A 461,373-nucleotide genomic window follows, 5' to 3' on the forward strand; every position below is an offset into this window, starting at 1 on the left:
CGCTTCGTTTTCCCCCCCCCCCCCCCCTTGGCTACTTGGAAGGACTTCACACGCGACACACTGCGTGCGTGTCATATGTGAGAGCTGGGGGAGTCTCTACATTATATATAGCTCCTGCGAGACGGGAGATTTGGAGGGTAGTTAATTTTCATTACCTTTGCCCGAAAGAAACTCAAGAAGAGAAGTATTAGATGAAGCGTACCACGTACATGATGTCCATGATGATGATGCAGATGATGTCTGCGTCGGGCTCGTCACATCTGTACTTCGCATAGTCGAATCTCCAAGATATCACGTAAGCCCGCTGCAGTCCATGATTGCAGCGGGCTGTGCTTTTATAGCACCTCCCCATTTACTCCCCATTACTATTCACCCCACAAACAACGACGAAGACAATGAGCAAGAACGTATCTACCCTGGCCCTCCACCACGCTTTCGATCCCACTGCAAACTGCGGCTCCACTGCAGTGCCCCTTTATCAGGCGAATGCCTTCGCTTTTGATAGTACTGACCACGCTGCTGGGGTCTTTGACCTGCAGATCCCTGCCTACCTCTATACCCGCCTCAATAACCCCACGACCGACGTCCTTGAGCAGCGCCTGGCAGCCCTTGAAGGTGGTGTCGGTGCCATAGCTACGGCAAGCGGCATGGGTGCTATCGCTACGACGATCTTCACCCTGCTGCGTGCTGGTGACCATATTGTAGCCTCCTCCAGCGTCTACGGCGGTACGTACAATCTCTTGAGCGTCACACTGCCCCGCCTCGGTATCACGACGACCTTCGTCGATGCCCAGGATCCCAAGAACTTCGAGGCAGCTATCCAGCCCAATACCAAGCTCGTCTATACCGAGACGCTGGGCAACCCCAAGCTCGACTTCGTCGATATCGCCGCTGTAGCTGATATTGCCCATGCTCACGGCCTCCCCCTCGCCGTAGATAATACGCTGACACCTGTGCTCTGCCGCCCCATCGATCATGGTGCTGATATCGTGATCTACTCGCTGACGAAGTACTTCTGCGGTAATGGTACGGCTATGGGTGGTGCAGTGATCGACTCGGGTAAGTTCGACTGGACGAATGGTAACTTCCCTGACTTCACCGAGCCCAGCCCAGGCTATCACGGCCTGCGCTACAGCGAGACGTTTGGCCCTGCTGCCTTCATCGTCCGTGCTCGTGTCGAAGGGCTGCGTGACCTCGGTAGCTGCCTGAGTCCCTCGAATAGCTTCATCTTCATCCAGGGTCTTGAGACGCTCTCGCTTCGCATCCAGCACGCTTCGCAGTCGGCACTTGAGATCGCTCGTTGGCTCCAGAGCCAGCCTGAGGTCGCTTGGGTGAGCTACCCTGGTCTGGAGTCAGATCAGCATCATAAGATCTGCGACCGCTACCTCAAGGGAGGCTTCGGCTGTATCATCACCTTCGGTCTGAAGGACGGCTACGAGGCTGCTAAGAGCTTCGTCGATAACACGGAGATCTTCCGCATCGTGGCCAACCTCGGCGACACGAAGTCCCTCATCATTCACCCCAGCAGCACGACGCACCGTCAGCTCTCCGAGGAGCAGCAGCGCTCGGCAGGTGTCACCCCCGACCTGGTGCGCCTCTCCATCGGCCTCGAAGGTATCGAAGACCTCAAGGCAGACCTGGCTCAAGCACTGAAGAAGGCGACGAAGTAAGATGCTGCACGAAGTCTCTATCCCCGACTTTCGCTCCGAGCGAGGTGAGTCTTATCCCGAGGTCATACTGAGCTATGAGGTGGCTGGTCCACCTCTTGGCTCGGCGCCTCTGGTAGTCGTGTGCCACGCCTTGACGGGTAACTCTACCGTCACAGGCGAGCAAGGCTGGTGGAATAAGCTCATCAGCGAGGAGGGGGCTATCTCTCCGACGCACTACACGATCCTCTCCTTCAATATCCCAGGCAATGCCTATGATGGGCGCGAAGCCGAAGATCCCGAGGCCTTTGAGCTGCGTGATGTCGCTCGTCTCTTCCTCCTCGGTCTGGAGGCGCTGGGCGTGAAGGAGGTCTATGCTGTCATCGGAGCTTCGATGGGCGGAGCGCTTACGTGGCAGATAGCTTATCTCAACCCAACGCTGGCGAAGCATATCTTTCCCATCGCTTGCGACTATCGTGCTTCGGACTGGCTGCTCACGCAGACGCTTATCCAGAAGCAGATCCTTGCGCACTCCTCGCACCCGCTGGAGGATGCACGCATCCATGCGATGTCGTGCTACCGCACGCCTCAGTCGCTCAATGTGCGCTTCGCTGGTCAGCGTGATAGTCGGGGTACAGGCTCAGGGCAGTACGACGTCGAGAGCTGGCTTCTCTACCATGGCGATGCCTTGGCACGCCGCTTCAAGCTCTCGGCCTACCATGTGATGACGCACCTGACCTCGACTATCGGGGTCTGTGAGGAGGTAGAGGCTCTTGCACGTATCCGTTCGGCTATCCATATAGTCTCCATCAATAGCGACCTCCTCTTCACCCATGACCGTGCTGAAGCGACCTATGAGGCGCTGCGTGCGCTGGGTATGGACGTGAGCCTTGCTGTCATCCACTCGATCCATGGGCATGATGCCTTCCTCATGGAGTACGAGCAGCTCAATCATATCATCAGACCTTACTTTCCTACTCACGTATGAAGATCTTGAAGTTCGGGGGGAAGTCCCTGGATAATGGTAGCGGCATCTTGACGGTGCTGGATATCATCATCGATAACTATCGCGCTGGCGAAGCTCCCGTCGTCGTGGTCTCAGCGCGCGGTAAGAGCACTGATGCCCTGCTCGCTCTCGCGGAGCAGGCTTGCGCTGGTGAGCCCTACGAAGCAGCCCTCCAAGCCTTCTGGGAACATCAGTGTCAGGATACTACGCTTCGCTTCGAGGCGGAGCGTGTGCAGCTGGAGCGCCTCCTCTCGGGGATCTCGCTCTTGGGCGAATGCTCCCCTCGTACTGCAGACGAACTCGTGAGCTATGGCGAAGTCCTCTCGTCGCAGTATGTCGCACAGGCGCTCAAGGACCGTGGCTACGAAGCCGTGGCGATTGACTCGGGTGACTTCCTCGTGACGGATGCCCACTACGGCTCGGCTTCGGTCTTTACCGAGGCTTCGCGAGAGCGCTGTCGTACGCTCTTTGCTGGGCTTCCCCCAGGAGTGATACCTATCGTCACGGGCTTCATCGCTCGTGATGAGGCTGGGCGTCGCACGACGCTTGGGCGCAATGGGAGCAACTACAGCGCAGCGCTCTTGGCGAACTTCCTCGAGGCTTCGCTGATGGAGAACTACACGCATGTCGATGGCATCTATACGGCCAACCCCAGTGTCGTAGCCGAGGCACGCAAGATCGACGAGCTCTCCTATGCTGATGCTGCGGAGCTATCGCAGTTCGGCGCAGAGATCCTCCATATCAAGACGATTGAGCCGCTACAGGAGCGGGGTATCCCACTGCGCGTGCTCAATACCTTCAGCTATGGTGAGGAGTCGAATGGGACACTCGTCACGGCTCATCCACGGGACAAGGTCGTGCGTGCGCTGGCTTCGCTCTCGGGTAAGGCGCTCATCCACTTCGAGGGGCGCAATATGCTTGGGCGCTCGGGGATCGATGCGCGTATCTTCCGCTCGTTTGAGGCAGCAGAGGTGAGTGTCAGCCTCATCGCTCAGGGCTCTACGGAGCGTGGTACGGCGATTGTCGTCGACGAGGAGGAGGCCGATCGCGCAGTGGAAGCCCTCGTGCAGGAGTTTCACCACGATCTCGAGACTGGTCATGTGACGAAGATCTATGCGGAGAAGGGGCTAGCAGTGGTCGCTATCATCGGGCTGAACTTATTGGAGTTCGACCGCCCCTATCGTGCCCTCGTGCGCAACCGCATCCTGCCTATCCTCCTCAGCAACTCGGTACCGGAGAATACCCTCTGCCTCCTGGTACGTGATGATGAAGAGCGTGAGAAGGCGCTGAAGGTCATCCACGGCGAGCTCTTTGAGCGCCCCAAGCGCATCCATCTGGCGGTCATTGGTCACGGCACGGTCGGTGGTGCTTTCATCGGGCAGATCATCCAGCAGCGTGAGCTCCTCATCGCGCAGAAGAATATAGACCTACGCATCTTCGCGATCGCTGACTCACGCCATCTTCTGCTTAGTTCTTCGGGTGCGGGGGCCGATTGGACGACCGAGCTGGAGCGTGCTCCCTTCTCGGGTGACCTTCCCGAAGCGATCATCAGCTACGGACAGCGTCAGGCACTGGAGAATATGATCCTCGTGGACAATACCTCGTCCCCTGTCATCGCTTCGCACTACGCTCGCTATGCAGCTGAGGGCTTCGATATCGTCTCCTCGAACAAGAAGGCGAACATCGCACCCTATGCCGACTACAGCTACCTGCGGGATACGCTCCAGCGTCATCGCCGTAGCTACCGCTATGAGACGAATGTCGGTGCGGGCCTCCCACTGATCGACAACCTCAAGCTCCTGCACCTCTCGGGCGAACGGATTACACGTATTCACGGGCTCTTCTCGGGAAGTCTCAGCTATATCTTCAACCGCCTCACCGAGGAGCCCGAGCGTTCGCTCCGCTCCATCGTCGAGGAGTCGGCACGCCTTGGTCTCACCGAGCCTGACCCGCGCGAAGACCTCAGCGGAGAGGACGTAGCGCGCAAGGTGCTCATCCTCGTGCGTGAGCTGGATGTACCTGCCGAACTCTCGGATGTCCGCTGGGAGAATCCCGTACCCGAGGCCTTGCGCTCGCTGAGTCTGGAGGACTTCTGGGCGCGCTTTGGTGAGCTGGAGGCTTCCATCGAAGCGCTACGTGCTACGGCTAAGCCCGATGAAGTACTCCGCTATGTCGGGGATATCGTCTGGGATGATGTGCGTCAGGAGGCGACGCTCTCGGCGGGACTCCGTCTCGTCTCCCGCACGTCGCCACTGGGTCGTGTGAGTGGTGCGGATAGCTGCTTCGAGATCTACACGGAGAGCTATGGTAGCCAGCCCATCGTCATCCAAGGGGCGGGTGCCGGTGCTGCCGTCACGGCACGTGGTGTCTTCGGCGATGTCCTGCGCTTGGCTGAGGGCTACGAGAGCTAAGAGCTCCACATTCGCCCGCTCTTGATAGAGGGCGGTGCAGTACCTTACTATTTCTTGAGGGTGCGAACCAATATAGGTTCGCACCCTCTTCCTATATGAGTACGTGGGTAGAGCTATATAGGATGGCGAAGAATGCTATATAGCTTTGTGAAGTGACCTCTATTAGGTTGTTGCTCTGCGTAGGGATAAAAGTTGTGGACGAGTGGCAGATAAGTTTGGGCTACGTACGTGGCCCTAATATCTACGTACGTGGATATTTGGACTGACGTACCTGGTCTTTAAGACTACGTACATAGACAGAGGAAAACCACTACGGGAAGGCGCTTTTCCCTTCAAGAGAAGGACACTTTTCCTCTGCTGGGGTGAATGCCGTATCTTTGTGAACCCTAATTCATTATTTGGCAGAAGACGATGAGCGAACAGGAAGCCTACCTCGAGCAATATACAAGTGAACTTCAGCCCCTCTTACTGCAGCTTGCACAGCAGGAGGGGTTTCTTCGTGGTCCCCTCTTAGAGACGGCAGACCTCGACGAGCTGTGGCCCGCGCTGGCACAGCCCTATATGGCCAGTGCCGTGCCCGACTTCGAGCAGTACCCGCTGGTGTCGCTCGGCTGGATGACCTTCGTCGGTATGGCGATGGCCGTGCTGTGGGATGAAGACTGGCAGCGCTATCAGCCGCTGGGCAGTGCGCTCTATACGCAGCTTCGTGATGCACGTGGCTGGGATGAGCTGGACGAATATGTGCTCGAAGATGTCCTCGGGATGCTCCGTGGCTCGGAGGAAGCCAAGCGCTATACCGACTTGGTACGTCGCTTGGCAGAGCTGGCGCTTACGCAGCTTCGTCATGAGAATGCCGAGCCATCGAGCCCCATAGCATTCCAGCTCTATGCACGTACGCTCTTCGGTCTCTATCGCATCGGAGTAGCGCTGGGCTTGGCACGCTTGGGCTACAAGCTGACTCAGGCTAACTAAGCTGGGTGGGGGAGTGTGCTCCCCGAAAGTCAAAGTCACGATATAAATACAGAGCATATGAATACATTCGATCGAATAAGAGTTTATTTCAATCTACGTCCTGACCTTGAAGAGGAGCAGGCGATCATCGAGGAGGTGACCCGTGGGGTGTCCTACCGTGGAGCTAATCTCTGGATCCTCATCGCAGCGGTCTTCATCGCGTCACTCGGGCTCAATGTCAATTCGACTGCTGTCATCATCGGTGCGATGCTCATCTCCCCGCTTATGGGACCTATCATCGGGATGGGGCTCGCTGTGGGGACGAATGACCTGGACCTCCTGAAGCGCGCGCTGAAGAACTTCAGTATCGCTATGCTTATCAGCGTACTCACCGCTACGATTTACTTCTTCATCAGTCCGCTGGAGGAGGCGCAGTCGGAGCTGCTGGCACGTACTACGCCGACAATCTATGACGTACTCATCGCCTTCTTCGGTGGTGCCGCTGGTATCATTGCCCTCTCGACTCGTGGTCGTGGAGGGAATGTGATCCCTGGGGTCGCCATCGCTACGGCACTCATGCCTCCGCTCTGTACGGCGGGCTATGGTCTGGCGACGGGGCAGCTGAACTTCTTCTTCGGGGCCTTCTACCTCTTCTTCATCAATACGGTCTTCATCAGCTTGGCGACAGCTCTCGGGGTGCGTATGATGCGCTTCCACTATCATGAGTTCCTCTCGCCTGAGCGAGCTAAGCACGCCCGAAATATCCTGATGCTTATCGTCATCGCGACGACGATCCCTGCGGTCATGATGACGATCAATATCATCCGTACGAGCATCTTCGAGAATGGACTTCGTCGCTTCATCTCCTCAGAGCTGGAACAGCCCGGGACACAGATCCTCTCCTCGGGGACAGATGCAGCGGCGAAGGAGCTACGTGTCATAGCCGTAGGGCGTGCGATCACGGAGGAGAAGCAGAGGTCAGCATCGGAGAATATGGAGCACTATGGCCTCGGTGGCTATCAGCTCTCAGTGATTCAGGGGGGAGCTTCGGATAGCTTGCTGGCGCTCAGTAGTCAGCTGGCGCAGCGCGCCTACAGTCAGGAGAGCGAGCATCAGAAGCTCCTCGAGCTCTCGGCTGATAATGCAGCGCTTACCCAGCAGCTCAATGCCTATACCCGATGTGAGGAGGTGGCCGAAGCCATCCGCCCCGAGCTGGCGGTACTCTTCCCTGCTGTACGCTCGCTGAGCTTGGCGCGTACCGTCGAGGTGCAGCGTGACACGACGGCTACCCGTCGCTTCGTCACGGCGGTCTTTGCTGTAGACGACTCGAAGAGCTGGACTTCGGCCGATGCCACTCGCTTCCAGGAGTGGCTCAAGACGCGCCTCTCGGGAGATAGTATTGTCCTGCTTCCTCGCACGCAGGCTGCTACTACGGCAGCTCGCCGATAAGGCTATCCCTTACCCGCCTCTTTGCGTAGAAGAGGAAGACAGTCCTCCCAAGCGGCGCATACCGCCTGGGAGGACTGCTGTATATGGGTGAGCTATTCGCTCGTTGGGCGGTCTTTTGTACCTTTGCCCTACCATCTAACATTATTCATCCAAACTACTATAGTAGCTATGAAATTACAAACTCTACGTGCTTGGGGCCGTCGGGCGCTGGTCGCTCTCCTCTTAGGCTCCGCTACTCCTCTTGTCGCACAGCAGTATTTCCCCAACGGAGATCCCTCTACACCCGACGAACACGGTGCGCGCTGGGTCTTCGGTGGGCTCGTCTCCTTCTGGCAAGACAATAAGGCCAAGACTACGACATTCGACTTCTCCCCTGAGGTCGCGTACCTCTTCAATGAGAATTGGGGACTCGGTGTCGTCGGGACCTATCAGTATCAGAAGGGGAATGGTGAAAGCGAGAGCCTCTGGGCACTACGCCCCTTCGCTCGCTACTACTATATGCGCCGCGAGCCTTTCAACCTCTATCTTGATGGTGGCTTCGGCTTCTCTACCTCTGGCGGTGTGAAGGGCTGGGAAGTGGGTCTGCGCCCTGGAGCGTGTGTCGACCTGACCAAGGGCCTGTGCCTGTGCCTGCGTCTTGGCTTCATCGGCTATCGTGATAAGTTCGGTGCTGGCGAAGAAGCTGGCCTCTCTACCTCGGGCTTCGGCTTGCGCTTCGCTCCCGAGGAGCTGCAGATCGGTCTCGAGCTGGAGCTGTAATTATACTCCTCCCTCATCGAGTACAGCGCGCCCCAGTGCTGATAGGTAAGTCCTGTCACACTGGGGCGCGCTGTATCTATACACGGGGGTAGAAGGGACAGATGAAGAGAGTATGCCAGCCTCTCTGTAGTATAAATGACACGATGTGTTTAGGTGAGTGTGACAATTTGGCGTACTCTCGTGGCGTATGCTTTTTGGCATAGCCTTTGACATAAGTAGGGCGTGAGTGTGAGTTGTTAGACTCCTCATAGGTGTCGCCCCTTGACCAAGTGCCTCCCTCGGTGAGGCAGTCGGCAGGCGGGCACCCTACGACGGAGGACGCAGCTGAAGCTCGGAAAGTAGAACAATAACAGAAACAAGATAAAAGACAAAAGAATATTATGGGAAAGATTATTGGAATTGACCTCGGGACTACAAACTCTTGTGTCTCCGTACTCGAAGGGAACGAACCTATCGTCATCGCTAACAGCGAAGGTAAGCGCACGACTCCCTCTGTCGTCGCCTTCATCGATGGTGGCGAACGTAAGGTAGGTGACCCCGCAAAGCGTCAGGCTATCACGAACCCCACGAAGACGATCTACTCGATCAAGCGCTTCATGGGTGAGACCTTCGAACAAGTGAAGGACGAAATCGCCCGCGTACCATATAAGGTCGTGCGTGGTGATAACGACACGCCTCGTGTCGACATCGACGGCCGTCTCTACACGCCTCAGGAAATCTCTGCTATCATCCTGCAGAAGATGAAGAAGACGGCTGAGGACTACCTCGGTGCAGAGGTCACGGATGCAGTCATCACCGTACCTGCTTACTTCAACGACGCTCAGCGTCAGGCTACGAAGGAAGCTGGTGAGATCGCTGGTCTGAACGTCCGTCGTATCGTCAACGAACCTACGGCAGCTTCGCTCGCCTATGGTCTTGACAAGAGCGACCGCGATATGAAGATCGCTGTCTTCGACCTCGGTGGTGGTACGTTCGATATCTCGATCCTCGAGCTCGGTGATGGTGTCTTCGAAGTACGCTCTACCAATGGTGATACGCACCTCGGTGGTGATGACTTTGACCACGTGATCATCGACTGGCTCGCCGAAGAGTTCAAGGCTGATGAAGGTGTAGACCTCCGTCAGGATCCTATGGCTATGCAGCGTCTGAAGGAAGCTGCTGAGAAGGCTAAGATCGAGCTCTCCAGCACGACCTCTACGGAGATCAACCTCCCCTACATCATGCCCGTGGGTGGTGTGCCCAAGCACCTGGTACGTACGCTGACTCGTGCAAAGTTCGAGCAGCTGGCTGACCGCCTCATCCAGGCTTGTGTCGCTCCTTGCGAAACGGCTCTGCGTGACGCTGGCCTCTCTAAGAGCGATATCGACGAAGTGATCCTCGTAGGTGGCTCTACGCGTATCCCTGCTATCCAGGAGATCGTAGAGAAGATCTTCGGTAAGGCTCCTTCTAAGGGTGTTAACCCTGACGAAGTCGTCGCTGTCGGTGCCGCTATCCAGGGCGGTGTCCTGACGGGTGAGATCAAGGATGTCCTTCTTCTCGACGTCACGCCTCTCTCTCTCGGTATCGAGACGATGGGTGGTGTCATGACGCGCCTCATCGATGCCAATACGACGATCCCCACGAAGAAGAGCGAGATCTTCACGACGGCTGTCGACAACCAGCCCGAGGTAGAGATCCACGTCCTGCAGGGTGAGCGCTCACTGGCTAAGGACAACAAGAGCATCGGTAAGTTCAAGCTCGAGGTAGCTCCTGCTCCTCGTCAGACGCCTCAGATCGAAGTGACCTTCGATATCGACGCTAACGGTATCCTCAACGTCACGGCTCTCGATAAGGCTACGGGCAAGCAGCAGAAGATCCGTATCGAAGCTTCCAGCGGTCTCTCTGACGCTGAGATCCAGCGTATGAAGGACGAAGCCGCTGCTAACGCTGAAGCTGACAAGAAGGAGACCGAGCGTATCACGAAGCTGAACCAGGCTGACAGCCTCATCTTCCAGACGGAAAAGCAGCTGAAGGAATTCGGTGATAAGCTCTCCGCTGACAAGAAGGCTGCTGTCGAAGCTGCCCTTGCTAAGCTCAAGGAAGCTCACTCAGCTCAGAATATCGAAGGTATCGACGCTGCTTCAGCTGAAGTACAGGCTGCCTTCCAGGCTGCAAGCGAAGAGATGTACAGCCACGCTAACGCTGCTGGTGCTGCTGATCCTGCCGCTGGTGCACAGCCCGGTGCTGGTGCCTCCTCGCAGTCTGCTGGTGACAATATCACCGACGCTGACTTCGAAGAAGTGAAGTAAGACACGCTTACTCCCGTCGCTGACGGGTGAAACGGATAAAGGCGAAGACGCCACTGTCCTCCCCCTTGTGGGATGGGCAGTGGCGTCTTCTTTTTGCCGGCCTCTCGAAGAGGGGCTGTGCGAACCTATATTGCTCACTGCTCCGACCAGTATTGGTCGCTGCTCCGACCTATATAGGTTGACTCACCGACCAATATAGGTTCATACCGCCTACCTATACAGCTTTGCTCATGCTCCTCGATGGGGCTCAGACCTTCGCAGGTAGAGTTGCTTTCGCTTTGGGGTAAAGTGGGAGGGGAGAGTACTGTGTATGTCTGCAGGTTACGATTTGGCTTTTAAGGCAATACTATTTACCTTTGCGACAAGTACAACGCGGACAATATAGGAATTCTTATATGTGTAAATATGTAAACGGGGGGGGGGGTAAATTGTAACCTAACCCTCTTTGTTGAGATAAAGGCTCGCCTTCATAGTGCTACTCAGTGGCACTATGGAGGTGAGCCTTTCTGCGTTTTACCCAATCGATAATCTTTATTACTAACCCAGATAAAACAGATTTGTATGGCTATCCAAAGAACCCAAAGCGGAAAGGTAGACAAGCGTACCAAGGAGTACAAGGAGATGTGTGCCAACCTGGCAAAGGCACGTAAGGCTGCGGCAAAGAAGTCCGCACCTAAGGCAACCAAGAAGTCTACTGGCAAGGTAAAGCGCACGGCTGACGGTACCGTTGACCTCCGCACCAAGGAAGGTAAGGAGATCGCAGCACGCATGGAAAAGGCACGTAAGGCTAAGCGTGGGGGGCTTATGAAGCGCATCTTGCGTCTTTTCTAAACAACAGATCACAGACCTAACAAAGAACGACAATGAAGACAGATATCAAGGTAACAGCTCGCCTCATGGCCTCTATCCTCGTGGCTGGTGGCGAATACGGTGAACAGGAGCAGGCGATCGTACTCGAAGTAGCAGAAGCCCTTCAATACAATGAAGACGACTTCTTCTCTGCAGTAGAAGCCGCTCTCGATGAAGTCGAAGAGCTCGATGAAGATAAGCTCAACACGACCATCAAGGAACAAGCAGCTCTCGTCGCTGACGAAGAAATTGGGCTGGTATTCGAGTCTGCGCTTGAGCTTTCGCTCGCTGACCGTGTCCTGACCATCTCCGAAGCAGAGATGCTCCACGCAATCGCAGAAGCTCTCGGCATCTCAGCTCCAATGGCTACTCTCCTCATCGCAGATATGCTCAAGGAAGAGGACGACATCGAAATCGACCTCGGAGAATAACCTCCCATATATCCTCACAGACAGATATCAGACATGGCACAAACAGACAAGGTACGCGTCTACGGGAAGGCGCAGAATCGCACGGCACTGGGCATCATACATGCCTGGGCACTCGCCTACCCAAATGGAACGCTCGAAGACTTACGTGCAGCCTTCCCCAATAGTCTCAATCCAGATAAGGGAACTAAAGAGAACTTCATCCTCTCACACGAGAAGGGAACAGAAGCAAACTGGGATGGCTACTTCAAGGAACCCGAGGAGATTGTCCTCTTGCAGGATGGCTCACAGGTCTCTGTAGTGAAGATGTGGACGAAGCCCAGCTTCGAGCGTATCGTAGCTAAGGCTAAGGAATACGGCATCGTAGTCGCAGAGTTCACAGAAGCAGAGAAGGGCTTCGGCAAGAAGGGGGGCTTTCGCTTGGAATACCTCAACGGTTGGACTCCCCCTGTCGCAAAGAAGAAATGCACGTGTTGCTGGATATGGCTGCTCCTAGCCCTGATAGCCATCGCAGCTGCGGTATACTTCTTCTGCTTCTATGGGAAGTAAACCACTCAGATAACACTCACCTAATAACACATAGATAATCATGACGATTAAGATCGATGGACGCCTCCTCGTGTCCACCCTTGCAGCTCGCTTCAAGGAAGAATTTGGCGGTACGCTCCGCATTTACAATGGTCGCACTCGCTGCGATGGATCTGAAAAGGTCAGCTCACTGGTCTCTGCCGTAGGTGAATATACCTGCCGTGGGAGTAAGACGGTCGGTGGATTCGAGAAGGATCTAAAGACCCAGTTCGGACTCAGTGTACAGGTCGCTTCAGCTGATGACTTCGTCCTCGCACTCGATGAGATGACGCTGGCTAAGCTCCCCGAGATCCCTAAGAAGGCAAGCAAGGCAGACATGGCTGCCCTGAAGAGCAAATACGCTAAGTAAAAACAACGCTTTATGAACTCTCCAGATTATCGACTGGATAATCTGGAGAGTTCATAAGGAAAATAGACCGCATCCCCTACGTAACAATAGCTTTAAGCTGGGATTATATGATCAAACTACGATATGTCTTCGGTGGTCTGCTCTGTATAGGGCTTTTGTGGAAGGGCATAGAAGGGTGTTCGGGCTTCTCATCCAGTAGTAGTGTACGTAAGGCACTTAAAGCTGGAGAACTAAGCGAAGCTGTAGAGAAATGCAACGCCTCGACCTCACACGAGGTCTCCTCTGACCTCTTGGATGCACTACTCAAGGTAGGTCAGGTAGACAAAGCGAAAATGCTGCTACAACGCCTCTTCCCCGAGGACGATCACTTTTGGGGCTTCCGTGATAACTATGCGCGTGCCTCATATACCAAGCTCTATAAAGCGCTCATCGCAGCTGGTCGCTATGACGATGCATGGGAATGCCATGAGCTGGATACCAACGACCCTAATGATGCGATGAATGCCAAGCACTACTACACGTTTATGGTGGATGTCGTGACGGCACTCGAGCTACAGGGCAAAGATGAAGAGGCTCAAGAGTTCATCCGCACCCATATCATTTGGTTCTCCAAGAACGTCGACACGATGCCTGCAGACTCAGAGTATCGGCAGGAATATAGCACTGAGCTTGTGCAAGAAAAGCTCCAAGATATAATCAACCATCTAAGCAACTAAGCTTATTCATTGTATGAAGATCCCAGGACTTTCCTTCTCTCTCAAGAGAGCTGTTGGCATCACTTCCGCCAAGCAAAAGATCGCCCGAGCTACGGGTATTCCGACGACCAAGCAGGGACTCGAACGCAAAATCGGTGGGGCGATACTGAATGCCGTCATAGGGCGCAAGCGCAAAAAGTAATGAAGTATGGCTACAGGCCTGCTCTTGGAGCACTATTCTTCTTAGCCCTGGTGGCATGCAAGGGGACGGGTTCTGTGACCACGGAGCGTGATCGCCTCCTCTATGAGGCCGTCGAAGACCAGATCAACGCTTGGGAAGAAAGCACCTCCGAGCAACCAACACAAGCGGCATTGAGCGAACTCCGACAGATTACCTTGGAGTACGACAGCACGAATATCGCTGAAGCAGATCGCCCTAAATTCAAGGCCTTAGAAGAGCGTCTCCAGGGCTTGAAAGCTCGCTATCTCGATGGGGCAGCTCCTGAGGTTCACTCGGGAGGTGCTACCTCTATTGCCTCCGTGAGAGAGCTCCTTCTGACCCAACCGACACGCTACCCTGTCTACCTCTATGCAGGGGATACACTGAGCTTGAAGGCTCAGAGTGAGGAGGTGGTGCAGCTGTCACTGATCAATTATGACAAGCGTCAGACGATGCATCATTGGTCGGGTCGTACGGTAGAGCAAAGCATCATCATCCCACACAAAGCCATCTATCTCGTCGAAGTATCACCGACAGCATCGAGGCAATATACGGGGCTTCAGCTGAGCTATCGCTCGATGCAGCATAGCCATCCTCGTGTAAAGCAGGCGAAGAAAGTAGGTAAGAAAGGGGACTTCCTCGCCAGTAGCGAGGAGTCTCTCAAGACCAAATCAGTATTCGAAGAGCCTCGTAAGATCACTCTGCGTGGGCAACTCAAGGCTGCTTTCTCTGGGCATTATCGCTCCATCATCACGGTAGCCGTTCCCCCCAAGACTCAGGCTCTACTTTACAGCTTGCGTATCTCTTCTAATGAGCGTACTGAGAGCTCGGATGGCACATTCCCCGAACGCCTACAGACTTCCTACAGCAAGCACAAAGTCTTTGGACTCACTCTCTACGAGCGTGAGGGCGGACGTGGACGCAATAGCCTGGTGAACTTAATCCTCGGGGATACACGCCCACCACGAGAAGAAAATGCGTACTGCAACTTCTATGTATTCAAGAGCCGTAGCGATGCCAAGCGTTGGCAGGATGGCACTGCAGGAGGAGCTAACTTCAGCTATGATGTGGACCAATCTCAGCAGGGCACACAGTCGTGCAATGGTCGTCTGATACCTGCCAAGGGACAGAGCAACGTCTATTTAGGATTTGAGAACGAACGCTTCCGCTACGACACGTATATCTGGCTGGAGGTAGTCAGCCTATCCGAAACGACTTCCTACACAACCCCTACTTATAGTATCAATAAACGCTAACAAACAATTCTAATTCAAACGAAACAGCAGTATGAGCAAAGACTACTACCGCAAGCAAATCATCGATCTCCGCGCACGTGTCGCACAGGAGAAAGAGGCTAAGAAACGAGATAACGAGTACTATGCTCGTATGATAAAAAGTGCGAGCTCGCCTTCAAGCAAGGCAACCTATCGCAAGAATAAGATCGATAAGGCAGCCTATCACGACAGGCAGATCGAAAGCCTGAAGAGGAGCATTCTCAGTGCGCAAGCTGCGATGAAGCGCAGTTAGTAAACAGCATCAATCACCAGAAAATAGGACTAAAATGAACCGACTAACTTGATGGCTTAGCCTCGCTGTGTGCCTACTCTTTATCACCAATCAATCAGTCTCGGCACGTACCTTCCGTGATGTCTTCCTCGTAGACGTCAGTGCCTCCATGTCTGGACAAGGTGATAAAAGCAGTGCAAGCGTCTTCGAGCACATGCGCACCGAGCTACGTGATGCCTTCGATACGGCCAAGGATGCACAAGTTGATCTCCTGACCTTCGGAACGAATGTGTTCACGACAAATCGTTTCGAGCTACCCAAGGAACTCCCCTCAATGGATGAGTTTCTCCAAGGCCTTACTCCTCGTACTGGGCGCACGGATATCTATGCCGCATGGGCTGCTGGGGCACCTCTACTTCAGGACAGCACAAGCCGTCTCTTCCTCATTTCAGATGGGTAGCACAACAGCAAGGTTAATTCACTTGATAAACTCGAAGAGCAGATCACAGCCTGGAAGTCAACTCATCCTCACGGAGAAGCCTACCTGGTCTTACTTGATCCCAGCTATGATGGGGAGCGCATTGTCTCGCTCTTCGATGAAGCAGATGGGATGCACATCATTCGCACGCTCAAGGGGATCTATGACGAACCCGAAGTCGCACCAGCACCAGCACCACAGCCTGCACCTACGCCTGCTCCTGAAGTCCAGGAGCGTCCCGAGTGGGTTATTTGGCTTGCCACTTCGCTATTCATAGTAGGGTTAATCTCTCTTCTCCTCTTCTACCTCTGCATTCGTCGCAAAGTAGGGTTAGTCTCTCTCCTCCTCTTCCTCTACAATCGTCGCAAGGAAGCATAACGAAGTAAATCCATGCTGAAAGGGGTGACAGAGCTTACTCTGCCACCCCTTCAATATGCCAACACAATAGATCTATATATGAAGTCCATCAAGGAAATCTAGGACATACTTCTACTGCTGGATGCTGACTACCAGCGCTCGCTCCAGCCCGTGCCCTCAGATGCAGCAGAAGGCTCAGGCTATTGGGAGCAAATCGATATCATCCGTCCACTCTTCAGCGATGCGCAGCCTTTTACTCAAGGATCGATCCTCCTTCGTCTAACCATTTTGGACTCGCTCTATTCGACGAATGGACGCTATGCGCAGTTTGATCTCGAAACAATAGCTCGGGAATTTTACGCCTTCACCTCTGACCGCAAGCTGGCAGATTACTTCCATGGCATAGTAAGCGGCAGCACGAACCCCAAAACGTTCTTCACGAAGAAATACGGACTCAACAAGAACCTTACCGAAGGACCATCCTTTATGTCGTTGGTCTCATATTGGTTACTGCTCCGACCAGTATTGGTCACTGCTCCGACCAGTATTGGTCACTGCTGCGACCTATATAGGTCAGCGCGACGATCTATATAGGTTGACTCACCGACCAATATAGGTTCATACCGCCTACCTATACAGCTTTGCTCATGCTCCTCGATGGGGCTGTTTTTCGCTGAGGGGCGATGAGTAGGTGCATGAGGCTCGGATCCCTTGTGGCGATGCGGGTCATTTGCTCAAAAAGTAGTATCTTAGAGCCTTGGTAGTAGGTGCCTTTTGGCCCGTTACTATCAAGGCTAAACTTACTTTTCAAAATAAGAATGCTGGATCGAGAAGACAGAATTATAGACATCAACATCGAGGATGAGATGAAGACTGCCTACATAGACTACTCTATGTCGGTCATCGTCTCACGTGCTCTACCCGATGTGCGTGATGGCTTCAAGCCCGTCCACCGTCGCGTACTCTATGCGATGAATGAGGATGGGAATACCTATGATAAGCCCACCCGTAAGTGCGCCAGCGCTGTCGGGCAGGTTATGAAGTACTACCACCCACACGGGGACTCCTCTATCTATGGGACGCTTGTACGTCTTGCCCAGCCTTGGAACCTCCGCTATCCTCTCGTCCAGGGGCAGGGGAACTTCGGGTCGATCGACGGGGACTCTCCCGCTGCGATGCGTTACACCGAGTCTCGCCTGAACCGTCTGGCCAGCGAGATGATCCGAGATATTGATAAGGATACGGTAGACTTCCAGAATAACTTCGACGACTCTACTGTCGAGCCCACCGTCCTCCCCGCTCGCTTCCCTAACCTTCTGGTCAATGGGTCAGCTGGTATCGCCGTCGGGATGGCTACGAATATGGCACCGCACAACCTCTCCGAGTCCATCGATGCCTGCGTGGCATACATCGACCACAAGGGGGATATCGATGCCGCTGGGCTGATCAACTATATCAAGGCTCCTGACTTCCCCACAGGCGGGATCATCTACGGCTATGCCGGGGTGCGTGAAGCCTTCGAGACCGGTCGTGGCCGTGTCGTCATCCGCAGCCGCTGCGAGATCGAGGAGCACAATAACCACGAGCGTATCATCGTCACCGAGATCCCCTATCAGGTCAATAAGAGCGAGCTGGTCAAGGCGATCGCAGACCTGATCAACGACAAGAAGATCGACGGGATCTCTGGTATCGCTGACGAATCGAACCGTAAGGGTATCCGTATCGTCATCGACATCAAGCGTGATGCGAACTCAGGCGTAGTGCTGAACAAGCTCTACAAGATGAGTGCACTGCAGAGCTCCTTCAGCATCAATAATATTGCGCTCGTGAAGGGCCGCCCTCAGCTGCTGAACCTTCGTGACCTCATCGAGCTCTTCATCGAGCACCGTCACGATGTCGTCTACCGCCGTACGCAGTTTGAGCTACGCAAGGCTGAGGAGCGTGTCCACATCCTCGAGGGCTTGATCATCGCAGTCGACAATATCGACGAGGTCATCCGCATCATCCGTGCGGCCAGCGAGCCTCAGGAAGCTATCGAGAAGCTTATGGAGCGCTTCTCCCTCTCGCTCATCCAGGCGCGTGCCATCGTGGATATGCGTCTGCGTGCCCTCACCGGTCTGGAGCGTGAGAAGCTGAAGGAAGAGTACGCTGCTCTGATGCAGGAGATCGAGCGCTTGAAGGCTCTCCTCGCTGACAAGGAACTGCGTGCACAGCTCATCCGCGAAGAGCTCCTTGAGATCAAGGAGAAGTATGGTGACGAGCGCCGCAGCGAGATCATCTACACGGCTGAGGAATTCAATCCCGAAGACTTCTACGCTGATGACGATATGGTCATCACGATCTCCCACCACGGTTATATCAAGCGCACTCCGCTCTCCGAATTCCGCTCACAGGCTCGTGGCGGTGTCGGTGCTAAGGGTAGTGATACACGCGACGAAGACTTCATCGAGTACATCTACTCGGCTTCGATGCACGAGACGATGCTGCTCTTCACCCAGATGGGCCGCTGCTATTGGCTCAAGGTCTACGAGATCCCCGAGGGCGCTAAGAACGCTAAGGGCCGTGCCCTGCAGAACCTCCTCAACATCGAGGCAGGCGACCGCGTCAATGCCTTCATCCGCGTGAAGAACCTGACGCGTGATGCTGAGTTCGTGAACTCGCATTACCTCATCTTCTGCACCAAGCGCGGTACGATCAAGAAGACCCTCCTCGAGGCCTACTCTCGTCCTCGTGCCAACGGGGTCATCGCCATCAACCTCGTCGACGATGACCAGCTGGTCGGTGTCGGCCTGACCGATGGTAATAGCGAAGTCCTCATCGCGAACCGCAACGGTCGCGCTGTCCGCTTCAACGAATCTACCGTCCGTGCTATGGGTCGAAATGCCACGGGTGTACGCGGTATGACGCTCGATGCTGACGGCCGTGATGAGGTCATCGGTATGATCACCGTACCTCAGGATACCGAGGAGACCATCCTCGTGATAAGCGAAAAGGGCTATGGTAAGCGTTCTCTTGTAGAGGACTACCGTATCACGAATCGTGGCACGAAGGGTGTCAAGACCCTCAACATCACCGATAAGACGGGTGAGCTCGTAGCTATCCGTCCCGTCACCGATGAGCACGACCTGATGATCATCAATAAGAGTGGTATCACGATCCGTGTCCACGCTCGTGATATCTCCGTCCAGGGTCGTGCTACGCAGGGCGTGCGCATCATCGATCTGAAGAAGCGTGGCGATGAGATCGCTTCCGTCTGCCAGGTCCTCACCGAGGAAGACTCCGACGAGGAGGCTTTTGATGCAGAGTCTCTCCCCGAAAACGAATCCGCAACTCCAATCAGAGAAGAAGAGGGCACCAAGAGCGAGCTCCCACAAGAGCTCATCGACAGAGCCCTCGCCGAAGACAATCAATAACAAGACACACTAACACCTAAATGAAGATGAAGAAATTAGTTTGTGCCATCGCCGTAGGTCTCCTGACCTCCGCTGGAGCTTTCGCTCAGGTTGCTAATGTCAAGTCTGCTGAGAAGATCGCTTCTTCAGACAAGCCAGACCTCGCCGAAGCTCGCCGCCTCATCACCGAAGCTCTCGCTAACGATGAGACCAAGAATGACCCTTATACGTGGTATGTAGCTGGTCTGATCGAAAACAAGGCTTACACCGAAGGCTTCAAGCAGGCTGCTATCGACCAGAACGCTGACCGTACGGCTATGTACACGGCGCTCACCGCCTCTGTGCCTTCTTGGCTCAAGGTCTATGAGCTCGAAAGCCAGCCCAACGATAAGGGTAAGGTCAACCTCAAGTACACGAAGAAGCTCCAGGAAGTCCTGCACAACGACTACCTCCAGCTCTTCAACGGGGGCGCTTGGTTCCTCCAGAGCAACAAGTACGCTGAGGGCGTCGACGCTCTCGAGAAGTTCCTCGACGTGAAGAAGGCTCCTCTCTTCGCTGAAGACAAGGATGTCGCTGCTATCGACTCCAACGCGATGAACGCAGCTTACTATGCTATCGGTGCTGCCAGCTCGCTGAAGGACTATGACCGCGTCATCTCCCTCTACAACCGCTTCGGTTCCTTCGCTCTCAACCCCAAGGATATCCATCAGTGGGTCATCTCTGCTTACTTCGCTAAGCAGGACACTGCAGGTGCTATCCCTGTCCTCATCGAAGCTGTCAAGGCTTCTCCCGAAGAGCCTTACTTCCTCGTGAACCTCGTCACCGCCTACCAGAAGGCCGGTAAGGCCGCTGAGGCTAACAAGGTCCTCGACGATCGTATCGCTGCTAATCCTAACGATGCTACGGCTCTCCTCGTCAAGGGTTCGCTCGCAGAAGAGAAGGATCTCAAGGAAGCTCTCCAGTGGTACTACAAGGCTGCTAAGGCTGATGCCAACAACGCTAATGCTGTAGTCTACCTCGGTGCTGGCCTCTACACGGCTGCTGCTAAGATCTACGAGAACACGAATGTCACGGCTGCTATGGCCAAGACGGCTGATGACCTCCTCCGTGCTGCAGTACCTGCTCTCGAGATCGCTTACAAGACGCGCCCTGACAACATCAAGGCTATGCTCAGCAGCATCTACTATCAGCTCAAGATGAATGACAAGCACGATGCTATCGAAGCTGGAACGCTCAACGTAGATGGTGCTACGCTGCCTGATCTCACGGAGCTCCTCCAGGGTCTTGACCTCACCGTCAATAAGACTGCTCCCGTAGTCGAAGAGCCTGCTGCACAGCCTGCTCAGAAGACCACGACGAAGAAGGCTCCTGCTAAGCGTCGCAAGTAATCCTCCGCGGATTCCTTAGAATATAAAAGTTAGCCCCCACATCCTCCGGTAGGATGTGGGGGCTAACTTTTTGTGCTTACAGGCTCTGCGTCGTAGAGCCTCTCTCGGAGATACCTTGGTGACCCTTAGCCTTTCTGCCTTGAGCGCGAGATGGCGACCAGCCATACCCCGCTGAAGATGAGTGCTACGGCAAGAGCGTGCGTGAGCGTGAAGACTGCTAGCCCAAGCGTGACGCTTACTACGACGGCTACCAGCGGCTGCATATAATTGTACATACTCACGACGGTCGGGCGGAGTGTGCGCTGCCCATTGATCATCAGTAGGTAGCTGACGAAGGTACCGAAGAAGACTACGTAGCCGACCTCCAGGAGGGTGCGCATCGAGAGGGCTGCGACATCTGTCTTCAGGGCTTCGCTCGCCGTGAAGGGGAGTAGAAGGAGGGTAGCCCAGAGGAACATCCACTTATTCACCGTGAAGACGGAGTACTTCTTCGCGAGCTTCCCGAAGATCGTGAGGTAGAGGGCGTAGGACACCTGCCCAGCGACGCAGAGTAGGTCACCGCGTATATCACCCAGCTGGAGCGAGGAGCCCGAGGCTTGCATACTGGTCCAGATGAGTAGGAGCGCACCACAGCAGCCGAGAGCTACACCCAGTGCCTTCTTGCGGGTGATGGGTTCCTTGAGGATCAGTGCCGAGAGGATGAGGGCAAAGATCGGCATCGTCGTAGTCACGATACCAGCATTCACAGGGCTGGTGAGGCTGAGTCCGATGGTGAAGCAGCACTGATTGCACACAAGCCCGAAGACAGCAGCGCCGACGAAGAGGAGCTTATCCCGCTTCGCTACGCGCTCCCGTGGGGCGAAGAGTGAGGCGATCCAGAAGAGGATAGCTCCGCCTAATACTCGGCAGGAGACGAGGGTGATACCGCTGATACCATGTAGGAGAGCATCCTTCCCGAGTGGAGCCATAAGCCCCCAGCACACGGCAGCTCCGAGGAGGCTGAGGTGGGCTGCCAGAGGATGCTGTTTCGTTGTATTCATTAATAGATGACCGTGAGGTCCTAAAGGTACCAGATGATGAGCATGATAAGGAGGAGGCGCAAGAGAAGGGATAGACCGAGGGCCAGCCACTCTGTGCGCTGGGTGATCTGTACGGCACGCTGCAGATCTTCGTCACTTAGCTCGCGCCCGACCTCACCGATATAGGGCTTGTCGATGACTTCGCCGAAGTAGTCGTGAGGCCCACCGAAGCGGCAACCGAGGACGAGTGCCAGTGCTGCCTCGGGGTAACCTGAGTTGGGGCTGAGATGGCGCTTGCCGTGCTGGAAGGTCTTGCGAAGGAGGTCCAGCCGCCCTGCTGCGATGAGCATCAGCACAGCTGTGACACGCGAGGGAATGAGATTGACCAGATCATCGAGCTTGGCGGAGAAGAAGCCATAGGCACGATAGCGCTCATTGAGGTAGCCGACCATCGAGTCCTGCGTATTGATCATCTTATAGGTGAGTATGCCAGGTGTGCCAAAGAAGCTCCAGGAGAGCATGGGGCCTACGACACCATCGCTGAGGTTCTCGGCGAGTGTCTCCAGCGCTGCTGTACGGATCTCTTGCGCAGATAGCGCGCCTGTATCTCTCCCGACGATGCGCCCGACCTGCTTACGCCCAGCTTCCAGCGAGATGGAGAGTGCGGAGAAGACTCCCTTCACCTCCGTGACCAGAGTCTTACCCGAGAGCATATAGAAGATGCAGATCGTAGAGGGTAGCGCAATGCTTAGGAGGAGGAAGTGCCCGAAGTAGAGGTCTCCCAGATAGTAGTTGATCGCAGCACCAAGCAGGAGGAAGGCAAAGGTGAGGAGCGGGAGGAAGAAGGTAAAGCAGACTAAACTCCCGTTGTAGAGGAAGCCTTTGAGTCGGCGTGACGTCCCGTTATTCAGATGCTTTTCTCCGAAGCCAATGAGCCGGCCAAAGAACACGATGGGGTGGCCAAGGCGCATCGGATCTCCCAGTGCCCGATCCAGTAGGAAGCCGAGGAGAAGGGGAAGCGTGAAGATGAGGATGGGGTAGACCATAAAGATCGATTACAGATGCGATAGGAGACTCTCGAGGTAGGCACGCAAGACGAGTGGGTGGCAGTGTGCTTCGTCGTGCGCTGCATAGACGAGAGTGATACGCTCCTCATCCTTGTGACGAGCGAGGAATTCTGCGGGCGCAGTTGAGCCCTCCAGCTCGGTACGATAGTCACGGGCGAACTCCTCCCAGCGGGCTGGATCGTGACCAAACCACTGGCGAAGCTCCGTCGAGGGTGCTAAGTCCTTTGTCCATTCGTCTATCTGGGCTCGCTCTTTACTGAGGCCACGAGGCCAGAGGCGATCAACGAGTACGCGGTAGCCGTCGGTGGCTTCGGCTGGCTCATAGGCCCGCTTGAGTAGTAGTTCCATGGGGATGTCTCTTTATCTTTTATCTAAGAAGTCGTGAGGATAGGTGTAGCGGATATTGCCGTCGTCATCGATGAGAAGCAGAGAAAGCTCGCTCTTGGGGACGAGCTTCGCAGCTGCTTCGTAGCAGGCATCGAGGACGCGGAGCATGAAGCGCTCGAGGTCGTCAGGGGAGAGTCCCGTCCACAGCTCACGAGCCAGCGTCAGACCGTCGATGAGGGTATGAGCGGCTTCGCTACAGCCAGAGTCCGTGGCCATCTGGTGCATGAAGTCCTTGTTCATGACGACCTTACGGCTATGCGTATCGAGGTTGCCCTCGGCGAGCTTGACTGCCTTACCGAGCATGATCCCCATGTAGATCTTGGGGATGGAGAGGAGGGCGAGCTTCTCGAGGGTCTCCCCGATGAAGTTGCCGTACTGCACGAAGGACTGGAAGGGTAGCTCGGGGAAGGCACTCTTGAGGTACTTCTCACTCTTGGCTCCCGAGTTGATGACGATGGTATCTGCTCCGAGCGCTACGGCGACATCGGCTTGGCGAACGATGGAGGCCACGAAGGCTTCTGACGAGAAGGGCTTGACGACGCCCGAGGTGCCGACGACGGAGATCCCGTCTATGATACCGAGACGGGGGTTGAAGGTCTTCGAGGCAAGCTCTCTCCCAGCAGGGATGCTGACGGTGATATCGACGCCTCCAGTAGGGTAGTGACGGCGGACGATCGTCTCCATCATCGCACGTGGTGTCTTATTGATCGCAGGGCCTCCGATCTCCAGTCCCAGCCCAGGGAGCGTGACGACCCCGACGCCTTCACCCTGGAGGAAGCGGATGCCCTCATGCTCCGTGGTGAGGACGACCTCGGAGCAGATCTCGGTGAGGTGCGTGACATCGGGGTCATCGCCCGAGTACTTGCGTGCCATGGCCTTGTAGCCCAGCTCGGTCTTCTCTACGCGCTCTACGGGGAGCTTCACCTCTTCACCCGAGGGAAGGAGGATAGCAGCCTCTGTCAGCACCTCGCCCTCGTGGAGGAGGGCATGCAGGGCGGCGGCTGTCGCTGCAGTCGCGGTGCTTCCTGTGGTGAAGCCCGTCTTCAGCGGGAAGAAGTCAGGGCAAAGGCGCTCGACAGCCTTACGCAGGCCTACGGGACCGTAGACGTACTCGTAGTGCTCGGGGAGTGCAGGACGGGTGATCATGTAGACGGGCACACCAGCGGCGAGGGCTGGAGCGATCTTCTCCTCGAAGAAGCCACTCTCGCCACTCTCCTTCGTGATCACAGCGTCGGGCTGTATTTCGTCGAAGAGCGCCTGATCTTCGCCCTCATGGAAGTAGCGTATATGGCTGAAGGGGAATCCTGCTGCCTCAGCCTTCTCTCTGGAGTCATCTCGATCGAGGATACGGAAGAAGCTCTCATGCTTCTCCCAGAAGGGCTTGAGTGGGGCGATGGTATTCACGCCCGTCAGAGCAAGAAGCCTGCGACAGGGCTGTGCCTCGAGCTTCTTGATCATCTCCTCATAGCTCTCGCATTCGATGACCTTCCCCGTGCGCTCGCTGTACTTGCGCTCGTAGCGGAGGACGGGGATGCCGAGCTCGGCTGTCACCTCTCCGATGGTCTTGTGGAGGACGGCGGCGAAGGGATGGGCGGCGTCGACGACGAGGCGGATATCCTTCTCGCGGATGAAGTCACGCATGACCTCGTGTGTCATGGCGCCCGAGACACGCTCGCCGTGGACGAGGTCTACCTCTTGGAAGGCACCCTTGGTGGAGTAATAGTATTCTTTGCCGGACTCGTCGAGGACGGAGCTGACGATGCGGCCCTCGGTCGTACCTCCGAAGATTAGGATCATAAGTTAGGCTTGGAGTAGTGGTTAGCTTAGGCGACTGCAAAGCTCGGTATAGAGCTCTTCGATGGAGCGGCCTAAGAGGGGATGAATAAACTCTGGAGCGATCTCACAAAGGGGCTCCAGCACGAATAGTCGCTCTGTGAGGAGCGGGTGGGGGAGGGTCAAGCGCTCACTCTCGAGGATGAGATCGTCATAGAAGAGTAGATCGATATCTATGGGGCGATCGTGGTAGTGCCCTGACACGCTCTTGCGCTGACGACCGAGCTGCCGCTCAATCTCTTGGGTGCGGTCGAGTACCTCCAGTGGGGAGAGCGACGTGGTGAGTACGAGCGCGGTATTGAGGAAGGGGTGGAGACTCTCGAAGCCCCACGGCTCCGTCTCGATGAATGTAGCGATGCCACCGACCGGCCCGATGAGGTGGTCGATGGCATCTATGGCTTGATGTAGGAGTGCTTCACGATCACCCTCGTTGCTACCGAGAGAGAGGTACAGCTGAGGCATGAGGCGCTTCCGTCAGATTAGTCGATGATGAGCATAGCGTCACCGTAAGCACCGAAGCGGTACTTCTCCTTGATAGCGATGGAGTAGGCGCGCATGGTCTCTTCGTAGCCCCCGAAGGCTGCGGTCATCATCAGCAGAATGGACTTCGACATGTGGAAGTTCGTCACCAGAGCATTGGGGACGTTGAAGTCGTAGGGGGGGAAGATGAACTTGCTCGTCCAGCCGTCGAAGGCCTTGAGGTGGCGCTGCGTGCCCGATGCCGTCTCCATAGCGCGGAGTACGGAGGTGCCGACGGCGCAGATGTTTTGCCCTGCGGCGCTGGCAGCGTTGACGATGGTGCAGGCTTCTTCTGGGATGATCATCTGCTCGCTCTCCATCTTGTACTTGGTGAGGTCCTCGACGTCGATCTCGCGGTAGTTCCCCAGCCCGTTGTGTACGGTGATGAAGGCCTTACGGATATCCTTGATCTCCATACGCAGGAGGAGCTCACGGCTGAAGTGGAAGCTGGCAGCAGGCCCTACGACAGCGCCTTCGTTCTTCGCGAAGAGTGACTGATAGCGCTGGGCATCTTCACTGTTGGGGCTGCGGTTCATGTACTTGGGCAGTGGCGTCTCACCCATGGCGTGCAGGAGCTCACGGAACTCCTCTTGTGAGCCGTCGAAGAGGAAGCGTAGCGTACGACCACGTGAGGTGGTGTTGTCGATGACTTCGGCTACGAGCTCATCGTTCTTCCCAAAGTAGAGCTTATTGCCGATACGGATCTTACGAGCGGGGTCGACGACGACATCCCAGAGCTTGAAGGCGGGGTTGAGTTCGCGCAGGAGGAAGACCTCGATCTGGGCGCCAGTCTTCTCCTTGTTGCCATACATACGGGCGGGGAAGACCTTCGTATCGTTGAAGACGAAGACGTCATCCTTGCTGAAGTAGTCCAGGATGTCCTTGAAGTGGCGGTGCTCGATCTCACCCGTGGAGCGGTGCAGTACCATCAGGCGTGACTCGTCGCGGAAGGTGGCGGGCTTCTTAGCGATGAGCGTTTCGGGGATCTCGATCTCGAAGTGACTTAGCTTAGTATCCTTCATTGTCTATCTCGTAGGGGCTATGGGTTGGAGGGTTCTGTTTCTTCTGTGGGGAGGGCGACGTACTCACGGAGGAAGGCTTGGATATCCTCGACGCGGTAGCAGTCCTCGATGCGATAGTCTCCGACACGGGTGCGACGGAGGTCGGTGAGGTGGCCACCCGAGCCGAGGGCCGTGCCGATGTCGCGAGCCAGTGCGCGGATGTAGGTGCCCTTGCTGCAGACCACACGGATCTGAATCTGGGGGAGGGCATAGTCGAGCAGCTCGATCTCGTCGATGACGAGGGTCTTAGCCTTGAGCTCGAAGTCCCGTCCCTTGCGGGCTAAGTCGTAGGCACGGCGGCCATCGACCTTGACAGCTGAGAAGGCGGGAGGCACCTGCTCGATGGTGCCGATGAAGCCCTTGAGGACCTCTTCGACGGCCTCGCGAGTGATATGCTCTGTGGGGAAGAAGGCATCAGGCTCCGTCTCCATGTCGAAGGTCGGAGTCGTCTGCCCGAGGCGGATCTCTGCGATATACTCCTTGCGCCCAGCCTGCAGCTCGTCGATACGCTTGGTATGCTTGCCGGTGCAGAGGATCATCACGCCAGTGGCGAGCGGGTCGAGTGTACCAGCGTGCCCTACCTTGAGCTTCTTGATGCCGAGGTAGCGGCAGGCTTCGCAGCGAAACTTATTGACCAGGCTGAAGGAGCTCCATGTCAGAGGCTTGTCGAGGGCAATCGTTGCCCCCGCGATGAGGTCCAGCTTCTCCATCTATTATCCGAGGGAGATGTTGGCCCCGAGGAGCAGTGCGATAGCTATACCGACCGATAGGATGATGCGGTAGTAGCCAAAGGCGCGGAAGCCGTACTTCGTGACGAAGCTGATGAAGAACTTGATCGCCAGCAGTGCCACAAGGAAGGCTACGACATTCCCGATGAGGAGCGTCTGCCAGTTCTCTTCGAAGACACCCATGCCCAGCTCCTTATACAGCTTGTAGCCCTTGAGTAGGGTGGCGCCGAACATCGTGGGGACAGCGAGGAAGAAGGAAAACTCAGCTGCCTGACGACGCGTCAAGCCCTGCTGCATCCCTCCGAAGATCGTAGCCATCGAGCGTGAGACACCAGGTACCATCGCCAGGCACTGGAAGAGCCCGATGATGAAGGCATTCTGTGCCGTCACCTTGCGCTCGGTCTTGCCCGTGAAGATGCGGTCAAAGTAGATCATCAAGATCCCCCCGAGGAAGAGCATCGTGAGCACGATCCAGGTATTGCCGAGGAGGTCATCGATGGTGTCGTTGAAGAGGGCACCGAGGATGGCAGCTGGGATACAGCCGATGATCATCAGACCATAGAGACGCCAGCCACCGAGGCTCGTCGTAGGGTCGGGCTTCAGCCCAAAGATGGGGAAGGGAAGGAAGCGACGGAAGTAGTAGACGACGACCGAGAGGATCGCGCCAAACTGGATCATCACCGTGAAGGCCTTCAGATAAGCCGTACTCTCCATACCGAGGATACCCTCGGTGAGGATCATGTGCCCTGTGGAGGAGACGGGGAGGAACTCCGTGAGCCCCTCGACGAGGGCCAGGATGATGCTTTGTAAGATGGTCATTAGGCTTCCTCCTCCTCTTTCTTCTCTATGGGGCGAGTGGCGGGCTTCACCAGGATGGCGTAGACCATGAGGCAGAAGCCGATGAGGCAGACGATGGGTGCCACGACGATGCGGCGGCTACTGAAGATCTCGGGGCTGAAGGCCGTAGGGTCTTCGCTCTGCCCGCCGGACATCAGGATGAAGCCTACGAGGATGAAGAGCGCAGAGAGCGCCATCAGGAGATAATTCTTCTTGCTGTACAGCATGCTTTATACTATATCGTATAGGGATGATAGGAATCGGGGAGGCTTAGATCAAGTGGATCTTACCCTCTTCCATGTGGATGTAGCGGCGGGTCGCACGCCACGAGGAGACGAAGCTGACGCATACCCCGACTAAGGGGATAGCGATGATGAGCCCGAGTAGGGGCGTGCGGGGGCAGAGGCTGAGGATGCGGTAGCCGAAGGCCTGCTCAGCACCATAGAGGAGTCCGCCAAGGAGGGCGAGTGCCAGCAGCGCACCGATGAAGCCCTCGAGGACAGCACGACGGATGAAGGGACGACCGATGAAGCCCGCCGTAGCACCGATGAGCGAGAGCGTGCGGATACGCATGCGCTGCGAGTAGATGACCAGGCCTGTGGCGGTCGTGATCTGCAGGAAACTCACCAGCAGGTTGATGCCGAGGAAGACCCAGAGGACGAAGCGGATGGTCTGGAGGTTGCTTGACGCGGAGGCCCACTGGCTCTGCTGCTCCTCAAGACCTTCGGCATTCTTTAGCACGGGGTTAGTGGCGATGATCTTCTTGAGGCTATCGGGCTCGGTGTACTCGCTCTTGAGGTAGACCTTAGCCATGGGTTGTAGGGGATTGTAGCCGAGGATCTTCGTGGGGTCTTCGCCGAGGACATCCGTGAGGCTCTTAGCTGCGCTGTCGGCAGTGATGAGCTCGACGGAGCGGACGTAGGGTAGGGCACGAAGCTCGCTGAGCGTCGCCTCAGTGTTGGCTCCTGGCTCATCGGATAGCTCTACGGAGAAGGATATACGTTCGCGTACCTCCTTGCTTAGTCCCTGCTCCAGGACATAGACGAGGCCGAGAGCCCCGAGCATAAAGAGGGTAAAGGTGATGCTTAGGAAGCTGAGGAGCCGTGCGTAGCGCAGGGTCGAGGACTGTTTAGCTTTGGGCGCGCCCATATAATATTATAGGTATGTATTCTCTATCGATGAGCTGTCGGGCGCGCCCTTTACGTATGGGCACACCACGGACAATTTGCATGCAAAGATAGATATTCTCAGCATAAGGCTTCGCCTTGCGGAGGGAAAGCTGTATCCGAGGCGAGATAAACTTGCCTTCTCCCAGAGTAAAAGCCATGAAGCCGTAGTGGAAATCCTTGATCTACGTGCATAGTCCATAGATCTACGTACGTAGTCTATAGGATCTACGTGCAGAGATTTAAGATCCACGTACGTAGATAGATGATACGCTGTACTCCTCTGAGGAAATAGATCGTGAGGTGCGTGAGAATAGCCCTGCCCCTTTAAACTTCCATATACACTCCCTCCCTCCCCACTGCCTCTCTCATGCACATACACACACTCTCTATATATATGCGCCTTGCTCTCCCCTTATTGGGCTGCATGCGGATCCGCAATGAGTGGCGGTGATATCTACTGACCCTATTTCTTGCAAACTCACTCCTCTTGAATGCGCTCGGAGGAAGTGTCCCTCTGTAAGTTTATTTGAAGTGCGATAGTGATGAGAAAAGCAACGAAGAGCCCTGATGGCTATTGTGTTTCCGGAGGTTAGGGTGTGCATAATTGTTAGGGCGCAGTTCCCATTGTAAAAAAAAAGTACTACCTTTGCGGCCTGATATGGGTCGTGCGCTTCTATAGGGGTATCTTCCTTTGGATGAGTTTGATTCGTGTCGAGAAGTAAAGGTGGTGTGCTCTTTTGTGGCTCATTTGTACGATGCCTAGTGCCCCTTTGCTCGTTTTTATTCGTATAGATTAATAACTGGTTTTTTTAAATTCGATGAAGAAAACTTACGAGCCTCCTATTATGGAGGTCTGGATGATTGATCTGCAGAGGTCTGCTGATCTCTTGGTTTCCCTTTCACTCCAGGGGAATGTCTCAGACTTTGAGCCTGGTGATGATGATGACCTAATTGTAGATGATTGGGGTGCATAGCTTAATGAGGAAATTTATGAAGAAACTAAATCTTTGGATTAGCGCAGTCTTTGTGCTATTGACCAGTGTGGCTTGTAGTCACGAATCGGATCTGGGCCAGATCCGACAGGACGAATCTCAAAAGAGTGGAATCAATTTTGAGCTTTCGGGCGTATTAGAGCCAAAGTTTGGCGCTGACTTTAGCGATACGGAGACGTTTAAAGCTCTTGATGTCTATCAAAAGGGAACAGATCATGATGCTCCTCTCTCTTTTTCTATTGACATCGAGAAGTATAAAGATGTGAAGATGCATCTCTTCCTTCGTAAAGTCGGAGGACAAGCGATCACAACAGTGTTTGCCCCCGTTAAGCTTGCAAAGAGCTCTGACGGAGGATATACGATGACGATCCAGGTAAAGAATTTGACTGCTCAAGGAAGTGAAAGTTTCGCTACCGGAGAGTGGTATGTAGCTGGTTTTTGGGGCGGTGGATCCCAAGAAGAGCAGGCTACAGTAGAGAAAGATCGCCTCGCCCATAAGGTGGCGGTTGTGGCACCGATTAGCCCGAATAATATTGGGGATGCCGTCTCTATGGACATTCCTCTTGGGTTCTCTTGGACGCGACTTACTCAAGTCACTGAGAATGGTGCGCTTCGCCTCGAGAACCGTAATCTTAAGATACGTCCAATGGGGGTATTGCTGTCTGTCATCTTGGAAAATCGAACAAAATATACTGCTGACATAGTGGCTCTAGACAAGGAGATGACTGGTGTGTCTTCAGGTGGTCGCTTTGATTTCACGGGAGTGACGGATAACGATCTCCGACAAGGAGAGTTCCCCGCTTTTCGTCCTGCTGTTACGGATAATACGAATAATGAATCCGTAAAGGTTTTACCTGAGAAGCTTCAGATCCCTTCTGGAGCAAAAACCGATAAGCCTCTATACTTGTGGCTGATGCCTACGGCTTCTTCCCAAAGCCAGTCGCAGGGTCCTATGGATGTGACGTTCACTTTTATAAGTTCGGAGCGTACTACCACGGACAGTGATTTGGACCCCAGGGATCAGTTTAGTCAGAATGGTGTTGGACGCTTCAATGACCGCTATGTTATAGATCTATCGTTTAAGAAGAGACCTGAAAATTCTGTCTACTTTATCAAGAAGCTTAAGGTGCAATCATCGTTGATGATTACAGAGTATTTCATCAATCGATATGATGTTAAATCGCCGACTGGTGTGCAGCACTACCTTCGTCATCCTCTATTCTTCGGATTTGTGGAGTTGTACAACCCCAATCTGGATCCGGTCTCATTGGAGAACTATGCACTGGCTCGTATATCTAATCTACGTCGTTATTTCTCGGACGGTAGATTGGGTAAAAACTACTCCTTCATGCATCCGTTTGGTCGTGAAAGATATAATACATGGGAATCAGGCGGTTTCCATGGGGATCCTAAGGGTAGGGCTGACAGAAATGCAGACAATCTAACGTGGTCTAATAGAGCTTTGCTTATTTCCCTCCAGCTGCAGGATGGACAGATTAGTAGCTTCCAGCCTAATAGCTTAGGTTTCAAAAGTAGCTTGGAGAATAATGGGAATGGTATAGTAAAGGAGCTTTATCCTGATCCCACTAATGATAGTCGAACCGAACGAGTGCGCTTCCTTAAGGGAGGGCTTACATCTGGGAAGGCAATGCTTTCTGGGGGTAAGACGATGCTGTTGCTCGGGAATGCTTTCCTTGAATCAGGTGATCCATCGGATATACCATCCTATTGGTATCAAGATCGCTGGGGGAATAGGGGTTATTATACTCCCGAGTATAAACTTGCGACGGCTGACTGGAATAGAATCAAGAATTCCGATGAATGTGAGATAATCGTCGCTTTGGATAACTACACGGATAAGAATGAGTATACTCATAGTAAGGGTGCCGGAGTGATGAACCTGAACTATAGCGATGCTCTCTTCCTCGTGCAGAAGCATTCAAAAGATGGCAGTCGTAGAAGGATTGTGGATGCAACAAGCTCCAATCCGTTTGCTCGAGTTAATAACTGGACTGATTTTGTGCGTTATGTAACTTTGACTACGGATGATCCCAATAACTCAGGTGCTCCACACTTCAGAGTGCGCACTGTAGCTCAGCATATGCCTGAATTCTTAAACTTTTCTTACCAACAGTGGTATGCAGAGAAGTTTACAGGTGCAATCCCAAGTAAAGCTTCTCCTGGGCACCGAAGTGCTAAGGACTTCTAAGGGTTCTCTCTGATATTTGTTATCTCTATCTCTGGTATAGAGCTTAGCTTTATCAGTAAGGAATATAAGGGAGGCGACTTACTCTTAAGTGGGTAAGTCGCCTCCCTATTTATTAATTAGCCATCGGGGCTGTCCCCATCTGAGCTCACTCGCCCATGCCTATGTTGGGATTAAGTAGTCTTGCGATCTCTGTATTGTCTTTTCTTGAGGATGCTGCCATATTCACAACGATTATCGTGTAGAGCATCTCAAGCTAATTCGTAATCTTGCCCTCTGAATTTTCGGCTCGAGTGGAGATACTCTTTTGGGGTAAAGAATGTTGCTACATGGATGTCAATAATTCGATATACTGTAGGGAGTTGCGAGCATTTTTATTAGAAAGTTCAGGGGCTTCGGTGAGCGAAAACAATGATATTCACTATCTTTACACCTTACAGATATTATATACATAGCATAAGTATTGACAACGATGAATAAGACCTCCCTCCCTTCCCCCTGCTACATCCTCGAGGAAGACCTGCTTCGGCGGAACCTTACCCTCATCCGTGACGTAGCTCAGCGAGCGGGTGTGGAGATCATCTTGGCTTTCAAGGCCTATGCGCTCTGGAAGACCTTCCCGATTATCCGCGAGTACGTCCCTCATAGCACGGCAAGCTCTATCTACGAAGCACAGCTGGCCTACGAGGAGATGGGCGCTAAGGCACATACCTTTAGCCCAGCCTACACTCGTGAGGAATTCCCCACCATCCTTCGCTACAGCTCGCACGTGACCTTCAATTCGCTGAGTCAGATCGAGCAGATGCGCCCTCTGATGCCGACCGATGGGAGTGTGTCCTTCGGGCTGCGTGTCAACCCCGAGTACTCGGCGGTGGAGACCGACCTGTATAACCCCTGTGCCCCAGGCTCCCGCTTCGGTGTGCCTGCTGCGGAGCTGACGGAGCTCCCCGAGGGGATCGAGGGCTTCCACTTCCACTCGCTCTGTGAGGGGACTTCGGAGGATCTGGAGAAGACGCTACAGATCATCGAGAAGAATTTCGGGCACTTCCTCCCTCGCCTCAAGTGGCTCAATATGGGTGGTGGCCATCTGATGACCCGTCGTGACTACGATGTCGAGCATCTGGTCAGCGTACTGCGCGCCTTCGGTGAGCGCCACCCCCACCTGCACCTCATCCTCGAGCCAGGTAGTGCCTTTGGCTGGCAGACGGGTTACCTCACCTCCTCGGTGGTGGATGTCGTGGAGCACCATGGGATCCGCACGGCGATCGTCGATGTGTCCTTCACCTGTCATATGCCTGACTGCCTCGAGATGCCCTACAAGCCCGCTATCCGTGGCGCTCGCACGATGGACGAATATCGCCCCGAGGCGCACAGCTACCGTATCGGCGGGAATAGCTGCCTGAGTGGTGACTTCATCGGCTACTGGGAGTTCGACAAGCCCCTCGAGGTCGGTGATGAAGTGATCTTTGAGGATATGCTTCACTACACGACGGTGAAGACGACGATGTTCAACGGTATCTCCCATCCCAGCATCGCCCTGCGTCGCTGTGACGGCACGATCGAGATGCTGCGTGAGTACACGTATCAAGACTATAAGAGCCGCATGGACTAAGTCCGTATGCGGTACTAAGAAACTACATAGAGAATCATGGGACTATTCGGACTCTTCTCTAAGAAGAAAAAAGAGACGCTTGACGAAGGGCTCTCTAAGACTAAGGAGAATGTCTTCTCCAAGCTCGCACGTGCTGTCGCCGGGCGTAGCACCGTCGATGACTCCGTGCTCGATGAGCTGGAGGATGTCCTCGTGACCAGCGACGTCGGCGTAGAGACGACCCTGAAGATCATCCGCCGTATCGAGGAGCGTGTAGCACGTGACAAGTATGTCTCCACCTCGGAGCTTACGGGTATCCTGCGTAGCGAGATCGCTTCGCTCCTCACGGAGAACGGCTCTACTGACGGCGAGAGCTTCGCCCTGCCCGCAGGTAAGAAGCCCTATGTCATCATGGTCGTCGGGGTCAATGGCGTGGGGAAGACCACGACCATCGGTAAGCTCGCCTATCAGTTCAAGCAACAGGGCTACTCGGTGATGCTCGGCGCAGGGGATACCTTCCGTGCTGCCGCTATCGAGCAGCTCGATATCTGGGCTAAGCGCGTCGATGTACCCATCATTCGTCAGCACATGTCGGCTGATCCCGCTTCGGTCGCCTTCGATACGCTGAGTGCCGCAGTGAAGGCCGGTACAGATGTCGTGATCATCGACACCGCAGGCCGTCTGCACAACAAGGTCGGGCTGATGAACGAGCTGACGAAGATCCGTCGCGTGATGCAGAAGGTCGTACCTGATGCTCCTGATGAAGTACTCCTCGTACTCGACGGCTCGACGGGGCAGAACGCCTTCGAGCAGGCCAAGCAGTTCACCGCTGCTACCGAGGTCAATGCGCTGGCGATCACCAAGCTCGATGGCACGGCCAAGGGCGGTGTGGTCATCGGTATCTCTGACCAGTTTAAGATCCCCGTAAAATATATCGGGCTGGGGGAAGGTATAGAAGACCTCCAGCTCTTCAGAAAGAAAGAATTTGTTGACTCCCTATTCGGAGAATGAGAAAGAACCAAGTAGATGTAATTACCCTGGGGTGCTCCAAGAATCTTGTCGACTCTGAGCAGCTCATCCGCCAGTTCCTGGCAAACGGCTATGTCGTGCACCACAACTCCGGTGCCGTCAATGGCGAGATCGTCGTACTCAACACCTGTGGCTTCATCGGTGATGCGCAGGAGGAGTCTATCAATATGATCTTGAAGATGGTCGAGGCCAAGAAGACGGGCCGTATCGGGCAGGTCTATGTCATGGGCTGTCTGACGGAGCGCTTCATGGATGAGCTCAAGGCTGAGATCCCCGAGGTGGACGGCTACTATGGGAAGTTCAACTGGAAGAACCTCCTGACGGACTTAGGTAAGGCTTACCACAATGATCCGCTCGGGGGCAACCGTAGTATCACGACGCCCGCGCACTACGCTTATATGAAGATCTCCGAGGGGTGCAATCGTAGCTGCTCGTACTGCGCTATCCCCATCATCACGGGCAAGCATAAGTCTCGTCCGATGGAGGACCTCGTCACAGAGGCTCAGTCGCTCGTGGCTTCGGGTGTCAAGGAGATCCAGCTCATCGCTCAGGACCTGACCTTCTACGGGCTCGATATCTATAAGAAGAATAGCCTTGCCGAGCTCCTACAGCGTCTCTCCGACGTCGAGGGACTGGAGTGGCTTCGCCTGCACTATGCCTATCCCGCGGACTTCCCCCGTGAGATCCTCTCTGTGATGCGTGAGCGCGAGAATATCTGCAACTACCTCGATATCGCCCTCCAGCATATCAGCGACCCGATGCTCCGTGCTATGCGTCGCCGTGTGACGAAGGCCGAGACCTATGACCTCCTGCGCTATATGCGTGAGGAAGTGCCAGGGATCCACCTGCGTACGACCCTTATGACGGGCCATCCAGGGGAGACAGAGCAGGACTTCGAGGAGCTCCTGCAGTTCGTCCGTGATATCCGCTTCGATCGTATGGGTGCCTTCGTCTACTCGCATGAGATGGGGACCTATGCCCACGAGACCTACGCTGATGATATCCCTCTTGAGGTGAAGCAGGAGCGTATGGACCGCCTGATGTTGACTCAGGAAGAGATCGCAGCAGAGCTGAATGTGGCGAAGATCGGCCGCACCTTCAAGACGCTTATCGACCGCAATGAAGAGGAATACTTCGTCGGTCGTACCGAATATGATTCACCCGAGGTAGATCAAGAGGTCCTGATCTCGAAGCAGGATGCTCCCAACCTTCAGGTGGGAAACTTCTACCCTGTGGAGATCACCTCGGCAGATACCTTTGACCTATACGGCCAGCTGGCCCAGTAAGAGATGCTACAGGAGGAACTTTGGTACGTACGCCTCGCGGAGCTCTCCGCTGTGCAGCTGGAGACTTCGCAGCAGCTCTGGCGCGCCCTCTGCCAGCAGGTAGAGCAGCGCCTCTTGTCGGGGCTGTCGCTGACCTTCCCCGAGATCGGGGAGTGGAAGCTCGAGGAGCATAGAGAGTATGTCGCCCGTACAGCTGACGGTAAGCAGTGGCTCATCCCGCCACGCTTGACGCTTGGGCTACGTCCAGTAGAAGATCGTGGCGTGACCAGCCTCTCTATCGATCTCCTACGTGATGCGCTCTCAGAGGCTACCCACGTCTCGGGCGAACAGGTCGCTACGTGGCTCCGTGCTATCCCCACGCTCTGGCGAGCGCTCTATGATGAGGGCATTCAGATCGTCTGGGCAGGCCTTGGGAGCTTTACGCCGATCACTTCGGAGTCGGGCGAGCGGAGAGGCTATCGCTTCCTCCCATCTGAGGCGCTCTGTGCGGCGCTGAATAAGCCCTTCAGTATGTTTGCACCCGTAGAGGTCGCCCCGTCTTCTTCGAGCCCTGATCTGGAGCTTCGTGAGATCGACCAGCTGGATCAGCTGACGAAGGTCAAGCCTATCGAGGTGCTCTTTGCCTCTCGTGAGCCTATTCAGGAGGAGGTAGCTACACCTCCCGTAGTCGAGGAGGTGGTAGAGCCTGTGGTGACAGAAGAGCCGCAGCAGCCCGAGTCACCAGCAGCTGTCGAGGAAGAAATCCTCCCAGCTCCCGCAGATGAAGTTCCTATCGTAGCGCCTCAGCCCGCTCCTTCTATCGCAGTGACGGCGCCCGTAGAGGAAGATCCCTTCATTGACCAAGAGGCCCATCCCCGCATGCTGGTATGGATATTCGTAGCGCTGGGTATAGCGATGGCTTTCTGTCTCTTCATCTATCTCCTCTCTATACAGCCCGAGCTGGAGATGAAGGATAAGGCTTCCGCTGCGGTGGAGGCTGTACAGCCCAGTCCTACTCCAGCCGTGCCCGCTGTACCTGCACAGACCCTTGACGAGACTGACACTCTACAGACGACTTCTATCGCGACTCAAGAGGGGGCTACCTCATCCGTAGCACCTTCTGAAGCTGTTGTTTCTACCGCCTCGTCACAGGCTGAGACCATCGAGCGTGTGCGCCTCCGTCCAGGGGATCGCCTCTCCCGCTTGGCACTGAAAAAGTATGGGAATAAGGCCTTCTGGGTCTACATCTACGAGGAGAATAGAGCCCAGCTCAAGGACCCCGATAATATCCCTGTAGGAGCGGTCATAACGCTGCCCGCAGCCTCTAAGTATCAGATAAATGCAGGAGATACGAATTCAATCAACCGGGCGTTGGTACTACAGCGCTCTTTACATCGGTAGATGAGGCGTATCGCATAGCATATTTTAGATAGACAGATAAACGTAATAGAACCATATGGAATCCGTAGACATCCGCGCACTCACCGCCGAGATTGAGCGCCGTAGCCACCTTATTGAATCCCTGCGTACAGGTATGCATCAGGCGATCGTGGGGCAGAGCCACCTGATCGACTCGCTGCTCATCGGCCTCCTCTCTGGGGGGCATATCCTCCTCGAAGGGCTCCCAGGGCTGGCCAAGACCTTGGCGATCAAGACGCTCTCGCAGCTTATCAGCGCTGACTACAAGCGTATCCAGTTCACTCCAGACCTCCTGCCTGCTGACGTCGTGGGTACCCTGATGTACAGCCAGAAGCAAGAGGACTTCTCCGTGAAGAAGGGACCTATCTTCTCTAACTTCATCCTCGCGGACGAAATCAACCGTGCCCCAGCTAAGGTGCAGAGCGCCCTGCTTGAGGCCATGCAGGAGCATCAGGTGACCATCGGTGATGAGACCTTCAAGCTCCCCAATCCCTTCCTCGTTATGGCGACGCAGAACCCCATCGAGCAGGAAGGTACTTACCCCCTCCCCGAAGCTCAGGTAGACCGCTTTATGCTCAAGGTCCTGATCTCTTACCCTAAGAAGGAGGAAGAGGCTCAGATCATCCGCCAGCAGATTCGCCCCGAGAGTCAGCAGATCCGCCCCGTCGTCAGTATCGCCGACATCCTGGAGCTGCGTCGTCTGGCAGCTGAGGTCTACATCGATGAGAAGATCGAGCGCTACATCGTGGATATCGTCTTCGCTACGCGTCAGCCCGCTGACTATGGACTGGAGAACTTCAAGTCGTTCATCTCCTTCGGTGCTTCACCCCGTGCTTCGATCAATCTGGCATTGGCTGCCCGCTCCTATGCCCTCATGAAGGGGCGTGGCTATGTCATCCCCGAGGATGTCCGTGCCGTGTGCTATGATGTGCTGCGCCACCGTATCGGACTCTCCTATGAGGCCGAAGCCCAGGATCTCACCTCTGATGAGCTCATCAAGGAGATCCTGAATCGTGTCGAGGTACCTTAGTCGGCAGTGAGCGGGGCTTCCCTTCTTTGAGGAAGCTCCATAGCCGATGTGCTCCTATACCATAAATATGGTGGTGTAGGGGAGTGACGAACTTAGCACGATAAGTAGCATGATGAAATCCAAACTTCAGCCCTCCGACCTCCTACGCAAGGTACGCCGCATCGAGATTAAGGCCCGTGGCCTCTCGGAGCAGGTCTTTGCGGGGCAGTACCAGTCCGCCTTCCGTGGACGAGGTATGGCCTTTAGCGAGGTCCGTGGCTATCAGATAGGCGATGACGTGCGTGACCTGGACTGGAATGTCACGGCACGCTATGCTCACCCCTTCGTCAAGGTCTTTGAGGAGGAGCGTGAGCTGACCGTGATGCTCCTGGTCGATATGACGGGGAGTACAGACTTTGGTACCCGCGTCGAGACCAAGCGCGAGCTCAATGCCGAGATCGCAGCGACCCTGGCCTTCTCCGCGATACAGAATAACGACAAGGTCGGTGCGATCTTCTTCACCGACCAAGTCGAGCTCTTCATCCCTGCGAGAAGTGGGCGCAAGCATATCCTCTATCTGATACGTGAGCTCTTGAGCTTCGAGCCGCAGCGCCGTGCTACGGACCTCAATGTGCCTCTGAAGTATCTCAATCAGCTTATCAAGCGCCGCTGTACGGCCTTCCTCATCTCCGACTTCTATCACTGGGGCGAGGACTATCGTCAGACGCTCTCCCTCACAGCTCGCCGCCACGACCTCGTGGCTATCCGTACCTATGACGAAGGGGCTCTGGAGCTTCCACGTATGGGACTCCTCCGCCTCTACGATGCGGAGACGGGGCAGGAGCGCTGGGTCGATACCTCTTCGCGTCGAGTGGCTCGTATCTATGCCGAGCGTGTGCGTGAGCAGGAAGAGACCTTCCGCAACCATTGCCTTCGCTCGGGGGTCGACCATATCGAGGTCGCTACCGACGGAGACTATGTGCCTGAGCTGATCAAACTATTTGGACGTAGATCCTAACCCAACCATGCAGAGACTACGGTATCTATATATCCTCGTACTGGCTCTCTTCGGGCTCGGTGGTCAGGCAGCGGCACAGCGTGTGTCGATCCAGACCCACCTTGACCGCTCCGAGATCCGTATCGGGGAGCGTGCGGCCATCGAGATGACCATCCGCACGGATAACCTCGCTGCCACACGCTTCCACCTCGTCGAGGACTCGACGGGGACGGAGCGCTTCCGCATCCTGGAGTTCGGCGCACTCGATACGATCAATGTCGGTGGGACGATCCAGGAGATCAAGGCGCGAATGATCATCACTTCCTTTGACTCGACGCTCATCACGATTCCCCCGATCGTGGTTGAGACGCCATCGGGGAGTGCTGTCTCCAAGCCCCTTGCCCTCAACGTTATCTCACCCGAGGTTGACCTCGAGCATCCCGATCGCTTCAAGCCGATCCAAGATCCGTGGGACGAACCCTACACGCTGTGGGATATCCTTGTGATCATCTGGACGAGCTGGATTACCTACGTAGCGATCTTCATCGCTCTCGTCCTCCTCTTCATCTACGAGTATAAGCGTAGAGCGGAGTATATGAAGGAGCCCGAGCCTGTCTACCAACCTCCGACGACCGCCTTCGAGATCTTCCTGCGCCGAGTGGGGGGCCTCAAGGGACTGCGCCTCGAGGATCAGCAAGACTTCAAGAACTACTACTCCGAGCTTACGGGGGCACTGCGCTCTTATCTCGGAGATGTCCTACACTTCGATGCACTGGAGAAGACATCCAGCGAGTTGCTTGACGAGCTGCAGGGCTATCCCTTGAGTAGCGACTACCGTCGCACGATCGAGGGCCTCTTCAGAGAGGCGGACTTTGTGAAGTTCGCTAAGAGCCTCCCGCTTCGTAGTGAGGCTGAGCAGGTGACTCGCTCTATCCAGGAGCAGACAAAGGCCTTCCACTTAGCATGTCTTGAAGAGCAGGCTAAGCAAGAAGCCGAGAGAAAGGAGGTGGCCGAATGACTTTCCTTCATCCTCAGCTGCTGTGGCTCTTACTTCTGCTCCCAGCACTCCTCATCATCTATATCGTATGGCGTCGGCGTCAGCAGGCCTCGCTCCGTGTGCCTTCGCTTCTCTTCATTAGCGGTGTACGTGGCGGCCTTCGTGTCTACCTGCGTCACGTGCTCTTTGCCCTGCGTCTCCTTGCCTTGGGCTTGATCATCGTAGCCTTGGCTCGCCCCCAGAGCTCCTCATCGTGGAGCGAGGATCGTGTCGAGGGGATCGATATCATGCTCACCATGGACATCTCGACGAGTATGCTGGCGATGGACTTCCAGCCCAACCGCGTCGAGGCTGCCAAGGAGGTGGCTATGCGCTTCATCGCCAATCGCCCGAATGATAATATCGGCCTCGTCGTCTTCGCTGGTGAGAGCTTCACGGCTTGTCCGCTGACGCAAGACCACGCGACCCTTATCAATCGTCTTCGGGAGATGACGACGGGTATCATCGCTGACCAGACGGCTATCGGCTCGGGGCTTGCCACGGCTATCAGCCGCCTCAAGGACAGCAAGACCAAGAGTAAGGTCATCATCCTGCTGACGGATGGTGCCAACAATACGGGGAATATCTCTCCGAAGATGGCTGCTGATCTGGCGAAGACCTTCGGCATATCGATCTATACGATCGGCGTAGGCTCGGGAGCTGGTGAGGCACCCTATCCCATACAGACCCCGCTCGGTACAGTCGTGCGCAATATGCCTGTCGACCTTGATGAGCCCACGATGCAGCAGATCGCTGATGTCTCTGGCGGAGCTTACTTCCGTGCCACGGACAATGAGTCGCTCGCTGCGATCTACAAGAAGATCGACCAGCTGGAGAAGACTAAGCTCTCGACGCGGAACTATCATACGACCTACGAGGAGTTCTTCATCTTCGTCCTTGCCGCAGCCTTCCTCCTCCTCTTGGAGTACCTCCTGCGCTCGACGATCCTACGCACCAATCCGTAAGACGATGGATATCCATTTCCATTCACCCGAATACCTCTACCTGCTCTTTGCGCTCCTGCCGCTCTTGGCTCTCTCGCTCTTCGCCTATTGGCGACGTCGTCAGATGCTCAAGCGCTTTGCCGACAAGGAGCTGGGGCAAGCCCTTGCACCTCTGGCTTCGGGGAAGAAGTACGTATTACGTGACCTCTTGCTCCTCATAGCGGGGGCACTCATGATCATCGTCTTGGCTCGCCCACAGCTGGCAGGTAGTAGCGACCAAGGGACGGATGATAAGGGTATCGAAGCAATGATCTGCCTCGATATCTCGAACTCTATGCTTTGTCAGGACGTCGCTCCCAGCCGACTGGACTTTGCTAAGCGCTCGATCTCCCGCCTCTTGGAGAATATGCGCTCGGACCGCGTGGGGCTGATCGTCTTTGCGGGAAGCGCCTTTGTGCAGCTCCCGATCACTACGGACATCGCTACAGCTCAGGACTTCCTCTCCGATATTTCGCCCGATATGCTCTCGGACCAAGGGACGGCTATTGGTCAAGCTATCATGCTTGCTCGTCAGTCCTTCTCCGACCGCAAGGATCTGGGGAAAGCGATCATCGTCCTGACGGATGGTGAGGACTTCGAGGACAATGCTACCGAGGCTGCGAAAGATGCTGCGAAGGCTGGTATCCATATCAATGTCGTAGGTATTGGTACCGACAAGGGCGGCCCTATCCCTACATCGGAGGGTAACCTCACCGATGACTCGGGGAATATGGTCGTCACCCGCTTCAATCCCGAGATGTGTCAGCAGATCGCTGATGCTGGTGCGGGTATCTTCGTCTCCTCGACCTCACAGTCTACCGTCGTCAAGGAGGTAGAGAAGCAGCTGGAGGAGCTCCCTCGCGCTTCGATCACCTCACGATCGGGTAATGGTGCCGCAGAGGCCTTCGAGCCTTGGCTCTGGGCAGCGCTGGTGCTGCTCGTCGTCGAGTTCTTCATCATGGGACGCAAGAATAAGTTCCTCATCCGTCATAATATCTTCGGTCATGAGAAGTAAGATTGCCATCCTCTATCTTGTTCTCCTTGTGCTGGGCGGCTCTTCGCTCTATGCTCAGGGGCTCAAGTCCTATATACGCCGCGCCAATAAGCTCTATCAAGCCAAGGACTATGCGGGAGCTACACAGGAGTACCGTCGTGCCTTGCTCCGTGACAGTCTCTCAGGTAAGGCGAACTTCGGTATATCAGCAGCTGCCTACGGGCAGGGACGCTATGACGAAGCTAAGGACTATCTGGAGCGTGCTGCTCAAGATCCTCGGCTCACGCCACGGCAGCAGGCTGGTGTCCTGCATAACCTCGGTAATGTGGCGATGCAGAAGAAGGACTATCAGAGTGCCGTCCAGTCCTATGAGGAAGCCCTGATCCGCAATCCCGAGGACGACAATACGCGCTACAACCTTGCCCTGGCGCAGAAGCTCCTGCAGCAGCAGAACAAGAATAATAAGTCGCAGAGCCAGCAGGGCCAAGATCAGAATAAGGATAAGGACAAGGATAAGCAGAAGCAAGATCCCAAGCAGGACCAGCAGAAGGATCAGAATAAGCCTGACCAGAAGCCCCAGCAGGGGAAGGATAAGCAGGGCCAGCCCAATGAGCAGCGCTCCGGTGAGCTCTCGAAGGAGCAGGCTGAGCAGATCCTCCGCTCCTTCCGCACCGATGATGATAAGACGCGTCGTCGTGTAGAGCAGGAGCAGCGTCAGCAGCAGAATAGTAGTAATAAGAATAAGAAGAGATGGTAATCTCGATGAAGTCAGTAGCCTTCGTAGGGCGCAGTCTTGCCCTATTCCTCTGCCTCCTCCTCTTGCCGCTTGGTCTTAGGGCTCAGGTGGTACGTGTCGAGGTGCCGCAGACTGTAGTCCAAGGAGCATCGTTCCAGCTCAGCTATACTTACTCAGGTAGTGAGGACTTCGAGCGTGTCACGGAGCCTAAGGTCGCAGGCCTGCAGGTCCTCTATGGCCCCGCTCGCCAGCAGATGAGTAGCTTCCAGAGTGTCAATGGACGCAATAGCTCGACCTCCTCGGTGAGCCTCACCTATACCCTCATGGCAGAGCGTCCGGGGAGCATCACGATCCCAGCGGCTACGGCTACCATCGGAGGTAAGCGTGTCAATGTCCATGGTGCTACGGTGCGCGTCCTCCCTCCCGATAAGAATGCTCCAGCAGGTCGCTCTCAGTCTGGTGGGGCTACTACTACGGGTAGCTACTTCTTCCGTGCTCTCCCTGGGGCTACCGTTGTCTATGAGAAGCAGGCCTTCCCCATACGCTACAAGCTCTATGCGACGACGGAGTTTGATATCAACTCCTTCGAAGCTCCCCAATATGATGGCTTCCTCTCCGAGAAGCAAGCCGATGATGGTCGTCGTCAGCTCCAGCTCGAGACCTACCAGGGGCGCAACTACCGCACGGTAGATATCCTTAGTGAGGTGCTCTTCCCTCAGCGAAGTGGTACGCTCACGATCCCCTCATCTAAGATCGGCATCCGTGTCCCTGTGCCTCAGGCCAGTGACGATCCCTTCTTTGGCTCGGCGGTACTCGCTGACCGCACGGTGGAGTCAGCTCCAGTGACCATCCAAGTACGCCCCCTCCCCACGGAGGGGCAGCCCAAGGACTTCTCTGGTGCTGTCGGCTCCTTCCGCATGCGTGCCGAGCTCCTCACGAAGACCCCCAAGACGAATGAGTCAGTGACGATTCGCCTGACACTCGAGGGTACGGGCAACCTCAAGCAGGTCATCAGCCCTGCGATAGCCTTCCCTCAAGACTTCGAGGTCTATGATCCGAAGGAGACGTATGAGGAGAAGGTCTCCGCTACCGAGGTCTATGGTAAGAAGATCATCGAATACTTCGCCATCCCTCGTCGTACCGGCTCGGTGACGATCCCTGCACTGACCTTCTCATACTTCGACCCGAAGCTGGGGCGCTATGAGACGCTCCGCTCCCAGACCTTCTCGCTGAATGTAGCTCAAGGCCCAGAGACAGCGTCGGATGATCGCGGTAGCCTACGCCAGCAGGAGCAGCTCCTGCGTCAGCTCCATAACACCGAAGGGGTCTCCGCTCCTAAGGGTCTTCGCTGGGCGACGAGCTGGAGCTATCTTCTGCTCTTCCCCCTCATCGCGCTCCTCGGCCTCATCGCCTATCTCGTCATCGCTCGCCAGCGTGGTCTGCGTGCTGACAGCTTGGGCTACAAGGCCTCGCGTGCCAGCTCGGTGGCTACTAAGCGCCTGCGCACGGCTCATAAGCTCCTCAAGGCGGGTAAGCGTGATGCCTTCTACGAAGAGGCGCTACGTGCACTCTGGGGCTATCTCGGAGATAAGCTCCGTCTGCCTGTCTCGGAGCTGAGTCGTAGCTCGGTCTCTGAGATCCTGCGCACTCGAGGGCTGGATGAGGAGACGATCACGCGCCTCACACAGGTCATCGATGAAGTTGAGTTCGCCCGCTATGCTCCCGCTAAGGAGGGGGATATGCAGGCGCTGTATGATACAGCTGCTGAGGTCATCGGCGCTATCGATAGTCACAAGCTTTAGCCCCCTTACTATGCGTACGATATTTCTTTCCCTACTTTGCTTGATCTCGACGCTCCACCTCGGGGCTACCGAGAAGGCGGAGATCTCTGTCGATAGTCTCTTCGCAGCGGGGCGCTACCGTGAGGCAGCTGCCGCTCTCGAGGCGGAGATCAAGACCTCTGGCGAAAGCTCCACACGCTATGCCAACCTCGGTAACTGTTACTATCTGCTGGGTGACCTCGGGCATGCGGTGCTGAGCTATGAGCGTGCTACGCTCTTGGACCCTCGTGACAAGGCGATTGCCGAGGCGCGTGCTGTCCTCATCAAGAAGACCATAGATAAGCTCCCCGATGCGGAGAGCTGGTTCACACTTACGGGGGCTAAGGTCGCCTATGCGCTGCCACTCACCGCACTCCTCCCGCTTGCCCTTGTGCTCTTTGCCCTGGCTATCGGCTCTTGCGTAGCCTTTGCTCTGGGGCGCACACGCCGTGGTAAGCGTATCGCCTTCTATACGGCGCTGGGGAGCTTCGTCCTGACGGCCTTTGTCGGGGCGCTGATCCTGCACTGGGTGTATGCCGAGCGCTCGGCTCGAGAGAAGGCTGTCATTACGCAGCCCGAGGTGAATGTTTATTCCTCTCCCAGTGGGAAGGGGACGGTCAAGACCCAGCTGCATGAGGGTACGCGCCTTCGTCTGGTCGGTAAGTCCGTAGGCGAATATCAGCAGTTCTCCCTGGGCGATGGTACAGAGGGCTGGATCGCCTCGAGTGCTATTGAGCCTATTGTAGCTCCCAAGTAAATACTCCTATGACGCCTCCCTTCCTGCCGGGCGAGGTCGCCCTACTGCGTGCTATCAATGGAGCGCATTCGCCCTTCTGGGATGCAGCGATGTTCCTCATCTCCAATGTAGGTGCTTGGACTTTTCCTGCGATAGCCCTCCTGATCTTCCTCTTCTATCGCCGTCCGAAGAGCGAGGCTATCCTCCTTCTGCTGATGGTGGGGCTGTGTGTGGCGCTGGGAGATGTCCTAAGCTCGACGCTGGCGAAGCCCTTCTTTGAGCGTCTACGTCCCACGCATACGCCTTGGCTGCAGGAGAGCCTGCACTATGTCTATGGCTACCACGGGAAGCTCTATGGCTTCTTCTCTGGGCACTCGGCGAACTATACCGCAGTGGCTACCTTCCTCTGCTTGACCTTCAGAGACCGACGCTTCACGGCGGTGCTCTCGCTCTTAGTTGCCTGGGTCGTCTACAGCCGTATGTATATCGGAGCGCACTTCTTCTCTGACTGCCTTGTGGGTATCCTTGTAGGCCTTGCCGTGGGCTATGGTGTCTACCGTCTGTACCTCTACATCCGAGGGCGAGTCCTCGCCACGGGCTATCGTGCCCCGCAGGAGATCTATCACGAGGGGATGCTTGCGCTGGTCTGTGCGCTCTGGGTCTCTATCCCCGTCACGCTGATGATGGCGGTACAGTTCACACGTATCCTACGTATGGTCGGGGCTTTGTAGCTCACGCCTCCCTATACCTTATATATAGCAGCGCCCCATGATGCAGATGGCATCATGGGGCGCTGCTGTATATGCTCGGGGGGGAGCTTATAGCTTACGGATGAGGCTTAGCCCGTCACGTAGGGGGAGGATGAGGTTCTCAACCCGGGGGTCGCGCTGCACGTGATCGTTGAAGGCGAGGATCGTCTGCGTCTGCTGGTCGGTAGGAGTCGGCTCCTCGATGACCTTACCGTCCCAGAGGGTATTATCTGCTAAGATGAGGGCGCCCGAGGGGAGGTGGGGGAGGATGAGCTCATAGTAATCGATGTACTCGCGCTTATTGGCGTCGATATACACGAGGTCGAAGCTGTGCTTCTCTAAGAGCTCGGGGAGGATCGTGAGCGCATCTCCGAGGTAGAGGTGCACGCGGTGGGCGTAGGGCGTGCCGTCGAGGAACTCGTGGATGAAGTCCTCCATCTCATCATCTGACTCGATGGTATGGACCTCACCGCCTTCTCCGAGGGCTTCGGCCAAGCAGTGCGCAGCATAGCCTGTGAAGGTGCCAAGCTCAAGGACTTTTTGGGCTCCCGAGATACGGCAGAGCATTTGAAGGAGGTTGCCCTGCAGGTGTCCAGAGAGCATACGAGCACGCAGGAGGCGCACATGAGCCTCTCTCCAGAGTCGCTGGCGGTAGGGACTCTCCGGGGTCGTATGACTTAGGATGTACTCCTCGAGTCGCTCGCTGTCGATGCTCATTCGCTGACGGCTGTTTCTGGCTCAGGCATCCCGAGGATCTCGCGGATACGGCTGGCGACTTGCTCCATCTGCCACATAGGCGTGGAGGTCGCCCCACAGATACCGATGCTCTGTGGTAGGGGCTGGAGCATCTCGGGCTGGATCTCATCGGGAGAGGAGACGAAGATACTTCGCTCGTTGCCCTTCTGGCAGTAGCTGAAGAGCACCTTGCCGTTGGAGCTCTTGCCCCCTGCGACGAAGAACGTCAGCTCATGCTGGGAGGAGAACTCCTGGATGTGGGGCATACGGTTGGATACCTGACGGCAGATCGAGTCCTGGAAGTCGAAGCGAGCATCGCCTATCATACGGCTACGGAGCGTGTCGATGAGCTCGTGGAAGCCCGTCAGTGACTGGGTCGTCTGCGAGAAGAGTGCGATGGGGCGGGTGAAGTCAATCTGCTCGATATCCTCGGGGCTCTGCACGATGATGGCCTTCCCATCGGTCTGGCCGACGAGACCATTGACCTCGGCATGACCCTTCTTCCCATAGATCACGATCTGACCACCCACGGGATCCAGCTCAGCGAACTTGCGACGGACCTTCTTCTGCAGGGCGAGCACGACGGGGCAAGTAGCATCGACGAGCTCGATGTTGCGCTCGCGAGCGAGCTGATAGATGGCGGGTGCTTCTCCGTGGGCACGGAAGAGCACGCGCTTTCCCTCGAGCTTCTTGAAGGCCTCGTAGTCGATCGTCTGCATACCCTTGGCCTGCAGGCGGTCTACCTCCTGGTTGTTGTGTACGATGTCGCCGAGGCAGTAGAGCTCTTTGTCATCCTTCTTCAGCTCTTCTTCGGCGTGCTTGACAGCATTGATGACGCCGAAGCAGAAGCCCGACTGTTGGTCTATTTCGATCTTGGGATACATGCGTGGGGATAAGGAGTGGGGGAGAGGAAGGCTGGACTACGCCTTGGCGAGAGCTTCCTCGAAGTAGGAGCGCAGGAGGGCATCCTGCTCGTCGTGGGTCAGGTGGGAGTTGTCGAGGACGCGGGCATCCTCAGCTTGGCGCAGGGGAGCTACCTCACGGTGCGTGTCTATGTAGTCACGCTGACGAAGATTCTCCAGCACCTCCTCAAGGGTAATCTTGCTGTCGCCCTTGCCGCGAAGCTCGGCAAGGCGGCGCTCTGCGCGGATGACAGGGTCAGCCGTGACGAAGACCTTGAGCTCTGCCTGGGGGAAGACAGCGGTGCCGATGTCTCGGCCGTCCATAACGATACCGCCCTCAGCGCCGAAGGCCTGCTGCTGGGCCGTGAGGAACTCACGTACGAAGCCCAGTGCGGCGATGGGGCTGACGAAGGAGGCGACCTCCATCGTGCGGATCTCCTTCTCGACGTTCTCGCCGTTGAGGTAGAGCTCGGGTATGGCACCTTCGTGGCTCTGACGGAAGCTCAGGGATACCTCGTTCAGGGCTTCGCGAAGCTCTGCCTCCTGGATCACTCCCTCGCGGATGAAGCCACGTCTGAGGGCGAAGAGGGTGACGCCTCGGTACATCGCGCCTGTGTCGACGTAGATATAGTCGATTGCACGCGCCAGTGTACGTGCCATAGAGCTCTTGCCACATGAGCTGTAGCCGTCAATGGCCACGATGATCTTCTTTGTCATGGGTGTTGTCTTACCGTTCGTTTATCGTTTGTGGGGTATACACCCCCTTATCCCAACACGGGGTAGGGGATGAAGGTTTTTGTCTGCTATAGGGAATAGCTTGGGGAAAGTCCTTCCGGCGGCCGCACCGCTATATATAATATGGTATAGGGTGCGCAGCCTATCTGCCTCACCATGGAGGCGGTCGCAAAGATATGGAATTGCCTGCACTTATGGTATATCCGCACAAGCTTTGTCGATATATAAGTGGCTGATGTTCAGTATGGAATTGCGATTGAACTTCCTCTTTTGAGAGCTTATGGAAGGGTGATGGCTTCGTAAGCGGGGGCGTGAAGCTGTTGGGGGTAAGTCTCGGTTCAATAGTCGTTCGCACTCAGTCCTATAGTGGTTCGATATACGAACGAATAGTGGTTTGCATACGAAACGAATAGTGGTTTGACCCCCATACCAATAGTTATCCGCATGCAGACCAGTAGTCGTTTGCAAATCGACTTCTTCAGCTTCATCCACGAACTACTATCATGATGGAGCCGAATCGCCCAAGGGCAGAGCGAGCGGTGAATACGCCCTATAATATCAGCTTTGCCGAGGAGGCAAAACGAACCAGTACTGGTCGGCGAGGTGATCAGTACTGGTCACGAATCGTTACTCGTACTGGTCACACATCGAAGCAGTACTGGTCGGCGCAGTGACCAGTACTGGTCGATTTTTTGCCTTCGTAAAGCCTTGATTATGACACACTCTAGAGAGGTGCTAAGTACCCCTATCCCTCCGCCCTCCTTCCTCTACCCAAAAGCCTTACTTACAAGCAAAAAGAGAGAATGCTTATACTTGGAAAATTCTATAATAGGAATGAATAAGTATTTTTTATAAGTTTGAATCGAAATACATCGTCCGAATACCACGATGCACCTCGAGCGAGAGGTTCATCACTCGCTCCCGCCATGAAGACGCTTTCGGGAGCGAACACCGTGCCACCGCAGCCGAGTGGCATGTAGACATACCACTAGTCAAATTCACAAATCCCAAGTGTATGAAACAAACATTCATCCTTAGGTCTCTCTGGGTCGGTTGGCTACTGATCCTGGCGATCTACCTGGCCCCACAGCTTATGGCACAGGGGCTGACCATCCGCGGCACCGTAGTGGATACCAAAGATGAGCCCATCGTTGGAGCCTCTGTTGTCGTGAAGAAGAATCCCAAGCAAGGGGCTATGACGGACGCCAAGGGCGCCTTCACCCTATCGGGAGTACAGCGTGATGCCATCCTCCGTGTGAGCTATCTGGGCTACGAAGCTCGTGAGGTAGCCGTAGCAGGGCAGACGCAGATCAAGATCACGCTCAAGGAAGAAGCCCAGCAGCTCAGTGACGTCGTCGTCGTGGGCTATGGCACGCAGAAGAAAGTTAACCTATCTGGTTCCGTGACTGCTCTTGACCTAAAGCAGGTACAAGCTCGCCCCATTCAGAACCTCAGTAATGGTCTGCAAGGTCTCGTCCCAGGTCTGACAGTCACCGCTACCAACGGTGCTCCAGGTCTCGACGGCGGTAAGCTCCGCATCCGTGGTACGGGTACCCTGAACAACGCAAATCCCTACATCCTCATCGACGGTCTCGAGTCTGGGACGCTCAATATGCTTGACCCAAGCGATATCGAGAGCATCTCAGTCCTGAAGGACGCTGCCTCCGCAGCTATCTACGGCTCGAAGGCTGCTAACGGGGTCATCCTCATCACCACCAAGCGCGGTAAGTCTGGTAAGGCTCGCGTCAGCTACTCGGGTAGCGTGGGTATGCAGAGCGCTACGCGCCTGATGGACCGTATGGGCTCCTTCGAGTACGCTACCCTCTACAACAAGGCGATGGTAGCTGCTGGTAAGGTAGCTCGCTTCTCTGACGAGGACCTCAAGAAGTTCCAGGACGGCAGTGACCCCGAGGGGCACCCCGATACCCACTGGTATGATCTGGCCTTCCGTACGGCTCTTATGCAGCACCACAATGTGAGTGTCAATGGTGGCTCGGAGCAGGTCCGCTATATGGCTTCGCTGGGTTACCTCGGACAGTCCGGTATTCTCCCCAACGCTAAGCGTAATCAGTTCAATGCTCGTACGAATCTTGACCTCACCCTCAGCCGCCTCATCTCGGCTCGACTCGGTCTCTCCTACATCAAGAATAAGTACGCAGATCCTAATAACTCCTACGTCTCTGGTGGCTCTGACCAGATCATCCGCCAGCTGAATATCGTCGCACCTTGGATCCTCGGCCGTAGTAAGGACGGTAAGAGCTGGGGTACGACGGGTGACGGTAACCCTCTGGCTTGGCTTGACTCAGGTCAGACCATCGACCGCGACAACCACAACATCTCCGCTACTGGGGGTATCGACTTCCATCTCTTCGATGGCTTTACCCTCACGGCTAACGTAGCTTATGTAGCCAGTCTGCAGCACTACAAGGCCTTCGTCCCCTTCATCAAGTACAACGACCACAAGGTGAGTGCGCCCAACAATCTGGACGAACGCTACTACCTCTGGACGCGTGCAAACTTTGATGCACTGGCTAACTACAGCAAGAGCCTTGGCAAGAACAACTTCAAGGCCCTCCTCGGGTGGCACGCTGAAGACTTCTTCACGCAGTACATGCAGGGCAAGCGTAAGGACTATCCCTCGAACGACCTCACCGACCTAAGTGCAGGCTCCTCCTCTACGCAGGAGAACAATGGTACGACGGCTCAGCTGCGTATGCTCTCTTGGTTCGGTCGTCTGAACTATGACTTCGACGGCAAGTACCTCCTCGAAGCGAACTTCCGTGCTGACGCCTCTTCGCGCTTCGCTCAGGGCTATCGCTGGGGTTACTTCCCCTCCTTCTCTGGTGCATGGCGCCTCTCGAAGGAAGAGTTCATGAAGCCTCTCTATCCTGTACTGAGCGACCTGAAGGTCCGTGCTTCGTGGGGTCTCCTCGGTAATCAGGAAGCTCTCAATGACTACTATCCTGCACTCAATACCTACAATATCGGCGCGACCTATCCCTTCGGTGGAGCGCTTACCTCTGGCTATGCACAGACCGACCTCAAGCTGAACAATATCAGCTGGGAGAAGAGCCGCAACGTCGGTGTAGGTCTGGACTTCGGCTTCTTCGCTGGACAGCTGACTGGGTCAGTAGACTTCTACGCTCGTAAGACGACCGATATCCTGATGAAGGTTGACGTCCCCTCTGAGTTCCCTCTCAAGCCCTACCACGCTAATGTAGGTGCGATGGAGAATAAGGGTGTCGAAATCGCACTGAACTACAAGACGAACTTCGGTGACTGGACGCTCGGCGTAGGCGGTAACTTCACCTACAACAAGAATAAGATCCTCAACCTCGGTGCTAACGAGTACATGGACAATGGTGCTATCCGTAATGCCGTCGGTCACTCCTACGACACCTATTACATCTACAAGGCTGATGGGCTCTTCCAGTCCAAGGAAGAAGCAGATGCCTTCGTAGCTAAGTATGGCACGCCCTTCGGCTCTCGCCCTCAGGCTGGTGATATCCGCTATGTGGACGTCAATGGTGACGGCAAGATCAATGGTAAGGACCGTATCTTCTCTAATCCTGTAGATCCCGCCTATACGTTCGCTATGAACTTCAACCTGGGCTGGCGTGCCTTCGACCTCTCTGCTATGTTCAGCGGTGTCGCAGCTGCCTCTCGCCTCTACAGCTCTGAGGTCTTCGGTGCCTTCGGTGGGGATACGGGTCACCCCTCTACTGAGTGGCGTGATGCCTGGAGCGCAGACAAGCCCTCGGGCAAGATGCCTCGCATCTACCTCGCTGGTCAGGCTAACCACAACGAAGCAAGCTCGACCTTCTGGCTGCAGGACACGCATTACGTGCGTCTGAAGAACCTCCAGCTGGGTTATACCCTGCCTAAGAGCCTTCTGAAGAACCTCGGTGTCTCTTCCCTGCGTGTCTACTACTCTGGTGAGAACCTCTTCACGCTGGACAACATGCGCGGTAACATCGACCCTGAGGCTACGAGCCAGCGTCTCTCCTCTTACCCCCTGCTGCGTACGCACTCTTTCGGGCTGAACGTATCCTTCTAATGTGACTACGATAATGAACAACCTATATAAGTACCTGCTGGCTGGCCTCCTGACGGCTGGTAGTGTCTCCTGCTCGGGCTTCCTCGATACAGCCCCCCGCAATCAGCTCTCTCAGAAGACCGCTTGGAAGACTCCCGAAGACGCTGAGAAGTTCCTCGTCGGCTGCTATGATGGCTGGGAGAGTGGTGGTACGATCCTCTACATGGACTGCCTCTCGGACTTTGGCTTTAGCTTCCACGCTCACGAAGGCTTCCGCTCTATCGGCAACGGGACGATGAGCCCCACCAGCCCAGGTGCCTCCTTCTATGGCTATGGTACTATCGGCCGCTGTAACCTCCTTCTCAAGCAGATCGAAGAGATCCCCAACATGCCTGAGGCGCAGAAGAAGCGCATCATCGCTGAGGCTAAGGTGATCCGTGCCTATCAGTACTTCACGATGAACTTCCTCTATGGTGGCGTGCCCATCATCGAGCTCCCTCAGAATGCTGACGAAGCTCGTCTGCCTCGTAAGACTGAGGCTGAGGTACGTGCCTACATCGCTAAGGATCTGGATGAAGCGATCCCCGACCTCGAGGCTAATGTCACGCGTGGTCGCTTAGGTAAGGGTGCTGCTCTGGCTATCCGTATGCGCGAAGCGCTCTACTATGGTGACTGGGAGGTCGCTAAGGCGAAGGCTAAGGAGATCATCGATCTCAATGTCTACAGCCTCGAGCCCAGCTACCAGAAGCTCTTCACCATCGCTGGTCAAGGCTCTGCTGAGATCATCGCAGCTGTACAGTACCTCGAGACGGTAAAGCCTCACTATACCTCTATCGGCTCGATGCTCAATAACTCCGTCGGGGGCTGGTCTTCGATGGTGCCAACGGCTAACCTCATCAATCTCTATGAGATGAAGACAGGGCTGACGACGGATGAGTCGGGCTCAGGCTACGATGCCACCCATCCCTTCAAGGATCGTGACCCTCGTATGGCTATGACCGTCTGCTACCCCGGTGCTAACTACATCACGCCCGAGGGGAAGACCGCGATCTACAATACCCTCGACCAGACGCTGCCCGGTGGGAAGAAGAACGAGGACTACCCCGAGAGCGCGAACAACAGCTCTAAGACGGGGCTCACGTGGAACAAGTACACCGCTCCTGCTAATCAGTATGCCGACGTGTGGTCTACGAATGCCAGCCCTATCGTCTTCCGCTATGCTGAGGTCCTCCTCTCGTACGCTGAAGCTGAGAACGAACTGAATGGTCCTTCGGCTGATGTGTACGCTAAGATCAACCTCGTGCGCCAGCGTGTAGGTATGCCTGCTGTCGACCAGACGAAGTACGGTACGAAGGATAAGCTCCGTGAGCTGATCCGTCGCGAGCGCTCCGTAGAGTTCGCTGGCGAAGGTCTCCGTCGTGCTGACATCCTTCGCTGGAAGGGTGCGGACGGCAAGATGATCGCTGAGACGGTACTCAATGGTCCGCTGCAGCGTATGGTCGGTACTGTCGATATGACGGGTACGAATCCTGAGACGCGTGCTACGATCAATCCTTCTGCTCCTGCTGAAGCTAAGCTCGTAGAGAACCGCATCTTCAAGCCTCACTTCCGCTACCTCCCCATACCTCAGTGGGTCATCGACCGTAACCCCAACTTCGGTAAGAATAATCCCGACTACTAAGCGCACAGATTAGCTCTATACAGGATAAGCCCCCCAGCTCTCAGTGAGCTGGGGGGCTTGTCTTTATCTGTGTGTGATGACGGCTCTGTAGGGGAGGGGTGGTGCGAACCTATATTGGTCGGCGGGCTGACCTATATAGGTTGCTTTCTCGACCAATATAAGTCACGTCTGCGACCAATATAGGTCAGCCCGCCGACCAATATAGATCTGTATCATATAGGATCCATCTGCACTCAAGCTGTGGTATAGAGCTTCGTCTGTATAGGCGTAGACCCAGGGCTCTACCGCTATTAATCACTACATTTGTACGACACAAACCTCACTTATAGATATACAGTGCCTTATGAATGTACTTAAGACGCTTTCTCTCGTAGCGCTGGCAGGCCTCTCAGGGCTTGGCTATGCTGCTGCACAAGAGCCCCAGCGAGTCATCGCCCATCCTGGAGTCAATAACGCTCGCCCTGCCGATGCGCGTAGCCTCAAGTGGAAGGTCGCCGTCGGGCGCTTCTCCAACGAGACGCAGTACGGCAAGGGTATCTTCTACGAGCGCGATAATGACCCCATGGCGAAGCAGGCCCTCGATATCCTTATGACGAAGCTCAATGCTTCGGGGAAGTTCATCCTCCTCGAGCGTAGCGACTCGGAGAAGCTGGAGGCAGAGCTCAAGGCTGGGCAGGGTCAGCGTATCGGTGCTGACTACCTTATCCTCGGCTCGATCACCGAGTTCGGCCGCAAGACGACTGGCAGGGATGGCCTCTTCACTTCGGAGAAGAGTCAGACGGTAGAGGCGGGTGTGAGCATTCGTATCGTCGACGTCGCGACGGGGCAAGTCATCTATTCGGAGGAAGGTAAGGGGCAGGCTCAGACGACGAGTAAGAGTACTCTGGGTCTTGGCGGTAAGGCTGGCTATGACGCCACCCTCAGCGATAAGGCCATCTCGGGGGCTATCGATCAGCTCGTCGAGAATATCATCAATAAGTGCACCGACAAGCCTTGGCGCACCTACCTCATCAATGCTGATGCCGATGGCATCATCATCGCAGGCGGGGCCGCTCAAGGCATTCGTCCTGGAGATACCTTCACGCTCTATAAGCGCGGCAAGCAAGTGAAGAACCCTCAGACGGGTGTCTCCTTCTATCTGGCGGGTAAGCCCGTAGCACAGCTGCGCGTAGAGTCCGTAGACGGCGATACGCCCGATACGCAGTACGCTATCGTCAGCGTCGTCTCGGGGAGCTTTGATAAGGGCGCCTTAGACAACTATTATGTACAGCAGTAAGACCGCAGCGATCATGAAGAAGCAACCATTCTACAAGCAGTGGGCCGTCGGTCTACTCTCCCTCCTTGCCCTCCTCTTCGCTGGGACAGCCTGCGGGACGACCTCGTCGATCTCGGGCGGGCTGAATGATGAGTCTTATATCGTCGTATCCTCCTCGGGTGCCTACGTCGGGAAGAAGGTTTTTGTCTTAGTCGACGACGTCTCCGCTGTGGGGATCGTGGCCGTTCGCCCCGACGCTGTCACGCGCCACGCAAAGCGTATCACCATCACCCCAGGGCGCCATACGGTCATCGTCCGAGATGCCGAGGGGCGTACGCTCTTCTCCAAGGAGATCTTCATCTCCAGCCGAGCCGCGAAGACCATCACCCTGCAGTAATCGTAGATCCTCTTTTGCAACAGATGAAGTTCTCTTATACCGCCGCCACACTCCTACTTTTTGCGGGACTCCTCTCGAGCTGTGGCTCCTCACCAGCATTATATTCGTGGGGCGACTATGAGCAGACGGCCTATGCCGTCGCACAGAATCCCACCCCCGAGCGTCTTAGGGCTCTCGGCATGGTCTACGAGAAGCTCATCACTCAGCCCGAAGGCCTGCGCAAGATGCCTCCTCCAGGGCTCTGCGCGGAGTACGGCTACCTCTTAGCTAAGCAAGGCGATACCGAGCGAGGCGTGAAGCTCCTCGAGAAGGAAGCTGAGCTGTACCCCGAGAGTGCCGTCTTCGTCCGTCGTCTCATCAAGCAGCTGAAGAAATGAAGATCCGACTACACCGAGCCTTCATGGCCGTAGGGGCATTCGCCTCGCTGGTACTCCTCTCCTCTTGTGGACTGCTGAGCGAGCAGACGCAGCGTCGTGAGGACGCCTATGCTACGCTCTACAGGGAGAATCCCCGCTCCATCGTCATCATGCCCACGATCAATGAGACCAATCAGGTCGAGCTGAAGGATAACTTCTACGCCACGCTGCTCAAGCCGCTGGCTGAGCGTGGCTACTACGTCTTCTCACCCTTCCTCGCGAAGGAGCTGATGGAGCAGGAGAGTGCCGCCAATGCCGAGGACTTCATCCAGGGGAATGTAGCCCCCTTCTACCGCGTCTTCGGCGCAGACGCCGTCCTCTTTACCATCATCCATCGCTGGGAGAAGGTCGCCCTGCGCTCGAAGATCGAGATCGATGTCGAGTACCTCCTGCGCTCTACGAAGACTGGGGAGACGCTCTTTACCCGCCGCTTTGAGGGCGCCGTGGATCTGAGTCAAGACAAAGGAGGGCGTGGCATCCTGAGTACCTTTGTTGATATCCTCGTGGGGGCGATCTCTACCTCGATGACGGACAAGGTCGTGGCTGCTCGTCTGGCTAACCGCGATGCGCTGGAGAGCCTCCCTGCGGGTGCTTACCATCCCCGCTATCTCCAGGATAAGCGCGACCAAGTTGGTCCCACGCACGTCACGGGGCGTAACCTCAAGTAGCGTGTACCATGGGCTCCACGGTACACCTCTTAGTCATCGACAACCGCGACTCCTTCGTCTATAATGTCGTGGAGCTCCTGCGCTCACTCCCCGAGCTCACCTTCGAGGTTATCCCCGAGGGTGAGCTCGAGCTCTCTTCGCTTCCCGAGCACGATGGGCTCATTCTCTCCCCTGGGCCAGGCGTGCCGAGTGAGTTCCCCCGTATGCAGGCCCTCATCCGTGCCGAAGCGGGAGTAAAGCCGATCTTGGGTATCTGCCTCGGGCATCAGGCTCTCGCCGAGCACTACGGCGCCACGCTGGTGCAGCTCCCTGCGCCTCGCCACGGGCATGCCTCCGCACTTGAGGTCATAGATCCTACGGATAGCCTCGTCGGTGCTATCCCTACGGGAAGTCTCGTCGGGCGCTACCACAGCTGGGCGGTCGACGAAGCGAGCCTCCCGACCTGCCTTGTCCCGACGGCTTATTGCGCCGATGCGGGTGAAGGCCGTGTGCTGATGGCGATGCGCCACCGCACGGAGCCCGTGTGGTCGGTGCAGTTCCATCCCGAGAGCATGATCAGCGAGCACGGACGTGCCTACCTCTTGGCCTTCGCCACAGCCGTCCGTGCTTGGCGCCGATAGCCCTTCCCATCCATCTACATCCCTTAGCCTATGTACTTCAGAGATATTGTCGGTCACGATAGCCTCAAGGCGCAGCTTCTCACGACGGCTCGTCAGGGGCTCGTCCCTCATGCCCAGCTCTTCACGGGGCGCGATGGCGAGGGCGCTCTGGGCTTGGCTTACGCCTATGCCCGCTACCTCAACTGCACCGACCGCGGGGAATGGGACTCCTGCGGGCATTGCCCCTCCTGCCGTCGCTATGACGAAGTGGGGGATCCTGACCTCTCCTTCCTCTATCCCATCGTCAACGCTTCGGGGAAGAACCTCTGCGAAGACTATATTGAGGACTGGCGCCGCTTCATACAGCAGGGCCCTTATACCTATTATGATGAATGGCTGGGACTCCTCGGAGGCGATGGGAAGAAGGCCTCGATCTTCGCCCGCGAAGGCGAGCCCCTGCAGCGCATGATGGGCTATCAGACCTCGGGGCGTGGCTACCGCATCCTCATCATCTGGCTGCCCGAGCGCATGCAGGAGGCCTTGGGCAACAAGCTCCTCAAGCTCGTCGAAGAGCCACCCGAGCGCACCATCATCCTCATGGTCACGATGGACGAGCCGTCCGTCCTTCAGACGCTGCGCAGTCGTATGCAGACCCTTCGCCTTCGCCCCCTTACTGAGCCTGAGATCGAGACAGCACTACGGGCGACCCCGACGGACTATGCCGAGGCGGATGCCCTCTACGCGGCCCACCTCTCGGAGGGTAACTATCGCAAGGCGCTCGATCTCTACGAAGGGCGTGCCGCTGAGCTGGGCGAGGAATACGCCCTTCTGCAGCGCATCCTCCGCGCGACGGTCAATGCGCAACCCCGCGAGATGAAGCTCCTCGCCGAAGACCTCGCGGCACTGTCAAAGGAAGAGCAAGCGAGCCTCTTGGAGTATCTGGCGCGCATGTTCAGAGAGTTCTACCTCTACAATCTCTCCCTCCCCGACATCAATTACCTCACGAGTCGGGAGGAAGGCATCGCCCGCTACCTGCGCTCCTGCATCACGGGGCGCAACGTCCGCCAGGTCGAGGCCGAGATCGACGAAGCCGCCCGCCACTTAGCGCAGAATGTGCAGGCGAAGATGGTCTTCTTTGACCTCATTCTGCGCCTCACTTCGACCCTCGCTCCGAGCTACAAGCAGGCGGGGGTACGCTGACCCCTGGTGCTCCCAGCGGAGTATATGGCTCATATGCCGTATCTTTGCACTTCACTTACACCCACATCTCCCATTAGATATAGCGACACTGCGCTCGTGAGAGACATCGTGGGGTGACAACAAGAAGACAACGATGCTGAAATTCGATATCCATAAGACTTGTACTAAGACTGCCGCGCGCGCTGGGCGTATAGAGACCGACCACGGGGAGATCCTTACTCCGATCTTCATGCCCGTCGGGACGGTCGGCTCGGTGAAGGCTGTCCACATGCCCGAGTTGAGCGACGACATCCACGCACAGATCATCCTCGGCAATACGTACCACCTCTACCTGCGCCCAGGGCTCGATACCCTGTACAAGGCAGGCGGGCTGCATAAGTTCAATAGCTGGTCGGGCTCGATCCTCACCGACAGCGGGGGCTATCAGGTCTTCAGCTTGGCGCATCGCCGTAAGATCACGGAGGAAGGGGTGACCTTCCGCTCGCACATCGACGGATCGAAGCACCTCTTCACCCCCGAGCGTGTGATGGATATCGAGCGTATCATCGGTGCGGACATCATCATGGCTTTCGATGAATGTTGCCCTGGTGATGCGGACTTCCACTATGCGAAGAAGTCGCTGGCACTCACCGAAGACTGGCTACGTCGCTGTGTGAAGCGCGTCAATGAGACTGATCCACACTACGGCTATCATCAGAGCCTCTTCCCTATCGTGCAGGGCTGTGTCTATCCCGAGCTGCGTACGCGTGCTGCTGAATTCGTGGCTTCGCTCGGTGCTGAAGGGAATGCCATCGGTGGCCTTGCCGTCGGTGAGCCCACGGAGAAGATGTACGAGATGGTCGAGCTGACTAATAGCATCCTCCCCAAGGACAAGCCCCGCTACCTGATGGGTGTCGGTACGCCGATCAACCTGCTGGAGAACATTGCTCGCGGTGTCGATATGTTTGACTGCATCATGCCTACCCGCAACGGGCGCAACGGCCAGCTTTTCACGAGCTACGGCACGATCAATATCCGCAACGCGAAGTGGGCGCAGGAGTTCAGCCCCATTGATCCCGAGGGTACGTCCTTCGTCGACAAGCAGTACAGCCTGGCCTACCTGCACCACCTCATCCGCGCTGACGAGATCCTTGGGCTGCAGATCGCTTCGATACACAACCTCGCCTTCTACCTGCGTTTGGTACGTGAGGCCCGTGAGCATATCCTCGCAGGAGACTTCTCCGAGTGGAAGGATAAGATGGTGCGTCAGCTCAACAACCGCCTCTAAGTTCCCACCCGAGTACGTCATGAGTACCACTCCCCACGAAGCTGAAGAGCTCCAGCAGGAGCCGATCACCGATCAGGTAGATCAGACCGAAGCGCCCGAGCGTAGGACGCCTCCGCCCGTGATGAAGAAGCCGTACCGCCCTTGGCTGGGGCGGGTGGACTGGTACATCATACGTACCTTCATCTCCACGTTCCTCTTCTCCATCGGCTTGATCCTCGCGGTCGCAGTGGTCTTTGACGTCAACGATAAGATCACGGACTTCCTCAAGCCAGAGGTACCACTCTCGGGGATCCTCTTCCGCTACTACCTCAACTTCATCCCCTACTACGCGAACCTCTTCAGTCCGCTCTTCGTCTTCATCTCGGTGATCTTCTTCACCTCGAAGCTGGCAGCGAACTCCGAGATCATCGCGATGCTTGCCAGTGGGATGAGCTTCCGCCGTCTGCTCCGCCCGTATATGGTCTCTGCGACGCTCATCGCGCTCTCGACCTACGTGCTCAACGGCTTCATCATCCCTTCGGGCAACCGTGTACGTATTGACTTCGAGCAGACCTACCTCAAGTCGCGCCGCGAGGTCTACACGAACAATATTCAGATCGCCATTGCGAAGGATACCTACCTCTATATCCGCGACTACGAGAGCCTTTCGAAGCGTGCCACGTCGCTCGCCGTGGATCAGTTCAAGGGGCCGAATCTCATCTCCCGCCTGACGGCTGACGAAGCGTACTATGATACGCTCGACCACTGGAAGCTAACGGACTTCCACATCCGCCGCTTCAAGGGCCTTGAGGCTACCGACACGATTGGCTATGGCTTGGATACGAATCTACGTATCAGCCCCGCTGACTTCCTCGTCAATGAGAAGGACGCTGTGAAGATGCGCAACGACCAGCTCTCACGCTACATCGACCGTCAGAAGGAGCGTGGCGCAAGCAACACCCGTCTCTTCCAGACGGAGCTGCACAATCGATATGCCGCGATCTTCTCCGCCTTTATCCTCACCTTCATCGGTGCGGTGCTCTCGGCGAAGAAGATGAAGAACGGTCTGGGGATCAACCTCGTCATTGGCTTCGCACTCTGTCTGGCATACATCCTCGCCACCTCGCTCACTTCGCAGATCGCGAACGTCGGGCTGATGGCACCCTGGATAGCGGCGTGGATACCGAACGTGGCCTTCATCATCGCAGCCCTCTTGCTGTGGCGTAAGGCCCCCCAATAACTACGACTCATCATATGAAAGAAAAGATACAGCGCGCCGTCTCGATACAGAATCGCCGCGCACGCTTCGACTACGAGCTCCTCGATACCTATACTGCTGGGATGGTGCTCGTAGGCACGGAGATCAAGTCCCTTCGCCTGGGGAAGGCGAGCTTGGTCGATGCCTTCTGCTACTTCCACAACGGGGAGCTGTGGCTCAAGGGCGCCAACATCAGCGAGTACTTCTACGGCTCGTACAACAATCACGCGGCACGCCGTGACCGCAAGCTCCTCCTCAATCGCAAGGAGCTTCGCAAGCTCGAGGCTTATGTACAAAGCCCTGGTGTGACGATTGTCCCCGTGAAGATCTTCATCAATGACCGTGGGCTGGCGAAGGTCGTCATCGCCCCCGCTCGAGGGAAGAAGGTCTACGACAAGCGCGCCACGATGCGTGAGCGTGATGATCGCCGTGAGATGGACCGCGCTATGAAGCGCTAAGAATTGCCCTGATCTATGCAGAAGATATATGACTTCATCGCCCAGCGCCCCTCGGGTGAACTGGTGCGTCTCTCACAGTTCGCAGGCAAGGTCCTCTTGATCGTCAATACGGCGAGCAAGTGTGGCTTCACTCCTCAGTTCGCAGGTCTCGAAGAGCTCTATCAGCGCTATCGTGATCGTGGGCTGGTGATCCTCGGATTCCCCTGCGGTCAGTTCCTCGGTCAAGAGCTTAGCACGGGCGAAGATGCAGCTTCCTTCTGCTCGCTCAACTATGGGGTCTCCTTCCCGATGATGAAGAAGGTACGCGTCAATGGCCGCTACGAAGACCCTATCTTTACCTACCTCAAGCGCGCTGCACGCGGTACACTCACCTCGTGCATTAAGTGGAACTTCACCAAGTTCCTCATCTCACGCGACGGTAGTCGGGTCCTGCGCTTCTCTCCGATGACTAAGCCAGAGAAGCTCGCTCCGCTCATTGAGCAGCTTCTGGCAGAGCAGCCCATAGACCTCGAGGACTAAGCCTCACCTATCCTATAAGGCAGCCGCCCCCGCCACCCGTGCAATGCTTGCACTTCGGGTGGCGGGGGCGGCTGTTTTGTCTTGTGGCATAAGGCGCTTCTCTTGATGTGTGTGCGAAAAGGATCTGAGATGGGTGGAAGGAGGTATATAGCTTCGTGAGCTTTCTTCCTTAGGTACGTGCAGTATTATACGCTTGAAGATGGATATTTATACGATTAAATCAGAGGATTTATACGTATAAATCGGGCGAATAATACGTATTAATTGGTAGGTTTATACGTATTAATTTTCTCTCTCACTCGTATAAATCGTGGATATCATACGTATTATCTCTCATAATACTCCTTGGGAGATGCGGGCATCCAGCTGTAGAGCAAACGCAAAGGGCGAATGAAAGGATGAGTAAGTCCTTTCATTCGCCCTTCGTAATCCTACACGCAGTTTGCAAGGGAAATACTCTATGAGGCTTCAGATATGGAAAGAAGGCTGGAGAAGAATTACAAGAGCAATAGAATAAGATAAAGGCAATAAGCGCATATTGCTGATTGGATAACGACACTTGAGCAGAGATATATCTGTTTCAAGTGCCGTTCGTTTATTGCTAAGTTATTGTGCTTGGTCATTTTTTTGATTCTGCGGCAAACTGTCCTCCTTTATATTCTTCTTTAAACTCTGTAACTGTCTGTCCCGTTTGTTTTTTGAAGAAACGCATTAGATGTCCTGGCTCCGAGAAATTGAATTCGTATGCCAATTCACTGGTGGTTTTGTTAGTGAAGAGTATTTCATTCTTGATTTCTGCAAGCAGACGTTGTTTCAGCAGATGTGCGGACGTTTGTCCATATTGAGCCTGTACAGAGGCATTCAATGTGATGCGGCTGATGTTCAGCATGGCTGCATAGTCGGCCACTCGCTGGTATTGGCGAATATGTTTTTCTAAGAGTTGTTTGAACTCAAAGGCATGGTGGTTCTTGGGGGTATCAAAAGGCAGATGGTACTGAGTGGAATACCTACGATTAAGAGTCATGAGCAGATAATGAAGTAAGGATACGATGATGTGATAGCTGTCGGCAAGAGGATGGCTGAGTTCTTCTTTTATCCGTACAAGCAAACGCTCGTATTCTTGTTGTTCCATAGCAGTAGCCGACAGATGGGGTGGGAAATCTGTTTGGTAGCAATAAAGCAAACGATAAGTAAAGAAAGGATCGGCAAGATAGGTTGAAAGAAAATCATCACGGAAAACAAGGAAACGATAATCCATTTGGCTTTCATCAATATGCCACTCCTGATGGATGTGCGGCGAAAGTATCAGCACCGTATTGTCCTTCAACGCGATATGTTGAAAGCCATAACGCACCCATCCGGATGCTTTCCTGAAGAAAAACAACTCGAAGAAGTTGGTCTTGAAAGACGGATACTCCATCAATACGCCCCGCAAACGCTCGTGTGTATCGGTATTGATGTTGAAGTCTACACCACATTCTGTTTTGCTGAAAGGGACTTGAGTAAGTTCTTGGGGATGAATCTCTGATTTCATGTGACAAATGTGCTAATAAATGTTGGTTTATCAAAATGGTAGAACATATATTGTTAATGGTAGAATGTGCCTTTGTTCTGTGCGCTACCTTTGCACTCGTAATCAAAGCAAATAGCATTATGAGAGAAATTCAAATCACAGAAAAGGGAGAGAACTTCACCACGGTGAACGTAGGTAAGTTGAATGAAATTAAGGAATATGAGTTGGCTATGGGCAATTTCTCTATTCCGGGAAAGATGTTTGCCGGACATGCACTACGAGCAACAGGTGCAGAATTGTCTTTCCAAAGTCTTGCGGCAGGTCAAGATTATGGCACACGTCATGCCCATAAAACCCACGAAGAGCTTTATTTCATTCTTAAAGGTGAAGGCGTTTTCGATGTAGACGGCAAGCGATTTCCCGTTTCAGAGGGAAGCATCGTGAGAATCGCCCCCAATGGCAAACGTGCATTCAAGAACACAGGTAGCAGCGAAATGCTCGTGCTTTGTGTACAATATAAGGCAAATTCGTTCTCAGATGATGATGAGCCACTGAGGGATGGTATTATGCTGGAAGCCAATGTTAAACTTTAGTTGTAATAAGCAATGAATATCCAACAAGTAAGAAACGCAACGATAATCGTTGAGTATGGGGGAAAGAAAATTCTGATTGACCCCATGTTGGGAAAGAAAGGCTGCATGCCTCCTTTCCCCTTTAGTAGAAATCAACACCTGCGCAACCCACTTCATGAACTACCTTTTCCCGTAGAAGAGGTGTTAAAAGGTGTAGATGCGGTGTTGCTTACCCATCTACACGATGACCATATTGATGAGGCGGCCTATGAAGCGATACCTAAAGATATGCGACTTTTGGTGCAGGACGAAAACGATCGGCAGGTGGTGATGTCGCATGGATTTAATCATGTGGAAGTTGTCGGCGACAATACAAGGATTGGGGAAGTGAGCATACAAAAGGCCGAAAGCCAGCATGGTAATTTCATCATGAAGTATCCTGCCGGACATACGGCGGGTTATGTATTCACTCATCCACAAGAAAAGACGCTCTATCACGCCGGAGATACCATCTGGTATGCTGGTGTGAAGCGCAATTTGAAGCGTTTTCGCCCCGAGGTTATCACCCTTAATGCGGGTGGCAATGGTTTTCGCTTGGGAGGACGCGTCATTATGAACGATGAAGATGTGGTAAAAGTTGCTGCAGCTGCACCTGACGCAAAGCTGTTTGTGACGCATCTTGAAGGCGTGAACCATAATAGTGTGACGCGTGAAATGGTGAGAAAGCGTGCGGAAGTGGCAGGAATTTTAGACCGCGTCTTTATTCCTGAAGACGGTGAAACGGTAGAAGATTTATAAAGAATAAAGAAGAAAATATGGCAGAAACTCTCATTGATACGAAAGAGGTGCATGGCATCATGACCAAGTCCAACCTCCCTGTTGGTGGCTATTCGGTGAATCCATACGTGGGTTGCACCCATGCTTGCAAGTATTGTTACGCCTCATTCATGAAGCGCTTCACAGGACATAAAGAAGAATGGGGTACTTTCTTAGACGTGAAGCATTGGCCTGCAATCAAGAATCCGAAGAAATATGCCGGACAACGCGTGGTTATTGGATCAGTGACCGATGGATACAATCCCGAAGAAGCAACGTTCCGCAGGACACGTAAACTGCTTGAAGAGCTCAAAGACAGCGATGCAGAAATACTCATTTGTACAAAGAGCGACCTCGTGTTGCGCGACCTTGACTTGCTCCAGCAAATGAAGAATGTCACCGTATCGTGGTCAGTCAACACGCTTGATGAGACATTTCGTGCCGACATGGACAAGGCCGTGAGCATAGAGCGGCGCATCGTAGCCATGCGAAAGGTCTACGAGGCGGGTATCCGAACCATTTGTTTTGTGTCACCCATCTTCCCCGGTATCACTGATTTCAAGGCTATTTTTCATGAAGTGAAAGACATTTGCGACCTCTTTTGGCTTGAGAACCTCAATCTACGGGGTAGTTTTAAGGCCAGCATTATGGGGTATATCAAATCACACTATCCCCATTTGTTCCCACTTTATGAACAAATCTATTTGCATAAAGACCGAACATACTGGAAGCAATTGGAGCAAGAGGCCGCGAAAATGGCGCAGGAGGCTCAATGTAAGTATGTGGATAATGAATTGCCTTACGAGCGAAGTCCCAAAGGACATCCCTCGATAGTGAATTATCTTTATCACGAAGAAATCAGAGGGTCAGGAAATACGGGTATAAGGAATGTTATATAATAAAATAGGTACGTATCTCTACTGTTGACAGACTACTTGGAGAATAACTACTTATAGGGCTTTCGGTATACTAGAAGGCCTCAAGAACATAGTTGTGCGTAGTTAGACGGTAGTAATAACCATTCCTACTTTCTGACTACAATACCATCCCTTTTCTCTCTCTCTCGTATAAGTCGTGGGTATCATACGTATGATCTCTCATAATACTCCTTGGGAGATGCGGGCATCAAGCTGTGGAGCAAACGCAAAGGGCGAATGAAAGGATGAGTAAGTCCTTTCATTCGCCCTTCGTAATGCCTGCGAGGCAAGTGGCTACTTAGAGGAAGAGGTCGGCGATGATGCCGTCGGAGACGAAGATACCTTCGGGAGTGAGGCGAAGGGTATCATCGCTCTGGGTGAGTTGACCTCGGTGAAGGTGTTCGCTTGCGGCTTGTATGAGTTCCCGCTTGGCACGCTCACCGAAGCGTGCCGCATAGTCTCCGAGCGGGATGCCCCACTGCGTGCGAAGGCGGGTGAGGATGTACTCGTGCTGGAGCTCTTCGTCGCTGAGGTGCTCGGTCTCGTAGTCGCGCCTTCCCTCGAGGAGTGCACGGGTGTAGTGTGTGAGTGAGGCGATGTTGTGCGAGCGGGTACGTACCCCGTCGAAGCTATGCGCCGACGGGCCCAAGCCCAGATAGGGGACGCCCTGCCAATAGCCTGTGTTGTGCCGTGCGTAGCGGTCGGGGAGGGCGAAGTTCGATATCTCGTAGTGCTCGTAGCCCGCCGCCTTGAGTTCGGAGATGAGCATCTCGAAGAAGCGCAGGCTGGCTTCTTCCGACACGGGCTGTACCTTGCCTCGCTCGACAAGGCGTGTGAGCGCGGTGCCTTCCTCATAGATGAGGTGGTAGGCGGAGAGGTGGGGGACGCCGAGCGAGAGGAAGGTGCGGATGTTCGTGAACCATCGCTCCTCGGTCTGACCAGGCAGGCCATAGATGAGGTCCAGGCTGAGATTGTCGATGCCATGATGGCGTAGAGCTTCGACAGCGGCGAAGACTTGCTCAGCACTATGACGGCGGTTGAGGAACGTCAGGTCGTCGGCGTGGAAGCTCTGCACGCCCATGCTGACACGGTTGATAGGGAGCGAGTCGAGAGCCTGGGCATACTCCTTCGTGACGTCATCGGGGTTGCATTCGATGGTTACCTCACCCGTGCCCGTCAGCGGGTAGAGCTCGGTGATGGTGTCGAAGATGCGAGTCAGCTCCTCAGGAGTGAGGAGCGAAGGAGTGCCGCCACCGAAGTAGATATGGTCTATCAATGCGCCATCAGGGAGCTCCACACGGCGAAGGTAAAGCTCCCTGATGAGGGCATCGAGGAAGTCTCGTCGGAGACGGCTCCCCGTCTGGGTGTAGAAGTCGCAGTACGAGCAGCGACTTGCACAGAAGGGGATATGGAGGTAGAGGTTCATGCTACTTCCCACCAGCCAGAGCCTTGAGGTCGGGAAGGCTGATAGTGAGCGCAGACGTGCAGGGGGTCGCTACGCCGAAGGTATTTACCGCTTCGACGCCGAACTCAATGGAGCTACTGCCGTTGAAGTCCGATGCTACGAGCTTGCACTGTGGGGAGGTGAGGCGAGGAGCGAGGAGCGTCGCATGCTTTGCTCCGCTCTCATCGGTCGTGATGACCCAGAGGCGCCACGTCAGCGGAAGGTGCTTCGATGCCTCGGGCTGCTGCCACGAGAGGATGACTTCGCCACGCCCTGCAGGCTTGAGAGCCAGCTCGGTAGGCGCTGCTGCTTGGAATGCCTTCCCACGAGCGAAGGCAAGGGGGAGAGCTGTCGGACGGAAGGCTTCGGCAATGATGCGGCGCGTCGCTGGGAAGCGGGCTCCCGTATGCGCTTCGCGGAAGAAGCATACGCCAGAGAGACCGACTTCGCGCTCCTCTTCGATTTGCTCCTCGATGACCGTCTCAGGCCAGCCCGTCTCCTCCACGCGGTAGGGTGCGAGCCCTGCCACGACGGGGATATAGCGTGCGACCTGCTCCTTCCATTCGCGCAGGAAGGGGCTGTAGAGATCATCGCGGTAGTACATCATCGGGACGATGAAGTCAACGAGCCCCTCACGACCCCACGTCTCGGGATCTTGAAGCACGGACTCGTAGGCCGTCCAGCCATGCGAGCGACCGAGGTCTGCGATCTTACGTAGCTTGCCCAGTGGCGCTACACTCACCAGTGCATGCGAGCCGATACTCTGGAGCGAGTCACGTACCTCGCGGAGCTGCTGGGTGAGGTTGTTGCGTCGCCAAGCTGACTTGCTTTCGTACTCCGAGCCATAGCGCATATAGGTGCCACCATCTGCGAACTGCTCTGCTCCCTCGGGGTAGCGGAAGTAGTCGAAGTGCACGCCATCGACGGGATAGCGTCGCACGAGGTCAGCCGTCAGATGCGCGATGTACGAGCGTACCTCGGGACGTCCTGGATCGAGGTGATAGGAGCCCTTGTGAGGGATCGCCCAGCCTGGGTGATCCGTGAGGATGGGGTGAGGAGCTCGCTTGGAGGACGAGAGCGGATAGGTGACGAGCCAAGCATGGAGGCTCAGACCACGTGCGTGGCAAGCCTCGATAGCAAAGCGCACGGGATCGTAGTCTCCGAAGAAGCCTTCGCCAGCGAAGCGCGTGGAGAGGGGCTCGTAGTCGGAGGGGTAGATGACCGTACCGCTGTGGCGGAGCTGGAGGAAGACCGTGTTGTAGCCATCGGCTTGCAGGCGGTCGAGGATACGCAGGAGCGACTCCTTCTGGCGGCGCACACCGTCGGGCGTATCCGCCTTATCACGGGGCCAGTCGAGGCCGTAGACGGTAGTGAGCCATACGGCGCGCATCTCCTCACGGATGGAGTCGCCTGTGGGGCGAGTCCAGTGCGTAGGAGCTTCTTCTACGGGAGCTGGCGTGGGAACGGGTATCTGCTCTACGGGCTGCTCTACCACCTTGGGCTTACGCGTACCGCAACCTGCAAGGCTAAGGGCAAGCACAGCACCGCTGAGGAGTAGGAGTTTCTTTGCTGAGGTCATCCTTTAGTGGTAAGCGATATTGTCGATCAGGCGCACCTCTCCGCAGTAGACGGTGATGCAGCCATGAGGGGCAGGGCTATCGCTCCAGGATGCGATGGGCTGTAGGCTGTCGGTATCGACGATCTCGAAGTACTCGACACGTAGGGTAGGGACGGCATTGATCTCGCGGATCACACGCTCGATGAGCTCGGCAGGCGTCAGCTCGTGTGCCCAGCTACGGCTCTCAGAGAGGATGCGGTAGATAGCGGGAGCGGCTGCGCGGCCCTCGGGTGTGAGGCGCACATTGCGGCTACTGAGTGCCAGACCATCGGCTTCGCGTACGATGGGGCAAGCGATGATCTCTACGGGGCTACCGATGAGATGGACCATAGCGCGGATGACGGAGATCTGCTGGAAGTCCTTCTCCCCGAAGTAAGCACAGTCGGGGCGGACGATGTCGAAGAGGCGGGAGACGACCTGCATGACACCATTGAAGTGTCCCGGACGGAAGCGGCCTTCCATGACTTCGGCTACGGCGCCGACGTCAAAGGTGCGCTTATCCTCCTCGGGATAGATGGTGCTGACCTCAGGAGCGAAGAGTGCGCTGGTGCCGACCGAGGCGAGGAGCTCGCTGTCGGCTTCGAGCGTGCGGGGGTAGGTCTCGAGGTCTCGAGGATCGTTGAACTGTGTGGGATTCACGAAGACGCTGACGATGCAGCGGTCGCATTCGCTGAGAGCTCGCTTGACGAGGCTCAGGTGTCCAGCGTGAAGTGCCCCCATGGTGGGGACGAAGGCGATGCGATGCCCTTGTGCACGCTCCGCCGCTACGAAGGCCTGGAGGTCTTCGATGCTCTTATATAAGTTCATTGCTATGAGTAGTAAGGTCTCGGTTTACTTCTTGCCGATGTTGCCCTGTGCAGCGAGGTATTCGGCGATCTGTACGGCATTCAGAGCTGCTCCCTTCTTGATCTGGTCACCGACGCACCAGAAGGTGAGGCCATTGGGCGTCGCCAGGTCCTTACGCAGACGACCTACATAGACGGGGTCCTTCTCCGCGATGAAGAGCGGCATGGGATATACCTGATCCGAAGGGTCGTCCTGCAGGACTACACCAGGAGCCTTGCGGAAGGCTTCACGGACATCGTCCAGCGAGAGAGGCTTCTCCGTCTCTACCCAAATCGCCTCGGAGTGGGCGCGAGTCACGGGGACACGGACGCAGGTAGCGCTGACCTGCACATCGCTGTGCATGATCTTGCGCGTCTCGTGGTACATCTTCAGTTCCTCCTTCGTGTAGTCATCGTCGCCGAAGACATCGATCTGAGGGATGAGGTTGTAGGCGAGCTGGTAGGCGAACTTCTTCACCTCGGGCTCTTCGCCTCGTGCGATGGCCTTGATCTGGTCATCCAGCTCGGCCATACCACGGGCCCCAGCTCCGCTGGCCGCCTGATAGGTGGCTACGTGGACACGGCGGATGTGGCTGAGACGCTCGATGGCGTTCAGGGCGACGACCATCTGGATGGTCGTGCAGTTGGGATTGGCGATGATACCACGGGGACGCACGAGGGCATCGGCAGCATTGACCTCAGGTACGACGAGAGGGACATCCTCCTGCATACGGAAGGCGCTGGAGTTGTCGATCATCACGGCGCCGTGCTTGGTGATCGTCTCTGCGTACTCGAGGGATACACTCCCACCAGCCGAGACGAAGGCCACGTCAATATCCTTGAAGTCATCGCCGTGCTGAAGCAGGCGTATCGTATATTCCTTCCCACGGAAGGTGATCTTCTTCCCCGCGCTACGCTCGGAGGCGAACAGTTCTAATCGGTCAATTTTGAGGGAGCGCTCGCTGAGGACACGGAGGAATTCCTGTCCGACGGCTCCACTGACACCGACTATAGCTACATTCATTGGCTGAAGTTCGGTTTGTCTCTTAGTAAATACAATGGCCAGCAGCTATCCTGAGCGCTCTGCTCGGGTAGCTCCTGTCCGCTTATCGCTTGCAAAGATACGAAGAAGCAACCGACCCTAAGGCCCCGCACCGAAGGTGACACCGACGACTCTCGCAAGTAGTGCCCCCATAGAAGAGAAATTTGGTAGGAATTAAAGGCTATCAAGGTATCCACCTGAGGAGGTGCTGTGAACCTATATAGGATGGCGAAGAAAGCTATATAGCTTTGAGAAGTGACCTCTATTAGTTTGTCGCTCCGCGTAGGAATAAAAGTTGTGGACGAGTGGCAGATAAGTTTGGACTACGTACGTGGCTCTAATATCTACGTACGTGGATATTTGGATTTACGTACCTGGTCTTTAAGACTACGTGCATAGACAGAGGAAAACCACTACGTGAAGGTGCTTTTTCCTTCACGAGAATGACACTTTTCCCTCCGCCGGATAAGAGGAATACTCGCAATAAGGCGAAGGGCTTGTGTATCACTTCGGAGAGCTATATCGGGGAGCTGGGCGCGCGATGCCTTAGCACTTTAAATAGAGGATAGGACTCTGCCGCAACAGTCTCCTATATAGGTCGGACGAGCAACCAATATAGGTCAGCTCGGTGACCAATATAGGATGCTTCACCTGCCTCATGGAGATTTCTTCCAAAGGGGATGGAGGAGGGTAGCTCTCTTAGCTTAGAGAAGTGTGGGGAAGAGGTATTTGGCGGAGGTATAGAGCTGCTTGCGAAGGGTGGATTCGTCCAGAACAAGAGCTTTGGATGCCGCCTGATAGACGGCTTGAATAGATAGCTCAGGGGCATCGTCTGTCTCTAAGAAGGCTTGCCCAGCTGCATGAGCTTCTCGCAGACTATCGGGGCGGAAGTGCTCGCCGAAGCTAAGGTAGAGCCCAGCGTGTAGGAGCTGACGTGCTTGGTCAAGTCTGCCACGGAAGCCATGGATGATCCAGGGTTGCTTGGGCTGGAGCTCACGGTGAAGGCGAAGAAGTTCGTCTTGAGCGCGTACCAAGTGAAGGATGAGGGGAAGCTCCAGCTCTTCGCTAAGGAGAATCTGTGCGCGAAGGATCGGGAGCTGCTCGGCGAGAGTGGTGTGTTTCGTGGCTTTGTCTAAGCCCGCCTCACCTAAGGCAATGACGCGGGGAAGCTGTAGGGCTTTGCGAAGTAAGGGGAGGGATTCCTCTCGGAGCTCCTCCGCTCGCCAAGGGTGGAGACCTACGCTGTAGTAGAGGGAGTCGTGGGAGGGGAGCGTGTCCACCTCAGAGAGGTAGCAGCTCAGTAGCTCTACGGTGTCGGGCGTGGAGCGTACGTGGTGGGTGTGCAGGTCGATATAGGGGGCGAGCTGCTCGGTCATGGTGGAGATAGATGTCGCTAAGGTACGGGGTCGTAGCCACTACCACCCCAGGGGTGACAGCGCAGGATACGACGCACAGCGAGGTAGAGCCCCTTGAATGGCCCGTGCTTACGAAGTGCCTCGATGGCATAGGTTGAGCAAGAGGGTGTGAAGCGACACGAGGGGGGCGTCAGTGGCGAGATCGCTCCCTTGTAGAAGTAGATGGGGAGAAGAAGGAGCTTCGTCAGGAGGGCTTTGACGAAGTCGAGTACACGCTTCATGCTTCTTCGTTAGTTGGCTCTTCTGCCTTGGGCGTCAGCTCCTCACAGATACGGGAGAGCGCCTTGTCCATACCGCGATTGACGTCGGCCTGTGTGGGGAGCTCCTTCGCTACGGAGAGGAGACCGAGGTGGATGTGCAGGCCCTGCGTCTTGGCCAGATCAAGGAGGCGGTGCTTACGTAGGCGGTAGCTCTCGCGGATGAGGCGCTTGACGCGGTTGCGCTTATTGGCTCGACGGAAGTACTTCTTCGCCGCTACGGCGAGGATGGCACAGCTGGGCTCTTCGTCTTCCCCGATAGGAGTCGCATTCACTACGACCCGAAGTGGGTAGGCGATGAAGGCATGACCCGAAGCAAAAAGGGCGTCTACATCTCGCTTGAGATGCAGACGCTCTTCTTTGCTAAGCGTATAGCGTAGGGGAGTGGTGGTGAGATCTTCCACGATCAGCGAATGCTTCGCTCTCTGGGGAGCGACCTACTTGTTCTTCTCCTTGAGGTACTGCTCGAGAGCCATCGCCATCGAGGGAGCACCATCGGTAGGAGCGGAGAGATCTAGGCGCAGACCAGCCTGCTCAATAGCCTGGCACGTGGCAGGACCAAAGCCCCCGATGAGGACCTTGCCCTGCTTATAGTCGCTGTGGTTGGCAAGCAGTGATGCCACACCTGCGGGGCTGAAGAAGATGATCATATCATACTTCTCCTTCTTCTCAGCTGCGGTGAACTTCTTGCTGACAGTACGGTACATGATCGCCTTAGTGAACTGAAGCTTCTTGGACGTCAAGAGGTCGATGAGATCGTTCTTGTGATCCTCAGCCATGGGGAGGAAGTAGAGCTCCTTGCTGTGCTTCTGCATGATCGCTACCAGCTCCGCCTGTCCTCCTGCTTCGGGATAGAAGACCTTGCGCTTGCGGTAGACGATGAACTTCTGGAGATAGTTGGCTACCTGCTCGTTGATGCAGAAGTACTTCATATCCTCGGGGATGGTGACACGGAGCTCTTCGCTGAGCTGGAAGAAGTGCTCCATAGCCTTTCGCGAGGTGAAGACTATCGCCGTATGATCAAGGATGTTCACCTTCTGATTGCGGAACTCGCGTGGAGTCACCGACTCGACTTCGATGAATGCACGGAACGTAGCTTCGGCTCCGTAGCGCGCAGCGATATCATAGTAAGGGGACTTCCCCGACTCGGGTCGAGGCTGAGAGATTAGGATCGTCTTAATACTCATTGAAACGTAGTGGGAAGGAGGAGATCACCCCTCGAAAAGGAGATGCTCAGCCCTATAACGTAAAGGAAGGGAGCAATTTCGTGGGCGCAAAGGTACAAAAAAAGGAAGAGGGAGCCTGTGGAACCCTGTGTCAGACGGCGTATGACTTGTACTATACCGAGGAACTGAACCAGGAGTAAGACCCCTGCCGCAATGGCCCAAAGAGTGATCGTGGAGAGGGGAGCAAAGGTCAAGAGGGAGACCAGTGCCATCAGTAGAGCTCGCAGCCAATCTTGGAAGAAATAGTCTTGTGCCAAGAGGCCTCCAGAGAGATTGTCAAGCAGGATATAGCGCCAGAGCTTGAAGGAGAGCGAGCGGATATAGAGGAAGAGGTACATCCCCACAAAGAGCGCTGCCAGCGTGGTGAGGAGACCTATATAGTCCCCCTGCAGGATCAGCCCTTCGCGGCTCAGAAGCCTCAGGACCGTCAGCCCCGTCGAGAGGCTGCCTAAGACATAGACGAGGAAGCGGAAGAGTCCGTAGGAGACGAAGCGCGAGATATATACTGCCCCCGAGTCGGGGTTGGCTTGCCGACCTGCCTCCAGCGCCACACCGATGAGGCCTGGGGTGTAGACCCAGACAAGAAGGGTGAGTAGCCAGATGACAAGCTCGGTGATATAGCTGACGTTCGCCAGGGGCTCGAGGCGCACAAAGTCCATGCCTATCGTAGGGGGTAGCCGTAGCCTACCCATCGCTCCCACACGCTACCGAAGGAGCATGTGGAGACGATGGGGTGAGCTATCGGTATCTAATTTATAGTAGGAGTGTTGCCTTAGAAGAGCTTCTCGGGATAGGCGCCCGTAGAGGCCAGAGCTGCGAGCTTGGCGACGACATCGGGGCGGTCTTCGGCGTAGGTGACACCGAACCAAGAGTCAGGCGTGTCAAGGACTTCTACCGTAGAGGTGCCTTCTGCGACGAGGTGATTGACTACGAGGGGGATGTAGTACTCAAACTTAGGATTAGCCTTCTGCTCATTGAGGAAGTGGCAGAAGAGCTTCTCTGAGTGCTGGAAGTAGTCAGGCGTGAAACCCCACATGTTCATCGATACAGGAGTATTCTCTTCGAGGAGCTGCTCCTGACCGTTCTCGTCCGTGAAGGCGATCTTACCATCAGGGCGACGAGCGATAGAGGTGCGCTCGACGACACCCGTGAGGAAGCCCTTGTCATCTACTTCGCAGACACCGCGTGCTACTGTACCGCTTTCGCTGAGCGTATTGCCTACGCGGTAGCCGACCATGCAGTACTTGTCGTGGCTGTCGGAGAAGCTACGAAGCTTGTCAGCCAGAGCTGCGAAGCCGTGGCGGCCATAGAAGTCGTCAGCATTGATCACGGCGAAGGGCTCGTTGATCACCTCTGCTGCCATCATGACGGCGTGGTTCGTACCCCAAGGCTTCTCGCGGCCCTCGGGTACAGTGAAGCCTTCGGGGAGCTTGTCCAGATCCTGGAAGACGACCTCAACAGGGATCTTGTGCTCGTACTTCGAGATGATCTTCTCACGGAACTCCTGCTCGAAGGTGCGGCGGATGACGAAGACGACCTTGCCGAAGCCAGCGCGGATGGCATCGAAGATCGAGTAGTCCATGATGGTCTCCCCTGAGGGACCGACTCCGTCGAGCTGCTTGAGGCCACCGTAGCGGCTACCCATACCTGCAGCGAGGACGACTAATGTTGGCTGTTTCATTGCTTGATTGTTATGAAGCTATTGCTTGTTGTATTGTATCTCTTGTTAGCGTCTGCCACGGCGGCTCTTCTTCGAGCTGTGGCTCTTGTTGCTATGTCCCCTCGAGCTCTTGGAGGCCCTTGCCGTGGATGAAGCCTTGGAGACCTTGGTGATGTGGAGCGTCTGCCCAGGGCGGAGCTTATCGGAAGTAATGTTATTGCTCTTCTTGAGCTCCTCTACACTGATGCCATTCTTCTGGGCGATGGAGTAGAGCGTCTCACCTGTGGTGACGACGTGAGCTGTGGTCGTCGTCTGCTGCTTGGCTTCTGCCTTCTGACCCCGGGTGCGGCGGGTGGGCTGCTCTTCTTCGGTGACAGATCCTTCCTCTTCGCTGGAGGATTGGCTTCTCGTCGCAGAGCGAGTCGATGCCGTGTTGTTGGGCCCTTCGAGGTTCACACGCAGCTCGGGCGAATTCACTTCGCTCCCTGCGCTGTCGAGCTTGAGGATGGCGGAGAGGGGGAGACGTACGGGATAGGGTGTATCGTTTCCTGGAATGATCCCGCGACGGAACTGTGGGTTGAACGTCGAGATCAGGTCCGTCGATACCCCCGTGATTTCGGAGATGCGATCGAAGGTAACGCGATGATTCGCCGTGTAATAGTCCGTAGCCAGTGGGCGACCCAGCTGACGAGGGTAGATGCCGTACTCGCGGTGGTAGTGCATCGCGAAGTAAGCCCCGATGAAGAGGGGTATATAGCGGCGCGTCTCGTTCGGCAGGTAGCGGTAGATGTCCCAGAAGTTGGGGCGATCAGTGTTCACACGACGAAGGGCACGGTTCACATTGCCAGGGCCACAGTTGTATGCAGCGAGGACGAGCCACCAGTCACCGTAGATGCGGTAGAGATCCTTGAGGAAGCGGCAGGCTGCCTCGGTGCTCTTGACGGGGTCCATACGCTCGTCGACGAGGCTATTGACCGTGAGTCCGTAGATCTTACCCGTCGGGAGCATGAGCTGCCAGAGGCCAGCGGCACCAGCAGGAGAGATGGCCTTAGGATTGAGTGCCGACTCGACGATGACGAGGTAGCGGAGCTCCATAGGGAGGCCATTCTTATCGAGAGCCATCTCGATCTCGGGGAAGTAGAGATCTCCGAGGGAGAGCATGGAGCTCAGGAGGCCACGGCGCTTGAAGAGATACAGCTCGATCGCCTCACGTACGAGGGGGTTGTAGCTGAATCGCATCGCCGAGGGCATCTTGTTGAGCATGCGTACATAGACGCTGTCTGGTGTGTAGGGGACGGACACGGAGCCGTAGCGGGAGCCTGTGCTCTTACCTGTAGCATTGCCATAGCCGGTGTACCACTGCTCCAGCATCTTCTCCACGTCCTTATCAAGCGAGGTGGGGAGGGTGATGGGATCAAGAAGGGCAGAGGCCAGGGTGAAGGGCGAAGCGATGCGATCAGCGCGTCGCGTGCTATCCACCTGAGCGGAGAGGCTGGATGCCGAGAGGAAGAGGAGGAAGGCTGCCGAGAGGAGCTTGATGTGAAGCTTCATCGGGGAGGGATTTAGAAGGTGAGGCTACAGTTCACTCCCATCTGATAGGAGGGAAGACCGAGCTTAGGGAATCCCACTTCGGGGACGACCCGTAGAGAGAGGTCGGGGCTTATGTCGAAGGTATAGAGTTCGGCATCGACATAGGCATCGAGGATGGAGAGGCCGTAGACGAGAACCGTAGCGACGATGCTGAGATCTCGATAGCGGCGGTAGAAGTCATTGCCTCGCTTGAGCGTGGAGCGCAGTGAGGACTGGTACTGCTGGTAGTCGGAGGCCTGCGCACCAGTAGGGGCGAAGACAAGCCAAGAGGTGTTGTGCTCGGGATCGGGCCCCGAGAGGTCACGATAGGCTGCGTGGTACTCCTGATACTGGCGGTTATTCCACGTGATGGAGTAGTAGCAGGCCATAAAGGCACCCCACACGATGGGGAGCTTCCAATACTTGCGGTTATAGATCTGCCCGCCACCTGGGAGGAAGGCCCAGAGGATAGCTTTGGTGGAGTTGGGCTGCCAAAGCGCCTGCTGCTGGATCTTCAGAGCTTGCTTCTCAAAGCTGGGAAGCGGCTCCTGCGTGCTGGGGGCGACGCTGTCGCTCGCAGAGAGGAGCGAAGGCATATCATGGGTCGTCGGCACGGGGGACTCCTGGCTCCAGGCCGTGGCATGGGGCAGGATCAGTAGGGAGAAGAGGGCGGTCAGGAGTCGGATGCGCATAGGGCGATGAGGCTTGCTGTAGAGCTACTGCTGGATACGCTCGAGGAGCTGCATGATGCGCTCGAGGTCTTCGTCACCAGAGAAAGGGATCGTGAGCTTACCCTTACCCGAAGCGGAGCAGCGGAGGGTAACCTTTGACGAGAAGACTTGAGCCAAGTGGCGCTCAAGGAGCTTGAAGTCCTTGCGCTCAGCCTTCGCAGGCTGCTGTGACTGTGGTGTGGGGGGGGGCGTAGCATCAGGCTCCTCGGCGATAGCGCGGGCAAGCTCCTCTACAGCACGGACGCTGAGGTGCTCGGTGATGATGAGGTTGTAGAGCTCGATCTGACGCTCGGTATCCTCTACCTGCAGGAGGGCTCGGGCATGTCCCATATCGATGAGGCGCTGCGTCAACCCAAGCTGGATCTCAGCGGGGAGCTGGAGCAGGCGGATGTAGTTGCTGATGGTGACACGCTTCTTCCCGACGCGCTCAGCGAGCTTTGCCTGAGTCAGACTGTGCTGCTCGATGAGCTGCTGGTAGGCCAAGGCTATTTCGATAGCGTTGAGGTCTTCGCGCTGGATGTTCTCGATGAGAGCAAGCTCCAGCAGTTCGCCTTCCTGTGTCGAGCGGATGTATGCGGGGAGCGTCTTCAGCCCAGCCAGCTGAGCAGCGCGCCAGCGACGCTCACCCGAGATGATCTGGTAAGAGCCAGAGGGGAGGGCTTGTACGGTGATAGGCTGTACAAGACCGAGAGCACGCAGAGAGGCTGCGAGCTCCTCGAGGCCTTCTTGCTCGAAGTGCTTACGGGGCTGATCGGGGTTGGGAGCGATCTTCTCCAGCGGAAGCTCTTGGATAGAAACGGTGCCTTGGAGGGCTGCTGATGCAGTCTCTCCTCCGAGGAGGTTCCCCAGGCCACGGCCCAGGACATTCTTATTCTTTGCTGCGGACATCTACTTATTCTTGTTGATCAGCTCGGCTGCCAGCTGTAGGTGGTTGATGGCTCCACGGCTATCGGCATCGTAGAGTAGGGCGGGGAGGCCGTGGCTCGGAGCTTCGCCGAGCTTTACGTTGCGCTGGATGACGGTCTCGAAGACGAGACCCTTGAAGTGGGACTTGACCTCCTCATAGATCTGGTTGTTTAGGCGTGTACGGCTGTCGTACATCGTCATGAGGAAGCCCTCGATATCGAGCTGTGCATTGAGGCGCTGGCGTACAATACGGATGGTGTTGAGGAGCTTAGAGATCCCTTCGAGTGCGAAGTACTCGCACTGCACGGGGATGAGCACGGAGTCTGCTGCTACGAGAGCATTGACAGTGATCAAGCCGAGCGAGGGCGAGCAGTCGATGAGGATATAGTCGTATCGGTCGAGGATGGGTGCGAGGACAGAGCGGAGGATATACTCACGCTCCGAGCGCTCCAGTAGCTCGAGATCTGCCCCCGCCAGATCAATGTGTGAAGGCAAGAGGTCAAGGCCGTCGACGACCGTCTTCGTGATGGCCTCCGTAGCAGGCAGGCCGGAGCAGAGGCATTCGTAGATCGTCTTGCCTATCTGAGAGGCATCGATGCCGATCCCCGAAGTGGCGTTGGCCTGCGGGTCCGTGTCGACCAGGAGTACGCGCTTCTCAAGGGAGGCTAAGGAAGCTGCCAGATTGATAGCGGTCGTGGTCTTACCCACTCCGCCCTTCTGATTGGCTAATGCGATGACTTTGCCCATGTGCTCTATATCTCTATATATAACGTATGCTGTCGGTGTCATCGGCCTCTCAAGATCCTTTACTTGGGATGAGGGCAGACTTACCTAATTAGCCCACAAAATTACTACTTCTCACCGATATGTTTCCCTTGCCATGGCTGAACGGTGGGGCTCTCAGGTTAAATTTTAGAGTACACTCTTGAGGCTGAGGAAGTCGCCCTCTCACACCAAACCATCATCTTACCTCCCTTTGAAAGCTCTCAGAAGGGAGAGCGTAAAAAGAGCAAGCTAAGTACTAGCCTTGCCGCCTTCGTGATGGGGATGGTGAATCTATATTGAGAGCATCGCACGTCCAGCTCCCCGACATGCGTCTCCGAAGTGATACACAAGCCCTTCGCTTTGCCGCGAGTATTCCTCTTATCCTGCAGAGGGAAAAGTGTCCTTCTCGTGAAGAAAAAAGCACCTTCCCGTAGTGGAATTCTTCTATCTATGTACGTAGTCTTAAAGACTAGGCACGTAAATCCAAATATCCACGTACGTAGATATTAGAGCCACGTACGTAGCCCAAACTTATCTTCCACTCGTCCACAACTTTTATCCCTACGCGGAGCAACAATCTAATAGAGGTCACTTCTCAAAGCTATATAGCTTCGCACCGAAAGCTATATAGGAATCAGTCCAAAGCTATATAGCTTTCTTCGCCATCCCATATAGCTCCACCCAGCGGCCAATATAGGTTGCTACTACCCCCTCTTGTAAATGAGTATCAGCACTGGGGTACATTGTCCCAGTCTGGACTAGTTACGGCCCCTTTAAAGGCCTACGATTCGGAAGAGTAGAGAGCGCTCTAGGCGAGTGCCGTCGGGACGGGTCAATTTGATGTGTAGGAGTAGAGGCCCTTCGGCGGAGACTCCGATGATTCGAAGGGCTTCAGCGGGCATCGTGCGGAGGCTTTGGATCCAAGAGTCACGTGCGAGAGAGGTACCTCGTGCGAGAAGCTCACCCGTCAGTCGATAAAGAGTAAAGTGACATTCCCCATCGGGAGAGCTATCCAGTAGAGTAAAGAGCTCTTCGTCTGATAGACGCTTTCGCGAAGTGTCATCTTGGTTGCCGCCGCCCTCCTCTGGGGAAGAATTCTTTTGCCCTGGAGTCGCAAAGCCAGCCGAACGGGCTGCGGCATGCCAGTTGCCTGCCTCTTCTATGGCTTGAAAGTCCTTTCGCTCCAGGGCAATGCCCGCCTTGCTTTTCAACCCCTTGGGGAGGAGGCTACTGTCGTAGTGAAGAAGATCGACTACCAGTCCGTCATCACCGAGGAGAAGGCCTATGAGTCCGCTCTGATTGAGTAGGCGAGGAAGGCTGGCCTTCACGAAGGTCTCCCGAGGAGCATCGGGGTAAGCAGCTGCTAAGGCATCGGGATCTTTCGTCACGACGATGTAGCTACCTGCGGGGATAGTGCGTGGCGGGAGGGGTGTGATCTTGTAAGATGACCCGTCACGCCCTGCCGCCAGTGCATAGTCTCCGAGCTCACAAGGGGAGTCGCTGGCATTGTATAGCTCGATGTATTCGGGACAGCCTGCCTTGGGGTGTGGCATGACTTCGGAGAGAAGTAGACGGGGAGTAGGTGTGGGTGTTGGGACAGGCTCTGGTCGAGGTGGAGTGCCTTCGCCTCCTATGGGATCAGTCTCGCTCGCAGGGTAGATGCGGAGCTGTCGGAAGTGCCAACCCGTATGGTGCGTGCTGGTGAAGGTACAGCTGATACCGAAGGTGTTCTTCTCAGGGAGGGTGGGGCGGAAGTCTTCCTCCTCGCCGATGAGCTCCCATTCTTGTTCGCTGCCCGCTTCTCGTAGGTAGAGTTGCCAGCCAGCTTCGGCACTGTAGCGGACATCATAGTCCCAGCTACCCGAGGTGTTCAGCAGGATAGGACTGCTGATAAGTGGGCGCCCAAGAGGGCTGAGTATGAATTCTGTGGGATGGCTATCGCTTCGTCCAACCCTCACCCGCCTTAGATTGATACACTGCTGACCTCCTTGTCCGAAGTCTAATGCCACATATTCGTAGCTCTTTTCCGCCAATGGCTTGATAGCACAGAGGAGGATCGTTGCATGGTTGTAGGCTGTGGGGATGAGGTCGGTCTTCACCTGTCCGCGCCAGATGGGTTGCTTGGGTAGCAGGATGTCCGTAGCGAGTGTGGCACTACCTCGTGGAGGCTCCTTGGGTACGGAAAGATGCAGGGCTCCCCCTGTGATATGGTAGAGCTCTCGGTCATAGCGCCAGTGCTTCTCCGTGGGCGTGCCCTCGGTGGAGAAGTCCGCTTGCCATACTTGGGCAGAGGCGCAGATAGGGAGGAAGGTGAGGAGAAGGAGGTAGAGAAAAGGGTAACGGTAGCTATACATCGGCAGCTGTGTTTGCTTCGAGCAAGCTGGGCGACGGTGGTCAATCGTCGTCAGGGCGATCATCACGGGGCGTACGTGCTGCCCGTGGATGTGCCGCATAGAGCTTCTTCAGTTGCTCGAAGGAGGTATGTGTGTATCGTACGGTGGTGGAGACGGAGCTGTGACCCATGAGCTCGCGTAGGAGCATGAGGTCTGCTCCAGAGTTAAGCATGTCGGTAGCGAAGGTGTGGCGCAGGACGTGCGCACCTCGGCGGGAGAGATTGGGGACGGTAGCGAGTGCCGTATGTGCCACCTGATAGACGGCACGGGGAGCCATCGGCGTGCCCTTGCTGCCGACAAAGAAGGACTCCGTCGTGCCGAAGATAGAGGTGCGCAGGTGACGCCATGCTTCGATCTCTTCGGCAAGACCTTTGCCGAAGGGGACGATACGCTCTTTGCGCCCCTTACCTAAGACCTTGAGCTGACGCTCGGTGGTGTCGACAGCTTGGTCACGTAGACCAGCGATCTCTGAGCGACGTAGGCCACACTCATAGAGCATGGTGAGGATGAGGTGGTCGCGTACAGCTCGCCAGTCCGTCGGGTCGACCTCCTCCGAGAGCATCTGCTCCATATCTTCGGTAGGTACATAGACGGGGAGCGGGCGTGCAGCCTTCGGGGGGCGGAGGGCTTGGATGGGATTGCGCTTGATCTGCCCCGTCTTCAGTAGGTGGCGGTAGAAGCTCCTGATCGAGGTGAGGCATCGCCCCACCGTCGAGGCCTTCAGCCCCTCGTCGAGCTTGACCGATAGCCAGCCACGCACCAAGTCGAGGTCGCCCTCGGAGGGCACGAACGGCTCACCTAGACGCTCTTCAGCATAGGCCGTGAAGTTCCTGAGGTCGGACTGGTAGGTCTCGATGGTCAGGGGCGAGGCGGCAGCTTCGTGGCTGAGGTAGTCAAGGAAGGCGCGGATCGAATCGGTGGCAGGCGGCATCGTCGTGGGGACTAAGGTGCTAAGCGCTCAAGGCTCCATGTACCGTCCTCTTGTAGCTCGTAGAGGAAGCGGTCATGCAGACGACTATCACGTCCTTGCCATAGCTCGATACGCGAGGGTGTCACGGCGAAGCCTCCCCAGTTCTCGGGGCGGGGTACTTCGCGCCCGACAAAGCGGAGACTCTCCGCAGCGAAGCGCATCATGATGTACTCGCGTGAGGGGATGGGCTGGCTCTGTGGGGAGATGCGTGATCCGACACGGCTCTTGTAGGGGCGCATAGCAAAGTAGGCATCACTCTCAGCAGCTGGTAGACGCTCTATAGTCCCCTCGATGTGGATCTGTCGCTCGAACTCATGCCAGAGGAAGGTCAGAGCGACGTGGGGATTGGCTGCTATCTGCTTGCCCTTGCGGCTGTCGTAGTTGGAGTAGAAGACGAAGCGCCCCTCGAGGACCTCCTTCAGCAGTACGGTGCGCATGCTGGGACGTCCTTCAGGAGTCGCTGTCCCTACGATGACGGCAGTGGGTTCGTTGACCTTAGCCTCTATAGCTTGGTCGATCCATGTGCTGACGATCTCAAGGGGATCGGCTGGGAGGTCCTTGCGGCTGAGGCTGAGCGAGGTGTACTCGCGGCGGATATTCTCTAAGTGTAGGTCCTTAGACATAATTGTGATGAATGACTGGGGGCTTTAGGCTTTGTCCTTAGCTCCCTTGAGCTGACGGATCTCAGCTTCGAGGGCGGCGATACGCTCGTCCTGTGCGTGGATCGTCTGCTGGTAGGAGTTCAGCTCTTCGGTCTCGATACTGCTCGGTGCCTGCTCCTCGACGCGGAGAAGGAGGTCACTGAGTACGTTCATATAGTTGTTGAACGCATCGTAAGGCGAGTTATAAGGGCTGAAGGGATGGCCTCCCCAGTTGATGGTATTCATATAGTAGAAGTGGTCAGCGCTCTGCAGATAGAGCCAGTCCTGTAGGAGACTACGATCCTCAAGGGCGTGCACACGCTCGCCCCATTGACGGAGCTTCTCGAGGGCACCGTGCTGGAGGATGTTGCCATTCCACTCGTTGGTACTCTTCTCTTCTCCTGCCCAGCTGATAGGCGAAGCTACGGTAAGCGGTGCGATGGCTTTATGCTCGTCAAGTAGCTCTGATGGGGTGGCGAAGCCCACACCATAGTCGGGAGCTAAGAGAGGCAGCGCCTTGAAGAACTCAAAGATCCCCGACTCACGGCGGTGCATCGCTCCGAGTACCTCATAGTTCATGTAGAGGAGCGTGAAGTCTTCTCCTTCGGGAAGCCACTTGACTCGTCCGAGGAGCTTGTCGGCGGTGACGGGATACTCGGGAGAGCCGTAGTTGGTGAAGTGGTTCGTCACCAGCTCCGAAAGAGGAGCATTGCGTAGCAGGAGCTTGGTGCTAGGCTCTGCAGCTGCATCGTAGAGGTAATTCGGGCTCTTCCAGCCGAGGATGTGCTTAGCGCCCTCGGTGATAATCCCTTCGTAGCCCATTGCTGCCACCTCGCTGGCGATCTCATCGGAGTAGATGAGCTCTGAATTGCAGAAGACGCGAGAGCGCTCGATACCGAAGAGTTCGCGTAGCTTCGTCTGCTGCATGCGTACCTGATTTCTGAACTCTACGGGATCATAGAGCGAGGCGACGGAGTGCGCATAGGTCTCAGCGACGAACTCCACGCGTCCCGTGGCGGCGAGCTCCTTGAAGCTATCGATCAGTGCCGGCTTGTAGTACTCCATCTGCTCAAGAGCCAGACCCGAGATCGAGAAGCTTACACGGAAGTCGGGGTAGGCCTTCAGTAGCTCGAGGAGCATGTGGTTAGCAGGGATGTAGCACGAGTCAGCTATGCGCTCGAAGACCTCTTCGTTGAGGTAGTCATCGGTATAGTAGTGGGAGTTGCCGATGTCGAAGAAGCGATAGCGACGCAGCCTATAGGGCTGATGTATCTGGAAGCAGAGGCATATCTTTTTCATAACGGATAGCGGGTATGTCGGTGTAGTGATTAGCGGACGTAGCGATCATAGATGGCGCGGACCTTACGTCCAGCTGCCTCCCAAGTAATGCTGTTGACTTCCCGAAGCCCCTCTTCCTTGAGGAAGCGGTGCATCTCGGGATAGGTGATAAGTGCGTAGATGGCATCGGCCATAGCGTCGATATCCCAGTAGTCGACCTTGACGGCGTAGTTGAGGATCTCGGCGCACCCCGACTGGTAGGAGATGATCGAGGGGACTCCACACTGCATCGCCTCCAAGGGCGATATGCCGAAGGGCTCTGAGACGGAGGGCATGACGTAGACGTCGCTAGCCTTGAAGACCTCATAGACCTGCTGGCCCTTCATAAAGCCCGTGAAGTGGAAGCGATCGGAGATGTTGCGCTCTGCGGCGAGGCGGATCATCGCATCCATCATGTCGCCGCTACCGGCCATGATGAAGCGGACGTCTTGCGTGCGCTCCAGGACCTTCGCTGCGGCTTCGACGAAGTACTCACAGCCCTTCTGCATCGTGATACGCCCGAGGAAGGTGACGACCTTGTCGCGGACACCACGGCGGTCGGGGAGTGCGAGGATCGAGGGGGCCAGTGGCGTGACCGCATTGTGCACGGTCGTGACCTTGGCTGGATCCTGATGATACTTCTCAATGACGGTACGGCGGGTGAGATCGCTGACGGTGATGATGTGGTCAGCGTGGTTCATCCCGTCCATCTCGATACCGAATACCGTGGGGTTCACATTGCCACGACTGCGGTCGAAGTCCGTGGCGTGGACGTGTACGATGAGGGGCTTACCGGTGATTTGCTTGGCATGGATCCCCGCTGGATAAGTCAGCCAGTCGTGTGAGTGGATGATATCGAAGGGCTCACTGCGGGCGATGACACCTGCTACGATGGAGTAGTTGTTGATCTCCTCGAGGAGGTTGTCTTGGTACTTCCCCGAGAACTCAAAGCAGCCCAAGTCATTCGTCGGTAGGTAGGAGAAGTCCGCATAGATATGATCCCGTAGGCGGTAGTAGAGCTCGGGATCCATCTTCCCCTCGAGGCGATCACGGACGTAGTCATAGGTGACGTCTCGGTAGACGACGGGGGTGTCTCCCGCACCGATGATCCTGAGGAAGCTCTTGTCCTCATCGCCGTAGGGGCGGGGGATGACGAAGGTCGTCTCCATATCGCCCTGGGCTGCCATACCCTGGGTCAAGCCATAGCTGGCTGTACCGAGACCACCGAGGATGTGTGGTGGGAACTCCCACCCGAACATGAGCGCTTTCATTCGTATCTAATTATGGGGAGGATCTGTGTGTCGTACTTACTCTTAGCCTCTTCGAGTAGGGCAAGTGAGCGAAGTAGTTCTCCGACGCTCATCGCAAAGGAGATGGCCCCACGGCCCTTGAAGGGTGGGTTGCCGTCGAAGAGTTCGCTCACGGTGCCTACGCCGTGCTGCTGGAGCTCTTCCTCCATGCCGATGAGCGTGTTCTCAATGAAGGAGATAGCACTGCGCCCATAGAGCTTGATGCAGGCCTCGAAGTAGGGACCGAGGAGCCAAGGCCATACGGAGCCGTTGTAGTAGGACTGCTCACGCTGCCACTGCGTGCCGTGGCACTGAGGCTGGTAGCCGTCGCTCTTTGGGCTCAGGGAGCGGAGTCCCTTCGGCGTGCGTAGCTCACGAGTGATGATCTCGAGGACGGAGCGACGGGTGGCCTTAGGTAGAGGCGAGTAGGGGAGTGAGGTGGCGAAGACCATGTTCGGACGCACGCTCCAGTCACGCCATGAGGAGTGGGGGTGTACGTAGTCGAAGAGGTAGCCGTGCTGATTGATGAAGGTGTCGCAGAAGCTCTGCTGTACACGCCCCAGCAGCTCCTCGAGCTCAGGTGTCCATTTCTGGGGAAGGGCTTCGCGGCAGAAGCACAGGGCATTATACCACAGGGCATTGACCTCGACGAGATAGCCCTCACGGCGGACGACCGCCTGACCATTGACCTTCGCATCCATCCATGAGAGGGGACGCCCGTCTCCCGTCATCACGCACAGCCCGTTATCATCGATGCGGAGGTTGGGGTGTACGTTGCGTAGATAATAGTGTATCAGCTCATCGAGGAAGTCACCATAGCGGCTGACCATGTCGGGGAGGCTGGACCAGCGGGCATACTCTTGTAGCGTCCAGATGGCCCAGAGACCGATGTCTCCCTCGTTGATGTTGCGTATCTCCTTGGAGATGCCCTCCTGTCGCATGAAAGCTCGCATATCTGGGAGCACTGTGTCCATGATACGGTAGAAGCGCTCAGGAGCATCGGCATAGATGGTACACCCAGGGAGGGCGATGAAGAGGTCGCGAGCGCGCACACCGAACCAAGGGTAGCCTGCCAGCAGGTAGCCATGTGTAGCGTCGGGGCGGTAGTAGAATTGTAGAGCGGCATTCAGCAGACAGCTACGGAAGTCATCGCGGGGGGTGCGGATATTCCGCTCCTCAGCGAAGAGCTGAGCCAAGGTATCTGGATCAGCTTCCTCGACGCCAGCTGAGAAGTAGATCGACTCGCCGACCTCGATGTCTACCTCGAAGTAGCCGGGGACGTAGAGGTCCTCAGTGTATTCGTAGCCACGCTCGCGCTCCTTGATATATTCGATACGCTCATTCCAGTGTGGGTCAGAGACGAAGTTATGAGCCTTCGATAGCTGGAGGTAGAGCGTAGGATAGCCTGGATAGAGGCAGAAGGTGACCCCCGACTTAGCCTGACCATAGTCTCCGTGGTATTGATCATTGCGATGCGTGAGCATCTTTACGTCACGGAAGGCGAGGAAGGGAGAGAGTCTTAAGGTCGTGCGGCTGTGGGCCTCAAGGAGCGTGTAGCGTTGCAGCATCCTATTGGTGTAATGGCAGAAGAGGAACTCCTTCTGCAGTACCACGCCTCCGACACGATAGGTCGTCGAGGAGGCGATGTCGACATTGTACTCTCGGATGTACTTGTGCCCCTTGGGGCTGAAGATGTCCCCTTCGTACTCATGGATACCGACGTTGAACGGCACGCCATGCTGCACGATCGTCAGATCAAGGCTGGAGAGCAGTACGTGGTTGTTCTCACTGAGTTCGGGGACGGGGATGACGAGGACGCCGTGGTACTTGCGTGTGTTACAGCCTACGATGCTGGAGCAGCAATAGGCGCCCTTGCGGTTGGTACGTATGTACTCCCGCTGGGTGGACTCATCGAGGTTGGCCATGAGTCGGCGGTCGAACTTGAGGTAACTCATGCTAAGTGTCGCTTCATTGTGGTCAGGCTCCGCACGATCATTGGACTCATAGAGGAAGCCCCTTCTTGCGAAGTCGTGTATAATTCTCCTGCTAAGTTACGAATTAGTGCCTGCTTTGCCAAGCCCCCGATCACCTATATATAGGGCATACTTGCAGTTCGTCCGGAGGATGCTCAGATACAGGGTGTAAGCCCACTCTAATAAGGGGGTAGATGAACTAGTACTGGTCACCGCGCGAACCAGTACTGGTCACTATAATCAACCACTACTGGTTCGCGATGCGACCAGTACTGGTCAGATCGGTGACCAGTACTGCTTCGTTTTTCCTCCTTCTGTGTAGTGCTCTATGTTCCGTTGTTACAGGGACTTTTGTGGGCCTGTTGAAAGGGGCTCTAAGAGCAGGAAAAGCATCTCCTTATCCGAGGAGCGAAGGACGAGATATCTGAGCTAATATCCACTGCTTAGAGGTGGGGATGTGAGACGCGTCTTAGATGCGAATCGAACAAGTCTGCGCTTTTGTGTATTTTAGCACTATATTATTGTGTCGTATTGCGACCCTCTGCCAACAGATAATGACCGAGCTTAAGCCCACTTTTATGGAGCGCTTGCAGCGCTTCCTTACCACGATAGCGACATGTAATAAGCGCTACCCAGCCCTCCGATATATCCTGGCTGGGGTGGCTGTCTTCATCTTCACCTTCCTCTTAGGGAACAATAGTCTATTCCACTATGTGAAGAATCAGCGCCGCAAAGCGTTTATCCAAGAGGAGTACAATCGCTATCTCCCGCAGTATGAGGCAGACAGTGCTCGTCTCAGCGATATCCGTGACAACCGTGAGCATATCGAGCGTATCGCCCGTGAGCAGTACTACATGCATCTGCCCGGTGAAGAGGTCTTCGTCCTCGCTCCTGACACGGCTACTGCAGCTCAGCACTAAGTACTAAGGCTCTATGCAAGTAAAGTATAAGTACCTCTATATCGTCAGTGTCCTGCTCATCATCTCGGGCGCTGCGCTGGCTCTCACGGAGCATCGCCTCTTCGATGTCCTCTATGGTCTTGGGGCTGTAGGGTATGGTCTGTACTACGTGTTAGCTCCCGAGCGGGATGCTTCGCGCCTCTTGAGACGTGTAGCTCGTATGGGAGTCTTCTCTGGACTGCTCTTCCTGCTCTCGGCAGTAGCGCGCTTCGGAGTCTTTGACTCCTTCGGCCGGGGTGCTTGGCTTGTATTCCTGGCCTTGGGCTTGGTCTATATGATCTATGGCAACGTCCTGCTCTATATGGACGAAAAGAAAAAGAACTAAAAACATGACCCCTATATCCACCCCTAAGCAGCCCGTCCGTACGGAGCGCATCGCGGTGCCAGGTGGGCGAAAGCCCCTGCTGCGCCTTCATGTCGATGCTGGCCATCCGACGACGCTCTTAGCGTTCCTCATTGAGGCTCTTCCCGATAAGAGCCGCACGACGGTCAAGCAACTCCTGCATGACCGCTTCATCGCCATCGGTACAGAGCCGACGACGCAGTTTGATGCGCCTCTCCAGCCTGGCGATACCGTCAATATCCATCCTGCTCCTCTACCGAAGACGCTTACGCATAAGCAGATCGAGATCCTCTACCAAGATGAGTACCTGCTGGTCATTCACAAGGAGGCTGGTCTGCCTACGGTAGCAAGTGGTGAGGAGAAGGATAAGACGGCTCTGCGCCTGCTGTCGGAGCACCTCAAGAGCTTCAATCCGCTAGCGAAGGTCTACCACATCAATCGACTAGATAAGGATTGTGCGGGCTTTGTCGTTTTCGCTAAGAGTGCTGACCTCCAGCGTGAGCTCAGTGACCACTGGCAGAACTACGTCCGTCAGCAGCTCTTCGTTACAGTCCTTGAGGGGGCACCTCGGGAGTCTGAGGGTATCCTGATGCCTCCCGCCCCCGAAGAGAAGAAGGGTAAAGGCAAGGATTCGGGTGCGAAGAAGTCACGTGCGACCCGCTCCACTCCTCGCTCGGAGGAGGATCAGGCTGCAGGCCGTGCTGAGTGGCATGTCATCAGCGAAGGCAATGGCCGCACGCTGCTCTCAATATCCCTGCTCGCAGGGCGCAACAACCGTCTGCGCCGTCAGCTCTCAGCCCTGCGCCTCCCTATCGTCGGGGACTGGCGTAATGGTTCGCCCGAGAAGGACCTCGGTCGAGTGGCACTTGAGGGGACGCGTCTGAGCTTCGTTCACCCCGTGACGAAGAAGCTCCTTGACTTCCGTCAGCCCATCCCTCCACTCTTCCGCAAGCTTCTCAAGAGCACGGCACCTCGCCCTCGCGCAGCGAAGAGTCCCGCAGCAAGGTCAAAGAAGAACTAACCGTTAATCACATAAAATCAATCTTCACAATGAACCAACAGACACGGAGCTTTGCTCCCCTGCGCCCCTCCCTCTCGGCGGTGCGTCGCTTCGTCTTGGGCCTATCTATCCTCCTTCTGGGGATGGGGCTCAACGCTCAGGTCATTCGCGATGCTGTCACTTGGTCGCGCTCAGTAGAGGATAAGTCTCCTACGGAGAAGGTCCTCGTCTTCACAGCTACGGTCAAGGATCCTTGGCATCTCTACGGCACGGAGCTCCCTAAGGGTGGCCCGACGCCTACGCACCTTCTCGTCGATAAGATCGAGGGGGCTGAACTCGTCGGTGGCCTGACCTCCACGCAGAAGCCCATAGAGAAGTATGACCCCAACTTCGAGATGACCCTGCGCTTCTTCAGCGGTAAGGTCACCTTCCGTCAGAAGATCCGTATCACAGACCCCAAGAAGTTTGCTTTCGTCGGGGCTATCCGATATATGGCCTGCAACGATGAGCAGTGCCTCCCTCCCGCTAACTGGGAGTTCACTGTCCAGCCTAAGGAGCTGGGCAAGCTCGGTGACGCCGCAGCAGCGAAGCTCACCGAAGAAACACCTGCCACCACCGAAGCCACCGCTACCAGCCTGGGGGAGCCCTCAGCCGATAGCGTAGCCTCGGTAGATACGCTATCGGTAGCCCCTCAGGACACTGCCGCTCTTGCTTCCTCCGACCTATGGGCCCCCGTCATCCCTGAGCTGAAGGCTTATGGTGACAAGGCTCTGAATCAGGCCGAAGGCTCACTGTGGATGCTCCTCGTCGGGGGCTTCCTCGGTGGTCTCGTGGCGCTGGTCACTCCCTGCGTATGGCCTATGATCCCCATGACGGTGAGCTTCTTCCTCAAGAGAAGCTCTGACCGTAAGAAGGGGATCCGTGACGCTCTGCTCTATGGTATCGGGATCATCGTGATCTACGTGTCACTGGGGCTCATCGTCTCGGCGGTCTTCGGCTCGGATGCCCTGAATAATCTGGCTACGAACGCTATCTTCAACGTCGCCTTCTTCATCCTCCTCGTCATCTTTGCGATCTCGTTCTTCGGGGCGTTTGAGCTCGTCTTGCCCGCCTCTTGGACAGCGAAGATGGACGCTAAGGCAGACTCGGCTTCGGGCTTCATCAGCATCTTCTTCATGGCCTTTACGCTCGCGCTGGTTTCCTTCTCGTGCACCGGGCCTATCATCGGTACGCTCCTCGTACAGGCTGCTACCTCTTCCTCGGGGATGCTCGCTCCTGCTGTCGGGATGCTCGGCTTTGCACTTGCGTTGGCCCTGCCCTTCACGCTCTTCGCTATCTTCCCCAACCTCCTGCAGTCGATGCCTAAGAGTGGTGGGTGGATGAACTCCGTGAAGGTCGTCCTCGCATTCATCGAGCTGGCTCTGGCGCTGAAGTTCCTCTCCATCGCTGACCTGGCTTACGGCTGGCGCATCCTCGACCGTGAGGTCTTCCTCTCGCTCTGGATCGTGATCGCTATCCTCCTCGGGCTGTATCTCCTCGGGAAGATTCGCTTCCCTCACGATGCACCACAGGAGAAGACGCCTATCCCTGCACTCTTCCTCGCGATCATCTCTTTCTCCTTCGCCGTCTATATGATACCTGGGCTCGTCGGTGCACCTCTGCGTGCTATCAGTGCCTTCGCACCACCCCTCCGCACGCAGGATCTGAACCTATATAATGGTGAGGTCCATGCGAAGTTCGATGACTACGATGCGGGGATGGCTTATGCCCGTCAGGTAGGGAAGCCTGTGATGATCGACTTCTCTGGCTACGGCTGCGTGAACTGCCGTAAGATGGAGGCGTCGGTATGGATTGACCCCAACGTCAAGCACATGCTCGAGGAAGACTACGTCCTCATCACGCTTATGGTCGATGAGAAGGCACCGCTCAAGGAGCCTATCGAGATCATGGAGAATGGGGAGAAGGTCAAGCTCCGCACCGTCGGTGATAAGTGGAGCTACTTCCAGCGTATGAAGTTCGGTGCCAACGCACAGCCCTTCTACGTCCTGCTGGATCATCAGGGCAAGCCCCTGGCTCCTTCGTACGCCTTTAACGAAGACGTCTCTGCGTACCTGAACTTCCTCAAGTCGGGTCTCAGCGAGTTCGACAAGCGTAAGTAACCTTTCCCTCTCACCTCAAACGAATATGCTACATAGTAGAGAAGAGAAGCTGGCGGCTATGAGTCGTCTCCTCGATGTCATGGAGCGTCTACGTAAGGACTGCCCTTGGGATCGTGAGCAGACGACCGAGAGCCTCCGTACCAATACCCTCGAAGAGGTCTATGAGCTCTCCGATGCGATCCTCTCGGGGCGCCCTGAGGAGGTCAAGAAAGAGCTGGGCGATGTGCTCCTGCACATTGTCTTCTATAGCACCATCGGCGAGGAGCAGGGTACCTTTGACCTCTGCGATGTGGCCAATGCCCTTTGCGATAAGCTCATCTACCGCCACCCGCATGTCTACGGCGAGGCGGTAGCGGCTTCTGCTGGGGCTGTCGTGGAGCGCTGGGAGGAACTGAAGCAGCAAGAGAAGGGCGGGAATAAGACCGTCCTCTCGGGTGTCCCTGCCTCCCTGCCCACCCTCATCAAGGCCTACCGTATACAAGACAAGGCACGTGGTGTGGGCTTCGACTGGGAGCAGCCCGAGGATGTCTGGACGAAGGTCGACGAGGAGCTTCGTGAGCTTCGCGAGGCGATCACCTCTGGCTCTGCGGAAGACTCCGAAGCAGAGCTGGGTGACTTCCTCTTCAGCGTCATCAACGTCGCTCGCAAGTACGGCATCAATCCTGATAATGCGCTCGAGCGAACGAATGCCAAGTTCATCCGCCGCTTCGGTTATGTCGAGGCGAAGGCGAAGGAGGCTGGCCGCTCCCTGCGAGATATGACCCTCGCTGAGATGGATGCCCTCTGGGACGAGGCCAAGCGCCTGGAGTCTCAGCCTTAGTTTGCAGCTTACTCCGCTTCTCTTGCCTCTCCGGCAATACATGATTAGGCCTATCTGCCCTCAGCCGCCTCTCCGAAGAGCGAGTAGGGTAGGTGGGCCTAATCCCTTATAGATACGTCCACTACATGACACAGACCCATACCCCCATTCGTCTTCTTATCACGCACCGTGAGGCTGATGAAGCCGTCCTTGTCTTGGCGCGAGGCCTTGCCCAGCTCCCCGACTTCGAGGTCTACCTCACTCGCGAGGGCATCTCTTCGCCCACCGAGGAGGAGGGTGTGACGCTCTTGCCCTGCCCACCGATCACGGGGAAGGTCAATCTCTCGGTCATCCGTCTACTCAGACACTACACGAAGCAGTACCACTTCGCTCTGACCTATTCGCCAGGAAGCTCAGGGCTCTCGAATGCACTGATGGCGACGCTGGGCCTCGGCACGAAGAACGTTGCCTACCGAGGTACGGGTGCTCGTGTTCGTCGCACCGATCCGACCTATTATCTCGGTATCCTCAATCCCCGAGTGCGGCACGTGGTCTGCGAGACGGAGCACGTCGAGGGTTACCTGCGAGGCTTCTTTCCCGAGGATATGCTCACCGTCGCCACGAAGCTCTTCTCCCTTCCTTGGGCGGATAAGGCTCTCGCCGCTCCCATCGCTGTCGAGGCCCTCCGCGACAAGGAGCTTCGCCTATCTATGGTCGCCAACAACAAGGGGCGCCCCTTCAAGGGACTGCGCACCCTCCTCGAGGCGATGGTAGAGCTGAATGATCATCGCGTTGGGCTCGTCCTCGTCGGGAATTATGACGACGAAGATCGTGCGTGGATCGAGTCGACACCTGTGGGAGCTGACGTGGCCTTCGTCGGGGAAACGCCCGAGGCAATGTCTTACATGGCGAGGACGGATGTGTATGTCTTGCCAAGCTGGCGTGACGCTTCGCCCCGTGTGGTGCGCGAAGCTATGTCGCTCTCGCTCCCGACTATCGTGAGCGATATCCCTGGGAGCCGTGATCTCATTCTCCCTGGGCAAACGGGTCTCTTAGCTCCTGCGCAAGATGCAAAGGCGCTCTCCGAAGCTATCCGTTGGATGCTCACGCATCCCGAGGAGCGGCGAGCTATGGGGCGACAGGGTCGTGAGCGTATCGCTCGTGACTTTAGCCCTGCCGCTTATACGGGGCTTTTCGCTCGTCTTTTTCGCTCGCTCTCCTCGTCATAGACTCTCCGTCCGCATGGCGTCAAATTTTCGTGCGCATGGAAATTTATTTCTGTGCGCACAAAAAGATATTTCCGTGCGCACGAAAATTTCCCGCCTTCCGCATAGCGCTCTGACGCCCTGCCCTGAGGATATAATTTTCCTCGCCTCACAGCCGAATTTTCGTGCTGAGGGGCGAGGATTTTTGTGGGCAAGAAAATCAGTCTTGGAGGGCTTCGGGGGGGAGGCGGAGAGCTTCCTCGAGTGGAAGGAGTGCGTTGATGAGGAGGATGGACTTCGCCTTGGAGCGGAGCGTGCTGAGGGTAAGGTCGTCGGCTTCGGCGATAAGCCCTGCACGCAGCAGGCCTTCGCGCTGAGTGCCCTTGAGGAGCGGATGGGCGGGGGTGAGGTAGCCTGCTTCGGTCTCGATGAGGATGTTGGTGAAGCTGGTATCGGTGATGGTGCCGTCGGGGCGCACGAATAGCGGCTCTTCGTCGTCGGCAAGCTCGGCCTTCATCTGCTCGAAGAAACTTCGGTCAGCGTACTTATAGCTGTAGTCGAAGCCATCGGGAAGGGGGAGGGGGCGTAGCGCGCGTATCGTCCGCTTGCAGTAGGGGACGAGGCGGATGGCAGAGAGCCCTGCGAGGCTGTACTCGAGCGTGAGGCGGTAGGTCGTGGCGGGGAGGATTTGTTGCTCCGTGAGGTAAGCCTCGACTTCCTGCCAAGGGGAGGTGCTAAGGAGACTTTGTAGGAAGGTACTGCTGGTCTCTGCCCCTTGTCCTCGAAGGGTGCGAAGCATGCGTTCCCGATGGAGCTCACCAGCGATGAGCTCTCCACCACGGAGCATAAAGGTCTCGATGAAGCTCAGTGAGGCGGTGCCCGCTACTGGGGAATGTAGATCTTCTGCAGGCATTCGCGGTATTCGTCCTCTGCGACGCTATTGATAGTGATGCCACCGCCCGAGCGATAGAAGTGCGCTCCCGAAGCATCCTCCTCGACGAAGCGGATGAGGACGGCGGAGTCCAGGCTTGAGCCATCGAAGTAACCGCAGATGCCTGTGTAGAAGCCGCGAGGATGGCCTTCTGCCTCTTGGATGAGCGCGACAGTTCGCTCTTTTGGCGCCCCGCTGATGGAGCCAGCAGGGAGGAGCTGGAGGATGAGGTCGCCTAATCGGAGCCCTTTGCTGCGGTCGACGCTTCCGACGACTTCGGAGCTCATCTGCAGCAGTGGTCCCGAGGAGGTGTGGAGCTCGGTGAGGTACTTGAAGCGGCGGACGTGCACGCCCTCGGCTATGCGGCTCAGGTCGTTGCGCATCAGGTCGACGATCGTATGGTGCTCGCAGCCTTCTTTGTAGTCCGCTCGGAGCTTCTCGGCTGCATTGGGGATGCGGACATCGATGGTGCCCTTCATCGGGTGCGTGGCGAGTTCGTCCCCTTGGAGCTTCACGAAGCATTCGGGCGAGAAGGATACGAAGCGCCCAGGGAGGAGGACGCGATAGGTCGCCTCGGAGGAGAGGTAGATATCCGCTAAGCTCGCCTCGGTCTCGATGGGCGTGCGAATCGTGAGATTCGTGAGGAAGCTATCTCCCCGCATCAGCCCTCGGTGGATGATGTCGAAGCGCTCAGCATAGCGCTCGGGGGCTTCGGGCGAAGGGGTGAGCGTGAGCTTACCCTTCGTGCCGATGGGGTCGGGTGTCTTCGCTGTGGGGAAATCAAAGAAAAGTGAGCCGTCGTGCTGCTGCAGTGGCTCGAGGACGAAGACGCTCTCCTGCAGCTCGAAGTCTAAGATAAAGAAGAAGGGCTGCCCTCTGTGCGATGCTTCGTTAATCGCCTTGAGGGTAGCCCATACTTGCTCACTGGGTTGGAAGGGAGTGTGCATTACGTGGGGAGGGAAGGGCGCTACTTCTTGCGAACTTCTGTCGGAGCGAGCGTGACGAGCCCTGCCTTATAGAGTGAGCCAAGGACCATCTTGAAGGTCTTCTTGCTCATCCCCGTGAGGCGCATGACGTCCTCTGCAGGGCTCTTATCGCCGATGGGTAGACGTCCGTGGTGCTTCTTGAGGATCGTGAGCAGGCGTGCCTGCTCGCCGTCGACCTTCTGATAGCCCACGGGGACGAAGGAGAGGTCAACCTTATTATCCTCTTCGCGGAGGCGGATGACGTATGCTTCGATGCGCTCACCGCGCTGAAGCATACGTGGTGCCGTGTCGCTGTAGAGCAGTCCCCAGTGCTTGTCCTCGATGACGCAGCGGTAGCCGAGCTCGTGCTGCTCGGTGACGATACAGCTGACCTTCGCCCCTGGAGCGTAGTCGGCTGGCATTGTGTCGAGGTGCTTGGAGAGGCGTGCTGAGCCGACGATCTTTCCGCTTAGGGCATCGATGTAGAGGTAGACGATATAGCTATATCCCTCCTGCATCTTCGTTGACTGCTCGCGGAAGGGGACGAAGAGGTCCTTATGGATGCCCCACTCGAGGAAGGCTCCCGCATCGGTCACGGAGGAGCAGCGGAGATAACCCACTTCCCCGACCTGAGCTAAGGGCGTGAGGGTCGTCGCGATGAGACGCCCTTCGTTGTCGTGATAGACGAAGACGGAGACTATGTCGCCCTCCTTAGCTCCCTCGGGAAGGTAGCGTAGGGGAAGGAGGATGTCTTGGATGCCCCCGTCGAGGTAGGCGCCTATCGATACGAGGCGTAGGATGGGGAGTGACTGGATGCGACCGAGCTGATAGGTTGAGAGTGGTGCGGGCTGCATAGGGCGTTATTGGGTGATGAAGACCGTTTCGTCGCGGAGGACGGGGGCGAGGTTGAGCGTGTAGGTCTCGCCGTGACGTTCGATCTCGAAGATGAGCTCGGTCTGCTCGGTCTCATTGATGTAGGGGCGGAAGAAGAATAGGTAGCTGAAGACGCTGGCGTACTTATCCTTCTCCAGTGCCTTGCGGATGCTCCCATAGTCACTGCTCTTCCATGGAGCTTGCTCGGGGCGCACAGCCTCAGCCGAACGGTAACGGTAGGTCTCGTCAAGGAAGTTGCGGTAGCGTGACGAGAGTTCTCTGACAGTCGTGGGGCTGAGAGGCTTGCCGTTGATGCGAAGTACCTTATCACCGACACGTAGACCTGCAGTGAAGGCAGGCGACCCTTCCTCTACATCGACGATGCGGCTGAGGTCACGGCTGTCATAGAGGATACCCGTATAGAGGTAGCGGTTCGTCTCCTCAGTATAGTTTGCCTGAGATGCTGCGAGGTAGGGGAAGCTTTGGAGCATTACAGGGATGGCCTGACGAGCATAGAGGTGTGCTTCCTTCGTGCCCTTAGGTAGGCTGCTTGTGCCGCTCCAGAGCGTCTGATTGGGCTTGCTGGGTGAAGTGACCTGTAGGGTGAGGCGTGCTCCTCCCCCAGCTTCACTACGCGAGCACTCAAGGAGGAGATCGGGGCTGTTGGCTTGCTGCGTCAGTCCGCGTGCCTCTAAGAGCCCCGCGACCTGTCCGTAGACGATATCATAGAGGTCGCGATGCTCTCCTTCAGAAGGAGCGAAGGCAAAGGTCTTGGCCTGTGACCAATCGAAGGGCGCACCGGCCTCAAAGGAGAATGAGAGGGTGCGCTGTTGCTTCGCTTGGTCCATGGGGCTGTATCCGCTAAAGGCTGTAGCCAGCTCACGCTCGGTGAGGGCATAGGGCGCCTTGCAGCTGGGACGAAGGATGCGAGCCGTAGTGCCAGAGCCAATGTGCACGATCGTCAGGAGATGCTCGCCTACTGGGCTTGCAAGGAGCTCGCTGATCTGCTGCTTCGTGAGGCCTGTGGTGGGTACCCCGTCGATTTGGGTAATGAGGTCTCCAGGGAAGAAGCCTCCGACGGCTGCGGGGCCAAAGGGCTGGACTGCTGTAAGCACGGGGATACTCTTGCTGTTAGTCCCCTCTCCGAGCACCTTGTAGTGCAGGCCGATACGACATACATTCTCGCTGGACTGTGCCAGTAGAGGAGATGATGAGAGCGAAGGAAGCAGAAGTAGGGTGAGTGCTGTCCCCAGCGAACGAAGGCAGTGGTAGGGCTTACGCATCATGAAAGCGGTCTATATGTGGCGGGATTATCGTTAGGGATGAGCTTCGAGGAGCTGTAGAGTGAGGTGCAGGGCCTCTTGGATCGCTTGGGAGATGTTCTCCTCACGGCTCCCCGATAGGTGTAGGGTGGTCGAATTGACGACGGGTCCTCTTGGCCCTTCGAAGACGACAGCGATACAGATCGTACCTACGGGATGCGCAGCATCACCACCCGTAGGGCCCGCGACCCCCGTCGTGGCGATAGCTACCTCGGCTTGGAGTTGCTCCATAGCTCCAAGAGCCATAGCGCAGGCGACCTCTTCACTGACGACGTGGTAGGTCTCGATGAGCTCGGGTGGCACGCCGAGGAGGGAGGTCTTGAGGTCGGACTGATAGGCGATGATACCCCCTTGGAGGTAAGCCGATGCCCCAGAGTGACTACCTAAGGCAGAGGCAACGCCTCCGAGGGTGCAGCTCTCAGCCGTGGCGATATGGAGCCCTCGCTGTAGGAGGAGCTCAGTGAGTGAAGTGAGATGAGTCTGATCCATAGATGTTGTCTCGGGCTACATGGTGACGCGGGCGAAGGGTACGGCGTCGAGCTCGGTACGCTTGCCGTCGATGAAGCTGAAGTAGCCGTTCATCGCGACCATCGCAGCATTGTCGGTGGTGTAGGCGAACTTTGGGATGAAGACCTTCCAGCCATAGCGACGAGCGTGATCGTGGAAGGCATCACGCAGCCCCGTATTGGCCGACACGCCACCAGCTACAGCGACCTGGCGGATGCCTAAGTCCTTGGCTGCTTGGCGGAGCTTCTTCATCAGGATGTCGATGACGGTAGCTTGGAGGGAAGCACAGAGGTCGGCCTTACGCTCCTCGATGAAGTTAGGGTTCTTCTCCAGCTCATCACGGAGAGTGTAGAGGAAGGAGGTTTTGAGCCCGCTGAAGCTATAGTCGTAGCCTGGGACGTTGGGCTTGCTGAAGGCAAAGGCCTTCGGATTACCCTCATTGGCAAGGCGGTTGACGACAGGGCCACCAGGGTAACCCAGCCCCATGACTTTCGCACACTTGTCGAAGGCTTCGCCCGCTGCATCGTCGATGGTCTGCCCGATGATCTCCATATCGGAGGCCGAGCGCACGAGGATGATCTGCGAGTTGCCCCCTGAGACGAGGAGGCAGAGGAAGGGGAACTCAGGGCTCTGATGCTCCTCGCCTTCCTCCTCGATGAAGTGGGCCAGCACGTGCGCATGGAGGTGATTGACCTCTACCATAGGGATACCGAGCGAGAGGGAGAGCCCCTTGGCAAAGTTCGTCCCGACAAGTAGAGAGCCTAAGAGCCCGGGGCCTCGTGTGAAGGCGATGGCGTCGAGGTCTTGCGCGGTGATGCCAGCGCGGCGGATGGCTTCGCTGACGACGGGGACGATGTTCTGCTCGTGGGCACGTGAGGCCAGCTCAGGCACGACACCGCCGTATGCGGTGTGGACGGCTTGTGAGGCGATGACATTACTCAGGAGCTTGTGCCCTACGAGGACGGCTGCCGAGGTGTCGTCGCACGAACTCTCGATCCCTAATATGATGGGTTCATGATCCATGATGATCTATCGGATGGTCTGTCTATTTATACCTTATTAATGCGGCACAAAAGTACGAAAACTATAGTCCCAGTCGGTAGAGCTTCGCTGAGTGGAGCTGGGTAGCACCGCCCTCGCTATAGAGGCGAAGGGTCGAGTAGGGCTTGCGGGGGAAGATGAGGTTCGTCATCGCGATGCGTCCGCCCTGGACAAAGAGCTCGGCCATACTGCGGTCTACGAAGAGGCGGAGCTTATAGGTCTTCCCTGTGCAAAGACTGAGGGGAGCCCATGTGGCGATAGCGAAGTCATTCTGATAGTTCACCCCATCGCGGTCACGCCAGTCGTTGCTCTCGCGATCGTGAGGTGTCGCTTTCGTGCCGAAGTCTATGAGTCCGCTCTTGGTGCGGTCCATAGTGATACGCTCCTTCTCTAAGTCCAGGTAGATGGGGAGCTCATCGCCAAGCTCATTACTGAGGACGAGGCCTACACGAGTCGTCTTCGCTGCTGGGGTCAGCTCCAGCTCGAGCTCAAAGCTATCCTCAAGTCCCTTGAGTGCATCAGAGAGGCGTACCTCTTCACCGATGCTCTGGGGAAGGCTGAGACTGACCTGCTCCTTGCGTAAGGCTTCGACCTCCTTTGAGGGGCGAGCTCCGACATAGCTCGTGCCGTCCTTGGTGAAGAGGAAAAGGTCTCGAGGTAGGCCGTTCATGCCTCGTGTCTGCTTGAAGGGGGTGACGTTGGCGTACTGCCAGTTGCTCACCCAGGGGATGCCGATGGTGCGGGCGCCTGTGTTGTGGAAGGTAACCAGCGCATAGTGGTCCTTCCCGAAGTCCAGCCAGTGGGCGATCTCGGGCGCCGTCTCGGGGACGAACTCCTTGCCATCGAAGGTGCCGACGAAGTACTCGGTAGCACTGCCACCGAAGGCACAGCCCGGATTGATGTTGACGATCATCACCCACTTCTCCTTACCCGTCGTCTCATCGGTGAGCTGGAAGAAGTCGGGGCACTCAAACTGGTTGGGGCGTGCTCCGTAGCCTTCGCCGAAGGCACTCACGTAGTCCCACTTCTTCAGATCCTGAGAGCGGTAGAAGCGCATCTCCTTGTCAGCTGAGACGATCATGTACCAGCTCTTCTCGGGAGTGTACCAGAAGACCTTGGGGTCACGGAAGTCCGAGACGCCATCGAAGGGCGTGAGAATGGGGTTGCCAGCGTACTTCGTGAAGGTCTTCCCATTGTCGAGGCTGTAGGCCAAGCACTGGGCTTGCCACTGCTTCCCCGCATGCGTATTGTGAGCCGTGTAGTAGGCGAGGATGGCATCCTTGCCGAAGCCCGCTGTCCCTTGCTTGTCGAGGATGGCGTTCCCCGAGAAGATGTGCCCGAGGGTGTCGCGTGCTAAGGCGAGATCGTGGTGCTCCCAGTGAATGAGGTCGCGTGAGGAGCTGTGCCCCCAGTACATATTGCCCCACTTCAAGCCATAGGGATTGTACTGATAGTAGAGATGGTAGACGCCGTCCTTGTAGATCATGCCGTTGGGGTCGTTCATCCAGCCATAGGTAGGGCTGTGATGATAGGCAGGGCGATAATAGTCCTTGGCGGAGGTGTCGAAGGTATCGGCGAGCTGAATCTTCTCATAGCTAATCGCCGTCCTATCAAGACCGATGATCTCTACCGTCGCAGGACTCTTGCCTTCGGGCAAGGCGAGGGGGACGTAGTAGTCGATGCTATCGACGGCCAGACGGATGTCGAGCCACGTATCCTCGGGGCGGTCGCCTACGAGGCGTACCTGCACCTCGGGCTGACTCTCTTCGATGGGGAGAAGGAGGTAGCGCTGTGGGCTATTGATCTCAATGCGGGTCAGCGTGTCGTTGGGGTGGAGTATCTCCATAGTGGGTGAGTTGGATTTCTTTGAGCAGCTGATGCTGAGGGCAAGCAGCCGCGAGTAGAGCGGTAAGCTTACGTTATATAATAATGTATAGAGGCAAGGGTGGGGAGACTACGCGACGCGATTGAGGTCAGTACGTCCAGCGAGGAAGCGCACGACATTCTCCAGCATCTCCGCATTCATATCTCGTCGGGCGTCAGCCGTTTGGGTCCCTGTGTGTGGGGTCATACACACGTTGTCGAGGGTGCAGAGCGTGGGGTGGGGGTTGTCCTGGTTCTCGAAGACGTCCAGCCCTGCCGCTGCGATGTAGCCCGTCTGAAGTGCCTTCACGAGGGCCTCTTCGTCGACGACGGCACCACGGGCGGTATTGATGAAGATAGCGGTAGGCTTCATCAGTGCCAGCTCCCGCTCTCCGATGAAGTGGTGCGTCTCAGCGCTGTAGGGCGTGTGAATCGAGACGAAGTCGGAGTTGAAGAGTAGCTCATCCAGCGGGGCATAGGTGATCCCTTGGCGAGCCTCCTCGTCTGCACTCAGTGGGGTGCGCTTGTAGTAGAGGATCTTCATACCGAAGGCGCGAGCGCGCTCAGCGACGGCTGAAGCGATACGTCCGTAGCCGATGAGCCCCAGCGTCTTACCTGCAAGGTGCACGCCGAGGTAACCCATGCGGCCGATGGTCGGGCGCTTGCCAGGTGTCTGACGGATGAGGCGGTCGAGTTCGCTGACACGGCGGGCACAATCGAGCATGAGTGCCAGAGTAAGCTCCGTCGTCGGGATGATCACCGCCTGAGGCGTGTTGGTCACGACGATGCCGTGGGCGCGAGCATAGTTGATATCGATGTTGTTGAAGCCGACACCGAAGTTGGCTATCAGGCGGAGCTTCGACCCATGTTGTAGGAGCTCGGCACGTGCTGGGTAGTCGAAGGAGGTGCAGAGGACGTCAGCCTCGGGGAGGAGCTGGCATAGCTCTTCGTGGGTGAAGTCCCGTCCACGTGGGGGGCGGATGACTTCGTGCTCAGCACCGATCTTCTCGAAGCCTTCGTCGACCGTGTCGAAGGCCACCAATATCTTAGCCATAATCTTAGTGCGATGTAGGGAGGTGAATACTTCCACTAAGGTACGGAATAAGCAGGATATAAGAGCCTTTTGCGCAAGGGGTGCTTTATCGTGCGTATTCCTCTTATCCAGCGGAGGGAAAAGTGTCCTTCTCGTGAAGAATAAAGCGCCTTCACGTAGTGGTTTTCCTGCATCTACGCACGTAGTCTTAAAGACCAGACACGTAAATCCAAATATCCACGTACGTAGATATTAGATCCACGTACGTAGTCCAAACTTATCTGCCACTCGTTCATAACTTTTATCCCTACACGGAGCAACAACCTAATAGAGGTCGGCGTGATGACCTATACAGGTTCACCCAGAGACCAATATAGGTTGCTGTCACCTTCCCATAGAGTAGTCAACTCGGATGCTGGTGAGGTGTGACGCCTGCGCTTATATAGAGGAGCTTGTGGGGGCCGCCTCTTGGTCCTCCTCCTTTGCTTGCGAGAGTGTTGGCTCTTAGAGGAAGAGGTGGTGCGCCTAACTGACAGTATATCAGCTGTGATGTGCTGATCTGGGAGACTTGCTATCTCTTCTTTAGCAGAAGAATTGGCCGTGTGGAAGGGTAAGGATGGGGGGTGATGCAGCCCTCTTTCGCTCCCTTCCCCGTACGATACTACGGCGGGGAAACGTAACGCGAAGGTGCTAAGTGGCGGATATTACGGAAAAATCGGCTATTTTTGTGGGCATATTGTGCCCTATAACAAAGGAAATAAGATACAATCAATTAAGTAATACAACACGATGCAAAACAAAGGATTTGTGACTTTCGTCACAGTGAGCTTGGCTTTGATCTGTGCGTTTTACCTGTCCTTCTCCCTCATTACTAACCACTACGATGGTAAGGCGGAGAAGATGGGCGAAGTCGCAGGGAAGGCTTATCTCGACTCCATGGCTAACGAGAAGGTGTTCCTCGGATACACCCTCAAGGAAGCTCGCAAGCAACAGATCGGCCTGGGGCTCGACCTCAAGGGCGGGATGAACGTTATCCTCAAGCTTAATGCTGGTGACCTCGTCAAGAGCCTCGCAGGCAACACCGATGACCCCAATTTCCAGAAGGCCATCCAGGCTGCTTCGAAGAGCACTTCACAGGGCAACTACATCGATCAGTTCGTAGCCGAGTACAAGAAGCTCTCCCCAGGGGTAAACCTTGCGGTCGTCTTCGGCTCGGGAGACCTGCGTGACCAGATCAACCCCTCTACCACGGAGGATAAGGTCATCGAGCTCCTGAAGGAGAAGTACAACAGCGCTGTCGAAGCCTCATTCAATGTCCTGAGTACGCGTATCGACCGCTTCGGTGTCGTCGCTCCTAACCTCCAGCGTCTCGAAGGTCAGGGTCGTATCCTCGTCGAGCTCCCTGGTGTCAAGGACCCCGAGCGTGTGCGCGAACTTTTGCAGCGTAGTGCTAACCTCCAGTTCTGGCGCACCTATACCTTTGATGAAGTAGCTAACGATCTGGCTGGCCTCAGCGATCGTCTGCTCGCTCTCGGTGCTCCAGCTGCTCGCCCCATCCCCGTAGCTGCTGACTCGGTAGCCGCTAATGACAGCACGGCTCACGACAGCGCTGCTCTCGTAGCTCCTGCTCCTGCAGCAGCTCCTTCGCAGCTCGCTTCTATTGATACCCTCTCTAAGTACCTCCAGCTCGGAGGTCGAGGCGGTGCTACCGTCGGTCTCGCTCAGGACCGCGATCGCAACAAGATCGACTCGCTCCTGGCGCTGGCTACTGAATATCACCTCTTGCCTGAGGACCTCACCCTGCTCTGGGGTGCTAAGCCCATCCAGGATCCCAAGACGCGTAAGCTCACCAATATCTATGAGCTGTACGCTATCCGCACGAACCGCTCGATGAAGCCCGACCTCTCGGGTGACGTCGTCACTTCGGCTAAGGCGGACGTCGACCACAACCGCCTCGGTAGCGCTGAGCCTCAGGTCTCTATGGCTATGAATCAGGAAGGTGCTCAGATCTGGGCTCGCCTGACGAAGGAAAGCATCGGCCGCTCTATCGCTATCGTCCTCGACGGTGTCGTCTACTCTGCGCCTAACGTCAACAACGAGATCACCGGCGGTAACTCCTCGATCACGGGGAACTTCACCATCGAAGAAGCCAATGACCTGGCGAACGTACTGAACTCTGGTAAGATGGAGACGAGCGTCGTCATCGAGCAGGAGAACGTCGTTGGTCCTACCCTCGGTAAGGCTTCTATCCAGGCTGGTATCATCTCCTTCGCTATCGCACTCGTCCTCCTGATGGTCTACATGTGCCTGGCTTACGGCTTCATCCCTGGTATGATCGCCAACCTCGCACTCATCGTCAACAGCTTCTTCACGCTCGGTATCCTGGCTTCGTTCAATGCCGTTCTCACCCTCTCGGGTATCGCCGGTCTTGTCCTCACGCTCGGTATGGCGGTCGACGCGAACGTGCTTATCAATGAGCGTATCAAGGAAGAGCTGCGCAACGGCAAGGGCATGACCCGCGCTATCGCCGACGGTTATGGCAATGCCTTCAGCGCTATCTTCGACTCGAACCTCACGACGATCATCACCGGTGTCGTCCTCTTCTACTTCGGTGCAGGGCCTATCCGTGGCTTCGCTACGACCCTGATCATCGGTCTTATCTCCTCCTTCATCACGGCGGTCTTCCTCACCCGTATGGTCTTCGAAGCTCTGGACAAGCGCCACAAGCTCGACAACGTGACCTACACGACGGCGATGACGAAGAACCTCCTCGTGAACCCCACGTACAACTTCCTCGGGGCTCGCATGAAGGGTTACCTCCTGCCCATCGTCCTCATCATCGCTGGTCTTGTCGGCTTCTTCACGGTCGGTCTGAACAACGGTATCGAGTTCTCGGGTGGTCGTAACTACATCATCAAGTTCGACCAGAAGGTCGACAACCAGCAGGTCCGCGAGAAGCTCGCTCCTCAGCTCGACCAGAAGCTCGTCCTCACCGCTATCGGTACCGAGGGTGACCAGATCCGCGTGTCTACGAACTACCTCATCGAAGACTCCGGCGAGGCTGTCGAAGATCAGATCAAGGATAAGCTCTATCAGGGTCTGAATAGCTTCTACAAGACGACGCCCTCAAAGGCTGACTTCGATAGCTACATCGTCAGCTCGCAGAAGGTAAGCGCCAGCATGTCTAACGACATCAAGACGCAGGCCCTCATCGCTGTCGGCCTCTCGCTCCTCTTCATGGCGATCTATATCCTCATCCGCTTCCGCAATGTCGCCTTCTCTATCGGTGCCTTTGCTTCGGTCACGGTGACGACGCTGATGATCATCGCCATCTACGTCCTTCTCTGGAAGGTCATGCCCTTCACTATGGAGGTCGACCAGAACTTCATTGCGGCGCTTCTCGCTATCATCGGTTACGCTATCAATGACGTCGTGATCGTCTTCGACCGTATCCGCGAAGAAGTGGGTAACCATCCTCAGGCTGACCGCTTCCAGGTCATCAACGGCGCTCTGAACTCTACGCTCTCCCGTACGCTGAATACGTCCTTCACGACGCTGCTCGTGATGCTGATCGTCTTCGCCTTCGGCGGTGCTACGATGCGTAGCTTCACCTTCGCCATCCTCCTGGGTGTCATCTTCGGTACGTACTGTACGCTCTTCGTCGCTACGCCTATCGCTTACGAAATCGCTAAGCGTCGTAGCCTCAAGGCAGCTGCCAAGTAATCGCCACTCCCATTCATAGGCAAGGGCCTCGGCTGGTATCCAGTCGGGGCCCTTCTTTTCTCCGAAGGCGAAGCATCCTACCTTGACAGGGCGAAGCATTTTCCTGCGGAGGAAAACGAACTTTCGTATGGAGGAAAAATATCTTCCCTGCGGAGGGAAATTTATCGCTGTGCGCACGGCGGTAAATTTCTATGCGCACAGAAATAAATTTTCGTGCGCACAAAAAAATATTTTCATGCGCACGAAAATCTGACTACCTTCACATGGCGTTATAATGCTTTGTATAACAGTTGATTAATCTCTTGCGCTGGACGTCCCATTTTGAGGGCGAAAAGTAGGCTACTTTGGGGCGCACAAAAGCCCCTTTTTACCATCGTATGGATCACGCTAAGACCGCCCTCATCACGGGGGCTTCCAGTGGGCTCGGCGAAGCTTATGCCCGCCTGCATGCTTCCTTGGGGGGCAACCTTATCCTTGTCGCTCGTCGTGAGGAGCGCCTGCTCGCTCTCAAGGCGGAGCTGGAGCAAGCCCATCACGTCACCGTCCACGTCCTCGTGAAGGACCTTGCTGAGCCCGACGCGCCCGCCTCGCTCTTCACCAAAGTGGAGCGCCTTGGCCTCCCGGTCGACTACCTTATCAATAATGCGGGGCTGGGCGGACAAGGGAGCCTTGCCGAGCGCTCCCTCGAGGACGACGCTAACCTCCTGGCTGTAGACATCGCTGCGCTGACGGCTCTGACGAAGCTCTTCCTGCCGCGCTTCATCGCGCGAGGAAGTGGGCGCATCCTCAATGTCTCTTCGATTGCCTCGCTCATCCCTGGGCCATGGCAAGCCACTTACTTCGCAGCGAAGGCCTACGTCACTTCGCTGACCTTGGCCCTTAGTGAAGAGCTGCGGGGAACGGGCGTCACGGCGACGGTCGTCCTGCCTGGCGGGATGCGCACGGGCTTCGAAACCGCCGCGAAGCTCGAAGGTACGGGCCTTGCAGCCCAGCTTACCCAAAGCCCCGACGATGTGGCACGCCGCAGCTACGATGCGATGCTCCGAGGCCGAAGGAAGCTCATCGCAGGCATGCCACTTCTGCAGCGCCTCCTGCTCCGTCTGGTGCCCTTTGCTCCGACAGCCTTTGTCCTCCGTGTCGTCGCCCGCCTCCACAAGCGCTGAAGCGCCTATAACCGACATAACGCACCTCGCCCCGCTACCAAGCCGTCAGGCTTCCGTAGCGGGGCGAGGTGCGTTGATGCGGTTGGGGCGAGGGCTAAGCTCTCAGAAGGAGCATGGCGCCGATGAGGAGGGCGAGGAAGAAGACGTTGCGTGCCGTAGCACCGAGCGTCTTGTTGAGCTCGCTACCTTCGGACTCCTGCAGCTGGCGGTGTGTCATCGAGAAGATGACGACGTAGGGTAGCATAAGGAGCATCCCCCAGAAGCTATAGATAGGATAAAGGAAGCCCATCGAGAGTAGTCCGCAGGTGAGGTAGAAGCGTGGAGCGAAGTCACGGCCCATCCGCACGATGAGCGTGCGCTTGCCAGCCTTGCGGTCTTCGTCGACGTCGCGGTAGTTATTCACGATGAGGATATTCACGCTTGCCAGACCGATCGCCGTAGCTAAGTGCCACAGCACGGGATCAGCGATCGTCCCGCGTAGGATGAAGAAGCTCGTCACCACAGGCACCCAGCCGAAGAAGATCAGCACCGCCAAATCTCCCAGCCCGTGATAGGAGAGCGGATAAGGCCCGCCCGAGTAGGCGAAGATACCCAGCCCGACAGCCAGTCCCACGAGCAGCAACCACCACGAGGTGAGCGCCACGATCGTGATACCACTGGCGAGGAAAACAAATAGGCTGATGTATAGCGCACGGCGCACCTCGCCTTCGGTGAGGAGTCCCTTGGAGAGCGGACGGAGTGGCCCCGTGCGCACCTCGGTGTCGGCACCCTTCTTGAAGTCAATGAGGTCGTTGGCAATGTTACTCCCGATCTGCGCGCTGATGGCGACGACAAGAAGCAGGGCCGTGCGTAGCGGATCGATAGGCCCGATGAAGGCCGCGTAGAAGATCGCCACGAGGACGGCGCTAAGCCCCGAGAGCAGGGTACGTGGGCGAGTGAGCCCCAGCCAGAGCTGTGTGCGGGTAGGCTGCGAGGAGGCCATGCTACTTATCTGCTCCCTTCTTGGTGTCCTTAGAGCCGAAGAGGTGGTCGCTCAGGGCGAGGAGCGTGCGGCGCTTGTCCGCAGCCTCGACGAGTACGGTGAGGTTGTAGTCGCTACCGCCGTAGGAGATCATGCGCACGGGGATCTCGCTGAGAGCATTCAGGATCTGCGCCTCAAAGCCCACGTTGTCCCACTCCATATCGCCGACGACACAGACGATGGTCATATCGTGCTCGACGTCGATGCTACCCAAGCCTTGGAGGCTGTGGCGTAGGTCGTCGGGGAGCGTGCTGCGCTCGATGGTGAGGGAGATAGAGACTTCGGTCGAAGCGATCATATCGATGGGGATGCAGTGGTGCTCAAAGAGCGCGAAGACCTTCCCCATGAAGCTCCAGTGGGAGAGCTGATGATTGCTACGGATGCGGATCATCGTGATGTTGTCCTTCGCTGCCACCGCCTTGATCATATCCTTGTCGGTATCGAGGGAGATGAGCGTACCTGGGGCATCGGGCGCCATCGTATTGAGCAGACGTACAGGGATATGGCGGCGCTTGGCGGGCTGGATGCAGGTGGGGTGAAGGATCTTCGCTCCGAAATATGCCAGCTCAGAGGCTTCCTCGAAGTGGAGGCGACGTACGGGAGCCGTAGCATCGACGATACGGGGGTCGTTGTTGTGCATGCCATCGATGTCCGTCCAGATCTGGATCTCGTCGACCTCGAGGGCGGCACCGATGAGCGTGGCGGTATAGTCGCTACCTCCGCGCTGCAGGTTGTCGATATCGCCGAAGGCATTGCGGCAGATGTAGCCCTCCGTGATGAAGAGCTGTGTGCCCTCGGGTGCTCGCTTGATGAGCTCCGAGAGATGGGCTTGGATATAGTCTTCGTCGGGCTCAGCCTGCTTATTGGTACGCATGTACTCCAGTGCAGGGAGGCCGGCCGCACGCACGCCACGATCCTCGAGGTGACGTAGCATCATCGCCGTGCTGAGGAGCTCCCCACGTGCCAGGATCTTCTTCTCGTCAAAGAGCGTGAAGGTATCCGAGTAGCAGAGCTGCTCGAGGAAGAAGAACGTCTCATTGACCAAGGTCCAGGCACGGTCGTAGCTGTGCTTGTCGGGGAAGAGCAGCTGCGTCTCTTGCTCATACTTGTGCTTGAGCTTCGTGAGGATGGTGAGGGCCTCGTGGCGGTGATGTGCCATGAGCTGATGCCCGATCTCTACGAGGGCGTTTGTCGTACCGGCCATAGCCGAGAGGACAACAATCTTAGGCTCATCGGTAGCTGTGATGAGGTCAGCTACGTGGGCTATGCGCTGGGCAGAGGCAACGGAGGTGCCTCCGAACTTCATTACTTTCAACGGCTTCGTGTCTTAGGGGGTACGTGTCGAGGGAATGGGGCTGTACGCTCGCTCGGGGCTTAGAGCGTATCGAGGGCGATACAGCGAGCGGGATAGTACTCGAGGACCTGACGGTTGTGCGTAGCCATGATGACGGCTGTACCACGCTCCTTGGTGAGGCGGTGCAGGAGCTCGGCGATAGCCAGACCATTCTCTGCATCGAGGTTCCCCGTAGGTTCGTCAGCGAGGATGAGCTCGGGACGACCGATGAGGGCGCGGGCGATGGCGACACGTTGCTGCTCGCCGCCTGATAGTTCGTGGGGGTACTTATAGCTCTTCGTCTCGAGCCCGACATCCTGGAGTGCCTCGTTGATGAGGCTCTCGCGTTCGCTGCTTCGGCTGACACCGAAGGCGCGCAGTACGATATCGAGGTTGTCATGCACGGTCTGGTCGGGCAGGAGCTGGAAGTTCTGGAAGACGATGCCAAGGCGGCGACGTAGCTTCGGTAGCTCCTTGCTCTTGATGCGAGAGAGGTCGAAGCCCATGACGTTCGCCTTCCCCTTCGAGAGGGGGACTTCGGCGGAGATAGTCTTCAGTAGCGTGCTCTTCCCAGCACCTACAGGGCCAGTGAGGTAGACGAATTCGCCTGCAGCAACCTGCAGATCAAGATGCTCGAAGAGGATATGTTCGTGGCGGGCAATCTGGACGCCTTGGAAGTCCAGCAGCCATTTCTTTTCAGCCATAGGTCTTATCTGTATAACTATTTACCTACAAAGATACGCAAACGTGCCCATGCTGGGGCTATGGAGAGCGGGAGGGATACTTCTCTTCTCAGTCTGGTCTTCCTCTTGAGACGTATAGCTTCATCTATATCTACGTACGTGAATCTAAAATCTAGGTACGTAGTCACTACGATTTACGTACATGGACTTTAAGACTACGTGCATAGATAGCGGTATGGCACTATGGCTTAGCATCTTTATTTCAGTGGGTAGGTAAATCTCTATCGTGAGGATAATGTCTTTTTTTTGAGAGTGGTGGTGCTCTATCTAATAGATGGAGAAAGGGGAGAGGGAGGAAGTCGGTGTGACTTCTTGCATATATAAAAGCTTTGTGCTACCTTTGCAGTGCTTTTACAAGAGGCGGCGAGATAGCTCAGCTGGTTAGAGCGTCGGATTCATAATCCGAAGGTCGGGGGTTCAAGTCCCCCTCTCGCTACGAAACACGGACGATATACCTATGAGGTGTGTCGTCTTTTTCTTTTATGCAGAGCTGAAAGGATACGGGAGCGCCCCAGCGATATCGCTGGGGCGCTCCCGTGTTTTGTGTCAAGGTATCCGAAGGCGTTTCGGCTTAGTCGCGGCTGGCTTCGAGGGTGAAGGCAGCGGACTGCACCTCGCCAGGGAAGGGCGGATTGCACTTGCTGAGGGTGAGTGCGAGGCGCTGCATGCGGGGAAAGGTGACGAAGAGGCGCTCACTGATACGGCCGACGACATGCTCCAAAAGACGTGAAGGGATAGCCATCTCGGCCTTGATGACCTCGTAGACGTCGGCATAGCTGATGGTCTCCTCCAGCTCGTCACTGCGGACACTCCCAGCTACGTCAGCCCAAAAAGTGAGCTCGACGACGAACTGATTGCCGACACGCTGCTCCTGCGGGAAGACGCCGTGGTAGGCGTAGAAGCGCATTTCATGCAGGGTGATCTTCATTGCTTCGATCTTCATTGGCTTATCGTGGGGTAAGGGATGTTAGTAATGTCCGTGGGAGCTGGGCTCCACATGAATAGCGATATGGGTCGTCGTCCCATAGCGAGCACGTAGCTCGCGCTCGATGATGAGGGTGATGTCGTGCCCCTCAGCTACGCTCATGCGCCCATCGACGAGGAGGTCGATCTCGATAGCGTAGCTCCCGCCGATACTTCGGGTGCGCATACGATGGATGCCCTCGACACGGTGCGTCGAGAGGACGATCTCCATGATTTCCCCCTCGACCTCGGGGCTAAGGCACTCCTCGGTCAGCTCATTGAAAGCGGGGCGAAGGACGCTCCAGCCCATGTGGATGATGAAGATACTCACGACGCCTGCTGCCAGTGGCTCGAGGAAGAGCCAGCGCTCATCGAGGAAGATAGCTCCAGCGATACCGATGAGTACGGCGATGAGTGCCAGCGTATCACTGCGGTGGTCGAGGGCCTTGGCCTTGAGTGCCGAGCTTTTGAGTAGCCCTGCCCACTGGTAGGTATAGCGGTAGAGGAAGAGCTTGATGAGAAGGGAGACGAAGGCGACGATGAGCGTCATACGGCTGGGACGGGGCAGCTGGAGTGTACCCATCCAAAGGCCAATGATCGAGATGATGCTATTGTAGAGGAGGAGTACGCCGACGCTGATCATGACGACCGCCATGACGACCGAGGCGAGCGTCTCGAACTTCCCATGCCCGTAGTGATGATCCTTATCCTGAGGCTTGCCCGAGATACGGATGAAGATGAGGGCAATGATGTCGGTGAGGAAGTCGGAGATCGAGTTGATCGCCTCTGCTATCATCGCGCTACTATGCCCTACAATCCCGACGAAGAGCTTCAGTAGCACGAGGAGGGCGTTGGAAGCACTGCCGAGGAGCGTCACGCGCAGGATCTTCTTCGTGCGCTCGGGGTAGGTGCTCTTATTAGGCGCCATGCTGCTTGCTGATGAGACGGGCTAAGGCCTCGCCCTGCTTGATGCGGTCGGGGATGCCGATGCCGTCACGGATCGCCCCAGCTAAGTGAAGGCCTGGATAGCGCTCTTCAAGCTGAGCGATCCGCTCGAAGCGTGCTCCCGAGGAGGCTTCGTATTGGGGGATAGCCAAGCGGTGGCGGAAGATATGCAGTAGGTCGGGCTCTCCTGTAATCCCGAGTAGACGCTGCAGGCGCTCACGGACGAGGGCCTCAATGGCTTCGTCCGAGTAATCGATGACCTCTGGGGCTCGCATCCCTCCGAGGAAGATAGAGAGGAGTGTACCGTCCTTAGGTGCGCGCTCTTCAAAGCATGCCGACGGATGAAGGATACCTAAGAGTTCGCCATCTTCGTGCGAGGGGACCAGACCACCGAAGGCATGAAAGTGGGGGAGCTTCGTCGCACGCATGCCCCAAGCCACTTGCACGATAGGCGCATAGCGAAGGGCTGTGATCGGAGCGAGGTCTTCTGTGGAGAGGAAGGGGAGTAGGCTGGGGAGGGCGGGTGCAGGTGCTGTCGTGATGACGTGGTGGGCTCGGAGCGTGCGTGTAGTGCCATCCGCCGTGAACTGCACTTCGTAGAGCCCCTCTGCGGTGCGTGTGATACGACAGCCTTCGGCAGCGTAGGAGAAGTGCTCGCTCCCGATATGATTTGCAAGTGCGTGTGTGAGCTGGGATAGCCCGCCCGAGGTGGAGAAGATTTGCTTCGTCACACTCTGGGCCTCCGCATCCTTCGGCGCTCGTGCCTTGGCGATAGCCCCACGGATGAAGCTCCCATGTTGCTCCTCGAGGGCGTAGAGCTTGGGTAGGGCGTAGCGCGTCACGAGACGGTGTGGGTCGCCTGCGTAGATGCCCCCGATGAAGGGATCAACTGCATAGTCGAGGAAGCTCTTCCCCAGTCGGCGCACGACCAGCTCTGCGATCGACTCGTTCTCCTTCTGACCACGGGCACGGAAGGGCTCGAGGAGGATGCCCAGCTTATCACGCATCGAGAAGAGGGGCGTCTTCAGCCCAGAGAGCGGTGAGGAGGGTAGGGGGAGGAAGGTCTGTCCTTCGCCTGTATGCTTCCCCATGCTCTTGAGGATGAGGCGGCGATTGGCCTCAGGTGAAGCGGTGCACATGAGATCTGGGAAGGCTGCGAAGAGGCGAGGGACGGCAGCATGACTGATGATGCCTGTCGTAGGTCCCGACTCATAGATGAAGCCCCCTTCGCTGTGGCTCTCGATGACGCCCCCGGGTCGCTCACGCTGTTCGACGAGGTGTAAGCTGAGTCCAGCCTCCTTCAGATGGAAGGCTGCGGTGAGGCCCGTCAGGCCAGCACCAATGATGACTACGTCGAGCGGAGTATCGGGGAGGTTATTCGTCATGTGGCTTGATCCTACTTCACTTGTGCGAAGCATCGGCAAAGATAACGAACATGCTCAAGATAGGGCCGAAGGGTACATGGTGGGAGCTCGTTTCTCTGGTAGCCTATTGTCCCATTATCGCTCTGTCGTCAGGTAGCTATGGAGGATATGGGCCCAAAGGCAAGCCCCTCGCCCATAGCAGATGCTACGAGCGAGGGGCTGATGCTTAGTGGATTCGTCCGAAGGACGGAGGAGGGTTACTTTGCCTCGAGCTTAGGCTGGATGAAGAACTTCTCGATGCCGATGAACGTACCTTGGGTGATCTGGCGTGAGCTTGAGCGGACGAAGCCATAGGAAGCCCAGTACTGCTCCGAGGAGATCTTGCTCTTCTCCTTGAAGATGAGCTTGCCGTCATGGTTGACGGAGATCAAGACGGGTTCACGTGTCCCGATGATGTAGGTCTTGTGCTCAGCAGTGAAGTCATCGGCAGCGAGGACGCTCATGATGTAGATGTTCTTGCCGCTGGCTGGGTCTGTCGCCGTCTTCACCACCTTCCCGTTGAGGAGCTCCAGGCCTTGACCAGGCGTGAATGCAGCCTCCCATGTGTAGGTGCCATCGATGATGAACTGCGCCTGCGTGTCGCTGACCTTCTTGATCTCCACGTCGGAGCTCAGGGGTACCATCGTCCCCGTAGCAGCATCCAGCGTCATAGACTTCTGAGTGTATTGCCCTACGATGTCGGCGAGATCAACCTGCGTGACCTGAAGTGAGTCAACGAGACCAACCCCCTTGGCGATGATCCAGCCCGTGCGGGGACGGCCCGTGGTGTTCTCTGCGACGATGACGCGAAGCTGCTGGTCTTTGGGCTCCAGCTGGATCCAGTCGGCTGAGGTAGTGTAGGTGACGGTGATATTTGAGGGTGCCTTGATCGTCTTGTCGATGGCAGCATCTCCCCCGATCATCGCTTGCTCCTTCGGTAGACCGAAGATGATGCCGGCCTGCATGATGTTGATCGCGATGGAGTCACCCTTGCTGTCCTTGAGGACCAGCGAGGCGTTGCGTGACTGGGGATTAATATTGTCGGTCGAGGTAAGACGGATCGTCGCACCTTCCTGAGCTACCTGAAGCCAAGAGGCGGAGCTGTAGGCCTTCGCAGGGGCTTTATCTAGACGTACGGTCGCCGTAGAGGACTCTACGGGGAGGTAGGTCTTAGCCTCCAGGACGGAGAAGTCCACCTGGCTCAGTCGAGGTACATCCTGCTGCTTCTTGCATGAGCTACCAAGGCTCAGCAGTCCGAGAGCAGCGAGGAGGATTAAGCTTATTCTCTTCATGAGTATTGTAATCATCTGAATTGAGAGAGGTACATACAAGGCTGGCACTAAGGCAGCTTCTTGATGTACTGGATATTCTCGATAGCGATTGGCATGACGAGGTTGCCCTTACTATCGACGAGTGGAGTATTGAGGTCTTCACCGTAGGCGATACCATAGAAGGAGTCGACCTTACCATCGGCGAGCTCGGTACCCTTAGCGACGGCTTGCTGGAGATCTTCATCCCAAGTGAAGGTGATGCTATGGAGCTCAGCGGCGAGGAGCTTGCGCCCATCAGCCAGTGATGCAGGTACGAGGATGATACCACCAGCATATCTATTTGTCGGGTCGTGCAGAGCCTGTCCCTGGAAGCTGATCGTACCCGTGGTAGCATCGTAGGGAAGCACCATCTTGTAGCTGACTCCGTAGAAGGTGAGGACAGCCGAGAGGGTATTGGCTCGCTCACCAGCTGAGAGGGTGAGGGTCGTAGGCTTACGCCAGCCACGGACGGGGTTGTGTCGGAGTGTCCACGTGCCGTACCAGAAGTCGATAGGCTTATAGCTCTTGGGGAGGAAGAGCTTAGCGACGAGGTCACCCGAGGTAAACTGCTGGGCTTCGCCATCCCAAGTGAAGGTGCGGTAGCTCTTGCCTTCGACCACAATGGGGCTCTGTAGCGTGATACCCGTAGCGGTGAAGTTGAATGGCGTGTCGAAGCTACGCTCACCGATCTTGACTGAGAGGCGACGGGCGTCTCCGCGGATCTCGCCCTGAGCCAGCTCCTTGCTTCCGAGAGAGAAGTCGAAGGTGCTTGCTGTCATCCCTTCGCGGACATTGAGGATACCGAGGATCTGCTCCTCGATACTACTGTCGTCGGGGATGCGGACGAGGCGCATCTCATTGCCCCACTTCTTTCCGAGGAGGCGTACTGTATCAGCGGTGGCTGATAGGATAGCGAACTCATAGTCCCCCTGGATCCCCTCGGGATAACCGAGTGATGCGGAGGCCAGTGAGTGAATCACCTCATTGTAGGTGGGGAAGGTCAGCACGGGGCCTTGGTCGCGGACGATCGAGTACTCGCTGGTAGCCAGTAGCTCGGGATCTACGTTGTCACCAGCCATCGTCACGTGACCGTTCTCGAACTTCATCAGGAGCGTGAAGCCAGGACCCGAGTAGTCTCGGCCAGCATAGTACTCCATACGCCAGCCCTTGGGCGCAGCTTCGAGGAGGGCTTTCTCCTCAGCGATGAGGGCGTCGATGCGAGCTGCCGCAGGCTTGTCGAAGATCTCCTTATTGTCCTTGAGGCAAGAGGGGAGCATGAAGCTCAGTAGCCCCAGGAGGATATATATATAGGTAGGACGCATGATTAGTAGAGCTTAGTTAGGTCTAATGTAGCGATCTGGCCACCACGGCGCAGGACGACGTCACGCAGGTCATCGAGGTCAAGCTTCCACGAGTCACGGGTATAGTCCTTGACGCGCTGGAGCTTGCGCTGGATGAGTGCGGCACCAGCAGAGCCTGCATTGTTGAGGATCTGCTGCCACTGCTGGGGCGTGTAGGTGACGTAGTAGGAGAGCATCTCAGCGAAGTCCTCCGCATCATTCTGCATCGCGTAGGGCGATACGAAGCCAGCACGATTGGCTGCACGCTCGGACTGGTTGAACCAGTCACCACTGACGTAGCCCGACTTCGTGATGAGAGCAAAGTCCGTGCTGTAAGGCTTCTTCTGATTGAGGATATGGGTAAATTCGTGATGCATCGTGTGGAAGTAGTAGGTCGTCATCGTCTCGTAGTCGGCCAGAGCTTGGTCGGTGAGCGAATTGACCTTCCCTAAGATGACCTTGTAGCCACCGTCGGCACTACCGACGACCTCGGTGCGCTGACGCGTGTAGCCAGGCGTACCGATAGCTACGAGGATACGTGGGGCGTTGAGCTTCATGAACTCAGGCCCGAGGACCTCGGCATAGGCATCGAACCAGAGGTACTTCGTGATGATCGCGAGCTTGGCTGTCTTAGCCGAGTCGGCGGGGATGAAGTGATAGCTGAGGTCCGTCTCGGAGTCCTCGAGCTTGTACTTGAAGCGGATATTGTATGGACTGCGGTAGTTCACGTCCAGCCACTGCTCGAAGTCATTGAGCTTCTCCGAGGTTGTGGGGAAGATCGTGGGATCCTTCGGCTGGTCATCGGAGCAGGAGATGATGCCTACGGTGAGGAGTAGCCCGATGAGTCCTTGATATATGTAGTTCATAGGTCCTTCGTCGCTATGTTAATGTTGGGAAGCTCGGGGATTAGCTTCGAGCTGTGCAGAGATGACGTCCTGAGGAAGCTGGACGGCCAGACGTGGGTCGCGTGCCTCCATCTTGTCGGTCACAGCCTCGACGGCATTGCTGACGTTCACACGACGGCGGTAGATCGTGATGCCGTAGCGCTTGACGTCCTGCATGCGGAGACCTTCGTGGATGGTGATGAGGCGGCGGAGCTGGAGGATAGCCTGCAGGAGAGGCTCCTGAGTCTCTGTCTCGAGGGCGGGTGTCGTGTGAAGCTCCTTCTTAGGAGTAGGCTTCTCAGGCGTATAGTACTTGATGCCTTGGTAGAAGTCCTTGATCTGCTGAAGGGTCAGCTGTACACTGCGCTTCGTGAAGGCGCTGAGCTCGATGTTGAGGTCAGCGAGAGCCTCGTCATAGCGCTGCAGAAGGGCCTTCGCCTCGGCACGCACCATGAGCGTCTCATCAGTGGTGAAGGTAGCGTAGGTCGAGTAGGGGATACCGATACCTGCTACACGGTCGATGTACTTCGGCGTGTAGGGGAGCTTGTGGAGGGCGTACTTAGATACCCCGTTGTTGTTCACCACGACGTAGTTCATCACGTCGCCACTGGCACCCCATGGACCATCGGCCTGGAGGGTCTCGGTAGTGGAGATGAGTGCACCATGGGCGTACTTACTACCACGCAGGATGGGGATGCTGACGCCACCCCATTCGGTAGCTACCGTCTGCAGGAGGATATTCGCCTTGACAGAAGACTGGATATAGGCGTTAGGCTGTACATTGCCTGAGAGCCCCTGCTTACTCCACGAAGCCCAGTCACGTAGGTCGGTACGTGGGTTCGAGCCTAGAGCGGCATCAGCGTGCTCAATAGCCTTGGCATACTGATGGGCATAGAGGTAGAAGCGTGCAGCAAAGGCATGAGCAGCCTGTGCAGTGAAGTGGTACTTCGGCTTACCGTAGTTTGCTGAATTGATATCCTGCAGGCCCTCGGTGAGGTCTTGCTCGATGTGCTTGTAGAGCGCCTCGAGCGTGCCTCGATGATGGAGGGTACGCCCAGGATGCTCCTCAGGCTCGGTAGGATAAGGCAGGCCATAGTCGGAGGCTGCCGTCTCAGGAGCATAGGCTTGGCAGAAGACATTCGCCAGCTGGAACATCGAGTAGGCGCGGCATAGCTTGGCTTCGGCGACCTGACTGGCGTAGGCATCCTTATTGCTTACGCCAGCGACGTGCTTGAGCACCTCATTGCAGACGGTGATCGCGGTATAGTGTGCGTCCCAGAGCTGCTGAGGGGTCTCCTGCTCGCGGATCTCGGAGATATCGCTCCAGCGATAGGCCTGCTCCTGGAAGGGGCTGATAGCGCTCCACGAGGTGTAGTCGTGCTCGTCGCTATTGTCGGAGTACATCTCCAGCAGGTAGGCTGCATGGGCATCGGGATAAGCCGATACGAGGAACTTCGCCGCATCCTCAGGGGTGTGTAGCTCCATACGGTTGTCGGGGTACTTGTCGAGGTACTTACCGCAGCTCGAGAAAAGCAGTGCCAGCGAGAGGACTGAGGTGATGATATGTTTCTTCTTCATTGGTGTCGATGCGTTAGAGTCCAAGCTTCAGGGTGAGAGTGAACTGTCGGGGCGTAGGCGAAGCTACCCCACCGATGTTGAAGAACTCTGGGTCTTGGCCATTGAGCTTCTTGTCTGCATATAGGAGGAAGAGGTTCGTAGCCTGTACCTTGACCGAAGCGCTACGCAGAGGCGTACGCTTGATCAGACTTGTGGGCAGGTCATAGGCGAGGGAGATCTCCTTGAGGCGGATGAAGTCGCCCTTAGCGATACGCGCCGTAGAGTAGTTGTAGCCATTGTAGGCGTAGCGCAGATTGTTGTTGGTCGCGTACTGACGACGGCTCAGGATGGTGGGGATGTCCGTACGAGCTTCCTCGCCAGCAGCCTGCCAGCGGTTGATGAAGGCATGCGTCATCGAGGCCATATCCCCGTAGTAAGCCTTGAACTTCGGATCAAGTCGGACGACATTGCCGAAGGCATAGGTGAGGAATACGTTGAGGTGGAGGCCCTTGTAGGAGAGTGTATTGCCGAGTGAACCCGTGTGGGTGGGGTCGGTAGGGCCTTCGTACTTGAGGTACTCGGTGTGGTTACGCTCCTGGAAGTTGATGTTGTCGGTCGTCACCTCACCCTTCTCGTTGATGAGCTGGGGGAGACCTTGGTTATTGAGGCCGACGAAGGGGATAGAGAAGAGTGCACGTGCAGGGTAGCCCTTCTTAGCGAAGCCGTTCCCGCTGACGAGATCGATCATACGCCCCTGGTTGTAGAGCTTGGTGATCTCCGAGTGCGTGTAGGAGTAGATGAAACTCGTCGTCCAGTTGAAGTCCTTCGTCTTGATGTTCTGCGAGGTGATGCTGAGCTCAAGACCACTGGACATCATCTCTGCGACGTTGGCAGGACGGATGATCGTACCACCGATACCCTGCGTGATCATAGGCCCCATTTCATCGAAGTTACGACGGGTGTAGGCATCGAAGGAGAGGCTGAGGCGATCATCGAAGAGGCCTGCGTCGAAGCCGGCGTTGAGCTCGTTCTTCTTTTCGTAGGTCAGGTCAGCATTGCCCAGCTGCTCGATACCGATCCCAGGCTCCTGGTCTTCGGCGAAGAGGCGGAAGGGGATGTACGACTTGAGGATGGTCGTCGAGCTACTATAGGAGGGGTCAGGAGGTGTCCCCGTGAGGCTATAGGAGAGACGGAGCGTGAGGTGACTCAGAGGCTTGAGCTTCTGGAAGAAGTCTTCCTCGTGCATATTCCATGCGCCAGAGACGTTCCACGTAGACATCCAGCGAGCATTGCTGCTACGCCCGAGCTGGTTCGAGCCTTCGTAGCGGTACGTACCGTTGACGACATAGCGGCCCTTATAGGAGTAGGTTGCATTGCTGTAGAAGGCTACCGTACGATAGTTCGTGTTGTTGAGGTTGTAGTAGCTATTGCCGTCCTCTACCTGCTTCTTGAAGTACTGGTAGGGGTAGAAGGGCGTCTCGCCAGCGGCGTACTGAAGCCCCCAGCCCGTGAAGGCGGTGCGGTTGCGCTGGATATTGGTCGTCTCAAGACCACCGAAGAGATTGAGCGTGTGGACTCCGAAGGTACGGTTATAGTTTGCCGTAGCGCGGAAGTCGTAGTTGCTCATGCGGTTCTCACCCTTGTGCATGAAGCCGCCATTAGGCAGGACGGTGCTGGGGAGATCGTAGGGATGATCAGGGTCACGGTAGAGGTACTTGTTGGACTCTCTGATGACGCTGTTTGGCATGGCGCGGTAGGCCAGTGCTTGGTTCGAGTTGTCACGCACATTGTGCTGCTGTGAGGCAGCCGTATGCTTGAAGGCCCCGAGGAGGGTTAGCTCCAGACCTCGGATAGGCTTGAAGCGCAGCTCAGCTTGGAACTTTGCATCCAGTACATCCAGGTCGATGTAGTTATTCTCCAGCTCGTTGAAGATATTGAACGGAGCGTAGTTCGCCGTATAGTACTCTCGTGGGTCGAGGACACGCGAGGTATTCGTAGCGTAGGAATAGGGGTTGATATCGAAGTCGCGCTTGACCTCACCGCCTACGACGTCTACGTCCTGACCGAGCGTACCAGGCGCACGCTGGTTACGATAGGAAGCACCCCCGATGACATTCAGCGAGAGGCTCTTCAGGAGGTGATGCGTGACGTTGAGGTTAGCGGTATATCGCTTGACCTGACTCTGCTTGTACCACCCTGGATCGATGAGGGCGGAGGCAGAGGCGTAGTAGTTCGACTTGCTCGTACCACCGCTCATACTCACTGAGTGGGTCTGCATGATGGAGGGAGAGAAGAGCTCCTTGAACCAGTTTGTATTGCGTCGCTCAGCCTGCTGGAGGTAAGCGTTCTCTGCCTTCGTCGTATTGTCGAGCAGGAAGGTGCGGGTCTTGGGATTGTACGTGTTGATCAGCTCGTACATCTTACCATAGATCCCGTAGTCACTGCCGTTGAGGACCTCGGCGAAGTTCAGCTATCCCTTATCGCGTAGCTCGCGGTAGATACTCATCTGCTGCTGCGAGTTGAGGATGTCGAAGTCGCGGTAGGATGGGATGAGGCGGCTGGTGAACTCACCCGTGTAGTTGAAGTTCGCCTGACCTTGCTTCCCCTTCTTCGTCGTCACGACGATGACGCCCGCCATAGCGCGTGCACCATAGATAGAGGTAGCCGAGCCGTCCTTCAGTACCTGGAAGCTCTCGATGTCGTCGGCATTGAGGCCAGCGATAGCAGAGCTGATTAGTGTCTCAGGGTTCCCCGAAGCGAGGTCGTCAGCACCTACATTAGATACATCTTCCATGATGACACCGTCGACGACCCAGAGGGGCTTGGAGCTCCCGTAGATAGAGGTCGCCCCACGCACGCGGATCTTAGGAGCTGTCCCGAAGGTTCCTGAGACATTCTGTACCGAGACCCCTGCGGCGCGGCCTTCAAGGGCGCGGGCTGCATCGGGTACCCCGTCCAGCTTGGCTTTGTCGCCGCCGAGCTTAGCGGAGGCCCCCGTGAAGAGGCGCTTGTCTACCTTGGTGAGCCCCGTGACGACGACCTTGTCCAGCGTCTTCTCTGAGGGCTCGAGTGTGATCTTCATCTTGTCCTTGATAGGCACCTCTTGGGTGAGGTAACCAATGTAGGAGATGCGCAGGGTCTTAGAGCCTGCGGGTACCGTGATCTTGAAGCTGCCATCCAGCCCCACGGTTGTCCCCACCTTGCTATGTTCCTTGACGATGATCGAGGCTCCGATGGCGGCCTCGTTGTCGGGGGCGGTGACGACGGTGCCCGTCACCACCTGCTGCGCGAGCGCAGGCAGGAACCCCAGGAGCAGGGTGAGGAGGAGTAATGTACTTTTCCTCATTCGTTCAATTAATTGTATAGGTGTTTGAATAATTTATGCTTGTCTGTATCCCATGGTAAAAAGAGACGAGCGACCACCTCACTGCCTACGGCTGGGGGGATCGCTCATTGCTTGCTGTCCCCGAGGTGGGGAACAGTGACGCTATATTATATAATGTAGAGCCATAACAAAGGGAGCTATCGTCCGCAACCAAAGGCGGGGAGATAGCTATCGCATTCGCTTGTCAAAGCTGGGTGTGTGTAGGTGTTGCTTCAGATACCTCATGAGTGCGCTTTCGTGTCACAAGGATATAATATTGATCTAGTATCAGTGGCAAAGCTACGTATTTATTGGATACAAAGTAGTGTGTGCCGAAAATTTAAGTAGCGTATTCTCGTCCAAGCTCTCTATGGTTCTCATAAATGACAGCCCTTATAGAAGGGAAGCTCCAAGCTATTCATAGTGGGGGTAAAATGAACCAGTACTGGTCGCTGAGTTGACCAGTACTGCTTGGTGGTGTGTACCAGTACTGGTCCGAAGTCCGACCAGTACTGCTTGATTTAGTGACCAGTACTGGTTCAAATTCTTGGGTATTATTGAAGCCCGCTATCTACTTGCATAGACGCATGTAGATAGCGGGCTAAGTCGCTCTGTCCCTTTGTGGTGCTTGCTGCCTTTCAGACCGATAGGTGGCTTAGCGGCGGATGAGCTGGAAGGAGAGCTGAAGGCTATCTACGAGGAGGAGGCCTTCGGTGAGTGGAGAGGGAAGGCCCAGCAGGAGCTTGATAGCTTCGGCGGCGGCGATAGAGCCGATGACGGCGGGAGTGGTCGCCATCACGGGGAAGGGGGCTTGCGTGGGGCTTGGGGCGTCTCCCTTATCTCCCTCGGGGAAGAGGTCTCGGTAGCGTGAGGGTGAGTCGGGGAGGAAGAGTGCAAGCTGTCCGCACCACCCCTCGAGCGAGGCATAGAGCCACGGGATATGGTGCTCTGAGGCGTAGCGATCGAGGAGAAGACGTGTCGCTTCGTTGTCGGTAGCGTCGATGAGAAGGTCGACCTCCCCGATGAGGCGGGTGGCATTTGCCTCGGTGAGGCGCTCACTGTAGGCCGTGATGTCGCAGTGGGGATTGGCTGCGCGGAGTCGCTCGGCAGCGCACTGCGCCTTGCTCCTACCTACCTCGTGCGTGGTGTAGAGCGTCTGACGGGGGAGGTTACTCACTGAGATACTATCGTCATCGCATAGTGTGAGGTGTCCGACCCCCGCCCCCACGAGGAGGGGCAGGAGGGCTGATCCCAGCCCTCCTGCTCCGATGATGGCTACCCGCTTCCCAGCCAGGAGCATCTGCCCCTCTTCCCCGACTTCGGGGAGGCTCATCTGTCGGGTGTAGCGGGTCTTGAGGTCGTCTATCTCAGTCATGTGCATTGCTTGGGGTCGTGCTTTTAAGGGGCTGGGAGGTCAGAGCCAACTATCCCAGTCCTTCCATACCGGCTCATAGCCTGCGCTACGTAGGTGGGCGGCGAACTCCGTGGGAGTACGGCTGTCGTTGATGACGAACTGCTCCAGATCTTCGCTGCTCTCGGCATAGCCTCCGGGCTCGGTGTGACTTCCTGCACTCATACTCGTGATACCCAGGGGGAGAACGTGGTCACGGAAAGAGGCTGACTCACGCGTCGATAGAGAGATCTCCACGTGCGGATCAAGTAGACGGAAGGCCAAGATGAGCTGCGTGATGCCGAGATCGTCAATGGGCGAGGAGGGCTCGTAAGCTCCCACTGCGGGGCGAAGACGAGGTAGGGAGATGGAGTAGCGGGTCTGGCGGTAGCGCTGACGAAGGTAGCAGAGATGCAGGGCGGTGAAGGTGCTATCGGTGCGCCAGTCCTCGAGCCCTAAGAGGGCACCGAGCCCAATCTTCTCGATACCTGCTTGGGCGATGCGGTCGGGGGTCTCGAGTCGGTAGCGGTAGTCGGCCTTCTTCCCTCGGGGGTGGTAGCTGGGGTAGTGTGCTTCGTGGTAGGTCTCCTGATAGACGCAGACATAGTCTACCCCCGCCTCGTGGAGGGCGGTATATTGCTCGGTCGTGAGGGGCTGGACCTCGAGGCTGAGCTGGGCGAAGTGTGGGCGGATATGCTCGACGACCTGCAGGTAGTACTTCCATGAGCTGGCACGAAGATCTTCGCCACTGACGAGCAGGAGGTGGCGGAAGCCCAAGGCCTTGATGGCCTCTACCTCACGGTCGATCTCGGAGAGCGTCAGCTGGCGACGTCGGATCTTGTTCTCTACGCTGAATCCGCAGTAGACGCAGCTATTGGAGCATACATTAGATAGGTAGAGCGGTATATAGAGCTGGATCGTATGGCCGAAGCGCTCTACGGTAAGACGGTGCGCCTCGCGTGCCATCTCCTCGAGGTAGGGAACGGCAGCAGGTGAGACGAGTGCCATAAAGTCCGCTATCGTGCGGTGCGGTGTAGTGAGGGCGCGCTGGACGTCCGCTGCCGTCTTGCTATAAATCTCCCTCTGGAGGGTGTCGAAGTCATAGGCCCGTAGCACATCATAGGCCGTCGTGTCGGTGGTCATGGCTCGGGAGTGAAGAGGAAGGCGGTGAGAGGTGAGGAGGCTACCGCTTCGTGACTCTGTGGGGCGAGCTTAGCTTCGTAGGCCATGCGACCTGCTTCGACCCCGAGACGGAAGGCGCGCGCCATAGCTACGGGATCTTGTGCTGTGGCGATAGCTGTATTGACGAGTACGGCATCAGCACCCATCTCCATACATTCGGCGGCGTGGCTCGGGCTACCTATGCCCGCATCGATGACGACGGGGATGGTGCTCTCAGCGATGATGATACGTAGGAGGGCACGGGTATCCAGCCCGCGATTCGTGCCGATAGGTGCTGCCAGGGGCATGACCGTGGCGCAGCCTACCTCCTCGAGACGCTTGCAGAGTACGGGGTCTGCCTGCACATAGGGTAGGACGATGAAGCCTCGCTTCACCAGCTCCTCGGCGGCATGTAGCGTCTCAATGGGGTCGGGCATCAGGTAGCGCGGGTCGGGGTGCACCTCGAGCTTGAGCCAGTTCGTCTCGAGGGCTTCGCGTCCCAGCTCTGCGGCGAGGATGGCTTCTTCGGCGGTCTTCGCCCCGCTGGTATTGGGGAGGAGCTGGATGTGAGGGCTGTCGAGGGGAGCTACGAGGTCATCGCTGTCGGCATGCTGGAGCTCGACACGCTTGAGAGCGAGGGTGACGAGTTCGGTTCCCGAGGCTTCGACAGCACGAGCCATGAGGGCGGGGGAGGCGAACTTCCCCGTACCGAGGAAGAGTCGCGAATGGAAGGTCTTGTCTGCTATGGTAAGCATAGTGGTCAGGTGTATTAAGGTCGGTCGTCCGCAGCGAGGCGGGCGGCATGGATGAGGCTGCTGCTCATGGCGACGCCGTAGAGCCCGAGGGCGTAGAGGTCGGGGATATCCTCGGGGGACACGCTGCCGATGGCATAAGCAGGGAGGGGGAAGGCGTGGAGCTGGAGAGCACGATAGCCCTCAAACCCCAAGATGGGGGCGAGCTTCTTCTTTGTCGAGGTGAAGCGGAAGGGGCCGATGCCCACGTAGTCGATGGGGAGCGTGCGTGCCGTGGCGAGGTCTTCGGCACTGTTGCACGTCAGACCAATGAGAGCATAGTCGCCTAAGAGACGTCGGGCCTCCGTCGGGGACATATCCCTTTGTCCGAGATGCACGCCATCGGCACCCGTGAGGAGCGCGATATCTACTCGGTCATTGATGAGTAGGGGGACGCCGTAGGCATGACAGAGCGCTAAGGCTTCGCGTGCGGTATCGAGGAAGGTCTCCCACGTGGCGTCCTTCATGCGTAGCTCCACGATATCCGCTAAGCCCTGACGAAGGACGAGGTCGGTCTGCTCGAGGATCTCCGCTGTGGTGGTAGCGTGCGTGACGAACATCCGTCGGCCGAGTGGCAGTCGTCTTACGGGAGCTCCCTGCCCTCGCCCAAGGCGGTAGTGCATCGTCGCACGCTGGGCTGCGTGGAGTGCCTCTTGGTAGTCTTCGCCCCGAGCTAAGGCAGCGCACAGCGTCGTAGCATAGAGACATCCCGTGCCATGGCGGTCTTCTCCGAGGCGTGGTGCGGTGCTCTCGATGAGCCGACCATCAGGAAGGTAGGCCCTGTCGGTGACATCCTCCTCCGTGCAAAAAGCAGACTTCGCGATGACAGCGGTGGCGGTGTGCTTTGCCCGTTCGCCTGGTGTGATCTCCCCGAAGAGCTGGCGAGACTCGTAGCGATTGGGGAGGATGACGTCTACCAGCTCTGCCACCTCAAGGAGGCTTTCACGCCTGGCATCGGGGAGGAGGTCTGCGCCCGAGCTGGTGCGTAGTATCGGATCCCAGACGATGCGACAAGCTGGGAAGAGCACACGGATCTCACGGATGAGGAGGCGTAGCTGGTGGAGCGAAGCGATGAGCCCGATCTTAGCTACCTGCGGGGGCGACTGCCTACGAAGAGCACGTACTGCCTCGATGAGGTCTGTGTCAGCGACTGCTGTGAGGCGGGTGAAGGTCACGGCATCCTGGCAGGTGAGTGCCGTCACGATACTATAGGCGCGTACTCCTAAGCGTGCGGCATGCTGCATATCCGCTGTGAGCCCTGCCTCTGCCGTCGGGTCGATGCCCCCGCAGAGGAGGAGTGTCGGGGTGCATAACTTCTGCACCCGCTCGGTGAGCTTATGGAGCTGCTGACTTGCGAAGTACCCTAAGAGCGCGACACCAGCGAAGCCCTCTTTGATAAAGCCTTGGGCATTCGCCTCTCCGACACCGCCCAGAGCAATGAGAGAGAAGGGGAAGCGTGCCGTGACGGCTCGCCTCAGCTCGGGTGTCCATGGGCTATCATTCCCATAGTCAGGCTTACTGATGCTCGCTGCGACGGGGCTCACATAGGCGTAGTCAGGACGGAAGGGTAGGCGCTCCAGTTCCTCTACACTGTGGCAACTGACACCGACGATCTGCTCGGGGCGAAGGGCCTCCGTCGGGCGCTCACGGAGTGCACTCCAGTCGGCTACGGAGAGGTGCACACCGCCGAGCCCCCAGTGTCTCACCAGCTCGATGTGGTGTGAGAGGACGCAGCGACTGCGTAGCTCACGAGGGATGGAGCGGATGAGTGCCTCAAGCTCCTCTACCATGGCGTCGGGCTTGCGTATATGTACGCGCCCGACGCCGAGACGGAGGAGGTGAGCGATGCGCAGGGCTTCGCCTGTATCACCGAGCGAGGGCGGTGTGATGGCGATGATCTGCTGGGGTAGCATAAGGGCTATCTATGGTGACTACATGGGGCTTCGGTGCTGAGTGCAAGCCCTTCGGAGGGGACAGCAGAGCGTGACTGCAACACTTGACGGAAGGAGCGGTTCGCACGCATCGAGCAGAAGTGCTCGCCACACATCGAGCAGAAGTGCTTCTCCTTGTGCTCCTCATCGGGGAGCGTCTCGTCGTGGAACTCCTGAGCACGCTCGGGGTCGAGTGCCAGATGGAACTGGTCTCTCCAGCGGAATTCAAATCGCGCCTTACTCATCGCATAGTCACGAAGATAAGCCGTCGGGTGTCCCTTCGCCAGGTCTGCGGCATGGGCTGCGAGCTTATAGGTCACGACTCCCTCACGGACGTCATTGCGCTCGGGGAGGCCGAGGTGCTCCTTCTGCGTGACGTAGCAGAGCATGGCAGTGCCTTGATGCCCGATGATCGAAGCACCGATAGCCCCCGTGATGTGGTCGTAGCCAGCACCGATGTCGGAGACCAGCGGGCCGAGGGTGTAGAAGGGGGCTTCGTCGCAGTCGAGGAGTTCGCGCGTCATGTTCTCTGGGATGAGGTGCATAGGGATGTGCCCAGGGCCCTCGATCATCACCTGCACATGGTAGCGAGCAGCGATACGGTTGAGTTCGCCGAGAGTCTTCAGCTCTGCCATCTGTGCTGCATCGTTGGCGTCATGGATACAGCCTGGACGCAGGCCATCGCCGAGGGATAGAGAGACATCGTAGCGGGCAGCTATCTCACAGATCTCCTCGAAGTGGGTGTAGAGGAAGCTCTCCTCGTCGTGCTCGGTGCACCAGCCCGCCATGATCGCTCCACCGCGGCTGACGATACCCGTAAGGCGCTTGAGGGTCAGCGGGATGTGCTCCTTGCGTAGCCCTGCATGGATGGTGAAGTAGTCGACACCCTGCTCCGCCTGCTCGATGAGGGTATCGCGATAGATCTCCCAGCTGAGGTCGTAGGCCTTGCCGTGGACCTTCTCCAGCGCTTGGTAGAGGGGGACGGTACCGATGGGCACGGGGCTATTGCGGATGATCCACTCGCGCGTCTCGTGGATGTGACGCCCAGTAGAGAGATCCATCACGGTGTCAGCACCCCAGCGGGTAGCCCAAACGGCCTTCTCTACCTCCTCGGCGATGCTGCTGGTGACGGCAGAGTTGCCGATGTTGGCATTGACCTTACAGAGGAAGTTGCGCCCGATGATCATGGGCTCGAGTTCGGGGTGGTTGATGTTGGCTGGGATGATGGCACGCCCTCGGGCGATCTCTTCACGGACAAATTCTGGGGTCACGTATGGGGGGATCTCTGCGCCCAGAGGGTCGCCTGCCATAGCGTGACGCTCCTTGGCCTGGTCGATGAGCTGGTTCTCACGTATCGCCACGTACTCCATCTCCTCGGTGATGATACCTTGGCTGGCATAGTAGCGCTGGGTGACGCACTGCTCCTTCGCTACTCGTGGGTGGAGGGAGATATGACGGTAGCGCAGGCCATCGAGGGCGCGCTGCTGGAGGCGTGAGCGGGTGTATTCACTGCCGAGCTCTTCGCTACGGGTCGTATCATCTCGGCGGTCGATCCACGGCTCGCGCAGGCGTGGTAGGCCCGCCTCGAGGTCTACCCGATAGGTGCTATCGGTGTACGGGCCACCTGTGTCATAGACGACGACAGGGGCATTGGGGGTACGGCTCCCATCCTCATGGTAGGTGTCGGAGAGGGCGATGTGGCGCATGCCGACACGTAGCTCGGGGAAGAGCTGGCCTGGTACATAGATCTTCTCCGAGCCGATGAGTGGGCCGTGAGTAAGGACATCTTTGATCTTCATAATAGTAGGGGAATGTGTGTGTCGTGGGAAGGGTAGGGCTTAGCCTCCGAAGGTCGGTCGGATGAGGAGGAGGGTGTCGCCCTCCTCGAGCTGGTAGGTGGCTAAGGCTGTGCGGGGTACCAAGCGCTCATTGACGGCGATAGCCGAGCGAGGTGGTAGGTCGATCGCTGCGAAGGCAAGGGCTTCGGGGATCGTGCATACATGGGGGAGCGTGGTGGGGGCTCCGTTGATCAGGATCTTCATCGTAAGTAACTCTATCGTCATAGTGTGATGAGGAAGTGCGAAGTGACGACACACCTCCAGCGAGCCTACTACCACAAGGGGGCAGACACTCTCTGGGGAACTATGACGAGCCGATGGGCTCAATCACAGCGCGAGTAACGGAAGATCTTAGAGGATGAGCGGCGGGATATCGCCTCCACTCTCTGCCTACGCCAGCATTATCTGGATCAGGTCTTCGGGTATAATCTCAGCACAGCGTGGACTCGTGTCCTACGCCAGCACCCCTTTGAGTTGCTCTACGGACAAAGGTAGGCCTTTTCTTGATACCGCCAAGAGCGAGCTTTGACAAGCCCTTTAATAGTGGGCTTTTCTCCGATATCATAGAGGGGGTGGTGTCGACCAATATTGGTTGCTGGGTGAACCTATATTGCTCCGCGCACGAACCAATATGGGATTGCTTATAAACCAATATGAGATTGTTGAGAAGTTATTCTGCTAAGGCATCGCACGCCCAGCTCCCCGATATGCCCCTCTGAAGAAATACGCACGCCCTTCGCCTTATCGCGAGTATTCCTCTTATTCAGCGGAGGGAAAAGTGCTATTCTCGTGAAGAAAAAAACGCCTTCCCGTAGTGGTTTTTCCGTATCTATGCACGTAGTCTTAAAGACCAGGCACGTAAATCCAAATATCCACGTACGTAGATATTAAAGCCACGTACGTAGCCCAAACTTATCTGCCACTCGTCCACAACTTTTATCCCTACGCGGAGCAACGACCTAATACAGGATTGCTCACAACCCAATAGTGCTTGCTACGCCTCCTGCACCCAGCTACACGTTCCCCTTCGTATAAAAGACAACACCCGCCGACCGCAGGAGCAGTCGACGGGTGTCGGTAGAGAATGGAGCTAAAGGCTTGCTTTAGAGCCCGGGCCAGTAGCTAAGCGTAGCAGGCGTAGCGGGAGATTCCGCTTCGAACTGCTGCTCGATGTCATCGGGGAAGTTGTGGAAGAGATCCATCCCCAGCTTGGTCTCCAGCTCGTCAATAGAGAGGGCGACGCTACGAATGGCGGTCTTCGCTGCATAGAAGCGGTGCTCGACCAAGAAGCCGATGCCGTGGTAGGTAGAGCCCTTCTTCATGACGAGAGCCATCCAATAGTACTTAGGTACGACGATGACGCCACGGACCTTCTTGCTCTCGACCTGGTCATCACGGATCGTCCCGCCCTTGGCGACGTAGAGGACGTCACGGAGCTGGGAGTTACGACCCCATGCCTGGACCTTCTGCTCGAGCTCCATCCAGAATTTCTGGTTGAGGTCACCGAGCTGAGGACTCATATTCGTGTAGTAGAAGGTCTGTCTATTGGCCTCTGCGCTGAAGAGGCGGTCAGAGGAAGCTACCATGTGACCACGGTCGTACCCACTCCCTCGGAAGAGGTTCTCCGTAGAGAATTGCTTGGGGACATAGGGATCCCATTGCCAGGCATCGCTACGCTTGACCGCTTGAGCTGAGTTCGTGTTGTCGAAGGTGAAGCAGACGAAGCGTGGGTGACGCTTGTCGGTGTCGTACTCGAGGGAGTAGTTCACGATACCACCAGCGCGGTGCGTGACGAAGTAGTTCTGACTACCACCATGGAGTGCGGGTACCTCGAGCATCGTCGCATCACCGAGGATATACTCACCCGTAGGGGAGGGGATGGGGGATGGCGTAGGGGTGACCTCACCCATACCCTGCTGGCTGATGACGAGGGTATCACGTAGGCCTGCCGAGGTCGCGATGATCTGCGCTGAGCGAGAGGCGCCGAAGTTCTGGCTTACTGAGACGGAGACCGAGGTGCTGGATGTCTCATTCCCCTTGCTTCGCTCAAGCTCGATCCATGAGGCTGCGTCCTCGGGTGTGACGGTAAGCGTCCAGTCGGAGGCCGCACGGAGCTTGATGTAGAAGTTCGAGCCTTCCTTGGGTACGCTCTTGATCTTGTCGGTCGAAGAGCCTGAGAGGGAGAGCTGGAGGCGGTCGGAGGTGCGAACGGGGTGGTCACCACGCTCGGTGGTACAGCTGGAGAAAGCCATCCCCATGAGGCCGAGCCCCATGAGGATGGTCTTTATCCGAAGAGATTTAATCGTCTTCTGCATAGAGAGGCAGGACTATCGCTTACCGAGGTAAGACTTGATGGTAGCTTCCTGATTCTCCTTCGTGATGGCAATGCGCTCCCACTGGTCAGCGGAGAAGGTCGCAGAAGGAGCCTTGACAGGGGCGATACGGTGGAGGACGATGTCGGCGCCAGCGAACCTCTTGTCGCTGTCGATCCAAGCCGTCTCCATACCATTACCGATCTGGTCGATGGTCGCCGTGCCCTTCAGAAGAGCGATGGGGTCATTACCGTTGAAGCTGAAGTTAGCTACCGTGCCTTCGGTATAGACTTTCGCCTGCTCGTGGCGCAGGACGAGAGAAGCACCAGCCGCGAGCTTACCCGTGAGAGCGATGCGGCTCTCAGCATGCTCTCCAGTTGCAGGCTTATTCTTAGTCCCGAAGTTCTTCACGAGGAGCGTGTAAGCACTGAGGTCAATCTCCTGATCCGTGGGGTTGGAGATCTGGATGTACTTCTCGTAGTCGAAGCCTTCGATGTAGGCGGAGATGATCAGATCGCCAGAGGTAGCAGGAGGATTAGGAGTGGGAGTAGGCGTAGGCGTGGGATCGGGTGATGGTGTAGGAGTAGGAGTCGTGCCCTCCGTGCAGCGCTCAGCCGTCAGACCAGCGAGGTCATCAGCCGTACGAGGCCAGAGGTTGTAGTGCTTGGTGCTCTGACCAGAGGTCTTGTTCGTCGTCACCGAGCGCTGGATGATACCGACGATGCGGCCGTTCTTATCGGATGCGGTCGTCGTCTTGAAGGTCGAGTAGTAGGAGATAGCTACCGAGAGGTCGGATACACCAGCCGTAACCTGCGTGACGCAGTCGGTGATGGCATTGAAGTAGCTCCCTGCAGACGTCTTACCCTGAGCAGGCTTGTTGGGGTTGAGTTCCTTGCCAGGAGTCTTGAACTGAGCGCCATCAACAGCCACGAGGATGTTGTCGTACTTGCCTGCGTAGATATCAGCGAAGGTGACTGCCTTAGGTGTGATCGTCGCTACTTCGCCCGTGGGGGTAACCATAGAGGCAGCATCATTCAGACCCGTATAGTCGATCTGCAGTGAGCCATCCTGGTAGCGACCGACCTTCGTGCCCTTGGTCTTGATGGTGAAGACGGCACCGGGACGCCAGTCCTTAGAGGCGTTGGCATTCAGACGAAGCGTGATACCGACTTCGCCAGCCTGCACGACGATGTTCTTGAGGCTGGTCATATTGTTCGCCGTGATGTCGGAGAGGAGGACGGCCTTGAAGGTTGTCTCTTCGTCTACCGTGACGCTCTGACCCTTGTCGTACTTCTCGATGAAGGCGGCGAGTGCTGCGCCGTCTACCGTCGTGGGGTTCGAGGGCAGGTTAGGAGTAGGCTGATCCTTACCTGGGGTGATGACTGCAGAGCCGTCGCCAGCCTGCGTGATGGTATAGTAGAGGGTCTCGTTGCCAGCCTTGAAGGCGAATTGGCCTCGGCGGGTGGCACCTGAGGCGTTCTTGAGGACCTTGATCGTGACGTCACGTTCGCCAGCGTCCCCTGACTCGGGGCTGATGCTTAGCCAGTCGAGGGCGGTGGTAGCCGTCCAAGAGCGGTTGGTACGGATGTGTAGCGTGGCCGTGCTCTCGTCCTTGCCGATGAGGGTATTGCCGTTGCTGTCCTTCGTCAGCTGGGTGACCGAGATCGATGGGCGCTCGTAGGCGTCATCGTTGTCCTTACACGAGGCGAGGGACAGGGTAGCACAGGAGGCTAAGAGGAGCGTCCAGCGCGTGATCTTACTTGTTGTCATCAGTCAATCGTATTTGTTGAGATGGTGAGTGCTGTAGGGGAGTGATTAGAAGCGTGCGCCCGTGAGCTGGACATCTTGCTCGCGCAGGATGAGGAGCTGAGGTGTGTCACGGAAGTAGGTGAGGATAGCCGTGATCGTACCCGAGCCCGAGGGGACGGTGCGACCCGCGAACTTCGCATAGCTGCTCGTGCGGACGATGAGCTGTGCGCCAGAGCGGTCTACGAGCGTGCGGTTCACATTGCGGTTCTTGTCCTTGCCCTGTGGATCAGCATAGGTCTGACCCAGCTCAGAGGCGAGGAACTGTATATCCTTGAGGCTGACGAGCGTACCAGCGTACTTCTTATTCAGCGTCGCGATGGTGAGCTCGTGGGGCTTGATATCGGTGTGACCTTCCTTGAGGAGGACGCGGTGCACGAGGAGCTCTGGGTAGAAGGCTGTCTCATACTTCTCGTCCTTGGAGGTATATCCGATATTGATCTGTCCAGCGTAGTCACCGAGCTGCAGGCCCTGGCAGAGAAGTCGTACTCGCGTACCCTGGGGGTAGACAGAGCTGAGGTTGCCGAGGGCGAACTTAAGCTCCATACCGCCCGTCTCATCCTCGATGTAGCAGGACTTGTAGAGATTCCCTTCGCTGTCGTCCGAGGCGATGACCGCAGAGATGACGATGGGCTTGTCGATGAGCGTACCACCACGCTTGTAGAGTGCCTTGAGCTGGCTGATGGTGTGCGTGGGCAGAGGGAGCTCGTCCGTACTCTTCTGGTCGGTACGGGGAGGATCGACTTCGTTGTACTTCGTGCAGCTCGTAGCCCCTATCCCGATGAGCATCGAGAGGGTGAGTGCATATATAGCATGACGATTCATAGGATCTATGCGTGTAGGGGGGTTAGAACTGGAGGGTGGTATTGAAGAAGAACGTCGTCCCGTAGACATAGGAGAGCTTCGTATCGAAGGGGCGATAGAGCTGCTGCGTCCCGTCGGTAGCACGGATTGTGCGGATACGGAGCTGTTCGTAGCCTCCATTGGGCAGGCTGCGGTTGTTCAGCACGTTGCTTACCGAGAGGTTGAAGCGCAGGTACGTGCCGTAGGTGATGCGCCAGGAGTAGCTCGCGAAGAGGTCTACTGTGAAGCCATCACGCAGCTGCTCGGGGAGGATATAGTTGTAGTCAAGCGAGGTGCGCCCGCGGTCGGTGCGGATGACAGGCGACATCGAGACGAAGTTGCGCCCGAAGTAGTTCGCGTTGATCCCGAAGTTCGCGTACCAAGGAGAGTAGTACGTCAGCCCGAGGGTAGCAGCCGTCTGAGGCGTACCGCTCACGTTCAGCCCCTTCCAGTAGATGCGGTCGCGGTCGACGATCTCGTTGGAGTTGTCGATGCTCTGGATGTAGCTGGGGTTGTTGGCATACTGATACTGGCCGAGGGCAAGCGCTGCGTTGGCCGTCAGCGTGGGGCTGATCTTCACTTCGAAGCCAGCTTCAGCCCCGAGGTGGCGGGTAGCGATGCCGGTGATGATGTAGTTCGAGAACGAAGCTCGGCTATCATCGTAGAAGCTCATCGAGCGCGTGTGGTCTGCGATGTGCGTGTAGAAGGCCGTCACACGTCCGCGCAGCCAGGGAAGGCGTACGAGGTAGGAGGCTTCTGCCGAGAAGATCTTCTCGCTCTTGGGATCCTCGATGTAGCTATCGCGTGTACGAGGCGAGATGAAGAGATTCTGGAAGGTGGGTGCCTGCTCGAGGTATGCTACGTTCGTCTGCAGGTAGTGGTGCCCGTTGAGCTCGTAGGTAGCCCCAGCCTTTACCCCGAGGTCGTTGAACTTCACGCGGTCCGATAGCCCATAGGAGTTGTCGGGGAAGAGCCCGCGCTTCTGATGCCCTTCGCGCTGCATACCCGTGTGGGTATAGGAGATACCCGTATAGGCATCGAGGCGCGTGAGGTGGTAGGTCGCATTGGCCCACATCTGATAGCGGTAGCTCTGTGCGGTGTAGTCGTAGCTGAAGCGGTCGCCCTTTTGGACGATGCGGTCGGGGTGCAGGAGGTCTACCTGACTCTTCGTCGCGTCGCCACCGAAGTCACGCTCAGCGAACTTATCGATGTCATAGACGAAGTCCGCACCGAGGAGGTCACCTACCTCGGCATAGTTCGCCGTGCGGTTGTGGCGGAAGTTCGCCCCACCCGTGATCTCAAGCCAGCTCTTGGGAAGCCAGTTGGCAGAGGTCGCCCAAGCGAATTCACGCTGGTCAGTGTGGCGGTCTTCGATCATATAGAGTGCCTTACGCCCCGTAGCGAGGGTACGGCCAGAGGCATCCTTCACCGTAGTGAGGTTCCCGCGGTTCACCTCATAGAGGCGGTCCCAATTGATATAGCGGACGTTGGGATCAGACTTCCACAGCTCCTCATAGATCGCTGCCGCATCGCCATCCTGACTATTGGGGTCAGCCATGCGCGTGAAGTAGGAGGGGAGGTAGCGGTAGTAGTCCGCACGTGGGTCGGGAGCGTTGTACCAGTTCAGCGATGAATAGGCATTCTTCCCGAAGCGGTAGCTGAAGGTGGTATTGATGTTGAGCGTCTTCTCCAGATTGCTGAAGTAGTGCGAGAGCTGGACGATAGGCTCGTGGTTGCGGCGCTCACGAGCATTGCGCCACTTGCCACCCTGACGCCCGATGTTGGGGTTGTAGAAGTTCGAGCCGACGAGATCATATACCTCCTGTGTGGTAGCGCTGGCTACACCACGGCGCGTAGGGGCACCGAGGGCGATGAGGCTAAGGCTATTCATCTCGTCGAGCTTCTTCTCTACGCCGAGGAAGTAGCTCCAGGCATCGTAGTACTGCCCACGGACGTAGGAGTACTGCCCATTGCCGATACGGCGGGCGACGCTGGCTGCGAAGCTCCAGCCATCCTTGCGCTCTCCCGAGGCATAGGTATAGGCGAAGCGGTTGCTATAGGTGAGGTTGCTATTCGAGTAGGTGAGGCGATGCTGCGCGCCAAACATCGAGGGGCGTGTCGTCACGTTGTTAGTCACGCCGACGGCACCAAAGCCCGAGACGATGGGCTCGAAGGACTGCGAGGTCTCCTGCTGGCGGGTGACGTCGTTGAGACCGCCCCAGAGCGACCATGCCGAGTAGCCACTGTTGAGGTCGTTCATCCCGATGCCGTTGAGCATCTGCTCATTGTACTGGGAGTCGTAGCCACGGTTACGGAAGCGAGCCGTGCTGAAGACGTAGCCCGAAGCGCTGAGGAAGGGGTCGCGTGAGGAGGTGAGTAGGGTGACGCGGTCTTGCATGCCGGCGGCTTCGTTGCCATCCTCTTCGCTGACGATGAGGTCATCGTAGCGACCATTCCCGCCTTCGCGGAGTGCGACGAGCTTGAGTTGCTTGAGGCCCGAAGCTTCGTTCTCCTGCTTGACCAGCTCGATCTGCTTGGTTTCGTAGCCTTCAGCGGAGAAGGTCAGTGTATATCGTCCCTTGGGGAGGAGCGCCAGGACACTTCGGGCGTCTTGCCCGAGGAGCATCTTCTTCGCCACGGGGCCGTAGATGCTGACGTGGACCTTAGCGACGGGCTTGCCACTTTGGCTGTCGATGACCAGAGGTTCACCCGTAGTCTGTCCGAGGCCTACACTTGCGAATGTCAAGGTGCAGGCGAGTACGGTGATAAGTTTATTCATGCGGTCGCATTATATCGATGACGCTTGCATGCACTCCGCGGATCGTGCAGACCTCCCGCTCCGTCGTCGGAGCTCCTGTCATTATGAGGTGTAAGCCGTTTATCCGTGCTGGAGCTTCCTCCCTATCTTCGAAGCCGAGATACGAAGTAGCGCGCAAGATTTGTTACATTTGCACGACTAAATTACATAATCTATCTCGGATAGCCTCTTAAACGACAAGCTTATGCTAAGGAAAATCTCCGCTCTCACCCTCGTCCTTCTCCTCGCTCTTTGCTCCCTCCAAGCCCAGAAGCAGGTGCGCCTCACGGTAGCCTTCTACAATCTGGAGAACCTCTTCGACACCATCGACGGGGAGAACAACGATGCCGACTTCCTGCCCGATGGGAAGAACCAGTGGACGCCCGACAAGTACAAGCAGAAGCTTCACAACATGGCCTACGCTATCAGCCAGATCGGCTCGAAGCGAGGACCTGATATCCTCGGGGTCTGTGAGATCGAGAATAGAGGCGTGCTCGAAGACCTCCTGAAGGAACCCGAGCTGGCGAACTCTGGCTACGAGATCGTGCACTTTGACTCTCCCGACAAGCGCGGTATCGACTGCGCGCTCTTCTATCGCCCCAGCTACTATCAGTTCACCGCTGCGCACCCACACCCCGTCATCCTCAAAGGGGAGGAGCATATCAAGACGCGTGACGTCCTCGAGGTCAATGGCCTCTTGCTCGGCGAACCCGTATCGTTCCTCGTGGCTCACTGGCCTTCGCGCGTCGGTGGCGAGCAGGTCTCGCTCAAGCGTCGTCTGTACGCTGCCGAAGTCATGCGCTCGGTCACGGACTCCCTCCTCGCGGCAGACCCTAATAATAAGGTTATCCTTATGGGGGACTTCAACGATGACCCCACCTCTCCCAGCGTCGTCAACGGCCTGCGCTCGAAGACTTCGGCAGAAGGTCTGGCGCCTACCGACCTCTTCAACCCCATGGCTGCCCTTTACTCTTCGGGCCGTGGCACGCTCGCTTATCGTGACGTGTGGAACCTCTTTGACAACTTCGTCGTCACGCCCAACCTCATCGGCGGGCCCGCTGATCGCCTGCACCTCCAGCAGGACAAGGCTACGGGGAACTACGGCTATATCTTCAATGCTGACTTCCTCACGCAGAAGACGGGGCACTTCAAGGGCTATCCCTTCCGCACCTTCTCCTCGGGTCGCTTCCAGGGTGGCTATAGTGACCACTATCCCGTCTACCTCTATCTGACGAAGACCATCGCCGAATAGCTCCGCGGCTAGCCCTACAAGCTTAAGCGAAAAGAAGTCCCGCGCCCACCTCAGCATACAGAGGTGGGCGCGGGACTTTTATACCGTCTGGGGGCTGTTTTGGGGTGCTGTGGGAAGTGCTTATCTATGAAGGGAATATAAGGGGGGGGCGCGGGATGGAAAATGGACCAGTACTGCTCACCGACGCGACCAGTACTGGTTGCCCTATGTGACCAGTACTACTTCGAAGTCGGACCAGTACTGGTCGCGTCGGTGAGCAGTACTGGTTCGTTTTTAGCGGACGGCGACGGCGGCGACGAAGACGTGGACTTCGCTGACGCCACACTGCTCCAAGAGATCGGTGAGGGCAAGGAGCGTGGAGCCCGTCGTCACCAGGTCATCGACGAGGAGGATGCGCTTGCCCCGTAGTCCCTGAAGGCGCTCCGTCTTGTCGGTGAGATAGAAGGCCGCTTGAGCATTCTCACGGCGCGCGTCACGGTTCAGCGCCGTCTGTGAGTGACTGCCCCGATGGCGTAGGAGGTAACCTTCTGAGCAGGGGACGGCGTAGTGCCGTGCGAGGGCTTCGCCGAGGAGGGCGGCCTGATTATAGCCACGGGCTTCGAGGCGCGTGCCTTCGATCGGGACGGGGAGGATGAGGTCAATGTCGCCAGGCTGCGGTACAAGTTGCCCTTCGGTGAGGGCGGTGCGTACGACAAAGTCCGCGACCTCACCATAGCCTCGGTACTTGAGGGCGATGATGAGGTCGTAGGTAGGATTGGTGTGCTGGTAGATGAAGGGGGAGGAGAGGCTTCGGATCAGGGGTGAGCCAAGAAGGCGCTCCTCGGCATGCACGAAGGCGGGGGCATGGCGGGGGAGCTTCGTGGCGCACTCCATGCAGACGCAGTGCTCGCGCTCGGCGAGCCGCACCCGACAGATGGCACAGGTGCGGGGGAAGATGAGGTCGGTAAGGAAAGCGCCGATCCGCTTAGTCTTCGCCCAGATCATCGGGGAGGTCGGACAGGAGTTCGCTGATCGCTTCGCGAACATCCTCATAGGGATAGCCTCGATAGAGGGCGAAGCGAGTGAGACGGTCATAGATCTTGCGAGGCTCAAGCCCAGCGGGGAGGGTGCGGTACTTGCGCTCGAGGAGGGCGGTGAGTTGGTCTTCACCCTGCATCTCTTCCTCCTCGAGCTCCTCGATAGCGGCGTCGATGAGGCGTGAGGGGATGCGATGACGACGGAGCTCAGCCTGCAGGCGAAGCGGCCCCCAGCCGTTGAAGCGGTACTTATCTCGCACGAAGGCTCGGGCAAAGCGCTCCTCGTTCAGGTAGCCCTCTTGCTCCAAGCGCTCGATGAGTTTGTCACACACCTCGTCGGAGAGATCCCAGCCCCGACACTTCTTACGTACCTCTTGGGCAGAATGCTCAGCGTAGGCGCAGTAGGAGGCGAGCCGTGCGAAGGCTTCTTCGGGAGTAAGCTCCTTTTTCTTCTTCTGGATCATTCGGCGGGGCAATAGGTGAGGTGAAGGAAGCGAACCTTCCCACTCAAGTCGTGGATGAGCTCGGTCTTGGCGTGTCGCCTCCCGATACGCTCGAGCATCGCTTCCTCTGTCGCCGTAGCATAGAGCGGATTCAGCTCGACCCACAGATTCCCTCCCGAGCGGAGATAGCCTTGAGCTACCAGCTCTGCCAAGGCGATATAGTAGGCGATGGGGGAGGCTTCAGGAGCGAAGAGGGCTAAGTGCGGCTCGTGGAGTAGGACTTGAGGCGTCATCTCTTCGGCCTCCTCGGGGTGGATGTAGGGCGGATTACTTACGATGAGATCCAGCGGAGGTGTCGGGGGAGTATGTTCCTCAAGGAGCGCAAAGAGGTCGTGCTTCCACAGATAGACTTCGCGACCCGTGGCTTTGCGCAGAGCTTCGAAGTTGGCTTCGGCAATAGGTGCGGCCTCGCTGGATACTTCGAGCGCTACGCTTTGGCTCACCTCGGGAAGGGCGGCCGTGAGGGCATAGGCGATACAGCCGCTCCCCGTACCGACGTCGAGCAAGCGCTGCGAAGATCGGCTCTCAGGGTGCTGTAAGATCAGCTCGATCAGCTCCTCCGTCTCGGGGCGTGGGATGAGTACCCCAGGGGCGACCGTGAGGCGATGCCCCGCGAAGTAAGCATAGCCTAGTACATATTGCAGGGGAGTACCAGCGGAGAGGTCGTGCAGCATGCGCTCCAGACGGGCGCACTCTGCGGGTGATAAAAGCGTATCTTTGCTCAAGAGCAGTAGCTGCGTGCGGGTACAGCTTCGTACCTCCTCGAGGAGTTGGCGTGCTATCTCCCGCGCTTCCGAGGACTCGTAGAGTGCTGTGAGACACTCCAAAGCCTCCTGCTCGAATGATCGTATCGTATCCATATAAGCAAATATAACGAATACAGATGACAGATGATGAGCGCTATATGCGCCGTGCACTTGATCTGGCGGCCCTCGGTACGGGCTATACTTCTCCCAATCCCGTCGTCGGTGCCGTCGTCGTGCACTCAGGCCGTATCATCGGTGAGGGCTATCACCACCGCAGTGGGCAGCCCCATGCCGAGGTGATGGCTATCCGCTCGGTGAAGGAGCGCAACCTGCTCCCTGAGTCAACGATCTACGTGACGCTGGAGCCCTGCTCGCACTACGGGAAGACTCCTCCCTGTGCCGATCTCATACTCCAAGAGCACATCCCGCGTGTCGTCGTCGCCATCCCTGACCCCTTCCCCCGTGTGGCGGGTAGCGGACTGGAGCGCCTTCGTCAGGCGGGGGTAGAGGTCACTGTAGGAGTCCTCGCTGACGAAGCCCTTCGCCTCAATGCCCCCTTCATCACCGCGCATACCCAGCACCGCCCGCTGGTGACGCTGAAGTGGGCGCAGAGCCTCGATGGTTTCATCGATCGCTCACGGAAGAATAATACAGAGGCTCCCGTCCTCTTCAGTGCGCCCCTGCGTCAGCGGGAGATCCATCGCGAGCGTATGCACCACGATGCTATACTCGTCGGCTACCGCACGGCTCTACTTGATGACCCACAGCTGACGAATCGCCTCTGGTATGGCTCGTCGCCCATCCGTGTGGTCTTAGACCCGCAGCTGGCTTTGCCTCCGACGCTTCGCCTCTTTACGGATGGCCTTGCCCCAACGTGGGTGATTTATCTCGAGGGGGCGGGTGTGCCTCAGCCTCGCGAAGGTGTGCGCTATCTGCCTCTTAGCGGAGAGCGTATCGAGCCACAGCAGCTCCTCCAGCGCCTATATGAAGAGGGCATTCTCTCGCTTCTCATCGAGGGGGGAGCCGCTACGCTGTCATCTTTCCTTAGCTTAGGGCTCTATGATCGCCTCTTAGTGGAGGTCGCCTCGAAGACCTTAGGTGAAGGAGTCCCAGCGCCTGCTATCCCGACCACCCTTTAGTCGCTTGCTCTTATAAAGGCCGTCCCCCAAGCAACCGGAGTTGCTTGGGGGACGGCTTCTTTTAGATCGAGTAGCTACCCGAGCAGCGGACTAATAGTTGTGTCCGTCTGGGTCGAGCATCTCCTTGCGCGTGATCTTATGCAGGTCGAGCGCACGCCAAGCGTAGACGATGTACGCTAAGACGAAGGGAATGATTAGCGATACGAAACTCATCGCCTTCAGAGTGAAGGGGCTCGAGGAGCTATTGCGGATATTCAGCGAGTGGTTGATCAGCTCGGGCATATCTGCGCTGTAGGCAGGGTAGTAGGAGGTATTGTTCCACCCAGCGATGAGGAAGAGGGCGAGTGCCGTGAGGACGACACCGATACCTTCGAACCAGATCCCCTTGCGGAAGCCTTCCTTGAGGAGCGTCAGCAGGATACCTGCCAGCACGAGCACCACCCCGATGAAGAAGATCGCAAAGACTGCAGGCATCTCGATGAGGTTCTTCCAGTACTTGTAGTCCACGAGATAGGTGACCTCGGGGTTAGCAGGATCGTAAGCGAAGCCCTGCTTCGTGAGAAGGAAGAAGAGGTAGGCAAGGAAGAGGATGAGGAAGATAGCGGCGTTCCAAGCGAGTGCACCACGTGAGCGCTTGTAGATCGTCTCATCATCGATGTTGTTGATGAAGAAGAGGAGCGCCGTGGTACGTGCGAGGAAGAAGACGGCAAGGCCGAAGACGACATTCCAGATGTTGAGTACTGCTTCGAGGCCGTGGAGCTGGATACCCTTGTAGGGGAGCCACTCGGAGATGACCTGGCTGGCACCAGAGAGGTCAGCGATAGCCTCGCGGTTCACCATGAAGGTTGAGCCCGTGAAGAAGGTCGATACAGCGGCACCGAGGAGGATCGGAGCGAGGAGGCCATTGATGAAGAGGAACGTCTGGTAGGTGCGGCTACCGAGCACATTACCATTCTTATTCTGATACTCGTAGGAGACTGCCTGGATGATGAAGCAGAAGAGGATGAGCATCCACACCCAGTAGGCACCGCCGAAGCTGGTCGAGTAGAAGAGGGGGAAGGAGGCGAAGAAGCCACCGCCGAAGACGACCAGCGTAGTGAAGGTGAATTCCCACTTACGGCCGATAGAGTTCACGAGGAGCTTGCGGTCGAGCTGCTCCTTGCCAATGCTGAAGAAGAGCGATTGACCACCCTGCACGAAGAGCAGGAAGACGAGGAGAGCACCGAGGACGGAGACTAAGAGCCACCAGTATTCTTGGAAGAATGCGTAGTCCATAATAAATCGTTTGCTTAGCTTGATTAGATGACTTCGTGGGGCTTAGTGCTGATCAGGGCCCTGCTTGATAGCCTTGCGCATAATGTTGATCTCAGCCACGAGCATGATCGTGAAGAGCAGGAAGAAGAGTGCGAAGGTGATCATCACCGACGAAGCTTCGATCTTCGAGATAGCTGCATGGACGGGCAGAAGGTTCTGGATAGTCCAGGGCTGACGACCCACTTCGGCCACTACCCAGCCTGCTTCACTTGCTACCCATGCCAGAGGAGTGAGGATGATGCTTGCCAAGAGGAGCCAGCGAGTAGAGGCGAGCTTCTCATTACGCTTGTAGGCATACCACGTCAGGATGAGGAAGAGTAGGAGGAAGGCACCACCGAGCCCGACCATAACACGGAAGGAGTAGTAGGTCAGCGGGATGTTGGGGACCGTCTCATACTTGCTGGTGAAGTAGCCATAGCCATAGTAGGGGAAGTTCTCCATCAGTACAGTGCGGTGCTGCTCAGCGGAGATGCTATCCCCAGCCTTGCGAGCGGCACGGAAGGCATTGAGAGCATCGATAGCGATACGACCACGACGCATCTTCTCCTCTGTAGAGATAGCGATCTTACCATCGGGCTGACGGTAGCCACCTTCGAGGATGTTGATCACACCAGGTACGTAGTGCGTACCCGTACCTGCGACCATGTAAGAGAGGAGGCGGGGGGCTTCGATGTTGAAGAGGTGTGAGGGCTTGCCGTCGTCGGGAAGCTGCTTGTCGGGGTTGAGTAGGCCGATGACGCCGAGGCCGATACCCTTGCCATCCTCTGTGCAGCCTTCGCCGGTGCACTTACCCGTGTCGTAGATAGCTTCCATGGCAGCGAGCTTCATAGGCTGGTTGGTAGCGACGTCGACAGCCGAGCTGTGACCCGTCATAGCCGTCAGCATAGCAGCGACGAAGCCGAAGGGAGCGATGATCTTGAGGTTGCGACGAGCGAACTCTACGTTGCGCTTGCGCAGGAGATAGAGTGCACAGATGCCGAGTGCGAAGAACGTACCGAGCGTCCAAGACGAGGTGACCGTGTGGAGGAACTTGATGATAGCCGTGGGTGAGAGTGCTACAGCCCAGAAGTCGCTCATCTCATTGCGCATCGTCTCGGGGTTGAAGACCATACCCTGAGGATTCTGCATCCAAGCGTTAGCGACGAGGATCCATACTGCAGAGATCGTAGCTCCGATGATGGTGAGCCAGCTGGAGGCTAAGTGGAAGCCCTTGCTGACCTTCCCCCAACCGAAGAACATCACGGCGATGAACGTCGACTCCATGAAGAAGGCGAGGATCCCTTCGATAGCGAGGGGGGCACCGAAGATGTCACCGACGAACCAGCTGTAGTTCGACCAGTTGGTCCCGAACTGGAACTCGAGGATGATCCCCGTAGCTACGCCGATAGCGAAGTTAATCCCGAAGAGCTTCTGCCAGAACTTCGTGGACTTCTTCCAGAATTCATCACCGCTGCGATAGTACTTCGTCTCAGCCAGTGACATGATGACCCCCAGGCCGAGGGTCAGCGGGACGAAGAGCCAGTGATACATGGCCGTCAGGGCAAACTGTGCCCGCGACCATGAGACTAAAGATTCTAGATCCATTGTAAATAGTTATTAGAGTTTGATATGTTTATCTCGCGTGAAGAGAAGGAGCGTCATCGGGCGACGGTATCGCCTGGCGCACGACGATTGAGGAGCTCGTCACCGACGAACTCAGATCGCTCGATATGCTGCTCCTGAGCCTGCTGTTTGACGTGATTAGGGAAGAAGAAGGCGCGCAGGATAGCAAACATGATGAAGAGCTTCAGCGCAATGATGAGCCAAAGCTTCTTGCTTGTCGGGGTCAATCCTCGGAAGCCATCGCGATAGAGGCGGAAGGCTCGCACGAAGAAATTGGGTTTTGGAGACTCAGTCGGCATAGGGTCGATGAGAGGGTGAGAATGATAATTTCGTCGGATGAATCCAGTTCAAGCAAAGATAGAGCAAACGAGTGAGTAGACTACTACCCGAGAGGCCCGATGACCCTGATAATGAGCCCTTAGTTTGATAGTCTATGTCTATGTGTGTATTTATAGAATTGATATGTCGGGGTGCTGGAGCAGTAAAAACTCCCCGCTAATCCAACTTATTAATAAGGATAGAACTCTTGGATTAATAGGGGTAAGTATGCTAGATCCTTTAGAACTGTATCCCTTTAAGCTGTTTGCTCTTCGGACTTTCCTTGAGGCTCTAAAAGAGTCGGTCAGCAACAAGCGAAAATAGAGTACCCCGCCACATTTTCTCACTCACAGCTGAGTGTGGAAATGTGGCGGGGTACTATTTCCTAGAATCCCTTTTTAGATATCGTATAGCCTTGCTATTACTCCCTCTTCTCCTGCGATTGGACCGTAGAACGAAACTCTCATAGGATAGAAATGATTATGGGCGGTTAGGCTACAACTCTTCGCTCGCAATTTTTGCACTTTTAGATAGCAGAGTCTTGTCTCCATAGGATAGGGTCGAGTATTGGAAGTCCTTTTTATAGTCCTCTGCGAATGTATAGGTATGCAGTAAAAAGGTTCTTGGATCCTGAACGGCTCCCCCTTCCTCTTTGTAGGTAGTGGTATCTTCCCAGTTTTTATACTTGAGTGATAGATTCCTATTGATCCTATCTGCATCGTCTTTAGAGAGGAAGATAATATTGATTAATGCGAGTTTCTTGTCGATAAATATAAAGAGGATTCTAGGTCTTGCGCTGGCGAAGGTTACGCCTCCCGTCACGAGTAATCCTGCTGCCCTTGGGGTAGTTGGATTTGTTGGTTCGAATTCAGCTCCCAGCTCTTGCAGCCTGATTGTTACAGAGTCAAGGGTAGACGTTCCCAGCGTGCAGCCTAGAATTGTCCGTGTTATAGTCGTTTCTTTTTGAGCGAATGCACTCTGTGTACCCGAGATGAGCAAGATTATTGCTCCGATAATGCTGTAGATATACCGCATACAGTAAGATGTTGGAGGTTATTAATAATAGTATTGTTTGCAGGATAGGGTAAGCTACTTCAATATCGAAGTATCCCTAGGGTTAGAAGAAACCCTCACACAAATATAGGAATAAACGAGCTAGCATAGAATCTCCGTGAGGTAGATCTATGTTATCGTTTATGGCGCATATTCAGAGTCGGGTAGCTTGGTGCTTATTGGATGTGTGCGTTGGTGGAACTTGGTTTTCTCGGAAGTTCCGTGTGATCTGAGATTTTCCGTCCGCTATATCGTCCGCTACAAGAATAGCCCCTATGCAAATCATTGATTTACGCAGGGGCTTTCTGTAAGTGGCTGTACCCAGAGTGGGACTCGAACCCACACAACCTATTGGTCAAGGGATTTTAAGTCCCTCGTGTCTACCATTCCACCATCTGGGCGACCATGTAACGCACACCATAGGCGTACGCATTCGGCTGCAAAAGTAACGTAAAATCGGTAGATAAGCAATTGCAGAGCGCATAGCGAGTAGCCTCCGTCGTGAAGCGGATGCTAAGATGAGGGTGCGGAAGGGATGAGGAGTCGGGACTCCATGGTATTCGGATAGGACTACGGGTAGTGATACCTCGCATAGACCTTTAAGTAGTATGCATGACTGCTCTTGCTCTCAGCTCTTTCGGTAGAGTAGACGTACAGGGCAAGCAAGATATTGGGGCCGGCGACGGTCAAAGCTGATGTCACATCTCTCCGAGGGGAGTTGTGACGAGCCTTAGACCGAGCCGTGCACCTAACATGGTCGGCGTATGGATCGAGGTGGTGCAGCCAGCGAGGTATCCCTGGCTGGCCCTATGGGGGGCAGGGGCGGTTTTGGATAGGTTGGAGGAACATGAAGAAAGACCCCTGCGAGTACCAGACCCATAGAGATCCCAGACAGAGTAGAGCCTTGTCCTACTTGTCACAAGCGGGCTTGTGTACGACCTGATAGGGGCACACAGCTGCAGGATGTTCAAAAGATTATCGGGGGATATTCTGATGAGGTGACCTTCTCTCCGGCTTCGTCCTTGCGGGCGAAGTGATACGCACGACACATTTCAATATCTGGAAGCCACTGCGCGTCTCGGAGAGCGGGGCAGAAAGACTTCCTTCACTACCAGCGCTGACGGGCGGTCCGTCGGGTGGGGTAGGTGAAGGTGCACACATCGGAGAGAGCTACCATCAGGAGGAGCGTCTCATAGCAATGTCTTCCCAATCTTATTCCCGAGATTGACACATTGGATCTCATGAGCAGGTCTCCTGGCTTATCACCCTAACTTCTCATTCCTACGATCCTTCCCAAGTAGCTTCGTACTCAGTGGCGAAGGTCTGCCAAGATGCTCGGTGAAGAGCTCGTTGGTCCTTCCGTCGTAGGAGGAGCCTATCCATCATCCCCGTGGGGAGCTGCAGATAGGGAGTGACTTACAGTAGCGGGTACTGCGCCGGATTCACACCGGCTTCCCTTACTACCCTAGGTCCAGACTGGTGCGCTTCACCAGCATAATGCCCTCGGGTATACTCGTAAGACATGGCAAAGTTAAGACAAATATTTAAATAACCTAAGGGCTTCAAGGGGGAGAGCTTGCGTGGTGAGCTCGGGCGCTTCTTTATGGATGAAGATATGCCTTTGTAGGGGACTTTGAGTGAGATGATTACGAGGATGGAAAATGAACCAGTACTGGTCGCTGTGTTGACCAGTACTGCTCACGTGATGGATCAGTACTGGTCAGTATGTGCTACCAGTACTGGTTGCCTTCGTGACCAGTACTGCTTCACTTAGCCATGCTGCTAAGCCTATACCTATTTATATATAGAGGACGTCCGTCACCCTCCCGCTGTAGTGAGCGTGGAGGGTGACGGACGTCGTGGAAAATGCGCCTTGGGTAGCGCTATGGCAGGATCGGGCAGACGGAGTCAACGATACCGTCGGCGAGCCCCTTCGTGGGGACGATGATCTCCGTCGCTTCGGTAATCGAGGCGACTAAGAGGAAGATGTCTGCCGCAGGGACGATGACCTCAGCACGGTCAGGCTTGAGACGGAAGAGCTGCATACGCTGCTCGGGGGTGTACTGCCGGAGCTCGTCGGCGACACGCTGGAGGCTCTCGACAGGGAGGCTGTTTACGTTGGCGCGCTCCGAAGGGGCGCCGAGGCGAAGGAGCTTATTGATATTTCCCCCTGTACCGACAAGGCGTAGGGTGCCATAGGTAGAGCGCAGGGTGCGCACGTAGTCACCGAAGGAGTTGCGCTCTTCGTCACGCACCTTGCCGCTGAGCTGGCGGATCGTACCGATATCAAAGGAGCGAGACTCGATGAGCTCTGCACCACGTACGAGGTTGAGCTCCGTACTCCCCCCACCGACGTCGACGTAGAGGAAGGTATCCTCGGTCTGGCTGGCCAGCGAACGGATGAGGTCGGAAGAGATGAGGCGAGCTTCTTCTCTACCATCGATGATCTCGATACGGATGTCGGTCTTCTCGTAGATCTTCTCCACGAGCTCGGCGCCATTCTCGGCATCACGCATAGCAGAGGTGGCGCAGGCACGGAAGGCAGAGACTTCGTAGATCTCCATCAGCTCGCGGTAGGCCTTCATGAGGCTGACGAGCTGCTTGCCCTTCTTCTTCGATATGCGCCCATCGACGAAGGCATCTTCACCGAGGCGTAGGGGGACGCGTACCAGCTGGACCTTGGAGAGTGGCTCGGCACTCCCAGGCTCATTGAGGCACTTGATGAGTAGGCGGACGGCATTGGAGCCAATGTCGATACCGGCGTAGTGAGACTTACCCATTATTCTCTTTGTTCTTCTTTGCTTCGTAGTACTTGTATAGTGCTTGCTGGGAGTTGAAGGGGGCTTCATCGGGACCCAAGTCATCGCGACGTGGGCGCACGGCTTCCCCTTGGACGTAGTAGCCCTGCTCGGTATCTCTCAGTCCTGCTGAGATGATGAAGTCCAGCTCACGCTGTATGGCAGGGTCGTAGACGGGAGTCATGACTTCGATGCGGCGGTCGAGGTTGCGCGTCATCCAGTCGGTCGAGCCGATATAGTACTTCGGCTCTCCACCTCCACCGAAGACGTAGATGCGGGAGTGCTCGAGGTAGCGTGAGATGATCGCATTGATGAAGAGCCCTTCGCTATAGCCTGGTACACCAGGTAGGAGGGAGCAGTTGCCTCTCAGGCAGAGCTCGACACGCACGCCAGCCGTCACGGCTTCGTAGAGCTTGGCGACCATCTTCTCATCGACGATATGATTGAGCTTGAGGCGTATGTAGGCCTCCTGTCCAGCTCGAGCCAAGCGGATCTCCTTATTAATAAGGTTGTAGAGTGGCTGGCGCATATCGTTGGGGGCGACCAGCAGGTGATGGAAGTGCGGGGCGATGAACGGGCGCTCGATGAAGTCGAAGACCTGCATCACGTCGTGCACGATGCCCTTGTGTGCGGTCATCAGCATGAGGTCGGTATAGAGTCGAGCGGTACCCTCGTGGAGGTTACCCGAGCCGATGCAGGCGATGCCCCCATGCTTGGTGCGGATGTAGACGAGCTTCGAGTGGACCTTCAGCTTCTCATGACCGAGGACAACGTTGATGCCGAAGTCTTGCATCTTCTTCCCCCAGTTGATATTCGACTGCTCGTCGAAGCGTGCTAAGAGCTCGACGACGGCGGTGACGCGCTTGCCGTTCTGCGCTGCTGTGGTCAGCGCCTTGACGACCTTGGAGTTCTGCGCCACGCGATAGAGGGAGATACGTATCTCGGTGACCTCTTCGCTGATCGCAGCTTCTTGCAGAAGGCGGAGGAAGTGATCGAAGCTGTAATAGGGGAAGTGCAGGCAGCGGTCTTGGTGCATGATCTGGTGGATCATGCTCTGCGTGTAGTGGAACTCATTCATCTGCAGTGGGGGCTGCTTGGGGAAGCGAAGTCCCTTGCGTCCGCAGTCTGGGAGGTCCATCAAGTCACGCATATTGTGGTAGCGTCCCCCGCCGATACGTGTGTCGCGGAAGTTGAGCTCCGCCATAGCGCTGAGCTTACGCAGGATCTCGGGTGAGAGGGCTTGGTCGTAGACGACGCGCACGGTCTCCCCACGCTTACGGCGCTTTACACCACGGGAGACCTTCTCGATGACACTTGAGCGGAGGTCTTGCTCGATCTCAAACTCAGCGTCCTTGGTGAACTTGAATGTATAGGCCTCGTACTGCACGTACTCCCGCCCGATGAAGATGTAGGGGAGGCAGTAGCGGATGACGTCGTCAAGGAACATCAGGTAGCTCTCACCCCCCTCGTCACGCAGACGGAAGAAGCGTCCAAGTTCACGCACGGGTACCTCTAGTAGCGCTACCTCGTGCCCCGTCTCAGGCTCCTCTTGATCGTGCCATAGGACGACTGCCAGATAGAGCGACTCCTTGAGGTGCTGCTCGGGGTTGAAGGTAGGGCTATTGATGAAGATCGGGTTGGTGAAGCCATTGATCTTGTCCATAAAGAAGGACAAGACTTCCTCCTCTTGGTTGCTGGTGAGCTCGTGCTCATTGATGATATGGATGTGAGCATCCTTGAGCTCTCGTACCAGCTGAGCGAAGGTCTCGTCGAAGAGCTGGGAGTATTCTCTATTGAGTCGGAGGATGGTGCGGAGGGTCTCCTTTGCTTTCTTGCGCTCGGTCGTGGGGAGCTCTTCCGCAGAGTCGATGAGGCGACGCAGTGAGGCGACGCGCACACGGAAGAATTCATCCAGGTTGTTGGAGTAGATACCGAGGTAGTTGAAGCGCTCCAGGAGGGGGAGATCGGGGCGCATGGCCTCTAAGAGGATGCGCTTATTGAAGTACATCCAGCTTGTGTCACGCTCGATATAGGGCATAGGCCCGCGGTGCTGACGTTGCTGCATAGAGTCTGTTAAGGGGGAGGATATATGGGCTAAAGGGCGCTTCCGTCGAAGCCGAAGGGCAGTAGGTAGCGGCAGTCCTCGAGGAGAATAGTCTTCTCCTCACCCATCAGAAGTATGGGGAAGGGGTGGAAGCGTGTGGCGGTCTCCATAATCACCTGACGGCAGCTGCCGCAGGGCGAGATGAAGGGCACACGGCCAGCGCTGTTGATAGCGACGATAGCGAGGCGCTCGACAGCGACGTCGGGCCACTGGGCACTAGCCCAGAAGAGTGCTGTACGCTCGGCACAAGTCCCCGAGGGGTAGGCGGCATTCTCTTGGTTGGAGCCCGTGACGATCTCGCCATTAGCGAGTAGGACGGCAGCGCCGACGTGGAAGCGGCTATAGGGGGCGTAGGCTTTCTGAGCGACTTCGAGTGCACGCTCCTCCAGCTGACGATCTTGTTCGGACAGCTCGGAGCGGTCGAGCGTCTTATAGGGAATAGTAAATGTTTGCTCCATATGCGTATGCTATACGAATGTGATGAGGGTGGGGAGACTCCCCAGCACCTCTATAGCGAATGTACGAAAAAGTGAGGAATGCTTGCAGTAGAGGTTGCAGGTGGAGTCCTTCAGATAAAGCCCTTACTTGTGGAAATCTTGGGGCGTAGCCGTAAGCGCCTTGCGGATCTTGGCGGTGAACTCGTGGTTCTTCCAGCCCCAGCGTGGGGCTAAGAGCAGGGCGGGTGGGGACTGCGAGACGAAGCGCTCCAGCACGATGTCGCGGCGGAGGCGGTGCACGAAGTCCACGATGAGGTCAATATACTCCTCCTCGGTGAAGAGGTGGAAGTCCGATGGATCACGCTGATACTCGCCTGCCATGATCGTCCCACGGATGATCTGTAGCTGGTGGATCTTGAGCGTAGTGATGGGGAGCTGCGAGAGGCGGTCGGCATGCTGGAGCATCTCTTCGCGACTCTCACCTGGGAGACCGAGGATGAGATGAGCCCCGACGAGGATGCCTGCAGCGTGGGTGCGCTCGATGGTCTCGACGCTGGTCTGATAGCTGTGCCCCCGCTGGATCCGCTCAAGGCTGCGGTCGCACGTGCTCTCTACGCCATACTCCACGAGGAGGAAGGTGCGCTTGGAGAGCTGCTCGAGGTAGTCGAGTAAGGGCTGGGGCATGCAGTCGGGGCGCGTGCCGATGATAAGCCCGACGACGTCTTCATGACGGAGTGCCTCTTCGTACTTTGCGATGCAGTCCTCCACCTCCCCGTAAGTATTGGTGTAGGACTGGAAGTAAGCGAGGTACTTCATCTCGGGGTACTTCCTGCGGAAGAAGGCGATGCCCTCGTTGATCTGCTCGGTGATGCTCTTAAGCTTCGTCGCGTAGTTTGGGCTGAAGCTCTTGTTGTTGCAGTAGGTACAGCCTCCCTTGCCCATAGATCCATCGCGGGTAGGGCAGGAGAAGCCCGCCGTGAGCGTGATCTTCTGCACCTTCTGCCCAGGGAAATGGCGCTGGAGGAAGGTGGCGAAGTCTACATAGGGGAGGGCGGAGCTTACAGATGGCGTCATATGGTCGGAGTCTTGGCGCGCCCTATCGGCGAATGGATCCAGTCGGCATGCTCGAAGTGCTCTGCACGTTGAGTGCGGATATACTCCTCTACCGAGGCATTGAATTCAAGCGGGAAGAGCCCAGTATGCTCCTCGCGGAGGGCAGCAAGGATATCCTCCTGCAGGTCGGTGATGGTATAGCCATCGGGAAGTGCTGGACGGAGGTTCGTGACCTGTGAGCGCACTGAGGCGACACGTGAGCGTGCCTCTACCTCGGGAGAGACTGTCAGGATGCGCTCCAGCTCCTCGAGGTTGGCATCGAAGAGCAGGCAGATGTGGTAGAGCATACGTGAGCGGTTCACCGCCTCGGCTGCTCCACCGACCTTATAGCCATCGAGACGGAGGTCGCCACGGGGCGAGCGCTCCACGACGACACCACGCCCAGCGAGTGCTCGCTGTATGGGAGTAGGGAAGGCCTTTAGGTCGAAGCCTTGGCCCGAGTGGTCGTTCTTTATCGCTGTGAAGTTGAGATTCCCGAGGTCATGGTAGACCGTGCCTCCGCCCGATGTGCGGCGCAGGAGGGCGATGTCATGCTCCTCGAGGTAGTCGAGATCGAGCTCCGCCTCAGCCCACTGATAGCGCCCCATGAATACGGAGGGGCGATTTACCCACAGCATGTAGATGGTGTCCAGCGGACGGAGCTGGCGGTAGAGATAGTCCTCGAGAGCGATGTTGTAGTACGGGTCGGTCGAGGGACTGATATAGTAGTACGCGTTGGAGGTGGCAGGAGTCGTCATCGTCATCATAGCCGAAGGCTATCCCTCCAGCGGCATCCGAGCCGTCGGAGGGATAGCCTTCTCTTATTATAATAGGTATAAGGGGCGCTGGACTAAGCGTCGATGCGAGCGTAGGTCGCATTCGCCTCAATGAACTCGCGGCGGGGAGCTACGTCATCACCCATGAGCATAGAGAAGATCGCATCAGCCTCAGCGGCATTCTCGATGGTGATCTTGCGCAGGGTGCGGTTCTCGGGATTCATCGTCGTTTCCCAGAGCTGCTCTTCATTCATCTCACCGAGACCCTTGTAGCGCTGTACGCGTACGCGGTTCTCGTCGCCACCACCGACACGGTCGATGAAGGCCTGACGCTGCTGCTCGGTCCAGCAGTACTCACGCTCCTTGCCTCGGGTACAGAGGTAGAGAGGAGGTGTGGCGATGTACACGTAGCCGTTCTCGATGAGCGAGCGCATGTTGCGGAAGAAGAAGGTCAGGATGAGCGTGGCGATATGGCTACCGTCCACGTCAGCATCGGTCATAATGATGACCTTGTGATAGCGGAGCTTCGAGAGGTTCAGCGCCATACTGTCTTCTTCGGTGCCGATGGTCACGCCGAGAGCGGTGTAGATGTTACGGATCTCTTCGCTCTCGAGGACCTTGTGCTGCATCGCCTTCTCTACGTTGAGGATCTTACCACGCAGTGGGAGGATCGCCTGGAACTCACGGTCACGACCCTGCTTAGCCGTACCACCTGCAGAGTCACCCTCGACGAGGAAGAGCTCGGAGAGGATGGGATCCTTAGAGGAGCAGTCGGCGAGCTTACCAGGCAGGCCACCTCCCGAGAGGGGGGACTTGCGCTGTACCATCTCGCGCGCCTTGCGTGCAGCTTGGCGAGCCGTAGCAGCGAGGATGACTTTGTCTACGATGATCTTCGCTTCCTTGGGGTGCTCTTCGAGGTAGATCTCGAGGGCTTCGCTGACGGCGACGTCTACGGCGCCCATGACCTCGTTGTTCCCGAGCTTGGTCTTCGTCTGCCCTTCGAACTGGGGTTCTGCGACCTTGATGCTCACGACGGCCGTGAGACCTTCGCGGAAGTCATCCCCCGTGATCTCTACCTTGACCTTGTCGAGGAGTTTCGAGTCAGTAGCATATTTCTTCAGCGTACGCGTCAGACCACGACGGAAGCCCGCCAGGTGCGTACCCCCTTCGATGGTGTTGATGTTGTTGACGTAGCTGTACACATTCTCGTTGTAGGAGGTGTTGTAGGTCATCGCGACCTCGACAGGGATACCCTGCTTCTCGGTGATGATGTGGATGACATCCTCGATGAGGTGCTCCTTGGAGCGGTCGATGTACTTGACAAACTCCTCAAGCCCCTTCTCTGAGTAGTAGGTCTCGGTGAGGGCTACACCCGCTTCGTCACGCTGACGCTCATCGGTCAGCGTGAGGGTGATACCTGCGTTGAGGAAGGCGAGCTCGCGCAGACGCGTAGCCAGGATCTTGAACTGGTACTCCGTGCTGGTGAAGATCGTGTCGTCGGGCTTGAAGAGTACCGTCGTACCCGTCTTGTCTGTCGTGCCGATAGTCTGCAGCTCGGTGGTGGGTATACCACGGCTGAACTCCTGCGTGTAGATCTTGCCGTCGCGGTAGACGGTAGCCTTAAGGAGGGTAGAGAGGGCATTGACACAAGAGACACCGACCCCGTGCAGACCGCCCGAGACTTTGTAGGAGCCCTTGTCGAACTTACCCCCTGCGTGCAGGACCGTCAGTACGACCTCCAGAGCACTCTTGCCTTCCTTCTCGTGGATGTCTACGGGGATACCTCGACCGTTGTCCTGGACTTCGATGGAGTTGTCCTCGCGGATGGTGACCTTGATCTCATTGCAGTAGCCTGCCAAGGCCTCGTCGATTGAGTTGTCTACGACTTCATACACCAAGTGGTGAAGACCCTTCTCACCGATGTCACCGATGTACATCGCAGGGCGCTTACGTACGGCCTCCAGCCCTTCTAAGACTTGAATGCTACTGGCCGAGTATTCCTTCTCGTTGGTATGGTCTTGATCGAACAGCTCTTCGCTCATTGCTTATCTGTGTGATTAGTCCCCGCGGTGAGCGCATAGCGTCACGGTAGGGTATTACATTATTATATATAGGACAAAGATACGAAAAAATGCGCTCCCTTGGGTGTTATTTCGCCAGTGCTTCAGGTGGGCTATTCGGGTGTCTTAATAGCTTCTGTATTGGGATGAGGTGATTTTATCTGGGGAGCAAACTTCGTCTTCCTTCAAGAAAAGTGGCCCGACAGTAGTGCTAAACCCACGAAGCAGTAATGCAATTCTTCTATCCACGTGCAAAGTCCTAAAATCTACGTGCATAGACGATAAGATTTTCGTGCCTGGATCTAAAATCTACGCACGTGGATTTAAGAATAGAGATACTGCTTGGGTAGAATATCTCCTTGGTTTTGAAGTAATACTACCTGTGGTTTGTCGCTTTTTGTGTGCTACTTCTACTCCCTACTCGGTAGTCTTTGGTGTTGCCATTTTGAGGGCAGACGAGGTGATTCTCTCGGAGTGGTCATCGCACTCTGGGTAGATATGCACCAAAGCTGTATATTTGTCCATAGCATTCCAGCCGCGGTGGAGGACTCCACCTCTGCCGTCGGATATCTCCCCTTGGAACTACAATCTAATGAACAAGATCTACGCCGTGAGTAGCCTCGCAGCTGCTCTAACCCTCGCCTTGCCCAGCCCAGTGACTGGTCAGCGACTCCTCCCCGGCTATCGCTATGATCACTCGACCGCCCCGACGGGCAAGGAGTGGCAAAGCCCAGCCGACTATGCTCTTGGCAAGGAGCAACCCCACGCTTACTTCTTCTCTTTCGCCCCGAAGGACCGTGCTGAGCGCGTACTCCCTGAGTACAGCTCCCTCTATCAGAGCCTTGATGGGACGTGGCGCTTCCACTGGGTACGTACGCCAGAAGAGCGTCCTGTGGACTTCTATCGTACCGACTACGATGCCTCCTCTTGGGATGAGGTCACCGTACCGATGAACTGGAATGTCTACGGCCTCCAGCGCGACGGGAAGCAGAAGTATGGTACGCCTATCTACGTCAATCAGCCCGTCATCTTCTACCACAAGGTGCGCCCTGATGACTGGCGCGAGGGGGTCATGCGTACCCCCCCCAAGGAATGGACGACCTATCGTGACCGCAATGAGGTCGGCTCCTATCGCCGCACCTTCAAGCTCCCCATCGAGTGGAGCGACAAGGCGGTCTTCCTCAACTTCGATGGGGTCGATTCGTTCTTCTACCTCTGGATCAACGGACGCTATGTAGGCTTCTCTAAGAACTCCCGCAATCTCGCCTCCTTCGATATCTCACCTTACCTCCGCCCCAAGGGAGAGGAGAATGTAATCGCTGTAGAGGTCTACCGCAATAGTGATGGCTCATTCCTCGAAGCACAGGATATGTTCCGCCTCCCAGGGATCTTCCGCTCGGTCTACCTCACCGCTAAGCCGAAGGTGCATCTGCGTGACCTGCAGGTCATCCCCGATGTGACCTCTGACCTGAAGGAGGGTAGTCTGCGCATTACCTCTGAGCTGAGAAGTCAAGGAACGAAGGCGGTACGTCCTGATCTGCGCCTCAGCTACAAGCTCTATGCACTACCTCTCTACTCTGATGAGGTGAGCGGTGCTCCCGTGGCTACCGCCGAAGGTCGTAGCACCTCGACGGGCACGGCAGAGACGACGCTTACGCTCCAGAGCCCTGCGCTCTGGTCTGCGGAAGCTCCCCACCGCTATGTCTTGGTCGCCGAGCTCTATGACAAGGCTGGTAAGACGCTGCTGGATCGTGCGTCCATCTATACGGGCTTCCGTAAGGTCGAGATCCGCGAGACACCGGCAGACCAAGATGAGTTCGGGCACGCTGGTCGCTATTTCTACGTCAACCATAAGCCTGTGAAGTTCAAGGGGACGAACCGCCACGAGACGGATCCCTCCCGTGGGCATGCTATCACGCATGAGCAGATGGAGCGTGAGGTCTTCCTGATGAAGCGTGCGAACATCAACCACGTGCGCAACTCCCACTATCCACCTGCTCCCTACTGGTACTACCTGTGCGATAAGTATGGTATCTACCTCGAGGACGAGGCGAATATTGAGTCACATCAGTACTACTACGGCAAGGCTTCGCTCTCGCACGTGCCTGAGTTCGAGGCACAGCACGTCTCTCGTATGCTCGAGATGGTGCATGCCAACATTAACCACCCCAGCATCGTCATCTGGTCGCTGGGTAATGAGGCTGGCCCTGGTGTGAACTTCGTCAAGAGCTACGAGGCTACGAAGCGTGTCGATACCTCACGCCCCGTGCAGTATGAGCGCAATAACGACATCGTCGATATGGGCTCCAATCAGTATCCTTCTATCGCTTGGGTCGAGGGGGCTGCTACGGGTAAGTATAAGATCAAGTACCCCTTCCATATCTCCGAATACGCTCACTCCATGGGGAATGCCTGTGGTGGTCTGGCGGACTACTGGAAGGCTATCGAGAGCTCGAACTACATCTGCGGTGGTGCTATCTGGGACTGGGTAGACCAGGCGCTGTACAACTACACGCCCGAGGGGCTTCGCTATCTGGCCTATGGGGGTAACTTCGGCGACTTCCCCAATGATGGTATGTTCGTTATGAACGGTATTATGTTCGCCGACCTCCAGCCTAAGCCTCAGTACTATGAGGTGAAGAAGGTCTATCAGCAGATCGGTATCGAAGCTGAGGATCTGATGGCAGGACGTGTGCGCATCTTCAATAAGCACTACTTCGTCTCCCTCGCAGACTTCGATCTCCGCTGGAGTCTTTATCGTGATGGGGTAGAGGAGCGCTCGGGCGTCCTTGATCTCCCCGCTATCGCTCCTCGTACGGCTGAGACCGTCACGCTGCCACTCTCTACTTCAGACCTCCAGCCTAATAGTGAGTACTTCGTCAAGGTCGAGTGCCGTCTGCGCACCGACAAGCCATGGGCTAAGGCGGGCTATGTAGCCGCTGATGAGCAGCTCGCCCTGCAGTCGCTCCGTGAGCGAGATGCCCTGCAAGGGGGCAAGGGCCTCCGTGCCAAGAGCCTGACGAATGAGGTCTATGAGGTCGCTGGTAGTAACTTCTCCGTGCAGTACGACCTCCGCGAAGGGACGATCCACCAGCTCGTCTATGCTGGTGATACGGTCATCTACCCAGGCAATGGGCCTCGTATTACGGCCTTCCGTGCTCCCGCTGACAACGATATCTGGGTGCGCTCGGCTTGGACGACCAATGGTCTGCACAACCTCAAGCACCGTGTCCTCAAGCAGCAGGTCACTAAGCTCCCCGACGGCTCGGTAGAGCTCTTCTTCACCGTACGCTCTCAGGCTCCCTATGGCGCTACGCTCACGATGCACAAGGCTTCGGGTAAGTATGAGCTCACGGAGGATAAGGCACATCCCTTCGGTGAGAATGACTTCGCTATCATATCGCAGGCTATCTGGCGAGTGTATCCCGACGGAAGCATCCAGCTTCGCTCGAACCTGACGACGAATAAGCCCGCGCTGCCTCTCGGTCGTCTGGGCTATGAGTTCGTCCTCCCCCGTGCTTACGACAACTATACCTACTACGGTCGCGGCCCCATCAATAACTATGGTGACCGCAAGGCCAGCCAGTATATCGAGCAGCATAAGAGCAAGGTAGCCGAGCAGTTCGTCTCCTTCCCCAAGCCTCAGACGATGGCTAACCGCGAGGATGTGCGCTGGGTAAGCCTGACGAATGCCTCTGGACGTGGTATGCTCTTCCTCACGGATAGCGTGATGACGAGCTCTGCTCTGCCTTACTCTGCGATGCAGCTGATGATGGCTCCCCATCCCCACGAACTCCCTGCTGCTGGTGACACCCATCTGGTACTCTCCCGTAGCACGACGGGGCTTGGTGGTGCCAGCTGTGGTCAGGGTGGCCCGCTGGTATCCGCTCAGAGCCTCGGCACTCCACAGCTCTTCAGCCTGATGATCCGTCCGCTCCGTGCTGGTGACTCAGCCGTCAAGCAGGCTAAGGCTAAGATCGATGGCCCCGTAGTTCCCTCGATCACGCGAGATCCTCACGGGGACCTCGTCATCACGGGTGCTCCCGGGGAAGCCCTCTGGTACACCGTCGGTCGTGGTCGTCCTCAGCGCTATACCGAGCCTATCGACTTCTCACAGGGTGGAGAGGTCTCTGCATGGGCAGAAGGTCAGCGCCGCCTCATCTCGACCATGTCCTTCGGTCGTATGAAGTACGCTGCCTGCCGCATCGTCTTCTGCAGCAGTGAGGAGTATGGCTATGAGGCACAGGATCTCCTTGATGAGAGCCCCGACACGATGTGGCACACCGTATGGACGCTCACCGTGCCTAAGCACCCCCACTGGATTGACTTCGATCTGTACAAGGTGAAGACGATCACTGGTCTCACTTATCTGCCTCGTCAGGACGAGAGCACCACGGGCGATGTCAAGGACTATGCCCTCTCGGTGAGTGATGACGGGAAGCAGTGGACCGAGGTCCTGCGTGGTACCTTCGGCAGTGATAAGAAGCTCAAGGAAGCGCTTCTCAAGAAGCCCGTTCGCGCTCGCTATCTGCGCTTTACGGCGCTCTCAGCTCACGACGGACAGGACTACGCTTCTGGCTCAGAGATCCATATCCTGGCTGAGTAATAGCCCATCTCTTTAGAGGGCGGTAGGGAACTGCCGCTCCAGATGCGACGGCTTTCGAGGGAGTCACTCCCCTCGAAAGCCGTCCTGCATAAGGCTCCTCGCAAGGGCTAACCGTTTGAATGTCCCCGCTTTTTTATTAGTTTTGCTCTGAATTGTAAGTTCACTCATTCATATACAGACATTACATGTATCGATTAGAGCGCTGGATCGCATTGCTCGGACTCTTACTCTTCGCTGTACCCGAACTCGGGGCACAGACGAAGGTGCGTCGATATGACGCTACCAAGGAGACGGACTATGGGGTCATCTACCGCCTGCCCCGCACCGAGATCGAAGCGGTGGTGACGGTACGTGAGCGTACCTATACACCTGGACCTCTGTCGGCCTATGCTGATAGGTACCTCAATAAGAAAGCATCAGATAAGCCCCGCCATACCTTTGAGCTGGTCTCGGCTCGCCTCTATACCGTAGGGCGTCCCGACTCGACCCAGCAGTATCTGGTCTCCTTTGACCGCAAGACGCTGGCTCCCTTCGTCAAGCTCACGGATGCGGGTGTCCTCTTCTCCATCAATGGCGGAGGTGAGCTTCCTGCCAGCCTGAGTGAAGAGCGTCACTCTCGTGTCGTCTCTGAGAAGCAGATCGATACAGCTCAGCCCGCCCTCTCTCGTGAGTATTCGCAGGCTGGCTCCAAGGCTAAGCAAGCCGAGATCGCATCGAGCTATCTCTACGACCTACGCGAGAATCTGATGAACATCGTCACGGGCTCCGTAGACAATATGCCTAAGGATGGCGAGTCTATGCGTCTGGCTCTCGAGCAGCTGCGCCGTGAGGAGCAGCGCACGCAGCGTCTCTTCCTCGGGGATACGACCGAGCGTGTCAGTGAGTACATCCTTCGCTACACCCCCACGGGACATGAGGAGGGTGAGCTGACTTTGGCTCGTTTCTCCCCAGTGGCAGGGATGACGGAGGCGGATGATCTGAGTGGTGCACCGCTGCGCCTCGTGATCTCCGTGCAGGAGCAAGCTCCAGAACTCAACGAAAAGGACCAGCGCAAGAAGGATAAGATGCTCGAACATAGCATCGTCTATGTGCAGCCAGGTCAAGCTCGCATCACGCTCCTCTATGAGGGACGTAAGCTTGCCGATGAGCAGGTCAGCCTCGCTCAGCTCGGTACCCTTCAAGCTTTAGCTCCTAAGATGCTCCAGCTGACCCCCAATGCAGCCACGGCTATCTACTTCGATACACGCACGGGAGCTATCCTTGATGTGCGTCAGGAGTAGCGGAGCTCTGCTGTACAAACCTCCAATCAAGACGGAAAATCGCAACTAACAATACTCATCCTAACACCCCAAACTTATGTTCAAAAATCATCCTAAGGGATTGATCGCAGCCTCTCTCGCAAACATGGGAGAGCGCTTCGGCTTCTACATCATGATGGCGATCCTGACGCTCTTCATCTCAGCCAAGTTCGGTCTGAGTGAGCAGACGACAGGGTACGTTTACTCGGCCTTCTATGCCTCGATTTACCTGCTGGCTCTCGTCGGTGGCGTCATCGCTGACCGCTCGAAGAAGTACAAGGCTACGATCGTCGCTGGTCTGGTCATCATGGCTCTCGGCTACGTGCTGATCGCTATCCCCACGCCTACGCCAGTACCTAACCTTGCCCTCTACCTCACGCTGACTTGCGTCGGTCTGGGTGTCATCGCTTTCGGTAATGGCCTCTTCAAGGGGAACCTGCAGGTGCTCATCGGTCAGATGTACGATGATCCCCGCTATCAGAGCGCTCGTGATGCTGGCTTCCAGATCTTCTACATGTTCATCAACATCGGGGGGATCTTCGCACCCTTTATGGCTGTAGGTATCCGTAACTGGTGGCTGGGTCACAATGGCTTCGACTATAGCGCTGAGCTTCCTGCTCTCTGTCATCAGTACCTGCGTGAAGGTGCTAACATGCCAGCACAGGCTATGGAGAACCTTCAGAGCCTTGCCTCCAAGGTATCGCTGGGTAATGAAGTCACCGACCTTCAGGCCTTCGTCGGTCAGTACCTTGATGTCTTCAACCGTGGCTTCCACTACGCCTTCATCGCAGCAGTTGTGATGATCTGCGTATCAATGGTGATCTTCCTCATTAACCAGAAGAAGTTCCCCGATCCAAGCAAGAAGGAAGTTGCAAGTAAGGATGGTGCTCCCTCACAGAACGAAGTACAGATGAGTGCCGCTGAAATCAAGCAGCGTATCTACGCACTCTTCGCAGTATTCGGTGTCGTCATCTTCTTCTGGATGTCCTTCCACCAGAATGGGTACTCGCTCACGTACTTCGCTCGTGACTACGTCGACCTGAGTGTCATCAAGATCGACCTCGGCTTCACTGTGATTAAGGGTGCTGAGATCTTCCAGTCGGTGAATCCGCTGATCGTCGTCTGCCTCACGCCTCTCGTGATGTATGTCTTCGGCCGTCTGCGCAATCAGGGTAAGGAACCCTCTGCTCCCCGCAAGATCGCTATCGGGATGGGTATCGCTGCTCTGGCTTATGTCTTCCTGATGGTTTGCTCACTCGGTCTGCCCGATCAGAGCACGCTCGGTGGCATGACGGAGGCTGCAAAGCACGAAATGCTCCTCACGCCTTGGGTTATGGTCGGGATGTACTTCATCCTCACGCTTGCTGAGCTCTTCATCTCGCCCCTCGGTCTCTCCTTCGTATCGAAGGTAGCTCCTCCCCACCTCCAGGGTGTTATGCAGGGGGCTTGGCTCGCAGCTACGGCTCTCGGGAACTCGCTCCTCTTCATCGGTGGTATCCTCTATACGAGCGTGCCTCTCTGGGCTTGCTGGCTGGTCTTCGTAGGTGCTTGCGCTGCCTCGATGATCACGATGCTTGCTATGGTCAAGTGGCTCGAGCGCGTAGCTAAGTAATTCACACAAGACGCTGACCCACTCCGATGTACTCCGCACAACCCCACTCGCTGAGCGCAGCTCGTCTCTACTTCCGTCGCTGGACACGTAGTAGCGCAGCTGTCTTCCACAGCCTCGGGCATTGTGTCACCATCGGGCATCTCTCGTCAAGCGTCCTGGAGCGTCTCTCAGCAAAGACGACGACGCTCGCTACCACACCTGCCGTATGTGGTACGCTTGCTCCCACCGAAGGGAGCCGTGAGGAGGCCGAAGTCCTCGAGGAAGCTATGCTCTCAGAGCTGCTCCTCGCACTCACGCCTACTCCTAAGCCCACCGCATCGGCACATCCTGCAGACTACCTCAGTGTAGCTCTCTGCAGCTGACACAACGCTGTCTCGCTACTACCCACTCCACGATAGGAGGCGGGTGTGTAGCGAGACAGCGCTTTTTATATATCGATAAGATCACACGAAAAGACTACTATGATACAAGACATCAAAGCACGTATCCTCGCTGGCGGTGAGATCACCGAAGAGGAAGCACTTGCTTTGCTTACCACTCCTCACAAGGAGGAGCTATACCAAGCAGCACACGAGATCACCGAGCACTTCATGGGGAAGGCATTCGATACCTGCTCCATCATCAACGCTAAGAGTGGGAACTGCCCCGAGGACTGTAAGTGGTGTGCACAGAGCGCTCACTATTCGACCTCCGCAGAGCGCTACTCTGTCGTCAGCCCCAGTGCTTGTGTGGCGCAGGCCAGCTACAACCGCAAGCAGGGCATCGGGCGCTTCTCGCTCGTGGCGAGTGGGCGTCGCCAGACCGATCGCGAGATCGATATGATGAGTATCAGCTACCGTGCCATCAAGCGGGCACATCCTGAGCTCAAGTGCTGTGCCTCGCTGGGGCTACTCACCGAGCCACAGCTGAAGAAGCTCTTTGATAGCGGCGTGACGACCTACCATTGCAATGTGGAGACTTCTCCCAGCTACTTCCGTGAGCTGTGTACGACACACACGCAGGAGGACAAAGAAGCGACTCTCGAGGCCGCTCGCCGTGTGGGTATGCGCATCTGCTGTGGCGGTATCATCGGCATGGGCGAGACGCTGGAGCAGCGTGTCGAGCTTGCCTTCTACGTTAAGCGCCTGAAGAGCTACAGTATACCGATCAATATCCTCCAGCCGATCACGGGTACCCCGCTGGGCAACTCTACTCCGCTCACTGAGGATGAGGTCCTCTCGGCTATCGCAGTCTTCCGTATGGTCAATCCTCGGGCATTCCTTCGCTTCTCTGGTGGACGCGCACAGCTCTCCCCCGAGACGCAATACAAGGCTATCTACGTCGGTATCAATGCCGCTATCACGGGTGATCTGCTCACGACCATTGGCCGTCAAGCTGAGGACGATATGAAGATGATCAAGGCTTGCGGTAAGGTCAATACGCCCGAGGACTGGGAAGTGCACTACAACTATTAGTCGCTACTATCATATATCATTATGGTACAGGGTGTACTGATTACCTTCGTCCTCTATCTCTTCTTCCTCTTCCTGATCACCTTCTGGACGCGTAGGCGAGGCACGAATGCGGACTTCTTCCTTGCAGGGCGTGCTACCCCTTGGTGGATCGTATCGATCGGGATGCTCGGCGACTCGATCTCGGGTGTGACCTTCGTTTCGGTGCCAGGGATGGTGCAGCAGATGGATATGAGCTATATGCAGCTGGTCTTGGGCTTCTTCTTTGGCTACATCGTCATCGCCTATGTCCTCCTGCCACTCTACTATCGTCTGCAGCTTGTCTCGATCTATACCTATCTGGAGCAGCGCTTCGGGCGGCATAGCTATCGCACGGGTGCACTCTTCTTCATCATCTCGAAGCTCTTCGGGGCAGCAGCGAAGCTCTTCCTCATCACGCTTATCCTGCAGCAGCTCGTCTTTGCTCCGATAGGGGTGCCGTATGTCGTCACGGTCCTCGGGGTCGTCGGTGTCATCTGGCTCTACACGCAGCGCGGTGGCATGGGTACGATCATCTGGACGGATGTCTTGCAGACGGTTTGCCTTGTGCTCACGCTGGGGCTCATCGTCTATGTCGTCTCGGGGCAACTGGGGCTTAACCTCTCGGGTATCGTGCGCTTGGTCAGGGAAGATCCTCACAGCCGAGTCTTCTTCTTTGACGACTGGACGAGCCCGCTGTACTTCTGGAAGCAGTTCGTCAGCGGTATCTTCATCGTCATCGTGATGACGGGCTTGGATCAGAATATGATGCAGAAGAACCTGACGTGCCGTACACTCCGTGAGGCCCGTACGAATATGCTTACCTACGGCTTCGGCTTCCTCCCGCTGAACTATCTCTTCCTCGTCTTGGGGATTCTCCTACTGCACTTCGGCGCAGCGTATGGCTTGACCCTACCTGAGCGAGGAGATGATATCCTGCCCTTCCTCGCTGCAGGGCACTTAGGTCCGTGGGTCCTGATCTTCTTCACGCTGGGTATTACTGCTGCTTCATTCTCCAATGCTGACTCGGCTCTGACCAGTCTCACGACTTCGGTCTGTACCGATCTCCTCGGTATGAAGCTCGAGGATGATGCGGTAGGGGAGCGCCGTCGCTGGTGGATTCATTTAGCGATGTGCGTGGCCTTCGCCCTCATGGTACTCCTCATCAGTCAGATCCAGCAGAGCTCCCTGCTGAAGACGATCTTCACAGCAGTCTCCTATACCTACGGGCCGCTCTTAGGACTCTTCGCTTTCGGGCTCTTCACACGCTGGGCGGTACGTGATCGCTTCACGCCCTACCTCTGTATCCTCTCTCCCTTTGTGAGCTACGGCGTCGCAGTGGCAGCGGAGAGCCTATGGGGCTATAAGGTCGGCTACGAGATTCTCCTATTCAATGGCTTATTTACCTTCCTCGGCTTGTGTCTCCTTCGTGATGGCAAGCGAGGTGAGGTCCACGTCTAATCAATCTTTTATCTACAGATGAAGCAAACAAACATGCAGACCTCTGTCGCGCTACGCTTCCGGCGCATGACGCGCAAGAGCTACGGTGCCTTCAATACGATGCACCGTATCATCAACATCGGTACGCTTACCAGCCTGGCGCTGGCTTGCGCCTACACCTCCACCGTCAGTGCGCAGAATATAGCTGCGTCTGAGCCTGAGTATAACCTCGGTGAGCCCGACAAGGAGCTTACGGGGGTCACGGTCACAGCCTCTAAGACAGCTACCCCGCTGAATGAAGCTACGCGACTCGTCACCGTCATCTCGGCACGTGAGATCGCCCAGACCCCTGCGCGAAGTATCCAAGAGCTGCTGAACTATGTAGCGGGTATCGACGTCGCACAGCGCGGTGCCCAAGGGGTACAGGCCGATGTCTCCATTCGTGGCGGCTCACACGAGCAGATCGTCATCCTCCTCAATGGGGTCAATGTCAGCAGCAGTAAGACGGGGCACCTAAGCTTCGATTTCCCTATCAACCTCTCGGATATTGAGCGTATCGAGGTGCTTCGTGGGCCCTCGGCACTTATCTATGGTACGGGTGCTTTCTCGGGGGCTATCAACATCATCACCAAGCACAGCGCAGAGACCTCCCTCTATGCCAAGGCTACTGCGGGTATGCACCGCCTCGTGGGTGCAGAGCTCCGTGGAGCGATGACGTGGGGCAAGACGGAGAATAGCCTCTCGCTGAGCCGCCGCTCCAGTGCTGGCTATCGCACGAATACCGACTATGAGATCTATAATGCCCTCTGGCAAACACGCCTAAATCTCCCAGCGGAGAACAAGATGGATCTCCAGCTCGGCTACAATGAGAAAAAGTTCGGTGCCAACTCCTTCTATTCGGCTAAGTATCCCAATCAGTACGAGCATACCCAGCGTATGATCGCCTCGCTGCGTGGTGACCTAGGTGGTGAGCGCCTGCGTCTTCTCCCCACTATCTATTGGGATCGTGAGTACGACTGCTTCGAGCTGGTGCGTGGGACGACCTTCGGGCAGAACCACCATATCGTGAATAACTATGGTGCTGGGCTCATCGCCAACTACAGCTCCCTCCTCGGGACGACGACACTCGGTGGTGAGCTTCGCTATGAGGAGGTCATCGGGAATAAGCTCGGTACGCCACGCGCTAAGCCCGAGAGCTACTACACGAAGTTCGGTAGTCGAACGAATGTCAGCCTCAGTCTGGAGCATACAGTCAAGCTGGATAAGTGGCTGATCTCCGCTGGGACGCTTATGAGCCATAATACACTCCTCTCAGGGAAGTACACCTTCCTCCCTTCGGTGAGTGTGAATTATCATCCCCTTGATCGCTGGAGCTTCGTCGCTACTTGGAGTCGCTCGATGCGTCTGCCTACCTTGAACGACCTCTGGTATACCGACCCTGTCCACAAGCATGGAGACAATCTCCAGCCTGAGTATGCCCACTCCTTTGAGGCTATTGCGAAGTACCAGACCTCGCACGTAGAGGCGCACCTCTCTTACTTCTTGATGAAGGGGAGCAACCTCATTGACTGGGTGAAGTTCGACCCCACGGAGACGGCCTTCACCTCGCACAATATCGCTGAGCTTACTAACCAAGGTCTCGAAGCTGGGCTGGCTCTTCGCCTTGGCGAGTATCTGCCCTTCCTTGGTGATGCGGGACGTCTCAGCCTTGACTACCTCTATATGACGCAGCAGCATCGTGCTCCTGGTGTCGCGATGTCTAAGTATGCGCTGAACTATCTCCGCCACAAGTTCACGGCACAGCTCGCACACAACGTCGGCTCTCGAATAGAAGCCCTCTGGGCGCTGCGCTATCAGGATCGTGTCAATCAAGCCAGTCCCTTTGCGACGCTTGACCTCAAGCTCGACTATCGTCTGACGAATCACCTCCGTGCTGGCCTCGAGCTGAATAATATCACCGACACGCAGTACGCTGATATCGCTGGCGTACCGCAGCCTGGCTTCTGGCTCTCGGGGAGTATCAGCTACAGTCTATAGGTACGCTCCCCCCTTTCTACGTTGATACGTCAAGCCCCCACCGAAGTGCATAAGATGCCTGAGGTCGGGGGGCTTGCTGTATATGCCTGTTTCATAAGTGAATAGTGTGGAGGACGTATGTAGTTATAGGATGGGGTGCTATGAACCTATATAGATCGCTGACGCGACCTATATAGGTCCGAGTGACGACCAATATAGGTCGAGTCCGTGACCTATATAGCTCTCCCCGCTGACCTATATGAGACTGTTGCCGAGAGTCCTGCCCTCTATTTATTTTATTCTGCTAAGGCATCGCACACCCAGCTCCCCGATATACCTCTCCGAAGTGATACACAAGCCCCTCGCCTTATCGCGAGTATTCCTCTTATTCAGCGGAGGGAAAAGCATTGTTTTCGTGAAGAAAAAAGCGCCTTCACGTAGTGGTTTTCCTCTGTCTATGCACGTAGTCCTAAAGACTAGGCACGCAAATCCAAATATCCACGTACGTAGATATTAGAGCCACGTACGTAGTCCAAACTTATCTGCCACTCGTCCACAACTTTTATCCCTACGCGGAGCAACAACCTCATATAGGTCACTTCACAAAGCTATATAGGGATCAGTCCAAAGCAATATAGCTTCCTTCGCCATCCTATATAGGTTCATAGCATCCACCTCAATGGAATGCTCTTGCTCGGATAGTAGGAGAGGGGTCTATTCTTTACGCTTTGACTGGGGAGCTGTGTCGCACGCTCGTGTGGTGCTGATCACTCCTCGTGGAGGTGCGTACAGGGAAGATAGCAAGGTGGCTGTGTGAGTCTACGGGCAGGAGCTGTTATCTTTTTGTATCTTTGCTCTATGTGCGCACGTCTGAAACTGCCTCGATTGATCTGGGGTGCGTGTGGCACGAACCAAAGAGAATAGACTGACATATATAATACGGTATAAGGACTGATGGGAAAGAATAACCTGATCTTCGGGATCCACCCACTTATCGAAGCCCTGGAGGCAGGTCGTGAGATTGATAAGATCTTACTCAAGCGCGGACTGCGTAGCAGCGAAGTGAGCCATATCATGGATGTGGCCAAGGTGCGTACGATCCCTGTGCAGATCGTCCCCGAGGAGCGCTTGACACGTCTGACGCGCAAGCAGCACCAGGGGGTCATCGCCTTCATCAGCGAGATCGAGTACACGCAGCTGGATCAGCTCATCCCGATGCTCTACGAAGAAGGACGCTCTCCCTTCGTTGTCCTCTTGGATGGGCTTACCGATGTGCGTAACTTCGGTGCTATCGCCCGTACGGCAGAGTGCGCTGGTGTGGATGCGATCATCATCCCCGAGCGAGGGAGCGTGTCGGTGACTGCCGATGCCGTCAAGACCTCCGCTGGGGCGCTCCACCGTATCCCCGTCTGCCGAGTCAGCTCGATACAGGCTGCTGTCACCCTCCTGCAGGAGAACGGTATTCAGATCGTCGCTGCCTCAGAGAAGGCCGCAGATATCTATACCGAGAGTGAGCTGTCGCTTCCCCTCGGTCTGGTCCTTGGGGCTGAAGATCACGGGGTGTCACAGGATGTCCTGCGCCGTGCGGATAAGATCGTCCGTATCCCCCAGGTCGGTGCTATCGGTTCGCTCAATGTCTCGGTCGCTGGCGGTATCCTCATCTATGAGGTCGTGCGTCAGGCTGGCCTCGGTGCTGAGTGATAGCCCTTTCATAATAGCTACTCTACACTATGCTCACTAAGATCTACGCTGACTCCCCCGACTATCGCTTGCTCACTGAGCTGGTCGATGAGCTTCGTCGTGGTGCGGTCTTCATCTATCCCACGGCTTCGGGCTACGCCTACTGCTGTGACGCGCTACATCAGCGTGCCATCGAGGAGATCTGTCGCCTAAAGAAGATCGACCCGAAGAAGAAGGCGCTCTCTATCGCCTGTGCTTCGCTGAGCCAGGTGTCAGAGTATTGTAAGATGAATGACCGCGCCTTTAAGTTCATCAAGGATCACGAGGTTAACTATACCTTCATCCTCCCAGCATCGGGTGCCCTGCCACGTATCTTCAAGCAGCGTCGTGAGGTGGGTGTCCGCCTTGCCCAGCATCCTATCGGCCGTCTTCTGGCCGAGCATTTAGGCAATCCACTGATCACCTCTTCGCTCCCCATAGAGGATGAGGACGAGCCCGAGTATTGCACCAATCCCGAGCTCATCGACGAGCGCTATGGGAATGCCGTCTACACCATCCTCGATGCTGGCGATATCCCGCTGGCTCCCTCGACGATCGTCGACTGCACAGAGGAGCCCTTCGAGGTGCTCCGCTATGGCCATGGGCGCCTGGCCGATGAGGAGCCCTTACTCAAGAAAGATTAGACTACAGCATATCACTTATGTCGAAAGAATCTGAGCTTATAGCTTACTATACTGACGAAGACGTCGAGGAGCCTCGCCTCCGAGAGCGTGTCCTTCGCAACTGGATCCGTGAGGTCGCTGCTGGCTATGACCGTCGTGTCGGCGAGCTCTGCTACCAGTTCTGTGGTGATGAGCGCATCCTGCAGACCAATCAAGACTTCCTCGATCATGACTACTATACCGATATCATCACCTTCGACGAGAGTGAGGGGGATGTGATCTCGGGGGACATGCTCATCAGCCTTGATACGGTGCGTAGCAATGCCGAGCTCCTTGGCAATGAGTATGCCGAAGAGCTGCACCGTGTGATCATCCATGGGGTCCTCCATCTCTGCGGGCTCAAGGATAAGAGCCCCGAGGACGAGGAGCGCATGCGTGAGGCAGAGGATAAGGCCTTGATCCGACTGCATGAGTTGGTCGGTGAAGGGACGCCACTCTTTGACTAAAGTGATGGCTTCATCGTGCCTCGGCGCGGTGATAGGAAGCCGCTCCTCTTACCGTAGTTGCGGTATATTCCAGATAAAAGCCGTTTCTTTGTGGTATCATTGACTATCTGACCACTAAGTGAATTTAATCATCGATCAGGGAAACTCGGTCTGCAAAGTGGCCGTGGCGGATGGAGGTGAGCTCATCGCCCACTACTCCTTCCCTCAAGTTTCCCTACGAGAAGCTGGGGTCATCTTATCCGATCACCCAGCCCTGCAGGCGGCGATCTATAGCTCTGTCGCAGCTGTCGACAAGATGCTACTCAGCCTGCTCGCTGAGCGTATCCCCACCGTGCTGCAGGTCGACGAGCATATCGCCGTACCTGTAAGCGTGGCTTACGACCGCAAGCGCCTCGGTAGCGACCGTATCGCAGCTGTCGTCGGGGCACATGCTCTGGCACCCGAGGGTGTCAGCCTCTTGGTCATAGACCTGGGGACGGCGATCACCTATGAGCAGATCACCCCTAAGGGGGAATATACCGGGGGGAATATCTCCCCAGGGCTCTATACCCGACTCAAGGCGCTGAATCACTTCACCTCGCGCCTACCGTTGATCCACGAGATCACGCCTCCCGTACGAGACTTCGGGCAGACAACCTCCGAAGCCATCACCGCGGGCGTGCTCCGTGGGCTCATCTATGAGATCAAGGGATATATAGATGAAGCTAAGGCGTCAGACCCTAATGTCAAGGTCTACGTCACAGGGGGTGATGCTCCTCTCATCGAGCAGTACCTCCCCGAAGGGGTATGCGTGGAGCCCGACCTCGTCCTCTATGGACTGAATAAGATACTGGAGTACAACAGATGATAAAGCAGAAGAAGATCCTCAGCTACCTCCTCTCCGCAGGACTACTTACAGCTGGGACAGCAGGCGCCCTTAGCGCCCAGAGCAACTCAGACCGCTCGCCCTATAGTCGCTTCGGCTATGGGACACTCGGTATGCGCCAGACGGCTACGACGCGAGCTCTCGGGGGTATCGGTGCGGGTCTGCGTGACGGTCTCGTCGTCAACCCCGCTAACCCTGCCTCCTATACCGCTGTCGACTCCATGACCTTCATCATGGATCTGGCCGTGTCGCTGCGTGGATCTCACCTCGCTGAAGGCGGGAATCGTGATAGCCGTGTCTTGGGTAACCTTGATTACGCTACGATCCTCTTCCCCGTGAGCCGTCATATCGCGGTCAGTGCAGGGATCACTCCCTTCTCGACCGTGGGCTATCGCTTCGGTAGCCTCGAGAAGCTCCAGGGAGATAGCCAGAATAACTATCAACGTACCTATCTGGGACAGGGTGGCTTTAGTGACCTTTACCTCGGTGTAGCAGGGCGTATCGGAGGCTTCTCCCTTGGGGTGAATGGCTCCTATGTCTTCGGCTATACGACGCAGGAGCGTCAGGTATATATCGGGTCAGATGGTGCATCTAACCCCTTCTACCGCACGCAGCTCCAGCTCAAGGGCTTCAAGGCTGATATCGGTGCGCAGTACCAGCTGGATCTGGATCAGAAGAAGGGACGTAGCCTCGTCGTGGGTGCTACGTTCGCCCCTGAGATCAAGCTCCGCTCGACGCTCATCGATCAGCACTTCCTCAGTGCCGAGAATTCCAGCCAGCTTGTGCCCGAGTCCTCAGATACGATCACCTCACGTAGCCTCCACCATGTGCCTATGAGCTACTCGGTCGGTGCTACCTATCGCCATAGCGAGAGCCTCCTCGTCGGAGTGGGCTTCACCTATATGCAGTGGGCTAAGGCTACGGGCCTTGCTCAGGATGGTGCTGCACCTCGCAATCACTATCGTGTAGGCCTTGGTGCCGAGTGGATCCCCGATCCTCGTGGTCGTGGACTCTTCTCTCGCTCCCGCTATCGCTTTGGTCTGAGTGGGGCTAACTCCTATATGCTCGTCCCAACCTCCACGGGTGAGCAGAAGGGCTACAATGAACTCTCCGCATCGGTCGGTATCGGTATGCCGCTCATCGACCGTCGTTCGCTCGTCAATATTACCGTAGACTATAAGTACCTCACTCCTCAGGCCACCGGTATGGTGCGTGAGCACTCACTTGGCCTCACTGTGGGGATTCTCTTCAATGAGAACTGGTTCCGCAAGGCACGTATCAACTAAGTTATATAGCCTTGCCATGGACTATCCGCCGCTCTATATGGTGGAGGTCTACGGCCGACTATGCGCTAATCATTTACACACTAAAGACAAGAGACAATGAAACTGAACAGAATGATCCTGGTAGCAGCTCTCGGACTTCTCTCGACGGCTGCTTATGCCCAGACGGGTAGAGCTACAGGTACTCCTTTTGGCTCAGGTGAAGACAGCATCCGCTGCCGCCAAAGTATCAGCCTGCTGACCAGCTTTGGTAAGACGGCGAACTATGCCGACGCCTATGAGCATTGGCAGAAGGCGTACGACAACTGCCCCGCAGCATCTAAGAATATATACATCATCGGTGCTAAGATCCTTCACTGGAAGCTTGGTCAGGCCAAGACTGCCGACGAGAAGAAGAAGATCCTCAATCAGCTGATGAAGCTCTATGACGATCGCATCACTTACTTCGGTGACGATGCTAAGGTCGGTACGCCTCAGATCCTGGCTGATAAGATCGAGGACTACAAGACGATCGCAGGTGCTGATGCTGACTTCACGCAGGTCTATGAGTGGGCTAAGCCTGCCGTAGAGCGCTACAAGGCTGAGTCTCCTATCCAGCTGCTCTATTACTATACCTTCGGTTCACGTCTCATCGCTTCTAAGGATGAGTCGAAGATCGACCAGTACATCAACGAGTATACGCAGGCTGCTGAGTACGCAGATGCTATCCTCGCTGCTGCTGAGACGGACGAAGCTAAGAAGGTCATCGAGACGTACAAGAATCAGATGGACACGGAGTTCGCTCAGAGCGGTCTGGCCAGCTGTGACAAGCTCGAGAAGACCTATACGGTAGAGAAGATCGATCAGCATAAGACGGATAAGGCCTTCCTGCAGAATGTCCTCGCGCTCTTCCAGCGTGCAGGCTGCGATGGCAATGCTTCTGTACGTGCCGGTCGCTACCTCTTCGATATCGAGCCTTCGGTCACGGCAGCTATGGGTATCGCTGGTGAAGCTATCCGCGATAAGCGCTACGCTGAGGCTACGGAGTTCCTCAACAAGGCTATTGACCTGGCTAAGAACTCTTCTGACCGCCTCAAGTGCTACGAAGCACTCTTCCAGATCGCTCAGGTACAGCGCAACAGCAGTGCAGCTATCTCTTACGGGAACAAGATCCTCGCTGAGAATCCGCGCAATGGTCGCGTACTGCTCTACCTCGCTGAGCTCTCCGCTGGTAATGCTTCTCGCTACTATCCCGATGACAAGATCAAGCAGCGCTGCTACTACTATCTCGTCATCAATAAGCTCCGCCATGCTGCCAGCGTAGATCCCTCGGTCTCTGCTCAGGCTAACCGCGCTATCGCCAACTACTCTCGCTACCTCCCCTCTGCACAGGAGATCTTTATGCACCCCGATATCAAGAAGGGGTCTACGGTTAGCTTCGGTGGCGAAAGTGTCGTCATCCCCTAATCTACATAGCTCGCTCTATGTCTGATCTCCCTTCGCACTTAGGTGCAAGAGAGAGGGAAGAAGCCCTCCGCCGTCTGGATACTCCATCCAGACAGCGGGGGACTTCTCGTTCGTATCCCTTCGCCATGCTCTTTGTCTTCTGCACGCTCTTCCTTTCGCTGGGGGCATGCAGCAAGAAGAAGGTCGAGGTGAAGAATCTGGCGGTCAATCCCGACTCGCTCTATACAGCTCGTATGGTAGCGCTCAATACGCTCATCTCGGACTCTGGACTCATCCGCTATCGTATGACCGCTCCCGAGCTTCTGATCTATGAACGTAATGACCGCAATGAGTGGGTCTTCCCACGTGGTCTTGTCCTACGACCCTATGACCTCAAGAGCGGTAGTCAGGTCTTCATCAAGGCAGACTCCGCTATCCGCCGACCGCTCAAGGAAGAGTGGGAGCTCATCGGTCACGTCCTTGTCCAGGGCCCTGATGGGCAGCGTCTCAAGACGAAGCGTCTCTTCTGGCTTCGTGCAGAGAAGCGTCTCTATTCGGATGATACGACTTACTTCCTCACCCAAGGCAAGGAGCTTCGTGGCTCCCACTTCAATGCCAAGGACGATCTCAGCTGGTATGAGATCTACGACAACAAGGGCGCCTTTGACTACGACGAGAATAAGGCGACCTCACCTACTGCACCTGCAGCCCCACGGGCCGATACGCTGAAGCAAGCTCCCCGTCTCTAAGCTCTTCGGCGCAGTGTGCTCTCACCATCGATGATGATTTACCTCTATATATTCCTCAGCCTAATTGCTTCGGCCTTCTTCTCGGGTATGGAGATCGCCTTCCTCTCTTCGGATAAGCTCCGTCTCGAGCTTGACCGAAGCCGTGGTGGTGTGTCGGCTCGGATCTTAGGCGTCTTCTACTCGCGTCCTGACCACTTCATCACGACGATGCTCCTGGGGAACAATGTTGCCCTCGTCATCTATGGTCTCTTGACTGCTGTACTGATGGAGCCTTGGCTCAAGAGTCTCTTGGGCGAGAATGACGTGCTGATTCTCTTGGCGCAGTCGGTCATCAGTACGCTACTGATCCTTTTCGTCGGGGAATTCCTCCCGAAGGTTACCTTCCGTGCTAACCCCAACCGCACGATGCGCTTCTTCGCTGGGATCCTCTTCCTCGTCTATGTCCTGCTCTATCCCTTTGCTTGGATCATCGGGCTCATCACGCGTGCGATCCTCTTCCTCGCTGGGCAGCGTACCTCAAGTGTGGCTATTCGCCCGCAGCTCTCTTCACTGGACCTCGAGTACTACCTTACCCATAGCTCGGACGATGGTCAGGCCTCGGGCATCGAGACGGAGGTAAAGATCATACAGAATGCGATCTCCTTCTCGGGGCTTCAGGTGCGTGATTGCCTCCTGCCTCGTAATGAGATCGTCGGGGCAAGCATTGACTCGACGCGTGCACATCTTGAGGAGCTCTTCATCCGCACGGGCCTCTCAAAGCTCATCGTCTATAAGGAGAATATCGACGAAGTCGTCGGCTACATCCATTCGAGCGAAATGTTTCGAGGTGACGACTGGCAGAAGCGTATCGTCTCAGCCCTCTTCGTCCCTGAGAGCATGCAAGCCAGCACGCTGATGCGCCTCTTGATGCAGAAAAAGAAGAGTATCGCAGTCGTCATCGATGAGCTTGGCGGTACGGCAGGTATGGTGACGCTTGAGGATATCGTCGAGGAGCTCTTCGGTGATATCGAGGATGAGCATGACCGCCAGAAGCGTGTCGCTAAGCGCCTTGATGACCGTACCTTCGTCTTCAGCGGGCGTATGGAGATCGATGATATCAACGAGAAGTTTGGTCTGACACTCCCCGAGGATGAGGACTTCATGACTATCGCTGGCTACATCTTGTACCACCATCCCAGCATCCCTTCGCAGGGGCAGATCCTTGAGATCGGAGACCTGCGCTTTGAGATTCTTCGCTCGACATCGACGAAGATCGTCTTGGTCAAGATGACCCTCCCCGAGGCATAGTGCCTCCCTTCCTTCGCAAGGGTAAGCCATCACCCTACCGCTCACATGATCCTGTGGCGGTAGGGTGATGGCTTTTATTATTGACTGCTTGAGGGGGCGATCAATGCATTCTTATTGAGGTCGTATTGTATGGGGTGGTGGAAGCTATATAGCTCTTCGTGTATTCCTACATAGCTTTGCGAGCGTTCCTATATAGGATTGAGACGATTCCTACATAGCTTTGCGAGCGTTCCTATATAGGATTGAGACGATTCCTATATAGCTTTGCGAGTGTTTCTATATAGGATTGAGTTGATTCCTATATAGCTTTGCGCGCGTTTCTATATAGGATTGAGTTGATTCCTATATAGCTTCGTGATCATTCCTATATAGGTCTACTTACATTCTTATATAGGTCTGCGGACGCTCCTATAAGCGAGTGCGCATTCTTATATGAGTCATCGTGCGGATCCGTATCAATAAAGCGGCTGTCTATCGGTTGACTTTGTCTGATCCTCGGAGCTCTATGCCCTCAGTCTGTAGCGAGGAATAGGGCCTTTCTGCAGAAGGGGTATGCCTCCTTCTCAGCTGGGCTGGGACTATCTTAGCCTGCAACTTGCCCAATATTATGCAGTCTGAGAAGTTGTGGTATTGATGGAAATCACTATCTTTGCCAAGTAATCGATTTATTTATAATCAAACTACAGTCAAAAAATGATGGACCTTTTTAAGAAGCTTCAGGGGCTTTTCGGGGGAGATAACTCTGCCGAAGCTATCGAGAAGCAGATGCAGAAGATGCAGGAGCAGATGCAAGCTGCTTTCGGTGGTGAAGAGACCAAGCGCGGCTGGCAGCCCGATGAAGGCGTCTACTATGCCAAGGGTGAGTACGACAATGCCGTCGAGTACAACAACGAGCTCATTTGCCTTTCCAACTATGGTCTCGACCAGATGGCGAAGATGAATGATGCGATGGATGCCAAGGATTACAACCGCGCTGAGTGGGTTCGCCTGGAGTGGATCGAAGATCTCAAGGGCTTGAGAGAGCAGGCTGCTGCGCTCGGTGCCTATGATGGTGATGACCGTATGCTCAAGGCGCTCTATAAAGTCTTCGATGGCTGGGAAGCTCTGATGAAGGATGGCTACAAGACCCTCATCAAGATGCGTCTTGATGGTCTCCGTGGTACGCCTGAAGAACAGGCACAGCTCAAGAAGAATAATACCATCTTGGTGCGTCTCATCGACAACCTCAATGATGCGAGCGAGGAGTTCCTCGATGCTCACGGTGTCGGTGACTACGACTATGATGACGATGACGACGAGGATTAATCGTCGCTGAGCCACACGCTCACTTCCCCACTTTACGATATAAGAGCAGCCTACTGCATCCCCTCACTGAGGGCTGTGCAGTAGGCTGCTCTTCTTGTATCAAGGATAGATGGCTACCCCTTCACTTGTAGAATCTTGGGCGCTGGCTCATGGAGGTAGCAGAGATAGCCCGAGACTTTGGCGTAGCCCATCTGGCGAAGAAGCTCCATATACTCACGGACCTGGCGGTGGTGAGCCTTACGCTCCTCACCTGACTTGTAGTCTACGACCTCAATATGGCTGTCGGGGTAGAAGATCACACGGTCGGGACGGCGGCTGGTCTCCAGCTCTCCACCGATGATCGCGCGCTCGTTGAAGATCTTCCCTGTGCCATCGAACCATCGGGCTGCTTCGGGGTGCTCTACGACAGCACGGAGCTGGGTGGAGAGTTCCTCTGCATGCTCTGCCTTGATGTATCCATGATGTACGGCCTCGCTGATGGCAGGTGCTACATCGCTTGCGGTCTCGATCTCGGAGAGAATGAGGTGCAGAGTACGCCCATAGGCACGCTGGCTATCCTCAGAGAAGTACTCGAGTCCCTCGCGAAGGATGGCTAAGCGCTTGTCAATAGGGTAGGAGCTTAGTGCACCTACATGCAGTGCCGTAGCGCTATCCTCTTCGGAGGTGGAGTGCTTCTTCTTTGGTGCAGAAGTACTGTCACCTATGGGATCCTCCTTCGTCGTCTGATGAGCGGGGAGGATCTCATGGAGAGCCTTGTCTTCTTCTACGGAGGCCAGGAAGAGGTCTTCTATCTTGGAGATCTTCTCCTCAGATGCTTCTTTCTTCTTTGACTTCTTCTTCCCAGACTCCTCTTCCTGTCCCTTCTGGGCTTCCTCTCGGATCCAGATATGCAGCTCCTGCTTGGGGCGCGTGGTGGCGACATAGAGGAGGTTGAGCGAGTCCATCATATTCTTAAGCTTCTCCTCAAAGTAGGGCTCTGCGAAGTAGCTCATCTGTAGGGTAGTGGTGTACTTCAGAGGGACGCTCGTCACGTTCGTTGCGGTAAGCTCTTCGGTCTCGCTGATATGGGGGGGGATGGGGCACCATAGGATATTCTCCTTATTGGCGCTCAAAGCTTCATCCAGCTGCCAGCTGATGTCGGGGAGTAGGACGACGGGGAAGCCGAGCCCCTTGGACTTATGGATGGTCATCAGGGTGATAGCATCCTCGGCTGAGTTGTTGACGATGCTCTGCAGATGGCCTTTGTCTTGCCAGTACTGGAGGAAGGTCGAGATATCTGCAGCCTCCTCTTGCTCCCAGCTATAGAGCATGTCGAGGAGCTTGACGAGGTAGGCGCCTTCGCTCTCGGGGAAGAGCTTGCCATAGCGTGAGTTGATGATCTCGACGACTTCGTAGAGCCCTTGACGTCCGAAGTCACGCAGCTCTTGTAGCTCTGCGTCAGATAGGTCTTCTTCCGCTTGCCCCGAGAGGGCAAGGACTTGGTGATAGGCTTCTTGGAGGACTGCTAAGCGTAGCGGGATACTGGTATCCGCCAGATAGCTGAGGGCTGCGATGATGAAGCGTACGGAGTATGCGCGATCGACGTGTAGAGCTTCCTCTGAGAGGAAGGGTAGGGAGTAGCCCTCCAGCACTTCCTCGGGAGCGTTGAGGAGTGTCTCCGCCACACTGGCTGCATGCGCCTTCGTGCGAACGAGGATAGCGATGTCAGAGCAGCGATAGCCTCGCTTGAGTAGATCGACGAGGACAAGCGGGAGTTGATCTAAGGCACCGCTGGGTACTTCCTCTTCGGTGTCTGAAGTCTCTTCGCTGTCCTCTCCCTCTGTGGTGCTATCATCCTTCTTTTTGGGGGGAGCATAGCGATGGAGTACGACTTGCCCGAGACCTCGCTGTTGCTTTGGCTTAGGAGTATTCTGCACCACGTCTTCATAGGCCTTGAGGAGGATGTTGAGCTCTGCATCCAGTCGGCTCTTGACTTCCTCTTGCCCTTCGGGGAAGCCGTAGCCCCTGACCTCGCTCCAGAGTGAATCGAAGACACTGCGGATGAGTGAGCAGAGCTGTGGATAGAGGGCGTTGTTGAAGTCTACGATCTCGGGGACACTACGCCAGTTGTCCTCAAGGTTTTTGCGCTCAGCAGAAGATGTAAAGTCCTTGGTGAGCTGCGTGGTCAGTAGGGTGCTGTCGGAGTTGCGGAAGCGGTAGATACTCTGCTTGGCATCACCGACGATGAGGCAGTCCTGGCCTTGGCTCTGGGCATTATCAAGAAGAGGCTTGAAGTTCTCATACTGCATACGACTCGTGTCCTGGAACTCGTCGATCATGTGATGCTCGATGCGCGCCCCGATCTTCTCGTAGAGGAAGGGCGCATCATTATTGTCCTTCAGTAGCGCTTGGATGAGCGAAGGTGCATCAGAGATGAGCATAAGTTTGCCCTCTCGCTTGAGCTCTTGTAGGGCATTGTCGATGTCGATCAGTATGCCATAGAGCCCCGCATATCGATTGATCTGCTGGGCCGTGACGTAGATGGGGAGCTGCTGGAAGTTGTAGTCGCTGAAGGCTTTGAGGGCATCATAGATACTGCTGAGATGGGGCTCGATCTGCTCACGGATAGAGTGTTTGCCTTTACTTCCTACTAGCTTAGCCAGCCTCGTTTCTGTGTCTGTAGCAGCAAGGAACCCTTGTAGGTAGGAGCGCTCTGCAAGAGGTACTCCGTCTATGGTAAAAGCTCCTTGCACTCTTTGACAGGCATAAGTCGCTCCAAAGACTCCAGACCTCTTGTTGCTTAAATCTTCTATTGCTACCCCAGACCGCGCCAGTGTATTGAGTGCTCTTTCAGCAAGGGCGCTGAGCGCTTCCCTCTTATCCTTGATGATCTTACGAGCTGCTTCACGTAGCTTCTTGACCTGCGCTTGGGAGGGGAATTCCTTGCCCGCACGTAGCTGCTTGACTGCTTCGTTCTCGAGCTGCTTGGCGAACTTGCTGAGCTGGTCTTCGATATTGTAGCCCTTGCCATCTTCGATCGCCTCGGTGGTTAGCTCACTAAGCCAAGCCTCAATCTCCTTGTCGCTCTTCTCTTGATCCTGCTTGGCTAAGACTTCGAGGACGGCCTGATGAAGGAGTTGGTCCGAGTCAAGCTGCACGCGGAGGGCCCCAGCATGGCCCAGCTCATAGGCGAAGGAGCGGACGACCTCTTGGAAGAATGAGTCGATGGTACGCACACGGAAGCTCGTGTACTCCAGCAGCAGGGCATGCAGCGTCGCATTGGCTCGCTCCTGTAGTTTCGCCTCCGAGATGCCCAGCTCCCTGCATAGATCATCTGTGAATAGGGACTCCTCTGGGGTGCGTGCGAGGGTAGAGAGCTCAGCGACGATACGCCCCTTCATCTCAGCGGTGGCCTTCTTAGTGAAGGTCACCGCTTGGATAGTCGTGAAGTATCTGGGGTCGCCATTGCTGAGCATCAGACGCAGGAACTCGCGTGTGAGAGCGTGCGTCTTCCCCGATCCCGCCGAGGCGGTATATATCTTGAGGGACATGAGCTTGGGGGGCGAAGCGTTAGTATTCGTCTGGGGTACTAGTCGTGTCGAGCTTCTCGTCGTCTCGCCCACGATTGTGGTAGTGACGGCGGAGAGGATTGCGCGTAGCCTCGTCGTAGCTGCGACGGTGGCGGTAGATGTCCAGTGCGCTGTAGATAGCCTCTCGCATCGAGGTGGGGTCAGCGATACCCTTACCAGCGATGTCGTAGCCTGTACCATGGTCGGGGGAGGTGCGTACGAAGCCGAGTCCCAGCGTGACGTTTACCCCTTCGTTCATATACAGCGCTTTGAAGGGAGCTAAGCCCTGATCGTGATACATAGCGAGGATGCCGTCGAAGGAATCTACACGACCGCTGCCCCAGAAGCCGTCTCCAGGGAATGGGCCAAAGGTGATGATACCCGAGGTGAAAGCCTCCTCGATAGCGGGACGGATAATCGTATCCTCCTCGTTCCCCATAAGCCCCTTATCTCCTGCGTGGGGGTTAAGGCCAAGTACGGCGAGGCGTGGCTTCGTGATGCCGAAGTCTCGCTGTAGGCCAGCCTCGAGGAGGCGGAGCTTGCGGAGGATCAGTTCGCTTGAGAGCCGTGGGGCAATAGCACTCACAGGGATGTGTGTTGTGGCTAAGGCCACACGGCAGTCGCCCGAGGCGAGCACCATCAGTGATTCGCCAGGTGTGCGTGCAGCGATTGCCTCGAGGTAATCTGTGTGCCCATTGAAGGGGAAGAGGCCGCGTGGCATCACGGCCTTATTGATGGGGGCTGTGACGAGGACGTCGCAGAGTCCCATGCGGATATCTGCCGTGGCACGCTCAAGGGCTTCAAAGGCAGCGCGCCCAGCCGCGTCGGTGGGCTGACCGATCTCTACCTGCTCACGTCCCGTGGTACAGTCGAGGATATTCAGCACGCCGTCCTTGGCTTCGCTTGCCTGACGGATGACCTGCCAAGAGACATGCTCGAGGCCGAGGTGCGCCTTCCAGAAGTTTGCTACGTGCGAAGAGCCGTAGAGAATAGGGGTGAAGAGCTCAAGGATGCGCTCATCCTCAAAGATCTTTAGTACGACTTCATAGCTGATGCCATTGATATCGCCGTGGGTGATAGCTACCCGTATCTTGCGTGTACTCATTGTCAGACTATGGATTAGAAGCCCTTGGTGTAGCGAGCCTTGAGGATGATCCCTGGGTCAAAGGCCTTGACAGCGCTGGGGCGGAAGGAGTAGAGCGAAGACTCCATCATGCGGATGAGGTGGAGCTTGTCCTCGTTGGGGCGGTAGACGAAGCCCTCGAAGACGTAGACCTTGCCTGCAGCCTTGTCGACGACAGCATGGCTGACGAAGGGGCCACCCATCATCGCACCGCCTTCCATCTTCCACAGACCACGGAGTTCAGCACGCGCTGTCTCCTCTTCGGGGAGCTGTACACGGCGGTAGAGGAGACCATAGTTCTGCTCGGTGCAGGGGTAGGAGCCTTCGAATTCCCCCGAGATATTGGCCTTGAGTACGGAGTCTCGCTTGGCAACCAGAGCATCGAGGCTGATATCCTTGGGGCTGTGATAGGGGTAGGTGTAGACGAGGATGTCGTGGCGAGAGCGCATAGAGGAGTTGGACATCCAGAGGAAGTCCTTGCCGACACGCTTATTGCGAATATCCTCAGGGACATTGACGCGATGAGCGAAGAGGCTATCAACAAGCTCGGTAGCCTTCTGGCTGTAGGTCTTAGCGATAACCTCGCCGTAGAGGAAGAGTTCGTGGCGAATGAAGAGATTCATCAGCCCTTCACCCTGAGTCTTGAGGTAGTTCTGTACCGAGTCAGCGCTGGGGGAGGTCATACGTGCTACGATCTGCCCCTTGGCCCAGTCGTCATAGCTGTACTTCAGCGAGACCTTTGAGTAGCGCTGAGGGTCGATGTCGAGGAGGAAGACATTGCGTACGAGCTTCAGCGAGCCTTCGAAGGATGGGGTAGGGACGCGCGAGATGCGTAGAGAGGGCTCGCTCTGAGGGAGGGCAGGGGCATCTTCCTCGAGTAAGTCATAGAGCTGCATCGCCATAGGGGACTCGAAGTAGTCCTTCTCCATGACGAGCATGAGTTCGCCTGGCTTCCCGATAGCGCTCTGCTGGAGTACAGAGGAGTTCTTGGAGGAAGATTTGCAGGAGCCGAAGGCTAATATGCTTGCGATGAGGGCGGGTAGGGCGAAGCCCATCCGGTAGTTGATCTTCATAAGGCGTATGTTGCTTTGTCTATCGTGCTTATTTACAGTAAGGCAAAGATAACCAAAGTGGCACAGACTACCGCAGGGAGTAGCTCTATGCTATGGGGATCCTTTCCATCTAGTAAATGGGGCGGCTATGCATCGATTTTTATGATTGCGAAGGAATTGTCCTATGTGTAAGTATATCCGTGTCTTATGCGAGGTGAAGAAGTGGGCCTCCATAGCTGGGTAAATGAACCTATATAGGTCAGCCCGCCGACCAATATGGGTACGGGGTAGGGCTATATAGGGATGGTGAAGAAAGCTATATAGCTTTGGACTGATCCCTATATAACTTTGTGAAGTGACCTCTATTAGGTCGTTGCTCAGCGCAGGGATAAAAGTTGCGGACGAGTGGCAGAAATGTTTGGACTACGTACGTGGCTCTAATATCTACGTATGTGGATATTAGGATTTACGTACCTGGTCTTTAAGACTACGTGCATAGATGCGGGAAAACCACTACGGAAAGGCGCTTTTTTCTTCACGAGAAGGGCACTTTTCCCTCCGCTGGATAAGAAGAATACTCGCGATAAGGCGAAGGGCTTGTGTATCTCTTTGGAGAGGGTATATCGGGGAGCTGGGCATCGATGCCTTAGCACTCTAAATAGAAAGTAGGGCTCTAATGCAACAGCCTCCAATATAGGTTGCGAAGGGGGACAGTATAGCGGTGGTATGCAATCCCCATTGCAACGAAGTGATTCTCGATGAGGGTGCTTCCCCTCGCGCGCGTACATTCTCTCTCTATCTATGCTCTATCTATGTGTGGAGCTGGAGAGCAAAGAGCTCTCGTGGGGTAGGGCTTCTACACTACCTATAAATAGCGTACCTTTGCGGGACAAATAAAGTATCATATAATAGTAAGCAACAACGACACAATGACCTCTAAAGAGATTCGCGAGTCATATAAGTCTTTCTTCCAAAGTAAGGGCCACACGATCGTGCCATCAGCTCCGATGGTAGTCAAGGGCGACCCTACCCTGATGTTCACGAACGCAGGGATGAACCAGTTCAAGGATATCATCCTCGGTAATGCCGAGATCAAGCATAGCCGCGTGGCGGACTCACAGAAGTGCCTTCGCGTAAGCGGTAAGCACAACGACCTCGAGGAGGTGGGCCATGATACGTACCACCACACGATGTTTGAGATGCTTGGGAACTGGTCCTTCGGGGATTACTTCAAGCACGAAGCTATTGACTGGGCTTGGGAATACTTGACGGAGGTACTTCACCTCTCCCCCGAGCGTCTCTATGTGACGGTCTTCGAAGGGGCTCCTGCCGAAGGCCTTGAGCGTGATGACGAGGCTGCTGCTATCTGGGCCAAGCACCTGCCAGCCGAGCGCATCATCAATGGGAATAAGCACGACAACTTCTGGGAGATGGGTGATCAAGGTCCTTGCGGCCCTTGCTCCGAGATCCATATCGACATCCGCTCTGATGAAGAGCGTAAGGCTGTCGATGGCCTCACGCTGGTCAACCAGAGTCACCCTCAGGTCATCGAGATCTGGAACCTCGTCTTTATGCAGTACAACCGTAAGGCCGATGGCTCTCTCGAGCCACTGCCTAAGCGCGTCATCGATACGGGGATGGGCTTCGAGCGTCTCTGTATGGCTATGCAGGGGAAGACGTCGAACTATGATACCGATATCTTCACCCCGATGATCCAGGCTATCGCCACGCTCACGGGGATCGAATATGGGGCTGACCAGAAGTCGGATGTCGCTATGCGCGTCATCGCCGACCACATCCGTACGATTGCCTTCGCTATCACCGACGGTCAGCTCCCCTCCAACGCTAAGGCGGGCTATGTCATCCGCCGTATCCTACGCCGTGCTGTCCGCTACGGCTACACCTTCCTCGGCCGTCGTGAGGCCTTTATGTACAGCCTCCTGCCCGTACTCATCGAGACGATGGGCGATGCTTACCCCGAGCTCATCGCTGGTCGCGAGCTCATCGCTAAGGTGATGCGTGAGGAGGAAGAGAGCTTCCTGCGCACACTGGAGACGGGTATCCGTCTCTTGGATAAGCAGATCGAGGAAGCAAAGAAGGTCGGTAAGACCGTCCTTGATGGGCATGATGCCTTCGTCCTCTATGATACCTACGGCTTCCCCCTTGACTTGACCGCACTGATCCTCACTGAGCAGGGGCTGAGCGTCGATGAAGCCGGCTTTGACAAGGCTATGCAGGAGCAGAAGGAGCGTGCACGTAATGCCGCTGCTATCGATGCTGGTGACTGGCAGGTCGTCAATGATGGCTCTGCTGTACGCTTCGTCGGCTATGATACCCTCGAGTGTACCACGGAGATCCTCCGCTATCGTGAGGTGAAGCAGAAGAATGCTACCTTCTATCAGGTCGTCCTCTCTGAGACTCCCTTCTATGCTGAGATGGGTGGTCAGGTAGGTGATAAGGGCTTCCTCATCGCTGCCGATGGCACGAAGTACGAAGTCTTTGATACCAAGCGTGAGAATAACCTCGCTATCCACCTGATGAAGAAGCTCCCCGCTACGCTAGAGGGTGACTTCCGTGCCGTGGTTGACGAAGAGCGTCGTCATCGTATCGAGGCTAACCACTCTGCTACGCACCTCCTGCATGAGGCTCTGCGTGAAGTCCTCGGCTCGCACGTCGAGCAGAAGGGGTCATTCGTCTCTGATGAAGTCCTGCGCTTCGACTTCGCTCACTTTGCGAAGGTAGAGCCTGAGCAGCTCCGTGCTGTCGAGCGTATCGTCGCAGCACGTATCCGTGCCTGCATCCCTCTGCAGGAATACCGCGAAGTGCCCATTGACGAAGCTCGCGAGATGGGGGCTATGGCTCTCTTCGGTGAGAAGTATGGGGATCACGTCCGCGTCATCCGCTTTGGCTCATCGACCGAATTCTGTGGGGGTACGCACGTTGCCTCTACGGGTGTGATCGGTACGCTACGCATCACGAGTGAGTCCTCCGTAGCTGCAGGTGTACGCCGTATCGAGGCTGTCACGGGTGCAGCCGCTGAGAACTACCTCTATGAGCAGGCTGATATGATCGATGCTATCCGCCAGCTCTTCAATAATAGCCCCCAGCTGAAGACGGCTATCCGTAAGACCCTTGAGGAGAATGCCGAGCTCGGCAAGCAGGTAGGGGAGTACATCCGTGAGCAGATCGCTGAGAAGAAGCGTCAGCTGCTGGAGAAGCGTGTCGAGGTCGGTGGTGTCCGCCTCTTCCTCATCGAGAAGGAGGTCCCCGCTGAGATCGTGAAGGATATCGCCTTCCAGATCGCAGGTGAGCTGCACGAGCCCTTCGTCTTCATCGCTGCTTGCGTAGAGCCCAGCTCTTCTAAGCCCAGCCTGACGCTGATGATCAGCAAGGATCTGGTAGAGTCAAGAGGCTGGAACGCTTCACAGCTCCTCCGTGCTGCTGCCAAGCATATCCAGGGCGGTGGTGGCGGTCAGCCTCACTTCGCTACGGCAGGTGGTAAGAACGTCGATGGACTCAACGCTGCTGTCGAAGAGCTCCTCTCCACTATGGAGCTGAAGGCATAAGCCTACCCCTGTACGGATGATCATCGGTACACAGATACTCGATCGCAAGCTCCCCTCAGTCGCTGAGGGGCTGGCTTGCGATCGACTCTTTTTGGTCCTGGAGGAGCGTGTCGCAGAGCTCCATCCTGACCTTCTTCCTCAGCTGCAGTCCGCACTTCCCGAGGCTATATGTCGTACGCTGCGAGGTGGCGAGGAGTGCAAGACGACGGAGTCGCTGGGGCTCCTATGGACTTGGCTCAGTGAAGAGGGGGCTACTCGTCGTAGTGCCCTCGTCCTCATCGGTGGGGGAGCCCTGCTTGACTTAGGAGGCTTAGCCGCCTCGACCTATATGCGTGGCATAGCGACGGTCTATGTGCCAACGACACTGCTGGCGATGGTCGATGCCTCAGTAGGGGGAAAGACTGCGATTGACTTCCTCGGGGTAAAGAACCTTATTGGCTCCTTCCACCCGGCCCATGAGGTCATCGTCGATATTGACTTCCTGCGCACCCTCCCCTTGGAGGAACTCCTCTCAGGCTATGGTGAGGTCGTCAAGCATGCCACCCTTATGGGCGGAGAGGCCTGGCGAGAGGTCTGCCATATTGGCGACCCGGTTGGCCTCATGGATGACGAATGGCAGGCCCTCATTGAGAAGAGTATTGCCTACAAGACTTCCGTTGTGGAGGCTGATCCTACGGAGCGTGGGCTTCGTCGTATCCTAAATATCGGGCATACGGTAGGGCATGCACTGGAGGCCTACTCGCATCAGAATGAATTTCGCCGCACGCTCCCACATGGTGAGGCCGTCGTCTTTGGACTACTCATCGAGAGCTATATCACGATGTGCCAGCGTGGGACGAGCAAGGAGTACATCCGACAGCTGATGACCTTGGCCCGTGAGCTCTACTCGCCCTTCTTCTATACCTGCAAGGATTACCCCGAACTGCTGCGCCTTATGCGGCATGATAAGAAGAACTCTGCAGGGACCATCACGCTCATGGGCGTCATCGAGCCTGGAAATATCGAGGCGGTAGAGGTTGCGGATGAGGGAGTTATTAAGGAAGGGCTTGATTTTCTTCGCGAGACATTTGGTAGTTAGCCACCTTCTCCTTATCTTTGCAGCGCAAAAGGGACAAAGCCCACGTGGTAAGTCTCCAAGAGCATTCGGGATGTAGCTCAGCCCGGTTAGAGTACTCGTCTGGGGGGCGAGTGGTCGCTGGTTCGAATCCAGTCATCCCGACTGAATGTAATGCGAGTAGAAGTGAATCCACTTCTACTCGCATTGCTTTTATAGTCCCCTATACTAAGGTATAGCTATGGTGCTTCGCTCTGGGTGGAGGATCATGCGATGGAGCCTTACTGCTCTCTATCTATTACCTGCGCTATAAATCCCCCGTAATCTTTTGTATTTTTGTAGAGAGAACAAGCACTTATCACTCGGTGTGCAGGCCTTTGGCTGGCTACCGATCAAGGAAAAAGAATATATGTATCGCACTACTACCTGTGGCGCCCTGCGCCTCAGTAATGTCGGGGAGCAGGTGACGCTCGCTGGCTGGGTCCAGAAGGCACGCCGTATGGGCGGGATGACCTTCATCGACCTTCGTGACCGCTATGGTATCACTCAGCTCGTCTTCAATGAGGCTCACGTAGGCGAGGCTCTCGTCTCTGAGGCTGAGAAGCTCGGTCGTGAGTACGTCATCCAGATCACGGGTGAGGTCACTGAGCGTGAGAATAAGAATCCTAAGCTCCCTACGGGGGATATCGAGATCTCGGTCAAGACGCTGCGCGTACTCAATCCCGCAGAGGTGCCTCCCTTCACTATCGAAGACGATACCGATGGTGGGGACGACCTGCGTATGAAGTACCGCTACCTCGACCTGCGTCGTAGCTGCGTACGCTCCAATCTTGAGCTGCGTCACCGCTTTGCTCTCGCCGTGCGCCGCTATCTTGATGGTCAGGGCTTCCTCGAAGTAGAGACGCCTGTCCTCATTAAGTCTACGCCAGAGGGTGCCCGCGACTTCGTCGTGCCCTCTCGTATGAACCCTAACCAGTTCTACGCACTGCCCCAGTCTCCTCAGACCTTCAAGCAGCTGCTGATGGTTAGTGGCTTTGACCGCTATTTCCAGCTCGTCAAGTGCTTCCGTGACGAGGATCTTCGTGCGGACCGCCAGCCTGAGTTCACTCAGATCGACTGTGAGATGAGCTTCGTTGAGCAGGAAGATGTGCTGACGATCTTCGAGGGTATGACCCGCTATCTCTTCAAGGAGCTGCTCGATCTCGATATCCAGACGCCCTTCCCTCGTATGAGCTGGCACGATGCGATGAAGCGCTATGGCTCTGATAAGCCGGATACACGTTTCGGTATGGAGTTCGTCGAGCTCAAGGATGTGCTCTCGGGTCATGGCTTCTCCGTCTTCGATGATGCCGCTTATATCGGAGGTATCTGCGCTGAGGGTGCTGCTGGCTATACGCGTAAGCAGCTTGATGCTCTGACAGACTTCGTCAAGCGTCCGCAGATCGGTGCTAAGGGTATGGTCTATGCTCGTGTCGAAGCTGATGGCACGGTCAAGAGTAGTGTCGACAAGTTCTACAGTCAGGAGACGCTGCAGGAGCTGGCACGTGCGATGCAGGCCAAGCCTGGTGATCTGATCCTCATCCTCTCGGGTGATGATGCGATGAAGGTGCGTAAGCAGCTCTGCGAGCTTCGCCTTGAAGTGGGCAATCAGCTTGGCCTCCGCGATAAGACAAAGTTCTCCTGCCTCTGGGTGGTTGACTTCCCCCTCTTCGAGTGGGATGAAGAGACTCAGCGCTTCTACGCTATGCACCACCCCTTCACATCACCCAAGCCTGAGGATATCCCTATGCTCGAGACGGATCCTGGGGCAGTGCGTGCCAATGCCTACGACATGGTCATCAATGGTGTAGAAGTCGGTGGCGGCTCGATCCGTATCCACGACAGCAAGCTGCAGGCACGTATGTTCGACCTCTTAGGCTTCACTCCCGAGAAGGCACAGGAGCAGTTCGGCTTCCTTATGAATGCCTTCAAGTATGGTGCACCTCCCCATGGTGGTCTGGCCTATGGCTTGGATCGCTTTGTCTCCCTCTTCGCAGGGCTGGATAGCATCCGTGACTGCATCGCCTTCCCCAAGAATAATGCTGGGCGTGATGTGATGATCGATGCACCTTCGCTGATCGATCAAGAGCAGCTTGATGAGCTTTATCTCAGCCTTGTAACCCCGACGAAGTAGCCTAATCCCTTAGACTTATGGTATATCGCCTATTAATGCTCTCCGATGAGAATGACTTCTTCAAGAGAGAGCTTCAGATCGACTCCGAAGCCACCTTCCTTGAGTTGAACGACTTTATCCTTGACTCGCTGGGCTATGCTCGCGACGAGCTGACGACCTTCCACATCTGTGATGAGGAGTGGCAGAAGGAGCTTGAGATCACGATGATGGATATGGGAGCTTCTTCGGATGAGGATAGTTACCTGATGGCCGACACGCGTCTGGAAGATCTGCTGGATCATAAGGGACAGCACCTCTTCTTTGTCTTCGATATGCTGAGCGAGCGTGGCTTCTTTATCGAGCTGGCAGAGCTAATCCCAGGCAAGAGTCTTGATAAGCCTGTCGTCACAAAGGCTGAGGGTAAGGCTCCTAAGCAGCTGGAGAGCATTGAGGTAGCAGCTTCCCGTCTGGCAACGCCCGCTACGGGTGAGCCATGGGATGACGAACTCTTCTCCGACGAATCCGTCGATGAAGGGGATATCGACCTTGAAGGCTTCGACATCGCCGATGCAGAGAGCCTCTACTAAGCAGGAGGATCTCCCTACACTTATCGTGCTTGTTGGCCCCACAGGGGTAGGCAAGACGGCGCTTAGTATTCGCCTCGCGCGATACTTCAGTTGCAGCATCCTCTCGGCAGACTCTCGGCAGATCTTCCGTGAGATCCCTATAGGCACAGCAGCCCCCTCCGATGAGGAGCGGGCTGCTGTGCCTCATTATTTTGTCGGGACAAGGTCGGTCACAGAGCCATATAGTGCCGCTACCTTCGAGAGTGAAGTCCTGGAGCTCTTGCCCCAAGTCTTTGCTGAAAGTTCTTCTTCCTCCGCACTTCTCTCCGGAGGCTCTATGATGTATGTCGATGCTATCACGAAGGGAATTGATAGTATGCCAGATGTGCCAGAGGAAGTCCGTTCAGCTGTCTGGGAACGCTATGCCGCGGAAGGGCTTGACGGAATCCTTGCGGAGCTGCATCTCTTGGATCCAGTCTATTACAAGGCGGTTGATCCGAAGAACTATAAGCGTGTGCTCCATGGCTATGAGGTGTGTCTTGCTACAGGGCGCCCCTTCTCCTCTTTCCATACGGGGCAGCAGAAAGCTCGTCCCTTCCGTATTGTCAAGGTTGGGCTTACTCGAGATCGCGAGGAGCTCTATGAGCGAATTGATAAGCGCGTCGAGCTGATGATTGAGGCGGGTATGGTGGAGGAGGCCCAGCGAGTCTATCCGCTTCGTAGCCTTAATGCGCTCAACACCGTGGGCTACAAGGAGCTCTTCTCCTACTTTGATGGCGAGATTGACTTTGTCGAGGCGGTACGACTTATTCAGCGAAACAGCCGGCACTACGCTCGCAAGCAGCTCTCTTGGTGGCGACGTGATCCCGAGATACGGTGGTTTCATCCCGATGCCTGGGAGGAGATAATTGCTTACATCCAGCAATAGGGACTTTGTTCCGATATAAGTATGGGGTGCGTACCAATAGTGGTACGCACCCCATACTTATATTGCTTTAGTGGTGAAGCTATAGTGGTGAAGACCCCATACCAATAGGAGGCTGTTGCCGCGAGTCCTGTCCTCTACTTATTGTGCTAAGACATCGCACGCCCAGCTCCCCGATATACCTCTCCGAAGTGATACGCAAGCCCTTCGTCTTATCGCGAATATTCCTCTTATCCAGCGGAGGAAAAAGTACCATTCTCGTGAAGAAAAAAGCGCCTTCCTGTAGTGGTTTTCCTCTGTCTATGCACGTAGTCTTAAAGACCAGGTACGTAAATCCAAATATCCACGTACGTAGATATTAGAGCTACGTACGTAGTCCAAACTTATCTGCCGCTCGTCCACAACTTTTATCCCTACGTGGAGCAACAACCCCAATATAGGTCAGCGGGGCGACCAGTATTGGTCGACGCGCGAACCACTATAGGTTCATAGTAGTGACCAATAGTGGTTGACTCACGAACCACTATTGGTTATCCCCCGTACCACTATTGGTTTGCACTACAAGCAAGTAGTGGTATGTATTCGTTCCTTCCACGAGTATAGAAAGTAAGCCCCTGATACATGGCTATTTACATGCATCAGGGGCTCTTTCTTTGCACCTTTCTTGTATGTATGTATGTATGTATGTATGCATGTATTTTACTAAGTTTGTGGTAGACAACTGAATCTGAAGACATCGAGTCTACACCACAAACGTCTTACCATAACTCACGATACCCTTATGAAGAAGCAAGCCCTTCATAGTCTATGTCGCCTGTCTCTGTATGAGCACTCTCGCCTCATACGGAGCTCAGCAGGCGCTCTGCCTTGCCCCGCAAACAGCCCCCAACACAACAGATTGTCTGCAAAAGAAAATTGAACACCATGAAGACTCTAACTAAATGCTTCCTACTCCTCGTAGTACTCCTCTGTAGTGAGCAAATTCTCTTAGCCCAAACTATCAAAGGCACCGTAGTAGATGCTGAAGGGAAACCTATTGAGTTAGCCCACGTTATTGCTCGTAAGCGTGCGGACAGTACCTTCGTAGCTGGCTGTCTGACAGATGCCCAGGGGCGATTTGCTTTTGATGCGCTGTCTGCGACTGAGCATATACTCACCGCCAAGTGTATTGGCTACAAGGCTCGCACAATAGCAGCTCAGTCGGTCTGTAATATCATACTGGAGGGTGACGCCACCGAACTGTCAGAGGTCGTCGTGCTTAGCTCCTATGTCAAGCGTTCTCCCTCGGGGGATCTCACTGTGCGCATCCAAGGTAATCCCATTGCTAAAGGGAAGAGCCTCATAGAGACCCTACGCTATATACAGGGAGTAGAGGTGCTGAGCGGAAACATCTTGGTCAATGGTAAAGACCATACCATCATCTATCTTGGAGATCGCAAGATTACGGCCGAGCAATTACGCTCCATCCCTACCAGTATGGTGAAGCATATCGAGGTGATACCCAATGCTGGAGCTTCTTTTGGGCAAGAAGCCCAGGGAGGTATCGTGCGTGTAACTCTTCGACAGAAGGAGGGACTTATTGGGGCAATTGGCTTGACTGCACAAGCAGATGGAGAGGGTTTTGTAGATGCCATCCTCACTCCTACGCTACAATATCAGTTTGGTAAGCTATCTGTATATAACAACCTTAAACTGGGGTTGGGGAATTATCGCACAAGGTACAAGCGTCAAGATAACTACGGCTCGCATCATGTAGATCGAAAGTTTCATTCGGATAAGGAGTCCTTGGCTCTTCACGAGAATTTGGGGCTACAGTATCAGCTTACTCCGACGCAATCCCTGCAAGTTTATGGAGGGCTATATCTGATTAAGGACCACATCAATCAAACGAACCACAACGGGCAGATGCTCAGTCTGAGACAAAAGACCCAAAGCTCTTTTGTCGAAGGCAATGCGGGCTTGCTCTATCGAGCTAATCTGAATGTCGGGAAAAACTCTTCCTTCTCTACCAAGGTCGAGTATCTCAGTCAGAGCAATAGCGATCATATAGACTATGAGCTCAATACTCATACAGAGAATGAACTGAGGCAGAGGCTGTCCTACCTCTATGTGGAGCCTCGTTTAGAACTGAAGTCGAGTAAGGGAAGTAGTGTAAACTTGGGGATTCGCTTTAGCCGTCTGAGGGATAGAAACGAAATGTCGGGTATCGCCAGCACAATACTCACTCAAGTAAAGCAACAAGACTTCCAGATCTCTGGAGGGGACTTTGCCCCATGGATAGAGTACAGCCGCTTGATCGGTCAGCGAGCATTCGTTCAGGTAGGGCTAACCTATCAGCTAACTGATATGAAGTATAGCGATTATCTCAATCGGATTGCGTCTATCAATAACCGTTATTCGGGTCTGTATCCCAATGTCCAGTTGCAATACATGCTTAACCCGAAGAAGCAGTCTGGCATATCTATAGCTTATCGCCGAGACTATTCGCTGCCTAATTATGGCTACTATAGCCCTGTGGCTGTCTATCAAAACGAGAAGCTGTATAGCATAGGTAACCAAAATCTAAAGGAAGAAACCTTTCATTCTGTAGAGGCGAATTACTACATCAATCCCAATTGGATCCTGACTTATAGGCTAAAAAGCGGTGCGAACATCATACATCTGCTTGCTCATCGAGATCCCATGCAGCCAGATGTGGTGTACACGAGACCCGAGAATAGTGGCACGAGTCTACAGCACTATGCTTCTCTCTCCTATACAGCCAGTGTGTCGGACTTTTGGCAGACTAATAATAGGGTCTTTGTGAGACACAACACAGAGAAGAGCCCTGGTAAGACTATCTCCAGTGCTTGGTTGGGCTGGAGTGCCACCCAGCAGTTTAGATTGAGTAAGACAATGGGACTAACGCTATCGGCTACTGGACAGACAGCAGAGAAGCATCTAAGCCATGAAGTAGGGCTACGCTATGATATAGATGCAGGTGTCTATATGAGCTTGCTGAATGATCAGCTACAGATCAATCTTGGGGTGCTCAACCTCATTCATAACAGAGCGGTTATGCGTGTCAAAACAGATTTTGCAGAGCTCGAGCGTACGGATTTGTCTCCTCGTAGACGCCTCAAATTAAGCGTGACATGGCACTTCTCCAGCGGAGATAAGATCAAGCGCAGTAGCTCGCGTACAGTCAATTCGCCCACCAGAGAGACCCCGACACTGTAAGGCTTGATACTATCCCTCCCCTCGCAAGTATAGTCAGCAAGCCCCCTGATGCATGCAAATAGCCGTGCATCAGGGGTCTCTTTCTTTGCGCCTTTCTTGTATGTATGTATTTCACTAAGTTTGTGGTAGACATCGAGTCTACACCACAAGCGTCTTACCATAACTCACGACACCATTATGAAGAAGAGAAGCCTTCATAGTCTATTCGCCTGTCTCTGTGTGAGCGCCCTCGCCTCATGCGGTAGCCAGCGGGCGCTCTGCTTTGCCCCACAAACCACCCTCGACACAAGCACCAACACGATCAAGGTCGCTGATCAGCCCGTCTTCAAGGTATCTACCTCGGTGCTGAACCTCAAGGAGGAGCAACTTGCGCTGAACAAGGAAGCGCTACCGAAGGAGCGGGCAGCGTATATCGCCTCCATTCTCAAGGAATGCCATTCAGATCAGGATACCATCATCGCTGCTTCGCCGAGCTTCACCCTCGTAAAGAGCACGGGCACTCATAGTAAGCGTTATGTCGGCTATATGTATAGCTATCAGCTCGACTTCGAGTCAGGGCGCTGGGTCCGCATAGGTCTTGATGCCGCAACGGAGAGTGCACCGACGATGGATGGAGTGTGTGGATTTCTACGGAGGGTCTATGTGATCAAGCGGAGGAATCGCGTGATCGTCAAGGATTCTTTCGGAGATATCGCCATTGTCTATGTCCTACAGGGGCGGGATAGCAAAACTCCTTTCAGCCACACCTCTGCTTGGCGACCCGCCGACATCTCCGCTATGATTTCGACAGCGTACTATATCCAGAGGGAGTTCGATCCCAAGAGCCATGCCGTAGCGACTGGGAGATACGTGAAGTAAATCCGCTAAGCCATGAAGAAGCTATTCACCATCGTCCTCTGCTGCCTCTGCGCTCAGATCACGCTACTCTCGCAGATCATATACTCGGGGCGGGCCATCTCGTCCGAAGACAAGACGCCGATTCCCCTGGCCAACATCGTCCTCTTAGCGCAAGACTCCTCCTTCATCGCTGGTGGGGTCACCGACGAGCTCGGGCGCTATTCGATCACGACGGAGCAAGGGAAAGTCCCGCAGTGGATACGAGCGACCTGCATCGGCTATGAGGATCTACTGCGACCTATCAGCCGCTACCCTCGGGAAGGTGCGGAGCTCATCTTAGAGGTACAGACCAATCAGCTGCAGGATGTGACGGTTCGGGCGAAGCGCAAAGCCTTCAAGCTGAAGGATGGTGCATTCGTTGCCAATGTCTCGGCGGTGCCTTCACTCAGGAATAGCGGTTCGATAGATAACCTCCTGAACCGTATACCCTTCGTGCAGGGATCGGACGGATCCTATTCGGTGCTCGGCACGGGTGGTGAGGCTACCCTCTACCTGGATGGTCAGCGGGTGCAGGACGCAAGTATCCTGAAGCACCTACGCTCCCAAGATATCGCGAGTGTCGAAGTCATCAATACCCCTGGAGCCCAGTATAAGGCATCTACGAAGTCGGTGATCAAGATCCACACGATCAAGAAGCAGAATATGACCAGCCTCTCTGCTTCGCAATACGCCCTCCTGCAGCATCGCCTCAGCACCTATACCGGAGTCAACGTCGCTCACTCTAGCGCTCGGACTTATTGGACCCTCAATGCGGGCTACAGCCACACGGCTATAGCCAGCGGGAATACAGACTACTACGCCCTACGTAATGCAGGGGGGAGCCTGTCGGAGACCTCCAGCACCTTGGATATGACCAACCGAAGTGACTTCTTCATGGGTGGCTTAAGTCTGAATATATCCCCAGCTAAGGAGACGAACATCGGCTTTGTCTCCAACCTCAAGGTGAGTGCTGTGAAGTTCGATGTCGCTTCTGAGGGGCTGATCCACAAGGAGAGCGGGATCGTACGCCTGAATACTCCCTATACCTCCCAAATAGATTCACGTCCCTACAAATCCACTTCTAGCCTCTATTACAATGGGAAGATAGGGACGACGAGTGTGAATGTCACCGATGAGATCCTTCTGGGGAGTGCGACGAAGTCCTCCGTATACGACGAGGTAGGTACTTCGGCCTCTGTGAAGACTCTAGGGACGCAGCGCTATGCGATGAATTCGCTGATGCTGTCCTTCCAGACACCCATCAAGGGAGTGAAGCTAGGCTACGGCGCCGAGGTGACGATGAGCTTCAATAGGAATGAGCTCCAGAAGACGGAGCAGGGTATAGCGACGGATGTCTCCGGCTCTACGGTCAAGAATGGGCAGACACTCCTCTCCTCCTTCTTCGACGTAAGAGCCCAGTGGCTCGGCCTCGCATGGTATGCTGGTCTGCGCTACGAATACGAATCCTCTTCGTATACTCAAGGGGGCGTGCTTATGGCTCGTCAGAAGCCTTCTCCACACTTCCTGAGCCCCAGTATCTCTCTGTCTTATTCAGGGGAAGACCTTAGAGCGACCCTTTCTTATCGTAAGAGCCTCAACCGACCAGCGTACTCGTCCTTGAATAACTTTACTCTCATCGAGAACCAGTACGTCTACCAGCAGGGCAACCCCTTCCTACTCAATGAGACCAATGATGCCCTACAGCTCCTCGGCACGTACAAGACGCTCTCCTTCAGCGCCAGCTATAACTACATTCGGAATACGGCGACCACAGCGCTAGCCCGCCACGAGACTAAGGACGACGTGGTGCTCAAGCGTGTGATCAGTATCCCCAGCTATTCGACGCTCTCGCTGGGGCTGGAGTGGAGTGATTCATTCGGTCCGTACTCTCCATCAATAGAGGTGGGATTCCAAAAGCAGCTCCTCAAGTACAGTGGCTTGACCTTCGATCGCCCGATGCTGGAGCTCTCGACAAGCCATTATGTAGAGCTGGGGAAGGGCTGGAGTGTGAACGCTGACGCCAGCTACTCAAGTAGAAGGCATCACCTCTTCAATGAGTACTCTGCTCAGTGGAGCTACAGCCTGATGCTATCCAAGGAGGTCGGGAACTTCACCTTTGACCTCAGCCTGCAGAACCTCTTCCTTGACAACAAGCATTACAAGACACGCAGGATGGCCGGCATCTTTGCGCAGGAGATCGAAGCGCAGGACTTCTCGGGCGTCGGCTTGAATGTCTCCTACCGCATCCATTCCCTCAAGGCAGCCTACCGCAACAAGAAGGCCAGCAGCGAAGGGCAGCGCTTTTAGCCCACCTCCCATCCACACCCCGACGAAGCCCTTACCCTCCTCCTATGACGAAGGGTAGGGGATTACCCTCATTCCCTTAGGTATAGAAAAAGGGTGCAAATCGCTTGCGATTTGCACCCTTTCTTTTTCAGCGGGGAGAGGCTCTTTCTCTTGAACTATCATAGACGCTTGTTTGATGTCAAAGTGCTTTTTATCAGTATGTATATGAGGATGTCGTGCAAATCTACCTCTCATTGCTCGTACCTTCTTGCCTTGAAAATCGGAGTCTTTAGGCTGAGAAGTTCAAGGGAGGAAAGTGCAAGCTGTGAAGAGATGGCCTTGCGCAATGGGCTCAATAGTGTTTCATACCACGACCCTATATTGGAGCCTGCAGATATGCTCCGAAGGATAGCTATATAATTCGTATCTTTGCCACTACTTGTAGCCATTGTATAGATATGGAAGGTCTACAAGTAAATGTTCACTGTACAACAATGATGAGAATCAGCCATTCCGTTATATATCGACTGAGCTTGGCTCTTGCTGTGGCTCTCCTCTTCGGGGGGCTTGAGGCTTTTGCCCAGGTGCTACGCAAGCCAACCTTCATGGATTATATCCGCACTTACGAAGCCGAGGCCAGACGTCAGATGAGTCGTCATGCGATCCCTGCCAGTATCACCTTGGCCCAAGGGCTTATAGAAACGGGTGCAGGGACGAGCACCTTGGCCCGAGATCACAATAACCACTTCGGTATCAAGTGTCACTCGACCTGGTCAGGTAAGCGTACCTACCACCGAGATGACAACCCCAATGACTGCTTCCGTAGCTACCCTTCGGCGAAGGAGAGCTTTGATGACCACTCCCAGTTCCTCAAGGCGCGTCGCTATCAGCGCCTCTTCGCTCTTCGCTACGATGACTATCGCGGTTGGGCTAAGGGCTTGCAGCTCTGTGGGTATGCTACGAATAAGGGCTATGCAAATATGCTGATCAAGGTCATCGAAGACTATGAGCTTTATGCCTTTGACCGAGGCGAGTATCCTACGTGGTACTCAGGTCGTCCTGCGCCTGCTCGTCGTCCTGCAGAGGCACAGCGCAGCTACGACAGACCTATGCGCCCCTCCTATATCAGCTATGGCCTCCTCTATGTGCTCGCTGACCAGAACGATACCTATGAGCGTATCGCAGCAGACATGGGGATCTCCGCAAAGAAGCTGGCTAAGTACAATGATACTCCTGAGGACTATCCTCTCAATGAGGGAGACGTCGTCTACCTTGAGCCAAAGAACAAGGAGGCTTCTGCTCGCTACACTACCTATACCGTCCGCGTAGGGGACTCGATGCATGACATCTCCCAGCGCTATGGTATCCGGCTTGATCGACTCTACAAACTCAATAATAAGGATGCTGACTACGCCCCCGAGGAAGGGGATGTGCTCCGCCTCCGCTAACCTTCACTCGGCACCAGATCCGACAAACTTATGAACGAGCGCTATATGCAGCGCGGCGTCTCAGCCTCTAAGGAGGATGTGCATGCTGCCATCCGCAACGTAGACAAGGGCCTTTATCCTAAGGCTTTCTGTAAGATCATCCCCGATATCCTCGGGGGAGATGAAGCCTATTGTAACATCATGCATGCAGATGGTGCGGGCACGAAGTCTTCGCTGGCCTACATCTATTGGCGTGAGACGGGTGACCTCTCTGTCTGGAAGGGTATAGCACAGGATGCGCTGATCATGAATATCGACGACCTGCTGTGTGTGGGGGCTGTCGATGGCATCCTCGTCTCCTCGACGATTGGGCGCAACAAGCATCTCATCCCTGGTGAGGTCATCGCTGCGATCATCAATGGTACAGAGGAGCTCCTTGCTGAGCTTCGTGCTCAAGGTATTGGTGTCTATGCCACGGGTGGTGAGACGGCTGACGTCGGTGACCTCGTACGTACGATCATCGTAGATAGTACGGTCACCTGCCGTATGAAGCGCAGTGATGTCATCGACAATGCTCGTATTCAGGCTGGTGATGTCATCGTCGGGCTGGCTTCCTTCGGGCAGTCCTCGTATGAGACCTCCTACAATGGCGGGATGGGGAGCAATGGGCTGACTTCTGCTCGTCATGATGTGCTGGAGCACTCACTCTCAAAGCGCTACCCTGAGAGCTACGACGCTGCTACGCCCGATGAGTTGGTCTACAGTGGCTCGAAGGCTCTTACCGAAGCTATCGCTGGTACGCCACTGGATGCGGGGCGCCTGATCCTCTCTCCTACGCGTACCTATGCTCCGATCATCAAGGCGATCCTTGATGAGCTTCGTCCTGAGATCCATGGTATGGTACACTGCTCCGGTGGTGCTCAAACTAAGGTGCTACACTTCGTCGAAGGCAAGCACGTGATCAAGGATAATATGTTCGCTATTCCACCACTCTTCGAGTTGATCCAGAAGGAGAGCGGTACACCTTGGGCCGAGATGTACAAGGTATTTAACATGGGCCATCGTATGGAGCTCTACGTCTCCGCCGAACATGCTGCCCGTATCATCGAGATCTCCGAGAGCTTCGGGGTACCAGCCCAGATCATCGGGCGTGTCGAAGCTGCAGAGAAGAATCACCTCACTATCCACTCCCCATTCGGAGTGCTTAACTACGAATAATAGCTACTCAATAGACCTAAATGGCAACGGAAAACGACCTGCTCAGCCGGATCGAAGGCTTGGAAATACGCTTCCAAGAGATCACTTCGCTTATCACCGCACCAGATATCATCGCCGATCAGAAGCGCTTCATGAAGCTCAGCAAGGAGTATCGTGACCTGGAGCGCATCCTTGATAAGGGTAAGGAATATCGTAACCTCCTCGGGAATATCCAGGAGGGGCGCGATACACTGGAGGCTGAGAGCGATCCAGAGCTCCGTGTGATGGCGCGTGAGATGATGCAGGAGGCTGAGCAGCGTATCCCTTCGCTCGAAGAGGAGATCAAGCTTCTCTTGATCCCCGCTGACCCCGAGGATGCGAAGAACGTCGTCATGGAGATCCGCGGAGGTACGGGCGGTGACGAAGCGGCTCTCTTCGCAGGTGACCTCTATAAGATGTATGTACGCTACTGCGAAGGTCGTGGCTGGACTACTGAGGTTACGAGTATGAGCGAGGGTACTGCTGGGGGCTACAAGGAAATCATCTTCACGGTCACGGGAGATGGCGTCTATGGGATCCTCAAGTATGAGAGCGGTGTGCACCGTGTGCAACGTGTCCCAGAGACTGAGACTCAGGGACGTGTGCATACCTCCGCTGCTTCGGTAGCTGTGCTCCCAGAAGCTGAAGAGGTAGACGTCGTCCTTAATCCTGCCGATATCGAGATGCAGACTGCTCGCTCAGGTGGTGCTGGTGGGCAGAACGTCAATAAGGTCGAGACGAAGGTCCAGCTGACCCACAAGCCTACGGGTATCGTCGTCGTCTGTCAGCAGGCGCGTACGCAGCTGGCAAACCGAGAGCTGGCTATGCAGATGCTCCGTACGAAGCTCTATGATATCGAGCTTACCAAGCATAATGAAGAGATCGCAGCACGTCGTAAGACGATGGTCTCTACGGGGGACCGCTCAGCCAAGATCCGTACCTATAACTATCCTCAGGGGCGTGTGACCGATCACCGCATCAACCTCACCCTCTACAATCTCTCCGCCATCATGTCGGGTGAGATCCAACCTATCATTGACGAACTTATCATCGCCGAGAATATCGAGCGAATGAAGGAAGCCGCCCTCTAACACATCATCATAAGTACAGGTTAGAAGGGGGCTACCTCCTTATTTCTAACTCCATAGCATACCGAGATTATGACAAGAGACGAACTATTTGAGAACATCAAGAGGAAGAAGTCCTTCCTCTGTGTCGGGCTGGATACGGATGTCCGTAAGATCCCTCAGTTCCTCCTCGACGAGGATGATCCCATCTTCGCCTTCAATAAGCGGATCATCGATGCTACTGCACACCTGTGCGTAGCCTACAAGCCCAACCTCGCTTTCTATGAAAGTATGGGCTCCTTCGGCTTGCAAGCCTTTGAGAAGACCGTGGCCTATATCCAGTCAGAGTATCCCGATCAGTTCATCATCGCTGATGCTAAGCGTGGTGATATCGGTAATACGAGCGATATGTATGCCCGCAGCTTCTTTGAGCACCTCAAGGTCGATGCGCTTACCGTAGCTCCTTATATGGGAAGTGATAGCGTCTTGCCCTTCCTCAAGTATGCTGGGCGCTGGGTGATCCTTCTTGCTCTTACCTCCAATGCTGGAGCTTCAGACTTCCAGATGCTCCCCATCAATGGCGGTGACGAAGCCCTTTTTGAGCGCGTCCTACGTACCAGTACCGAGTGGGGCAATAGCGATCAGCTGATGTATGTCGTCGGTGCTACCAAGGCTGATATGCTGGAGCGTGTACGTGCTATCGTCCCTGATGCCTTCCTCCTGGTCCCTGGCGTTGGCTCGCAGAACGGGAGTCTCGAGGATGTAGCTCGCTTTGGCCTGAATAGCCAATGTGGTCTCCTTGTGAATGCCTCACGTAGCATCATCTATGCTGACAATACGGAGGCCTTCGCCAATGCCGCAGCAGCCGAAGCCGAGGCTCTACGTCGCCAGATGGCTGAGATCCTTATTAAGAACAAGCTTATCGAGGCCTAAGCCCAGTCCGAGACAGACCGTATATGCAGTTTAGTGCCTCACAGATAGCCCCCCTCATCTCAGGCGTCATCGAAGGTGATGCCTCCGTCCTCGTTTCGAACTTCGGGAAGATCGAGTCGGCTCAGCCGGGTGATCTTGCCTTCTTGGCTAACCCTAAGTACGAATCCTTTGCTTACACGACGAAGGCCTCGATTTTGCTGGTGGCAAACACCTTTGCTCCCAAGCAGCCTGTTGCCTCGACACTCATCCGAGTAGAGGATCCCTATGCTGCCTTAGCTCAGCTGATGCAGCTGGTCGAGCAGCAGAGTGCTCCTCGTCTTCAAGGGATTTCGCCCAAGGCTCATATCGCTGATGATGTAGAGCTGGGTGAAGATGTCTATGTAGCTCCCTTTGCTGTCATTGAGCCCGGAGCTAAGATTGGTCGGGGCTGTCAGGTCCACTCCTTCGCCTATATTGGTCGTGGTGTCACGCTTGGTGAGGGGACGGTGATCTATCCTCAGGTTACCCTCTATCACGGAGTACAGGTAGGTGCGCGCTGTATCATCCATGCAGGTGCTGTACTTGGATCAGATGGCTTTGGTTTTGCTCCCGAATCTGATGGCTATCATAAGATACCGCAGCTGGGTAGCGTCTTAGTAGAGGATGATGTCGAGATCGGTGCCAATACGTGTATCGACCGAGCTGTCATGGATAATACGGTCATCAGTCGTGGGGTCAAGCTGGATAATCTCATTCAGATAGCTCACAACTGTGAGGTCGGTGAGCATACTGTGATGGCTTCGCAGGTTGGCTTGGCTGGCTCCTCGGCAGTGGGAAAGTGGTGTCGCTTTGGCGGACAGGTCGGTATCGGTGGACACCTTACTATCGGTGATCGCGTAGAGATGGCGGGGCAGACAGGTGTACTTGGCAATGTAGCTTCGGGTACGGCTCTCATGGGCTCTCCCGGAATGCCACTTCGCGAGGCGATGCGTAGCTTCGTCATCCAACCTAAGCTTCCCGATATGTACCGCCGCCTACAGGCACTTGAGAAAGAACTTGCAGAACTCAAACAACAACTATAAGAGCACGAGTATTATGACTAAGCAAAAGACATTAAAAGCTCCCTTCTCTCTCTCTGGGAAGGGCTTACATACAGGCCTTGATATTCAGATCACTTTCCTCCCTGCTCCTGCTGGGACGGGGCGTGTCATCCGTCGTGTTGACCTCGAAGGCACTCCTGAAATCCCTGCACTCTCTGAGTTCGTCAAGGGTACTGAGCGCGGTACTGTCTTGGTCAAGGGCGATGCCTCAGTAAGTACGGTAGAGCATGCAATGGCTGCTCTCTACGCTAAGGGGGTAGATAACTGCTACATCGAAGTCAATGCGCCTGAGTTCCCTATCCTTGATGGGAGTGCTCGTCTCTATGTCGAGGGTATTGATGCTGCTGGTCTTGAAGAGCAGGATCTCCCAGTAGAGCACTACATCGTCAAGCGTCGTCAGGAGGTCGTATCGGCTGATGGTCGCTCACGTATTGTCCTGCTTCCCGATAGCAAGTTCGGTGTCGACGTACATATCTCCTTTGACTCGCCTGTGCTGAGCAATCAGTTTGCTTCACTTGAAGACCTCGCTGACTTCGACAAGGAGATCGCTTCTTGCCGTACGTTCGTATTCGTCCGTGAAGTAGAGATGCTTCTCGCAAATAATCTGATCAAGGGTGGTGACCTGGACAATGCGCTTGTCATCTATGACGAGCCTATGGCTCAGGAGAACCTCGATAAGATCTGTGACCTTATGAAGGTCACACGTCGTACGGATCTCTCCCTTGGGTATATCAATAATGCTCCTATCATCTTCCCCAATGAGCCTGCGCGTCACAAGCTCCTCGATGTGCTTGGAGACCTCGCACTCATCGGTCGTCCTATCCGTGGTCGTATCTTGGCTTACTGCCCAGGGCATAAGATCAATAATGAGATGGGAGCTAAGATCCGTAAGGATATTAAGCTCAACGAAGCTCAGGCTCCTCTCTACGATCCCAATGCGACACCTATTCTCGATGTCAACCGTATTCGTGAACTCCTCCCACACCGCTATCCCTTCCTGATGGTCGATAAGATCATCGAGATCGGTACGGACTATATCGTCGGTATCAAGAGTGTTTCGGGCAACGAACCCTTCTTCCAAGGCCACTTCCCCACGGAGCCTGTGATGCCAGGTGTTCTCCAGGTGGAGGCGATGGCACAGGTCGGTGGTCTCTTGGTACTTAATACAATCGAAGACCCTGAGAAGTACTCGACTTACTTTATGAAGATTGACAACGTGAAGTTCCGTCAGAAGGTCGTCCCTGGTGATACCCTTGTCTTCAAGCTCCGTCTGCTCGGTGAGATCCGTCGTGGTGTAGCCAACATGCGTGGTCTTGCTTTCGTCGGCGAGAAGCTCGTCTGTGAGGCTGAGTTCATGGCGCAGGTCGCAAAGAATAAGTAAATACATCCACAAGAGCCTGCCACTCCTTACCTCTAAATGAGAGGATCGGGTGTGTGCGGCTCTTGTCTATATGCATATATGTCTATGTCACATCCTAATATAAGCCCACTGGCAAGCGTCCATCCTGAAGCTAAGCTGGGTGAAGGTGTTATCATCCATCCCTTCGCCGTCATCGAAGAGAATACCGAGATCGGGGAGGGTTGTATCATCGAGAGTCATGCCGTCATCAAGAGCGGAGCTCGTCTCGGTAAGCATTGCCATATCCATTCGGGTGCAGTCATCGCTGGCATCCCTCAGGACCTCAAGTTCGTCGGTGAAGACAGTGTCGCTATCATCGGTGATCACACGATGGTGCGCGAGTGCGTGACGGTCAATCGTGGTACAGCTTCTCGCGGTAAGACGGTCGTCGGGAGCTACTGTCTCCTGATGGCTTACTCACATGTCGCTCACGACTGTGTCCTTGGTGACCATGTCATCCTCGGTAATGCTACCCAGCTGGCTGGTGAAGTAGAGGTCGATGACTATGCTATCCTCAGCGGTGGCTCACTCGTCCATCAGTTCGTGCGTATCTCTAAGCACGTCATGATCCAGGGGGGATCTCGCGTGAACAAGGATATCCCTCCCTACACACTCATCGGTCGTGACCCCATCGTCTACTGCGGTATCAATATCGTTGGGCTGCGTCGCCGTGGCTTTACCAATGAGCAGATCTTCCGCATCAACGATATCTACCGTACGCTCTACCAGCGTGGGCTCAACAATAGTGAGGCTTTCCGTGTCATCGAGGAAGAGATCCCCGAGAGCTACGAGCGTAGTCTTATCCTCGACTTTGTCCGTACCTCAGAGCGTGGTATCGTTCGCGGGACGATGGACTAACTGCAGTCATCGAGTCAATAGGATATACTTATAAGCTTTCTCTACTCTCATGCAGAAGATTTATTCGGGCAAGCAGCTGGACATCCTCTATGCTCAGGCTGCTCAGTTGGATAAGCTAAGTGCGCAGGATCATATCGAGCGTGCTGCTGTAGCTTTTGAGCGAGAGCTCCTACGCCACTATTCTCTCGGTGGTCGCTCGATTTATGTCTTTGCTGGTGCAGGTCGCTGTGGCGCCTATGCCTTGAGTATTGCCCAGACACTTTCACGTAGAGGGCATACGGTCTTTGCCTACCTCTTCTATCGTGGAGGCAAGCTTTCTCCTGATTGTGAAGCTATTCGTGAGCATCTGACACAGGATGCTTTCCGCCTAGAGGAGGTATTTACGGACTTTGCTCCTCCGCGTATCTCCAGTGGTGACCTGATTATCGATGGGCTCTTCGGAGTTGACCTGCAGACCCCTCTTTCGGATGGCTACGTGGCGCTGGTTGACTTCCTCAACGCAGCCCCCGCTCCTATTGTGAGTATTGAGATCCCTTCGGGACTCTTCGCTGAGGATAATTCGGGGAATACGCTTGAGCACGTCATCCGAGCAGAGCGGACAATCTCCTTTGACAGCCCGAAGCTGGCATTCTTCTTTAGAGAGAATGATCCCTATGTTGGAGCTTGGTCTTGCCTGTCGTTGGGAATTAGTCCACAGGCTCAGCAGGATATTGACACGGCATACTATCACGTGCAGGACGCTGCCCTCTCCTTGGCTCTTCAGAAGCGTCCTCGATTCAGTATTGAGCAGCCACGTGAGAAAGTCTTACTCTTGGCACGCATGCCGGGGTATATTGGTAAGACTCTGCTGTCTGCGCGAGCTGTTTATCGTGCGGGCTGTAGTGAGGTCCATGCCTTAGTCCCAGGAGAGGAGGCACTCCCTCTATCTCTTGCCTTACCCGAACTCACGGTCTACACGCCATCCAACGTGCAGAATCTGCTCTCCGGAATAAATGCTTATCGGACGGTCGTCGTTGGGGAAGGCTTTGGCTTAGATTCAGCGGCTTTCCATTTATTGGAAGCATTGATCTCTCCCTCGCATTCGCGTCCTTTCCTCTTTGAAGGTGATGGGATCACGCTGCTCTCAAGTGATCTTAAACTACTGAAGAAGCTCCCTAAGAATAGTATCTTGATCGCCTCGCATCAAGAGCTGGATCGTATGCTTGGTCACTTCCGCTCCGATCGTGAGCGTCTGGAGCGTGCCCTCGAGCTGGCTCGCGACTGCGATATTTATATCATACTGCGCGGTACTTACTCTGCTCTATGTACTCCTACTGGCGCCGCTTTCTTCGATACAACAGGAAATACCGGTCTCCAAACTCAAGGTGCTTCCAACGTCCTTGTGGGTGTGGTCGCAGGGCTTCTGGGTCAAGGCTACCAATCGATCACAGCTGCAGTCTTGGGCCTTCACTTGGTCGGGCTATCGGCAGAGCTTTATGCGGGGCGCTATTCGGAGCGTAGTCTCACGGCGACGAGCTTGATTGACCTCTTAGGAGAGGCTTATCATCAGCTCGAGGCTAAGTAAGCTTTCTCTTCCGAGCCATCGGACTTCGGATCGTAACATAAGAAAGGGCGTGATGCAGGTAGCATCACGCCCTTCTCTATTTACGGGTGAATGGTCAGCCTTTAGTCAAGGGGATGAACCATATCTTCGGGACGAACCCACTTGTCGAAGTCTTCTTCGCTGACATAGCCGAGGCGAAGGGCTTCTTCCTTGAGGGTAGTACCGTTGCGGTGTGCAGCGTTTGCGATCTCAGCAGCCTTGTAGTAGCCGATGTGGGTATTCAGAGCCGTGACGAGCATCAGGGAGTTATTGAGAAGCTCCTTGATACGTGGGTGGTTGGGCTCGATACCAGATACGCAGTGGATATCGAAGGATACTGCGGCATCACCGAGGAGCTGTGCGCTCTGCAGGAAGTTAGCTGCCATGACAGGCTTGAAGACATTCAGCTCGAAGTGGCCCTGCATACCGCCGACAGCGATAGCAGCATCGTTCCCGATGACCTGAGCGCAGACCATCGTCATCGCTTCGCACTGGGTAGGATTGACCTTACCTGGCATGATAGAAGACCCGGGTTCGTTGGCGGGGATGATGATTTCGCCGATACCGCTACGAGGACCTGAAGCGAGAAGACGAATGTCATTGGCGATCTTATTGAGCGAAACGGCGATCTGCTTGAGTGCGCCGTGAGCTTCTACGATAGCATCGTGAGAGGCGAGAGCTTCAAACTTGTTCTGAGCCGTGACGAAGGGCAGGCCAGTGAACTCTGCGATGTGGCGAGCTACTACGACATCATAGCCCTTAGGCGTATTCAGACCCGTACCGACGGCAGTACCACCGAGAGCGAGTTCGGAAAGATGAGGAAGGGTATTCTCCAGAGCGCGGATGCCGAAAGCCAGCTGTGCAGCGTAGCCACTGAACTCCTGTCCGAGGGTCAGAGGCGTTGCGTCCATGAGGTGCGTACGGCCGATCTTCACGACGTCTGCCATTTCCTTGGCCTTCTTGTCGAGGGCTTTCTGGAGCTGGCGAAGGCCTGGGAGGGTCACTTCTACTACCTTCTTGTAGCAAGCGATATGCATGCCGGTGGGGAAGGTGTCGTTGGATGACTGAGACTTATTGACGTCATCGTTGGGGAGGAGCGTCTTTTCGCCTTCGCCGATCTTCTTACCAGCGAGCTGGTGTGCGCGATTAGCGATGACTTCGTTGACGTTCATGTTGCTCTGCGTACCTGAGCCCGTCTGCCAAATCACGAGAGGGAACTGGTCGTCGAGCTTGCCTGCGAGGATCTCATCACAGACAGCTGCGATGAGGTCACGCTTCTCTACGGGCAGCACGCCAAGCTCATGGTTGGCGAAAGCGGCACCCTTCTTGAGGTAAGCGAAGCCACGGATGATGTCAAGTGGCATAGATGCGGGTTGACCGATCTTGAAGTTGTTGCGAGAGCGTTCGGTCTGCGCTCCCCAGAGCTTGTCTGCAGGCACCTGGACTTCACCCAGGGTGTCTTTTTCGATTCTGTAGTCCATACTATGATTGTATCACTAATGATGCGGGGGTGTCTACAGCGCGGCTATAGACTAAGACAAAAATACAAATAGATTTCTGTATTTCCTGCCCGAGAGCCGAATTTGATGGCGCCCGCGAAGGCTCCTTTTCGGGCGGGAAGGAATAAGGCTTTGCGTCGGGAGTGAAATGCCTTTCAGAGGGACGTCATTGGCGCTCGCAGGGCGGGTCATATAACCCTCCGTAGAAAGTAATATAACTTCTGACCAAAAGTAATATAACATTCGACTGAAAGTAATATAACATTTGACCGAAAGTGATATAACATTCGGCAGGAAGTAGAGATACTTCTTCCGAGAAGTTAAGGTACTTCCTTTTAGAAGTAGAGGTATTTCTTCTGAAAAGTAGAGGTATTTTCATTGAAAAGTAGAGGTATTTTCTGGAGCATCTCAAGAAGCCCTTTGTCAAAGGCTCTTTGCGGCCCGTCCGAATGAGCTTGATTTGCCCCGACAAAATAAAGGTAGCCCCCCAACTCCAAGCGGTGAGTTGGGGGGCTACTTGCGCTGAGTCCCGTCGGGTACTGCAGCGTCTATTTGCTCTTGAAGGTCTTACTTGTGAAGCCTTCAGCAGGGAATACGCCGTCTAAGACTAAGTATGTCCCGAACTTGAATCGGAAGTTATACTCGCCACGCTTGGAGAATGACCAGGTGAACTTAGTAGTATCGATGCCGTCCCCCGTGATCCAGTCATTTGATGAAGTGAGTTCCGTCCCATATCTCAGGACAAAGAGGTAGCCTGTAGAGGAAGGATCGAACTGAGCTGCCTTGAGAGCCTGCGCCACGTCAGCGTAGGAGAAGTCCTTATTGGCATCAAGCACGACGTCGAATGGAGCTTGCCCCTCGAAGATCGCAGGCTTCAGGCTGACCTTACTCTGCTTGATCGATCGGTCATAGTCTTCAGCGTCCTTCTTGCGTGGCCCCAGAATGGCGTAGGTCCAGATGCAGGCCGCGGGCGTCAGGCTATTATAGCTCAGGTCAAGTGTCTCCAGTGCGGGGTAGCTTTCGCCCTCGACGAAGACGCTCTTGATGCTATTATTGGGCACGCGAAGACTCTCAAGCTGCTTGAGACCTTCGATGCGCAGCGAGGAAAGCTTGCCACGCTGGTCGTGATCTTGAGCTGTCGCACCGCGCTTCAGCCCGATGATGAGGACGGACTGCAGGGAGGTGTAGGGGCGAAGATCAGCTTCGGCGAGCTCTTCATTCCCGCTGAGGTTGAGCGATTCGATGCCCGAGGGGAGCTTGACCGAAGCCAAATTCGTCAGACGGTTGTGCGCCAGGCTGACGGTCTTGACCGAAGTGAAGGCCGAGAGATCGAGCGAAGCGATCTCATTCTCCTCAAGCGTGAGGCGCTTGAGCGAAGGAAGGGTGGAGAGGGTAGGGGCAGTTACCTTCGTGCCTTCGATAGTCAGCGCGCTGAGCTGCGAGCATTCGCTGATCTCAGCCTTAGTGATCCCCTCGGCATGACTGATGTCAAAGAGGCTGAGCTTCGGCAGAGCAGAGAGCTGAACGGATGTAGCTGATGAGGCTTCTACATGATGAAGCGTCAGATAGCGCAGGTTGGGGTAGTCCTTTGCGGAGAAATTTAGGTTGGCGAACTTCGCATGGCTGGCCTTGAGCAAATCGAGATTCGTGAGGCCGCTCAAGCTCACACCGCCCTGAAGTGTCGTGTGAAGGGGCTCGATGTAGAGGTCTGTGATGGCGGGGAGGCCTGAGAGCTCGAGCGAAGAAAGCTTCGGCAGGCGGTCAATAGCTTCGCCGGCGGCATTGCGCATTTCTACAGGGAGCTTGAAGGAGCCATTATCATCGTTGGTGGTGGCGAGCTTGGGGAAGTCCTTTATGACGACACGCTCGAGCGACTCGAGAAGCTCATAGCTGAGCTGGCTGAGTGTGGCGGCCTGGCTACCTGCCGTACCCGTGAGGCTGAGATCCGTGAGCTTCGGTAGGTGCTGCAGCTGTACCTTCTCGAGCTTGGGGGCAATGAGGGTGATATGCGTGAGCTCAGGCAGGAGGTCCGTCGAGAGGAAGTCGAGGGAAGTGATGGGCGAGAAGCCCTGCGTACCAGTCAGAAGCTGGAGGATGTGGTACTTGCCGTCGGTGCCTTTGATGAAGTTCACCGCCAGATGTGTCTGCGTCCACTTTGTCGGGTCATTGGAGGCGATGTCGGCTTCGAGGCCATTTCGCGAGAAGAGCTTACGAAGCGTCTCCAGCTCCGAGGGCACGATTTCATCGGTACTACTGGGCAGGGTGAGCTGATAACTGATAGTTGGCATCACTTGCTCCTGCTTCTTGGTGTCTGGCTCGTTGCCGTTCTCCTGCTTACAGGCGGGGAGTCCGAGGCAAAGTGCTAAGGCCAGACTCGTGAGGTAAGTATTGGTTCGTTTCATCCGTAGGATAGATATTTATTGGGGAAAAAGAGACCGCCGCGGAGAGTGCTTCCACAGCGGGGCTACAAAGGTAGATGAAGTCCTTCCTCGCTGTCTATATCCGCAGTAAAATACCGATATGTGGTGACCAAAAAGCCTCCAAAAGCTACTCCTTCCTCCCCTCGAATGAGTAGGAAGTACCTCTACTCTTGGAGCGAAGTCTAGATACTTCCGAGAGCTTTCTCAGGTACTTCTGCTTGCTTCTTCAGCTCCTTCCCGCCGAGAGTAATTGACAAAAGATGGGTGCTCTGCACAAAAAGCGTATCTTTGTGCTATATATCATTAATGGTTATTTAACAGATAAAGGAATCACAACTATGAGCTATAATCTCTTAGCAGGAAAGAAGGGGATCATCTTCGGTGCTCTCAACGAACAGTCCATCGCTTGGCGCGTCGCAGAACGTGCTGTAGAAGAAGGCGCAGAAATCATCCTTACCAACACGGCTGTAGCTGTTCGCATGGGCCAGCTGAATGAGCTGGGCCAGAAGCTCAATGCTAAGGTCGTCCCCGCTGACGCTACGAAGGAAGAAGAACTCGAAGTTGTCTTCCAGGAAGCTATGAAGAGCTTCGGCAAGGTTGACTTCGTCCTCCACTCCATCGGTATGAGCCCCAACGTCCGTAAGGGTCGTGCTTACGATGACCTCGACTACAAGATGCTCCAGACGACCTTCGATATCTCGGCTGTATCTTTCCACAAGATGCTGCAGGTAGCTAAGAAGCTCGACGCTATCGCAGAAGGTGGCTCTGTCGTCGCTCTTACTTATATCGCTGCACAGCGTACCTTCGTCGGCTATAGCGATATGGCTGATGCTAAGAGCCTCTTAGAGTCTATCGCTCGTAGCTTCGGTTACATCTACGGTCGCGACAAGGGTGTCCGTATCAATACCGTCTCCCAGTCTCCTACGGTCACGACTGCTGGTAGCGGTGTCAAGGGTATGTCTGACCTGCTCGACTTCGCAGAAGACCTCTCTCCCCTCGGTAACGCTGACGCTAACGACTGCGCAGACTACTGTATCACGCTCTTCAGCGACCTGACGCGCAAGATCACGATGCAGAATCTCTTCAACGATGGTGGCTTCAGCTCCATGGGTATGAGCGCTGCTGCTATCGAAGCCTTTGCTACGGGTCGCGCAAACCGCGAGAAGTAGTTCCCACAAACCGAAGAGGCTTTATACAGCTTTAGGCAATGATACTTCGCACAGAGAACCTCGTCAAGCGCTATCGCTCGCGTACGGTCGTCAACCACGTCTCGATACAAGTCGGGCAGGGGGAGATCGTCGGGCTACTTGGCCCTAATGGTGCAGGGAAGACGACGACCTTCTATATGACGGTCGGTCTGGTTGTCCCCAACGAAGGGCGTATCTATCTCGATGACCAGGATATCACGAAGTATCCCGTCTACCGCCGAGCACAAGCTGGTATCGGTTATTTGGCTCAGGAAGCTTCGATCTATCGTAAGCTCAGCGTGGAGGATAATATCCTCTCGGTGCTGGAGCTGACGAATCGAACGAAGCAGGAGCAGCAGGCACGTCTTGAGGAGCTCATCGCTGAGTTCCGCTTAGAAAAGGTACGTACGAACGCTGGTAACCGCCTCTCGGGTGGTGAGCGTCGTCGTGCTGAGATCGCTCGCTGTCTGGCGATTGACCCGAAGTTCATCATGCTTGACGAGCCGTTCGCTGGTGTCGATCCTATCGCTGTGCAGGATATTCAGAGCATCGTAGCTCAGCTTCGCCACAAGAATATCGGCATCCTCATCACTGACCACAACGTCTACGAGACGCTCAGTATCACCGACCGTGCCTATCTCCTCTTCGAGGGGAAGGTGCTCTTCGAAGGGACTGCTGAGGAGTTGGCCGAGAATGAGATCGTGCGTGAGAAGTACTTGGGTAAGGACTTCCAGCTACGACGTCGTACCTTCGATATCGATACGACGAAGGAATAGCCTTCGGCTTCTTCAGAAGTAGAAAACGATTAGCCCCCGATTCCAAGACATTGGATCGGGGGCTAACTGCTTTTATATATATACTATTTTGAGGGCTTTGATTTCCCTCCCATAGGTCTACTTAGCCGACTTCACTATAGGCTGTGAAACGAACCAGTACTGCTCCGCATTGCGACCAGTACTGGTAACTAATATCGACCAGTACTGCTCACGCTTCGGATCAGTACTGGTCGCTTCGCTGACCAGTACTGGTTCGTTTTTCCTCCTCTCTGTGACGCACACAAGTAAGCCCTATATCGCCAGCTTAGATGCTGCTGGTGATATAGGGCTTGCTTTATTAGAGAGGGGGAGTTTACCTCTTGAGAAGCTTCTTTCTTAGAGTGACGAGGGCACCCTTGGGTACTTCGTAGCGATAGATGATCCCGATGAAAATAAGTAGCAGGAGTGTATTGACTGCCATGTGGAGTATGGGAGCATCGGGCAGGGCTTGTGCGATGGCCCATTCAGCAGCGTAGAGTACGCCTGTAAGGAGTGTGTACAGTCCGAGTCGAGGCAGGTCGTAGTCTACGGGGTAGTAGTGCTGGCCGAGGGCGTAAGAGAAGAGCATCACGCCACCATTGGCTACTACTGATGCCCATGCGCAGGCCATGAAGCCGTAGCGGGGAGCCAGCAGGACGATGAGTAGTACTGTCAGTGCACAGCCTACGATCGAGAGGATAGCCCCCCAGTGTGTGCGGTCGGTGACCTTGTACCAGAGTGAGAGGTTGAAGTACACGCCGAACATTAACTGCCCTGCCATGATCCAAGGCACGACAGAGAGCCCAGGGTAATAGGCTGGTGCGATGAGGAGCTTCAAGATATCCATGTAGCTCATCACTGCCAGGAAGATAAAGAGCGTGAAGAGCACATAGTACGTCATCGACGAGGAGTAAGCTCGGCGAGCAGCATCCTCACCCTTCTTCTTCTCGGCGAAGATGAAGGGGTCATAAGCGTAGCGGAAAGCCTGCGTGAAGAGGACCATTACGACAGCCAGCTTGTAGCAAGCTCCGTAGATCCCCAGCTGTGCGTTAGCGTAGTGGGAGTCCTCAAATAGAAGAGGGAAGAGAATCTTGTCTGCTTGGTTGTTGAAGTTGCCCGCTAAGCCTAAGAGGAGCATTGGCAGGGCATAGCGAAGCATGGAGCGAAGGAGCTTGCTGTCGAAGTGCCCCGTAGCCTTACGCAGGGTGGGGAGGAGCAGGAGGAATTGCAGGCCATTGCTCACCAGATTGATCCCGAAGATATACTGCAGGGCGTGCTCTCTGGGATGGAGTTCTCCAAGGATAGGGATGTACTCACTAAGAGCAGGGACGCCGTAGAAGGCGAAGAGCGTCAGGAGGATGGTCGCCCCGACGAAGCTCATACGTACGGTCATGAACCACCAAGGGCGCTGCTCGTAGCGGAGGTAGCCCAGCGGAATGGCCATGAAGGCATCGCTGGCAACGATGATGAGGAGGTAGCTCAGGAGATCCTTGTTCTCTGCGACGTGGAGCACTGTCGCTAAGGGATCGAGGAAGAGCCAGCCGAGTAGTACGAAGAGCGTGGAGGTTACCCCAAGAGACCATAGGGTCGTCGAATAGACGTCAGCAGGCTGCTCATGCTTGTTCGCAAAGCGGAAGAATGCCGTCTCCATCCCATAGGTGAGGATGATCATCAAGATAGCGGTCCAAGCATAGAGGTTAGTCATCTGCCCAAATTCCTCGGTGATGAGTATGCGGACGTAGACGAAGGTAAGGAGCCAGTTCAGGAAGCGCCCGAACATACTGCTCAGGCCATAGACTGCTGTATCCTTGATTAGTGAGGTAAGTGTACTACTCATTGTGGTGGTCGTATGCCCTTAGTAATTGTCGTCATCGAAGAAGCTCCCCGCTTGGCGGATGCGGGGCTTCCTCCCCAGATGACTATAAGCTAAGTCCGTGGCTTCACGGCCACGGGGCGTGCGCTTGATGAAGCCTTCCTTGATGAGGTAGGGTTCGTAGACTTCCTCCACCGTGCCAGGATCTTCGCCCAATGCGGTAGCGATCGTCGTCAGTCCAACGGGGCCACCAGCGAACTTATCGATGATCACTCCGAGGAGCTTATTGTCTATGTAGTCAAGCCCGTAGCGGTCGATGTTCAAGGCTTCGAGAGCATAGCAAGCGATCTCCTTGGTGATACGCCCATCACCCTTGACTTGGGCGAAGTCACGTACACGGCGAAGTAGCGCATTAGCGATACGTGGCGTCCCACGGCTACGGGAAGCTACCTCGACTGCAGCACTGGGTACGCAGGGCGTCTGCAGGATATCCGCCGAGCGATGGACGATGTCTGCAAGCGTCTCGATGTCGTAGTACTCCAGATGCAGATTGATACCGAAGCGAGCGCGCAGGGGGGCGGTCAAGAGCCCACTACGGGTCGTGGCGCCCACAAGCGTGAAGGGATTGAGGTCGATCTGTATGGAGCGTGCGCTGGGACCTTTATCCAGCATGATGTCGATGCGGTAGTCCTCCATAGCCGAGTAGAGGTATTCCTCCACGATGGGACTCAGGCGGTGGATCTCATCGATGAAGAGCACGTCATTGGGCTCAAGTGAGGTAAGAAGCCCAGCTAAGTCCCCAGGCTTATCCAGCACAGGGCCTGAGGTGATCTTGATACCGACACCGAGTTCGGCCGCGATGATGTGGGATAGGGTAGTCTTCCCGAGGCCTGGAGGGCCGTAGAGGAGGACGTGATCCAGTGCGTCAGAGCGCATCTTCGCAGCCTGTACGAAGATCTTGAGGTTCTCTACCGCCTTGTCCTGCCCACGGAAGGTGTCGAAGGAGAGGGGGCGGAGTGCACGATCGATATCTTGCTCTTCTGTGGAGAGCGTAGACTGATCGCGTATGTCGAAGCTATCGAGATCCGGCATGAGGCTATGGATGTGATGTGGAGTGAAGTGAGTCGAGGAATGTGAAGAGCGTGCGGTAGACCGTGGCGTAAGCGGTGGAGTCACTCGAGAGGAAAAGGTCGTGGAGGCCGTTGGGGATGCGGTGTGCCTCGACTTGAGGGCCAAGCTTCTTCCCGTAGCGCTGTATATCCTCTACGTCCAGCACGAGGTCAGCCTTACCGAAGGCTTCTTGCCACACGCCCTTAGCGCGGATACTCTTGTCTGAGCTCATCAAGAGGATAGGCATCGGGAGTTGTAGACCACGCTGTACACGCTTATGCCCACGACGAATAGCACGGAGCCAACCGAGGCGGATGGGATGTCCATAGTCCTTCTTGAGATGCGTGTCGTAGTCCCATGGCCCGTGATATCGGGAGAGCAAAGACTGGGCATAGAGGTCGGGTGACTTAGATACCCCACTGATGACCTTGCTTGGAGCTATACCCGCTGAAGCGGTCAGTAGGGGAAGGACAATCTTCTCCTCAGCCTTCGAGAAGTTGAAGTCAAAGAAAGGACTATTGAGGATGAAGGCACGGATGCTATCTTGATTCTTCGTGTCCGCAAGATAAAGGGAGGTGATGAGCCCACCTGTCGAGTGTGCCATCAGATAGACCTCCTCGGCACCTTCCTCACGGATGATCTTCAGTGCTGCCCCCAGCTCCTCGTAGTACTCTCGTAGGTCTCGTACCTCGAAGGCATCTTGATGAGGGAGGATAGAGCGCCCATATTTGCGTAGATCGAGAGCATAGAAGTCAATCCCATGCTGAGCGATACTATCTCCCATAGCGGCCTGGAAGAAGTAATCATTGTATCCGTGTACGTAGAGTAGGGCCCGCTTAGAGGGAGTAGTGCGGTCATGTCGTATGAGTGTAGCGGTGACAGCTCCTGCGTAGTCATCTCGCATCTGTAGTGTGCGCTGGCTGTAGCCTGAGATGCTATCAGCACGCCATTGTGCGGAGAGCTCCAGACCAAGTAGACTGCACGTGATGAGAAGGAGGAGGATATAAAGTCGTCGTTTCATACTACCTGTTTGTATTGACTTGAATGCAAAGATAACTTAAATCACGCCATGCCGTGGCGGTAGGCTCTGTCGGAGTATGGGCTTTGCGCTAAAATAAAGCGAGCTATCCAGCCTCTGCTGGACAGCTCGCTATGGGAGTGATGTACTTCTTGGGTCCGGTGGTTACGCCTTCTTGTTGATGAAGATGTGGCCGAGAAAGCCGAGGACGACGAGTGTAAGCCCCGTGCCGAGGAAGAGGTTGGCATTCTCTACCTGGTCCGTGAAGTAAGTGAAGAGCTGAAGAAGAGCCCCGATGAGCATCACGATGATACCGATATACTGCTTCATAATGTCTCTATGTACTATGGTTATGTGTATGTTCTCTATATGCAAAGTACGCAATAATTCCGTACATGACGAAACGCTTACAGAAGATAGCCCCCGATACCCCATCTCTATGGAGATATCAGGGGGCTACTCTTGTGAAATTGCGACTCTGTGAAGGGGAGGGCGCAAGCCTCCTCTATTAGATGCTAATTAGCGAGGACGACGCTCACCGCGGTCGGGGCGGGGACGACGCTCGGGCTCCTTATAGCCTTCGGGCTTGGGAAGCAGGGCACGACGGCTGAGCTTGAACTTACCCGTCTTCTGGTCGATGTCGATGAGCTTGACTTCGATCTGCTGACCTTCTTCGAGGCCCGTGTCTTCGATCTTTTCGTAGCGCTTCCAGTCGATCTCAGAGATGTGGAGCAGACCGTCCTTACCGGGGAGGAACTCTACGAAGCAGCCGTAAGGCATGACCGAAGAGATCTTACCCTGATAGACTTCGCCTACCTCAGGCATAGCGACGATGCCCTTGATGAGGCCAACAGCCGTATCGATAGCATCCTTGTTGGATGCGCTGATTTCGACTACGCCGACGCCATCCACTTCTTCGATGCTGATAGAGGCACCGCTCTTCTCCTGCATACCCTGGATGATCTTACCACCAGGGCCGATGACAGCACCGATGAATTCCTTGCCGATACGCAGGGTCACGATGCGAGGAGCATGGGGCTTGAGGTCTTCGCGAGTCTCGGGCTGAGCTTCGAGGATCTTACCGAGGATGTGCAGACGACCTTCGCGAGCCTGTGCCAGAGCACGCTCGAGGATTTCGTAGCTAAGACCATCGACCTTGATGTCCATCTGAGTAGCGGTGATACCGTCAGCGGTACCCGTTACCTTGAAGTCCATATCACCGAGGTGATCTTCGTCACCGAGGATGTCGGAGAGGATCGCGTAGTTCGTACCCTTGTTCTCAGAGATCAGACCCATGGCGATACCCGATACGGGCTTAGCGATGGGTACACCAGCGTCACGCAGAGCGAGCGTACCAGCACATACCGTAGCCATCGAAGAAGAGCCGTTAGACTCGAGGATGTCGGAGACGACACGGACTACGTAGGGGTACTGAGCGGGGAGCATGCGCTTGAGGGCGCGGTGAGCGAGGTTCCCGTGACCGATCTCACGACGGCCGACACCACGCTGTGGGCGAGCGTCTCCAGTAGAGAAGGGAGGGAAGTTATAGTGGAGGAGGAAGCGTTCCCTACCGTAGTTAAGTACGTCATCGACGAGCTTCTCATCACTCTTCGTACCGAGGGTGACCGTCGTCAGAGACTGCGTCTCACCACGGGTGAAGACTGCAGAGCCGTGAGGTCCGGGCAGGTAATCCGTTTCGATCCAGATAGGACGGATCTCGGTGGTCTTACGACCGTCAAGGCGCTTGCCTTCGTCGAGGATAGCACGGCGCATAGCTTCCTTCTCGACATCGTGGTAGTAGCGAGCGATGAGGGGAGCCTTCGTCTCAAGTTCCTCTTCGGTGAACTTAGCCTTGTATTCCTCTACGATAGCATCGAAGGCCTCAGCACGAGCGTGCTTGTCGGTACCCGATACAGCTACGGCGTAGGCCTTAGCGTAGCAGGAGTCGTGTACATCCTTGCGCAGGTCTTCGTCGTTCTCTTCGTGGCAGTAGGTGCGCTTGACGAGCTTACCTACAGCTTCGCTGAGCTCGAGCTGAGCCTGGCACTGTACCTTAATGGCTTCGTGGGCTACCTTGATAGCCTCGAGCATTTCAGCTTCCTGGACTTCCTGCATTTCCCCTTCGACCATCATGATGTTATCGAGGGTAGCCCCTACCATGAGCTCGATATCAGCAGACTCAAGCTGCTCGAAGGTGGGGTTGATGATGAATTCGCCATTGACGCGGGCGACGCGGACCTCACTGATAGGACCGTTGAAGGGGATGTCCGATACGGCGAGGGCTGCAGAAGCAGCGAGCCCAGCCAGAGCATCAGGCATATCTACACCATCCGTAGAGAAGAGAATGACATTGACGAAGACTTCGGCATGGTAGTCATCTGGGAAGAGGGGACGCAGGGCACGGTCTACGAGACGGCAAGTCAGGATTTCATAGTCAGAAGCCTTGCCTTCGCGGCGCGTGAAGCCACCAGGGAAGCGACCGAAAGCGGCATACTTCTCCTTGTACTCGACCTGGAGGGGCATGAAGTCAACCCCAGGATTGGCATCCTTGGCTGCGCATACAGTGGCCAGCAGGACGGTATTCCCCATGCGGAGGGTTACGGAACCGTCAGCCTGCTTGGCTAATTTCCCTGTCTCGATGACGATCTCTCTACCATCGGGCAGTGTGATTGTTTTGCTAATTGGCTGTAGCATTATTGTTCTTTATTGATTGATAACACCTTTAATAGTCGGGACAAAGGTAGTCAAATAAACGGTACCAAGCGCCCCAGCTCTGTGATGTAGCCATACTTTGGAGGGAATTCTTATCTGCTACCTTCCTGCTTACCTTTATTCAGCTCCTCGAGGTCGGGCAATTTTGCCATAACGGAAGGGGGTTCAGTATGCCATAGAGCCTCTTTATGAGCTTGATCAAAGAAGACTCATCTGCTGCTCAACTTCGGCTGTCGTATAGGCCTATGATACGAACCTATATTGGTCGCTGCTTTGACCTATATTAGGTTGTTGCTTCGCGTAGGGATAAAAGTTGTGGAGGAGTGGCAGATAAGTTTGGGCTACGTACGTGGCTCTAATATCTACGTACGTGGATATTTGGATTGACGTGCCTGGTCTTTAAGACTACGTACATAGATGCGGAAAAGCCACTACGGGAAGGCGCTTTTTTCTTCATAAGAATGGCACTTTTCCCTCCGCTGAATAAGTGGAATACTCGCGATAAGGCGAAGGGCTTGCCCGATCACTTCGGAGAGGCATGTCGGGGAGCTGGGCGTGCGATGCCTTAGCACTCAAAATAGAGGGCCGGACTCTCGGCAACAGTCTCATCTTGTTCGTCCCGCTTGGAGGAATGGTAGTTGCATCTCTATCAAACGAAAGCCCTCGCTTAGAAGCCTAATTCTAAGCGAGGGCTATTCTATGCTAATAGTCGTGGTGAATGAAAGAACTATTCCTCGTCCTTTCCTGCGAACTCCATCAAGTAGGCCTTGATGAATTCGTCGATATCTCCGTCCATAACGGCGGTGACATTCGAGGTCTGGTAGCCTGTGCGGTGATCCTTCACGCGGCGATCATCGAAGACGTAGCTGCGGATCTGGGCACCCCATTCGATTTTCTTCTTACCAGCCTCGACCTCGGCCTGCGCCTTGCGGCGACGCTCAAGCTCCTTGTCATAGAGCTGCGAGCGTAGGAGGCGAAGGGCATTCTCTCGGTTGTCAGTCTGCGATCGGGTCTCAGTATTCTCGATGATGATCTCCTCTTCCTCGCCCGTTTCGGGGTCCTTGTACTTATATCGTAGGCGTACCCCAGTCTCGACCTTATTGACGTTCTGCCCACCAGCTCCACTGGAGCGGAAGGTGTCCCAACTCATATTGGCGGGATTGACCTCTACCTCGATGGTATCGTCTACCAGAGGTACGACGAAGACAGAGGCAAAGCTCGTCATGCGCTTCCCCTGTGCGTTGTAGGGGGAGATACGCACCAGGCGGTGTACACCTGTCTCGCTTTTGAGGAAGCCATAAGCTTGATCACCCTCGACCTGCATGGTCATGGTCTTGATGCCAGCTTCATCGCCGTCCTGCCAGTTGGTGATCGTGGTCTTATACCCTTGCTTGTCGCACCAGCGGCCATACATACGGGCAAGCATTGAAGCCCAGTCTTGGCTTTCGGTACCGCCAGCTCCAGCGTTGATCTTGAGTACGGCTCCAAGGTTGTCTTCCTCGGCACGGAGCATATTCTTAAGCTCGACCTCTCCGAAGAGGTGAATGGCACGCCCGTAGGCATCATCAACTTCCTCTTCGGTGGTGATCTCCTCCTTATAATACTCAAGGGCGAGGGCTACCTCCTCGACGAGGCGCTCAGCTTCGTCATAGTAGGCGATCCACTTTCGAAGGTCCTTGACCTTGCGCATCTGGGCTTCGGCGCGGGTGCGATCTTCCCAGAAGGAAGGGTCTGCCGTACGAAGCTCTTCTTCTTCTAATTGGATACGTCGGCTATCGACGTCAAAGATACCTCCTCAGCGCAGTCTTGCGCTCCAGCAGGGCATTGAGCTGGTCTGTCGTTATCATAGACTTCTATGTGATTAGTGAATAAATAGTCGGAGGTATGTTAGGCCTCCTTCTCCTCCAGCTCGAGCTGGCGCAGGGTAAGCAGGTCCATCTCTTCGATGAGCTCACCGATACGCTCCGAGGTCTTCATCAGGTCTTCGTGTGAGAGCGTGCCTGTGGAGAGCTTGGCTTCGAGGGATGTCTTCTCCTCATCAAGCTGGGGAATACGCGCTGTGATCTCCTCAAGCTCTCGTCGCTCAGCATAGGTGAGGCGTGCGGGGCGGTTTGCCGTGCGACGTGATTCTGCTGGCTGGGGGGCTGCTTTACGGGGCTGTGAAGCCTCAGCCTTTTGGCGCTCTTCCTCCTCACGCTTCATACGATAGAGGGTGTAGCTCCCTGGGAAGTCACGTACGACACCTGCTCCCTCGAAGGTGAAGAGGTGGTTCACGACCTTGTCCATGAAGAAGCGGTCGTGGCTGACAATGAGCACGCAGCCTGCGAAGTCCGCGAGGTACTCCTCGAGCGCTTGTAGCGTGAGGATATCGAGGTCGTTCGTTGGTTCGTCGAGGACGAGGAAGTTCGGGCACGTGACGAGCACGGTGCATAGATAGAGTCTGCGTAGCTCGCCACCGCTGAGCTTCTCAACAGGGGTGTATTGGCGCTCGGGAGGGAAGAGGAAGCGCGTAAGTATCTGGGAGGCGGAGAGGCGCTCTACTTGGGTGCTTCCTGCGGGGAGCTCGAAGTTCTCAGCGATCTCCTGCACGATGTCGATGACGCGCTTCTCGGGCGAGAAGGTCGGAGGCTCTTGGCTATAGTAGCCGAAGCGTATAGTCTCTCCGATGTCAAAGCGCCCTGAGTCTGGCTCGATCTCGCCGAGGAGCATACGGAGGAAGGTGGTCTTCCCGACACCGTTCTCGCCGATGATACCGACCTTGTCATAGCGGCTGAAGACGTAGTTGAAGTCCTGCAGGAGCACCTTATCACCAAAGCCCTTATTGACGTGGTGTGCCTCGAAGATCTTCTTCCCGATACGGGTTGATGAGGCACCGAGCTGTACTTCATCCGTGCGCTGAGCAGGGCGAGTCTTGGTCTCTAACTCATGGAAGGCATCGATGCGGTACTGTGCCTTCGTCCCGCGAGCTTGGGGCTGACGGCGCATCCACTCGAGCTCTCGTCTGTAGAGGTTGAGTGCGCGCTGACGAGACTGCTCCTCCTGCTCGTGACGCTCTTCGCGCTTGGTGAGGTAATAGTCGTAGTTCCCCTTATAGCGGTAGAGACGCCCACCATCGAGCTCGATGATCTGGTTGCAGACGCGGTCGAGGAAGTAGCGGTCGTGGGTGATGAGTAAGAGGCCCATCGTGGAGCGGTCGAGGTAGCTCTCGAGCCACTCGATGCTCTTGAGGTCAAGATGGTTCGTCGGCTCATCGAGGAAGAGTAGATCGGGCTGGCTGATGAGTGTACTCCCGAGGGCGATGCGCTTAGCTTCTCCACCCGAGAGGCCCTTGACGGAGCGCTGGTAGTCGTGGATGCCGAGTGCACCCAAGATCTCCTTAGCTCGCTGCTCATAGTGCCATGCACCCTTGGCCTCCATCTCGGGGAGGAGGCGCTCCATAGTCTGGCTATCTCCCGCCTCTACGGCTATCTCCCAAGCGAGGGTGAGCTGTGCTACGGGATCGTAAGGGCTGAAGCACGCCTCGAGTACCGTCCCTGTCTCGGGGAGATCGGGGAGCTGTGGTAGGAAGGCTTGCTTGATGTCCCGCTCGTAGGTGATGGTCCCCGAGTCTTGTGGCTCTCTGCCGAGTAGGATACGCATGAGAGTGGACTTACCCGTACCATTGGGTGCGATAAGCCCGACCTTCTGCCCACGCTCGATGGAGAAGGAGATATCAGAGAAGAGGACGCGATCCCCGAAGCTCTTGGTGAGTTGCTCGACCTGAAGCATACTTAGTCTAAGGATTCGGGGGCCATAGGGACACCCTTCCAGTGCTCCTTGACTTCGGGTAGACGGCCAGCGCCTACATAGCGTGAGGTGTAGTAGGCGTTGTTATTGAGGTTCTCGATGACGATACCGCGGCTGCAGCTGCTGTGCATCATCTTGATGTTGCCATCCTCATTGCTGACGACCATAGCCACGTGACCGACACGGTTGGCACTGCGGTTACGCCCCTTGAAGAAGAGGAGGTCACCTGGCTTAGGGTCCTTGATGTTGTTGGCATAGACAGCGAGACCACTCGAGGAGCGAGGGATCTTGATGCCTTCGAGAGAATAGATGTAGCTGACGAAGCCTGAGCAGTCGAGGGGCCACTTAGCGACACCTGAGGTGCGATAGCGTAGACCTAAGAGCTGCTGCCCGTGGTCTACGACGGACTTGATGAGAGCGGGGGTGGAGGAGGCTATCTCCATCTTATCATAGGAGAAGCCACTGCCGCCACTGCGACGGCGATAGTGTGAGCCATAGCTGCGACTCCTTCCTGCAGCGTATCGTCTGCTGGAGCGCTTATGTCTTGATTTTCTGGGGGCGGGAGCTGGTGCGGGGGCTTGTAGCTCTGTAGTGAGCTCTAAGAGTGAGGCCTCCGTGTGCTGGGTGTGTGTCTCTGTGGTCAGAGCTCCGTCGTGGGTGGAGCTGAGGTCGGTGGCTCCTGCGGGTAGGGCAAGGAGGGTAGTGAGGGCTGCTACTACGAGTGTAGTGCATGACTTCTTGAATCGAATCATCCTGTCTTAACTTAGGTGAGGCAGGCTATCTCCCCCGAGTGGGAAGGACCTTAAACACCCGAGGTGGAGGGAGTCAGTACTTTACTTTGACTCCCTCCACTTCGGATGGGCTGTAGGCAAAAGATGTCTACAAGCAGAGAACGCTTTCGTTAGCAAAGATAGTATAATCTGCTGAAATAGACTTTGTTCGCTGCTTGAGGTGCTTGGTGCGGTGCCCTATCGGCGCTTACTGATGATGATAGAGAAGTAGGGGAACTCTCGCTGGAGAATCTCATCCGTAGAGGAGGTGATGTACTCCTTCGGCATGCCTACGAACTCAAAGTAATGCCACTTGCGATCGGGATGCTGAGCGATAGCTGACTTGATCTCCGCTTCGCAGAGCGAGCCCTTCATCACGACGATGGTGTGACGACTCTTCCAAGCACGGTCCCACTCCTCACGAGTAGCTTCGCCTGGGATGACAGTGCACTGCTCCTCGAGCTGCACAAGCTGACCTCCAAGGCGGCCATTGCAGGCGATGAAGGCTGGTACTCCGCAGATCTGCTCTGTGGTGAAACCCTCTTGCTCGATATGCTCTCCGATATAGGCGGAGGAGGAGTAGAAGCCACAGTCGCCCTCAGCGACGATGGCGATGCGAGCACTGGGCTCGGCCTTTTGCTTCTCGCAGGCCTCTCGGGCTACGATCTCATAGGCCTCAAGGGCACCATCGCGGTCCTTGCTCATCGGGAGGTCGTAGAGCTGGATCTGCTCCTCGCGTATGCCGAGTGAGAGCATCATCTCGGCGGCCTTCGAGGCATGACGGCCCTTGCGAGAGACAGGGACGGGCGTGTAGATATAGTCGGCCTCGCGGAGGGTGCGAAGGGCCTTGAGGGTGATGAGCTCTGGATCTCCAGGGCCCAGCGATACGAAGTGAATCATAGTTGGGGTAATGGGATGCTATTGTCTGTAAGTAATCCAGCGCCATACCTCACGCATCGATGGCTTCTTGCCATACATGAGGATGCCGGTACGATAAATCTTCCCTGCGAGGGCACTCGTCAGGAAGACGGTGATATATAGTATAGCGAGGCTCAGAAGGGGCTGCCAGAGAGGTACATCGTAAGGCAGTCGTACCATCATCACCACGGGGGACGTTAAGGGGCAGAATGAAGCCCAGAAGGCGAGGGTGCCATCAGGATTGTCTACACTCCCCATACCTGCATACATAGCGAAGATGAGGAGGAGGACGACAGGCATCATCATCTGTGATGCCTCTTCATCTGAGCTTACCAGCGAACTAAGAGCCGCGAGGATGGATGCATAGAAGAGGTAGCCACCCACGAAGAAGAGGATGAAGAATATCAGAATCTTTGCGAAGTTCACACCCTGCAGTACAGCGAAGAAGGTCGTGGCCTGGCTAAGGAATGAAGTTCCTCCTATGACTTCTGATTGGAAGAATGCCTGGGCGATCTGTGCTCCTACAAAGAACAAGATGGCCCAAATAGCGATCTGTAGGAGACCCAAGAGACCTATCCCGATGATCTTGCCCAGCATAAGCTCTTGAGGGCGTACTGAGGAGATGATGACCTCGACGATACGATTCTTCTTCTCCTCCAGGACTCCCTGTAGCACCATACCTCCATAGGTCATCATGAAGAAGTAACTGAAGAATGAAAGGCCTACGCCGATGATGCTGGCTACAGTACTGGACGACGTATCGACATCCCCAGATTCGTCCCACTTATATGTGGAGATATGGAGCTGGACTTGGCTCTCCTGTATAGCTTCTTGCAGCTGGGGGATGTTGTACGAGCGGATCTTTTCCTCGGTGAGGTGTCGGGAGAGCACTTCATTGATATAAGTTTCCAGCCCTTGTGGTAGCTGCTTGAAAGAGAAGAGGCTGATAGCTTTTGGGTCCTTCAAGAGATCGTCTCGGATCTCGAGTATAGCCGTGATTGCCTCTTGGGAGGCTTCGCTGCGTAGGCTATCTAAGGGGCGGTCTACACGGACGAAGCGGTAGCTGTCGCTGTCGTTGCCTTCAAAGAGGGAGGCATAGCGTCCTGTATGGTCAAGGATAGCTACCTGCTGCTGGTGGTCCACCTCGTTGATCGAGGATACAGCTGCTGGGACGAAGCCGAGGCCAATCATCAGGATAGGCATGACGAAGGTTATCACCCAGAAGGACTTCTTGCGGAGGCGCGTGATGAATTCGCGCTCGATGACGAGGTGTAGCTTATTCATACCAGATACTATTTAGCTTGGACTGTTGCGAGGAAGATCTCATGCATCGAGGGGTATTCCAGCTCGATGCTCTGCAGGTGGATGGCAGAGGGGAGCTGACCGATGATCGAGCGAAGCTCCTCCTCGGGCTGTAGCTGTACTCGTAGGATCTTGGAGTACTCGCGCTCTTCATGCTCCAGTATATTCAGATGAGATAGGTCGGTAGGGGAGATCTCTCCCTCATAGACGATACGTGCGGTATGAGAGCCGTGTGCTCGGCGTATCTCAGCAGTCTGACCCGAGAGGACGACTTCGGCGCGATTGATGAGCGTGATGTCATCACAGAGCTCCTCGACACTCTGCATGTTGTGGGTGGAGAGCATGAGGGTCGTTCCCTTGGCCTTGAGGGCAAGGATCTCGCGCTTGAGTACCTCAGCATTTACGGGGTCAAAGCCACTGAATGGCTCATCGAAGATCAGCAGGCGGGGCTCATGCACGACGGTCGTGACGAACTGGACCTTCTGCTGCATTCCCTTCGAGAGCTCTTCGACGCGCTTGTCCCACCATGACGTGATCTCCAGACGCTCAAACCATTCCTTGACTCGCTGCTGGGCATCTGACTTGCTAAGCCCCTTGAGGCGTGCTAAGTAAATGGCCTGTTCACCGACCTTCATCTTGGGGTAGAGCCCACGCTCCTCGGGGAGGTATCCGATATGGAAGAGGTCTTCCTCTTGTAGGGGGTGACCTTCGAGACGCACCTCTCCACTGTCGGGGGCTGTGATGCGATTGATGACACGGATGAGCGAACTCTTGCCCGCACCATTCGGTCCTAATAGCCCGAAGATGCGTCCTTCGTGGGCACTCAGCGAGACCTCATTGAGGGCGGTATGCTCGCTGTAGCGCTTCGTCACGTGATCTACTTCTAAGTATGCCATAGTATACTGGGTTGTGTGTAAGAGGGAAGGAGCTTTGAATCCTCGAGGCTCCATGGTCCGATAGCAAAGATACGATATATCAATATACGGTATAGACCGAAGGTTGAGAAGATCATAGTAGGGGTGCTCATGTCGCGATTCTCACCATGCGGTGTAGCTCTTTCGGTGTGTAGTACGCCCCTTCCTCCCATAGTCGCATCTCTCACCTGTGGTAGCGTGAGCCCCTCGATCCAGCACGAGGATTTTTCTTATCCAGCAGAGGAAAAATGGTCTTTCTGTGAATAAAAAAGTAGCCGCCCGCAGTGGTTTTCCTTCGTCTACGTACGTAGTCATAAAGACCACGTACGCAAATCCAAATGTCCACGCACGTAGATATTAGAGCCACGTACGTAGATCGAACTGATCAGCTATTCGTCCGCAACTCATTCTCGTACGCATAGGAGGTCATACCACTACTGCTTTCAGCTTTTCACTCCGAAGGGATGATCCTCTTACAGCCCCAATAGGGGGTAGGGATTTCGAGGCGGTAGCTTCGTCCGCCTATTCTAATCGGTGATTAGCGCGCTAATAATTCGTATTTTTGTAAGAATAGTTAAGCGTCCTTTGCGAGGGGTAGAAGCCCCTCCTTCGCCCCGTATATTGCCTATTACTCAGCTTCGATGGCTCGTAAACTAAATAAGAAGACTTCTCCCACCACACCCGCCGACCGCCAAGATACGGCCGAGCATATCCTCCTGCACCACGTACGTGTCAATAATCTCAAGGATATAGACCTCGAGATCCCTCGCGGGCAGCTTGTCGTTGTCACAGGCGTGAGTGGCTCGGGGAAGAGTTCGCTGGCCTTCGATACACTCTATGCCGAGGGGCAGCGCCGCTATGTCGAGAGCCTCTCCTCGTACGCGCGTCAGTTCGTCGGGCGTATGGCAAAGCCCGAGGCCGACTGGATACGTGGTCTGCCACCCGCAATCGCTATCGAGCAGCGTGTCGTCAGCCGTAACCCCCGCTCGACCGTAGCTACCTCGACGGAGATCTACGAATATCTCCGTCTGCTCTATGCTCGCGTAGGGCATACAATCTCCCCCACGACAGGAGAAGAGGTGCGCAAGCATACGGTGAAGGACGTCTTGGCCTACATCAAGTCGCTCCCCATAGGGAGTCGTGTCTACCTCATCGTCCCCCTGCATATCCCCTCAGGACGCTCACTCGCAGCTCATCTGGAGATCCAGCTGCAGCAGGGGTATAGTCGTCTCTGGACGGAAGACGGCATCGTAGCTATTGAGGATGCGCTGCTCTGGAAGGATGATCGTGCCGAAGGGCTTTACCTGCTCATCGACCGCTTGGCGCTCAGTGAAGAGCTGGAGGCCGTGGATCGCCTTGGCGAATCCGTAGAGACCGCTTTCTTCGAGGGGCGAGGCATCTGCTCTCTGGCTATCGAGGATATGAAGGATGGAGCGCGCCAACCCGTGCGCTTGCAGGAGTTCAGCAATATCTTCGAGGCTGACGGGCGGGTCTTCCAAGAGCCCAGCCCCGAGATGTTCAGCTTCAACAATCCTATCGGTGCTTGCCCCGAGTGCGAAGGCTTCGGGAAGGTCGTGGGTATTGACCACCGCTTAGTAATTCCCGACCCTACACTCTCGGTCTATGATGATGCCGTCGCCTGCTGGCGTGGGGTCGTCTCGTCGGAGTGGAAGCAGTTCTTCATTCGCTATGCTGAGAAGCTACACTTCCCCATCCATCGCCCCTATGAGGAGCTGACAGAGGAGCAGAAGACCCAGCTGTGGGAGGGCATCCCATCGAAGGAGTATGGTCCTATCGGGATCACTCCCTACTTTGACTACCTGCGTAGCCAGCTCCATAAGATTCAGAATCGCGTGCGTATCGCGCACTTCACGGGGAAGACCGTCTGCCCCTCTTGCCGTGGTGGTCGACTCAAGCCCGATGCTCTTTGTGTCCAGGTCGGAGGGAAGAATATCTCCGAGGTCGTCTCAATGACCCTCTGGGAAGCCCGTGATTTCTTCGATAATCTCCAGCTCCCCGAAGGAGACGCTTTCATAGCAAAGCGCCTACTTCATGAGATCCGCTCTCGCTTGACCTTCCTCGATGAGGTCGGCTTGGGTTATCTGACCCTTGACCGTCTCTCCAGCACCCTTTCCGGTGGGGAGAGCCAGCGCGTGACTCTCGCGACGCAGCTCGGAAGTAGCCTCGTAGGCTCGCTCTACGTCTTGGACGAACCGAGTATCGGTCTGCACCAGCGTGATACCGAGCGCCTCATCCGTGTCGTTCACCGTCTGAGAGACTTGGGCAATACAGTTGTCGTCGTCGAGCATGATGAGGAGATGATGCGTGCTGCCGACTACATCATCGACATCGGTCCCGATGCCGGGCGCTATGGCGGTGAGGTCGTCTATGCTGGACCTGCCTCCGAAATAACGAAGGAAACACCAGGCTATACGGCTGCTTACCTCACGGGGCGTGAGACCATTCCTCTGCCCTCGGTGCGCCGTCCATGGAATAGCTATATCGAGGTCGAGGGTGCGACGATGCACAACCTCAAGGACCTCACAGTGCGCTTCCCCCTACATACACTCACTGTCGTCAGTGGGGTCAGTGGCTCGGGGAAGAGTACCCTGATGCGTGAGCTCTTCTACGAAGGTGTCTCTCGCCTGCTGAACAAGGAGCCGATGGACAACCTCGAGCTTCGTGGCATCTCGGGAGACCTGAGTGCTATCAGCCAGATCGAGTACGTCGACCAAAATAATATCGGCCGTAGCTCCCGCTCCAACCCCGTCACTTACGTCGGTGCCTTTGATACGATTCGTGAGCTGTATGCAAGCCTTCCCCTCTCGAAGCAGATGGGCTTCAAGCCCTATTACTTCTCCTTCAATAAGGAAGGCGGGCGATGTGAGACGTGCCAAGGGGCAGGCGTCATCACCATCGAGATGCAGTTCATGGCGGACATCACCTTGCCCTGTGAGGCCTGTCACGGCTTGCGCTTCCGCAAGGAACTCTTGGAAGCCGAGTACTGTGGTGTGAATATCTCCCAGCTCCTGGATATGAGTGTCGATGAGGCGGTAGAGTTCTTCGAGGCAAATAGTGCGTCCTCCAAGCTGACGTCGAAGATCATCGACCAGCTCCGTCCCCTGCAGCGTGTAGGCTTAGGCTATATCAAGCTGGGGCAGTCGGGCTCTACGCTCTCTGGTGGGGAGAACCAGCGTGTCAAGCTCGCTTACTATCTTGGGAAGGGGAAGAAGCTCCCCACGCTCTTCATCTTCGACGAACCGACGACAGGACTACACTTCCACGATATCCGTACCCTGCTGGATGCTCTGCAGGCTCTCATCGATCAGGGGCACTCGGTGATCGTCGTCGAGCACAACCTTGAGGTCATCCAAGCTGCCGACTGGGTCATCGATATGGGCCCTGAGGGTGGTAAGGCGGGTGGCTACATCGTCGCCGAAGGCACGCCCGAGGAGGTGGCCTCTTGTGCTGAGTCCGCTACGGGTATGTATCTCAAGGAACTTCTCAAGCAGAAGGTGAAGCAACACACTCGCAAGAAGTAGCGCTCCGCTTCGTAAAGACAAAGAAAAGGCTCGCCTCCTATCTCAGGTCACCGCATAGGTGCCTCAGATAGGGGGCGAGCCTTTATGTATATGTGATTACTTAGAGCTTGCCGCCCATAGATCTCGCAAGCTTTTCGAGAGTATCCTCGGCATCCTCTCGGGGTACATTGGTATTGATGCAGTTCCCCTTGGGGTCGAAGAGAATTAGGCGAGGGATATACTTGACCCCGTCTACACGCTGATACTTATCGAGGAATACTTGAGGCCACAGGATAGCTTGGCGCTCCGCTTCGTTGCAGAGGGCAGTATAGTCATCGTTCATACCTACGCCTACGATCTGCAGTCCCTGCCGGCCGTAGGTGATGTAGTATGCTCGGAGCTCAGCCATCTCTTCTCTACAAGGAGGACACCATGAGGCCCAGAAGTGCACGAGGGTATAGTGCCCCTTGCCGAGGTAGTCACGGAGTGCGGTGGGCTGTCCCTTCATGTCCATTCCTCGTAGCATATAGATGGCTGGATCAAGGTCTGAGCCTGGAGGCGTGGCATTCTTCTGAATGCGCTGCAGATGTTCCTTGACTTCCTCATCTTGTGTAAGCCTCTTGGAGACCTGAGATACAAGATTCTTGGTCGATTGAGTATCGTCGTCTATCGTGCGTAGTACGGCTCGGAGACAGAAGAGTCCTACGGCATCGTCGGGATGCTCCTTGAGCTGGGACGCATAGACGGCTGCCAGCGAGGCATCGTAGTCGGAGAGCAGGCTGTCGGCCAGCATGGCGAACTCCAGCTGGGAGATACTCTTGTCTCTGCTCAATGTACGCTCCTTCTCCTCTCGGCACTTAAGCAGCTCATTCTTCTTGTCCATCAGTTGGGCGAACTTATCATTGAGAGGAGTGCCTAAGGCCACCTCGCGCTCAAAGGATATCTTGAGTGCACCTGGCTCGGGGAAGAGATAGACGCGACTGCCTGCATCGGTGCATAACTCATAGTAAGGCTCACTGGTCGGGAGGCGTAAGACCTTCTCGAAGCGACGTGCCTTGAGAGGTACGCTATCTACGACCACGCCATCAGAGACGCGTATGAGGCGCATCTGCTGGTCTTTATCGAACTCTGTGGCTTCTCCCGTGATCTTGAGTTCGATGATCTCGCTTTGCTGTGCAAGGAGATGCTGAGGAATGAATGTGAGTAGAAGAAGGGCGGAGTAGAGTAGTAGTCTTGTCATCGTATATCGGTATCTAATGTGGTAGGTATGAGGTGTGCTTCATGCAGGGGTATATAGCAAAAGCCCCCAGCTACGTCTCCGAAGAGATATAGCTGGGGGCTTCTGCTTAGAGGTCTGGTGTCAAGCGCTTAGAGCTTGCCGCCATTATCCTGGAGTGCCTTGTCGAGGAGCTTATTGATCTCCTCACCACGGAGGTCACGAGCGACGATCTTACCTGCGGGATCGAAGAGGATGATCTGAGGAATCCCTGCGATACCATAGAGCTCTGTAGCTTCGGTCTTATTGAAGATCTGAGGCCAAGTGATCTCAAGCTCCTTCATTGCCTTGAGGTGATCTTCCATCTCGTCCCATACGACCGTACCAAGGATGACGAGTCCCTTGTCGGTGTAAGCATCGCGTACCTTCTTCAGGTGACCGATCTCACGACGGCAGGGACCGCACCACGAAGCCCAGAAGTCAACGAGGACATAGTGACCCTTGCCCACGTAGTCGCTAAGGCGAACGGCCTTGTTAGCATCATCTACTCCCTCGAAGTCTACGAACTGTGCACCTGCCTGCGTAGCTTCTACACGGCGAAGACGTGCGACCATCTTCGTAATGCTTTCTTCTGCACGGAGACGATCACCAGCCTGCTGCAGGAGTGCTTCTGCCTTAGCGACGTTCACGTCTTCCATCCCGAGGAGGGTCTGAAGAGCAATGAGACCGATAGCATCGTTGGAGTGCTCCTTGAGGTCAGCTTCGGCGAGGGGCTTGATCTTGGCATAGAGCTCATCTGAAACCTTCTCTTGAGCTTCTTCCTTGGCCTTGTCGTCAAGGTTCTTGTCTGCGCGAATGCTTTTAAGTTTCGCTCTCGCCTCTTCGATTAACCCCTTTCGGTACTTGGATTTTTGAGTATGCTCATCATTCAGTGGGGTACCAGTAGCGCCACTCGCAGCGAGGTCAGCCTTGATAATCCCTTCTTCGGGGATAAAGGAGAGGTTATAAGATCTGGGGATGACCAGATGTACGATGAGACCGTCTTCGGCTACAGCACGCTCCAGCGTGAATCGGCCATTAGCGATCTGGACGCTATCCGAAGCACCCTGACCGCTGGGCTTGTAGAGGTAGACCCACTGACCATTGGCATCTGCGGGAGCCATCCCATCGATGCGGTAGTTGCCAGCCTTAGGCTGTGTGATGACGACCTTAGTGACCTTTCCCTTAGCGGGGCGCTTACGCTGAGCGACAGCAGGTAGGGCGATAGTCGTAGCCAGGGCAAAGAGCCCGAGGCGTATCCATTGATTTGTCTTCATATACTTGAGAGTTGTCTTGTGTTAAAGGGAATGATTTTGCTCTTATCCTTAGGCTAAGATAGCGATAATCCTGCTATGTACGCAGGGTGCCTCCACAGGGATGTGTACTGATTTTGCTATCGGCGGACCTTGACAATGAGCTTACTGATGGGACTTCCGTCCCCGATGAAGGGAGCATGACCATCCTCAGGGAAGAGGATGACGAAGTCTCCTGGGAGCAAGTCGACGTAGCTCGTCGGCTGATCATGGTAGAAGATGATGTCCTTCGACTCATCGTAGGGGGCACGGGGGCTAAGGCATTTAGCACGGGGGAGCCAGCCGATGCGCTCGCGGCCCTCAAGGAGGACCTGGATGTCGATGTAGGATTCGTGCGCTTCGATCGGCTGCTCATCTTGGGGATTGGATGGAGCGTCTATTCGGTTGATGAAGAGTTCTTCGCCTCGGAGCTCCAAGCGCTGGGGCTCCATAGCCCGTAGGTCGTGACTCTTGATGTAGTCAAAGACCTCCTTAAAGCGAGGATGAAGGGACTCGTAGCGAGCGGACTCGTCGAGGGTACTGTGGATCATAGGGTGATTAATAATGTATGTGTTGTTGCTTGGCGTGTGGTCTTATCCCGCGTGGGGAGTGGGAGCTCGCGTCATCAAGCTCATAGCAAAGGTAGAAACTTCCCGTTACTTCATCAAGCGCCGTTTGTGTCAGATTTTTGGGAAGTCTACCTCCTATTTATCGTACAGAAGGCTCGTAGAAGGCCGGGTGTGATTCCCTCCGAAAGGGCGGAAGATAGGAGTGCTGGACAGAACGTATACCCTTGCTGAGTGCAACGTATACCTATCGCGGGCAAAACGTATACGTTTCGAGCGTGAAACGTATACGTCTTGGGTATGAAACGTATACGTTTTGATCAGGGAACGTATACGTCCTCTTGCTGCAGGCCTTTCGCTTCGTAACTACATGGTACTTTGAAGGCATAGGGACATTGCCCAAGAGTCTTCGCCAGCCACTACATAACGAAGCCACCCGACGTGATACTATCGGCATCGCGTCGGGTGGCTTCATCTTGGGGGGAGGCTAATAGCGCTCGCTGGCGCTGGCTGAGAGGCAGAGGACGGGTAGGCTGATGCGGAAGGCGACGTGTGGTCGAGTCTTCTGCCAGTCATACCCAGCGAAGAGACCAAAGCGTGCTATGTCGCCCCAGCCGATGGAGTAGCCGACCTCGCTGAAAGCACGACCATCTCCGGTGAGGAGGTTGCGGGCGTGGAGCGCATCGTCCATACGGAAGAAGCCCCCGAAGCCCTTCGTGCGTGAGAGTAGGAAGCGATTCGAATAGAAGTTGACTTCCTGCGTCGTCCAGCTCTTGCCCCCAGTGAAGAAGGGGGGCAGGGTTGCCCAGTTGTCCTTGAAAGGCGTGCGGTCAATGACAGGAGCCAGGGCGAAGTACTTCTCATCGCTTGGGGAGAGATACTCCCGAGAGAGGTACGTACCCGCATTGATCTTCAGGTCGATCTTATTGTCCTCGTTCAATGGGATCGTGCCACGGACGAAGGCTTCGAGCTGCTGGAAGCGGCTGTAAGGGACGGCCGAAGCGGACTGCGTGCTCCCATTTGGGTCGAAGGCCTGCTTATAGATGACCCCCAGCTCACGGCGATGGCCGATGGGAATGGGTATGCCCGACTCGCTACGATTGAGGAAGGAGGGGGCCCAAAGCACTTGTCCCGAAGCGAGCAGGGCGCGATGGTGCTCCAAGGGGATACCTACCTGAGGCTTGCGATCCTCGAAGAGTAGGGAGGTCGAGAGGTCGAGGCTTTCGGTGAGTTGGATGCGATTGCGTAGCTGGAGATAGTCCTTGACAAACGATGCGACGGGGCTATTTGCCGCAGGGAGTGCTCCGTAGTATCCGCGGTAGATCTCCTCGGGAGTGAGGTGGAAGGTCTCTCGTGAGGTGTGCCCTCCAGAGAGTACCGTGAGCCCGTTGAGCTGAGGCGCATAGTAGAGGAGTAGGTTATGCTCGTGATACCAGTTGCGACTCTTGAGCGCATAGTTGATAGAGGAGCGCAGACGGATTGATCGACCTTCTCCCAGCTTGCGAGCTACGAGGATGCCATAGCCAAACCACTGGCCGTCGATGGAGTTCTTGGCCGTCAGGAGGTCAATGACCCCATCGATGCCAATGCGCCACTCGAAGTCAAAGTCTTTCCCGGCCCCGATCTCAATGAGCGTCTTGAGGGGCCCGCCTGTACTGCTTGAGGACTTTTGATTGCGCGCCATACTCGCTGCGACGGCATGGAGGAACTGATAGCCACGATTCTGATTGTAGGGGGCTACAGGCTCGTAGCGGAAGAAGCGGTCTATCATCGGGATGCCATACTTCGGGCGAGCCTCGTTGGCACGAACAAGCTCTCGACGGAGTCCGTCAAGGGAGTCCAGACGCAAGCTATCCTGAGGAGTGAGTCCCGTCTGAGCTCTTAGAGGAGCCAGCGCGATGAGACTCAGAGCAAGAGCACCAAGCCAAGTGCAGTGTCGGTGGGGCATAGCGGGCGTATCGGGATTATGCTTGGAGGAAGAGCTCACCGAAGAACTGTGGACGATGGAAGGCGGGCTGAGCTTCTTCGATAGGTGTCCAGCTGAGGAAGTGAGGATGTGGGGTCTTGTCACCGCACTTGTATAGGTTAGCACGCAGTGATGTGGGGAGCTTACCAGCTTCGTAGCTCATCGTCGTCCAGGGGATGGCGACGGTGACTTCCCATGCATGAGGACCCGTCAGCTCCAGCCCGTGCTCTCCGAGATGAGTAGCCCAGCGCTCGATGCTGGCGAACTCTTCTGCGCTTAGAAGTTCAGCTTCGGATGGGGACTGGTGGTGGGCTGCATAACATACTCCAGCAGCATTGAACTCAAAGTTAATATAGGCCTCGCCAGCTTCGCGCTGCATGAAGAACTCGACACAGCTGTCTTCGTGGACATAGTTCCCATCTCCAGGGGAGAGCGTGCGGAGGTCTTGACCATCGACAACGTAGGTGATGTAGAGCGCCTTGGCATCATAGCCAAGATAAGCAGCTACGAGTGGGCGGTGAGGGAAGTCTGCACGCCAGTTCAGCGTATCGATATAGAGCACTTCACCTTGCTCTCGCAGGATGGGAGTGAACTCAGATAGGGTATGTGCACCGCGCTCAATTCGGGGGATATAAGCTTGCTTCATAAGTTTTGTACAAGGATAAAAAGAGGGAGGGCTACGCAGGGGCTACTCAAAGAGTGAGGTGTAGATCCCTACGAGAGCTAAGATGATGAGTACGAGGGCTACGATACGATTGATCCACTCCAGGCTCTTCATGCCAAAGCGGACAGAGAGCTTCTTGACGATATAGGTCAGGATGACCCACCAAAGGAGGCAACCGATACCGATGCCCGCCATAGCTACAAAGAGCTCGACGAATTGGAGCTTCACAGCTCGTACGAACTCGAGTCGTGCGTACAGTGGGAGGAAGAGGAGGATGATGAAGGGGTTGGAGAGCGTAAGGGCAAAGGCTCCAGATACCTTCTTTACACTGTAGGCAGACTTGAGGCGATGTGGGGGAGCGGGCGTGTCGTCTTCGCTCGTCGAGACGTGTCGTGTGAGGAGGATGATACAGAAGCCTAAGATGAAGATACTCCCACCGAGCCTGAGTGAGCTGCTGTACTGATCAAGGAGATTCAGTACGATCCCTACGCCCCAGTAGGCGATAAGGCCATAGACTAAGTCACTGAGGGTCGCTCCGAGACCTACCAGCATCCCATCGCGACGTCTGCCACGTGTCGTCTCTCTCATGCAGAGGAGACCCGTCGGCCCCATGGGGGCAGACACTAAGAGACCGATAAGTATACCTTTTGCAAACGTAAGGAGTAGCTCTAAGAGAAGCATAGGCAGATGATACTAATGGGATGGGGCACCAGTACGTAGTGTCCTTAGAAGCTCGGCAAGATCACTGTCGCTCTTGGCGGGGGGGAGTGTCGATAGAGCTCCGCAGAGATAATGGAGGAGGAAGTCCAGGGTAGCCTGTTGTTGCTCCTGTAAAGGCGCTGATAGGAGGAGGGCAGCTGTATGAAGCTGAGGGAATACCTTCATCAGTTCGGCTCGGCCCTGTGGGGTGATGGTGACGAGGACACTACGGCGGTCTCGCTCGTCAGGGCGCTCTTCAGCCATACCCTTAGCTACCAAGCGACGGATGATCTCAGCACCCGAGGTTTTCTCCATCGCATTGAGTGCATTCAGCTCGGTCTTGGTCTGGGACTTGCCACTCATGAGACTTGCCAAATAGGAGTATTCCTCTTCACTCTGTAGGAGGTCGGAGGCCATGAGTGCACGCTTGATGTAGCCCTTAGAGTAGCGATGTAGAAGGCTTAGATGACGGGCGATAGACACCTCGTGCTGCTGTCCCATGTTCGCTGGGCGGATCGCAGACGTGGGGCTTTCTTCCGTGCCCTCTTGCATACTCTGCACGAAGATGAGGAAGCTCTTCATGCTGAGCTCCTCATCATTGGGGAAGGACTGCTCGAAAAGCTCGATGTAGTCCAGCAGTTCCGTTAGTAGTCGCTTACTCTTCATCACGGGCATGGAGGTAAGTAGCGATCTTGGGGATGGAAGTGTTGCGGAGAAGAACAGTCTTCTTCGCATCTAAGAGGTAAAGCGCACTACCGTGGCTTAGGTCATAGCGTCGCTGAGCTGTGATGAGCTGTGCAGAGTCGTAGCCCAGCGTCGCCCCAGACCAAAGACTTCTAAGAGCTGAGTCTGGGCGTGTCGCTCCCGTATAGACGACCAACGGGCGTAGGTTCTTCTCCAGCACGAGGCGATAAAGAGCCTTGTGCCCGTGGAGTGCTTCTGCCCATTGCTGATTTCTCTTATCTGAGTCGACGGAGAGGACGAGTAGGGTATAGGGGGCACTGAAGTGTGATAGATGTCGGCTGACTGTACCCGTAGTGTCGCTCGTATGGTAGAGGAAGTCTTGGGCAGTGCGACCTATTGCATTGTGCTGAAGGCGCACTCGCTGGAGGTATGCTGCCACCTTTTGAGCTGAGTCTACCTTCATAGAGGACTCTTCCCACGACAAGACGAGGCTATAGAGCCCTTCACTGTAGTGAGGACTCTCGGGATTGTATAGCTGCGAGCGGTAGGTGGAGAGGGCTGTTTGGAGAGCTTCGCCAGAGAGGAAGTTCAGAGAACGGGAGATACTACGGCGAGCAGTCCCGAGGGGTGCTCCGTGTAGGAGACCACAGAAGTCTTCTATTTGGCGTGTAATAAGTGCTTGCGAGGTGTCAGGCTGTGCCTCCATCTTGTCCCAGTAGTGGTCGATGAGGTAGCCGAGACGCTCACGTGGGGAGGTGAGATGGTCGGGTAGGTAGACTTCGCCGAGGGATGAGGTCGCTACCTTTGGACGGCAAGCGCCCAAGGTCAAAGGTAGGAATACTACGATCCCATAGGTACGAATGTAGCTAACCCAGCCCTTACTCATAGAAGTTATCCTTGAAGGCAATGAACTCCTTACTGCGAAGGATGTACTTCCCCCACCAAGCACGAAGGAATCCTGAGCCATAGCCCCATAGCTGGATGAAGCATGCGGGTACAGCGAGGAAGGCAACTTCGACTGATCGTCCTGCTCGATGATACGCATCGATAAAGAAGATGACGGCAAGAGCCAATAACCCCAGTCGACCAATCCAGAGGAAGAGGGCGATGACAGAGGCAATGGTGAAGAGGGCGGGTAGAAGGTGTACTAAGCGTGTACTCCCAGGATGGCGCGTCTCCAGGTGGATACGTGCGATACCCGAATTATGTACCTGCTTGAAGAACTTGCGGAAGTCCACTCTGCGCTTGTGGTACACGAAGGCTTCTTGGATGAGTGCCGTGCTATGCCCTCCCTCGATGAGGCGAAGGCTGAAGTCAATATCCTCACCGAAGCGCATCGCTTCATTGAATCCTCCAAGCTGCAAGTAGACGGAGCGGCGACAACCGAGGTTGAAGCTACGTGGCTTGAACTTCTCCATACCGTCAGCGCTTCCACCACGGATTCCCCCAGTCGTTAGGGGAGAGGTCATCGCATAGTTGATAGCCTTCTGCACCGTGGTAAAGTCGTCCGATGCAGCATCAGGCCCGCCGAAGGCATCCACGGGATGTTTCTCCAGGTAGTCATCTATTGCAGTGAGATAGCCTGGGGGTAGGACGACATCCGAATCGAGGATAATAAGGTACTCGCCTGTGGCTTCACGAGCTCCGAGGTTACGGGCCCGTGAGGGACCTCCATTGGGTACAGCGATATAGCGTAGAGCTGGGACGCTCTCACGATAGTTCTCGACGATGGCTTCCGAACTCACGGAGCTGCCGTCCTCGATAATGACTACCTCGAAGTCGAAGAGCTCCTGATGGGTCAGGCTCTCCAGTAGCTCCCGCACCTCATCGGGGCGGTTATATACGGGGATGACGAAGCTATATCGCATAAGGGCTTAGAGGGACCACTCGGTACCTTCCTTCGTGTCCTTAATAGTGAATCCGAGGGTAGCCAGCTCATCACGTATGCGGTCAGAGGTCGCCCAATCCTTGTTGCTCTTGGCCTCAGCTCGGATAGAGAGGAGAAGATCTACTGCGCCTGAGAAAGCTTCGCTTGCACCTCCTTCGCCTAAGCGCTCGTCACGGAGTCCCAGCAGGTCGAAGAGGAAGAGGCGATATACTCGACGGAGCTCATCAAGATCCTCTGCTGTGATCGTGGCTTGCTTATGATGAATGGAGTTGATAGCACGCGCAGCCTCAAAGAGCTCAGCGATGGCAATCGGTGTATTGAGGTCGTCATTGAGAGCCGCATGGCAGCGCTCTGAGAGACCTTGGATTCCTTGGATGGAGGTAGTGCTTCCAGCTTGTAGCCCGTCGAGTAGAGCAGCTGCGTCGAGCAGACGAGCCAAACCCTTCTCTGCGGCCTTCAGAGCTTCGTTGCTGAAGTCTACCGTACCACGGTAGTGAGCACTGAGGATGAAGAAGCGGATTGTCATGGGCGAATAGGCCTGCTCTAGCTGGTCGTGTTCGCCAGTGAAGAACTGATCCAGTGTGATGAAGTTCCCGAGGGACTTCCCCATCTTCTGCCCATTGATGGTGATCATGTTGTTGTGCATCCAGTAGCGCACCATGGATTCACCTCCTTGAGAGGCCTTGGCTTGAGCGATCTCGCACTCGTGATGAGGGAAGATCAAGTCCATGCCACCACCGTGGATGTCAAACTGCTCGCCGAGATACTTTCGTCCCATAGCAGTGCACTCTGCATGCCAGCCTGGGAAGCCTTCGCCCCAAGGGCTGGGCCAGCGCATGATGTGCTCGGGCTGTGCCTTCTTCCAGAGGGCAAAGTCCAGTGGGCCGCGCTTCTCATCCTGACCATCGAGAGCGCGCGTATTGCTCAGCATGTCTTCGATGCGGCGTCCACTCAGCTCACCATAGTTAAAGCTCTTGTCATACTTCTCTACGTCAAAGTAGACTGACCCATTGCTCTCATAAGCAAAGCCTGCATCGAGAATCTGCTGGGTCAAGGCAATCTGCTCAATGATATGCCCTGAGGCCATAGGCTCAATGCTGGGAGGGAGCACCCCAAGGCGCTCCATCGCATGATGGTAGCGGGTCAGGTAGTACTGCACCACTTCCATGGGTTCGAGCTGCTCGAGGCGTGCCTTCTTAGCGATCTTGTCCTCTCCCTCATCAGCGTCGTGTTCGAGATGCCCGACGTCAGTGATGTTGCGTACATAGCGCACCTTGTAGCCTAAGTGGCTCAGGTAGCGGAAGAGAATGTCGAAGGTAATCGCAGGGCGGGCATGCCCGAGGTGGGCATCCCCATAGACGGTAGGCCCACAGACGTAGAGCCCCACGTGAGGAGCCTGTGCTGGGACGAAGGCTTCCTTGCGGCGGTGGAGCGTGTTATAGATAGATAGCGGATGCTGCATCTCGTATATGATTATTTACCACAAAGATAATAGTTCTTGCTGGCTTCCCCGCCCTTTGATTGCCTTTGTATAGGGCTTCTACACCCGAATGAAGGTAGACTTTGTTCGGCTACTTAGTCTTCCTCTACAGTGGGGAAGAATAAGTGCCTCGGCTGGATAGTGGTATGAACCTATATTGGTCGACGGGTGAACCTATATAGGTCAGCTTCGTGACCTATATTGCTTGTCTTCACGACCTATATAGGTTCACCCGTCGACCAATATAGGTTGCTATCATCCCCTCTATGAGGATGGAGCTCACCTTGGTATAGAGATGCGGTCAAAGCGTCGCTTGAGAAGGAACCCCAAGAGCAGTAGGCTCACAGGGAAGGCAGACCAAACAGCAGTGAGCTGGATACCTCCACCTTCTAGCCCAAGCCCAAAGCCGAAGAGTAGACAGAGAGCGGGCGCTATGATGAGGTGTACCCCACAGGCATAGAGGGCCATGTGCTTTACGTCCTCCATCCCTCGTAGCGCATTGCTATAGATGACCTGAAGGGCATCTGCCGGTTGGTATAGTGCCATAGGAAGTATGGCCAGTGCCGTCATCGTGATGATACCTGGGTCATTACTGAAGATGTAGCCTAGGTAATGTCGTCCGAGGATAAGTCCTACGAGAACGAGTAGTGCCACAGCTTCGGCTAAGATGAGGGCTATTCCCACGGTATGTCGTATCTGTTTATGATCCCCCTTGCTATGGGCACTGCTCACGAGGATAGTCGCTGCAGCCCCAATGCCATAGTACACCAAGAAGCCCAGTGCAGTGAGTGTACATAGGATCTGATGGACAGCCAGAGGATGCTCACCCAGTGGGGTGACGATAATAATGGCAAAGGTCCAAGCCGCAGTCTCTACCCCCGTCTGTATGCTGATAGGTGTCCCCAGACGGAAGAGGCGGACGAAATAGGCCGGGAAGATGCTGCGCTCAAGGGAGGCTCGGCTGATGACTTTGAATGAGCGGCTATAGCGCAGTACGAGTGTGAGAGCCACAAGCATATAGATGCGCGAGAGGAGTGTGGAGAGTCCAGCACCATAAAGCCCAAGCTCAGGGCATCCCCACTTGCCGAAGATCAAGAGATAGTTCCCGATGACATTGAGTAGGTTGGAGCTAAGGATAATCCACATGGGGACCTGCGTCCGTCCCATACCATCGAAGAACTGCTTCAGCGCTGCTGATGCCATGTACACGCCGAAGGAGACCATCTGCAGGATGAAGTACGGCCGGATGAGTGGCAGTAGGTCGGAGGGTACACGAAAGAGCTCCAAGAAGATATATACCCCGACAAGTAGTAGGGTAAGGCCGAAGACAATGAGCAGATTCAGTAGGGTGCTATGGCGAAGAAGTCGTCCGAGCCTAAGCTGATCACCACGGGTATGTGCCTTCGCTACCAAGGGAGTAAGCCCATAGCTGAAGCCCAGTCCGAGTACAAAGAAGAGGGCGAAGATATTGTTGACGAAAGAGGCGGCTGCCAGAGCATCGGTGCTATACTTACCGACCATGATGGTGTCAGCGAAATTCACCGAGATAATGCCTAATTGTCCAAGGATGATGGGCGTACCAATATGGAGGAGTTGGCGTAGCGTGTGAGACTGCTCACGTAGGTAGCTACGAAGTCGTTTGATAGGAGTCATCAGCATCTTTTGTGGGACAAAGATACGATACTCTCTCGGCTTGTTCCCTGCATAGATGGACAAGAGGCCCCCTCCCAGAGCTGGGAGAGGGCCTCTTGACGATGGTTTATAAGCGCTTGCTTATGGGGCGGTGCAGGTCTGTGTGGGAGCGGTGCACTGCTCCTTCTCGAGGGCAGTGATGACCTGACGGATCTGGCGACCCAGACCGATGGTGTAGCCCTGCGAAACGAAGACCACGCGGTTGAAGGTGTCAGCGATGACGAATACAGGGAGGTTGCCTGCACGGAGCTTCATGTTCGTGACGAGCTCAGAGAGGATTGTACCCTTATCATCAAGACCGAAGACTGTACCCTTGGGAAGACCTGCGAAGTCCTCTGGACGGTAGCGGCTCTGGCTCGTCTTGTCCTTGAAGAGTAGGACGAGGCTACGGCCCCAGTGCTCGAAGACTTCACGCTCTGCGATGATGTCCTTCAGCGCATGGTTCGTAGGCTCTTCTCCTGCTCCGAGGACACCGAGGATATAGTAGCCACGGCCTGTCGTCGTGAGGATGGACTGTTCCTTACCAGTGGGGGCTGCGAACTGCTCGGTCTTCGTCAGATCCTTAGCTTCACCATAGTAGGTGTAGAGATTCTCAGCATTGAAGCTACCGAGGACTGCTACAGCCGTGGTGTCGCGACGCATAAGGAGCTCCTCATCGGTCGTCTGCCCTGCCTTGATATCGAAGGTGCGCATATTCACCAGGACGCTACCGCTCGCCAGACGTGAGCCCGTGACAAGCAGGTAATGCCCTGCATCCATAGGAGCGCCATCCTTGAAGGTCTTAGCCCACGAGGTCCCTTGCTCCAGACCGTTGTCTCCTTCGTCATAGGCAAGTAGGCGAGTCTGCCCCTTGTCATCGAACTTGGAGATAGTGAACTGGTAGTAGTACTTCGGATTGTCGATGATACCATTGTCTTTATAGCTCAGGCGAAGTGTACCCTGCTTAGCAGCTGTCTGGGGAAGTCCCTTGTCGAGGATGACATCGTGCCATCCGTCCTTCTCATAGACCTGTACCTTGCCCGTCACCCCGTCGATCTGTGCAGGCCAGCCCATAGCACGTGCCAGCGAGACGAAGAAGATATTACGAGAGTGGGTATCAGCTTTCTGACTCTTCCACACCCCGATAGGCTCAATGGGATAGGTCAGCGGGTTGTAGCTATTGTCTATCTGGATGGTAGCGACGCACCACTGGCGTAGAGCTTCGAGGGAAGAGCGGAACTTGCTCTGCAGCTCTTGTGGAACTGCTTCTGCGAAGTACTTCTTATAGGGTACTAGGGGCTCGTTGGCTACACGAGGATTGTAGATGTAGCTCATAGCAAGCTCCTTGTTCGTAGCGAACTGGGGGAGGGGCTTCGTGTTATCCAGATGGTCACGCAGCACTTCGAGGGGAACATCGCGGCGGTCCTTAGCGGAGATGACTCGGAGGAGTGCCTTCGCCTGCTCTTGATCCTTAGAGCCCTCGACGAATTCGTGTAAGGTCTTCCAATTGCCACGAGCATCGAGACCCTCGAGCTGCTTCCCGACGAAGGAGGCCACGTACTGCCCGCGGATAGAGTCCTCGACAGCCATGCGACGATTGTTCTCAGCACGCTGGGCATCAGTGACGTTGGGGTACTTTGCATCCTCACGTGGAGGTGTGATGAGGAGGTCTTCATTGATACGATCTCCCGGGCGATACTTCAGCTGGAGGCGTACCTGCTTGTCGGTGCCGAAGGTGACCTTCTGCATGCCGAAGCGATAGCTTGTCCCCTCGGGCTTGCTGGCATAGACGAGCATATCTCCTTGTCCAGCAGTGAGTGAGACACGACCAGTGGCATCACTGACCTTGGTAGCTACGGTATAGAACTCCCCATAGTTGTACACGCGGAAGGAGACGGGTACTCCAGCGAGGGGGCGACCCGTAGCATCGGTGACCTGCACATTGACCTTGCCTACATGAGCATAGTTGTCAATGACATTGATCTCGGTGTAGGTAGGAGTATTCCCGATAACTTCCTCTGGTCCGTCATAGCGACCAAAGGCCTTCGTGTGGACGAGCATGGCACGTGAAACGGGAGCGTTGAACCATGCGAGGTTGAGCACGGGCTCGGGCTCGCAGGCTCCGAGGAAGAGCCACTTGCCATCTACCCAAGCTTCTACCCAAGCATGATTGTCATCTGTGTGTGCCCAGCGAGGGGTATAGACCTGACGTGCGGGGATACCGACTGCACGCAAAGCTGCGACCAAGAGCGTGGACTCTTCGCCACAGCGCCCATAGGCCGAGCGGATGGTAGCCAGAGGAGAGGAGGTGCGGGAGTCACTTGGGGTATAGACGACGTGCTCGTGGCACCAGCGGTTGACCTCGAGTACCGCATCATGCAGGGAGAGTCCCTTGACGCGATCCTTCAGAGCGTCAAAGAATACCATGCGTGAGGCATCAAGCGCCTCATTATTGACACGGATCGGGAGGACGAAGTGCTTCCACTCACGCTCAGGGATGGACTTCCCCCAAGGGAGTTCCTTGCGAGCGCGTAGTGAGGCGCGGACATTCTCGAGGTAGAAGTCCCCATCTCTATCGATGAGGTCATTCGTGGGCATGTACGCGTAGAGAAAGGTCATAGCGTCACGCTCCTCGGGAGTCATCTGCTGCTTGAAGATTCGGAAGAAGTCACCCTTGGGGAAGGCCTTCTGCTTGGCAAGGAAATCTTGCTGGAGCTTAGAGGCTGCGGGGCGGCTGGTCTGTACCTTGCGGGTCGGCTTCAGGGGGAGAGCACTGAGCTCTGTGATCCCACCGAGGAGCCCGAGGGCAAGGGAAAGGGTGATGATTCGTGAATTCATGCGGATGTGTATAGTATCTGTATGTCGTGCGGATGAGTATCGAGTAGGCTTACTCGAGTGCTTGTAGGGCCTCTACAGCCTGACGTATCTTCTTGGGGTCAGTGAAGAGGTAAGCATATTCGTCGATGGTCACAGTGCCTCCCATCGAGACGCCCTCATGGCGGTAGCGCATGGGGCTGGGCTCGGCAGTTCGGCCTGAGAAGTGGAACTCTCGAGCACCTGTCTTACGAGCAAGGTCTGCTACATTCTCAGGGGTGACACCAGCGCCAGGCATGATGATGATGCGATCTGCAGCCTGCTTGACGAGGGCGGCGATGGCATCTGCTCCCTCGGGTGCTGAGGCGGCCCCTCCTGAGGTCAGTACGCGGGCGCAACCAGCTTCGATGATGTCCTCCAGTGCCTGGGCGCGGTCCTGACAGACGTCAATGGCACGATGGAAGGTCACGGGGAGGCCTTCTGCGGCCTCTACAAAGCGGCGAAGGAGGGGCTTGTCTACAGCTCCGTCGGCTGTGAGGCAGCCGACGACGATGCCGTCAGCGCCCAGCTCGCGAGCCATGCGAATGTCGGCAAGCATGGCCTCTACCTCAATAGGTGTATAGAGGAAGTCTCCGCTGCGTGGGCGGATGATGATGTTGAGCTTGATATTGATAGCTCGGCGTGCGGTGAGGATCTCACCATAGGAGGGGGTCGTACCCCCCTCGGGGAGACCAGCGCAGAGCTCCACTCGATAGGCTCCGCCCAGCTCAGCTCGGCGGGCGCTCTCGGCACTCCCTGCACAGTTCTCTATCCGATAGGTACTCATTATTGTCTTAGTGGAGGGTGACCTCTACGATATAGTCAATAGCATTGGCTTCTGATGGAGCCTTGTCGAAGGAGAGCGTCAGCCCGAGCTTCGTCTGCTGGAAGGGGATGGGGCGACGGGTATCGTAGGCTACCACGCTCTTTACCCTCTCGGTCAAGGGCAGTGAGAGCATACGGCTCTTCCAGTCGAGGATATGCAGGTAGACGGTCTTACCCTTCTGGGTCGATACCCCCCATTCTTGCGGAGGAATGATGCCTTCGCGTACACCATCCTTGACGGTCTTGCCGTAGGTCTTCATCCACTTGCCGATCTTCTCGAGGCGGTCGATAGCCGTAGCAGGCAGAGCACCCGTAGCTTCGGGGCCGATGTTGAGAAGGAGGTTTGCATTACGACCTGCGGTCTGGACGAGCAGACGGATAAGGGTCGTATCAGACTTGTAGGTCTGGTCGATGATCTTGTAGCCCCACATACCATTCATCGTCTGGCAGGTCTCGATGGGGAGCTTGCTGATAGCCTGACCGGAGAGCCCAGCGGTGTTGGCACCGGGTACATCGCGCTCAAACATCTGGAAGTCTTCGCCTGGGTGTACCTCACCGTGGTGGTTATTCCCGATAAGGCAGGCGGGGTTGATCTTGTGGATACCAGCGTACATCTTATCGAAGTTCCACTGGAAGCCTGGGTTGATATCTTGGTCCCATTCACCGTCGAACCAAATAGCTTCGGCGTTGTAGTCGCGGACGAGTTCGGCGAGCTGGGCGTTCATAAAGGCATCATACGTCTTCCACTTCCCGTGCTTAGTACGACCCGTACCCTGGCCTGTACGCCCGATGGGGTAGTAGTCATCGCGGTGCCAGTCAAGGAGTGAGTAATAGATGTGGAAGCCCAGGCCCTGCTTGCGACACTCGTCGCGGAGCTCAGCGAGAATGTCTCGCTTGAAGGGCGTTGACTTGATGATATTGTAGTCGCTCTGCTTGGTATCCCACATAGAGAAGCCTTCGTGGTGACGGGAAGTGATCGTCAGATAGCCTGCACCAGAGGCCTTGATAGCAGCGACCCACTTAGCGGCATCAAACTGTGCGGGGTAGAAGGCTCCTGCGACCTTGGAGTACTCATCACGATTGAGATTGGCATTGGTCATATACCACTCGCCCTGACCAAAGATGCTATAGAGCCCCCAGTGGAGGAAGATCCCGAAGCCACGGTCGCGGAATTTCTCGCGCGCAGCGAGATTCTCTTTCGTGGGCTTATAGTTCTTTTGCGCATGGGAGATAAGGGGTGAGGATACGGCTAAGCCAAGGGCCAAAGCGGCCATACGTGTAGTAGTTAATAGGCTCTTCATTCTGATGTTTTAGTTCGTCAAATATGTGTATTGTCTACAGACGTACCAAAGATACTCAATTCGGAGCATACTGCCGAGAAAAAGTCCCTGAATTTAAGGGCTTCTTTCGAGGTTGATAAAATAGTCCTTTGAGTAGGATTGGTAAGGGGTGCATATGGGGTCAGTAGGATCTGCTGATATGGGCAAGAAAATTGACCAGTACTGGTTGCAGCAAGCACCTCATAGAGCTATTTCTAAGCTGAGACCATTGCGCAAGGCCATCTCTTCACAGCTTGCACTCTCCTCCATCGAACTTCTCAGCCTAAAGCCTCTGATTTCCGAGGGAAGAAGGTACGAGTAATGAAGAGGTGGTCTTGCGCAATGGTCTCCATAGGTATATGAGTACGTGGGTAGAGCTATATAGGATGGCGAAGAAAGCTATATAGCTTTGGACTGATTCCTATATAGCTTTGCTTGGAATCCTATATAGTTTTCGGTGCGAAGCTATATAGCTTTGAGAAGTGACCTCTATTAGTTTCTTGCTCCGCGTAGGGATAAAAGTTGCGGACGAGTGGCAGAAAAGTTTGGGCTACGTACGTGGCTCTAATATCTACGTACGTGGATATTTGGATTTGCGTGCCTGGTCTTTAAGACTACGTACATAGACAGAGGAAAACCACTACGTGAAGGCGCTTTTTTCTTCACGAGAAGGACAATTTTCCCTCCGCTGGATAAGAGGAATACTCGCGATAAGGCGAAGGACTTGTGTATCTCTTCGGAGAGCTATATCAGGGAGCTGGGCGTGCGATACCTTACCACTTTAAATAGCGGGCAGGACTCGCGGCAACAGGCTCAAGGTGCTATATATGATCGGCCCCTACAGCAGGTTATTTGATGGACTAACCTACCGTGGGGGGCAAATTTAAGTGGATGGTGTGGAGGAGACTACTTCTTCGCTCGCGAGAAAGAGTAGGGGCGAGCGCAGGCGTGTGTGCCCCATGAGGTGGCTTTAGCCCCGAGGGTGAAGGTCATCGAGCCTCCACGTCGTAGTGTCTCATAGTCGATATAGGTCTTCTCCCAAGCCTTGCCATTGAGTTGTGCAGACTGGATGTAGGGGACGCTGGGATCGGAGGCACGGATGACGAAGCTCTTCCCCTCGGGCATGGATAGACGGACCTCTCGGAAGTAAGGTGTACCGATAGCATACTGCCCGAGTGCTGGTGTCACGGGATAGAAGCCCAGAGCAGAGAAGACATACCATGCCGAGGTCTGCCCATTGTCCTCGTCTCCGCAGTAGCCATCGGGGCGGTCAGAGTAGAGGCGGCGCATGACTTCGCGCACCCAGTACTGCGTCTTGGCAGGCTCCCCTGCATAGTCGTAGAGGTAGATCATATGCTGTATGGGCTGGTTACCGTGGGCGTAGTTACCCATATCCATGATCTGCATCTCACGGATCTCGTGGATGACGAAGCCATAGTAGCTGTCGTCGAAGATGGGAGGGAGGGTGAAAATGCTGTCGAGCTTGCGAGTGAAAGCCTTATCCCCGCCCATGAGATCGATGAGCCCCTGCACGTCATGGAAGACGGACCAGCTGTAGTGGAGTGAATTGCCTTCAGTGAAGGCATCTCCCCACTTGAAGATGGAGAAGGGGGACTGGAAGGAGCCATCCTGTCGGCGCCCGCGCATCCAGCCGATGCTGGGATCATAGAGCTTGCGGTAGTTCATCGCTCGCTCAGCATAGAGCTGCTGCTGGTCAGCTGAGGCTCCTGCCTTCTGAAGGGTCTGGAGGATACACCAGTCGTCGTAGGCATACTCAAGGCTTCGGGCGGCATGCTCGTTGATCCCTGCGTCGGAGGGTACGTAGCCGAGCTTGTTGTAGTACTTATACCCGAGGCGTCCGGTGGAGCGGATGCTTGGGTGCTCGTTGTTAGCACCGTGGAGTAGCGCCGTAGTGAGCTCTTTCGGATCAATACGCCCCAGCCCCTTGACGAAGGCATCTGCGATGACCGAAGCGGAGTTGTTGCCGACCATACAGTCACGATGTCCGGGGCTCGCCCATTCGGGGAAGAAGCCACTCTCGCGGTAGGCATTCATCATCCCCTCAGCCATCTTCGCTCCCTCCTCAGGATAGACGAGGTGAATCAGTGGCATGAGGGCTCGGAAGGTATCCCAGTAGCCCGTGTCGGTATAGAGGTAGCCAGGGAGTATCTGCCCATTGTATGGGCTGTAGTGGACGACCTCCCCCTTGCCATTAATCTCATAGAAGCGTCGGGGGAAGAGGAGTGAGCGATAGAGGCAGCTGTAGAAGGTGCTCATTCGATCAGGGCTGTCGGTGACAGCTATACGACTCAGCTGCTTCTCCCACTCAGCTTTGCCTTCTGCGCGGACTTGCTGATAGCTCCGAGAGGCTACTTCTTTGAGATTAAGCTCGGCTTGCTCACGGCTGATGAACGAGGAGGCAACATAGAAGGTCGTTGGAGAACTTACCTTCTCGTCTGCAAGATTCACAGCAACAAGGGCGTGTCGTCCATCCTTGCCTTTGCGCTCCTCACGCACGAGACGCTGGATAGGATCGGTGAACCGCACGATGAAGTAGTTCGCAAAGCCCTTAGGCACTCCGCCACTATTCTTACGGCTGATACCAGCTATGGTATAGCGGTCCAGCTGCTGAATCTCGGAGCCTGAGTCAAAGGCATCTACCACGATCCAGCGCTCCTCGGGTCGTGCCATACGGGAGAACTCGACCTCAAAGACAGCGGCACGCTCACTCGGAGCCATGCGGACGCGTGTGTCGTAGTCAGCCAGATAGACCTCATAGGAATAGGGACGAGCCTCCTCCGCCTTGTGGCTGAACCATGAGGCGCGCTTCTCCTCGTTGAAGACGGGAGCTTTCCCCGTCATCGGTAGTAGGGAGAACTGCCCGTAGTCGTTGATCCATGGACTGGGCTGGTGCGTCTGCTTGAGCCCGCGTAGCTTGGTAGCCTGGTAGCTGTACTGCCAGCCATCTCCCATCTTCCCCGTCTGGGGCGTCCAGCTATTCATCCCCCAAGGACGGGAGATGACGGGGTAGGTATTGCCTAAGCTGAGGTCGAAGGTGCTTTGAGTACCGACGAGGGGATTGACCAGATCGACATAGCTCGTGGGGCTGGTGCTACTCGCCTGAAGCGATAGGCTGCCAGCAAGGAGCAGCAGGCAGAGTGAGAGGAGTCGGAGTAATTTCATCAAGGATAAGTGAGGTAAAAGAGAAGGGGGCGGGAAGACCAGTGCTTCCCGCCCCCTCAGATGTTGTAGAGGATGACGGAGGATTACTTTGTTCGGCTGAGGTAGCCGTGGTAGCGGGAGATGACCTCGTCGACGTAGCGTGCGACGCCCTTACCTCGGAGGTAGCCTGCTCGGCAGACGGGGTCGTTGTAGTACTTCGCTTCGCTCTTCAATCGTAGAGCCGTCTCGATACCGCCCTCCCAGCGAGTAGAGGAGTAGCCGTACTTCTCTGCTAGTCGGATAGCATCCTGCAGGTGCGCAGGACCAGCGTTGTAGGCTGCAAGGGTAACCTTGATACGCTCCTCTGGATCGGTGAGTTGCTTTTGGAAGAGTGCATCAATTGATTTCAAGCAGTCCACTGCTACACGTACGGACACTGCTGGATCGAGGAGCTGCTTGACCGAAGCACCATAGATCTTACCCGTTCGGGGCATGATGCCCATTAGTCCGCGAGCGCCCGACCAGCCAACGACCTCAGGGCGAAAGTTCGACTCCTGATAGGCGATGGAGGCCAATACCTGCCAGGGCCAGCCGATGCGTCGTGCCTCCTTCTCGAAGAGCTTGTCAAAGCGTGAGATACCGTAACCACCACTGGGAGTCGGTTCGTGTGTAGCGGTTTCCTTAGGCTGCTTCTCTGTGGTAGAGGGAGTCGATGGACGAGCTGGCTGAGTCCCATGCGATGGCTCCTTTTTTTCTTTCTTGGTCGGAAGCTCACGCTCTTCCTTTGTCTGGGTATTGGGGAGAGGAGATTCCTCTCCATCATCAGACTTGCTGAGCTCGAAGTAGCGCTTATAGATCTCATGGAAGCCTCGGTCTTCGGGGATATCCTTCGCCCACTTGTCCAGAGCATCAGCGAGCCCAATAGCCTTGGGAGAGACAAACCAGCGAAGACGCTGTGCAAAGCCAACCTCCAGCGAGATGTCCAGCTGAGGGTAGTAGGTCTTGCTGAGCTTAGCCAAGTCTGTATCAGCGATCGTATAGTTGATCTCTCGGCTGGCGACTTGAGCGATGAGGTCTTCCGTACTAATGGTATCGGCTGTAATCTCATGCATAAGGATCTTACCTCCAAGCTGCTCCTCAAGGCGCTTGATACGCTCCTCAGCGCGTGAGCCAGCCATGACAGTTAGCTCCTTACCGAGGAGGGCTGCTACATCTTGGATGTAAGGGATGCTATCGCCTGTCTTGGCTTTGCGCTGGACAAGTACCAGTCCTGTCATCACCTCAGGCCCCGCAAAGCGTAGGCGCTCCTTCGCAGAGTGAGTCATAGCCTGAGGGGTGATACAGAGATCGACACGCCCTTGCTCAACCATTGCTTCAGCCTCCTCCATGCTGTGAGTGACGTAGAGCTTCAGCGGGAGCTTGTGGCTTTGAGCAAAGAGGCGTACCAGTTCGTACTGGTAACCCATCGGTTCATCGCGGTAGATGAAGAAGGTCGTCGCACCTGAGAGCGTGACGACTCGGAGTGTATCGGGGAGGCGTAGCTGCTCAGCTTGGAGCTCTCTCGCTGTCGCTTGCCTAGTCCTATGCCTCAGGAAGACAGCCGTAGCTATGGCAATAGCGATGCCGACAAGTAGGAAGAGCACTGTCGGGCGACGCAGTGATGCAAGGATCTTCTGGAGCATAGTTTGGGGAATTAGGGGAGAGGGCTAGCGTCGTACAAGCTGTACGACGTTCTCGATATGATGCGTGTGCGGGAACATGTCCACTGCACGGGACTTCGTCACACTGTACTGGTCTGTAGCGGTGAGTAGCTGAAGGTCACGAGCCTGCGTGGCGGGATTGCAGCTGACGTACACGATGCGACGGGGAGCTGCACGCAAGATCGTAGCGACGACATCTTCATGCATGCCAGCACGTGGGGGGTCGGTGATGATGACGTCAGGCTCACCATGCTCGCTGATGAAGTCTGTGGTGAGGATATCCTTCATATCGCCTGCGTAGAAGAGCGTGTTCTCAATGCCATTAACCTCGCTATTGACGCGTGCATCTTCAATTGCCTCGGGTACATATTCGATGCCTACGACGGAAGCACACTGCCTGGCGACGAAGTTGGCTATCGTCCCCGTCCCCGTGTAGAGGTCATAGACACGCTCCGAGCCAGTTAGCTCTGCGAACTCACGAGCTACTTTATAGAGCTCATAGGCCTGACGGCTATTTGTCTGGTAGAAGGACTTGGGCCCGATACGGAAACGTAGACCCTCCATCTCCTCCTCGATGTACTCTCGCCCGTAGAAGCAATGGATCTCTTGGTCCCCAATGGTGTCATTGCACTTACCATTGATGACGTAGAGTAGGGCTGTGATCAGGGGAAAGCGCTCCTGTAGAGCCGTGAGTAATGCGATGCGCGCAGCTTCATTCTCTCGGTAGAAGACGACCACAACCATGATCTCTCCTGTAGAGGTCGTACGGAGCATTAGGGTACGCATCAGTCCCTCCTGCTTGCGGAGGTCAAAGTAAGGATACTCCTCGGGACGGGCGGAGCAGTAGTCTCGGACGAAGAGGCGGATCTCATCCATGACTTCGGCTCCGAGGTAGCAGGTGTCGATGTTGAGGACCTTGTCAAACATCCCTGGGAGATGGTAGCCGAGGCCGGAGAGCTCATAGGGCTCTGGTGGTGTGGAGCGTGCGTTGAGTACGTCAAGCTCCTCTGGGAAGAGCCAGCGTTTGTGGCTGAAGGTGAACTCGAGCTTATTGCGATAGCGCTCAGTTTCCACCGAGCCTAAGATGGGGAGATATTCGCCTACCTCAATCTTGCCGATTCGCTGGAGGGCGTCGCGAACGACCTGATCCTTGCTCTGTAGCTGGAGGGAGTAGGGGAGGTGCTGCCACTTGCACCCCCCGCAGATGGTGAAGTGTGAGCAGATGGGCTGGGTACGCTCAGGGGAGGGAGTGACGATACGTGCAATCTTCCCTTCCATAAAACTGCTCTTCTTTTTTGTGATCTGGATATCGCAGACATCGCCAGGAGCAGCGAAGGGAACAAAGAGTACCTTGCCGTCTATATGGGTGAGCGCCTTGCCTTCCCCAGCAAGACCAGTGATCGTGATGCCTTCTAAAAGAGGGAGGTCTTTCTTCTTACGTGCCAATTGTCGTGTAAACCGTGAGTGATATGATAAGTACAAACACCAAGCCTCACGATACGGGGAGTCACAATGGAGCGTCCCTGCATAGTGAGGCTTGGTGTGTTGCTTAGTTGAGGTAAGAGAGGAGGACGGCCTTGAATTCGTCTGCGAGACGCTGGGCCTCCTCAGCTGTAGGAGCTTCGGTGTAGATGCGGATGATGGGCTCGGTATTGCTTCGGCGCACATGTACCCACTCTGTCGGGAGGTCAATCTTCACCCCGTCAATGAGGTTGATATCTCCCTTGTCGCTGTATTCCTTGGCTAAGCGCTCCAAGAGAGCACCTGCATCAACGTTCGAAGGAAGGTCTACTCGCTGCTTGCTCATCGCATAGTTGGGGTAGGTGGCTCGGAGTTCGCTGACCTTCTTGCCGCTCTTTGCGAGGAGGGTGAGGAAGAGAGCGATACCTACGAGAGCGTCGCGTCCATAGTGGAGCTCGGGGTAAATCACACCACCGTTCCCTTCTCCACCAATGAGTGCACCCGTCTCCTTCATCTTTGTGACTACGTTGACTTCGCCTACTGCTGCTGCCGTATAGCTGCCGCCATGACGCTCTGTGACGTCACACAGAGCACGGGTCGAGCTGAGGTTGGAGACTGTATTTCCCCCTCCATTCAGCCGGAGTAGGTAGTCTGATACTGCGACCAGCGTATATTCTTCGCCGAAGAAAGCGCCACGCTCATCGATGATGGCTAAGCGGTCTACGTCGGGGTCTACAACGAAGCCTACATCGACCTTGCTGGATCCGATAGCAGCACAGATCTCTGTGAGGTGCTCAGGGAGTGGCTCGGGATTGTGAGCAAAGTGTCCCGTAGGCTCAGCATTGAGAGCGGTGACGTGCTTGATTCCAAGAGCCTCGAAGAGTGCTGGTAGAGCAATGCCACCCACAGAGTTGACGCTGTCGAAGGCGACGTGGAAGTCTGCCTGGCGGATAGCCTCGACATCAACTGATGGTAGAGCAAGTACAGCTTGAATATGCTCATTCAAATAGCTCTCCTCGCTCAGAATGCCTCCGATGTTGTCGACATCAGCGAAGTCAAAGCCTTCGCTCTCGGCGATACGCAGGATTTCTTTCCCTTCGGCATCGCTTAGGAATTCGCCACGGCTATTGAGCAGTTTGAGGGCATTCCACTGCTTGGGGTTGTGGCTTGCCGTGAGGATGATTCCTCCGTCAGCCTGCTTCCCTGTGACTGCCATCTCGGTTGTGGGCGTTGTGGCGAGCCCGATGTCGATGACATCACATCCCATTCCGAGGAGCGTCCCCGTGACGATACGGTTGACCATGATGCCAGAGATGCGGGCATCTCTCCCCACGATGATCAGGGGGCGAGCCTTTTTTGTCTGCTGGCGGATGAAGGAGGCATAGGCAGCTGTGAACTGCGCCGTGCTAATGGGGTTGAGGCCATCGGTGACGTGTCCACCGATAGTCCCTCGTATACCCGAGATGGACTTGATGAGTGTCATAAGGTGGGGAGAAGAAGGTTATTGCTGGGGCTTCGTGTAGAAGGTATAGACCGCCTTCTCTACGAAGAGGCTATTACCAGCGGTATAGTTCTGTGAGGGACCGAGGTCGAAGGGGATGATGAGCTGTACGATAGCTCCATCACCGAGCAGCGACATAGGGAAAGCAACCCCTTCGCAGATAAGGTCTTCATAGACGCCACTTTCGTTGAGAGAACTGTAGTGGATCTTCCCTTCGCTGGTCTCCCATGAGGCATATCGGAAGAAGAGAGGACGGACATTGGTCTCTGTGAGGTTGTCGAAGATTGCTCCCTTGGACTGCGATACATTGAAGAAGTAGCCCTTCAGCTGTACCGAGACGGTGGTCTTATTTGCTTCAGGGCGGGTCGTCCCCTTGTCAAGCACACGTATATATAGTCCATTAGATAGACGATAGAATACATCGGGGTCAATGGTCGAGAGTAGTGTCTCGCTATTGAGCTCCTTCACTGTGAATGATGATTCCTTGATCAGTCGGTCAATCGCTTGGCGCTGCTCTCTCTTGAGCTGGGAGAGAGGCTTAATGGAGCGATTCTTCTTGCAACTTCCCAGTGCCAACACGGGGATGAGAAGCAGTAGGAGCAGGGCGATGCGATGGGTGATAAGTCTATTCATTATTTCTGTCTATGCTTGCTGGACGGTGGTGATGAGCTTAGATGGCTTCTTGAGCTCTCAGTTTCCTTAGTTCACAAAGGTAGATATTTTTAGCCTCTTGGATAGAGCCTTGGTGCTCAGCTCCTGCGGCATTGAGGTGTCCTCCTCCTCCAAAGCCTGTGCTGGCGAGTTGATTGACGGGAAAGGTGCCCGTGGATCGGAAGGAGAGCTTGACTTGAGTCTTATCCTCTCGGATGAAGCAACAGCAGTCAATTCCCTCGATAGTCAAGGGGATATTTACCAGCCCCTCCGTATCACCCTTTGTTGCCCCGAAGCGCTGAAGTTCCTCTTGAGTAAGGATGATACAGGCCGCACGGAGTTCGGGATAGAGCTCGAGCTTCTGATCGAGGACGTAGCCCTGGAGACGAACTTGTATCTCGGGATTGTGATAGGTAAGGCGATCGATGATATGTAGGTAGTCTGCTCCACGAGCCAATAGGTCTGAAGTCGTGGTGAAGAGCTCTGGCGAGAGGTGACTATACATAAAGCGTCCCGTATCGGTGATGATCCCAGTAAGCAGGAGCGTTGCAACCTCAGATGTGATATGCTGCTCCCAGCCTAGAGATAGGATAAGGGCGTGGATTAGCTCACAAGTTGCAGAGGCCTCGGGATAGCTGAAGTTCAGAGTAAAAGTGGGATCAGGGTCGAGGTGGTGGTCAATGAGGATGTGGGGAGCTTTGGACTGCTCTGTGGCCTCAATGAGTGGAGTATAGCGCAGGCGGCTTGGCTGGTTGTGATCGAGGTGAAAGAGGAGGTCAGCTTTATGGATTGCTCTAAGGCTCTCTTCTTCAGCGTCAGGATAGATCAGAAGCTCATCAAGGAGTGGAAGCCAGCTGAGGTAGTTCTCGATACGGTCAGGGCTGAGGACACGGATGGTAGCCTCTGGATGTACTGTCTGAAGGACTTTTGCCCAAGCTAAGGTACTGCCCAAAGCATCACCATCGGGAGCTGTGTGGGGGAGGATGATGATATTGTGATGGCTGAGTATTAGTTGGCGCAGCTGCTCTACGCGCTCTATAGACCAGTGGTATTTACCCATATTACTATGTACGAGGATTGTGGTAGCCCCATGCTATGAGTGTTCTTCGCTCATAGCATGGGGCTCTTCTATGAAATGTTGATAGGAAGTCCTTTCTACTATCTGTTGTTGAGGTAGTTTGCTACGTCATTAGCACGCACGCTACGCGCGTTGCTCTGACGACGAGACTGGCTGGACGATCCCGAGTTGCTACTTGCTGGTGCGCTACCCTGGCCCTTGTAATATTGGAGAGCAGTGGGTAGGTAGGCTTCAATTGCCTTGATGCGGTTGGCATCACTGGGGTGAGTGCTTAGGAGTTCACTCTGCTGACCGCCACCCTTTGACTGGGCCATCTTCTGCCAGAAGTTCACTGCGTAGCGGGGATCATAGCCTGCAATAGCCATAAGTACAAGCCCCATCTTGTCAGCTTCATATTCCTGCTTACGACCGAAGGGGAGGAGTACGCCGACCTGAGCACCGAGACCATAGGCTTGGTTCAGGATCCCACTCAACATCCCTGAGCGCGAGCCTACAGTAGCCCCGAGGAGCTGTCCGCCAGCTTGCATGAGCATCTGGTTGCTGATACGTTCGTTGGCGTGCTTAGCCAGTGCGTGGCTCAGCTCGTGACCCATAACGGCTGCGAGCTCATCGTCAGAATGGCTACCATTACCGACGAGGTTCAGAAGTCCTGTATAGACGACGATCTTTCCGCCAGGCATACAGAAGGCATTAACCTGCTTGCTGTCGACTACATTGAATTCCCAGCTCAGTGTCGAGAGCATGGATTCATAGCCATTCTGCTTGAGGTAGATGTTAGTAGCAGCAGCCAGACGACGGCCCACCTGAGTGACCTTGTTGTTGTACGTGCTATTGTGGCTGAGCTGAGACTTGCTGATGAACTGGCGATACTGCGTCGCACTGGCGGCGAGGATCTCACCATCGGAGACGAGGTTGAGCTGGCGACGGCCCGTGATGGGTACCGTACCGCAGCTGTTGAAGATAAGGAGGCCGATACCGAAGAGGGTAGTCAGGGCTATGCTAAGCTTCTTCATATTCATAAGAGTTGGAGTCGTAATTAAGTGATACAATATAATAGGGAGCTACTTGACGAGAGGGATCATCTTATAGTAGCACTGGAAGGCTTTCAGGTCGCTGGCTTCTTTTGAGGCCATACCTTCGGGTATTGAGTCTAAGTCTACGGGACGAAGACGATAGATCGCCTGTCCGTTGGGTGAGCGCTTCTCGACGAAAACATACTGGTAGTGTGGCTTGGTCGTCCAAGCTGCATTCTTGCTTTGTCGGGTCAGCGTCAAGGAGAGGAGCATTCCACCGCGAGTAGCTGGTGGAGTGATTTGGTTGCTAATGAAGTTCCCCATCGAGTAGATAACGAAGGTCTCTCCACGCTGCGTATCTTGTCCCTGGAGGCGCGTGCTCTCTTGCACGACGTGAGGGTGGCTACCGATGACGGCATCTACGCCTTGGTCAGCGAGCCATTGCGCGAGCTCTCGCTGGGCTCGGTTCGGGGACTTCTCGTACTCGTTACCCCAGTGGATCTGTACGATCTTGTACTCTGCTCCGAGGCTATCTGCACGGCGTAGGTCTGCCGCGATGTGCTCTTTGCTTATCGTGTCTATGACAGTTGGGTGGGGAATTGGAAGCCCATTGGTGCCATAGGTGTAGGCAAGGATAGCCAGCTTAATCCCTCGAACGGATTGTATGAGGGGAGTGCGTGCTGGGCGCTCACTGAGGTTGCGATAGCTCCCTGTGGTGGCTATCCCGAGGCTGTCAAGTACATCGATGGTATGGGTAATACCGTAGCCTCGGCGATCGCAGCTGTGATTGTTGGATGTCGTGAGGATGTCAAAGCCAGCTTCACGGAGGGCTACTGCGAGGGCTTCGGGGGAGGAGAACATGGGATAACCGCTGTAAGGCTTCCCTCCAAAGGTCGTCTCCAGATTGCCTATCGCCAGGTCTGCTCGCTCAATGGCGGGGCGTACAAGACCAAAGCTTTGAGCGAAATCATAGCTCCCATCCGCTTGGGCTGCTGCACGTATCTGCGGCCCATGAGTCATAATGTCTCCAGCAAAGATAAGCTCGAGCGTATCGCCACGTAGGGTCGTACTATCGATGTGTGCAGATGCAGCCTGGCTCTGTGTGCTACTCTGCCCATGGCAGGATAGTGCGAGTAGGCAGGCTGAGAGCGCTGTAGTAGATACGAGTGAGCGACGTAGCCCCCTCAAGAAATGAAGGTGGAGCATATTTACTTGTATTCGGGACGATACTTCCCACTCTCCTTATCCTCGAGGATGCCGAGATAGCTAATGTAGCGGGAAGAAGCTATACGCCCAGCCTCGACGGCTTCGCGTACGGCGCATCCAGGCTCATGGGTGTGTGTACAGTTGCCAAAGCGGCAAGCAGTACTCTCCTCGAAGAGCTCTGGGAAGTAATGGGACACCTCAGCATCCTCCATCTCGAGCATACCGAAGCCCTTGATACCTGGAGTGTCGATGAGATAGCCTCCCTCGGAGTAGGGGAGTGGGACCATCTGTGAGAAGGTCGTGGTGTGCATCCCCTTGAAGTGAGCTAATGAGATAGATCCTGTGCGTAGCTCTACGCCTGGGATCAGCTGATTGATGAGGGTACTCTTCCCCACACCAGAGTGTCCACTGAAGAGCGTGATCTTTCCCTTGAGGTGGTCAATGAGGGCTTCGACACCCTCTCCCGTCGTCGCTGAGACTCGGTGACAGGGATAGCCAATCCCTTCGTAGAGGGCGATGAGCTCCTCCATATAGTCGATAGCCTCTGGAGTATAGAGGTCTATCTTGTTGAAGATAAGTTCCGTGGGGACTCGGTAGGCCTCTGCTGTGGCGAGGAAGCGGTCGATGAAGGTCGTACTGGTCTCAGGTGCTGCGATAGTGCAGACGAGGAAGGACGCATCGATGTTTGCAGCCAGGATGTGGGACTCCTTGGAGAGGTTTGCAGCCCGGCGGATGATGTAGTTCTTACGGGGGAGGATATCCTTGATGTAGAGGGGCTCTTCCTCCGCTTGGCCTGAGGTCTGCTCTACGACGACGTGGTCTCCGACGACGATAGGGTTGGTCGAGCGGAAGCCACGTAGACGAAGGTTCCCCTTGGCTAGACACGGGCGCTCTACACCATCCTCCGTGAGGACGATGTAGTGGCTACCTGTATTCTTAATGACTAAGCCTGTCAATGCTTTGATAACGTGGATGGCGGTCTCGCGCGGAGCTTAGACCGTCATGATCTCCTTCTCCTTAGCTGCGAAGAGCTCGTCGATCTTCTTGATGAAGCGGTCGTGGAGCTTCTGTACTTCGCCTTCAGCGTCCTTAGCTACGTCCTCAGGAGTGTTGTCTGCTTTGATACTCTTCTTGATCGCATCATTGGTATCACGGCGAGCATTGCGTACGCTTACCTTGGCATTCTCTGCGTCAGCCTTGACCTGCTTGACGAGTTCGCGACGGCGGTCTTCGGTGAGCGGGGGGATGCCGAGGCGGATCAGCTCGCCATTGTTCTCTGGGGTGATGCCGAGAGGGGAGTTGATGATAGCACGCTCGATGTCACGGATGATACCCTTTTCCCAAGGAGTGATGACAATGCTCTTAGCATCGGGTATGGTGACAGTACCTACCTGCGTCAGAGGGACGGGGCTACCATAGTACTCGACCATGATACCGTCGAGGATCTTGACGTTGGCCTTACCGGCACGTACACGAGCGAGCGCCTCCTCGAGGTGCTCTACGGTCTTCTCCATCTGGCTGGCGGCTTGTGCTATCAGCCCTTTCAGTTCGCTCATAGAGTTTATTTAGTCGTTGTTGATAGGATAGTTGCTTGTTCTTAGAAGCCCACGTAGGTGCCGATAGGCTCGCCACTGAGGACCTTGAGGAGGTTGCCTGGAGTGTCCATATCGAAGACGATGATGGGTAGATTGTTCTCCATACACATGGTGGTAGCTGTGAGGTCCATAACCTTTAGCCCACGCTGGTAGATCTCATCATAGGTGATGCGATCGAACTTCGTAGCCGTAGGATCCTTCTCGGGGTCGGCGGTATAGATGCCGTCGACACGCGTCCCCTTGAGCATGACATCAGCCTCGAGCTCGATACCGCGGAGGGACGAACCTGTATCGGTCGTGAAGAAGGGATTCCCCGTTCCGCCCGAGAGGATGACGACTTCGCCTGCCTCAAGGGCATCGATGGCGCGACGCTTGGAGTAGAATTCGCCGATAGGCTCCATTCGGATTGCAGTGAGTACTCTGTTCTTCACACCACGAGAGGTGAGTGCTGAGCCGAGGGCTAAGCTATTGATGACGGTGGCCAGCATACCCATTTGGTCGCCTTGCACACGGTCGAAGCCTTGGGCGGCACCACTTAATCCGCGGAAGATGTTGCCACCACCGATGACGATGGCCACTTGTATGCCGCGCTTGACTGCCGCTTCGATGTCTTGTGCATAGTCAGCGAGGCGGTCATTGTCGATGCCGTATTGCTTCGCTCCCATGAGCGATTCGCCACTGAGCTTGAGGAGTACTCGTCTGAAGTTATTCATTTCGTTCTCTTTGAATATAGCTACTACTATGGTGCAAAGAAACGACTTTTACGCCTAATCTCCACGCAGGTGCGCTCTGCTCTGAGTTTAATGCTCAGCTTGCGCTGGGAGAGAGCCTTTGTAGAGGGGGGTAAATGAACCAGTACTGGTCAGCGATCCAACCAGTACTGGTCACCCCTGTCTACCAGTACTGGTCACGACGCGAAGTAGTACTGGTCACGATGCCGACCAGTACTGGTTTGTTTTTCTCTCCTTTAGAGGTGGCTCTCCCACCCGCATAAGCAGGGGGAAGTTCGTATCTTTGTCCTCATAAAATAAGTAGATAAGATATGTCTCGACTCAATAGCTGGATGAGCTACTTTGTGCTGGTGCTTCTCTCCTTCTCTTTCGCTGCCTGCTCACAGAAAGAGGAGAAAGAGGAGACACCCCCAGTACAGCTCCTCCTGATCCAAGCCCAAAGCCTCTCGCGCCTCGAGTTGGCTACGACACAGGTACGTATTGTCCTCAAGATCGATCCTCACCGCGACGGCTTCTTAGGATTTAAGAAGCTCTTCGGCTCGAAGGAAACCCGTGTGGAGCTCCTTAGCCAAGCCTCTGCCTACTGCGATCTCTCGCTACTCACGGAGAAAAGTATCGTACAGCAGGCCGATAGCACGGTAGACCTCTATCTACCGCCAATCGAGGTCAAGCGGGAGCTGGATAATCTGAACCACAACGTCCTGCAGGAGCCTACGGGCTTACGTCGTCGCCTATCGACCAACGAACTTGATGAGATCATTCGCTCTCGCCAGACGATGATCGACGGGCTCGTTACCAAAGCTTTGGAGCAAGAGCGGGGCGCACTAATCCGCACGGCATCGGCTACGCTGACGAATAAGCTGCAGCCGATCTTCCGTGACCTCCGCCTTACGGTGCGTGTCCACTTGGACGAAGCCGATGCCTCCCTCATTCAGTCCTCTAAGTCCGCAGCACAATGATAAAGCTCTCTTGGCGGATCCTTCGCCCGATCCTACTCCTTATTATATGTATAGCTGCGGGGCTCTTTATCTACCATAAGTTCTTCCGCAAGGCACCCCAGCCCGAGGTGACGACTGAGGAACTGCAGATGAAGGTCAGTCAGCGCCTGCGCCTCATCACCGAAGAGATCAGCTACCGGCAGGATGTCAATCTCTATGAAGCGGGGCAGCATGCTGTGGGCACTGCTGACCTCGTCGCCTACGTCAAGTACGACCTTGAGAAACTCCACTTCACGACGGCAGGCGACACTGTCTACGTGAGCCTTCCTGCGCCCGAGCTGGAGTTGGGACGACGCCCAGGCGGAAATCACTCCGTGCGCTACTATCTGGATCGTGGTGGGCGCCTTGGTGAAGCCAGCGCTGACCGCGTAGCGATACGCCGCTTCGACGAACGCATCCTTCGTGATGCGGAGCTGGATATACGCACCAGCCCCCGCTACCTCCCCGCCGCACAGCAGCGTGCCGAGGAGCAGCTCCAGCGCTTCCTCTCCGCCTTAGCTCCCCAGCGCGTCATCCTTGTTGTCCCTGAGATCCGTATGCCCCAAGGTGATCTCCCCGCCGCTTCCTCCACTTCCCTTCCTCATGATCAGCGTCAATAACGTATCGGTATACTTTGGGGCTAAGCCCCTCTTCGAAGACCTCTCGTTCGTCATCTCCGCCAAGGAGCGTATCGCTCTGGTGGGGAAGAACGGGGCAGGGAAGTCCACCCTCCTCAAGCTCTTGGCTGGAATCGCTGAGCCTACTGAGGGCGTCATCAGCCGTCCCAAGGGAATAAGTATCGGCTACCTGCCGCAGGTGATGAAGACGAGCGACGAGCGTACCGTCCTCGGCGAGTGCCAGCAGGTCTTCAGCCACATCACGGAGTTGGAGGCCGAAGTCGAGCGCCTCGCCGAAGAGATGGCGACGCGTACCGACTACGATAGCACGGATTATATGGAGCTTATCGAGCGTCACGCTCAGCGCTCCGATCAGCTCCTCATGCACAGTACGGGGAGCATCGAGGCTAATATCGAGAAGACGCTCCTTGGCTTAGGCTTCGAGCGCTCGGACTTCGATCGCCCCACGGCAGAATTCTCTGGTGGCTGGCGAATGCGCATCGAGCTGGCGAAGATCCTCCTGCAGCGTCCTGACGTCTTACTCCTCGACGAGCCTACGAACCATCTGGACATCGAGTCCATCCGTTGGCTGGAGCGCTTCATTGCTTCGGGCTCAGCGGCTCTGGTGCTGATCTCGCACGACCGCGCCTTCATCGACGCTACGACGAATCGCACGCTGGAGATCGAGCTTGGGCGCTTGCACGACTACAAGACGAACTACAGCCATTACCTCGTCCTACGTGAGGAGCGCCTCGAGCAGCAGCGCCGCGCCTACGAGAATCAGCAGAAGGAGATCCAGGCGACCGAAGACTTCATCGAGCGCTTCCGCTACAAGGCGACTAAGGCCGTACAGGTACAGAGCCGTATCAAGCAGCTCTCGAAGATTGACCGTATCGAGGTGGAGGACATTGACCGTGCGGCGATGCACTTCTCCTTCCTCCCCGCGGTGACGTCGGGTGCTTACCCCGTGATCATCGATAGCCTCACGAAGCGCTACGGCGAGCACACCGTCTTCTCGGATGTGAATATGACCATCGAGCGCGGAGAGAAGGTCGCTTTCGTCGGGAAGAATGGCTCGGGGAAGTCCACCCTCATCAAGTGTATCATGGGAGAAGTCAGCGACTACACGGGCACGCTCAAGCTCGGGCACAACGTCGAGATCGGCTACTTCGCCCAGACGCAGAGCCAAGAGTTGGACGGGAACTACACCGTCTACGAGACTATCGACCGCGAAGCGCAGGGGGATATCCGCTTGCGCATCAATGACCTCCTCGGGGCCTTTATGTTCGGCGGTGAGGAGTCGGAGAAGAAGGTCTCCGTCCTCAGTGGGGGCGAGCGTGGTCGCGTAGCCCTTATCAAGCTCCTCCTTCGCCCCGCAAACCTCCTCATCCTTGACGAGCCGACGAATCACCTCGACATCCGCTCAAAGAACGTCCTGAAGGAAGCCATCCTTAACTTCACGGGCACGGTCATCATCGTCTCGCACGACCGCGAGTTCCTTGACGGCTTGGTGTCACGTGTCTATGAGTTCCGCTCGGGGCATGTGACCGAGCATATCGGCGGTATCTACGATTGGCTGGAGAAGCGTGACCGTGAGGACGGCACATCGGTCAGCAACCCACGAGCCGCCGCACCCGCACAGCGGGAGACGAAGGCTCCTGAGTCCGCGACGGGAGCGCAGGACTACCAGCGCCAGAAGGAGGCGGCTAAGGAGCGCCGTGCCCTCGAGCGTGAGCTGAAGGCGCAGGAGGAGCGCAGCGAGGCCATCGATGCCGAGCTGAGTGCTCTGGAGGAGAAGCTCGCCGATCCCGACCATGCCACGGACGCCAAGCTCTTCGAGCAGTACAGCCGGCTCAAGAAGGAGCAGGAGCAAGTCCTCGCCCGCTGGGAAGAGCTCAGTATGCAGCTCGAAGGCTAAGCCGTTTCCCCGAAGAAAGATCCCCTCTTTCTGTACGGCGGAAGAGCTCCGTATATGCGGCGGGAAATTTCGGTATATAGGGAAATAAATTTTCGTATATGCAGAAATATTTTTCCGTATATACACAAATATATTTTCGCATATACGGAAATTTAGCCCCCTTTGCACCGCAGGAAATATCCCTTTGCAAGGCGCTCTATATGAGTGTGTAATCGTGGGTGTTTCCTTGCCGGTTAGAAGCCGCTTTTTTACCTCCATTTTTAAGGCGCTTTGGGTAGCGTTTTATCCCCAGATGCGGGCTGCGAAATGGATCCCTCGTGGCGAAGATTTCCTTCCCCGCGCAGAGCCTCGCCCTTGGGAGCGTGCTGAGGTGCTTCTTTTCGTGCTCTTGCCACACTCGTAGAGGGGACGAAGCAGCAGAAAATAGTACTTTTGCACCTGTATGGAATCAAATGTAAGAGAGGCGGAGAGCCTCTATACGAAAGAGATCTTAGAGTTCGCTGCAGTCGGCGTCCGCTATGCCGCGCTCTTAGAGCAGGCTTCCGAGTGTGACGCTCTCGTCGAGCAACTGGTGGCGCTCCTGCCCCAGCTCTACTCGGTGACGCTGCACCTTCCCTCCTATTTCTACAGTCCCGAAGCCGATTATATCGAAGAATATATCACCGAAGGTGCCTATGAGGCCGTGCGTAGTCGTGTCTCGTCGCTCCTCGGTGAGGATGACGCATACCTCTCGGCGCAGTCCGAAGAGATGACCTACAGCGATACGCCGATAGCTGCCTTCATCTCCGAAGGCCTCTCGGATGTCTATCAGCAAGTAGGCAACCTCCTCGGGATCCTACGCGACGAGAACGAAGAGGCGCTCCCCGCAGCTGTCGGGCGCTGCCGCCACTACTTCCACGAATATTGGGGGCAGGCACTCCTTGAGTCGCTCACAGCCCTTCATCGTATCTACACCTCCCAGTTACAGACACAGGATGACGACAAAGACGAGCCCGAAGAGTCCTTCGGGGAAGAAGACGGCGAAGAAGCCCTCTTCGACCTCCGCTTCTAAAAAGCGCACCGCTGTCGAGAAGGCAGCGCCCCAAGAGAAGGAGCGCCCTGTACGCCGCTCGAGCGCCAAGCCCTCGGCCTTCGCTCCGGTCTACTCTTATCCCCCTTCGATCACGGACGAGGAGTTGCAGTCGCTTGCCTTGGCACGCTGCCCCGCTCCCATCACCATCATAGAGACCCGCGAAGAGGCACGTCGTGTCGCGATGCGCCTACGTCGTGCTGGCATCCTAGGTATTGACACCGAGACGCGCCCAAGCTTCACAGCTGGCGTTCGCTACGAGGTCTCCCTCCTTCAGATAGCTACCGAAGAGGAGTGCTTCCTCTTCCGCCTCAATAAGATGGGCTTGCCCAAGAGCCTCATCTCCCTGCTCGAAGATCCAGCGATCATCAAGGTAGGGCTTAGCCTGCGCGATGACATCACCGCCCTCTCACGTCGTGAAGCCTTCACCCCAGGCTCCTTCGTCGAGCTCCAGAAGCTCTGCGGTGGCTACGGTATCCGTGAGCTCGGCCTGCAGAAGATCTATGCGATCCTCTTCGCTGAGCGTATGAGCAAGTCGCAGCGCATGAGCGACTGGGAGGCGAAGAAGCTTAGCCCAGCACAGGCGCACTATGCCGCCCTCGATGCTTGGGCATCCCTGCGGATCTACACGACCCTTATGGCGCTCCCCGCTCCATCACCTACTCAATTTGCCCTGATATAAATGAGCTATCCTACGCTACGCCTACATCCTCGCAAGGAGGAGTCCGTCCTGCGCTTCCACCCCTGGATCTTCTCGGGCGCCATCGCTTCCTTCTCCGCCCCTGTGGAAGATGGCGACTTAGTCTCCGTCGTCGATAGCAAGGGCCGTCCCTTAGGTACGGGGCACTTCGGTGGGGGAAGTATCGCAGTGCGCCTGCTGAGCTTCGACGCTGAGGAAGTCATTGACCGTGCCTTCTACAAGCGTCGCCTGGAGGCTGCGCTTCGTCTGCGCCTCTCGTGCGACCTCATTCGTCCCGTCGACTCCAGCGATAGCCCCAATACGACCTACCGCCTCGTACACGGCGAAGGAGATAGTCTCCCAGGGCTCATCATCGATATCTATGACCGCACAGCCGTAGTCCAAGCGCACAGCCTCGGGATGCATCAGGCACGCCAGACTATCGCCGAAGTGCTGTGGGAGGTCTTTGCTGAGGCAGGCGATCCCGTCCTCCCTCTCGAGGGCATCTACTACAAGTCTGAGACGACGCTACCCACTCGTGATATGCGCGAACTCGCTTCGGACGGCTTCCTCATCGGGCATACTGAGGCAGCGCCTATCTATGAGAACGGCGTGCGCTTCACTCCCGACTGGCTCAAGGGTCAGAAGACGGGCTTCTTCATCGACCAGCGCGACAATCGAGCTCTTGTAGCTCACTACGCTAAGGGGCGAACCGTCCTCAATGCCTTCTGCTACACGGGGGGCTTCTCGATTTATGCCCTCCACGCAGGAGCAAAGCGTGTGGATTCGCTGGATAGCTCGGCTAAGGCGATGTACCTCACCGAGCAGCACGTGGCTCTGAACTTTGGTACGGATTGCCCCCGCCACCACTCCGTCACGGAGGATGCCTTCGACTACTTGGAACGTATGCCCGAGGGTGAATATGACCTGATCATCTTGGATCCACCTGCCTTCGCTAAACATCGCAAGGTCCTGCGTAATGCCCTCATAGGTTATCGTAAGATCAATAGTATCGCCTTCAAAAAGGTCGCCCCAGGTGGGATCGTCTTCACCTTCAGCTGCTCACAGGCGGTATCAAAGGAAGAATTCCGCTTGGCGGTCTTCACCGCAGCGGCGGCATCTGGGCGTAAGGTGCGCATCCTGCACCATCTCACTCAGCCCGTTGACCACCCCATCAACATCTACCATCCCGAAGGCGAATACCTCAAAGGCCTTGTTCTCTACGTTGAATAGAAGAGCCTGAAGGTATATTTCCCCTTTCCAAAGCTTCATCATCAATGAAAGTAAAGCACCTCATCGAGGAGAATTCTCTCCTCTGCCACTTCGTCGCAGAGATGCGCGATATAGAGATACAGAAGGATGCCATGCGCTTCCGTCGCAATGTCGAGCGCGTCGGTGAGATCATGGCCTATGAGCTGAGTAAAAAGCTCCACTATACGGAGCGTGACGTGCAGACGCCTCTCGGCGTCGCCCGCTGTGCTCAGATCTCAGACCAAATCGTCATCGGTACGATCCTGCGTGCAGGTCTTACGCTGCATCAGGGCTTCCTCAACTACTTTGACAAGGCTGAGAATGCCTTCATATCGGCTTACCGTAAGTATAAGGATCGCCTGAACTTCGATATCTTCATCGAGTATATCGCTTCGCCCTCTCTTGAGGGGAAGACGCTACTGCTCGTTGACCCTATGCTCGCTACGGGAAGCTCTATGGAGCTCGCCTATCGTGCGCTCTTGACTAAGGGTACCCCCAAGGAGGTACACCTCGTCTCGATTATCTCCAGCCAGCAGGCTGTAGATACGCTCTGCGAGTCTTTCCCAGACGACAATGTGACGCTCTGGGTAGCTGCTATCGATCCCGTCCTCGATGACCACGCCTATATCGTCCCAGGCTTAGGGGACGCTGGAGACCTGGCCTATGGAGAGAAGCTCTAAGTCGCCCGATTACCTCCTTCGCTTCTGGCTACTGGCCCTGGCGGTGACGCTGGGGCTCCTTCTGCTCTACTTCCTGCCAGATAACATCTTCGGTTGGGAGCCGAACAAGGTAGACTTACTCTCAGACCTACGTCGTGAGCAGGTAGACTCTCTTGCTAATAAGAGCGAAGACGCCGTAGCTCTTAGCCAGCAGGCTCGTAGCACGGATAAGAAAGTGCAGGAGCGTGAGCGTATCCATCGCGAGCTGGAAGCTCAAGCAAAGGCAGCTACACCCGACTCGGCGATGTCAGCTGAGAAGCTGGACTCGACCATCCATCCCACGAGTATCCTCGTCGATATGACACCTGCTCACGATGGCCTGCAGCATTTCTTTGCGCAGCTCCGCCGTCGTAGTTCGCTGGGGCGTCCTGTACGTATAGCCGTCCTTGGAGACTCCTTTATTGAGGGGGACATCTTCACCAGCAGCATACGTAGCCAGCTACAAGCTCGGTATGGTGGCTCTGGGGTAGGGTGGCTTCCTTTGACTTCGGAGACAGCAGGCTTCCGTCGCACGGTTCGCCACGAGTTTAAGGGCTGGAAAGAATATAATCAGCTTCACTCCAAGGGGCGCTATCCGCTCCCAAGCCACTACTATACGGGCTCTGTCGGGGACTGGGTGCGCTACACCCTTCCTAAGGGAGCTCGTCCCTGCAATGAAGCGGTCATCTATTATAAGGCTCCATCAGGAGCTACCCTTGAGGTCTCTACGAACTCAGAGGAAGCGACGACGCTTGAGCTCCCAGCTACCGAGGCGCTTAGTGCTTGTCGCCTCGCCACAGGCTCGATCAGCTCTGTGCGCTTCACCCTCACGGGTGGGGCTTCTGGCTTCGTCTGCTATGGGGTTTCGCTGGATGGTACTTCGGGGGTTAGCGTTGATAACTTCTCTATACGCGGGAACTCGGGCCTCATCTTAGCTTCGCTTGATGCTGAGCTTAATAAGGCTTTCTTTGCAGAGCGTCCCTATGACCTTATTGTCCTGCAGTACGGTCTCAATACGATCTCTCCGAAGCAGCTTGATTACTCGGGCTATACCAAGCAACTGGGTAAGGCTATTGATCACCTTCGTGCAACGACGGGGCGTGCCGACTATCTCTTGCTCGGCGTATCAGACCGTGGTGTCAAGGCCTCGGGGGGAGCAGTCGTCACGATGCCTGCCGCGCTTGCTTTAGAGCGTGCACAGATCCGTCTCTCTGCCGATAAGGGCGTGGTCTTCTGGAGTACGCGTGAAGCTGTCGGTCGCCTTGGTGGTATCGGTAAGCTCGCCAGCAAGGGGTGGGCTGCCAAGGACTACACCCACCTCTCTCATCGCGGGGGTGACGAGCTCGCTCGTCAGTTCCTCGATGCCTTCTTCCTCGAAGAAAAGTACTATGATGCGATCAAGTAAGCGTGCAGCACTTCTCCTCACGCTAGGAGTGCTGGGTATTGCTGGATCTCTATTTGCTGCAGGTCCAGTGCCAAAGAGCGAGCCGAATTTCTATGCTCCCACAGGCTACTTTGCGAGCTTAGCTCAGGAGCTGCGTGTAGCAGCAAAGAATGGTAGCACGGTCTCCATTGTTCAGCTCGGCGATAGTCATATCCAAGCAGGGCATACGACGGCTCCACTACGTGCCTCGCTGCAAGCTTCCTTCGGTGATGCAGGACGAGGCTGGATAGGTTGGTACGCGCTCTATGGCTCTAATTCTCCACGAGATTACCGAGTCACTTCGTCTGGATTTGGTTGGCAGCGCGAGCTCATTCTTAAGCCCGAAGGCACACGCCCTATGGGATTAGGGGGCTATGTGCTCTCTACGCGTCCTAGTAGCCGATTTACCATTGGGGTTACCTCTTCGGATCACCCTTTCCGACAGATGCACCTTGTGCGCACCGCTTCTTCACTCCCCTTGACAGCATTCCCTCTTGCCGAGCTCCGTACAGGACGCTTTTCTACGGGAGCCTACGTAGTAGATACGCTTTCTTGGCGCTCACCCTATACGAGTGTCACACTCACGGGGGCGGAGGAGAATGATGCGGATGAAGCTGTCTATGCGGGCTGTGTCCTTCTCTCTGGGAAGGGTGGTGTCCTTGTTCATGATATTGGTATTAATGGGGCGGCTTACCGGCACTATGCGCTCGCAGACTATGTCGAGCAGCTCTCTTTGCTGGAGCCTCAACTGCTTATCCTCTCAATGGGAACGAATGACTGCTACAGTACGCACTTCCAGATAGCAGACTTCACCGATAGCCTTGAGCAGATGCTTATGCTACTCAAGGAAATCTTACCTAAGACAAAGATTCTACTGACAACCCCTCCCCCGAGCTTCTTCCGCCAAGCCTCTACGCACTATGTCGTCACAGGACGCCGGCGTAAGCACCGCAAGAAGGTGACTACTATGACCTATAGATTCAATGAGAATGCAGCGCGTGTCTCAGAGGAGATCATGCATCGTGCAGAGCTGCATGGCGTAGCTGCCTTCGACCTCTTCTCTGCTATGGGAGGGCAATCAGGTATTAATTCCTGGATCGCCGATGGCCTGATGGCTGGTGATCGTGTGCATTATAGCCGTGATGGCTATGAGCGTCAGGGGCGACTTATCACCTCAGCGCTGGAGCGTGCACTCACTCTTCGCTAACCTTTTTACGACGAATGACCTTCTTCGATACAATCGACTGGGGGAGACTCCCCGATGTACTGCGCTTTGACCGCGAGAGTCCGATGATCTTCTCCTCGGGACTCTTCCTCTTCTGTGCGCTCTTTTTCCTGCCGATCTATATGCTCCTTCGGAAGACGACGACGCTACGTATTATCTACGTCGCTCTCTTCTCGCTTTTCTTCTACTACGAGAGTAGTGGGGAGTATGTCTTGATCCTCCTCTTTGCCGCCACGATGGACTACTTCATTGGGCGGGCTATGGGGCAGAGCGAAGATCCACGTTATCGCAAGCGCCTCTTGATCACGAGCGTTTGCGTGAATATCGGGATGCTCTCATACTTCAAGTACTTCTATTTCCTTCTTGACCTGGGGCAGACATTGCTCGCAGCGATTGGCATCACGACACCTCCAGCAGTGCCATTGGAGGCTCGCGACTACTTCATCCCTGCGGGTATATCGTTCTATACCTTCCAGACGCTAAGCTACACGGTCGATATCTACCGAAAGGAGATTGCCCCACTGCGTCGCTGGATTGATTACCTCTTTTATCTCTCCTTCTTCCCGCAGCTGGTCGCTGGACCTATCGTCCGTGCGAAGGACTTTATACCACAGATCTATCGTCGCCCGCAGCTGCTGAAGGCTGAATATGGAGAAGCTCTTACGCTCATTATCAGTGGCTTGATCAAGAAGGCGATTATCGGAGACTTCATCGGGGCGAACCTTGTAGACCTCATCTTTGCTGAGCCGACGCGTTTCACAGGGATAGAGAATCTCTTTGCGGTCTATGGGTATGCGATGCAGATCTACTGTGACTTCTCGGGATACTCAGATATGGCTATTGGGATCGCCTTGCTACTCGGCTTCCGCTTCAATATCAACTTTGATTCGCCCTACCAGTCGGGGAATATTACAGAGTTCTGGCGACGCTGGCATATCTCCCTCTCAAGTTGGTTGCGTGACTACCTGTACATTCCGCTCGGCGGAAATCGAAAGGGACAGATCCGCACCTATATCAACCTCTTCCTGACGATGCTCCTTGGCGGGCTATGGCATGGAGCAGCTCTCCGCTTTGTCCTTTGGGGAGCCATCCATGGTGTGGCTCTTGCTCTGCACAAGCTGTATATGCAGATCTTTGATCACTTCGGATGGCGTCGTCGTGAGCCCCTTCGTTGGCAGCGCTTCGCAGGGCAGATCATTACCTTCCATCTCGTCTGCTTTGCTTGGATCTTTTTCCGTGCAGACTCGATGGAGACAGCTTGTGCGGTGATTACTCAGATCAAGGATCACTTCACCCCTGAGGTCTTCCTGCAGTTTGTCGTGGGATACAAGAATGTCTTGCTGCTCTTGCTTATAGGTTATCTCCTGCACTTCACCTCATACAAGCAAGAACTTCGCTTCCGTGAGTGGATCACGGATCTCTCTTTCCTTAAGCAAGCATTGCTCTTTATTGGGGTGATCTTCCTGCTGATCCAGATCAGAAGCGCAGACGCTCAGCCCTTCATCTACTTCAACTTCTAAAGGGGCTTACTTCCCCTACTTCATAATACAGCTTGCCCTCATCGCTCAATTGATGCGGTGGGGGTGAGCTGTTTTTATCTACTTCTTCAATATTGCTTCGTAGTACCCCCTCTATAGAAGTGTACATGCCCTAAATGCCTTTTAGCAAAAGACGAAGTAGAAGTTGTTTAGTTATTTTAAAGTAATTTTGCCCGCGTACTATATGTATTCACCAAGGGAGAGCCTGAGTTCTGTGTACACAGGCTTCTCTCTGAAACCATATTGAGAGAAGGAATAAGATCAGTGGATTATCTGCACCGCACGCATAGTGCGCTACTAAGGCAAGGCAAGCCCACGCTACAGCGGGCTCTAATGAATGAGATCAATTGGGAGGATCGGATCATCGGTATCCGTGGCTCCCGTGGTGTGGGGAAGACAACCTTCCTCCTTGACTATGCCCGTCGTCACTATGCACCCGATAGCCCTGAGTGCCTCTACATCAATCTCAATCAGTTCAGCTTCACGACGATTCGCCTGGTAGACTTTGTCGGTGATTTCATCAGACAAGGCGGTCGTAGGCTCTTACTTGATCAAGTCTTCAAGTATCCGAGCTGGATGGAGGAGTTCAAGGAATGCTACCACCGCTATCCCGAGCTACATATTGTCTTCACTGCCTCTGCCGTCATGAACCTCGAGGAGGAAGATCCTGAGTTGGCTTCGATTGCTTCGATCTATCACCTCGCAGGATTCTCTCTGCGTGAATTCATTCAGCTGGATAACGGGATTACCCTCCCTACACTGGAGCTGCAAGATATCATGGAGCATACGAGTGAGGTCGTAGGAGATATCTTCTCCTCAGTTAATCCGGGACTATGGATGGATCGTTACCTTGAGTATGGCTATTATCCCTTCCACTTGGAGCCGCGACTGTACTCGGAGAATCTGCTGAAGACGCTGAATATGACGCTGGAGGTTGACCTTCTCTTCATCAAGCAACTCGAGCAGCGCCTACTGCACAAGCTTCGTAAGCTGATCTATATCTTGGCGCAACGTCCTCCGCTGCAGATGCTCAATATCTCCCAGCTGGCTCTCGAGATAGAGACCTCGAGAAGTACGATCGTGAACTACCTGCGCTATCTCTCCGATGCACGTGTCGCACGACCGATCTACCGAGCAGAAGATACCGAGATGGGTAAGCCTGCTATCGTCTATCTGGGTAATCCTAACCTCTATCACGTCTTGGGTCAAGAGGCTTGCGATCGCTCAGAACTCCTGCGTACCTTTGTCTTCAATCAGCTGAGCAAGGGGCATCAGGCGCGTATCTCTGCACGCTCCTCACTAGCCCTCTTTGAAGTTGATGGGCACTATCCCCTCCAGATCGAGGAGGAGCTTGCTGGTCGCTATCGCAGTGACCGCTACTATGTGCTTGAGCGTGGTGACCTTTCCCGAGAGAAGACGATCCCCGTCTGGCTCTTCGGCTTCCTCTACTAAACAGTCTATAGAATACCCAACTATAAATACAGACAACAATGAAACTCTTTAAGAATCTCCTCCTCGGCGTAGGCCTCGCCCTCGCTACTGGTACGGCTCTCTCCGCTCAGGAGCTGGGTCAGCTCCACTATCGTGCTGAAGCAGGTCTTGCGATCTCGCGTATCTCAGCCCTCGGTGTCCACCACAATGGTGACACGGGTAAGTATCTCACTAGCTTTCGTGCTGGGGGGAGCCTCGTGATGCCTTTCGACAACACGATCTTCTCCTTCACTCCAGGACTCTACGTCGTAGGTCGTGGTGAGAAGCAGGGGACGATCCTTGATGATGGTCTGAATCAGAAGAAGCTTTCTACCATCCAGACCTACTCACTCCAGCTCCCACTGGATCTCTCCTTCCGTCTAGCTACGATCGCAGAGAAGCACCGCATCTTCCTCAACGCTGGTCCTTACTTTGCTTACGGTCTCTCGGCTAAGCTCTCGGGAGAAAACATCGATAAGGATCTCTACAAGGAGAATGCCTTCAAGCGCTTTGAGTTCGGTGTAGGTGCTAACCTCATGTATCAGTACAACCGCGTTTATCTTCGTGGCGGTATCGATGCAAGCCTTACGGGCATTACGAAGAAGAGTCTGGGCGCACCTTACTACGTGAGCCTCAAGACTCCTCGCTATGTCACGAGCTACATCACTCTCGGGTACGAGTTCTAAGACCCGCTGGAGGTAACAAAAACTAAGTGACACGCCCCATGAGCAGAGCTGCTCATGGGGCGTGTCATTTTATCTGTTAGGGAAATGCTTGCTACTTGTGCTCAGCGATACGCTCCTTAATAGCATCGATAAGGCTCTGCAGGTCCATTCCGCTACGTTCGCTCATCATGCCGACCGTTGCCTTGGGGATCATGATGCGTGCCAAGGGGGAGGAGAGCATCTTGAAGGCTGGGTTAATCTCGGCAAGAGCCCCCTTGAGCCAAGGGTGATGCTCAAGGAGATCCTTGAGGCGGGTAGAGGCTGTGATCTCTGCATCTGCACTATGACCCGAGCAGCCACAGCTTTCTACCTTCTCTTCGGTATCTGGTACTACCTCGGGCGCTGCAGGAGCGTGACTGCTTCCCTTCATGCAGGAGCAGGATACATATTCGCTCTCTTCCTCTACTGCAGGGGCGGGAGCCGTAGGCGTAGCTTCTGCGGGCTTGTCATCCCCATGCTTGGAGGCAGCCTTGTTGCTCTTGTCCCATGAGAGGAGCGTACGTGAGCCTTCGAGGCTACGGATACGTGTGCAGTCCTGCATCATCTCGAGGACACCACGGAAGCGCCCTTCCTCATCGCGTACGGCAACGTAGTAGATATAGATGAAGAGGCCAGGCTTGTTGATCCAGAAGTCTACTTCATTCTGCTCCCCACGGCGGAACTTCTCGATAATCTCCTCGACGAGGTGTACGCTGGTGCGTGGGTGGCAGTTCTTTACATCACGACCGATGACGTTCTTACTACGAGGGAAGACGCGGTGATCGGTGTCGGTGTAGAAGCGCACGATCTCGTTCTCATCTACATAGGAGAAGTCTACAGGCATATGCTTATAGACGAGATTGATTTGCTCAAGGGTCATCTGACCCGTAGCGACTTCGAGGAGTGCACCTGGGGTGTTCCCCCCACCGAAGCCATACTTACCGAGTAGGCTGGCGAGTTCGTTGGCAAAGCCTGCGGCTGCTGTGGCGGGTACGGTCTCCTTCGGAGTATCTGCCTTAGGAGCTTCTTTGCCGACGTGTATCCAAGCGAAGCCAATCTCACGGTCGCCTGACTTCATCTCCTCAAATTCAGCTGGACGGATCATCGCCAGCGAAGTGGGGTAGAGTACTGTCTCTTCCTTCTGCATCAGGTCGAGTACGTCAGCTACGACTGTGGGCTGCATAGCGATGAACTCATCGTCCTTATCCTCCTCGAGGAGACGGCGGGCATCGCGGATCTCATCGCGGATGAAGTCGTCGAGGAGCCACATCGTCGTCGTGGGGCGGTCGAAGCCCTTGCGCTCAAGGATCGAGTAGAGCTGATTCTGCTTGCGGGAGAGGTGAAGGCGGAACTTATGTAGCTCATCATAGAGCTCGAGCCACTGGTTCTTGATGACTGGATACTGAGCAAGCTCTTCGACCTGCTTCAGCAGACGGCGCATCTCATCGTTCTCACGCAGATAGCACATGATAGGATGGTCCTCGGGGAGGTCGGGACGGCTGCGGTCGAGTACATCTTGGAAGAGCTCCATCATCTGCTGGATATCTTCCTTGCGACATTCGTCTTCGTCGAAGGTCTTCAGCTCCTGCTCTGCTAAGGCGATCTCGTAGGGACGCAGTGTCTTGACACGCTCACGGAGTATGGCTCGAGCTTCATCGAGCGTGAGCTTGCCATCGAGATATCGCTCCTTGGTGTCGAGCACGATCTGGAGCTTCTCCATATCGATCTCGGGCAGGTTATTGCGCATATTCTCCATAGGGGGAGGGTGGCTTAGAGGTTGATGAGGTAGACGAAGAATTCGCTGTCGACGAGGGCTTCGATGCCGATGAAGGCTTCACCGCCGAAGTGCAGCAGGGTGCCTGGGCTTAGTGTATGCTCTTCGCTATTGTTGAGGGTTGCCTTGACTTGGCCCTTAACGACGCTGAAGAAGATATCCTGCCCCTGGTGATCGTGTGGTGCGATCTTCTTGCCTTGGGGAAGGTTGACGTGTACGACCATGAGCTTGTCATTGTTGATGACTTGGCCAAACTCCTTGATTTCCGTTCCGATCATAATGCTACTATGTGGTGATATGTGTGATGATCTATCGGGCAGGATGAAGGGTAATCATCATTTTCACCCTGCTTCCATAGAGAAAGTATCCTGCTTTATCTTTCATTCGCAAAGAAAACAAATATATCTGGCTTTTCGTTCATCCCTCGACAATTCGTTCGCACTCGACTGCCCCAGATGCAGCAAGGGCTACCCCATATACTGATGATATGCGGTAGCCCTTGGCGTATTATGAGCCGGGTAGGCTATGCCTTAGAAGCTGTAGGCAAGACCGAGACCGAGTACTTCACGGAACTGGACCTTGGCACCGCGCTGGTTGCCAGCTGCGTCGACCGTCTTGATATCGTCGTCGTAGACGAGGTTCGTGGTCAGCGTCGTGGTGAGGAACTTATTGATCTTGAAAGCGATCATCATATCCCAGTTCACGTCGATGTTACCGAAGTCCTCGTTGTAAGGCGTGAAGAGCGTGAGCTTCGTGACGAGGTTGATGTTCTCAGCGAGCTTACGCTTGTAGTTAGCTACTGCAAGAGCACCGACTTCTGCGAGCGTCTTCTTACCGGGCTTAACCCCGAAGGCACCCGCTGCAGAGAGGCGGTTGTCAAGGACGAAGGTCATCTTCCCTGTGATGGGAGAGAGCAGGAGGGAGAAGTCTTCGTTGGGCTTGTAGTCAGCACCGATAGCGAGTGTCAGATAGCCAGGGGCGAGGAGGGTAGAGATGTACTTATCCTTGTTCCCAGGGATGTTGGGGTTCGTGTCAGAGTCGTACCCACGAGCGAACTGCGTGAGGAAGTCTCCGAGAGCAGAGATGCTCCAGTGCTTGGAGATGTTGCGACCGACCTTGGTGCTGAAGTTCAGCTTATCGACGCTCTTGAGCCACTTATTGGAGGTCGTGAAGGTCTTACCGAAGTCCGTGATCAGGGCATTGTCCCAGCTCCAGTCTCCCTTCTTGTAGTTAGCCGAAGCATTGAGGTAAAGGTTCCAAGCTACGGAGTTCTCACCACCAGCAGCCCAGTTGGTGAGTGATGTCTGAGCAAGGTTAAGGCCCGATACACCGGAGAACTTCCATGCTGGTGCTGGAGCTGGTACTTCGGGGGCTTCAGTGGGGATAGAGTCCGTCTGCGCTGCTACCTGCCCCACGGAGAGGGCGAGGAGCGAAAAGGCGATAAAGAGTTTCTTCATTGTCTGTATTTATAACTATGCTTGTGTGGAATTACCTTAGTCTAAAGGCCTGCGAAATTACACATTTTTATATAAAGTGTGCTTGTGATCCAGAGAAGGTGAGGATCTACCCTGTCAAAATCAAGGGAAATATTGGAGCTATATTGAGGTCGTATCTACCAGCGCCAAGCGGATCCTTCGATGAGATTGCCCTGTGGAGACTATTGCCGAGACTCCTGTCCCCTATTTAGAGTACTAAGGCATTGCACGCCCAGTTCCCCGATATGCTTCTCCGAAGAGATACACAAGCCCTTCTTCTTATCGCGCGTATTCCTCTTATACTGCGGAGGGAAAAGCATCGTTCTCGTGAAGAAAAAAGCGCCTTCACGTAGTGGTTTTCCTCTGTCTATGTACGTAGTCTTAAAGACCAGGCACACAAATCCAAATATCCACGTACGTAGATATTAGAGCCACGTACGTAGTCCAAACTTATCTGCCACTCGTCCACAACTTTTATCCTTACGCGGAGCAACAACCTAATATAAGTCACTTCACAAAGCTATATAGGAATCAGTCCTAAGCTATATAGCTTCCTTCGCCATCCTATATAGCTCTACCCACGCACCCATATACCTATATGTGGGACCATTCAGCAAGCCCATCTCTTCATTACTCGTACCTTCTTGAAGCTACTCTTGCTGTAGCCACTCTACTGTATAGCGGTTCTCAGATGATGTTATGGAAGCCTATTCGTAAACTACTACAGGCCTGTATGCGAACGACTATTAGTTTCGGGGGCAAACGACTATTCGTTTCGTATGCAAACAACTATTGGTGCGTACATGAAACCACTATTGGTCTGAGGGCAAATGACTCGTACTGTATCCTTGTGCTCTCTCTCACTTCCCTCCACGCTCTCTGGGGAAAATTTTGTATCCCTTCGAGATATCAGGGGAGAAGTGAGAGATTGATCACAGTTCCCTCGGAGCCGTGTATTTGCTTTCTCCTCCCGATGAAGCTCTTTCCTATCCTATTGAGACGATGAAGCCCACCTTAGTTTCTCGTCCCGGATGCACCGAAAATTAGGTGCTTCATATCGCTACTGTAAGTGTTCGATTACTCAGCTATTATACAGCTGGTTAACTGTGTAGAAAAGTGCCTGTGCGTTGGGGCCGTTTTTGAACCAGTACTGGTCAGCTCAGTGACCAGTACTGGTTGCCTTCCCCTCCTCTATCGGAAGGATTATCTTGCCTCAAGAGACTGTGCTACACTTTCAGTACCTTTACAAGAAGAGTGCCCCACACAAGCACCCTAATATCACCACCATGAGCGCAATGATTCCTCATGTCATCACCCCCTTTATAAGGAGTAGTGTAGCCCTGCTCCTCTTGGGGTTAAGTGCACTACTCAGCTCACTCCAAGCTCAGACGCCTACGGATAGCCTCCGCTCGGATGGGGGCTGGGAAGCTTTTATCGAGAGTCAGCTGCAGGTGGGCTTGCTTACCGAAGAAGAGGCGCACGAAGCGGCAGCTCTCTATGACGAGCTACGGCGAGCCCCGCTGGACATTAATTCCGTCCGAGAGGAGGAGCTACGTCGACTCCCGATGCTCTCGGACTATCAGATCTATCAGTTCGTCCGCTATCGTACCGATCATCAGGCTTTTCATGAACTCTCAGAGCTGAAGTTGGTACCAGGCTGGAGTCTCTCGCTCATCGCCCTGCTACGCCCCGTCATAGTCTGTCGCCCCATAGCCGAGGAGCGCCCCTTGCTGGGAAATACGTTAGAAGCCACCCACGAGGCTCGTATCTTTTATGGTAAGCGTAGTAGCACCGGCTTTGCTTCGAAGAAGCCACTTCTCGGCTCGGAGGATGCATTACGGCTAAGCTATAGCTATGCTACGCCCCATAGCCTGAGCCTCTTCATCGCGGGGGAGAAGGACTATGGCGAGCCTTGGCGACGGGGGGCGCACCGAGGATTTGATGCCTATAGCCTGCATGCCCAACTGGAGCATCGCGCGCTGACCCTTGTCTTGGGTGACTACCGCGTGGCACGTGGTAGTGGATTGATCCTCTCGCAAGGAGCTTTCCCGCTGAGCTTCCTCTCACTGACCCCACGCCAGGGTACGGGTGTGCGTCCTGTGAGGAGTATGACTGAGAGCGACTTCTCCCGCGGGGCAGCTGGTATGCTTCGCGTGGGAAGCTGCCGCCTGGGACTCTTCGCCTCTCATCGTCGTATAGACGCACACCGCTCTGACGAGGGCTTGCTTACTGCGCTCTCGGAGACGGGACTGCATACGACAGAGGTGGCTTGGGCGGCACGTCGGCAAGCCTTGACCCGTCTCTATGGTGGATGGATCGAATATCGTGCCCCCGATCTTGAGCTGTCACTGCAGGGGATGTATCAAGATTGGAAAGGAGATCGACTAAGGCACCCACCAGGGAGTCAAGGTGATGCGACGCTGGAGGGCTTGCAAAGCTATGCCGCCTGGAGCTTCTCCTACCGCTATCAGACGCTCCGAGGTCACCTGCGCCTTAGTGGTGAGGCGGCCTACACCTCTCGCTCAGCGTGGGCCTTCATCCAGCACCTCTCCCATCTCCAAGGAAGCAGGGCGGACTTTCGGCTCTCCCTCTGGCATATCGGGGCCCATTACTGGACCTATTATGGGCGAGCTGGCACGCATGCACTCCGTCCGCATAGTGAGGATGGTGGTCGTCTACAACTACAGCTTACTCCCTTCAGTAGCTTAGGGCCAACCCTCCTTTATCTCGATGCCTACCGAGCCTACTCGCAGAGGTTGGGAGATAATGTAGCACATTCGGCTGTGAGCTATGGCCTGATGACCAGTCTCCAGATAGAGCGTGAGGCAAGTCTGAGACTACACTATCGGGGGCGAAAGGATAGTCATCGCTTCAAGCTTGAGGGGGCGTATGATCTCGGTCCTTGGCAACCTCGCCTTGCCCTCCTCTATGCTCGTGGAGCCGCATCTTCGGGATGGGCTGTACAGGGGCGCTTGCGATGGGCTCCTTCCGAACGGCTACAGCTGGATCTTTTAGCAGATGCCTTCGATGCTTCCAGCTGGGATAGCCGGCTCTATACGCTGACGCCGATGCTACGAGGTGAGTATGGTGCGACTCTATTATATGGTAAGGGAGCTGTACTCGGAGGGCGGATGCGCTATCGTCTGAGTTCGCATTGGCAGATCGAGGGGCGTGTACAGCATGAGCATCAGCAGCGTGATGTGCGCCCGACGAAGACTCTTTTCGCCCTTTCTCTTCGCTATCGTGAATGGTGAAGGGGCACTGTAGATACGCGCCTCAAGGGTGGTTTGATTTGGCGAATAGGGCGATTATCTCTACCTTTGCGGGGCAAAGTACATAGTACTCAGCCGAGTAAGATGAGAGTTTTCTCTCACTGGTCCTATAGCTCAGTCGGTTAGAGCACCTGACTCATAATCAGGGAGTCCTTGGTTCAAGCCCAAGTGGGACCACCACTATAGTAAGGAAGCAACATGGGGTAAGTGATCATTGATCACTTACCCCATGTTGCTTGTACTTACCTCTCTTGTATGTAGGCTACTGCAAGCCCTCGTGCTTTCCTCTTCCGTGTGTGCGTTACGTCTGATATAATAATGCTAACTTTGTGGCTTCTTAATAAGTAAACCGTAGAGTTAAGTAACATCCGTCAATGAGAGAAATAGTACTCAAGGGGCTTACCTTCGTGCCCTATATTGATGCCAAGACTATAGGCCAGGCAGTCAAGAAGCTCGGGGAACGCCTGAAAGCTGACTTTAAAGATCGTGACCCGCTCTTTGTCTGCATCATGAATGGCTCATTCATGTTTGCCTCCGAGCTCATGTACGCTATCGACGAAGACTTCGAGGTTGCCTTTGCTCGCTATAGCAGCTACCAGGGGACCAAGAGTACTTTTGAGCTCAAGGAAGTGATGCCTGTGACGCAGTCCCTCGAGGGGCGTGTCGTCGTCATCGTCGAGGACCTCATCGACACGGGCTTCACTATGTACAATCTACAGAAGCACTTCTATAGCCTGGGCGCTAAGGAAGTCCACATCGCTGCGATGCTCTCCAAGCCCGAGGCCTTGAAGTGTGACGTCCACACGGACTACGTAGCGATGGAGATCGAGAATAAGTTCATCCTCGGTCATGGGCTTGACTACGATGACTACGGTCGCATGTTCAGAGATATTTATCAACTAAAAGACTAATCATACTTTAGAGACAACGATGCTTAATTTAGTGATCTTCGGAGCACCAGGCTCTGGCAAGGGAACACAGAGTGAAGTCCTTATCGAACAGTTCGGGTTCGATCACATTTCCACCGGCGACCTCCTGCGCGCAGAGATCAAGCAGGGTAGTGAGCTGGGGAAGTCTGCCAAGAGCTATATCGATGCCGGTCAGCTTGTCCCCGACAGCCTGATCATCGGCATGATCGAGAAGGTACTCCAGGAGCGCCAGCCCAAGAAGGGGCTTATCCTCGACGGGTTCCCCCGCACTGTAGCTCAGGCCGAAGCGCTGGATGCGCTCTACGCCAAGCACGGGACTGCTGTACATGCTGTCCTGGACCTTCAGGTCGCCGAAGACGAACTCATCCAGCGCCTGCTGAAGCGCGGTGAAGAGAGCGGTCGTAGCGATGACAACCTCGAGACTATCCAGAAGCGCCTCGATGTCTATCACGCTCAGACGGCTCCTATCGCTGAGCATTACGCTAAGAAGGGGGTGCACCACGCCATCGAAGGTAGCGGCGCTATCGCTGATATCACGGCACGCATCGCTAAGGTCGTCAACGCCCTGAACTAAGGACAAGACCACCAGCATGTAGCCCAGCCTCATTGGTTGGAGGACAAGGCATAGTGCCTGGAGCGTGGCGCTTCTCACCCACGGGTGAATCGGCTGACCAGACTTCAGACACGTGCCTTTCCTTATTTTTGTACCACATTAATCCTAGAAGACGAGAGCCACTATGGCAGAATCAAACTTTGTAGACTACGTCAAGATCTACTGTCGCTCAGGTAAGGGCGGCCGAGGCTCTACGCACTTCCGTAGAGAGAAGTACATCCCCAAGGGCGGCCCTGATGGCGGGGATGGCGGTCGTGGTGGTGACATCTATATCCGCGCCAATGAGAACTACTGGACCCTCCTCCACCTGCGCTATCAGCGCCATGTCATCGCGACAAGCGGGGGCGGTGGTGGTAGAAACCGCTCCACGGGCTGTGATGGTGAGGACCAAATCATAGAGGTCCCCGTAGGCACCGCTGTCTATGATGCCCTCACGGGGGAATTCATCATGGACCTCAACCGCCACGGGCAGCAGGAGCTTCTCGTCAAGGGCGGTCGTGGCGGTAAGGGGAATACCTTCTTCAAGACACCTACCAACCAAGCTCCACGCTATGCCCAGCCAGGTGAGCCTGCTCAGGAGCGCACCGTCATCCTCCAGCTCAAGATGCTCGCCGATGTCGGTCTTGTTGGTCTCCCTAATGCAGGGAAGTCCACGCTCCTCTCTGTCATCACTGCAGCTAAGCCCAAGATCGCGAACTATCCCTTCACGACGCTGGAGCCTAACCTCGGCATGGTGCGCTATCGTGATGACCGCTCCTTCGTCATGGCAGATATCCCTGGTATCATCGAGGGCGCTGCAGAAGGGCGTGGCTTAGGCTTGCGCTTCCTTCGTCACATTGAGCGCAACGCTCTGCTCCTCTTCATGATCCCAGCCGATACGGAGAATATCGCTGCAGAGTATCGTCTCCTCCTCAGTGAGCTGGTCAAGTACAATGCTGAGCTCACGGAGAAGCGAAAGGTCCTCTGCATCACCAAGTGTGACTTGATCGATGAGGAGATCCAGGGCTGGATCGTTGATGAGCTGCACAAGGAGCTCCCCCAAGAGTTACCAATCTGCTTCATCTCTGCTGCTGCTCACCAAGGACTCACCGAGCTGAAGGACCTCCTGTGGCAGGAGCTTAATCGTGAGACGAAGCACCGCACCGAGTCTATCATCCAGCAATCTATTGACGTCACAAGCCTCACCTTTGATGATGATGATGACCTCCCCAGCTTTGATGAAGAAGATGAAGACTTCGAAGAAGAATGGGATGACGAAGATGGCGACCTGGAGTTCGATTGGGACGATGTCGAGATCGAAGCCGATGAGGCTATCGAGGACTAGCATAGCTCCGCCGACAACTAATTACACGTTACAGAGGGCGTCTCTGGGGGCATTCCCAGAGGCGCCCTCTTGCATTTTCGGATATTTATACTACTTTTGCACTGGGTAAGTCCTATACGACCAGCTCCCTTTGACTCCCCCAGGGCTTGATCGCAGCAAGGGTATTAGGTTGTAGCGGTGCGATATAGATCGCTTACCCACCTGCCTCTTTAGCTCAGTTGGCCAGAGCACGTGATTTGTAATCTCGGGGTCGTTGGTTCGAATCCGACAAGAGGCTCAAAGAAAGAAAAGGGGATGTGCCAATCGACACATCCCCTTTTCTATTGCCTTTTAATATGAGATGATGATATCTCTATCTGCATCGAATTAATCCGCCTATGACAAGCAAGCATTACATACTATTATTAAGTGGCTGCCTACTCCTCAGGGCAAGTGCCGAGGCGTCGGTAGATAAGCTTCTTCCTCGTCCCCAGCATCTGGAGATGCACGCGGGGAAGTGCAGTACGAACCGTCTTAAGCCCGAGGGGCTGTATCTACAGGACGAGCTGAAGGAAATACTTCAGCGGAACGGCTGTGCCATCGATTCGCGTAGCCCCATCGTGGTGCGTACCTCGATCGTACCCTCGCTCCCCAAGGTTTACTTCAATAAGGAGGAAGCCTATCGCCTTCGCATCGGATCGGATGGTATCTACGTGGATGCACTCGAGCGTATCGGCTTGTATCGTGGCCTGCAGACCTTAGAGCAGCTCCTCATCTCGGCAGAGAAGAAGGGCGAGCTGGAGGCGTGCGATATCATCGACTGGCCTTCCTTCCGCATGCGAGGCCTTATGCACGATCTCGGCCGTGCCTTCATCCCAATGGAAGAGCTGAAGAAGCAGGTACGTCTCTTGGCGCAATACAAGGTCAATACGCTGCACCTGCACCTCACCGAGCATCAAGCGTGGCGACTGCAGAGCAAGCGCTATCCTCAGCTGACGGAGGCTCGCCACACGACACGTATGCCAGGGAAGTTCTACACCCTCTCGGAGCTACAAGATCTGGCACGCCTGTGCAAGGAGCTACGTATCACGCTCATCCCCGAGATCGATATGCCGGGGCACAGCTCTGCTTTCTCGCGAGCCATGGGCTTCGATATGCAGACGCCCGAGGGCAAGCGCGTCGTCAAGGACATCCTTACGGAGCTGGCCGAGAGTCTTGATGTGCCTTACATTCACTTGGGTACGGATGAGACAGACTTCACGGATAAGCTCTTCGTCCCTGAGATGGTCGAGCACGTTCGTTCGCTTGGAAAGAAGGCTATCGCATGGAACCCCGGCTGGCCCTTCAAGAGTAAGGAAGTCGACCTCCTCCACCTATGGAGCTCAAAGGGACGCATCGTGTACGGCACGCCTGCCATCGATAGTCGCTACCATTACCTCAATCACTACGATCTCTTCGCCGATATCCAGATGCTCTACAGCAGTAAGATCCTCGGCGTCACGGCGAGCAATACGAACGTGATGGGGGCGATACTCGCCGTATGGAATGACCGCTATGTGGAGTCTCCTCGCACTATCATGCAGGAGAATGCCGTCTACCCCAATATGCTTGCTTTGGCCGAGCGCGCTTGGCTTGGAGGCGGTGCGGGATACTTCAACGCTCCGACCGCAGCGCTTTCTCCCGAAGCGAGCCCCGAGACGCGAGAGGCTTTTGTGGACTTCGAGCGTAGACTCCTGTGGCATAAGGATCGTGTCTTCGCCAGCGAGCCCTTCCCCTACGTGGCGCAGAGCCATGCCCAGTGGTATGTCAGCCCCGCCTATCCCAACGGTGGCGACCTTGCAGCCTCGTACCTGCCCGAAGAGCAGTACCTCAAGCAGATGAAGGCGCACCAGTATGCTCCGCCTGCCGAGGTGGGTGGAGAAGCCTACCCCTACCAGCGCACCAGCGGAGGTTCGGGTGTCTATCTCCGTCACACGTGGGGAGATATTTGCTACGGCCTCGTCCCCAACGCATCGGAGAATAGCACTGTCTACGCTACGGCTTGGGTGCACAGCGATGCCGCCACGACGGCAGGCCTGATCTTCGAGACGCAGAATTATAGCCGTTCGGAGGCTGACGTAGCTCCCCCGCAAGGTACGTGGGACTATAAGGGCAGCCGTCTGTGGGTCAATGGAGAAGCTATCGCGCCTCCCCGCTGGCAGAATGCTGTCGGGCAGCGCAACATTGATCTTCCCCTTGCCAACGAGAACGCAGCTTCGCGCCCACCCCTACAGATCCAGCTGCAGAAGGGCTGGAATCAAATTCTGATTAAGCTACCGATTGGGCGCTTCACGCTCCCCGAGATTCGGCTGAATAAGTGGATGTTCGCCGCGGCGATCACCACGCCCGACGGCAGCAAGGCTTTGCCGAATCTACAGTACGCCAAGCCCAGCCTCAAGTAGGCGCTTCGGCCTCGGCTCATTTAGCACAAGAGGGTGCAAGGGAAGGATACTTCCTTTGCACCCTCTTTTCTTTTGATAATCAAGGGGATGAGATCTCCGTATATACGGCCGGAAACTTCCGTATATGCGCAGGGGGATTTTCGTATATACGAAAATAAATTTCCGCATATACGGAAATTTATCGCTGTGCGCACAGCGTTTTTTCGCCATGCTTTCATAGGAAGAAGGCGGGGGCTTGGGCGCCTTAGCGAGGGACGAAAAGTAAGAGAAGGGCCTTCCACCTCTTCTCCCCCAGCGAGGCTACACGGGGAGCGTCCAGTGCGTGCGCAGGATGGGCAGCGCTTCGGAGAGCTCTTGCATCGAGTCGAAGACGAGGTGTGCACCTTCGTCAGCAAGAGCGCTGTCGGGAAGCAAGCCCGTATTCACCGCTATGGTGAAGATGCCTGCAGCGACGGCCGCCCGCACACCCATGGGGGCATTCTCCACGACGAAGGCCTCGGCAGCGCTTACTCCAGCCTTCTCCAAGCCCATCAGGTAGGGCTCGGGGTCAGGCTTGCCACGGCGCACGTCCTTGCCTGTGACCATAAGATCTTCGGAGAAGACCTTGGGGAAGGCTTCATCCAGCCGCCCCAAGAGCGAGGCTTGCGAAGAGCCTGTGACGACAAGGCGCTCCACGTCGGAGAGCTCGGCGAGTACCAGCTCGACACCAGGGAGTGTCTTGCCCGAATTGTACTTGTTGAAGAGCTGTGTCTTGCGCTCATACAGCCACTTCGTCTCCTCGGGGGAGGCGTCGCGGCCGAGAGTACGCTGGTAGAGTAGCTTGATCGTGTAGCTACCCGTCTGGCCTTCGAACCAATAGACGTCCTCTTCGCTCATCTGCAAGCCTACCTCGTGAGCGGCTTGCACCCACGAACGGCAGTGCGCGGGCATCGAATCGAAGAGCACGCCATCCATGTCGAAGAGTGCCGCGGAGAGCGTAGGGAAGGGCGCGCTGAGGCCTTGCTCAGCGCGGTAGGTGCGGAGTGCCTTGAGGACTCCTTCGGTGCGTGCAGCCTTATTCTCTGTCACGTACTTCACCTCCTTCCTGCGCTGGTCTGGCCTTATGCCCTAAGAGCTTATCGACGACGAGGGCTATGGCGCCATCGCCGGTAACATTACATGCGGTGCCGAAGCTATCCATTGTGATATAAAGTGAGATCATCAGCGCCTGCTCCTCGACCGTGAAGCCTAAGATGGACTGGAGGATGGCCAGCGCCGCCATGATAGCGCCGCCAGGCACGCCAGGAGCTGCTACCATCGTCACCCCAAGCAGGAGGATGAAGTGTGTGAACATACCTAAGTCATACGTCCCGCCACGCATCAGGATAAGAGCAAGAGCGCAGGAGACGATCTTTAGTGTACTGCCCGCGAGGTGGATCGTAGCGCAGAGAGGTACGGTGAAGGAAGCTACCCCGTCGCTGACGCCATTCTTCTTCGCTTGGGCAAGCGTCACGGGGATCGTCGCTGCAGACGAAGCCGTACCCAGTGCCGTGAAGTAAGCGGGAAGCATATTGATGAGCAGACGGATGGGGTTCTTCCCCTGCACCAGCCCTGCGATAGTGAACTGAAGGAGCAGTAGGAAGATATGGAGCACGAAGATCACTCCAATGATCTTGATGAAGACCATGAGCACGCCAACGACCTTGCCACTGCTGGCCATCTCCATGAATATCCCGAGGATATAGAGTGGGAGGAGCGGGATGATGACCTTCTCGATGACGCCCGAGACGATATCCTTGACATCGATGATCACGTTCTTGAGCGCCGTAGACTCCAGATGTGCCACGCCAAGACCAAGGACGAAGGCCAAGATAAGCGCCGTCATGACGCCCATCACGGGAGGCATTGCGATGGTGAAGTAGGGCGTAAGGGCTTCGGGACCCGCTTGTAGCTGGTCTACTTGCCCCGCCTCGATGAGCTGCGGGAAGATGGCATTCCCCGTGAAGTAAGCCAGATAGCCAGAGAAGACCGTAGAGCCATAAGCGATAGCTACGGTCAGCAGGAGCATCTTCCCCGCGCTATGGCCGATGCTCCCGATAGCTTCGGCTACGAGAGCGACGATGATAAGCGGGATGGCGAAGTCGAGGAACTGCGAGAAGATCGCATTGAAGGTCAGGAAGAGTCGCGTCACCCCATCAGGCACGATGAGCCCGAGGCCGATACCCAGGGCGATCGCTATGATGATGCGGGGGAGCAAACTGAGGCGTAGAGCTTTCATTCGCTGAAAAGAGATAAGGGTTAGTGTAGTTAGTTAGCTTATAGAGAAAGACCCTACTAAGATAAGCGATAAAGCAATACGACTGGCATACATCCTCTCGTAGGGGAGGGGGTACGCCAGTCGTCTTGTCTTAGGAGGTCATGATCACTCCGTGTGTAGTGTTACTGTCTATTCTGTCGCTTGCGCTCGGTCTCATCAAGGATGATCTTACGCATACGCATCGAGACGGGTGTGACCTCGACATATTCGTCGGGGCGGATATACTCCAGCGCGTCCTCAAGGCTGAAGACTACGGGAGGAGCCAATGATACCTTATCATCGCTACCCGAAGCACGCATATTCGTCAGCTTCTTGCTCTTGCAGACATTGACGGCGAGGTCACCTTCCTTCGTGTGCTCACCGACGACCTGACCAGCGTAGACTTCTTCCTGTGGAGCGATGAAGAAGCGACCACGGCTCTGGAGGTTGTTGAGGGCGTAGGCGTAAGCTGTCCCCGTCTCGAGAGCAATGATCGAGCCGTTGTTACGACGCTCGATGTCGCCCTTCCATGGCTGATACTCGAGGAAGCGGTGGGCAAGGACGGCTTCACCAGCCGAAGCGGTGAGGACGTAGTTGTTGAGCCCGATGATACCGCGTGAAGGGATGTGGAATTCGAGGAACGTACGGTCACCCTTCGTCTCCATCATTGTCATCTCACCCTTACGGCGCGTGACGACATCGATGATCTTGCTCGCAGACTCCTCGGGGAGGTTCACCGTGAGAAGCTCTATGGGCTCGTGGGGGACGCCGTCGATCTCGTGGATGATGACCTGAGGCTGACCGACCTGCAGCTCGTAGCCTTCGCGACGCATGGTCTCGATGAGGACGGAGAGGTGGAGGACACCACGACCGTAGACGATCCAGCTATCTGCGGTCTCCGCAGGCTCGATGCGCAGGGCGAGGTTCTTATCCAGCTCCTTCATCAGGCGGTCGTGGATGTGGCGGGAGGTGACGAACTTCCCTTCGCGCCCATAGAAGGGCGAGTTGTTGATGGTGAAGAGCATGCTCATCGTAGGCTCATCGACAGCGATGGTCTCGAGCGCTTCGGGCGTAGCTACGTCCGTGAGCGTCTCACCAATCTCAAAGCCTTCGATACCGACCAGCGCACATATGTCGCCCGAGGAGACGCTATCTACCTTCGTTCGGCCAAGACCTTCAAAGATATTGACCTCCTTGATACGCATCTTTGCGATCGAGCCATCGCGCTTGCAGAGGGCTACTTCCTGCCCTTCTCTGAAGGTACCGCGGTGTACGCGACCTACAGCGATACGGCCGACATAGGAGGAGTAGTCCAGCGAGGTGATGAGCATCTGTGCTGGGCCTTCGATCTGCGTAGGAGCGGGGATTTGCTCGAGGATGGTATCCAGTAGGGTGGTGATATCTTCGGTAGGCTGCTTGTAGTCCTTGCTCATCCAGCCCTGCTTAGCCGAGCCATAGATGGTCTCGAAGTCAAGCTGCTCTTCGCTGGCGTTGAGGCTAAACATCAGGTCGAAGACCATATCCTGTACCTCTTCGGGGCGGCAGTTGGGCTTGTCGACCTTGTTGATGACTACGATGGGCTTCAGCCCCATCTCGATGGCCTTCTGCAGGACGAAGCGCGTCTGAGGCATAGGGCCTTCGAAGGCATCGACGAGAAGCAGGCAACCGTCGGCGAGGTTGAGTACGCGCTCTACTTCGCCACCGAAGTCGGCGTGGCCTGGGGTATCGATGATGTTGATCTTGACGTCCTTATAGCGGATGCTGACATTCTTGGAGAGGATGGTGATCCCACGCTCACGCTCGAGGTCATTGTTATCGAGGTACGTATCTACTTCGGCAGCCTTATCATCTCTGAAGAGCTTACCGGCTAAAAGCATCTTATCTACCAGCGTCGTCTTACCATGGTCGACGTGAGCGATAATCGCTATGTTGCGAATGTCTTGCATCTGTTTCTTATAAGTTCATCTATTACGGGCACAAAGGTAGTCAATAATGCGCACTTATAGGGGAATTTTCGCTCCTCGGCGCATAGTTTTTTGCGGGCGAAGCACTCATCTCTTCTCACGAAAGACCAGGCTTTCTCTCCTGATAAATCGGCTATAGATATTGCTCTGCGAAGTGACTTCGCGCTATGGCTGGGAGGCGATAGTATTGAGGGGCTTTGCGACCAGTACTGCTCGGCGAATGGACCAGTACTGGTCACATATATGAACCAGTACTGCTTCGCGCTTCAACCAGTACTGATCACTTCGCTGACCAGTACTACTTCGATTTCCCTTCCCGAAAGAAGGCGACTAACACGTACTACTGTAGGTAGATAAAATGCTATAAGGCTGACTCCCCGAAATCGGGAGTCAGCCTTATACTATGATGTAGGAAATGAAGGTCTCTATAGGAGGGGGGCAAAGAGGCGCATGAAGGATTCTGCAAAGCGAACCATCCGCCCACGCTGCTCCCACTCCTCGTAGGTCAGGCGGTGGCAGGAGATCTTGTCTTGGTCGAAGAGCGTACGTAGGCGCTTGGCTGTCCCCGAGTCGTAGATGATCCCCGAGATCTCGAAGTTGTGCTCCAGGCTACGGAAGTCCATGTTGGCCGAGCCGATAGTCGCTATCTGATCGTCAACGAGAAGGAGCTTGGAGTGGAGGAAGCCGTCGGTGTATTGGTAGATCTTCACCCCCGCTTCGAGGAGCTGTGTGAGGTAAGAGTTAGCAGCGAAGGTCGTCAGGCGCGAGTCCGTCTTGAGAGGGAGCATCAGCTCGACCTTCACACCCGCAAGAGCTGCTGTGGTAAGAGCGTTGTTGAGATTCTCCGTCGGGAGGAAGTAGGGCGTCTGGATGCAGATGCTATGGCTGGCTCGCGAGATCATGTAGATGATCGCTTGCTCGATAGTGCGCCAGTGGCTAATCGGTCCACCTTGGACGAACTGTACCGAAGGAGAATACTCGTTTGGCTCAGTCGCAGGATCAAAGTAGCGGTCTACGTTGATGACCTTGCGTGAGACGGCGTACCAGTCGATGAGGAAGGAGCTTTGGAGCCCTGCTACGGCTACCCCCGTGATGCGGAAGTGGGTATCACGCCAGCGTCCGAGCTCTGAGCCCGTGAGGTAGCGCTGGGCGAAGTTCATCCCGCCGACATAGCCAATGGAGCCGTCGATGACGACGATCTTGCGGTGATTGCGATAGTTCACCGTGGTAGAGAGGAGTGGGAAGGCCACGCGCATGAAGGCGTAGACTTGGATCCCCGCACGACGTAGGCGCTTCCAGTAGGAGGAGGGGACGTTGTATGAGCCGAGGTGGTCGTAGATGATGCGGATGGTGACGCCTTCTTCGGCTTTACGAAGGAGGATGTCCGTCAGGCGGTCGAGCACGTCGTCTGCCCCGAAGATATAGGCTTGCAGGTGGATGTATTCCTCGGCTTGCTCCAAGTCGGCGAAGAGAGCTTCGTACATGTCTGCTCCCCAGGCATAGATGTCGAGGGACTGGAGCTGGAGGAGGGGGCTGTCAGAGTTGCGCTCGACGAGCTCGATGAGTCGCTGGTGTTCTTCTGTGGCTTGCCGCTTCTTCAGCAGATGCTTGGGGAGGGAGAGTCGCTGCGGCTTGAGCATGAGCCTCCGATAGAAGCGGCGGTTGATGCTATTCAGACGCTTCTGGTCTTGGCCGAAGACGATATATACCATGATCCCAAAGACGGGGATGAGCCCGACGATGAGGATCCATGCAGAGGCCTTGAGCGGATTGCGGTTCTCACTGAGTACCGTCCCGATGACCCCTAATACCGTCAGTGTATAGGCAATGATAAGCCAAGAGGAGAGCTCCATAGCGAGGTGTGGAGTTAGTTGGTGACGAGGAGCTTGTCCTGTCGAGAGAGTCGCTGTACGCGGTAGCTACGCAGTGGGCTTCGTGCTGGGCCTGAGAGTGGGCGACCCGTCCCTGAGAGTAGGTCGAAGTGACTCTCACACTTAGGGCAACGTAGCTCAAGCCCTGAGAGCTGGAGCTGAGCCCATGGTGCAGGCTCTACGGGGCAAGCCAAGTCGAAGGCGTAGTACTCTTCGCGGTCTATGGCGTGGACGACGGCCAGACCTGCGAGTCCTGCACGCATTGATGCGATGGTCGAGTGTGGAATGAGGGCTATTCCCCCAGGGGAGAGTAGCGTACGATACTGTGAGAGCTGCAGCGGTACCTCATAGTATACCGATGTCTTGGGGAGTGGTGTCTCGGTCGTGGAGGTACAAGAAAAAAAGAGTAGCCCCACACAGAGCGATAGCAGGTACTTGCTCATATCGGTGGGGCTACTAGAGGACTAATAGTTGTAAGGGATCATGGTGAGCATCTCCGCGAGCTTCTCTACCCCGTCATTGAGCTTGCTCCCAATCATCTTGCGCATGAAGAAGTTGAGGTCAGCACGGAGGGTGAGACGCAGACGCGTATCCCCTGGTGCAGGCTCGAGGAGCTGGATCCAGAGGGTCAGGTCAATGGGAGACTGCTCGGTCGCCAGCTTGATCGTACCCTCGGGCTCTCGCTCGATGATACGGAGCACGAGACGCCCAGCCCCAGGGACGACGAAGGCGCAGCTATCACTATCGATAGGCTCGATGGTGATCTTCTCACGTGCTTCTTCGGGGAGGCGGTCTTGGATATTAGCCAGGCCACTCAGGTCTGAGAGACGCTGGTATACTCGGGTACGAGGTGCGGCGATAGCCTTGATAGAACTTACGTAGTCGGACATGAATTTGTCGGATGATGAGATAATAGTAGGGCTTACTTCTTGCCGGTCCAAGCGGCTGGATCCTTGCGCCACTCCTTGAGGAGCGCTTCGTCTTCAGCTGAGATGTAGCCCGTAGCGAGTGCTTGGCGGATGACGGCGTCATAGCAACTGAGAGTCACGAGGCGAACGTCTGCCTCGGCGAAGGCCTGCTCTGCCTGAGGGAAGCCATGCGTGTAGACTGCGACCATACCGAGGACAGAGCATCCTGCACGACGAATAGCATCCACAGCCTTTAGGCTACTACCACCAGTGGAGATGAGGTCTTCGACGACGAGGACACGGCTTCCTGCGGGTAGCTCGCCTTCGATCTGATTGCCCATACCGTGGTCCTTAGCTACGGGGCGGATGTAGACGAAGGGTAGACCCAGCAGGTCGGCGACGAGGGCACCCTGAGCGATAGCCCCAGTAGCAACCCCAGCGACGACGTCGGGAGCATCGAACTCGCGGCGGATAGCTTCGGCAAGCTCCGTCTTGATCAGCGTGCGTACCTCAGGGTAGGAGAGGGTGACGCGGTTGTCACAGTAGATGGGAGACTTCCAGCCAGAGGCCCAGGTGAAGGGAGAGTCGGGCTGAAGCTTTACGGCCTTTACCTGAAGGAGAGCTTCGGCGATACGTTCTTGGGTGGTGATAGCACTCATGGGGATTGTTCTTTTATAGGAGTGAGTTAGATCTGTAGGAGGAAGGGATCGGCATCAGCCCAGACGGGGAATTTCTGCCGAAGGTCCTGAAGGGGGCCGTAGTCGAGTGTTGCTGTGATGACAGTATCTGCTCCTTCTTCAGCCTCGACGAGAGCCTTGCCACGTGGGTCAATGATGACAGAGTCACCCGAATAGACGAGGTGGTTAGGATCTTCGCCTACACGGTTGACGCCGATGACGTAGCTGAGATTCTCCATAGCACGGGCACGAAGGAGGGTACGGAAGACCTCACGACGTGGGCGTGGCCAGTTGGCTACAGCGATGATAAGGTCATATTCGTTCGACACATTGCGGCACCACACGGGGAAGCGCAGGTCGTAGCAGATGATGGGGAGGATGTGCCAGCCCTTGAATGTGAAGATGGATCGGCTGGTAGCAGAGCTGACGAATTCCTTCTCTCCTCCAGGGGCGAAGAGGTGACGCTTTGCCTGGAGCTGTACCTTCCCATCGGGCTCAATGAGGAAGAAGAGATTATGTATGACTCCCTTGACCTCACTGAGGTAGCTCCCAGCGAGAGCGACATTGTACTCGTGAGAGAGTCGGAGGAGGGTCTGGTAGACTTCGCCTTGCTCTCGGTCAGCAAGCTTCGCCGCCTCGCTTGAGAAGCCCGTAGTAATCGTCTCAGGGAAGACGATGAGATCACTCGTCGCAGCATGATCTCGGATAAGGCCCTTGATGAGCTGGAGGTTAGCCGAGACATCATTCCAGTGGATACTGCACTGTACTGCGCTGACTCGTAGGGGAGCAGGGAAGCTATTTGCCATAAGACTTAGGGAGTAAATTGCTCGGGATACTTTGCCTGGGATTTATCGTATCGACTACGTATCGTCGCCAGATCTTGCTCCATATCGCCTGTGGGGTAGAAGACCTCGAATATACCGAGCTCCTTCTTGCCGTAGTCAATGACGGCGAGCTCGATGGGAAGGCCTGCTGCGACGGCAATATGGTAGAAGCCACTCTTCCACTTCTCTCCTCGAGAGCGTGTACCCTCGGGGGTGATAGCAAGGTGCATCTGTCCCTTCTGTCGGAGCTGCTCTTGCAGACGCTCCACGGTCTGGGTGCGCTCCTTGCGATTGACAGGGATACCACCTAAGGCTCGGAAGATAGGGCCTAAGGGGAAGAAGAACCAATCGCTCTTCATCAGGAAGCCGGAGTCGAAGCCAGCGGCCCAAGAATAGAGAAGCCCGAGGGGAAAGTCGTAGTTGCTAGTATGTGGAGCGACACAGATGATGCTCCCTTCAGGCTGCTTGCCAGGGTGGGGAATGACCTTCCATCCAAAGAGACGAAGCAGGCTCTGAGCTATTTTCTTTCGCAATTGTATAGGGATACTATGGGATGAAGTCAAGCGCTATAGACCTTCGACGAAGTCGTCCAGGCGCTCTGAGAAGCTCGTGAGATTCGTGATGATGTAGTGACGAAGGTCTCTGTAGTAAGCCTTCACTAGCTGAGGGTTATGCTTGCCACTGGGATGCGTGACGCGGCGGAGACTGTCGTCGGTGAAGACCATAATGTCGTCCATCAGGTCTTCGATCTCAGCCTGCATCGCTTCGCTCCCAGAGACGGCACGGATGATAAGAGCCTCGTCGAAGAGGCGCATAACCTCTGCGATGATCTCTTTCTTCAGGGTTCTTTGACTTGCCATAATGGTAGAGTATGTGAGGAGAGATACTCCTCATATAGGGCAAAGATATGGATTATGGGCTTAGCTTACCCCCTTCTCCTGCTCGCTCTTCTCCGTGAGCTTAGGATTGAAGGTCGGTAGCTGGATATGCAGGACTACCGCAAGTACTCGGAAGATGAATACCGAGATGGCGGATATGAACTGCACCCACTCGATGGGTAGGCTTGAGTAGCGCCCCATAAGGACATAGATGATTGAGCCAAGGACGCAGGCCGAGGCATAGAAGTCTGTGCGGAAGATCAGGGGCGTTTCGTTGATCAGTACGTCGCGCAGAAGCCCTCCGAAAGAGCCTGTGACCGTGCCCATGATGACTGCAACCCACCAAGGGAAGCCCGCGGCATAGGACTTAGCGACACCTACGACTACGAAGAGCCCGAGGCCGATGGCGTCAAAGACGAAGAGGGAGTGATTGAGGCGGACGACTTGGCGTCGGAAGATGATCGTGAAGATAAGCCCAAGGGCCGTGATGATCAGATAGGATGGCTGGACAAGCCAGAACGGCTTGATGTCTAAGAGAATGTCACGTATCGTACCACCTCCGACTGCAGTTACGAAGCCCACAACGTAGGCCCCGAACCAGTCTAGCCCCTTCCCCGCTGCGAGACGGATACCACTGATGGCAAAGGCCAGTGTCCCGAGGTAATCACACCAATTGACAAAGTCATTGACATCAACAAGATGAGCGAACTTCATAGCCCGTGACCTCCTTGCTTGTTAGTAGGACTCTGCATCAGAGGGGAAGCTACGCTCCTTGACTGCGGTGATATAAGCCTCAGCGGCCTGCTTGATTTCCTCTCCGAGTGAGGCAAAGCGGCGGAGGAACTTTGGGGTGAAGCGGTCTTCCATACCGAGCATATCCTGTGAGACGAGGACTTGCCCATCGACACCGCTACCAGCCCCGATACCGATGACGGGTATCTGCAGGGACTGAGCTACACGTGCTGCGACAGAGGCGGGTACCTTCTCAAGTACTACAGCGCAGCAGCCTGCACGCTCCAGCCCGAGTGCTTCCTCAAAGAGCTTATCTGCGGCAGCACCTTCTTTACCCTGAAGTCCATAGCCTCCGAGCTGATGTACAGATTGAGGCGTGAGACCAAGGTGACCAACGACGGGAATACCTGCCGCTGTGAACTGACTGATTGTACTGAATAGGTGCGTACCTCCCTCGAGCTTGACGGCATCTGCACCCGTCTCCTTCATGATGCGGATAGCCGAAGCGAGAGCGGTCTCAGGACTGATCTGATAGCTCCCGAAGGGCATGTCTACGACGACAAAGGCGCGCTGGACTCCACGGACTACACAGGCACCGTGGTAGATCATCTGATCGAGAGTAATAGGTAGGGTCGTGGTATGGCCTGCCATCACATTGGCAGCAGAGTCTCCGACGAGGAGGATATCTATACCAGCAGCGTCGAGGAGACGTGCCATCGTATAGTCGTATGCTGTGAGCATCGAGATTGGCTCACCCTGAGCCTTCATAGCTGCCAGACGGAGGGTCGTCACCTTCTTCGTCTCGGCTTGGTGTTGAGACACTTCTTTATTGATATAAATTGAGGGGTAAGCCACCACCCTAATCCCTGAGACGGGATAGGGTGGTGGCCTCTGTGATTATACTTCTGTGGATATAGAGAGTCCGAGAGTAGCACTATGTACTACTCCCATTCGATGGTGCTGGGTGGCTTGGAGGAGATATCGTAGACGACACGGTTTACCCCACGTACCTTGTTGATGATCTCATTGGAGACCTTAGCCAGGAACTCATAGGGGAGGTGTGCCCAGTCTGCGCTCATCGCATCCGTGCTGGTCACAGCGCGTAGTGCGATGGTGTACTCATAGGTACGCTCATCACCCATGACACCGACAGAGCGGATGGGGAGGAGGATCGCACCAGCCTGCCATACATTGTCGTACAGCCCCCACTCGCGCATCATCGACATATAGATGTCGTCAGCATTTTGGAGGATCTCGATCTTCTCAGCCGTGATCTCCCCGAGGATACGGATACCTAAGCCGGGGCCAGGGAAGGGCTGGCGCTTGATGAGGTGAGGCTGCATACCCATCTCAAGACCTACGCGACGCACTTCATCCTTGAAGAGGAGGCGAAGTGGCTCTACAAGACGGAGCTTCATACGCTCAGGGAGTCCACCTACATTGTGATGGCTCTTGATGACCGTACCCGTGATGCTGAGGGATTCGATGACGTCAGGATAAATGGTCCCCTGGCCAAGCCACTTAATGTCCTTGAGCTTGTGTGCCTCTTCATCGAAGACCTCGATGAAGCCACGACCGATGATCTTACGCTTCTCTTCGGGATCAGTGACACCTTGGAGAGCTGAGAGGAACTTATCTCGTGCGTTGACACCGATGACATTGAGCCCCAGATGCTCGTAGTCACGCAGGACATTCTCGTATTCGTTCTTACGCAGGAGCCCATGGTCGACGAAGATACACGTGAGGTTCTTGCCGATAGCCTTGTGGAGGAGGACTGCCGTCACAGAGGAGTCGACCCCACCCGAGAGAGCCAAGATGACCTTGTCATCACCCAGCTGGGCACGAAGCTCAGCCACGGTGCTCTCAACGAAAGAGGCTGGAGACCAGTTGCCACGGATGCCCGTTACCTTGAGGAAGTTATCAAGGATCTTGAGACCTTCTTCAGAGTGGAATGCTTCAGGATGGAACTGGACACCCCACGTACGCTCGCCATCAATACGGAAGGCTGCTGCCTCTACGTCCTCGGTGCTGGCGATGATACGGAAGCCCTTAGGGAGCGTGGTGATGGTGTCACCGTGGGACATCCAGACGATACCGCCAGGTGTGATACCCTCGAGGAGCTTATCATTCTCGTGGCGTAGCGTGAGGTGTGCACGACCATACTCACGGCTATCGCAGGGCTCTACCTTACCACCAGCTTGGTGAACGAGGCTCTGTGCTCCATAGCAAATACCGAGTATGGGGAGACGCCCACGCAGGGCGGATAGGTCGGTGCGGAAGGCTGCTTCGTCGTAGACCGAGTAGGGACTTCCTGAGAGGATGATCCCTGCGATGCCCGTAAGATCTTCGGGTACCTTATTGTAGGGTACGATCTCGCAATAGGTGTTCAGTTCGCGGAGTCTACGGCCTATGAGCTGTGTTGTCTGCGAGCCAAAGTCGAGGATGAGTATCTTCTCCTGCATAGTTACTGATGGCTTTCTTATTTATAAGTGGTAAGACCAATTCGAGACAAAGATACGAATTGTAGGAGACTCAGCTGATAGTGCTCGTTTACTCGTTGTTTTATCTTATGAGACCATTGCGCAAGGCCGTCTCTTCGCAGCTTGCACTTCTCTCCTTCGAACTTCTCAGCCTAAAGACTTCGATTTTCGAAGGGAGAAGGTACGAGTAATGAAGAGGTGCTCTTGCATAATGGTCCCATATATAGGTGTATGGGTGCGTCGGTAGAGCTATATAGGATGGCGAAGAAAGCTATATAGCTTTGCACTGATTACTATATAGCTTTACTTGGATTCCTATATAGCTTTATGAAGAGACCTATATTAGGTTGTTGCTCCGCGTAGGGATAAAAGTTGTGGACAAGCGGCAGATAAGTTTGGACTACATACGTAGCTCTAATATCTCCGTACGTGGATCTTTGGATTGACGTGCCTGGTCTTTAAGACTACGTGCATAGATAAATGAAAGCCACTATGGGAAGACGCTTTTTTCTTCAAGGGAATAGCGCTGTTTCCTCCGCTGGATAAGAAGAATACTCGCGATTAGGCGAAGGACTTATGTATCTCTTCGGAGAGGCATATCGGAGAGCTGGTCGTGCGATGCCTTAGTACTCTAAATGGAGGACAGGACTCGCGGCAACAGTCTCCTTATGGAAAAGAGACATTCCCATAGGATGCCGAAGTCGGAATTCTATGGGAATGTCTTGTGTGAAGGATAGGACTAAGGCTGTCTATCCAAGCGATAGCTACCATCAGCCTGCGGTACAGCGCGGACGAGCCACTTGTGTCGCTCCCCTTCGCCATCGGAGTAGCTGACCTCGAAGACTCCAGAGGCGGAGCTGGGGCGTACGCTTAGGCTACTGCACCAGCTGGGGTCAAAGTCTACATTATCAATGAGAGTGTCGAAGAATCCACTCTCGACCTCGCCCACCGAAGCCAAGCCCTCATAATACTGCTGTATAGTGGCCTTAGTGCAGTAGCGGTCACGCAGAGCCTTGAGCTCTACTTCGAGCTCGGGCTTCATCGCGAGGTAGTGAGAGATGTAGCACTCGTAGAAGGAGCGAATGAAGTTGATCGGGCTCGTCATATCTACGCTTTTAGTCCCTGCAAAGGGATTGCTGCGGAGCTTATCCCCGTACTCTGAGTGATGCCACTCGGGTGTGATGAAGTCGATGAGATACTTATCTCCAGACTTCTGCAGGTGGAGAGGTATAGCACGATAGCCTTCTCCACTGCCGAAGCTTACCTGATACCAGTCTTGCCCGAGGGCGTGTACTTGCAGGCTCCCTTCGCTGCCAGAAGCAAGGTCTTGAGCGCGAATAAATGGATCCGAGTCGGTGAGTGCTCTTACGCGCTCCAGCTTAGCCTTAGCCTCTGGTGTGGCATTGGCTAAGATGAGCGAATCCATCTGAGCAGGCTCATACATGCGGTCAAAGGAGCGAATGTACTCGGTATAGAAGCGCTTGAGCATAGCTTCGGGGCTCTCGGTACGCTGCTTCTGGACTGTGGTGGTTTGCTTTTGTTTGGTGCGCTTTTGTGCGCAGCTTGTGGTGGGAGTGATGAGCCCTAAAAAGACAAGCAGGCTCCACGTGAGTAATGACTTAGACATAATGATGCGGTAATATGGTTAGATGGAGGGGAGAAACAAAGCCCTCTCATAGTGACAACGCACAGAGTACTATGCGCGGTATGCTTTGTCTCTGCCTATGGATTGCCAGGGGCAGAGTATTGCCTCGAGGAGGTCAATCAGAATGAAGAGCCCGACACCCATGAGACTCAGTAGCGCTATCCCAGCGTACATGTCGAGGTAGTCAATGCGCATCCAGGCATCGGATATATAGTAGCCAAGCCCCTCGGTTGTGCCGTATGTCTCGGTAACAAAGAGCACGGAGATAGCTGTGCCGATAGCTATGCGTAGTGCAGATAGTGCTGCGGGGAGTGCTGCGGGGAGGAGGAGGTGACGAAGGAGTCCCCAAGAGCTCGCACCGAGCGAGCGAGTTACAGCAAAGTGCTCCTCGGGAATCGCAAGCAGGGCATCTCGCATTGATACGGCTAGCTGGAAGAGTATGATCAGTACGATCATCACCACCTTCGTCACTTCCCCAAGGCCACCCAGGAGCATGACTACGGGGAGGAGGGCCAGCTTAGGTATGGGGTAGGTAAAGTAGATAAAGGTCGATAGGATGCGCCCCACTCGAGGATAGAGGATCATCGAGAGGGAGAGGATGGCTGAGAGTATGGTCGCGATGAGGATACCCCAGCCGATGCGCTGCAGGCTCGTCAAGGTGTGAGCAAGAAGGTCAGACCCGTTGAGGTGAGCCATATAGGCATAGACCGCCCATGGCGCAGGTAAGACTTCGCTACGGATAAGTAGGTAGCCTGCCAGCCAGAGAGCGTGCAAGATGATGGCTCCAAGTAGGAGCTGCAGGAGGTGACGGCTAAATGACTTCATCTAAGTGGCGTAGTTCTTCCTCCAGTATGCTTGAGGTAGCTCCTCGGTGGTCAGCAAGGAGAGTTCCTGGCTTCCCTCCGATGAGTAGGGTGCGCTCCGATAAAGTCGTTGCCTCTACGGGGCTATGGGTGACGCAAAGGGTGGGGGTAGGATAGCGCTGCCACAGCTCGAGGAAGAGCTGCCGAGAGCGACTTGCCGTCGCTACATCGAGGGCTGAGAATGCTTCGTCGAGAAGAAGCAGGTCCGGCTTCATGATGAAGGCACGAGCAAGGGCTACACGCTGGCACTGACCTCCACTTAGTTCGCTGGGATAGCGGTCTAAGAGATCGGTGAGTGATAGAGTCGTGAGAATCTCCTCTTGCAGGTCGGATGAGACGATACGCTTGCCGAGTGCAGCAGGCAGGTGGATGCTCTCTCTTACTGTCTTCCAGGGGAAGAGCCCGTATTGCTGAGGGACAAGTGCGATCTGATGGGTACGGGGGCTGAGTGGTACACCCGAGAGTTGCAGCGTTCCCTTGCTCGGGCGGATAATCCCAGCTAAGGTGTGTAAGAGGCTGGATTTCCCGCTTCCCGATGGCCCGATGATCGTCACGATCTCTTTTCCCAAACTGAAGCTCACATCCCTGAGCGCAGTCGTCACTTCACGGCGCTTGCTATAGCGTATGCTTAGGTCGGAGACATGTAGTAGAGGCTCGGACATGGAGGGCGTGGTAGAGGAGTGGTGAGCTACTCCGCGATGATTGGGCGGATCAGCCCCTCTGCCGTGTAGCTCTCAGGTACGAGCTTTTTAGCCTTCATCCAGCTAAGGATGGGCTGAAGGTCCTCTGACTTAGGTGCGGTGACCTCAGCATAGGTGGGGAGGGGAATCTGCGAGGCAAGGTCCTTGGACACACCGAGGAGCTGCTCTACGGCGGCAGACCAGTCCTTTCGGGGATGCTGGGCCATATAGGCGACGGCCTTGTTGTATCCCTCAATGAAAGCCCTCACTGCGGCTGACTTCTTCGTGAGTGCTTCGTCTTGGAAGAGAAGCCCTGTGATGCCCACCGTGAGTCCGTTAGGTACGTCAATAGCTACCAGCCCCTTGGATGCTCCGATCGTAGCGAAGGGCTCCGGGAGAATAGCGGCATCCAGCTCACCCGAGCTGAGCATCTCTAAGCGGATGGGGATCTTCTGTACCTCTACACGCGTGTAGGGGAGTGGCTTACCCTTGGCATCCACGAGGGAACGCTCGGTAGCATAGTCGATGAGGGTATTGGAAGATAGGCCGATATGCTTGCCGCGCAGGTCGGCAATCTCGTCGAGCTCCTTATTGCGCCCGAAGACCAGACGGAAGCCCCCTTGACAAGCGATGGGAAGAGATACCTTCAGCCCCTTGGAATGTAGGAGCATGGCTCCCATATAGTCCGTGACTGAGGCATCTACGGAGCCCGTTTGCAGTGCTGCATCACGCTCCATGGGGGAGGCGAAGCGCACGATCTCTATGGGGTGAGTGAAGAAGCCCTGCTGCTCAGCTACTGCTATCGGTAGGTAGTCGATAGAGGGCATCACCCCGATGCATAGGTGAGTGCTATCTGTGGGGTTGCTCTTCCCCTTTTGCGAACAAGCGCCAGAGAGGAACATAGCCCCTGTGATGAGCGCCATACCGAGCGCGAGGAAAAGCCCCGTGCGCAGCGATCGTTTCATATCTATTCCTTCGAATTGAGTTTCTTACGCTCCAGTGCTGCGAAGTAGCGGCAGTAGGGAGCTAATCCACAGGTCGTACACTGAGGCTTGCGGGCTGTACATACATAGCGTCCATGCAAGATAAGCCAGTGGTGCGCCTTGGGAATGAGGTGCTCGGGGATATACTTGATGAGGGTGAGCTCCGTCTCGAGAGGTGTCTTGGAATTGGTCGTCAGCCCGATGCGGTTGGATACACGGAAGACGTGTGTATCGACTGCCATCGTAGGGCGGTTATAGATGACCGAAGCGATTACGTTGGCCGTCTTGCGCCCGACACCTGGGAGCTTCATCAGCTCCTCGCGCTCCTCGGGGACTTCTCCCTGATGGTCAGCGACGAGGCGCTGAGCCATAGCCACAAGATAACCAGCCTTAGCGCGGGGATAGCTAACGCTCCGCACGAGCTCAAAGATGTCGTCCACCTCAGCTCGTGCCATGATTTCGGCTGTCGGATACTGTCGGAAGAGGCGTGGAGTGATCATGTTCACCCGCTTGTCCGTGCATTGGGCTGAGAGAATCACAGCCACCAGCAGCTCAAAGGGAGTGGTGTAGTGTAGCTCAGTTTCAGCCACAGGCATATGCTCTTCAAACCATCCGATGACGGCTTCGTATCGCTCTTTACGCGTCACAGCTCGTAGTTACCTTTTGTGTTGCTCATATTAATGAGCAGCCTTGAACTGCTCGAGGAAGCGCACGTCATTCTCTGAGAAGAGACGCAGGTCGCTGACTCGATACTTGAGGTTCGTGATACGCTCTACACCCATACCGAGGGCATAGCCGCTGTACTTACGGCTGTCGATGCCACAGTTCTCCAGTACGTTAGGGTCTACCATACCACATCCGAGGATCTCAACCCAGCCCGTGTGCTTACAGAAGTTACAGCCCTTACCGCCACAGATGTTGCAGGAGATATCCATCTCTGCCGATGGCTCTGTGAAGGGGAAATAAGAGGGGCGGAGGCGAATCTTCGTGTCGGTGCCGAACATTTCCTGAGCGAAGTACAGCAGTACCTGCTTGAGGTCAGCGAACGAGACGTTTTGGTCTACATAGAGAGCCTCCAGCTGATGGAAGAAGCAGTGTGCGCGGTAGGAGATAGCCTCATTGCGATACACGCGACCTGGGCAGATGACACGGATGGGAGGCTCTGACTCCAGCATCGTGCGAGTCTGTACCGAGGAGGTGTGGGTACGTAGGAGCGTACCGGGGACATTGCGCACGAAGAACGTATCCTGCATATCACGTGCAGGATGGTCTTCGGCGAAGTTGAGGGCAGAGAATACATGCCAGTCATCTTCGATCTCAGGACCTTCGGCAATAGAGAAGCCAAGGCGCGCGAATATGGAGCAGATCTCCTGCTGGACGATCGTCAGCGGATGGCGTGAGCCTAATGGAGTGGGGTAAGCCGTACGTGACCAGTCGATACCCATATCTTCGTCATCTCCACCAGAGCTCAGAGAGGCGCGTAGCTCGTTGATCTTGTCCGTAGCCAGCGTCTTTAGGGCGTTGAGGAGTTGGCCGACCTGTCGCTTTTCTTCGTTAGGGACGGTCTTGAATTCGTCGAAGAGCTGAGAGACGAGGCCCTTCTTACTGATATATTTGATGCGAAGGTCTTCGACTTCCTGCTCAGAGTGTGCCGTCAGTGCTTGTAGCTCGGCAGTGAGTTGTTGTATTCTTTCTTGCATGAACTAATACCCTTTATTTTGAGGTGTAAAGGTAGTGAATTCCACGGAGGTGGCTTGTGGGCCAGGGCTCCCGCACCAAAATCTCCTCCTCGTCTGCAAGGCCGTATTGAGGCGGAGTTGATTTGCAAGCACTATTGCTCTGCAAGTGAACAACTATTGGCTTGGGGGCAAACCACTATTTGTTTCACATCCGAACGAATAGTCGTTTGGATATGAAACTACTACTGATTCGATGGCAAACGACTATTGCTGTCGCTTTGAGCCTCTACCGTTTCGCACATGCTCTCTGGTGACTCTTCTTGCCCATAGCATAGCTATATAGGAGACAGTTGCCGAGAGTTCTGCCCCTACTTGTTGCGCAAGACATCGCATGCCTAGCTCCCCGATATACTTCTCCGAAGAGATACACAAGCCCTTCGCCTTATCGCGAGTACTCCTCTTATCCAGCGGAAGGAAAAGTGCCATTTTCATGAAGGAAAAAGCGCCTTCACGTAGTGGTTTTCCTCTGTCTATGCATGTAGTCTTAAAGACCAGGCACGTCAGTCCAAATATCCACGTACGTAGATATTAGAGCCACGTACGTAGTCCAAACTCATTTGCTACTCGTCTATAACTTTTATCCCTATGCAGAGTAACAACCTAATAGAGGTCACTTCACAAAGCTATATAGGAATCAGCACAAAGCTATATAGTAATCAGTGCAAAGCTATATAGTAATCAGTGTAAAGCTATATAGCATTCTTCGCCATCCTATATAGCTCTACCTCACACATCCATATACCTATTGAGACCATTGCGCAAGACCACCTCTTCATTACTCGCACCTCCTTCCCTTGAAAATCGGAGTCTTTAGGCTAAGAAGTTCGAAGGAGGAGAGTACAAGCTGTGAAGAGATGGCCTTGTGCAATGGTCTCAAGTAGATGCTTGTCTAAGGCGTAAGGATAAAATTAACGGGGCAGGGAGGATCCATCCTCTCTGCCCCGTTGGCTTTATTGGTAGCTCTCCAGTAGACTATGGTGATGCTGGCGAGCAGAAGAAGTGATATCGAGTACCTCTCTTAATGGGTGGGGTTCTGGGTCAGCTTACCTGGGTAGGCATCGATAGCATTCTGTGGGATGAAGTACACCACACGATAGTCTGTGGGGGCAATGTCCTCACGCTGGTGATGAGCTCCAGGGTAGCGACGTACGAGTGAGCCTCCGTTGCGGAATACATCATAGCTGCGCTCAGCCTGGAAGGCGAGTTCCAATTGGCGCTCCTTGTCGATGCGCTCGGATGCGTTCGTAGCATCGAGGCTGGCATAGGCAGCACCAGGGATGGATCGTGTGCGTATGATATTGAGGTCGGTGAGTGCTGCGCTATAGTTCCCGAGCTTAGCTTCTGCTTCAGCTCGGTTGAGGTACACTTCACCGAGACGAGAGATGACAGGAGAGTGCAGGTGGCTATTCTCACCCTCACGGGAGCACTTCGTGATGTAGAACATCGGGTAGGCTCTGTTGAGCTTGATGTATAGGTCGATTACTCCTCGGTAAGTCTTCCCCTTATAGGTGATGCTGTAGATCTCTTGATTTGCATCTATCGCAGTCAAGGTGTAAGACTCCGCCTGTCCCGAATCCTTAGCTTCCTTGGCTATGATCTGACCATTGGAGCGAGTGATGGGGAGCTGCAGGTAGTTGAGGTCTCCTGACTCTTCGCTCTTGATGAAGCGGAATACCTCCGTCTTCTCAGGCGCATACACGGGCTCAATGAAGGCGGCACGAGCATCTACGATACGGGTGCTGGTAGGGCGGAAGTCATTTCGTCCCGTCTCATCAAGTAGGGCAAGGTATTTGGCGCTGGCATACATCTCACCCCAGCCCATACCTCCGATATTGGCATACATACCACCGACTCCATAGTAGTGGTCGTAACCAGAGTATTCAGAGGCCAGACGGCGGACGACGAAGATAGACTCCTTGTTGCTCTCAGGCAGGAGTTGATTGTACTTCATGAAGTCTTCTCGATTGAGGAGCGAATACTTCCCACTCGAGATGACCTTCGTGGCATACTCGGAGGCTAGCTGAGCATACTGCGTATTGGGCTGCTCATAGGTGCCACTCATATAGAGGTAGAGGCGGGAAAGCAAAGCCTGAGCTGCTCCCTTGGACGCATAGAAGGGCGTACCTGAGCGTTCGGGGAGGAGCGTCTCTGCTTGCTTCAAGTCTTCAATAGCCTGTGCATAGGTCTCTGCTACGGTAGCACGGTCGGGGAGCGTGAACTTATCGAAGACGTCCTTTGGAGCACTCTTGATGATAGGTACACCAAGGTTCTTCTCTGGATCCTGGTAGTAGGGACGGCCGTAGGCTCTCACGAGGTAGAAGTAGAGGAAGCCACGAATGAAGTAGGCTTCTCCCACATGCGCCTTGACCTCCTCATCGGTGGAGGTGCCATAGAGCTCGATAATGTTCGAGGCCTGGATGATAGCCTTGTAGCTATTATCCCAAAAGTCCTGTAGGCGGTAGTTCTGTGGGGTGCGGTTGAAGGAGATGAACTCAAAGAAGGCATCTGTTGAGGCGCCACGTATCATGATGTTGTCCCCCGCATACTCGCCGCAGCGGTGCATGACGTCGCTCCAGGTCTTGAGCTGGGCATACATCCCGTGGGTCATCCCATCGATAGCCTCTTCTGGATGCTCGAGGATACGCTGGCTGGACATACTCCCCTTGGGCTCTCTGTCAATATTGCAGGCTACCAGTAGGCAGGAGGACACCAGTAGCATTAGTATCTTATTCATATCTGTATCGTGTAGCTATAGTGAGAGGTTGAGCCCGAGGACAAAGCGACGGACAGGGGGATAGACGCTGATACCCGTCGTCCCCATGACAGAGCCATCAGAGGCGGGAAGCTCGGGGTCTACACCTGAGTACTTCGTCAGGGTGAAGAGGTTCTCAGCATTGAGGTAGATGCGGAGGTTCTGTACCTTCAGCTGAGGAAGGGAGAGGTTGTAACCAAGGCTGAGAGTACGTAGCTTGAAGAAGGAGTTGTCCTCCAGGTAGCGAGAAGAGGCCTTGTTGCCATTGTCCTTGTTGTTGTACAGGGCACGTGGGTGAGTGGCGACGTCGCCCTTCTTCTGCCAGCGTGACCAACCCTTCTGCAGTGACATCTGATTGCGGTCGGTGTAGGTGAGGTCAGAGTCGAGCTCTTGGCGAGAGTAGTTGTAGATCTGTCCACCGAGAGCATAGCCGAACGTAGCCGAGAGGTCGAATTCCTTCCAGCGTAGGTTCGTCGTGATCCCCCCGAAGACCTTAGGTGCAGCAGAGCCCAGCTTGTAGTACTTGGCTTCGGCGTAGTTGCTGGTCGTGACGCGCTCTCCGTTAGTCCCTTCCTTATACCACATGGGGCGCCCGTCATCAGGATTTACTCCAGCCCACTCAGGCATGTAGTAGGTGTCGATAGGAGAGCCGATTTCGAGGATGCGGGAGGCAGAGCCTGCGATACCACTACCGTCACCGATGATAACGGGCTTAGCGATGTACTGTCCTGAGGGATCATACTGACGGAAGATGTCGGTGAGCTTATTGGTGTTGTGTCCGACGTTGAGGTCAAGGCTCCAGGTGAGGTCCTTGCTACGGATGATATCACCACCGATAGCTACCTCGATACCCTTATTGGCCATCTTACCGATGTTACGGTAGATGTGAGTCACACCTGTGAGGCTGGTGACGGGTACATTATAGAGGATGTTGTCGGTCTTCTTGGAGTAGAGATCAAGGGTGAAGTGCAGGCGGTTTGACCAGAGCGAAGCGTCAAGCCCGATGCCTGCAGTATAGGTACGCTCCCAGGTAAGGTCATTGTTCCCGATCTGAGAGATGAGCATACCGGGCTGGGCGTTGTAGCTGGATGCTATTGAGTAGAGGTCATACTGGGGGTAGAGGGCGGATGGACGGTTACCAGCTGAGCCATAGGAGGCGCGGAGCTTCAGCTGGTCGAATGCCTTGATCCCAAACCATGATTCGCGGTGGATGCTCCACCCGCCACTGATAGAGAAGAGGGTACCATACTTGGCTCTTGAACCGAGGTTGGAGGCACCGTCACGGCGGATAGATCCTTCGAGGAGATAGCGGTTGTCATAGCTATAGCGAGCATTAGCGAAGACGGACTGTACTGCCCATTCTGCGATCCCACCCTTAGCCTTCTCGGGCTTAGCCGTGATATCCAGCACCTCAAAGCCTGGGACAAAGCCCGTCCCGTTGGCGCTGGTTGACTTACCCCAGTAGTCGTTGAACTCATAAGCCAAAAGACCATTGAGGTTATGCAGGCCCCAGCTATTATTGGTGAGGAGCTTCTGGTTCGAGTAGCGACGAGCTACTTGTCCGTGATACTCGGTGATACGACCTTGGACGCTCTCTCCACCATTGGAGCGAGGGTCTTCGTAGCCGTGACCTGTGCTGTGGACATACTTGTAGTTATTGACCGAGGAGAAGGTGAGCCAAGGTGCGATACGGATGTCGAAGTCAAGGTTCCCCATGAATTCGTAGTAGCTCCCATCGTAGTGGTTCCACTGCAGGTCACGGAGATAGTTCGTACTGTTGCTATTTACCCATTCCGAGTATTTGTGAGGGACGAGCTTCCCCTCAGCGTCGTAGGGGCTATCCCAAGGGAGCATCGAGTACATTGCAGAGATAGAGTATTGTCTATCCTCAGAGGTCTGCATCGCACCGCTGATCATAGGGCGAATCGTGAGCCAGCTGAGTGGCTTGTAGCTGGTCTTCAGGCGGAAGTTATAGCGCTTGTAGTCAAAGCCCTTGACGGCGCCCTTCTCATCATAGTAGCCTAAGGAGAAGAGGGAGTTCATCGTTTCGCTCCCCCCTTGTAGGGTGAGGTTGTAATCCTGAGAGACGCCGGTGCGTGTAGCCAGCTTCCACCAGTCAAAGTTGTCATTGCGTAGGGCTGGTTTCCATCGAGGGAAGGGGATGGTGCTGGCATTGCCCGTGGAGGCGAAGTAGTCATACAGTTCAGCACCATTCATCATGTGCAGGTTGCCATTGGTTAGCTGGCTGATACCTGTGCGCATAGAGACTGAGGTGCGGAGCTTGCCCGAGCGGCTACTCTTGGTCGTGACTACAACGACACCGTTTGCTCCAGCAGAACCATAGATAGCGGTGGAGGCTGCGTCCTTGAGGATCGTGAGGCTCTCAATGTCCTGAGGGCTTAGCTGGCCAGGGTCATCACCTACGATCACACCATCGATGACCCAGAGGGGGCGTGTGTTCCCGTTGAGGGTGGCTTGTCCACGGATCACCACGGCTGCGCTCGAGCCAGGGCGCCCTGATCCAGGTGCGACATATACACCAGGAGCCTTACCGTTGAGGAGGTTAGAGACGGAGGGGGTGGTGATGTCCTTGAGCTTGCTGGCCTTGAGGTTGATCATAGACCCTGTGAGGCTCTCCTTGCGCTGTGTCGTATAGCCGACGACGACGAGCTCGCCGAGGGTTTTGGAGTTCTCTTTTAGCTGGATGACTTGATCCTTCTCTGTGGCCTGGATCTCTGAGGTTTCGTACCCGACGCAGGAGATGATCAGTGTCACCCCTGGGGAAGCAGACAAGGTATATCCACCTTGCTTGTCGGAGATGCTCCCGATACGTTTGTTGCCTTTGACGCGGATACTTGCCCCGACGATGGGCTCTCCAGTCGTAGCATCCACGATGTGCCCGCGTATCTTACCTGCTACTTGGGCGAGTGTGACAGGACTTGACGACGGCTCTTGCTCTATGGCTACATTTGCCGCAAGGGGCATGGAGCAGAGGGTGAGCAGGGAGACAACGAGTGTACTCCGTAGCCGAGCCTGACGAGAAAGTGGTCTTTCGTTCTTCATTCTTCAGCGTTTTTATGGTTGGTGTAATGCTTTCCAGAGGGTAAATATAGGTCATTTCTATAGGATAGACGAGGTCGCTAAGGTGATTTGAATTAATAAAATAATGAAGGAAATCATTTGCCTATCTTCCAGCTTTTTACTTTGTCTTGATGGAACCATATACAGGGGTAGATTTTATCTACAAATGGACCTCCTTCTCTTCTTGAGCCTGCAAGATGGTGGTATAATATTGTATTAGGAAGAGCTGACTACCACTGAGTGGTCGGAGGCTTTTTCTTCTGAGGAGCAGAGCACTATTTTAGAAGGGGAATATTGACCAGTACTGGTCACTGAGTTGACTACTACTGGTCGCGACGCTGAGCACTACTGGTTGCTTAGGGTGACCAGTACTGGTTCGATCATCGACCAGTACTGCTTCAAAAAGCATCACTCGGAAGACCGCTTAGGAATAGGGGAGAAGCCCACCTTATTATTAGTACCTTTGCGACCTATAATAGATAAGCTTGATACTACTCTTGGACGAAAAGAATCTTACAACCCAAGGGCTTCGCTTCACCGTCGTAGGAATGAACGATGAGCAGTGCCCCCTCTTCTCCCCCGAAGTACAGCAACTCATCGCTCGGCATCGAGTCTTCTCGGGGGGGCGTCGCCACCGCGAACTCGTCGCCGATCTACTCCCCGCGGAAGCCGTATGGATCGATATTATCGTTCCCCTCAGTGCGGTCTATCAGGAGTATCGTGCCTTGGACGAGCCCGTTCTGGTCTTTGCTTCTGGTGATCCGCTTTTCTTTGGCTTCACAACGACACTTATGCGCGAGTTCCCTGGACAGGTCGCACAGACCTTCCCCTCCTTTAGCTCTCTGCAGATGCTTGCACATAGCTTGCGCTTGCCCTACCATGATATGCGTGTCGTCTCACTGACGGGACGTCCTTGGCTGGAGCTGGATCGTGCTCTCATCGAGCGTGCCGCAAAGGTGGGAGTCTTGACGGATAAGAAGAATACCCCAGCACTCATCGCTCAGCGGATGATCGACTATGGCTATACGGGCTATCAGATGCATATCGGTGTGCGACTCGGAGGGAGCCGAGAGGAAGTCTATAGCCTCCCGCTACATGAAGTCGTCGGACGAGAGTTCGGTCACCCCAACTGCCTGATCATTGAAGACCCACAGCCCACGGCATACGATGCCCCGATTGGCCTGCAAGAGCTGGATTTCTTCCCCCTCAATGGTCGTGTGAATATGATCACGAAGATGCCGGTGCGTCTGGTGAGCCTAAGTCTGCTCGAGCTTGAGCGTCGTCGTAGCTTCTGGGATGTAGGCTTCTGCACAGGCTCGGTGTCTATCGAGGCCAAGCTCCGCTACCCTCATCTCTTGGTGACCTCCTTCGAGGTGCGTCCCGAGGGGAAGGAGCTCATGGAGGTCAATAGCCGTCGCTTCCATGCTCCAGGTATTGACTACCATATTGGAGACTTCCTTAGCCAAGATCTTGAGTCGCTTCCCCGCCCCGAAGCCGCCTTCATCGGTGGGCATGGGGGAAAGCTCATTGAGTTTGTTGAGCGCCTCACTGCGCTTATGGGAGCTGATGGCGTGCTCGTCTTCAACTCGGTCTCAGAGGAGACACTGGCGCTCTTCCGCGAGGCCATCGAGCGAGTCGGCTGGCATATCTCCTATGAGACGCTCCTTACGGTGGATGCTCACAATCCCATCACTATCCTCCAGGCTAAGGGGAAATAGATATCAGCAGATTAGATGCCGACACGTTGTAGCTATGGGCTCATAGGTCGTCCCTTGGGGCACTCCTTCTCTCCTCGATATTTTTCGGAGCTCTTTGATCGTCTCGGGATAGATGCTTCGTATGAGAGCTATGAGCTTCAGAGAATAGAGGAGTTGCCCGAGCTATTGGCTACTCATCCTTCGCTCCGAGGGCTGAACGTCACGCTCCCTTATAAGCGAGAGGTGCTTCACTATGTGGATGCTTGCTCTCCCGAAGTGGAGCGTCTGCAGGCCGCCAACGTACTGCATATTGAGCATACTCCTTCAGGAAAGCGCCATATCACCGCACATAATACGGATGTCTGGGGCTTCTACCACTCACTGCTCCCTCTTCTTGGAGAGGAGCGACCTCATGCCTGGGTCTTCGGTACGGGAGGTGCAGCCTCTGCCGTACTCTATGCGCTCGAGCAACTCGGTATCAGCTATGAGCAGGTGAGCCGTACTCCCCAAAATGGACAGCGCTCTTACGAAAGCTTGACAAGAGAAGAGGGGGAAGCGACCCCTCTATGGATCAATGCTACGCCCATAGGTCTTCACGAAGGAGAGTGCCTCCCCTTGCCCTACGAGGCTCTTGGGGAGTCTCACCTTTGCTATGATCTCATCTATAATCCCTCACCGACGACCTTCCTCCGTCGAGCCCTGCAGAGTGGAGCACGAGCGAAGGATGGTCTCGAGATGCTACACCTCCAGGCCGATAAGGCTTGGCAGCTATGGACAGCGAATGAAGAAGAATAGATATGCCTTGGCCCTTGTGCTGGGGTTAGCCTTGGCCTCCTGCTCGACGACGAAGTACGTCGGGGACGGGAGCTACCTACTTACGAAGGTCACTATCCAAGTGGACTCCCTCGACCAGACAGAGCGGGAGCAGCTCGGTGACCTTGAGTCCTTCCTTCCACAACGCCCCAATACAAAGCTCTTGGGGCTCTTTGACTGGACACTTGGTCTCTATAGCTTGAGTAATCCTAAGAGTAATAGCTTCCTCAATCGTCAGCTGCGTAAGTGGGGGGATCCTCCTGTGCTCTATAGCGCAGAAGAAGCTGAGTTTGGTCGAGCCAACCTCACCGCAGCGATGTACAATATGGGCTACCTCAAGGCTCAGACGACTCTCCGTGTGGATACGACCAAGGCTAAGCGAGCTCGCCTGGCATACACCATCATACCTGGTCGCCGTCTACGTGTAGGCCGCTTCTCGGAGTCCATTCAGGATAGCAGTATTGCCCAGCATCTTTACCCTCAAGATACACTCATAGAGAAGCGTCGCTTCCGTGGTGAGCGCTATCGCTCTTATCTCCATTCAGGCGCTATCCTCTCTCCTCAGAATATGCAGGCCGAGCAGGAGCGTATCACTCAGATTCTTCGTAATAGAGGCTACTATACTTTCTCTGGTGATAGTGTCCGCTTCGAGGTCGATACGCTGGTAGCCTCCGATGTATGGGTGCGTAGCGTAGTTCACTCGCCCGAGAAGACCTATCGCATCGGACGCGTGCGGATGCGTCAGATCGCTCGATATGAGACGGGAGAGTCCCTGAAGCAGACGCGTGATGGGATTAGCTTTGATCTTGACCCGAAGCACTATATCCGCCCCTCGGAGCTTGCACGACGTATCTGGATCCGTCCAGGTGCACTCTACTCGATGCAGCATACCTCATCGACCTATACTGCTCTGAGCGAACTGCCAACCTTGCAGAGCGTCTCGATCCAGTACCACCCCGACACGCTAGCTACGGACTCCGCTGTCTTGGACTGCGACATTACCGCTGCCTCCACCCAGACGAAGAGTATCGGTGGGGATATCGTCGGGACGAACTCCTCGGGGAACTTCGGGGTGAGCTCTTCGCTGAACTTCCAAAATAGCAACCTCTTCCATGGTGGTGAGCAGCTCCACCTCCAGCTGCGTGGTGGCTATGAGAGCCTCGGTGAGCGCCGTAATGACCACTTGAACTATGGGGCAGAGGCTTCACTTACCTTCCCTCGTCTGCTCGTGCCCTTCCGCCATTCGAAGGGGCCATCAACGATCCTATCCTCGACAAGCTTGCAGGTAAGCTATGACCACCACCGCCGTCCAGAGTTCAGCCGTGATATCTTCTCCTTCAAGTGGGGCTATAGCTGGCACAGCCACTACACACCCGCCTATCGCCATCAGCTGAAGGTCATCGACTTGGACTTCCTTCACTTCGGCTATATCAATGAGGAATTCCGCCGCTCGATGCCGCTCATCACGCAGATCCTGAACTACCGAGATCAGTTTGTCCTCGGGGCTTCGTACCTCTTCCGCTACAACTCGCTCAATGACTACCGCCTCTCGACTTCGCCTTGGATACATAACCTGCGTCTCTTCGTCCAGTCATCGGGGAGTCTGCTCTATGGGGTATCGGCACTGCTGAATAGGGAGCGTGATGCCTACGGGTCGTATCGCTTCTTCGAGACGAACTTTGCGCAGTTCGTCAAGGGTGAGATTGACTATAGTGGGCTTCGTAAGCTGAGCGAAGGGAATGCCTTTGCCTATCATCTGGGGCTAGCCGTCGCTTATCCCTATGGCAATAGTCAGTACGTGCCTGTTGACCTTCGCTACTTCGCTGGTGGCGCTAATAGCCTGCGTGGCTGGTCTGCACGTAGCCTCGGCCCTGGTAGTATGCCTCGTTCAGCAAGCCAATCCATCTTCGATCAGGTCGGGGATATCAAGCTTGAGATGAATGCCGAGTACCGTATGAAGATCCTTGGCCCTCTCCAGCTCGCCCTCTTTGCTGACGCAGGGAATATCTGGACGATACGCGCCTATCAGAATCAGCCGCAGGGAGACTTCCAGTGGAACCGCTTCTACAAGGAGATCGCCCTGTCAAGTGGGCTGGGGCTGCGCTGGGACTTTGACTACTTCGTCCTTCGCTTTGATGTGGGGGCTAAGCTCCATGACCCGCAGGTGGAGAATGGCCGTCCTTGGGTCATTACCTACCAAGAGCCTAAGCAGCTACTTGCCTTTAATATTGCCATTGGCTACCCCTTCTAATTCGTAGTATCTCGTACTACGCACGGGATAAAAAGAGAGCGTCGCATAGCTCCACCACAGTGGACTATGCGACGCTCCCTTTTTTGTGTGGAGTAAGTTCCCTTGAGCTACTTCAGTGCAGCGAGTGCAGCTTCGTAGTTAGGCTCCTGCGTGATCTCGGGGACGAGCTCGGTGTAGAGGATCTTGCCAGCCTCATCGATGACGATGACGGCACGTGCCAAGAGACCAGCCAGAGGTCCATCCTTCTGCTCAAGGCCATAGTGCTCTGTGAAGCAGTTGTGGCGGAAGACAGATACGGGTACTACCTTGTCGAGGCCTTCAGCACCGCAGAAGCGTGACTGAGCGAAAGGCAGGTCCTTAGATACGCAGAGGACGACGGTGTTGTCGAGCTTAGAGGCTTCGGCATTGAAGCGGCGTACGCTGGTAGCGCAGACACCCGTGTCGACGCTGGGGAAGATGTTGAGCACGACACGCTGACCACGCAGATCCTCGAGGTGGATCTCGCTGAGGTTCGTCTTCGTAGCCCCGAAGTTAGGAGCGGTAGTGCCTACGGCAGGCATTTCACCAGAGAGGTGTACGATGAGGTCTTTTTTGAAAGTGACTGTTGCCATTGCTTGTTGTATTGTTTTTGTCTCCTTGCCAGAAAGGTAGGAGGGGGTTAGCTTATTCGCTCTTATAACTATAAGGCTGCCAGCTATGTTCACTCGAGCATGTGACTACAGCGCACGAAGCCATCCATCTTCCAGGCGTAGGACAAGGTTGAAGAGGCTTAGGCTCATGCAGTAGGTCACACAGTCTGCGAAGCCAGCTTGCTCTAGTCGTACGTAGTGGTCGCTACTCTTGATGTACTCCGTGCGAGCATCGAGAGTCGCTGCATGGTCCTTCCACAGGTCGCGTACCATACGGGTGGTATCGTCACCTGCAGTAGCTCCCGCTTCTACGGTGAAGGCACCTGCATAGAGCATATCCTCCATAGAGGCCTGTCCCTTCCAGCCTGCAGCGAGTACGACGACATCACGGCCGGAGCGCTGGCAGTAGTCGATGGTCGCACGCAGGTTGGTCAGTGCCCCGACGAGGATCTCCTCTGCACCATACTCTCGGGCTATCGTGAGGGCTCGCGTACCATTGGTCGTCGTGAAGACGATCTCACGCCCGCTGACCAAGTCCGTCGTGTACTCTGCGGGATCATTGCCGAGCTGGGCGAAGTCACAACGTACGACATTGCGCTCGGCCGCGATGAGTGCACCCAGACGCTTACCCGTCTCCTCGGCCTCTTCGGTCGAAGCTACAGGGAGTATTCCCTTAGCTCCATGGGCAAAGGCTGCGACCATCGTGGTCGAGGCTCGGAAGATGTCCACGATGATGACGATACTATTAGGACGGTGGTAGAGCGGATAGAGCTCAGGGGAGGGACAGAGATAGACTTGCATAGAGGATGATAAAATGAAGCTACCTCCCGCGGATGGTTTACCCACGGGAGGTAGCGATATGTATCGAAAGAGGAGGGGGGTTAGATGCCGAGCTCCTGACGGATGACCTGGATCTTCTCGAGGCAGGCGGCTTCAGCAGCGGGGAGATCTTCCTTAGAAGTTACCTTACCACGTACACCGATGTAGAACTTGATCTTGGGTTCCGTGCCAGAGGGACGGATGGATACCTTCGTCCCGTCAGCTGTCTTGTACTGGAGTACATTGCTGGTCGTAGGCATGTCGAGCGTGAAGACCTCGCCCTTGTCGAGCCAGAGGCCCTGGAGCTTGGCGTAGTCGAGGACCTCGACGACGGGGCTTCCTGCCAGAGTCTTGAGAGGATTCTCACGGAAGTTCTTCATCATAGCTTCGATCTCTTCTGCACCGCTCTTACCCTTGCGGACTACACTGACACCCTGGTCCTTGTAGAGACCATACTCTACGAAGACCTGCTGGAGGAGCTGGTAGATAGACATGTCACGGTCGGCTGCCCATGCAGCGAGCTCGGCGAACATACAGCAGGCCGATACTGAGCTCTTGTCACGGATGAAGTCCTCTCGGAGGAAGCCATAGCTCTCTTCACCACCACCGATGTAGTTCAGCTTGCCTTCGTTCTTGCGGATGACGTCTGCGATCCACTTAAAGCCCGTGTAGCAGTCGAAGAGTATGACGTTAGACTTCTCTGCGATAGCACGGATGAGCTCTGTGGTTACAATGGTCTTTACGACGTAGTCGGTAGGCTGGAGGAGGCCAGCGTCGCGACGATTGGCGATGGCGTAGTAGGTCAGGAGGGAGCAAATCTCGTTCCCGTTGATGAGGACGATCTTACCCTCCTCGTTGCGCACTGCTACCCCGATGCGGTCTGCGTCAGGGTCGGACGCTAAGACGATATCAGCACCAGTCTCCTCGGCACGGCGGATAGCTAGCTCGAGGGCTGCGGGCTCCTCGGGGTTGGGAGAGTGGACGGTGGGGAAGTTTCCGCTGACGACATCCTGCTCAGGGACGTTGATGATGTTCGTGAAGCCAATAGCACGCAGTGCTTCAGGGATGATGCGTACACCGGTACCGTGAATAGGCGTGTAGACGATCTTCATGTCGTGGTGGCGTGCGATAGACTCCTTCTGGGGCGCAGAGAGTGAAGCGACACGCTCAATGAAGCGCTTGTCGAACTCTTCGCCGAGGAAGTGTATGAGCTCGGGGCGAGCTTCGAAGCGGATATCTTCAGCGCGCGTGATCTTATTGACCTCAATAATTGTGTTGCGGTCATGGGGAGCGAGCATCTGTGCCCCGTCAGACCAATAAGCCTTATAGCCGTTGTATTCCTTGGGGTTGTGCGAGGCGGTGATCATTACGCCGCTCTGGCAGCCAAGTTCACGAATAGCAAAGGATACCTCGGGCGTAGGACGAAGGCTCTCGAAGAGATAGACCTTGATGCCGTTAGCAGAGAAGACCTCAGCGGTGATGCGTGCGAAGACATCACTATTATTACGGCAATCATGGCCGATAACTACCGAAATTTCGGGGAGGGAAGCGAAAGCCTGCTTGAGGTAGTTCGCCAGTCCCTGTGTAGCCGCCCCGACGGTGTAGCGGTTCATGCGGTTGGAGCCTACGCCCATGATCCCACGCAGACCACCCGTGCCGAACTCTAAGTCCTTATAGAAGGCTTCGACGAGCTCTGTGGTATCTTCTGCATCGAGGAGGCGCTGCACTTCAGCGCGCGTCTGTTCATCGTATCCAGGTGTCAGCCAGCCTTGGGCCTTGGCACGTACCTGGGCTAAGAAGGTGTCTTGTTCCATGTGTCCGTTGGATGTATGATGAGAGTTGTATTCTCTAATTGTGAATAACTACTAACAAAGATAAGACATTTCTAAGGGAAACACTACGCCCCCACCTGGCGGATGGTCATCCGTAGGTGGGGGCGTAGTGATATGGTGTTAGCCTCTTGGGCTATGGCTTAGAGGGCAGCACCCGTCCAGCCCTTAGCAGAGAGAGCAGCATTGACAGCCGTGGTGAGAAGTTCGCCCTTAACCTTAAGGGTGCCACCTGAAGTCTGCAGTCTATTGATCATCTTGACAAGCAGATCTTCGGTAAACTCCATATTCTTCAGCGTGATGCTTTTCACCGTTGAGCGAGCTGCACCATTAGCAATATACTGGGCAGCCTGTACAGCAGGGATGTTGTCAAACTCGACAGCGATAGCGCCTGCTTTGCTATCCTTCAGCTTTACACCCGTTGCATTGCTGATAGCGAACTTAGAAAGGGTGGCATTGGTGAACGTTACATCCTTTAAGTTAGGCTTGTTGCCGAGGTCTGCATTGAGCTTGATACCAGCGGTAGGTGCGGTTGCGTAGAGGATTTCCAGCTCCGTGCTCTTAGCGAACGTGAAGTTTGAGAAGAAGGGAGACTGGCAGAAGAACTTCTTCAGCTTAGGCAGATTGTCGAAGTCGCACTTACCATCCTGCAGGGTTGCAGTACGCATGATGAAATTCTCGATGACGTTGTTAGCGGGAAGCTTGACCTCGCTGATACGAGAGGCCTTCTCTGGGATAGTGCCAAAGGCATCCGTCATCTCAGGGAAGTTGGCGCCCAGATCCCACGCACCAATTCCGAGGTTCTTCAGCTTGGTCTGCTTGGTGAGGTCAAGGCTTTCGATTGAGTAGCCAGCGATGAGGAGGGACTCCAGGTCCGTCAGTCCAGAGAGGTCGATTGCCGTTGCAGTGGCCGTAGCAGAAGAGCTCTTTGATACGAGGATGAGGGTCTTCAAGAGAGGAGAAGACTTAGGAAGGCTGAGGTTTGTGATATCGTCGCTCTGGATCTTGAGCTTCTCTACGTTCCCATTGATACCGAGGAGGCCATTGGCGCCGACGGTATACTTCGTCTTGTCAGTAGCGTCCATCGTAGCACCGAGGATCTTAAGACCCGTCTGGGGCTCGATGTAGACCACAGAACCCGCAGGTACCGTGAGGACAGCCTGAGAGTTCTTGATCGCAGCGACATCCGCAGAGGCGTCAGTTGTGTTGGGGTCGGTAGATACTACTGGAGCGGGCTTGGGTTCATCCTTCTTGCGGCAGGATGTCGTCCCGATGAAGAGGCTGGCAAGTGCCAGAAGTGCAAGGGATTTCTTCATTTCTTTATTGTTTACAAGTGTAAAGCGCGAGGCGCTTGATGTTATCTTTTATCAAATGCAAAGATAAATAAAATACTGACTTTGCAATAGCGTTGTCGCAAATCTGCCGCTCTATAGCTCCATGAGGTATCCCAAGGAAGTGCCGACTTCGTCTCGTGTGAGTTCCTCTCTATACATATATAATGTATATAAGGAGTAGCGAGCGGGTGAGTAGCGGTTAATTTGTCTTAGTCTTGGAATCCGTAGAAAAGCTTCTTATGATTGGTGATTTTCCAGAAGGGGCATTGGTGATTTTGTCGCTTCGGTGTGAGGGGCGCTTTAAGGGGCTTACTCCCAGGGGATTGATAGGTAGCAGGCCTGTGCTATGTAGGGCTGGTTTTGCGACCAGTACTAGTCTCTGAGTTGACCAGTACTGGTTGCATATATTGACCAGTGCTAGTTGGTGCAGTGACCAGTACTGGTCCGATTGGCAATCAGTACTGGTTTGTTTAGCTCCTCATTAGAGTGATGAAGGTGAAAAGCCTATAAGTTCCTAGTACTGCGCTCCTCTTAGGCGGAAGATTACCTGCCGGAGGGCGGTAGCACTCGCTCCGTTGGGAAGAGGGTGAGGAGTCGTGGATGATACGATGCGTCTCCATCGGGTAATATCGCATTCTGCCAGCCTTTTGCACGTCTCTGGAAAACCTTTGGCGAGCCTAGGTCGTTTCACTGATTTACGTTACCTTTGCGGATATAAGTAATCAATTCACTAAATTGAACTATTATGGCAACTGACAAAGAACGGTTACTGAGCGAATTCCCTGCCATTAGCACACAGGAATGGAAGGACAAGATCGTGACCGACCTGAAGGGAGCTGACTTCGAGCGTAAGCTCGTCTGGCGTACCAACGAAGGATTCAACGTCAACCCCTTCTATCGTCGCGAAGACCTCGAAGGTCTCTCTACCCCCAAAGTGATGCCTGCAGAGTACCCCTATGTCCGCTCCACGCGTATGGACAATGAGTGGCTCATCCGTCAGGACATCAATGTAAATGACCCCAAGGAAGCCAATGAAAAGGCACTGGATATCCTCAATAAGGGGATTACCTCGCTGGGCTTCAAGCTTCGTCGCGATCAGGTCAACAAGGAAACTCTGGCCATCCTGCTCAAGGGCATCATGCCCGAGGCTATCGAGCTGAACTTCTCTTGCTGCATCTCTGTAGCAGCTCAGCTCGCAGGCGAATTGGCCGCTTATCTCACCGAAGTAGGAGCCGATGTAGCACAGTGCAAGGGCTCGATCAACTTCGATCCCTTCAAGAAGCAGCTCGTCAAGGGTATTTCTAACCCCCAGTGGGTGGCTATGTGCGCACAGCTCCTCGATGCTGTCCGCCCCCTGCCTCAGTACCGCGTCCTCACGGTCAATGCCCTCAACATCAATAACGCCGGTGCCTACATCTACCAGGAGCTGGGCTATGCACTCTCTTGGGGTGCTGAGCTCATCGACAAGCTCACGGAAGCAGGCTACTCCATCGAAGAACTGACGAGCCGTATCAAGTTCGTCTTCGGCGTAGGGTCCAACTACTTCATGGAGCTGGCTAAGTTCCGTGCTGCACGCTGGCTCTGGGCTGAAATCATCGGTGCCTACGGCGATCAGTATAAGGGTGACGCAGCTAAGATCCACATGCACGCTGTCACCTCTACCTGGAATAAGACGATCTACGATGCTCACGTTAACCTCCTTCGTACACAGACCGAAGCGATGTCAGCGACCTTGGGCGGTGTAGACTCTCTGACGGTACAGCCCTTCGATGTTACCTACCAGGAATCAGACAACTTCTCCGAACGTATCGCACGCAACCAGCAGCTCCTCCTCAAGGAAGAGTCTCACTTCGACAAGGTCATCGACCCCGCTGCTGGCTCCTACTATATCGAGCATCTGACGAACGCCCTCGCAGAGCAGGCTTGGAAGCTCTTCCTCGCTGTAGAAGAAGAGGGTGGCTTCGCTGCTGCTGTCGAAGCTGGTAGCGTACAGAAGGCGGTCAACGCTAGCAACGCTAAGCGTCACGCTGCTGTCGCTGCTCGTAAGGAAATCTTCCTCGGTACGAACCAGTTCCCCAACTTCACCGAAACGGCTGCACAGAAGGTCGCTGAGGTCGAAGCAGGTGGTCACAGCTGTGGCTGCGGTACTCCTTCGATCGAAGCTCTGAACTTCGACCGTGGTGCTTCCGAATTCGAAGCTCTTCGTCTGGCTACTGAGCGTAGCGGCAAGGAGGTCAAGGTCTTCATGCTTACGATCGGTAACCTCGCGATGCGTCTGGCTCGCTCTCAGTTCTCCAGTAACTTCTTCGCTTGCGCTGGCTACAAGGTCCTCGACAACCTTGGCTTCGCTACGGTGCAGGAAGGTGTTGACGCTGGTCTCGCAGCTGGTGCCTCGATCATCGTCCTTTGTTCGAGCGATGATGAGTATGCAGAGTTCGCTCCTGAGGCGTACAAGTATCTCGCAGGTCGCGCTGAGTTCGTCGTAGCAGGTGCTCCTGCTTGTGCAGACGACCTCAAGGCTGTCGGCATCGAGAACTTCATCAACGTGAAGAGCAACGTCCTCGAAACGCTCCGCCAGTTCAACCAGAAGCTTGGTATTAACTAATCGGTAAGGAGACAGAAGAAATGAAACCACAATTCAAGAACATAGATATTAAGTCTGCAGGCTTTGCCCAGACTTGCCCCGTCGAATGGGCTTCGAAGCAGGATAACAGCTCAGTATGGCGTACCGCCGAGCAGATCCTCGTCAAGCCCGTCTACACGGCGCACGACCTCGAAGGGATGGAACATCTCGACTATGCTTCCGGTATTCCTCCTTACCTACGCGGTCCTTATAGCGGTATGTACGCTATGCGTCCTTGGACGATCCGTCAGTATGCAGGCTTCTCTACGGCTGAAGAGTCTAACGCCTTCTATCGCCGTAACCTCGCCTCTGGTCAGAAGGGTCTTTCTGTAGCCTTCGACCTCGCTACCCACCGTGGGTACGACGCTGATCATCCTCGTGTAGTCGGTGACGTCGGTAAGGCTGGGGTATCGATCTGCTCGCTGGAGGATATGAAGGTGCTCTTCGATGGTATCCCCCTCAACAAGATGTCCGTCTCGATGACGATGAATGGTGCCGTACTTCCTGTCATGGCATTCTACATCAACGCAGGTCTCGAGCAGGGTGCTAAGCTTGATGAGATGGCTGGTACGATCCAGAACGACATCCTCAAGGAGTTCATGGTGCGTAACACCTACATCTACCCACCCGAATTCTCGATGCGTATCATCGCTGACATCTTCGAGTACACGTCGCAGAACATGCCTAAGTTCAACTCGATCTCTATCTCCGGCTACCACATGCAGGAAGCTGGTGCTACGGCAGACATCGAGATGGCTTACACGCTCGCTGACGGTCTCGAATACCTCAAGGCTGGTATCGCAGCAGGTATCCCTGTAGATAAGTTCGCTCCTCGTCTGTCCTTCTTCTGGGCTATCGGGATGAACCACTTCATGGAGATCGCTAAGATGCGTGCTGCACGCTGCCTCTGGGCTAAGATCGTCGGTCAGTTCAACCCTGAGAACCCCAAGAGCCTTGCGCTTCGTACGCACAGCCAGACGTCTGGTTGGTCACTCACCGAGCAGGATCCCTTCAACAACGTAGGTCGTACCTGTATCGAAGCTATGGGTGCAGCACTCGGTCACACGCAGTCGCTCCACACCAATGCTCTTGACGAAGCTATCGCACTGCCTACGGACTTCTCAGCTCGTATCGCTCGTAATACGCAGATCTACATCCAGGAAGAGACCCTTATCTGTAAGGAGATCGACCCATGGGCAGGTTCGTACTACGTCGAAAGCCTTACGAACGAACTCATGCACAAGGCATGGGAGCACATCAAGGAAGTCGAAAGCATGGGTGGTATGGCTAAGGCTATCGAAACGGGTCTGCCTAAGATGCGTATCGAAGAAGCTGCTGCTCGTACGCAGGCTCGTATCGACTCTCGTCAGCAGGTCATCGTCGGTATCAACAAGTATCGCCTCGAGAAGGAAGATCCTATTGATATCCTCGAGATCGACAACACTGCTGTACGCGAGCAGCAGATCTCTCGCCTCGGCGATCTGCGTAAGGGTCGTGACGAAGCTGCTGTCAAGGCTGCTCTCGAAGCTATCACCCACTGCGTAGAGACGAAGGAAGGTAACCTCCTTGATCTCGCTGTCAAGGCTGCTGCTCTCCGTGCTTCTCTCGGTGAAATCTCTGACGCCTGCGAAAAGATCGTAGGTCGCTATAAGGCTATCATTCGTACTATCTCAGGCGTGTATTCTTCAGAATCAGGCGAAGATAAGGACTTCATCAAGGCTAAGGCTCTTGCTAAGAAGTTCGCTGAAAAGGAAGGTCGTCAGCCCCGTATCATGATCGCTAAGATGGGTCAGGACGGTCACGACCGCGGTGCAAAGGTTGTCGCAACGGGCTACGCAGACTGTGGCTTCGACGTGGATATGGGACCTCTCTTCCAGACTCCAGAAGAGTCCGCTCGTCAGGCTGTCGAAAACGACGTCCACGTGATGGGCGTCTCTTCACTGGCTGCAGGTCACAAGACGCTGATCCCTCAGGTCATCGAAGAGCTGAAGAAGCTTGGCCGTCCCGATATCCTCGTCACGGCTGGTGGTGTCATCCCTGCTCAGGACTATGAGTTCCTCTACAACGCAGGTGTTGCCGCTATCTTCGGTCCTGGTACCCCAGTAGCTTACTCCGCTGCTAAGGTCCTCGAGATCCTCCTCGGTGAAGAAGCCTAAGCAACTCCAATAAGGTAGCCCCCGAGGCTACACTACTAAACGGCAGAGAGCCCCATCCACCGAAGTGGATGGGGCTCTCTTTTTAGCCTTTATCGAAGGAGGATCGCTTACTTCTTCAGTCGTGCGAGGATCTTACCTGCAGATTCTGAGAGGAGGACCACAGCACCAGCGAGGATCGCAGTATCCTTAATTACGAGGCGACCAGCACCAGAGAGGAAGGGGAAGCCATTGGCCCATTCGCCAGCAGCTAAGGCTTCGGGCGAAGCGTGTACCCATGTTTCGGGCGTGGTGATGAGGAAGCTCAGCGTCCCAAGGGTCATGATGATGCAGAGGACTTCACCGATGATGCCGAGGTAGGGCGAGAAGAGTCCGAGGAAGACGAGGATACCGATCGTCATGATCAGGATACCAAGGCCGTGAGAGAAGAGGTAGGTACGGTTCTCTACATGCCAATCGTGCTTAGCCTGATCATACTTACCCTCAGGCACCTTATTGAGGGTGTATTCCTTTACGGTCTTGCCTTCGTCGTTGGTCACCTTGTTATTGGCGTCCTTGAGGAAGAAGCTCATCAGCGGGCTATTTGCCACGAAGGGGATGATCCCATTGGCTTCGTAGTTAGCGAACTTCAGGCCACCGATCCATACGAAGATGATGAGGATGGCCACACGGATCAGTTTGCGTCCGAGGCCCCCGAGGTTGCTCGCGCACTCCAAGAAGGAGATGAATGCCTTTTGCATTTTGTTTGAGTTGTTTGTTAGGTTGTTGTTAAATGAATTGTCTGACTTACAAACCTGATGCTTCTTGGGAAAGTTCATGCAGTGCAAGTTCGTGGCTGCTGAGAAGGCTTGGTTTTGGGGCGAAAGTACTATCCGTTTTACTCGCATATGGCCCTATTGACACCGCAGCTTGCCGTTTTGTTTATCACAAATCTATTACATTTGGTTGAGTAAGTCGCCTATGATGAGGCCAATTATCTATAGGATGGAATTAGCTATGAGTAATTTAGATCTGACGATGTTAGTTCTCCCGCTGGTATTCATGGTGCATGAATACGAGGAGATCATCATGTTTGAGCCTTGGTTACGCTCCAATAGAGAGGAGCTGAGAAGGCGTTTCCCCCGATTTGCGCAGTTCTTTGAGAGGAGCGGGTACTTTGATTATTCTACCTCTACATTTGCGATTGGTACGGCTCATGAATTTCTTCTGGTCGCAGTCATCTCTACTTTGGCCGTATGGCAGGGCGTATATGCATGGTGGTTTGCTGCGTTTTCCGCACACTTTGTACATCTTATCATACACTTTATCCAGTGGATCGTGTATCGGAAGTATGTCCCTGTCATCGTGAGTACTATCTTAAGCCTTCCTTATTGCCTCTATGCTTTGAGCGAATTTATTCACGCCTCGCTCCTATCACCCTCGCAAATATGCTTGTGGGGACTTATCGGCATTGTAGGTATGGTGCTGAGTGTGTGCTCTGCATTTTTTATTATGGCCAAGGTCCACCGCACTTCCTCACGAATGTAATATAACATTCAGCCGAAAGTAATATAACATTCGGTCGAAAGTAATATAACATTCAGCCGAAAGTAATATAACATTCAGTCGAAAGTAATATAACATTCAGTCAGAAGTAATATAACTTCCTGAGTGAAATGATATTACTTCGCTTGCAAAGTACTTCTACTTTCCGACGAAAGTCAAGTGTTATTTGCCAGAAAGATTACTAACTTTGCTTATACTTAAATCGATACCTCACCGCAAAGCCCCTCCTCCTTCCTTGAGGTAATGTTTCCGAGGGAAAATCTAATTCATGTTATGGCAAATAAACCATTACAATTTGTTGTCGTCGAGCGCAAGCTCGCTGTCGGCAAACATGCTGGTAAGGTCATGCAGATCGCAAAGCCAACCGGCCGTCATCATGTTGACTTCCGCAACTTCTGCGAGCGAGTCGCCAAGTCCACCACCTTCAATCGCCAAGAGGTCGAGGCTGTCCTCAACTACGCTACTGAGATAGCGAAGGACATCGTAGCGAATGGAGATATCGTGGACTTCGGGGATCTCGGTTCGCTGATGCCTTCATTCAAGAGCAAGGCTGTAGAGAAAGGGCAGAAGTTCAATGCGAACATCCACATCGAGAAGCCTGTGGTACTCTTGAAGCCTTCGAGAAAGTACTTCACACTTACCGATGTCAGTTACGAGCAGACAGAGCCTAAGACCAAGGCTGCGAAGTCAAAGCCCAAGAAGAACACGCCCGAGGGCGGCACGCCTTCTGAGGGCAACGGGCACGTAGGTATCTAACGCTCGACGGCTAAGCCAAGACGCTTCGCCCCGCCTTCACGCGATGAAGGTGGGGCGAATGCCTTTGGTGGCAGGAGGAATCAGCTCCTTCGGGGAGCGGGAGTCGATGAACTACTACAGGGCGTAGGGTGTTCTAAGAGTGCATGATGAAGATTATTCGCACGATTTATCATAAGACACGGCGCCTCATCGCCAATACGCCTCCGCTGCCGACGGAGCTATTTACTTTCCCTTTGGGCTTGACACTGGTCCTGCTCTTCCCGCCGGCTGTGGCGTGGATAGCAGTAGCCGCCTTGCTCACACTCTCTATGCTCCTCCTGTGGTGTATGGGGGCGCTGTGGGTCAATCGCTCTGTCGTCGGCCGTTCGCTCTTTGTGCTCCTCCTGTGGGGGGGGCTTTTCCTGCTCTCTCCCGAGGACGTCATGGAGCATCCCTTAGGTGCTCAGGCGCTCCTCTTGATCAGCTATCTCATCAGTAGTATCGTCGTCGCGGCCTATCGCTGGGCAAAAGAGCACCGAATGAAGGGGCAAGGGCTCTGCATCCGTGGGCGGATCCTGCGTGTCGAGCGACTACGCTTCGAGCGCATCTTAGTCCTTTCGTCTCTGGCGGGACTGCTCTTCCAAGGGCTTTGTGCTCAGCTTTGCCCCGTAGAGCATCGTGATCTCCTGCATATCGCCTCTACCTTCATCGTCCTCTTCACGTGGGCGGTCTACACGATCGAGTGCATTCACCTCGTCTGGGTGCAACGTCGCCTCGAGAATGAAGAATGGATCCCCGTGCTCAGCGATGACCAGCGCCCCATCGGTCGGGTGCCTAAGACGACTCCCGAATATGAAGGCGGCCGCCTGCCAGTAGTTCGCCTCATCGCCTTATCGCGAGATATGATCTATCTGGAGCAGTCCGAGGCGCCATCACTCCCCGCTGCAGCTGGCTACGACACGCCATTCATCTCGTGGCTCACTGAAGGAAGCCGCCCCGACCAAGTAGCTCAGCGCCTCATCGACCTGCGCTTCTGCGGCATCCGTCGTGCGCGTCCCCGCTTTCTACTTCATTATCACGAAGAGATCAATGGTCAGGCGCTCAGCGTCTATCTTTTCGCAGTGGACATCGCAGAGCCTGGGCAGCTGCTCATCGACTGTCTTCCGACGCGTGGCAGATGGTGGCCCATCGACCATCTGGCTCCAGAGATCGAGACGGGTGACTTCACTCGCTACCTGCGCTCCGAATACCCTTACTTAGAGCAGACGCTACTCCTGGCGCATCGTCTTCGCTCTTCATCTTCCCATTCCTAAGACTTCTATGGCTCACTCCAATCTCGGCAAGCTCTATCTCATCCCAGTGCCCATCGCCGAAGTAGATCATCGCACTTGCCTGCCCGAATATAATCGGGAGCTACTGCCTACGATCCGTCACTACATCGTAGAGAATATCCGCTCGGCACGGCGCTTCCTCAAGGCCGCTGATCGGAATATTGACATCGATAGTATCACCTTCTACGAGCTGAATAAGCACACGCCCGAAGGCGCTATCGGGGAATATCTCCGCCCTGCACAAGCTGGTGAGCCCGTGGGCGTGATCTCGGAGGCGGGCTGTCCTGCTGTAGCTGACCCAGGAGCTGATGTAGTAGCACTGGCACAACGTCTCGGTATCGAGGTCGTCCCGCTTGTCGGACCCAGCTCGATCCTAATGGCTCTGATGGGCTCTGGCTTCAATGGTCAGGGCTTTGCCTTTGTAGGGTATCTGCCTATCGAAGATGCTCGCCGCGTACAGACACTCAAGGAGCTGGAGCATCGGGTGCGTACCAAGGGCGAGACGCAGATCTTTATCGAGACGCCCTACCGCAATGTGCAGCTCGTTGAGCAACTCATTCGCCACTGCTCTCCAGATCTCAAGCTCTGCATCGCATCGGGTATTAGCTCCGAAGGCGCGATACTTCGTACGCGAAAGCTCTCTGCTTGGCGCGGCAGTATCCCCCAGATTCACAAGGTCCCCACGATCTTCCTCATCGGTCAGTAAGCTCCTTTGCGATGGCACTTCAGACACCTATCCCCGCTTTATTCTCCGATCAGCTTCGGGAGTTACTCCCCACCGAGGCCGAAGCCCTGCTTGCTTCCTTAGACGAAGAAGCATCTGTCTCGGTGCGCCTCAATCGGCGTAAGACGGAGACGCCTCCTGCTTCTCTACCTATTGGAGAAGCTGTCCCTTGGGCTAAGCCTGTGGGCTTCTACCTTGATGGGCGTCCTGCCTTCGCCGCTGACCCACTTTGGCACGCAGGTGTCTACTATGTACAGGAGGCTTCATCGATGCTTCTACGCCTTGTAGCTCCACTCTTGGGCGAAGAACCCTTGCGTGCGCTTGACCTCTGCGCTGCTCCAGGCGGGAAGAGTACGCTCCTCGTGGACCTTCTTCCCGAAGGCAGTATGCTGGTGAGCAATGAACTCATTCGCTCGCGAGCACAGATCCTCGCGGAGAACATTCAGAAGTGGGGTGGGGTACACTCTGTAGTGACCTCGACCGAACCGCAGCGTCTGGGGCGTCTCAGAGAGCAATTCGACTTCATCTTAGTCGATGCACCTTGCTCGGGCGAAGGGATGTTCCGCAAAGAAGAGGAAGCCCGCCGCCAATGGACCCCTGGCTTAGTCGAAAGTTGTGCCCGTCAGCAGCGGGAGATCCTTGACGATATCTGGCCAGCACTTGCACCTGGTGGGCTGATGGTCTATAGTACTTGCACCTTCAATCGTCAGGAGGATGAGGATATGCTCACCTATCTCGTCGAGGAATTAGGTGCCGAGCCTGTGGCCTTGCCTGACTTTCCCGAGCCGATCACACCATCGCCGCTCAGCTCTTATCCCTGCTACCGTATGATGCCGCACCGCTTGCGTGGCGAAGGCCTATTTATGGCCGTTGTCCGTAAGCCAGATGCCGAGGTAGGTAGTACATGCTCAAAGCCCACTCGCTCTAAGAGCAAACCTAATCCCAAGCTCCCTCAGGAGGTACTCCGATGGCTTAGCCCAGAGCTACGTGCAGATGTCACGCTACAGTCCTTACCAGACGGCACTCTCACGGCTATTCCCTCGGCATTGTATCCCATCGTCGAAGCGCTCCAAGGGGCGAAGATTCCCATTCTTACTTCGGGTATTCCTTTGGCTGAAGTCAAGGGGCGCGACTTCTTACCGCTTCCAGCTCTCGCTCTAAGTGTGGGTCTGGACGAAGAAGCCTTCCCCCGAGCCGAACTGACACAAGAAGAGGCGATCCGCTACTTGGCTCGTGAGGCTGTCACGCTTTCAGCCGATACGCCTCGTGGACTTGTCCTCGTCACCTACGAAGGCTACCCCTTAGGTTTCGCGAAGCACTTGGGCAACCGAACGAACAATCTCTATCCGCAGGCATGGCGTATTCGCCATCCTGAGCTCCTGCTCTCTGGGCTGGACGCGAAGGAGTAATACCTTCGCTCATCTATGGATAAGCCCTTTTATCTAAAGCAATTTGCCCTCCATCAGGAGAATACGGCGCAGCGTGTGGGGACAGATGCCCTGCTCTTAGGAGCATGGCCCTTCGTCCACACATTGCCCGAGAAGGCGCATATCCTTGATGTCGGAGCTGGGACAGGCATTGTCTCGCTGATGATGGCACAGCGCTTCTCGGGAGCAATGGTCGATGCGTGGGAAGTAGAAGACGGTGCTCTCAAGGACGCTGCGACGAACTTTGCCGCCTCTCCCTTTGCTGATCGTCTTCGCATCCACTCACAAGACTACCTGCATGCCAAGCAGGAGCAGTGGCATCCCTTTGATCTAATCATCTCCAATCCTCCATATTACACCGAGGGCATTCTGCCAGATGATGCGCGTCTGAGCTTAGCGCGGCACGTAGCCGAAGGTCTATCGCCAGAGAATCTCCTTCGTACGGCAGCACGACTCTTAGCTCCTCGTGGTGCCTTAGCCTTTATCTCGCCTGCGGCCTCTCTCCCCTCCCTTCGTCGAATCGCTGTCGAGTCGGGCTGGCGACTTAGTGAGCTGGTTACGATCTATTCGAAGCCTGGAGAGGTCAAGCGTACGCTTACGCTTTGGTCTCGCCTCTCCGATACTGCGGAATACACACCGACCCACCGTCTTGATCTCACGCTTCAAGATGCTATGGGAGCATCCTCAGCCGAGTATAAAGCTTGGCTTGGGGACTTCCTTCTTTGATTCTCCCATCTTTTCATAGAGTATCCTTGGTAGTGGAGCTGAATAGGCTTCACTATCCCTTGGTGTACCGAGGTATATAGGTATGTGGTGGTGACCAGTACTGGTCAGCAGTCGAAGTAGTACTGGTCACTATATGTTACCAGTACTGGTCGCAAATTGGACCAGTACTGCTTCACTCGTTGACCAGTACTGGTTCATATTTCCCCTCTTTACGGCTGGTTCGGAGTACTTCTTTGACGGCTTGGTATGGTCTGCTATATGTCTGGGCTTTGTTCGATAGAGATAGCCGATGTATCGTGCTTGACTTGAAAGGTGGCTCCCTCAAGCAGGAATCATGAATATATACCGCTGGAGAATTGGGGCAAAAGGAAAAAAATGTTTAGCTTTGTAGTGAGCAAGATTTTCAGTCCTTATTATACCTCTTCAAAGGCTTTTGGATACAGTCTCTCCAAGGGGTAGAGTAGGGATGGGATAGCACTACAATATAGAAGAGAATGACTATGGAACTCCAGACACCAGACCAAGCACAGCTTGACCACACTGCCCCCGCAGCACAAGACGCGGCTACACCACTCGATCAGACTCCCTCCTACCAGTCCATGAGCCCTCAGGAGCTCGTCGATCACTTGGCTGTACTCCTCCAACAAGAAGAACTTCCTGAGCGTAAGCTCGTCGAGAATATCCGTGGTCAATTCATTCGTCGTCGTGAACGCCTTGATCCTAATGACAAGGAGCAACGTGAATCCTTCGAAGTGCAGGAGCTCCGCCTCGAAGGTCTGCTCTCGACCTTCCGTGAGCACGACAAGAAGCGTCAGGAGGCCTTAGAACAGCTCTATGCTGAAAACAAGGTCAAGAAGGAAGCTCTCCTTCAGCGCTTCGAGGATCTCTTCAAGAGTAATGAGGAAGGCGCCGAATTTGGGAGCCTTTACTCGACCTTCACTGCTATCCGTGATGAGTGGAATGCCCTGGGCCAACTGGATCCCAAGGATGCCACTGTACTCAACCGCCGCTTCTATGAGCTACGTGATCAGTTCTATGATCTCAAGGCTATCAACGATGACCTGCGCCAGATCGACTTCAAGAAGAATCTGGAGGCAAAGCAGGCTATCCTCGCAGAGCTCCGTGAGCTCGATAGTGTGAAGGATACGATCGCGGCCTATCGCCGTCTGCAGGAGCTCACCGCGCAGTGGCACGAACTTGGCCCTGTATCAAAGGAGCATCGTCAGGAGATCAACACCGAATTCAAGCAGCTGGCTACGGCTCAGCATAAGCGTCATCAGGAGTTCCACGACCAGCGTAAGGCTACCGAGGAAGAGAATCTCCAAGGTAAGGAGCGCCTATGTCTGCAGGTGGAAGAACTACTTTCTTCCGCTCCGCTCTCCTCGCACTCTGCCTTCAACAAGGCTGTTGAGCAGATCAAGGCTATGCAGGAAGAGTGGCGTAAGATCGGCCGTGCTCCCCGTAAGGACAACGAATCCATCTACCAGCGCTTCCGTGCCGGTATCGATGCTTTCTTCCGCCGTCGCAATGACTTCTTCAAGGCTAATCACGAGCACACCGAAGAGATTCTACAGAAGAAGCGTGCGCTCATCGAGCGTGCCGCAGCTCTGAAGGACAGCACCGCTTGGGAGGAAACGACCAACGCACTCAAGGCACTCCAAAAGGAATGGCAGGAGCTCGGTGCCGTCTCTCCTAAGTACAGCCAGAAGATCTGGGAAGAGTTCCGTGCCAGCTTCGACTATTTCTTCGATCGTAAGAAGAAGGAAGCTCCCCGCCGTGACAAGGCTTACAGCGAAGCTCGCAAGAGTCTGGCGGTAAAGCGTGAGATCATCAAGGAACTTACGGCTATCAATGAAGGCGAAGTACCAGAGAATCTCCGCGACCTGCTTAATAGCTACAATGAACGCTGGAAGCAGGCTGGCTTCGTCCCCAACAAAGACCGTGAGGCTATCAATGCAGCTTATCGTGAGCTGCTCGATGCTCTGCATGGCAAGCTACGCCGTCATCGTGAGGAGCGTCGTCTCTCGGGCTATAGCGCTTCGCTGAGTAATCTCGAGGGTAAGGGGGCCACGCTGCAGAGCGAGCATAGCCGTATGCAGCGTCATCTGGACCGTCTGCGTAGCGAGCTTCAGACCTATGAGAGCAACCTGACTCGCCTCAACATCAGTAGTAAGTCGGGCTCTTCACTCCTCTCCGAGATAGAGCGTAAGCGCGATGCTCTCGTAGCAGACATCCATCTGACGGAGCAGAAGATCGCCCTCCTCGTAGAAAAGGAAAAGGCAGGCGAAGAGGCTTAGTCCCTTCCTCCTCTCACTTCATAGCGACTCCCCAGGGACCCCATGATGGCGTGCCTGGGGAGTCTTTTATCTCCCGCTCCTATGCTCGCTCGCACACTCGTGCACTATGGTCTGCACTTCGTCTTCCCGCTGGTGATAGCGCTGCTCTGGCCGCGTCGTCGCTGGACGGTGGTGTATCTCCTGCTTCTATCGACTATGCTGATCGACGTAGACCACCTCTTGGCACGCCCGATCTTTGACCCGAATCGCTGTAGTGTCGGGACGCATCTCCTGCACTCCTATCCGATGGTAGGGCTCTATGTGGTGATGCTCTTCCTGCCCTATGAGCGCTGGGGATGGCCTTGGTGGCTACGTGTCTTAGCGGTTGGCTTGACCTTGCACATCCTCACTGACTGGCAGGACTTTTACCTGTGGTTGCACTGAGGTATTGATATAAAGAGAGCGCCCCGATAAGCCTATCGCTTATCGGGGCGCTCTGTCTTTAGGGGAAAGTATCCGAAGGACTACTTAGCGAAGTGCAGCTGAAGGCCCTTGATACGCTTCCAAGCTCCACGAGTGAAGTCGGGGAAGGCAACAGGTGCAGACTGGTGTTCCAGAGAGAGACGAGTCAGGTCACCGATGACAGACCATTCAGCGAGGTCATAGACGTCCATATCGAGGGGCAGACCATTGCGCATGCAGTAGATCAGACGATAGTCCATGATGAAGTCCATACCGCCGTGACCACCGACCTTCTTAGCCTTCTCAGCGATCTCCTTCTGGATGGGGTGCTGGTACTTCTTCATCAGCTCATCTCTGGTAGCATCACTGACGTAGTCGTGGCTCTTGAGGTCTTCGTGGTTAGGTACAGCCTTGAGGTTCTGCTCCGTGGGACGGAGAGCATAGCCTTCGTTGGGGTACTTGTTAGCGAAGCCGTCGGTACCGATGACTTGATACATACGGTCGTATGGGCGGTAAGAAGCTACGTTGTGCTCGAGGTAGATCGTCTTGCCAAGAGCTGTCTTGATGAGTGTCTGAGTCATCTCACCATTCTTGACCACGGGATTCTTTACGCCGAGCTGCTTCTCCATGAAGCGGGGGATGGAGGTGGCAGGTACGTCCATAGAGGTGAGGTACTCCATGCGGTCACCACGGTGGATATTGAGTACCCAGCAAGCTGGGCCAAGGCCGTGTGTCGCATAGACATCACCGCGATTCTCCTGATTGAATTTCAGGCGCCAGTTGCCTTCGTAGTACTTCCAGAAGGGCTCGAGGTTGTGGATGTAGGCACCCTTGGCGCTGAGGACATCACCGAAGAGGCCCTGCTGAGCCATGTTGAGCGTGGTGAGCTCGAAGAAGTCATAGACGCAGTTCTCGAGCATCATGCAGTGACGCTGCGTGCGCTCAGCCGTGTTGATGACGTCCCAAGCTTCCTTGAGGGTCGTCACAGCTGGTACTTCACAAGCGACGTGCTTGCCCTTCTGCATGGCATAGATCATCATAGGAGCGTGACGTGCCCAGTCGGTAGCGATGTAGACCAGGTCGATGTCGGGGCGGTCGCAGAGCTGCTTCCATGCCTCTTCGCTACCGCTGTAAGTAGCTGCTTCGGGGAAGCCTGCCTTCTTGAGGATGGCTTGGCTCTTCTCGACACGGTCGGGATGAAGGTCACAGAGAGCCTTGATCTCTACGCCCTCGATCTGGGTGAAGCGCTCGACGGCACCTGGGCCACGCATACCCAGCCCGATGAAGCCGACGCGAACGACGGGCATCGGAGCATGACGGAGTCCGAGTACATCTCGCTGCCCAGCGGGGCGCTTAGGGATAGCGGTCTCGAGTAGGTAGCTCTTAGCGGGCTGCTTACTCTTTGCCTTTCCCTGGGCGCTTACGGCACCCACCGAGAGGATCGTAGCCAGAAGTAGGGAGGCTACTTGCTTAATTGCTTTCATGTAATTGTGTAGAATTAAAATATGGTATTATTTACCGAATTCGGAGGTGAAGTGGAAGCGTATCTTGGGGAAGTCCTGCTGCGCCATCGTCAGTACATAGCCCGAGTCGGCCAGATAGACATCACGACCAACAAGGTCCTTCGCCATGAACTGAGACTTACGCTTCTTGAAGTTCTCGAGCTCTGCGGGATCATCGCTTTCGATCCAGCACGCCTTGTAGAGGCTGATAGGCTCCCAGCGACAGGCGGCGCCATACTCGTGGAGTAGGCGGTACTGGATGACTTCGAACTGGAGCTGGCCGACCGTGCCAATGATCTTACGACCGTTGAACTGATTGACGAAGAGCTGTGCTACGCCCTCGCCCATGAGCTGGTCGATACCCTTGGCGAGCTGCTTGGTCTTCATCGGATCTTGGTTCTCGATGTACTTGAAGAGCTCGGGGGAGAAGCTGGGGAGCCCCTTGAAGTGAAGCTCCTCGCCAGCCGTAATGGTATCACCGATGCGGAAGTTCCCCGTGTCAGGTAGACCGATGATGTCGCCTGCAAAGGCCTCTTCTACCGTCTCCTTACGCTGGGCCATGAAGGCCGTTGGGCTGCTGAACTTCAAGCTCTTGCCGAGGCGTACGTGCTTGTAGCTCGCATTGCGCTCGAAGCGACCGGAGCAGATCTTGATGAAGGCGATACAGCTACGGTGGTTGGGGTCCATATTTGCATGGATCTTGAAGACAAAGCCTGTGAAGGCGGGTTCGTAGGGCGATACCTCACGTTCCTCGGCCTTGACGGGGCGTGGAGATGGGGCGATCTCTACGAAGCAGTTGAGGAGCTCTTGCACCCCGAAGTTGTTGAGTGCCGAGCCAAAGAATACGGGAGCGATATCGCCTGACAGATATTCTTCGCGGTCAAACTCGGGGTATACCCCATCAACAAGCTCCAGATCCATACGGAGCTTCTCTGCCTGCTCGGGCGTGATGTGCTGCTCGAGTTCGGAGGAGTTGAGGTCTGTGATCGTGACGCTCTCTGTGATACGCTGCTTGTCGGGGGTGAAGAGATTGAGTGCCCCCTCGTGGATGTTGTAGACACCACGGAATCGCTGACCCATGTCGATGGGCCAAGAGAGAGGGCGTACACGTATCTGCAGCTCCTTTTCGATCTCATCAAGTAGGTCGAAAGGATCCTGCCCCTCGCGGTCCATCTTATTGATGAAGACCATCACGGGGGTCTTGCGCATACGGCACACCTCCATGAGACGGCGGGTCTGGGTCTCTACCCCCTTAGCTCCGTCGATGACGATGATGACGCTATCGACAGCGGTGAGGGTACGGAAGGTATCTTCAGCGAAGTCCTGGTGACCAGGAGTGTCCAAGATGTTGATCTTGTAGCCAGCGTACTCAAATCCCATGACGGAGGTTGCTACGGAGATACCACGCTGCTTCTCGATCTCCATCCAGTCACTCGTCGCGGTCTTCTTGATCTTGTTACTCTTGACGGCACCTGCTACGTGGATAGCCCCCCCGAAGAGGAGGAGCTTCTCGGTGAGGGTCGTCTTACCGGCGTCAGGGTGACTGATGATAGCGAAGGTACGTCGCTGGTCGATCTCTTTCTTATATTCGTTCATGTAGGGGGATCTAATTATGAGTAGTGTCTTCGGCCTCAATGCCCTCTTGCTCCATCTTGTAGCGGTGAGCAAGCATAGCGAGGAAGGCGCTGATTTGCTTCATTGACTTTTTGGTCTCCTCGCTGACCTCCTTATGCTGGAGGCTGAGGGTGATATAGCCGTAGAGGGCATTAAAGCAAGTCTCAAGGTCGCTCTCCACTGCTCCGTTATTCTTGCCTCGGAGCTGGATGAGAGCTGGAAGTATCTGCAGGTGCAGTCCCGAGTAGACGATGTCATTGGGATTGCTGATGAGGCGGCGGTGAAGCTCCTCGAGCTGCATAAGTACGATGCGGTTGACGTCGAGGTGACCCGACTCTACCTTGCCCTCGGTGCGCATCATCTCGATGAGCTCAAGATACCATGAGCGGATCTCGGCGCGCTTCTCTTCGTCGACGTCGTAGCGAGGGAGGAGGAGCTGCTCAACGCCCTCAGGTGATACGCCTGCAGCACGGATGAGGTCCTCTACCTGCCACATATAGAGCAGGTATTCTGCGATATTCTCTTTGCGCTTCTTCTGTGCAATGATCATAGGAGTAGCGGCTACTTCTTCTTGAGGAGTGAAGAGGCGAGAACTTCGTCTGCGTCGTGCGTGCCAGGCTGGAGGCCGAGGATACGGCAGACGAGGGGGTAGAGGGTGATATTGGGGATGGGCTTGGAGACCTTGCGACCAGGCTGGAAGTCTGGACCGACAGCCTTGAAGATGGCGTACATCTCAGGATTCTTATTGTCGAAGCCATGTCCAGCATGGAGGAAGTCCTTGGGGATGCCTTGAGGACGGAAGAAGATTTGCGTGCCGAGGTCTGCGATGAGTACCAGCTCACCGATGCGGGGGCTGCTACCGAAGTGTAGGCGAGCGGGTAGCTCACTCTTACGGTATACCGATATGTGGGGCACCTTCTTCAGGATCTTATATGCCGTCTCGGTATAGCCCTTCTTGGGGTAGAGGTGAGTGAAGGGCCCCGTAGCGACATGCTCAAAGCTATCAATAGGGAGGTAGTCTGCGAGATTGACCGCCTTGCTGCGGTCGAAGGACTGCATCCCATGGTCTGAGACGAGGATGAAGTCTACCTGCTGATGGATGGGAAGCTTAGCGAGTCCCTTGCGGAAGTAGCCGATGACTGAGTCCATTTTCTCTACCATGCGAAGGGTCTTAGGAGACTCAGGACCGTTGTGGTGGCCTGTATGGTCGGGCTCTTCGATATACCACATGACCAGATGTGGACGCTCTGCCGCAGGGAGATTCAGCCAACTAAGTACCGAGTCAGCACGATCTGTGTAGGGTACTTTGTCATTGAACTTCTTCCAACGGTCGGGGTGGTGTCCCCCGACGGGTGTCTCACTACCTACCCAGAAGAAGCTGGCAGACTTCACACCGTGGCGACGCGCTACATTCCACAGTGGCTCGCCCTTGTAGAAGGCGGGATCTGCTACGGCCTTGCGGTCGCCGAGGCGATAGCGTGCACCACGCTCATCCCAGAACTCATTGCCGACGAGTCCATGATTATTGGGATAAAGCCCCGTAGCCATCGAGTAGTGGTTGGGGAAGGTCAGCGTGGGGTAGGAGGGGCGGAAGCGACCAGCAAGCCCCTCACGATCCATCGCATCGAGGTTGGGGGTAGCGCAACGCCCTTGGTAGTCGGGGCGGAAGCCATCAAGTGAGAGGATGACCACGTAGCGGTCTTGGCGTGGGGTAGGCTGGCTGAGAGTAGCGGTATGTTGTCTGGTCGTACCGCAGCCAGTGATGGCTGTGGCGGTAAGAGCCGTGGCGCAGAGGAGCGTACAGAGACTCGACTTCATCGGAGTGGGTAGATCTATTTCGTAAGCGTGAAAAATGCTCCCTGTCGACCGAAGTGGAGGGCAAGGAGACCTATCGTTGTCTTTACTACAAAGTTAATGAAAAAGCCCCTTTGTGCGATGCCTCTTCGTTACGTGAGTGTCGTGATTAAATATCAGGAGGAGTCTCCTCCTATTTCTCTCGGTTATAGGGTCGTGATCCCCCTAGGCGGGGCAGTCGCTTCATGTGACTTTGGAGGGGCTGTATAGGGTCCTGGAATATAGTCTATTAGAGTGGAGGAATATGAAGAAGTACTGGTCACTAAGTGGACCAGTACTGGTCGGTGATATGTACCAGTACTGGTTCGATTGCTGACCAGTACTGCTCACTTCGTCGACCAGTACTGGTTGATATTCCTCTTTCAATCGTTTTTCTCTCAGTGTAGGTTAGGATCCATACGTGTAGCCCCTTCCCCGAAGGCTGATGGCACTTCGGAGAAGGGGCTACACATGTGCTAAAGAGGAGGTGTCGGGCTATGGACGTGAGTAGAGTAGTGGAGCTACCGATGGGCGTACCTCGCTGAGTGCTCCTGCGCGATACGCACAGTCTCCATTGATATAGGTAGCCTCGATGCGGTGACCGAAGGTGTGACCTTCGAAGGGTGACCAACCGCAGAGGGAGATGATGCTCTCAGTCTTGACGGGTGTCTTGCCCTCGGGATCGATGAGGACGAGGTCTGCATAGTAGCCTTCGCGCAGGTAGCCGCGCTTCTCTACGGCAAAGAGTTCGGCAGGGCGGTGGGCCATTTTCTCCACGACCAGCTCCTTCGTGAATACGCCTTCGCGAGCCATATCAAGCATGGAGATGAGTGCATACTGCGTGAGCGGGCCACCACTTGCTGCGGTGAGGCAGTTGCCTTCCTTCTCAGAGAGGAGGTGTGGGGCGTGGTCGGTAGCTACGATGTCGATGAGTCCCGAGCGAACGGCTGCACGAAGCGCTTCACGATCTCGGAGGGTCTTGACAGCCGGATTCCACTTGATGTGGTTGCCTAAGCGGTCGTAGTCGGCATCGGTGAAGATGAGGTGGTGCACACAGACCTCGGCTGTGATCTTCTTCTCAGCAAGTGGGAGGTCATTGCGGAAGAGGGAGAGCTCATGCTCCGTCGAGACGTGGAGGATGTGCAGGCGGCTATCAAGGCGTGTCGCCAGCTCGACGGCTTCACTCGAGGAGCGATAGCATGCCTCTTCGCTGCGGATGAGAGGGTGGTAGTGTACATCGAGCTTCTCTTCGCCTACGGTGGCGAGGTAGTGCTCGCGGTTAGCACGGATGATCTCTTCCTTCTCGCAGTGCGTGGCGATGATGAGGTCGGTCTCAGAGAAGATACGCTCAAGGGTCTTCTTATCATCGACAAGCATATTACCCGTCGATGAGCCGAGGAAAAGCTTGAGTCCAGGGGTACGACGTGCATCAATTCGCTGGATCTCATCGGCATTATCATTACTCCCCCCGAAGAAGAAGGAGTAGTTGGCCCACGAGGTCTCGGCGGCACGCTGCATCTTCCATTCCCAGGCCTCGAGGCTGGTTGTAGGAGGCTTGGTATTGGGCATCTCCATGAAGGAGGTCGTGCCACCAGCGACAGCGGCACGGCTCTCACTCTCTATCGTAGCTTTGTGCGTGAGCCCAGGCTCGCGGAAGTGCACCTGATCATCGATGCAGCCTGGTAGGAGCCAGAGGCCTTCTGCTGGGATTACTTCATCGACTTCACTGAGGAGGCCTTCGGGGAAGCTGTTCTCTCCCTCGTATATGCGCTCGATGAGAGCCCCCGAGGTCAAGAGAGAAGCAGTGAAGGAGCGGCCTTCGTTGATGAGAGTAGCGTTGCGGAAGAGTCGTTTCATTGTAGTATTCTGTGAGATTAAAGGATGGAGAGGAGAGCTAATATATTGTTGAGAAAGTGGAGGAGTATCGGGAGACGGAGGTTGCGTGAGTCCGCTGCGAGGTAGCCGAGCATCATCCCTAAGAGCATGCGACTGGGAAAGCCCACGATAGCTCCATGGAAGAGGGCGAAGATCCCTGCTGAGAGGAAGATCGGAAGCCAGCGCTTGTGCGGGAGGACACGCTGTAGTGTGCCCTGGAGAAGGCCTCGGAAGAAGAACTCTTCGGTGATGGCTGGGACAACTGCCATCGTGAGGAAGAGTAGGGGGCGAGAACCTTCTCCACTGCTGAGAAGCTGTAGTAGCCGTGCCTCGACAGCATCCTGTACAGGGTAGCCAAGCTTCTGCGCAAGGACTATAATCCCCATATAGAGGAGCTGAGCAAGAAGAAGGACAAGGAGAGAGAGCCCGAGGATGAGGAAGCTATGCTTAGGCTTTCGGTACTTGGCTGGTAGCGGTTGGGAGATCCTGCTCCAAGCAGCTTTCCCCGAGGGAAGGAAGAAGGTAGGAAGCAAAAAGATGCACAGCGAGATCACAGTATTCGTGATCAGCTGTGCATCTACTGATGGGGTCGGGAGGAGTGTCCCCCCGAGAAGCATGAGTCCAGGAGTGAAGAGACCTAATGAGATGAGTATCCATGCAGCGAGTGCCGCAAGCTCGGTCTGTGGCTTCATTCCTCGAGGTCTTCGGCTGTATCGTCTTGCTGTAAACCTTGTCCTCGGCGAATCTTCAGCGGGGAGAGGCCGAACATACGACGGCAGAACGCTGACAGGTAGCCAGGTGAGGAGAAGTAATAGCGCTCAGAGATCTCCGTCAGTGATAGGTTGCTATCGACCAGATCCTTGTACACATGGCGGGCGCGCTGCTGGAGAAGCCACTTCAGTGGAGAGACACCGAATTCATCATCGAACATACGAGTCAGCGTCGCAGGGGGTACGCCGAGCTTGCTGGCGAGATCCTCCACATTGCGACACGAGAGGTGATGCTTGAAGACCTGACAGCTGAAGCCTGAGCGCTTGCAGTGGAAGCCTCGAAGGAATTCCTCTTGGACGCGGCGAGCATAGTTCATACGTAGCAGGAGGAAGAGCTCCTGAAGCTTTACGTCAAAGAGGCGCAGGTCAGAGAGGGAGTATTGTAAGTACTCTATGATGGCACATGTCCAGAGATCAATACCATGGGACATAGGGAGTACCGTGAGATCCTTCCCCTTATGCGAATCGGGGAGCTGGAAGCTCTTCTTCTTTGGACGCTCTGGGCACTGACGAGCACAGAGATGTACGCTGGGGAGGAAGTGGAAGGTAATGCATGAAGTCTCTCCCTCGGCCACGATATTGAGGAGGGTACCCATCGGGACGAAGATTATGCTCTTCGCTGCGAAGTGCTGAGACTCCTGCTCTCCATTCATGTAGGTAGTGATCTTCCCTGAGAGGAGGAAGATGAGGTAATAGTCGCCCTGACTCTTCAGATAGAGGTGCTCTCCATCGGCTAATTGCTTGTGCTGCGGGATGGAGATGAGGGCTGCTGACTGGTGCTTGAAGACCGAGTTGCCAGTGAATAAAGGCTCTTCGTCAAACCGAGGAGAGGCTACTTTCGGACGCATAAAATAATGGGTTGCAAAGGGTGCAAGGTAATGGATGCAGGGCTGATATTATAGCTCAAGTAGTCCTGCGGGGATATGTAGGTAGAGGCGGTGCCCCTGGAGGTCAAGGCGCTCAATGAGCTCCTCGGAGATAGGGAGGATAAGCTCCTCGCCAGCAGTCGTCTCGACTCGCAGTAGAGTATTGATTGTCGATTCGTCGATCTCTACAGCACGCCCTACACAGCTTTGTGTAGAGGCATCGTAGAGGTCAAAGCCGACAAAGTGCTGGAGGTCGAAGAAGTCCTCGACATCTTCCTCACCAGAGAGGTAGTCACGATCCAGCCAAACGGGACGTCCTGTGAGGGCGTCTGCTTCGTCCTTCGTCGTGATACCAGAGAAGGTGATGAGGTCAATATCCTCCCCTTTGGTGCGACGCTTTAGCACACGGTAGGGGATGAGTAGACCTTGCTCCTCCAGCATTAAAAAGGGTGAGGTGTCAGCTCCCTCCCATAGACCTGAGAGGTCTACGTAGAGCTTGGCTGACACTTCACCTTGCGTACCATGGGCACGGCCCAAGGTACCTATATGCTCGAAGTCTTCCTTACGCAGCATCGTTTAGAGGCGGGAGATACGTGCTCCAAGAGCATTCAGGCGGGCTGCGATGTCTTGATAGCCACGGTCGATCTGCTCAATATTATTGATCGTGCTGGTACCCTCTGCACTCATCGCTGCGATGAGCAGGGCGATACCTGCGCGGATGTCAGGAGAGGTCATCTTCGTAGCGCGTAGCTGGTGCGACTGACCGAGACCGATGACGACGGCACGGTGGGGGTCACAGAGCATGATCTGAGCACCCATATCAATGAGCTTGTCTACGAAGAAGAGTCGGCTCTCGAACATCTTCTGATGGATGAGTACGCTACCCTTAGCCTGGGTGGCTGTGACGAGGAAGACGCTCAGAAGGTCTGGCGTCAGCCCAGGCCATGGAGCATCTGCTATGGTCAAGATAGAGCCGTCCATGAAGGTGTCGATCTCGTAGCCGTTGGGGTGGCGGGGGATGAAGAGGTCATCACCCTGCTCCTCGATCGTGATACCCAGACGGCGGAAGGCCTGTGGGATAATGCCGAGGTCGGGGATGCTGACGTTGGTGATGCGCAGCTCCGAGTTCGTCATAGCTGCCATACCGATGAAGCTCCCGATCTCGATCATGTCGGGGAGCATGGTATGCTCTGCGCCATGGAGCTCCTTCACGCCCTGGATCGTGAGGCGGTTGGAGCCGATACCTTCGATCTGTGCACCCATACGCACCAGGAGCTTGGAGAGCTGCTGGAGGTAAGGCTCGCATGCTGCGTTGTAGATCGTCGTCGACCCTTCGGCAAGAGCTGCTGCCATGAGGATGTTCGCCGTACCCGTGACGGAGGCTTCATCGAGGAGCATGTACTTCCCCTGAAGCTTCTTAGCCTCGAGGATGTAGCTCTTCTTGTCGGAGTCGTAGACGCAGCTTGCACCGAGCTCCTGGAAGCCGATGAGGTGTGTGTCCAGACGGCGACGGCCGATCTTGTCGCCCCCAGGCTTGGGGAAGATAGCATAGCCAAAGCGCCCAAGCAGAGCCCCTGCCATGAGGATGGATCCGCGCAGTGCTCGTGAGCGACTGAGGAACTCCTCACTGTGTAGATAGTCGATGTTGACTTCGTCAGCCTGGAAGGTGTAGCTACCCTCGTCATTGAGGCGCGTCACCTTCACGCCGATGTGGCGCAGTAGGTCGATGAGGTTGTTTACATCGAGGATGTTGGGGATGTTGTGGATCGTCACGACCTCAGGGGTGAGGAGGACAGCGGAGATGATCTGGAGCGCTTCGTTCTTTGCGCCTTGGGGGCGGATGCTACCCTGCAGGGAATAGCCGCCTTCAATTACGTAGGATGCCATGTAGTAGTGAGTGGTACCGGAGCTTGAATTATTTCTTCTTGGCCTTCTTGCTGTTGAGAGGCTTCTGGAGCTTACCTGGTTTGTCTATTGTGTTAGGATTGATGTTGAGCTTGCAGTTCTCAGGGGTGAGGAGGATCTGACCATCGGAGAGCTCGAAGAGGTCCTTGAAGATCTTGATATCCTCGACGTTCCCTTGGTTCCACGTCATATAGTCGCGCTTCATCTGCAGTGCGATGAAGTACTCCGCAGCAGCACGCTCGGGTCCCATCTCCATAGCGCATACACGTTGGATCATGCCTTCGATGAAGTGACCATAGTAGCGGTACTTGATGAAGTGGCCTGGGTACTCAGGCTTTTGCGTCTCGTGCTGGATCGCCTCCTTGGTGATGGTCCCCTCGGGGTAGTCGACATCGAGCTCAAAGTCGGACATAATAGCGAGGTGATCCCAGTAGATGGTCTCCTTGTCAATGCCAGCACCCTTCTCGGGTACGATGGCCTCCATGGAGCGTATGATACTGCGGGCACAAGCATTCCGCTCCTCACGATCCGTGATCGTCTTGCAGTGGGCTACCATATTTTGGATATGGCGGCCGTACTCGGGGAGAATGATGGTGGGCAGTTGATTGTTATATTCCATGTAGTGTGGAGTATTACTTCAGACGAGCCTTGATCGCCTCGGTCTCAGCCTCGAAGCCGGGCTTCTCGAGCAGGGCAAACATATTCTTCTTGTAGGCTTCGACACCAGGCTGGTTGAAGGGATTGACCTCAAGCATGTAGCCACTGATACCGACGGCCTTCTCAAAGAAGTAGAAGAGCTGCCCGATGTAGTAAGCATCCAGCTTGGGGAGTACGATGCGGATGTTGGGGACACCACCATCGATGTGTGCGACGCGTACGCCGAGCTCAGCCATTTTATTGACCTCATCGACGCGCTTGCCAGTGAGATAGTTCAGACCATCGAGGTTGGCTTCGTCTGACTCGATGCGCAGGGTGGTATCGGGCTCAGCGATGCTGACGATCGTCTCGAAGATAGAGCGCTCGCCTTCCTGGATCCACTGACCCATGGAGTGCAGGTCGGCAGAGAAGTCTACCGAGGCATTGAATATACCCTTGTGATCCTTCCCTTCGCTCTCACCATAGAGCTGCTTCCACCACTCACCGATATAGTGAAGACGTGGGTGGAAGTTGCCGAGGATCTCGATCTTCTTGCCTGCCTGATAGAGGCTGTTGCGAGCTGCAGCGTAGAGTGCGGAGGGATTCTCTGCGAAGGGGACGGACTCATCGACAAGTGTCTTCATCTCGCGAGCACCACGGACGAGCTCACGGATATCGAAGCCAGCTACGGCGATGGGGAGCAGACCGACGGGGGTCAGTACAGAGAAACGACCACCGATGTCATTGGGGATGATGAAGGTCTTATAGCCCTCCTTGTCTGCGAGAGTGCGCAGGGCGCCACGCGCCTTGTCGGTGACGGCAATGATGCGCTCGCGAGCTTCTTCGCGTCCTACCTGCTCTTCGAGGAGTGACTTGAGGATGCGGAAGGCGATAGCGGGCTCAGTCGTCGTACCGCTCTTGGAGATATTGATCAGACCGAAGCGTTTGTCACGGAGGAAGGCTACGAGCTCACTGAGGTAGTCCTCACCGATGTTGTGCCCAGCGAAGATCACCTGAGGAGCGGTGTGCTTCGTCTGATAGGCTTCGAAGGATGGGGTGAGTGCTTCGATGACAGCGCGTGCACCGAGGTAGCTCCCACCGATGCCGATGCTCACGACATAGTCGCAGCGCTCTTGCAGTCCACGGGCAGCCTCTTCGATGGATGAGAGTTGCTCTTCGCTGATCTCACAGGGAAGGTTGATCCACCCTAAGAAGTCATTACCCAGCCCTGTGCCAGCGTGGAGCTGCTGTTGGTACTCGTTACTCTTTTCTTCCCATGCTTGGACACTCAGGGGGGTGACAGCGGTGTAGATCCCGGAGAGATCTAATGTAAGCGTCTTCATTGTCTCTATACTTAATTCTATGTATTCACAATTTTGTGTATCGCTGAGGCCTACTTGATGTAAGCTCGCGATGTCTCCTTCTCGTTGGGCCCATGACCTAAGTGGCGGGGACAATATGGATTTATGCAAAGATATTAAAAAGCCACTAAATTATACAGTTGCGTGGTCTATTTCCTGCATGAAAGAAGCACCTCCCATGCTCAGTCCTTAGACCAAGTATGGGAGGTGCGATTATCTCGCCTCCGAGGCGGGAGCGGTGGATGTCGCTCCTACTTATATAGGTAGCGGCGAATGCTCTGCTTGGGAGTCTTCTCGAAGGGTTCGGTACGCAGCTCGAAGCGCTGGATCTTCTCGTAGCTACCGACCTGCTCGTTGAGAGCAGCGCGCTGGCTCTGGATAGCCTCCCATGCTTCGTCCAGCGTGATACCGGCCTGCTCGATGAGCTGCATGTTGGGGACGATGAGTGCCTCCAGCTTCCCCTCGCGCATCAGTACGAGGCTTTCCTGCACGTAGGGGAGCATCCCTATCTTAGCCTCCAGCTCTTCGGGGTAGATATTCTGCCCGTTGCTGCCGAGTAGCATGGCCTTGGAACGACCACGGATATAGAGGAAGTGGTCGCTATCCATCGTACCGAGGTCACCCGTGCGCATCCATCCATCTTCGGTGAAGAGTGCTGCCGTCTGCTCGGGGTTCTTATAGTAGCCCATGCAGACATTCTCCCCACGCACCTGGATCTCTCCGATCTCTCCGATCTCGGAGGCGGTGGCAGAGGGTGTCTGCTCATCATTGAGAGGGGCGATACGCGCCTCCATATAGGGCTCCAGTACGCGACCGCAGGAGCGGAGACGCCAATGCTCAGCTTCAATGAAGGAGATGAGTGGTGCACACTCTGTCATGCCATAGCCTACGGTAATGGGGAAGCCAATGCGCTTGAGGAATTCGCCTACCTCGGGATTGAGAGCTGCCCCCCCGACGATCACCTGACGGAATGCCCCGCCAAGGCCTTCGGAGAGCTGCTCGCGGATCTTGCGATAGACCACATTGCGCAGGATGGGCAGGGAGAGCATGAAGCGTACCTTGCGGCTCTTGAGGATGGGCTGAAGCGTATTTTGGTAGATCTTCTCCAGAACAAGAGGTACAGATATGATGACCGTAGGGCGCACCTTCTTGAAGGCTACGCCGAGGATCTTGGGCGAAGGGATCTTACCCAGCACGACGACATGGGTACCCGAAGCCATCGCGAGGAAGAGGTTGATCATACAGCTATAGACATGTGCCATCGGGAGGAAGCACAGTAGGGTCTCTTTCGCACGGATGATATTTCGCTCAATGCAGAAGGCGAGGTTCCCTGCGAAGTTATTGCCCGAGAGCATGACCCCCTTGCTGAAGCCCGTCGTACCGGAGGTGTAGTTCAGCACGAGAAGCTCTTCATTCGGGGTATGATAGTAGCTGATATCCTCGGGACGCATACCTGTGGGGTACTGTGCCTTGTGGTTGGCCTTGGCATCGGCGAACTGCTGTACAGCTTCGGGCGTGCCGTGGAGGATATGTCCCTCTTGGAAGTCCAGGATCGTAGATACTAAGGGGATGCCCTCTGGGCGCATGTTGCTCCACAGATTGGTATTGATCGCTAAGAGCTTCGACTCGGAGTGGTCGATGATCTGCATCGCATCAGCAGGAGGGAAGTCCTGCAAGATGGGTACGATCACCGCTCCATAGGTGATGACGGCTATGAAGAAGATCGCCCATTCGGCAGAGTCCTTGCCCATGAGAGCGACCTTGTCGCCACGCTGTAGCCCTTGGAGTCGGAAGAATTGGTGCCACTCGTCTATGGCTGCGGTCATCTGTCCGTAGGTATAGGTCTGTCCTTCGTAGTTGGACATCGCGGGCAGATCCCAGTGTTTCTTAAAGCTATCTTCGAAGAAGGATATTAAGTTCTTTGCTATCATTTCTTGAGTGGGGTGAGTCCCCATGTTCCGGTAAACCTTTGGGCAAAGGTACGGCTTTTTGCTTAGACCTGCACACTTCTTCTGATTGTGAGCATGTATAAGAGAGTAGCCCTCCCCATCACTGCTAAGCAGGGTGATGGGGAGGGCTACTTGGTATAGGGTGGAGGAAGTCTTGCTGAGGACTCCAGCTCAGAGGCGGTAGTTGAAGCCGAAGCTCAGGAGCTCGTTGTACTGGAGATGCTTATTCCAGCCTGGTGCAGGACGCACGGCGTCGTCGTAGCGGAGGTTGAGATTGAGGCGCGTGGAGAAGAAGCGCGTCAGTGCCATATCCAGCGTGTTCTCCCACTCGGCTTCGACCTGCTGGTAGGAGGTGTTGAAGTAGAAGTGCGAGGTCCAGGTGAGGTTCATGTTCACGCGCCACTGCCAGTCCGCACGGATCGTGGAGCCGATGCGCTGATACCAGAGCTTGTCGGGGCTCAGACCGTGACGGCCTAAGTCGATGTGGCTATCCTTCGTTGCACGGAAGGTGTAGGATAGCGGAGCGACGTTGATCGAAAGGTTGAAGGAGCGACCGTAGACTCTCGTTGACTTCATCGAGTAGTCGTACTTCATCCCGAGCCCCACGTTGATCGTGTACGGAGCGAGGAAGTCGGACTGCAGGCTGTGCTTATTCTCCAGATAGGAGTGGAGGAGCTGTGTGCGGAGCTCAGCGTCGATGGTATAGTACATCTTGTTCCAAGCCTTCAGACCGTAGTTGGAGTGCAGGCGTAGGAGGTCATCTGCGATGCGGTAGCGATGCACGCTATCCTTCTCGGCGCTGTAGACGTTCAGCTTGCTCTCTATCTCGTTGGTCCACTGGACACGCTCGGTGACGTAGCGTAGCCCCAAGTAAGTCCTCATAAAGAGGTTGAGGTTGGAGGCGCCGCCCTTGTACCAGTTGTCCGAGACATGATTCTGTGAGAACTGTATGCTACTCTCCAGTGCGGGGATCCAGTGGCGCTGCTGCAGGACCGACAGGTTGAGATCCTGGGGTAGCTGTAAGCCCACCGTGGGGATCTCTCCGGTGTAATTAGAGAGGGCTCGCTCTGTAGACTCAAAGCTGGGACGTGTCAGCGCAAGGGTCTTGGGCTTGGCTCTGAACTCTCGTCCACCGATACCGTCTCCCGAAGGCAGGATATGCGCGAGCATACGCTGGCGGAGTCCGTAGCTGTAGCTATTGAGTCCCGAGAGGTCGATAGGAAGGTGCTCTAAGGTCGGGCCTGATGTCGGGGGGAGGAAGCTCAGCTCGGGGGCTGAAAGCTCAAGGCCAGTGCCCGAGACGGGAGAGAAGTCGAGCAGGCTCTTCGTCGCCTTCTTCCTTAGAGTGGGGCTGATGAAGGGGAGGGTAGACTGGTAGGGGTTGGTCCCTCCAGCCTGATAGTACTGCAGGAGCTGCTGAGAGAGACTGGGGGCTACGGCGAGAAGCTCCAGGAGGAGAGGCGAAGAGACGGGAGTAGGGGTATAGTAGTCCGTCCCTTGAGCCACGAGGCTGTCCAGGGCGAAGGCTTGGAGGGCGACCTCGTCGGTCGTAGGCTGTACCTGCTGTGCTGCCAGTCGGGGAGCCGCGAGGCTCATACTACCGAGGGTGAGGAGGAGTACGTGTCGTCGTATAAGCATTGTCTTCGTAGCATTGTCGCTCTTCATCGAGCGCTACAAAGGTAGTATAAGACGGGGTAATATCGCTATGCGCGCGTGTCCAAGGTGTTTAAGCCGAGGCGAATTGAGGGGAAGGACTTGGCAGGGTCTAAGGAAAGGGGGCTGCTTTCGTTGGACTTTGCCCTTGCAAGGAGCGGAGAATAGGCTTCTTTTATTACGGGGGGAGGCCCTGCTTCTTCTCAGATAAAACCGTATTACTTCTCAGAAAAACTTCGGATTCGTCTCGGATAAAGTTGCCAAGCCATCGAAGAAAACCTTCGCCTTCGCCCGACGGCTTATGCGCCGTCGGCCGTCGGCCAGCTGTGTTTCGCTCGACGGCGAGTGAGACGTCGAGCGACGGCGTGACTTTTTCTCAGTGCTTTCCTGATTTTTCGCAAGATACATTTGAAGTATATCTATTGCCGCGAGCAACTTTTCTTCAGATGCTACGGCTGCCAACCGCTATGCCTTCGCCCCTCAACGAACCGAACTGTCGGCCTGGCCTTTGCCCCAGGGATTCATTATCTTTGCGTAGCTAAGCAATAACAATAAGCATCATGGCATTCATACAGACTGTACGAGGCATCGCGCCTCAGATCGGTGAGGACTGCTTCCTCGCTGTCAACGCTACCATCGTCGGAGATGTCGTCCTCGGGAAGGGCTGCAGTATCTGGTTCAACTCCGTCCTCCGCGGTGACGTCAATTCCATCCACATCGGCAACAACGTCAATATCCAGGACGGCTCCGTCCTACACACCCTCTATCAGAAGTCCACCATCGAGATCGGCGACAATGTCTCTGTCGGGCACAATGTCACGCTCCACGGCTGCCATATCCGTGACTATGCCCTCATCGGCATGGGATCCGTCGTGATGGATGATGTCGTCGTCGGCGAAGGAGCTATCGTAGCTGCGGGCTCGGTCGTCCTATCCAAGACCATCATCGAGCCCTACACCCTCTGGGCTGGTGTACCTGCCAAGTTCGTCAAGAAGGTCTCCCCCGAGCAGGGGCGTGAGCTGAATGAGCGTATCGCCAACAATTACCAGATGTACGCCTCGTGGTTCGACAAGGAAGAGAACCCCTAACCTCGCATACTTCATATATAATTATAATAAGACCTATGAAATCAGTCCTAACGACTTCATTAGCGCTTATCCTGAGCTTCGGGGCCTCTACGGCTGTGCTTCATGCCCAGAGCTCCAAGGACGGTGCTATCACCCCCAAGCTCCTCGAGGAGCTTCGTCAGAGTGAGCCTAAGTCCTCTACCGAGAAGGCACTCCACAACGCCATCGCCGTACAAGGGATGCAGGACTTCTTCATCAACAATCAGCGCCCACGCTCGATCGAAGACAAGTTCTCCATCGAGGTACAGAGCTCCGGCATCACCGACCAGAAGCAAAGTGGACGCTGCTGGCTCTTCACGGGGCTCAATGTCCTCCGTGCTCAGCTGATGACTCGCGAGAAGTCAGGTACCTTCTTCTTCTCGCAGAACTACTCCTTCTTCTGGGACCAGCTGGAGAAGTCCAACCTCTTCCTCGAAGGGATCATCGAGACGCGCAAGCTCCCTATCAACGATGCGAAGGTAGAGTGGCTCTTCAAGAACCCCATCAATGACGGTGGCCAGTTCACGGGGATCTCCGACAACCTCTATAAGTATGGTGTCGTACCCGCTGAGATCATGCCCGAGACCGCCTCGAGTAGCAATACCAAGCTGCTGGGCAAGATGCTTGCACGCACGCTTCGTCAGACGGGGATCCAGCTGCGTAAGGCTTCCGAGAAGGGCGAATCACTCGCTCAGCTTCGCAAGCGCAAGGAGGAAGGTCTGAAGAAGGTCTATCGTCTGCTGAGCCTCAACCTCGGTGTGCCTCCGACTTCCTTCACCTATACGCTGAAGGATAAGGACGGCAAGGTGATCTCTACCGAGACCTATACGCCTCAGTCCTTCTATGAGCGCTTCGTCGGTGCTGACCTCCGTGGCCAATTCGTCATGCTGATGAATGACCCCTCTCGTCCTTACTACAAGGTCTATGAGATCGAGTACGACCGCCACGCTTATGATGGGAAGAACTGGACATATGTGAACCTTCCCATGGATGAGATCAAACAGATGGCTATCGCTTCGCTCAAGGACAATACGATGATGTACTACTCCTGCGACGTCGGCCGTGAGCTGGATCGCTCGCAGGGTATTGCTGCTCTTGATAACTACGATTACGCTTCGCTCCTCGGCTATCCCTTCGATATGGATAAGGCTGAGCGCATCCAGACCTTCGATAGTGGCTCGACGCATGCCATGACCCTCAAAGCCGTAGACCTCGATGCTTCGGGTAAGCCTGTGAAGTGGAAGGTCGAGAATAGCTGGGGTGAGAAAACGGGTGTCAAGGGTCATATCATCATGACCGATGCGTGGTTCGATGCCTATACCTTCCGTCTTGTAGTGAACAAGAAGTACGCTACGCAGAAGGTGCTTGACCTCTTGAAGACGAAGCCCGTGCAGCTCCCCGCTTGGGACCCCATGTTCGCTCCTGATGCTCCCTAAGCTCTCGTATGGACATAATATATAAAGCAGCGCCCCCTTAGCCACGAGCTGAGGGGGCGCTGCTTTGTTTGTCCTTGCCTACCTCCTCTATTCGCTCTGCTGTATGATGCAGGGGGCGACTTCCTGCCAGAAGCAGGGGAAGCTCTTGGCTACCACCTCGGGCTCTTGCATCCGAAGCTTAGGGACGCGAAGCGCAAGTAGTGCGAGTGCCATGGCTATGCGATGGTCGCCATGTGGTGAGAGTGTGTTTGGCGAGCCGTGAGCTGTGAGCGGTGTCTTGCCGTCCCAGCTAAGGCTATCGGGGCCAAGGGTGAGCTTGACCCCGAGCTTCGCTAGCTCGTCAGTAAGCGCTTGGAGGCGGTCGGACTCCTTGATACGAAGATGAGCTACTCCCGAGAGCGTGAAGGCTTCACCTCGGCCGACGAGTGCTGCGACGACGGCAGGGACGAGATCGGGGCAGTCACTCATGTGTGCTGTGAAGTGCGCGCGCTTAGCTTCCTCTGCGTTATGGGTGATGCATATCCCTGCTTCGGTCTTCTCGGTATGAACACCCAGCTGCTCAAAGAGCTGTACAAGATAGGCCGCATCACCTTGCAGGGAGGGGAGTGCGAGTCCCGAGAGCTCGATGGTAGAGCCTATGGGCAAGAGGCTGAGGAGTGCATAGGCATAGGATGCTGCACTCCAGTCGGCTTCGTAGCCTCGATCAAGAGGCGATGTACCACGGCTATCCTCTTCCACCTTCCCCCGATAGGCGAAGAGACCGCTGGGAGCTTCCTCCCAAATGAAGCCTTGCTCTCGGAGCTGGGCTATGGTCATCAGCGCATAGGGGCGAGAGGCAAGGCCATAGCGCCGTGTGTCGACCTCGAAGCCTGTGGGAAGCGTTGGCGCAAGAAGTAGGAGGGCACTCAGATACTGAGAGCTGGAAGAAGCATCCAGCACACAGCCCTGCCAAGCGAAGGTGCTGGGCTCGATGAGTAGCGGGGGATAGCCTTCATAGTTTAGGTAGGTGATCTTCGCACCTTGGCTGCGTAGCGCCTCTACGAGCGGAGCGATCGGTCGCTCGTGCTGGCGCCCCGTCCCCGATAGCCTCACGTGGCGCTGGGTGGTGACCGCAAGATAAGCGCAGACGAAGCGCATTGCCGTGCCTGACTCTGAGACATTGATCTCCTCCGCTCCCTCTTGGTAAGTACGGAGCGCAGCGTGAAGAGCTAAGATATCCAGTGGAGTACCTTCGGCAAAGTCGAAGTGTGGGAGCTTGCCACGAAGCGCGTCAAGTAGGAGGGCTCTCGCCCAAAGGCTCTTCGATGATGGTAGTGTCCAGCGAAGGTGTAGGGGGGCTGCTGGATCTCGGTAGGAGCGTGTGAGGGATGAAGTGGACTTCACTGCTTCACCTTGGAGAATAGGGGAGCGAGGAGCAGAGCGATCTGCTCAAGGGCGGGGCGATCTACTTCCTCCGAGAAGTCCGAGAGCTGATCACTATCGATATCCAAGACGCCCACGATCTCTCCTGCGGTATCTCTCAGCGGTACGACGATCTCGGAGCGTGATGCAGAGGAGCAGGCGATATGCCCAGGGAAGGCATCTACATCGGGGACGACAAGCGTCTTTCCCGTCAACCAACTTGTGCCGCAGACCCCTCGACCTCGTGCGATACGTGTGCAAGCAATATCTCCTTGGAACGGCCCAAGCACCAGCTCATCTCCCTCCACTAAGTAGAAGCCTACCCAGAAGAAGTCGAAGGCCTGGCGCAGTGCTGCCGCCGCGTTGGCAAGATTAGCGATGAGATTGGTCTCCCGACACGTGAGGCTTTGTAGCTGGGGATAGAGCTCTTGGTAGCGCTCTTCTCGAGAGCTTGCTTGGAGGTGGAGTTGCTCTGCCATCGTTGCTTCGTAATAATGGTGTCAGGGGTAGTGGCTACTCCATCTCGCGACGGAGCTCGATACGGAAGGTCGTGCCTACTCCCAGCTCAGAGTGCTTGACATAGATGTGCCCGCGGTGATAATCCTCGACGATACGGCGTGCCAGAGAGAGACCGAGCCCCCACCCACGCTGACGAGTCGTCACCCCAGGGCGGAAGATATTGCGGTGCATCCCTCTGGGGATGCCTCTACCCGTGTCGGTGACATCAATGTAGACCCACTGATCTTTGAGTATGTACTGGAGTGTGATCTTCCCCTTACCCTCCATAGCATCGACGGCGTTCTTGATGAGATTCTCGAAGACCCATGCCATGAGCGGCTCACTGAGCTTCACGACGATAGCTTCGTCCTGTGATGTAGGAGGGATGAGCTCTACCTGAGGAGAGATACGTGGCTGCATGTAGTGGATGGCACGCAAGACGACCTCTTGTAGGTCAGCCGACTTGAGGTTGGGAGACGAACCGATCTTCTGAAAGCGGTCAGCGATGATACCGAGGCGCTCGATATCCTTCTCCATTTCGTTGGTGACCATCTCTTCGGTCCCCGTGCTCTCAAGGTACTGCTTCCATGCCATGAGCGACGAGGTAGGAGTACCCAGCTGATGCGCTGTCTCACGAGCCAGTCCCTCCCAGATGCGGTTCTGGTCTGACTTTTTCAAGCTAACGAGAGCCACGATAGCGACACCAAGGAAGAGGAAGAAGACAGCGAGCTGAATGTAGGGGAAGATGTGTAGCTGCTGGAGGACCTTACTATCGGAATAGTAGAGGTAGAGCGGATCGGTAAGCCCCTCCATGACGATAGGAGGGTAGCCTGTGCGGAAGGCCGCCAGCTTCTGATAGAGGAATTTCTCCGTATCCTCCTTCGGTAGCTCAATATTATTGTAGCTGATGATGCGCCCCTCCTTGTCCGTGATGATGGTCGGGATAGAAGGGTTGGACTCGAGGATACGCGAGAGGTAGATGAGGGTGGTATTGATATCGTTCGTCGTGGTGGCCTGGGTAGCATTGGCCCAGATCTCCATATTCAGACGCTCAGCCTCTGCCATACGTGTGACCAAGCGGTCTGATGCCCAGAGGGAGACGATGATGAAGATGATCGATGCGATGATCATCCCCGTGCGGACGTTGCTGTGTCTATTGAGCCATGCGCCTCCGCCGTGGGCCCACTGCTCTCCTATCTTACTGATGCGCATAGGTAGGGCGTATCCTTGAGCTTAGTGCTTGATCTTATTGGCCTTCATCACCTCCTCTGCGTAGCGGGCAAAAGTCGCCAGCCAGTGGTCACCACCATAGTCAGAGCGGAAGATCTGATCCATCCCATGGGCATACATCTGAGCTGATGTACGAGCGAAGCGTGCTTTGAGCGGATGCCCCTGGGGCAGGTAGCCAGAGATGCGAGCCATCGTCCAAGCACGAGTATATGCAAGACCTACCAGATGCACGATGGTGTAGTCAGTGAGGTCGCTGACGACGGGCTTCTCGCAGAGGCGGTTGATGCCCTGTGGAGTGAAGTAAGTCGAGAGCCAGCGTACATACTCTCGCTGGGGGAGTACACGCGTCATCAGGTCTGCTACCATCAGCGTAGGGGAGAAGAAGTCAGTAGCATTAGGCTCCCATTCGGCTGGTGCCTTCTTGTCGCTGAGGTGGAGCTGACGCGCTTTGGCGATGAGGGTCTGCTCGAACTCCTTGTCGCCACGAGCACGGGCAAAGTCAATAGCAAAGGCGAGTGCAAAGGCGGAGTTGGAGTGTGTGCCGATGCGGTTGGGGTAGGTCATCTTGGGCAGGTAGGCCTTCCACTTTGCGACGATCTTATCCGAGAGGATATCGACATGAGTAGCCCAGCCCTTAGCCTTCTCTTGCAGAGCCTTATCTGTACTATGCTCAGCGAGGTGATGTAGCTGTTCGCTGAGCTTTATAAGCCATGCCCAGCCATAGGTACGCTCATAGTTGCCCGAGAGCTTACGGTCAAAGTAAGCAGCTTCTCCACGCATCTTCTCCTCAGTGAAGTGCTCATCAAAGGCTGCGATGATCTCGTCTCGAGCAGAGATATCGGGATAAGTCGATAGGATCTCGGCGAGCATCCAATGGCTATGTACGGAGCTGTGCCAGTCGAAGGAGCCGTAGAAAGCTGGGTGCAGGTCACGTGGAGTGAGGCGTGCATCGAGGCTGTCGAGGATATTGTGACTCGTCTTATTGGGATACTCCACGAAGATATTCTTCAGGGGCATCTTGATGAGGCGGAGTAGCTGGTCCTCGGGAGCCTGCTGTGCCGTGCTTAGGGCGGGAAGGGCACAAGCCGTGAGGAATACAAGCAGAGATCGCTTGCAAGCCTTGTGGAGCTGCATAGTATATGGGGTGTTAGGCGTTGGTGCTGTGAGTATTCTTGTTGGGGAAGCCCTTGAAGCAGTGCCAGTAGCGGAGCTTGAAGACCCCGAGGAAAGCCTCCTTGAAGATCGAGGTATTCATCTTCGAAGTTCCCAGCACGCGATCCTCGAAGGTAATGGGTACCTCCTTGATCTTGAAGCCAAGGCAGTAGGCGGTGTACTTCATCTCGATCTGGAAGGCATAGCCCTTGAAGTGTACTTCGGGAAGGACCATCGTCTCGAGTACTCGGCGACGATAGCAGACGAAGCCAGCCGTCGAGTCCTTGACTGGCATGAAGGTGATGAGGCGCACGTAGAGCGAAGCCCCATAGCTCATGAGGATGCGATCCAGCGGCCAGTTCTTCACGCGACCACCACGGGTATAGCGTGAGCCAACGGCTACATCTGCTCCTCCTTCGGCACATGCCTTATAGAGCTCCAGTAGCTTCATCGGAGGGTGGCTGAAGTCACAGTCCATCTCGAAGATATACTCGTAGTCGTGCTGTAGTGACCACTGGAATCCGGCGATGTAGGCTGTGCCGAGTCCGAGCTTGCCCGAGCGCTCCAGGAGATGTACCTGCCCAGGATATTCTGCTTGCTTCTCTCGTACGATGGCAGCTGTGCCGTCGGGCGATCCATCATCGACGATGAGCAGGTGGAAGGGCTGGGGGAGTGCGAGTACGGTGTCGATCATCTGAGCGATGTTCTCCCGCTCGTTGTAGGTGGGTATAATGACTATGCTATCGCTATTCATATTAATATATGGGGTTCGACTTCCTGCTGAGGTGGAGTCCAATTCCGAGCCTTTTGGTCGATGTCCAAGGCAAAGATACCAAGATTTGGTTAGTCTTGGACTGAAAAAGTACGATGGACTTGGGGTGATCCTGTGATGAAGGCCGCTGTATTTGCGGAGGTCGTTTGATGCGTTGCTATTGAGTGGTGCTTCCAACCAATAGTGGTCTACGATCAAAGCAGTATTGGTGCAAGGGGCAAATCAATAGTGGTATGAGGGGCAAACCAATATGAGACTATTGCCGAGAGTCCTGTCCTCTATTTAGAGTGCTAAGGCATCGCACGCCCAGTTCCCCGACATATCTCTCCTAAGCGCTACACAAGCCTTTCGCCTTATCGCGCGTATTCCTCTTATCCAGCGGAGGGAAAAGTGTCCTTCTCGTGAAGGAAAAAGCGCCTTCACATAGTGGTTTTCCTCTGTCTATGCACGTAGTCTTAAAGACCAGGCACGTAAATCCAAATGTCCACGTACGTAGATATTAGAGCCACGTACGTAGTCCAAACTTATCAGCCACTCGTCCACAACTTTTATCCCTACGTGGAGCAACAACCTAATAGAGGTTACTTCACAATGCTATATAGGAATCAGTGCAATGCTATATAGTAATCAGCACAAAGCTATATAGGAATCCAAGTAAAGCTATATAGGAATCAGCACAAAGCTATATAGGAATCAGCACAAAGCTATATAGTAATCAGTACGAAGCTATATAGCTTTCTTCGCCATCCTATAGAATAGAACTCTACCCACGCATCCATATACCTATTATGAGACCATTGCGCAAGCCCACCTCTCCATTACTCGTACCTTTTTTCCCCGAAAATAGGAGGCTTTAGGTTGAGAAGTTCGAAGGAGAAAAGTGCAAGCTGTGAAGAGATGATCTGGTACAATGGCCTCAATATTGCTTCGAGTGCAAAGTAGTATTGCTTCACCCGCAGAGCACTATTGGTTAGAGACAGCCCCCAGTAATAGGGGGCCTTATGAATCGGGGCTTAGAGCTTGAAGAAAGAAGGGTCTTAATAAGCCAATGTATAGTGAGTTGCCACTAATTTAATAACCTCTTTCCCTCACTTACGGTCCCCCGCTTTAGGATATTTAAGAGCTGGAGGCAGCTTACTGATAAGGATGATGACCCCCTCTGCTGACTACTCAGTCAGTAGCTGCTATCGCCTTGTGAAGGAGGGGATGTAATCCCTATGTTTGTGAAAATATTTAATTAAGTCGGGGTTTGGTGGGGTGTACTTTATTCGTTAGCTTTGCTTTGCATTTGCAGAACAAAATAAGCAATGGTGGCACGGCATGTCCTCTATCACTAACGGTACTATTCCTCACCAGAAGACACAACCTCCCATGGGTGGCTTTGGCCGTGCTAACATACGTATTATATAATTTGTAGTAGTAAAGCTATGGACGAACAGAAAGCGGTCAAAACCCTTAAAGACATCGTGATCCGCTTCTCCGGTGACTCGGGGGACGGTATGCAGCTCACAGGGACGATCTTCTCTGACCTCTCCGCCATGACGGGGAACACCATCTCGACACTCCCCGACTTCCCCGCTGAGATCCGCGCCCCACAGGGTACCCTGAGTGGTGTATCTGGATATCAAGTCCAGATCGGCTCTCGCTCGGTACGTACTCCAGGTGAGAATGCGGACATTCTTGTGGCGATGAATCCTGCCGCTCTTAAGGTTAGTGTCAAATACCTTAAGAAGGACTCGATCATCATCATCGACACAGACTCCTTCTCCACCAACGACCTGCGTAAGGCTGAGTTCCTGACTGAAGATCCCTTCGAAGAACTCGGACTGAAGACTCAGCAGGTCATCCCTGCTCCGATCTCTTCGATCGTGAAGGAAGGTCTTAAGGACTTTGGCCTCGACGCTAAGTCTGCCCTCCGATGCAAGAACATGTTTGCTCTTGGGCTCATCTGCTGGATCTGTGATCGTCCTCTTGGCCCCGCAGAGCAGTTCCTCGACCGTAAGTTCGGTAAGAAGCCTCAGCTCCGTGATGCTAACATCGCATCGCTGAACCACGGCTTTGACTTCGGTGCTAATACCCACGCCTCGGCCAGCATCTTCCGCATCGAAACGCAGAAGCCTGTACCAGGCCGCTACCTCGATATCAATGGTAACAAGGCTACTGCTTACGGGCTGATCGCAGCTTCTGAGCAAGCTGGTCTCGAACTCTTCCTCGGTAGCTATCCTATCACTCCTGCTACGGATATCCTCCATGAGCTCGCTAAGCACAAGGCTCTTGGCGTGAAGACCGTCCAGGCAGAAGACGAAATCGCTGGTATCTGTACCGCTATCGGTGCTTCCTTCGCTGGTGACCTCGCTGTGACGACTACCTCTGGGCCTGGTCTTGCCCTGAAGAGTGAAGCTATTGGCCTCGCTGTGATGGCTGAGCTTCCTCTGGTCATCATCGACGTACAGCGCGGTGGTCCTTCAACGGGGCTTCCCACAAAGAGCGAACAGACCGACCTGATGCAGGCTCTCTACGGCCGCAATGGTGAAGCTCCTATCCCTGTCCTCGCTGCGACGACACCTGATACTTGCTTCCTCTATGCCTACTGGGCTGCTAAGATCGCCGTTGAGCATATGACTCCTGTTATCCTGCTTACGGATACCTTCGTTGCTAATGGCTCGTCAGCTTGGCGAATTCCTGACCTCCACGAGCTACCCACGATCGAGCCTAACTACGTGTCTAAGCTCCCTGAAGGTGCAGCTGAGGGCTGGCGTCCTTACTTCCGCAACCCCGAAACAAAGGTTCGCTACTGGGCTGTACCAGGTACCCCAGGCTTCGAGCACCGTCTCGGTGGTCTTGAAAAGAACTTCACGACCAGTGCTATCAGCACTGACGCTGCTAACCACGCCCTCATGGTCAAGACCCGTCAGGAGAAGATCGACTACATCTCTAATGAGATCCCTCTCCTCGAGGTCGAAGGCGATCAGGATGCCGATACGCTGATCGTCGGCTGGGGTGGTACCTATGGGCACCTCTACGAAGCTTCCCATAAGGTACGTGAGCAGGGCTACAAGATCGCTCATGCCCACTTCGCTTTCATCAACCCTCTGCCTAAGAACACAGAGGAAGTGCTGCGCCGCTACAAGAAGGTCATCATCGCTGAGCAGAATACGGGTATGTTCGCTCGTCACCTGCGTGGTCTGATCGACAACTTCGTGCCTCATCAGTACAACGAGGTGACTGGCCAGCCCTTCAGCCTCTCTCACTTAGTCGAAGAATTCATCAAACTTATCGAAGAATAGCCCTATGGAAACGAATGCAAACCCAGTGAAGTTAGACGCTAAGAGCTTCAAGAGCGACCAGTACGTACGCTGGTGTCCTGGCTGTGGTGACCATGGTGTCTTGGCTACTCTCCAGAAGTCTATGGCCGAGGTGGGTATCTCGACCGAGCAGACGGCAGTCATCTCGGGTATCGGGTGCTCCTCACGTCTACCCTACTATGTGAACGCCTACGGCTTCCACACGATCCACGGGCGTGCTGCAGCTATCGCTACAGGTCTTAAGACCGCTCGCCCCGACCTCTGTGTATGGATCGCTACGGGTGACGGTGATAGCCTCGCTATCGGTGGTAACCACTTCATCCACGCTATCCGTCGTAATGTAGACCTCAACTTCATCCTCTTCAACAACCGTATCTATGGTCTGACGAAGGGGCAGTATTCCCCTACCTCTGAGCGTGGCTTCGTCTCAAAGAGCTCGCCCTTCGGTACGGTCGAAGATCCCTTCATCCCTGCAGAACTCTGCTTCGGTGCACGTGGTCGCTTCTTCGCTCGCTCACTGGATATCGATATGAAGCTCCTCGGGCAGTGTATGGTAGCAAGTGCTCAGCATAAGGGCGCTGCTGTCGTCGAAGTACTGGTGAACTGTGTGATCTTCAATGATGGTATCCATAAGGGTGTAGCACAGCGTGACACGCGTGAAGACCGCTCTGTCGTACTTCGCCATGGCGAGAAGATGATCTTCGGTAAGGAGAAGAATAAGGGTATCGTCCTTGATGGCCTTCGCCTCAAGGTCGTGACCATCGGCGAAGATGGCTACACACTGGATGATGTCCTGACGCACGATGCTCACGAAGTCGATCCTACCCTCCACACCATGCTGGCGATGATGGGTACGAGTGATGATATGCCTGTAGCCTTCGGTATCATCCGCGACGTCGAGGACATCTGCTATGACCAGGCTGTCACGCAGCAGATCGAAGAGGTTCGTGCTCAGAAGCCCGGTATCCGCAAGCTTGAAGACGTCCTGATGAAGGACGCCTACTGGGAAGTAAAGGAATAAGATTCTAATACCCTATATAAGACAGCGCCCCCCTCCAGTAGAAGGAGAGGGGGCGCTGTTGCATTATGCAGGGCTACACTCGTCTAGAGTCTTCTTCTTTGCTCAATTAGAGGGAGAGATTATACCGTTGAGGTGAAACACACGATGGGCAAGACAACCCAGGAGACCGAGGTCTCTATACCTACGAGAGTAGGAGTGGGGTGTCTTGCCCATCGGATTTATAGCCTCCGAATGGAGGTGGGCTAGTATTCCTCTTCGTCAAAGAAGAAGTCTTCCTTACTTGGGTAGTCGGGCCAGATATCTTCGATGGATTCGTATAGCTCGCCCTCATCCTCCATTTCCTGGAGGTTCTCAATGACTTCGATGGGAGCCCCAGAGCGCTGGGCGTAGTCGATGAGTTCGTCACGGCTTGCGGGCCATGGTGCATCTTCGAGCTTAGATGCCAGTTCTAATGTCCAGTACATAGCTGATTGGTTTGTGTATAAGTCGTTATGTGCTTAGCGAATATCAGCCGCAAAAATACGAATTATTCATTAGGTAGCCTATGGATTAGGCCACGATACCAAAATACTAAGTATTCCGCTGCTTCCCACAGTGATTTTACTCTTCCGCCACTCACATTATCAGGTGTTTCGACATCAGAGAGCACACGCTTGAGCACCCCTCTATATTGTGGTAAGTGAAGCTCGTCGGTAGTGGTCCTATGAAGGGGAAAATTAACCAGTACTACTTCGTTTTGATATGTATAGAGCTTCGGAGCAGCCCTCTCTCTGAGGCTACTCTGATGGCTTTAGAGTATGGTAATAAAAGTTCGTGAGGATGTAGGAGGTGCTGAAGCTACCGCTGCCCCCAAGAGGCGCGGTCAAGACTGCGGTAGTGAATGGCCTCAGCGATGTGCTCCTTGCGGATCTCTTCGGAGCCAGCAAGGTCAGCGATGGTACGAGCTACCTTGAGGATGCGGTCGTAGGCACGTGCCGACAGATCCAATCGCTCCATGGCGAGACGGAGCTTCTCCAGCCCTTCGGCATCGGGGCGGGCAAAGAGCTGCATAAGCCGTGGGGTCATCTGCGCATTGCAGTGTACCTCGGGGTAGGGAGCGAAGCGCCGAGTCTGTATCTCGCGTGCGGCTAAGACCCGCTCTCGGATGCGCTCACTACTCTCTGAGGGACGAGCATCGGAGAGCTTCTCAAAGTCTACGGGGACGATCTCTACCTGCAGGTCGATGCGGTCGAGCAGAGGGCCTGATACCTTCCCCAGATAACGCTGTACCTGCTGTGGGGTGCATTCGCAGGCGTGGGTCGGGTGGTTGTAGTAGCCACAAGGGCACGGATTCATCGCTGCTACCAGCATGAAGCTGGCGGGGTAGTCTACGGTATAGCGTGCCCGAGCTACTGTCACGACACGCTCCTCCAGTGGCTGACGCATGACCTCTAAGACATTGCGGCTGAACTCCGGAAGCTCGTCTAAGAAAAGCACTCCATTGTGTGCCAAGCTAATCTCTCCAGGCTGGGGATTGCTTCCACCACCGACCAGTGCAACGGGCGAAATGGAGTGGTGTGGGGCACGGAAGGGGCGTGTCGTCATCAAGGTGACGTCCTTACCCAGTTTCCCTGCTACCGAATAAATCTTCGTTGTTTCGAGGCTTTCGCCGAGAGTGAAGGGCGGAAGGATGCTGGGCAGTCGCTTTGCCATCATAGACTTTCCGCTCCCTGGGGCACCGATCATCAGGAGGTTGTGTCCGCCAGCTGCCGCGACTTCGAGTGCTCGCTTCACGGTTTCTTGTCCCTTGACCTCGGAGAAGTCAAAGGTCTCGCTCTCTATCCCTCGATAGAATTCTCCACGTGTGTCGACCTCGACGATGGGTAGAGGCGCCTCTCCTGTCAGCATCCCGATGACTTCGCGCAGGGTGCGGGCAGCATGCACCTCAAGCTTATTGACGACGGCAGCCTCCCGAGCATTGGCTTCGGGAAGAATGAAGCCGCGGTATCCTTCGCTTCGGGCTTGGATGGCTATGGGTAGGGCACCATGAATAGGGCGAACGGCTCCATCGAGGGAGAGTTCGCCCATTATCATATAGTGCTCAAGTAGGTCGGAGGGGATCTGTCCGTCAGCAGCTAAGAGTCCGATCGCAAGAGGTAGGTCATAGGCTGCCCCCTCTTTGCGTAGGTCAGCTGGACTCATGTTGATGACAATGCGCTTCCCTGGGAACTTGTATCCGCTACTCTCGATGGCCGAGATGATGCGGTCTTGACTCTCCTTGATAGCAGTGTCGGGGAGGCCAACAAGCTGGAAGTAAGAACCGCGAGTACAGCTTACCTCTATCGTCACCGTACGAGCTTGGATGCTCTGTAGGGCTGCAGCGTAGGTCTTGACAAGCATAGTGGTATAGATGTTGGGTCGGGGGATGGTGTTTGTGTTTGTGTTTGTGTTTGTGTTTGTATTGCGGTGAGGTCAGTGCCGCTTGACTCGCCCTAAGGTGTCGATCTGGAAGCGCACGGGTCGGTCGTTCCCTTGTACGCCGTACTCCCTTCGAAGTCGAGAGACTAAGCCTAAGCTATCAGAGAAAGCGATACCTCGTAGACTGTCACGGCGGAACTGACCTCGGGCTGCGCTATCAGACGGCGTAGGGTAGAGGATGACGAACTGGAGGCTGTCGGGACGAGCCTTGGCTTGCAGCCCCTCCTGCTCTCGGCGGGTGAGGCTTTGCAACCCCTCAGGTGAAGCAAATACAAGCTCAACGCTGTGATGCGCATAGAGCTCGGAGATTGTGTGGGACTTTCCCTGCAGATCAACCCCTTCAAAGGGAAGGACGCTCGTGAGCTTTGTTGTGTCGACCTGCATCGTCGTCACTTCCTTCCATGTCTTCCCCTGGAGTATATAGTAATGTACGCGCGTAGCACCGTCATGTGAGAAGATGACCGAGTGGAAGCGTGCGGTGTCGGGCGAGAGGTGGATCGTCGGCTCGAAGTGAAGTAGAGTGTCGGTCTGCTGTCCCTCGTGTCCTAAGTAGGTTACCCAAGCGATGGTGTCGCTGGAGGCTAACTTATCCAGCTTGATCGTAAGCTCAGGGTTGGACGAAGAGCAGGAGTATAGACCAGCTAAGAGGCTGGTAGCCGTGAGGGCAAGTGGAGAGCGTAGCTTATTGAGCGTCATGAGCATCGGTCTTGAGGTCAATGGAGAAGGTGCTTACGGGGAGGCCTGTAGCGCCCGTGAGGTTAGCATCCGTGTAAGGACGCCATGCGTAGCGTAGACGCCAGAGGTCTTTCCCTTGGAGTGTGGCTGGAAGCTGGAGTGTGACTGTCGCACCCTCCAGAGAACCCGTGAGTGGATGAGTCTTCCCATCGTAGGTGAGGACTTCGAAGCCTCTCAGCTCTTTCGCATCGGATGTGCGTAGCTCTGAGGTGCCTGCAAACGTGAGTTCGAGTACTTGTGCCTGCTGCCAGCTTACACTGAGTAGCTCGGGGCTACGCGCCTCGAGGGAGCGGTAGCCGTATTGTCCAGAGAGAGCGAGCAGTGCCAAGCGATGCCCGATAGGATACTTAATGGTAGGGTGGACATCCGTCTTGTCTCCGTGGTCCATTGAGACAACCATATCAACCCCTCTGTGTGGACGGGCAAGACGTCGCTGGCTATCGCGGAAGGCGGGCCATGAAGGGCGGTTGATCGAGGAGAGCTGGACATAATAGAAGGGGAGGGTAGCACCGAAGGTCTTACGCCAACTCTTAACAAGAAGCGGGAAGAGTTGCTTATGTGCCTCGATGTTATGGGCGTTGGACTCTCCTTGATACCAGATAGCCCCTCGGAATGTGTAGCTGGAGAGTGGACGTATCCCCGTATCGTAGAGATAAGTCGGAGCGTAGGGATGGCGAGCAAGAGGTGTGTCTCGTGCTTGGAGGTTCTGCCCAGCGCGCTCACGTACCCATGGCATGATGAAATCATTCTTCCTCCATTGGCGCAGGATCGCAGGGAGCTCCTGCTCAAGTGTGGCGCGGTCAATCCACGCCTCCGTGGGAGAGCCACCGATGGCATTGACTACGATACCGACGGGTATCTGGAGGCTATCTCTCAGCTCACGAGCGAAGTGATAGGCGATCGCTGAGATGTTGGTCTTAGAGGGACGAGCTCCTTCCCATGTAGCAGGGAGGTAGTAGCGGAGTTGATCCAGTGAGTCTAAGAAGCTCACAGGCCAAGCTGTGGCAGTCGTCTCGTGGGCGGGCTGCATGTTGTAGATGCGCAGCATACTGTCAGGCTGTATGGGACGATGCTCTTTATCCGTGCTTTGACTGAGCATGAAAGCCATGTTGGACTGCCCAGAGCATAGCCAAACTTCCCCTACATAGACGTTGCTAAGCTTGATCTCACGCTTGCTCTGAGGTGTGCTTACCTCAAGGCTATAGGGACCACCAGCTGACTGCGCTGGGAGGGTGATCGCCCATTCCCCGAGGCGATTAGTCTTAGTATTACCACTCCAGCCATGGAAGGAGAGTGTGACAAGTTCCCCTGCATTGGCTTTCCCTCGGATGGTCAGTGAACGCTGGCGCTGCAGGACCATCCCATCAGAATAGATGGCTGGGAGCTGTAGTCCTCCGAAGTCACCCGAGATAGCTTGGTAGGCAGTCTCTGCGAGGAAGTGCATACCAGCTGCTATGGGGTGCACTGCATCGGGAAAGTAATGGGGGTAGGGATAGAGTGGAGTGTGGAAGTCGATAAGCTCAACATCTGCACTCTTAGCCACCTGCTCAATGGCCTGCTGTATCTGTAGCTGCCAGTCTCGCGTACCCGACTCAAAGCGAGGATGCTCCACACCAATAGGTGTCGTGCGAGCGATGAGGATACGTACCTGAGGATTGACGGCGCGTAAGGTATCGATGAGGTGGTGATAATCGGGAATGAACTCATCCTGATAGTTCGGCCAATTGCGAGGGTCCGTGTCATTGACCCCGAGATGAATCACGGCGATATCTGGGCGGAAAGCCAGAGCCTTTTTGTACTCCTCCTGCTGGAAGTAAGGGCGATGCCCTCGAGCGAGCAGTGTAGCTCCAGACTTCCCGAAGTTCTCTACTTGGTACTTCGCTCCCAGCTTCTGCTGCAGGAGGACGGGATAGGCCTCGTGCTCTCGGTCTGCGAGTCCATAGCCATAGGTGATGCTATTGCCGATGCAGGCTACGCGGATAGGACCTTTGGACTTCCCAGAAGCGGTGAAGCTGAGGCCTAAGAAGAGGGATAGGTAAAGGCCGTATTTAATTCTCATGGTGAATTGCTTGTCGTCAGAGTATGCGCTGATCGTAGAGGCGGACGATACGTTCGGTGAGTGCATCGTCGGGATCCGTCTGGGGACGGTAAGTAGCCTTCAGGCTGGCACCTGTGATACGGGCAAAGACCTGCCAAGTCCATGCCTTGAAGCCCCCGAGGAAGGCTTGGACGAGTTCATAGCCCGTCATGCCGCACTGTCGGTTGATTAGCTTGATGAGGAGCTTCCCCTGATTGAGGGTCAGGTCTTTCATCTTAGGTTCCATGTCTTCCTTGAGCTCCTTCTCGACTCGCTTGAGGTGGGGCTCTTGCTCCTTCTCGGGGAGGGTCTGCATATATTCGTAGGTCTCGATGATCGTGGCCGCTACGTATTTGGCGTAGGGATAGACCTTCTTGACGTCACGTATGCGCCGCCAGAGCTGTCGTCGCTCCTCGATAGTGAGGGGACGGACAGTGCGATTGGCGGAGATATATACCTCGGCAAACTGGATCACCAAAAGGCTGTCATTGACAGCCCGACTCACCGAGTCTGTGCGAGGAGCTTGCGCATGAAGCTCCATACTCACTCCACCGAGAGCGAGGAGAAGTGAGGTAGAGAGGCTGAGGATGACAGAGCGAGGCGACATAGCTTTTTGGGGTATGGAGAATTACCAGGGGCGAGGAGGCTTCTTGGCAGAATACTCGGTAGCGAGACCGCCTGCAGAAGTCTCTCTGTAGAGGCTGGGAAGGTCATGCCCCGTCTTGCGCATCACCTCGACGACCTGGTCGAAGCTGACGCGATGGCGTCCATCGCTGAAGGTCCCATAGGTGTTGGCATCTAAGGCACGAGCTGCAGCGAAGGCATTACGCTCAATGCAGGGGATCTGGACGAGTCCGCAGACCGGGTCACAGGTGAGGCCTAAGTGATGCTCCAGCGCCATCTCTGCAGAGTACTCGATCTGGAGGTTGGAGCCACCGAAGAGCTGGCTGGCGGCAGCGGCTCCCATAGCACAGGCTACGCCGATCTCACCCTGGCATCCGACTTCTGCGCCCGAGATGGAGGCATTGGTACGTACGACATTTGCAAAGAGGCCTGCTGTCGCCAAGGCACGCAGGATACTTTGCTCGGGGAAGTTGCGGCTCGTCTTGAGGTGATAGAGTACCGCGGGGACGACACCACAGCTCCCACAAGTCGGAGCCGTAGCGACACGTCCGCCTGATGCATTGTGCTCGCTGACAGCGAGCGCATAGGCATAGACGAGACCTCTATTCTTGATACTGGCAGAGCCGTAGCCCTCGGCCTTGACCTTGTAGAGAGCAGCCTTACGGCGGAGCCCCAAGCCTCCAGGGAGGACTCCTTCTGCATTTAGTCCCGAATGGATGGCTTGCTGCATGACGTCCCAAATCTTAGCCAGATAGTCCCAGATCTCAGGGCCTTCGTAGTGCTCTACATACTCCCAGTAGGTCGTATCTTCCTCATGCAGGCGGTGCATGATATCTACGATACGGCTATCAGGATAGATGGTCGCAGAGCGCTGCTCGTTGAAGTCTTCATTGGCGAGCGTCCCACCACCGATGCTGAAGACCGTATAGGTATCAAGGAGCTTGCCTGCATCATCAAAGCCCTCGAACTTCATCCCATTAGGATGGAAGGGGAGGATGATATCAGGTTTCCACAGAATCTCCGTGGGGGCTACAGGCGTCAGTGTCTCGAGGATAGCAGCATCAGTCATGTGCCCCTTGCCTGTAGCCGCCAGGCTCCCATAGAGCGTGACGTCATAGCGCTTGGCTTGAGGACAACGGTCTCTGAACTGCTCGGCGGCACGCCGCGGCCCCATGGTGTGGCTACTGCTGGGGCCACTCCCGATACGGAATATCTGCTTGATTGTCTCCATTAAAATTATAATCGGGCTCCACTGCGGAGCAGGGAGCTGGTGACGAGTACTTAGTACGCACGCTATCCCAAAGATACAAAATCTTATACCTCGGCCTGTTTCAGTCACCAGGCTCCTATCATAACGCTCTAAATCGTCTATAGAGTCTGCCCTGGTTTGCTTCTAAGAATGAGCATCTTCCCAAGCAGATTGGGGTGGGCTTATCTAAGTTTTAGGTGTGTAGTGGTAAGTTGTTGGTAAAGTGGAATGTATGGAGATGAGGTTTGTGCAACATTGGTGGTGGGTATAAAGCAATGTTGGAGACTGTTGTGCGGAGTCCTGCCCTCTATTTATTCTGCTAAGGCATCGCACGCCTACCTCCCCGATATGCCTCTCCGAAGAGATACACAAGCCCTTCGCCTTATCGCGCGTATTCCTCTTATCCAGCGGAGGAAAAAGTGCTATTCTCGTGAAGACAAAAGCGCCTTCACGTAGTGGTATTCTTCTATCTATGCACGTAGTCTTAAAGCCCAGGTACGTAAATCCAAATATCCACGTACGTAGATATTAGAGCTATGTACGTAGTCCAAACTTATCAGCCACTCGTTCACAACTTTTATCCATACGCGGAGCAACAACTTAATATAGGTCACTTCACAAAGCTATATAGGAATCAGCACAAAGCTATATAGTAATCAGTGCAAAGCTATATAGGAATTAGTACAAAGCTATATAGCCTTCTTCGCCATCCTATATAGCTCTACCCACGCACCATAACTTATATATGAAATCATTGCGCAAGCTGTGAAGAGATGGACTTTCGCAATGGTCTCTTGAGGTGCCGTGCAATGGTCTCATATTGGATCATGCTATGCGCATATCACAGAATGCCCCCTACACATGATTTGCATATCAATTCGTTTGTGAGGGAGAGCCTGCCATATTGGCGTAGAGTAGAGGTGTGGCATCCTCTTTGAATAAGGGAAGGCACTAACACGTATATCCATCATACAAGATAAACTATAGACTCTATGAGTAAGCAAGGTAAGATTGGGGTGACGAGTGAGAACATCTTCCCCGTCATCAAGAAGTTCCTCTACAGTGAACATGATATTTTCCTTCGTGAGCTGGTATCCAATGCCGTAGATGCTTCGCAGAAGCTGCGTGCACTGGCCTCGGCAGGCGAGCTCAAGGGTGAGCTGGGTGACTTGAAGGTCTCCATTAGCTTCGATGCTGATGCTAAGACGATCACTGTCAGTGACCGTGGTATCGGTATGACTGCTGAGGAGGTCGAGAAGTACATCAATCAGATAGCCTTCTCTGGAGCAGAGGAGTTCCTCGATAAGTATAAGGACGACAAGGTGGCTATCATTGGTCACTTTGGTTTGGGCTTCTACTCGTCCTTCATGGTGTCTTCGCGTGTCGAGATACAGTCGCTCTCTTATCGTGAGGGTGCAGAGCCTATCCACTGGAGCTGCGAAGGTAACCCAGAATACATCCTGGAGAAGGGGAGTCGTACGGAGCGAGGAACGGATATCATCCTGCATATTGACAGCGAGAGTGAAGAATTCCTCAGCAAGGATCGCCTCTCAACGCTCCTCAATAAGTACTGCAAATTCCTCCCTGTGCCCATCGTCTTTGGGAAGAAGCAGGAGTGGAAGGATGGTGCCTATGTCGATACCGACGAGGATAACCAGATCAATGATGTACACCCCGCTTGGACCAAGAAGCCCTCGGAGCTGAAGGATGAGGACTACATTGCCTTCTATCACCAACTCTATCCTCAGACCTTTGAGGAGCCTCTTTTCTGGATTCACCTCAATGTAGACTATCCCTTCAACCTTACGGGGATCCTCTACTTCCCCAAGGTGAAGAATCAGATGGAGCTGCAGCGCAATAAGATCCAGCTCTATGCTAACCAAGTCTTCGTCACGGAAGACGTAGAAGGGATCGTCCCTGAGTACTTGACTCTGCTGCATGGGGTCATCGACTCTCCAGATATCCCGCTGAACGTCTCGCGCTCTTATCTGCAGAGTGATGCTCAGGTCAAGAAGATCTCCAATCATATCTCCAAGAAAGTCGCTGACCGACTTGATGAACTCTTCCGTAATGAGCGTAGCCTCTTCGAGGAGAAGTGGGAGAGTCTGAAGGTCTTCGTGCAGTATGGGATGCTCTCCGATGAGAAGTTCTACGATAGAGCCGTGAAGTTTGACCTCGTCACTGATATCGACGGGAAGCACTTCACCCTTGACGAATACCGCACCCTTACCGAAGGGGAGCAAACTGATAAGGAAGGCCAGCTCGTATGGCTCTATACGAATGACCGCAACAGTCAATATACAGCTATCGAGCGTGCTAAGGCTAAGGGCTACTCTGTTCTCCTCTTAGATGGTCCTCTGGATGTCCATGCGGTATCTCAGCTGGAGCAGAAGCTCGAGAAGACACGCTTCGTACGAGTAGACTCTGACCCTATCGATAAGCTTATCGCTAAGGATGAGCAGCGTGCTGTCAGTCTCTCCGATGTAGAACAGAAGGCCTTGAAGGCCCTCTTTGAAGGGCGCCTGCCTCGTGAGGAGAAGCGCAACTATAGCGTGAGCCTCGAAGCACTTGGTGCTGGTGCTGATGCCGTGTTGATCACTCAAGGGGAGTTCATGCGCCGTATGCAGGAGATGGCTCGGCTGCAGCCTGGTATGAACTTCTATGGTGAGCTTCCCGAAGGCTACAACGTGGTACTCAATACTGAGCATCCATTGATCCAGCGTCTCCTTGCTTCGGAGAAGGAGGTTGTAGAGCCTAAGCTCTCGACTCTGCGCGCTGAGCTTCAGGAGCAAAGTGAGCTTGTCGAAGCTGCTCGTACGGTGCAGTCAGCTAAGAAGCCCGAAGAGGTGAGTGTGGCCGAACGTGAGGAGCTCGATGCTCTGACGAGTAAGCAAGCCGAACTTGAAGGGAAGATTTCTGAGGAGATCAAGAAGTTCGGTGCCGAAGAGCTTCTCGTGGGGCAGCTCGTTGACCTTGCGCTCCTTGGTAATGGCCTACTCTCAGGTGAGGCACTTGCTGCCTTCATCCGCCGTAGTCAGCAGCTCCTGTAGTAGACCAAGGTATATTATAAGGTAACTGAGGCTGTGCCTTCGGTATCCAGATCACATGTTGGTTGGATGCTGGAGGCACAGCCTTCTTCATTATAGCAGTTGTACCTTTGTGCTCATACATTACTATTTACATGATATGCGCTACCTCTATACATCACTCCGCCGCTGGAGTCTCTCTTTATTGACTTGCTCACTATTGGCTGGATCACTCTCTGCACAGACGGATAATGAAGTGCAACCTGACCGTCCTGACCAAAGTGAGGGAACAAGTGTACTAAGCCCACGACGCCTACAGATCGAGTGGGGAGTAGGGGCTTCCTCAGGGCATCATAACATGGGCCTAATGCTTCGCTATGGACTTGTGCCTGATCTTGAGCTCCGCTTAGAAGGTCTATTGCAGCGTCCTTATCGCGGGGCAGTACAGGTCTCAGATCTCACGCTCAGCTCCAAGCTTGCACTCTTCTCTGGTGATGGCTGGATCCCAGCCATGACGCTTGTCGGCTATCTGAACTACGCACCTCAAGAGGAGGCACGTAGGGTGACGGGAGATCTTACACTTGCTCTTGAGCAGGAACTGGCATCGGGCCTTTCCCTTACCTGTAACATTGGCTCAGCTGAGGGGATGCGTCGCCTCTCTCTGACCGCAGAATTAGGCTATAACTTCACAGATCGACTAAGCTCCTTCGTGGAGTACTATGGAGTCTTTGGCCCTGCAGAGCATGGGGGTGACTTGGGGCTAAGCTATGCTGTGACGAAGGATTTCCTTGTAGACCTCTCTTGCGGTAGGACTTTTTTCGCCAGCGGAGCGGTGAACTATGCCTCCCTCGGAGCCACCTACAGACTATAGTTTGGAGCTGGAGAAAATGGGGTGAGTGAAAACTTTTCGGCACGTTTCGTAAGCTCCGATATGTTGATTATCTTTGCTCCATAAAGCAAATAAGCTATTTCGTATCAACTAACTTTATAACCCCCAAGAAAGAACATGAACATTCCACAGGAACTGCGGTACACCAAGGACCACGAATGGGCACGCCTCGAAGGTGATGTTGTCTACGTAGGTATCACGGACTACGCTCAGGGTGAGCTCGGCGAAATCGTCTATGTAGACGTCACGACCGAAGGTGAAAGCCTCAGCGCAGAAGAAGTCTTTGGCTCTATCGAAGCTGTAAAGACGGTATCTGACCTCCTCCTCCCTATCGAAGGGGAAATCCTCGAAGTCAACAGCGAGCTCGAAGATAGCCCTGAGCTGGTCAACAGCGATCCCTATGGTAAGGGGTGGCTCGTCAAGATCAAGCCCGCTAACGCTGACGACGTAGAAGGTCTGCTCAGCGCTGACGACTATAAGGCTCTCATCGCAGGATAAAGATGCAAGCATCTCCACTGGTCAGCATCATTATGGGCAGTACCTCCGATCTGCCCATCATGGAGAAAGCTGCCGCTCGTCTCGATGCCCTCGGCATTCCCTTTGAGATGCTCGCGCTCTCCGCTCACCGCACGCCTCGTGAGGTAGAGGAGTTCGCCACTACGGCTAAGGAGCGTGGCGTCAAGGTAATCATCGGTGCTGCTGGTATGGCTGCCCATCTCTGTGGTGTCATCGCTTCGATGACTTCCATTCCAGTGATCGGTGTGCCTATTAAGGCTTCCCTGGAGGGCGTCGATGCTCTCTACTCTATGGTGCAGATGCCTCCAGGTATCCCCGTAGCGACCGTGGGAATTAATGCGGCAGAGAATGCTGCACTCTTGGCCGTACAGATGATGGCTACCTCTGATGAAGAGCTCTATCGTAGACTCGAAGCCTACAAGGAGTCGCTCAAGGAGAAGGTCGTCAAGGCTAATCGAGAGCTTGCAGAGGTCAAGTTCGAGCACAAGACGAACTAACCCCCGCATACATATGTTGTAAACCCAGGAGGTGGAAGCACTTCCTGGGTTTACTTTTGCATTATTGTAAGACTTATTCATGGCAGAGAATCATCCCTCTCATACTACATCCGCTGAGCCTTGTCTCTATCACAGACGCCGTGCAGCGTTGGTTCATATTGGCGATACGCCTCTTGGCGGTGACTATCCTGTACGCGTCCAGTCAATGGCGACAGCTTCGACTCTGGATACGGAGGCTGCTGTCGCTCAAGCAGAGCGCATCATCTCCGCTGGTGCGGAGTATCTGCGCTATACTGCACAAGACAAGCGTGTAGCTACTAACCTCGGTGTGATCCATAAAGAGCTCCGTGCTCGTGGTATCACGACTCCCTTGGTAGCTGATATTCACTTCAACCCAACGGCAGCTGATACGGCACTGGAGCATGTAGAGAAGGTGCGTGTCAATCCTGGTAACTACGTCGATAGTAAGGGTACGACCGAGTGGAATGATGAGGTCTATCGTGCCATGCATGAGAAGGTACGCGAGCGATTCGGCGCTTTTGTTGAGCGCGCCAAGACGCTGAAGCGTGCGATACGTATTGGTGTCAATCACGGCTCGCTATCGGAGCGTATGGTGATGCTCTATGGCGATACGCCCGAGGGGATGGTACAGAGTTGCTTGGAATATCTGGATGTCTGTCGTGAGCATGACTTCTATGATGTCGTCATCTCGATGAAGTCCTCCAATACCGTCGTGATGACTGCTGCAGTTCGCCTGCTTGTCGCTCGTCTCGATGAATTAGGCTACCCTGCCTATCCTCTGCATCTCGGTGTGACGGAGGCTGGTGAAGGTGAAGACGGTCGTATCAAAAGCGCTGTCGGTATCGGTTCGCTCCTGGCTGATGGTATCGGTGATACGATCCGCGTCTCCCTCAGCGAAGAGCCCGAGTGTGAGATCCCCGTGGCGCGTGCTCTTGTGGACTACATCGCACCTCGTGAGCATGTCACGCTTTCAGTGGACGGATCGCTCCTTCCCTCATGGAAGGAGTACCGCGAGTTAGCTCAAGATGCTCGCAAGAATACGACTTCTCTCGGAGCCCTCGCAGGTGGAAGCAACCTGCCCTTGGTACTCTATCCGACGGAGAAGGCTTTAGATCTCTCCTCATTCACTCAGCGTCCCGATGCCATTCTCTCGGGAGAAGGACTGCTTCAGCTCGCAGGCGGTACGCCTATCGTGGGAGTCTCCGTGAAGAGTATTGCTACGGACGAACTTACGGCTGAGTGTCTTGCAGAGCTTGCTGCCGCGCCTCAGACGCTCCTCCTTCTTGAGAGCCGTGGTGATAATCCCGTCGCTGACTGGCGCTGGGGCTTCACGCAGCTTCGCCGTGCAGGTGTCAACTGCCCCATTCTCCTTCGTCGTCGCTACGATACCACTGATCTGGAGCTCTTCCGCCTCTATGCCGCTGCCGACTGCGGTAGTATCTTCCTCGATGGCTGGGGTAATGGCCTTTGCCTCGAAGCACCTCATCTCCCTGCCGAAGAGATCATCAAGACCGAGCTGGGTATCCTGCAGGCAGCCCGTCTTCGTATGAGTAAGACGGAGTTCATCAGCTGTCCTGGCTGTGGTCGTACGCTCTACAATCTGCAGAATACTATTGCCGAGATCAAGGCGGCTACCTCACATCTCAAGGGACTCAAGGTCGGTATCATGGGCTGTATCGTCAATGGTCCAGGCGAAATGGCTGATGCGGACTACGGCTATGTAGGTGCTGCGCCTGGTAAGATCGATCTCTACAAGGGACAAGAATGTATCAAGAAGGGCGTACCTCAAGCTCAAGCCGTCGAGCATCTCATCGGCCTCATCAAGGAAGGTGGCGACTGGAAGGACCCTGAATAAGGTAGTCGCCTTCGCCTTCGTCTCTCATCCCCATCATTTATATCTCTCCTATGCGTATTAAGCTGATCAATAAGTCTCACCATCCTGCTCCTCACTACGCCACCTCTGGTGCTGCTGGCATGGACATCCGTGCTAATCTCTCGGAGCCGATTGTATTGGAGCCTCTCGAGCGTTGCCTTATTCCCACGGGTCTCTTCCTTGAGATCCCCGAAGGCTACGAAGCGCAGATCCGTCCTCGTAGTGGACTTGCACTGAAGCATGGTATTACCTTGCCGAATAGCCCAGGGACTATCGACTCAGATTATCGTGGTGAGCTGAAGATCCTTATGATCAATCTCTCCAAGGAGCCCTTTACGTTCAACGACGGCGAGCGCATCGCTCAGATGGTCGTTGCCCGTCATGAGGTCGTGGAGTGGGAGTTGGTCACGGAGCTTAATGAGAATACTGCTCGCGGCACTGGCGGTTTTGGCCACACGGGCCGCGATTAGTTCACCCGCCCTCACATCAAAGATCAAGCCCCGGCTTCCTAATGGAGGTCGGGGCTTTCTCGTACCAATTCAAAGAGGGTGGAGCTTATTGCTGCCACCACAAGCGTCTCGAAGCTGCAGAATGTGGGTCCGTCGTCTCCACAGCTTGCTCAATGTCATCAGGCAGGTGATAGAAGAAGTCCAGCCCGGTGAACTGCTCCAGCTCGCGAATCGAGAGCGTCAGCCTGTCGATGTGCTCACCCTTGCCGTAGTTTCTGTGTTCGGTGAGGAAGGCAATGCCTTCGTATGTCTTGCCCTTCTTCATCAGAAGCGCCATCCAGTAGTAGCGGGGGACGACCATCTTACCCTTGATGCGCTCGGCCTCGACCTGATCATCGCGGATCGTCCCACCCTTGGCGACGTAGAGCTGATCGCAGAAGGCGCGATCGCGTGCCCATTCTTGGACGCGATTCTCCAAGCGGTGCCAGATGCCAGCATTATGAGTCTGGAGCTGCGGGCTCATATTCGTGTAGTAGAAGGTCTGCTCATTGGCAGCCTGTGAGAAGGTGCGGTCTTCGGAGGCTACCAGATGTCCGCGGCTGTAGCCACTTCGGCGGAAGAAGTTGGACGTATCATACGCCGCGGGGATCTTAGGATCCCAGCTCCACGCGTCACTGCGGCGCACGTTGTCTTCTGCCGTCGCAGCGTCGAAGGAGAATGCAACCCAGCGCGAATGGAGCTTTGTGACGTCGTACTCAAGCGAGTAGTTTACCTTCCCCGAAGCTCGGTGTGTGACGAAGTAGTTATTGTTGCCCCCAGCCAATCTTGGTAGCTCAAGCAGGGTCGTATCCCCATTGATGATCTCGTCCTCGATAGCGCCCTGAGGCGAATAGCTTGGGAGGGCTTGGGTTGAAGCCTGCTCTGCGGGCGCCGCTTCCTTGGCCATCTGCTTGTAGACCAAGATGCCTAAGGCGGCGACAGCGATGAGTAGGGTTAGTTTCTTCATTGAAGGGAGAGGTCTTGCTTTAAATCCGCTGCAAAGGTAGTGACTTCGTTCCTTTCCTTCCAAGCTTTCCCTGCTTCGGGTCGGGGAGGAAGTCATGGAGCATCCGATGGGAGAAATAAAAGAAGCCTAACCGCAAGGGACCGTCGTCCACTTGATGTTAGGCTTCGACCGTTTAAGAGCTCGTCTGCTTCGCAGCTTCGTGTCCCATTGGCCTTCTCTCGAAGGCGCTCAGGCTATAGCCTGCGATGTGGACGAGAAATAGTACTCTCTCTCCGAAGATGGAGAGGTTGTTTGTCTGTATTGCAAAGGTACAAAAATGGCCTATATATACCTAATAGAGGGGAGAATTCCGTTGCTTTAGCTACCTACTTATTCCGATTCGGGAGCCTTGCTATGTAGAATTGCTGGCGAAGTAGAGGGAGGTACCGTCGTGAGGAATATACCTTTCTGCCGTGAGAAATATACCTTTCTGCCGTGAGGAATATACCTTTCTGCTGTGAGGAATATACCTTTCTGTCGTGAGGAATATACCTTTCTGCTGTGAGGAATATTCCTTTCTGCCGTGAGGAATATACCTTTCTTTCGTGAGGAATATACCTTTCTGCCCTGAGGAGTATTCCTCGTCGTCGTAAGGTATATACCTTTTGCTCGAAAGGTATATACTATTCGCCCCAAGGGTATATACCCTTCTGCTGGATGGTATATCCCTTTTTCGCGGGGACTTCCTCCGAGCCCGGATCAAGATAGGGGAGAAGACGCAGAAAGGGCTCTCCCTTTCCTTTCGGAGGAGGGAGAGCCCTTGGTGTAAAGTGCAGTGAATGCGCGGCAGAAGCCTATTCGATGGCGGCTTGGGCTGCGGAGAGACGGGCGATGGGGACACGGAAGGGCGAGCAGCTGACGTAGCTGAGGCCGATGTGATGACAGAACTTCACCGAGTGAGGATCGCCACCGTGTTCGCCGCAGATACCGCAGGGCAGGTCGGGGCGTGTGCTGCGTCCGCGTTCGACAGCCATACGGATGAGCTGGCCCACACCTTCTTGGTCGAGCTCCTGGAAGGGGTCTACGCTCAGGATCTTCTTATCGAGGTAGACGGGCAGGAAGCTGGCGATGTCGTCGCGGCTATAGCCGAAGGTCATCTGCGTGAGGTCATTGGTCCCGAAGCTGAAGTACTCGGCGTGGCGAGCGATCTGGTCTGCCGTGAGCGCTGCACGAGGAATCTCGATCATCGTACCGACGCGGAAGTGGAGTTCAACTCCTTCTTCCGCGAAGAGCTGAAGAGCCGTGTCGCGGATGACCTTCTCCTGCTCATCGAATTCATTGACGATCCCGATCAGAGGGATCATGATCTCGGGCTGTGGGTCATAGCCTTCCTTCTTGAGCTGAATAGCGGCTGAGAGGATAGCACGCGTCTGCATCACCGTGATCTCAGGGTAGGTGTTGCCGAGACGACAGCCACGATGGCCGAGCATGGGGTTGTGTTCGCTCAGCGAATTGACGCGGCGCTGGATCTCTTGTACCGAGATACCCATCTCATCGGCCATGATCTGCTGACCAGCCAAATCGTGGGGGACGAACTCATGAAGTGGTGGGTCGAGGAGACGCACGTTCACAGGACAACCATCCATTGACTTGAGGATGCCGTAGAAGTCTTGCTTCTGGTAGGGGAGGAGCTTAGCCAAGGCCTTTTCACGACCTTCCTTCGTGTCAGCCAGGATCATTTCGCGCATGGCCTTGATCTTCTCATTCTCGAAGAACATGTGCTCTGTGCGGCAAAGACCAATACCAACGGCGCCGAAGCTTCGGGCAATAGCGGCATCGTGTGGAGTATCTGCATTCGTGCGGACGACGAGCTTCGTGTACTTTTCACAGAGGGTCATCAGCTCGGCAAAGTCACCTGTGAGCTCTGCGGGCTGTGTCTTGACCAGACCCTGATAGACTTCGCCGGTGCTACCATTGAGTGAGAGGTAGTCGCCTTCCTTGAGTACGACGCCGTCGATCTCTACCGTGCGGTGCTTGTAGTCAATGTTGATGGCGCCTGCACCAGATACGCAGCACTTACCCATACCACGGGCTACGACGGCAGCATGCGAAGTCATCCCGCCACGTGCGGTAAGGATCCCTTCGGCGGCTGACATCCCTGCGAGGTCTTCGGGAGAAGTCTCGATACGAACCATGATGACACGGCGACCATCGTCATGCCAGCGAGTAGCATCATCAGCGAAGAATACGATCTGACCCGAAGCTGCACCGGGCGAAGCGGGAAGTCCGTGTGTGAGGACCTTAGCTTGGCTCTTGGCGACGGGATCAAATACGGGGTGGAGGAGCTCATCGAGCTTGTGGGGCTCACAGCGTAGGAGGGCAGTCTTCTCATCAATGACTCCGTCGCGAAGGAGATCCATAGCGATCTTAACCATTGCGGTACCCGTGCGCTTCCCATTACGAGTCTGCAGGAACCACAGCTTGCCATCCTGTACGGTGAACTCCATGTCCTGCATGTCCTTGTAGTGGGCTTCGAGGCGCTGCTGTAGCATATCGAGCTCGGCATAGATCTCGGGCATGGCTTCTTCCATCGATGGGTAGAGGCTGGCACGCACCTCTTCGCTGATGCCCTGCTGGTGTGCCCAGTCGAGAGAGCCAGCCTTCGTGATCTGCTGAGGAGTGCGGATCCCAGCTACTACGTCTTCGCCCTGAGCGTTGACGAGGTATTCGCCGTTGAAGACATTTTCACCCGTACCAGCATTTCGGCTAAAGCAAACACCCGTAGCAGAGGTGTCGCCCATGTTGCCGAATACCATAGCTTGTACATTGACAGCTGTCCCCCATTCAGCAGGGATACCTTCCATCTTACGATAGAGGATAGCGCGCTCGTTCATCCAACTATCGAAGACGGCGCAGATAGCACCCCAGAGCTGCTCCATAGGATCAGTGGGGAAGTCCTTACCTGTGCGGCGCTTGATCTCTTGCTTGAAGAGTACGACCAGGCTCTTGAGTTCGTCGACATTCAGCTCATTGTCCAGGCGGACACCACGCTGTGCTTTGACACGGTCAATGATTTCTTCGAAGGGGGCGATATCCTCCTTCGTTTCGGGCTTCATACCGAGGACGACATCACCATACATCTGGACGAAGCGGCGGTAGCTATCGTAGGCGAAGCGAGGATTGCCTGTCTTCTTTGCAAGGCCTTCGACGACGGTGTCATTGAGCCCAAGGTTGAGGATGGTATCCATCATACCTGGCATAGAGGCGCGAGCACCAGAGCGGACAGATACAAGGAGTGGGTTAGAGGGATCGCCAAAGGTCGCTCCCATAAGGCCTTCGATATGATGCACTGCGCGCATCACTTCGTCTGAGAGAAGGGAGATAAGTGTGTCCTTTCCACGGGCGAAATACTCATTACAGGTCTCGGTCGTGATCGTGAAGCCAGGAGGTACTGGTACCCCGATACGATTCATTTCGGCGAGGTTGGCGCCTTTGCCTCCGAGGAGGTTTCTCATGTCTGCAGCACCTTCGGCGAGGCCGTTCCCGAAGGTATAGACTCTTTTGTTGTCTCTCATTGTTAGCAAGTGTTATGCGTTGGTTATGCTAATCCATAGGCAAATGTATTGATTATTATGGATAATCCCAGCGGTATAACCGAATTTCTTAAATGTGGGTGCTGCGTTGATTGCTCTTTTATTAAATGCGGGCTTGTGGTAGATGCTGTGATTGCTGGGTTTTGGAGAGATACAGGGTGTCTTTCATAAATAATATGGTGCAGTGTAAAAGGAAGCGCCCTCATCTTCTACCCAAGGAGGATAGAGGATGAGGGTGCTTATGGGATAGAGTGTAGCTCGCTCGGGGGAGCTATTGAGAGCTTATAGAGCGTATTCGTTCATCTTGCAGAGGTACTTCCCGACGATGTCGAACTCTAAGTTCACCACCGTGCCGACCTGTATGTGCTTGAAGTTCGTGTGCTCGTGGGTGTAGGGGATGATAGCGACGCCGAAGGAGGTCTTCTCCGAGTTGCACACGGTGAGGCTCACGCCATTGACCGTTATTGAGCCCTTCTCGACCGTGATATAGCCCTTGCGAGCAAGCTCTGCATCCGTCTGGTGCTCGAAGCGATAGAGCCAGCTGCCATCAGCTTCTTCGACAGAGGTGCAGATGGCGGTCATATCGACGTGGCCCTGGACGATGTGCCCATCAAGGCGACCTCCGAGGAGCATGCTTCGCTCAAGGTTCACAAGGTCTCCGACAGAGAGCTTACCGAGGTTAGAGCGGTCCAGTGTCTCTTGGATGGCAGTCACGGTGTAGGTGTGCTCATCATGAGCCACGACTGTGAGGCATACCCCGTTGTGAGCGACGCTTTGGTCGATCTTAAGTTCGCTGGCGAAAGGGCAGGAGAGTGTGAGATGAAGGTTTTCGCCTTCGCGTCGGAGAGCGACGACCTCGCCGCAAGCTTCTACGATACCTGAAAACATAGTCTGTATATGATGAGTGTTAGCTGTCGTGAGAATTGACGCTACAAAGATAAGACAACTCCCTTAGCCAGCCTCTTTATTGAGGTGATGATCTCTATATGTATATGTATATGTATAGGGGAGTGGTGTGAACCTATATTGCTCGTTGGGTGAACCTATAGTGGTCGCCATGACGACCTATATTGGTCACGACGCTGACCAATATAGATTCACCTCGCGACCAATACTGTTTTTACGAGTATCCTACGAAAGCACCTGAATCCTTACCGTCAAGAGGCTGAGGAAGCCAATAGAGAGGAAACAATAAAGGCAGTAGTCACTACGGACCACTGCCTTTATCTTGATCTTCTTGGTCGGGATGAGAAGACTCGAACTTCCGACCTCCACGTCCCGAACGTGGCGCGCTACCAACTGTGCTACATCCCGAATGCGCTCAGCGACTCCTCGCTGAGGCGCTGCAAAGTTAGATAAATAATCAGTACGATGAACCGTGGAAAGGCGCTCTATACAAGCGCTCCCTCCTCGATACGACCAGAGAGCTTCTGGTGCATTGCCGTAGCTGCTCGGCGACCGTCTCCCATGGCGAGGATGACCGTGGCGGCACCGCGGACGATATCACCACCTGCATAGACATCGGGCATCGAGGTCTTCTTTCCCTCGTCTACGACGATATTGCCCCACTTGTTGACTTCCAGCTCAGGCATTGACTTCGTGACTAAGGTACTTGCGGAGTAGCCGATACAGATGATGACCTCATCGACGGGGGCTGTGATGATCTCCCCAGTGGCGACAGGACGACGTCGGCCACTCTCGTCCGGTGCTCCCAGCTCCATACGCTCCAGGCGCATCGCAGTGACGTGGCCTGACTCATCCCCAAGATACTCCACGGGATTGTGTAGGTTGAAGAACTCTGTACCTTCCTCGCGTGCATGTTTGATCTCTTCTGCACGGGCTGGCATCTCTTCTTCGCTGCGACGATAGACGATGGTAGCCTGCTTGGCATCGAGACGAATGGCAGTACGTACGGCATCAATAGCGGTATTCCCACCGCCGATGACAGCCACACGCTTCCCCCGTAGGGAGGGGAGTGCTTCGGCAAGCTCCTCGGGGGACATGAGATTGTACTTAGCCAGATACTCGCTGGCGGTATAGACCCCCTTGAGGTCTTCACCTGGGATACCCATGTAGTTGGCGACACCGACGCCAGTTGCGATGAAGATGCCATCCATTCCTTGGGTCTTGAGATCCTCATAGGTAATAGTCTTCCCTACGATCGTATCCGTCTGGAAGGTGACACCGAGGTCGCGCATCTTGTCCAGCTCATCCTCAATGATACTATTGGGCAAGCAGAACTCTGGGATCCCGTAGCGCAGGACGCCCCCGAGCTGGCTCTCGGCCTCGTAGACGGTCACATCATAGCCCCACTTGGCCATGTCGGTAGCGAAAGATAGACCAGCTGGGCCGCTACCAACGACAGCGATACGTCCCAGCTTGGGCTTATCTGAGTGCTTGGGCTTTATAGAGTGATCTCGATGGATGCGCTCGTAGTCGGCGACATAGCGCTCCAGGTTGCCGATGGAGACAGCTTCTTTCTTGAGGCTGAGGGTGTAGATACACTGGCTCTCGCACTGCTTCTCCTGTGGACAGACACGACCACAGACTGCGGGGAGTGAGCTGGTCTCACGGATGATACCAACGGCCTCAAGCATCTCACCTTTCTCGATGAGCTTGATGAAGGAGGGGATATGAATACCGACAGGGCAACCCTCGACACAGCCAGGATTGGGGCAGTCTAAGCAACGGCGAGCCTCAGCCATCGCTTCTTCGCGTGTGTAGCCGAGGCTTACTTCTTCATGGAATGAGGTGATACGCTCCGCTATAGGGAGCTCGGACATCTTCGTACGCTCGTAGGCGATACGCTCTTTATTGGGATGGGCTTTGCGTAGCTCTGTGCGCCAGTCCTGACTACGCCGCTCCTTGATTAGCTCTTGCTTGGTCATTGTATCGGGTGATCTTGTACAGTGTTACCTCGCTATAAGTGATAAAATGTTAGAGCAAAGATAAGCAAAGATGAAGAGGAGGGAAAGAGCCTATCTATACAGAACAAGTGAGGCCAAGATCTCAGTCAGAGCATAGCTCCTCGAGATCTTGGCCTCATTATGTATGTGATCGGGTGCGGTAAAGCACCCGACGAAGGGTGTACTCTACTTATTGAGGATATCGTAGGTATCGCGAGCGATCATGTACTCTTCGTCGGTAGCGACGACGACGACCTTGACTCGGCTGTCTGCTGCACTGATGACCTGGCTCTTGCCACCATAGGTGACTTCGTTGATGGACTCATCAAGCTTAATACCGAGGAACTCCAGCCCTTGGCAGACTTCCGTACGTAGAGCAGCACGGTTCTCACCGACACCAGCGGTGAAGACGAGGAGGTCGATACCACCCAAAGCAGCGGCATAAGCTCCTACATACTTCTTGATGCGGTAGGCATGCATAGAGAGAGCCAGGAGGTCACGCTTAGAGCCTTCTTCTGCGGCCTTTGCGACGTCACGCATGTCTGAGCCCTTCGTGCTGATACCAGCGACACCGCTCTTCTTCGTCAGCAGGAAGGTCAGGTCTTCCAGATCAAGGTGGGTCTTACCTGGGGTAGCCTTCTTGAGGAAGGGGGCGAGGAACTCTGGATCGTAGTCCTTTTTATTCATCAAGTACTCGATGACACCGCTGTCGATGTCACCAGCACGAGTACCCATCATAAGGCCTTCGCTGGGGGTCAAGCCCATTGAGGTATCGATGCTCTTCCCATTGAGGACGGCTGCCATAGAAGCTCCACTACCGATGTGAGCCGTGACGATCTTGCATGACGCGCGATCCAGCCCTGCGATCTCAGCACCCTTGGCACTGACATAGTCGTGACTCGTGCCGTGGAAGCCGTAGCGACGGATGCGGTACTTGTCATAGAATTCGTAGGGGAGCCCATACATATAGGCATGCTCGGGCATCGTCTGGTGGAAGGCCGTGTCAAATACCCCTACCTGAGGCGTATTTGGGAGTACCTTCGTCACAGCTTCGATACCGAGGATGTTGGCTGGGTTGTGAAGCGGAGCAAGCTGTGCGCACTCATGGAGCATATCTACTACCTCTGGGGTGATACGTACGCTCTGAGCAAAGCGCTCTGCACCGTGTACGAGGCGGTGACCGATGGCGTCGATCTCATCGAAGGACTCTACGAAGTGCTCTTCTTTGAGAATGTCGAGGATAATCTCTACGCCGCGTGTGTGGTTAGGAATGTCAAGGTGGCGCTCGATCTTCTTTCCTTCGGGGTTACGGAAGGTGATAAAGGAGTCGTTGATCCCTACGCGCTCTTCGTTCCCCGAGGTCAAGACCTTGTAGTTGGGGAGCTCGATGAGGGCGAACTTCAGGGAGGAGCTGCCACAGTTGAGGACCAGGATTTTCATAAGGTGTTGTATTATATGGTAAGGTGTGAGCTTATCCCTTCTTCGCCTTGAGAGCGATGGACTGGTTGGCTGTGATAGCTGCCATCTTATAGATGTCGTCTACCGAAGCCCCACGACTGAGGTCGTTGACTGGGGCAGCCATCCCCTGAAGGACAGGACCGACAGCTTCGGCACCAGCGAGGCGCTGGACGAGTTTGTAGCCAATGTTCCCAGCTTCGAGGGTGGGGAAGATGAGTACGTTAGCCTTACCTGCAACGGGGCTGTCTGGAGCCTTGAGCGAAGCCACCTTCGAGACGAGAGCAGCATCAAGCTGGAGCTCGCCATCCAGCTGGAGTTCGGGGGCCATCTCCTTGGCGATACGTGTCGCTTCGACGACCTTGTCTACCAGCTCATGCTTAGCGCTACCCTTCGTTGAGAAGCTGAGCATAGCGATGCGAGGCTCTACGTTAGCGATAGCGCGAGCAGACTCAGCTGAGGATACAGCGATCTGAGCAAGCTCTTCAGCGGTAGGATTGGGCATGACGGCGCAGTCAGCAAAGAGCAGAAGGCCGTTTTCGCCATAGGTGTTGTTGGGGAGGAACATCATAAAGATACCGCTGACACAGCTGATGCCTGGGGTCGTCTTGACGATCTGTAGAGCTGGACGGAGCACGTCGCCAGTAGCATTGATAGCCCCTGCGAGTTCACCATCAGCATCCCCAGCCTTGATCATCAGACAGCCGAGGTAGAGTGGATCTTCGACGAGGACAGCAGCCTGCTCTTCGGTAAGTCCCTTCTTGCGGCGGAGATCCAGCAGAAGGTCGATGTAGGCCTGCTTCTTTTCGTGGTTCTTAGGATCGAGGAGGTTTGCCTTATCGATGTTGTGCAGGCCCAATTCTTGGGCGTGCGAACGGATGGCGCTGGGATCCCCGATGAGGGTTAGGCGGACAACACCTTCTGCGAGGAGGCGGTCAGCAGCCTTGAGTGTTCTTTCTTCGGTTCCTTCAGGGAAGACAATGTGTTGAGGATTAGCCTTAGCCCTGCTGATAATGTCTTGGATCAAGTCCATAGTGATGGTAGATTTGATATTTGAGTATTCTGTATATCCCCAAAGTTACGGATTATCTCGCTTTATTGTGCAAGGCGCTCGGAGTCACGGCTCCACGCTTTGCTCTCCCAACTCTCAAGACACTCTTTTTCGCAGGATAGGTTGCTCTATCCTAAATGCTAATACCGTCACCGCAATGTGTTGTGTCTTAGTTTGAAAAGTAGGTTTTAGAGCCTCTCGCTGGGGAGCCTGCTTTTGTGACCAGTACTGGTCCACATTCCGACCAGTACTGGTACATGCCTTCTACTTGTACTGGTTCGCGTTCTGACCAGTACTGCTTCGCTTGGTGACCAGTACTGGTTCGTTTTATACTTCTCAAAGCCTTTGCACGACTACCACCTAACGAAAAAGAACTCCCCCGATAGATCACTGGATCTATCGGGGGAGTTTCTTGGGATAATGATAGTGGGGCTGGATTTTACTCGCGCTCCTTGATCAGGCCATGACGGTAGGCATGGAGGAGCTTCTTGAGCTCTTCGATCTGATCCTCAAGGATGAGGCCTTGGTCAGTGTCTCGGACAAGTATGCGGTCTGTGGAGTAGGCCTTGACAACAGAGGTGCTGGAGATGTCCTCCATGTGCTCAATGGCTTCGCGGGTTGAGCTGAAGGGCTCGTGCTTGACCAGATGAAGGCCCTGTGAATTGAAGATCAAGGTATAGCCTGCGATACCCGTGCTGGACTGGTAAGCTCGGCTGAAGCCGCCATCGATGAGCATAATCTTACCACCAGCCTGTACGGGATGCTCGCCCTTGACCTCACGGACGGGGACGTGACCATTGATGATGTGAGACTCGGTGCTCTTTAGGTCGAACTCTTCGAGGATCATATCACAGACCTGCTCCTCAGTACGGTAGACATAGTAGTAGCCCTTCTCTTCGTGGTGCGTAGCCTTGTCTGCGATGAAGTAGCGCTCGAAGGTCGTCATCGCAGACTTGTCAAAGAGAGGTGAGTCGGGGCCACACCATAGGTACCACATATAGTCGACTGCCTCCTTGTGCTCGGGGTGATCGGCCGATGACCAGTGTGACTGGCGTACGAACTCATCGATGCGGTCGAGGAGGGCACGACCAGAGAAGGCGCGACCACGAATCTTGACCTTACGGAAGGTGCGGTCCTCATTGAGGGGGACGGAGGCGTGGAAGAGGAGGTTGTGGTTGCACGTAAGGTACATACTCCCCTTCTTGAAGAGGAAGTTGATGTGGCGGAGAAGCTTCTCGCTGTGACGGAAGGAGTGCAGGAGCTTGGCTACGACATCAGCCTCAGCCTCGGTGAGCTTGTAGGGGTCATTGGGGTCAATGGTGGGGAAGAAGGTATCCTTGAGGGGATAGGTCTCGCCATTGGGGAGGGTAATCGTCCCTTCTGCTTGGTTGATGCGGTGCAGAAGGTCACGATCCTCCATCCCATACTCGGGGTGACGCGCTATGATCTGATGCTCGAGCTTGAACTGTATGATAGCGATCGCCTTGTGCATCTGCCCCATGAGGAGAATGCTCTTCTCATCGTAGGTCTCGTCTGCATCGCCGAGCTTGGGTGTGAAGGGGGTACAAGTATCTTTACCATAGACCTCCATAGCGAAGCGCGCCAGAGGAAGCATGTTGATCCCGTAGCCATTCTCCAGCGTAGAGAGGTTGGCATAGCGCAGGGCGATACGTATAGCGTTGGCCATGCTGGCGGTGTTCCCTACAGCAGCTCCCATCCAGAGCATATCGTGGTTACCCCACTGGATGTCGACGTTGTGGTAGGTCAGGAGCTTGTCCATGATGAACTGGGCACCAGGACCTCGGTCGAAGACGTCCCCGACGATATGCAGGCGGTCGATGGCCAGACGCTGGATCGTCTCGCAGATCGCGATGATGAAGTCGTCGGCCTGCCCCGTATCAATGATCGTATCAAGGATAGCTCCCACGTAAGCTGACTTCTTGGGGTTCATGCTGTCCTCGTGGGTGAGTTCCTGAGTGATGTAGCTGTACTGTGCGGGAAGAGCCTTGCGGACCTTGGAGCGCGTGTACTTCTCGCTGACGCACTGCAGGACCTTGATGAGCTGATTGAGCGTGACCTTGTACCAATCCTTACGGAGGTGATGCTGCTGGCTGAGTCGCTCAAGACTTTCCTTCGGGTAGTAGATGAGCGTGCAGAGCTGACGGAGCTCCTGCTCACGGATTTGTCCGAGGAAGAGGTTCTCTACCTTGATGCGAATCGTACCCGAAGCGTTCTTCAGTACGTGGATGAAGGCTTCATATTCGCCGTGGATGTCGGCGAGGAAGTGCTCGGTACCCTTAGGTAGGTTGAGGATAGCACTTAGGTTGATGATCTCAGCGGCGGCAGAAGCTGCACTGGGGTATTGCTTGGAGAGCAGCCCGAGGTACTTGAGTTCACGTTCTGTGATATTCATAGTGATGATAAGTGTTGGGGGTGATTATTATAGGCGGGAGGAGAGCTCGGCATGCTTGACACCGGAGGCACTGCGTATCTTCTTGATGAGGACGGTCAGGGCTTCGCGACGCTCAACATAGAGTACAAAGGAGCCGTGGAAGAGGCCGTCCTTCGACTGGATCGAGTAGCTGCGGAGCTTGACTCCCGATTCCTTACGAATGAGAGATGTGATGTTGGTGGCGATGGAGAGTTCGTCTCGTCCGACGACTTCGATGGAGGCGACCTGCGAGCTACCGCTTTCACCATTCCACTTAGCACAGATGATCTTGTGCGGAGAGTGGGCAAACATATCGGGTGCATTGGGGCAGTTCATGCGGTGCACCTTGATGCCGCGGGTCGTCACAAGCCCGAAGACCTCGTCTCCATAGAGGGGGCGGCAGCACTGGGCTAGGCTATAAGCAACTCCTGTGAGCCCTCTGTCGAGTATCAGTACCTCGGAGGTGTTGATCTGATTGGATTCGCTCTCACTCTCTTGGTAGGTGAAGTCTTCGGCAGAGCGAGCGGAGCCAATGGAGGGCTGAGCTTCGATGAGCGAGACTGCAGCCAGCTCCTGCTCATAGAGGTTGAGAAACTCCTGTACATCGATCTTGCTGTGCGTCAGGTCGCGGTAGAAGTCGGAGAGCGTCTTGTAGCCTTTACGCAGGGTGATGCGTATGAAGGCAGCTTCATCGAAGGGGAGCTTGCGGTTCTTGATGCGACGCTGGATCATCTCCTTGGCGACACCGATACCTGCTTCTTCCTCAGCACGGAGGAGCTGGCGGATCTTGGCTTTTGCCTTGGGGCTTACGACGATGGAGAGCCACCCGGGCTTGGGTGACTGCTGCGGAGAGGTGAGGATCTCTACGTTATCTCCATTCTTGAGCTGATGACGCAGTGAGACGTTCTTCCCGTTGACCTTTCCAGATATCGCACGAGCTCCTACTCGGCTATGGATGGTGAAGGCGAAGTCAAGTAGGGTAGCACCTTGGGGGAGTTTCATGATCTCACCCTTGGGGGTGAAGACATAGATCTCCTGTGCCTTGAGTGTAAGGAGGGAAGACTCCAGGGTTTGGCGCTTCTCCTCTTCACCCGTAGCATCGTCACGTACGGTCTCCAGTGCTTCGCGTACGGAGGCGAGGAAGTCATCCAGACCGCCTTCACTGCGGATGCCCTTGTAGCGCCAGTGGGCAGCGACGCCTTGCTCGGCGATGGCATCCATGCGCTTGGAGCGTATCTGTACCTCTACCCAGCGGTTCTCCGGTCCGAGTACGGTCGTATGCAGACTCTCATACCCATTACTCTTGGGGATGGAGATCCAGTCCTTGAGTCGCTCGGGGTTGGGGCGATACATGTCGGTGACGATCGAGTAGATCTGCCAGCATACCTGGCGCTCGCGCTCGGGTGGGACGTCCACGATGATGCGGATAGCGAAGACATCATAGATATCCTCGAAGGGGAGCTTCTTTAGCTTGTTGCTGATCGAGCTGACGCTCTTCACGCGTCCCTTCATCTCAAAGGGTACATCCTGGAGGTCTCTTAGCAAGGTCTCCTGTACGACGCGGATGAATTCGGCGATATAGGCATCACGTGCATCCTTCGTCTCACGTAGCTTGCGGGTGATGAAGCCGTAGATCTTGGGCTGCAGATACATGAGGCAGAGGTCCTCCATCTCGCCCTTGATCTTGTACAGTCCGAGGCGATGGGCGATGGGGGCATAGAGGAAGGACACTTCGGATGCCAGCTCCTTGCGATCCTCAGCACGACGAATCATCGAGGCATGACGTAGGAGGTAGAGGCGGTAGGCGATGATGATGAGCACCACGCGCATATCCTCTGCCATCGAGATCAGCAGGTTGTGGAAGTTCTCCGAGCTAATGGCCTCCTTGCGCATATAGAGCTCGGAGGTGCGGGCGAGTAGCTGCAATAAGCGCAGTACCTCTTCGCCGCAGAAGCTCTTGATCTCATTGGGTGAGATGCGCCCAGTGGAGAAGGGTATATATAGGAGTACAGCGAGGATCGAATGGACATTGAGTCCGAGCTCTCGGTGGATGAGGCAGGCGACCTCCAGCTGTACGATGAAGTTGGGGATGGTGTGTATCTCCTCAGCCTCTGAGACAAAGGCTCCCTGCTCGAGGGCCTCGGCCAGCCACGTCCGTACCTGCAGGCGGCATGCTCTGTCCAGACGAGGCTGGAGGAGGCCGAGAAGGTAGCGGCTGGTACGGTAAATCTGTTGCTCTTGGGCGGGACTAAACATACGTTACTCTGCTGCGGAGTGTGATAAAAACTTCGTTTGCCGAAAGGTACGAAATAAACCTATACGAGTGGAGGCTACCCTGCTATGGCAAGATAGCCTCCATCAATGATGAGACCCTTAGATGTGGATATGGGGCTACATACGCTCGGGCATCTCGATACCCAGGAGGGAGAAGCCAGCGGCGATCGTGCGAGCGACGACCTCGGAGAGTGCAAGGCGGAAGGCACGCAGCTCTTCGTTCTCCTCCTTGAGGATGGAGAACTCGTGATAGAACTGATTATACTCCTTCACGAGGTCGTAGACGTAGTTCGCGATGACAGCAGGGCTATAGGTGCGAGCTGCTTCCTCTACGATGTCTGCATATTCAGCGACCTTAGCGATGAGTTCCTGCTCCTTGGTGGAGATGGTAAGCCCAGCGAAGGTCGCGGGGAGAGCGATACCCAGCTCCTCTGCTTTACGAAGGAGGCTGCGAATACGAGCGTAGGTGTACTGGATAAAGGAGCCTGTGTTCCCGTTGAAGTCAATACTTTCCTTGGGGTTGAAGGTCATGTTCTTGCGAGGGTCAACCTTGAGGATGAAGTACTTCAGCGAGCCCAGACCTACACGGCGAGCGACTTCGGCAGCTTCTTCTGCAGGCATATCCTTGCCCTTACCCTGCTCTTCGGCGATGGCACGGGCCGTAGCGACCATCTCGTCCATGAGGTCATCGGCATCAACGACCGTACCTTCACGGCTCTTCATCTTGCCGTCGGGGAGCTCGACCATACCATAGCTGAAGTGCACGAGCCCCTTACCGAAGGCATAGCCCAGGCGATCAAGTAGGAGGGAGAGTACCTTGAAGTGATACTCCTGTTCATTGCCTACGACATAGACCATCTTATCAATGGGGTGCTTGTCGAAGCGCATCTTCGCCGTACCGATATCCTGCGTGATGTATACCGAAGTACCATCAGAGCGAAGGAGGATCTTGCGGTCAAGGCCTTCGTCTGTGAAGTCAGCCCAAACGGAGCCGTCAGGGTCCTGGACGAACTTGCCTTCCTTCAGCCCACGCAAGACTTCTTCCTTACCGAGGAGGTAGGTCTCCGACTCATAGTAAATCTCGTCGAAGCTAACGCCCATGCGCTTGTAGGTCTCGTCAAAGCCAGCATAGACCCAGGAGTTCATCGTGCTCCAGAGGCTGCGGATCTCTTCATCACCATCCTCCCAGCGGCGGAGCATAGCGCGAGCGTCAGCCATCAGAGGAGAAGCTGCTTCAGCTTCTTCCTTGGTCTTGCCTTCGTTCATGAGAGCCGTAAGCTCGGCCTTGTAGTGCTTGTCAAAGAGGACGTAGAAGTCGCCGATCAGGTGGTCGCCCTTCTTCCCCGTGCTCTCGGGTGTCGCACCATTACCCCAGCGCTGCCAAGCGAGCATAGACTTACAGATGTGGATCCCGCGGTCGTTGACGATGTTGGTCTTGAAGACGCGGTTGCCTGATGCTTCGAGGATACGTGCGATGCTATACCCGAGGAGGTTGTTACGCACGTGCCCGAGGTGTAGAGGCTTATTCGTGTTGGGCGAGGAATACTCGACCATGACGAAGGGGGCATCTGCCGTAGCTTGCTTATGTCCAAAGGTCTTATCACTGCGGATCGCATTGAAGTCCTCGACCCAGGCTGCAGGTGCGATGCTTAGATTGAGGAAGCCCTTGACGATCTGAATGCCCTCAACGAGGCTGCAATGCTCCTGGAGATAGGCACCGATTTCTTGTGCCGTAGCTTCGGGGTTCTTGCGGGAAATCTTGAGGAGAGGGAAGGCTACTAAGGTCCACTGACCCTCAAATTCACTGCGGGTCTTTTGGAATTGGAGTTGCTCGGGCGTAGGCATCTGCCCGTATAGAGCCTGCACAGCTTCAGCCGTCGCCTGCTGCAGGGACTGTATGATCGACATAAGCGGTAGATATATTTGTGATAAGTGGCGGGGATAGTCGCGAGAGGTGCGCCCGTAGATCCCCGCTTTATAGAGGTACAAAGGTAGCATTAATTAAGTGTTTGCTGATGGATAATGCTTCTCCTTATTCAAAATCCAAGTGGCAGCTAAGGCTGGTGTGTATAGAGGAAGATATCTCCATTGCACTCCCCTCAGTGGGATCTTATCCTCGATTGATGGGGGTGGGGAGGTCATAGACATCCTGTCTACATTCTCTCTTTGTGAGTGCTAAAAGAATACTAACGGAGGCTCAGGTAGGCTTGATAAACGAATATCTTAGAGGGATGAGGTAATCATGTGCAAACGAATGCTTTATAATGAAGTGTGTTCAGAAGCCTTGCCGTCTTTCTTAAGAGGATAGTATGAGCCTTTATAGGTCCGCTCTGTGACCTATATGGGTGCGTGGGGAGAGCTATATAGGATGGTGAAGAAAGCTATATAGCTTTAGACTGATTTCTATATAGCTTTTTGAAGTGACCTATGTTAGGTTGTTTCTCCGCATAGGGATAAAAGTTGTGGACGATTGGGAGAAAAGTTTGGGCTACGTGCGTGGCTCTAATATCTATGTACGTGGATATTTGGATTTACGTGCCTGGTCTTTAAGACTACGTGCGTAGATAGAGAAAAACCACTACGTGAAGGCACTTTTTCCTTCACGAGAATAGCACTTTTTCCTTGGCTGGCTAAGAGGAATATTCGCGATAAGGCGAAAGGCTTGTGTATCACTTCGGAGAGGCATATCGGGGAGCTGGGCGTGCGATACCTTATTGGTTTGTATACGGAGCAACTACTCCTCTGAGCGCGAACGAACTATTGCTGAATATCTGACCTCTATAGCGTCACTCCGCTACCTTTAGAGAAGGAGGTTATGTGCAGTGGTTTTTTCTTTACCTTTGGATATGTGATAAGCTCTCTATCATTTTGATTTTATGAGGGCTGACTTCTCCTTAAAGCATCCTCTATGAACCGAACTTATACCGCGCTGCTCTTTACAATCTTCTTCTCGGTCACGGCACTCTGCGCTCAGTCCTATCGCTTGACGCTCGATGTCGTGGGTATGAAGGAGAAGAAAGGCAACCTCCTTATCTCCGTATATGACTCTGCGGAGGACTACCTCAAGAAGCCTGTCAAGACGCTGACCACTCCTGCCGATGCCTTGACGAAGCGTGTTATCCTCGAGCTGGAGTCTGGTACCTATGCTGTCGTCATCTATCAGGATCTGAATAGCAATGGGAAGGTGGATCGCAACTTCTTCCGTCTGCCGACTGAACCCTGTGGCTTCAGCCGTGATGCGCGACCTAAGATGGGGCCTCCCCGCTACAAGCCTGCTTCCTTCACTCTTAGCGAAGACACTGAGATGAGTATCAAGCTGAGGTAGTCATCCAGCCTGTAGCTTCTTAATACCAGCAAGACATGTATAGAAGCGTCATCCTAAGTATCCTCTTCCTTCTCGTCTGCAGTGTGCCTCTGCAAGCACAGGAGGCGCATGAACTCCAAGGGAGAGTCCTGAATAGCTCGGATAATCCGATCGCAAAGGTGCAGATCCTTGATCAAGCGACAGGGCTACTGCTCACCGAGACGGGGAAGGGTGGAGAATTTCAGCTCAGCTTCCCCGATAGTGTAGAGCGAGTCTCGCTGGTCTTCCTCGCCGAAGGCTATCAGTCGAAGGTGATGCTCCTTCGCCCTTCATCTCAGATCTATCGGATCATCCTCTTTGAGGCGCAGCGGTCGATCGAGGGAGTCACCATCTCCCGCCGAAGGCTTCTGCCGATCTCGGGCTATGCTCCACTTACCTCCCGCTTCACGACCTTGGATATACTCATGACGCCACGAGCCCTCGGTGATATCCTAGGTGGACTGATGGAGGATCCCGATGCTCAGAGCTCCGACACCGATGGGCGGCTCAGCCTGCAGGGCGGTGCTCCCCATGAGAGCCAAGTCTATATCGATGGCTTGCGTCTACCTAATCCCTACAGCATCAGCTCCAAGAATTCATCGGTACGAAGCATCCTCTCACCAAGCGAATGCAAGGAGATAAACCTCCTCTCGGGGGGCTACTCTGCTTCGATGGGGCAAGCTCTCTCAGGGGTGATCCAGATCCTCTCTCGGGATACGAAGGATGTCAAGCCTGGGAGTTTCGTAAGTCTGAGTAGTATAGGCCCTAGCTTCACATGGGGACTGGGTGCGCCGTCCTCCGCTACAAAGCTGGAGCTCTCAGCTAGCTACACCGACCTCTCCCTCTATGATCGGGTCATGCCGAGTGCCTACCCTTATACTCGTAGCTTCTATAGTCCTTCCCTCACGGCTTCCCTCTGGCATGACCTGCCTCAAGCGACGCTCAAGGCTCAGCTGAGCTATACGGGAATGGGCTTAGGCTACAGACCTAATGCTTCGCTACCTACGTTCCATAGCCGCCTTCGGGAGGATCGCCATTATGGTCGTCTTACCTATGTGCGTAGCCTAGGCACAGCGTGCCAGCTGGAGGTAGGCGCTCATACTCAGTACTCCGACTTCTCGGGCTCATCCCTAGTATCGCCACAGGACCAAGTTCTTGATCATGATCTCTATGCCGAAGCCCGTCTTGCCCTGAAGTACAGCGGTGAACCCTTCTCCATCCTCGGCGGACTTGACTACAGCTGGAGGGACTATCGTGAGACCTACGAACTCACAGGAGATCGCTACCAGCTGAACTTCTCCAATCATCTACCCGTGTCCTTCCTTGAGGTTAGCTACCTCCACCGTGGCCTAAGCCTCAGCGCAGGGCTTCGCGGTGAGTATGCGAGCGTCCTCAGTGTATGGAGTCTCTCCCCTCGCCTCTATGCAGGCTACAGACTTGGCAAACACGTCTTCTCCGCTTCGTGGGGGCGCTACACCCAGCTTCCCGAGAAGGAGATCCTCCGCTTTATGCCAGCGCTCAAGAGCAGACGATCGGAGATCTCCCAGCTCTCCTACAGCTATGGCGACAAGACACCTCTCCTGCAGCTCTCCCTCTTCTACAAGAGCTACCAGCATCTCACCCGCAGTCTGTCGGTGGGCTACCCCAAGCACTTCGACGACCAAGGGGGAGGGGAGACCTACGGGCTTACGCTCTTCCATAAGGGAAACCTCGGAAGTATCGATTATTCGACTTCTTACTCCTATACCCAAGCTCGGCTGAGCTATGATCGCTACCTCCGCCCACTTGCCCCCAGCTATGTGAGTCCCCATACCTTCCGCCTCACGGCTAAGTACTGGTCGGGGGTGCTGAAGAGTCTCCTGGGCTGCAGCTACTACATAGACGCAGGGGCGAAGGGCTATAGCTATGACCTCACCCCCATCCAGCTCCCTATGCGCTCTCGGCTGGACCTCTCTTGGAGCTACATTGCCTCCCAGAAGGTGCTTCTCCACTTAGGCTGTACTAATGCCCTTGGGAAGACGAACTACTGGGGGATCGAGCCCGACCCGCTGACCCCCACAGAGGGCGTGCGTATCTCGCCACCCTCCTCTCGCTTCTTCTACATCGGCTGCTTCGTCACCCTCTCGGGGAAGCAGAAGAAGACTCCTTAATGATCACTCTATCCACCTCACTTTAATTCTCTTATGATTATGCGACACCTTAGACACCTTCTGCCCCTCCTAACTCTTGCGCTGGGGCTCCTCTCGCCTTCACTCAAGGCTCAAGGCACAGCGGAGAAGAAGACACCTCCCACTCATCCTCTGACGCTCACTGTCGACGGAATTATCGAACCCAAGGGAGAGCTACTCATCGCCATCTACAGTTCAGCGGAGAGCTATCCCCAGAGCCCCTACAAGACAGCTATGGCAAAGGTTGACTCTCTCACTAAGACAGTCCTCATTGACCTCCCCGAGGGCTCCTATGGTATCAGTCTTTTCCAAGACGTCAATGGGAATAAGACCCTCGACTTCAATGGCTATATCCCCTCTGAGAAGTATGGCTTCAGCAATAATGCACCTGCTGACTATGGTCTCCCGAGCTTCAAGGATATTCTCTTTACCTTCAAGGCTGGAGATATCCAGTATATAACTCTGAGATAGCTTGAGCCCAGGTAAGAAGAGCCCCCTTTGCCCGTGTGGTGAAGGGGGCTCCTTTTGTTTCAGCATACCAAGAGGGGTGTGCTTTATCGTGAATCCTTTGGGCTTGTAGAATAGATGCTCCATATTTGTCTGGAGATAAGGCCTATATAGGGAGGGAAAACGAACCAGTACTGGTCACCAAAGCGAGCAGTACTGGTTGGCACGCTGACCAGTACTCATTACATTATGCGACCAGTACTGGTCCGATCGGTGACCAGTACTGGTTGATTTGAGGCGTCTCTATAAGTCGCAGCTATCCTCTGTGGTAACTTGCTGGTGTGTAGTGCGATAAGTGATGAATTTCTCTTGCTGGGCAATCAGTGATATTTGCGAGAGAGCGATGAAGGGATGCTTATGTCTGGTGAGGGTGCTGGATGGGCAGTCGGGAAACGCCTCGGAATACGTATATTTGTTCTTCAAAGACTGGCCGTATGAAAGCTAGTCGCAGTATCTTGCTTCGCTTAGTACTACCATATTATATATGCAGTATCCTCTTCCTCGCTTTGAGCATCTTGCTGCCCTGCGTCAGGCTTGGCAGCTCCTCAAGCAGAATAAGTCCCTCTATCGCTATCCCCTCATCATCAGTCTTCTCACGCTGGGGACGCTGGGGTATATGTTCTTCTCTGGTCATACTTCATCCTCTTCTCAGGCTTCCTATCTTCCGCTGGTCGTCGGGACGTTGAATGGGATCTTGACTTACCTCTTCCTTATGCGGGTGGTGAAGTTCTTCGCTGGCGAAGTCTATCCCTCACGTACTCGTATGGCACTCCTCAAGCACTTTGCAGGCTTCGTCCTTCTGGCGGTACTCTTTGGCTTGGGGGCTGGTGTGGGCTTAGTGCTCTTCTTCGTGCCAGGATTTTACTTCCTGAATCGCTGCTTCTTAGCACCTATGCTTTACCTCGATGGTAAGGCGGGCATCTTTGCTGCCTTCCGAGAGTCGTGGACGCGCACGAAGGGGCACTTCTACACGCTCCTCAGTGCACTTGGTATCGTGCTTCTTCTCGCGGCTGTGAATGCTGTGACACTGCAGCTGGCCACGGTCATCATCCTGCCTGTAGCGACCCTCTACCTCTTCATCCTCTACCGCTACCTGCAGGAGATCCCGCAGGATAAGACACCAGCTCTCTAAGCTGAGATGAAGTCTCTGATCACGCTTCGTGGGGTCGTCCGACGCCTACAATACTCCAAGCGCCTACTCATCAACCGCCGTGGGGATGGCGTTCATTCCCCCTTTGCCTTCCACTTCATCACTCGAGTCGTACGAAATCGTCGTCCGTACTACTGCTTTGAAGAGCTTCGTGGCGAGGTAAAGCGCCGGAGAAAGGATGCGAAGACTTGCCCTCCTATCCATAGAGCGCGTACACTGGAGCTACTCTTCCGTACGGCTCACGAGCTGGAGGCAAAGAACATCCTCGTCGTGACCTCTCAGCCTACGACGAGCCTATTGCCCGATTACCTACGCCATACGGGCTATACCGAAGCGATCTATGTGCTTTCGGTGGACGAACTGCAAGGCGTGAGCCTTCCCTGCTGTGATCTTCTGATCTGCGAATACCTGTCCGAGCGGGAAGTATTGGAGCAGATTCTCAGCCAATGTACCTCCACCTCCCCGACACTTGCAGTCGCACTCTATACGCCCAGCCCTCGCTGGCGTCGCTTCGTCAGTGGCCTCGATAAGCAGGTTGCTCCACGCCTTATCCTCGACCTGATGGATCTCTGCCTGTACTTCTATGACAAGCGCCTGACACCATCTCGATATAAGGGGGTGTACTAAGCTTCCCTTTACTCACTCAACTATTACCTATCCCATTCACTTTAGATGAAACGACTAACTTACCTCCTTTGCCTTGCTCTGGGGACGCTCTCCAGCTGTGGCGCTTCTGCAGCTCGTACTGCCCCCGAGCCCGAGAAGGCTCAATCCTCCGATACTCCACGTACTCCCACTGTACGCGCCAGCGATGAGGCAATTCAGAAGTACTTTGCTTCGACTCTCATTGATCAGAAGGGGGCATTACCCACATCCGCCCTCTCACTTGAGGATATTAAGAAGGCGCGTACGCAGGTATGGCGCCTTTGGGCAGAAGCCAATAAATCACACAGTGAGGATAAGTTACCAGCACTCACGCCCCTTTCTAAGGAGAGTGTAGCTCATAGCTGGCTGCTAACTCCAGAAATGTATAATGGGCAAAGCTATCAAGCTGTGATGCCTTTCTACTACGGCTCGAAGGGAGACAAGCCCGAAGCAGGCTATCCGCTCTATCTCTATCTGCACGGATCGGGGGAGAAGAAGGGGGAATGGTCTACAGGTTTGGCGTTGGCTCTTTCTTTTCAGGACAGCCCCTCCGCCTACTTCATCCCACAGATACCTAATGGTGAAGGCGTAGCGGATGGTCAACTCTATCGTTGGTGGCAGAAGTCGAAGCTCGAAGCCTGGGAGAAGCTCCTGCGGCAAGCCTTCCTCTCTGATCAGATTGATCCGAAGCGCATCTACTTCTTTGGGATATCTGAGGGCGGATATGGCTCACAGCGCTTAGCATCATACTATGCGGACTATCTCGCTGGAGCTGGACCTATGGCAGGCGGTGAACCTCTTATCAATGCTCCGGTAGAGAACCTCCAGCACGTAGCTTTCTCACTTCGTACGGGATACAATGATACTCAGTTCCACCGCAGCGAATTGACGGGCTACACGCGTGATGCACTTCAGCGCTTAGCTGCACAATACCCTGGCTACTACAAGCACTTCATCGACATCATCCCAAAGTATGGTCACGCTATACCTTATCAGTATACGACGCCCTACCTCTCGCAGCACGTGCGCACTCCTCAGCCCAACCAAGTGAATTGGGAAGACTATCCCATCGACGGACTCTACCGTAAGGGATGCTATAATCTTGCACCACTCAAGCGCCCCGAAGGAAAAGAGCGCATTTACTATCAGGAGACTATCCTGGGGAATACCGTAGATCTGAAGATCAACACGGTGAAGTATGTAGAGAAGCTGGTCAGTGACTGGTATACAAGCTTCCATCTCGTCCTGCTTTATGATAAGGTCTATGAGCCAGCCAAGGGAGGAAAGCTACGTATCTACCTCAGCCCAGAGCTGCTTGATCTTAGCAAGCCCGTCCGAGTCTTAGTCAATGGGCATCAGGTCTATTCGGGGATGGTGAAGGCTGACTGGTCACATCTCGTAGAGAGCTGCTCACGCTTCTTCGACCCTGAGCGTCTCTTCCCCGCAGCTATCGATATAGCTTACTAAGGCGCACGCCGTAGCGTGCTACGTATATATACAGTGATCCCCCTTGGCTTATCTGCGGATGGCCAAGGGGGATCAGTTTATTTCTCCAGCTCGATATAGGCGGAGAAGTGGGCTTCACTACTTGTCAGTAGGAGCGGTATAATGCTTTGACTTGGCTGCTGGCGTGGCCCTCGCTCGAGACGGAAGACACCTTTGCGGCCATCTGGTACGTATTGCTCGTAGGCGAAGTGCGCGAGTACGCCCATAGTTGTTCGGAGGTTGATCTCCACACAAGGATGAAGGCGCAGACGCTCCCCATCGCGGTAGAAGAAGAGGTCGATGCCGATATAGCCTGTGTACTGAGAGTCGGAGAGTTCTTCCTCGAGCCACGTACACTGGGCATTGATGAGAGCGAGCAGAGCTTCTTCGCTCATAAGCGAAGTAAGTCGCTCCCAGAGGTCTTCTGGCGATGTGAGTATGTTGCCAAGATAGGCACGTCCCGAAGGGAGTGTATCGAAATGGGATAGGGCGAAGAAACTTACCTCGCCGCTTTCACTTCGTGTGTACTCAAGCGCCCAATTATCTACGACCTCGAGGTAAGGCTCGATACTAATGCTTCCACTTCGCGTACAGCTCCCGATAAGAGCTTCAAGGTGCTTCTCTTGCAGGGGAAGGGGTAGTGGAAATACTCCACGGCCCGAGGAACTATAAGGACGCTTGATGAGGACTCGAGTAGGATCGCCCAAGGGACGGGATTTGATGCCTTCGATAGCGGTACGCAGTCGTAGCTCGGTATCTGATTTGTCTACTCCCGCTTCGATCCAACGGGGTAGGAGGTCACTGGGATAGCCGAGCTGATCCGTCAGATATGCCAGCAGGTCATAGCTGGCACGTCGGTGACTTAGCCGTAGATAACTCGGTGTGATGGGCGGAAAGAGTAGGGTAGTAGAGTCAAAGAGTGGACATTCTCTCAGCTCTCTCACGATATGATCATCCAGGCCCCAGAGGACGACACTCAGCTCAGCGGGGAGATCACATCCAGCTGGGAGGTCATCGCCCTCAGCATTCAGCAGGCGTGCTGGTATTCCTTCGGGCGAAGCAGGTGCATAGATGAGGTCTTCTCCAGAAGCTAAGAGGCGCAAGAGAGGTGAGAGCTCGTGGCGCATCCATCGGATTTCCTTGGAGAGTGTGTAGCGCTTCTCCCGAGAGAAGCTCAAGGCTTCTTCGTGACCAGGGTTAAAGACCCACAGACGTGGGGTAGATGCGGTAGGATAAGCGTTCATATCAGGAGCAAAGATATGCAAAGTGCTCCGTCCTCCTGCGCTTACAGCCCTCAGAGGTTATAGGTGAGCGAGGAGAAGAATGTGCGACCTGGCGAGAGGCTCCCAGTGATATTGACCTGCGTCGGGTGGTAGTCGAAGAGATTATCTGCTCCGACAGTGATCGTGAGTCGATGCTTATAGCGCGCCGAGACACTCATTCGGGAGAGGAGATAACCTTCGTGCTCGAAGTAGGAATACTTGCCCGTCGTCTCGTCGAGCTCGCTGAGCGTCACACTTCCTGCTCCACGCAGAGCGTAGGTTGCGGTGAGATCGCAGTCGCTCCCCGTCTTGGTGTCGTAGGAAAGCGCTGCAGTGTAGTTGTGCGGACGAAGAGGAGCAAAGGGCTGACCATTGGCACGGCTCTCAGCTCTGGAGAAGTCGTAGATGTAGCTGTAGTCACCATTGAACGTCAGTCCAAGAGGAAGGCGCAGGCGAAGACTTGTCTGCAGGTTCAGCAGTCGGCTACGTTCGCTCACATTCGTATAGTGATAGGTGTTCGTACTCTTGGTCATCAGCGTGCCTATTTGGTTGGAGATGACATTGTACGAAGCGATACCCGTCAGACTCAAGTGCGAGGTCTGCCACTCAGGGGAGAAACTTAGCATCCGACTTACCTCGGGACGCAGGTGATCCGAGCCCTTGATAAAGAACATACCGAAGTGATCCCAGTCCATGAACTGCTCCTTGATCGACGGCGCACGGAAGCCTTCTGCGTAGGAGGTGCGGAGTCTTACACGGCCGAGCTGATAGAGTACCGAAGCGCGCGGCGAGAAGTGTGCGCCGAAGCTGGAGTGTCTATCGAGGCGAAATCCCGTGACAAACGAGAGCTTGGGCACCAGATGCCATTCGGCCTGCCCGTAGAGTGTGCCGGCAGTAGCTTGGTGCCGTGTGGCGGCTGTAGTGAATCGCTCGCTGCGGAGACGCTCGTGGTAGAGCTCGATACCTGCATTGACGAGGACGGGAGTCTTCTCTTCGGCGCCGAAGTTGTACTGCAGGCGCACGGTATTGCCTGTGAAGTGGAAGATAGGTGTCCGCTCCTTGCTTACGGAGAGGAAATTATCACGGTTGTAGAGCTCGTGATTGTAGTCAAGGCGCAAGTTGTGCAGCTCGCCAAATGCCTGATAAGCCTGCCCGCCCAGCGAATGACTGAGGTACTTATTACGTCTAAGTCCGTCGCCATCTTGATCACGATAGCCGTAGCGAATATAGCCCGTCAGCTCGCGTCGTAAGTCTGAGGTGCGGTAGCGTAGACGCTGAGAGAGATTGAGGCTCTTGCTGCCCATGACGGGAGTGGTCTCAGGTTGTGTGCCTTGTGTGGCTACGCTGTAGGCCGCTTGGTCGATGTAGCTGATGGAGGTCATCGAGCTGAAGGCGCCACGTACGATTTGTCCCGACGCGCTGTATCTCGTGACGCCCTCGCTACTGTGGTCGAAGGTCGCCGAGAGCTCCTCTTTGTGCCGAGCACGGCGCGTGATGAAGTTGATGACGCCACCTATAGCATTCGACCCGTACAGAGCCGAAGCTGCGCCACTGATCAGCTCGATACGCTCGACATTGGCCATATCGATGCGGTTAAGATCCACCACTCCGTTGCCCTCCGAGGTCAGTCGCTCGCCGTCGACAAGGAAGAGGACGTGATCGCCTGAGAAGCCTTGGACCGAGACACGATACTGAGCGCCGTGTGCCGTGACGTTGATCCCGGGCAAACTCATTTGCAGGGCGTCGGCAGCAGAGCGTGGTGCGAGGCGATCCAGCTCAGTACGTGAGATGATACGGGTGATGATGGGGAGCTTCTTCAGTGTGCGGGGCGTCTGAGTACCTGTGACGACGACGTCTTCGACCCGATGATCTTGGGCGAGACTATCGCTCACGCTTTGGGCAAAGCCTTGAGTGAAGCTACCCGCTAACAGCGAAGGGAGGAGGAAGATATAGGTGTGCTTACAGCGCATACGTGGATCTATAACTGAATGGGCTACAAAGATAGACCGATTGCGAAGGCCTATCCATCCCCCGAAGTAGTGATATTTCCCGCCATCTATACCCGAAAGTGATTAGGAAATAAGAGGCTTCGGGTAGGCTTCTCTTTCCCTTTCGTAGCGAGGTATCTGGAGGGGCTGGTAAATGTTATATTACTTTCGGTCAGAAGTTATATTACTTTTAGCTGAATGTTATATTACTTCTCTCCGAAAGTTCCTCTACTTCCTTTCGGAAATACCTCTACTTTCGATCAAAAATACCTCTACTTTTCACTGAAAATACCTCTACTTTTCAGAGGAAGTAGAGGAATATCCGAGAGTAAGTGCAATTACTTCCTGAAAGTGAGTGAATTACATCCCGTACGAAGTGCAGTGATTTCCCGTGCAAAGTGGAGGTACTTCCGAAGCCGCCTCAAGGCAATAGCACTGGGAAGCTCCTTGGCTTTGGTGCGCCTAAACCTTCACTCTCGGGTCGTTGTTTTAGAGATACATCCATCGCCCCAAGTTAGATCCGCGCGAGGTGGACTCATGGGGCCTTCCCAACACAAAGCAAATGAATAAGAAATCAGATATTGGCCTCATCGGCCTTGCAGTCATGGGCGAGAACCTCGCCCTCAACATGGAGCGCAATGGCTCTCAAGTCTCCGTCTACAACCGTGCAGAAGGCGCCGAAGCCACCGTCGTGGAGCGCTTCCTTCAGGGTCGTGGCGCAGGGAAGAACTTCCTTGGCTTCACCGAAATCAAGCCCTTCGTCGAGAGCATTGAGCGTCCACGTAAGATCATGATGATGATCAGAGCTGGCAAGCCCGTCGACTACGTCATCGAGTCACTCCTGCCACATCTCGAGCCAGGTGATATCGTCATCGACGGCGGAAACTCGAATTGGGAGGACTCTGAGCGTCGAGAAGCTGAGCTACGTAATCACGGGATCTACTTCGTCGGCTGTGGTATCTCGGGCGGTGAAGAGGGTGCTCTGAACGGTCCTGCCATCATGCCTGGCGGCGCTGAAGAAGCTTGGCCCAGCATTGAGCCGATCTTCTCCCGCATTGCAGCTAAGGCCGAGGACGGGACTCCTTGCTGCGCCTGGGTAGGTAAAGGCGGTGCCGGTCACTTCGTCAAGATGGTGCACAACGGTATCGAGTATGGCGACATGCAGCTCATAGCTGATGCCTACGCTTATCTCCGCCACATCGGCGGCAAGACCAATGAGGAGATGAGCGAAATCTTCGCTCGATGGAACGAAGGGAAGCTCCGTAGCTACCTCGTAGAGATCACAGCTGAGATCCTTCGTCATCGTGATGCCTCGGGCGAATACCTTATCGACAAGATCCTCGATGCTGCAGGGCAGAAGGGTACTGGCAAGTGGTCGGTCATCAACTCCCTCGAGTACGGCCAGCCTCTCGGGCTCATCGCGACGGCGGTCTATGAGAGAAGCCTCTCCTCCACCGTAGACCTGCGCCACGAAGCAGCTGCACTCTACGCCCCCTCGCAAGTAACAAGCCGCACCGCCTTCGGAGAGAGCGACGTCGATGCTCTTGAGCAAAGCCTCTACGCATCGAAGATCGTCTCCTACGCACAAGGCTTCTCCCTCCTCTCCGAAGCATCAAAGGCACGCGGATGGGAGCTGAATCTGGCCTCCATCGCACGTATTTGGCGCAACGGCTGTATCATCCGTTCGGCCTTCCTCAACGATATTGCCTCGGCATACCAAGCTGATCCCAGCCTGCAGAACCTGCTCTTAGCTCCGTACTTCCAGCAGGAGATCACAGCTGCTCGCCCTTCTTGGCGCGAGACCATCGCTAAGGCGCTGCTCTCGGACTGCCCAGTTCCTGCCTTCTCTTCAGCTCTTAGCTACTTCACATCACTGACGACGCGTCGCCTTCCTGCTTCACTCGTGCAGGCACAGCGAGACTATTTCGGTGCACACACCTTTGAGCGCACCGACCGTCCTCGTGGAGAATTCTTCCACGAAAATTGGACGGGTCACGGAAGTGATACCTCTTCAACCACGTATAATGTATAGTCCCCCCGAGAATATGACACAGACCATACAGCATCATCTGCCCGAGAGTCTCCTTCTTGTGATATTCGGCGGGTCAGGTGACTTGACAAAGCGTAAGCTCATCCCCTCGCTCTATCAGCTTTTCAAGCAAGATAAGCTCCCCATTCGCTTCAGTGTCCTCGGACTTGGGCGTACGGAATACTCGGATGCAGCTTATCGCGAGCACCTCGACGAAGCTCTTCAGCGCTACCTCAGCGATGGAGAGTACGACGCTTCTCTTGCCGAGCAGTTCCTCTCAGGAGTGTATTACCTCCCGATGGACCCTGCTTCTGCCGAGGACTATCCTAAGCTCCGTGAGCAACTGAAGACACTTGACGAGCGAATCAATAATCCTGGGCACTACATCTATTATCTATCTACGCCGCCTTCTCTCTATGGTGTGATCCCACAACACTTGGCTTCTGTCGGACTCAACGAAGAGGGCGAAGAGGATGCTAATGGTGATCCCTCGGCGATCCGACGTATCGTCATCGAGAAGCCCTTCGGCTATGATCTCCAGTCAGCAAGAGAGCTGAATGAGATCTACCGCAAGTCCTTCCGCGAACATCAGCTCTATCGAATCGATCACTTCCTCGGAAAGGAGACGGTACAGGATATCATGGCGCTGCGTTTTGCTAATGGTATCTTCGAGCCTCTCTGGAATCGCAACTACATCGAGCGTGTGGAGATCACGGCAGTAGAGAATATGGGCATTGAGAGTCGAGGTGGATTCTACGATGAGACCGGTGCTCTGCGTGACATGGTGCAGAATCATCTGGCGCAGCTTGTAGCTCTTACTGCTATGGAACCGCCTGTACAGTTCAACGCTGATCTATTTCGCAACGAGGTCGTGAAGGTATATCAGTCCTTCCGCCCAATGACTCCCGAGGAGATTCGTCGCCGTGTCGTCCGCGGACAATATACAGAGAGCGAGTGGAAGGGAGAGCATCAGCGAGCCTATCGTGAGGAAGATAAGATCGCTTCTGATAGCCGAACGGAGACCTTCGTCGCCATGAAGCTCTACATAGACAATTGGCGCTGGCAGGGAGTACCTTTTTATATCCGAACAGGTAAGATGATGCCGACCAAGGTCACCGAGATCGTCGTGCACTTTAAGCCTACACCTCACCGCGTATTTGCTACGGCTGACGGTAGCACCGTACCTAATCAGCTGGTGATTCGCATTCAGCCGAACGAGGGGATCTCCTTGAAGTTTGCTGCGAAAGTCCCAGGCTCTGGCTTCGAAGTCAAGAAGGTTTCCATGGACTTTACCTATGACCAGCAGATGGGTGGCTTAGCTTCGGGCGATGCTTACTCACGTTTGCTCGAGGACTGTATGCTGGGTGATCCGACTCTATTCACACGTAGCGACGCTGTAGAGATGAGTTGGCGCTTCTTTGATCCGATCCTCGATCTCTGGAAGGAGGAAGACTTCCCGCTTTATGGCTATCCTGCCGGCACATGGGGACCAAAGCAGAGCGACTTAATCATTGAGCGTGAGCACAGCTGGACGAATCCCTGCCGCAATCTTACTCACTCGGAGCTCTACTGCGAACTATGATCTACCATCATTATCCTTCCCCCGAGGCTGTCGCACGAGCCGTCGCTGAGACGGCCTTCGTGCAACCTTCGCAGGCAGGCTGGGTACATATCGCACTCTCTGGAGGCTCTACGCCCCGCTTACTCTTTGAGCTGCTCGCCGAAGAGCCTCTACGTAGCGCCGTAGATTGGTCACGTGTCCATCTCTACTGGGTAGATGAGCGCTGCGTACCATCTACAGATCCCGAGAGCAATTATGGTATGACTGAAGCGACCCTCCTTCGCCATGTACCCATTCCACAGGATCAGGTGCATCGCATCGCAGGAGAGAAGCTCCCCGAGCGTGAAGCAAAGGATTACTGCTGGCTTGTGGGCTCGGAGCTTCCATTTGATGGTGCTTTCCCCGTCTTTGATATTGTGCTCTTAGGCTTGGGAGAAGACGGTCATACGTCCTCTATCTTCCCGCATCAGATGGAGCTCCTCACCGAGGAAGCACCTTATGCTGTCGGGATAAGCCCAAAGGGACAGCCACGCATCGCAATGACTGGACCGACGATTCTTGCTGCAAAGCGCATCCTCTTCCATACGACTGGCGAGAAGAAAGCTCCTATCTTGCAGCATATCGTAGAGCAAGCTCCCGAGGCAGAAGCTTATCCTGCCGCCTACATTTTCCGTCAGCGATCCGACGTCGAGCTCTATACCGACGTAGCTCTTCCTATTAAGTAGTAGCGATCCAGCCTTACTAAGGCTGACAAAACAAAGTAAATCGCCCCGTCTGTAGCATCATTCTTGCTACGGACGGGGCGATTGCTTTGTGGCATTCTCAAAGTGCTAATCCATACGCATACTCTCTGCGGGATGAATTCTGCTTACTAAGCTGGCAGGAACTAATACCATAAGGAGAATCACGATGAGTGTCCCGACATTGATAGCGACCCAGAGTGGGAGGTCAAAGTGGATGGGTACGGAGTCGGTGAAGTAGTTCGCTGGGTTAAGTTTGATGATCTTGAACTGACGCTGTGCGAGACTCAGCACGAGAGCAATTGCATTCCCCCAGAAGATACCACGTAGGATGAGGCGAGCTGCTATCTGAAGGAAAGTCTGTCTGAGCTGTCTATTCGTCGCTCCAAGAGCCTTTAGGATACCGATCTGTTTACTCTTATCGAGCACGATGATGATGAGTCCAGTGATCATTGCAAAGCCTCCGACGAGGACCATCAGCGAGAGGAGTGCATAGACATTCGTGTCAAGGAAGGCAAGCCAATTGAAGAGCTCAGGCTGTAGCTCCTGACCGAGGTTGAGACCATAGTTCTCTTCGCCGATAAGATCTGGACGTGCCTGGAGTGTGGAGATGAGATGCTCCAGCGTCGGATAGGCAGCATCGGGATCCTGCAGCATGATGATCAGTCGACTGTAGGTGTTCTCATCCCAGTGATTGAGACGCTGCAGGGAGGAAATGGGGCAGAGGGCGGGGGAAAGCTCTAAGCCCGTCGACTCATATATTGCCTGAAGCTCAAAGATGCGTACCCGCATCTTTTCTCCGAAGAAGTAGATACGCACGGCATCACCTACCTTATAGTTCATGCGTCGTGCCACATGTGAGGGTAGGACGATTGGTGGGCGATTGTATTCGCTCTCAGAGAAAGAGGGAAGTGTCCCGGACTTTATTTGCTCAGTGAAGTAGCGACTACGGAAGGTAGAGTCAACACCATAGAGGAGAATACCAGAGAAGTCTCCCTCTGTCTTGAGAAGCCCTGCCTGCTGGATGAGAGGCGAGACGGAAGAGACCCCCTTCTCTTCTCTTAGGAAGGAGAGTAGCTCTGGAGATACATAGACAGGAGTCGTGGAGGTCTTCCAGTTGCTCCCATAGCCATTGAGGCTGATATGCCCTGTCTGACTAAAGGCGAACTCATGGATCTGTCGATGGAAACCTAAGATGATGGTGACCGATAGGAGCATCACTGAGAGGCTCAGTGCCACTCCAATCGTCGTCAAACGAAGTAGGGCAGAGACACGTCGTGTCCCGGCCTTATCACCTCGAGAGAGTCCACGAGAGAGGAAGGTAGTAGCTGAAGAGAAGAGAGCCATCTACTTGTCTGACGTCGTTGATTCGCTATCTATCGCTCCACGCTTTTTGCGGCGGCTTTGCTTGGCCTTACGCTTTTCCTCCCGGAGGCGCATTTGCTCGATGTACTCCTCATCTTGGAGGACGTAGCGCATGTACAGCGAGTAGATGAACATAGTAATGGGCAGCGCAATGAGCATCCCGAAGAAACCCAGGAGGTAGCCCCAGATAGACAGGACCAAGAGAATGAGTGAGGGGCGCATACCCATCGTCTGTCCCATGATGTGCGGGACGATGATCATATCCTGGATAATCTGTACGATCATCAGGACCCCATAGGCAAGGAGCATACAGACGAAGGCATTCTCACCCGTCTGTGCAGCCATCAGCAGGCTGGCCAACCCGAGTGGGATGATACCCAGTGCCTGCATATAGGGGATGAAGTTGAGGATCCCAATAAAGATCCCCATAGCTGTGGCTAAGGGAAGACCAATGATATTGAACCCTATCGAGAGGAGAATACCTACGCTTATGGCGATGAGAGCCTGGCCACGGAAGTAGTTATTCATGTAGCGATCCAGATCCATGCTGATCGTACGGATCGTAGGGCGGAGTGTCTTAGGGAAGAGGCTGATGAAGCCACGAGCAAGATTCTCGAAGTCTAGTAGGATGAATACGAAGTAGATAAAGCCGATGAGGAAGACAAGCCCCCAAGAGAATATTGAGAGGGTGCTATTGATAATCCCACCGACCTGATCGAGGAGGAGCTTAACGTTCTCCAAGACCTTCTCAAAAGACAGGTGCTGTGGGAAGTTTCCCCAGCGGAGTCCCCCATTGAGGTAGTTGCGGATATTGCGTGGTAGGATCATCGTCAGGATATCCTGTCCACTGCTATAGCCCGAGATCACTTGAAGGGTCTTCTCTATCTCCGCATTGATTGATGGTATGACAAAGATTACCGCAAGGTAAACGACTGCACCCAAGAGGAGCAATGTCAGGATGACTGACAGTCCTCTTGAGCGCAGGCGTAGTGTATACTGGAAGAATCGTACCAGCGGCATCATCACATAGGCGAAGATACCAGCCAGTAGGAAGGGTAGGATAATGCTCCAGATCGCTTGCACCGCCACATAGATCAAGAGTATAAGGACAGAGAGCACGAGCATCCGTGCTATGCGGTCAAAGGTGAACTCTCTACGGAAGAAATGTGACATAGGTAGTGGGAGCGATGTGCTGGAGAGATATACTGAAAAGGGATAAGATGACTAATGCTTGATGGGGATCTTGGCTACACGTGCTTCATGACGACCACCTTCAAAGGGTGTATCAAGGAAAGCCGCGAGGATAGCCTTGACCTGCTCTTCGGTGACGAAGCGTGCAGGGATAGAGAGGACGTTCGCATCGTTATGCTCACGAGCGAGCTTTGCCAACTCGACATCCCAGCAGAGGGCAGCACGTACCTTAGAGTACTTGTTCATGACCATTGAGATCCCATTGCCTGATCCGCAAACGGATATGCCACGGGCAAGTTCTCCAGATTCAATAGCCTGCCCCATGGGGTGGGCATAGTCAGGATAGTCGCAGCGCTCGGGTGAAGGACAACCAAAGTCCTTCACCTCGAGGCCACGTGCGATGAGTAATGACTTGACCAGCTCCTTGACCTCATAGCCTGCGTGGTCGGAGCAGATACCGATCTTATTCATTGTCGTTGTACTGTAGTCGTTGGGTAGTGATTACTTGCTAAGCAGTGCCTTGACCTCCTTGTAGACATGGTCTGGAGTAAAGCCGAGCTTTTCGTCCAGCACTTTGTAGGGAGCCGAGAATCCGAAGGAGTTGAGCCCCCAGATGGCACCATTGTCACCGACGAGCCCCTGAAGGGTTACGGGGAGACCTGCGGTGAGACCGAAGCGACGAATACCTCGAGGGAGGACTTCATCCTGATACTCTTGGCTCTGGCGACGGAAGAGACCTTCGCTGGGTACAGCTACGATCTGCAGACGAATACCATCCTTGCGAAGGAGGGCGGCACCCTCGACGAGCGTAGATACCTCACTACCGTTTGCGATGAGTACGACCTCAGGGTTCTCATCACGAAGTACGATGTAGCCACCGCGTGTAGCTGCTTCGGCAGCCTCCTTACGGCTTTTCCCTTCGGGAGCGGGCAGATCATTGATGTTCTGGCGAGAGAGGATGAGTGCTGTGGGAGTGTGCGTGTTCTCCATAGCCATACGCCATGCGATGGTCGTTTCCTCGACATCGCTGGGGCGGAGTACACGTACGCTGTCAGCACCATGGTGGTTCTGGAGCTTCTCCATCAGACGGATCTGTGCTTCCTGCTCTACGGGCTCGTGTGTAGGACCATCTTCACCGACGCGGAAGGCGTCGTGCGACCAGACGAACTTCACTGGGAGCTCCATAAGAGCGGCCATACGGATAGCGGGCTTCATGTAGTCAGAGAAGACGAAGAAGGTACCGCAGGCAGCGATGACACCACCATGAAGAGCCATACCGATACAGAGGCAAGCCATAGTGAGCTCTGCTACACCGGGCTGTAAGAAAGCCCCACCGAAGTCACCTCGTGTCAGTGCACGGGTCTTCTTGAGGAAGCCATCGGTCTTATCGGAGTTTGACAGGTCTGCTGAAGCTACGATCATATTCTCTACCTGCTCTGCCAGTGCGCTGAGGACGGTGGCAGAGGCGGCACGCGTAGCCTGATTAGGCTTCTGCTCGATGCTCTTCCAGTCTACAGCAGGGACTTCGCCAGCAAACCAGCGATCAAGCTTGCTTGCTCGATCAGGGTTCTCCTCGCGCCAAGTCTTCTCTTCCTGCTTGCGAGCCTTAGCCAGCTCACGAAGCTCCTGAAAACGTGCTGCGTAGAGTTCCTGTACGTCGGGGAAGATCTGGAAGGGAGCTTCGGGATCACCACCGAGGTTCTTGATCGTGGCTTCGATAGAGGCACCTGCAGCCGAGAGGGGCTGACCGTGCGTATTGACACGGTTTTCATAGTTCTCCCCATTAGGACCTACAGCACCACGACCCATAATGGTCTTGCCGATGATGAGGGTAGGCTGACCTACCGTAGCCTTAGCTTCGCGAAGAGCCTTACGGATCGCTTCGGGACAGCAACCATCGATCTCGATAACGTGCCAGCCCCAAGCCTTGTACTTAGCAGCTACATCTTCGCTGTCGACCTCCTCGACGGTGGTAGAGAGCTGGACATTATTGGCGTCATAGTACATAATGAGGTTGTCGAGCCCAAGGTGTCCAGCGATACGACCAGCCCCCTGAGAGATCTCTTCCTGTATCCCCCCGTCGGAGATATAGGCGTAGATCGTCTGACTCATGACCCAGCCAAGACGGTGGGCGAGGAACTTAGCAGCGATAGCAGCCCCTACAGCGAAGGTGTGACCTTGGCCGAGAGGGCCCGAGGTATTCTCTACACCACGCAGGACATCGACCTCAGGGTGCCCAGGCGTAGGGCTACCCCACTGGCGGAACTGCTGCAGCTCCTCCATCGAATAGCGACCGAGGAGGGCCAGCTGGGCGTAGAGCATAGGAGACATGTGCCCAGGGTCCATAAAGAAACGGTCACGACCAGACCACGTAGGTGCATCGGGATCGAAGATGAGGAACTCCGAGAAGAGGACGTTGACGAAGTCTGCGCCGCCCATAGCTCCACCTGGGTGACCGCTCTTAGCTCGCTCGACCATGCTGGCTGCCAAGATGCGGATGTTGTCAGCAGCACGGGTCATTAGTTGGTTGTTGTTCATTGGGGATGATGTGATTTGTAGCTTACAGCTTAGTTATATGTTGTGTAGATGTATCTGCTTTTAGACAGCTCAAAGATACAACAAATTAAGGGGTAGATAGCAGTGTCAAGCGCCTGATTTTAGACTTGTACACTCTACTCATCGGGCCAGTTCATCAGGTCGGAGCATAGACGAATTGTTAGTGCTCTGATAGTGTGGACTAAAGAGGGGATAGTGTATGCTCTTGCTGACCTTCCTAAAGTGACCAGTACTGGTCACCGAGCGAACCAGTACTGGTGACATTATGCAACCAGTACTGGTCAAGAGTCGAAGTAGTACTGGTCGGATGAGTGACCAGTACTGGTAGTATTTTATGCCCTCATTGGTGTACGCAAAAGCTTCTATAGGATAGGATCTTATCTCTGTTGATTCAGATATATGGAATGGGAGAGGTAGCCTATTAGAGATGGTGACACGAAAGTTCCCTCTCTTTCGTACAAAGTATAAAGCCCCACTTAGTACGAGACTGAGTGGGGCTACTATGTGGAAGGTGAGGCTTCACTTTAGTTGAAGAAGTTGGCAACCATTGGCTCCGTGAGGCGTGTGATGATTGGCTTGCCAGAGGGCGTGAAGTAGGGATCACGACTCTGGAAGAGGTCACGGATCAGCTGCTCGAGCCCTTCGTCATCCTGTGGTAGGGGACGTTGGAGTGCTTCTGATTCAGCCGCAGCTTCAGCTAAGAACGTCTGCACGTAGTCAGCCCCTTCACGATGCGTATCTAAGCTATCAGCTACGATCAGACGGACGAAGCCTGTGGCATCGCGTGAGATGAAGGAGGGAGCTTCTACTATGGAGAAGTGTCCATCGCCTAAGTCTCCGAAGTCAAAGCCAGCATGACGTAGCTCTTCCATCAGAGTGAGTGCCGTCGGGAGCTCCTGAGGAGCGAACTCCAGCACCTCGGGGAAGAGGGGCTGCTCGACGTGGTAGCTGTGTGCACGGAGGTCTGCTCGATACTGCTCAAAAGTGACACGCAGCAGAGCGCGTGTCAGGTCAATGAAGGCGAGTGCATCACCCAGCGTCGTGATGACATAGCGACTTTGATAGAGCAGCAGAGACGAGGGTAATGTGGGGCGCGTACGTAGTGATCCTGCCTGTGAGAGTCGTATGCCATGGCTCTGTGGCTCCTCGGGCTCTTCCTCAAAGAGAGGTGTCTGCATCGTCGAGGGCGTCATACTGTCGAAGTGCTCTCCGAGGTCATCCCAACTAATCTCGGGCTCCTTGGGGAGTGCACTTGTACGAGTGGCACCGAGGCGTATCCCTCCAAGCCGTGTTCCGCCCGAGGGTAGGGAGGCTCCACCTTCAGCTTGAAGGACTGCTTCTGCTCCCAGTGCCGTATCAAGGTCTGGAAGAATATCCTTGCGACCAGAGTAGGCCGGTATCTCGATAGGCGAGGCGTTCTCAAAGTCAATGATAGGTGTCAGAGCGTGCGAGCTGAAGGCATCACGGATGAGGCTCTGCAGGACTTGGAAGATCGTTGACTCATCGAGGAAGCGAACATCCGTCTTCTGTGGATGGATGTTAACGTCTATATTCTCGGCTGGGATAGTGAAGTAAAGGAAGTACTGTGGCTGATTACCTGCAGGGATGAAGTTCTCGTAAGCCAGACTGATCGCCTTATGGAAGTAAGGATGGCGAATGAAGCGGTCGTTGACGAAGAGATACTGCTGCGCTCCCTGCTTGAGAGAAGTCGTGGGGGTGCCGATGAAGCCACGTATTGTGCAGAAGGCACTCTCGTAGCTCACAGGAATGAGGGCACGGGAAAGCTTCGCTCCACCGATGTCGATGATGCGCTCCTTGAGAGAACTTGCTGGGAGTATCTTGTCGTACTTCCCTGCACCACGTAGAGTGAACGAGATCTGCGGATTAGCCAAGGCGACCTTAGCGAACTCACGCCAGATCTCCATGAGCTCAGTGGACTCCTTACGAGCCTCAAGGTGCTTGCGACGACCAGGGGTGTTGTAGAAGATATTCATCGCCTTGAGGCTCGTCCCTGGGGAGCAAGCTACTGGCATCTGCGAGCGGACCTTTGCCCCTTCGATGATGAGCTCAGTGCCTACCTCTTGGTCAGCCGTACGTGTGCGCAGCTCTACTTGACATACAGCAGCAATAGCAGCGAGGGCCTCGCCACGAAATCCCATCGTAGAGAGGCGCTGTAGGTCATCAATCGTCTGAAGCTTAGAGGTGGCATGACGCTCAAAAGCCATGCGTGCATCGGTGGGAGACATCCCCTTGCCGTCATCAGTGACGGAGATGGACTGGCGCCCTGAGCCGACGACCTCAATCTGTATCTGCTTAGCTCCAGCGTCGATAGAGTTCTCGACGAGCTCCTTGACGAGATAGGCAGGTGCAGGTACGACCTCACCGGCGGCTATCTGATTCGCAATGGACTCGGGGAGTAGGCGAATGATATCGCTCATCGCAGGAAGAAGAACCAGAAGACTAAGCCCAAGACCATAAGTGCCAGCATGAGCTTGATGATACGCTGGTCTCTATCGGAAGACGTGATACCGCGCTTGTGCTGTCGGCTCAGATGGCGAGCCGAGTGAATGAAGGCACCACGAATCTGCTCACTACTGTCATAGTTCGAGCTACTATCAGCCCCCTCATCCTTCGTCAAGGCTTCGGGAAGCTCTGCGTCGGGATCGAGTTCACCGGCCTCGATCATTTCTTGACGGATACGTGCGACGCGCTTAGCTAGTTCTTCCTTTCGGGGATCCCAGTAGATGAGCTTGTGCTCGAATTGTCGAGGTCTTCTTTGCTTGAAAAAGGTCTGTATACCCATGAGTAGTCTAAATACGATTGAGGTGTGGTGGTAGCCCCGCTATCACTGGTGGGGCGAAGGACGCACTGGTATACCTGGCGATACTCCTCGGGGCGAAGAGCACGATACTGGGTCAGCAGTGAGTCGGTGCGAAGCGCTTCTTCGCGAGCTGTTCGCTCGAATGGCTCATAAGCAGCCAGTGCAGCCTTGGCTCCGCTGAAGCGCTTAAGGTCAGAGAGGGGACGTGAGCGCTGCTGGCTGGGGGGGAGGGAGTCCCCGACAGTCGTGATATCCTCCTTGCGCATGGGGCGACGATCAGCAGCCCACTGGAAGAGGGGAAGTCGATTGACTTCGGGACCCGAAGCCATCTCCAGAGGGTAAGCCTTTCCCTCAACGGGGCCTCGCCAAATAGACTTCTTGACCTTACCAGAGTCCAGGAGGACGTGCATCGTGGAGCTCGTCATGCGGTTGAGCCCATTATAGTCATTGGTACCGTCTTCCTTCATGTAGTAGATCGATTCGACCTTACCGCTAACCAAGATCTCACGCACCGTACTATCCTGGACGTAGGCACGTAAGCTGTCGCCACTCATCTGGTTGTAGTAGTCTACACTGTCAATATGCTCGACGACCAGAGCCTTTCCGAGGACATCTACGTAGTCAAGCTTCTTGCTTCGGAAGTAGAAGTGTGTAGTATCACCTGAGAGCTGACGCTCCTCACTCCACAGAATAGGCTTTCCATAGAGTGATAAGGTAGAGTCCATAGAGATATAGCTGAGCGAGTCGGCTACAGCTTGAGCATCTCGGCGGAAGACGCGTACGTTTCGATAGCCACGTAGGTAACGCTGCATCGTGTCAGGCTTAGCTTTCCCCTCTTGGGTAGCGGCTGTACGAAGGCTATCGAGACGGAGGCGATCAGGGATAGGGAGGCTGATGAGCTCCAGTGTGTCAGCCGATACATAGAGCGTATCCTTCTGCGAATATTCTTCTGCGTGGGCACGCGAAGTCGCGAAGGCATAGTTGCGCTTGTCATCGAAGTATCCATAGTCTCCGTAGAGGATGGCCTTCTGTGCGGTATCGGAGAGCTCCATGCGCCCAAAGGCTTCACCGAACTTACTCATGCCATCGTAATAGATGGAGTCTCCAATGAGAGTCTTCGCTCCAGAGGTTACCTCAGAGCGATCAAGGAGAATCCCCACATCTCGGCCGACATCATAGATACCACGCTGCGAGACGATCTGCCCAGAGTCAGACTGGATGAGTGTCTGCCCCTCATAGCTACTGATACGAGTATGGGTATTATAGAAGAGATGCTCCGTCGTCATCGTCGTCTTGTCATTGACGAGCTTGACATTGTAGCGGAACTCAGCATCATTCGTAGCCGGGATAAACTGCCCGTAGTCTGAGGTCAGCGTATTCTGCGCATCGGTGATCGTACCTCCCTCAAAATAGTAGGCTATATCCGCGATACGGTCATAGTCCAAGCTATCGGTATAGAGGTCAGTCGTCTTATTTGCCAGGTGCACATTATGACGAAGGCGTGCAAGCTTAGAGACACCATCGTAGTACAGATAGCGCGAATACATATGTACGGTGTCACCCTGTACCATGTGCACCTCACCAAAGGCCTCGAAGATCTGGTCATCCTCATTGAGATAGGCGCTATCACAAGTCATGGTCGCATTGCCATGACGCAGGACGACACCTCCCTTGAGGCGCTGTACCCCTGGCTGTAGAGCCGCATCGTACGTCAGCAGATCAGCATGCTCAAGGATAATCCTCGTACCGGCCTTTGCTGGACGAGGTGACTGCATCGTCGGTGACACTCCTCGGTAGGAGGCACGAGAAGTTAGGTAGCTCCCACCCATCACAATAAGGGCAAGAGCTACACATAGACTTAGACGTTGATTCTTCTCCTGAGGCATTTACTTCTTATCCTCGTGGATCCAGTCTGGATATTGGAAGTGGCAGTTGCGATAGCGCTCGTTGATCTCGATGTGGGTCTGCTTCTGACGAGCACGGATCCACTCATCGATGACTCGGGTACGCTTCTTCTCCAGTGCCATCTCCTTGATACGACGGAAGTCGTTGTTCATATTGGCAATATGCTCTGGGTGAATCTCCTTGATGCGGATGATCGCTACCTGCTCCAGTCCCTTATCGGTGTGCATGACGAAGGGCTTAGAGATTTCCCCTGGCTTGAGCTCATAGGCGATCTTTGCAATATCCTGTGGGAGATCCTCGTAGCGGAAGTTTGGAGATCCAGAGAACTCGCTCTCATTAGAGGTATTGGTCATCAGACCGCCATTGTTGAGCGTATTCTTATCATCCGAATAGAGCTGAGCGGCTACATCGAAGGTGATCTTCTCATCGCGGATGGCTGTAGCGATTGAGTCAATACGAGCTGTGGCTGCCTTGATGGCACTCTCCTCGACCGTTGGACGGAGGAGGATGTGGCGGAAGTTCACGAGCTCACCACGCTTCTCGATCAGCTGAGCGATGTGATAGCCTTCGTCCGTCTTGATGATGGGGGAGACACGTGTCTTGTCCATCAGGTTGAAGACAGCAGTAGCGAAGGCTGGGTCGAGATAAGCACGTCCGACGAAGCCATATTCACCACCTCGTGAAGCCGTACGCTTGTCCTCAGAGTACAGACGTGCGATCGTAGAGAACTCGCGCTTGCCTGAGTTCACGTCTTCGGCGTATCCACGCAGAATTCCCTTGACTCGGTCTAGCTCAGAGAGGGGCACTTGGGGCTCTAGAGCGATGATCTGCAGCTCAACAGTCTTAGGGATGAAGGGAAGGCTATCCTTAGGGAGCTGCTTGTAGAAGGTGCTAATCTCGGAAGGGGTGACCTGCACACCCTGAGAGATTTTCGACTTCATCATCTCTACGATAGCTTCATTGCGAGCCTGAACAGTGCGCTCCTCGCGGATCTGAGAGAGCTTCTTATTGAAGTACTCCTCAAGCTTCTCCTTAGAGCCCAGCTCAGAGATCACATTCTGTACCCACATGTCGACCATGCGAGTGACCTGCGTGTCGTTAGCTTGGATACTATCGATCTTCGCTTGGTTGAGGAAGAGCTTCTGTACAGCTATCTGCTCAGGGATGATGCAGTCAGGGTCTCCCTCGAATGTGAGTCCCTGACTCCGTGCAAAGAGCTTCTGATACTCAATATCCGAGAGGAGGATCGGTTCGTCACCGACCATCCATACGACCTCATCCACGATGGTCTTCTTCTGAGGTTCATCTCGCTTGGTCTGTGCAAGACTCAGAGAGCCAAGGGCAAGGAGGCTCAAGAGGACTATGGTTGTCTTTCTTTTCATCAAGGGAAAGGATCTGTTTAATACGTAGGGGAAGGCTTAGTTGGCAAGCTCCGAGAGGAACTTGATGCGTACTAAGCGGACTTCGTCTTCGGAGTAATCGCTACCAAGTTCGGTGAGCGCCTCATTGATATCATCAGTTGTCGACTCCTTGAAGTATTCGTAGATATCTTCAATGCGATCTTCGTCAATGACCTCTTCGATGAAGTAGTTGATATTAATGCGGGTACCCGAGTAGACGATAGCCTCGACCTCGCTGATGAGGACGTCAAAGTCAAGACCAAGAGCAATCGCGATATCGTCCAGAGCCACCTTGCGGTCGATCTGCTGGATGATATTGATCTTGAGCTTGGACTTGTCGGGGCGAGTCCGTACACGGATGTCAGCGGGGCGCTCAATGTCATTCTCCTCGACATGGCGGCGAATGACCTCTAGGAATTTCTGACCATAGCGTGCAGCCTTGCCGGCACCGACACCAGGGATGTTCTGAAGCTCATCCATAGTGATGGGGTAGAAGGTTGCCATCGCTTCGAGGGAAGTATCCTGGAAGATGACGTAGGGAGGGACATTATTCTGCTGTCCCATCTTCTTTCGAAGATCCTTCATTATAGCGAAGAGAACGGGGTCCGTTGACTCTCCAGAACCCCCAGTCCCTCCACTAGCTGGCTGATCCTCAGTCTCCTCATCGGAGTCCGTGATCTTGAAGCTCGTTGGCTTCTTGAGGAACTTTTTCCCAGCAGGGGTAAGCTTCAGGAGTCCGTAGTTCTCTACATCCTTCTTTAGGTAGCCTGCGATGAGTGCCTGGCGTATGACCGTCGTCCACGTGGACTCCTCTTGGTCTTGACCTGATCCAAAGCACTCGAGCTCCTCATGATGGAAGGACTCGATGTCAGAGTTGGTCTCTCCACGGAGTACTGCGATGACGTAGTCAGCATTGAACTTCTCCTTGAGGCTGCTGACGACCTCGAGAAGGTTTACAAGCAATTCTTTAGCTTCCACTTTGGTTTTAGGTACTAAACAATTATCACAGCTACCGCAGTTCTCTGCCTCATAGCGCTCGCCGAAGTAGTTGAGGAGGAAGGATCGACGACAGATGCTGGTCTCAGCATAGTCGGCAGTCTCGCGGAGAAGAGCTCGGGCGATCTCCTGATCAGCGACGGACTTGCCTTTGGTGAAGCGCTCAAGCTTCTCCAAATCATCGTGGTCATAATAGGCGATACATACACCCTCACCTCCATCACGTCCGGCACGCCCTGTCTCTTGGTAGTATCCCTCAAGACTCTTGGGCATGTCGAAGTGTATGACGTAGCGTACGTCTGGCTTATCTATCCCCATACCGAAAGCGATCGTGGCTACTATAACCTCTGCTCGCTCTTCGATAAAGGCATCTTGATTCTCTGCTCGCTCCTTGGCATCCAATCCTGCATGATAGGGAAGTGCCTTGATCCCATTGGCCTGAAGGACCTCGGTGAGATTCATCACCTGGGTACGGCGCATGCAATAAACGATCCCGCTTTTCTTCGGATTGGACAATATGTAGCGTACGATATCCCGCTCTGATTCCGCCGTCTTGGGGTGGATACGATAGAGTAGGTTAGGGCGATTGAAGGAGCTTTGGAAGACCGCTGCTGACTCCATCCCCAAGTTCTTCATGATGTCATGCTGTACCTTGGGGGTAGCTGTGGCTGTGAGGGCCATAATGGGGCGGTCAGCGATCTCGGTCACGATAGCACGTATCCGACGATATTCGGGTCGGAAGTCATGCCCCCACTCAGATATACAGTGGGCTTCGTCTACGGCGTAGAACGAGATCGGGATCTCCTGCAGAAGCTTGATGTTCTCCTTCTTATGTAGAGACTCGGGAGCTACATAGAGTAGCTTGGTCCGGCCCTGACGTACATCCTCCTTCACCTCCTCCAGTCGAGTACGAGAGAGAGAAGAGTTGAGGAAGTGAGCGACGGTATCCTCTTCACAGAAGCCTCGCACGGCATCGACCTGATTCTTCATCAAGGCGATCAGTGGGGAGATAATCACTGCTGTCCCAGGCATGAGAAGGGCTGGGAGTTGATAACAGAGGCTCTTCCCGCCACCTGTGGGCATCAGGACAAAGGTATCTTGACCAGCAAGAATACTCTCGATGATCTCCTGCTGATTCCCTTTAAACTGGTCGAAGCCAAAGTGCTTCTTTAGTCCTTCCTTGAGGTTGATCCCGTCCATGGCCATACGCTTCGTGATTACTTGGAGTCTACTTGAGGGTAGAGATTAAGCTGCGACTGCGATATTCTATAACACGGAATGATATATCTTCTTAGTGTGCTCTCACGCTTCGGGGGTCAGTATACCTCCTTAGTGGGAGAGCCATCCTTGGCGAGCTGTTGCTCGACGAAGGCAGCATCGACGACGAACTCTGTCACCCCCTGTGAGGGGAGCTCATACATCGGCTCGACCATTACCTGCTCCATGATGGCACGAAGCCCACGGGCACCGAGCTTCTGCTCCATGGTCTTTGATACAACCAGGTCAAGAGCTTCGTCGGTGAAGGTAAGGCGGATCCCATCAAGCTCGAAGATCTTGGTGTACTGGCGTACCAGTGCATTCTTCGGCTCGGTGAGGATCATACGTAGTGTGTCACGATGCAGAGGGTGCAGATAGGTGATGATCGGTAGTCGTCCGATGATCTCTGGGATGAGACCGAAGCTCTTGAGGTCACGAGCATCTACATAGCGGAGGAGCTCCTCTTCTTCGCGCTTAGAGAGCTTAGCGCCGGGGCTGTTATACCCGACGACGCGTGTATTGAGACGATGAGCGATCTTACGCTCAATACCGTCAAAGGCTCCTGCACAGATGAAGAGAATCTGCTTGGTATCTACCTGAATCATCTTCTGATCTGGATGCTTACGACCACCTTGAGGGGGGACGTTCACGATAGATCCCTCGAGAAGCTTCAGAAGCCCCTGCTGGACTCCTTCGCCACTGACATCACGAGTGATGGAGGGATTGTCACCCTTACGAGCGATCTTATCGATCTCATCGATGAAGACGATCCCACGCTCTGCGGCTGCGACATCATAGTCGGCGACCTGGAGGAGGCGAGTGAGAAGGCTCTCAATATCCTCCCCTACGTAACCAGCCTGTGTCAATACCGTAGCATCAACGATAGTGAAAGGTACGTGAAGGAGGCGAGCAATGGTCTTTGCCAAAAGTGTCTTACCCGTCCCTGTGGGGCCGAGCATGAGGATGTTGCTCTTCTCGATCTCTACGCCATCCGTCTCGGCACTTGGCTGAGCGAGGCGCTTGTAGTGGTTGTATACGGCGACCGAGAGATAGCGCTTGGCCTCATCTTGGCCGACGACATAGCCGTCAAGGAACTCTTTTATCTCACGTGGTTTGGGGAGATCCTTGAGTTCCTTTTGAGCAGCTTCTTCGGAGGCCTTTGCTTCGGCACCAGAGAGCTCTTCGAGGAGCTGGTGTCCTCGGTAGATGCACTCTGGACAGATATGAGAGTTGATCCCCTCAAGGAGGCCTCCAGTCTCTTCTTCTGTCCTACCGCAGAAGCTGCATTGTTTCTGTTGCTTCTTTGCCATCTACTTCTCTGTACGGGTGAGAACACGGTCGACCATCCCATAAGCCTGAGCTTCAGTGGCGGTCATCCAATAGTCGCGGTCGCTATCGCGCTGTATCGTTTCGAAGGGCTGTCCCGAGTGCTCGGAGAGGATGGTGTAGAGTTCCTCCTTGACCTTGAGGATCTCGCGAGCTGCGATCTCAAGGTCGCTGGCTTGCCCTTGCATGCCTCCGAGGGGCTGATGGATCATCACGCGAGAGTGGGGAAGGGCAAAGCGCTTCCCCTTGGTCCCTGCGACGAGTAGCACAGAGGCCATTGAGGCAGCCATACCTGTGCAAATCGTAGAGACGTCGCAGCCGATGTACTGCATCGTGTCATATATCCCGTAGCCCGCATATACCGAGCCTCCGGGGGAGTTGATATAAATGGATATATCCTTGCCTGGCTCGCTGCTATCGAGGAAGAGAAGCTGGGCTTGTATGACATTAGCCGTATAGTCATTGATCTGTGTCCCGAGGAAGATGATACGGTCCATCATCAGTCGAGAGAAGACATCCATCTGTGCGACGTTCATAGGGCGTTCCTCAATGATCGTCGGAGAGATGTAGCTACTCTGCACTTGCATATAGCTATCAAGTGCAAGGGAATTCATCCCCAAGTGACCTACGGCAAACTTCTTGAATTCGTTCATTTCTATTCTAGTAGTAATAGGGCCTTCTATCCATATTACGGCTCTATATAACAAAGGTATAAATAATTCTGAAATAGCCTAAGGAAATATAAAGCTCTACTTGGCGGTAGAATATACCGATCTTGTAGCAGAAAGTGCACTCTGCTGGTAGCTCCAAGAAAGTCAATACCTAATAGGAGACTGCCATCGCTATATAGCGGATATCCTGATACGTGAGGGAGCGATGTGTAGACTCACCTCATCAGGGCTTGTTGCAATAGTGGTTGGTGCTATGAACCACTATTGTAGACTGTTGCGCAGAGCCCTTGCTCTCTATTTATTGTGCTAAGGCATCGCATGCCCAGCCCCCCGATATACCTCTTCGAAGTGATACACAAGCCCTTCGCCTTATCGCGAGTATTCCTCTTATCCAGCAGAGGAGAAAGTGTCATTCTTGTGAAGAAAAAAGCACCTTCCCGTAGTGTTTTTTCCGCATCTATGCACGTAGTCTTAAAGACCAGGCACGTAAATCTTAATATCCACGTACGTAGATATTAGAGCCACATACGTAGCCCAAACTTATCTGCCACGCGTCCACAACTTTTATCCCTACGCGGAGCAACAACCTATATTGGTCGATGAGCAAACCAGTATTGGTTCATATACGAACCACTATTGGTTGATACCCCTAACCTATATTGGTCAGCATGCTGACCAATATAGATTACTACCCCTCTCCTCTATAAGTCCACTTGTGACTTGCTGTAAGCGCTCTTATTTCAGTGAATTATTGTATGGGGAGAACGAGTGCGTTTTGTTGTGACCTGTACACTCATAGTCCCTCTCAAAACGGCACAGTCCTGAGAGCAAAGACTCTCAGGACTGTGATATAGGTAGCTGAAGAAGCGGGTTCTTCTAAGTGCTATCGCTTCCAGAAGTGTGGGGTAAGGATGCCTATCACGGTAAAGACTTCGAGACGACCCGCCAGCATAAGGAAGCATAATAGTCCCTTAGAAAAAGCCCCTGCACCTGCGACGCTATTAGCATATTCACCAATCCCTGGACCAGAGTTACTCACAGCTGAGCAGGCAATACTGATGCTGGAGACGAAGCCATTATTATCAAGCATCAGAAGCATAGATCCCACAAAGATTAAGCTTACATAGAGGACACAGAAGGCGAGAATCTGGTGTACCACACTCACACTGAGCTGACGGCCATTCATCAGTACGGGGGTGAGTAGATGAGGGTGTATTTGCTTCTTGAACTCATTATAGAGGTTCTTGATCAATACCAAGAAGCGTGAGGCCTTCAGCCCACCCGAAGTAGATCCTGCACAGCCGTTGGCGAACATCAAGAGTAGGGCAATCATCCAGAAGAACGGCCCCCACAGTGTGATCTCCGCTGTGGAATATCCTGTACTTGACCCCAGGGTAAGCACCTCAAAGAGCGCATGACGGATATTCCCCTCCATGGTAGGATACTCTCCTTGTAGACTAATCCAAATGGTGGTAATGACTGTAGCGCCAAGAATGAAGATCGTGAAGAAGCGCGTCTCTTCATCCTTGAATAGGCGCATCGGCTTGCCGGTCACGGCGAAGTAGACCAGTGTGAGATTGAGGCTACCGATATACATGAAGAGTGCGAGGATATATTCCGTATAGATGGAGTCAAAGGCTGCTACACTCTCATCTCGGGTCGAATAGCCACCTGTCGAAATGCAAGTGAGCGCATGACAAACAGCATCAAAGAGATTCATCGGACCCACCCAAAGTAGGAGGATTAGCACAACGGTCTCTGCCAGATAGATAGCCCAAAGACGCTTAGCGACATCCGAGATACGTGGTAGGAAGCGGTCGTGTGTGATCCCTGTAGTCTCGGCATTGTAAATCTGACTTGCCCCACCGCCGAAGATGGGTAAGAGTGCTACTGTGAAGACCACAATACCGACACCTCCCTGCCACTGTGTGAGGCTACGCCAGAGGAGGACTGAGTGCGGTAATCCTTCCACCTTCGCAAAGATCGTGGCTCCCGTAGTTGTAAAGCCCGAGATCGTTTCAAAGAAGGCGTCCAAAGGAGAGGACAATGCTCCCGTCAGCAAGAAGGGAAGCATCCCAATAGCAGAGAGGAGAAGCCACACCGATGTCACGGCAAGCATACCTTCACGGCGTGAGGCGCGCTTCTTGTGTAGCTTATAGCCCTGGTGTAGGAGGAGTGCACCGACGAAGAAGAATACTCCGATAGTGATGATCCATGGGGTGGGAGACTCTTGATAGAGCAGTGCTACTATGAGGACAATGAGCATCATTGCCCCTTCGACGAAGCACATCATCCCGAGGATACGGCTAATGAATCGGAAGTTTATCGAGTGCATGGGTTGGTCGGGTGGGGGCTACTAAAAGAGCTCCTTGAGCGTATTGATCGTGAGGTCGTGATAGAAGATCACGACATGGTCATAGGGCTCGAAGACGGTATTCCCATCGATCATACAGGGGCGGCCATTGCGCATCATCCCCCCGAAGGTCATATTTGCGGGGAGTTTCAGGTCGCTAATGCGGCGCCCCACGATATGGGAGTCACGACGAGTGACGAGCTCAATAACTTCTGCATTATTGACCAATGAGAGACAGGTCACTTGTCCCGTATCCTGCCCAAGGAGTGTACGGTAGATATAGCCTGCAGCAAGGAGCTTCTTGTTGATCAGTGTACCGACATCGAGACGATAGGCAAGCGGTATATAATCAATATTCTCCTCCTTAGCCACCGTCTTATAGACGTTGTAGCGCTTCGCTGCGAGACAAGCTAAGACGTTCGTCTCGGAGTTCTCTGTCAGCGCAATGAAGACTTGGGATCCTTCCAGATTTACTTCATCGACAATCTCTGGGTCGCGTCCATCGCCGTGATAGATCTCGACGTTGTGAGGAAGCTCCTGCGAGAGACGTAGGCACTTATCCTTATCAATATCGATGAGTGCCACCTGAATGTCTTCCGAAATTTTCGAGATGGTACGCAGTGCTACGGGGCTAGCTCCCATAATGACAACACGCTCGATCTTCGGCGCTTTCTTACCCGAGAGCTTGCGAACGAGATCAATATGATCTACGTCACAGGTGAAGAAGACGAGGTCATTGTGCTCAATGCGGGTATTCCCGCGTGGGATAAGCGTATCAAAATCACGCTTAATTGCTACGACGTGGAAGTACTTGCCATCGTCACCTGGCAGAAGCGTCTTTAAGTCTTTCAGATACTGTCCTACGATAGGGGCACCATTGCGAACCTTCACACCGACGAGCGCCAGTGCACCATTGAAGAGCGTGACGTACTGACGTGCCCAGGGGTACTCGATGATCGAACCAATCTCGCGAGCAGCGAGCTCCTCGGGATAGATCATAGAGTCTACACCAAGCTCCTCCATGAGGATATTGTATTCACTCTCGAGGTACTCTGGGTTGTTGATGCGAGCAATGGTATGACGAGCTCCTACTCGCTTAGCAAGCATACATGCCATGACATTGGTCGCTTCGTCGGGAGTAACCCCGACGAAGAGGTCTGCTCCAGCTACATGAGCACGCTCGAGATCAGAGAGTAGGGTAGGACTCCCCTCGATAGGTAGGACCTCCAGATGGTGACTGGCTCGCTCAAGCTTCTTGCCATCTTGATCCATCAAGACGATGTTCTGCTCCTCGTTGGAGAGCATCTTTGCCAAGTGCGTGCCGACTTCTCCGGCTCCTGCGATGACTATTCTCATGGCGTCGTTATCCTTCTACCTTAGTGCCAAGAAGTGCCTTTGCGGCATCATAAATAGAGTCTTCATCTAAGCCACAGTAGCGCTTCTGCTCCGCCGGTGTACCATGAGAGATGAACTCATCGGGTAAACCAAGCGTCTTGATACGCCCCTTGTAGCCCGCTTCCATAGCCAGCTGTAGTATAGCTGAGCCGACGCCTCCACTAAGGCAACCTTCTTCTATGACAAGGAGGTTAGGTACGGAAGCAAAGAGCTTACGCAGGCACTCTTCGTCGAGAGGCTTGGCAAAGACCAAGTCAATATGTGCTACACTGTGCCCCTCTGCTTGTAGGCGCTCTACAACTCTCGCTGCTGAGACGCCGATGGGTCCCAGTGATAGGACGGCCAATGATGAGCCTTCTCGTAGTACACGAGCCTTTGCAAAAGGATAGTGCTCCATAGGCTGCTTCCAGTCCACCACAGAGCCAGCACCACGAGGGTAGCGAATAGCAATAGGCCCCGACCAGTCGAAGCAAGCCGAGTACATCAGGTGACGGAGCTGTATCTCATCATATGGGGAGCAGACAGCCATCCCTGGGATCGTACGTAGGTATGCTATGTCGAATGCCCCCTGATGCGTAGCACCATCTTCTCCCACTAAGCCAGCACGGTCTAAGCAGAAGACTACATGGCTATCCGTCAAGGCAACGTCATGAATGAGCTGGTCATAAGCTCGCTGCATGAAGGTCGAGTAGATGTTACACACGGGGATGAAGCCCTCAGCAGCCATACCCGAGGAGAAGGTCACCGCGTGCTCCTCGGCAATCCCTACGTCAAAGGAGCGCTTGGGATACTTCTCCATCATGTAGGTCATAGAGCAGCCCGTAGGCATAGCAGGAGTTACCGAAACGATACGCTCATCCATATCCGCCAGCTCAACTAAGGTCTCTCCAAAGACATCTTGGAACTTTGGTGGCTGAGGCGTCGCTGAAGTCGAGCTGATGCGTTCGCCCGTCTTCGGGTCAAACTTCCCTGGAGCGTGCCAGATCGTGGGTTCTTTCTCTGCTGGAGCATAGCCCTTACCCTTCATCGTGCTGATATGCAGTAGGCGAGGCCCCTTCATATCGCGGATATCCTGGAGGATCTGTACGAGATGGACAACATCGTGCCCATCCGTTGGCCCCAAATAGCGGATACTGAAGCTATCAAAGAAGTTCGTCTGCCCAGAGAGTAGCGCCTTGATACGGTTGTTGAAGCGCTGCAGATCCTTATGCTGATCCTCGTGGACAATATTGAGCTTGCGCAGCATGCGGTACATATCATAGCGCATGCTATTGTATGTGGGATTGGTCAGCAAGTTGACCATATGACGATTGAGCCCACCGACATTCTTGTCGATAGACATATTGTTATCGTTCAGTATGATCAGCAGGTTGTTGGGGCAAGAAGAGGCATTGTTCAGCCCTTCGAATGCCATACCACCACTCATAGCGCCGTCTCCAATGAAGGCCACGACACGGCGACTCTCATCCTTGAGGGCTGTGGCTACGGCCATACCCAGCGCTGCAGATATGGAATTAGACGCATGTCCGGCAGCAAAGGTGTCGTACTCACTCTCCGAGGGAATAGGAAAGCCAGCCAGCCCTCCCCAAGTACGCAGCGTGTGGAAGTCACGACGACGCCCTGTGAGGATCTTGTGTACGTAGGCTTGGTGCCCGACGTCCCAGACGATACGGTCTTCAGGGGTATCAAAGACGTAATGCATCGCCACGGTGATCTCTACGGCACCGAGGTTGGCGCCGAGATGCCCTGGTATCACGGAGAGAGTAGAGAGCATGAAGCGACGGATCTCCTCACAGAGCTCTGGGAGCTGATCGGGTCGGAGCCGTCTTAGATCATGCGGAGTCTCTATCCCATCCAGAAGGGGGTAGATCTGCTCTTGAGTGGTGCTATCTGGCATGATGATCGATGGATTAGTGCTGAGCTGAGAGGTGGCTGATCAGCGCATCGAGCGTAAGCTTCTCTTGCTGTCCGCTCTGCATATCCTTGAGGGTAAAGGTACTCGTAGTACGTTCTTCCTCACCCACCAGTACGACGAAGGGGATCTTGAGGCTATCAGCATAGCTCATCTGCTTCTTCATCTTCACGGGCTCTGGATAGATCTCAGAGCGGATCCCTTCTCGGCGTAGGCGTGCTACGATAGGCATCAGGTAGGCAGCATCCTCCTCGCTGAAGTTCGCAAAGAGGACTTGGGTACCGACCTCTGCTTCGCTTGGGAAGAGTCCCAGTTCCAAGAGGACATCATAGATACGGTCGGCGCCGAAGGAGATACCGACACCACTAAGGCCGTCAAGCCCGAAGATACCGGTAAGGTTGTCGTAGCGACCACCGCCCGAGATACTGCCCATGGCGGCATCGAGTGCCTTTACTTCAAGGATGGCTCCTGTATAGTAGGACAGGCCGCGGGCTAAGCTTAGATCCACCACAAGCTCAGCCTTGAGGTCAAGACGATCGATATGGTCGAGGATGTACTCCAGCTCTTCGATACCCTTCTGCCCCTCTTCGGAGGTGGCTAAGAGCTCCTTAAGCTGCGTAAGCTTCTCGCTATTGTTCCCAGAGAGAGCCAGGAAGGGGCGGAGCTTGGATAACTCATCCTCCGTGAAGCCCTTACTACGCAGCTCATCAAAGACCTTTTCTTCGCCGATCTTCTCAAGCTTATCGATAGCCGTCGTGATGTCAATTAGGCGATCACCTCGGCCCGTAGCCTCTGCGATCCCCGCAAGGATCTTACGATTATTAAGTAGGATGCGTACACGCAAGCCAAAGCGACGGAAGACCTCGTCGATGATCTCCAGGAGCTCGACTTCGTTAATCAGTGAGGTTGATCCGATGACGTCAGCATCACACTGATAGAACTCTCTATAGCGACCCTTCTGCGGGCGATCAGCACGCCATACCGGCTGTATCTGGTAGCGACGGAAGGGGAGTGTAAGCTCGGAGCGGTGCATGACGACATAGCGTGCGAAGGGTACGGTAAGATCATAGCGAAGGCCCTTCTCACAAGCCTTATTGGCAAAGTGAATAGCATTGCGCTCCAAGAGATCCTCATCAGAGAGATCACGGAGAGCATCACCCGAATTGAGCACCTTGAAGAGGAGACGGTCACCCTCTTCTCCGTACTTACCGAGGAGGGTAGAGAGCTGCTCCATCGTAGGAGTCTCTATTTGGCGGTAGCCGTAGAGTGCATACACTTGGCGGATGGTATCAAAGATATAATTGCGACGAGCCATCTCTACGGGGCCAAAGTCTCGCATGCCCTTCGGTATCGTTGGTTTCTGCATCTTCTTATGTAGATAGTCTGTGATATTTCTTTACTGTGGCCTCACCCTATGCGCTGCAGGAGGTGAAGCGTTGTGTCATATTCATTTTTCTCATCCCGTGGGAAAGTCTCTCTTGCGGTCTCGCTCCATTCTGAAAGATCAAGCTCGGGGAAGAAGACCTCGGCATCAGGGAATGTAGCCTTGACTCGAGTCAGGTAGATCCGATCGGCATGAGGTAGGAGCTGACGATAGATCTCACCGCCTCCGATGATGAAGACCTCGTCATCGGCTTCACACGCCTTCAAGGCCTCCTCTATCGTAGGATAAACCTCTACACCCTCACGAGCAGGAAGACTGCGACTCACGACGATGTTACGTCTATTGGGTAGCGGACCACGTGGCAGTGAGTCGAAGGTCTTACGCCCCATGAGAATTGTATGCCCTGTCGTGAGCTCCTTGAAGCGCTTGAGGTCGGCAGGCAGATGCCAGAGAAGATCATTCCCACGGCCGATAGCTCCATCTAAGGCAATGGCGACGACGATAGAGAGTATCATACTACTGTGAATTATACCGAGACCTTACCTGCGATGTGGGGATGAGGATCGTAATCAAAGAGTTCGAAGTCCTCGTAGCGGAAGTCCTCCAGTCGTGTGATCTCAGGATTGAGACGAAGTCGGGGGAGAGGGCGTGGCTCACGAGTGAGCTGAAGCTCCACCTGCTTCATGTGATCGCGGTAGATATGGACGTCACCAAAGCTATGGACGAAATCGCCCACCTCAAGCCCTGTGACCTGCGCGATCATGTGGAGGAGGAGAGCATACGAAGCAATGTTGAATGGGACCCCAAGGAAGACGTCAGCACTACGCTGATAGAGCTGGAGGCTCAGGCGGCCATCAGCCACATAGAACTGCATCAAGCAGTGGCAAGGCGCCAACGCCATATCATCAATCTGTGCCACATTCCACGCTGAGACGATCATCCGACGGCTTGTCGGATCACGACGTAGCTGGTCGACGACCTGCTGGATCTGGTCAATATGCCCCCCCTGATAGTCGGGCCAGGAGCGCCACTGATAGCCATAGATCGGCCCAAGAGAACCATCTTCACGTGCCCACTCATTCCATATACGCACACCATGTTCCTGTAGATAGTGGACGTTCGTATCTCCACGTAGGAACCATAGAAGCTCATATATGATACTCTTCAGATGTAGCTTCTTCGTCGTCAAGAGCGGGAAGCCCTGACTTAGATCAAAGCGCATCTGATAGCCGAAGGTGCTGAGCGTCCCCGTACCTGTACGGTCGCCCTTGAGATGTCCCTCGGAGAGGATATGACGGAGCAGATCCTGATATTGCTTCATATTCTATAATGATATAGGTGCACAAAGATACACAATAGACCTCAGTTAGCCTGCTTTTGAGCTGAGAGTTACAGAGCCCCCACATCAAAATCTCCTCCTCATTTGAGACCATTGCGCAAGGCCATCTCTTCACAACTTGCACTTTCCTCCTTCGAACTTCCCAGCCAAAATCTTCCGATTTCCGAGGGAAGAAGGTACGAGTAATGAAGAGGTCGTCTTGCGTAATGGTCTCATATATTGGTTGAGTACGTGGGTAGAGCTATGTAGGATGGTGAAGAAAGCTATATAGCTTTGGACTGATTCCTATATAGCTTTGCTTGGATTCCTATATAGCTTTGCTTGGATTCCTATATAGCTTTCGGTGCGAAGCTATATAGCTTTGTGAAGTGACCTCTATTAGTTTGTTGCTCCGCATAGGGATAAAAGTTGCGGACGAGTGGGAGATAAGTTTGGGCTACGTACGTGAATCTAATATCTACGTACGTGGATATTTGGACTGACGTACCTGGTCTTTAAGACTACGTGCGTAGACAGAGGAAGACCACTACATGAAGACGCTTTTTCCTTCACGAGAAGGACACTTTCTCCTCCGCTGGATAAGAGGAATACTCGCGATAAGGCGAAGGGCTTGCCTGACCACTTCGGAGAGGTATATCGGGGGGGACCGGGCGTGTGATGCCTTAGCGCTCTAAATAGAGGACAGGACTCGCGGCAACAGTCTCCATTTGCAAGTCGTATTGAAGTAGAGTCGATCGGCAAACGGCTATTGCTCTGTCGTTGAATGGCTATTGCTTTTGGGGATAAACATCCATTGTTGCAGCTTTGTACTCACTACTGTTTCGCATACACTCTCTGGTGGCAGTGCCGTACTCAGTAGGGGAGAGTGTGCCCAAGATACGTACACTTTGATACGGCTGCCTTGGAAGAGTTCCCTCATCGATCAGTACTGGTAGCTTTTATGAGCAATAGCTGGGAGATAAAAATCAGCATGCAAGTGCGTAACGGGCTCTCCCGTAAATATTATACGTTTTTCAGGTAATACTTTTTGCCTACCTTTGCCAACAACCCCTCGATATCACACTTGTGGGGGAATGCATAAATACTATTGAAAATGAAGAAGATTCTGATGACTGTAGCTCTCGCAGCTACCGCGCTTGTCTCCGCACAGGCTCAGTCGGAGTTCAAGCCCCTCGCAGGGAGCGTGACGACCGACTTCTCTCTCTTTGCTAATGGGATTTTCAACCAGACTGAATCACCCGTAGCTCTCGGCTCACACGCTGGTATCAACGCTGGTCTCATCAAGGGCCGCTACTTCCTCCAGGACAACATCGCTCTGCGCCTTTCTCTGGGTCTGAACAACAGCTCCAGCACGCAGAAGACGACTGACCCCGTGACCGAAGCTACCACGAAGAGCAACGTCTTCACCTTCGGCCTTGGTCTCGAACACCACTTCGGTGGCACGGATCGCCTCTCTCCCTATATCGGTGCCGAGCTCTTCCTCGGTTCTGCTACGGGCTCTATGAAGAGCGTCAACAGCGCAGCAACTACCATCTCAAAGAATGCTCCTCGCTTCGTCTTCGGTGGTGACCTCCTCCTCGGTGCAGACTACTACGTCGCTCCTCACGTCTACCTCGGTGTAGAAGCTGGTCTGGAACTTCTCCATGCCTCTACCGGTAAGACCTCTACGACGGTAACGCCTGCAGGTGGCACGGCTACGACGAACGAATCTAAGTCAACGACTTCTGCTGGTGGCTTCGCTACCGATGTCAAGGCTGGCTTCAAGGTAGGTTTCGTCTTCTAAACGAACTTCCATACAAGCTCTTAGGGTAGCTCTTAAGAGCAAAAGAAAATCCCCCTAAGGTCTCACCGACCTTAGGGGGATTTCTATATACGCTCTATAGGAGTGCGTCTGCCACTTTAGAGAGGGAGCGTCTTAGAGCGAAGCCAAGCTGCTTCGTCGCTGCTAAGTAGGGGAGCGATCGTCTGATAGACACGTTCCTGATAAGCATCGTACCAAGCGATTTCCTCTGCAGTGAGGAGGTCCTTACGGACAAGCTGGTTGTCAAGATAGCACAGAGTCACCGTTTCGAAGCCGAAGAAGCGCCCGAATTCGGTCTCTTCACGGAGCTCGGTGATGACGAGGTTCTCGATGCGGATACCATACTTACCCGAGCGGTAGAGCCCTGGCTCGTTGCTGGTGATCATACCGAGTTCGAGTGGCGTGGGATTGACTTCCATGCGGATGTTCTGCGGCCCTTCGTGGACGTTGAGGAAGAAGCCTACACCGTGCCCCGTACCATGCCCATAGTTCAGGCCCTGCTGCCAGAGTGCATGGCGAGCGAGGATATCAAGCTGGCTACCACGCGTCCCTTCGAGGTACTGCACCAGAGCAAGCTGAATGTGGCCCTTCAAGACGAGCGTGTAGTCCGTACGGAGTTCTTCCGAAGGAGCGCTGAGCGCTACCGTGCGCGTGATATCTGTAGTCCCATCGACATACTGACCGCCACTATCAAGAAGGAGTACACCCTCTGGACGTACCGTAGCAGCCGTATCTTTCTGAGCGCTGTAGTGGACGATAGCCCCGTTGCCGAGGTAGCCACAGATCGTGCCGAAGCTGTCACCGTAGAACTTATCATCTTTAGCACGGAACTCATTGAGACGGATACCCAGCTCGTACTCTGTGTAAGTTTCACCACGTCCCAGAGCTTCCTCCAGCCACTTGAAGAAGCGGGTCAGAGAAGCGCCATCACGTGCCATGACCTTACGGAGGCAAGCGATCTCAGTCTCGTTCTTGATAGCCTTGAGCTGAGTCAGTGCTGAGACTCCCTCGATCTTGCGGCAGTGCGCTGGGATCAGAGAATAGATGTGGTAGGTGATGCGCTTGGTATCGACCAAGAGGCGGACTTCAGCGGGGAGTGCTGAGATGAAGCTATCCAGTTCCGTGTAGCCCTTAAGGGTCACACCATTGGCCGTGAGGTAAGAGCGAACTTCCTCTGGCACCTTAGCTGGATCTACGAAGATGACGGCTTCCTTCTCGCCGATGTAGCCAAAGCCTACAGCTACGGGATTGAAGGATACATCATTTCCTCGTACATTGAAGACCCACGCCAGCTCATCGATCATCGTGATGATCGTAGCATTGGCACCCTGAGCGCGGAGCTTGCCACGGACTGCCTCGATGCGTTCCTTGGCACTTGCGCCTGAGTATTCCTCGGGATGAAGGAAGAGTGGATGATCGGGGAGAGCGGGACGATCTGCCCAAACACGCTCGATAAGATCCTGCGTGAGACGATACTCGATACCGTAGACAGCGAGCTTACGCTCAGTGTCATCGGCTTCAGCGAAGGAGAGGCATGCGCCATCAGCACCGACGACCGCACCAGCTGGGAGCTCAGAGGCGAGGAAGCCTTCGATAGTGGGGACGCCAGGGACACCCATCTTGAAAAGCTCGATAGAAGAGTCCTTCAGCTGCTCGCCGGCCTGCAGGAAGTAGCGGGAGTCAGTCCATAGACCAGCCTTATCTAAGGTCACAACGACGGTACCAGCTGAGCCATTGAAGCCACTGATCCATGAACGACTCTTGAAGCGATCGGGCGTGTATTCGCTGAGGTGTGCGTCTGAAGAAGGGATGATGTAGGCCGAGAGACCTGCTGCCTTCATCTCCTTGCGGAGTAGCGCTAAGCGCTCGATGATTGTAGACATACGCTTATAGGTTTATGTGAGAAACAGGGTAGGGTTAGGCGGGATTCTGATGCTCCGTACGGAGGAGATCATTGACTTCCTTCACGGGATTGAAGGTATCGAGAGGCACTTCGACAAAGGCGGTGTTCCAGTCATGCATAGCTCCATTCCACAGTCCAGGGAGTTCAAGAGCCAGAAGTTCGCGACCGCTAAGGCTCTTATGCGAGATGAAGGCGGTCTTAGGGTTGACAAACTTCGTCAAGTCAAAGGGCTGGCCCTTATAGTCACGTATAGAGCAGACAAGGTCTACTGGGTTGAAGTATCCTCCAGCCTCAAAGAAGGCGCGTTGTCCAGCATCCTCCATATCGATCTGCGAGCTCTCAAGGATCTGCAGAGAACTGCTGCCGTCATGCTCACGGACGATGAAGGGGCCACCACCGGGCTCACCTTGGTTGCGCACCATACCGCAGACGCGTATGGGGCGATTGAGGCGACCTTGGATCCATTTGATGGTACTACTATCCTCCTTATCCAAATCTTCAGGTACAGTGATGGATAGTTGCCCCTCAAGGAAGCCGAGGATTTCCTCGATCTGTGCGTGTGAGGGCTTGCCCTTTTCCAAGAGGGTGAGGTAGCTGAAGATCTGTCGTCTCAGTGCGATGAGTACGCCTCCGAGGAACTTCTTATACATGATCGTTGTGCCCTTATAGGGATCGGGAACCACGTTGTCAATGTTCTTGATGAAGACCACATCGGTAGGGAGCTTCCCAAGGTTATGGATCAAGGCACCATGCCCACCTGGGCGGAAGAGTAGGTGGCCTGTATCCGTACGGAAGAGCTCTCCATCAGGTGTCAATGCCAACGTGTCGGTAGAAGGGAGCTGTTCGCTGAAGCTGATGTCATAGCGCACACCATAGAGATCCTCATAGACAGGCTGGAGCGAATGAACAAGAGCTTCAAAGTCTTTGCGGTGCTCGGGTGATACGGTGAAATGCAGGCGTACCATACCCTCACGATCACGGGCATAGAGCGCTCCTTCGACGAGATGCTCCTCTGCCGAAGTACGCGGGGCTTCCTTATAGTTATGGAAGAGAAGTAGCGCCTTAGGTTTGCTACCATAACCCAGTCCCTTAGGAAGTAGAAGGTTCTCTACAATAGCCTTATACTCCCCAGCTGCGATGAGCTTAGGGATGCTCTTCCAGTTATTACGGAGACAAGCTTCGTTGAGGCGCTCATAGAAAGCAAACTGATTGATGTGGCTAAAGAAGCGCTCTTCCTCAGGCTTCTCAGGAGCTGTATAAGGGGCTTCGAGGAAGTTATAGAGCATTTTGAACATGCGTGAAGCAGCTCCTGATGCTGGCACCATCTTGTAGACCGAAGCCTTACCTGAGAGAAGATACTCTTCCCAGAGATCCATATAGCCAGCTTCTTCACTGGTCTCTACGCGCAGGATACCCTGCTCAAGTGAGGCTGATGCCAAGATCTCCAAATAAGGGAATCCCTTGCGGATCTCCTCTACTTGATGAGCTGCCGCCTCAGGAGTAATGCCACGAGCTGCAAGTTCTTCGAGGTCTTGTGGGGTGAATAGTCCGTTGTCCATAGGTAGTAGTATGTGTAGTGTGTTAGTTACTTCGTCTTTGTATAGCCCAGAGAAGGAAGGATCGTGAGGAGCTTCTGGCGCTGATCTCCCTGGATGATGATCTCACCGTCCTTGGCCGATCCACCGACGCCACAACGCTGACGTAGTGTCTTGCCCAAGGCCTCAAGATCAGCTGAGCTACCGATAAAGCCCGTAATGAGCGTCACCTCCTTACCTCCACGCTGCTTCTTTGAGAGCGAGAGACGGAGGTGCTGCTCAGCGGCTGGTAGTGTCTCTGGTTCAGCTACCTCGGCTGTCGTGTATTCAAAGTCTGGGTTGGTGCTGTAGAGCACCCCCAAGCGATTCTTCCAGTCCGACATAGTTGCTATACCATAGGTGAGACATCAAGTGAGAAGCCTACGGGCAGGAAGGCTGACACATCCCCTCCATAGTGTAGAAGCTCACGTACAACAGTTGAGCTGATGTGTGTGAAGCGCTGGGAGGCTGGGAGAAGTACCGTCTCCATATCGGCAATGTGACGATTGAGGTCTGCCAGCGTACGCTCGTACTCCATATCTGTACTACTACGGACACCTCTAAGTAGGGCCCCGACCTGAAGCTCCTGAGCCAGAGATACGGTTAGTCCTGTGTAAGTCAAGACGCGCACACGAGGCTCACCTGCATAGTAACGAGAGATCTGCAGCAGGCGCTCCTCTGCAGAGAAGAGGTTGCGCTTCGCATCGTTAGTCCCGATCCCCACGATGACTTCATCAAAGAGACATAGGCCACGTGCCACGATGTCGGCGTGACCACGGGTAAAGGGATCAAAGGATCCTGCGTAGAGGGCAGTGCGTTTCATGTGCGTCATCGAGGAGGTCTATCGCTGTGTCAAATCAATGATTTCCTCAGGAGCAGGTGTGAGGTTCTCTATACCCGTCTCTGTAACAAGATAGGTATTCTCTATGCCAACAGCTCCAATATGGGGGAGGACAAACTTGGGCTCAAAGGCGATGATCATACCTGGTTGCAAGGTATCCTTACTGCGCCCCATCAGTACGGGGAGCTCATTGATCTGTAGGCCCAAGCCATGACCAACGAACTGCGCTTGTAGCTCTGTCCCCATAAAGTAGGGCCCCGCACCAGCTTCCTCTACCATGCGCAGACTCTCATTGTAGAGATCGGCACACGACGTCCCAGGGGCTGCCTTCTGCATCACCTGACGATGGATCTCAAGGCTGAGTTCGTGCAGGCGATAGGCCTCATCTGAGAGGTGCCCGATGGAGTAAGTACGCGTCATATCGGTGCAGTAGACCCCGTAGTTTCCAGCCATATCGACCATCACGGCTTGCCCCTCGCGAAGGGGAGTGCCATTAGAGCCTAAGGGGAGTGCCTGACTACCTGCTCCACCGAGAGCGAAGTCATAGGGGGAAGGAGCGCCTGCATTGTCGCCAGTAAGGAGGCTCCCCATATAGATCTCCATCGCTGAGCCGAAGCAGCGGAAGATACCAATAGATCCTCTACGACGCATCTCCCGCTCAATCTCGATCTGTAGATCTCGATCGGTCATCCCATCTCGGTAGAGAGAAGGGATCGTAGCATAGGTAGCGATATGATGACGTGCTCCCTCACGGATCTGCTCCAGCTCAAGTGGAGTCTTCACCATGCGAACCTCACGAAGGAGTGCCGTCGCATTATGTAGCTCAGCCTTAGGGAAGAGCTTACGCTGTCGCTGGATATCAGAGTAACTCTGCTCATCGAGTTCTAAAGCCACCGAACGTAGGGCAGCGGTATCAATGTACTCTGTGATCTGCTCAATCTTGCGTACATAGTGTACCGCGGCACTCTCGGGATGAAGCTGTGGACGGCGGATAAAGAACTGAGGCTCTCCCTCACGAGGGATGAAAGCAAGACCAGCGAATACCTCTCCGCAGACGTAGAGGAGGTTGACATTAGAGACCACAACGAGAGCCTCAATACCCTGACGCTGAAGAAGCGACTGGAGCTTAGCTACACGAAGACGATAGTCTGGCTGGAGAAATTCCATTGTATATCGGAGAATAGAGGGCTAATTAAAATGGGGTTTCATTGGATGGGAGCGATCCGCTCATAGGGTCAAAGCCTGCATCAAACCCTGTATCTGAAGGTGCAAGGGGATCAGCTGAAGCATCGGCTCCACGGGCACCTCTACCGAGGCGTCCACCACGAGCATGCTTCTCATCAGCACCCAGTTGAGAGAGTTCGCCCTTGGGAGCAAAGCGAGCATAGTCTGCCTTGAAGGCCAGGCGCACATCACCGACAGGACCATTACGATGCTTAGCGATGATGAACTCACCGACACCTCGCAGGTCTTCCCCTGTCTCAGGATCACTGTAGATCTTGTAGTACTCAGGGCGATGGATGAAGCATACGATGTCGGCATCCTGCTCGATAGCACCTGACTCACGAAGGTCTGAGAGCTGTGGACGCTTGCTATTGGCATCACCTCCCTGCAGACGATTCTCTACGCCACGGTTGAGCTGCGAAAGGGCGATGATAGGGATGTTCAGTTCCTTGGCCAGCATCTTCAGCGAACGTGAGATAGTACTGACCTCCTGCTCACGGTTGCCGAAGCTCATACCACTGGCATTCATCAGCTGGAGGTAGTCAATGATGATGATCTTGACCTGATGCTCACGGACAAGACGGCGCGCCTTGGTACGTAGCTCAAAGACCGAGAGTGATGGGGTATCATTGATGTAGAGTGGGGCACCCTCAAGCGTACCTATACGATTGTTGAGACGTGTCCACTCCTCTTCATTGAGGCGGCCACTCTTGATCTTCTGCCCATCGATCTCACAGACGTTGGAGAGGAAACGCTTGACGAGCTGTACAGCACTCATTTCGAGGTTGAAGAGCGCGACAGGTATCTTGTTATCAACTGCCATATACTTTGCCATAGATACGACGAAGGCCGTCTTACCCATAGCTGGACGGGCAGCGATGATGATAAGGTCAGAGTTCTGCCAGCCAGAAGTCATCTGGTCAATGTCTCTAAAACCAGTCGTCAGCCCACTAATCCCTTCCTCTCGGTTTGCCGCTATCTGCATTTCGTTGATAGCACCCTTGACGAGGGGATTGATAGGTACGAAGTCGCGAGTTGAGTTCTGCTGGGCGATCTCAAAGAGCGAGCCTTCCGCCTGCTGGATCTGCTCCTGCACATCGATGACATCCTCATAGGCACCTTTAAGCGTAGAGGTTGCCATACCGATGAGGCGGCGACTGAGCGCCTTGTTATAGAGCACCTCAGCGTGAGCCTCCAGGCTACCTGTAGACATCACCTTGGTTGTCAGACCTGCGATGTAGGCTGCACCACCGATCTCCTCGAGGACGCCCATACGACGTAGTTCCTCGGTTACGGAGAGCATATCGTTGGGCTGCTGAGCCATAGCCAGCGTTACCATCGCAGTATAGATCAGCTCGTGCGTCTTGACGTAGAAGGTCTCAGGGCGGAGCTTCTCACTGACACGCGCATAGGCATCCTTCTCAAGGAGGATTGCTCCGAGGACAGCCTCTTCGAAGTCTGGAGCCTGAGGAGGGATGCGTCCGTCCAGCTCCATCGGCACGACGGGGCTGGGCTTCTTGCTGCTACGCTTCTTTGCCGTTTCTGTGGCCATGGTTGTCTGTGATTAGCTTAGTCAAGCTTGAGGACTGCGAGGAAGGCCTTCTGAGGCACCTCGACCGTACCGATCTGCTTCATGCGCTTCTTACCTTCCTTCTGCTTCTCGAGGAGCTTACGCTTACGGGAGACGTCACCACCATAGCACTTAGCGGTCACGTCCTTACGTACAGCCTTGATGGTCTCACGAGCGATGACCTTAGCACCAATAGCAGCTTGGATAGCGATGTCGAACTGCTGACGTGGGATGAGCTCCTTGAGCTTCTCACACATGCGGCGTCCGAAAGCCACGCTGTTATCGACGTGGGTCAGTGTCGAGAGGGCATCCACAGGATCTCCATTGAGTAGGATATCAAGCTTGGCAAGCTTTGAGGGACGGAAGTCACTGATGTGGTAGTCGAAGGAAGCATAGCCTTTCGATACACTCTTCAGCTTGTCGTAGAAGTCGATGACGATCTCACCCAGGGGCAGATCAAAGAAGATCTCGATACGGTCGCCCGAGATGTACTCCTGCTTGATGAGCTGCCCACGCTTACCGAGGCAGAGCGTCATGATAGGACCGATGTAGGCGGTATTTGTGATGACCGATGCACGGATATAAGGCTCCTCGATGTGGTCAATCGTCGTGATGTCGGGAAGCCCCGAGGGGTTATGTACCTCCTTGCAGACGCCCTTCTTGTCGTAGACCTTGTAGGATACGTTGGGGACGGTCGTGATGACATTCATACCGAACTCTCGGTCGAGTCGCTCCTGAATGATCTCCATGTGCAGGAGCCCAAGGAAGCCGCATCGGAAGCCGAAGCCAAGAGCGATGGAGCTCTCGGGCTGGAAGGTCAGCGAAGCATCGTTCAGCTGGAGCTTCTCCAGCGAAGCACGGAGGTTCTCAAAGTCTTCGCTCTCGATAGGGTAGAGCCCTGCGAAGACCATGGGCTTCACTTCCTCGAAGCCAGCGATAGCTTCCAAAGCACCACCATTGACATGCGTGATGGTATCCCCGACCTTAACCTCACGGCTTGTCTTGATACCCGAGATGATATAGCCCACATCCCCCGTAGAGACCTCCTTGCGTGGCTCCATATCGAGGCGCAGTACGCCGACTTCATCAGCGTCATACTCCTTGCCCGTAGCGATGAACTTCACGTGGTCACCCTTACGGATCTTACCATTCACCACCTTGAAGTAAGCGATGATACCGCGGAAGGGGTTGAAGACTGAGTCAAAGATCAAGCACTGCAGAGGTCCTTCGGGATCGCCCTTAGGAGCAGGGATACGCTCGACGATTGCACGGAGGATGTCATCGACACCCAAGCCCGTCTTACCGCTGGCCCGGATGATCTCCTCACGCTTGCAGCCAAGGAGCTCGATGATCTGATCCTCGACCTCTTCGGGCATAGCACTTGGCAGGTCTACCTTATTGATGATAGGTATGATCTCAAGGTCATGCTCGAGAGCCATATAGAGATTAGAAATCGTCTGTGCCTGAATACCCTGAGCTGCGTCGACGATAAGCAGGGCACCTTCGCATGCAGCGATAGAGCGGGAGACTTCGTAGGAGAAGTCCACGTGCCCTGGGGTATCAATCAGATTGAGTACGTAGTCCTCACCATCGAGCTCGTAGTTCATCTGGATGGCGTGGCTCTTAATGGTGATCCCGCGCTCGCGCTCGAGATCCATATTATCGAGTACCTGCTCCTGAAGATCCTTCCCAGAGACGGTCTGCGTCGTCTCCAGCAAGCGGTCAGCCAGGGTACTCTTCCCATGGTCGATATGGGCTATAATGCAAAAGTTACGTATATGCTTCATCTTGATTACAAAGATACTACTAAGACGGGGAAATAGCCCTATACTTAGGCACATCCACAGAGCTTCCACGGCAAAATCCCCAAGTGACCTCCTACGGGCCTCCTGAGAACTCTTACCGAAAGGGGAATTTTTCCACAAATCGCAGCTCACAGCACAAGGCTCAGAGGAGCTAACCCTCAAACGAGACTGTTGCCTTAGAGTCCTGCCCGCTATTTAGAGTGCTAAGGTATCGCACGCCCAGTCCCCCGATATGCCCCTCCGAAGAGGTCAAGCAAGCCCTTCGCCTTATCACTAGTATTCCTCTTATTCAGCGGAGAGAGAAGTGCCCTTCTCATAAAGAAAAAAGCGCCTTCACGTAGTGGTTTTCCTCTGTCTATGCACGTAGATTTAAAGACCAGGCACGTAAATCCAAATATCCACGTACGTAGATATTAGAACCACGCACGTAGCCCAAACTTATCTGCCACTCGTCCACCACTTTTATCCCTGTGCGGAGCAACAACCTAATATAGGTCACGTCACAAAGCTATATAGCTTCGCGCCGAAAGCTATATAGGAATCCAAGCAAAGCTATATAGGAATCAGTCCAAAGCTATATAGCATTCTTCGCCATCCTATATAGCTCTACGCCACGCACCCATATACCTATTATGAGACCATTGCGCAAGACCACCTCTTCATTACTCGACCTTCTTTCCTCGAAAATCGGAGCCTTTAGGCTGAGACGTTCGAAGGAGAAAAGTGCAAGCTGCGAAGAAATGGCCTTGCGTAATGGTCTCAAAATGTATAGGTTTCGGGCAAGAAACATATACGTATTGTGGCAAGATCGAATACCTGCCATTTAAGCCAGCATTCGGTCTTGCCACAAAAAGGGGAAGGGTAGGGGGCTGAACTATTCCATTTCTACGACCGTGATCCCTGCGCCTCCGAAGCGAACATCCTCATCACGGAAGTGCTGGACACCTCGTACTCCGCTCAGATACGTGCGGATAGATTCACGAAGAGCACCCGTACCCGTCCCGTGTAGGATGCGTACACTGCTTACGCCGAGCTGGAGTGCTTCGTCGACGAAGTAAGCCACAGCATCGACCGCCTCATTGGCACGGAAACCTCTGACGTCGATCTCTTGGCGGAAGGTAAGGCGCTTCTGATGGATCTGGTCAATGATCCCCGAGGAGCGAACGGCCTGAGTGGGTGAAATCTTCTTGCGATGGCGCTCCGCTTCGGCAGGGGAGACCGCATGAAGGCGCTTAACGGGAATGGTGGTCTTTAGCTCTCCAAGAGCCACCGTTGCCTCACGTCCCGAGAGGGAGATAATTGTACCAAGAGCTTTCTGTCCTTCAATACGCACGACACTGCCTTCGGTGAGTGGTGCTGTGAGTAGTGGAGTGGCGGAAGAAGGAGCTTCCTCAGAGGGCTGGTGGAGCTTAGGTAGGGGTTCCTTCCCCTTGGCCTTGCGGTCGGCATGACGCTGACGGCGTGCAAGGAGACGCTCTACCTCACGCTGCGTCTTCTTAGCCCGTGCCAGAGCCTCGGCTTCCTCTTCTGCCGAGAGTCCTTCCTTATAGTCAGCAAGGCGCTGACGGATAATACGCGTCTCATCCTTAGCAGCTTCGGCCTCACGGATCTCACGGATCGTGCGCTCGATCTGTCCGCCCGCCTCTTGGATAAGGCGCTGGGCTTCCTTCTTCGCTTCGGCGATGATGCGCTTACGCTCCTCAGCGATGCGCGTCATCTCCTCGGTGTACTTGCTCGAAGCCTCTTGGAGGAGCTTCTCTTCCTGGCGGATGCTCTGGCGCTTGCTCTCCCAGTAGCGCTTGTCACGTATGACGTCTTGCAGGTACTTGTCCATGTCGATGTAGTCAGCACCGACCGTCTCGCGGACTTCGCTGATGACCTCCTCGGGCAGACCGATCTTGCGGGCGATCTCAATGGCGAAGGAGCTACCAGGGCGACCAATAGAGAGGCGGAAGAGCGGGCGCATCTCGTGGCGGTCATAGAGCATCGCCCCGTTGATAAGGCCAGCATGCTCCTCGGCGTAAGTCTTGAGATTCTGATAGTGCGTGGTGATGACACCGAAGGCACCAGCATCATTGAAGCGATGTAGGAGGGCTTGTGCAATAGCCCCACCGATCGTAGGCTCCGTGCCGCCACCAAATTCGTCGATGAGCAGCAGGCTTCGTGCTCCGCCCTCACGGACGAAGTGCTTCATATTGCGCAGGTGCGAGCTGTAGGTACTCAAGTCATCTTCTATAGACTGCTCATCCCCGATGTCGATGTAGAGACGGTCGAAGATACCGACCGAAGAGTGATCAGCCATAGGGACAGGTACGCCGCATTGTACGAGGTACTGCAGAAGACCGACCGTCTTGAGGCAAACGGACTTCCCCCCAGCATTAGGCCCTGATATCAGGAGGATACGAGCTTCGGGTGCTACCAGTCGGATATCCAAGGGCACGACATTGCGTCCTTGAGCACGTAGCGAACGTAGGAGAAGTGGGTGCTTTGCTCCCCACCATTCGACAATGGGGCTGTCCGAGATGCGGGGACAGATACCGCCTATATCAGCCGCCCAACGAGCCTTTGCACGGACAAAGTCATAGTGCGCGAGGAGGCTATAGGAGGTGAGGAGGTGAGGGATGTTGGGACGAAGACGGCTGGCCACTTCGGTGAGGATGCGGATAACCTCACGGCGCTCCTCACTCTCCAGCTCACGGATATGATTGTTGGCTTCGACCAACTCAACAGGCTCGACATAGACTGTCTTCCCCGTCGCTGACTCGTCGTGAATGATACCACGGAGCTTACGCTTGTGCATAGGGCTCATAGGGATGACCAAGCGACCATCACGTAGGGCAGGCTGTACGTCTTGCTCCACCCATCCCTCACGGCGTGCCGTCGAGAGGATGCGCTGTAGCATACCCGAGAGGCTACGCTCCGTCTCACGAATAGTCTGACGGATGCGTAAGAGATCACGCGAAGCATTGTCACGAAGCTTTCCCTCCTCGGTAAGCAGGGAGCGAAGGTGGCTCTCAATCTTAGGGAAGGAAGGCGTATCCTCAAGCAGCGAGGCAAGGCGAGGATAGGTATAGGCGAAAGTCTCCGCCGCACGCTCGCCCGTCGTATGCTCCTCGAGGAAGAAGCGCTGGAGGCTATGTAGCGTCTCCAGCATACGCAGTAGGTCAAGGAGTTCCTCCTCTTCGATGAACGTACCCTGCGGACGGATGCGACGCAGTACGTCACGGCAGTCCACAAGCGCCAAGGAGGGGAGTGAGGATTCACCCGCCATGATGGTGATCATCTCACGGGTCTCATCCAGCGCCCTTACTATATCTTCTTTATCTGCAGAGGCTTCAAGCGCCTGCATCTCTTCTCTTCCCAGAGAGGATGCACAGTATTCCTCCAGCAGGTGTCTGACCTCACTATAGCCGATCTTCTCAGAGAAGTTATGCGGGTAGACGTCTAATCTATTTATCTCCATGTAGTGTCCCAAAGATAGGGGGCAGGTCGGCAGTGCGATCTACCCCCATAGTTGGTTGTATTGCTCTATATTAAGTAAGAAGGCTCAGCGGCGCTTGGTCTTCTTCTTACGTACGGACCAGCCGAAGTGGCCTATATATTCGCCCAAGCCGAAGTACTCGCCGTGGGCATAGACCAAGAGACCTGCGCGCTTCATATCAAAGGCCCCCGTCTCAGGATCAATGTACTGCTCGTCAGCTCGTACCCCGACGATATCCGCGAGGAAGAGATCATGACTCCCGAGAGAGGTAATCTCACGCACACGGCACTCTAGGCTAATGGGTGACTCTTCGATAAGTGGCACTCCCAGCACTGTGCCTTCTTCCTTCGTGAAGCCACAGGCAGCGAACTTATCTTCGCGCCTTCCTGATACGACACCACACCAGTCCGTCTCTCGGGCCATCGACACAGTAGAAAGGTTGATACCAAAGGCACCTTGCTCCTTGATGATGCTGTGTGAGTGACGCTCAGGGCGTATCCCGACGACACACATCGGGGGATTGGTACATGCCGTACTCACCCATGAGGCGGTCAGGATATTAGCTCCGCCATCCTCCATCGTGCCGCAGCTGATGAGGACAGCGGGTAGGGGATAGATAAGTGTTCCGGGCTTCCAGTCTACTCTCATAGTAGCTCGACCTCCTCAGCACGCGTCTTTCGTCCACAGTAGTGACACTCTAAGAGGCACTTCTGATCTGAGTCCTCCTCGGTAGACACATGGAAGCGCGTCTGCATGGGCTCAGCGTTGGTGATGCACTTGGGGTTGGGGCAGCGAACTAAACCCTTGACCTCACTGGGAAGAGCTACCTGACGCTTCTCCGTGACCTGGTAGTCACGGATGACATTGAGATGAACCTCGGGGGCGAGTAGGGCGATCTTGTCGATCTCTTGGGAGGAGACGAAGTGGTCAGCCATCTTGATGATCCCCTTGCGCTTGTGACGGGCACTCATGAGGTTGTTACCAATCGTCACAGGAGTCGTCAGCGCGTCAAGACGGAGAAGTGCCACGATCTTGAAGAGTTTCTCTGCGGGTATATGGTCTAAGACAATCCCATTACGGATCGCCTCGACGAGCATCTTGTCTTTGTTCATAGCTTATCTAATAGGAGGCGTGGGAAGGTTAGTCATTGACCTCAAGGCCGAGGACTTCGCAGAGGATGGACTGACGGACATATAGCCCGCCTTGTGCTTGCTCTACATAGTAAGCGTAGGGCGTGTCGTCCACATCTTGAGCGATCTCGCCGACACGAGGTAGGGGATGAAGGATACGCAGGTGTTCTCGACAACCCTCCAGCATTGCAGCGGTAAGGACATAAACATTCTTCACACGCTCATATTCCTCGAGATCGATGAAGCGCTCTCGCTGTACGCGTGTCATATAGAGGACGTCAACACTTCGGATAACCTCGGGTGTGAAGTCCGTCGTCTCTGTAAACGGAATACCTGCACGGCGACAGAAGTCCTTGCACTCCTCGGGCATCATAAGCTCAGGGGGAGAGACAAAGATGAAGTGAGGGCGGAAGGGAGCCATACCCACAATGAGAGAATGCACGGTACGGCCATACTTCAGGTCACCAACCAATGCAATGGTCTTATCGTAGAGAGTGCCCTGCGTCTTGCGTATCGCATAGAGGTCCAGCAGGGTCTGCGAGGGATGCTGGTTAGCACCATCTCCCGCATTGACGATGGGGGCACGCCCGAGCTCAGAAGCATAGAGTGCAGCTCCCTCAAGGTAGTGGCGCATCACGATGGCATCAGCATAGTTACCGACCATAGAGATGGTATCCTTGAGGGATTCGCCCTTAGCCGAGCTTGAAGTTGCTGCATCAGAGAAGCCGATGACACGACCTCCCAGGCGATTTACAGCGGTCTCGAAGCTTAATCTGGTCCGTGTAGAGGGCTCAAAAAAGAGGGTTGCGATGACGCGCCCCTCAAGAAGCTTGCGATTGGGATTCTGCTCAAAGAGAGCTGCTCGATCAAGGAGCCGAAGGATATCCTCTGTAGAGAGTTGGTTGATCGATACTAAGTGCTTCATAACTCTGTCGTATAGTCCATGGTGCTAATCATGATATGTCTTAGCACCATACAAAGATACTCAGATTATGAAGAAGCCTGCTCATGCTATACTTGGAAGCAGTAGAGTAGAGACCTCCTTCATGGAGCTTTCCTTGCCAAACAACACCGCCTTCCGAATAAATTAAACATAACACATAGACTGGTGCACACAAGGCAATTTTAATGAGCAGCTCGGGCTTAGACGATACCTTATATATAGAGGGAAATTCCTCTATGTTGGCCGTATCCTAAAACAGAGTTTACGACTTCTTAGTGATCTGCAGGGCACCAATCAGATCATTTATATCCGTGAAGCCATGGCGACGCATATAGTCCTCGATGCCGTCGACGATCTGAGTGGTTACGGAAGGATCCACGAAATTGTACGTACCGACTTCGACGGCTGAAGCCCCTGCGAGCAAGAATTCAATCGCATCCTTAGCCGAGGAAATGCCCCCCATACCGATGATGGGAACCTTCACCGCCTGAGCCGTCTGCCAGACCATGCGCAGGGCTATGGGCTTCACCGCTGGGCCAGAGAGTCCACCCGTAATAGTCGAAAGTACCGGACGGCGCTTCTCTGCGTCAATGGCCATCCCCAGGAGTGTGTTGATCATTGAGATCGAGTCAGCCCCTTCAGCTTCGACAGCTCGTGCGATCTCCGTGATGTCAGTGACATTGGGCGACAGCTTCACGATGAGCGTCTTATCATAGACCGCACGCACCGCACGGACGACAGAGGCGGCTCCAGCACACGTCACACCAAAGGCCATTCCACCCTCCTTCACATTGGGGCACGATATATTGAGCTCGATAGCAGGGATCCTCTCTAAGTCGTTGATCTTCTCAGCTGTCTCGATATAATCCTCGACTTGCGAGCCACTGACATTGACGATCATCGCTGTGTCATAGCCTGATATCGTGGGATAGATATGCTCGCAGAAGTAGTCTACCCCCTTGTTCTGCAGTCCGACGGCATTGAGCATACCCGAAGGGGTCTCTGCCATGCGGGGATAAGGGTTTCCCTGACGAGGATGTAGCGTCGTTCCCTTGACGAGAACCCCACCAAGACGGTTGAGGTCGATGAAGTCTCCGTATTCGAGCCCATAACCAAAGGTCCCAGAGGCGGTCATCACGGGATTCTTAATCGTGAGCCCTCTGCCGATATGTACTTGTGTCTTGAGCATGATTAGTCTTTCTTGACAAGCTTAGAATTAAAGACGGGGCCTTCGGTACACACGCAAGTATTCCCTTTCCCTTCGAGATCTTCTACACAGCATAGGCAAGCTCCGATACCGCATACCATACTGTTCTCCAGCGAGACTTCGCAGTCAATACCGCGCGCCTCAGCCACCTTTGCCACAGCGATCATCATGACCTTAGGGCCACAAGTAAAGACGCGGTCAAACGACCCTTCGTGCAGGATCGGATGATCTGTCACGCGACCCTCAACCCCCAGTTCGCCACTATCAGTCGTGTAATAGACATCGCCAAGAGCCGCAAACTCCTCACGGAGTACAATGTGTCCTGCGGTACGTCCTCCAAGAAGAATCGTAGGACGGACACCTCGCTCAGCGAAGGTACGAGCCAAGAAGAGCATAGGGGCTATACCGACACCGCCACCGACCAGCAGTGGACGCTCGACGCCCTCTACACTAAAGGTATTGCCCAGCGGAATAAGCAGATCCAGCTCTGTGCCGTCTGCAAGCCCTGTAAGGATGGAGGTCCCTTGCCCAACTCGCCCGATAAGTAGCCAAAGCTCGCGGCGCTCAGGATACACATTACATATAGATATAGGACGACGTAGAAGGACGAAGCCCCTTGGGACCGCAACTTGGACGAACTGCCCAGCTGCCATAGCGGGGAAGGTGCCTGCGGCCTCGGGAAGTTGCAGCTTCAGCAGGTAATTACCCGCACCCAGAGCCTGAGTGGAGAGAAGCGTAAACCGAAGAGAATACTTTTTCATAGAGTGAGATACCGTGACTTAGATACACAAAGATACGCAGAATCCTGTGCCCTACAGCTACTCCTCGGTGTCTTTGAAAGTCGCGAAACTATTGTCGTCGTAGAAGACAGTTATATGGGCAATTCCCTTCTCTCTACGCTCTCGCACCTCAGCCTTTAGGCGTGCTATCTCCTCTGCTTGAGCTTGAAGTATCGCGCGAAGGGTCTCTTTTTCCTCCCCCTTCACTCCCGTAGAAGCAAAGAGGTCCCGTCCCGAATCATTTGACACACTAGACACCCCAAAGACAAACTCCTCGGGACTCATAATGTCGGAGAAGTGCTCAACGATCTTGTTTATTGTCGCCACATTGATCTGTTGCTTCTCATTGAGATTGAGGGATAGCGTCGCAGGAGCAATTCCAGCCTTCATCGCAAAGTCTCTTGATGTAAGCCCGCTCCTATCAACGACCTCTTTAAGGCGTTTTGTTATGGCTGATAGGTCTATATACTCTGACATAATGACCGCTTGAATTATAATTTCGAATTACAAAACAAAGATAGCGATTTAAATTCAACCGTATGAATATCGCACATTTTGGATTTAAATCCTTTCAGGTAAGCCCAGCTTCATATCCTCAAAACCATGACCATCCTACGCCCAAAACAGCTACAAGCTTTGCTTTACGGAATAACAGCAATCAACTCTTTTACAGGTAGATACAACTACAAAAACAAAGTGCAATGGAGGCAAAACACGGGCTATCCTCTCTATACCTACACCTACAACTTCACACATCAATACATAATCATTTGATTATTAGCACATAGGCATGCACAGTGCAAAGAGCAGCAGCAATCCGCTTTGCTTTCATGAAATATTAATTTGAATATCTGTAGCACTCCCCTACCCATCCTGCGAATTCGTGTTTGTAAATTAAAATCGAAGAGGGAATTCAACGTGTAGGATTCTCCGTGCGAAGTAAATTTAGACGAGCAAACACAGTGACATATTGACACCACTAAAATTCGTACGCAGAGGCATGATCAAGGGGATGGTAAAGGCTGGGTATCATGGGAAGGAAGATCGCGGCTTAGAGGGCTTTTATGGAATTGGCGATTCATACCCAAAGAAACTTTGCTGAGGTAAAGCATCCAAATGAGACTGTTGCTGAGAGTCCGGCCCTCTATTTAGAGTGCTAAGGCATCACACGCCCAGCTCACACCGATATGCCTCTCCGAAGGGATACGCAAGCCCTTCACATTATCATTATCGCGCGCATTCTTCTTATCCAGCGGAGGGAAAAGTATCCTTCTCATGAAGAAAAAAGCGCCTTCTCGTAGTGGTTTTCCTCTGTCTACGTACATAGTCTTAAAGACCAGGCACGTAAATCCAAATATCCACGTACGTAGATATTAGGACCACATACGTAGTCCAAACTTATCTGCCGCTCGTCCATAACTTTTATCCCGACGCAGAGAAACAACCTAATAGAGGTCACTTCACAAAGCTATATAGGGATCAGTCCAGAGCTATATAGCTTTCTTCACCATCCTATATAGATCTACCCACACACCCATATACCGATATATGGGACCATTGAGCAAGCGGACCTCTTCATTACTCGTTCCTTCTTCCTTCGGAAATCGGAGCCTTTAGGCTGAGAAGTTCGAAGGGGGAATACGTGAAAAAGCAGCATTCACATCGCCATAGATTTGACTTTTTAACATGAAACCATCCAAAGTATAGGATATTTGGTAAAGATGATTTAACTTTAGCGACAGATAGAGCACCCTTTGACAGAGGGATCTGCTCGTTTTTGATGTCTCACCTATATATATTGTATAGCGTATGAAGAAGATCATTGCATTGCTCAGCGCAGCATCGCTTCTCACCCTCAGCTCGTGTGACCTGGCTATGCTGGGTGAAGGAACTATGGGACGCCGTGATACACAGCGCATTGAGCGTGGCATGAGCCAAGAGCAAGTATATTCGCTCATGGGACGCCCCACTTACCGTCGATTCGGAGACAACGGCATCGAAGAATGGGAATATCATAAGTCAGGCCTCTTCGAAAAGCGGATCACTGTCATCAGCTTTTCCTCTGGACGTGTCGTGCGTATGAATACGTACAATGGAGACTACAATGACTCCGATCGTGGACGCTATCCAAGTCAACGGGGGAACTATCCCTACGGCAATGGTGATTATGGAGGCTACGGTGGCAATGGTGGATACGGAGACTATGATGACTATGGGGACTACCGCAGTGACCGCCAGAATGATCAGTGGTTCAGTCAGGTCTATCGCGAGGTCCAGCGGCAGACATTCACAGATGACAAGATCCGCTATATCCGTGATGTGGCCCGTAGGAACCGATTCACGACGCAGCAGACGATCAAGCTACTCCGTCTTTTCAGCTTCGATGAAGAGAAGCTCAAAGTCTTGGCTTGTGTAGCCTCAGGACTTCGTGATCCACGGAACTCCTATCGTATCGTTGATCAGTTCTCTTTCTCCAGTTCTCAGCAGGAGGCACGTCGCCTCTTGGGTATCATTTGATGAGCCTATCTTGAGAGCTTCGCCTCTCTTATCCGCAAGGAGCCTCCTCTTTGAGGGCTATCCCATAGAGGGGGCTCCTCGCATATATACCGACACATCCACACATCATACACTATGAAGACCATTACAAGCCTCGCCGCTACTGTCGGCATCGTCATCACCATCAGCTCTTGTGGCCTCGGCAAAATACGCCAAGGAGTCAATAAGATCGAGCGTGGGATGACTAAGGAGCAAGTGACCTCACTCTTAGGTGCACCTCTCAATCGTAGTATCCAAGCCGATCAATCTGAGCTTTGGGAATACAACTTCTCAGACTTCCCAGGTAATTCAATCTCGGTGCATGTGACCTTCGTCAATGATCGCGTGAGTCAGTTTGATAGCAAGGAAAATGCCCCCTCCCCAGCCCGGACTACCACCTATCCTGAGACAGCGCCCGTCATCATTGCATCCCCCCATCCTCAGCCAACCTATCCGTATCCCAGCGATAGGCAGTACCCCGACCCAGGGTACTATCCTGGACGAGGCTATAGCGATCCCTACGGAGACGATGCTCGGGCATTTGAGCTCTTCTATCGCGATGTACAAGAGCTGATCTTCACGGGGGATCAGATTCGCTTCATCGAAGAGGTAGCTCGACGGAGCTACTTCACTACAGAGCAAGCAGCACGCCTTATCAATCTATTCTCTGACACACAGCAGCGACTCAATGTCCTACGCGCCTTAGCTCCTCGCTTACGAGACGTGTACAATTCACCCTACCTACTTGACCTCTTTCGCTACGGAGATCGTGAGAGAGCAGAGCGTATCCTCCGACAATTCGGACCGACTATTCCCCGCCAGTATGACCCGCGCTATGGGGGGCAGATACCTCGAGAAGAGGACTTCGAAGAGTTCCTACGAGGGATCAATCGACTATCATTCCCGAAGGATCAGATCCGCTATGTACAAGATGCTGCGCGCTTCAATACCTTTACGGTACGCCAGACAGAGCGTATTCTGAAGCAGTTTAACTGGGATGAAGAGCGCTTACAGGTCCTCGAGGCCATAGCTCCACACCTACGTGACGGGTACAACGCCTACCGACTCATCGAATGCTTTGACTTCCTGGATGCGCAAGAGAAGGCACGACGTCTTCTCGGTCTCTCACAGAGTGGACGCTACCGAGGCTACCTCAGCTCATCTCGCAGTACAAGCAATGAGGATTATGGTGCAGGTATCCTCGAGCGCATGCAGCAGAATCAGGATGCCATCATGGATAAGATGACGTGGTATCAGCCTCTGCTCACCAAGCTGAGCTTGACCTACGAGCAGGGAGAGCGAATTCGCATCCTTCGCTCGGAGCTTACGGGTCACAAGATCAGTATAGAGCAAGGCGTCGAGCTTCTCTCGCGCTACTTCTCTGGGGATGAACTGCGACTGCAAGCGCTGGAGCTTATCGCCCCCCAACTCAATGAGAGCGAAGCCTCCCGAGCCCGCTTCTTGGATCTCTTCACTTATGCTGAAGCTAAGTCGCGTGCCAGCTATCTTCTAAGGCTATAAGGGAGCTACCCCATTCCCTAAAGTAAAGAAGCCTGCCTCACGATAGAATTCGTGAGGCAGGCTTCTTTATTTCAAAACCATCTAACGTAGAAGATGCGACCTATCCTTTAAGCGACTTCTGATAAGCTATACGCGGGCTACCGTCAGCTACATATATCGTTCCACAAGGGACGAAGCTCTCTGCCACGAGAAGCTGACGCATAGGAGCATTGTCTTCATGGGTATCAACTCTGATCTCAGAGCAATGCTTAGAAGCAAATGCAAGGCATTCACGAAAGAGGCCTCGCACACGTCCATCGGAGGCTAAGCGATGGATGACGCCATAAGGGTTATCATTGAGCCATCGCCCTTCGATATGCTGATAGCTTGGCTCCTCTTCGACAGCAAAGTAAAAGGTGCCGACGAGCCCCGCATACTCGGGAGCCACACAGACATAGCTATGGCCACGAGCGATATCCGAGCTAAGCTGTTCAGCCGATGGGTAGCCCTCAGGCCACTGCGAGGGATTGCCGCGCTCAACCATGAATGCTCGCGCCGCTGCGATAAGACGCAGGATCTCGGGCAGGTCCTCTGGAGTACTCTGACGTATCACCATAGCATAGCGGTAAAAAGACCTCAGGGCTACCCCACAGCGAAGTCGGGTAGCCCTGAGGCAGATATTTATAGTGCGATTTCGTTCCCTTAGAAGGAGCCTACGATGAGGATCGTCACCAGAAGGGCAAGGATCGCGTAAAGCTCAGGGAAGACGGCCATGACCATCGTAGCGCTGAAGACGTTCTCACCATTCCCGATAGCCTGGATCCCGTTAGCGCAGACCTGAGCCTGGCGGATCGCAGAGTAAGCACCTACGATACCGAGGATGATCCCAGCAGCGAGGATAGCCCAAGCGGCATAGATCGATACAGGGCCAGCAGCGACGAGCTTGTCGAGAGCAGCCTTAGCCATGAAGAAGCCGACGAAGCCGTACAGCCCCTGAGAGCTAGGGAGTGCGGAGAGCCCGATATACTGCCCGAGGGCATCTGGGTTCTTCTTCATCGCACCGACAGCAGCGTTACCGCAGATCGTCACACCGATGCTACTACCGATACCCGTCAGACCAACCATCAGCACAATGCCGAGGAAAGATAACATCTCATTCATAATCGTTACTTGTGTTTAAGAGAATATTTAGTTTGTTTTTACTTACGTGTGAAAGGGGTGTAGGGCTTACCGCCACCTTCGAACTCACTGTTCTTGTAGTACTCTACGAAGGTCAGACGTAGTGGGTGTACAAAGGCACCGATCATAGCGATACCGAAGTTGATCCCATGCCCGAAGAGTAGGACGAGGAGTGCCATGACCCAGCCGATGATGTAGCTGAATACACTTGCACCGCTCCCCGCCTCAGGGACGCATGACATGGCGAGCTGATTGAAGACACTCCCGAGGATACCACCCGTCAGACCGATAGCGAAGAGACGGATATATGAGAGCGAGTCCCCGAGAAGACCTGAGGCTGTCTCATAGGTGCTCCAAAGCCCTGAACCGAAGTTGATGAAGGGGTTCTTCCCAGGGCTATTGTAGAAGAAGGCAACGAGCACCGAGAGACCAGCTATACCATAGAGAATATAGGTCACAGGCTGTGGAAGTGTGATCGATGCCTTTGGCAAGGCGTAGATCAAGCCTACAGCTACGAGCAGGAGTACCCAAGCATAGCCAGCCAAGGAGTGACGCCAGCCCTTCTGAAGACCTTTCTTATAGGCCCCAATAGTCTTACCAAGGAGGATCTGTACCAAGCCGATGATGACAGAGATCATCATCATATTATCCTGGTTGAAGATGTACGCCTTGTTGTGAGCCCAGGGCAGCTCGACACCGAAGATCCCCCCCATAAGCATACCGACAACGAAGGCACCACCACCCAGCCATTGGCCAAGGCCCAAGAGGCTTGTGTCTCCACCTTTGCTACGCAGGCGGAAGTAGGTACATACGGCGAAGAGTAGAAGACCATACCCAGCATCCCCGAAGCACATGCCAAAGAAGAGCATGAAGAAGGGGGCGATGAGATATGTCTGGTCAATCTCTTGGTAGTTCGGCAGTGAGAAGAGGCCTGTAATGAACTCGAAGCAGCGTGCGAATGCATTATTCTTCAGCTGGATGGGCACACGCTCCATCTCGGGATCAAAGTCGACTTGACGGAAATAGTAGCCAGCTTCTTCCAGTGCAGCTTCAAAGGCTGGAGCATCGTCCGTAGGTACAAAGCCCTCCAGCAGAAGGAGCTTCTCATCAGCAAGGCGCTCCCCTTGGAGTCGCGTACGGCCGAAGGTAAAGCGGTTCTCCAGTAGGAGATCATAGCTGGCGAGCTGATCCTGCCAAAGCTTAGTCTGCTCGGTGAGCTTCTCCAGCTGCTGAGCTCGTGCAGCCTCAGCTTCAGCTACAAGTCCCTCGAGTTCTGCAATGCTACGTTTGGGAGTGGCAACATGCTCAGCCTCTGGTAGAGTCTGTGAAGCTCCAGCAGCATGTAGATGAACGAAATAGACTCGACCTGAGAGCGTGGCAACGGGCACGACATCATACTCCGCTTCGAATGCCTCGGTAAAGCGCGCTTGAGGAATCGTGAAGAAGCTAAGAGCGTAGCCAGCTTCTGATAGCTGACTAACCGCAGCTAGATCAAAAGCCCCCCAAGGACGGACTTCGGTTGCTTCGAGACGAAGAGCTGCCAGCTCCTCATCTTGGACTGACAAGCGCCTCAGTTCTCCCTCGATCTCAGATATCAGAGCTTCACCCTCCGCCTCATTTTTGATGGGCTGGGAAAGCTCAGCTGCTTCGTCTGTGATATAGGGACGCAGGGCGCACAAGGTATCCTTGATATGGGTACGCTCGGAGAGAATGCTACGTAGCTCCTCGACCTCACGACTATCCTTCTGTTCATTAACATGTAGGACACCCAGGCTGCGTAGCTTGTGAAGGAAGCCTTCATAGTCCGAATGAAAGACCAGGAAGGCATATTTATTCATTGACCTAATCATTGTGCAGCCTCCTCTTCTTCTTTCTGTTTACGCAGCTCGATGTTAGTGCGCATAATCTTCTGCGAGGCCTTCGATAAGCTCTCCTCATCTTCGAGGAAGCGCTTGATCTTACGGATCGCATCCTGATAACCAGGGATCTGAACCTTCTCGAAGAGATTTACCTTCTGCGTGGTCTTCTTTCGAGCGTGCTCGAGGTACTCCATCTTCAGGCGGAGAAACTCTGCCTCGATACCAGTAGTTGCAAGAGTCTTGAGGAGCTCAATACCCTCTGCCCACCAACTTGGTGCATTGAAGATACTGAAGGGGCGTACCTCATAGTGAATACCATCAAGCACTGGGAGTAGAACCCCTGCAATCTTCTTCATCGACAGATCCACGCGATCGACAGTGATGAGCGAAGCATCAAATTCGTCCCACAGGCTGACCATTCCCTGGTATCCCCGCAGTTCTTGCTCGAGCTTCTCCTCGAGGAGATCCACCTCACGCTTGGTCTGCTTGACCTGCTGACGTAGGGCGCTCTCCTTACTCTTGATAGTGGGTAAGGTACGCAGGCGCATCTTCAGCGCCTTCTCCTGTTGTTGTAGTGAGGTCTTATTGTATTGGAATCGTATCGCCATAAGACGTTTAATGTCTAACTAGTTATTCCTTAGTTATGATGGAGAGCTCTCGGCCCCGGACAATTATCGCCTGATGGTTCGTGATCGGCACGAGAGAGAGCCGGCCTCCATACGTAGCGAGTACAGTCTCTCCTATTTCGACGAAGGGGAAGCACTGGTAGTGAGGCAAAGGATACTTCTCAATCAAGCCTAGTGCAGCAAAGGAGGTCAGCTCGGGAGCAGCCTGAGTCTCATTCATTAACTGAACATACTCAATGCTTGGAGCAAGAATCATCGCCCCAGCCGACTCCCCTATATAGGGCTTCCCTGTCTCGATCTCCCGCTGGATAAGCTTATCCGCCCCCTTGCGCTTCAGCTCCTGAAGGAGGAAAAAGGTATTTCCTCCTGAAATGTAGATAAGATCCCCACGATAGAGTGAGGCCTCAATCTCCTCGGCTGAAGCCTCTGCGACATCCAAAAGTTCGACTCTCAGCCCCAATGTCTCCAAAGCCTCTCGCCCCAGCCCAACATACTCAGTATAGGACTCCGGGATGCTAGCTGTGGGGATGAAGGTGACGACCTTCTCTTGCAGCTCCATAGGGCAAGCATGCTCTAGTAGAGGAGCTACATCGGCGAAAGAGGAGCAGAGGAACATAAAAATATTTGAGTTCATTCTCTGTCTTATTTGACTCTACCAGCTAGA

Annotated in this window: 361 protein-coding genes, 6 tRNA genes, 1 pseudogene and 1 riboswitch; of the genes and pseudogenes, 149 read left to right on the forward strand and 219 right to left on the reverse strand. The window is 54.9% G+C overall.

Annotated features, from left to right (window positions below):
- The first annotated feature begins 395 nt into the window (after window positions 1-395).
- The 19 genes from IEX77_RS00005 to IEX77_RS00095 all read left to right on the forward strand — a co-directional run bounded on the left by IEX77_RS00005 (window position 396) and on the right by IEX77_RS00095 (window position 20,760).
- On the forward strand, window positions 396-1,670 hold the full coding sequence (locus tag IEX77_RS00005) for an O-acetylhomoserine aminocarboxypropyltransferase/cysteine synthase family protein (RefSeq protein ID WP_188807000.1): 1,275 nt from the start codon (window positions 396-398) through the stop codon (window positions 1,668-1,670).
- 1 nt (window position 1,671) lies between these two features.
- Entirely contained in the window at window positions 1,672-2,634 is a 963-nt protein-coding gene (locus tag IEX77_RS00010) for an alpha/beta fold hydrolase (protein ID WP_188807002.1), read from the forward strand.
- On the forward strand, window positions 2,631-5,063 hold the full coding sequence (locus IEX77_RS00015) for an aspartate kinase (RefSeq protein WP_188807005.1): 2,433 nt from the start codon (window positions 2,631-2,633) through the stop codon (window positions 5,061-5,063). The genes IEX77_RS00010 and IEX77_RS00015 overlap by 4 nt, the downstream gene beginning before the upstream one ends.
- A gap of 411 nt (window positions 5,064-5,474) precedes the next feature.
- Entirely contained in the window at window positions 5,475-6,035 is a 561-nt protein-coding gene (locus IEX77_RS00020) for a hypothetical protein (protein WP_188807007.1), read from the forward strand.
- Window positions 6,036-6,092: 57 nt separating this feature from the next.
- On the forward strand, window positions 6,093-7,463 hold the full coding sequence (locus IEX77_RS00025; RefSeq protein WP_188807009.1) for a DUF389 domain-containing protein: 1,371 nt from the start codon (window positions 6,093-6,095) through the stop codon (window positions 7,461-7,463).
- Between the two features lie 168 nt (window positions 7,464-7,631).
- Window positions 7,632-8,222: a hypothetical protein gene (locus IEX77_RS00030; RefSeq protein WP_188807011.1), complete on the forward strand. Its 591-nt coding sequence runs from the start codon at window positions 7,632-7,634 to the stop codon at window positions 8,220-8,222.
- 380 nt (window positions 8,223-8,602) lie between these two features.
- A complete protein-coding gene (dnaK, locus tag IEX77_RS00035; RefSeq protein WP_188807013.1) occupies window positions 8,603-10,510 on the forward strand; it encodes a molecular chaperone DnaK in 1,908 nt (635 codons plus the stop codon).
- A 561-nt stretch (window positions 10,511-11,071) separates the two neighbouring features.
- Entirely contained in the window at window positions 11,072-11,341 is a 270-nt protein-coding gene (locus tag IEX77_RS00040) for a hypothetical protein (RefSeq protein ID WP_188807015.1), read from the forward strand.
- Window positions 11,342-11,373: 32 nt separating this feature from the next.
- On the forward strand, window positions 11,374-11,790 hold the full coding sequence (locus tag IEX77_RS00045) for a hypothetical protein (RefSeq protein ID WP_188807017.1): 417 nt from the start codon (window positions 11,374-11,376) through the stop codon (window positions 11,788-11,790).
- 33 nt (window positions 11,791-11,823) lie between these two features.
- On the forward strand, window positions 11,824-12,336 hold the full coding sequence (locus tag IEX77_RS00050; RefSeq protein WP_188807019.1) for a hypothetical protein: 513 nt from the start codon (window positions 11,824-11,826) through the stop codon (window positions 12,334-12,336).
- A 40-nt stretch (window positions 12,337-12,376) separates the two neighbouring features.
- Window positions 12,377-12,724, forward strand: coding sequence for a hypothetical protein (locus tag IEX77_RS00055; protein ID WP_188807021.1), 348 nt, complete (start codon window positions 12,377-12,379; stop codon window positions 12,722-12,724).
- A 107-nt stretch (window positions 12,725-12,831) separates the two neighbouring features.
- Entirely contained in the window at window positions 12,832-13,440 is a 609-nt protein-coding gene (locus IEX77_RS00060; RefSeq protein ID WP_188807023.1) for a hypothetical protein, read from the forward strand.
- A gap of 13 nt (window positions 13,441-13,453) precedes the next feature.
- A complete protein-coding gene (locus tag IEX77_RS00065; protein WP_188807025.1) occupies window positions 13,454-13,621 on the forward strand; it encodes a hypothetical protein in 168 nt (55 codons plus the stop codon).
- Window positions 13,621-14,895 (forward strand): hypothetical protein, encoded by a 1,275-nt coding sequence (locus IEX77_RS00070; RefSeq protein WP_188807027.1) that lies wholly within the window; start codon window positions 13,621-13,623, stop codon window positions 14,893-14,895. Before IEX77_RS00065 ends, IEX77_RS00070 begins: the two co-directional genes overlap by 1 nt.
- Window positions 14,896-14,926: 31 nt before the next feature.
- Entirely contained in the window at window positions 14,927-15,166 is a 240-nt protein-coding gene (locus IEX77_RS00075) for a hypothetical protein (protein WP_188807029.1), read from the forward strand.
- Between the two features lie 67 nt (window positions 15,167-15,233).
- The gene (locus IEX77_RS00080; protein WP_188807031.1) at window positions 15,234-15,605 is read left to right on the forward strand and encodes a vWA domain-containing protein; all 372 of its coding nucleotides are present in this window, start codon (window positions 15,234-15,236) and stop codon (window positions 15,603-15,605) included.
- Between the two features lie 150 nt (window positions 15,606-15,755).
- The gene (locus IEX77_RS00085; RefSeq protein WP_188807033.1) at window positions 15,756-16,001 is read left to right on the forward strand and encodes a hypothetical protein; all 246 of its coding nucleotides are present in this window, start codon (window positions 15,756-15,758) and stop codon (window positions 15,999-16,001) included.
- A 797-nt stretch (window positions 16,002-16,798) separates the two neighbouring features.
- Window positions 16,799-19,393 carry a DNA gyrase subunit A gene (gene gyrA, locus IEX77_RS00090; RefSeq protein WP_188807036.1) on the forward strand — a complete coding sequence of 865 codons (2,595 nt, stop codon included), beginning with the start codon at window positions 16,799-16,801 and terminating at the stop codon, window positions 19,391-19,393.
- Window positions 19,394-19,413: 20 nt separating this feature from the next.
- A complete protein-coding gene (locus tag IEX77_RS00095) occupies window positions 19,414-20,760 on the forward strand; it encodes a tetratricopeptide repeat protein (protein ID WP_188807039.1) in 1,347 nt (448 codons plus the stop codon).
- 125 nt (window positions 20,761-20,885) lie between these two features.
- On the opposite strand, the gene IEX77_RS00100 is transcribed toward IEX77_RS00095, so the two are convergent.
- From IEX77_RS00100 to IEX77_RS00145, 10 genes are read right to left on the reverse strand one after another with little or no spacing between them, the layout of a single operon-like run.
- Complete coding sequence (locus IEX77_RS00100) at window positions 20,886-21,800, reverse strand: DMT family transporter (RefSeq protein ID WP_188807040.1); 915 nt, start codon at window positions 21,798-21,800, stop codon at window positions 20,886-20,888.
- A gap of 20 nt (window positions 21,801-21,820) precedes the next feature.
- A complete protein-coding gene (cbiB, locus tag IEX77_RS00105) occupies window positions 21,821-22,825 on the reverse strand; it encodes an adenosylcobinamide-phosphate synthase CbiB (protein WP_188807042.1) in 1,005 nt (334 codons plus the stop codon).
- A gap of 9 nt (window positions 22,826-22,834) precedes the next feature.
- A complete protein-coding gene (locus IEX77_RS00110) occupies window positions 22,835-23,194 on the reverse strand; it encodes a DUF488 domain-containing protein (RefSeq protein WP_188807044.1) in 360 nt (119 codons plus the stop codon).
- Between the two features lie 12 nt (window positions 23,195-23,206).
- Window positions 23,207-25,030: a cobalt-precorrin-5B (C(1))-methyltransferase CbiD gene (gene cbiD / locus IEX77_RS00115; RefSeq protein WP_188807046.1), complete on the reverse strand. Its 1,824-nt coding sequence runs from the start codon at window positions 25,028-25,030 to the stop codon at window positions 23,207-23,209.
- A 21-nt stretch (window positions 25,031-25,051) separates the two neighbouring features.
- Window positions 25,052-25,528: a 2-amino-4-hydroxy-6-hydroxymethyldihydropteridine diphosphokinase gene (gene folK, locus IEX77_RS00120; RefSeq protein WP_188807048.1), complete on the reverse strand. Its 477-nt coding sequence runs from the start codon at window positions 25,526-25,528 to the stop codon at window positions 25,052-25,054.
- Between the two features lie 17 nt (window positions 25,529-25,545).
- The gene (queA, locus tag IEX77_RS00125; RefSeq protein ID WP_188807050.1) at window positions 25,546-26,607 is read right to left on the reverse strand and encodes a tRNA preQ1(34) S-adenosylmethionine ribosyltransferase-isomerase QueA; all 1,062 of its coding nucleotides are present in this window, start codon (window positions 26,605-26,607) and stop codon (window positions 25,546-25,548) included.
- Window positions 26,608-26,624: 17 nt separating this feature from the next.
- Window positions 26,625-27,356, reverse strand: coding sequence for a tRNA pseudouridine(55) synthase TruB (gene truB, locus IEX77_RS00130; RefSeq protein WP_188807052.1), 732 nt, complete (start codon window positions 27,354-27,356; stop codon window positions 26,625-26,627).
- A 3-nt stretch (window positions 27,357-27,359) separates the two neighbouring features.
- Window positions 27,360-28,193: an undecaprenyl-diphosphatase UppP gene (uppP, locus tag IEX77_RS00135; protein WP_188807054.1), complete on the reverse strand. Its 834-nt coding sequence runs from the start codon at window positions 28,191-28,193 to the stop codon at window positions 27,360-27,362.
- A complete protein-coding gene (locus IEX77_RS00140) occupies window positions 28,193-28,438 on the reverse strand; it encodes a DUF3098 domain-containing protein (RefSeq protein ID WP_188807057.1) in 246 nt (81 codons plus the stop codon). The genes uppP and IEX77_RS00140 overlap by 1 nt, the downstream gene beginning before the upstream one ends.
- Window positions 28,439-28,481: 43 nt before the next feature.
- Entirely contained in the window at window positions 28,482-29,360 is an 879-nt protein-coding gene (locus tag IEX77_RS00145) for a cell division protein FtsX (RefSeq protein WP_188807059.1), read from the reverse strand.
- Window positions 29,361-30,370: 1,010 nt separating this feature from the next.
- Between IEX77_RS00145 and IEX77_RS00150 the strand changes: the two genes are divergently transcribed.
- From IEX77_RS00150 to IEX77_RS00215, 14 genes are all read left to right on the forward strand, one after another.
- Window positions 30,371-32,581, forward strand: coding sequence for a lamin tail domain-containing protein (locus tag IEX77_RS00150; protein WP_188807061.1), 2,211 nt, complete (start codon window positions 30,371-30,373; stop codon window positions 32,579-32,581).
- A gap of 469 nt (window positions 32,582-33,050) precedes the next feature.
- Complete coding sequence (nspC, locus tag IEX77_RS00155; protein WP_188807063.1) at window positions 33,051-34,190, forward strand: carboxynorspermidine decarboxylase; 1,140 nt, start codon at window positions 33,051-33,053, stop codon at window positions 34,188-34,190.
- A gap of 36 nt (window positions 34,191-34,226) precedes the next feature.
- Complete coding sequence (gene ftsY / locus IEX77_RS00160; protein ID WP_009432317.1) at window positions 34,227-35,180, forward strand: signal recognition particle-docking protein FtsY; 954 nt, start codon at window positions 34,227-34,229, stop codon at window positions 35,178-35,180.
- Window positions 35,177-36,484 (forward strand): 30S ribosomal protein S12 methylthiotransferase RimO, encoded by a 1,308-nt coding sequence (gene rimO, locus IEX77_RS00165; RefSeq protein WP_188807065.1) that lies wholly within the window; start codon window positions 35,177-35,179, stop codon window positions 36,482-36,484. The genes ftsY and rimO overlap by 4 nt, the downstream gene beginning before the upstream one ends.
- Window positions 36,485-36,487: 3 nt before the next feature.
- Complete coding sequence (locus IEX77_RS00170; protein ID WP_188807067.1) at window positions 36,488-37,864, forward strand: LysM peptidoglycan-binding domain-containing protein; 1,377 nt, start codon at window positions 36,488-36,490, stop codon at window positions 37,862-37,864.
- A 55-nt stretch (window positions 37,865-37,919) separates the two neighbouring features.
- Window positions 37,920-38,912: an AAA family ATPase gene (locus IEX77_RS00175; protein ID WP_009432350.1), complete on the forward strand. Its 993-nt coding sequence runs from the start codon at window positions 37,920-37,922 to the stop codon at window positions 38,910-38,912.
- A gap of 109 nt (window positions 38,913-39,021) precedes the next feature.
- A complete protein-coding gene (locus IEX77_RS00180; protein ID WP_188807069.1) occupies window positions 39,022-39,909 on the forward strand; it encodes a DUF58 domain-containing protein in 888 nt (295 codons plus the stop codon).
- Between the two features lie 7 nt (window positions 39,910-39,916).
- Entirely contained in the window at window positions 39,917-40,906 is a 990-nt protein-coding gene (locus IEX77_RS00185; RefSeq protein WP_188807071.1) for a hypothetical protein, read from the forward strand.
- Complete coding sequence (locus IEX77_RS00190; RefSeq protein WP_044114147.1) at window positions 40,903-41,889, forward strand: vWA domain-containing protein; 987 nt, start codon at window positions 40,903-40,905, stop codon at window positions 41,887-41,889. The genes IEX77_RS00185 and IEX77_RS00190 overlap by 4 nt, the downstream gene beginning before the upstream one ends.
- A 4-nt stretch (window positions 41,890-41,893) precedes the next feature.
- Entirely contained in the window at window positions 41,894-42,922 is a 1,029-nt protein-coding gene (locus tag IEX77_RS00195; RefSeq protein WP_188807074.1) for a VWA domain-containing protein, read from the forward strand.
- Window positions 42,912-43,658 carry a tetratricopeptide repeat protein gene (locus IEX77_RS00200; protein ID WP_009432354.1) on the forward strand — a complete coding sequence of 249 codons (747 nt, stop codon included), beginning with the start codon at window positions 42,912-42,914 and terminating at the stop codon, window positions 43,656-43,658. The genes IEX77_RS00195 and IEX77_RS00200 overlap by 11 nt, the downstream gene beginning before the upstream one ends.
- Window positions 43,659-43,663: 5 nt before the next feature.
- The gene (locus IEX77_RS00205) at window positions 43,664-45,439 is read left to right on the forward strand and encodes a BatD family protein (protein WP_229770749.1); all 1,776 of its coding nucleotides are present in this window, start codon (window positions 43,664-43,666) and stop codon (window positions 45,437-45,439) included.
- A 10-nt stretch (window positions 45,440-45,449) separates the two neighbouring features.
- Complete coding sequence (locus IEX77_RS00210) at window positions 45,450-46,214, forward strand: tetratricopeptide repeat protein (RefSeq protein ID WP_188807078.1); 765 nt, start codon at window positions 45,450-45,452, stop codon at window positions 46,212-46,214.
- A gap of 8 nt (window positions 46,215-46,222) precedes the next feature.
- Window positions 46,223-46,924, forward strand: a complete 702-nt coding sequence (locus IEX77_RS00215) for a phosphatase PAP2 family protein (protein ID WP_188807080.1) — start codon at window positions 46,223-46,225, stop codon at window positions 46,922-46,924.
- Window positions 46,925-47,011: 87 nt separating this feature from the next.
- Here the strand turns inward: IEX77_RS00215 and IEX77_RS00220 are convergent, their stop codons facing one another.
- Genes IEX77_RS00220 through cmk form a run of 3 tightly spaced genes read right to left on the reverse strand, consistent with a single transcriptional unit; the run spans window position 47,012 to window position 49,296 of the window.
- Window positions 47,012-47,659 carry an O-methyltransferase gene (locus IEX77_RS00220; protein WP_188807082.1) on the reverse strand — a complete coding sequence of 216 codons (648 nt, stop codon included), beginning with the start codon at window positions 47,657-47,659 and terminating at the stop codon, window positions 47,012-47,014.
- Window positions 47,656-48,561, reverse strand: a complete 906-nt coding sequence (locus tag IEX77_RS00225) for a 4-hydroxy-3-methylbut-2-enyl diphosphate reductase (RefSeq protein WP_188807084.1) — start codon at window positions 48,559-48,561, stop codon at window positions 47,656-47,658. Before IEX77_RS00225 ends, IEX77_RS00220 begins: the two co-directional genes overlap by 4 nt.
- Before the next feature lie 36 nt (window positions 48,562-48,597).
- A complete protein-coding gene (gene cmk, locus IEX77_RS00230) occupies window positions 48,598-49,296 on the reverse strand; it encodes a (d)CMP kinase (RefSeq protein ID WP_188807086.1) in 699 nt (232 codons plus the stop codon).
- Between the two features lie 1,033 nt (window positions 49,297-50,329).
- Here cmk and IEX77_RS00235 point away from each other — a divergent pair.
- The 12 genes from IEX77_RS00235 to IEX77_RS00290 all read left to right on the forward strand — a co-directional run bounded on the left by IEX77_RS00235 (window position 50,330) and on the right by IEX77_RS00290 (window position 63,047).
- The gene (locus IEX77_RS00235; protein ID WP_188807088.1) at window positions 50,330-53,371 is read left to right on the forward strand and encodes a SusC/RagA family TonB-linked outer membrane protein; all 3,042 of its coding nucleotides are present in this window, start codon (window positions 50,330-50,332) and stop codon (window positions 53,369-53,371) included.
- Between the two features lie 13 nt (window positions 53,372-53,384).
- Window positions 53,385-55,031 (forward strand): RagB/SusD family nutrient uptake outer membrane protein, encoded by a 1,647-nt coding sequence (locus IEX77_RS00240; protein ID WP_188807090.1) that lies wholly within the window; start codon window positions 53,385-53,387, stop codon window positions 55,029-55,031.
- Window positions 55,032-55,374: 343 nt separating this feature from the next.
- A complete protein-coding gene (locus IEX77_RS00245) occupies window positions 55,375-56,307 on the forward strand; it encodes a CsgG/HfaB family protein (protein ID WP_188807092.1) in 933 nt (310 codons plus the stop codon).
- Window positions 56,294-56,683: a hypothetical protein gene (locus IEX77_RS00250; protein WP_188807094.1), complete on the forward strand. Its 390-nt coding sequence runs from the start codon at window positions 56,294-56,296 to the stop codon at window positions 56,681-56,683. The genes IEX77_RS00245 and IEX77_RS00250 overlap by 14 nt, the downstream gene beginning before the upstream one ends.
- 23 nt (window positions 56,684-56,706) lie before the next feature.
- On the forward strand, window positions 56,707-57,060 hold the full coding sequence (locus tag IEX77_RS00255; protein WP_188807725.1) for a DUF4810 domain-containing protein: 354 nt from the start codon (window positions 56,707-56,709) through the stop codon (window positions 57,058-57,060).
- Window positions 57,057-57,767, forward strand: coding sequence for a GNA1162 family protein (locus tag IEX77_RS00260; protein WP_188807096.1), 711 nt, complete (start codon window positions 57,057-57,059; stop codon window positions 57,765-57,767). The genes IEX77_RS00255 and IEX77_RS00260 overlap by 4 nt, the downstream gene beginning before the upstream one ends.
- Before the next feature lie 8 nt (window positions 57,768-57,775).
- Window positions 57,776-58,387: an anthranilate synthase component II gene (locus IEX77_RS00265; RefSeq protein WP_188807098.1), complete on the forward strand. Its 612-nt coding sequence runs from the start codon at window positions 57,776-57,778 to the stop codon at window positions 58,385-58,387.
- Between the two features lie 30 nt (window positions 58,388-58,417).
- Window positions 58,418-59,566 (forward strand): DNA polymerase III subunit, encoded by a 1,149-nt coding sequence (locus IEX77_RS00270; protein ID WP_188807100.1) that lies wholly within the window; start codon window positions 58,418-58,420, stop codon window positions 59,564-59,566.
- A gap of 133 nt (window positions 59,567-59,699) precedes the next feature.
- Window positions 59,700-60,833: a tRNA guanosine(34) transglycosylase Tgt gene (tgt, locus tag IEX77_RS00275; protein ID WP_188807104.1), complete on the forward strand. Its 1,134-nt coding sequence runs from the start codon at window positions 59,700-59,702 to the stop codon at window positions 60,831-60,833.
- Between the two features lie 121 nt (window positions 60,834-60,954).
- Window positions 60,955-62,052 carry an LptF/LptG family permease gene (locus IEX77_RS00280; RefSeq protein ID WP_188807726.1) on the forward strand — a complete coding sequence of 366 codons (1,098 nt, stop codon included), beginning with the start codon at window positions 60,955-60,957 and terminating at the stop codon, window positions 62,050-62,052.
- Between the two features lie 14 nt (window positions 62,053-62,066).
- Window positions 62,067-62,528 carry an SsrA-binding protein SmpB gene (gene smpB / locus IEX77_RS00285; protein WP_009432326.1) on the forward strand — a complete coding sequence of 154 codons (462 nt, stop codon included), beginning with the start codon at window positions 62,067-62,069 and terminating at the stop codon, window positions 62,526-62,528.
- Window positions 62,529-62,543: 15 nt separating this feature from the next.
- Window positions 62,544-63,047 (forward strand): glutathione peroxidase, encoded by a 504-nt coding sequence (locus IEX77_RS00290; protein ID WP_188807106.1) that lies wholly within the window; start codon window positions 62,544-62,546, stop codon window positions 63,045-63,047.
- Window positions 63,048-63,666: 619 nt separating this feature from the next.
- On the opposite strand, the gene IEX77_RS00295 is transcribed toward IEX77_RS00290, so the two are convergent.
- Entirely contained in the window at window positions 63,667-64,581 is a 915-nt protein-coding gene (locus IEX77_RS00295; protein WP_188807108.1) for a helix-turn-helix domain-containing protein, read from the reverse strand.
- A gap of 119 nt (window positions 64,582-64,700) precedes the next feature.
- On the opposite strand from IEX77_RS00295, the gene IEX77_RS00300 reads away from it, so the two are divergent.
- The 3 genes from IEX77_RS00300 to IEX77_RS00310 are packed head-to-tail and all read left to right on the forward strand — an operon-like array spanning window position 64,701 to window position 66,847.
- Entirely contained in the window at window positions 64,701-65,153 is a 453-nt protein-coding gene (locus IEX77_RS00300) for a cupin domain-containing protein (RefSeq protein ID WP_188807110.1), read from the forward strand.
- A gap of 12 nt (window positions 65,154-65,165) precedes the next feature.
- Window positions 65,166-65,930 carry an MBL fold metallo-hydrolase gene (locus IEX77_RS00305; protein WP_188807112.1) on the forward strand — a complete coding sequence of 255 codons (765 nt, stop codon included), beginning with the start codon at window positions 65,166-65,168 and terminating at the stop codon, window positions 65,928-65,930.
- Window positions 65,931-65,947: 17 nt separating this feature from the next.
- A complete protein-coding gene (locus IEX77_RS00310) occupies window positions 65,948-66,847 on the forward strand; it encodes a radical SAM mobile pair protein B (RefSeq protein WP_188807114.1) in 900 nt (299 codons plus the stop codon).
- 316 nt (window positions 66,848-67,163) lie between these two features.
- On the opposite strand, the gene hemW is transcribed toward IEX77_RS00310, so the two are convergent.
- From hemW to IEX77_RS00410, 20 genes are all read right to left on the reverse strand, one after another.
- Window positions 67,164-68,291 (reverse strand): radical SAM family heme chaperone HemW, encoded by a 1,128-nt coding sequence (hemW, locus tag IEX77_RS00315; protein ID WP_188807116.1) that lies wholly within the window; start codon window positions 68,289-68,291, stop codon window positions 67,164-67,166.
- 1 nt (window position 68,292) lies between these two features.
- Window positions 68,293-69,888: a glycoside hydrolase family 10-like protein gene (locus IEX77_RS00320; protein ID WP_188807118.1), complete on the reverse strand. Its 1,596-nt coding sequence runs from the start codon at window positions 69,886-69,888 to the stop codon at window positions 68,293-68,295.
- A 3-nt stretch (window positions 69,889-69,891) separates the two neighbouring features.
- Window positions 69,892-70,734, reverse strand: coding sequence for a pantoate--beta-alanine ligase (gene panC / locus IEX77_RS00325; RefSeq protein ID WP_188807120.1), 843 nt, complete (start codon window positions 70,732-70,734; stop codon window positions 69,892-69,894).
- 24 nt (window positions 70,735-70,758) lie between these two features.
- Entirely contained in the window at window positions 70,759-71,775 is a 1,017-nt protein-coding gene (locus tag IEX77_RS00330) for an aspartate-semialdehyde dehydrogenase (protein WP_188807123.1), read from the reverse strand.
- A gap of 722 nt (window positions 71,776-72,497) precedes the next feature.
- Entirely contained in the window at window positions 72,498-73,169 is a 672-nt protein-coding gene (locus IEX77_RS00335; protein WP_188807125.1) for a TatD family hydrolase, read from the reverse strand.
- Window positions 73,170-73,186: 17 nt separating this feature from the next.
- The gene (yidD, locus tag IEX77_RS00340) at window positions 73,187-73,429 is read right to left on the reverse strand and encodes a membrane protein insertion efficiency factor YidD (RefSeq protein ID WP_044114178.1); all 243 of its coding nucleotides are present in this window, start codon (window positions 73,427-73,429) and stop codon (window positions 73,187-73,189) included.
- On the reverse strand, window positions 73,426-73,869 hold the full coding sequence (locus IEX77_RS00345; RefSeq protein WP_188807127.1) for a ribonuclease P protein component: 444 nt from the start codon (window positions 73,867-73,869) through the stop codon (window positions 73,426-73,428). The genes yidD and IEX77_RS00345 overlap by 4 nt, the downstream gene beginning before the upstream one ends.
- 33 nt (window positions 73,870-73,902) lie before the next feature.
- Window positions 73,903-74,652, reverse strand: coding sequence for a uroporphyrinogen-III synthase (locus tag IEX77_RS00350; protein WP_188807129.1), 750 nt, complete (start codon window positions 74,650-74,652; stop codon window positions 73,903-73,905).
- Entirely contained in the window at window positions 74,649-75,350 is a 702-nt protein-coding gene (locus IEX77_RS00355) for a DUF4271 domain-containing protein (RefSeq protein WP_188807131.1), read from the reverse strand. The genes IEX77_RS00350 and IEX77_RS00355 overlap by 4 nt, the downstream gene beginning before the upstream one ends.
- A 113-nt stretch (window positions 75,351-75,463) precedes the next feature.
- The gene (locus IEX77_RS00360; protein ID WP_188807133.1) at window positions 75,464-76,372 is read right to left on the reverse strand and encodes a sugar phosphate nucleotidyltransferase; all 909 of its coding nucleotides are present in this window, start codon (window positions 76,370-76,372) and stop codon (window positions 75,464-75,466) included.
- Between the two features lie 45 nt (window positions 76,373-76,417).
- Entirely contained in the window at window positions 76,418-77,902 is a 1,485-nt protein-coding gene (locus tag IEX77_RS00365) for a lytic transglycosylase domain-containing protein (RefSeq protein WP_188807135.1), read from the reverse strand.
- 11 nt (window positions 77,903-77,913) lie between these two features.
- The gene (locus IEX77_RS00370; RefSeq protein WP_188807137.1) at window positions 77,914-78,612 is read right to left on the reverse strand and encodes a DUF5683 domain-containing protein; all 699 of its coding nucleotides are present in this window, start codon (window positions 78,610-78,612) and stop codon (window positions 77,914-77,916) included.
- A gap of 24 nt (window positions 78,613-78,636) precedes the next feature.
- Window positions 78,637-79,539 (reverse strand): ParB/RepB/Spo0J family partition protein, encoded by a 903-nt coding sequence (locus IEX77_RS00375; protein ID WP_188807139.1) that lies wholly within the window; start codon window positions 79,537-79,539, stop codon window positions 78,637-78,639.
- Window positions 79,540-80,304, reverse strand: coding sequence for a ParA family protein (locus IEX77_RS00380; RefSeq protein WP_009432319.1), 765 nt, complete (start codon window positions 80,302-80,304; stop codon window positions 79,540-79,542).
- A 791-nt stretch (window positions 80,305-81,095) separates the two neighbouring features.
- A complete protein-coding gene (locus IEX77_RS00385; protein WP_188807141.1) occupies window positions 81,096-82,775 on the reverse strand; it encodes a lamin tail domain-containing protein in 1,680 nt (559 codons plus the stop codon).
- The gene (locus tag IEX77_RS00390; RefSeq protein ID WP_188807143.1) at window positions 82,717-83,646 is read right to left on the reverse strand and encodes a tyrosine-type recombinase/integrase; all 930 of its coding nucleotides are present in this window, start codon (window positions 83,644-83,646) and stop codon (window positions 82,717-82,719) included. Before IEX77_RS00390 ends, IEX77_RS00385 begins: the two co-directional genes overlap by 59 nt.
- A gap of 11 nt (window positions 83,647-83,657) precedes the next feature.
- Window positions 83,658-84,308 carry a pyridoxamine 5'-phosphate oxidase gene (pdxH, locus tag IEX77_RS00395; protein WP_188807145.1) on the reverse strand — a complete coding sequence of 217 codons (651 nt, stop codon included), beginning with the start codon at window positions 84,306-84,308 and terminating at the stop codon, window positions 83,658-83,660.
- Window positions 84,309-84,332: 24 nt separating this feature from the next.
- Window positions 84,333-85,625, reverse strand: a complete 1,293-nt coding sequence (locus IEX77_RS00400) for a glycoside hydrolase family 57 protein (RefSeq protein WP_188807147.1) — start codon at window positions 85,623-85,625, stop codon at window positions 84,333-84,335.
- Between the two features lie 29 nt (window positions 85,626-85,654).
- The gene (locus tag IEX77_RS00405; RefSeq protein WP_188807149.1) at window positions 85,655-86,914 is read right to left on the reverse strand and encodes a glycosyltransferase family 4 protein; all 1,260 of its coding nucleotides are present in this window, start codon (window positions 86,912-86,914) and stop codon (window positions 85,655-85,657) included.
- The gene (locus IEX77_RS00410; protein ID WP_188807151.1) at window positions 86,911-88,887 is read right to left on the reverse strand and encodes a glycogen debranching enzyme N-terminal domain-containing protein; all 1,977 of its coding nucleotides are present in this window, start codon (window positions 88,885-88,887) and stop codon (window positions 86,911-86,913) included. The genes IEX77_RS00405 and IEX77_RS00410 overlap by 4 nt, the downstream gene beginning before the upstream one ends.
- Window positions 88,888-89,459: 572 nt before the next feature.
- On the opposite strand from IEX77_RS00410, the gene IEX77_RS00415 reads away from it, so the two are divergent.
- The 6 genes from IEX77_RS00415 to IEX77_RS00440 all read left to right on the forward strand — a co-directional run bounded on the left by IEX77_RS00415 (window position 89,460) and on the right by IEX77_RS00440 (window position 95,394).
- Complete coding sequence (locus IEX77_RS00415) at window positions 89,460-89,825, forward strand: FtsB family cell division protein (RefSeq protein ID WP_229770750.1); 366 nt, start codon at window positions 89,460-89,462, stop codon at window positions 89,823-89,825.
- Between the two features lie 13 nt (window positions 89,826-89,838).
- Window positions 89,839-90,189, forward strand: a complete 351-nt coding sequence (locus IEX77_RS00420; RefSeq protein WP_060935086.1) for a hypothetical protein — start codon at window positions 89,839-89,841, stop codon at window positions 90,187-90,189.
- Between the two features lie 4 nt (window positions 90,190-90,193).
- Window positions 90,194-91,228 (forward strand): pseudouridine synthase, encoded by a 1,035-nt coding sequence (locus tag IEX77_RS00425; protein WP_188807153.1) that lies wholly within the window; start codon window positions 90,194-90,196, stop codon window positions 91,226-91,228.
- Window positions 91,229-91,308: 80 nt separating this feature from the next.
- A complete protein-coding gene (locus IEX77_RS00430) occupies window positions 91,309-93,366 on the forward strand; it encodes a protein-disulfide reductase DsbD family protein (RefSeq protein WP_373287883.1) in 2,058 nt (685 codons plus the stop codon).
- A 25-nt stretch (window positions 93,367-93,391) separates the two neighbouring features.
- A complete protein-coding gene (gene mazG, locus IEX77_RS00435) occupies window positions 93,392-94,186 on the forward strand; it encodes a nucleoside triphosphate pyrophosphohydrolase (RefSeq protein WP_188807155.1) in 795 nt (264 codons plus the stop codon).
- Between the two features lie 125 nt (window positions 94,187-94,311).
- A complete protein-coding gene (locus tag IEX77_RS00440) occupies window positions 94,312-95,394 on the forward strand; it encodes a glycosyltransferase (protein WP_188807157.1) in 1,083 nt (360 codons plus the stop codon).
- A 196-nt stretch (window positions 95,395-95,590) separates the two neighbouring features.
- Here IEX77_RS00440 and IEX77_RS00445 read toward each other — a convergent pair whose 3' ends face one another.
- The 8 genes from IEX77_RS00445 to IEX77_RS00480 form a co-directional block, all read right to left on the reverse strand.
- Window positions 95,591-96,283: an aminotransferase class IV gene (locus IEX77_RS00445; protein WP_188807158.1), complete on the reverse strand. Its 693-nt coding sequence runs from the start codon at window positions 96,281-96,283 to the stop codon at window positions 95,591-95,593.
- Window positions 96,253-97,248, reverse strand: coding sequence for an aminodeoxychorismate synthase component I (locus tag IEX77_RS00450; protein WP_188807161.1), 996 nt, complete (start codon window positions 97,246-97,248; stop codon window positions 96,253-96,255). The genes IEX77_RS00445 and IEX77_RS00450 overlap by 31 nt, the downstream gene beginning before the upstream one ends.
- A 20-nt stretch (window positions 97,249-97,268) precedes the next feature.
- Window positions 97,269-98,120, reverse strand: coding sequence for a CvfB family protein (locus IEX77_RS00455; RefSeq protein ID WP_188807163.1), 852 nt, complete (start codon window positions 98,118-98,120; stop codon window positions 97,269-97,271).
- A gap of 6 nt (window positions 98,121-98,126) precedes the next feature.
- Window positions 98,127-99,425: a PDZ domain-containing protein gene (locus tag IEX77_RS00460; protein ID WP_188807165.1), complete on the reverse strand. Its 1,299-nt coding sequence runs from the start codon at window positions 99,423-99,425 to the stop codon at window positions 98,127-98,129.
- Between the two features lie 30 nt (window positions 99,426-99,455).
- Complete coding sequence (locus tag IEX77_RS00465; RefSeq protein ID WP_060935094.1) at window positions 99,456-99,950, reverse strand: CinA family protein; 495 nt, start codon at window positions 99,948-99,950, stop codon at window positions 99,456-99,458.
- 15 nt (window positions 99,951-99,965) lie between these two features.
- Window positions 99,966-100,991, reverse strand: a complete 1,026-nt coding sequence (gene tsaD / locus IEX77_RS00470) for a tRNA (adenosine(37)-N6)-threonylcarbamoyltransferase complex transferase subunit TsaD (protein ID WP_009432375.1) — start codon at window positions 100,989-100,991, stop codon at window positions 99,966-99,968.
- A 61-nt stretch (window positions 100,992-101,052) separates the two neighbouring features.
- Window positions 101,053-102,855, reverse strand: a complete 1,803-nt coding sequence (locus IEX77_RS00475; RefSeq protein WP_229770751.1) for a glycoside hydrolase family 32 protein — start codon at window positions 102,853-102,855, stop codon at window positions 101,053-101,055.
- Window positions 102,856-102,963: 108 nt separating this feature from the next.
- A complete protein-coding gene (locus tag IEX77_RS00480) occupies window positions 102,964-103,926 on the reverse strand; it encodes an NAD(P)-dependent oxidoreductase (protein WP_188807167.1) in 963 nt (320 codons plus the stop codon).
- Between the two features lie 768 nt (window positions 103,927-104,694).
- Here IEX77_RS00480 and secDF point away from each other — a divergent pair.
- Both secDF and IEX77_RS00490 read left to right on the forward strand, forming a co-directional pair.
- The gene (gene secDF, locus IEX77_RS00485) at window positions 104,695-107,628 is read left to right on the forward strand and encodes a protein translocase subunit SecDF (RefSeq protein ID WP_188807169.1); all 2,934 of its coding nucleotides are present in this window, start codon (window positions 104,695-104,697) and stop codon (window positions 107,626-107,628) included.
- Between the two features lie 377 nt (window positions 107,629-108,005).
- Entirely contained in the window at window positions 108,006-108,791 is a 786-nt protein-coding gene (locus IEX77_RS00490) for an SDR family NAD(P)-dependent oxidoreductase (protein ID WP_188807171.1), read from the forward strand.
- Between the two features lie 94 nt (window positions 108,792-108,885).
- Here IEX77_RS00490 and menA read toward each other — a convergent pair whose 3' ends face one another.
- The 3 genes from menA to IEX77_RS00505 are packed head-to-tail and all read right to left on the reverse strand — an operon-like array spanning window position 108,886 to window position 111,849.
- Entirely contained in the window at window positions 108,886-109,773 is an 888-nt protein-coding gene (gene menA, locus IEX77_RS00495; protein ID WP_188807173.1) for a 1,4-dihydroxy-2-naphthoate octaprenyltransferase, read from the reverse strand.
- A gap of 1 nt (window position 109,774) precedes the next feature.
- Window positions 109,775-111,127, reverse strand: coding sequence for an aspartate kinase (locus tag IEX77_RS00500; RefSeq protein WP_188807175.1), 1,353 nt, complete (start codon window positions 111,125-111,127; stop codon window positions 109,775-109,777).
- Window positions 111,128-111,186: 59 nt separating this feature from the next.
- Window positions 111,187-111,849, reverse strand: coding sequence for a cell division ATP-binding protein FtsE (locus tag IEX77_RS00505; protein WP_188807177.1), 663 nt, complete (start codon window positions 111,847-111,849; stop codon window positions 111,187-111,189).
- A 401-nt stretch (window positions 111,850-112,250) separates the two neighbouring features.
- Between IEX77_RS00505 and IEX77_RS00510 the strand changes: the two genes are divergently transcribed.
- A tRNA-Met gene (locus IEX77_RS00510) sits at window positions 112,251-112,324 on the forward strand.
- Window positions 112,325-112,459: 135 nt separating this feature from the next.
- On the opposite strand, the gene folB is transcribed toward IEX77_RS00510, so the two are convergent.
- The 18 genes and pseudogenes from folB to IEX77_RS00600 all read right to left on the reverse strand — a co-directional run bounded on the left by folB (window position 112,460) and on the right by IEX77_RS00600 (window position 138,505).
- On the reverse strand, window positions 112,460-112,831 hold the full coding sequence (gene folB / locus IEX77_RS00515) for a dihydroneopterin aldolase (RefSeq protein ID WP_188807179.1): 372 nt from the start codon (window positions 112,829-112,831) through the stop codon (window positions 112,460-112,462).
- Window positions 112,832-112,855: 24 nt separating this feature from the next.
- The gene (locus tag IEX77_RS00520; RefSeq protein WP_188807182.1) at window positions 112,856-113,779 is read right to left on the reverse strand and encodes a cation diffusion facilitator family transporter; all 924 of its coding nucleotides are present in this window, start codon (window positions 113,777-113,779) and stop codon (window positions 112,856-112,858) included.
- The gene (gene hemG / locus IEX77_RS00525; protein ID WP_229770752.1) at window positions 113,769-115,181 is read right to left on the reverse strand and encodes a protoporphyrinogen oxidase; all 1,413 of its coding nucleotides are present in this window, start codon (window positions 115,179-115,181) and stop codon (window positions 113,769-113,771) included. The genes IEX77_RS00520 and hemG overlap by 11 nt, the downstream gene beginning before the upstream one ends.
- Before the next feature lie 236 nt (window positions 115,182-115,417).
- Complete coding sequence (locus IEX77_RS00530; RefSeq protein WP_188807186.1) at window positions 115,418-116,491, reverse strand: BACON domain-containing protein; 1,074 nt, start codon at window positions 116,489-116,491, stop codon at window positions 115,418-115,420.
- A gap of 47 nt (window positions 116,492-116,538) precedes the next feature.
- Window positions 116,539-117,831 (reverse strand): DUF4302 domain-containing protein, encoded by a 1,293-nt coding sequence (locus IEX77_RS00535; RefSeq protein ID WP_188807188.1) that lies wholly within the window; start codon window positions 117,829-117,831, stop codon window positions 116,539-116,541.
- Between the two features lie 2 nt (window positions 117,832-117,833).
- Window positions 117,834-118,715 (reverse strand): zinc-binding metallopeptidase, encoded by an 882-nt coding sequence (locus IEX77_RS00540; RefSeq protein ID WP_188807190.1) that lies wholly within the window; start codon window positions 118,713-118,715, stop codon window positions 117,834-117,836.
- Window positions 118,716-118,733: 18 nt separating this feature from the next.
- Complete coding sequence (locus IEX77_RS00545; RefSeq protein ID WP_188807192.1) at window positions 118,734-120,311, reverse strand: RagB/SusD family nutrient uptake outer membrane protein; 1,578 nt, start codon at window positions 120,309-120,311, stop codon at window positions 118,734-118,736.
- 13 nt (window positions 120,312-120,324) lie between these two features.
- Window positions 120,325-123,636 (reverse strand): annotated as a pseudogene (locus tag IEX77_RS00550) (SusC/RagA family TonB-linked outer membrane protein).
- A gap of 673 nt (window positions 123,637-124,309) precedes the next feature.
- A complete protein-coding gene (locus IEX77_RS00555; protein WP_188807194.1) occupies window positions 124,310-125,029 on the reverse strand; it encodes a HesA/MoeB/ThiF family protein in 720 nt (239 codons plus the stop codon).
- Between the two features lie 39 nt (window positions 125,030-125,068).
- Complete coding sequence (gene thiH / locus IEX77_RS00560) at window positions 125,069-126,187, reverse strand: 2-iminoacetate synthase ThiH (protein ID WP_188807196.1); 1,119 nt, start codon at window positions 126,185-126,187, stop codon at window positions 125,069-125,071.
- Window positions 126,184-126,960 carry a thiazole synthase gene (locus IEX77_RS00565; RefSeq protein WP_188807198.1) on the reverse strand — a complete coding sequence of 259 codons (777 nt, stop codon included), beginning with the start codon at window positions 126,958-126,960 and terminating at the stop codon, window positions 126,184-126,186. Before IEX77_RS00565 ends, thiH begins: the two co-directional genes overlap by 4 nt.
- A 14-nt stretch (window positions 126,961-126,974) precedes the next feature.
- Complete coding sequence (thiE, locus tag IEX77_RS00570; protein WP_188807200.1) at window positions 126,975-128,909, reverse strand: thiamine phosphate synthase; 1,935 nt, start codon at window positions 128,907-128,909, stop codon at window positions 126,975-126,977.
- A gap of 5 nt (window positions 128,910-128,914) precedes the next feature.
- Window positions 128,915-130,726, reverse strand: coding sequence for a phosphomethylpyrimidine synthase ThiC (gene thiC / locus IEX77_RS00575; RefSeq protein ID WP_188807202.1), 1,812 nt, complete (start codon window positions 130,724-130,726; stop codon window positions 128,915-128,917).
- Window positions 130,727-130,765: 39 nt separating this feature from the next.
- A complete protein-coding gene (gene thiS, locus IEX77_RS00580) occupies window positions 130,766-130,990 on the reverse strand; it encodes a sulfur carrier protein ThiS (protein ID WP_044114215.1) in 225 nt (74 codons plus the stop codon).
- Window positions 130,991-131,868: 878 nt separating this feature from the next.
- The gene (locus IEX77_RS00585) at window positions 131,869-133,080 is read right to left on the reverse strand and encodes a DNA/RNA non-specific endonuclease (RefSeq protein ID WP_188807204.1); all 1,212 of its coding nucleotides are present in this window, start codon (window positions 133,078-133,080) and stop codon (window positions 131,869-131,871) included.
- 12 nt (window positions 133,081-133,092) lie between these two features.
- Window positions 133,093-134,847 carry a DUF5689 domain-containing protein gene (locus IEX77_RS00590; protein WP_188807206.1) on the reverse strand — a complete coding sequence of 585 codons (1,755 nt, stop codon included), beginning with the start codon at window positions 134,845-134,847 and terminating at the stop codon, window positions 133,093-133,095.
- A 45-nt stretch (window positions 134,848-134,892) separates the two neighbouring features.
- Entirely contained in the window at window positions 134,893-135,708 is an 816-nt protein-coding gene (locus IEX77_RS00595; protein ID WP_188807208.1) for a DUF5689 domain-containing protein, read from the reverse strand.
- Window positions 135,709-135,730: 22 nt separating this feature from the next.
- Entirely contained in the window at window positions 135,731-138,505 is a 2,775-nt protein-coding gene (locus tag IEX77_RS00600) for a TonB-dependent receptor (RefSeq protein WP_188807210.1), read from the reverse strand.
- Between the two features lie 223 nt (window positions 138,506-138,728).
- Between IEX77_RS00600 and IEX77_RS00605 the strand changes: the two genes are divergently transcribed.
- A complete protein-coding gene (locus IEX77_RS00605) occupies window positions 138,729-139,775 on the forward strand; it encodes an endonuclease/exonuclease/phosphatase family protein (RefSeq protein WP_188807212.1) in 1,047 nt (348 codons plus the stop codon).
- Window positions 139,776-140,048: 273 nt separating this feature from the next.
- Here the strand turns inward: IEX77_RS00605 and IEX77_RS00610 are convergent, their stop codons facing one another.
- Genes IEX77_RS00610 through IEX77_RS00620 form a run of 3 tightly spaced genes read right to left on the reverse strand, consistent with a single transcriptional unit; the run spans window position 140,049 to window position 142,154 of the window.
- Window positions 140,049-140,849 carry a ComF family protein gene (locus IEX77_RS00610; RefSeq protein WP_229770753.1) on the reverse strand — a complete coding sequence of 267 codons (801 nt, stop codon included), beginning with the start codon at window positions 140,847-140,849 and terminating at the stop codon, window positions 140,049-140,051.
- Window positions 140,740-141,255, reverse strand: coding sequence for a regulatory protein RecX (locus tag IEX77_RS00615; RefSeq protein ID WP_188807214.1), 516 nt, complete (start codon window positions 141,253-141,255; stop codon window positions 140,740-140,742). Before IEX77_RS00615 ends, IEX77_RS00610 begins: the two co-directional genes overlap by 110 nt.
- On the reverse strand, window positions 141,252-142,154 hold the full coding sequence (locus tag IEX77_RS00620) for a N5-glutamine methyltransferase family protein (protein WP_188807216.1): 903 nt from the start codon (window positions 142,152-142,154) through the stop codon (window positions 141,252-141,254). The genes IEX77_RS00615 and IEX77_RS00620 overlap by 4 nt, the downstream gene beginning before the upstream one ends.
- A gap of 23 nt (window positions 142,155-142,177) precedes the next feature.
- On the opposite strand from IEX77_RS00620, the gene ribD reads away from it, so the two are divergent.
- Window positions 142,178-143,179 carry a bifunctional diaminohydroxyphosphoribosylaminopyrimidine deaminase/5-amino-6-(5-phosphoribosylamino)uracil reductase RibD gene (gene ribD, locus IEX77_RS00625; RefSeq protein ID WP_188807218.1) on the forward strand — a complete coding sequence of 334 codons (1,002 nt, stop codon included), beginning with the start codon at window positions 142,178-142,180 and terminating at the stop codon, window positions 143,177-143,179.
- Between the two features lie 90 nt (window positions 143,180-143,269).
- On the opposite strand, the gene IEX77_RS00630 is transcribed toward ribD, so the two are convergent.
- The 11 genes from IEX77_RS00630 to gyrB form a co-directional block, all read right to left on the reverse strand.
- The gene (locus IEX77_RS00630; RefSeq protein WP_188807220.1) at window positions 143,270-144,454 is read right to left on the reverse strand and encodes a cytochrome d ubiquinol oxidase subunit II; all 1,185 of its coding nucleotides are present in this window, start codon (window positions 144,452-144,454) and stop codon (window positions 143,270-143,272) included.
- A 42-nt stretch (window positions 144,455-144,496) separates the two neighbouring features.
- Window positions 144,497-146,077 carry a cytochrome ubiquinol oxidase subunit I gene (locus IEX77_RS00635; protein WP_188807222.1) on the reverse strand — a complete coding sequence of 527 codons (1,581 nt, stop codon included), beginning with the start codon at window positions 146,075-146,077 and terminating at the stop codon, window positions 144,497-144,499.
- A gap of 53 nt (window positions 146,078-146,130) precedes the next feature.
- Complete coding sequence (locus IEX77_RS00640; RefSeq protein WP_060935125.1) at window positions 146,131-146,394, reverse strand: DUF4492 domain-containing protein; 264 nt, start codon at window positions 146,392-146,394, stop codon at window positions 146,131-146,133.
- 514 nt (window positions 146,395-146,908) lie between these two features.
- Window positions 146,909-147,448, reverse strand: coding sequence for a hypothetical protein (locus IEX77_RS00645; RefSeq protein WP_188807224.1), 540 nt, complete (start codon window positions 147,446-147,448; stop codon window positions 146,909-146,911).
- 336 nt (window positions 147,449-147,784) lie between these two features.
- A tRNA-Leu gene (locus IEX77_RS00650) sits at window positions 147,785-147,867 on the reverse strand.
- 826 nt (window positions 147,868-148,693) lie between these two features.
- Window positions 148,694-148,962: riboswitch (cobalamin riboswitch) on the reverse strand.
- Between the two features lie 387 nt (window positions 148,963-149,349).
- Window positions 149,350-150,246, reverse strand: coding sequence for a Ppx/GppA phosphatase family protein (locus IEX77_RS00655; RefSeq protein ID WP_009433489.1), 897 nt, complete (start codon window positions 150,244-150,246; stop codon window positions 149,350-149,352).
- Window positions 150,239-152,329 (reverse strand): RNA degradosome polyphosphate kinase, encoded by a 2,091-nt coding sequence (locus IEX77_RS00660; protein ID WP_188807226.1) that lies wholly within the window; start codon window positions 152,327-152,329, stop codon window positions 150,239-150,241. Before IEX77_RS00660 ends, IEX77_RS00655 begins: the two co-directional genes overlap by 8 nt.
- Before the next feature lie 29 nt (window positions 152,330-152,358).
- Window positions 152,359-152,826, reverse strand: coding sequence for a cytidine deaminase (cdd, locus tag IEX77_RS00665; protein ID WP_060935129.1), 468 nt, complete (start codon window positions 152,824-152,826; stop codon window positions 152,359-152,361).
- 123 nt (window positions 152,827-152,949) lie between these two features.
- Window positions 152,950-153,879, reverse strand: a complete 930-nt coding sequence (mnmL, locus tag IEX77_RS00670) for a tRNA modification radical SAM protein MnmL/YtqA (protein ID WP_188807228.1) — start codon at window positions 153,877-153,879, stop codon at window positions 152,950-152,952.
- The gene (locus IEX77_RS00675; protein WP_188807230.1) at window positions 153,876-154,664 is read right to left on the reverse strand and encodes a lipoate--protein ligase family protein; all 789 of its coding nucleotides are present in this window, start codon (window positions 154,662-154,664) and stop codon (window positions 153,876-153,878) included. The genes mnmL and IEX77_RS00675 overlap by 4 nt, the downstream gene beginning before the upstream one ends.
- A gap of 83 nt (window positions 154,665-154,747) precedes the next feature.
- Complete coding sequence (gene gyrB, locus IEX77_RS00680) at window positions 154,748-156,715, reverse strand: DNA topoisomerase (ATP-hydrolyzing) subunit B (RefSeq protein ID WP_188807232.1); 1,968 nt, start codon at window positions 156,713-156,715, stop codon at window positions 154,748-154,750.
- A gap of 610 nt (window positions 156,716-157,325) precedes the next feature.
- Here gyrB and IEX77_RS00685 point away from each other — a divergent pair.
- From IEX77_RS00685 to IEX77_RS00760, 16 genes are all read left to right on the forward strand, one after another.
- Window positions 157,326-161,339, forward strand: a complete 4,014-nt coding sequence (locus IEX77_RS00685) for a glycoside hydrolase family 2 TIM barrel-domain containing protein (protein WP_229770754.1) — start codon at window positions 157,326-157,328, stop codon at window positions 161,337-161,339.
- Between the two features lie 185 nt (window positions 161,340-161,524).
- Window positions 161,525-162,619, forward strand: coding sequence for a DUF4831 family protein (locus IEX77_RS00690; protein ID WP_188807234.1), 1,095 nt, complete (start codon window positions 161,525-161,527; stop codon window positions 162,617-162,619).
- 76 nt (window positions 162,620-162,695) lie between these two features.
- Window positions 162,696-164,249, forward strand: coding sequence for a peptide MFS transporter (locus IEX77_RS00695; protein ID WP_188807236.1), 1,554 nt, complete (start codon window positions 162,696-162,698; stop codon window positions 164,247-164,249).
- Between the two features lie 26 nt (window positions 164,250-164,275).
- Window positions 164,276-164,611: a hypothetical protein gene (locus IEX77_RS00700; RefSeq protein ID WP_188807238.1), complete on the forward strand. Its 336-nt coding sequence runs from the start codon at window positions 164,276-164,278 to the stop codon at window positions 164,609-164,611.
- A gap of 99 nt (window positions 164,612-164,710) precedes the next feature.
- On the forward strand, window positions 164,711-165,703 hold the full coding sequence (gene bioB, locus IEX77_RS00705; protein WP_188807240.1) for a biotin synthase BioB: 993 nt from the start codon (window positions 164,711-164,713) through the stop codon (window positions 165,701-165,703).
- Window positions 165,704-165,724: 21 nt separating this feature from the next.
- The gene (locus IEX77_RS00710; protein ID WP_188807242.1) at window positions 165,725-167,179 is read left to right on the forward strand and encodes a sodium:solute symporter; all 1,455 of its coding nucleotides are present in this window, start codon (window positions 165,725-165,727) and stop codon (window positions 167,177-167,179) included.
- 18 nt (window positions 167,180-167,197) lie between these two features.
- Window positions 167,198-169,195, forward strand: a complete 1,998-nt coding sequence (locus IEX77_RS00715; protein WP_229770755.1) for a TonB-dependent receptor — start codon at window positions 167,198-167,200, stop codon at window positions 169,193-169,195.
- 933 nt (window positions 169,196-170,128) lie between these two features.
- On the forward strand, window positions 170,129-170,875 hold the full coding sequence (gene rlmB, locus IEX77_RS00720) for a 23S rRNA (guanosine(2251)-2'-O)-methyltransferase RlmB (protein WP_188807244.1): 747 nt from the start codon (window positions 170,129-170,131) through the stop codon (window positions 170,873-170,875).
- 29 nt (window positions 170,876-170,904) lie between these two features.
- Window positions 170,905-171,537 (forward strand): L-threonylcarbamoyladenylate synthase, encoded by a 633-nt coding sequence (locus tag IEX77_RS00725; protein WP_188807246.1) that lies wholly within the window; start codon window positions 170,905-170,907, stop codon window positions 171,535-171,537.
- 17 nt (window positions 171,538-171,554) lie between these two features.
- Window positions 171,555-172,022 (forward strand): rRNA maturation RNase YbeY, encoded by a 468-nt coding sequence (ybeY, locus tag IEX77_RS00730; RefSeq protein WP_009433451.1) that lies wholly within the window; start codon window positions 171,555-171,557, stop codon window positions 172,020-172,022.
- A gap of 118 nt (window positions 172,023-172,140) precedes the next feature.
- Complete coding sequence (locus IEX77_RS00735) at window positions 172,141-172,869, forward strand: type III pantothenate kinase (protein ID WP_188807248.1); 729 nt, start codon at window positions 172,141-172,143, stop codon at window positions 172,867-172,869.
- A complete protein-coding gene (gene bamG / locus IEX77_RS00740; protein ID WP_188807250.1) occupies window positions 172,866-174,173 on the forward strand; it encodes a BamG family beta-barrel-assembly machinery protein in 1,308 nt (435 codons plus the stop codon). The genes IEX77_RS00735 and bamG overlap by 4 nt, the downstream gene beginning before the upstream one ends.
- A 96-nt stretch (window positions 174,174-174,269) precedes the next feature.
- The gene (locus tag IEX77_RS00745) at window positions 174,270-175,616 is read left to right on the forward strand and encodes a tetratricopeptide repeat protein (protein WP_229770756.1); all 1,347 of its coding nucleotides are present in this window, start codon (window positions 174,270-174,272) and stop codon (window positions 175,614-175,616) included.
- Window positions 175,617-175,633: 17 nt separating this feature from the next.
- The gene (lptC, locus tag IEX77_RS00750; protein WP_188807252.1) at window positions 175,634-176,344 is read left to right on the forward strand and encodes an LPS export ABC transporter periplasmic protein LptC; all 711 of its coding nucleotides are present in this window, start codon (window positions 175,634-175,636) and stop codon (window positions 176,342-176,344) included.
- Between the two features lie 33 nt (window positions 176,345-176,377).
- Complete coding sequence (locus tag IEX77_RS00755) at window positions 176,378-177,631, forward strand: hemolysin family protein (protein ID WP_188807254.1); 1,254 nt, start codon at window positions 176,378-176,380, stop codon at window positions 177,629-177,631.
- 693 nt (window positions 177,632-178,324) lie between these two features.
- Window positions 178,325-178,936: an LIC11966 family surface protein gene (locus tag IEX77_RS00760; protein WP_229770757.1), complete on the forward strand. Its 612-nt coding sequence runs from the start codon at window positions 178,325-178,327 to the stop codon at window positions 178,934-178,936.
- Window positions 178,937-179,049: 113 nt separating this feature from the next.
- Here the strand turns inward: IEX77_RS00760 and IEX77_RS00765 are convergent, their stop codons facing one another.
- From IEX77_RS00765 to IEX77_RS00775, 3 genes are read right to left on the reverse strand one after another with little or no spacing between them, the layout of a single operon-like run.
- Window positions 179,050-182,466 (reverse strand): UvrD-helicase domain-containing protein, encoded by a 3,417-nt coding sequence (locus IEX77_RS00765; protein ID WP_188807256.1) that lies wholly within the window; start codon window positions 182,464-182,466, stop codon window positions 179,050-179,052.
- Between the two features lie 19 nt (window positions 182,467-182,485).
- Window positions 182,486-183,589 carry a 4-hydroxythreonine-4-phosphate dehydrogenase PdxA gene (gene pdxA / locus IEX77_RS00770; protein ID WP_188807258.1) on the reverse strand — a complete coding sequence of 368 codons (1,104 nt, stop codon included), beginning with the start codon at window positions 183,587-183,589 and terminating at the stop codon, window positions 182,486-182,488.
- A gap of 14 nt (window positions 183,590-183,603) precedes the next feature.
- Window positions 183,604-184,680, reverse strand: coding sequence for a DUF4837 family protein (locus tag IEX77_RS00775; protein ID WP_188807260.1), 1,077 nt, complete (start codon window positions 184,678-184,680; stop codon window positions 183,604-183,606).
- Between the two features lie 908 nt (window positions 184,681-185,588).
- Here IEX77_RS00775 and alaS point away from each other — a divergent pair.
- From alaS to IEX77_RS00860, 17 genes are all read left to right on the forward strand, one after another.
- Window positions 185,589-188,225: an alanine--tRNA ligase gene (alaS, locus tag IEX77_RS00780; RefSeq protein ID WP_188807262.1), complete on the forward strand. Its 2,637-nt coding sequence runs from the start codon at window positions 185,589-185,591 to the stop codon at window positions 188,223-188,225.
- 16 nt (window positions 188,226-188,241) lie between these two features.
- Window positions 188,242-189,303, forward strand: coding sequence for a 3-dehydroquinate synthase (gene aroB / locus IEX77_RS00785; RefSeq protein WP_188807265.1), 1,062 nt, complete (start codon window positions 188,242-188,244; stop codon window positions 189,301-189,303).
- 66 nt (window positions 189,304-189,369) lie between these two features.
- Window positions 189,370-189,444, forward strand: a tRNA-Pro gene (locus tag IEX77_RS00790).
- A gap of 244 nt (window positions 189,445-189,688) precedes the next feature.
- The gene (gene aspS, locus IEX77_RS00795) at window positions 189,689-191,452 is read left to right on the forward strand and encodes an aspartate--tRNA ligase (RefSeq protein ID WP_188807267.1); all 1,764 of its coding nucleotides are present in this window, start codon (window positions 189,689-189,691) and stop codon (window positions 191,450-191,452) included.
- Between the two features lie 17 nt (window positions 191,453-191,469).
- A complete protein-coding gene (locus IEX77_RS00800) occupies window positions 191,470-192,018 on the forward strand; it encodes an IS1096 element passenger TnpR family protein (protein ID WP_044114248.1) in 549 nt (182 codons plus the stop codon).
- A complete protein-coding gene (gene miaA / locus IEX77_RS00805) occupies window positions 191,999-192,925 on the forward strand; it encodes a tRNA (adenosine(37)-N6)-dimethylallyltransferase MiaA (RefSeq protein WP_188807269.1) in 927 nt (308 codons plus the stop codon). The genes IEX77_RS00800 and miaA overlap by 20 nt, the downstream gene beginning before the upstream one ends.
- Window positions 192,926-193,846: 921 nt before the next feature.
- Window positions 193,847-196,141: a TonB dependent receptor gene (locus IEX77_RS00810; protein ID WP_188807271.1), complete on the forward strand. Its 2,295-nt coding sequence runs from the start codon at window positions 193,847-193,849 to the stop codon at window positions 196,139-196,141.
- A 177-nt stretch (window positions 196,142-196,318) separates the two neighbouring features.
- Window positions 196,319-196,999 carry a hypothetical protein gene (locus IEX77_RS00815; protein ID WP_188807273.1) on the forward strand — a complete coding sequence of 227 codons (681 nt, stop codon included), beginning with the start codon at window positions 196,319-196,321 and terminating at the stop codon, window positions 196,997-196,999.
- Window positions 197,000-197,011: 12 nt separating this feature from the next.
- On the forward strand, window positions 197,012-199,324 hold the full coding sequence (locus IEX77_RS00820) for an outer membrane beta-barrel protein (RefSeq protein ID WP_229770758.1): 2,313 nt from the start codon (window positions 197,012-197,014) through the stop codon (window positions 199,322-199,324).
- Between the two features lie 473 nt (window positions 199,325-199,797).
- Entirely contained in the window at window positions 199,798-200,751 is a 954-nt protein-coding gene (locus IEX77_RS00825; protein WP_373287866.1) for a glucosaminidase domain-containing protein, read from the forward strand.
- A gap of 45 nt (window positions 200,752-200,796) precedes the next feature.
- Window positions 200,797-201,948, forward strand: a complete 1,152-nt coding sequence (locus IEX77_RS00830; protein ID WP_060936229.1) for an AIR synthase related protein — start codon at window positions 200,797-200,799, stop codon at window positions 201,946-201,948.
- A 20-nt stretch (window positions 201,949-201,968) separates the two neighbouring features.
- Window positions 201,969-203,057 carry a peptide chain release factor 1 gene (prfA, locus tag IEX77_RS00835; RefSeq protein ID WP_188807275.1) on the forward strand — a complete coding sequence of 363 codons (1,089 nt, stop codon included), beginning with the start codon at window positions 201,969-201,971 and terminating at the stop codon, window positions 203,055-203,057.
- Window positions 203,058-203,126: 69 nt separating this feature from the next.
- Window positions 203,127-203,966 carry an orotidine-5'-phosphate decarboxylase gene (gene pyrF, locus IEX77_RS00840; RefSeq protein WP_188807277.1) on the forward strand — a complete coding sequence of 280 codons (840 nt, stop codon included), beginning with the start codon at window positions 203,127-203,129 and terminating at the stop codon, window positions 203,964-203,966.
- 23 nt (window positions 203,967-203,989) lie between these two features.
- Window positions 203,990-205,027, forward strand: coding sequence for a UDP-3-O-(3-hydroxymyristoyl)glucosamine N-acyltransferase (gene lpxD, locus IEX77_RS00845; RefSeq protein WP_188807279.1), 1,038 nt, complete (start codon window positions 203,990-203,992; stop codon window positions 205,025-205,027).
- A 13-nt stretch (window positions 205,028-205,040) separates the two neighbouring features.
- A complete protein-coding gene (locus IEX77_RS00850; protein ID WP_188807281.1) occupies window positions 205,041-206,426 on the forward strand; it encodes a bifunctional UDP-3-O-[3-hydroxymyristoyl] N-acetylglucosamine deacetylase/3-hydroxyacyl-ACP dehydratase in 1,386 nt (461 codons plus the stop codon).
- Between the two features lie 84 nt (window positions 206,427-206,510).
- Window positions 206,511-207,302: an acyl-ACP--UDP-N-acetylglucosamine O-acyltransferase gene (gene lpxA, locus IEX77_RS00855; protein WP_188807283.1), complete on the forward strand. Its 792-nt coding sequence runs from the start codon at window positions 206,511-206,513 to the stop codon at window positions 207,300-207,302.
- A gap of 49 nt (window positions 207,303-207,351) precedes the next feature.
- Window positions 207,352-208,866: an NAD(P)H-hydrate epimerase gene (locus IEX77_RS00860; RefSeq protein WP_188807285.1), complete on the forward strand. Its 1,515-nt coding sequence runs from the start codon at window positions 207,352-207,354 to the stop codon at window positions 208,864-208,866.
- Window positions 208,867-208,967: 101 nt separating this feature from the next.
- Here IEX77_RS00860 and fumC read toward each other — a convergent pair whose 3' ends face one another.
- Both fumC and IEX77_RS00870 read right to left on the reverse strand, forming a co-directional pair.
- Window positions 208,968-210,365, reverse strand: a complete 1,398-nt coding sequence (fumC, locus tag IEX77_RS00865; RefSeq protein ID WP_009433143.1) for a class II fumarate hydratase — start codon at window positions 210,363-210,365, stop codon at window positions 208,968-208,970.
- Between the two features lie 566 nt (window positions 210,366-210,931).
- Entirely contained in the window at window positions 210,932-212,785 is a 1,854-nt protein-coding gene (locus tag IEX77_RS00870; protein ID WP_188807287.1) for a leucine-rich repeat domain-containing protein, read from the reverse strand.
- 356 nt (window positions 212,786-213,141) lie between these two features.
- Here IEX77_RS00870 and IEX77_RS00875 point away from each other — a divergent pair, with 356 nt between their 5' ends.
- Together IEX77_RS00875 and lptB are read left to right on the forward strand one after the other, a co-directional pair.
- The gene (locus IEX77_RS00875) at window positions 213,142-213,972 is read left to right on the forward strand and encodes an enoyl-ACP reductase FabI (RefSeq protein WP_188807289.1); all 831 of its coding nucleotides are present in this window, start codon (window positions 213,142-213,144) and stop codon (window positions 213,970-213,972) included.
- A 38-nt stretch (window positions 213,973-214,010) separates the two neighbouring features.
- Window positions 214,011-214,766 (forward strand): LPS export ABC transporter ATP-binding protein, encoded by a 756-nt coding sequence (lptB, locus tag IEX77_RS00880; protein ID WP_009433088.1) that lies wholly within the window; start codon window positions 214,011-214,013, stop codon window positions 214,764-214,766.
- 352 nt (window positions 214,767-215,118) lie between these two features.
- Here the strand turns inward: lptB and IEX77_RS00885 are convergent, their stop codons facing one another.
- The 11 genes from IEX77_RS00885 to IEX77_RS00935 all read right to left on the reverse strand — a co-directional run bounded on the left by IEX77_RS00885 (window position 215,119) and on the right by IEX77_RS00935 (window position 229,109).
- Window positions 215,119-216,621: a lipopolysaccharide biosynthesis protein gene (locus IEX77_RS00885; RefSeq protein WP_188807291.1), complete on the reverse strand. Its 1,503-nt coding sequence runs from the start codon at window positions 216,619-216,621 to the stop codon at window positions 215,119-215,121.
- Between the two features lie 18 nt (window positions 216,622-216,639).
- Entirely contained in the window at window positions 216,640-217,689 is a 1,050-nt protein-coding gene (gene ruvB / locus IEX77_RS00890; RefSeq protein ID WP_060936187.1) for a Holliday junction branch migration DNA helicase RuvB, read from the reverse strand.
- A gap of 4 nt (window positions 217,690-217,693) precedes the next feature.
- Window positions 217,694-218,728: an alpha/beta hydrolase gene (locus IEX77_RS00895; protein ID WP_188807293.1), complete on the reverse strand. Its 1,035-nt coding sequence runs from the start codon at window positions 218,726-218,728 to the stop codon at window positions 217,694-217,696.
- A 162-nt stretch (window positions 218,729-218,890) separates the two neighbouring features.
- Window positions 218,891-219,055, reverse strand: coding sequence for a hypothetical protein (locus IEX77_RS00900; protein WP_009751898.1), 165 nt, complete (start codon window positions 219,053-219,055; stop codon window positions 218,891-218,893).
- A gap of 189 nt (window positions 219,056-219,244) precedes the next feature.
- Complete coding sequence (gene pnp, locus IEX77_RS00905) at window positions 219,245-221,419, reverse strand: polyribonucleotide nucleotidyltransferase (RefSeq protein ID WP_188807296.1); 2,175 nt, start codon at window positions 221,417-221,419, stop codon at window positions 219,245-219,247.
- Window positions 221,420-222,164: 745 nt separating this feature from the next.
- Window positions 222,165-223,284 (reverse strand): peptide chain release factor 2 gene (prfB, locus tag IEX77_RS00910; protein ID WP_188807297.1). Its coding sequence is split into 2 segments (ribosomal slippage): window positions 222,165-223,220 and window positions 223,222-223,284, totalling 1,119 coding nucleotides; the frame shifts between segments, so codons are not numbered across the junction.
- A gap of 40 nt (window positions 223,285-223,324) precedes the next feature.
- Entirely contained in the window at window positions 223,325-225,205 is a 1,881-nt protein-coding gene (locus IEX77_RS00915) for an ABC-F family ATP-binding cassette domain-containing protein (RefSeq protein ID WP_188807299.1), read from the reverse strand.
- A 2-nt stretch (window positions 225,206-225,207) separates the two neighbouring features.
- Window positions 225,208-225,975, reverse strand: coding sequence for a C40 family peptidase (locus IEX77_RS00920; protein WP_188807301.1), 768 nt, complete (start codon window positions 225,973-225,975; stop codon window positions 225,208-225,210).
- Between the two features lie 216 nt (window positions 225,976-226,191).
- A complete protein-coding gene (locus IEX77_RS00925) occupies window positions 226,192-226,893 on the reverse strand; it encodes a precorrin-2 C(20)-methyltransferase (RefSeq protein ID WP_188807302.1) in 702 nt (233 codons plus the stop codon).
- 18 nt (window positions 226,894-226,911) lie between these two features.
- A complete protein-coding gene (locus IEX77_RS00930) occupies window positions 226,912-228,195 on the reverse strand; it encodes an ABC transporter permease (RefSeq protein WP_188807303.1) in 1,284 nt (427 codons plus the stop codon).
- A gap of 8 nt (window positions 228,196-228,203) precedes the next feature.
- The gene (locus tag IEX77_RS00935) at window positions 228,204-229,109 is read right to left on the reverse strand and encodes an ABC transporter ATP-binding protein (protein ID WP_188807304.1); all 906 of its coding nucleotides are present in this window, start codon (window positions 229,107-229,109) and stop codon (window positions 228,204-228,206) included.
- Window positions 229,110-229,768: 659 nt separating this feature from the next.
- On the opposite strand from IEX77_RS00935, the gene uvrA reads away from it, so the two are divergent.
- Complete coding sequence (uvrA, locus tag IEX77_RS00940) at window positions 229,769-232,669, forward strand: excinuclease ABC subunit UvrA (RefSeq protein ID WP_262890253.1); 2,901 nt, start codon at window positions 229,769-229,771, stop codon at window positions 232,667-232,669.
- Window positions 232,670-232,769: 100 nt separating this feature from the next.
- On the opposite strand, the gene IEX77_RS00945 is transcribed toward uvrA, so the two are convergent.
- From IEX77_RS00945 to pyrH, 25 genes are all read right to left on the reverse strand, one after another.
- The gene (locus IEX77_RS00945) at window positions 232,770-233,888 is read right to left on the reverse strand and encodes a TlpA family protein disulfide reductase (protein ID WP_188807305.1); all 1,119 of its coding nucleotides are present in this window, start codon (window positions 233,886-233,888) and stop codon (window positions 232,770-232,772) included.
- A gap of 128 nt (window positions 233,889-234,016) precedes the next feature.
- Window positions 234,017-235,180, reverse strand: coding sequence for a TlpA disulfide reductase family protein (locus tag IEX77_RS00950; RefSeq protein ID WP_188807306.1), 1,164 nt, complete (start codon window positions 235,178-235,180; stop codon window positions 234,017-234,019).
- Window positions 235,181-235,296: 116 nt separating this feature from the next.
- Entirely contained in the window at window positions 235,297-235,746 is a 450-nt protein-coding gene (locus IEX77_RS00955) for a NanQ anomerase/TabA/YiaL family protein (RefSeq protein ID WP_188807307.1), read from the reverse strand.
- A gap of 502 nt (window positions 235,747-236,248) precedes the next feature.
- Complete coding sequence (locus tag IEX77_RS00960) at window positions 236,249-237,709, reverse strand: DUF5686 family C-terminal domain-containing protein (protein ID WP_188807308.1); 1,461 nt, start codon at window positions 237,707-237,709, stop codon at window positions 236,249-236,251.
- A 16-nt stretch (window positions 237,710-237,725) separates the two neighbouring features.
- A complete protein-coding gene (locus IEX77_RS00965; RefSeq protein WP_188807309.1) occupies window positions 237,726-238,373 on the reverse strand; it encodes a carbohydrate-binding family 9-like protein in 648 nt (215 codons plus the stop codon).
- A 42-nt stretch (window positions 238,374-238,415) separates the two neighbouring features.
- Window positions 238,416-239,072, reverse strand: coding sequence for a LysE family translocator (locus IEX77_RS00970; RefSeq protein ID WP_060936174.1), 657 nt, complete (start codon window positions 239,070-239,072; stop codon window positions 238,416-238,418).
- A gap of 12 nt (window positions 239,073-239,084) precedes the next feature.
- Window positions 239,085-239,756 (reverse strand): MarR family winged helix-turn-helix transcriptional regulator, encoded by a 672-nt coding sequence (locus IEX77_RS00975; protein WP_229770760.1) that lies wholly within the window; start codon window positions 239,754-239,756, stop codon window positions 239,085-239,087.
- The gene (locus IEX77_RS00980) at window positions 239,746-240,660 is read right to left on the reverse strand and encodes a DUF5106 domain-containing protein (protein ID WP_188807311.1); all 915 of its coding nucleotides are present in this window, start codon (window positions 240,658-240,660) and stop codon (window positions 239,746-239,748) included. The genes IEX77_RS00975 and IEX77_RS00980 overlap by 11 nt, the downstream gene beginning before the upstream one ends.
- Entirely contained in the window at window positions 240,653-241,642 is a 990-nt protein-coding gene (locus IEX77_RS00985) for a glycosyltransferase (protein WP_188807312.1), read from the reverse strand. Before IEX77_RS00985 ends, IEX77_RS00980 begins: the two co-directional genes overlap by 8 nt.
- Before the next feature lie 6 nt (window positions 241,643-241,648).
- Window positions 241,649-243,124, reverse strand: a complete 1,476-nt coding sequence (gene cysS, locus IEX77_RS00990) for a cysteine--tRNA ligase (RefSeq protein WP_188807313.1) — start codon at window positions 243,122-243,124, stop codon at window positions 241,649-241,651.
- Between the two features lie 297 nt (window positions 243,125-243,421).
- Window positions 243,422-244,795 (reverse strand): MATE family efflux transporter, encoded by a 1,374-nt coding sequence (locus IEX77_RS00995; RefSeq protein WP_188807314.1) that lies wholly within the window; start codon window positions 244,793-244,795, stop codon window positions 243,422-243,424.
- A 120-nt stretch (window positions 244,796-244,915) separates the two neighbouring features.
- Window positions 244,916-247,651 carry a transglutaminase domain-containing protein gene (locus tag IEX77_RS01000; RefSeq protein WP_188807315.1) on the reverse strand — a complete coding sequence of 912 codons (2,736 nt, stop codon included), beginning with the start codon at window positions 247,649-247,651 and terminating at the stop codon, window positions 244,916-244,918.
- Window positions 247,652-247,700: 49 nt separating this feature from the next.
- Complete coding sequence (locus IEX77_RS01005) at window positions 247,701-248,453, reverse strand: copper homeostasis protein CutC (RefSeq protein ID WP_188807316.1); 753 nt, start codon at window positions 248,451-248,453, stop codon at window positions 247,701-247,703.
- 7 nt (window positions 248,454-248,460) lie between these two features.
- The gene (locus tag IEX77_RS01010) at window positions 248,461-249,792 is read right to left on the reverse strand and encodes an alpha-L-fucosidase (protein ID WP_188807317.1); all 1,332 of its coding nucleotides are present in this window, start codon (window positions 249,790-249,792) and stop codon (window positions 248,461-248,463) included.
- A 924-nt stretch (window positions 249,793-250,716) separates the two neighbouring features.
- Window positions 250,717-252,993: a GH92 family glycosyl hydrolase gene (locus IEX77_RS01015; protein WP_188807318.1), complete on the reverse strand. Its 2,277-nt coding sequence runs from the start codon at window positions 252,991-252,993 to the stop codon at window positions 250,717-250,719.
- 83 nt (window positions 252,994-253,076) lie between these two features.
- The gene (locus tag IEX77_RS01020) at window positions 253,077-254,654 is read right to left on the reverse strand and encodes an MltF family protein (protein WP_188807319.1); all 1,578 of its coding nucleotides are present in this window, start codon (window positions 254,652-254,654) and stop codon (window positions 253,077-253,079) included.
- Between the two features lie 24 nt (window positions 254,655-254,678).
- Window positions 254,679-256,118, reverse strand: a complete 1,440-nt coding sequence (gene rlmD, locus IEX77_RS01025; RefSeq protein ID WP_188807320.1) for a 23S rRNA (uracil(1939)-C(5))-methyltransferase RlmD — start codon at window positions 256,116-256,118, stop codon at window positions 254,679-254,681.
- Window positions 256,119-256,221: 103 nt separating this feature from the next.
- A complete protein-coding gene (glmM, locus tag IEX77_RS01030) occupies window positions 256,222-257,616 on the reverse strand; it encodes a phosphoglucosamine mutase (protein WP_188807321.1) in 1,395 nt (464 codons plus the stop codon).
- Window positions 257,617-257,634: 18 nt separating this feature from the next.
- Window positions 257,635-258,267, reverse strand: a complete 633-nt coding sequence (locus IEX77_RS01035) for a DUF4827 family protein (protein ID WP_188807322.1) — start codon at window positions 258,265-258,267, stop codon at window positions 257,635-257,637.
- Between the two features lie 37 nt (window positions 258,268-258,304).
- The gene (locus IEX77_RS01040; RefSeq protein ID WP_188807323.1) at window positions 258,305-259,345 is read right to left on the reverse strand and encodes a DHH family phosphoesterase; all 1,041 of its coding nucleotides are present in this window, start codon (window positions 259,343-259,345) and stop codon (window positions 258,305-258,307) included.
- A gap of 98 nt (window positions 259,346-259,443) precedes the next feature.
- Window positions 259,444-260,382: a M48 family metallopeptidase gene (locus IEX77_RS01045; RefSeq protein ID WP_373287870.1), complete on the reverse strand. Its 939-nt coding sequence runs from the start codon at window positions 260,380-260,382 to the stop codon at window positions 259,444-259,446.
- Between the two features lie 42 nt (window positions 260,383-260,424).
- Window positions 260,425-261,582, reverse strand: coding sequence for a CapA family protein (locus IEX77_RS01050; RefSeq protein WP_188807325.1), 1,158 nt, complete (start codon window positions 261,580-261,582; stop codon window positions 260,425-260,427).
- Window positions 261,583-261,584: 2 nt separating this feature from the next.
- Window positions 261,585-262,538, reverse strand: coding sequence for a ribosome small subunit-dependent GTPase A (rsgA, locus tag IEX77_RS01055; protein WP_188807326.1), 954 nt, complete (start codon window positions 262,536-262,538; stop codon window positions 261,585-261,587).
- A gap of 36 nt (window positions 262,539-262,574) precedes the next feature.
- A complete protein-coding gene (gene frr, locus IEX77_RS01060; RefSeq protein WP_188807327.1) occupies window positions 262,575-263,138 on the reverse strand; it encodes a ribosome recycling factor in 564 nt (187 codons plus the stop codon).
- Window positions 263,139-263,179: 41 nt separating this feature from the next.
- On the reverse strand, window positions 263,180-263,890 hold the full coding sequence (gene pyrH, locus IEX77_RS01065) for a UMP kinase (protein ID WP_009433175.1): 711 nt from the start codon (window positions 263,888-263,890) through the stop codon (window positions 263,180-263,182).
- Between the two features lie 329 nt (window positions 263,891-264,219).
- Between pyrH and IEX77_RS01070 the strand changes: the two genes are divergently transcribed.
- The 12 genes from IEX77_RS01070 to IEX77_RS01125 all read left to right on the forward strand — a co-directional run bounded on the left by IEX77_RS01070 (window position 264,220) and on the right by IEX77_RS01125 (window position 277,459).
- Window positions 264,220-264,867, forward strand: a complete 648-nt coding sequence (locus IEX77_RS01070; RefSeq protein WP_188807328.1) for a DUF4230 domain-containing protein — start codon at window positions 264,220-264,222, stop codon at window positions 264,865-264,867.
- Window positions 264,864-265,505 (forward strand): DUF4230 domain-containing protein, encoded by a 642-nt coding sequence (locus tag IEX77_RS01075; protein WP_188807329.1) that lies wholly within the window; start codon window positions 264,864-264,866, stop codon window positions 265,503-265,505. Before IEX77_RS01070 ends, IEX77_RS01075 begins: the two co-directional genes overlap by 4 nt.
- Window positions 265,489-267,420: an ABC-F family ATP-binding cassette domain-containing protein gene (locus IEX77_RS01080; RefSeq protein WP_188807330.1), complete on the forward strand. Its 1,932-nt coding sequence runs from the start codon at window positions 265,489-265,491 to the stop codon at window positions 267,418-267,420. The genes IEX77_RS01075 and IEX77_RS01080 overlap by 17 nt, the downstream gene beginning before the upstream one ends.
- A gap of 442 nt (window positions 267,421-267,862) precedes the next feature.
- On the forward strand, window positions 267,863-268,471 hold the full coding sequence (locus tag IEX77_RS01085; protein WP_188807331.1) for a DUF5063 domain-containing protein: 609 nt from the start codon (window positions 267,863-267,865) through the stop codon (window positions 268,469-268,471).
- Entirely contained in the window at window positions 268,395-269,171 is a 777-nt protein-coding gene (locus tag IEX77_RS01090) for a 3'-5' exonuclease (RefSeq protein ID WP_188807332.1), read from the forward strand. The genes IEX77_RS01085 and IEX77_RS01090 overlap by 77 nt, the downstream gene beginning before the upstream one ends.
- Window positions 269,172-270,401, forward strand: a complete 1,230-nt coding sequence (locus tag IEX77_RS01095; RefSeq protein WP_188807333.1) for a class I SAM-dependent rRNA methyltransferase — start codon at window positions 269,172-269,174, stop codon at window positions 270,399-270,401. It begins immediately after the preceding gene.
- A 44-nt stretch (window positions 270,402-270,445) separates the two neighbouring features.
- The gene (gene upp / locus IEX77_RS01100; RefSeq protein ID WP_188807334.1) at window positions 270,446-271,099 is read left to right on the forward strand and encodes a uracil phosphoribosyltransferase; all 654 of its coding nucleotides are present in this window, start codon (window positions 270,446-270,448) and stop codon (window positions 271,097-271,099) included.
- The gene (locus IEX77_RS01105; protein ID WP_188807335.1) at window positions 271,083-272,522 is read left to right on the forward strand and encodes an SGNH/GDSL hydrolase family protein; all 1,440 of its coding nucleotides are present in this window, start codon (window positions 271,083-271,085) and stop codon (window positions 272,520-272,522) included. Before upp ends, IEX77_RS01105 begins: the two co-directional genes overlap by 17 nt.
- Complete coding sequence (locus tag IEX77_RS01110; RefSeq protein WP_229770761.1) at window positions 272,506-273,747, forward strand: GDSL-type esterase/lipase family protein; 1,242 nt, start codon at window positions 272,506-272,508, stop codon at window positions 273,745-273,747. The genes IEX77_RS01105 and IEX77_RS01110 overlap by 17 nt, the downstream gene beginning before the upstream one ends.
- 14 nt (window positions 273,748-273,761) lie before the next feature.
- Window positions 273,762-275,285, forward strand: a complete 1,524-nt coding sequence (locus IEX77_RS01115; RefSeq protein WP_188807336.1) for an MBOAT family O-acyltransferase — start codon at window positions 273,762-273,764, stop codon at window positions 275,283-275,285.
- A gap of 351 nt (window positions 275,286-275,636) precedes the next feature.
- The gene (locus IEX77_RS01120) at window positions 275,637-276,755 is read left to right on the forward strand and encodes an AAA family ATPase (protein ID WP_229770762.1); all 1,119 of its coding nucleotides are present in this window, start codon (window positions 275,637-275,639) and stop codon (window positions 276,753-276,755) included.
- A 38-nt stretch (window positions 276,756-276,793) separates the two neighbouring features.
- Window positions 276,794-277,459 carry an outer membrane beta-barrel protein gene (locus IEX77_RS01125; RefSeq protein WP_188807338.1) on the forward strand — a complete coding sequence of 222 codons (666 nt, stop codon included), beginning with the start codon at window positions 276,794-276,796 and terminating at the stop codon, window positions 277,457-277,459.
- Window positions 277,460-277,550: 91 nt separating this feature from the next.
- On the opposite strand, the gene IEX77_RS01130 is transcribed toward IEX77_RS01125, so the two are convergent.
- The 3 genes from IEX77_RS01130 to IEX77_RS01140 all read right to left on the reverse strand — a co-directional run bounded on the left by IEX77_RS01130 (window position 277,551) and on the right by IEX77_RS01140 (window position 280,708).
- Entirely contained in the window at window positions 277,551-279,233 is a 1,683-nt protein-coding gene (locus IEX77_RS01130) for a PAS domain-containing protein (RefSeq protein WP_188807339.1), read from the reverse strand.
- A gap of 14 nt (window positions 279,234-279,247) precedes the next feature.
- On the reverse strand, window positions 279,248-279,529 hold the full coding sequence (locus tag IEX77_RS01135; protein ID WP_060936139.1) for a cupin domain-containing protein: 282 nt from the start codon (window positions 279,527-279,529) through the stop codon (window positions 279,248-279,250).
- A 252-nt stretch (window positions 279,530-279,781) separates the two neighbouring features.
- Complete coding sequence (locus IEX77_RS01140; RefSeq protein ID WP_188807340.1) at window positions 279,782-280,708, reverse strand: DUF3078 domain-containing protein; 927 nt, start codon at window positions 280,706-280,708, stop codon at window positions 279,782-279,784.
- Between the two features lie 1,304 nt (window positions 280,709-282,012).
- Between IEX77_RS01140 and IEX77_RS01145 the strand changes: the two genes are divergently transcribed.
- The 7 genes from IEX77_RS01145 (at window position 282,013) to IEX77_RS01175 (ending at window position 289,284) form a co-directional block, all read left to right on the forward strand.
- Complete coding sequence (locus tag IEX77_RS01145) at window positions 282,013-283,980, forward strand: helix-hairpin-helix domain-containing protein (protein WP_188807341.1); 1,968 nt, start codon at window positions 282,013-282,015, stop codon at window positions 283,978-283,980.
- A 121-nt stretch (window positions 283,981-284,101) separates the two neighbouring features.
- Window positions 284,102-284,178 (forward strand) — tRNA-Ile (locus IEX77_RS01150).
- Window positions 284,179-284,372: 194 nt separating this feature from the next.
- Window positions 284,373-284,909 carry a phosphoribosyltransferase gene (locus tag IEX77_RS01155; protein WP_060936135.1) on the forward strand — a complete coding sequence of 179 codons (537 nt, stop codon included), beginning with the start codon at window positions 284,373-284,375 and terminating at the stop codon, window positions 284,907-284,909.
- Between the two features lie 19 nt (window positions 284,910-284,928).
- On the forward strand, window positions 284,929-285,501 hold the full coding sequence (locus tag IEX77_RS01160; protein ID WP_188807342.1) for an adenylate kinase: 573 nt from the start codon (window positions 284,929-284,931) through the stop codon (window positions 285,499-285,501).
- A 163-nt stretch (window positions 285,502-285,664) separates the two neighbouring features.
- A complete protein-coding gene (gene obgE / locus IEX77_RS01165; RefSeq protein WP_188807343.1) occupies window positions 285,665-286,864 on the forward strand; it encodes a GTPase ObgE in 1,200 nt (399 codons plus the stop codon).
- 203 nt (window positions 286,865-287,067) lie between these two features.
- Window positions 287,068-287,141: transfer RNA gene (locus IEX77_RS01170), tRNA-Thr, on the forward strand.
- 100 nt (window positions 287,142-287,241) lie between these two features.
- Window positions 287,242-289,284, forward strand: coding sequence for a family 20 glycosylhydrolase (locus IEX77_RS01175; protein WP_188807344.1), 2,043 nt, complete (start codon window positions 287,242-287,244; stop codon window positions 289,282-289,284).
- Between the two features lie 300 nt (window positions 289,285-289,584).
- Here IEX77_RS01175 and IEX77_RS01180 read toward each other — a convergent pair whose 3' ends face one another.
- The 21 genes from IEX77_RS01180 to IEX77_RS01280 all read right to left on the reverse strand — a co-directional run bounded on the left by IEX77_RS01180 (window position 289,585) and on the right by IEX77_RS01280 (window position 313,618).
- The gene (locus tag IEX77_RS01180; RefSeq protein WP_188807345.1) at window positions 289,585-290,352 is read right to left on the reverse strand and encodes an inorganic diphosphatase; all 768 of its coding nucleotides are present in this window, start codon (window positions 290,350-290,352) and stop codon (window positions 289,585-289,587) included.
- Window positions 290,339-291,541, reverse strand: a complete 1,203-nt coding sequence (locus IEX77_RS01185; RefSeq protein ID WP_060936131.1) for a dicarboxylate/amino acid:cation symporter — start codon at window positions 291,539-291,541, stop codon at window positions 290,339-290,341. Before IEX77_RS01185 ends, IEX77_RS01180 begins: the two co-directional genes overlap by 14 nt.
- A 161-nt stretch (window positions 291,542-291,702) precedes the next feature.
- Window positions 291,703-293,505, reverse strand: coding sequence for a translational GTPase TypA (gene typA, locus IEX77_RS01190; protein WP_060936130.1), 1,803 nt, complete (start codon window positions 293,503-293,505; stop codon window positions 291,703-291,705).
- 443 nt (window positions 293,506-293,948) lie between these two features.
- Window positions 293,949-295,376 (reverse strand): cardiolipin synthase, encoded by a 1,428-nt coding sequence (gene cls / locus IEX77_RS01195; RefSeq protein WP_060936129.1) that lies wholly within the window; start codon window positions 295,374-295,376, stop codon window positions 293,949-293,951.
- Window positions 295,377-295,390: 14 nt separating this feature from the next.
- Window positions 295,391-295,837, reverse strand: coding sequence for a Rieske (2Fe-2S) protein (locus IEX77_RS01200; RefSeq protein ID WP_188807346.1), 447 nt, complete (start codon window positions 295,835-295,837; stop codon window positions 295,391-295,393).
- A gap of 21 nt (window positions 295,838-295,858) precedes the next feature.
- Window positions 295,859-296,284: an SRPBCC family protein gene (locus IEX77_RS01205; protein ID WP_188807347.1), complete on the reverse strand. Its 426-nt coding sequence runs from the start codon at window positions 296,282-296,284 to the stop codon at window positions 295,859-295,861.
- A gap of 32 nt (window positions 296,285-296,316) precedes the next feature.
- Complete coding sequence (gene pyrE, locus IEX77_RS01210; RefSeq protein WP_060936126.1) at window positions 296,317-296,961, reverse strand: orotate phosphoribosyltransferase; 645 nt, start codon at window positions 296,959-296,961, stop codon at window positions 296,317-296,319.
- 26 nt (window positions 296,962-296,987) lie between these two features.
- Window positions 296,988-297,785, reverse strand: coding sequence for a nitrilase-related carbon-nitrogen hydrolase (locus IEX77_RS01215; RefSeq protein ID WP_188807348.1), 798 nt, complete (start codon window positions 297,783-297,785; stop codon window positions 296,988-296,990).
- Window positions 297,786-297,790: 5 nt separating this feature from the next.
- The gene (locus tag IEX77_RS01220; protein ID WP_188807349.1) at window positions 297,791-298,336 is read right to left on the reverse strand and encodes a lysophospholipid acyltransferase family protein; all 546 of its coding nucleotides are present in this window, start codon (window positions 298,334-298,336) and stop codon (window positions 297,791-297,793) included.
- Between the two features lie 33 nt (window positions 298,337-298,369).
- Window positions 298,370-298,663, reverse strand: a complete 294-nt coding sequence (locus tag IEX77_RS01225) for a hypothetical protein (RefSeq protein WP_060936124.1) — start codon at window positions 298,661-298,663, stop codon at window positions 298,370-298,372.
- A gap of 60 nt (window positions 298,664-298,723) precedes the next feature.
- Window positions 298,724-299,395, reverse strand: a complete 672-nt coding sequence (locus IEX77_RS01230; protein ID WP_009433005.1) for a trimeric intracellular cation channel family protein — start codon at window positions 299,393-299,395, stop codon at window positions 298,724-298,726.
- Between the two features lie 21 nt (window positions 299,396-299,416).
- Window positions 299,417-300,235, reverse strand: a complete 819-nt coding sequence (panB, locus tag IEX77_RS01235) for a 3-methyl-2-oxobutanoate hydroxymethyltransferase (RefSeq protein ID WP_188807350.1) — start codon at window positions 300,233-300,235, stop codon at window positions 299,417-299,419.
- Between the two features lie 119 nt (window positions 300,236-300,354).
- Complete coding sequence (guaA, locus tag IEX77_RS01240; RefSeq protein ID WP_009433080.1) at window positions 300,355-301,875, reverse strand: glutamine-hydrolyzing GMP synthase; 1,521 nt, start codon at window positions 301,873-301,875, stop codon at window positions 300,355-300,357.
- A gap of 757 nt (window positions 301,876-302,632) precedes the next feature.
- Entirely contained in the window at window positions 302,633-303,520 is an 888-nt protein-coding gene (locus tag IEX77_RS01245; RefSeq protein ID WP_188807351.1) for a YqhG/Tai3 family protein, read from the reverse strand.
- A gap of 69 nt (window positions 303,521-303,589) precedes the next feature.
- Window positions 303,590-304,363: an ABC transporter permease gene (locus IEX77_RS01250; RefSeq protein WP_188807352.1), complete on the reverse strand. Its 774-nt coding sequence runs from the start codon at window positions 304,361-304,363 to the stop codon at window positions 303,590-303,592.
- Window positions 304,350-305,063 (reverse strand): ABC transporter ATP-binding protein, encoded by a 714-nt coding sequence (locus tag IEX77_RS01255; RefSeq protein ID WP_188807353.1) that lies wholly within the window; start codon window positions 305,061-305,063, stop codon window positions 304,350-304,352. The genes IEX77_RS01250 and IEX77_RS01255 overlap by 14 nt, the downstream gene beginning before the upstream one ends.
- 26 nt (window positions 305,064-305,089) lie before the next feature.
- Complete coding sequence (locus IEX77_RS01260; RefSeq protein WP_188807354.1) at window positions 305,090-306,046, reverse strand: ABC transporter substrate-binding protein; 957 nt, start codon at window positions 306,044-306,046, stop codon at window positions 305,090-305,092.
- Between the two features lie 2 nt (window positions 306,047-306,048).
- Window positions 306,049-306,711, reverse strand: a complete 663-nt coding sequence (gene nth / locus IEX77_RS01265) for an endonuclease III (protein WP_188807355.1) — start codon at window positions 306,709-306,711, stop codon at window positions 306,049-306,051.
- Window positions 306,712-306,741: 30 nt separating this feature from the next.
- Entirely contained in the window at window positions 306,742-307,764 is a 1,023-nt protein-coding gene (gene pheS / locus IEX77_RS01270; RefSeq protein WP_188807356.1) for a phenylalanine--tRNA ligase subunit alpha, read from the reverse strand.
- A gap of 1,057 nt (window positions 307,765-308,821) precedes the next feature.
- Entirely contained in the window at window positions 308,822-310,537 is a 1,716-nt protein-coding gene (locus IEX77_RS01275) for a RagB/SusD family nutrient uptake outer membrane protein (RefSeq protein WP_044124032.1), read from the reverse strand.
- A gap of 15 nt (window positions 310,538-310,552) precedes the next feature.
- Window positions 310,553-313,618: a SusC/RagA family TonB-linked outer membrane protein gene (locus IEX77_RS01280; RefSeq protein ID WP_188807357.1), complete on the reverse strand. Its 3,066-nt coding sequence runs from the start codon at window positions 313,616-313,618 to the stop codon at window positions 310,553-310,555.
- Between the two features lie 566 nt (window positions 313,619-314,184).
- On the opposite strand from IEX77_RS01280, the gene cbiE reads away from it, so the two are divergent.
- From cbiE to tamL, 3 genes are read left to right on the forward strand one after another with little or no spacing between them, the layout of a single operon-like run.
- Window positions 314,185-315,354 carry a precorrin-6y C5,15-methyltransferase (decarboxylating) subunit CbiE gene (cbiE, locus tag IEX77_RS01285; protein ID WP_188807739.1) on the forward strand — a complete coding sequence of 390 codons (1,170 nt, stop codon included), beginning with the start codon at window positions 314,185-314,187 and terminating at the stop codon, window positions 315,352-315,354.
- Window positions 315,355-315,369: 15 nt separating this feature from the next.
- Window positions 315,370-316,128 carry a shikimate dehydrogenase family protein gene (locus tag IEX77_RS01290; RefSeq protein WP_188807358.1) on the forward strand — a complete coding sequence of 253 codons (759 nt, stop codon included), beginning with the start codon at window positions 315,370-315,372 and terminating at the stop codon, window positions 316,126-316,128.
- On the forward strand, window positions 316,115-318,397 hold the full coding sequence (gene tamL, locus IEX77_RS01295; RefSeq protein ID WP_229770763.1) for a translocation and assembly module lipoprotein TamL: 2,283 nt from the start codon (window positions 316,115-316,117) through the stop codon (window positions 318,395-318,397). Before IEX77_RS01290 ends, tamL begins: the two co-directional genes overlap by 14 nt.
- Before the next feature lie 107 nt (window positions 318,398-318,504).
- Here tamL and tpx read toward each other — a convergent pair whose 3' ends face one another.
- From tpx to IEX77_RS01315, 4 genes are all read right to left on the reverse strand, one after another.
- Window positions 318,505-319,008, reverse strand: coding sequence for a thiol peroxidase (gene tpx, locus IEX77_RS01300; protein WP_188807359.1), 504 nt, complete (start codon window positions 319,006-319,008; stop codon window positions 318,505-318,507).
- 105 nt (window positions 319,009-319,113) lie between these two features.
- Complete coding sequence (locus IEX77_RS01305; RefSeq protein ID WP_188807360.1) at window positions 319,114-319,827, reverse strand: 2-phosphosulfolactate phosphatase; 714 nt, start codon at window positions 319,825-319,827, stop codon at window positions 319,114-319,116.
- Between the two features lie 80 nt (window positions 319,828-319,907).
- Window positions 319,908-321,659, reverse strand: a complete 1,752-nt coding sequence (locus IEX77_RS01310; RefSeq protein WP_188807361.1) for a phospho-sugar mutase — start codon at window positions 321,657-321,659, stop codon at window positions 319,908-319,910.
- A gap of 158 nt (window positions 321,660-321,817) precedes the next feature.
- Complete coding sequence (locus IEX77_RS01315; protein ID WP_188807362.1) at window positions 321,818-322,990, reverse strand: hypothetical protein; 1,173 nt, start codon at window positions 322,988-322,990, stop codon at window positions 321,818-321,820.
- Window positions 322,991-323,753: 763 nt separating this feature from the next.
- On the opposite strand from IEX77_RS01315, the gene mutA reads away from it, so the two are divergent.
- Entirely contained in the window at window positions 323,754-325,613 is a 1,860-nt protein-coding gene (gene mutA / locus IEX77_RS01320; protein ID WP_188807363.1) for a methylmalonyl-CoA mutase small subunit, read from the forward strand.
- Window positions 325,614-325,633: 20 nt separating this feature from the next.
- Entirely contained in the window at window positions 325,634-327,787 is a 2,154-nt protein-coding gene (gene scpA, locus IEX77_RS01325) for a methylmalonyl-CoA mutase (RefSeq protein WP_188807364.1), read from the forward strand.
- 107 nt (window positions 327,788-327,894) lie between these two features.
- On the opposite strand, the gene IEX77_RS01330 is transcribed toward scpA, so the two are convergent.
- Window positions 327,895-328,524 (reverse strand): DUF417 family protein, encoded by a 630-nt coding sequence (locus IEX77_RS01330; protein WP_188807365.1) that lies wholly within the window; start codon window positions 328,522-328,524, stop codon window positions 327,895-327,897.
- A 256-nt stretch (window positions 328,525-328,780) separates the two neighbouring features.
- On the opposite strand from IEX77_RS01330, the gene IEX77_RS01335 reads away from it, so the two are divergent.
- The 8 genes from IEX77_RS01335 (at window position 328,781) to IEX77_RS01370 (ending at window position 336,992) form a co-directional block, all read left to right on the forward strand.
- On the forward strand, window positions 328,781-329,311 hold the full coding sequence (locus tag IEX77_RS01335; RefSeq protein WP_060936220.1) for an HXXEE domain-containing protein: 531 nt from the start codon (window positions 328,781-328,783) through the stop codon (window positions 329,309-329,311).
- Window positions 329,312-329,602: 291 nt separating this feature from the next.
- On the forward strand, window positions 329,603-330,085 hold the full coding sequence (locus IEX77_RS01340; protein WP_188807366.1) for an HU family DNA-binding protein: 483 nt from the start codon (window positions 329,603-329,605) through the stop codon (window positions 330,083-330,085).
- Window positions 330,086-330,228: 143 nt separating this feature from the next.
- Complete coding sequence (locus IEX77_RS01345) at window positions 330,229-331,377, forward strand: hypothetical protein (RefSeq protein WP_188807367.1); 1,149 nt, start codon at window positions 330,229-330,231, stop codon at window positions 331,375-331,377.
- A 7-nt stretch (window positions 331,378-331,384) separates the two neighbouring features.
- On the forward strand, window positions 331,385-332,101 hold the full coding sequence (locus IEX77_RS01350; protein ID WP_188807368.1) for an SAM-dependent methyltransferase: 717 nt from the start codon (window positions 331,385-331,387) through the stop codon (window positions 332,099-332,101).
- 11 nt (window positions 332,102-332,112) lie between these two features.
- Window positions 332,113-333,528, forward strand: coding sequence for a methyltransferase RsmF C-terminal domain-like protein (locus tag IEX77_RS01355; protein WP_188807369.1), 1,416 nt, complete (start codon window positions 332,113-332,115; stop codon window positions 333,526-333,528).
- Between the two features lie 15 nt (window positions 333,529-333,543).
- A complete protein-coding gene (locus tag IEX77_RS01360) occupies window positions 333,544-334,272 on the forward strand; it encodes a tRNA1(Val) (adenine(37)-N6)-methyltransferase (RefSeq protein WP_188807370.1) in 729 nt (242 codons plus the stop codon).
- A gap of 500 nt (window positions 334,273-334,772) precedes the next feature.
- Entirely contained in the window at window positions 334,773-336,569 is a 1,797-nt protein-coding gene (locus IEX77_RS01365; protein WP_188807371.1) for a DUF349 domain-containing protein, read from the forward strand.
- A gap of 81 nt (window positions 336,570-336,650) precedes the next feature.
- Window positions 336,651-336,992, forward strand: a complete 342-nt coding sequence (locus IEX77_RS01370) for a DUF6122 family protein (protein WP_009432976.1) — start codon at window positions 336,651-336,653, stop codon at window positions 336,990-336,992.
- An 80-nt stretch (window positions 336,993-337,072) separates the two neighbouring features.
- Here IEX77_RS01370 and IEX77_RS01375 read toward each other — a convergent pair whose 3' ends face one another.
- The 13 genes from IEX77_RS01375 to IEX77_RS01435 all read right to left on the reverse strand — a co-directional run bounded on the left by IEX77_RS01375 (window position 337,073) and on the right by IEX77_RS01435 (window position 352,959).
- Entirely contained in the window at window positions 337,073-338,494 is a 1,422-nt protein-coding gene (locus IEX77_RS01375; protein WP_188807372.1) for a Gfo/Idh/MocA family protein, read from the reverse strand.
- A gap of 27 nt (window positions 338,495-338,521) precedes the next feature.
- Window positions 338,522-340,108: a peptide chain release factor 3 gene (locus IEX77_RS01380; RefSeq protein ID WP_009433138.1), complete on the reverse strand. Its 1,587-nt coding sequence runs from the start codon at window positions 340,106-340,108 to the stop codon at window positions 338,522-338,524.
- Window positions 340,109-340,118: 10 nt separating this feature from the next.
- The gene (locus IEX77_RS01385; protein ID WP_188807373.1) at window positions 340,119-340,676 is read right to left on the reverse strand and encodes a DUF4924 family protein; all 558 of its coding nucleotides are present in this window, start codon (window positions 340,674-340,676) and stop codon (window positions 340,119-340,121) included.
- Between the two features lie 11 nt (window positions 340,677-340,687).
- Window positions 340,688-341,944, reverse strand: a complete 1,257-nt coding sequence (locus IEX77_RS01390; RefSeq protein WP_229770764.1) for an alkaline phosphatase family protein — start codon at window positions 341,942-341,944, stop codon at window positions 340,688-340,690.
- A 510-nt stretch (window positions 341,945-342,454) separates the two neighbouring features.
- A complete protein-coding gene (locus IEX77_RS01395; protein WP_188807374.1) occupies window positions 342,455-343,816 on the reverse strand; it encodes a dihydroorotase in 1,362 nt (453 codons plus the stop codon).
- Window positions 343,817-343,833: 17 nt separating this feature from the next.
- Window positions 343,834-344,526, reverse strand: coding sequence for a CPBP family intramembrane glutamic endopeptidase (locus tag IEX77_RS01400; RefSeq protein ID WP_188807375.1), 693 nt, complete (start codon window positions 344,524-344,526; stop codon window positions 343,834-343,836).
- Entirely contained in the window at window positions 344,523-345,452 is a 930-nt protein-coding gene (locus IEX77_RS01405; protein WP_188807376.1) for a helix-turn-helix transcriptional regulator, read from the reverse strand. Before IEX77_RS01405 ends, IEX77_RS01400 begins: the two co-directional genes overlap by 4 nt.
- A gap of 48 nt (window positions 345,453-345,500) precedes the next feature.
- Entirely contained in the window at window positions 345,501-346,043 is a 543-nt protein-coding gene (locus IEX77_RS01410; RefSeq protein WP_188807377.1) for a ribosome maturation factor RimM, read from the reverse strand.
- Window positions 346,044-346,046: 3 nt separating this feature from the next.
- Window positions 346,047-347,357 (reverse strand): UDP-N-acetylglucosamine 1-carboxyvinyltransferase, encoded by a 1,311-nt coding sequence (murA, locus tag IEX77_RS01415; protein WP_188807378.1) that lies wholly within the window; start codon window positions 347,355-347,357, stop codon window positions 346,047-346,049.
- 28 nt (window positions 347,358-347,385) lie between these two features.
- Window positions 347,386-347,994: a DUF4290 domain-containing protein gene (locus IEX77_RS01420; RefSeq protein ID WP_188807379.1), complete on the reverse strand. Its 609-nt coding sequence runs from the start codon at window positions 347,992-347,994 to the stop codon at window positions 347,386-347,388.
- A 13-nt stretch (window positions 347,995-348,007) separates the two neighbouring features.
- Window positions 348,008-349,354 (reverse strand): glucose-6-phosphate isomerase, encoded by a 1,347-nt coding sequence (locus IEX77_RS01425; RefSeq protein WP_188807380.1) that lies wholly within the window; start codon window positions 349,352-349,354, stop codon window positions 348,008-348,010.
- Window positions 349,355-349,623: 269 nt separating this feature from the next.
- Entirely contained in the window at window positions 349,624-351,303 is a 1,680-nt protein-coding gene (locus tag IEX77_RS01430) for an AMP-binding protein (protein ID WP_188807381.1), read from the reverse strand.
- A gap of 189 nt (window positions 351,304-351,492) precedes the next feature.
- Window positions 351,493-352,959: a DUF3078 domain-containing protein gene (locus IEX77_RS01435; protein ID WP_229770765.1), complete on the reverse strand. Its 1,467-nt coding sequence runs from the start codon at window positions 352,957-352,959 to the stop codon at window positions 351,493-351,495.
- Window positions 352,960-353,534: 575 nt separating this feature from the next.
- Here IEX77_RS01435 and IEX77_RS01440 point away from each other — a divergent pair.
- Both IEX77_RS01440 and IEX77_RS01445 read left to right on the forward strand, forming a co-directional pair.
- Window positions 353,535-354,062 (forward strand): gamma carbonic anhydrase family protein, encoded by a 528-nt coding sequence (locus IEX77_RS01440; protein WP_188807383.1) that lies wholly within the window; start codon window positions 353,535-353,537, stop codon window positions 354,060-354,062.
- 35 nt (window positions 354,063-354,097) lie between these two features.
- Window positions 354,098-355,516 carry a C1 family peptidase gene (locus tag IEX77_RS01445; protein WP_188807384.1) on the forward strand — a complete coding sequence of 473 codons (1,419 nt, stop codon included), beginning with the start codon at window positions 354,098-354,100 and terminating at the stop codon, window positions 355,514-355,516.
- 87 nt (window positions 355,517-355,603) lie between these two features.
- Here the strand turns inward: IEX77_RS01445 and IEX77_RS01450 are convergent, their stop codons facing one another.
- The 5 genes from IEX77_RS01450 to IEX77_RS01470 are packed head-to-tail and all read right to left on the reverse strand — an operon-like array spanning window position 355,604 to window position 360,551.
- Entirely contained in the window at window positions 355,604-356,899 is a 1,296-nt protein-coding gene (locus IEX77_RS01450; protein WP_188807385.1) for a 3-phosphoshikimate 1-carboxyvinyltransferase, read from the reverse strand.
- Window positions 356,896-357,396, reverse strand: coding sequence for a free L-methionine (R)-S-oxide reductase MsrC (gene msrC / locus IEX77_RS01455; RefSeq protein ID WP_188807386.1), 501 nt, complete (start codon window positions 357,394-357,396; stop codon window positions 356,896-356,898). The genes IEX77_RS01450 and msrC overlap by 4 nt, the downstream gene beginning before the upstream one ends.
- Window positions 357,397-357,430: 34 nt before the next feature.
- Window positions 357,431-358,627 (reverse strand): sensor histidine kinase, encoded by a 1,197-nt coding sequence (locus tag IEX77_RS01460; protein ID WP_188807387.1) that lies wholly within the window; start codon window positions 358,625-358,627, stop codon window positions 357,431-357,433.
- Window positions 358,628-358,648: 21 nt separating this feature from the next.
- Entirely contained in the window at window positions 358,649-359,779 is a 1,131-nt protein-coding gene (locus IEX77_RS01465; RefSeq protein ID WP_188807388.1) for a DUF2891 domain-containing protein, read from the reverse strand.
- A gap of 13 nt (window positions 359,780-359,792) precedes the next feature.
- The gene (locus IEX77_RS01470) at window positions 359,793-360,551 is read right to left on the reverse strand and encodes a polyprenol monophosphomannose synthase (RefSeq protein ID WP_188807389.1); all 759 of its coding nucleotides are present in this window, start codon (window positions 360,549-360,551) and stop codon (window positions 359,793-359,795) included.
- A gap of 1,445 nt (window positions 360,552-361,996) precedes the next feature.
- On the opposite strand from IEX77_RS01470, the gene IEX77_RS01475 reads away from it, so the two are divergent.
- Together IEX77_RS01475 and IEX77_RS01480 are read left to right on the forward strand one after the other, a co-directional pair.
- Window positions 361,997-363,856 carry a 2-oxoacid:acceptor oxidoreductase subunit alpha gene (locus IEX77_RS01475; RefSeq protein ID WP_188807390.1) on the forward strand — a complete coding sequence of 620 codons (1,860 nt, stop codon included), beginning with the start codon at window positions 361,997-361,999 and terminating at the stop codon, window positions 363,854-363,856.
- A gap of 4 nt (window positions 363,857-363,860) precedes the next feature.
- The gene (locus tag IEX77_RS01480) at window positions 363,861-364,895 is read left to right on the forward strand and encodes a 2-oxoacid:ferredoxin oxidoreductase subunit beta (RefSeq protein ID WP_188807391.1); all 1,035 of its coding nucleotides are present in this window, start codon (window positions 363,861-363,863) and stop codon (window positions 364,893-364,895) included.
- Between the two features lie 242 nt (window positions 364,896-365,137).
- On the opposite strand, the gene IEX77_RS01485 is transcribed toward IEX77_RS01480, so the two are convergent.
- The 6 genes from IEX77_RS01485 to IEX77_RS01510 form a co-directional block, all read right to left on the reverse strand.
- Complete coding sequence (locus tag IEX77_RS01485) at window positions 365,138-365,359, reverse strand: DUF2795 domain-containing protein (protein WP_005467333.1); 222 nt, start codon at window positions 365,357-365,359, stop codon at window positions 365,138-365,140.
- A gap of 373 nt (window positions 365,360-365,732) precedes the next feature.
- Complete coding sequence (locus IEX77_RS01490) at window positions 365,733-367,274, reverse strand: YifB family Mg chelatase-like AAA ATPase (protein WP_188807392.1); 1,542 nt, start codon at window positions 367,272-367,274, stop codon at window positions 365,733-365,735.
- Window positions 367,275-367,346: 72 nt separating this feature from the next.
- Window positions 367,347-368,048, reverse strand: coding sequence for a hypothetical protein (locus tag IEX77_RS01495; RefSeq protein ID WP_188807393.1), 702 nt, complete (start codon window positions 368,046-368,048; stop codon window positions 367,347-367,349).
- The gene (locus tag IEX77_RS01500; protein ID WP_188807394.1) at window positions 368,035-370,146 is read right to left on the reverse strand and encodes a GDSL-type esterase/lipase family protein; all 2,112 of its coding nucleotides are present in this window, start codon (window positions 370,144-370,146) and stop codon (window positions 368,035-368,037) included. The genes IEX77_RS01495 and IEX77_RS01500 overlap by 14 nt, the downstream gene beginning before the upstream one ends.
- Before the next feature lie 16 nt (window positions 370,147-370,162).
- Window positions 370,163-370,771 carry a DUF4294 domain-containing protein gene (locus tag IEX77_RS01505; RefSeq protein ID WP_188807395.1) on the reverse strand — a complete coding sequence of 203 codons (609 nt, stop codon included), beginning with the start codon at window positions 370,769-370,771 and terminating at the stop codon, window positions 370,163-370,165.
- 21 nt (window positions 370,772-370,792) lie between these two features.
- Complete coding sequence (locus tag IEX77_RS01510; RefSeq protein WP_009432927.1) at window positions 370,793-372,019, reverse strand: L-serine ammonia-lyase, iron-sulfur-dependent, subunit alpha; 1,227 nt, start codon at window positions 372,017-372,019, stop codon at window positions 370,793-370,795.
- Window positions 372,020-373,029: 1,010 nt separating this feature from the next.
- Between IEX77_RS01510 and htpG the strand changes: the two genes are divergently transcribed.
- The 6 genes from htpG to dut all read left to right on the forward strand — a co-directional run bounded on the left by htpG (window position 373,030) and on the right by dut (window position 379,329).
- Complete coding sequence (htpG, locus tag IEX77_RS01515; protein WP_188807396.1) at window positions 373,030-375,087, forward strand: molecular chaperone HtpG; 2,058 nt, start codon at window positions 373,030-373,032, stop codon at window positions 375,085-375,087.
- A gap of 136 nt (window positions 375,088-375,223) precedes the next feature.
- The gene (locus IEX77_RS01520; protein WP_188807397.1) at window positions 375,224-375,934 is read left to right on the forward strand and encodes a transporter; all 711 of its coding nucleotides are present in this window, start codon (window positions 375,224-375,226) and stop codon (window positions 375,932-375,934) included.
- 135 nt (window positions 375,935-376,069) lie between these two features.
- Window positions 376,070-376,450, forward strand: coding sequence for a glycine cleavage system protein GcvH (gene gcvH / locus IEX77_RS01525; RefSeq protein ID WP_009433119.1), 381 nt, complete (start codon window positions 376,070-376,072; stop codon window positions 376,448-376,450).
- Window positions 376,451-376,452: 2 nt separating this feature from the next.
- Entirely contained in the window at window positions 376,453-376,965 is a 513-nt protein-coding gene (purE, locus tag IEX77_RS01530; protein ID WP_009433103.1) for a 5-(carboxyamino)imidazole ribonucleotide mutase, read from the forward strand.
- 79 nt (window positions 376,966-377,044) lie between these two features.
- The gene (gene ispG / locus IEX77_RS01535) at window positions 377,045-378,841 is read left to right on the forward strand and encodes a (E)-4-hydroxy-3-methylbut-2-enyl-diphosphate synthase (RefSeq protein ID WP_188807398.1); all 1,797 of its coding nucleotides are present in this window, start codon (window positions 377,045-377,047) and stop codon (window positions 378,839-378,841) included.
- A gap of 50 nt (window positions 378,842-378,891) precedes the next feature.
- A complete protein-coding gene (gene dut, locus IEX77_RS01540; RefSeq protein WP_188807399.1) occupies window positions 378,892-379,329 on the forward strand; it encodes a dUTP diphosphatase in 438 nt (145 codons plus the stop codon).
- Between the two features lie 85 nt (window positions 379,330-379,414).
- On the opposite strand, the gene IEX77_RS01545 is transcribed toward dut, so the two are convergent.
- From IEX77_RS01545 to argS, 10 genes are all read right to left on the reverse strand, one after another.
- Window positions 379,415-380,314 (reverse strand): DNA/RNA non-specific endonuclease, encoded by a 900-nt coding sequence (locus IEX77_RS01545; RefSeq protein ID WP_229770766.1) that lies wholly within the window; start codon window positions 380,312-380,314, stop codon window positions 379,415-379,417.
- Between the two features lie 833 nt (window positions 380,315-381,147).
- On the reverse strand, window positions 381,148-383,868 hold the full coding sequence (ppdK, locus tag IEX77_RS01550; RefSeq protein ID WP_188807401.1) for a pyruvate, phosphate dikinase: 2,721 nt from the start codon (window positions 383,866-383,868) through the stop codon (window positions 381,148-381,150).
- A 300-nt stretch (window positions 383,869-384,168) separates the two neighbouring features.
- Entirely contained in the window at window positions 384,169-384,774 is a 606-nt protein-coding gene (locus tag IEX77_RS01555) for a riboflavin synthase (protein ID WP_009433081.1), read from the reverse strand.
- Between the two features lie 350 nt (window positions 384,775-385,124).
- A tRNA-Pro gene (locus IEX77_RS01560) sits at window positions 385,125-385,200 on the reverse strand.
- A gap of 77 nt (window positions 385,201-385,277) precedes the next feature.
- On the reverse strand, window positions 385,278-386,774 hold the full coding sequence (gltA, locus tag IEX77_RS01565; RefSeq protein ID WP_188807402.1) for an NADPH-dependent glutamate synthase: 1,497 nt from the start codon (window positions 386,772-386,774) through the stop codon (window positions 385,278-385,280).
- A 204-nt stretch (window positions 386,775-386,978) separates the two neighbouring features.
- Window positions 386,979-388,232 carry an acetate/propionate family kinase gene (locus IEX77_RS01570; RefSeq protein ID WP_188807403.1) on the reverse strand — a complete coding sequence of 418 codons (1,254 nt, stop codon included), beginning with the start codon at window positions 388,230-388,232 and terminating at the stop codon, window positions 386,979-386,981.
- Between the two features lie 31 nt (window positions 388,233-388,263).
- Window positions 388,264-389,280, reverse strand: coding sequence for a phosphate acetyltransferase (pta, locus tag IEX77_RS01575; RefSeq protein WP_009433101.1), 1,017 nt, complete (start codon window positions 389,278-389,280; stop codon window positions 388,264-388,266).
- A 457-nt stretch (window positions 389,281-389,737) separates the two neighbouring features.
- On the reverse strand, window positions 389,738-391,711 hold the full coding sequence (locus IEX77_RS01580; protein WP_229770767.1) for a fructose-1,6-bisphosphatase: 1,974 nt from the start codon (window positions 391,709-391,711) through the stop codon (window positions 389,738-389,740).
- Between the two features lie 27 nt (window positions 391,712-391,738).
- Window positions 391,739-393,985, reverse strand: a complete 2,247-nt coding sequence (locus IEX77_RS01585) for a RelA/SpoT family protein (RefSeq protein WP_188807404.1) — start codon at window positions 393,983-393,985, stop codon at window positions 391,739-391,741.
- A 135-nt stretch (window positions 393,986-394,120) separates the two neighbouring features.
- Window positions 394,121-395,911, reverse strand: a complete 1,791-nt coding sequence (gene argS, locus IEX77_RS01590; protein WP_188807405.1) for an arginine--tRNA ligase — start codon at window positions 395,909-395,911, stop codon at window positions 394,121-394,123.
- A 1,000-nt stretch (window positions 395,912-396,911) separates the two neighbouring features.
- On the opposite strand from argS, the gene IEX77_RS01595 reads away from it, so the two are divergent.
- The 6 genes from IEX77_RS01595 (at window position 396,912) to IEX77_RS01620 (ending at window position 403,283) form a co-directional block, all read left to right on the forward strand.
- Window positions 396,912-397,328: a DUF2141 domain-containing protein gene (locus tag IEX77_RS01595; RefSeq protein WP_188807406.1), complete on the forward strand. Its 417-nt coding sequence runs from the start codon at window positions 396,912-396,914 to the stop codon at window positions 397,326-397,328.
- Window positions 397,329-397,363: 35 nt separating this feature from the next.
- Window positions 397,364-399,496, forward strand: a complete 2,133-nt coding sequence (locus IEX77_RS01600) for a TonB-dependent receptor (protein WP_188807407.1) — start codon at window positions 397,364-397,366, stop codon at window positions 399,494-399,496.
- Between the two features lie 39 nt (window positions 399,497-399,535).
- Window positions 399,536-399,985, forward strand: coding sequence for a DUF2141 domain-containing protein (locus IEX77_RS01605; protein WP_188807408.1), 450 nt, complete (start codon window positions 399,536-399,538; stop codon window positions 399,983-399,985).
- A 520-nt stretch (window positions 399,986-400,505) separates the two neighbouring features.
- On the forward strand, window positions 400,506-401,153 hold the full coding sequence (locus IEX77_RS01610) for a hypothetical protein (protein WP_188807409.1): 648 nt from the start codon (window positions 400,506-400,508) through the stop codon (window positions 401,151-401,153).
- 6 nt (window positions 401,154-401,159) lie between these two features.
- Window positions 401,160-401,798 carry a hypothetical protein gene (locus IEX77_RS01615; RefSeq protein ID WP_188807410.1) on the forward strand — a complete coding sequence of 213 codons (639 nt, stop codon included), beginning with the start codon at window positions 401,160-401,162 and terminating at the stop codon, window positions 401,796-401,798.
- A gap of 45 nt (window positions 401,799-401,843) precedes the next feature.
- Window positions 401,844-403,283 (forward strand): hypothetical protein, encoded by a 1,440-nt coding sequence (locus tag IEX77_RS01620; protein ID WP_188807411.1) that lies wholly within the window; start codon window positions 401,844-401,846, stop codon window positions 403,281-403,283.
- Between the two features lie 77 nt (window positions 403,284-403,360).
- Here IEX77_RS01620 and IEX77_RS01625 read toward each other — a convergent pair whose 3' ends face one another.
- Window positions 403,361-404,545, reverse strand: coding sequence for a hypothetical protein (locus IEX77_RS01625; RefSeq protein ID WP_188807412.1), 1,185 nt, complete (start codon window positions 404,543-404,545; stop codon window positions 403,361-403,363).
- Between the two features lie 50 nt (window positions 404,546-404,595).
- The gene (locus tag IEX77_RS01630) at window positions 404,596-406,533 is read right to left on the reverse strand and encodes a TonB-dependent receptor plug domain-containing protein (RefSeq protein WP_188807413.1); all 1,938 of its coding nucleotides are present in this window, start codon (window positions 406,531-406,533) and stop codon (window positions 404,596-404,598) included.
- A 580-nt stretch (window positions 406,534-407,113) separates the two neighbouring features.
- Between IEX77_RS01630 and gnd the strand changes: the two genes are divergently transcribed.
- Genes gnd through pgl form a run of 3 tightly spaced genes read left to right on the forward strand, consistent with a single transcriptional unit; the run spans window position 407,114 to window position 410,866 of the window.
- A complete protein-coding gene (gene gnd, locus IEX77_RS01635; RefSeq protein WP_188807414.1) occupies window positions 407,114-408,583 on the forward strand; it encodes a decarboxylating NADP(+)-dependent phosphogluconate dehydrogenase in 1,470 nt (489 codons plus the stop codon).
- A 13-nt stretch (window positions 408,584-408,596) separates the two neighbouring features.
- Complete coding sequence (gene zwf, locus IEX77_RS01640) at window positions 408,597-410,162, forward strand: glucose-6-phosphate dehydrogenase (protein ID WP_188807415.1); 1,566 nt, start codon at window positions 408,597-408,599, stop codon at window positions 410,160-410,162.
- The gene (pgl, locus tag IEX77_RS01645) at window positions 410,159-410,866 is read left to right on the forward strand and encodes a 6-phosphogluconolactonase (protein WP_188807416.1); all 708 of its coding nucleotides are present in this window, start codon (window positions 410,159-410,161) and stop codon (window positions 410,864-410,866) included. The genes zwf and pgl overlap by 4 nt, the downstream gene beginning before the upstream one ends.
- 105 nt (window positions 410,867-410,971) lie before the next feature.
- Here pgl and IEX77_RS01650 read toward each other — a convergent pair whose 3' ends face one another.
- From IEX77_RS01650 to IEX77_RS01730, 17 genes are all read right to left on the reverse strand, one after another.
- Complete coding sequence (locus IEX77_RS01650; protein ID WP_188807417.1) at window positions 410,972-412,228, reverse strand: ABC transporter permease; 1,257 nt, start codon at window positions 412,226-412,228, stop codon at window positions 410,972-410,974.
- Entirely contained in the window at window positions 412,229-413,419 is a 1,191-nt protein-coding gene (locus IEX77_RS01655; RefSeq protein WP_229770768.1) for an AI-2E family transporter, read from the reverse strand. It lies immediately after the preceding gene.
- A 51-nt stretch (window positions 413,420-413,470) separates the two neighbouring features.
- Complete coding sequence (rpiB, locus tag IEX77_RS01660) at window positions 413,471-413,908, reverse strand: ribose 5-phosphate isomerase B (protein WP_009433071.1); 438 nt, start codon at window positions 413,906-413,908, stop codon at window positions 413,471-413,473.
- Between the two features lie 30 nt (window positions 413,909-413,938).
- On the reverse strand, window positions 413,939-415,975 hold the full coding sequence (locus IEX77_RS01665; RefSeq protein ID WP_188807418.1) for a transketolase family protein: 2,037 nt from the start codon (window positions 415,973-415,975) through the stop codon (window positions 413,939-413,941).
- A 542-nt stretch (window positions 415,976-416,517) separates the two neighbouring features.
- On the reverse strand, window positions 416,518-418,431 hold the full coding sequence (mutL, locus tag IEX77_RS01670) for a DNA mismatch repair endonuclease MutL (RefSeq protein ID WP_188807419.1): 1,914 nt from the start codon (window positions 418,429-418,431) through the stop codon (window positions 416,518-416,520).
- Entirely contained in the window at window positions 418,428-418,679 is a 252-nt protein-coding gene (locus IEX77_RS01675; RefSeq protein ID WP_188807420.1) for a hypothetical protein, read from the reverse strand. Before IEX77_RS01675 ends, mutL begins: the two co-directional genes overlap by 4 nt.
- Window positions 418,680-418,708: 29 nt before the next feature.
- Window positions 418,709-420,700: an OstA-like protein gene (locus IEX77_RS01680; RefSeq protein ID WP_188807421.1), complete on the reverse strand. Its 1,992-nt coding sequence runs from the start codon at window positions 420,698-420,700 to the stop codon at window positions 418,709-418,711.
- Window positions 420,701-422,101: a peptidylprolyl isomerase gene (locus IEX77_RS01685; RefSeq protein WP_188807422.1), complete on the reverse strand. Its 1,401-nt coding sequence runs from the start codon at window positions 422,099-422,101 to the stop codon at window positions 420,701-420,703.
- Window positions 422,102-422,137: 36 nt separating this feature from the next.
- Window positions 422,138-424,321 (reverse strand): DNA helicase RecQ, encoded by a 2,184-nt coding sequence (gene recQ / locus IEX77_RS01690; RefSeq protein WP_188807423.1) that lies wholly within the window; start codon window positions 424,319-424,321, stop codon window positions 422,138-422,140.
- A gap of 110 nt (window positions 424,322-424,431) precedes the next feature.
- Complete coding sequence (gene clpX, locus IEX77_RS01695) at window positions 424,432-425,682, reverse strand: ATP-dependent Clp protease ATP-binding subunit ClpX (protein ID WP_188807424.1); 1,251 nt, start codon at window positions 425,680-425,682, stop codon at window positions 424,432-424,434.
- Window positions 425,683-426,351 carry an ATP-dependent Clp endopeptidase proteolytic subunit ClpP gene (clpP, locus tag IEX77_RS01700; RefSeq protein ID WP_009433051.1) on the reverse strand — a complete coding sequence of 223 codons (669 nt, stop codon included), beginning with the start codon at window positions 426,349-426,351 and terminating at the stop codon, window positions 425,683-425,685. It lies immediately after the preceding gene.
- Window positions 426,352-427,252: 901 nt separating this feature from the next.
- A complete protein-coding gene (locus IEX77_RS01705; protein WP_188807425.1) occupies window positions 427,253-428,704 on the reverse strand; it encodes a TrkH family potassium uptake protein in 1,452 nt (483 codons plus the stop codon).
- 21 nt (window positions 428,705-428,725) lie between these two features.
- Window positions 428,726-430,078, reverse strand: a complete 1,353-nt coding sequence (trkA, locus tag IEX77_RS01710) for a Trk system potassium transporter TrkA (RefSeq protein WP_188807426.1) — start codon at window positions 430,076-430,078, stop codon at window positions 428,726-428,728.
- A gap of 7 nt (window positions 430,079-430,085) precedes the next feature.
- Complete coding sequence (gene dxs, locus IEX77_RS01715) at window positions 430,086-432,014, reverse strand: 1-deoxy-D-xylulose-5-phosphate synthase (RefSeq protein WP_188807427.1); 1,929 nt, start codon at window positions 432,012-432,014, stop codon at window positions 430,086-430,088.
- 13 nt (window positions 432,015-432,027) lie between these two features.
- Window positions 432,028-433,395: a histidine--tRNA ligase gene (hisS, locus tag IEX77_RS01720; RefSeq protein WP_188807428.1), complete on the reverse strand. Its 1,368-nt coding sequence runs from the start codon at window positions 433,393-433,395 to the stop codon at window positions 432,028-432,030.
- Window positions 433,396-433,436: 41 nt separating this feature from the next.
- On the reverse strand, window positions 433,437-433,925 hold the full coding sequence (locus IEX77_RS01725; protein ID WP_373287884.1) for a dihydrofolate reductase: 489 nt from the start codon (window positions 433,923-433,925) through the stop codon (window positions 433,437-433,439).
- A 14-nt stretch (window positions 433,926-433,939) separates the two neighbouring features.
- On the reverse strand, window positions 433,940-434,734 hold the full coding sequence (locus IEX77_RS01730) for a thymidylate synthase (RefSeq protein ID WP_188807430.1): 795 nt from the start codon (window positions 434,732-434,734) through the stop codon (window positions 433,940-433,942).
- A gap of 1,111 nt (window positions 434,735-435,845) precedes the next feature.
- Between IEX77_RS01730 and IEX77_RS01735 the strand changes: the two genes are divergently transcribed.
- On the forward strand, window positions 435,846-436,535 hold the full coding sequence (locus tag IEX77_RS01735; protein WP_060935889.1) for a BT1926 family outer membrane beta-barrel protein: 690 nt from the start codon (window positions 435,846-435,848) through the stop codon (window positions 436,533-436,535).
- A 116-nt stretch (window positions 436,536-436,651) separates the two neighbouring features.
- On the opposite strand, the gene IEX77_RS01740 is transcribed toward IEX77_RS01735, so the two are convergent.
- The 14 genes from IEX77_RS01740 to IEX77_RS01805 form a co-directional block, all read right to left on the reverse strand.
- A complete protein-coding gene (locus tag IEX77_RS01740) occupies window positions 436,652-438,436 on the reverse strand; it encodes an aminopeptidase P family protein (RefSeq protein ID WP_188807431.1) in 1,785 nt (594 codons plus the stop codon).
- A 34-nt stretch (window positions 438,437-438,470) separates the two neighbouring features.
- Window positions 438,471-440,015, reverse strand: a complete 1,545-nt coding sequence (locus tag IEX77_RS01745) for a DUF4301 family protein (protein ID WP_188807432.1) — start codon at window positions 440,013-440,015, stop codon at window positions 438,471-438,473.
- A gap of 26 nt (window positions 440,016-440,041) precedes the next feature.
- The gene (locus IEX77_RS01750; protein ID WP_188807433.1) at window positions 440,042-440,374 is read right to left on the reverse strand and encodes a translation initiation factor; all 333 of its coding nucleotides are present in this window, start codon (window positions 440,372-440,374) and stop codon (window positions 440,042-440,044) included.
- A gap of 5 nt (window positions 440,375-440,379) precedes the next feature.
- On the reverse strand, window positions 440,380-440,853 hold the full coding sequence (gene coaD, locus IEX77_RS01755; protein ID WP_188807434.1) for a pantetheine-phosphate adenylyltransferase: 474 nt from the start codon (window positions 440,851-440,853) through the stop codon (window positions 440,380-440,382).
- 18 nt (window positions 440,854-440,871) lie between these two features.
- Window positions 440,872-442,038, reverse strand: coding sequence for a M24 family metallopeptidase (locus IEX77_RS01760; RefSeq protein ID WP_188807435.1), 1,167 nt, complete (start codon window positions 442,036-442,038; stop codon window positions 440,872-440,874).
- Window positions 442,039-442,063: 25 nt separating this feature from the next.
- Window positions 442,064-443,647: a replicative DNA helicase gene (dnaB, locus tag IEX77_RS01765; protein WP_188807436.1), complete on the reverse strand. Its 1,584-nt coding sequence runs from the start codon at window positions 443,645-443,647 to the stop codon at window positions 442,064-442,066.
- A gap of 17 nt (window positions 443,648-443,664) precedes the next feature.
- Window positions 443,665-445,452 (reverse strand): translation elongation factor 4, encoded by a 1,788-nt coding sequence (lepA, locus tag IEX77_RS01770; protein WP_188807437.1) that lies wholly within the window; start codon window positions 445,450-445,452, stop codon window positions 443,665-443,667.
- An 892-nt stretch (window positions 445,453-446,344) separates the two neighbouring features.
- Window positions 446,345-448,933: an endonuclease MutS2 gene (locus IEX77_RS01775; protein ID WP_188807438.1), complete on the reverse strand. Its 2,589-nt coding sequence runs from the start codon at window positions 448,931-448,933 to the stop codon at window positions 446,345-446,347.
- 84 nt (window positions 448,934-449,017) lie between these two features.
- Window positions 449,018-449,599: a flavin reductase family protein gene (locus IEX77_RS01780; RefSeq protein WP_188807439.1), complete on the reverse strand. Its 582-nt coding sequence runs from the start codon at window positions 449,597-449,599 to the stop codon at window positions 449,018-449,020.
- Entirely contained in the window at window positions 449,596-450,063 is a 468-nt protein-coding gene (gene pyrI, locus IEX77_RS01785) for an aspartate carbamoyltransferase regulatory subunit (protein WP_188807440.1), read from the reverse strand. The genes IEX77_RS01780 and pyrI overlap by 4 nt, the downstream gene beginning before the upstream one ends.
- Window positions 450,064-450,091: 28 nt before the next feature.
- Window positions 450,092-451,006, reverse strand: coding sequence for an aspartate carbamoyltransferase (pyrB, locus tag IEX77_RS01790; RefSeq protein ID WP_188807441.1), 915 nt, complete (start codon window positions 451,004-451,006; stop codon window positions 450,092-450,094).
- A gap of 280 nt (window positions 451,007-451,286) precedes the next feature.
- Window positions 451,287-452,213 carry a dihydroorotate dehydrogenase gene (locus tag IEX77_RS01795; protein WP_188807442.1) on the reverse strand — a complete coding sequence of 309 codons (927 nt, stop codon included), beginning with the start codon at window positions 452,211-452,213 and terminating at the stop codon, window positions 451,287-451,289.
- A 2-nt stretch (window positions 452,214-452,215) separates the two neighbouring features.
- Window positions 452,216-452,992 carry a dihydroorotate dehydrogenase electron transfer subunit gene (locus tag IEX77_RS01800; protein ID WP_188807443.1) on the reverse strand — a complete coding sequence of 259 codons (777 nt, stop codon included), beginning with the start codon at window positions 452,990-452,992 and terminating at the stop codon, window positions 452,216-452,218.
- Between the two features lie 57 nt (window positions 452,993-453,049).
- A complete protein-coding gene (locus IEX77_RS01805; RefSeq protein ID WP_229770769.1) occupies window positions 453,050-453,487 on the reverse strand; it encodes a helix-turn-helix domain-containing protein in 438 nt (145 codons plus the stop codon).
- Window positions 453,488-454,819: 1,332 nt separating this feature from the next.
- On the opposite strand from IEX77_RS01805, the gene IEX77_RS01810 reads away from it, so the two are divergent.
- Both IEX77_RS01810 and IEX77_RS01815 read left to right on the forward strand, forming a co-directional pair.
- The gene (locus IEX77_RS01810; RefSeq protein ID WP_188807444.1) at window positions 454,820-455,527 is read left to right on the forward strand and encodes a DUF4476 domain-containing protein; all 708 of its coding nucleotides are present in this window, start codon (window positions 454,820-454,822) and stop codon (window positions 455,525-455,527) included.
- A gap of 114 nt (window positions 455,528-455,641) precedes the next feature.
- Window positions 455,642-457,066 carry a DUF4476 domain-containing protein gene (locus IEX77_RS01815; RefSeq protein ID WP_188807445.1) on the forward strand — a complete coding sequence of 475 codons (1,425 nt, stop codon included), beginning with the start codon at window positions 455,642-455,644 and terminating at the stop codon, window positions 457,064-457,066.
- 100 nt (window positions 457,067-457,166) lie between these two features.
- Here IEX77_RS01815 and IEX77_RS01820 read toward each other — a convergent pair whose 3' ends face one another.
- The 5 genes from IEX77_RS01820 to IEX77_RS01840 form a co-directional block, all read right to left on the reverse strand.
- Window positions 457,167-457,661, reverse strand: a complete 495-nt coding sequence (locus IEX77_RS01820; RefSeq protein ID WP_188807446.1) for a GNAT family N-acetyltransferase — start codon at window positions 457,659-457,661, stop codon at window positions 457,167-457,169.
- A gap of 86 nt (window positions 457,662-457,747) precedes the next feature.
- The gene (locus IEX77_RS01825; protein WP_009432996.1) at window positions 457,748-458,206 is read right to left on the reverse strand and encodes an ATP synthase subunit C-like protein; all 459 of its coding nucleotides are present in this window, start codon (window positions 458,204-458,206) and stop codon (window positions 457,748-457,750) included.
- 38 nt (window positions 458,207-458,244) lie between these two features.
- The gene (locus IEX77_RS01830) at window positions 458,245-460,062 is read right to left on the reverse strand and encodes a V-type ATP synthase subunit I (protein ID WP_188807447.1); all 1,818 of its coding nucleotides are present in this window, start codon (window positions 460,060-460,062) and stop codon (window positions 458,245-458,247) included.
- An 8-nt stretch (window positions 460,063-460,070) separates the two neighbouring features.
- Complete coding sequence (locus IEX77_RS01835; protein WP_060935876.1) at window positions 460,071-460,691, reverse strand: V-type ATP synthase subunit D; 621 nt, start codon at window positions 460,689-460,691, stop codon at window positions 460,071-460,073.
- 22 nt (window positions 460,692-460,713) lie between these two features.
- Window positions 460,714-461,343, reverse strand: coding sequence for a Type 1 glutamine amidotransferase-like domain-containing protein (locus tag IEX77_RS01840; protein ID WP_262890254.1), 630 nt, complete (start codon window positions 461,341-461,343; stop codon window positions 460,714-460,716).
- Between the last annotated feature and the right edge of the window lie 30 nt (window positions 461,344-461,373).

Origin of the sequence: Porphyromonas pasteri (genome assembly GCF_014647755.1) — a bacterium.
Taxonomy (GTDB): Bacteria; Bacteroidota; Bacteroidia; order Bacteroidales; family Porphyromonadaceae; genus Porphyromonas; species Porphyromonas pasteri.

Coding starts and splice junctions, on each gene's coding strand:
- IEX77_RS00715 (WP_229770755.1), top strand. CDS start 167,198: ATGAAGCAAACAAACATGCAGACCTCTGTCGCGCTACGCTTCCGGCGC.
- typA (WP_060936130.1), bottom strand. CDS start 293,505: ATGCAAGACATTCGCAACATAGCGATTATCGCTCACGTCGACCATGGT.
- IEX77_RS00450 (WP_188807161.1), bottom strand. CDS start 97,248: ATGCACACTCCCTTCCAACCCAGTGAGCAAGTATGGGCTACCCTCAAG.
- IEX77_RS00055 (WP_188807021.1), top strand. CDS start 12,377: ATGACGATTAAGATCGATGGACGCCTCCTCGTGTCCACCCTTGCAGCT.
- IEX77_RS00190 (WP_044114147.1), top strand. CDS start 40,903: ATGACTTTCCTTCATCCTCAGCTGCTGTGGCTCTTACTTCTGCTCCCA.
- IEX77_RS00390 (WP_188807143.1), bottom strand. CDS start 83,646: ATGCCGCCTGCCACCGATTCGATCCGCGCCTTCCTTGACTACCTCAGC.
- IEX77_RS01555 (WP_009433081.1), bottom strand. CDS start 384,774: ATGTTTTCAGGTATCGTAGAAGCTTGCGGCGAGGTCGTCGCTCTCCGA.
- bioB (WP_188807240.1), top strand. CDS start 164,711: ATGATACAAGACATCAAAGCACGTATCCTCGCTGGCGGTGAGATCACC.
- IEX77_RS00980 (WP_188807311.1), bottom strand. CDS start 240,660: ATGAGTAAGGGCTGGGTTAGCTACATTCGTACCTATGGGATCGTAGTA.
- IEX77_RS00775 (WP_188807260.1), bottom strand. CDS start 184,680: ATGAAGATCAACTACCGGATGGGCTTCGCCCTACCCGCCCTCATCGCA.
- IEX77_RS00505 (WP_188807177.1), bottom strand. CDS start 111,849: ATGGCTGAAAAGAAATGGCTGCTGGACTTCCAAGGCGTCCAGATTGCC.
- IEX77_RS01730 (WP_188807430.1), bottom strand. CDS start 434,734: ATGAAGCAATATCAGGATCTGCTCCGTCATATCCTCTCCGAGGGACAT.
- IEX77_RS01340 (WP_188807366.1), top strand. CDS start 329,603: ATGGCAAATAAACCATTACAATTTGTTGTCGTCGAGCGCAAGCTCGCT.
- IEX77_RS01200 (WP_188807346.1), bottom strand. CDS start 295,837: ATGAGCAAGTACCTGCTATCGCTCTGTGTGGGGCTACTCTTTTTTTCT.
- msrC (WP_188807386.1), bottom strand. CDS start 357,396: ATGGCAGAGCAACTCCACCTCCAAGCAAGCTCTCGAGAAGAGCGCTAC.
- glmM (WP_188807321.1), bottom strand. CDS start 257,616: ATGACACTCATCAAGTCCATCTCGGGTATACGAGGGACTATCGGTGGA.
- IEX77_RS00205 (WP_229770749.1), top strand. CDS start 43,664: ATGAAGTCAGTAGCCTTCGTAGGGCGCAGTCTTGCCCTATTCCTCTGC.
- IEX77_RS01775 (WP_188807438.1), bottom strand. CDS start 448,933: ATGGAGATAAATAGATTAGACGTCTACCCGCATAACTTCTCTGAGAAG.
- IEX77_RS01465 (WP_188807388.1), bottom strand. CDS start 359,779: ATGCAGCTCCACAAGGCTTGCAAGCGATCTCTGCTTGTATTCCTCACG.
- IEX77_RS00100 (WP_188807040.1), bottom strand. CDS start 21,800: ATGAATACAACGAAACAGCATCCTCTGGCAGCCCACCTCAGCCTCCTC.
- nspC (WP_188807063.1), top strand. CDS start 33,051: ATGAATAAGACCTCCCTCCCTTCCCCCTGCTACATCCTCGAGGAAGAC.
- IEX77_RS00350 (WP_188807129.1), bottom strand. CDS start 74,652: ATGAGTATTAAGACGATCCTAATCTCTCAGCCTCGACCCGAGTCGGGG.
- IEX77_RS00270 (WP_188807100.1), top strand. CDS start 58,418: ATGTACTTCAGAGATATTGTCGGTCACGATAGCCTCAAGGCGCAGCTT.
- IEX77_RS01355 (WP_188807369.1), top strand. CDS start 332,113: ATGGCACTTCAGACACCTATCCCCGCTTTATTCTCCGATCAGCTTCGG.
- hemG (WP_229770752.1), bottom strand. CDS start 115,181: ATGACGAATAACCTCCCCGATACTCCGCTCGACGTAGTCATCATTGGT.
- IEX77_RS00415 (WP_229770750.1), top strand. CDS start 89,460: ATGACCGAGCTTAAGCCCACTTTTATGGAGCGCTTGCAGCGCTTCCTT.
- IEX77_RS00545 (WP_188807192.1), bottom strand. CDS start 120,311: ATGAAGAAGAAACATATCATCACCTCAGTCCTCTCGCTGGCACTGCTT.
- IEX77_RS00590 (WP_188807206.1), bottom strand. CDS start 134,847: ATGACAACAAGTAAGATCACGCGCTGGACGCTCCTCTTAGCCTCCTGT.
- IEX77_RS01075 (WP_188807329.1), top strand. CDS start 264,864: ATGATAAAGCTCTCTTGGCGGATCCTTCGCCCGATCCTACTCCTTATT.
- lptC (WP_188807252.1), top strand. CDS start 175,634: ATGTCTGATCTCCCTTCGCACTTAGGTGCAAGAGAGAGGGAAGAAGCC.
- uvrA (WP_262890253.1), top strand. CDS start 229,769: ATGGCTCGTAAACTAAATAAGAAGACTTCTCCCACCACACCCGCCGAC.
- IEX77_RS01485 (WP_005467333.1), bottom strand. CDS start 365,359: ATGTACTGGACATTAGAACTGGCATCTAAGCTCGAAGATGCACCATGG.
- IEX77_RS00945 (WP_188807305.1), bottom strand. CDS start 233,888: ATGACAAGACTACTACTCTACTCCGCCCTTCTTCTACTCACATTCATT.
- IEX77_RS00600 (WP_188807210.1), bottom strand. CDS start 138,505: ATGAATAAACTTATCACCGTACTCGCCTGCACCTTGACATTCGCAAGT.
- IEX77_RS01500 (WP_188807394.1), bottom strand. CDS start 370,146: ATGAGAATTAAATACGGCCTTTACCTATCCCTCTTCTTAGGCCTCAGC.
- fumC (WP_009433143.1), bottom strand. CDS start 210,365: ATGGACTACAGAATCGAAAAAGACACCCTGGGTGAAGTCCAGGTGCCT.
- IEX77_RS00010 (WP_188807002.1), top strand. CDS start 1,672: ATGCTGCACGAAGTCTCTATCCCCGACTTTCGCTCCGAGCGAGGTGAG.
- rimO (WP_188807065.1), top strand. CDS start 35,177: ATGAGAAAGAACCAAGTAGATGTAATTACCCTGGGGTGCTCCAAGAAT.
- IEX77_RS00200 (WP_009432354.1), top strand. CDS start 42,912: ATGAGAAGTAAGATTGCCATCCTCTATCTTGTTCTCCTTGTGCTGGGC.
- alaS (WP_188807262.1), top strand. CDS start 185,589: ATGACCTCTAAAGAGATTCGCGAGTCATATAAGTCTTTCTTCCAAAGT.
- IEX77_RS00370 (WP_188807137.1), bottom strand. CDS start 78,612: ATGCGCATCCGACTCCTGACCGCCCTCTTCTCCCTACTGATCCTGCCC.
- hemW (WP_188807116.1), bottom strand. CDS start 68,291: ATGAACCTCTACCTCCATATCCCCTTCTGTGCAAGTCGCTGCTCGTAC.
- IEX77_RS00335 (WP_188807125.1), bottom strand. CDS start 73,169: ATGACCGAGCAGCTCGCCCCCTATATCGACCTGCACACCCACCACGTA.
- IEX77_RS01630 (WP_188807413.1), bottom strand. CDS start 406,533: ATGCGCTGTAAGCACACCTATATCTTCCTCCTCCCTTCGCTGTTAGCG.
- IEX77_RS01130 (WP_188807339.1), bottom strand. CDS start 279,233: ATGGAGAATATGCGCAATAACCTGCCCGAGATCGATATGGAGAAGCTC.
- mazG (WP_188807155.1), top strand. CDS start 93,392: ATGCTACATAGTAGAGAAGAGAAGCTGGCGGCTATGAGTCGTCTCCTC.
- IEX77_RS01405 (WP_188807376.1), bottom strand. CDS start 345,452: ATGCGTCCGAAAGTAGCCTCTCCTCGGTTTGACGAAGAGCCTTTATTC.
- IEX77_RS00240 (WP_188807090.1), top strand. CDS start 53,385: ATGAACAACCTATATAAGTACCTGCTGGCTGGCCTCCTGACGGCTGGT.
- IEX77_RS00820 (WP_229770758.1), top strand. CDS start 197,012: ATGAAGAAGCTATTCACCATCGTCCTCTGCTGCCTCTGCGCTCAGATC.
- IEX77_RS01045 (WP_373287870.1), bottom strand. CDS start 260,382: ATGAATATGAAGAAGCTTAGCATAGCCCTGACTACCCTCTTCGGTATC.
- IEX77_RS00830 (WP_060936229.1), top strand. CDS start 200,797: ATGCAGCGCGGCGTCTCAGCCTCTAAGGAGGATGTGCATGCTGCCATC.
- IEX77_RS01360 (WP_188807370.1), top strand. CDS start 333,544: ATGGATAAGCCCTTTTATCTAAAGCAATTTGCCCTCCATCAGGAGAAT.
- cbiB (WP_188807042.1), bottom strand. CDS start 22,825: ATGGTCTACCCCATCCTCATCTTCACGCTTCCCCTTCTCCTCGGCTTC.
- IEX77_RS01310 (WP_188807361.1), bottom strand. CDS start 321,659: ATGGAACAAGACACCTTCTTAGCCCAGGTACGTGCCAAGGCCCAAGGC.
- IEX77_RS01110 (WP_229770761.1), top strand. CDS start 272,506: ATGATGCGATCAAGTAAGCGTGCAGCACTTCTCCTCACGCTAGGAGTG.
- IEX77_RS01185 (WP_060936131.1), bottom strand. CDS start 291,541: ATGAAAGCTCTACGCCTCAGTTTGCTCCCCCGCATCATCATAGCGATC.
- IEX77_RS01545 (WP_229770766.1), bottom strand. CDS start 380,314: ATGAAGAAACTAACCCTACTCATCGCTGTCGCCGCCTTAGGCATCTTG.
- IEX77_RS00475 (WP_229770751.1), bottom strand. CDS start 102,855: ATGGAGATACTCCACCCCAACGACACGCTGACCCGCATTGAGATCAAT.
- IEX77_RS01475 (WP_188807390.1), top strand. CDS start 361,997: ATGGACGAACAGAAAGCGGTCAAAACCCTTAAAGACATCGTGATCCGC.
- IEX77_RS00920 (WP_188807301.1), bottom strand. CDS start 225,975: ATGATTCGATTCAAGAAGTCATGCACTACACTCGTAGTAGCAGCCCTC.
- IEX77_RS01225 (WP_060936124.1), bottom strand. CDS start 298,663: ATGGCAAGTCAAAGAACCCTGAAGAAAGAGATCATCGCAGAGGTTATG.
- secDF (WP_188807169.1), top strand. CDS start 104,695: ATGCAAAACAAAGGATTTGTGACTTTCGTCACAGTGAGCTTGGCTTTG.
- IEX77_RS01315 (WP_188807362.1), bottom strand. CDS start 322,990: ATGAAGAAATCCCTTGCACTTCTGGCACTTGCCAGCCTCTTCATCGGG.
- zwf (WP_188807415.1), top strand. CDS start 408,597: ATGACACAGACCATACAGCATCATCTGCCCGAGAGTCTCCTTCTTGTG.
- smpB (WP_009432326.1), top strand. CDS start 62,067: ATGAAAGAAAAGATACAGCGCGCCGTCTCGATACAGAATCGCCGCGCA.
- IEX77_RS01005 (WP_188807316.1), bottom strand. CDS start 248,453: ATGAGTACCTATCGGATAGAGAACTGTGCAGGGAGTGCCGAGAGCGCC.
- IEX77_RS00755 (WP_188807254.1), top strand. CDS start 176,378: ATGATTTACCTCTATATATTCCTCAGCCTAATTGCTTCGGCCTTCTTC.
- pyrE (WP_060936126.1), bottom strand. CDS start 296,961: ATGAGTGCTATCACCACCCAAGAACGTATCGCCGAAGCTCTCCTTCAG.
- IEX77_RS00935 (WP_188807304.1), bottom strand. CDS start 229,109: ATGGCATACTTAGAAGTAGATCACGTGACGAAGCGCTACAGCGAGCAT.
- IEX77_RS00065 (WP_188807025.1), top strand. CDS start 13,454: ATGAAGATCCCAGGACTTTCCTTCTCTCTCAAGAGAGCTGTTGGCATC.
- IEX77_RS01570 (WP_188807403.1), bottom strand. CDS start 388,232: ATGAAAATCCTGGTCCTCAACTGTGGCAGCTCCTCCCTGAAGTTCGCC.
- bamG (WP_188807250.1), top strand. CDS start 172,866: ATGATAAAGCAGAAGAAGATCCTCAGCTACCTCCTCTCCGCAGGACTA.
- IEX77_RS00860 (WP_188807285.1), top strand. CDS start 207,352: ATGCAGAAGATTTATTCGGGCAAGCAGCTGGACATCCTCTATGCTCAG.
- IEX77_RS00535 (WP_188807188.1), bottom strand. CDS start 117,831: ATGCGTCCTACCTATATATATATCCTCCTGGGGCTACTGAGCTTCATG.
- IEX77_RS01480 (WP_188807391.1), top strand. CDS start 363,861: ATGGAAACGAATGCAAACCCAGTGAAGTTAGACGCTAAGAGCTTCAAG.
- IEX77_RS00615 (WP_188807214.1), bottom strand. CDS start 141,255: ATGATCCAGAAGAAGAAAAAGGAGCTTACTCCCGAAGAAGCCTTCGCA.
- IEX77_RS00405 (WP_188807149.1), bottom strand. CDS start 86,914: ATGAAAGCGCTCATGTTCGGGTGGGAGTTCCCACCACACATCCTCGGT.
- IEX77_RS01460 (WP_188807387.1), bottom strand. CDS start 358,627: ATGCGCATCAGTAAGATAGGAGAGCAGTGGGCCCACGGCGGAGGCGCA.
- IEX77_RS00565 (WP_188807198.1), bottom strand. CDS start 126,960: ATGCTTACCATAGCAGACAAGACCTTCCATTCGCGACTCTTCCTCGGT.
- IEX77_RS00930 (WP_188807303.1), bottom strand. CDS start 228,195: ATGAATAAGCTACACCTCGTCATCGAGCGCGAATTCATCACGCGCCTC.
- pta (WP_009433101.1), bottom strand. CDS start 389,280: ATGGACTTGATCCAAGACATTATCAGCAGGGCTAAGGCTAATCCTCAA.
- IEX77_RS00695 (WP_188807236.1), top strand. CDS start 162,696: ATGTTCAAAAATCATCCTAAGGGATTGATCGCAGCCTCTCTCGCAAAC.
- recQ (WP_188807423.1), bottom strand. CDS start 424,321: ATGGCCATGGACGGGATCAACCTCAAGGAAGGACTAAAGAAGCACTTT.
- IEX77_RS01440 (WP_188807383.1), top strand. CDS start 353,535: ATGGCATTCATACAGACTGTACGAGGCATCGCGCCTCAGATCGGTGAG.
- IEX77_RS01735 (WP_060935889.1), top strand. CDS start 435,846: ATGAAGAAGATTCTGATGACTGTAGCTCTCGCAGCTACCGCGCTTGTC.
- pyrI (WP_188807440.1), bottom strand. CDS start 450,063: ATGAACAAAGACAAGATGCTCGTCGAGGCGATCCGTAATGGGATTGTC.
- ispG (WP_188807398.1), top strand. CDS start 377,045: ATGGCAGAGAATCATCCCTCTCATACTACATCCGCTGAGCCTTGTCTC.
- IEX77_RS01495 (WP_188807393.1), bottom strand. CDS start 368,048: ATGACGCTCAATAAGCTACGCTCTCCACTTGCCCTCACGGCTACCAGC.
- pyrH (WP_009433175.1), bottom strand. CDS start 263,890: ATGAATAACTTCAGACGAGTACTCCTCAAGCTCAGTGGCGAATCGCTC.
- lepA (WP_188807437.1), bottom strand. CDS start 445,452: ATGAAGCATATACGTAACTTTTGCATTATAGCCCATATCGACCATGGG.
- IEX77_RS00725 (WP_188807246.1), top strand. CDS start 170,905: ATGCTCACTAAGATCTACGCTGACTCCCCCGACTATCGCTTGCTCACT.
- IEX77_RS00900 (WP_009751898.1), bottom strand. CDS start 219,055: ATGAAGCAGTATATCGGTATCATCGTGATGCTCATCGGGGCTCTTCTT.
- pdxA (WP_188807258.1), bottom strand. CDS start 183,589: ATGAGTACACGCAAGATACGGGTAGCTATCACCCACGGCGATATCAAT.
- IEX77_RS00375 (WP_188807139.1), bottom strand. CDS start 79,539: ATGTCCGCAGCAAAGAATAAGAATGTCCTGGGCCGTGGCCTGGGGAAC.
- queA (WP_188807050.1), bottom strand. CDS start 26,607: ATGAAGGATACTAAGCTAAGTCACTTCGAGATCGAGATCCCCGAAACG.
- IEX77_RS01090 (WP_188807332.1), top strand. CDS start 268,395: ATGACGACAAAGACGAGCCCGAAGAGTCCTTCGGGGAAGAAGACGGCG.
- purE (WP_009433103.1), top strand. CDS start 376,453: ATGCAAGCATCTCCACTGGTCAGCATCATTATGGGCAGTACCTCCGAT.
- IEX77_RS01410 (WP_188807377.1), bottom strand. CDS start 346,043: ATGCTGCGTAAGGAAGACTTCGAGCATATAGGTACCTTGGGCCGTGCC.
- aspS (WP_188807267.1), top strand. CDS start 189,689: ATGTATCGCACTACTACCTGTGGCGCCCTGCGCCTCAGTAATGTCGGG.
- IEX77_RS00145 (WP_188807059.1), bottom strand. CDS start 29,360: ATGGGCGCGCCCAAAGCTAAACAGTCCTCGACCCTGCGCTACGCACGG.
- IEX77_RS01230 (WP_009433005.1), bottom strand. CDS start 299,395: ATGAAGTTCGCTCATCTTGTTGATGTCAATGACTTTGTCAATTGGTGT.
- IEX77_RS01680 (WP_188807421.1), bottom strand. CDS start 420,700: ATGCCTCAGGAGAAGAATCAACGTCTAAGTCTATGTGTAGCTCTTGCC.
- IEX77_RS00195 (WP_188807074.1), top strand. CDS start 41,894: ATGGATATCCATTTCCATTCACCCGAATACCTCTACCTGCTCTTTGCG.
- IEX77_RS00380 (WP_009432319.1), bottom strand. CDS start 80,304: ATGGGCAAAGTCATCGCATTAGCCAATCAGAAGGGCGGAGTGGGTAAG.
- IEX77_RS00280 (WP_188807726.1), top strand. CDS start 60,955: ATGAAGAAGCCGTACCGCCCTTGGCTGGGGCGGGTGGACTGGTACATC.
- IEX77_RS00385 (WP_188807141.1), bottom strand. CDS start 82,775: ATGCGGCACATCCACGGGCAGCACGTACGCCCCGTGATGATCGCCCTG.
- IEX77_RS01435 (WP_229770765.1), bottom strand. CDS start 352,959: ATGCTTATACGACGACACGTACTCCTCCTCACCCTCGGTAGTATGAGC.
- IEX77_RS01250 (WP_188807352.1), bottom strand. CDS start 304,363: ATGAAGTCATTTAGCCGTCACCTCCTGCAGCTCCTACTTGGAGCCATC.
- cls (WP_060936129.1), bottom strand. CDS start 295,376: ATGGAGCTCTCCTCTTGGCTTATCATTGCCTATACACTGACGGTATTA.
- menA (WP_188807173.1), bottom strand. CDS start 109,773: ATGGCCTCCTCGCAGCCTACCCGCACACAGCTCTGGCTGGGGCTCACT.
- dnaK (WP_188807013.1), top strand. CDS start 8,603: ATGGGAAAGATTATTGGAATTGACCTCGGGACTACAAACTCTTGTGTC.
- IEX77_RS01425 (WP_188807380.1), bottom strand. CDS start 349,354: ATGAAGACGCTTACATTAGATCTCTCCGGGATCTACACCGCTGTCACC.
- IEX77_RS00420 (WP_060935086.1), top strand. CDS start 89,839: ATGCAAGTAAAGTATAAGTACCTCTATATCGTCAGTGTCCTGCTCATC.
- IEX77_RS00765 (WP_188807256.1), bottom strand. CDS start 182,466: ATGTCCCTCAAGATATATACCGCCTCGGCGGGATCGGGGAAGACGCAC.
- IEX77_RS01760 (WP_188807435.1), bottom strand. CDS start 442,038: ATGGAATTTCTCCAGCCAGACTATCGTCTTCGTGTAGCTAAGCTCCAG.
- IEX77_RS00445 (WP_188807158.1), bottom strand. CDS start 96,283: ATGCCTGCAGAAGATCTACATTCCCCAGTAGCGGGCACCGCCTCACTG.
- rpiB (WP_009433071.1), bottom strand. CDS start 413,908: ATGAATAAGATCGGTATCTGCTCCGACCACGCAGGCTATGAGGTCAAG.
- IEX77_RS00850 (WP_188807281.1), top strand. CDS start 205,041: ATGACTAAGCAAAAGACATTAAAAGCTCCCTTCTCTCTCTCTGGGAAG.
- IEX77_RS00005 (WP_188807000.1), top strand. CDS start 396: ATGAGCAAGAACGTATCTACCCTGGCCCTCCACCACGCTTTCGATCCC.
- IEX77_RS01600 (WP_188807407.1), top strand. CDS start 397,364: ATGTATAGAAGCGTCATCCTAAGTATCCTCTTCCTTCTCGTCTGCAGT.
- IEX77_RS01350 (WP_188807368.1), top strand. CDS start 331,385: ATGGCTCACTCCAATCTCGGCAAGCTCTATCTCATCCCAGTGCCCATC.
- IEX77_RS01395 (WP_188807374.1), bottom strand. CDS start 343,816: ATGAAACGACTCTTCCGCAACGCTACTCTCATCAACGAAGGCCGCTCC.
- IEX77_RS00245 (WP_188807092.1), top strand. CDS start 55,375: ATGAATGTACTTAAGACGCTTTCTCTCGTAGCGCTGGCAGGCCTCTCA.
- IEX77_RS00620 (WP_188807216.1), bottom strand. CDS start 142,154: ATGGATACGATACGATCATTCGAGCAGGAGGCTTTGGAGTGTCTCACA.
- ybeY (WP_009433451.1), top strand. CDS start 171,555: ATGTCGAAAGAATCTGAGCTTATAGCTTACTATACTGACGAAGACGTC.
- IEX77_RS01800 (WP_188807443.1), bottom strand. CDS start 452,992: ATGAAAAAGTATTCTCTTCGGTTTACGCTTCTCTCCACTCAGGCTCTG.
- IEX77_RS01665 (WP_188807418.1), bottom strand. CDS start 415,975: ATGAACAACAACCAACTAATGACCCGTGCTGCTGACAACATCCGCATC.
- IEX77_RS01605 (WP_188807408.1), top strand. CDS start 399,536: ATGCGACACCTTAGACACCTTCTGCCCCTCCTAACTCTTGCGCTGGGG.
- IEX77_RS00300 (WP_188807110.1), top strand. CDS start 64,701: ATGAGAGAAATTCAAATCACAGAAAAGGGAGAGAACTTCACCACGGTG.
- cysS (WP_188807313.1), bottom strand. CDS start 243,124: ATGCAGCATCCGCTATCTATCTATAACACGCTCCACCGCCGCAAGGAA.
- IEX77_RS00020 (WP_188807007.1), top strand. CDS start 5,475: ATGAGCGAACAGGAAGCCTACCTCGAGCAATATACAAGTGAACTTCAG.
- pdxH (WP_188807145.1), bottom strand. CDS start 84,308: ATGTCTAAGGACCTACACTTAGAGAATATCCGCCGCGAGTACACCTCG.
- IEX77_RS00870 (WP_188807287.1), bottom strand. CDS start 212,785: ATGAAACGAACCAATACTTACCTCACGAGTCTGGCCTTAGCACTTTGC.
- IEX77_RS01810 (WP_188807444.1), top strand. CDS start 454,820: ATGAAGAAGATCATTGCATTGCTCAGCGCAGCATCGCTTCTCACCCTC.
- IEX77_RS00070 (WP_188807027.1), top strand. CDS start 13,621: ATGAAGTATGGCTACAGGCCTGCTCTTGGAGCACTATTCTTCTTAGCC.
- mnmL (WP_188807228.1), bottom strand. CDS start 153,879: ATGACGCCATCTGTAAGCTCCGCCCTCCCCTATGTAGACTTCGCCACC.
- IEX77_RS01115 (WP_188807336.1), top strand. CDS start 273,762: ATGACCTTCTTCGATACAATCGACTGGGGGAGACTCCCCGATGTACTG.
- IEX77_RS01015 (WP_188807318.1), bottom strand. CDS start 252,993: ATGAAATTACTCCGACTCCTCTCACTCTGCCTGCTGCTCCTTGCTGGC.
- cdd (WP_060935129.1), bottom strand. CDS start 152,826: ATGGAGCAAACATTTACTATTCCCTATAAGACGCTCGACCGCTCCGAG.
- IEX77_RS00225 (WP_188807084.1), bottom strand. CDS start 48,561: ATGTATCCCAAGATCGAAATAGACCAACAGTCGGGCTTCTGCTTCGGC.
- ruvB (WP_060936187.1), bottom strand. CDS start 217,689: ATGCCGGATCTCGATAGCTTCGACATACGCGATCAGTCTACGCTCTCC.
- coaD (WP_188807434.1), bottom strand. CDS start 440,853: ATGAAACGCACTGCCCTCTACGCAGGATCCTTTGATCCCTTTACCCGT.
- IEX77_RS00075 (WP_188807029.1), top strand. CDS start 14,927: ATGAGCAAAGACTACTACCGCAAGCAAATCATCGATCTCCGCGCACGT.
- IEX77_RS01835 (WP_060935876.1), bottom strand. CDS start 460,691: ATGGCGATACGATTCCAATACAATAAGACCTCACTACAACAACAGGAG.
- IEX77_RS00690 (WP_188807234.1), top strand. CDS start 161,525: ATGTATCGATTAGAGCGCTGGATCGCATTGCTCGGACTCTTACTCTTC.
- IEX77_RS00290 (WP_188807106.1), top strand. CDS start 62,544: ATGCAGAAGATATATGACTTCATCGCCCAGCGCCCCTCGGGTGAACTG.
- IEX77_RS00295 (WP_188807108.1), bottom strand. CDS start 64,581: ATGAAATCAGAGATTCATCCCCAAGAACTTACTCAAGTCCCTTTCAGC.
- prfA (WP_188807275.1), top strand. CDS start 201,969: ATGGCAACGGAAAACGACCTGCTCAGCCGGATCGAAGGCTTGGAAATA.
- IEX77_RS00975 (WP_229770760.1), bottom strand. CDS start 239,756: ATGAAGAGTAAGCGACTACTAACGGAACTGCTGGACTACATCGAGCTT.
- IEX77_RS01215 (WP_188807348.1), bottom strand. CDS start 297,785: ATGGCAAATAGCTTCCCTGCTCCCCTACGAGTCAGCGCAGTACAGTGC.
- IEX77_RS00630 (WP_188807220.1), bottom strand. CDS start 144,454: ATGGACTACGCATTCTTCCAAGAATACTGGTGGCTCTTAGTCTCCGTC.
- gcvH (WP_009433119.1), top strand. CDS start 376,070: ATGAACATTCCACAGGAACTGCGGTACACCAAGGACCACGAATGGGCA.
- IEX77_RS01685 (WP_188807422.1), bottom strand. CDS start 422,101: ATGAAAAGAAAGACAACCATAGTCCTCTTGAGCCTCCTTGCCCTTGGC.
- cbiE (WP_188807739.1), top strand. CDS start 314,185: ATGAACGATGAGCAGTGCCCCCTCTTCTCCCCCGAAGTACAGCAACTC.
- IEX77_RS01155 (WP_060936135.1), top strand. CDS start 284,373: ATGAGAGAAATAGTACTCAAGGGGCTTACCTTCGTGCCCTATATTGAT.
- IEX77_RS00985 (WP_188807312.1), bottom strand. CDS start 241,642: ATGCGATATAGCTTCGTCATCCCCGTATATAACCGCCCCGATGAGGTG.
- lptB (WP_009433088.1), top strand. CDS start 214,011: ATGATACTTCGCACAGAGAACCTCGTCAAGCGCTATCGCTCGCGTACG.
- cbiD (WP_188807046.1), bottom strand. CDS start 25,030: ATGATCCTAATCTTCGGAGGTACGACCGAGGGCCGCATCGTCAGCTCC.
- IEX77_RS00960 (WP_188807308.1), bottom strand. CDS start 237,709: ATGCCCCACCGACACTGCACTTGGCTTGGTGCTCTTGCTCTGAGTCTC.
- IEX77_RS00440 (WP_188807157.1), top strand. CDS start 94,312: ATGACACAGACCCATACCCCCATTCGTCTTCTTATCACGCACCGTGAG.
- clpP (WP_009433051.1), bottom strand. CDS start 426,351: ATGAACGAATTCAAGAAGTTTGCCGTAGGTCACTTGGGGATGAATTCC.
- uppP (WP_188807054.1), bottom strand. CDS start 28,193: ATGACCATCTTACAAAGCATCATCCTGGCCCTCGTCGAGGGGCTCACG.
- IEX77_RS01345 (WP_188807367.1), top strand. CDS start 330,229: ATGATGAAGATTATTCGCACGATTTATCATAAGACACGGCGCCTCATC.
- mutA (WP_188807363.1), top strand. CDS start 323,754: ATGGCAACTGACAAAGAACGGTTACTGAGCGAATTCCCTGCCATTAGC.
- IEX77_RS01650 (WP_188807417.1), bottom strand. CDS start 412,228: ATGGCTCTCTTCTCTTCAGCTACTACCTTCCTCTCTCGTGGACTCTCT.
- IEX77_RS01140 (WP_188807340.1), bottom strand. CDS start 280,708: ATGAAGAAACTCTTTATCGCCTTTTCGCTCCTCGCCCTCTCCGTGGGG.
- gnd (WP_188807414.1), top strand. CDS start 407,114: ATGAATAAGAAATCAGATATTGGCCTCATCGGCCTTGCAGTCATGGGC.
- IEX77_RS01160 (WP_188807342.1), top strand. CDS start 284,929: ATGCTTAATTTAGTGATCTTCGGAGCACCAGGCTCTGGCAAGGGAACA.
- IEX77_RS00085 (WP_188807033.1), top strand. CDS start 15,756: ATGCACATCATTCGCACGCTCAAGGGGATCTATGACGAACCCGAAGTC.
- IEX77_RS01675 (WP_188807420.1), bottom strand. CDS start 418,679: ATGATCGAGGCCGGTGAACTCGATCCCGACGCAGAGCTTCCCGAAGCC.
- thiE (WP_188807200.1), bottom strand. CDS start 128,909: ATGCTACCCCAGCAGATCATCGCCATCACACCGCCCTCGCTCGGTGAT.
- IEX77_RS00895 (WP_188807293.1), bottom strand. CDS start 218,728: ATGAAACGACGACTTTATATCCTCCTCCTTCTCATCACGTGCAGTCTA.
- clpX (WP_188807424.1), bottom strand. CDS start 425,682: ATGGCAAAGAAGCAACAGAAACAATGCAGCTTCTGCGGTAGGACAGAA.
- folK (WP_188807048.1), bottom strand. CDS start 25,528: ATGCCTCAGCTGTACCTCTCTCTCGGTAGCAACGAGGGTGATCGTGAA.
- IEX77_RS01505 (WP_188807395.1), bottom strand. CDS start 370,771: ATGTCGCCTCGCTCTGTCATCCTCAGCCTCTCTACCTCACTTCTCCTC.
- IEX77_RS00220 (WP_188807082.1), bottom strand. CDS start 47,659: ATGAGCATCGACAGCGAGCGACTCGAGGAGTACATCCTAAGTCATACG.
- IEX77_RS00635 (WP_188807222.1), bottom strand. CDS start 146,077: ATGGATCTAGAATCTTTAGTCTCATGGTCGCGGGCACAGTTTGCCCTG.
- tsaD (WP_009432375.1), bottom strand. CDS start 100,991: ATGGATCATGAACCCATCATATTAGGGATCGAGAGTTCGTGCGACGAC.
- IEX77_RS01750 (WP_188807433.1), bottom strand. CDS start 440,374: ATGTCGGACTGGAAGAATCGCTTGGGGGTGCTCTACAGCACCAACCCA.
- IEX77_RS00995 (WP_188807314.1), bottom strand. CDS start 244,795: ATGACTCCTATCAAACGACTTCGTAGCTACCTACGTGAGCAGTCTCAC.
- IEX77_RS01050 (WP_188807325.1), bottom strand. CDS start 261,582: ATGCTCCACCTTCATTTCTTGAGGGGGCTACGTCGCTCACTCGTATCT.
- IEX77_RS01815 (WP_188807445.1), top strand. CDS start 455,642: ATGAAGACCATTACAAGCCTCGCCGCTACTGTCGGCATCGTCATCACC.
- IEX77_RS01020 (WP_188807319.1), bottom strand. CDS start 254,654: ATGCTCCAGAAGATCCTTGCATCACTGCGTCGCCCGACAGTGCTCTTC.
- IEX77_RS01490 (WP_188807392.1), bottom strand. CDS start 367,274: ATGCTTGTCAAGACCTACGCTGCAGCCCTACAGAGCATCCAAGCTCGT.
- IEX77_RS00585 (WP_188807204.1), bottom strand. CDS start 133,080: ATGCAGAAGACGATTAAATCTCTTCGGATAAAGACCATCCTCATGGGG.
- IEX77_RS00180 (WP_188807069.1), top strand. CDS start 39,022: ATGATGAAATCCAAACTTCAGCCCTCCGACCTCCTACGCAAGGTACGC.
- IEX77_RS00660 (WP_188807226.1), bottom strand. CDS start 152,329: ATGCAGCAACGTCAGCACCGCGGGCCTATGCCCTATATCGAGCGTGAC.
- IEX77_RS01840 (WP_262890254.1), bottom strand. CDS start 461,343: ATGAACTCAAATATTTTTATGTTCCTCTGCTCCTCTTTCGCCGATGTA.
- IEX77_RS00760 (WP_229770757.1), top strand. CDS start 178,325: ATGATGGACCTTTTTAAGAAGCTTCAGGGGCTTTTCGGGGGAGATAAC.
- IEX77_RS00955 (WP_188807307.1), bottom strand. CDS start 235,746: ATGATCCACAGTACCCTCGACGAGTCCGCTCGCTACGAGTCCCTTCAT.
- IEX77_RS00175 (WP_009432350.1), top strand. CDS start 37,920: ATGGAATCCGTAGACATCCGCGCACTCACCGCCGAGATTGAGCGCCGT.
- gyrB (WP_188807232.1), bottom strand. CDS start 156,715: ATGAGCGAAGAGCTGTTCGATCAAGACCATACCAACGAGAAGGAATAC.
- IEX77_RS01245 (WP_188807351.1), bottom strand. CDS start 303,520: ATGTCTAAGTCATTACTCACGTGGAGCCTGCTTGTCTTTTTAGGGCTC.
- IEX77_RS01615 (WP_188807410.1), top strand. CDS start 401,160: ATGAAGTCTCTGATCACGCTTCGTGGGGTCGTCCGACGCCTACAATAC.
- IEX77_RS01420 (WP_188807379.1), bottom strand. CDS start 347,994: ATGGAATATAACAATCAACTGCCCACCATCATTCTCCCCGAGTACGGC.
- IEX77_RS00360 (WP_188807133.1), bottom strand. CDS start 76,372: ATGAAACAGCCAACATTAGTCGTCCTCGCTGCAGGTATGGGTAGCCGC.
- IEX77_RS01370 (WP_009432976.1), top strand. CDS start 336,651: ATGCTCGCTCGCACACTCGTGCACTATGGTCTGCACTTCGTCTTCCCG.
- htpG (WP_188807396.1), top strand. CDS start 373,030: ATGAGTAAGCAAGGTAAGATTGGGGTGACGAGTGAGAACATCTTCCCC.
- obgE (WP_188807343.1), top strand. CDS start 285,665: ATGGCAGAATCAAACTTTGTAGACTACGTCAAGATCTACTGTCGCTCA.
- guaA (WP_009433080.1), bottom strand. CDS start 301,875: ATGCAGGAGAAGATACTCATCCTCGACTTTGGCTCGCAGACAACACAG.
- IEX77_RS01610 (WP_188807409.1), top strand. CDS start 400,506: ATGCAGTATCCTCTTCCTCGCTTTGAGCATCTTGCTGCCCTGCGTCAG.
- IEX77_RS00425 (WP_188807153.1), top strand. CDS start 90,194: ATGACCCCTATATCCACCCCTAAGCAGCCCGTCCGTACGGAGCGCATC.
- dut (WP_188807399.1), top strand. CDS start 378,892: ATGCGTATTAAGCTGATCAATAAGTCTCACCATCCTGCTCCTCACTAC.
- IEX77_RS01125 (WP_188807338.1), top strand. CDS start 276,794: ATGAAACTCTTTAAGAATCTCCTCCTCGGCGTAGGCCTCGCCCTCGCT.
- IEX77_RS00455 (WP_188807163.1), bottom strand. CDS start 98,120: ATGCAGCCCGCACCACTCTCAACCTATCAGCTCGGTCGCATCCAGTCA.
- IEX77_RS00110 (WP_188807044.1), bottom strand. CDS start 23,194: ATGGAACTACTACTCAAGCGGGCCTATGAGCCAGCCGAAGCCACCGAC.
- IEX77_RS00060 (WP_188807023.1), top strand. CDS start 12,832: ATGATCAAACTACGATATGTCTTCGGTGGTCTGCTCTGTATAGGGCTT.
- IEX77_RS01095 (WP_188807333.1), top strand. CDS start 269,172: ATGAGCTATCCTACGCTACGCCTACATCCTCGCAAGGAGGAGTCCGTC.
- IEX77_RS00555 (WP_188807194.1), bottom strand. CDS start 125,029: ATGACTGAGATAGACGACCTCAAGACCCGCTACACCCGACAGATGAGC.
- ppdK (WP_188807401.1), bottom strand. CDS start 383,868: ATGAGAGACAACAAAAGAGTCTATACCTTCGGGAACGGCCTCGCCGAA.
- IEX77_RS01290 (WP_188807358.1), top strand. CDS start 315,370: ATGCCGACACGTTGTAGCTATGGGCTCATAGGTCGTCCCTTGGGGCAC.
- IEX77_RS01275 (WP_044124032.1), bottom strand. CDS start 310,537: ATGAATAAGATACTAATGCTACTGGTGTCCTCCTGCCTACTGGTAGCC.
- IEX77_RS00595 (WP_188807208.1), bottom strand. CDS start 135,708: ATGAATCGTCATGCTATATATGCACTCACCCTCTCGATGCTCATCGGG.
- lpxA (WP_188807283.1), top strand. CDS start 206,511: ATGTCACATCCTAATATAAGCCCACTGGCAAGCGTCCATCCTGAAGCT.
- IEX77_RS00235 (WP_188807088.1), top strand. CDS start 50,330: ATGAAACAAACATTCATCCTTAGGTCTCTCTGGGTCGGTTGGCTACTG.
- lpxD (WP_188807279.1), top strand. CDS start 203,990: ATGCAGTTTAGTGCCTCACAGATAGCCCCCCTCATCTCAGGCGTCATC.
- IEX77_RS01820 (WP_188807446.1), bottom strand. CDS start 457,661: ATGGTGATACGTCAGAGTACTCCAGAGGACCTGCCCGAGATCCTGCGT.
- upp (WP_188807334.1), top strand. CDS start 270,446: ATGAAAGTAAAGCACCTCATCGAGGAGAATTCTCTCCTCTGCCACTTC.
- tpx (WP_188807359.1), bottom strand. CDS start 319,008: ATGGCAACAGTCACTTTCAAAAAAGACCTCATCGTACACCTCTCTGGT.
- gyrA (WP_188807036.1), top strand. CDS start 16,799: ATGCTGGATCGAGAAGACAGAATTATAGACATCAACATCGAGGATGAG.
- IEX77_RS01385 (WP_188807373.1), bottom strand. CDS start 340,676: ATGATCATTGCACAGAAGAAGCGCAAAGAGAATATCGCAGAATACCTG.
- miaA (WP_188807269.1), top strand. CDS start 191,999: ATGCAGAGAGCCTCTACTAAGCAGGAGGATCTCCCTACACTTATCGTG.
- IEX77_RS01145 (WP_188807341.1), top strand. CDS start 282,013: ATGAGCGCAATGATTCCTCATGTCATCACCCCCTTTATAAGGAGTAGT.
- IEX77_RS00260 (WP_188807096.1), top strand. CDS start 57,057: ATGAAGATCCGACTACACCGAGCCTTCATGGCCGTAGGGGCATTCGCC.
- pgl (WP_188807416.1), top strand. CDS start 410,159: ATGATCTACCATCATTATCCTTCCCCCGAGGCTGTCGCACGAGCCGTC.
- murA (WP_188807378.1), bottom strand. CDS start 347,357: ATGGCATCCTACGTAATTGAAGGCGGCTATTCCCTGCAGGGTAGCATC.
- IEX77_RS00675 (WP_188807230.1), bottom strand. CDS start 154,664: ATGATGACGATGACGACTCCTGCCACCTCCAACGCGTACTACTATATC.
- IEX77_RS01205 (WP_188807347.1), bottom strand. CDS start 296,284: ATGTCCGACTACGTAAGTTCTATCAAGGCTATCGCCGCACCTCGTACC.
- IEX77_RS01335 (WP_060936220.1), top strand. CDS start 328,781: ATGAGTAATTTAGATCTGACGATGTTAGTTCTCCCGCTGGTATTCATG.
- IEX77_RS00490 (WP_188807171.1), top strand. CDS start 108,006: ATGGATCACGCTAAGACCGCCCTCATCACGGGGGCTTCCAGTGGGCTC.
- IEX77_RS01655 (WP_229770768.1), bottom strand. CDS start 413,419: ATGTCACATTTCTTCCGTAGAGAGTTCACCTTTGACCGCATAGCACGG.
- IEX77_RS01260 (WP_188807354.1), bottom strand. CDS start 306,046: ATGAAACGATCGCTGCGCACGGGGCTTTTCCTCGCGCTCGGTATGGCG.
- thiS (WP_044114215.1), bottom strand. CDS start 130,990: ATGACGATAGAGTTACTTACGATGAAGATCCTGATCAACGGAGCCCCC.
- IEX77_RS01805 (WP_229770769.1), bottom strand. CDS start 453,487: ATGTCAGAGTATATAGACCTATCAGCCATAACAAAACGCCTTAAAGAG.
- IEX77_RS01135 (WP_060936139.1), bottom strand. CDS start 279,529: ATGATCGGAACGGAAATCAAGGAGTTTGGCCAAGTCATCAACAATGAC.
- aroB (WP_188807265.1), top strand. CDS start 188,242: ATGATCATCGGTACACAGATACTCGATCGCAAGCTCCCCTCAGTCGCT.
- IEX77_RS01510 (WP_009432927.1), bottom strand. CDS start 372,019: ATGGAGACAATCAAGCAGATATTCCGTATCGGGAGTGGCCCCAGCAGT.
- IEX77_RS01085 (WP_188807331.1), top strand. CDS start 267,863: ATGGAATCAAATGTAAGAGAGGCGGAGAGCCTCTATACGAAAGAGATC.
- IEX77_RS01740 (WP_188807431.1), bottom strand. CDS start 438,436: ATGTCTACAATCATCGAGCGCTTAGCGCTACTCCGCAAGGAGATGAAG.
- IEX77_RS00875 (WP_188807289.1), top strand. CDS start 213,142: ATGAGCTATAATCTCTTAGCAGGAAAGAAGGGGATCATCTTCGGTGCT.
- IEX77_RS01280 (WP_188807357.1), bottom strand. CDS start 313,618: ATGAAGAACGAAAGACCACTTTCTCGTCAGGCTCGGCTACGGAGTACA.
- IEX77_RS01580 (WP_229770767.1), bottom strand. CDS start 391,711: ATGAATATCACAGAACGTGAACTCAAGTACCTCGGGCTGCTCTCCAAG.
- IEX77_RS01400 (WP_188807375.1), bottom strand. CDS start 344,526: ATGAAGCCACAGACCGAGCTTGCGGCACTCGCTGCATGGATACTCATC.
- IEX77_RS01390 (WP_229770764.1), bottom strand. CDS start 341,944: ATGAAGTCGAGTCTCTGTACGCTCCTCTGCGCCACGGCTCTTACCGCC.
- IEX77_RS01040 (WP_188807323.1), bottom strand. CDS start 259,345: ATGGGTAAATACCACTGGTCTATAGAGCGCGTAGAGCAGCTGCGCCAA.
- IEX77_RS01000 (WP_188807315.1), bottom strand. CDS start 247,651: ATGAATTCACGAATCATCACCCTTTCCCTTGCCCTCGGGCTCCTCGGT.
- pyrF (WP_188807277.1), top strand. CDS start 203,127: ATGACAAGAGACGAACTATTTGAGAACATCAAGAGGAAGAAGTCCTTC.
- IEX77_RS00265 (WP_188807098.1), top strand. CDS start 57,776: ATGGGCTCCACGGTACACCTCTTAGTCATCGACAACCGCGACTCCTTC.
- IEX77_RS00950 (WP_188807306.1), bottom strand. CDS start 235,180: ATGAAGACAAATCAATGGATACGCCTCGGGCTCTTTGCCCTGGCTACG.
- IEX77_RS00815 (WP_188807273.1), top strand. CDS start 196,319: ATGAAGAAGAGAAGCCTTCATAGTCTATTCGCCTGTCTCTGTGTGAGC.
- IEX77_RS00825 (WP_373287866.1), top strand. CDS start 199,798: ATGATGAGAATCAGCCATTCCGTTATATATCGACTGAGCTTGGCTCTT.
- IEX77_RS00655 (WP_009433489.1), bottom strand. CDS start 150,246: ATGGGTAAGTCTCACTACGCCGGTATCGACATTGGCTCCAATGCCGTC.
- IEX77_RS00915 (WP_188807299.1), bottom strand. CDS start 225,205: ATGCTTCAGGTCGAGCAACTCACCAAGAGCTTCGGGGATCGCGTCCTC.
- IEX77_RS00925 (WP_188807302.1), bottom strand. CDS start 226,893: ATGATTCACTTCGTATCGCTGGGCCCTGGAGATCCAGAGCTCATCACC.
- truB (WP_188807052.1), bottom strand. CDS start 27,356: ATGGAGAAGCTGGACCTCATCGCGGGGGCAACGATTGCCCTCGACAAG.
- pheS (WP_188807356.1), bottom strand. CDS start 307,764: ATGCAAGAAAGAATACAACAACTCACTGCCGAGCTACAAGCACTGACG.
- IEX77_RS01745 (WP_188807432.1), bottom strand. CDS start 440,015: ATGGACAACGGACTATTCACCCCACAAGACCTCGAAGAACTTGCAGCT.
- IEX77_RS00410 (WP_188807151.1), bottom strand. CDS start 88,887: ATGAGTTACCTCAAGTTCGACCGCCGACTCATGGCCAACCTCGATGAG.
- IEX77_RS00520 (WP_188807182.1), bottom strand. CDS start 113,779: ATGGCGCCTAATAAGAGCACCTACCCCGAGCGCACGAAGAAGATCCTG.
- IEX77_RS00970 (WP_060936174.1), bottom strand. CDS start 239,072: ATGCTTCTCTTAGAGCTACTCCTTACGTTTGCAAAAGGTATACTTATC.
- IEX77_RS00210 (WP_188807078.1), top strand. CDS start 45,450: ATGCGTACGATATTTCTTTCCCTACTTTGCTTGATCTCGACGCTCCAC.
- IEX77_RS01255 (WP_188807353.1), bottom strand. CDS start 305,063: ATGTCCGAGCCTCTACTACATGTCTCCGACCTAAGCATACGCTATAGC.
- IEX77_RS00170 (WP_188807067.1), top strand. CDS start 36,488: ATGCTACAGGAGGAACTTTGGTACGTACGCCTCGCGGAGCTCTCCGCT.
- IEX77_RS01105 (WP_188807335.1), top strand. CDS start 271,083: ATGGAGAGAAGCTCTAAGTCGCCCGATTACCTCCTTCGCTTCTGGCTA.
- IEX77_RS00330 (WP_188807123.1), bottom strand. CDS start 71,775: ATGAATGTAGCTATAGTCGGTGTCAGTGGAGCCGTCGGACAGGAATTC.
- IEX77_RS01595 (WP_188807406.1), top strand. CDS start 396,912: ATGAACCGAACTTATACCGCGCTGCTCTTTACAATCTTCTTCTCGGTC.
- IEX77_RS00745 (WP_229770756.1), top strand. CDS start 174,270: ATGAAACTGAACAGAATGATCCTGGTAGCAGCTCTCGGACTTCTCTCG.
- IEX77_RS00040 (WP_188807015.1), top strand. CDS start 11,072: ATGGCTATCCAAAGAACCCAAAGCGGAAAGGTAGACAAGCGTACCAAG.
- IEX77_RS00045 (WP_188807017.1), top strand. CDS start 11,374: ATGAAGACAGATATCAAGGTAACAGCTCGCCTCATGGCCTCTATCCTC.
- IEX77_RS00250 (WP_188807094.1), top strand. CDS start 56,294: ATGTACAGCAGTAAGACCGCAGCGATCATGAAGAAGCAACCATTCTAC.
- IEX77_RS01780 (WP_188807439.1), bottom strand. CDS start 449,599: ATGAGAGTAGACTGGAAGCCCGGAACACTTATCTATCCCCTACCCGCT.
- IEX77_RS00540 (WP_188807190.1), bottom strand. CDS start 118,715: ATGAACTACATATATCAAGGACTCATCGGGCTACTCCTCACCGTAGGC.
- argS (WP_188807405.1), bottom strand. CDS start 395,911: ATGTCGATCATACAGTCCCTGCAGCAGGCGACGGCTGAAGCTGTGCAG.
- IEX77_RS00710 (WP_188807242.1), top strand. CDS start 165,725: ATGGTACAGGGTGTACTGATTACCTTCGTCCTCTATCTCTTCTTCCTC.
- ribD (WP_188807218.1), top strand. CDS start 142,178: ATGACAGATGATGAGCGCTATATGCGCCGTGCACTTGATCTGGCGGCC.
- IEX77_RS00800 (WP_044114248.1), top strand. CDS start 191,470: ATGGTATATCGCCTATTAATGCTCTCCGATGAGAATGACTTCTTCAAG.
- IEX77_RS00255 (WP_188807725.1), top strand. CDS start 56,707: ATGAAGTTCTCTTATACCGCCGCCACACTCCTACTTTTTGCGGGACTC.
- IEX77_RS00645 (WP_188807224.1), bottom strand. CDS start 147,448: ATGCGGTATATCTACAGCATTATCGGAGCAATAATCTTGCTCATCTCG.
- IEX77_RS00310 (WP_188807114.1), top strand. CDS start 65,948: ATGGCAGAAACTCTCATTGATACGAAAGAGGTGCATGGCATCATGACC.
- tgt (WP_188807104.1), top strand. CDS start 59,700: ATGCTGAAATTCGATATCCATAAGACTTGTACTAAGACTGCCGCGCGC.
- pyrB (WP_188807441.1), bottom strand. CDS start 451,006: ATGAAGCACTTAGTATCGATCAACCAACTCTCTACAGAGGATATCCTT.
- IEX77_RS01375 (WP_188807372.1), bottom strand. CDS start 338,494: ATGAAAGCAATTAAGCAAGTAGCCTCCCTACTTCTGGCTACGATCCTC.
- IEX77_RS01080 (WP_188807330.1), top strand. CDS start 265,489: ATGATCAGCGTCAATAACGTATCGGTATACTTTGGGGCTAAGCCCCTC.
- IEX77_RS00400 (WP_188807147.1), bottom strand. CDS start 85,625: ATGAAAAAGATATGCCTCTGCTTCCAGATACATCAGCCCTATAGGCTG.
- IEX77_RS00465 (WP_060935094.1), bottom strand. CDS start 99,950: ATGGATCAGACTCATCTCACTTCACTCACTGAGCTCCTCCTACAGCGA.
- mutL (WP_188807419.1), bottom strand. CDS start 418,431: ATGAGCGATATCATTCGCCTACTCCCCGAGTCCATTGCGAATCAGATA.
- IEX77_RS01620 (WP_188807411.1), top strand. CDS start 401,844: ATGAAACGACTAACTTACCTCCTTTGCCTTGCTCTGGGGACGCTCTCC.
- IEX77_RS00015 (WP_188807005.1), top strand. CDS start 2,631: ATGAAGATCTTGAAGTTCGGGGGGAAGTCCCTGGATAATGGTAGCGGC.
- IEX77_RS01585 (WP_188807404.1), bottom strand. CDS start 393,985: ATGTTTAGTCCCGCCCAAGAGCAACAGATTTACCGTACCAGCCGCTAC.
- IEX77_RS01175 (WP_188807344.1), top strand. CDS start 287,242: ATGACAAGCAAGCATTACATACTATTATTAAGTGGCTGCCTACTCCTC.
- frr (WP_188807327.1), bottom strand. CDS start 263,138: ATGAGCGAACTGAAAGGGCTGATAGCACAAGCCGCCAGCCAGATGGAG.
- gltA (WP_188807402.1), bottom strand. CDS start 386,774: ATGACCAAGCAAGAGCTAATCAAGGAGCGGCGTAGTCAGGACTGGCGC.
- IEX77_RS01010 (WP_188807317.1), bottom strand. CDS start 249,792: ATGAAGAGCCTATTAACTACTACACGTATGGCCGCTTTGGCCCTTGGC.
- IEX77_RS01120 (WP_229770762.1), top strand. CDS start 275,637: ATGAATGAGATCAATTGGGAGGATCGGATCATCGGTATCCGTGGCTCC.
- IEX77_RS00480 (WP_188807167.1), bottom strand. CDS start 103,926: ATGGCTAAGATATTGGTGGCCTTCGACACGGTCGACGAAGGCTTCGAG.
- IEX77_RS01825 (WP_009432996.1), bottom strand. CDS start 458,206: ATGAATGAGATGTTATCTTTCCTCGGCATTGTGCTGATGGTTGGTCTG.
- IEX77_RS00640 (WP_060935125.1), bottom strand. CDS start 146,394: ATGCCGACTGAGTCTCCAAAACCCAATTTCTTCGTGCGAGCCTTCCGC.
- tamL (WP_229770763.1), top strand. CDS start 316,115: ATGAAGAAGAATAGATATGCCTTGGCCCTTGTGCTGGGGTTAGCCTTG.
- thiC (WP_188807202.1), bottom strand. CDS start 130,726: ATGAAGATCAAAGATGTCCTTACTCACGGCCCACTCATCGGCTCGGAG.
- IEX77_RS00095 (WP_188807039.1), top strand. CDS start 19,414: ATGAAGATGAAGAAATTAGTTTGTGCCATCGCCGTAGGTCTCCTGACC.
- trkA (WP_188807426.1), bottom strand. CDS start 430,078: ATGAGAATAGTCATCGCAGGAGCCGGAGAAGTCGGCACGCACTTGGCA.
- IEX77_RS01445 (WP_188807384.1), top strand. CDS start 354,098: ATGAAATCAGTCCTAACGACTTCATTAGCGCTTATCCTGAGCTTCGGG.
- dxs (WP_188807427.1), bottom strand. CDS start 432,014: ATGCCAGATAGCACCACTCAAGAGCAGATCTACCCCCTTCTGGATGGG.
- panC (WP_188807120.1), bottom strand. CDS start 70,734: ATGAACTTATATAAGAGCATCGAAGACCTCCAGGCCTTCGTAGCGGCG.
- IEX77_RS00355 (WP_188807131.1), bottom strand. CDS start 75,350: ATGGACTTTGTGCGCCTCGAGCCCCTGGCGAACGTCAGCTATATCACC.
- hisS (WP_188807428.1), bottom strand. CDS start 433,395: ATGCAGAAACCAACGATACCGAAGGGCATGCGAGACTTTGGCCCCGTA.
- IEX77_RS00685 (WP_229770754.1), top strand. CDS start 157,326: ATGAACAAGATCTACGCCGTGAGTAGCCTCGCAGCTGCTCTAACCCTC.
- IEX77_RS00460 (WP_188807165.1), bottom strand. CDS start 99,425: ATGATGCGTAAGCCCTACCACTGCCTTCGTTCGCTGGGGACAGCACTC.
- IEX77_RS00030 (WP_188807011.1), top strand. CDS start 7,632: ATGAAATTACAAACTCTACGTGCTTGGGGCCGTCGGGCGCTGGTCGCT.
- folB (WP_188807179.1), bottom strand. CDS start 112,831: ATGAAGATCGAAGCAATGAAGATCACCCTGCATGAAATGCGCTTCTAC.
- IEX77_RS00305 (WP_188807112.1), top strand. CDS start 65,166: ATGAATATCCAACAAGTAAGAAACGCAACGATAATCGTTGAGTATGGG.
- IEX77_RS01470 (WP_188807389.1), bottom strand. CDS start 360,551: ATGAATAGCGATAGCATAGTCATTATACCCACCTACAACGAGCGGGAG.
- cmk (WP_188807086.1), bottom strand. CDS start 49,296: ATGACAAAGAAGATCATCGTGGCCATTGACGGCTACAGCTCATGTGGC.
- IEX77_RS01795 (WP_188807442.1), bottom strand. CDS start 452,213: ATGCTCAAGACACAAGTACATATCGGCAGAGGGCTCACGATTAAGAAT.
- scpA (WP_188807364.1), top strand. CDS start 325,634: ATGAAACCACAATTCAAGAACATAGATATTAAGTCTGCAGGCTTTGCC.
- IEX77_RS00700 (WP_188807238.1), top strand. CDS start 164,276: ATGTACTCCGCACAACCCCACTCGCTGAGCGCAGCTCGTCTCTACTTC.
- IEX77_RS00605 (WP_188807212.1), top strand. CDS start 138,729: ATGCTAAGGAAAATCTCCGCTCTCACCCTCGTCCTTCTCCTCGCTCTT.
- IEX77_RS01035 (WP_188807322.1), bottom strand. CDS start 258,267: ATGAATAGACTTATCACCCATCGCATCGCCCTGCTCCTACTGCTTCTC.
- IEX77_RS00150 (WP_188807061.1), top strand. CDS start 30,371: ATGAAGAAACTAAATCTTTGGATTAGCGCAGTCTTTGTGCTATTGACC.
- IEX77_RS01070 (WP_188807328.1), top strand. CDS start 264,220: ATGTCTCGACTCAATAGCTGGATGAGCTACTTTGTGCTGGTGCTTCTC.
- ftsY (WP_009432317.1), top strand. CDS start 34,227: ATGGGACTATTCGGACTCTTCTCTAAGAAGAAAAAAGAGACGCTTGAC.
- pnp (WP_188807296.1), bottom strand. CDS start 221,419: ATGCTACAGCCAATTAGCAAAACAATCACACTGCCCGATGGTAGAGAG.
- IEX77_RS01520 (WP_188807397.1), top strand. CDS start 375,224: ATGCGCTACCTCTATACATCACTCCGCCGCTGGAGTCTCTCTTTATTG.
- IEX77_RS00965 (WP_188807309.1), bottom strand. CDS start 238,373: ATGAAGCAAGCTTATATCCCCCGAATTGAGCGCGGTGCACATACCCTA.
- IEX77_RS00810 (WP_188807271.1), top strand. CDS start 193,847: ATGAAGACTCTAACTAAATGCTTCCTACTCCTCGTAGTACTCCTCTGT.
- thiH (WP_188807196.1), bottom strand. CDS start 126,187: ATGACCACCGACACGACGGCCTATGATGTGCTACGGGCCTATGACTTC.
- IEX77_RS00140 (WP_188807057.1), bottom strand. CDS start 28,438: ATGCTGTACAGCAAGAAGAATTATCTCCTGATGGCGCTCTCTGCGCTC.
- IEX77_RS00530 (WP_188807186.1), bottom strand. CDS start 116,491: ATGAAGAGAATAAGCTTAATCCTCCTCGCTGCTCTCGGACTGCTGAGC.
- IEX77_RS00050 (WP_188807019.1), top strand. CDS start 11,824: ATGGCACAAACAGACAAGGTACGCGTCTACGGGAAGGCGCAGAATCGC.
- rlmB (WP_188807244.1), top strand. CDS start 170,129: ATGGGAAAGAATAACCTGATCTTCGGGATCCACCCACTTATCGAAGCC.
- IEX77_RS00025 (WP_188807009.1), top strand. CDS start 6,093: ATGAATACATTCGATCGAATAAGAGTTTATTTCAATCTACGTCCTGAC.
- IEX77_RS01430 (WP_188807381.1), bottom strand. CDS start 351,303: ATGATAGCAAAGAACTTAATATCCTTCTTCGAAGATAGCTTTAAGAAA.
- IEX77_RS01830 (WP_188807447.1), bottom strand. CDS start 460,062: ATGAATAAATATGCCTTCCTGGTCTTTCATTCGGACTATGAAGGCTTC.
- IEX77_RS00885 (WP_188807291.1), bottom strand. CDS start 216,621: ATGAGTAGTACACTTACCTCACTAATCAAGGATACAGCAGTCTATGGC.
- IEX77_RS01625 (WP_188807412.1), bottom strand. CDS start 404,545: ATGAACGCTTATCCTACCGCATCTACCCCACGTCTGTGGGTCTTTAAC.
- IEX77_RS01330 (WP_188807365.1), bottom strand. CDS start 328,524: ATGCAAAAGGCATTCATCTCCTTCTTGGAGTGCGCGAGCAACCTCGGG.
- IEX77_RS01705 (WP_188807425.1), bottom strand. CDS start 428,704: ATGCACTCGATAAACTTCCGATTCATTAGCCGTATCCTCGGGATGATG.
- IEX77_RS00185 (WP_188807071.1), top strand. CDS start 39,917: ATGCAGAGACTACGGTATCTATATATCCTCGTACTGGCTCTCTTCGGG.
- IEX77_RS01380 (WP_009433138.1), bottom strand. CDS start 340,108: ATGAACGAATATAAGAAAGAGATCGACCAGCGACGTACCTTCGCTATC.
- IEX77_RS00215 (WP_188807080.1), top strand. CDS start 46,223: ATGACGCCTCCCTTCCTGCCGGGCGAGGTCGCCCTACTGCGTGCTATC.
- IEX77_RS01305 (WP_188807360.1), bottom strand. CDS start 319,827: ATGCAAGTCTATCTCTGTCCCTCCCCTGAGCTCTATCCGCTCTACCAC.
- IEX77_RS01365 (WP_188807371.1), top strand. CDS start 334,773: ATGGAACTCCAGACACCAGACCAAGCACAGCTTGACCACACTGCCCCC.
- IEX77_RS00610 (WP_229770753.1), bottom strand. CDS start 140,849: ATGACCGTCTCACTCGCTTCGCCCTCTATCGAGGCTATCCCTATGAGG.
- IEX77_RS00320 (WP_188807118.1), bottom strand. CDS start 69,888: ATGACCTCAGCAAAGAAACTCCTACTCCTCAGCGGTGCTGTGCTTGCC.
- IEX77_RS00365 (WP_188807135.1), bottom strand. CDS start 77,902: ATGAAGCTTCACATCAAGCTCCTCTCGGCAGCCTTCCTCCTCTTCCTC.
- dnaB (WP_188807436.1), bottom strand. CDS start 443,647: ATGGCCACAGAAACGGCAAAGAAGCGTAGCAGCAAGAAGCCCAGCCCC.
- yidD (WP_044114178.1), bottom strand. CDS start 73,429: ATGAAGCGTGTACTCGACTTCGTCAAAGCCCTCCTGACGAAGCTCCTT.